At 45.4% G+C, this 461,373-nt stretch carries 370 protein-coding genes, 10 tRNA genes, 3 rRNA genes, 6 pseudogenes and 1 riboswitch (2 of these 390 running past the window's edge); of the genes and pseudogenes, 175 read left to right on the top strand and 214 right to left on the bottom strand.

Going from position 1 to position 461,373, the window contains the following annotated elements; genetic code table 11:
• The 4 genes from BACHE_RS07080 to BACHE_RS07065 form a co-directional block, all read left to right on the top strand.
• Window positions 1-938 carry the 3' portion of an alpha/beta hydrolase gene (locus BACHE_RS07080; protein ID WP_013547011.1) on the top strand. 97 nt of this gene lie to the left of the window's left edge, so 938 of the gene's 1,035 nt are visible here — the last part of the coding sequence; its start codon lies off the left edge, out of view; its stop codon occupies window positions 936-938.
• Between the two features lie 43 nt (window positions 939-981).
• A complete protein-coding gene (locus BACHE_RS07075) occupies window positions 982-1,884 on the top strand; it encodes a TPM domain-containing protein (RefSeq protein WP_013547010.1) in 903 nt (300 codons plus the stop codon).
• Between the two features lie 107 nt (window positions 1,885-1,991).
• On the top strand, window positions 1,992-2,573 hold the full coding sequence (locus BACHE_RS07070; RefSeq protein ID WP_013547009.1) for a LemA family protein: 582 nt from the start codon (window positions 1,992-1,994) through the stop codon (window positions 2,571-2,573).
• 202 nt (window positions 2,574-2,775) lie between these two features.
• Complete coding sequence (locus BACHE_RS07065; RefSeq protein WP_148229822.1) at window positions 2,776-2,982, top strand: hypothetical protein; 207 nt, start codon at window positions 2,776-2,778, stop codon at window positions 2,980-2,982.
• 309 nt (window positions 2,983-3,291) lie between these two features.
• On the opposite strand, the gene BACHE_RS07060 is transcribed toward BACHE_RS07065, so the two are convergent.
• On the bottom strand, window positions 3,292-4,206 hold the full coding sequence (locus BACHE_RS07060) for a DUF1848 domain-containing protein (protein ID WP_013547008.1): 915 nt from the start codon (window positions 4,204-4,206) through the stop codon (window positions 3,292-3,294).
• Window positions 4,207-4,334: 128 nt separating this feature from the next.
• On the opposite strand from BACHE_RS07060, the gene BACHE_RS07055 reads away from it, so the two are divergent.
• From BACHE_RS07055 to BACHE_RS06965, 19 genes are all read left to right on the top strand, one after another.
• Complete coding sequence (locus BACHE_RS07055) at window positions 4,335-5,222, top strand: AraC family transcriptional regulator (RefSeq protein ID WP_013547007.1); 888 nt, start codon at window positions 4,335-4,337, stop codon at window positions 5,220-5,222.
• A gap of 178 nt (window positions 5,223-5,400) precedes the next feature.
• On the top strand, window positions 5,401-6,477 hold the full coding sequence (locus tag BACHE_RS07050) for a DUF6268 family outer membrane beta-barrel protein (protein WP_245530920.1): 1,077 nt from the start codon (window positions 5,401-5,403) through the stop codon (window positions 6,475-6,477).
• An 88-nt stretch (window positions 6,478-6,565) separates the two neighbouring features.
• Window positions 6,566-7,324 carry a LytR/AlgR family response regulator transcription factor gene (locus tag BACHE_RS07045; protein ID WP_013547005.1) on the top strand — a complete coding sequence of 253 codons (759 nt, stop codon included), beginning with the start codon at window positions 6,566-6,568 and terminating at the stop codon, window positions 7,322-7,324.
• A gap of 16 nt (window positions 7,325-7,340) precedes the next feature.
• Window positions 7,341-8,321 (top strand): sensor histidine kinase, encoded by a 981-nt coding sequence (locus BACHE_RS07040; protein ID WP_013547004.1) that lies wholly within the window; start codon window positions 7,341-7,343, stop codon window positions 8,319-8,321.
• A 114-nt stretch (window positions 8,322-8,435) separates the two neighbouring features.
• Window positions 8,436-9,605, top strand: coding sequence for an AIR synthase-related protein (locus BACHE_RS07035; RefSeq protein ID WP_013547003.1), 1,170 nt, complete (start codon window positions 8,436-8,438; stop codon window positions 9,603-9,605).
• Window positions 9,606-9,613: 8 nt separating this feature from the next.
• Window positions 9,614-9,892: a hypothetical protein gene (locus tag BACHE_RS07030; RefSeq protein ID WP_013547002.1), complete on the top strand. Its 279-nt coding sequence runs from the start codon at window positions 9,614-9,616 to the stop codon at window positions 9,890-9,892.
• Between the two features lie 189 nt (window positions 9,893-10,081).
• A complete protein-coding gene (locus tag BACHE_RS07025; protein ID WP_013547000.1) occupies window positions 10,082-10,363 on the top strand; it encodes a hypothetical protein in 282 nt (93 codons plus the stop codon).
• Between the two features lie 83 nt (window positions 10,364-10,446).
• Complete coding sequence (locus BACHE_RS07020; protein ID WP_013546999.1) at window positions 10,447-10,689, top strand: hypothetical protein; 243 nt, start codon at window positions 10,447-10,449, stop codon at window positions 10,687-10,689.
• A gap of 31 nt (window positions 10,690-10,720) precedes the next feature.
• Window positions 10,721-11,833, top strand: coding sequence for a peptide chain release factor 1 (gene prfA, locus BACHE_RS07015; RefSeq protein WP_013546998.1), 1,113 nt, complete (start codon window positions 10,721-10,723; stop codon window positions 11,831-11,833).
• 28 nt (window positions 11,834-11,861) lie between these two features.
• Window positions 11,862-13,619 (top strand): DUF4153 domain-containing protein, encoded by a 1,758-nt coding sequence (locus BACHE_RS07010; protein ID WP_013546997.1) that lies wholly within the window; start codon window positions 11,862-11,864, stop codon window positions 13,617-13,619.
• Between the two features lie 24 nt (window positions 13,620-13,643).
• On the top strand, window positions 13,644-14,468 hold the full coding sequence (pyrF, locus tag BACHE_RS07005) for an orotidine-5'-phosphate decarboxylase (RefSeq protein WP_013546996.1): 825 nt from the start codon (window positions 13,644-13,646) through the stop codon (window positions 14,466-14,468).
• Between the two features lie 293 nt (window positions 14,469-14,761).
• Window positions 14,762-16,336, top strand: coding sequence for a sensor histidine kinase (locus BACHE_RS07000; protein ID WP_013546995.1), 1,575 nt, complete (start codon window positions 14,762-14,764; stop codon window positions 16,334-16,336).
• Window positions 16,337-16,520: 184 nt separating this feature from the next.
• Window positions 16,521-17,669 (top strand): aldo/keto reductase, encoded by a 1,149-nt coding sequence (locus tag BACHE_RS06995; protein WP_013546994.1) that lies wholly within the window; start codon window positions 16,521-16,523, stop codon window positions 17,667-17,669.
• A 37-nt stretch (window positions 17,670-17,706) separates the two neighbouring features.
• Window positions 17,707-19,218, top strand: coding sequence for a 4Fe-4S binding protein (locus BACHE_RS06990; RefSeq protein ID WP_041579722.1), 1,512 nt, complete (start codon window positions 17,707-17,709; stop codon window positions 19,216-19,218).
• 12 nt (window positions 19,219-19,230) lie between these two features.
• Window positions 19,231-20,643, top strand: a complete 1,413-nt coding sequence (locus BACHE_RS06985; RefSeq protein WP_013546992.1) for an aldo/keto reductase — start codon at window positions 19,231-19,233, stop codon at window positions 20,641-20,643.
• Window positions 20,644-20,673: 30 nt separating this feature from the next.
• The gene (locus BACHE_RS06980) at window positions 20,674-21,183 is read left to right on the top strand and encodes a hypothetical protein (protein ID WP_013546991.1); all 510 of its coding nucleotides are present in this window, start codon (window positions 20,674-20,676) and stop codon (window positions 21,181-21,183) included.
• 66 nt (window positions 21,184-21,249) lie between these two features.
• Window positions 21,250-21,813 (top strand): Crp/Fnr family transcriptional regulator, encoded by a 564-nt coding sequence (locus BACHE_RS06975; RefSeq protein ID WP_013546990.1) that lies wholly within the window; start codon window positions 21,250-21,252, stop codon window positions 21,811-21,813.
• Window positions 21,814-21,907: 94 nt separating this feature from the next.
• Complete coding sequence (locus BACHE_RS06970; protein WP_013546989.1) at window positions 21,908-23,062, top strand: acyltransferase family protein; 1,155 nt, start codon at window positions 21,908-21,910, stop codon at window positions 23,060-23,062.
• A 34-nt stretch (window positions 23,063-23,096) separates the two neighbouring features.
• Window positions 23,097-25,652: a glycoside hydrolase family 84 protein gene (locus BACHE_RS06965; RefSeq protein ID WP_013546988.1), complete on the top strand. Its 2,556-nt coding sequence runs from the start codon at window positions 23,097-23,099 to the stop codon at window positions 25,650-25,652.
• A gap of 131 nt (window positions 25,653-25,783) precedes the next feature.
• On the opposite strand, the gene BACHE_RS06960 is transcribed toward BACHE_RS06965, so the two are convergent.
• Window positions 25,784-26,548 (bottom strand): glycerophosphodiester phosphodiesterase, encoded by a 765-nt coding sequence (locus BACHE_RS06960; RefSeq protein WP_013546987.1) that lies wholly within the window; start codon window positions 26,546-26,548, stop codon window positions 25,784-25,786.
• A 307-nt stretch (window positions 26,549-26,855) separates the two neighbouring features.
• On the opposite strand from BACHE_RS06960, the gene BACHE_RS06955 reads away from it, so the two are divergent.
• From BACHE_RS06955 to BACHE_RS06925, 7 genes are all read left to right on the top strand, one after another.
• A complete protein-coding gene (locus tag BACHE_RS06955; protein WP_013546986.1) occupies window positions 26,856-28,085 on the top strand; it encodes an HD domain-containing protein in 1,230 nt (409 codons plus the stop codon).
• Window positions 28,086-28,170: 85 nt separating this feature from the next.
• Complete coding sequence (lpxD, locus tag BACHE_RS06950) at window positions 28,171-29,211, top strand: UDP-3-O-(3-hydroxymyristoyl)glucosamine N-acyltransferase (RefSeq protein ID WP_013546985.1); 1,041 nt, start codon at window positions 28,171-28,173, stop codon at window positions 29,209-29,211.
• Window positions 29,212-29,214: 3 nt separating this feature from the next.
• Window positions 29,215-30,600, top strand: a complete 1,386-nt coding sequence (locus BACHE_RS06945) for a bifunctional UDP-3-O-[3-hydroxymyristoyl] N-acetylglucosamine deacetylase/3-hydroxyacyl-ACP dehydratase (RefSeq protein WP_013546984.1) — start codon at window positions 29,215-29,217, stop codon at window positions 30,598-30,600.
• Window positions 30,601-30,608: 8 nt separating this feature from the next.
• Window positions 30,609-31,385 (top strand): acyl-ACP--UDP-N-acetylglucosamine O-acyltransferase, encoded by a 777-nt coding sequence (lpxA, locus tag BACHE_RS06940; RefSeq protein WP_013546983.1) that lies wholly within the window; start codon window positions 30,609-30,611, stop codon window positions 31,383-31,385.
• Window positions 31,386-31,398: 13 nt separating this feature from the next.
• A complete protein-coding gene (locus BACHE_RS06935; RefSeq protein WP_013546982.1) occupies window positions 31,399-31,959 on the top strand; it encodes an IS1096 element passenger TnpR family protein in 561 nt (186 codons plus the stop codon).
• Between the two features lie 107 nt (window positions 31,960-32,066).
• Entirely contained in the window at window positions 32,067-32,966 is a 900-nt protein-coding gene (miaA, locus tag BACHE_RS06930) for a tRNA (adenosine(37)-N6)-dimethylallyltransferase MiaA (protein ID WP_013546981.1), read from the top strand.
• Between the two features lie 16 nt (window positions 32,967-32,982).
• Window positions 32,983-36,915: a hybrid sensor histidine kinase/response regulator transcription factor gene (locus tag BACHE_RS06925; protein WP_013546980.1), complete on the top strand. Its 3,933-nt coding sequence runs from the start codon at window positions 32,983-32,985 to the stop codon at window positions 36,913-36,915.
• Window positions 36,916-37,022: 107 nt separating this feature from the next.
• Here BACHE_RS06925 and BACHE_RS06920 read toward each other — a convergent pair whose 3' ends face one another.
• The 6 genes from BACHE_RS06920 to BACHE_RS06890 form a co-directional block, all read right to left on the bottom strand.
• Window positions 37,023-38,645: a RagB/SusD family nutrient uptake outer membrane protein gene (locus BACHE_RS06920; protein WP_013546979.1), complete on the bottom strand. Its 1,623-nt coding sequence runs from the start codon at window positions 38,643-38,645 to the stop codon at window positions 37,023-37,025.
• A gap of 20 nt (window positions 38,646-38,665) precedes the next feature.
• On the bottom strand, window positions 38,666-41,707 hold the full coding sequence (locus BACHE_RS06915) for a SusC/RagA family TonB-linked outer membrane protein (RefSeq protein ID WP_013546978.1): 3,042 nt from the start codon (window positions 41,705-41,707) through the stop codon (window positions 38,666-38,668).
• A gap of 541 nt (window positions 41,708-42,248) precedes the next feature.
• The gene (locus tag BACHE_RS06905) at window positions 42,249-43,424 is read right to left on the bottom strand and encodes a TlpA disulfide reductase family protein (protein WP_013546977.1); all 1,176 of its coding nucleotides are present in this window, start codon (window positions 43,422-43,424) and stop codon (window positions 42,249-42,251) included.
• Window positions 43,425-43,506: 82 nt separating this feature from the next.
• Complete coding sequence (locus BACHE_RS06900) at window positions 43,507-45,177, bottom strand: M56 family metallopeptidase (protein ID WP_013546976.1); 1,671 nt, start codon at window positions 45,175-45,177, stop codon at window positions 43,507-43,509.
• Window positions 45,178-45,241: 64 nt separating this feature from the next.
• Window positions 45,242-46,045: a TlpA family protein disulfide reductase gene (locus BACHE_RS06895; protein ID WP_013546975.1), complete on the bottom strand. Its 804-nt coding sequence runs from the start codon at window positions 46,043-46,045 to the stop codon at window positions 45,242-45,244.
• The gene (locus tag BACHE_RS06890; RefSeq protein WP_013546974.1) at window positions 46,045-46,425 is read right to left on the bottom strand and encodes a BlaI/MecI/CopY family transcriptional regulator; all 381 of its coding nucleotides are present in this window, start codon (window positions 46,423-46,425) and stop codon (window positions 46,045-46,047) included. Before BACHE_RS06890 ends, BACHE_RS06895 begins: the two co-directional genes overlap by 1 nt.
• A gap of 216 nt (window positions 46,426-46,641) precedes the next feature.
• Between BACHE_RS06890 and BACHE_RS06885 the strand changes: the two genes are divergently transcribed.
• The gene (locus tag BACHE_RS06885; protein WP_013546973.1) at window positions 46,642-47,346 is read left to right on the top strand and encodes a hemerythrin domain-containing protein; all 705 of its coding nucleotides are present in this window, start codon (window positions 46,642-46,644) and stop codon (window positions 47,344-47,346) included.
• Window positions 47,336-47,953 (top strand): response regulator transcription factor, encoded by a 618-nt coding sequence (locus tag BACHE_RS06880; RefSeq protein ID WP_013546972.1) that lies wholly within the window; start codon window positions 47,336-47,338, stop codon window positions 47,951-47,953. The genes BACHE_RS06885 and BACHE_RS06880 overlap by 11 nt, the downstream gene beginning before the upstream one ends.
• Before the next feature lie 399 nt (window positions 47,954-48,352).
• Here BACHE_RS06880 and BACHE_RS06875 read toward each other — a convergent pair whose 3' ends face one another.
• The 11 genes from BACHE_RS06875 to BACHE_RS06825 all read right to left on the bottom strand — a co-directional run bounded on the left by BACHE_RS06875 (window position 48,353) and on the right by BACHE_RS06825 (window position 60,918).
• Window positions 48,353-50,386, bottom strand: a complete 2,034-nt coding sequence (locus tag BACHE_RS06875) for a cytochrome c biogenesis protein CcsA (RefSeq protein ID WP_013546971.1) — start codon at window positions 50,384-50,386, stop codon at window positions 48,353-48,355.
• Between the two features lie 19 nt (window positions 50,387-50,405).
• Entirely contained in the window at window positions 50,406-51,560 is a 1,155-nt protein-coding gene (locus BACHE_RS06870; protein ID WP_013546970.1) for a Rid family hydrolase, read from the bottom strand.
• Window positions 51,561-51,581: 21 nt separating this feature from the next.
• Window positions 51,582-52,292, bottom strand: coding sequence for a hypothetical protein (locus BACHE_RS06865; protein ID WP_013546969.1), 711 nt, complete (start codon window positions 52,290-52,292; stop codon window positions 51,582-51,584).
• 32 nt (window positions 52,293-52,324) lie between these two features.
• Window positions 52,325-53,539, bottom strand: coding sequence for a porin (locus tag BACHE_RS06860; protein ID WP_013546968.1), 1,215 nt, complete (start codon window positions 53,537-53,539; stop codon window positions 52,325-52,327).
• Between the two features lie 36 nt (window positions 53,540-53,575).
• On the bottom strand, window positions 53,576-55,006 hold the full coding sequence (locus BACHE_RS06855) for a di-heme oxidoredictase family protein (protein ID WP_013546967.1): 1,431 nt from the start codon (window positions 55,004-55,006) through the stop codon (window positions 53,576-53,578).
• A 95-nt stretch (window positions 55,007-55,101) separates the two neighbouring features.
• Complete coding sequence (locus BACHE_RS06850) at window positions 55,102-56,214, bottom strand: imelysin family protein (RefSeq protein ID WP_245530934.1); 1,113 nt, start codon at window positions 56,212-56,214, stop codon at window positions 55,102-55,104.
• An 82-nt stretch (window positions 56,215-56,296) separates the two neighbouring features.
• Entirely contained in the window at window positions 56,297-57,679 is a 1,383-nt protein-coding gene (locus BACHE_RS06845; RefSeq protein WP_013546965.1) for a hypothetical protein, read from the bottom strand.
• A gap of 185 nt (window positions 57,680-57,864) precedes the next feature.
• Window positions 57,865-58,338, bottom strand: coding sequence for a hypothetical protein (locus BACHE_RS06840; RefSeq protein ID WP_013546964.1), 474 nt, complete (start codon window positions 58,336-58,338; stop codon window positions 57,865-57,867).
• Window positions 58,339-58,356: 18 nt separating this feature from the next.
• A complete protein-coding gene (locus BACHE_RS06835) occupies window positions 58,357-58,533 on the bottom strand; it encodes a type II toxin-antitoxin system antitoxin (RefSeq protein WP_013546963.1) in 177 nt (58 codons plus the stop codon).
• A gap of 34 nt (window positions 58,534-58,567) precedes the next feature.
• Window positions 58,568-59,926: an alpha/beta hydrolase family protein gene (locus BACHE_RS06830; RefSeq protein ID WP_013546962.1), complete on the bottom strand. Its 1,359-nt coding sequence runs from the start codon at window positions 59,924-59,926 to the stop codon at window positions 58,568-58,570.
• Between the two features lie 11 nt (window positions 59,927-59,937).
• Complete coding sequence (locus BACHE_RS06825) at window positions 59,938-60,918, bottom strand: SPFH domain-containing protein (protein ID WP_013546961.1); 981 nt, start codon at window positions 60,916-60,918, stop codon at window positions 59,938-59,940.
• Window positions 60,919-61,123: 205 nt separating this feature from the next.
• On the opposite strand from BACHE_RS06825, the gene BACHE_RS06820 reads away from it, so the two are divergent.
• Together BACHE_RS06820 and BACHE_RS06815 are read left to right on the top strand one after the other, a co-directional pair.
• A complete protein-coding gene (locus BACHE_RS06820; RefSeq protein WP_013546960.1) occupies window positions 61,124-61,921 on the top strand; it encodes a Cof-type HAD-IIB family hydrolase in 798 nt (265 codons plus the stop codon).
• Between the two features lie 26 nt (window positions 61,922-61,947).
• Window positions 61,948-63,957 (top strand): AAA family ATPase, encoded by a 2,010-nt coding sequence (locus tag BACHE_RS06815; RefSeq protein WP_013546959.1) that lies wholly within the window; start codon window positions 61,948-61,950, stop codon window positions 63,955-63,957.
• A 38-nt stretch (window positions 63,958-63,995) separates the two neighbouring features.
• Here BACHE_RS06815 and BACHE_RS06810 read toward each other — a convergent pair whose 3' ends face one another.
• On the bottom strand, window positions 63,996-66,062 hold the full coding sequence (locus BACHE_RS06810) for a family 20 glycosylhydrolase (RefSeq protein WP_013546958.1): 2,067 nt from the start codon (window positions 66,060-66,062) through the stop codon (window positions 63,996-63,998).
• A 133-nt stretch (window positions 66,063-66,195) separates the two neighbouring features.
• Here BACHE_RS06810 and BACHE_RS06805 point away from each other — a divergent pair, with 133 nt between their 5' ends.
• On the top strand, window positions 66,196-66,810 hold the full coding sequence (locus tag BACHE_RS06805) for an L-threonylcarbamoyladenylate synthase (protein WP_013546957.1): 615 nt from the start codon (window positions 66,196-66,198) through the stop codon (window positions 66,808-66,810).
• Window positions 66,811-66,834: 24 nt separating this feature from the next.
• On the opposite strand, the gene BACHE_RS06800 is transcribed toward BACHE_RS06805, so the two are convergent.
• The 20 genes from BACHE_RS06800 to mnmL all read right to left on the bottom strand — a co-directional run bounded on the left by BACHE_RS06800 (window position 66,835) and on the right by mnmL (window position 94,031).
• Window positions 66,835-70,044: an efflux RND transporter permease subunit gene (locus BACHE_RS06800; protein WP_013546956.1), complete on the bottom strand. Its 3,210-nt coding sequence runs from the start codon at window positions 70,042-70,044 to the stop codon at window positions 66,835-66,837.
• Window positions 70,041-71,513, bottom strand: a complete 1,473-nt coding sequence (locus BACHE_RS06795; RefSeq protein WP_013546955.1) for a TolC family protein — start codon at window positions 71,511-71,513, stop codon at window positions 70,041-70,043. Before BACHE_RS06795 ends, BACHE_RS06800 begins: the two co-directional genes overlap by 4 nt.
• Before the next feature lie 33 nt (window positions 71,514-71,546).
• On the bottom strand, window positions 71,547-74,621 hold the full coding sequence (locus tag BACHE_RS06790) for an efflux RND transporter permease subunit (protein WP_013546954.1): 3,075 nt from the start codon (window positions 74,619-74,621) through the stop codon (window positions 71,547-71,549).
• Window positions 74,622-74,624: 3 nt separating this feature from the next.
• Complete coding sequence (locus BACHE_RS06785; RefSeq protein WP_013546953.1) at window positions 74,625-75,704, bottom strand: efflux RND transporter periplasmic adaptor subunit; 1,080 nt, start codon at window positions 75,702-75,704, stop codon at window positions 74,625-74,627.
• Window positions 75,705-75,801: 97 nt separating this feature from the next.
• Entirely contained in the window at window positions 75,802-77,427 is a 1,626-nt protein-coding gene (locus tag BACHE_RS06780; protein ID WP_013546952.1) for an O-antigen ligase family protein, read from the bottom strand.
• A gap of 31 nt (window positions 77,428-77,458) precedes the next feature.
• Entirely contained in the window at window positions 77,459-79,486 is a 2,028-nt protein-coding gene (locus BACHE_RS06775; RefSeq protein ID WP_013546951.1) for a hypothetical protein, read from the bottom strand.
• Between the two features lie 50 nt (window positions 79,487-79,536).
• Entirely contained in the window at window positions 79,537-80,163 is a 627-nt protein-coding gene (locus BACHE_RS06770) for a hypothetical protein (RefSeq protein WP_013546950.1), read from the bottom strand.
• A complete protein-coding gene (locus BACHE_RS06765; protein WP_013546949.1) occupies window positions 80,160-81,323 on the bottom strand; it encodes a 6-bladed beta-propeller in 1,164 nt (387 codons plus the stop codon). Before BACHE_RS06765 ends, BACHE_RS06770 begins: the two co-directional genes overlap by 4 nt.
• Before the next feature lie 18 nt (window positions 81,324-81,341).
• Window positions 81,342-82,229, bottom strand: coding sequence for a signal peptidase I (gene lepB / locus BACHE_RS06760; protein WP_013546948.1), 888 nt, complete (start codon window positions 82,227-82,229; stop codon window positions 81,342-81,344).
• A 10-nt stretch (window positions 82,230-82,239) separates the two neighbouring features.
• Window positions 82,240-83,124, bottom strand: coding sequence for a DUF1573 domain-containing protein (locus BACHE_RS06755; protein WP_013546947.1), 885 nt, complete (start codon window positions 83,122-83,124; stop codon window positions 82,240-82,242).
• The gene (locus BACHE_RS06750) at window positions 83,121-84,269 is read right to left on the bottom strand and encodes a 6-bladed beta-propeller (protein ID WP_013546946.1); all 1,149 of its coding nucleotides are present in this window, start codon (window positions 84,267-84,269) and stop codon (window positions 83,121-83,123) included. Before BACHE_RS06750 ends, BACHE_RS06755 begins: the two co-directional genes overlap by 4 nt.
• Window positions 84,270-84,555: 286 nt before the next feature.
• On the bottom strand, window positions 84,556-84,852 hold the full coding sequence (locus BACHE_RS06745) for an NVEALA domain-containing protein (protein ID WP_013546945.1): 297 nt from the start codon (window positions 84,850-84,852) through the stop codon (window positions 84,556-84,558).
• Between the two features lie 368 nt (window positions 84,853-85,220).
• Window positions 85,221-85,442, bottom strand: a complete 222-nt coding sequence (locus BACHE_RS06740; RefSeq protein ID WP_013546944.1) for an NVEALA domain-containing protein — start codon at window positions 85,440-85,442, stop codon at window positions 85,221-85,223.
• A 167-nt stretch (window positions 85,443-85,609) separates the two neighbouring features.
• The gene (locus tag BACHE_RS06735) at window positions 85,610-86,692 is read right to left on the bottom strand and encodes a helix-turn-helix domain-containing protein (protein ID WP_041579242.1); all 1,083 of its coding nucleotides are present in this window, start codon (window positions 86,690-86,692) and stop codon (window positions 85,610-85,612) included.
• A gap of 218 nt (window positions 86,693-86,910) precedes the next feature.
• Window positions 86,911-88,005 carry a BF3164 family lipoprotein gene (locus BACHE_RS06730; protein WP_013546942.1) on the bottom strand — a complete coding sequence of 365 codons (1,095 nt, stop codon included), beginning with the start codon at window positions 88,003-88,005 and terminating at the stop codon, window positions 86,911-86,913.
• Between the two features lie 115 nt (window positions 88,006-88,120).
• Window positions 88,121-89,182 (bottom strand): BF3164 family lipoprotein, encoded by a 1,062-nt coding sequence (locus tag BACHE_RS06725; protein ID WP_013546941.1) that lies wholly within the window; start codon window positions 89,180-89,182, stop codon window positions 88,121-88,123.
• 49 nt (window positions 89,183-89,231) lie between these two features.
• Window positions 89,232-90,800: an ATP-binding protein gene (locus BACHE_RS06720; protein WP_013546940.1), complete on the bottom strand. Its 1,569-nt coding sequence runs from the start codon at window positions 90,798-90,800 to the stop codon at window positions 89,232-89,234.
• A gap of 187 nt (window positions 90,801-90,987) precedes the next feature.
• The gene (gene nagB, locus BACHE_RS06715; protein WP_013546939.1) at window positions 90,988-91,800 is read right to left on the bottom strand and encodes a glucosamine-6-phosphate deaminase; all 813 of its coding nucleotides are present in this window, start codon (window positions 91,798-91,800) and stop codon (window positions 90,988-90,990) included.
• A 46-nt stretch (window positions 91,801-91,846) separates the two neighbouring features.
• Window positions 91,847-93,043 (bottom strand): FprA family A-type flavoprotein, encoded by a 1,197-nt coding sequence (locus BACHE_RS06710; protein ID WP_013546938.1) that lies wholly within the window; start codon window positions 93,041-93,043, stop codon window positions 91,847-91,849.
• A 61-nt stretch (window positions 93,044-93,104) separates the two neighbouring features.
• Window positions 93,105-94,031 (bottom strand): tRNA modification radical SAM protein MnmL/YtqA, encoded by a 927-nt coding sequence (gene mnmL, locus BACHE_RS06705; protein WP_041579240.1) that lies wholly within the window; start codon window positions 94,029-94,031, stop codon window positions 93,105-93,107.
• A gap of 296 nt (window positions 94,032-94,327) precedes the next feature.
• On the opposite strand from mnmL, the gene BACHE_RS06700 reads away from it, so the two are divergent.
• The 3 genes from BACHE_RS06700 to BACHE_RS06690 are packed head-to-tail and all read left to right on the top strand — an operon-like array spanning window position 94,328 to window position 98,590.
• Window positions 94,328-96,538: a S9 family peptidase gene (locus tag BACHE_RS06700; protein ID WP_013546936.1), complete on the top strand. Its 2,211-nt coding sequence runs from the start codon at window positions 94,328-94,330 to the stop codon at window positions 96,536-96,538.
• A gap of 15 nt (window positions 96,539-96,553) precedes the next feature.
• Complete coding sequence (gene lipA, locus BACHE_RS06695; protein WP_013546935.1) at window positions 96,554-97,417, top strand: lipoyl synthase; 864 nt, start codon at window positions 96,554-96,556, stop codon at window positions 97,415-97,417.
• Between the two features lie 54 nt (window positions 97,418-97,471).
• Window positions 97,472-98,590, top strand: coding sequence for a hypothetical protein (locus BACHE_RS06690; RefSeq protein WP_013546934.1), 1,119 nt, complete (start codon window positions 97,472-97,474; stop codon window positions 98,588-98,590).
• On the opposite strand, the gene BACHE_RS06685 is transcribed toward BACHE_RS06690, so the two are convergent.
• Together BACHE_RS06685 and BACHE_RS06680 are read right to left on the bottom strand one after the other, a co-directional pair.
• On the bottom strand, window positions 98,556-99,257 hold the full coding sequence (locus tag BACHE_RS06685; RefSeq protein WP_013546933.1) for an SAM-dependent methyltransferase: 702 nt from the start codon (window positions 99,255-99,257) through the stop codon (window positions 98,556-98,558). The genes BACHE_RS06690 and BACHE_RS06685 overlap by 35 nt on opposite strands.
• A 128-nt stretch (window positions 99,258-99,385) precedes the next feature.
• Window positions 99,386-100,243 (bottom strand): enoyl-ACP reductase FabI, encoded by an 858-nt coding sequence (locus BACHE_RS06680; RefSeq protein WP_013546932.1) that lies wholly within the window; start codon window positions 100,241-100,243, stop codon window positions 99,386-99,388.
• A gap of 178 nt (window positions 100,244-100,421) precedes the next feature.
• Here BACHE_RS06680 and BACHE_RS06675 point away from each other — a divergent pair, with 178 nt between their 5' ends.
• The 4 genes from BACHE_RS06675 (at window position 100,422) to BACHE_RS06660 (ending at window position 105,543) form a co-directional block, all read left to right on the top strand.
• Complete coding sequence (locus tag BACHE_RS06675) at window positions 100,422-101,075, top strand: HAD family hydrolase (protein ID WP_013546931.1); 654 nt, start codon at window positions 100,422-100,424, stop codon at window positions 101,073-101,075.
• A 410-nt stretch (window positions 101,076-101,485) separates the two neighbouring features.
• Window positions 101,486-102,886, top strand: coding sequence for a PTS galactitol transporter subunit IIC (locus tag BACHE_RS06670; RefSeq protein WP_013546929.1), 1,401 nt, complete (start codon window positions 101,486-101,488; stop codon window positions 102,884-102,886).
• Between the two features lie 70 nt (window positions 102,887-102,956).
• Window positions 102,957-103,910 carry a 5-dehydro-4-deoxy-D-glucuronate isomerase gene (gene kduI, locus BACHE_RS06665; RefSeq protein WP_013546928.1) on the top strand — a complete coding sequence of 318 codons (954 nt, stop codon included), beginning with the start codon at window positions 102,957-102,959 and terminating at the stop codon, window positions 103,908-103,910.
• Between the two features lie 139 nt (window positions 103,911-104,049).
• Entirely contained in the window at window positions 104,050-105,543 is a 1,494-nt protein-coding gene (locus BACHE_RS06660) for an MFS transporter (protein WP_013546927.1), read from the top strand.
• A gap of 264 nt (window positions 105,544-105,807) precedes the next feature.
• Here BACHE_RS06660 and BACHE_RS06655 read toward each other — a convergent pair whose 3' ends face one another.
• From BACHE_RS06655 to BACHE_RS06620, 8 genes are all read right to left on the bottom strand, one after another.
• The gene (locus BACHE_RS06655; protein WP_013546926.1) at window positions 105,808-109,221 is read right to left on the bottom strand and encodes an AAA domain-containing protein; all 3,414 of its coding nucleotides are present in this window, start codon (window positions 109,219-109,221) and stop codon (window positions 105,808-105,810) included.
• A gap of 58 nt (window positions 109,222-109,279) precedes the next feature.
• Window positions 109,280-109,399, bottom strand: a complete 120-nt coding sequence (locus BACHE_RS06650; RefSeq protein ID WP_013546925.1) for a hypothetical protein — start codon at window positions 109,397-109,399, stop codon at window positions 109,280-109,282.
• A gap of 112 nt (window positions 109,400-109,511) precedes the next feature.
• A complete protein-coding gene (tatC, locus tag BACHE_RS06645; protein ID WP_013546924.1) occupies window positions 109,512-110,324 on the bottom strand; it encodes a twin-arginine translocase subunit TatC in 813 nt (270 codons plus the stop codon).
• A gap of 12 nt (window positions 110,325-110,336) precedes the next feature.
• Window positions 110,337-110,555 (bottom strand): Sec-independent protein translocase subunit TatA/TatB, encoded by a 219-nt coding sequence (locus tag BACHE_RS06640; protein WP_013546923.1) that lies wholly within the window; start codon window positions 110,553-110,555, stop codon window positions 110,337-110,339.
• Window positions 110,556-110,608: 53 nt separating this feature from the next.
• On the bottom strand, window positions 110,609-113,104 hold the full coding sequence (locus BACHE_RS06635; RefSeq protein ID WP_013546922.1) for a bifunctional UDP-N-acetylmuramoyl-tripeptide:D-alanyl-D-alanine ligase/alanine racemase: 2,496 nt from the start codon (window positions 113,102-113,104) through the stop codon (window positions 110,609-110,611).
• Complete coding sequence (locus BACHE_RS06630; RefSeq protein ID WP_041579716.1) at window positions 113,080-114,069, bottom strand: GSCFA domain-containing protein; 990 nt, start codon at window positions 114,067-114,069, stop codon at window positions 113,080-113,082. The genes BACHE_RS06635 and BACHE_RS06630 overlap by 25 nt, the downstream gene beginning before the upstream one ends.
• Before the next feature lie 228 nt (window positions 114,070-114,297).
• Window positions 114,298-115,206, bottom strand: coding sequence for a helix-turn-helix domain-containing protein (locus BACHE_RS06625; protein WP_013546920.1), 909 nt, complete (start codon window positions 115,204-115,206; stop codon window positions 114,298-114,300).
• Between the two features lie 76 nt (window positions 115,207-115,282).
• On the bottom strand, window positions 115,283-116,185 hold the full coding sequence (locus BACHE_RS06620) for a helix-turn-helix domain-containing protein (RefSeq protein WP_041579714.1): 903 nt from the start codon (window positions 116,183-116,185) through the stop codon (window positions 115,283-115,285).
• Window positions 116,186-116,403: 218 nt separating this feature from the next.
• On the opposite strand from BACHE_RS06620, the gene BACHE_RS06615 reads away from it, so the two are divergent.
• The 4 genes from BACHE_RS06615 (at window position 116,404) to BACHE_RS17740 (ending at window position 119,865) form a co-directional block, all read left to right on the top strand.
• Window positions 116,404-117,600, top strand: a complete 1,197-nt coding sequence (locus BACHE_RS06615; RefSeq protein WP_013546918.1) for an aldo/keto reductase — start codon at window positions 116,404-116,406, stop codon at window positions 117,598-117,600.
• A 26-nt stretch (window positions 117,601-117,626) separates the two neighbouring features.
• A complete protein-coding gene (locus tag BACHE_RS06610; RefSeq protein ID WP_407707864.1) occupies window positions 117,627-118,634 on the top strand; it encodes an alpha/beta hydrolase in 1,008 nt (335 codons plus the stop codon).
• A 671-nt stretch (window positions 118,635-119,305) separates the two neighbouring features.
• The gene (locus BACHE_RS17745; RefSeq protein ID WP_013546916.1) at window positions 119,306-119,665 is read left to right on the top strand and encodes a DNA-binding domain-containing protein; all 360 of its coding nucleotides are present in this window, start codon (window positions 119,306-119,308) and stop codon (window positions 119,663-119,665) included.
• Window positions 119,653-119,865, top strand: coding sequence for a hypothetical protein (locus BACHE_RS17740; protein ID WP_245530919.1), 213 nt, complete (start codon window positions 119,653-119,655; stop codon window positions 119,863-119,865). Before BACHE_RS17745 ends, BACHE_RS17740 begins: the two co-directional genes overlap by 13 nt.
• A gap of 27 nt (window positions 119,866-119,892) precedes the next feature.
• Here BACHE_RS17740 and BACHE_RS17310 read toward each other — a convergent pair whose 3' ends face one another.
• Entirely contained in the window at window positions 119,893-120,114 is a 222-nt protein-coding gene (locus tag BACHE_RS17310; RefSeq protein ID WP_148229820.1) for a hypothetical protein, read from the bottom strand.
• A 117-nt stretch (window positions 120,115-120,231) separates the two neighbouring features.
• Between BACHE_RS17310 and BACHE_RS06600 the strand changes: the two are divergent.
• Both BACHE_RS06600 and BACHE_RS06595 read left to right on the top strand, forming a co-directional pair.
• Window positions 120,232-120,894, top strand: a pseudogene (locus BACHE_RS06600) (KilA-N domain-containing protein).
• A gap of 75 nt (window positions 120,895-120,969) precedes the next feature.
• Window positions 120,970-122,688 carry a fimbrillin family protein gene (locus tag BACHE_RS06595; protein WP_013546913.1) on the top strand — a complete coding sequence of 573 codons (1,719 nt, stop codon included), beginning with the start codon at window positions 120,970-120,972 and terminating at the stop codon, window positions 122,686-122,688.
• A 409-nt stretch (window positions 122,689-123,097) separates the two neighbouring features.
• Here the strand turns inward: BACHE_RS06595 and BACHE_RS06590 are convergent, their stop codons facing one another.
• Window positions 123,098-124,591 carry a Fic family protein gene (locus tag BACHE_RS06590; protein ID WP_013546911.1) on the bottom strand — a complete coding sequence of 498 codons (1,494 nt, stop codon included), beginning with the start codon at window positions 124,589-124,591 and terminating at the stop codon, window positions 123,098-123,100.
• Between the two features lie 209 nt (window positions 124,592-124,800).
• On the opposite strand from BACHE_RS06590, the gene BACHE_RS06585 reads away from it, so the two are divergent.
• The 18 genes and pseudogenes from BACHE_RS06585 (at window position 124,801) to BACHE_RS06495 (ending at window position 145,280) form a co-directional block, all read left to right on the top strand.
• Entirely contained in the window at window positions 124,801-125,940 is a 1,140-nt protein-coding gene (locus BACHE_RS06585) for a metallophosphoesterase (RefSeq protein WP_013546910.1), read from the top strand.
• An 11-nt stretch (window positions 125,941-125,951) separates the two neighbouring features.
• Window positions 125,952-126,500 (top strand): flavodoxin family protein, encoded by a 549-nt coding sequence (locus BACHE_RS06580; RefSeq protein WP_013546909.1) that lies wholly within the window; start codon window positions 125,952-125,954, stop codon window positions 126,498-126,500.
• Window positions 126,501-126,693: 193 nt separating this feature from the next.
• The gene (locus BACHE_RS06575; protein WP_013546908.1) at window positions 126,694-127,860 is read left to right on the top strand and encodes an iron-containing alcohol dehydrogenase; all 1,167 of its coding nucleotides are present in this window, start codon (window positions 126,694-126,696) and stop codon (window positions 127,858-127,860) included.
• A gap of 299 nt (window positions 127,861-128,159) precedes the next feature.
• Entirely contained in the window at window positions 128,160-129,023 is an 864-nt protein-coding gene (locus BACHE_RS06570) for a helix-turn-helix domain-containing protein (RefSeq protein WP_041579712.1), read from the top strand.
• A 19-nt stretch (window positions 129,024-129,042) separates the two neighbouring features.
• Complete coding sequence (locus tag BACHE_RS06565) at window positions 129,043-129,690, top strand: flavin reductase family protein (protein WP_013546906.1); 648 nt, start codon at window positions 129,043-129,045, stop codon at window positions 129,688-129,690.
• 381 nt (window positions 129,691-130,071) lie between these two features.
• Complete coding sequence (gene dxs, locus BACHE_RS06560) at window positions 130,072-131,979, top strand: 1-deoxy-D-xylulose-5-phosphate synthase (RefSeq protein WP_013546905.1); 1,908 nt, start codon at window positions 130,072-130,074, stop codon at window positions 131,977-131,979.
• 9 nt (window positions 131,980-131,988) lie between these two features.
• Window positions 131,989-133,329 (top strand): Trk system potassium transporter TrkA, encoded by a 1,341-nt coding sequence (trkA, locus tag BACHE_RS06555; protein WP_013546904.1) that lies wholly within the window; start codon window positions 131,989-131,991, stop codon window positions 133,327-133,329.
• Window positions 133,330-133,334: 5 nt separating this feature from the next.
• Window positions 133,335-134,786, top strand: a complete 1,452-nt coding sequence (locus BACHE_RS06550) for a TrkH family potassium uptake protein (RefSeq protein WP_013546903.1) — start codon at window positions 133,335-133,337, stop codon at window positions 134,784-134,786.
• A 585-nt stretch (window positions 134,787-135,371) separates the two neighbouring features.
• Entirely contained in the window at window positions 135,372-135,722 is a 351-nt protein-coding gene (locus tag BACHE_RS06540; RefSeq protein WP_013546901.1) for an NADH-quinone oxidoreductase subunit A, read from the top strand.
• A pseudogene (locus BACHE_RS06535) lies at window positions 135,713-136,275 on the top strand (NADH-quinone oxidoreductase subunit B). The gene BACHE_RS06540 and the pseudogene BACHE_RS06535 overlap by 10 nt, the downstream one beginning before the upstream one ends.
• Before the next feature lie 20 nt (window positions 136,276-136,295).
• Window positions 136,296-137,885 carry an NADH-quinone oxidoreductase subunit D gene (locus BACHE_RS06530; RefSeq protein WP_013546900.1) on the top strand — a complete coding sequence of 530 codons (1,590 nt, stop codon included), beginning with the start codon at window positions 136,296-136,298 and terminating at the stop codon, window positions 137,883-137,885.
• 1 nt (window position 137,886) lies between these two features.
• Complete coding sequence (gene nuoH / locus BACHE_RS06525) at window positions 137,887-138,963, top strand: NADH-quinone oxidoreductase subunit NuoH (RefSeq protein ID WP_013546899.1); 1,077 nt, start codon at window positions 137,887-137,889, stop codon at window positions 138,961-138,963.
• 3 nt (window positions 138,964-138,966) lie between these two features.
• The gene (locus BACHE_RS06520) at window positions 138,967-139,497 is read left to right on the top strand and encodes a NuoI/complex I 23 kDa subunit family protein (RefSeq protein ID WP_013546898.1); all 531 of its coding nucleotides are present in this window, start codon (window positions 138,967-138,969) and stop codon (window positions 139,495-139,497) included.
• A gap of 15 nt (window positions 139,498-139,512) precedes the next feature.
• A complete protein-coding gene (locus tag BACHE_RS06515; protein ID WP_013546897.1) occupies window positions 139,513-140,025 on the top strand; it encodes an NADH-quinone oxidoreductase subunit J family protein in 513 nt (170 codons plus the stop codon).
• Between the two features lie 12 nt (window positions 140,026-140,037).
• Window positions 140,038-140,346, top strand: coding sequence for an NADH-quinone oxidoreductase subunit NuoK (gene nuoK, locus BACHE_RS06510; RefSeq protein ID WP_013546896.1), 309 nt, complete (start codon window positions 140,038-140,040; stop codon window positions 140,344-140,346).
• A 29-nt stretch (window positions 140,347-140,375) separates the two neighbouring features.
• A complete protein-coding gene (gene nuoL / locus BACHE_RS06505; RefSeq protein WP_013546895.1) occupies window positions 140,376-142,289 on the top strand; it encodes an NADH-quinone oxidoreductase subunit L in 1,914 nt (637 codons plus the stop codon).
• Between the two features lie 33 nt (window positions 142,290-142,322).
• Window positions 142,323-143,801: a complex I subunit 4 family protein gene (locus tag BACHE_RS06500; protein WP_013546894.1), complete on the top strand. Its 1,479-nt coding sequence runs from the start codon at window positions 142,323-142,325 to the stop codon at window positions 143,799-143,801.
• A 39-nt stretch (window positions 143,802-143,840) separates the two neighbouring features.
• Entirely contained in the window at window positions 143,841-145,280 is a 1,440-nt protein-coding gene (locus tag BACHE_RS06495) for an NADH-quinone oxidoreductase subunit N (protein ID WP_013546893.1), read from the top strand.
• Between the two features lie 183 nt (window positions 145,281-145,463).
• Here the strand turns inward: BACHE_RS06495 and BACHE_RS06490 are convergent, their stop codons facing one another.
• The gene (locus tag BACHE_RS06490) at window positions 145,464-147,248 is read right to left on the bottom strand and encodes an erythromycin esterase family protein (protein ID WP_041579239.1); all 1,785 of its coding nucleotides are present in this window, start codon (window positions 147,246-147,248) and stop codon (window positions 145,464-145,466) included.
• A 374-nt stretch (window positions 147,249-147,622) separates the two neighbouring features.
• Window positions 147,623-150,046: a sensor histidine kinase gene (locus tag BACHE_RS06485; RefSeq protein ID WP_013546890.1), complete on the bottom strand. Its 2,424-nt coding sequence runs from the start codon at window positions 150,044-150,046 to the stop codon at window positions 147,623-147,625.
• 239 nt (window positions 150,047-150,285) lie between these two features.
• Between BACHE_RS06485 and BACHE_RS06480 the strand changes: the two genes are divergently transcribed.
• The 3 genes from BACHE_RS06480 to BACHE_RS06470 all read left to right on the top strand — a co-directional run bounded on the left by BACHE_RS06480 (window position 150,286) and on the right by BACHE_RS06470 (window position 157,163).
• On the top strand, window positions 150,286-153,096 hold the full coding sequence (locus tag BACHE_RS06480; RefSeq protein WP_013546888.1) for a TonB-dependent receptor: 2,811 nt from the start codon (window positions 150,286-150,288) through the stop codon (window positions 153,094-153,096).
• A gap of 71 nt (window positions 153,097-153,167) precedes the next feature.
• Window positions 153,168-154,691, top strand: a complete 1,524-nt coding sequence (locus BACHE_RS06475; RefSeq protein ID WP_013546887.1) for a hypothetical protein — start codon at window positions 153,168-153,170, stop codon at window positions 154,689-154,691.
• 324 nt (window positions 154,692-155,015) lie between these two features.
• Window positions 155,016-157,163 carry a tetratricopeptide repeat-containing sensor histidine kinase gene (locus BACHE_RS06470; protein WP_013546886.1) on the top strand — a complete coding sequence of 716 codons (2,148 nt, stop codon included), beginning with the start codon at window positions 155,016-155,018 and terminating at the stop codon, window positions 157,161-157,163.
• 12 nt (window positions 157,164-157,175) lie between these two features.
• Here BACHE_RS06470 and BACHE_RS06465 read toward each other — a convergent pair whose 3' ends face one another.
• Genes BACHE_RS06465 through BACHE_RS06445 form a run of 5 tightly spaced genes read right to left on the bottom strand, consistent with a single transcriptional unit; the run spans window position 157,176 to window position 167,156 of the window.
• Entirely contained in the window at window positions 157,176-158,423 is a 1,248-nt protein-coding gene (locus BACHE_RS06465) for a TolC family protein (protein ID WP_013546885.1), read from the bottom strand.
• On the bottom strand, window positions 158,410-161,508 hold the full coding sequence (locus tag BACHE_RS06460) for an efflux RND transporter permease subunit (RefSeq protein ID WP_041579237.1): 3,099 nt from the start codon (window positions 161,506-161,508) through the stop codon (window positions 158,410-158,412). Before BACHE_RS06460 ends, BACHE_RS06465 begins: the two co-directional genes overlap by 14 nt.
• Before the next feature lie 23 nt (window positions 161,509-161,531).
• Window positions 161,532-162,647, bottom strand: a complete 1,116-nt coding sequence (locus tag BACHE_RS06455) for an efflux RND transporter periplasmic adaptor subunit (RefSeq protein WP_013546883.1) — start codon at window positions 162,645-162,647, stop codon at window positions 161,532-161,534.
• Window positions 162,648-162,657: 10 nt separating this feature from the next.
• Complete coding sequence (locus BACHE_RS06450; protein WP_013546882.1) at window positions 162,658-164,079, bottom strand: RagB/SusD family nutrient uptake outer membrane protein; 1,422 nt, start codon at window positions 164,077-164,079, stop codon at window positions 162,658-162,660.
• A gap of 41 nt (window positions 164,080-164,120) precedes the next feature.
• Complete coding sequence (locus tag BACHE_RS06445) at window positions 164,121-167,156, bottom strand: SusC/RagA family TonB-linked outer membrane protein (protein WP_041579704.1); 3,036 nt, start codon at window positions 167,154-167,156, stop codon at window positions 164,121-164,123.
• A 232-nt stretch (window positions 167,157-167,388) separates the two neighbouring features.
• Between BACHE_RS06445 and BACHE_RS06440 the strand changes: the two genes are divergently transcribed.
• Both BACHE_RS06440 and BACHE_RS06435 read left to right on the top strand, forming a co-directional pair.
• Window positions 167,389-168,081: a response regulator transcription factor gene (locus tag BACHE_RS06440; protein WP_013546880.1), complete on the top strand. Its 693-nt coding sequence runs from the start codon at window positions 167,389-167,391 to the stop codon at window positions 168,079-168,081.
• 7 nt (window positions 168,082-168,088) lie between these two features.
• Window positions 168,089-169,435, top strand: a complete 1,347-nt coding sequence (locus tag BACHE_RS06435) for a HAMP domain-containing sensor histidine kinase (RefSeq protein WP_013546879.1) — start codon at window positions 168,089-168,091, stop codon at window positions 169,433-169,435.
• Between the two features lie 7 nt (window positions 169,436-169,442).
• Here the strand turns inward: BACHE_RS06435 and BACHE_RS06430 are convergent, their stop codons facing one another.
• The 4 genes from BACHE_RS06430 to BACHE_RS06415 form a co-directional block, all read right to left on the bottom strand.
• Window positions 169,443-170,699, bottom strand: a complete 1,257-nt coding sequence (locus BACHE_RS06430; RefSeq protein ID WP_013546878.1) for a mechanosensitive ion channel family protein — start codon at window positions 170,697-170,699, stop codon at window positions 169,443-169,445.
• 45 nt (window positions 170,700-170,744) lie between these two features.
• Complete coding sequence (locus tag BACHE_RS06425) at window positions 170,745-171,749, bottom strand: DUF4435 domain-containing protein (RefSeq protein WP_013546877.1); 1,005 nt, start codon at window positions 171,747-171,749, stop codon at window positions 170,745-170,747.
• Window positions 171,750-171,755: 6 nt separating this feature from the next.
• Complete coding sequence (locus BACHE_RS06420; protein ID WP_013546876.1) at window positions 171,756-172,595, bottom strand: AAA family ATPase; 840 nt, start codon at window positions 172,593-172,595, stop codon at window positions 171,756-171,758.
• Window positions 172,596-172,663: 68 nt separating this feature from the next.
• The gene (locus BACHE_RS06415; RefSeq protein WP_041579236.1) at window positions 172,664-174,748 is read right to left on the bottom strand and encodes a sensor histidine kinase; all 2,085 of its coding nucleotides are present in this window, start codon (window positions 174,746-174,748) and stop codon (window positions 172,664-172,666) included.
• A 138-nt stretch (window positions 174,749-174,886) separates the two neighbouring features.
• On the opposite strand from BACHE_RS06415, the pseudogene BACHE_RS17735 reads away from it, so the two are divergent.
• Window positions 174,887-175,030: pseudogene (locus BACHE_RS17735) on the top strand (DMT family transporter); the annotation flags it as partial.
• 32 nt (window positions 175,031-175,062) lie between these two features.
• Here the strand turns inward: BACHE_RS17735 and meaB are convergent.
• From meaB to BACHE_RS06400, 3 genes are all read right to left on the bottom strand, one after another.
• On the bottom strand, window positions 175,063-176,160 hold the full coding sequence (gene meaB / locus BACHE_RS06410) for a methylmalonyl Co-A mutase-associated GTPase MeaB (RefSeq protein ID WP_013546874.1): 1,098 nt from the start codon (window positions 176,158-176,160) through the stop codon (window positions 175,063-175,065).
• A gap of 36 nt (window positions 176,161-176,196) precedes the next feature.
• Window positions 176,197-177,270, bottom strand: a complete 1,074-nt coding sequence (locus tag BACHE_RS06405) for a DUF1573 domain-containing protein (protein ID WP_013546873.1) — start codon at window positions 177,268-177,270, stop codon at window positions 176,197-176,199.
• Window positions 177,271-177,343: 73 nt separating this feature from the next.
• Window positions 177,344-183,208, bottom strand: coding sequence for an alpha-2-macroglobulin family protein (locus tag BACHE_RS06400; protein WP_013546872.1), 5,865 nt, complete (start codon window positions 183,206-183,208; stop codon window positions 177,344-177,346).
• Window positions 183,209-183,743: 535 nt separating this feature from the next.
• On the opposite strand from BACHE_RS06400, the gene BACHE_RS16620 reads away from it, so the two are divergent.
• The 5 genes and pseudogenes from BACHE_RS16620 to BACHE_RS06375 all read left to right on the top strand — a co-directional run bounded on the left by BACHE_RS16620 (window position 183,744) and on the right by BACHE_RS06375 (window position 186,127).
• Window positions 183,744-184,580, top strand: a complete 837-nt coding sequence (locus tag BACHE_RS16620) for a flavodoxin (RefSeq protein ID WP_013546871.1) — start codon at window positions 183,744-183,746, stop codon at window positions 184,578-184,580.
• Between the two features lie 10 nt (window positions 184,581-184,590).
• Window positions 184,591-185,040, top strand: coding sequence for a cupin domain-containing protein (locus tag BACHE_RS06385; RefSeq protein ID WP_013546870.1), 450 nt, complete (start codon window positions 184,591-184,593; stop codon window positions 185,038-185,040).
• Between the two features lie 4 nt (window positions 185,041-185,044).
• Window positions 185,045-185,149: pseudogene (locus tag BACHE_RS18060) on the top strand (twin-arginine translocation signal domain-containing protein); the annotation flags it as partial.
• 29 nt (window positions 185,150-185,178) lie between these two features.
• Window positions 185,179-185,628, top strand: a pseudogene (locus BACHE_RS06380) (aldo/keto reductase); the annotation flags it as partial.
• Window positions 185,629-185,845: 217 nt separating this feature from the next.
• On the top strand, window positions 185,846-186,127 hold the full coding sequence (locus BACHE_RS06375; RefSeq protein WP_013546869.1) for a hypothetical protein: 282 nt from the start codon (window positions 185,846-185,848) through the stop codon (window positions 186,125-186,127).
• Between the two features lie 35 nt (window positions 186,128-186,162).
• Here the strand turns inward: BACHE_RS06375 and BACHE_RS06370 are convergent, their stop codons facing one another.
• Entirely contained in the window at window positions 186,163-187,620 is a 1,458-nt protein-coding gene (locus BACHE_RS06370; protein WP_013546868.1) for an aminoacyl-histidine dipeptidase, read from the bottom strand.
• A 133-nt stretch (window positions 187,621-187,753) separates the two neighbouring features.
• Window positions 187,754-188,731: a lysylphosphatidylglycerol synthase transmembrane domain-containing protein gene (locus BACHE_RS06365; protein ID WP_041579696.1), complete on the bottom strand. Its 978-nt coding sequence runs from the start codon at window positions 188,729-188,731 to the stop codon at window positions 187,754-187,756.
• Between the two features lie 194 nt (window positions 188,732-188,925).
• Between BACHE_RS06365 and rsmA the strand changes: the two genes are divergently transcribed.
• From rsmA to BACHE_RS06345, 4 genes are all read left to right on the top strand, one after another.
• Window positions 188,926-189,741, top strand: coding sequence for a 16S rRNA (adenine(1518)-N(6)/adenine(1519)-N(6))-dimethyltransferase RsmA (gene rsmA, locus BACHE_RS06360; protein WP_013546866.1), 816 nt, complete (start codon window positions 188,926-188,928; stop codon window positions 189,739-189,741).
• A gap of 22 nt (window positions 189,742-189,763) precedes the next feature.
• Entirely contained in the window at window positions 189,764-191,110 is a 1,347-nt protein-coding gene (mgtE, locus tag BACHE_RS06355) for a magnesium transporter (protein WP_013546865.1), read from the top strand.
• Between the two features lie 155 nt (window positions 191,111-191,265).
• The gene (locus tag BACHE_RS06350) at window positions 191,266-193,119 is read left to right on the top strand and encodes a DUF349 domain-containing protein (RefSeq protein WP_013546864.1); all 1,854 of its coding nucleotides are present in this window, start codon (window positions 191,266-191,268) and stop codon (window positions 193,117-193,119) included.
• Window positions 193,120-193,193: 74 nt separating this feature from the next.
• On the top strand, window positions 193,194-193,541 hold the full coding sequence (locus BACHE_RS06345) for a hypothetical protein (protein ID WP_013546863.1): 348 nt from the start codon (window positions 193,194-193,196) through the stop codon (window positions 193,539-193,541).
• 33 nt (window positions 193,542-193,574) lie between these two features.
• On the opposite strand, the gene BACHE_RS06340 is transcribed toward BACHE_RS06345, so the two are convergent.
• Window positions 193,575-193,645 (bottom strand) — tRNA-Gln (locus BACHE_RS06340).
• A gap of 219 nt (window positions 193,646-193,864) precedes the next feature.
• Here BACHE_RS06340 and rsfS point away from each other — a divergent pair.
• Genes rsfS through BACHE_RS06325 form a run of 3 tightly spaced genes read left to right on the top strand, consistent with a single transcriptional unit; the run spans window position 193,865 to window position 197,116 of the window.
• The gene (gene rsfS / locus BACHE_RS06335) at window positions 193,865-194,224 is read left to right on the top strand and encodes a ribosome silencing factor (RefSeq protein ID WP_013546862.1); all 360 of its coding nucleotides are present in this window, start codon (window positions 193,865-193,867) and stop codon (window positions 194,222-194,224) included.
• Window positions 194,225-194,233: 9 nt separating this feature from the next.
• On the top strand, window positions 194,234-196,261 hold the full coding sequence (gene ftsH / locus BACHE_RS06330) for an ATP-dependent zinc metalloprotease FtsH (protein WP_013546861.1): 2,028 nt from the start codon (window positions 194,234-194,236) through the stop codon (window positions 196,259-196,261).
• Between the two features lie 12 nt (window positions 196,262-196,273).
• Window positions 196,274-197,116, top strand: coding sequence for a phosphatidate cytidylyltransferase (locus BACHE_RS06325; protein ID WP_013546860.1), 843 nt, complete (start codon window positions 196,274-196,276; stop codon window positions 197,114-197,116).
• A 92-nt stretch (window positions 197,117-197,208) separates the two neighbouring features.
• Here the strand turns inward: BACHE_RS06325 and BACHE_RS06320 are convergent, their stop codons facing one another.
• The 3 genes from BACHE_RS06320 to surE all read right to left on the bottom strand — a co-directional run bounded on the left by BACHE_RS06320 (window position 197,209) and on the right by surE (window position 199,970).
• Window positions 197,209-197,952, bottom strand: coding sequence for a NigD1/NigD2 family lipoprotein (locus BACHE_RS06320; protein WP_013546859.1), 744 nt, complete (start codon window positions 197,950-197,952; stop codon window positions 197,209-197,211).
• Between the two features lie 98 nt (window positions 197,953-198,050).
• Window positions 198,051-199,199 carry a lipid-A-disaccharide synthase gene (gene lpxB, locus BACHE_RS06315; protein WP_013546858.1) on the bottom strand — a complete coding sequence of 383 codons (1,149 nt, stop codon included), beginning with the start codon at window positions 199,197-199,199 and terminating at the stop codon, window positions 198,051-198,053.
• A gap of 6 nt (window positions 199,200-199,205) precedes the next feature.
• Entirely contained in the window at window positions 199,206-199,970 is a 765-nt protein-coding gene (gene surE, locus BACHE_RS06310; RefSeq protein ID WP_013546857.1) for a 5'/3'-nucleotidase SurE, read from the bottom strand.
• A gap of 15 nt (window positions 199,971-199,985) precedes the next feature.
• On the opposite strand from surE, the gene BACHE_RS06305 reads away from it, so the two are divergent.
• The 6 genes from BACHE_RS06305 (at window position 199,986) to BACHE_RS06280 (ending at window position 206,715) form a co-directional block, all read left to right on the top strand.
• Entirely contained in the window at window positions 199,986-200,315 is a 330-nt protein-coding gene (locus BACHE_RS06305; protein WP_041579234.1) for a hypothetical protein, read from the top strand.
• Between the two features lie 229 nt (window positions 200,316-200,544).
• On the top strand, window positions 200,545-201,312 hold the full coding sequence (locus tag BACHE_RS06300) for a ParA family protein (RefSeq protein WP_013546855.1): 768 nt from the start codon (window positions 200,545-200,547) through the stop codon (window positions 201,310-201,312).
• A 13-nt stretch (window positions 201,313-201,325) separates the two neighbouring features.
• A complete protein-coding gene (locus BACHE_RS06295) occupies window positions 201,326-202,216 on the top strand; it encodes a ParB/RepB/Spo0J family partition protein (RefSeq protein ID WP_013546854.1) in 891 nt (296 codons plus the stop codon).
• On the top strand, window positions 202,217-203,047 hold the full coding sequence (locus tag BACHE_RS06290) for a DUF5683 domain-containing protein (RefSeq protein WP_013546853.1): 831 nt from the start codon (window positions 202,217-202,219) through the stop codon (window positions 203,045-203,047).
• 30 nt (window positions 203,048-203,077) lie between these two features.
• Window positions 203,078-204,388, top strand: coding sequence for a lytic transglycosylase domain-containing protein (locus BACHE_RS06285; RefSeq protein ID WP_013546852.1), 1,311 nt, complete (start codon window positions 203,078-203,080; stop codon window positions 204,386-204,388).
• A gap of 74 nt (window positions 204,389-204,462) precedes the next feature.
• Window positions 204,463-206,715, top strand: coding sequence for a RelA/SpoT family protein (locus BACHE_RS06280; RefSeq protein ID WP_013546851.1), 2,253 nt, complete (start codon window positions 204,463-204,465; stop codon window positions 206,713-206,715).
• 17 nt (window positions 206,716-206,732) lie between these two features.
• Here the strand turns inward: BACHE_RS06280 and BACHE_RS06275 are convergent, their stop codons facing one another.
• Both BACHE_RS06275 and BACHE_RS06270 read right to left on the bottom strand, forming a co-directional pair.
• A complete protein-coding gene (locus BACHE_RS06275; RefSeq protein WP_013546850.1) occupies window positions 206,733-207,125 on the bottom strand; it encodes a MerR family transcriptional regulator in 393 nt (130 codons plus the stop codon).
• Window positions 207,126-207,138: 13 nt separating this feature from the next.
• Window positions 207,139-208,107 (bottom strand): M23 family metallopeptidase, encoded by a 969-nt coding sequence (locus tag BACHE_RS06270; RefSeq protein WP_013546849.1) that lies wholly within the window; start codon window positions 208,105-208,107, stop codon window positions 207,139-207,141.
• 212 nt (window positions 208,108-208,319) lie between these two features.
• Between BACHE_RS06270 and alaS the strand changes: the two genes are divergently transcribed.
• From alaS to BACHE_RS06255, 3 genes are all read left to right on the top strand, one after another.
• The gene (alaS, locus tag BACHE_RS06265) at window positions 208,320-210,938 is read left to right on the top strand and encodes an alanine--tRNA ligase (RefSeq protein ID WP_013546848.1); all 2,619 of its coding nucleotides are present in this window, start codon (window positions 208,320-208,322) and stop codon (window positions 210,936-210,938) included.
• Window positions 210,939-211,381: 443 nt separating this feature from the next.
• A complete protein-coding gene (locus tag BACHE_RS06260; RefSeq protein ID WP_013546847.1) occupies window positions 211,382-212,824 on the top strand; it encodes an MBOAT family O-acyltransferase in 1,443 nt (480 codons plus the stop codon).
• 5 nt (window positions 212,825-212,829) lie between these two features.
• The gene (locus BACHE_RS06255; RefSeq protein ID WP_013546846.1) at window positions 212,830-213,756 is read left to right on the top strand and encodes a hypothetical protein; all 927 of its coding nucleotides are present in this window, start codon (window positions 212,830-212,832) and stop codon (window positions 213,754-213,756) included.
• Window positions 213,757-214,127: 371 nt separating this feature from the next.
• Here the strand turns inward: BACHE_RS06255 and BACHE_RS06250 are convergent, their stop codons facing one another.
• On the bottom strand, window positions 214,128-215,591 hold the full coding sequence (locus BACHE_RS06250; RefSeq protein WP_013546845.1) for an ATP-dependent DNA helicase: 1,464 nt from the start codon (window positions 215,589-215,591) through the stop codon (window positions 214,128-214,130).
• A 95-nt stretch (window positions 215,592-215,686) separates the two neighbouring features.
• On the opposite strand from BACHE_RS06250, the gene BACHE_RS06245 reads away from it, so the two are divergent.
• The 3 genes from BACHE_RS06245 to BACHE_RS06235 are packed head-to-tail and all read left to right on the top strand — an operon-like array spanning window position 215,687 to window position 217,697.
• Window positions 215,687-216,373 (top strand): hypothetical protein, encoded by a 687-nt coding sequence (locus tag BACHE_RS06245; RefSeq protein ID WP_013546844.1) that lies wholly within the window; start codon window positions 215,687-215,689, stop codon window positions 216,371-216,373.
• Window positions 216,374-216,390: 17 nt separating this feature from the next.
• A complete protein-coding gene (locus tag BACHE_RS06240; RefSeq protein WP_013546843.1) occupies window positions 216,391-217,170 on the top strand; it encodes a DUF3822 family protein in 780 nt (259 codons plus the stop codon).
• A complete protein-coding gene (locus BACHE_RS06235) occupies window positions 217,161-217,697 on the top strand; it encodes an RsmD family RNA methyltransferase (RefSeq protein WP_013546842.1) in 537 nt (178 codons plus the stop codon). The genes BACHE_RS06240 and BACHE_RS06235 overlap by 10 nt, the downstream gene beginning before the upstream one ends.
• Here the strand turns inward: BACHE_RS06235 and cls are convergent.
• The 3 genes from cls to BACHE_RS06220 all read right to left on the bottom strand — a co-directional run bounded on the left by cls (window position 217,692) and on the right by BACHE_RS06220 (window position 222,716).
• Window positions 217,692-219,131, bottom strand: a complete 1,440-nt coding sequence (gene cls, locus BACHE_RS06230) for a cardiolipin synthase (protein ID WP_013546841.1) — start codon at window positions 219,129-219,131, stop codon at window positions 217,692-217,694. The genes BACHE_RS06235 and cls overlap by 6 nt on opposite strands.
• A 151-nt stretch (window positions 219,132-219,282) precedes the next feature.
• Window positions 219,283-222,189 (bottom strand): TonB-dependent receptor, encoded by a 2,907-nt coding sequence (locus BACHE_RS06225; protein WP_013546840.1) that lies wholly within the window; start codon window positions 222,187-222,189, stop codon window positions 219,283-219,285.
• Between the two features lie 113 nt (window positions 222,190-222,302).
• Window positions 222,303-222,716, bottom strand: a complete 414-nt coding sequence (locus tag BACHE_RS06220; protein WP_013546839.1) for a hypothetical protein — start codon at window positions 222,714-222,716, stop codon at window positions 222,303-222,305.
• A 104-nt stretch (window positions 222,717-222,820) separates the two neighbouring features.
• Here BACHE_RS06220 and aroB point away from each other — a divergent pair, with 104 nt between their 5' ends.
• On the top strand, window positions 222,821-223,882 hold the full coding sequence (gene aroB, locus BACHE_RS06215) for a 3-dehydroquinate synthase (RefSeq protein ID WP_013546838.1): 1,062 nt from the start codon (window positions 222,821-222,823) through the stop codon (window positions 223,880-223,882).
• A 4-nt stretch (window positions 223,883-223,886) separates the two neighbouring features.
• On the opposite strand, the gene BACHE_RS06210 is transcribed toward aroB, so the two are convergent.
• Entirely contained in the window at window positions 223,887-224,414 is a 528-nt protein-coding gene (locus tag BACHE_RS06210) for an HU family DNA-binding protein (RefSeq protein WP_013546837.1), read from the bottom strand.
• 333 nt (window positions 224,415-224,747) lie between these two features.
• Between BACHE_RS06210 and BACHE_RS06205 the strand changes: the two genes are divergently transcribed.
• From BACHE_RS06205 to BACHE_RS06180, 6 genes are all read left to right on the top strand, one after another.
• Complete coding sequence (locus BACHE_RS06205) at window positions 224,748-225,503, top strand: NigD1/NigD2 family lipoprotein (RefSeq protein ID WP_013546836.1); 756 nt, start codon at window positions 224,748-224,750, stop codon at window positions 225,501-225,503.
• A gap of 114 nt (window positions 225,504-225,617) precedes the next feature.
• Window positions 225,618-225,691, top strand: a tRNA-Pro gene (locus BACHE_RS06200).
• Between the two features lie 151 nt (window positions 225,692-225,842).
• The gene (locus BACHE_RS06195; RefSeq protein ID WP_013546835.1) at window positions 225,843-226,622 is read left to right on the top strand and encodes a TerB family tellurite resistance protein; all 780 of its coding nucleotides are present in this window, start codon (window positions 225,843-225,845) and stop codon (window positions 226,620-226,622) included.
• 32 nt (window positions 226,623-226,654) lie between these two features.
• The gene (locus BACHE_RS06190; RefSeq protein ID WP_013546834.1) at window positions 226,655-229,909 is read left to right on the top strand and encodes a S41 family peptidase; all 3,255 of its coding nucleotides are present in this window, start codon (window positions 226,655-226,657) and stop codon (window positions 229,907-229,909) included.
• A gap of 28 nt (window positions 229,910-229,937) precedes the next feature.
• On the top strand, window positions 229,938-230,930 hold the full coding sequence (locus BACHE_RS06185) for an aminodeoxychorismate synthase component I (RefSeq protein ID WP_013546833.1): 993 nt from the start codon (window positions 229,938-229,940) through the stop codon (window positions 230,928-230,930).
• Entirely contained in the window at window positions 230,914-231,513 is a 600-nt protein-coding gene (locus tag BACHE_RS06180; protein WP_013546832.1) for an aminotransferase class IV family protein, read from the top strand. The genes BACHE_RS06185 and BACHE_RS06180 overlap by 17 nt, the downstream gene beginning before the upstream one ends.
• Window positions 231,514-231,520: 7 nt before the next feature.
• Here the strand turns inward: BACHE_RS06180 and BACHE_RS06175 are convergent, their stop codons facing one another.
• Window positions 231,521-231,910 carry a DUF2721 domain-containing protein gene (locus tag BACHE_RS06175; RefSeq protein ID WP_013546831.1) on the bottom strand — a complete coding sequence of 130 codons (390 nt, stop codon included), beginning with the start codon at window positions 231,908-231,910 and terminating at the stop codon, window positions 231,521-231,523.
• A gap of 133 nt (window positions 231,911-232,043) precedes the next feature.
• On the opposite strand from BACHE_RS06175, the gene BACHE_RS06170 reads away from it, so the two are divergent.
• From BACHE_RS06170 to BACHE_RS06150, 5 genes are all read left to right on the top strand, one after another.
• Window positions 232,044-233,312, top strand: a complete 1,269-nt coding sequence (locus tag BACHE_RS06170; RefSeq protein WP_013546830.1) for a 3-phosphoshikimate 1-carboxyvinyltransferase — start codon at window positions 232,044-232,046, stop codon at window positions 233,310-233,312.
• A 105-nt stretch (window positions 233,313-233,417) separates the two neighbouring features.
• On the top strand, window positions 233,418-233,843 hold the full coding sequence (locus tag BACHE_RS06165) for a hypothetical protein (protein ID WP_013546829.1): 426 nt from the start codon (window positions 233,418-233,420) through the stop codon (window positions 233,841-233,843).
• A gap of 68 nt (window positions 233,844-233,911) precedes the next feature.
• A complete protein-coding gene (locus BACHE_RS06160) occupies window positions 233,912-234,727 on the top strand; it encodes a metal ABC transporter permease (protein ID WP_013546828.1) in 816 nt (271 codons plus the stop codon).
• An 86-nt stretch (window positions 234,728-234,813) separates the two neighbouring features.
• Window positions 234,814-235,239 carry a tRNA (adenosine(37)-N6)-threonylcarbamoyltransferase complex ATPase subunit type 1 TsaE gene (gene tsaE, locus BACHE_RS06155; protein ID WP_013546827.1) on the top strand — a complete coding sequence of 142 codons (426 nt, stop codon included), beginning with the start codon at window positions 234,814-234,816 and terminating at the stop codon, window positions 235,237-235,239.
• A gap of 10 nt (window positions 235,240-235,249) precedes the next feature.
• Window positions 235,250-235,459 carry an immunity 17 family protein gene (locus BACHE_RS06150; protein WP_013546826.1) on the top strand — a complete coding sequence of 70 codons (210 nt, stop codon included), beginning with the start codon at window positions 235,250-235,252 and terminating at the stop codon, window positions 235,457-235,459.
• A gap of 63 nt (window positions 235,460-235,522) precedes the next feature.
• Here the strand turns inward: BACHE_RS06150 and BACHE_RS06145 are convergent, their stop codons facing one another.
• The 3 genes from BACHE_RS06145 to dnaE form a co-directional block, all read right to left on the bottom strand.
• Window positions 235,523-235,852: a hypothetical protein gene (locus tag BACHE_RS06145; protein WP_013546825.1), complete on the bottom strand. Its 330-nt coding sequence runs from the start codon at window positions 235,850-235,852 to the stop codon at window positions 235,523-235,525.
• Window positions 235,853-235,891: 39 nt separating this feature from the next.
• Window positions 235,892-236,206 (bottom strand): thioredoxin, encoded by a 315-nt coding sequence (trxA, locus tag BACHE_RS06140; RefSeq protein WP_013546824.1) that lies wholly within the window; start codon window positions 236,204-236,206, stop codon window positions 235,892-235,894.
• Window positions 236,207-236,286: 80 nt separating this feature from the next.
• Window positions 236,287-240,084: a DNA polymerase III subunit alpha gene (gene dnaE, locus BACHE_RS06135; protein WP_013546823.1), complete on the bottom strand. Its 3,798-nt coding sequence runs from the start codon at window positions 240,082-240,084 to the stop codon at window positions 236,287-236,289.
• Window positions 240,085-240,255: 171 nt separating this feature from the next.
• Between dnaE and BACHE_RS06130 the strand changes: the two genes are divergently transcribed.
• The 3 genes from BACHE_RS06130 to BACHE_RS06120 all read left to right on the top strand — a co-directional run bounded on the left by BACHE_RS06130 (window position 240,256) and on the right by BACHE_RS06120 (window position 242,026).
• Entirely contained in the window at window positions 240,256-240,945 is a 690-nt protein-coding gene (locus BACHE_RS06130; RefSeq protein ID WP_013546822.1) for a phosphatidylserine decarboxylase family protein, read from the top strand.
• Between the two features lie 11 nt (window positions 240,946-240,956).
• Window positions 240,957-241,664 carry a CDP-diacylglycerol--serine O-phosphatidyltransferase gene (gene pssA / locus BACHE_RS06125; protein ID WP_013546821.1) on the top strand — a complete coding sequence of 236 codons (708 nt, stop codon included), beginning with the start codon at window positions 240,957-240,959 and terminating at the stop codon, window positions 241,662-241,664.
• A 65-nt stretch (window positions 241,665-241,729) separates the two neighbouring features.
• On the top strand, window positions 241,730-242,026 hold the full coding sequence (locus tag BACHE_RS06120) for a DUF4834 family protein (RefSeq protein ID WP_013546820.1): 297 nt from the start codon (window positions 241,730-241,732) through the stop codon (window positions 242,024-242,026).
• 25 nt (window positions 242,027-242,051) lie between these two features.
• On the opposite strand, the gene BACHE_RS06115 is transcribed toward BACHE_RS06120, so the two are convergent.
• The gene (locus BACHE_RS06115) at window positions 242,052-242,531 is read right to left on the bottom strand and encodes a nucleoside deaminase (RefSeq protein WP_013546819.1); all 480 of its coding nucleotides are present in this window, start codon (window positions 242,529-242,531) and stop codon (window positions 242,052-242,054) included.
• The gene (locus BACHE_RS06110) at window positions 242,528-242,761 is read right to left on the bottom strand and encodes a hypothetical protein (RefSeq protein ID WP_013546818.1); all 234 of its coding nucleotides are present in this window, start codon (window positions 242,759-242,761) and stop codon (window positions 242,528-242,530) included. Before BACHE_RS06110 ends, BACHE_RS06115 begins: the two co-directional genes overlap by 4 nt.
• 179 nt (window positions 242,762-242,940) lie before the next feature.
• Between BACHE_RS06110 and BACHE_RS06105 the strand changes: the two genes are divergently transcribed.
• The 9 genes from BACHE_RS06105 (at window position 242,941) to BACHE_RS06070 (ending at window position 252,728) form a co-directional block, all read left to right on the top strand.
• On the top strand, window positions 242,941-244,716 hold the full coding sequence (locus tag BACHE_RS06105; RefSeq protein WP_041579690.1) for a S41 family peptidase: 1,776 nt from the start codon (window positions 242,941-242,943) through the stop codon (window positions 244,714-244,716).
• Window positions 244,717-244,725: 9 nt separating this feature from the next.
• Window positions 244,726-245,091 carry a YraN family protein gene (locus BACHE_RS06100; protein WP_013546816.1) on the top strand — a complete coding sequence of 122 codons (366 nt, stop codon included), beginning with the start codon at window positions 244,726-244,728 and terminating at the stop codon, window positions 245,089-245,091.
• A 56-nt stretch (window positions 245,092-245,147) separates the two neighbouring features.
• A complete protein-coding gene (locus BACHE_RS06095) occupies window positions 245,148-245,504 on the top strand; it encodes an MmcQ/YjbR family DNA-binding protein (protein WP_013546815.1) in 357 nt (118 codons plus the stop codon).
• The gene (locus BACHE_RS06090) at window positions 245,488-246,261 is read left to right on the top strand and encodes a biotin--[acetyl-CoA-carboxylase] ligase (RefSeq protein WP_013546814.1); all 774 of its coding nucleotides are present in this window, start codon (window positions 245,488-245,490) and stop codon (window positions 246,259-246,261) included. Before BACHE_RS06095 ends, BACHE_RS06090 begins: the two co-directional genes overlap by 17 nt.
• Before the next feature lie 264 nt (window positions 246,262-246,525).
• Window positions 246,526-248,265, top strand: coding sequence for a tetratricopeptide repeat protein (locus BACHE_RS06085; protein WP_013546813.1), 1,740 nt, complete (start codon window positions 246,526-246,528; stop codon window positions 248,263-248,265).
• Between the two features lie 178 nt (window positions 248,266-248,443).
• The gene (locus BACHE_RS06080) at window positions 248,444-248,818 is read left to right on the top strand and encodes a DUF3244 domain-containing protein (protein ID WP_013546812.1); all 375 of its coding nucleotides are present in this window, start codon (window positions 248,444-248,446) and stop codon (window positions 248,816-248,818) included.
• Between the two features lie 211 nt (window positions 248,819-249,029).
• Window positions 249,030-249,200: a hypothetical protein gene (locus BACHE_RS17535; RefSeq protein ID WP_013546811.1), complete on the top strand. Its 171-nt coding sequence runs from the start codon at window positions 249,030-249,032 to the stop codon at window positions 249,198-249,200.
• 74 nt (window positions 249,201-249,274) lie between these two features.
• Window positions 249,275-250,084, top strand: a complete 810-nt coding sequence (locus BACHE_RS16615) for a GLPGLI family protein (RefSeq protein ID WP_013546810.1) — start codon at window positions 249,275-249,277, stop codon at window positions 250,082-250,084.
• A 1-nt stretch (window position 250,085) separates the two neighbouring features.
• Window positions 250,086-252,728, top strand: a complete 2,643-nt coding sequence (locus BACHE_RS06070) for a peptidase associated/transthyretin-like domain-containing protein (RefSeq protein ID WP_013546809.1) — start codon at window positions 250,086-250,088, stop codon at window positions 252,726-252,728.
• Window positions 252,729-252,742: 14 nt separating this feature from the next.
• On the opposite strand, the gene BACHE_RS06065 is transcribed toward BACHE_RS06070, so the two are convergent.
• Window positions 252,743-253,423, bottom strand: a complete 681-nt coding sequence (locus BACHE_RS06065; protein WP_013546808.1) for a tetratricopeptide repeat protein — start codon at window positions 253,421-253,423, stop codon at window positions 252,743-252,745.
• 175 nt (window positions 253,424-253,598) lie between these two features.
• Between BACHE_RS06065 and BACHE_RS06060 the strand changes: the two genes are divergently transcribed.
• On the top strand, window positions 253,599-254,906 hold the full coding sequence (locus BACHE_RS06060; protein WP_013546807.1) for an MATE family efflux transporter: 1,308 nt from the start codon (window positions 253,599-253,601) through the stop codon (window positions 254,904-254,906).
• Window positions 254,907-254,957: 51 nt separating this feature from the next.
• Here BACHE_RS06060 and BACHE_RS06055 read toward each other — a convergent pair whose 3' ends face one another.
• A complete protein-coding gene (locus BACHE_RS06055) occupies window positions 254,958-255,569 on the bottom strand; it encodes a TetR/AcrR family transcriptional regulator (protein ID WP_013546806.1) in 612 nt (203 codons plus the stop codon).
• Between the two features lie 148 nt (window positions 255,570-255,717).
• Between BACHE_RS06055 and BACHE_RS06050 the strand changes: the two genes are divergently transcribed.
• From BACHE_RS06050 to rsgA, 5 genes are all read left to right on the top strand, one after another.
• Window positions 255,718-256,296: a helix-turn-helix domain-containing protein gene (locus tag BACHE_RS06050; RefSeq protein ID WP_013546805.1), complete on the top strand. Its 579-nt coding sequence runs from the start codon at window positions 255,718-255,720 to the stop codon at window positions 256,294-256,296.
• 172 nt (window positions 256,297-256,468) lie between these two features.
• Window positions 256,469-258,697: a heavy metal translocating P-type ATPase gene (locus tag BACHE_RS06045; protein ID WP_013546804.1), complete on the top strand. Its 2,229-nt coding sequence runs from the start codon at window positions 256,469-256,471 to the stop codon at window positions 258,695-258,697.
• Window positions 258,698-258,761: 64 nt separating this feature from the next.
• On the top strand, window positions 258,762-259,472 hold the full coding sequence (pyrH, locus tag BACHE_RS06040) for a UMP kinase (protein WP_013546803.1): 711 nt from the start codon (window positions 258,762-258,764) through the stop codon (window positions 259,470-259,472).
• 99 nt (window positions 259,473-259,571) lie between these two features.
• A complete protein-coding gene (gene frr / locus BACHE_RS06035; protein ID WP_013546802.1) occupies window positions 259,572-260,132 on the top strand; it encodes a ribosome recycling factor in 561 nt (186 codons plus the stop codon).
• 72 nt (window positions 260,133-260,204) lie between these two features.
• On the top strand, window positions 260,205-261,137 hold the full coding sequence (gene rsgA, locus BACHE_RS06030; RefSeq protein WP_013546801.1) for a ribosome small subunit-dependent GTPase A: 933 nt from the start codon (window positions 260,205-260,207) through the stop codon (window positions 261,135-261,137).
• 129 nt (window positions 261,138-261,266) lie between these two features.
• Here the strand turns inward: rsgA and BACHE_RS06025 are convergent, their stop codons facing one another.
• The 6 genes from BACHE_RS06025 to BACHE_RS06000 all read right to left on the bottom strand — a co-directional run bounded on the left by BACHE_RS06025 (window position 261,267) and on the right by BACHE_RS06000 (window position 272,640).
• Window positions 261,267-262,424 (bottom strand): acyltransferase, encoded by a 1,158-nt coding sequence (locus BACHE_RS06025; RefSeq protein ID WP_013546800.1) that lies wholly within the window; start codon window positions 262,422-262,424, stop codon window positions 261,267-261,269.
• A gap of 111 nt (window positions 262,425-262,535) precedes the next feature.
• Window positions 262,536-264,176 carry a fumarate hydratase gene (locus tag BACHE_RS06020; protein WP_013546799.1) on the bottom strand — a complete coding sequence of 547 codons (1,641 nt, stop codon included), beginning with the start codon at window positions 264,174-264,176 and terminating at the stop codon, window positions 262,536-262,538.
• 96 nt (window positions 264,177-264,272) lie between these two features.
• The gene (locus tag BACHE_RS06015; protein WP_013546798.1) at window positions 264,273-266,258 is read right to left on the bottom strand and encodes a DUF4954 family protein; all 1,986 of its coding nucleotides are present in this window, start codon (window positions 266,256-266,258) and stop codon (window positions 264,273-264,275) included.
• Window positions 266,259-266,300: 42 nt separating this feature from the next.
• On the bottom strand, window positions 266,301-267,557 hold the full coding sequence (gene hflX, locus BACHE_RS06010; protein ID WP_013546797.1) for a GTPase HflX: 1,257 nt from the start codon (window positions 267,555-267,557) through the stop codon (window positions 266,301-266,303).
• Between the two features lie 226 nt (window positions 267,558-267,783).
• On the bottom strand, window positions 267,784-269,394 hold the full coding sequence (locus tag BACHE_RS06005; RefSeq protein WP_013546796.1) for a RagB/SusD family nutrient uptake outer membrane protein: 1,611 nt from the start codon (window positions 269,392-269,394) through the stop codon (window positions 267,784-267,786).
• A 27-nt stretch (window positions 269,395-269,421) separates the two neighbouring features.
• A complete protein-coding gene (locus BACHE_RS06000; protein WP_013546795.1) occupies window positions 269,422-272,640 on the bottom strand; it encodes a SusC/RagA family TonB-linked outer membrane protein in 3,219 nt (1,072 codons plus the stop codon).
• Between the two features lie 452 nt (window positions 272,641-273,092).
• On the opposite strand from BACHE_RS06000, the gene BACHE_RS05995 reads away from it, so the two are divergent.
• From BACHE_RS05995 to BACHE_RS05970, 6 genes and pseudogenes are all read left to right on the top strand, one after another.
• On the top strand, window positions 273,093-274,271 hold the full coding sequence (locus BACHE_RS05995; protein ID WP_013546793.1) for a site-specific integrase: 1,179 nt from the start codon (window positions 273,093-273,095) through the stop codon (window positions 274,269-274,271).
• A gap of 466 nt (window positions 274,272-274,737) precedes the next feature.
• Window positions 274,738-277,647: pseudogene (locus BACHE_RS05990) on the top strand (SusC/RagA family TonB-linked outer membrane protein); the annotation flags it as partial.
• Window positions 277,648-277,665: 18 nt separating this feature from the next.
• Window positions 277,666-279,195: a RagB/SusD family nutrient uptake outer membrane protein gene (locus BACHE_RS05985; protein WP_013546791.1), complete on the top strand. Its 1,530-nt coding sequence runs from the start codon at window positions 277,666-277,668 to the stop codon at window positions 279,193-279,195.
• A gap of 18 nt (window positions 279,196-279,213) precedes the next feature.
• Window positions 279,214-280,011: a hypothetical protein gene (locus BACHE_RS05980; RefSeq protein ID WP_013546790.1), complete on the top strand. Its 798-nt coding sequence runs from the start codon at window positions 279,214-279,216 to the stop codon at window positions 280,009-280,011.
• Between the two features lie 454 nt (window positions 280,012-280,465).
• A complete protein-coding gene (locus BACHE_RS05975) occupies window positions 280,466-283,189 on the top strand; it encodes a SusC/RagA family TonB-linked outer membrane protein (protein ID WP_013546787.1) in 2,724 nt (907 codons plus the stop codon).
• Between the two features lie 11 nt (window positions 283,190-283,200).
• Window positions 283,201-284,664, top strand: coding sequence for a RagB/SusD family nutrient uptake outer membrane protein (locus BACHE_RS05970; protein WP_013546786.1), 1,464 nt, complete (start codon window positions 283,201-283,203; stop codon window positions 284,662-284,664).
• Window positions 284,665-284,991: 327 nt separating this feature from the next.
• Here the strand turns inward: BACHE_RS05970 and BACHE_RS05965 are convergent, their stop codons facing one another.
• The 5 genes from BACHE_RS05965 to BACHE_RS05945 all read right to left on the bottom strand — a co-directional run bounded on the left by BACHE_RS05965 (window position 284,992) and on the right by BACHE_RS05945 (window position 288,521).
• Complete coding sequence (locus BACHE_RS05965; protein WP_013546785.1) at window positions 284,992-285,636, bottom strand: MarC family protein; 645 nt, start codon at window positions 285,634-285,636, stop codon at window positions 284,992-284,994.
• A 52-nt stretch (window positions 285,637-285,688) separates the two neighbouring features.
• Window positions 285,689-286,381: a YjjG family noncanonical pyrimidine nucleotidase gene (locus tag BACHE_RS05960; RefSeq protein ID WP_013546784.1), complete on the bottom strand. Its 693-nt coding sequence runs from the start codon at window positions 286,379-286,381 to the stop codon at window positions 285,689-285,691.
• 106 nt (window positions 286,382-286,487) lie between these two features.
• On the bottom strand, window positions 286,488-287,348 hold the full coding sequence (locus BACHE_RS05955; RefSeq protein ID WP_013546783.1) for a Cbp1 family collagen-binding glycoprotein adhesin: 861 nt from the start codon (window positions 287,346-287,348) through the stop codon (window positions 286,488-286,490).
• A gap of 35 nt (window positions 287,349-287,383) precedes the next feature.
• Window positions 287,384-288,058, bottom strand: coding sequence for a 16S rRNA (cytidine(1402)-2'-O)-methyltransferase (rsmI, locus tag BACHE_RS05950; RefSeq protein ID WP_013546782.1), 675 nt, complete (start codon window positions 288,056-288,058; stop codon window positions 287,384-287,386).
• A 13-nt stretch (window positions 288,059-288,071) separates the two neighbouring features.
• The gene (locus BACHE_RS05945) at window positions 288,072-288,521 is read right to left on the bottom strand and encodes a hypothetical protein (RefSeq protein ID WP_041579684.1); all 450 of its coding nucleotides are present in this window, start codon (window positions 288,519-288,521) and stop codon (window positions 288,072-288,074) included.
• A gap of 109 nt (window positions 288,522-288,630) precedes the next feature.
• Between BACHE_RS05945 and BACHE_RS05940 the strand changes: the two genes are divergently transcribed.
• The 4 genes from BACHE_RS05940 to BACHE_RS05925 all read left to right on the top strand — a co-directional run bounded on the left by BACHE_RS05940 (window position 288,631) and on the right by BACHE_RS05925 (window position 291,605).
• Window positions 288,631-289,251 carry a thymidine kinase gene (locus BACHE_RS05940; RefSeq protein WP_013546780.1) on the top strand — a complete coding sequence of 207 codons (621 nt, stop codon included), beginning with the start codon at window positions 288,631-288,633 and terminating at the stop codon, window positions 289,249-289,251.
• A gap of 12 nt (window positions 289,252-289,263) precedes the next feature.
• Complete coding sequence (locus BACHE_RS05935; RefSeq protein ID WP_013546779.1) at window positions 289,264-290,388, top strand: AI-2E family transporter; 1,125 nt, start codon at window positions 289,264-289,266, stop codon at window positions 290,386-290,388.
• 85 nt (window positions 290,389-290,473) lie between these two features.
• Window positions 290,474-290,546, top strand: a tRNA-Lys gene (locus tag BACHE_RS05930).
• A 111-nt stretch (window positions 290,547-290,657) separates the two neighbouring features.
• Entirely contained in the window at window positions 290,658-291,605 is a 948-nt protein-coding gene (locus BACHE_RS05925; protein WP_013546778.1) for a DMT family transporter, read from the top strand.
• A gap of 17 nt (window positions 291,606-291,622) precedes the next feature.
• Here the strand turns inward: BACHE_RS05925 and BACHE_RS05920 are convergent, their stop codons facing one another.
• A complete protein-coding gene (locus tag BACHE_RS05920; protein ID WP_013546777.1) occupies window positions 291,623-292,492 on the bottom strand; it encodes a mechanosensitive ion channel family protein in 870 nt (289 codons plus the stop codon).
• A 103-nt stretch (window positions 292,493-292,595) separates the two neighbouring features.
• Window positions 292,596-292,691, top strand: a riboswitch (TPP riboswitch).
• A gap of 33 nt (window positions 292,692-292,724) precedes the next feature.
• Between BACHE_RS05920 and BACHE_RS05915 the strand changes: the two genes are divergently transcribed.
• The 6 genes from BACHE_RS05915 (at window position 292,725) to BACHE_RS05890 (ending at window position 301,304) form a co-directional block, all read left to right on the top strand.
• Window positions 292,725-295,019, top strand: coding sequence for a TonB-dependent receptor (locus BACHE_RS05915; RefSeq protein ID WP_013546776.1), 2,295 nt, complete (start codon window positions 292,725-292,727; stop codon window positions 295,017-295,019).
• A 32-nt stretch (window positions 295,020-295,051) separates the two neighbouring features.
• Window positions 295,052-295,651, top strand: a complete 600-nt coding sequence (gene pnuC, locus BACHE_RS05910; protein WP_013546775.1) for a nicotinamide riboside transporter PnuC — start codon at window positions 295,052-295,054, stop codon at window positions 295,649-295,651.
• Between the two features lie 24 nt (window positions 295,652-295,675).
• Window positions 295,676-296,284 (top strand): thiamine diphosphokinase, encoded by a 609-nt coding sequence (locus tag BACHE_RS05905; RefSeq protein WP_049778961.1) that lies wholly within the window; start codon window positions 295,676-295,678, stop codon window positions 296,282-296,284.
• A gap of 400 nt (window positions 296,285-296,684) precedes the next feature.
• Window positions 296,685-299,090 carry a ligand-binding sensor domain-containing protein gene (locus BACHE_RS05900; RefSeq protein ID WP_013546773.1) on the top strand — a complete coding sequence of 802 codons (2,406 nt, stop codon included), beginning with the start codon at window positions 296,685-296,687 and terminating at the stop codon, window positions 299,088-299,090.
• Between the two features lie 265 nt (window positions 299,091-299,355).
• Window positions 299,356-300,132 (top strand): acid phosphatase, encoded by a 777-nt coding sequence (locus tag BACHE_RS05895; protein WP_013546772.1) that lies wholly within the window; start codon window positions 299,356-299,358, stop codon window positions 300,130-300,132.
• Between the two features lie 26 nt (window positions 300,133-300,158).
• Window positions 300,159-301,304: a porin gene (locus tag BACHE_RS05890; protein WP_013546771.1), complete on the top strand. Its 1,146-nt coding sequence runs from the start codon at window positions 300,159-300,161 to the stop codon at window positions 301,302-301,304.
• A gap of 69 nt (window positions 301,305-301,373) precedes the next feature.
• On the opposite strand, the gene thrC is transcribed toward BACHE_RS05890, so the two are convergent.
• From thrC to thrA, 3 genes are read right to left on the bottom strand one after another with little or no spacing between them, the layout of a single operon-like run.
• Window positions 301,374-302,675 carry a threonine synthase gene (gene thrC / locus BACHE_RS05885; protein WP_013546770.1) on the bottom strand — a complete coding sequence of 434 codons (1,302 nt, stop codon included), beginning with the start codon at window positions 302,673-302,675 and terminating at the stop codon, window positions 301,374-301,376.
• Window positions 302,676-302,680: 5 nt separating this feature from the next.
• Window positions 302,681-303,928, bottom strand: coding sequence for a cofactor-independent phosphoglycerate mutase (locus tag BACHE_RS05880; protein WP_013546769.1), 1,248 nt, complete (start codon window positions 303,926-303,928; stop codon window positions 302,681-302,683).
• Between the two features lie 13 nt (window positions 303,929-303,941).
• Window positions 303,942-306,374 carry a bifunctional aspartate kinase/homoserine dehydrogenase I gene (gene thrA, locus BACHE_RS05875; RefSeq protein ID WP_013546768.1) on the bottom strand — a complete coding sequence of 811 codons (2,433 nt, stop codon included), beginning with the start codon at window positions 306,372-306,374 and terminating at the stop codon, window positions 303,942-303,944.
• Between the two features lie 448 nt (window positions 306,375-306,822).
• On the opposite strand from thrA, the gene BACHE_RS05870 reads away from it, so the two are divergent.
• From BACHE_RS05870 to BACHE_RS05850, 5 genes are all read left to right on the top strand, one after another.
• Complete coding sequence (locus BACHE_RS05870; RefSeq protein WP_013546767.1) at window positions 306,823-307,860, top strand: asparaginase; 1,038 nt, start codon at window positions 306,823-306,825, stop codon at window positions 307,858-307,860.
• Window positions 307,861-307,943: 83 nt separating this feature from the next.
• A complete protein-coding gene (gene radA / locus BACHE_RS05865; protein ID WP_013546766.1) occupies window positions 307,944-309,311 on the top strand; it encodes a DNA repair protein RadA in 1,368 nt (455 codons plus the stop codon).
• A gap of 1 nt (window position 309,312) precedes the next feature.
• Entirely contained in the window at window positions 309,313-310,911 is a 1,599-nt protein-coding gene (locus BACHE_RS05860; protein ID WP_013546765.1) for an NAD(P)/FAD-dependent oxidoreductase, read from the top strand.
• Between the two features lie 21 nt (window positions 310,912-310,932).
• A complete protein-coding gene (locus tag BACHE_RS05855) occupies window positions 310,933-311,541 on the top strand; it encodes a helix-turn-helix transcriptional regulator (protein ID WP_041579232.1) in 609 nt (202 codons plus the stop codon).
• 92 nt (window positions 311,542-311,633) lie between these two features.
• Window positions 311,634-314,036 carry a TonB-dependent receptor gene (locus tag BACHE_RS05850; protein ID WP_013546763.1) on the top strand — a complete coding sequence of 801 codons (2,403 nt, stop codon included), beginning with the start codon at window positions 311,634-311,636 and terminating at the stop codon, window positions 314,034-314,036.
• Here BACHE_RS05850 and BACHE_RS17530 read toward each other — a convergent pair.
• The 4 genes from BACHE_RS17530 to metA are packed head-to-tail and all read right to left on the bottom strand — an operon-like array spanning window position 314,003 to window position 317,951.
• Entirely contained in the window at window positions 314,003-314,143 is a 141-nt protein-coding gene (locus tag BACHE_RS17530; protein WP_187289291.1) for a hypothetical protein, read from the bottom strand. The genes BACHE_RS05850 and BACHE_RS17530 overlap by 34 nt on opposite strands.
• Window positions 314,136-315,143 carry a hypothetical protein gene (locus tag BACHE_RS05845; protein WP_013546762.1) on the bottom strand — a complete coding sequence of 336 codons (1,008 nt, stop codon included), beginning with the start codon at window positions 315,141-315,143 and terminating at the stop codon, window positions 314,136-314,138. Before BACHE_RS05845 ends, BACHE_RS17530 begins: the two co-directional genes overlap by 8 nt.
• A complete protein-coding gene (locus BACHE_RS05840; protein WP_041579231.1) occupies window positions 315,133-316,989 on the bottom strand; it encodes a peptidase U32 family protein in 1,857 nt (618 codons plus the stop codon). Before BACHE_RS05840 ends, BACHE_RS05845 begins: the two co-directional genes overlap by 11 nt.
• A 44-nt stretch (window positions 316,990-317,033) precedes the next feature.
• The gene (gene metA / locus BACHE_RS05835) at window positions 317,034-317,951 is read right to left on the bottom strand and encodes a homoserine O-acetyltransferase MetA (protein WP_013546760.1); all 918 of its coding nucleotides are present in this window, start codon (window positions 317,949-317,951) and stop codon (window positions 317,034-317,036) included.
• Between the two features lie 227 nt (window positions 317,952-318,178).
• On the opposite strand from metA, the gene BACHE_RS05830 reads away from it, so the two are divergent.
• From BACHE_RS05830 to BACHE_RS05810, 5 genes are all read left to right on the top strand, one after another.
• Entirely contained in the window at window positions 318,179-320,089 is a 1,911-nt protein-coding gene (locus BACHE_RS05830) for a fimbrillin family protein (protein ID WP_013546759.1), read from the top strand.
• A 93-nt stretch (window positions 320,090-320,182) separates the two neighbouring features.
• Window positions 320,183-321,136 (top strand): methylenetetrahydrofolate reductase [NAD(P)H], encoded by a 954-nt coding sequence (gene metF, locus BACHE_RS05825; protein WP_013546758.1) that lies wholly within the window; start codon window positions 320,183-320,185, stop codon window positions 321,134-321,136.
• A gap of 56 nt (window positions 321,137-321,192) precedes the next feature.
• Window positions 321,193-322,323, top strand: a complete 1,131-nt coding sequence (gene holB, locus BACHE_RS05820; protein ID WP_013546757.1) for a DNA polymerase III subunit delta' — start codon at window positions 321,193-321,195, stop codon at window positions 322,321-322,323.
• 6 nt (window positions 322,324-322,329) lie between these two features.
• The gene (locus tag BACHE_RS05815) at window positions 322,330-323,712 is read left to right on the top strand and encodes a PSP1 domain-containing protein (protein WP_013546756.1); all 1,383 of its coding nucleotides are present in this window, start codon (window positions 322,330-322,332) and stop codon (window positions 323,710-323,712) included.
• Window positions 323,690-324,178: a gliding motility lipoprotein GldH gene (locus BACHE_RS05810; RefSeq protein ID WP_013546755.1), complete on the top strand. Its 489-nt coding sequence runs from the start codon at window positions 323,690-323,692 to the stop codon at window positions 324,176-324,178. Before BACHE_RS05815 ends, BACHE_RS05810 begins: the two co-directional genes overlap by 23 nt.
• Before the next feature lie 16 nt (window positions 324,179-324,194).
• Here BACHE_RS05810 and rodA read toward each other — a convergent pair whose 3' ends face one another.
• The 8 genes from rodA to BACHE_RS05770 form a co-directional block, all read right to left on the bottom strand.
• Window positions 324,195-325,652, bottom strand: coding sequence for a rod shape-determining protein RodA (gene rodA, locus BACHE_RS05805; protein WP_013546754.1), 1,458 nt, complete (start codon window positions 325,650-325,652; stop codon window positions 324,195-324,197).
• Window positions 325,653-325,683: 31 nt separating this feature from the next.
• The gene (gene mrdA / locus BACHE_RS05800) at window positions 325,684-327,552 is read right to left on the bottom strand and encodes a penicillin-binding protein 2 (RefSeq protein WP_013546753.1); all 1,869 of its coding nucleotides are present in this window, start codon (window positions 327,550-327,552) and stop codon (window positions 325,684-325,686) included.
• 24 nt (window positions 327,553-327,576) lie between these two features.
• Window positions 327,577-328,077, bottom strand: a complete 501-nt coding sequence (gene mreD / locus BACHE_RS05795) for a rod shape-determining protein MreD (RefSeq protein ID WP_013546752.1) — start codon at window positions 328,075-328,077, stop codon at window positions 327,577-327,579.
• A complete protein-coding gene (gene mreC, locus BACHE_RS05790; RefSeq protein WP_013546751.1) occupies window positions 328,077-328,922 on the bottom strand; it encodes a rod shape-determining protein MreC in 846 nt (281 codons plus the stop codon). The genes mreD and mreC overlap by 1 nt, the downstream gene beginning before the upstream one ends.
• Window positions 328,923-328,929: 7 nt before the next feature.
• Window positions 328,930-329,952 (bottom strand): rod shape-determining protein, encoded by a 1,023-nt coding sequence (locus BACHE_RS05785; RefSeq protein ID WP_005652290.1) that lies wholly within the window; start codon window positions 329,950-329,952, stop codon window positions 328,930-328,932.
• Window positions 329,953-329,958: 6 nt separating this feature from the next.
• Complete coding sequence (gene purH / locus BACHE_RS05780; protein ID WP_013546750.1) at window positions 329,959-331,482, bottom strand: bifunctional phosphoribosylaminoimidazolecarboxamide formyltransferase/IMP cyclohydrolase; 1,524 nt, start codon at window positions 331,480-331,482, stop codon at window positions 329,959-329,961.
• 162 nt (window positions 331,483-331,644) lie between these two features.
• On the bottom strand, window positions 331,645-333,681 hold the full coding sequence (locus BACHE_RS05775; RefSeq protein ID WP_013546749.1) for a M13 family metallopeptidase: 2,037 nt from the start codon (window positions 333,679-333,681) through the stop codon (window positions 331,645-331,647).
• 33 nt (window positions 333,682-333,714) lie between these two features.
• Window positions 333,715-335,685 carry an ABC-F family ATP-binding cassette domain-containing protein gene (locus tag BACHE_RS05770; protein ID WP_013546748.1) on the bottom strand — a complete coding sequence of 657 codons (1,971 nt, stop codon included), beginning with the start codon at window positions 335,683-335,685 and terminating at the stop codon, window positions 333,715-333,717.
• 706 nt (window positions 335,686-336,391) lie between these two features.
• Here BACHE_RS05770 and BACHE_RS05765 point away from each other — a divergent pair.
• A complete protein-coding gene (locus BACHE_RS05765) occupies window positions 336,392-336,604 on the top strand; it encodes a hypothetical protein (protein WP_013546747.1) in 213 nt (70 codons plus the stop codon).
• A gap of 12 nt (window positions 336,605-336,616) precedes the next feature.
• The gene (locus BACHE_RS05760; protein ID WP_013546746.1) at window positions 336,617-339,886 is read left to right on the top strand and encodes a fimbrillin family protein; all 3,270 of its coding nucleotides are present in this window, start codon (window positions 336,617-336,619) and stop codon (window positions 339,884-339,886) included.
• A gap of 152 nt (window positions 339,887-340,038) precedes the next feature.
• On the opposite strand, the gene BACHE_RS05755 is transcribed toward BACHE_RS05760, so the two are convergent.
• Complete coding sequence (locus BACHE_RS05755) at window positions 340,039-341,235, bottom strand: ATP-binding protein (protein WP_013546745.1); 1,197 nt, start codon at window positions 341,233-341,235, stop codon at window positions 340,039-340,041.
• Between the two features lie 269 nt (window positions 341,236-341,504).
• Between BACHE_RS05755 and BACHE_RS05750 the strand changes: the two genes are divergently transcribed.
• From BACHE_RS05750 to BACHE_RS05730, 5 genes are read left to right on the top strand one after another with little or no spacing between them, the layout of a single operon-like run.
• A complete protein-coding gene (locus BACHE_RS05750) occupies window positions 341,505-342,455 on the top strand; it encodes a hypothetical protein (RefSeq protein ID WP_013546744.1) in 951 nt (316 codons plus the stop codon).
• Window positions 342,456-342,482: 27 nt separating this feature from the next.
• Window positions 342,483-342,923, top strand: a complete 441-nt coding sequence (locus BACHE_RS05745) for a hypothetical protein (protein WP_013546743.1) — start codon at window positions 342,483-342,485, stop codon at window positions 342,921-342,923.
• Between the two features lie 26 nt (window positions 342,924-342,949).
• Complete coding sequence (locus BACHE_RS05740) at window positions 342,950-343,216, top strand: PqqD family protein (RefSeq protein WP_013546742.1); 267 nt, start codon at window positions 342,950-342,952, stop codon at window positions 343,214-343,216.
• A 4-nt stretch (window positions 343,217-343,220) separates the two neighbouring features.
• Window positions 343,221-344,348, top strand: a complete 1,128-nt coding sequence (locus BACHE_RS05735) for a nucleotidyltransferase domain-containing protein (RefSeq protein ID WP_013546741.1) — start codon at window positions 343,221-343,223, stop codon at window positions 344,346-344,348.
• Window positions 344,349-344,361: 13 nt separating this feature from the next.
• Window positions 344,362-346,098, top strand: coding sequence for an ABC transporter ATP-binding protein (locus BACHE_RS05730; protein ID WP_013546740.1), 1,737 nt, complete (start codon window positions 344,362-344,364; stop codon window positions 346,096-346,098).
• Between the two features lie 109 nt (window positions 346,099-346,207).
• Here BACHE_RS05730 and BACHE_RS05725 read toward each other — a convergent pair whose 3' ends face one another.
• From BACHE_RS05725 to BACHE_RS05690, 8 genes are all read right to left on the bottom strand, one after another.
• On the bottom strand, window positions 346,208-347,119 hold the full coding sequence (locus BACHE_RS05725; protein WP_013546739.1) for a nucleotidyltransferase family protein: 912 nt from the start codon (window positions 347,117-347,119) through the stop codon (window positions 346,208-346,210).
• A 127-nt stretch (window positions 347,120-347,246) separates the two neighbouring features.
• Window positions 347,247-349,598 (bottom strand): translocation and assembly module lipoprotein TamL, encoded by a 2,352-nt coding sequence (tamL, locus tag BACHE_RS05720; RefSeq protein WP_013546738.1) that lies wholly within the window; start codon window positions 349,596-349,598, stop codon window positions 347,247-347,249.
• Between the two features lie 103 nt (window positions 349,599-349,701).
• The gene (locus tag BACHE_RS05715; protein ID WP_013546737.1) at window positions 349,702-354,258 is read right to left on the bottom strand and encodes a translocation/assembly module TamB domain-containing protein; all 4,557 of its coding nucleotides are present in this window, start codon (window positions 354,256-354,258) and stop codon (window positions 349,702-349,704) included.
• An 87-nt stretch (window positions 354,259-354,345) separates the two neighbouring features.
• Window positions 354,346-354,525, bottom strand: a complete 180-nt coding sequence (locus BACHE_RS05710) for a hypothetical protein (protein WP_041579228.1) — start codon at window positions 354,523-354,525, stop codon at window positions 354,346-354,348.
• Between the two features lie 42 nt (window positions 354,526-354,567).
• On the bottom strand, window positions 354,568-356,802 hold the full coding sequence (locus tag BACHE_RS05705) for an ATP-binding response regulator (protein ID WP_013546736.1): 2,235 nt from the start codon (window positions 356,800-356,802) through the stop codon (window positions 354,568-354,570).
• 27 nt (window positions 356,803-356,829) lie between these two features.
• Window positions 356,830-358,176, bottom strand: a complete 1,347-nt coding sequence (locus BACHE_RS05700) for an MATE family efflux transporter (protein WP_013546735.1) — start codon at window positions 358,174-358,176, stop codon at window positions 356,830-356,832.
• A 4-nt stretch (window positions 358,177-358,180) separates the two neighbouring features.
• Window positions 358,181-359,416, bottom strand: coding sequence for a M16 family metallopeptidase (locus tag BACHE_RS05695; RefSeq protein ID WP_013546734.1), 1,236 nt, complete (start codon window positions 359,414-359,416; stop codon window positions 358,181-358,183).
• A complete protein-coding gene (locus BACHE_RS05690; RefSeq protein WP_013546733.1) occupies window positions 359,406-360,248 on the bottom strand; it encodes a peptidylprolyl isomerase in 843 nt (280 codons plus the stop codon). Before BACHE_RS05690 ends, BACHE_RS05695 begins: the two co-directional genes overlap by 11 nt.
• Before the next feature lie 94 nt (window positions 360,249-360,342).
• Between BACHE_RS05690 and BACHE_RS05685 the strand changes: the two genes are divergently transcribed.
• From BACHE_RS05685 to BACHE_RS05640, 9 genes are all read left to right on the top strand, one after another.
• Window positions 360,343-361,704: a sigma-54-dependent transcriptional regulator gene (locus BACHE_RS05685; RefSeq protein ID WP_013546732.1), complete on the top strand. Its 1,362-nt coding sequence runs from the start codon at window positions 360,343-360,345 to the stop codon at window positions 361,702-361,704.
• A gap of 659 nt (window positions 361,705-362,363) precedes the next feature.
• Window positions 362,364-365,351: a TonB-dependent receptor gene (locus BACHE_RS05675; RefSeq protein ID WP_013546731.1), complete on the top strand. Its 2,988-nt coding sequence runs from the start codon at window positions 362,364-362,366 to the stop codon at window positions 365,349-365,351.
• Between the two features lie 26 nt (window positions 365,352-365,377).
• Entirely contained in the window at window positions 365,378-366,697 is a 1,320-nt protein-coding gene (locus tag BACHE_RS05670; protein WP_013546730.1) for a DUF4876 domain-containing protein, read from the top strand.
• Between the two features lie 142 nt (window positions 366,698-366,839).
• Window positions 366,840-368,426, top strand: a complete 1,587-nt coding sequence (locus BACHE_RS05665; RefSeq protein WP_013546729.1) for a DUF6850 family outer membrane beta-barrel protein — start codon at window positions 366,840-366,842, stop codon at window positions 368,424-368,426.
• A 59-nt stretch (window positions 368,427-368,485) separates the two neighbouring features.
• Complete coding sequence (locus BACHE_RS05660; RefSeq protein ID WP_013546728.1) at window positions 368,486-369,070, top strand: hypothetical protein; 585 nt, start codon at window positions 368,486-368,488, stop codon at window positions 369,068-369,070.
• Complete coding sequence (locus BACHE_RS05655; RefSeq protein WP_041579225.1) at window positions 369,057-369,629, top strand: PepSY-associated TM helix domain-containing protein; 573 nt, start codon at window positions 369,057-369,059, stop codon at window positions 369,627-369,629. The genes BACHE_RS05660 and BACHE_RS05655 overlap by 14 nt, the downstream gene beginning before the upstream one ends.
• A gap of 81 nt (window positions 369,630-369,710) precedes the next feature.
• Window positions 369,711-370,601, top strand: coding sequence for an ABC transporter ATP-binding protein (locus tag BACHE_RS05650; RefSeq protein ID WP_013546726.1), 891 nt, complete (start codon window positions 369,711-369,713; stop codon window positions 370,599-370,601).
• Window positions 370,602-370,617: 16 nt separating this feature from the next.
• Window positions 370,618-371,286, top strand: coding sequence for a hypothetical protein (locus BACHE_RS05645; protein ID WP_013546725.1), 669 nt, complete (start codon window positions 370,618-370,620; stop codon window positions 371,284-371,286).
• Between the two features lie 38 nt (window positions 371,287-371,324).
• Complete coding sequence (locus BACHE_RS05640; RefSeq protein ID WP_013546724.1) at window positions 371,325-372,356, top strand: DUF4857 domain-containing protein; 1,032 nt, start codon at window positions 371,325-371,327, stop codon at window positions 372,354-372,356.
• 94 nt (window positions 372,357-372,450) lie between these two features.
• Here BACHE_RS05640 and BACHE_RS05635 read toward each other — a convergent pair whose 3' ends face one another.
• Genes BACHE_RS05635 through BACHE_RS05620 form a run of 4 tightly spaced genes read right to left on the bottom strand, consistent with a single transcriptional unit; the run spans window position 372,451 to window position 377,062 of the window.
• Window positions 372,451-374,988 (bottom strand): alpha/beta hydrolase family protein, encoded by a 2,538-nt coding sequence (locus BACHE_RS05635; RefSeq protein WP_013546723.1) that lies wholly within the window; start codon window positions 374,986-374,988, stop codon window positions 372,451-372,453.
• Window positions 374,989-375,010: 22 nt separating this feature from the next.
• On the bottom strand, window positions 375,011-375,682 hold the full coding sequence (locus BACHE_RS05630; RefSeq protein ID WP_013546722.1) for an RluA family pseudouridine synthase: 672 nt from the start codon (window positions 375,680-375,682) through the stop codon (window positions 375,011-375,013).
• Between the two features lie 9 nt (window positions 375,683-375,691).
• Entirely contained in the window at window positions 375,692-376,438 is a 747-nt protein-coding gene (gene fabG, locus BACHE_RS05625) for a 3-oxoacyl-[acyl-carrier-protein] reductase (RefSeq protein WP_013546721.1), read from the bottom strand.
• 30 nt (window positions 376,439-376,468) lie between these two features.
• The gene (locus BACHE_RS05620; protein WP_013546720.1) at window positions 376,469-377,062 is read right to left on the bottom strand and encodes a TetR/AcrR family transcriptional regulator; all 594 of its coding nucleotides are present in this window, start codon (window positions 377,060-377,062) and stop codon (window positions 376,469-376,471) included.
• A 231-nt stretch (window positions 377,063-377,293) separates the two neighbouring features.
• Between BACHE_RS05620 and BACHE_RS05615 the strand changes: the two genes are divergently transcribed.
• Window positions 377,294-377,366, top strand: a tRNA-Met gene (locus BACHE_RS05615).
• A 137-nt stretch (window positions 377,367-377,503) separates the two neighbouring features.
• Here the strand turns inward: BACHE_RS05615 and BACHE_RS05610 are convergent.
• The 31 genes from BACHE_RS05610 to BACHE_RS05455 all read right to left on the bottom strand — a co-directional run bounded on the left by BACHE_RS05610 (window position 377,504) and on the right by BACHE_RS05455 (window position 413,473).
• Window positions 377,504-379,900, bottom strand: a complete 2,397-nt coding sequence (locus BACHE_RS05610; protein ID WP_013546719.1) for a TlpA family protein disulfide reductase — start codon at window positions 379,898-379,900, stop codon at window positions 377,504-377,506.
• A 91-nt stretch (window positions 379,901-379,991) separates the two neighbouring features.
• A complete protein-coding gene (locus BACHE_RS05605; RefSeq protein ID WP_013546718.1) occupies window positions 379,992-380,831 on the bottom strand; it encodes a hypothetical protein in 840 nt (279 codons plus the stop codon).
• Window positions 380,832-380,841: 10 nt separating this feature from the next.
• A complete protein-coding gene (locus tag BACHE_RS05600; RefSeq protein ID WP_013546717.1) occupies window positions 380,842-381,213 on the bottom strand; it encodes a GntR family transcriptional regulator in 372 nt (123 codons plus the stop codon).
• A gap of 6 nt (window positions 381,214-381,219) precedes the next feature.
• On the bottom strand, window positions 381,220-382,059 hold the full coding sequence (locus tag BACHE_RS05595; protein ID WP_041579678.1) for a hypothetical protein: 840 nt from the start codon (window positions 382,057-382,059) through the stop codon (window positions 381,220-381,222).
• A 2-nt stretch (window positions 382,060-382,061) separates the two neighbouring features.
• Window positions 382,062-382,913, bottom strand: a complete 852-nt coding sequence (locus BACHE_RS05590; RefSeq protein ID WP_013546715.1) for an ABC transporter ATP-binding protein — start codon at window positions 382,911-382,913, stop codon at window positions 382,062-382,064.
• Window positions 382,914-383,380: 467 nt separating this feature from the next.
• Complete coding sequence (locus BACHE_RS05585; RefSeq protein ID WP_041579223.1) at window positions 383,381-384,826, bottom strand: tetratricopeptide repeat protein; 1,446 nt, start codon at window positions 384,824-384,826, stop codon at window positions 383,381-383,383.
• A 5-nt stretch (window positions 384,827-384,831) separates the two neighbouring features.
• Window positions 384,832-385,782: a PstS family phosphate ABC transporter substrate-binding protein gene (locus BACHE_RS05580; RefSeq protein ID WP_013546713.1), complete on the bottom strand. Its 951-nt coding sequence runs from the start codon at window positions 385,780-385,782 to the stop codon at window positions 384,832-384,834.
• An 8-nt stretch (window positions 385,783-385,790) separates the two neighbouring features.
• On the bottom strand, window positions 385,791-386,606 hold the full coding sequence (locus BACHE_RS05575) for an energy transducer TonB (protein WP_013546712.1): 816 nt from the start codon (window positions 386,604-386,606) through the stop codon (window positions 385,791-385,793).
• 29 nt (window positions 386,607-386,635) lie between these two features.
• Window positions 386,636-387,286 (bottom strand): ExbD/TolR family protein, encoded by a 651-nt coding sequence (locus BACHE_RS05570; protein WP_013546711.1) that lies wholly within the window; start codon window positions 387,284-387,286, stop codon window positions 386,636-386,638.
• A 12-nt stretch (window positions 387,287-387,298) separates the two neighbouring features.
• A complete protein-coding gene (locus tag BACHE_RS05565; RefSeq protein ID WP_013546710.1) occupies window positions 387,299-387,904 on the bottom strand; it encodes an ExbD/TolR family protein in 606 nt (201 codons plus the stop codon).
• An 81-nt stretch (window positions 387,905-387,985) separates the two neighbouring features.
• On the bottom strand, window positions 387,986-388,798 hold the full coding sequence (locus BACHE_RS05560; RefSeq protein ID WP_013546709.1) for a MotA/TolQ/ExbB proton channel family protein: 813 nt from the start codon (window positions 388,796-388,798) through the stop codon (window positions 387,986-387,988).
• Between the two features lie 197 nt (window positions 388,799-388,995).
• Window positions 388,996-389,442 (bottom strand): hypothetical protein, encoded by a 447-nt coding sequence (locus BACHE_RS05555; RefSeq protein ID WP_013546708.1) that lies wholly within the window; start codon window positions 389,440-389,442, stop codon window positions 388,996-388,998.
• Window positions 389,443-389,745: 303 nt separating this feature from the next.
• Window positions 389,746-389,856, bottom strand: a 5S ribosomal RNA gene (rrf, locus tag BACHE_RS05550).
• Between the two features lie 86 nt (window positions 389,857-389,942).
• Window positions 389,943-392,822: ribosomal RNA gene (locus BACHE_RS05545) — 23S ribosomal RNA — on the bottom strand.
• A gap of 96 nt (window positions 392,823-392,918) precedes the next feature.
• Window positions 392,919-392,992, bottom strand: a tRNA-Ala gene (locus BACHE_RS05540).
• 83 nt (window positions 392,993-393,075) lie between these two features.
• Window positions 393,076-393,149: transfer RNA gene (locus tag BACHE_RS05535), tRNA-Ile, on the bottom strand.
• A 164-nt stretch (window positions 393,150-393,313) separates the two neighbouring features.
• Window positions 393,314-394,837 (bottom strand): 16S ribosomal RNA (locus tag BACHE_RS05530).
• The 16S, 23S and 5S rRNA genes sit together here with 2 tRNA genes alongside, the layout of an rRNA operon.
• A gap of 910 nt (window positions 394,838-395,747) precedes the next feature.
• Window positions 395,748-397,256, bottom strand: coding sequence for an MBOAT family O-acyltransferase (locus BACHE_RS05520; RefSeq protein WP_013546707.1), 1,509 nt, complete (start codon window positions 397,254-397,256; stop codon window positions 395,748-395,750).
• Window positions 397,243-398,181 (bottom strand): SGNH/GDSL hydrolase family protein, encoded by a 939-nt coding sequence (locus tag BACHE_RS05515; protein ID WP_013546706.1) that lies wholly within the window; start codon window positions 398,179-398,181, stop codon window positions 397,243-397,245. The genes BACHE_RS05520 and BACHE_RS05515 overlap by 14 nt, the downstream gene beginning before the upstream one ends.
• Window positions 398,162-399,541 carry an SGNH/GDSL hydrolase family protein gene (locus tag BACHE_RS05510; RefSeq protein WP_013546705.1) on the bottom strand — a complete coding sequence of 460 codons (1,380 nt, stop codon included), beginning with the start codon at window positions 399,539-399,541 and terminating at the stop codon, window positions 398,162-398,164. The genes BACHE_RS05515 and BACHE_RS05510 overlap by 20 nt, the downstream gene beginning before the upstream one ends.
• Before the next feature lie 91 nt (window positions 399,542-399,632).
• Window positions 399,633-399,926, bottom strand: a complete 294-nt coding sequence (locus tag BACHE_RS05505; RefSeq protein ID WP_013546704.1) for a PG0541 family transporter-associated protein — start codon at window positions 399,924-399,926, stop codon at window positions 399,633-399,635.
• A gap of 39 nt (window positions 399,927-399,965) precedes the next feature.
• Window positions 399,966-403,100 carry an efflux RND transporter permease subunit gene (locus tag BACHE_RS05500; RefSeq protein ID WP_013546703.1) on the bottom strand — a complete coding sequence of 1,045 codons (3,135 nt, stop codon included), beginning with the start codon at window positions 403,098-403,100 and terminating at the stop codon, window positions 399,966-399,968.
• A 54-nt stretch (window positions 403,101-403,154) separates the two neighbouring features.
• Window positions 403,155-404,171, bottom strand: a complete 1,017-nt coding sequence (locus BACHE_RS05495) for an efflux RND transporter periplasmic adaptor subunit (RefSeq protein WP_013546702.1) — start codon at window positions 404,169-404,171, stop codon at window positions 403,155-403,157.
• Window positions 404,172-404,185: 14 nt separating this feature from the next.
• Window positions 404,186-405,544 carry a TolC family protein gene (locus BACHE_RS05490; protein ID WP_013546701.1) on the bottom strand — a complete coding sequence of 453 codons (1,359 nt, stop codon included), beginning with the start codon at window positions 405,542-405,544 and terminating at the stop codon, window positions 404,186-404,188.
• A 19-nt stretch (window positions 405,545-405,563) separates the two neighbouring features.
• Window positions 405,564-406,223 (bottom strand): TetR/AcrR family transcriptional regulator, encoded by a 660-nt coding sequence (locus BACHE_RS05485; protein WP_013546700.1) that lies wholly within the window; start codon window positions 406,221-406,223, stop codon window positions 405,564-405,566.
• Between the two features lie 157 nt (window positions 406,224-406,380).
• On the bottom strand, window positions 406,381-407,877 hold the full coding sequence (hutH, locus tag BACHE_RS05480) for a histidine ammonia-lyase (RefSeq protein WP_013546699.1): 1,497 nt from the start codon (window positions 407,875-407,877) through the stop codon (window positions 406,381-406,383).
• On the bottom strand, window positions 407,874-408,503 hold the full coding sequence (locus BACHE_RS05475) for a cyclodeaminase/cyclohydrolase family protein (RefSeq protein WP_013546698.1): 630 nt from the start codon (window positions 408,501-408,503) through the stop codon (window positions 407,874-407,876). The genes hutH and BACHE_RS05475 overlap by 4 nt, the downstream gene beginning before the upstream one ends.
• 19 nt (window positions 408,504-408,522) lie before the next feature.
• Complete coding sequence (gene hutI / locus BACHE_RS05470) at window positions 408,523-409,776, bottom strand: imidazolonepropionase (RefSeq protein WP_013546697.1); 1,254 nt, start codon at window positions 409,774-409,776, stop codon at window positions 408,523-408,525.
• Between the two features lie 23 nt (window positions 409,777-409,799).
• Entirely contained in the window at window positions 409,800-410,696 is an 897-nt protein-coding gene (gene ftcD / locus BACHE_RS05465) for a glutamate formimidoyltransferase (protein WP_013546696.1), read from the bottom strand.
• Window positions 410,697-410,709: 13 nt separating this feature from the next.
• The gene (locus BACHE_RS05460; RefSeq protein ID WP_013546695.1) at window positions 410,710-412,686 is read right to left on the bottom strand and encodes a urocanate hydratase; all 1,977 of its coding nucleotides are present in this window, start codon (window positions 412,684-412,686) and stop codon (window positions 410,710-410,712) included.
• A gap of 160 nt (window positions 412,687-412,846) precedes the next feature.
• Window positions 412,847-413,473 carry a DUF6563 family protein gene (locus BACHE_RS05455; protein ID WP_013546694.1) on the bottom strand — a complete coding sequence of 209 codons (627 nt, stop codon included), beginning with the start codon at window positions 413,471-413,473 and terminating at the stop codon, window positions 412,847-412,849.
• 392 nt (window positions 413,474-413,865) lie between these two features.
• On the opposite strand from BACHE_RS05455, the gene BACHE_RS05450 reads away from it, so the two are divergent.
• The gene (locus BACHE_RS05450) at window positions 413,866-415,713 is read left to right on the top strand and encodes a MutS family DNA mismatch repair protein (protein WP_013546693.1); all 1,848 of its coding nucleotides are present in this window, start codon (window positions 413,866-413,868) and stop codon (window positions 415,711-415,713) included.
• Window positions 415,714-415,751: 38 nt separating this feature from the next.
• On the opposite strand, the gene BACHE_RS05445 is transcribed toward BACHE_RS05450, so the two are convergent.
• The 52 genes from BACHE_RS05445 to rpsU form a co-directional block, all read right to left on the bottom strand.
• The gene (locus BACHE_RS05445; protein WP_013546692.1) at window positions 415,752-416,291 is read right to left on the bottom strand and encodes a hypothetical protein; all 540 of its coding nucleotides are present in this window, start codon (window positions 416,289-416,291) and stop codon (window positions 415,752-415,754) included.
• Window positions 416,292-416,400: 109 nt separating this feature from the next.
• Window positions 416,401-416,814 (bottom strand): hypothetical protein, encoded by a 414-nt coding sequence (locus BACHE_RS05440; protein WP_013546691.1) that lies wholly within the window; start codon window positions 416,812-416,814, stop codon window positions 416,401-416,403.
• 141 nt (window positions 416,815-416,955) lie between these two features.
• Window positions 416,956-417,435: a 50S ribosomal protein L17 gene (gene rplQ, locus BACHE_RS05435; protein ID WP_013546690.1), complete on the bottom strand. Its 480-nt coding sequence runs from the start codon at window positions 417,433-417,435 to the stop codon at window positions 416,956-416,958.
• 3 nt (window positions 417,436-417,438) lie between these two features.
• Window positions 417,439-418,431, bottom strand: coding sequence for a DNA-directed RNA polymerase subunit alpha (locus BACHE_RS05430; RefSeq protein ID WP_013546689.1), 993 nt, complete (start codon window positions 418,429-418,431; stop codon window positions 417,439-417,441).
• Between the two features lie 11 nt (window positions 418,432-418,442).
• Window positions 418,443-419,048, bottom strand: coding sequence for a 30S ribosomal protein S4 (gene rpsD / locus BACHE_RS05425; protein ID WP_005825685.1), 606 nt, complete (start codon window positions 419,046-419,048; stop codon window positions 418,443-418,445).
• 115 nt (window positions 419,049-419,163) lie between these two features.
• Window positions 419,164-419,553 (bottom strand): 30S ribosomal protein S11, encoded by a 390-nt coding sequence (rpsK, locus tag BACHE_RS05420; protein ID WP_002558049.1) that lies wholly within the window; start codon window positions 419,551-419,553, stop codon window positions 419,164-419,166.
• Between the two features lie 11 nt (window positions 419,554-419,564).
• Complete coding sequence (gene rpsM, locus BACHE_RS05415) at window positions 419,565-419,945, bottom strand: 30S ribosomal protein S13 (protein ID WP_013546687.1); 381 nt, start codon at window positions 419,943-419,945, stop codon at window positions 419,565-419,567.
• Between the two features lie 34 nt (window positions 419,946-419,979).
• The gene (gene ykgO, locus BACHE_RS16900) at window positions 419,980-420,096 is read right to left on the bottom strand and encodes a type B 50S ribosomal protein L36 (protein ID WP_002558051.1); all 117 of its coding nucleotides are present in this window, start codon (window positions 420,094-420,096) and stop codon (window positions 419,980-419,982) included.
• A gap of 9 nt (window positions 420,097-420,105) precedes the next feature.
• A complete protein-coding gene (gene infA / locus BACHE_RS05410) occupies window positions 420,106-420,324 on the bottom strand; it encodes a translation initiation factor IF-1 (RefSeq protein ID WP_002558052.1) in 219 nt (72 codons plus the stop codon).
• Between the two features lie 9 nt (window positions 420,325-420,333).
• Window positions 420,334-421,134, bottom strand: coding sequence for a type I methionyl aminopeptidase (gene map / locus BACHE_RS05405; RefSeq protein ID WP_013546686.1), 801 nt, complete (start codon window positions 421,132-421,134; stop codon window positions 420,334-420,336).
• Window positions 421,135-421,148: 14 nt separating this feature from the next.
• On the bottom strand, window positions 421,149-422,492 hold the full coding sequence (gene secY, locus BACHE_RS05400; protein ID WP_013546685.1) for a preprotein translocase subunit SecY: 1,344 nt from the start codon (window positions 422,490-422,492) through the stop codon (window positions 421,149-421,151).
• A gap of 4 nt (window positions 422,493-422,496) precedes the next feature.
• Window positions 422,497-422,943 (bottom strand): 50S ribosomal protein L15, encoded by a 447-nt coding sequence (rplO, locus tag BACHE_RS05395; RefSeq protein WP_013546684.1) that lies wholly within the window; start codon window positions 422,941-422,943, stop codon window positions 422,497-422,499.
• A 30-nt stretch (window positions 422,944-422,973) separates the two neighbouring features.
• A complete protein-coding gene (gene rpmD, locus BACHE_RS05390) occupies window positions 422,974-423,150 on the bottom strand; it encodes a 50S ribosomal protein L30 (RefSeq protein ID WP_004291222.1) in 177 nt (58 codons plus the stop codon).
• A gap of 11 nt (window positions 423,151-423,161) precedes the next feature.
• Window positions 423,162-423,680, bottom strand: coding sequence for a 30S ribosomal protein S5 (rpsE, locus tag BACHE_RS05385; RefSeq protein WP_005656517.1), 519 nt, complete (start codon window positions 423,678-423,680; stop codon window positions 423,162-423,164).
• A gap of 5 nt (window positions 423,681-423,685) precedes the next feature.
• Window positions 423,686-424,030: a 50S ribosomal protein L18 gene (gene rplR / locus BACHE_RS05380; protein ID WP_013546683.1), complete on the bottom strand. Its 345-nt coding sequence runs from the start codon at window positions 424,028-424,030 to the stop codon at window positions 423,686-423,688.
• A 20-nt stretch (window positions 424,031-424,050) separates the two neighbouring features.
• A complete protein-coding gene (rplF, locus tag BACHE_RS05375) occupies window positions 424,051-424,620 on the bottom strand; it encodes a 50S ribosomal protein L6 (RefSeq protein WP_013546682.1) in 570 nt (189 codons plus the stop codon).
• 16 nt (window positions 424,621-424,636) lie between these two features.
• The gene (gene rpsH, locus BACHE_RS05370; protein ID WP_004291226.1) at window positions 424,637-425,032 is read right to left on the bottom strand and encodes a 30S ribosomal protein S8; all 396 of its coding nucleotides are present in this window, start codon (window positions 425,030-425,032) and stop codon (window positions 424,637-424,639) included.
• A 53-nt stretch (window positions 425,033-425,085) separates the two neighbouring features.
• Window positions 425,086-425,385: a 30S ribosomal protein S14 gene (gene rpsN, locus BACHE_RS05365; protein ID WP_013546681.1), complete on the bottom strand. Its 300-nt coding sequence runs from the start codon at window positions 425,383-425,385 to the stop codon at window positions 425,086-425,088.
• A 6-nt stretch (window positions 425,386-425,391) separates the two neighbouring features.
• Window positions 425,392-425,949: a 50S ribosomal protein L5 gene (rplE, locus tag BACHE_RS05360; RefSeq protein WP_013546680.1), complete on the bottom strand. Its 558-nt coding sequence runs from the start codon at window positions 425,947-425,949 to the stop codon at window positions 425,392-425,394.
• Window positions 425,949-426,269 (bottom strand): 50S ribosomal protein L24, encoded by a 321-nt coding sequence (gene rplX / locus BACHE_RS05355; protein ID WP_013546679.1) that lies wholly within the window; start codon window positions 426,267-426,269, stop codon window positions 425,949-425,951. Before rplX ends, rplE begins: the two co-directional genes overlap by 1 nt.
• Before the next feature lie 20 nt (window positions 426,270-426,289).
• Window positions 426,290-426,655 (bottom strand): 50S ribosomal protein L14, encoded by a 366-nt coding sequence (gene rplN / locus BACHE_RS05350; protein WP_005656528.1) that lies wholly within the window; start codon window positions 426,653-426,655, stop codon window positions 426,290-426,292.
• A gap of 2 nt (window positions 426,656-426,657) precedes the next feature.
• Window positions 426,658-426,927 carry a 30S ribosomal protein S17 gene (rpsQ, locus tag BACHE_RS05345; RefSeq protein WP_005825701.1) on the bottom strand — a complete coding sequence of 90 codons (270 nt, stop codon included), beginning with the start codon at window positions 426,925-426,927 and terminating at the stop codon, window positions 426,658-426,660.
• The gene (rpmC, locus tag BACHE_RS05340; protein WP_013546678.1) at window positions 426,924-427,121 is read right to left on the bottom strand and encodes a 50S ribosomal protein L29; all 198 of its coding nucleotides are present in this window, start codon (window positions 427,119-427,121) and stop codon (window positions 426,924-426,926) included. Before rpmC ends, rpsQ begins: the two co-directional genes overlap by 4 nt.
• A gap of 5 nt (window positions 427,122-427,126) precedes the next feature.
• Entirely contained in the window at window positions 427,127-427,561 is a 435-nt protein-coding gene (gene rplP / locus BACHE_RS05335) for a 50S ribosomal protein L16 (protein ID WP_004291234.1), read from the bottom strand.
• Window positions 427,562-427,582: 21 nt separating this feature from the next.
• Window positions 427,583-428,314 (bottom strand): 30S ribosomal protein S3, encoded by a 732-nt coding sequence (gene rpsC / locus BACHE_RS05330; protein WP_004291235.1) that lies wholly within the window; start codon window positions 428,312-428,314, stop codon window positions 427,583-427,585.
• Between the two features lie 5 nt (window positions 428,315-428,319).
• Window positions 428,320-428,730, bottom strand: a complete 411-nt coding sequence (rplV, locus tag BACHE_RS05325; RefSeq protein ID WP_009125136.1) for a 50S ribosomal protein L22 — start codon at window positions 428,728-428,730, stop codon at window positions 428,320-428,322.
• Window positions 428,731-428,765: 35 nt separating this feature from the next.
• Complete coding sequence (rpsS, locus tag BACHE_RS05320; RefSeq protein WP_013546677.1) at window positions 428,766-429,035, bottom strand: 30S ribosomal protein S19; 270 nt, start codon at window positions 429,033-429,035, stop codon at window positions 428,766-428,768.
• Window positions 429,036-429,055: 20 nt separating this feature from the next.
• Window positions 429,056-429,880: a 50S ribosomal protein L2 gene (gene rplB, locus BACHE_RS05315; RefSeq protein ID WP_013546676.1), complete on the bottom strand. Its 825-nt coding sequence runs from the start codon at window positions 429,878-429,880 to the stop codon at window positions 429,056-429,058.
• A 5-nt stretch (window positions 429,881-429,885) separates the two neighbouring features.
• Window positions 429,886-430,179, bottom strand: coding sequence for a 50S ribosomal protein L23 (gene rplW, locus BACHE_RS05310; RefSeq protein ID WP_013546675.1), 294 nt, complete (start codon window positions 430,177-430,179; stop codon window positions 429,886-429,888).
• A 16-nt stretch (window positions 430,180-430,195) separates the two neighbouring features.
• Window positions 430,196-430,822, bottom strand: a complete 627-nt coding sequence (rplD, locus tag BACHE_RS05305) for a 50S ribosomal protein L4 (protein ID WP_013546674.1) — start codon at window positions 430,820-430,822, stop codon at window positions 430,196-430,198.
• A complete protein-coding gene (rplC, locus tag BACHE_RS05300; RefSeq protein ID WP_013546673.1) occupies window positions 430,822-431,439 on the bottom strand; it encodes a 50S ribosomal protein L3 in 618 nt (205 codons plus the stop codon). Before rplC ends, rplD begins: the two co-directional genes overlap by 1 nt.
• A 19-nt stretch (window positions 431,440-431,458) precedes the next feature.
• Complete coding sequence (gene rpsJ, locus BACHE_RS05295; RefSeq protein WP_004291244.1) at window positions 431,459-431,764, bottom strand: 30S ribosomal protein S10; 306 nt, start codon at window positions 431,762-431,764, stop codon at window positions 431,459-431,461.
• Between the two features lie 89 nt (window positions 431,765-431,853).
• A complete protein-coding gene (gene fusA, locus BACHE_RS05290; RefSeq protein ID WP_013546672.1) occupies window positions 431,854-433,971 on the bottom strand; it encodes an elongation factor G in 2,118 nt (705 codons plus the stop codon).
• 57 nt (window positions 433,972-434,028) lie between these two features.
• On the bottom strand, window positions 434,029-434,505 hold the full coding sequence (gene rpsG / locus BACHE_RS05285) for a 30S ribosomal protein S7 (protein ID WP_013546671.1): 477 nt from the start codon (window positions 434,503-434,505) through the stop codon (window positions 434,029-434,031).
• A 152-nt stretch (window positions 434,506-434,657) separates the two neighbouring features.
• Window positions 434,658-435,059 (bottom strand): 30S ribosomal protein S12, encoded by a 402-nt coding sequence (gene rpsL, locus BACHE_RS05280; RefSeq protein WP_005825712.1) that lies wholly within the window; start codon window positions 435,057-435,059, stop codon window positions 434,658-434,660.
• A 116-nt stretch (window positions 435,060-435,175) separates the two neighbouring features.
• Entirely contained in the window at window positions 435,176-435,487 is a 312-nt protein-coding gene (locus BACHE_RS05275; RefSeq protein WP_013546670.1) for a DUF3467 domain-containing protein, read from the bottom strand.
• 200 nt (window positions 435,488-435,687) lie between these two features.
• Window positions 435,688-439,980 carry a DNA-directed RNA polymerase subunit beta' gene (gene rpoC, locus BACHE_RS05270; RefSeq protein WP_013546669.1) on the bottom strand — a complete coding sequence of 1,431 codons (4,293 nt, stop codon included), beginning with the start codon at window positions 439,978-439,980 and terminating at the stop codon, window positions 435,688-435,690.
• Between the two features lie 96 nt (window positions 439,981-440,076).
• The gene (rpoB, locus tag BACHE_RS05265; protein WP_013546668.1) at window positions 440,077-443,889 is read right to left on the bottom strand and encodes a DNA-directed RNA polymerase subunit beta; all 3,813 of its coding nucleotides are present in this window, start codon (window positions 443,887-443,889) and stop codon (window positions 440,077-440,079) included.
• 105 nt (window positions 443,890-443,994) lie between these two features.
• Window positions 443,995-444,372: a 50S ribosomal protein L7/L12 gene (gene rplL, locus BACHE_RS05260; protein ID WP_007662129.1), complete on the bottom strand. Its 378-nt coding sequence runs from the start codon at window positions 444,370-444,372 to the stop codon at window positions 443,995-443,997.
• A 62-nt stretch (window positions 444,373-444,434) separates the two neighbouring features.
• Complete coding sequence (gene rplJ, locus BACHE_RS05255) at window positions 444,435-444,956, bottom strand: 50S ribosomal protein L10 (protein ID WP_013546667.1); 522 nt, start codon at window positions 444,954-444,956, stop codon at window positions 444,435-444,437.
• A gap of 15 nt (window positions 444,957-444,971) precedes the next feature.
• Window positions 444,972-445,670 (bottom strand): 50S ribosomal protein L1, encoded by a 699-nt coding sequence (gene rplA / locus BACHE_RS05250; protein WP_013546666.1) that lies wholly within the window; start codon window positions 445,668-445,670, stop codon window positions 444,972-444,974.
• 15 nt (window positions 445,671-445,685) lie between these two features.
• Entirely contained in the window at window positions 445,686-446,129 is a 444-nt protein-coding gene (gene rplK, locus BACHE_RS05245; RefSeq protein WP_005825722.1) for a 50S ribosomal protein L11, read from the bottom strand.
• 57 nt (window positions 446,130-446,186) lie between these two features.
• Entirely contained in the window at window positions 446,187-446,729 is a 543-nt protein-coding gene (gene nusG, locus BACHE_RS05240; RefSeq protein WP_013546665.1) for a transcription termination/antitermination protein NusG, read from the bottom strand.
• Between the two features lie 14 nt (window positions 446,730-446,743).
• A complete protein-coding gene (gene secE, locus BACHE_RS18055; RefSeq protein ID WP_005825726.1) occupies window positions 446,744-446,932 on the bottom strand; it encodes a preprotein translocase subunit SecE in 189 nt (62 codons plus the stop codon).
• A gap of 14 nt (window positions 446,933-446,946) precedes the next feature.
• A tRNA-Trp gene (locus tag BACHE_RS05230) sits at window positions 446,947-447,019 on the bottom strand.
• 54 nt (window positions 447,020-447,073) lie between these two features.
• Window positions 447,074-448,258 (bottom strand): elongation factor Tu, encoded by a 1,185-nt coding sequence (gene tuf / locus BACHE_RS05225; RefSeq protein WP_013546664.1) that lies wholly within the window; start codon window positions 448,256-448,258, stop codon window positions 447,074-447,076.
• A 51-nt stretch (window positions 448,259-448,309) separates the two neighbouring features.
• Window positions 448,310-448,381 (bottom strand) — tRNA-Thr (locus BACHE_RS05220).
• A 16-nt stretch (window positions 448,382-448,397) separates the two neighbouring features.
• Window positions 448,398-448,480, bottom strand: a tRNA-Tyr gene (locus BACHE_RS05215).
• Window positions 448,481-448,572: 92 nt separating this feature from the next.
• Window positions 448,573-448,646 (bottom strand) — tRNA-Thr (locus BACHE_RS05210).
• 93 nt (window positions 448,647-448,739) lie between these two features.
• On the bottom strand, window positions 448,740-449,039 hold the full coding sequence (gene hpf, locus BACHE_RS05205) for a ribosome hibernation-promoting factor, HPF/YfiA family (RefSeq protein WP_013546663.1): 300 nt from the start codon (window positions 449,037-449,039) through the stop codon (window positions 448,740-448,742).
• A gap of 17 nt (window positions 449,040-449,056) precedes the next feature.
• Window positions 449,057-449,941, bottom strand: a complete 885-nt coding sequence (gene xerA, locus BACHE_RS05200) for a site-specific tyrosine recombinase/integron integrase (RefSeq protein ID WP_013546662.1) — start codon at window positions 449,939-449,941, stop codon at window positions 449,057-449,059.
• A gap of 72 nt (window positions 449,942-450,013) precedes the next feature.
• A complete protein-coding gene (rpsU, locus tag BACHE_RS05195; protein ID WP_005825735.1) occupies window positions 450,014-450,205 on the bottom strand; it encodes a 30S ribosomal protein S21 in 192 nt (63 codons plus the stop codon).
• Between the two features lie 232 nt (window positions 450,206-450,437).
• Between rpsU and BACHE_RS05190 the strand changes: the two genes are divergently transcribed.
• Genes BACHE_RS05190 through BACHE_RS05180 form a run of 3 tightly spaced genes read left to right on the top strand, consistent with a single transcriptional unit; the run spans window position 450,438 to window position 453,191 of the window.
• Window positions 450,438-452,231 carry an aminopeptidase P family protein gene (locus BACHE_RS05190; protein ID WP_013546661.1) on the top strand — a complete coding sequence of 598 codons (1,794 nt, stop codon included), beginning with the start codon at window positions 450,438-450,440 and terminating at the stop codon, window positions 452,229-452,231.
• A 5-nt stretch (window positions 452,232-452,236) separates the two neighbouring features.
• Window positions 452,237-452,755, top strand: a complete 519-nt coding sequence (locus tag BACHE_RS05185) for a gamma carbonic anhydrase family protein (protein WP_013546660.1) — start codon at window positions 452,237-452,239, stop codon at window positions 452,753-452,755.
• Window positions 452,756-452,771: 16 nt separating this feature from the next.
• Window positions 452,772-453,191 (top strand): hypothetical protein, encoded by a 420-nt coding sequence (locus BACHE_RS05180; protein ID WP_013546659.1) that lies wholly within the window; start codon window positions 452,772-452,774, stop codon window positions 453,189-453,191.
• Window positions 453,192-453,283: 92 nt separating this feature from the next.
• Here the strand turns inward: BACHE_RS05180 and BACHE_RS05175 are convergent, their stop codons facing one another.
• Both BACHE_RS05175 and gltX read right to left on the bottom strand, forming a co-directional pair.
• The gene (locus tag BACHE_RS05175; protein ID WP_013546658.1) at window positions 453,284-454,504 is read right to left on the bottom strand and encodes a 3-deoxy-D-manno-octulosonic acid transferase; all 1,221 of its coding nucleotides are present in this window, start codon (window positions 454,502-454,504) and stop codon (window positions 453,284-453,286) included.
• Between the two features lie 81 nt (window positions 454,505-454,585).
• Window positions 454,586-456,112, bottom strand: coding sequence for a glutamate--tRNA ligase (gltX, locus tag BACHE_RS05170; RefSeq protein ID WP_013546657.1), 1,527 nt, complete (start codon window positions 456,110-456,112; stop codon window positions 454,586-454,588).
• 97 nt (window positions 456,113-456,209) lie between these two features.
• Here gltX and BACHE_RS05165 point away from each other — a divergent pair, with 97 nt between their 5' ends.
• Both BACHE_RS05165 and BACHE_RS05160 read left to right on the top strand, forming a co-directional pair.
• On the top strand, window positions 456,210-458,270 hold the full coding sequence (locus BACHE_RS05165) for an HD family phosphohydrolase (RefSeq protein ID WP_013546656.1): 2,061 nt from the start codon (window positions 456,210-456,212) through the stop codon (window positions 458,268-458,270).
• 5 nt (window positions 458,271-458,275) lie between these two features.
• The gene (locus BACHE_RS05160) at window positions 458,276-459,049 is read left to right on the top strand and encodes a hypothetical protein (RefSeq protein WP_013546655.1); all 774 of its coding nucleotides are present in this window, start codon (window positions 458,276-458,278) and stop codon (window positions 459,047-459,049) included.
• Between the two features lie 6 nt (window positions 459,050-459,055).
• On the opposite strand, the gene BACHE_RS05155 is transcribed toward BACHE_RS05160, so the two are convergent.
• Both BACHE_RS05155 and priA read right to left on the bottom strand, forming a co-directional pair.
• Window positions 459,056-459,541, bottom strand: a complete 486-nt coding sequence (locus BACHE_RS05155; RefSeq protein ID WP_013546654.1) for a low molecular weight protein-tyrosine-phosphatase — start codon at window positions 459,539-459,541, stop codon at window positions 459,056-459,058.
• 1 nt (window position 459,542) lies between these two features.
• On the bottom strand, window positions 459,543-461,373 hold the 3' portion of the coding sequence (priA, locus tag BACHE_RS05150) for a replication restart helicase PriA (RefSeq protein WP_013546653.1). It continues 632 nt past the right edge of the window; the window shows 1,831 of its 2,463 coding nt (coding positions 633-2,463); its start codon lies beyond the right edge, outside the window; it ends in the stop codon at window positions 459,543-459,545.

Below are 461,373 nucleotides of genomic sequence, written 5' to 3'. Positions count from 1 at the left end.
CGGAAGAACTGGCTACACGCAGCCGCGACATTCCGGCCTCCTACGAATATATGCTCAGCGAATATCCCGAACTGCAACCGTGGGTAGACAGTCTGCAAAACGCGGGCGCTCTGCGCGACTTCTATATGGAGAACGACCGGGGCGAGACCTTGCATGCACTTTGCATTGCCGCCGCAGAGCCCACCCGCAAAACCGCCGTCATCGTACACGGCTATACAGACAACGCTGTGCGCATGTTGATGATAGGATACCTTTATAATAAGGTATTGGGATATAACGTCCTATTGCCCGACCTCCACGGACACGGCCTGAGCGAAGGGGCAGAAATACAGATGGGGTGGCCGGACCGTCTGGACGTGTTGCTGTGGACGGCTACCGCCGATGAGCTCTTCGGCAGAAACAACGAGGTTGCCGACGCAACAGGCCAAGACTCCGCAAGCACTGCCCACGAATATCGCAGCAACGGAACCGAGATGGTAGTGCACGGCATATCTATGGGAGCCGCCACCACCATGATGGTATCCGGCGAAGTGGAGCACGGAGCCTACCAGCAACCATTCATCAAATGCTTTGTAGAAGACTGTGGCTACACCAGTGTGTGGGACGAATTTCAAGGAGAGCTGAAAGAACGGTTCAACCTGCCCGCCTTTCCATTGCTGCACACGGCAAGCTGGCTCTGCAAGCAAGAATATAAATGGGATTTCCGCGAAGCCTCCGCACTGGAGCAGGTCAAGAAATGCTCCCTGCCGATGCTTTTCATACACGGCGATGCCGACACCTTCGTACCCACCCGGATGGTCTATCCACTGTATGAAGCCAAGCCGGAGCCCAAAGAACTATGGGTAGTGCCGGGCGCTACACACGCCAAATCCTACCGGAAGTATCCGCAAGAATACACGGCACGCATCAAGAATTTTGTAGAAAAGTATATCCATTGACCCGGTTTTTCGTATCTTCGTCCACATAATGCTACACAACCGTATGAAACGAATCCTCTCTTTACAAATCCTTTTATGCCTGTTCACCTTCATGCAGGCACAGCAAGTCTATACCACCCGGAGCATACCTAAAGTACGTCTGCAAGACAAGACGCACTATGTAAGCAATCCCGACGGAATACTTTCCGCAGCAGCCTGCGACAGCATCAACCGCCTGTTGTTCGCATTGGAACAGCAGACCGGCATCGAAACGGTGGTGGCCGTAGTGCCCTCCATCGGTGAGGCCGATTGCTTCGACTTCTCCCACCAGTTGCTCAACGAGTGGGGCGTGGGCAAGAAAGGCAAGAACAACGGACTGGTGATTCTACTGGTGACCGACCAACGCTGCATCCAGTTCTACACAGGCTATGGCTTGGAGGGAGACCTGCCCGATGCCATCTGCAAGCGCATACAGACGAAGTATATGATTCCCTACCTGAAAGACGGAAACTGGGACGCAGGCATGGTGGCCGGCATACAGGCCGTGTGCGCACGGCTGGACGGCAGCATGACCAACGACGGGACGGACGAAGAAGAAGACGACATCACAACCATTCTGCTCGCTATATTCGGCTTCATCGCGGTAGGCGGAGTGATTTCCATACTCGCCATCCGCGCCGCCACCAAATGCCCCCACTGCGGGCAGCATAAGCTACAACGCAGCAGCAGCGTCCTCGTGTCGCGCCGCAACGGGGTGCGGACGGAAGACGTGACCTATACCTGCCGCAACTGCGGGCATCAGGTGGTGCGCCGCCAGCAGACCTACGACGAGAACTACCGCGGACGCGGAGGCGGCAGCGGGCCTGTCATCTTCGGCGGAGGAGGCTTCGGCGGCAGTGGCGGCTTCGGCGGAGGAAGCTTCGGAGGCGGCATGGGCGGTGGCGGCGGTGCAGGCTCGCGCTTCTGAAGCACTCGATACACAGCAACATCTCAATCAACCCATATTGTTTAATCAAGAGCTCTCGCCCCCCGCATCGGAGGGAAGCAGAGACCAGAAAAAAGAAAGAAAGAAGTATGAAGAAATCAACCCTTATCATCATCGCGGTGGTAGCCATCCTCGCCATTTGGGGAGTAAGCGGCTACAACGGACTCGTAAGCATGGACGAAAACGTCAGCGGACAATGGTCGAACGTGGAGACCCAATACCAACGCCGCGCCGACCTGATTCCGAACCTCGTAAGCACCGTGAAAGGCTATGCCGCACACGAGCAAGAGACACTGGAAGGCGTGGTACAGGCTCGCAGCGCCGCCACCCAAATCAAGGTGGATGCCAACGACCTGACCCCGGAGAAGCTGGCCGAATACCAGAAGGCACAAGGCGCCGTGACATCCGCCCTGGGCAAGCTGCTGGCCATCACGGAGAACTATCCCGACTTGAAAGCCAACCAGAACTTCCTGGAGCTGCAAGCCCAGTTGGAAGGCACGGAGAACCGCATCAACGTGGCACGCACCAACTTCAACAATGCCGCGAAGGAGTTCAACACCGCCATCCGCCGCTTCCCCAAGAACATCCTTGCCGGGCTCTTCGGCTTCGACAAGCGCGCCTACTTCGAGGCTGCCGAAGGTGCGGAGCAAGCCCCGAAAGTGGAATTCTAATCCATGCCCTTTCTGCCCCACATGCACCCCATGAGTGCATGATAGGAGCAAGGCCGCATTGGGCGTAAGTACCATGAGTGCCCTTTAAAAGCTATTCAAAAAGCCTTTAAAGGGCACTTCCTTTCTATGCAGCCACATCTCCTTGCCTCGTTATGCAGCAAGAGATGAAGAAGACGGCAAGAAGCAGAGGATACAGCAAGAAATGAAAAAGACTTCAGAAGAAGACGGCAAGAAGCAGAGGATGCGGCAAGAAATGAAGAAGACTTCAGAAGAAGACGGTGAGAAGCAGAGGATGCAGCAAGAAATGAAAAAGACTTCAGAAGAAGACGGCAAGAAGCAGAGGATGTGGCAAGAAATGAAGAAGACTTCAGAAGAAGACGGTGAGAAGCAGAGGATGCGGCAGAAGTAAGGGGGAATCAGGCGGACATCGTGCGAAGAGTAAAGAAATTTCGCCGCCACAGGAAGCCATGAAAACGGCATGCCGTCGGAGTGAAAAATGGAACGTGACGGAATTAAAACTCCGTCACGTTCCATTTTCAACTCCATCACGTCGCATTTTTCATTCCGTCACGTCGTATTTCCAACCCCCTTCAGAAGCACTTCTGAAGGGGGTATAGAGGAGAAATGAACGGCATTCGTCCCAAAGTAGATACCGTGCGGACGAGGTATCATTTGTAAAGAAAAAGCGCATCTCCTCTGAAATGCCACCCGCACATCCTCACCCGCAGATGAAGCTTCTCTGCGTGGCTTCCTTTATGATGTCGGTGGGCTTCACGTGCCCCAGGAGCAGTGGTGAAGACGGGTCGTGCAGCCGGAAGTTCTCCGCCGCCAATTCCGGTTTCTTGTTGGCATAGCAATACTTGCAGCCGTTCAGGCAGGTGTTGTAGGCGCCTATGTCGCGGGTGGGCATACATTGGCAGCCTATCCGCGTACCTTTGTGCGCCATAGCCTTGAACTTGCACTCCAAAGCATCACCGAGGTTGGCGGTCGTCATGCATCCGGACCGGCAGATGCCATATTGGGCATAAGCCTCCACCGTGCCGCAGGTCTGCAAGCGCAGGCCGTACTTACGCGCCGTCTCCCCCATGCCTTTGGCCAGAAGCAGCTTGTCGGCATCGGTCAGGGGTATCAGTTCGGGCATGTTGCGGTCGAGCCGTTTGTACATCTCCACGAAACTGAAGACGCAGAAACCGACGTGGGGCGAAAGGCGGGACGCCAGGTAGTCGAACGTCCGGAGGTGGTGGCCGATGGTGTAGCGGGCCGTCAGCAGCACCGGGTCGTATCGCCAGGCTATCTTCTCACGACCCACCAGTCGCGAAAGTTCTATCAGCGTTTCGATGCTCTCGTCGATGGACGGGACATTGGGCTCCACATCGCTGCCGTATGCCGTGATGGTGTAGTGGCAGAAGACGCGGAAGCGGTCGGCTATCCGGTGCAGGTCGGCCAGGATGGGGCGGTAGTTCTTGGAGCAGAACACCACGCAATCCACCACCGAGGGGTCGAGCCGGTAGGCGGTGACGTGGTTGGGGAACAGCGGGTTGCGCGAGTACACAGTGCCCTCTTCAAAGCGCCGCAGCAGCCACTCGCTGTAATAGTTGACGGTATCTGTCCGTCCGCCTGTATTGATTATCATGCTACCAATTGTTTTCGTGAATTTTATATTTGAGGGACAAAGATACGCCGATGCTTTGTCTCATATTTGTGCTATTATCTCAAATGCTTGTCGTACATTTGCATCCTACTACTTTTAAAATCGCATAAATGGACGAAACCATCATCCCCTACGAGCTGCCCGAAGCAGAAGACCACTCCTTCTTCTTTGTGGACGTACAGATAGCCCCCCGCCTGGAGGCCAAGCTGCACCAGCATGATGCTTGGGAACTGTACTGTGTGATGCAGGGACACGGCAACCGGCTGACGGGAGATGCCTTGCAGCCTTTCGCGGCGGGAGACGTGGTGCTGATACCGCCGTCCATGCTCCACAGGTGGGAGTATGAACCTTCATCGGCCGACCATAGCGGCTGCATCCGTTACCTGATGGTCGCTTTCAGTCATTCTCTGGTAGCAAGGTGCATGGAGACGTTTCCCGAACTGCGCAATCGACTGGCGGGACCGGCCTTTCCCACAGATGCGCTGAAGTTCGGCCAAGAGAGTTCCCGCATCCTCCGCCAAACGCTGTCGCGGATGAACGGGATGGACGACTTGGGACGCTTGTGCGAGATGCTACGCCTGCTGCCCGTCATCTTCACCTCGCGCGACCACACTTCCGCAGGCAGCCCCGTGAGCATAGAACGCAATGTGAGGCGTATGCAGCAAATCTGCACCTACGTGATGACACACTATGTACACCCCATTCTGCTGGACGACATTGCAGCGGAGGTGGGCATGAACCGTTCCGCCTTCTGTACGTATTTCAAGCGCAGCAAAGGCATGACCTTCTCGCAGTTCGTCACCCAATACCGCCTGAACACAGCCTGCGAACTATTGAAACATTCGCAGAGGCAAGTATCGGAAATATGCTTCACGGTGGGCTTCAACGACCTGCCCCACTTCGTGCGGGTATTCACGACTGCGATGGGAGTATCGCCCTCCAAATACCGGAAGCAGCATCAGGCGGAGCTTATCCAGCCCATCCCCCCAATACAGTGAGCCCCTCACGTTCCTAAACAGAGGCCGGTTCCGTACACGATGGAACCGGCTTCTCTATGCGATGGAAAGCACTTCACTCGTATAGGGAAGCGAGTTCCACCCAGGCGGGAAAAGGTGGAACCGATAAACCGCTTACAGCAAACAAGATACAAGTTCGGGGCTCTGTCTGCGAAACTAAATGATAAAGAAACACTACGGTGCTCTATATCGGGCGGAAAAGATTGGCCGAGGTAAGGCCATTCATCAAATTCTGCACTTCATACCACTCATCCTGCACTTCATCGGCAGGCAGTTGCCTTGCGGCTTCGTCCGGACTATCTTTGCCAGAAATAAAAATGAACGGTTTATGAAAACAGTTTTCGTTTCTTCTATTGTAGTATTAGCATGTGCAGCATCTTCGGTTTGCTGCCACGCACAAGGGTATGTCAGCTATGATTACATCTCTGCCAGCACTCTCAAAGACAAGTCGGGCAATGAATGGGGTTCGGGAAGCATGCAAATCATGTCGGGGAGCTATAATATTCCGATTTCCGTGAAACACAATGACAAAGGAGAAGTACAAGCCTGGAGCGTCAGTCTTTACGGCGCTTACGGCATTCTCGACAATCAAGGACAGGCAAGGGAGCTGAATCCTGACAGACTATTCAATGGAAGTCTGAATGTATCCCATATCAGGCCGATATCGAAGAAATGGAGTATCATCGCTTCGATAGGAGGCGGCATTTATGCACCCACCCATGAAATTGCTTTCCGCAGCATCTTGGTCAACGGGGGCATCATATTTGTGCATAAACTGAACAAGAACCTGGATTTGGGAATTGGAGCCGGACTTACCAACTCCTACGGCATCCCGATGGTACTGCCCATGCTCTACCTGAAATGGATGAAGACCGGACGATATGAGTTCACGATAAACATGTCCAACGGGCTGAAAGTAGCGGCATCAACATGGCTGAGCAAAAAGATAAAGATAGAGTTGGCGGCCATAGAGATGGATGGGATGTCGGCCGTAACAAAGGTTGAAGGGAAGTCGAAGATTTACTCCACCGTCATGATAAAATCATCCATCAGCCCTTCATACCAAATCACTCCGAAAGCCAGCATCTATGCAGGGATAGGAGGCAATTGGGCAAGAGGGGTAAGTATATCCGACCGCAGCATAAAAGGATTTGCCAACAACTTTAAAGAGAATAACGGCAACCGTGAATTCGGCGTTTCCCTGCGAGTCACCACCGGTATCCGATACCGCTTCTAAGTATGAACCAAATATTTATGCCCGGGAGCTTACGTAATCATACAATATATCGTATTTTTGATGGAAAAAAGAAACACTGCGTAGGCTTATGATAAAATATCTATTGATAGAAGATGAGCGCTTGGCTTATGAAGAGATAAAACGGATGATGCAACAACTGCGCCCGGACTATCAGTTGGCAGGTTGGGCGGAAAGTGTGGAACAAGCCGTCTTGCTCCTCAAACAAGGTGCGCCGGATTTAATGCTCGTCGATATACGCCTGTCGGACGGCCTCAGCTTTGAGATATTCGAGCAAGTCGCCATCGACACCCCCGTTATCTTCACCACGGCTTACGATGAATACGCCCTCAAAGCATTCAAGGTAAACGGCATAGATTATCTGCTGAAGCCCATCGAAGAGAGTGATTTGGAAACCGCACTATGCAAATTCGAGCGACACAATTCATTGCGTACCGTCACTCCCGAATTCAAGCGGTTGGAACATGAATACCTTGCAGCAAACAAGAAAAACCGCTTTCTGGTACAGATAGGAGATGTGTTTCAATATGTAGAAACGGCAGACATCGCCTTCTTCTACAGTGAAGAGAAATACACCTATCTGCATCTGTTCTCAAACAAAAGATACATCATCAATTATTCATTGGACCAGTTGGAACAGATGACAGACCACAGTCTGTTTTTCCGTGCTTCGAGAAACTGCATTACCAATATCAAAGCCATCAAAAAGAGTTCCAGATACTTCGGCAGCCGGTTGAAGCTATACTTGCATCCGGAATGCCCGCATGAAATCTTAGTCAGCCGCAGCCGTGCAGGTGACTTTCTGAAGTGGATAGACGGAACCGTATAATCAACCAACGAACATCATGGAACGAAAAAAGCACATACTTTTCTTTCTCTACGGCATAGTAATCATTTCCCTTTCTCTGATTACCTTCGGCTGCGCTTACAATATAGTCAGCGGGAAGTCACTGCAAGAGAACTTCACGTACCAATTTCTGCTGAACCTCCCAATAGGCATCGCTATCGGCCTGCTCGACTTCGGAGTTATCAACGTGATGTACAAAAAACACCGGATAAAGAACAACGCACTTCAGATTCTACTTGATTGGACGGTGACTACCCTCTTGTGTATTCTGATTTCATTTTCACTCAACTACCTTATATCAGGCACTGCTCATTCCATCGGGCATATCTTAAAATACTCGTTGCTCATAATACCCTGGAATCTGACCATCGTCCTGCTGATAGAGATATTCTTCTATAGCTTGAGACAAACAGAGATAGAAAAGGAAAGAGCCTTGTATCAGTTCCAGATGTTGAAAAACCAGATAAATCCCCATTTCCTGTTCAACAGCCTTAATGTATTGGCCTCACTCGCTTATCAGGATGCGGCAAAGACCAATTTATTCACCAAAAAGCTATCCAACGTCTATCGCTATTTACTCTCTACCCATGAACGGCAAACCGTCACCCTGAAAGAAGAGCTTCAATTCGTTGACTCCTATTTATATTTAGAGCAAATACGCTTCGGAGAAACACTACAGGTCATCATTGAGGACGATGGACAAAACCGGAACAAAGCCGTCATTCCCGCAAGTCTTCAAATGCTTGTGGAGAATGCGCTCAAGCATAATGTCAGTAGTTCCAAGTCTCCACTGATTATCCATATCACAATCAGCAATAATGGAGTCATGGTTTCCAATAAATTGCAATTACGGAATTGTGTAGCCAAAAACGGAATGGGATTGTGTAATCTGAAGAAACAATATTCTCTATACAACAAAGAAGTATCTATCGCAATCACCGAAACCTACTTTATAGTCAAGATACCTTTCATTGAATAAAAGCACAAATACACAATACCGGTTACGGCAGTGCAAAATAAGCGAACTTATTTTGCACTGCTTCCATTTTGCACTATCTTTGCACAATCAATTGATAATAAACATACCCATCTCATGAGTAACCAACGATACATGATGCGCGGTGTCAGTGCATCGAAAGAAGATGTGCACAACGCCATCAAGAACATAGATAAAGGAATTTTCCCGCAGGCTTTCTGCAAAATCATCCCCGACATCCTGGGCGGAGACCCGGAGTATTGCAACATTATGCACGCCGACGGTGCAGGCACGAAGTCCTCATTGGCTTATATGTATTGGAAAGAAACAGGTGATCTTTCTGTTTGGAAAGGCATTGCACAAGATGCACTGATTATGAATATCGACGACCTGCTCTGCGTAGGTGCAGTAGATAATATCCTGGTTTCTTCTACCATCGGACGCAACAAACTCCTCATTCCGGGAGAAGTAATCTCCGCCATCATCAACGGTACGGACGAATTGCTCGCCGAGCTCCGCGAAATGGGTGTAGGAGTATATGCTACAGGCGGTGAAACTGCCGATGTAGGCGATTTGGTACGTACCATCATCGTGGACAGTACCGTGACTTGCCGCATGAAGCGCAGCGATGTCATCAACAATGCCAACATCCGTCCGGGCGATGTGATTGTGGGTCTTGCCTCCTATGGACAGGCCACCTACGAGAAAGAATATAACGGCGGCATGGGCAGTAACGGACTGACCAGCGCCCGTCATGATGTATTCTCCAAATATCTGGCAGAGAAATATCCCGAAAGTTATGACAAGGCAGTGCCCGAAGAATTAGTTTACTCCGGTGGTCTGAAGCTGACGGACAAGGTGGAAGGCAGCCCGATAGACGCAGGCAAACTGGTACTCTCCGCTACCCGCACCTATGCGCCGGTAGTAAAGAAACTGCTTGATGCACTTCGCTCTGAAATTCACGGCATGGTGCATTGTTCCGGTGGTGCACAGACAAAAGTGCTGCACTTTATAGGTGACAATTGCCGCGTGATTAAGGACAATCTGTTCCCTGTTCCTCCTTTGTTCAAAACGATTAAAGAGCAGAGCAATACGGACTGGGCAGAGATGTACAAGGTATTCAACATGGGGCATCGTCTGGAAGTATATCTCTCTCCCGAACATGCTGAGGAAGTGATTGCTATCTCAAAGAGCTTCGGCATCGATGCGCAGATTGTAGGGCGTATTGAGGAGAGCGACAAGAAGGAGTTGATTATCAAGAGCGAGTTCGGAGAATTCAAATACTAAACGGACACATGAAAAGAGAATATAAAGGATGTCTGGTAAGTATTGCCATCGTAGTGATTTTTGTAGGCATACAGTGCATCGGTATCTGGACTGACATTCCTTTCCTTAAACACATCAGTTACATATGTTGTGGTTCGACGTGTGCATACGTAGGCGGTATTTATTTCAGTTCTTCACCGGAGAATCCCAATAAGCAATGGTCACGAAAAACCTGGATACTGATTGCCATTGTCACCCTTGTAGTGGCAGCAGCGCTGTCGTGGCTGTTAGACGGAAAATTGTGGTAATCCATTGACTTGTCCTGTAATAGCTTTACAAAAAGAACAAACTAAATATGGAAACGAAGAAGAATTACAGTAAAGCATTACGTAACGAAATGTTAGTTGAAGGCGACTATAAAGGAGGCACACGGAAGGTTTCGGCACGCAAACTTCTACAAGAGTTATATAACGAAACGATAACACTATAAGAATCAAATGGCAGAAAATAACACCATACTTAGGATGCTGAAAGGCATCGGGCTGCTCCTATTGCTTATCGTGGCGGGCGTCGTCCTCGGTATCTGCTCTGATAAGATGGAGTGGAGCTTTCTCAGGAGCTTCGCCATCATTGCTCCGGCAGCTTGCGCCCCGCATGTCTTTAGCCGTTATTTCGGCGAGGAGCCATCGGAGCGAAAACCAATCACTCTCAAACACCTTGCCTTAGGCATCTTGCTGGTAACAACTCTGTTATGGGTGCTGGAGAAGTATGTCTTTTGAATTTAAGATGAAGGTTCTTCCGTCATGCTGAGTGTGTAAGATAATGAATAAGGGATACGCATCCCGTTAATCTATAATTGACAATGGAACAGAATAAAAAAGGAATCTGCCTGCCCGCCAACATTGTGGTATTGGTTGCGCTTGCCGTTCTCGTCTGCATAGGAGATCTTGCTTTCGGGCTGGCAGAGTATTGCCAAGCAGAAGAGCTGCACATCGACCGCATCGTCCTGCGCAGTTTAGGCATCTTGGGCTGGGGAACTGTGGAGTGGTATCTGGCAGATGGATTATGGGAATACTATAAGAAGAAGAGGGAAACAAATCTATAACAAAGAAATCTCTGAAATAAAGACGAATCAAATGGCAGAAAATAACACCATACTTGAAAAATTAGAAGGGCTCGTGGCCCGCTTCGAAGAAGTATCCACGCTGATTACAGACCCGGCAGTGATTGCCGACCAGAAGCGTTACGTCAAGCTCACCAAAGAATACAAAGAACTGGGCGACCTGATGAACGCCCGCAAAGAATACATGCAGGTATTAAACGGCATTGAGGAAGCGAAGGAAATCATTACCAACGAGGCCGACCCGGAGATGCGCGACATGGCACGCGAGGAGCTTGACCTCTGCCAAGCACGCCAGCCGGAACTGGAAGAACAGATAAAACTGTTACTCGTTCCTACCGACCCACAAGACAGCCGCAATGCCATCTTGGAGATACGCGGCGGCACAGGCGGCGACGAAGCAGCCATCTTTGCCGGAGACCTCTTCCGCATGTACAGCAAATTCTGCGACATTAAGGGATGGAAGCTCGAAGTTTCGAGTGCCAACGAAGGTGCTGCAGGCGGTTTCAAGGAAATCATCTGCTCGGTGACGGGCGACGGCGTATATGGCACAATGAAATACGAATCGGGCGTACACCGCGTGCAGCGTGTGCCTGCCACCGAAACGCAGGGGCGCGTGCACACCTCCGCAGCCAGCGTGGCCGTGCTGCCCGAAGCCGAAGAGTTTGACGTGGTCATCAACGAAGGCGAGATAAAGTGGGACACCTTCCGAAGCGGCGGAGCAGGCGGACAGAACGTGAACAAGGTGGAATCGGGCGTGCGCCTGCGCTACAACTGGAAGAATCCCAACACGGGCGTAGTCGAAGAAATCCTTATCGAGTGTACCGAGACGCGCGACCAGCCCAAGAACAAGGAGCGCGCCCTCAGCCGCCTGCGTACCTTTATCTACGACAAGGAGCACCAGAAGTACATCGACGACATCGCCTCCAAGCGTAAGACAATGGTCTCCACCGGCGACCGTTCTGCAAAGATACGTACCTACAACTATCCGCAGGGACGCATCACCGACCACCGCATCAACTACACCATCTACAACCTTGCCGCCTTCATGGACGGCGACATCCAGGACTGCATCGACCACCTGATTGTTGCGGAAAATGCGGAACGGCTGAAAGATAGCGAACTGTAAGAACCAACAGATATAACAGTTCTCAAAGATGAATACATTACAGATAAAACAAATTCTGATTACTGCCATTGAAGCGTTTCAGACGTGCTTGAAGCGGTTTCCCGCCACTGTGGGCTTTATCTTTGCCCTTACGGTCTATCTCATTGTCCTTACGGCCAATGATTGGAAAGGAGAAGACCGCTTGCTATGGGCAACCGGCTACTATCTGTCGGTAAGCGTCCTGCTTTCCCTCACCCTACACCTGTGGAGCGAAGAAACAAAAAGCCGTCTGTGGAAGGCAGGCATACAACTCACGGCGCATGCACTGCTCATGGCAGATGCCATATTTCTCTACCGCAGCCTGGAGACAAGCAGTTCTTTCCTCGAAATAGGCATAGCCCATGCAGCAGCCATCCTTGCATTGGGACTCTCCACATTCTTCCTTTCGTTTCTGAAAGAAAAGAACGATGTGGCAAGCTGGAATTTTACCTTAAACCTTGTGGCCTCATTCATCGTCACGCAGATAGTGAGCCTCATCTTATGCGGCGGCATCTGCCTGCTGCTGTTCTCGCTACACCAGCTTTTCGATGTACATATCAGCGGAAAGTGCTATGCCTATATTTATTACTTGTGCAGTGTACTGCTTGCCCCTCTGCTGTTCCTCGGCTTGTTGCCGCGGGGAGGACAGAAGCACAACCGGTTGCCGCAATCCTCAGGATTCCTGAACGGCATACTCCGTTACTTGTTCCTGCCGCTTACGGCAGGTTATCTTGTGGTGCTCTACACTTATGCCACCCGCATCCTTATCCGCTGGGAACTGCCCACAGGATGGGTGTCCTGGCTGGTGGTGGCACTGATGGCAGTGAGCATAGGCATTGAATTCGGACTCTACCCAGCCCGCTTCAAGGAGAACAAACGCTTTGACCAATGGACGGCACGTTGGTTGCCGATACTGGTACTGCCCTTGTTGCTACTGATGACGGCAGGCATTGCCCGCCGCTTCAACGACTACGGCATCACCATCAACCGCCTCTATCTGGCCACCCTGAATGGCTGGTTCTACATCGTCTGCATCGGTCTGTTCATCACCCGGGCACGGCGCATCAACTGGATTCCCATCTCATTCGCCATCCTCTTCCTGCTGACGTCCGTACTGCCGGTGAACTATACCAACATCACCCGCCGCTACATGCAACAATGCCTGGAAGAAGAAATACAGGCCACCTGCAAGGAGGAACTTCCCATGACCGAGGCCTACTACCAAGAATGGCTGCGTACGCTGCCCCGCAAGAAAGCTGTGGAGATAAACGACAGATGCATGTATATGAGCAGATGGTTCAGTAAAAAAAGTATGGCCAAATGGTTCGAAGAAGACGTATCTTTCTATTATGAGTTCTCCCATAATGGAAATGTAATGGAGGCAGACACAACAGCCACAGCAGACAACAACATATCCAGTCAGGATTCCATACAGGCATTGGGCAATGATGTGCCCGAAACCGCGGGCATTATCACAATACCGAAAGGCTATACAAAATTCACCCGCATGACCGGCAACGCCGTTTCCGTAAGCAAAGAGGAATATGCAGCCGGCGTAATACCTGTGGAATTGTATGTAATGGGCATCAGATACGATGAAATCTACTTTGATCTAAAAACGCTTGGCGCACTGAGCAGACAATACATAATGAAACCTGCCTCCTTCCGATGCAAGTCAGAAAAATGCGTATTCATACTTACCTCTTTCCGTTTATACTACGATATGGAGATAAAGCTGGACTACGAGGGGTATCTATTCAGGAAATAAACCTATATTAAAAATATTACAGATATGAACAAGCAAGAATTATTTGAAAACATAAAGCGCAAGAAGTCATTCCTCTGTGTAGGTCTGGACACCGACATCAAGAAAATTCCCGACCATCTGCTGGACGATCCCGATCCCATCTTCGCTTTCAACAAAGCCATCATCGACGCCACGGCAGATCTCTGCATCGCCTACAAGCCGAACCTGGCTTTCTACGAAAGCATGGGCGTGAAAGGCTGGATTGCCTTCGAGAAGACCGTGAAGTATATCAAGGAAAATTATCCCGACCAGTTTATCATTGCCGACGCCAAGCGCGGCGACATAGGAAACACTTCAGCCATGTATGCCCGCAGTTTCTTCGAGGAGCTGAACATCGACGCTGTCACCGTGGCCCCCTACATGGGCGAAGACAGCGTGACACCGTTCCTCACCTACAAAAGTCATTGGGTGATTCTGCTTGCCCTGACCAGCAACAAAGGCTCACACGACTTCCAGATGACCATGGACGAAGACGATGAACGCCTCTACGAGAAAGTGCTCCGCAAATCCCAGAAGTGGGCAGACGACAATCAGATGATGTACGTGGTGGGCGCCACCCAGGGCCGTGCCTTTGAGGATATCCGCAAGATTGTGCCCGAACACTTCCTGCTGGTTCCCGGCATAGGTGCGCAGGGCGGCTCGCTGGAAGAAGTGTGCAAGTACGGTATGACGAAAACGTGTGGACTGATTGTGAACTCCAGCCGTGGCATTATCTATGTGGACAAGACGGAGAACTTTGCCACCGCCAGCCGCAAGGCCGCACAAGAGGTGCAGGCACAGATGGCAGAACAACTGAAAACCATTCTCTGACGGAAATCTCAACTTCAATAATCACACAGGCGGAATGCGGCTGCATGAATCACATCATACAACCGGCGTTCTGCCTGTCTGTTTTATCGGCATTCAAAGGGTACTCAAACAACATTCGAGTAACGTTCAATCAGTGAAGCAAGCACTTGTATGATATATCTGACGAAACTATCAGCGAATAAAAAGTCAAAATATTTTGTATTGTCACCAAACAATCATTATTTTTGCCACAAAAAATGTGACAAGAGGATTATCGCAGACCGTACAATCTTCTTAAACAAATCTACTACACCATGGCCGACAAAACGAATCTGTATAACCTTCCGGTTCTTGACGAAAACATCAAGAATATCATACCCGCCATTTTGGACTTAACTCCCATTGGCGTGGGACTGTTCAGCGAAAAAGGCGACATCGTATATTGCAACAAAAAGTTGGAAGAAAACATCCGCTTGTGCAACCGCAATGCAGTATGCAATATAAAAGACAGCCTCGACATCCCGCAAGACGTACGTCATGCACTCTCCCATGGAGAAGCGTGCCTCTCTGTGATGTACTTCGACATAAAAGGCAACGTGCTGCCACAGTGGGAAAAAGGATGCACCTCCATCCAAGTGTCCTACTCCTATCTCACCGCCCAGGCAGACAACAAGAACTACTTCCTCATTCTCTCCAAAGTCATCAGCGAGGAAGAAGACAACAGAAACCTGCTGATAGAGTCCACCCGCATCCGGCAAGAGCAAATGCAGAAACTCGAAGAGGCAAACAAGACCTTGCACAATGCCATCAAACAAAACAAGTTGATACTGGACAACATAAACTCCAGTCTGATATATCTGAAACCGGACTACACAGTGGTGTGGAAAAACTCCTTGGGCATTTATGGCGACCAAAAAGACAAAATGTATCGTATAGGCACGCATTGCTATGAACACTTCGGCAAGAACGAGCCATGTGATATCTGCCCCGTAAAGAAAGCGCACGAAGACCACCTGCCCAAGTTCCGTACTTTCTTCGATCCCTCCGGGCTGTCGCTCGACGTGAACGTAGTCCCCATAGTAGGAGAGGACAACACCATAGAAGGCTATCTGATGCGCCTTGACGACGTGAGCAACCGCGAGAAAATGATTAAAGAACTGCGTGAAGCCAAACAGACGGCCGAAGCGAGCGAACGGGCAAAAATGGCTTTTCTGGCAAACATGAGCCACGAAGTGCGCACCCCTCTGAATGCCATTGTGGGGTTTGTGGAGTTGCTGAACAGCGAAGCCGCTACTGGAATGGGACAGGTTGAACGCGACGAATATGTAAATATCATCAAGTCGAATGTTGAACTTCTCACGACACTGGTCAATGACATACTGGATCACTCGCGATTGGCCGGCGGCTACTATATGCCCGCCATCAGCGAGGTGGATGTAGAAGCGCTTTGCCGAAATGTGCTTGAAACCGTCAGAGAACGTGTACCGGCAGGCGTAGAGTTACTGCTTGACATTGCAGAAGACGCTAAATGCCTGAAAGCGCAGACCGATGCGCAACGCGTGCAGCAACTCCTGATCAATTTCCTCACCAATGCCTGCAAATATACCGCAAAGGGAAGCATCACACTCGGCCTGCGCAAAGAGACAGCCATGGGCGGCATACTGCTACATTTCCAAGTCACCGACACCGGCGTAGGTATTCCTAAGGAGAAAGGAAAGGTTATCTTTGAGCGCTTTGAAAAGCTGAATGACTTTAAGCAAGGCACGGGATTAGGGCTGAGCATCTGCCGCCTGATAGCCGACGTGCTTCACGGAAATGTGTATCTTGACGAGCACTATACAAGCGGCGCCCGGTTTGTGTTCGAACTTCCACTGGACTACAAAGAATAAAAAGAGAGAATCTGCATTATAAGGCATACGCCATAATCTGTAATTCAGGTAATAATATCAGTAATTCATATATCGCCACCAGGCTTTTTTTCCGTACTTTTGTCCCTGAGGCAAAATTAAAGCAGAAAGACAGACAGCATAGGATATTGGATATATATAAACAGATAAGCTTATAAGCACGTACATGGAATACAGAAGATTAGGAAACACCGAACTCTCGGTCAGTGCCGTAGCATTGGGATGCGAGGGTTTCATCGGAAAGACGGAAGAAGAAACAAAGACTCTGATGGACTTCGCCATCGGCAATGGCATCAATTTCATAGACATATATTCCTCCAATCCGGACCTGCGTGCCTGCCTCGGAAAAGCATTGGCCGGGCAGAGACAACAGTTCATCATACAAGGACATCTGTGCAGCACTTGGGAAAACGGGCAATACCTGCGCACAAGAGACATTGACAAAACAAAAGCGGGCTTCGATGAACAGCTCAGACTATTGCAGACCGACTATCTGGATATCGGCATGATACATTACGTGGATGACGAGAAAGATTTCCATCGTGTATTCGACGGACCTATAATGCAACTTGCCCTACACCTGAAAGCGGAAGGCAAGATACACCACATCGGCATGAGCAGCCACAATCCACAGGTAGCCATGCTGGCAGTGAACAGCGGCATCATAGATGTGCTGATGTTCTCCATCAATCCTTGCTATGACCTGCAACCGGCCAGCGAAAACGTGGAAGACCTCTGGGCGGACGAAAACTATGCGCACAAGCTACACAACATAGACCCGGTACGCGAAAAGCTCTACGAACAGTGCGAGCAGAAGGGCGTAGGCATCGACGTGATGAAGGTATATGGAGGAGGCGACCTGCTGAGCGCCGCCAACTCTCCCTTCAAACGTGCCATGACACCCGTGCAATGTATGGAATATGCCCTGACACGTCCGGGAGTAGCTGCCGTCATGGTGGGCTGCCGCAACCGTGAAGAGGTGCAGATGGCTACGGACTGGTGCACCTCCACCCGAGAAGAGAAGGACTACACCACAGCCATGCAGGGGATGGATCGCTTCTCGTGGCAAGGCCATTGCATGTATTGCGGGCACTGCGCCCCCTGCACCGCGGGTATCGACATAGCTGCCGTCAACAAATTCTACAACCTGACCGTGGCAGAGGGCTTTGTGCCCGAAACCGTGAGAGAGCACTACAAACTGCTGCCCCACCATGCCTCCGAATGCATCAAGTGCGGCAAGTGTGAGAAGAACTGCCCGTTTGGGGTGAATATTCGGGCACAAATGGAAAAGGCGGAAAAAAGATTCGGGTACTAAGCAAATTCATTCAAATCAAATAAATAACAAAACTATGATGTTACGTAAAATCAGACTGACACTTGCCGTCTTGTTTTTCATCTGCACCACCCTGCTGTTTCTGGACTTCACCGGAAGCGTGCACAGATGGTTGGGATGGATGGCTAAAATCCAGTTCCTGCCCGCCCTGCTGGCTGTGAACGTGGGAGTAGTCTTGCTGCTTGTCGCAATGACACTGGTGTTCGGGCGTATCTATTGCTCGGTCATCTGTCCGTTGGGCGTGTTTCAGGACATTGTATCGTGGATTTCAGGAAAGAGGAAGAAGAACCGCTTCCGCTACTCCAAAGCTTTGAACCGGTTGCGCTACGGAGTACTGACCGTCTTTGTGGTGGCAATGATAGCCGGAGTGGGATCCTTTGCGGCTCTGCTGGCTCCATACAGTTCATACGGGCGCATGGCGGCCAATCTGTTTGCACCTGTCTATCAATGGGGCAACAACCTGCTGGCTTATCTGGCCGAGCGTGCGGACAGCTATGCCTTCTACACGGTGGATGTCTGGATAAAGAGTGTGCCTACCCTCGCCGTGGCTGCGGTGACGTTCGCGGCAGTCATCATTTTGGCTTGGCGCGGAGGACGTACCTATTGCAACACCGTTTGCCCGGTGGGCACTGTCTTGGGATTCCTCGCCAAATATTCTTGGCTGAAACCGGTGATAGATACTTCCAAATGCAACGGTTGCGGCCTCTGCGCACGCAACTGCAAGGCGTCGTGCATCAATCCGAAAGAACATGCGATAGATTACAGCCGTTGCGTAGCCTGCATGGATTGCATCAACAAGTGCCGCCAGGGAGCCATCCGCTACATCCATCCGACAAAATTGCAAACTGCGGAGAACGCACAGCCTGGCGCAAATGACACCAAGGCCTCGCAAGACCAGGTGAGCAACGCCCGCCGGAGTTTCCTGACTTCCACAGCCCTGCTCGCCACCATTTCGGTAGTAAAGGCACAGGAGAAGAAGGTGGATGGAGGACTGGCCGTCATTCAGGATAAGAAGATTCCCAAACGCGGCACACCCCTCACCCCTCCCGGATCGCTAAGCGCACACAACATGGCACAGCATTGCACCGCCTGCCAGCTTTGCGTATCGGCCTGCCCCAATCAGGTGCTCCGCCCGTCCACCGACCTGCTGAAACTGATGCAGCCGGAAATGTCCTACGAACGCGGATATTGCCGTCCCGAATGCACCCATTGTTCCGATGTATGTCCGGCAGGAGCCATCCGCCCCATCACGAAAGCCGACAAGTCGGCCATCCAGATCGGGCATGCCGTATGGATAAAGAAGAACTGCATCCCGCTGACCGACGGAGTGGAATGCGGCAACTGCGCGCGCCATTGCCCCACGGGAGCCATCCAGATGGTTCCGTCCGATCCTGCCGCCGAGAATTCGCCTAAGATTCCGGCGGTAAACACCGAACGCTGCATAGGCTGCGGAGCTTGCGAGAATCTCTGCCCCGCCCGCCCGTTCAGTGCCATTTATGTGGAAGGGCACGAAGTACATAGAACCGTTTAAAACGAATCGATGATGAAAGATAAACAAGGAAAGGAAATGAACCGCCGCAAGTTCCTGAAAACATTGGGAACTGGAGCAGCCGTCACCACTGCCGCCCTGTACGGATGCGGCGGGAAACAACAGAATACAATAACCGGAAGCACCTCCGCCGAAGGCGAAGTGCCCACGGACAAGATGACCTACCGCACCACCCCCAGTACGGGCGACAAAGTATCTTTGCTGGGTTACGGATGCATGCGACTACCGACTGTAAGCAAGCCCGGTGACGGAAAGAACGATGACGAGATAGACCAGGAAACAGTAAACAGGTTGACGGACTATGCTCTGGCACATGGAATAAACTACTTCGATACATCTCCGGCTTACTGCAAAGGGCGTTCGGAACATGCCATGGGCATCGCCCTGAGCCGCCATCCGCGCAACAGTTATTACATCGCCACCAAACTCTCCAACTTCTCGCCCGACACGTGGAGTCATGACAGTTCGCTGGCCATGTACCGCAACTCTTTCAAGGAGCTGAAGGTGGACTATATAGACTACCTCCTGCTGCACGGCATCGGCATGGGAGGCATGGAAGCCCTCAAAGGACGCTACCTGGACAACGGCATGCTCGATTTTCTTCTGAGCGAGCGTAAAGCCGGACACATCCGCAACCTCGGCTTCTCCTACCACGGAGACATCGAAGTGTTCGACTACCTGCTTTCACGGCACGACGAGCTGAAATGGGACTTCGTACAAATACAGTTGAACTATGTGGACTGGCATCATGCCGCGGAGACAAACCCGCGAAACACGGATGCCGAATATCTTTACAACGAACTCGTCAAGCGAGGCATCCCCGCCGTCATCATGGAACCCTTGCTGGGCGGACGCCTGTCCAATGTGCCCACCCATATCGTATCGCGCCTGAAGCAACGTGAACCGGACGGCAGTGTGGCTTCATGGGCATTCCGCTTTGCCGGCTCCTGGCCCGATGTGCTGACCGTATTGAGTGGCATGACCTACATGGAGCACTTGCAGGACAACCTACGCACCTATTCGCCCCTGAAGTCGCTGACCGATGAGGAAAAAGCTTTCCTGGAAGAGACGGCGCAGTTGATGCTGAAATATCCCACCGTACCCTGCACCGGCTGCAAGTATTGCATGCCCTGCCCCTACGGAATCGACATTCCTTCCATCCTGCAACATTACAACAAATGCGTAAACGAAGGAAATGTACCCAAAAGTGACCAAGATGAAGGATACAGCCAGGCTCGTCGTGCTTTCCTCGTGGGCTACGACCGGAGCGTACCCCGCCTGCGTCAGGCAAACCATTGCATCGGATGCAACCAGTGCGCGGTTCATTGCCCGCAGAACATCAAGATACCCGATGAACTGCACCGCATAGACAGCTTTGTGGAACAACTGAAACAAGGTACTTTATAAAAGGTAATCAAACTAAAAAATTACAGTGTTATGGAAACTACAATAAAACTTTACTCGTTGAATTACAACAATATCAAGACCTATCTGACGGCCGCATTGTTCATCTTGGGCAATATGGCTTTACCCCAACTGTTCCATCTTGTGCCTCAGGGCGGAATGACTTGGCTGCCTATCTATTTTTTCACTCTGACAGGCGCCTATAAGTACGGCTGGAAGGTGGGAATGCTCACTGCTATCGCCTCGCCCATTGCCAACTCGCTGCTTTTCGGAATGCCTATGCCCGTGGTAATGCCGGCCATCCTATTGAAATCCGTACTGCTGGCTGCTGCCGCCGGATTTGCGGCCCGGCGTTTCCGGCGTGTATCAATACCTATCCTGTTTGCCGTAGTCATGGTCTATCAGGTAGTGGGCACGTTAGGAGAGTGGGCCATGATAGGAGATTTACGCAGGGCAGCACAGGACTTCCGCATCGGACTGCCGGGCATGGTTCTCCAGATCGTAGGCGGGTGGCTGTTCATCAAGTATTTAATCCGCAAGTAAATGGAATTCTATGAATGCTTCAAGTCTTCTTGGTAGAGGCTTGAAGCATTCGTGAAAAGGTACAACATGAAAAACATCATAGAGAAAATAGAACAAACCTATCCCATATCAGATGAAGCGATGAAAGCACTGCTGGCCGAGATGCAGGAAAAGCATTATGCCAAAGGGACATGCATCGTGCAGTCAGGAATCATTGACCGATCCATCTACTTTATAGAAGAAGGCATTGCCCGTTCCGTCTTCCACCATAACGGAATGGACACCACCACTTGGTTCAGTAAGGAAGGAGACATTACCTTCGGAATGGATTCCCTATACTACAACAAGCCATCCATTGAGGATATTGAGGCATTGACTGACTGCACCATATATGCCATCCATATCAACCGCCTGAATGCACTCTACGAAAAGCATATCGACATAGCCAACTGGGGACGGATTCTTCATCAAAATGTAAACAAAGAATTGAGCCACCTCTTTGTAGAGAGACTTCAACTGCCTCCTAAAGAACGTTATGAGAGATTCATGCAACGCTATCCGGGACTCATCAACAGGGTGAAATTGAAATATGTAGCAGCCTTCCTCGGTATCTCCATCTATACCTTGAGCCGCATCCGTGCCCAAAAATAAGAATGTTTTTTGCTTTTAGGCAAAAGAATATCTCTATGTAATCCCTACCTTTGCCGACTGATGAAAAAGTAATAATAACCTTAATATTTTTAGCATGTTTCAAAGTTCCTCTTCTGTTTTTACAGACAGCAAACCTCACTATCAGCTCCTTGATGGATTAAGAGGGGTAGCTGCTTTAATGGTAATCTGGTATCACATTTTCGAAGGGTTCGCCACAAGTCCTCTTGACCAAAGTTTCAACCACGGATATATGGCAGTGGATTTCTTCTTCATCCTATCGGGATTTGTCATTGGGTATGCATATGACGACCGTTGGAAAAAAATGAAGATGACAGATTTCTTCAAGCGACGTTTGATACGCCTGCATCCCATGGTAATCATGGGAGCCATCTTAGGCCTGATTACTTACTGCATTCAAGGCTGTGTACAATGGGACGGCACTCATATAGGCACATCAATGATTCTGCTATCCTTTTTGCTCACCCTTTTCTTAATACCTGTGTTACCCGGAGCCGGAGCCGAAGTACGCGGAAACGGTGAAATGTACCCACTGAATGGTCCTAATTGGTCACTCTTCTTTGAATATATCGGAAACCTGATGTACGCCTTATTCATTCATCGGATGTCCACCAAGGCATTGAAAATATTAGTTGTATTGCTGGGTATCGGTCTGGCCACTTTTGCCATCACCAACGGATCTGGTTACGGGCACATGGGAGTAGGCTGGACACTGGCGGACAACAATCTGCTGGGTGGTTTCTTGCGGATGTCATTCTCCTACGCAGCCGGATTGCTGATGTCACGCAATTTCAAGCCAATCAAAGTGAGAGGAGCTTTCTGGATTTGCACATTGGTACTTTTTGCCCTATTCGCCGTACCCCATATAGGTGGAGAAGAAGCTCTGTGGATGAACGGACTATATGATACAGTTTGCATTCTTTTCGTGTTTCCGGCATTGGTATTCTTAGCCGCTTCGGACAGCACTACCGACAAAGCTTCTTCCTCACTTTCAAAACTTCTCGGTGACATTTCTTATCCTCTCTACGTAGTGCACTATCCTTTCATGTACTTATTCTACGCCTGGTTGTGGAAAGACGGGCTCAGCTTCGAAGCCGCTTGGCCCGTGGCAGCAGGTATCTTCTTCGGGAATATCTTGCTGGCTTATATTGTGCTGAAAATGTACGATGAACCTATCAGAAAATATCTGGCACGCCATTGTCTGAAAAAAAGTAACTTGACGGAAAAATAGAATGAATCTTTAACAAATAATCTAATAACGAATTATGGATTACAAGAAAATATGGATAGCAGGCATTGCCTGCACATGTATTGCAGGCTCCCTCACAGCCCAAGAGACTGATTTTGACTTATCAGCCCAACGATCGGAAATACAAAATGTTTCAGTTGTTCCGGGGAAGAAAATAGATCATCAGGGAATCATCATCAATCCCACTCCTCAGCAAATGACCCTTGACAAAAACAACCGGCTGGATATATCCGGCGGATTGATGTTGAATGATAAACAGCATAAGTTTGAATCTGACTTAAATTTCGTCAAGTTACAGAAGAAAGGGATAAAACTGGATATCAACTTCGGCATAAAGGCAGCCGGCAAGCAAGGAGTGAAAGCCATGTCAGGAGCCTATTCCCTCACAATCGGAGAAAAAGGCATTTCCATCGTAGGCTATGATGAAAGAGGAGCCTTCTATGGCATACAGACCTTACGCCAACTGACGGAAAGCTCGGCAACCAATGGAAACAAATTACCCTATCTTACCATCAACGACTATCCCGACCTGCCCAATCGTGGAGTGGTTGAAGGATTCTACGGAACGCCTTGGTCACATGCCGTACGATTGTCTTTGATAGATTTCTACGGTAAATTCAAGATGAACACCTACCTGTATGGTCCCAAAGACGATCCCTATCACAGCAGTCCCAACTGGCGGCTTCCTTATCCGAAAGAAGAGACCAAGAACATACAAGAACTGGTACAAGCCTGCCAACGCAACCGTGTGGACTTTGTATGGGCCATCCATCCGGGAAAGGACATCAAATGGAATGAGGAGGACTATCAGAATCTTATCAATAAACTAAACTGGATGTATGACTTAGGAGTACGCGCTTTTGCCGTTTTCTTCGATGACATTGAGGGCGAAGGGACAAATCCTCTGAAGCAGACTGAACTGCTGAACCGCCTGCATGATGACTTTGCAAAAGTGAAAGGTGACATCTCCTCGCTAACCGTCTGTCCTACCGACTACTCCAAACTTTGGGCAAATCCTACACCCCAAGGCAGCCTTGCCATCTACGGCAAAGCCCTGAATCCGGACATCAAAGTGTTCTGGACAGGAGATGTGGTATGCAGTGATCTGACCCGTGAAACCTTGAACTGGGTAAACTCGCGCATACAACGCCCGGCTTACTATTGGTGGAACTACCCCGTAACCGACTATGTGCGCCACATCATCCTGCAAGGTCCGGTATATGGACTGGACACTACACTCACCGCTAAAGAAACCTGCGGCCTCATCAGCAATCCTATGGAACACGGTGAAGCCTCCAAGTTAGCCCTTTATGGAGTGGCAGACTACGCTTGGAATGTGGCTGACTACAACCCGATAGACAACTGGGAAAGAGGTTTAGGCGAATTGGCTCCCAAAGCAAAAGAAGCCTACCGTACCTTCGCCATCCACTCTTCTGACACAGAAAATGGTTACCGACGGGATGAATCATGGGAAACAAAGACATTCCGTTTAACCAACTGGACCGATGAGGCTGCCCAAGCCTTACAGCAAGAATTTGAAAGAGTAGAAAAAGCCCCCATCGAGATGGAGAAGCATTGTACCAACCAAGCTTTGCTCAATGAACTTCGCCCGTGGCTAAAAGAATTCGGCAAGCTGGGCAGTAGAGGAAGATGTGCATTGGAACTGGCACGGCAGTACCGTTCCAACCAAGATAACGCTACATTCTGGAAAAATTTTGTAAGTAATAGGATGAATGAAAAAGACCGGAAAGCGTATGAAGCACATAAATCGGGCACAATGAAACTCCAACCCTTCTATGAAGATATCATGGACGACATGTCATACGAATTCTTCAAAAAGCTGACCGGAAAAATTCCGATGGACTATAAAGGTATCGGTTCATTTGGAAATTCCAACACCATTCAAACCAAGCTAATGCTGGACAAGGACACTACAACCTATTACACCTCGGGTATCGGTCAGAAAGCCAATGACTGGATAGGAGTTGATTTGAGAGCCATTCGTTCAGTATCAGAAATAGCCATCCGCCAAGGAAGAAATTCAGTAGATGACGTGGACTATTTTGACCATGCCGTACTGGAATATTCAGAAGACGGAAAAAATTGGCATCAACTCACTGAAGAACTGAGCAAACAATATGTTATCCATTGGAAAGGAAATGCAGTAAAAGCCCGTTATGTCCGTTTGAAAAGACTGGACTCCCAACGTACAAATTACGCATCTGTGCGCACATTCGAAGTAAATCCTCTTCGGGTAAGCAATTTAGGATTCCGGCTGAATGCAGACAATGCTCAAGAAGCTTTACTGGCCTTTGACAATAATCCAAACTCTTCCTTCACCATGAGAGACAGCTTGGTATTTGAAGTACCTCAAGGCATCAAAAGCTATGTTTTGCTACTCAACCGACCTGCAGAATGCTTAAAACTGAAACAGCTTGACACAAAAGGTATTTTGGTATCTGAAATATCCATCACATCTCCTTTTACAAAAATTGAGTTAGCCCCAAATACCACAGAAATAAAAATAGAAGGAATGGCAGAAATAGTAGAAATCATAGCTAATCCTCAGTAAATAAAGAATTTCAATTAAAGTAGTATATTACCACAGACCGCATACTTAATCCACGGGCACTGTATTCTATTCTCCCAGAATAAATACAGTGCCCGAAAATAAGTCAAGAATCCGTCCGGACATACCTTTCATCATCTCGCCACCAAATTCTTCGCCTTTACAGGATAATTAGTAGTAATAAAATCCACTTTCAGATTATTCATTTGGCTGATTTGTTCCATCTTATCTACAGTCCACACATTTACTTTCATGCCCAGCCTGTGGGCTTCTTCAATCCATTCGGGCCTTTCTGCCAAAATTTTTACGTGATAATCTATACCGTTAATACCTTTATCTTTGAGATTTTCAGGAGAAATATCACCATTCAAATAAGCTATTTCTGATTCCGGAGTCAGCTTCACTAATCGTTCACAAATATTCATGCTGAACGAAATATACTCCACTTGTTTCTCCATATTCATCTCCTTCACTTTGCGTACCACGATGTCTGTCGCATCATTTTCTTCCGCTTCCGTCCTGTGGGGCTTGATTTCCAATATCAATTGGATGCCGGGCAAAGTCTTGCCTACCTTCAAATAATCATCCAATAAAGAAAGCTTCTCACCGTTCTTCAATCTAATATTTTTCAAATCACCATAAGTGACATCACCAATCATCATGCCATTAATGCTATCATCATGATTAACCACCACATTTCTATCCTTTGTCAACTGCACATCAAACTCCGAGCCATAAATTCCGACCTCTGCCGCTTTCTGCAAAGAAGTGATGGAATTCTGAGCAGAGCCTTCACATTTCCAATATCCACGATGCGCAATAATTCGGGATTGGGCTCGCGCGCCCAGAGTAACCGTACACAACAGAGCATAAACAACAATCATTCCATTCAGTTTCATAATCTATCCCCTATTAAATTTTAAATAAAAACCATTCTTACCCTTATACTAAAGTCTTATTCCATATCTATCTGATAAAGAAACGCCATTCAGATTATTACAACCACAAAAATAATCAAGAATTGCCTTATTGCAAAATAATCGCTCACCCCCTCACCAACATCCGTGTGCAAAAGTAGATTTATGAGATTACAACCGAACTGCTATTCCGTTACATTAAGGTTTCAGAGGATGAGACATAAGAATGCAAACATTCCATTTTGCCGTCTCCCAAAAAGCCATTAACTTTGCGAACAAATTCTTAGACATGTCTTACGAGAGAAAAATCATCAATGATCCGGTTTTCGGATTCATTAATATACCAAAGGGGTTGCTGTATGATATTGTACGGCATCCCCTTTTGCAACGCCTCACCCGCATCAAGCAATTAGGATTGTCATCCGTAGTATATCCCGGCGCACAGCACACACGATTCCAGCATTCACTGGGTGCTTTCTACTTGATGAGCGAGGCTATCCAACAACTCACAGCCAAAGGTAATTTCATCTTCGACAGCGAAGCGGAAGCCGTTCAGGCAGCCATCCTGATGCACGATATCGGACACGGTCCCTTCTCCCATGTACTCGAAGACACCATTGTAAAAGGCGTGTCACACGAGGATATTTCTCTGATGCTAATGGAACGCATCAACAAAGAGATGAATGGACAACTGACACTTGCCATCCAGATATTCAAGGACGAATATCCCAAACGTTTCCTGCACCAATTGGTAAGCGGCCAACTGGATATGGATCGCTTGGACTACTTGCGCCGCGACAGTTTTTATACCGGAGTGACGGAAGGCAACATCGGCTCTGCCCGCATCATCAAGATGCTCGACGTAAAGGACGACCATCTTGTGATAGAATCCAAAGGTATCTACTCTATCGAGAATTTTCTTACCGCCCGCCGCTTGATGTACTGGCAGGTGTATCTGCATAAGACTTCCGTCGCTTACGAAAAGATGCTTATCAGTACACTGCTGCGTGCCAAAGAACTGGCGGGTAAGGGCGTAGAATTGTTCGCACCGCCTGCACTGCGATTCTTCCTATACAATGACATCAACCGGGATACATTCTATAATAATCCCAAATGTTTGGAGAACTATATCCAGCTCGACGATAACGACATCTGGACAGCCCTGAAAGTATGGAGTACCCATGTGGACAAAGTTCTTTCAAACCTAAGCCTGAGCATGATCAACCGTAACATCTTCAAAGTAGAGATTTCCACAGAACCTTTTAGCGAGGAACGAAAAAAAAACCTGATGCAACAAATCAGCGAACAGTTGGAAATTCCCCTCCCCGAAGCGAGATACTTCATTGCTACCCCAAGCATCGAAAAGAACATGTATGATGCGGCAGATGACAGCATAGATATTCTATACAACGACGGGGACATTAAGAATATCGCCGAAGCCTCGGATATGCTCAACATTTCTCTCTTGTCCAAAAAAGTAAAAAAATACTACCTATGCTACCAACGTTTGCATAGATAAGTATAAAATATTCATCTCATGACAAGGATATATAAAAAAAAAGTCCGTTATTTGTGTCTTGAAACCATCTAACAATAATAGAAAAATGGAGTTTTCTGCTAAACAAATTGCAACATTTATCCAAGGAGAAATTGTTGGAGACGAGAACGCAACCGTCCATACCTTTGCTAAAATCGAAGAAGGAATACCGGGAGCCATCTCCTTTCTATCCAATCCTAAATATACCTCTTACATATACGAAACTCAAGCAAGCATTGTATTGGTAAACAAGGATTTCATGCCTGAGCAGGAAATAAAAGCCACTCTGATAAAAGTGGACAATGCCTATGAAAGTCTTGCAAAGCTGCTGAATCTTTATGAACAAAGTAAACCCAAACGGGTAGGCATTGATCCATTAGCCTTTGTTTCCGAAACAGCCAAAATAGGCAAAGATGTTTACATATCCCCTTTTGCTTGCATAGGTGATTATGCCGAAGTAGGAGACAATACGGTAATTCATCCGCATGCAACCATCGGCAGTGGTGCAAAAGTGGGAAGCAATTGTATTATTTATGCCAATGTCACCATCTACCATGACTGCCGCATAGGCAATCATTGCATCCTGCATGCAGGCAGCGTCATCGGAGCAGACGGATTCGGTTTTGCCCCTACCCCGCAAGGCTATGAAAAAATTCCCCAAATCGGTATCGTAATCCTGGAAGACAACGTGGAGATAGGTGCAAACACTTGTGTGGATCGTGCCACAATGGGAGCCACCATCATACATAGTGGCGTAAAGTTGGACAATCTGATACAAGTGGCACATAATGACGAAATCGGCTCTCACACAGTAATGGCGGCACAAGTGGGAATTGCCGGTTCCACAAAAATCGGCGAATGGTGTATGTTTGGAGGTCAAGTTGGTATCGCCGGACATATCCATATCGGAGACAAAGTAAATCTCGGTGCGCAATCGGGCATTCCCGGTAGCATCAAAGAAGGTAGCCAACTGATCGGAACCCCTCCGATGGAACTGAAACAATATTTCAAGGCTTCCATAGCACAACGCAGCCTGCCCGACATGCAAAAAGAGTTACGCCAGCTCCGTAAAGAATTAAATGAGATAAAACAACAATTAAATAAGTAACCAATGTTGAAACAAAAGACTCTAAAAGATAGTTTTTCACTCAGTGGAAAAGGTCTTCATACGGGGCTTGACCTAACCGTTACTTTTAATCCGGCTCCGGATAATCACGGATATAAAATCCAGCGCATTGATATGGAAGGACAGCCCCTTATCGATGCAGTGGCCGATAACGTAACCGAGACTACCCGTGGCACTGTACTTTCTAAAAACGGAATAAAGGTAAGTACCGTAGAACATGGTATGGCAGCCCTTTATGCATTGGGTATAGACAACTGTCTGATACAGGTCAACGGTCCTGAATTCCCAATTTTGGACGGAAGCGCCCAATATTATGTCAACGAAATTGAACGTGTGGGTACTATAGAGCAGAATGCCGTAAAGGATTTCTATATTATCAAATCAAAAATTGAATTCCGTGATGAAACGACAGGGTCTTCCATTATCGTTCTACCGGACGAGAATTTCAGCCTGAACGTACTGGTTTCTTACGACTCATCCATTATCCCCAACCAATTTGCGACTTTGGAAGATATGAAGAAATTCAAAGACGAAATAGCTGCCAGCCGTACTTTCGTTTTTGTACGCGAGATTGAACCTTTGTTGCAAGCCGGACTTATCAAAGGTGGGGATCTGGACAATGCCATCGTAATCTACGAGCGCGAAATGTCACAAGAGAATTATGACAAATTAGCTGATGTAATGGGTGTTCCCCATATGGATGCCAGCCAATTGGGCTACATCAATCATAAGCCACTGGTATGGCCTAATGAGTGTGCCCGCCACAAACTGCTTGATGTCATAGGCGACTTGGCTCTGATTGGCAAGCCTATCAAGGGACGTATCATTGCTACCCGCCCCGGACATACTATCAACAACAAGTTTGCGCGCCAGATGCGCAAGGAAATCCGCCTGCACGAAATTCAAGCTCCGACTTACGACTGCAGCCGCGAACCTATCATGGATGTGAACCGCATCCGTGAACTGCTGCCTCACCGCTATCCTTTCCAACTGGTGGACAAAGTCATTGAAATTGGCGCCAACTACATCGTAGGTATAAAAAATGTAACAGGCAACGAACCTTTCTTTCAGGGACACTTTCCGCAAGAGCCCGTAATGCCCGGTGTATTACAAGTAGAAGCAATGGCACAGACCGGTGGTTTATTAGTCTTGAATTCCGTAGATGAACCGGAACGATACTCCACTTATTTTATGAAGATTGACGGTGTGAAGTTCCGCCAAAAAGTAGTACCGGGCGATACTCTGATTTTCCGTGTAGAACTGATGTCACCCATACGCCGTGGAATTTCTACAATGAAAGGCTATGTTTTCGTAGGTGAGAAAGTAGTCTGTGAAGCAGAGTTTATGGCTCAAATAGTTAAGAACAAATAATTATAAGCATGATAAGTCCCTTAGCGTATATTCATCCCGAAGCTAAAATCGGGGAAAACGTAGAGATTGCTCCTTTTGTTTTCATCGACAAGAATGTGGTAATCGGCGATAACAACATAATTATGGCAAATGCCAACATTCTGTACGGCGCACGCATCGGCAATGGAAATACCATCTTTCCGGGAGCTGTTATCGGTGCTATTCCTCAGGATTTGAAATTTAACGGAGAGGAAACAACAGCCGAAGTTGGCGACAACAACATCATTCGTGAAAACGTAACCATCAACCGCGGTACGGCAGCCAAAGGCAAAACGATTGTAGGCAGCAACAACCTGTTGATGGAAAGTGTCCACGTAGCACATGATGCCCTGATTGGCAATGGTTGTATTATAGGCAACTCTACCAAGATGGCAGGTGAAATAGTGATTGACGACAATTCCATTGTCAGTGCCAATGTACTGATGCATCAATTCTGTCGTATAGGGGGGTACGGAATGATACAGGGCGGATGTCGGTTCAGCAAAGACATACCACCATACATCATTGCCGGACGTGAGCCCATCTGTTATGCAGGAATCAATATCGTGGGATTGCGACGCCGTGGTTTCTCCAACGAAACAATAGAAACCATACATAATGCATACCGCATCATCTACCAGAGTGGACTCAACAATACAGACGCCCTGAAAAAGATTGAGGATGAAATGGAAATGACACCCGAAATAAGCTATATTGTAAACTTCATACGTGAATCAGCCCGCGGTATTATTCCAGCAGGCAAATAAAAAAGACAACATCATGATATACAGATTTACAATCATCTCAGACGAAGTGGACGATTTTGTCAGAGAAATACAAATTGACCCGGAAGCCACTTTTTATGATTTCCATCAGGCGATTTTAAAATCAGCAGGCTATACAGACGACCAAATGACTTCTTTCTTCATCTGTGATGACGATTGGGAAAAAGAAAAGGAAATCACTTTGGAAGAAATGGATGATAATCCGGAAATGGACAGTTGGGTTATGAAAGAAACCCAACTCAATGAACTGATTGAAGATGAAAAACAAAAGTTACTTTATGTGTTTGACTATATGACAGAACGCTGCTTTTTCATAGAACTGTCAGAGATTATCACCGGAAAAGAAATGCAAGGCGCCAAATGCACTAAAAAAGAAGGTGAAGCTCCCAAGCAGACCGTTGATTTTGAAGAAATGGCAGCAGCCGGTGGTTCCCTCGACTTAGGAGAAAACTTCTATGGCGACCAAGACTTCGATATGGAAGACTTTGATAAGGAAGGATTCAGCGGTTTTGACGATGGTGCAACCGATGCTCCTTACGAAGAGGACAAATACTAAAAAACTTTATTCAACGTCTTATATTTAGGCACGGACTACACAGGTTTCACGGATACTTCAAACCGTGTATTTCCGTGTAATCCGTGCCTAAACCATTATCAGCCAACATGCACACCCTTATTGTACTTATCGGCCCTACCGGAGTTGGAAAAACAGAACTAAGCCTTCGATTGGCAAAGCAATTTCATACTTGTATCATCTCTGCCGATTCGAGGCAGCTTTATACAGACCTGAAGATAGGTACAGCTACTCCTACACCGGAACAACGGCAACAGGTAGAACATCACTTTGTCGGCACTTTGAATCTTACGGATTATTACAGTGCCGCCCAGTACGAGACGGAGGTACTTGAGCTTCTGAATACTTTATTCATCAAACAGAATGTCGTATTACTGACCGGAGGCTCTATGATGTATATAGATGCTGTTTGTAAAGGAATTGACGACATCCCCACCATAGATGCCGACACCCGCCAACTGATGCTGCAAAGATATGAAACTGAAGGCTTGGAGAAATTATGTGCGGAACTCAGGCTATTGGATCCTGAATACTATAAAATTGTGGATCTGAAGAATCCCAAACGTATAATCCACGCTTTGGAAATCTGCTATATGACAGGAAAGACCTACACCTCTTTCCGAATCAGGCAGAAGAAAGAACGTCCGTTCCGAATCATCAAAATTGGTCTGACCCGTGACCGTGAAGAACTTTATGACCGCATCAATCGCCGGGTGGATCAAATGATAGAAGACGGATTAGTAGAAGAAGTCCGCCGGGTATCTCCTTACAGGGCTCTGAACTCACTGAATACGGTAGGATATAAAGAAATATTCAAATATCTTGACGGTGAATGGCCTTTATCCTTTGCTATTGACAAAATCAAGCAGAACTCCCGCATCTATTCGCGTAAACAGATGACCTGGTTCAAACGGGATAAAGAAATTTGTTGGTTTCATCCGGAACAAGAAACTGAAATACTGAAATATATCGGTAATGCCATCAAATAAGAAACTGCCACTATATATGAATATAGATAAACACATCGTAAAAACAGTCAGCATTCTGCTCTTTATTTTTTGCAGTATGGGAAGCCGGGCTACTACGGCAGACAAGCCTTATTCCTATTACTTCAAGCAGATAGGCATAAATGAAAGGTTGTCGCAATCCAGGGTACAGGCCGTACTCAGTGATCACAAAGGCTATCTATGGATTGGCACTCAGTCCGGTCTGAACCGCTATGACCGGAATATGCTTACTCAATATTCCGACAGTAAAGAGCAGATGCTTCCTTCCAACGACATCCTCTTTATCACCGAAGATGCCCTGTTCAATCTTTGGGTAGCTACCGGTAAAGGTATCTGTTTATACGACCGTTCAAATGACCGATTCACTCCGGTACTGGTGAATGACCGGAAGCTGCTTATCAGTTCATATCTGCTTACCGAGCAAGGAATAATGTTGGCAAGCAATAAAGCCATTTACCTGTACGACTATGCTACTCGAAAAATCAACTTGCTGCAGGCATTGCCCGAACATAAGCAAAACCATTATCTTTGCAAAATGATACGCTATGACAAACAGCGCATATTGATAAATACGGGTTATCAAGTCTTCTTTTTCAATCAAAAGAATCATACAGTAGAAACGGTTCCATTTCTCAAAGCAGAGACATATACCACTGTTTACATGGATTCAGAAAAGCGTCTGTGGGCAAGTAAATTCGGTGGCGGACTTTGCTGCTACAAAGACGGAGTGCTGCAACGGGAATTTAATACCAGTAACTCAAAGCTCACTTATGACGTGGTATATGATATTGTAGAGAAAGACAATCAACTTTGGATTGTGACTGATGGAGGTGGAGTAAATATCATCTCACTGAAAAATTATGCCATCGACGCCATACAGCAGACTCAGGATGACTTGCGCTCCCTGCCAACCAATGCCTTCTTCCGCATTTATAAAGACCCTTCCGAAAATATCTGGTTAGGAAGCATACGAAGTGGACTTATTGGTGTGCGTGAAGTATATGCACGCTCTTACCGAAATGTCCCCTTCGGTAACCGCTATGGCCTTAGCAATCAAACCATCAACAGTTTCTTTCAAGACAGTGATGGTTTCATCTGGATCGGCACGGACGGTGGCGGTATCAACCGATTTGAACCGCTTAGCGGAACCTTTGTACATTATCCGTCCACTCAATATGAGAAAGTAGTATCCATTGTAGAATATTCATCCCAAGAATTGCTCTACTTCTCTTATAATAAAGGAATTTTCATCTTCAACAAAAAGAACGGGCAAAAACGTCCCTTTATCCTGATAGACCGGGACACAAATGACCGTAATTGCATCAGTGGCTTTTCCACCAATATACTACGCATCGCAAAAAACAAAATTCTATTCAGCGGACTAAATCTTTATATCTATGACATGGATACTCGCAAGTTCTCTATCGCCCACTCCGAAAATACATACTTCATCAATAATACGCCCTTGTTTCTGAGCACAGAAGATAACAAAACTTATTTATCCACACAGTCTGGAATAGGTGTATATGATTCCAATACAGACAAATTCTCCACACTATTCGAAGCTCCCTACCTCACGAATGACGCATGCATAGATTGTAAAGGAATATTCTGGCTGGCAACCACCGAAGGTATCTTACGCTACAATCCGGTGACCAAACAACACACACACATACAAACAGATCTTTTTAAGGAAGCTACTTCCATCATTGCCGACAGAAACGGAAGAATATGGATAGGAACCCGCCAAAGCTTGTTCATCTATTCCACCCAAACAAAGAAATTTACGATCTTGGGAGAAACGGATGGAGTATTACCCAACGAATACCTATTTCATGCTGCTATGATAGACCGCACAGGAAATATCTTGATGGGAGGTACGGCAGGTATGAGTATCATTCATCCAAGCATACGCTTCAATACAGCCAGCCAGCAGACCATCGAATTACTCGATGTGCTGCTTAACGGTCAACCCGTCCCTTTAAAAGACGATCTTCAGAATGGAATTGACACCATTGAAATTCCCTGGAACTTCAGCTCACTCCAGTTGAAGGTATTGCTCAATGAAAAGGATGTATTCAGAAAAAGCCACTTCCGCTTCAAGATAGACGGGCTTAATCAGAGATTTGCAAACACAGCGTCCAACTCTTTCAGCATCAACTATCTGCCGGTAGGTAAATACACAATCACTTCTTCTTTCTATGGACAGGACACGGGGTGGAGTGCAGAACAAAATCTGCTGCTCATCATTGTCACCCCTCCTTGGTGGAGAACACCTTGGAGTTATACACTCCTTATCTTATGCATCTTCACGAGTGTTTATTTCGTCAACCGGTATTTTACCAATAAAAGAAAAACAGCCCAAGCTTATGAGATAGAAAAAATCAAAAACAAGAGCAATGAGGAAAAGGTCACATTTCTTACCAATATAAGCCATGAATTGCGCACCCCACTCACACTGATCTGTACTCCACTGAAACGGATCATTGACCAGAACGTACACAATGAAGAAGAAAACGAACAATTAACCGCCATTTACCGGCAGGCCATGCAAATGAATGAAATCATTGATATGGCTCTGGATGTGAGGAAATTGGAAGAAGGGAAAGAGATTCTGCACATAAAATCATATCTATTAAACGAATGGATAATGGAAGTTGCCCAAAAATTCATGGAGGAATTTAAACAAAAGAACATCAAACTTCAGTTCCACCTGGATAATCACATAGAGTCAGTGCCTTTTGACAAGGACAAATGCAACTTTGTTTTGTCCAATTTCTTGATGAACGCCTTAAAATTTAGTGAAAGTGGCACAACCACCAAGATCTCGACACAATTATCTGCTGACGGGAAACAGGTCAGTGTATCTGTAAGTGACCAAGGCATCGGGCTGAAGGGAGTGGATATGAATTCCCTTTTCACCGAGTTCTATCAAGGGTTCCATGACAAAGGAGGAAGCGGTATCGGGCTGGCTTATTCCAAACGTTTGATCACACTGCACAAAGGCAATATTCATGCCATGCCAAATCCCGGTCGAGGCTCTACTTTCCGTTTTGAACTACCACTCAAACAAGAAGAGAAACAAGAGAAAAACAACGAGGAAGCAAGTGCGTACCTGACTTATCCCGACATGAAAAAAACTATCTCCTTTTCTACATTTTCACATCTTTCCATCCTCATAGTAGAAGATACCCCGGATCTGCTGAACTACATGCAGAAGACAATGAAAGAATACTTTGCCTGTACTTACATTGCCAAAGACGGCAAAAGAGGACTGGAACAAGCCATGAACAAACTCCCCGACATAATAGTAACCGATATGATGATGCCCAACATGAACGGATTGGAACTATGCCATGAAATAAAGCAAAACCTGAGGATAAGCCATATTCCTGTCATTCTGCTCACAGCATACAGCAATCAGGAAAACATGTACGAAAGTTATAAAACCGGAGCAGACGCTTTTTTATCGAAACCTTTTGATATGAATACCTTATTGGCACTCATAGCCAACCAGATAAACATACGCGAACAGATTAAAGCCAGATATCAAGGACAATCTGAAGTATTACCCACACTGCAGGAAACCAGTTTCAGCAATGCAGATGAAACTTTCCTTCTAAAGCTTAATAAACTAATCAACGATAACATAGCAAATCCTGAAATGGACGTCAGCTTCCTGGCGAGTAACTTGTGCATCAGCCGTTCTTTACTATATAACAAGGTAAAATCACTCACCGGAATGAGCAGCATAGATTACATTAATCAGATGCGCATTGAAAAAGCCATAACACTTATGAAAACTTCCACTCTGACACTGACTGAAATATCAGAACAGACCGGATTTTCCACTTTACGATACTTCAGCAAAATGTTCAAAAACATTAAAGGCATTATTCCGTCCGAATATAAGAAAGGACTTGATCTCTAAAGCATAGCCAGGCACAGGCTATGTCTATCAACAAAATAAGAAAGGGGTGCACTCCTTAAAAGTGCAGCCCCCTCAATTATACTAATCAGCAAATCTTTATACCTGTGCTACCGCTTCAGGTTCGGATTCAACGCACTGTCACTGGCCGGATAAGGTGCATAAATCATATTATCATTCCAACCTTCAGTTATCTCGATTTCCTCCTTGGCGGTAATAGGCTTACCGTCCTGTTCGCCAACCACAATCGCAGCATTGGCCTTTCTCAACTCAAAGGCATTTTTCAGTGTGTTCAGGCGAAGCTGGTCGGCACGGCGAGTTACCAAAGCACACCAGTTACCGGCAATTTCCCATCCATGTTCCATTGCCACAGCATCGGCAAAATCGGCATCACTCGGCATTGGAGCATTGTATCCTGCACGGTCACGAACACGTTTCAGACACTCTTTAGCCATCGCATTAGGAGTCCCATCGCCACGGGCCTGTGCCTCTGCATACCACAACAAGACTTCAGAATAACGGATAATCCGATGACGCGCACCATTTATCATATTACCGCTTGCAGGCTTGGTATAGTCATAATCGGCATAATCAGCGCCATAATCATAAGTGGCATTTGCAGCGCCTACCAAGAATATGCAGAATTGCGGATGGTACACAGCCACACATTTATTGCCATCCTTATCTAAATCATACCAATTTACCAAATTGCCGTCAGCTTTATTTCCCAAAAGGATTTTCTTGCTGTAAGTACCATCTTTACGTGCACCTTCAGGCATATTCTTCCAGAAATTGATTTCCCCCAAGCCATCATTCCAACCGGCTCCTTGAGTCAATTGGCAAGCTGTAAGTTGTGAGCCTTCTGTTCCCCATCCGCCCAATTTGTTATAAGAAATGCCTACCACGGTTTCTTTCGAGTAGTTGTGACTCGGCGCATATACCTTGCTGTAATCTTCCTCAAGAATAAACTTATAGGTAGCATTTGCATCGATCACAGCCTTGGCCTGTGCAGCCGCCAATTTATAATATTCAGTCCCCTTGTTCAAAGGATAACCCGCCATTGCCATGTAAACAGCCGCCAAAGTAGCTTGAGAAGCCTGCTTGGTAATATAGATATCGGCGCCATAAGCGGCACGGGGAGTAGCAGAATAAGAAGCAGGCAAAATGCTGATGCAGTCCGTCAGATCTTTTACAATAGCCGCATACACATCTTCAACCGAAGTTAAAGGAGTATCGTATTTGATTTCAGTACTTTCTACCAGAGGAAGCGGTCCGAATATGCGCACCAAAGTGAAGTAGCTGTATGCTCTCCAATACTTTGCCTGTCCTGTTGCAATGTTGATTTCCTCTTGGGCAGTCGGAGTCTTTGCCGCATTTTCAAGCACATAGTTACAAGCCTTTATCAAATTGTAATGCTGTTTCCAGCAAGACTCCAAACCTTTATTCGAATCCCCCGGATGAGAACGGTCAAATTCTCTATATGCATCCTTATTGCTGGCCGGATGAGTCGTAAGATCATCACCCTGCCATTGAGGAATCTGCATATTGGTGTAGGCCTGCGTAGCATCTACTTGGGCATACAAAGCATACACCGACATATCCAATTCTTTCTGATTGGTGAAGAAAGTCTGGGGAGTAAGCTGCCCCTTGGGATCTTCAGTCAAATAATCACTGCATGATGTGGTGAACAGTGTACTCGCCAACACACATCCCATTAATATTTTGCTTTTCATTTTTAGTCTGTTTAGATGTTTTAGAAATTCAGTTTTACTCCAAAAGTAAATGTTCTGGGAGTAGGATAAGCACCCAGGTCAATGCCATTGTTTACATCCACATTGGCGGAAGAAAAGGATGTGCTTGCAGGGTCCATCCCTTTATATCCGGTGATAGTGAACAAATTCTGTGCACTGACATAAAGTCTGATATCTGCAAATTTTGTAATCTTTCTGGAGAAATTATAAGCCAAGGTAATGTTCTCCATGCGTACATAGTCCGCCTTCTCCAGCCACTGCGTAGATTCACCGCGAGTGACATTTGTAGAACTGGTCAAAGACGCATATTCCGCACCTGCTCCCATCTTATCGAATCCTTTATAATAAGCATCTTTCAGAGTGATGAACTTAGAGGGTCCCACTTGAGAAGCCATCTCGAAACGTACCAAGTTGAGTTTCTTAGCACCAAAAGCTCCACTCATAAAGATATTCAGATCCCAATTCTTCCAGGAGATCTGATTATTCCATCCGAGAGTCACATCCGGTGTAGATTTACCTATCACTTTACGGTCGGCGGAAGTGATTTCTTTATCACCATCCAAGTCTTCATAAACATTATCTCCCTTGCTGTCAATGCCTGTCCAAACATAACCATAGAAAGCACCGATGGATTCACCGGGGATAACCCGGTTCACCTCTGTCACAAGACCGGAAGCAGGGGTAGTGCCGGAAATAAAGTCGTCACCGGATAAAGAGACTACCTTATTCTTCAAATAAGTCAGATTCAAAGTAGAGTTCCAATTGAAGTCCTTGCCGTCAATGATACGACCAGTCAAGCTCAAATCAATACCCTTGTTGCTGATTTCGCCGGCATTCACCCAATAGCTACCGCCACCATTGTAGTTAGGAATAGTTTTCTGTAACAAAGCATTGTCCGTACGGCGGTTGAAGTAGTCGAAAGATATATCCAGACGTCTGTTAAACAAAGACACCTCAAAGCCCAAGTCGAGTTGTTTTGTCTTCTCCCAAGTTACATCCGGCGTGGCCAGTGAAGAAGACCAGTAACCGGCATACTGCTGTGTACCTCCAAAGTAAGTATTAGTGCCACTCAACAAGCCTAGTGTACTATAAGAGCCAATGGCCTGGCTGCCGACAACACCATAACTGGCACGAATTTTCACATTCTGAACAGCTTGCTGATCCTTCATGAACTCCTCATTGCTCATGTTCCAGGCCACAGCTACCGAAGGGAAGTACCCCCATTTATTTTTGCTGAACTTAGAAGAACCATCGGCACGGATAGTACCGGTTACCAAATACTTGTCATCGTAGTTATACATAGCACGGCCTACACCGGAAAGCAATGTCCACTTGCTATAACTGTTGCCTACCGAAGGATTGGACCCAATGCCCAGATTCCACCACCCTACACTTTCTACCGCCAAATTCTTGGTAGAAGCATTGATTGATCTGTATTCTGCCTGTGAAGCCTCCCAAACACCGGTTGCAGTCAGGCCATGCTTGCCCCATTTACCGGTATAAGTCAAATTGTTAGAGCTTTGCAACATCATGTGATAATTGTCATTATTGGCGGCTGAACTGGTGGTAAACACACGGATTGTAGCGTAAGAATACCCCTTTCCATCGTAATAATCAACGCCGTTGGTGGTAGAGAAAGTCAATCCGGGAAGAATCTTAAAACGCAAGTCGATCATACCGTTCACATAGTTTTTCAATGATTCACCGGCCTGCAATGTCACCACTCCTTTCGGATTGTCCTGGATAGAGTTATAAGGATCTCTATTATAATTTCCGTTGGCATCCATCATCTCCATGGTGGGCGAATAAATGTTGCTCAGCAATACAATATTTCCTCCACCGGCCCCGGTATCCACAGTGTTGGTAACTCCGTGCGATACATTGACATCAGCCGTCAAGTGAAGCCAAGGAGTCACATCGGACGTAATGTTGCCTCTTACCTGATAACGCTTGTCATTGGACCCGTAAATCAAACCTTTCTGATTCATGTAGTTGGCAGACAAATAATATTGAGTCTTTTCATTACCGTCGGAGATAGCCAATTTATAATTTTCAGTAATGCCCGTACGGAACAGTTCGTTATGCCAGTTGATGCCCTGTGTGCCATTCTTATATCCCGCCATTTCCGCTTCCGTAAAGGCATTGGGATTCATAGCCTCACGATAGGCTGTGGCATATTCATAGGCATCCAGTACGTCATATTGTTTATACACGCTGCCGATGCCCACCGATGCGTCCAAAGAAATCACTTTCTGGTTGACTTTACCGGTCTTGGTGGTAATCAGAATGACACCGTTGGAACCACGGGAGCCGTAGATAGCAGTAGAAGAAGCGTCCTTCAGCACCTGCATGGACTGAATGTCGTCGGGATTGATACCCGTCAGGCCGTTTTCACGGACTATGCCATCCACAACATAAAGCGGATCGTTGCTGCGGTTGATGGAAGAAGAACCGCGCACACGAATCTTCACCGCACCTCCGGGAGCTCCCGAATTATCCACCTGCACACCTGCCACACGTCCCTGCAATGTCTGAGACACCTGAGTGACAGGCTGGTCACGGAATGCTTTATTGTCCATCACCGATACAGAACCGGCCAAATCGGCTTTCTTCACTGCACCATAACCCACAACAATAACTTCGTCCAAAGTTTTGGAATCTTCTTCAAGAACGATTCTGAGTTCCTTTTGTCCTTCCACTTTTACATTGATCGTAGTATATCCTATGAAAGAGACTGTCAGAGTGGAATTCGCCGGAACCGACAAAGAAAAACGCCCGTCCAAATCGGTAACAGTACCATTTTGGCCACCAGCAGTTTTAGAAAGAACTGTTGCACCGATAATCGGCTCTCCCGTCTTGTCCACAACAATCCCTTTCACATTCTGTGCTTGCTGTTGAACAAAATTAATTTCATCGTTTGCAATAGTTTCATAAGTTGAAGCGTTCAGCCCCGTACAGAGCAAAGTACCCGCCCCTAATGCCAACATAAGTTGTTTGCGCCACTGGGTAGAAAAACATTGCCCTAAAGATTGATGTTTCTTCATAATAAATGATTAATTTAATTGGTTATTCAATCGACATAGAAAACGATATTTGTAGTGCATCCTTTTCTTAAAGTCAATTAACTTATGCCGACAAAATTAAATCAATACCAACAAATGAAGGTACACAAATCACTAAAAACAAGTGCACAAATCAACAAATGAAGCAACTTAACCATTATTAGAGCTAAAGGTAGCGATTATTGGAACCGAAAAGCAGCAAGTAACAGACGTGAATCAAAGCTACTATAAAACATTATTAAAAGCAGACAGAGCAAGCTGTTCCAGAATGAAGTAAAGTTCCCGCAATTCCTTTTTGGGTATATTCCTTTGCTTCCGCCATCTTTCTAATGCAAGCAATGAATGTCTGAAAATTTCTCCTTCGGAGGGAGCTAACTTCTGCATATATCCCGTCCGTTCCGCATTATACAATTTTTCCCAATTAAGATACCGGTCAGTCCCCATTCCCTGCTTATAACAAAAGACCTTGTCAGCGAGATATATAGATCGGAATGAAACAGCCTCCATTTTCTTATTGGGTTCTTTATTTCTTCACCCATTCTTTCAGTTTGGCCCGGATAATTCCTTGCCCATATCCAGACCATACGTGCAGTAGTTTTCCTTCCGGTGAAATGATGACATAATGAGGAATACCCCTGATGCCATAGTGCATATAGATACCGTTAGTACCTTTCAAATCATTGACATTTACCCAAGTCATTTTTTCCGCTTCCGAAGCTTTTTCCCATAAAGATTTACTGTCGGTACTGATACTCACAATTACCAGATCGTCTTTCCAAGCTTCTGCCATTTCCTTCATTTCGGGCATTGCCATGCGGCACGGGCCACAACCATAACTCCAGAAATCAAGCAGCAAATACTTCCCTTTGTAGTCCGAAAGATGGTGTATCGTTCCTTGCAAATCAAACAAGTCGGCATCTACCAGCGCATCCCCTACTTTGACCGTCTTTGGGGGATATAATTGAGTGGTGATTTGTTTGCCAATCTCCGTCTCACGAAGCTCGGAAGGCATTCTTTGATAAAGTGCACGCACTTCCTCTGTATAGGGGAAATCTGCTCCAAAAGAGACGAAAGCGCTGAAAGTTTCCATCCTGTCTATCCAAGCGTCATTTATGGGCATATCTTTCATAATCCGGATTTCTTCTTTCACGATGAGCCTCTGAATGGAATCCGTTTGTGGATGCAATACGTTGCGTATGCTATCTCTCAAAGCCGCTTTTTCATCCGCCGATTCCGAATGGTCTACTCTATTCCATAAGGCACAGGTGACAGCTTGAAGAGATTGTTGTACGTCCATATCCTTGCGGGTGGCATTGATAAACTGATTTTGGTATTGCTGTTCGGGGATGGCACTCTCCACAATCCATGTACGCAGCAGTTTATTGCTGCCGCTTACTTTGACGGATTGCCGGGGGGCGATGTAGATATCCAACCATGTATTGGGGAATCCATCTCCTTTTCCCATCAGCATTATCCGTTCGGTTTGTTGGTTTGCCGGCTCTATATTGAAAAGAAAGGTACTGTTTCGTACTGTGTCAACAGCCACATTCTCCATCACTCTTCCGTTTTTTCTTGAGAGGGTCAAGACAGTGCCGTCCGGCAATCCTTTTACTGTTCCTTGAATGGAGCATTTTTCCTGTGCCTGAAAAGGTAAAGCCAACAGAAAGATTCCTACGGATAATAGGTGTTTCTTTTTCATGATATTTATTGTTATGTGTGTGCAAAAGTAATGTTTTCTTTTACACACACATTATAGAACTTTTGTTTTTTACAGTTTCTCCCTACTCATCTACCGATTTGCCATTCACGGCATCAGCCGCCGCACCAGCAGAAACGGCCGGTTTCTTCAGGTCAACAAGAATCACCCCGTTCTTTCCCTTCTCGCCATAGACTTCAACGGCCGATTCCCCCTTCAGCACAGATATGCTTGCTATCTTATCCGCATCAAGAGCTTTCAGATAACCGCCTTCCACTTCTTTGCCATCAATGATGACAAGCGGCGAAGCCGATTCTTCTTTTCCTTGAAACCTAAGCGTGACCGGTATCTTAAAGTCTGGCAACCTAAAAATGACCGGTATCGTAAATTTTGTACTGACCGCCTTTCCTTCACGCATCGCCGGCTTCCACTTCGGCATGGCACTTACTACACGGACAGCCTCGGCATCAAGTTCAGCCCCGGCCGAATTAACCACTTCCGGATAAGTGACATTGCCTTCCTCGTCAATAATCATCTGCACTACGACACGCCCTTGCGCTCCCGCCTCTTGAGCGACTTTAGGGTAACGGATGTTTTTGCCAAGATACTCCATTATCCCGGACATGCCTCCGGGGAATTCGGGTGCAGCATCAAACGTGCCGTCGTTTTCGTTCACAACTGTAAGAATTTTCCCTTCGGTTTTATAGCCTATCACAATAACAGAATCGGCTCTGTCAACCAGCACCGGTACTAACTTCGGCCTCAATGTATCTTCCGGCAATACACTTTCCACCGCTTTTGCTTCTATAATTTCCGCCAAATCATTAACTTTGACGGCCGAAAAGCTCTCTGTCTTCTCGGAGACTTCGGGACGGGCAAAGGCAGTGACTGCAATCGCTGCCAACGGAAGCACATAAAGGTACTTCAGACGTGCCCACGGATTTGATTTTTCTTTTAACATCATAGTGATACGTTTTTTAAGTGAACTGTGATTAAAGCTGTTGGCCATAGAGTAGAGCCTTGTGCCAACGGCTTTTTTTATTAATAATAATTGATATTGCTTGGCATTGACTCCTCCTTTTATTACTGTTTCGTCAGCCTCGTATTCATGGATATTCTGCAATTCCTGCTTCAGCAGCCATGATGCCGGATTAAACCATTGGAAAAAGATACAGATATCCGCCAGTAGCAGATCCCATGAGTGATGCCGGCAGATATGCGCCCATTCGTGCAACAGTATCTCACGACCGTTCTCGTCAAGATCCTTCCGCGAAACGACAATGAACTTCATCCAACTGAAAGGTGCGATATCTTGCCCGTGCACCAACAGCACAGCATTCTTTCCACAGGGCAGATAATGTCCGATGTCCTCACGATGGCATGACTTCAACAGCAATGACAAGCGTAGCAACGAATAAAGGTTGCAAAGAACAAAGAATACTATGCCCGCCACATAGAGCAGCAATATGCCCTCCGCCCCGGTCACCGGCGGCCTTTGGACCGCATCTGCCGTTTCGGTCGCGGTGTCGGCCATCATCAGCAGTTGTTCCAGTGTCAGTATCGTCTGATGCACTTCGACAGGTTTCCGTATGCTGACCTCTGCCAGAGGAAGCAGGTACGAGAGCAGCAACAGCCCTAACAGAGCAAAACGGTTGAAGCGATGAAACGTTTCCCTGGCCAGCAGCAAGCGGTAAAACAAGTAAAATGCCGCCAGACAGACAGAAGACTTGAGTATATATACGAAGAATAATCCCATAAACTACGTCATTTTGAGTTTTCATTATCGGACAACAAAGGCACATCTGCAGAACTTCCGTGTTTCATTCCTTCACCAACTCCTTCAGACATTCCAGCAATTCCTTGCGTTTACGTTCATTAGTACCGATTTCCACCTTACGGACAATCCCCTTCTTGTCAACCAGCACCGTTGTAGGTGTCTGTTCCACTCCCATACGCTTCCAAAGCACTTCATCACCGACTATCTGCGTAAAAAGGAAACGCTTGTTGGCTACTATTTTCCTGATCTGGTCGGCTGTGTTCCAAGTAACGGCAAAATAATTCGCGTCAGGACAAATATCCAGCCATGTACTCAGTTCGGGCATTTCCATAATGCAGGGACCGCAACCTGTGTACCAGAAGTTCAGCACCAACGGCTTTCCCAAAGTTTCCCTCTGTGTCCACTGCCGGCCCGACGCATCTTGTACGCTGAAATCTCCCAAACTGTCACCCACCTTCAGCAGAAGTTCTTTAGGCTTTTGTTCCTGCATTCTGATTTTCTTTATATCGGGATTGCGATATATCGCCAGCAGTTCCTCCGCGCCTTCCACCTCATCGGCAGGCAAAGCATACTTCATATCTTCTTCCTGAAGCGTGCCATCCCAGTAATAAAAAGGTATGCTATGTCCGTCTTTGTCTTTATAAAGATGGACATCAAGCACCTCATACTTGATACGGGGCGGCATCTCGGAGAAGAAAACACCGTTGACTATAACCATATCCTTTGCAGGTTTCGGAGTTGCGTTTGTTTGGGCTTCTATCTTAAGGGGCATCCCGTCAGGAATCTGTGCAAAATCCAACGCCGACAGGCTGCACAGCATGATCAAGAGAAATAAGATTCGTTTCATTATCGTATCTGTCTGTCACTTAAATGTTCTTTTTCCACTTCCTGTATCAGTTGTTTCAACTCCTCCAGCGATATGTCTTCTTCTTTGACCAATGACGACACCGCACTGAGATATGAGTTATTGAAATACTTGCTGATCACGTTCTTCAGCGTCCGCTTGCGAAAAGCCTCCTCGCTCACCACGGCATAATACTGATAAGTATTTCCATAGGTATTATGGCTCAGGAATCCCTTCTCCTCCAAACCTCTGACAATAGTGGAAAGTGTATTGAAGTGCGGCCTCGGCTCCTCATAGAACGGCAGTATCTCCTTTACAAACAACGGGCCTTTTTTCCAGAAAAAGTTCATGAGTTCTTCTTCTTTTGCAGTCAACCTTTTCATAATTTTCTCTTTATTTTGCCACAAATAACTAAATAAAATAGTTCATAAACTAATATTTATCGTTAAATAGAACTAAAGCTTTTAGTTTAGTTATACACTCCCTATTGGCCAAGGCATACGAGGGAGAGAAAGAATACCTATAAATAGGGATTGCACATCTCGACAAAAAGCCCTTACTTTGCACCCGAATTAGAGAATTTAAAGCAATAATCCACAATGAATGAACAACATAAGTACCGTGCCACAGACAAGATGAGTGACCTCATCTGCGACAATTACTCCCTACTGATGGTGATGAGCCGCTTCGGATTGTCGTTGGGGTTCGGAGACAAAAGTGTGAAGGACGTCTGCCAGGCACAGGGGGTGGACTGTTCCACCTTCCTCGCAGTGGCCAACTTCATCAGTGAAGAACAGTATTCCTACAACGGGCATGAAAGCGATTTCTCCATCCCCGCCCTGATGGAATATCTGAAAAGCGCCCACGTATATTTCCTTGAATTCAACCTGCCGGCCATACGCCGCAAGCTGATTGAAGCCATCGACTGCTCAAACAGCAACGACGTAGCCTTCCTCATACTGAAATTCTTCGACGAATATGCCAAGGAAGTGCGCCGCCACATGGAATATGAAAACAGAGCCGTATTTACCTACGTGGAACAACTGTTGCAAGGCCGTCTGTCCGAGGATTACAATATCGCCACTTTTGCCAGCAAGCACAACCAGATAGAGACTAAGCTTACGGAACTGAAAAGTATCATCATCAAATACTACCCTGAAAAAGAAAACAACAATCTGCTGAATGCCGTCCTGTTCGACATCTTCAATTGCGAACAAGACCTCGCCACTCACTGCCAGGTAGAAGATTACATGTTTGTTCCTGCCGTAGCCCAAATAGAAAGGACACTGAAAAATGAACAATAATACTTCCTTGAAGATTGTCGTCGCAGAAACTTCGGTCATTATCCGCAGCGGGCTCACGGCTGTGCTGAAGCGCATCCCGAACCTGAATGCACACCCCATTGAAGTCTCTTCGCCGGAGTCGTTGCAGAATTACATCCACATGCATCCGGCTGACATTATCATCGTAAATCCGACTTTTGGCGGATGGTTTGATTTAAGCGCTTTCAAGGCGGAAAACAAAAAATCCGGCATTAGATACATCGCATTGGTATGTTCCGTCATAGACAACAATACCCTGAAAGAATATGACGAGAACTTTGCCATCTGTGACGATGTGGACAGTATCACCTCCAAAATAAACCATTTGCTGCACACAGAGGAAGAAGAGGAAGAAAAGGACAATGAGCAAGAATGCCTCAGCCAGCGTGAAAGGGAAATCATCACCTGCGTAGTGAAGGGAATGACCAACAAGGCCATTGCAGACAAGTTGTATCTCTCCATCCATACCGTCATCACGCACCGGCGCAACATCGCACGCAAGTTGCAGATACATTCTCCCGCAGGACTTACAATCTATGCCATCGTGAACAAATTGGTAGAGCTAAGTGACATAAAAGATACATTATAGCCTCCGGCTCCTATATTCACGGCGCGCGGATAAGTATTTGCACATTGCGAATATGTATCCGCGCGCTGCGTTTGTCCGTTCGCGCACTGCGAACAGAGTTTCACCCTTATTCTTTGGAACTTTAACGCCTAATGTACAGAACTTTGCAAGCAATGCGGAAAAGCCTTGCAAGCAATGTTCAGGCAAGCACCTCACATACACAAAATCCCCGCTTCACGATATCACATCGGAAAGCGGGGAATCTTTTATTTTCATAAAAGTGGTTACGTAATTATGACTAACTAATTCATTCAAATCTGATGTTGCAAAGATACGGCATCGGCAGATATGCTGCAATCGCTCAAATTAGGTATAATGGGAAAAGTCTGTCATCATAAATAGGTAAAACCACCAAGAAAGTCAGGAATTGGCATAACTGTGCATGCCACCCAATACATAATTCACTCCAAAATAAGTCATCAGAACCGTGAGAAAGGCAGCAATCATAAAGACATGGAAGAATAGCGGCTTGCGGAAGATGCGCAGACTTTGCACATGAAACGCCATTCCATAGACCATGAACGTGACCAGCGCCCACACCTCTTTCGGATCCCATGCCCAGTAACGCCCCCATGAGATGTTGGCCCATATCGCACCCATAAAAATGCCGGCTCCCAAAAAGAACACGGCAGGATAGAGCAGAAGGCGGCTGAGCAGCATCAGCATCCTTGCAGAAGGGCGGAGGCACAAAGCCAGTATTCCGTTAAGCAACATAAAAGCAAACAGTGCGTATGACATCATTATCAACGACACATGCATGCTGAGCCACGGCGAAACAAGTACCGGCATCAAGGGGGTGATCTGAGGATTCATCTGCCCCAGATAGGCCACCAGCAAAGCAAAACCTGACAGCAAAAAGCCGAAAGGCAACGTGAACGGAAAGCGCCTGCGGAGCAGACACGCCAGAAACAGCGTGCACAACGACAGGAAGTGCATCGTCTCATAACCATTGCTCAACGGAATGCGCCCACCGATATACCATCGCAAAGAATAGCCGAAAAGCTGAAAGAGAAAAGCTCCATACAGGGCTATGGAGAGAGAGACATTGACCGGAAAAAAGAAAGACAAAGAAGCTTCCCCCACCCCACCGGCCGAACGGCGCAAACCGCAATACAACAGATAAAAGAATGACAACAGACCGACCACAAGGTTGAACATGAACAGCAACCGGCTGAAAGGAATGCGGTTGTACAGCAGCTCGGCATGCACCTGGAAGCCGGAGAGTGGCTTTACGCTTCCGTCTTGAGGCAAAGGACGGATCAGCGTGCCGTTTTGGAGCATCAATATCAGCCCCACTTTTTCATCCGCCTCCGCAACAGCCTTTTCCAAAGGAGTCATTTTCCGATGAAGATCCGGCGTCCCCTTCCAGAACTCCTGCAAACGATACTTCTGCCCGTCAAACAAATCAGCAAGACGTGCGTACGGCGTCGGCAGATGAAGCTTAGCACGAAGTTCGGCACTCTTTATATAAATCATCGGTTCGTTCTGCCACACTTCCGGACGTAAAAGCCACCCGCCAACCACCTGTTCGGGCGTCATCCCTGCATAAGAAGATGCTCCGGTAAGCTTCAGCACAAAATCACGCGCAAGGGTATTGAAAGGAACCACGCGGTCCTGATAAATCACCTGCCGGGAGGCAAGGCTGTCCGCCTGACCGCGCGCCAGTGCCGGGAGACTCCTTTTCTGCGCCTGCATCGTAGCGGCCAGACAAAGCAGCAATACAAACATTCCTCCCTTCTTCAGCAGCGGATGCCTGAGCAACCTGCGAAATTCCCCTCTCCGGCTAAAGAGCATCCAAAGCATGGAAGCACCCAACAAAACATATCCGGTATAAGTGATTCCCGTTCCCCAAGGATCATAATTCACCGTCAGCCAACTGCCTTGCATATCTTCGTCAAATGAAGACTGATAGAAGCGGAAACCTTCGCGATACAGAATATGATTCATAGATACAGGTACTGCATCATGGATATAGCTGACATAATCGGCCGGTGCATCCGTACCCGGATAATACTCCACTCTGAAACTGTCTAAACGCAGGGTAAACGGCAAATCACACATACGTCCGCCGTCCTGCTCCACATACTTGTTCACCTCACTGCCCACCGTGAGATGCACGTATCCTTTGCTGCCGCAAAGAAACGTAGTCATGGCTCCCGCCAAAATCACAAGGAAGGAGCCATGCAACAACAACGTCGGGAGACGCCGCCACAGCCGTTGCCTGACAAGGGCAACAACCGTCATGGCAGCCAAAGCTCCCCACAAACAACAAAACCAGGAAGTATGATAAACGTGCTTTTCCACAAAGTCCGTCCCGTGCGCCTGCTCCATAAATGTGGCTATGGCAAGCAGACAGGCGAGGCAGACGTATATTATGATGATAAATCGTTTCAATGTAACAGGTTCTTTATTTTTAAAACGAAGCAAATTCTTTGTTCTCAAGCGCCTTCACCCCCATGCACTCCATCTCTATCAGCCAGCCCGGACGACAGACCGGCGCATACAAGAAGACCTTCGGCGTATGGGGGAAACGCTCATCGAACATGGCTTTCACCACCGCATAGTCCGCCACATCACGCAGATACACAATCATCTGCCCGATGTCGTAAAATGTGCAGCCGGCTTCCTTCAGCAACGCCTCCACATTCTCCCACATACGCTCTGTCTGCTTACGGATATTGCCCGGATACATCACCTCACCTTTGTTGTTGATGCTCGCCGTGCCGGAGATAAATACTTGGCGGCGGTCACCATAGTCCACATAAGTACCGCGCTCAAAACTGACACCGTACTCATACGTAGGGTTCAAATAGGCAGGCGCATAAAGATAATGGATTTGTCCGGGCTTCAGGCCATCCACGGCATAAGTGTCCATCTGTACCGCCACCTTGGGGTCGGCATGGCGGCCACCGATGCCCGTACTGGCAATGTAGTGCGTCTTCTCTGTCAGATTCTGCGTGACAAACACCTCGTTGCGCGCTTTCACCACTCCGGCATAGTTCACATCCACGTTCTGCACGAAGAACCAGGTACGTATGCAGTTGTCAGCCAACTTACATCCCTGCTCCATGAGTTGCATCACGTAGTCGTTGAGCAGCAAGCGCGTCTGATACTCCGAATTGGCGGCACGGTTGAAAGCTCCGCCTCCCCACAAATGGCGGTAACTGCCGTGCTTCACCTCAAAAAGCCCGTTATGCAAGACCTGCGTCTGCACATTCGTTTGCAGATACGCCCACAGCGCTATCTTTGTTCCGTTCAACGGTGGCTGTTCCACAATGGAGAGCGCACAGTCCGTCGTTTCCGCCGTCAATGCCTGCAACAGTTCCGCCTGATTGGCAGCATCGCTTAGAAAATAGCGTTTGAATACAGCCACAGCACCGTGCAACTGCGTCTCACGCAGTTGGTAATAGGCATCCACCACCGCTTTCAATTGCTCCTCGTAAGTAGCTTCGGGATGGGTGGAGTGTATCATTACGTGATACTCGGACACACCGCCATCTGCTTCATATTTAGAGATTTCGGCAATAGTGTTATTTGATCGGTACGACTGTTGTCTATTGTTGTTCATAATCAATCTTCTATTAAAGTTCTATTGTTTTGCCCCACCATCTATCCAGTCATCAATCAGAGTCAGCAGCGATGTCTTGGTAGAGAGAATATCCGCATGGTCATGCTGGGTATCTCCGTTTCTATTCAGTACAAAGTGCAAAAAACTTTCTTGCGCACTACCCGGACTAACCAGCAACTTTTCTGTATCCACATTGGAAGCCCGGTTCACCAAAGCATCGTAACTCTTTCCATCAGTCAAGAATAAATTTTTCGCTGCAAAGTTACTTCTTCCGTGGCAACCTACACAATTTTCATTAAACACTTTGTTCTGAATGGTACTATACATACCTACATCCACCGTACTCGCATCCATGTAGATGGTATCGGCATCAGCCGTCAAGTCATTCAACGTTTTGTAAGAGACGATGCGCTTCCTCAAACGGTTGAGGACACAAAGTTCCAATGTAGTCACATCATCACCTATTCCTGACAGGGTGACTTGCACCGATCCACCATCAACAGAGGGAGCCGGGATTATCTTTGAAATAATTGCATATTCACTATTTTCACCGAAACCCGCAATCACCACGCTATACTTATCCGGCCAATTGCTGATACCACTGATGTTTCCGGTCAATTTTAACGTGAAACCTTCTTCCGGAACAACAACGGTTTTCTCATAAATTCTTCCGTCATCGCAAGAAGCAAACATCGTGACCAACAAAGCAAGTATAAGAATTAATTTCTTCATATCTTTCTTCCTTTCTTTCCTACACTTGTTTCTTAGAAAGTATATTGCAACATGACGGTGGCACTGTGTGTAGCCAATCCCAAGTTATCATTATCACGGTCGAGCTGCGTATCATGTCCGCTGCGGGCCACATACTGGTACATAGCTTGCAGTTTCAGGTTGCAACCCTTGAAGAAGTAGTTCACACCTACCGCCGGCATGTTCAGGAAACCGTCATCCCCCGTTCCGTTACGGTTGAACAAGTCATAGCGCAAAGCCGCCTGCAAACGCGGAGCCACAAAGTAACCACCCTGCACATAACCGCCGATGTAGTTATAGGAGTCACTAATCTTCTGACGTTTGGTAAAATCGACATTCATATAGTAAGCCTCGGCTGCCAGATAGAGTTTGTTCTTCATCATGGCAAACTCCACGCCCACGCGGGTATCATTGGTACTCTCGTTCTCGCTCTCCACGTTGATGGACCCTGAAAGGCCGAAAAGTATCTTGTCTTCATGCAAGCGGTTGGGATTGCCTTGCGTGGAGGGCATCACGCCTTTGGGCATATAGGTCAAACGCCCGGAATAAAGCAAGGAAGGGATGTGCCAGTCATCACTCATGGTCTTGGTGGCGGTGTTGACAGATGCGCCCGTACCGTTGAACAAGCCCACTTCATAGCCGAACTTGTCGGCCACCAACCCGTGTATTTCCACACCGAGGTCAAAGCCCGTACCGATATTCGGCGTTACAGCGTTCAATGAATAAGGCAGAATGACCGAGGAAGTCAGCGAAAGCGGCAACTGCGGCAGCAACGTTTCGCCCAGCGTGGTGAGATAAGCATGGGAGAAAGGTGTCTTGAACTTACCCGCACGGAGTGCCAGACTCTTGCTCAACTGCACGTCGAACCACGCCTGCTGAAGCAACGCGCCACCACTGGCGGCCGCATTCATGGAAAGGTTGAAAGAAACCTTACCGAAAGCCTTACCCGTAAATCCGAGTACGGCATAAGGGATGGAGAAGCCCGAATTGGCTATATTGTCCTGATTGTATGCCTTGTCCAAGCCTTCATCATCATACCAATTGAAGTTGGCGCAAGTCTGCACCAACAGATAGGGTTTGAATACAAAGTCACCCTTCTTGGTTTCGATGGTAAATCCCTCACGTCCGGCAAGCGAAACCACACCGTTCTCACTATCCTCCTCGTGCTGTGCCATGACTGCTAACGGCATTATCATGGCAAGCACACTCAAAATTATTAATTTCTTCATATCTTCTCTTTAGTTTTGTATAAAATGTTGTTGTTGTTACAGTGAATTCAGGAAAGCAAGCAGTGCCGCCCTGTCTTCCTTGCTCATGTTCTTGAAAAGGTTCTTGGAAGCTTCCCCCTCACCTCCGTGCCACATGATTGCTTCGGTCAGGTTGCGGGCACGTCCGTCGTGCAGAAAGTAGGTATGTCCGTTCACCGTTTCTTGCAAGCCGATGCCCCAAAGCGGAGTGGTACGCCATTCGTTGCCGCGCGCCAGACCACTTACATAGTTATCATTCAGCCCTACTCCCATGATTTCAGAGCCCATGTCGTGCAGCAGATAATCCGAATAAGGATGGATGGTCTGTCCGCCAAGCCACGGCAACTGCGTGCCGTTCAGCAAAGTAGTGCCGCGTGCCTTGGTATGCAGCGTGGTGACGTGGCACAAGTGGCACTTGGCTTCGTAGAACTTCTGCTCACCTTTTATCACTTGTGCGTCATTGACGTTGCGCCGTGCCGGTACTCCCAAACTCTGCATGTAGAGGTCCACATTCTCCATGTCCGCCGTCGAAATGTCCAATTGTGCATACGAAAGTCCCATCATACTGCCTTGGTTGACTTGCGCCTGTCCTTCACAGATTTCTTCGGGATAACGGCTGTTGGTTACACCCATATCGCTGGAGAAGCCCAGTTCCACCGTCAAGTCGGCATGTTGTGCCTTGTTTCCCGACAAGCCCAAACTTCTCACCCCTCTTTCCGTGATGTAGTTGCAACGTCCGCTGATGCCATACTCCGGGTAATTGCTCTTGGCGGCAAGCGCCTCTATCTCCGTGGGGTCAAGCGCCATCATCTGCCCCATGCCTACGTGACGCAAAGGGATGCGCACGGTGCAGAACATGTCTTCGGGCTTGATGCTGTCCGCATACCACTCGGTGATGGTATATTCGGGCTTGCACAATTCATACGTCTCTCCGTCGGGGAAACTGAATTGCCGGGATACATATTCCACTTTCAGTTTACCTTCGGGCTTTACACCATAAATAGCCTGGTCGTGGAGCACACGCCCGTAATCCTGAAAGAATGCCCCGTTCTTGCGGCTGATATAGACCAGCATGGACGAGAAGCCATAACTTCCCGAGCCACCCTCACTCCAAAGGGTCGGCTTGGTGCGTCCTGCATTGCGGTGGCAACTGCCGCAAGAATAACCGGCATATACAGGACCGAGACCGCCACCGGTGGCATTGCTGCTGGTACGCACATCGTCGTACAGTTTATCCCCCTGATTAAAGCGTGTGCCATACACTCCACTCACCCAATCGGCATCGGTATCATACGCAAAAGAAGAACGGGTGAAGATAGTCGATGTGCCAGCCGACAAAGCATAGCCGGAAGGTATGTATATATCCTCCACATCAATCCCCTCTTCCTTGCAAGCCGACAACAGAGGCAGGCAAGAGGCTACAAATAGATATTTTATCAAACGATTCATTCTAAACTGTTCTTAAAAACGATTTATATAGACATACAAAGAAGCAGAGACGGAAAAATCCACCTCCACTTCCATTTATTATACCAAGCGATGGTTTACTGAACAACATGCTTTTTGAATTTAGCCGCATAGCTTTCTCCACCCTCATAGCTTACACTCCAACTGTTATAAAGAGTTTCCGCATCGGACTTCAAGAGATAAGCTACTTGCACCATGTAGTTACCCCAACTGGCAGCATTGGCAGAGGTATATACCAAGTCTGCACTATTGCTCGAGTCTGCCACATCAGTCAAAGTACGTGCCACTCCGTTTCTGAAAGCCAAGAACTCCAATGTATGGAAACCGCGTACCGACTGTGCCGCTTCCACTTTGTCATTATTATCCCCGTCGCTCCAGTTCAAATCGTCATAATTTCCTGAATTCAGGATATTGACAATGGCACTCTGGTCTAAAGGCCAACTGTCCATGTTCGGGTCAAGTCCCAAAGCATCTACCGGACCAAAGAGGAAAGCCTCGCTTGTTTCCCACGGTTGGCGAGCTTCCAACCAAGCCTCACAAACAGCTTCAAAGTTGGCATTGCTCGGAGTGCTATTGAATTTCTGAGCGGCTGTATAAAGAGCGGCGTTCTTCTCTTTCAAACTATTATAAGTAGGCAATACAACCACATCCACATAAGAAACAATAATCGGGTCGAGCACGGCATTGGTATTGACAGCCGCTGTTCTTTCGATATAGCCTTTCAAATCTTTCAAAACGTCATTCAAATCAGCGCAAGCAGTCATGGCTGTTCTTGCTTCAGTGCTGTTGATATTGTTTCTGAAAGGAGACTTAATAGCCAAAATGGCATCCACTGCGTCAGAGATGGCGTTTCTTACCTGCGTATCCAATGAGGCATTATTTTTGGCAATCAAATTCGCCAGGGAATTGGTTCCTACCGTACCGTCCAATGTTCCATAATAAGCATTGCGGATGGAATAAATATTGTTGCTGTAATCCTCACGTGAGTGCCAACTGTACCAAGACTCCACGGAATAAAGAGCCGCTGTCTGGTCCGTAGCCCACTTGCTCACCGGCTCACCTATTTTGGTTTCACCTACTTCATTGGCAATATCCATACAGCCGTCCAAAATCTGTTCAATGCAGGAGAACGCTTCTTCCGGCGCACTGCCACTGTTGTCAGTACCCTTGTCATCACTGCATGATGCCATCCCTACTACGAACGCGAACATACAGCCCACTACCTTCAAAAAATTCTTTTTCATATCCTTTTTGTTTTTAGTTGATTTATACCTATTTCTTAAAGAACCACCCGACATAAGCAATGCCGATGGCAAACTCGTTCTCGCTGTTATACTGCGTACTTCCAAAGACTTTCTTCGTACCTATCTGACGGGTGGTATAGTCGGCCTTCACTACCAAATTGGGCAATGCAAACCAATTAAGCCCAGCCGTCCACTTGCTTACCTGACAACGCACATCCATTGTCTGACCTTCCGCGCCCGCTTCCTGCGGATTGTAATATTCATACCTTGCATAAGGATAGACTACCGGGAACTTGGGAACACTTCTGAATACGGAAGCAAGATTCAATCCGGCCTCTGCGCCATAGCAAAGAGCTTCTTTGGCCACCTTGCGCATCGCTCCCTGATGATAGTTGGAAGAGTTGGACATATTGACGCCACTGACACCCGCCGCATGTTCCATCGTACCTGAGATGATATTGGCGCGGGCGGTGACGTACTTGTTCTTGAACTGTGCGTCGGCAGACCAAATGGTGACCGGCACTTTCCCTACATTTGAATACTTATAAGGTTTGTCGGCATTGGCTCCGGCATCCGCACAATAATAGATGGACGCACCTACACGCAAACCCGGAACGCCTTTGTAGTCCAGACGCGCCACATAAGCGGGTGAAGTGAAGTTATCCGCTTCAAAGAGTCCTTGCTTGCCGTCGGCCACCCAAGCATCCCTGCCAAAGCCATCCGCATTAAGCCCGGACACTACCATAGCCTGATAATCAAAGCGTGCGTACCGTTGTCCGAAAGAGCCGAAGATTTCCAGACCTGTCTCATGCCAAGTAGAAGGAATAATAGTTGTTTCACCTTCAGGGCGGGAAGTTCCGAAGAAGTTGATGGGTTCATGATGGGCATTCGTCAAGCCCATGGGAACAATGATGTGACCGGCACGAACATTGAACGCCGGATGTATCAAACGCGTGATGTGGAATTGTTCCAAAGCCACTTCGCCGCCTTTCTCCATTTCCGTCTCATACTCCCCGTTCTCGGAGTTTTCAAGCTCTGTTTCAATGCCGACACCTCCTGATTCAAACTCAATCTCAGCACCTAATATCCACTTGGCATTGAATTTATAATCAAAGGCTATCACAAAACGGGGAATGGATATCGTATTACGATTATCTTTGGAGTTGCCGTAAAGTGTTCCTGCATACCTATTAATGCCATAATCCATGAACTTTGCCACCATTTCTCCGTATCCGCCGACGCGAAATTTGGAGTAATCATCGTAGTCTGTTGCCGTTTTCTCCTTTTTCTCTTTCTTTACTGTGGTTTCCGTACTCTCCTCCACCGAGGTTACTTTCTCCGGCTCGTTAGCCTGTAAAGCATTGGCGGAAAGCAAGAAGCACAAAGCACACAAGCTTGTTAATTTTTCCATCTTTTACCTTAAATTTTGTTGAGGCAAAGGTAGAAGTAGTTAAAAAGGCGAACAATACCTAAAAAAGAGTATAAGACAAGAAAGACTAATCATAAGTAGGTATTCCTGCTTTGAGAATCACAACAATCAGGTAAAGACATAAATCACAAGGCAGAGCAGCCAGAGAGGAAGAACGAGGAAAACTGTCACCGGTATTTGTATGCCAGTACGTAATACACAATAAATGTAAGAGCCAGCAGAACGCCACAAACGGATACTGGCAGCTTGGAAAAACCTACATCGGCTACGGACAGCAAACAGGACAAAAGTACCCCATTCAGGAGGATATTCATTACCCGTACAGTACGCACTGCCAACATACACTGTACGCCTGCGTTGCGGTCGGTCAGGCGAAACGGGAAACTGTAACAGCGCATGGGAAGATAAGCCGATACTCCCAACAATAAAGTTGTGAAGAATGAAGCGCCTGCCATCATCCATCCGAATGAAGGCTCTACCCCGACCCAATGTATCTTGAAGTGAAAATAAAAGGTGGTTCCCAAAACCGCAAGCAACAGCAATGAGACCGCACCTTCCAAAACGCGGTCGGGCAACGAGGGATGGAAACGCAGATTGGGATAAGAAGATCCCGAATAGGAGCCAAATTTTACAATTCTCATGATATGCAGATTATTTAATTATGTATCTTTCGCTTTCTTCATCCGTCCACTCTTCCGCAAAGCTTCAGAGATAATCCACTGAAGCTGCCCGTTGGTGCTGCGAAACTCATCGGCTGCCCACTTTTCAATGGCATCCATCGTCGCAGCATCCACACGCAGGACAAAGCTCTTGGTTGAAGTTTCTTTTTTAGCCACTTTATTCAATATTAAAAAAAAGTTAGTATTCAGCTTATCTCAGGTTTCCTCTGATGAAAGAGGCTATATCGTCCGGCACATAGGCGGGAACGGGTGATGCCTGGTTATACTCAAACGGAGTAGCCTTGCCACTGCCTTCCTGCAGCAGATGATTCAGTTTGGGATAAGACTTGAAGAAGGCATTTCTGCAATGCAGCAAGCCGAGACGCCACAGGCCGAAGTCCTCCATAGTCACTTGATAATCACGTTCACCCTGAAGAACAAGAATGGGCAGCTTCAGTTTAACGGCCACCTCCACAGGCTTGTAGTTCTTTTCAAACGCAATGTATGACTTTGAAAATCCCAGTGGTAGCGGAATATCCTCATCAAAAGCATCCGTACCTAATTTCTTCATGTTGGCATACTGCCTTTTTATTTCTTCCATCTGAGTTGCCGCATCCGCAGGAGTGCCGGGCAACGATGACAGATAGTCAAGCTGCTCCATCACAACATCCGCAAGCGGGCGAGCCGGACCGGCCAAAATGACAATGCCTGCCAACCCTTCCGAACGTTCGGCTATGCGAGGAGCCAGAAGTCCTCCCTGACTATGCCCTAATACATAAACACTGTCGGGTGCAATCTCCGGAAAGGTTCTCGCCAAAGCCACGGCAGAGAGAGCGTCATCCACCGTTTCTACGTCAAAATCCAGCTCACGCCCCAGCGGCACACAAGCATCACCATAGACCTTGGTACGCTTTTCATAACGGAGAACAGCCACACCATGCTCCACCAGTCTGTAAGCAAGGTCACGGAAAGGTTTGTTCGGACCAACCGTTTCGTCACGGTCGTGAGGGCCGGAACCATGTACCAAAACAATGCATGGAACTCTGTGACCTCCGGCCACCGTTCCAGCCTTGGGCAAAGTCAATGTCCCCGGCAATCTGACGCCGTCGGTTTCTACCACAACATCCCGTTCCTCCATTTTCTCCTTATCATAAGTTATCGGCTGCGCTGTAACAGGCTCCGGAACCGGTTTCATCCAAAGCCCCTCAAGCATACCCTTTGCACCGAAGGTTAATTGCAACCGGAGCTGATAACGTTCAAACTTCAAATCACGATATTTAAGCAGAATGCCCGGCAACGAATCTTGCCGCCATTCACCCGCCGACTGTAGCTTGCCAAATTGCTTCTCTACCTGAGGCAGCAGATCGCGGCACATCATCCTGCTTATCTTCACCTGTGCCTCCGGGCTCAGTTCATTGAAGATACTGTCACCCTGGTTGGCCGCAAAAAAGTCATAAATCCTTTGCTCATGGGTACGCACAGGAATATCTTGTGCAAAAGCGGCATAAATATTTCCCAATAAAAGACCGATAAAAAAAGCCCATCGCTGTATATAACCTGCAAATACCATCCTACACCCTATTAATGATTCAACGTTCCTGCATTGACTACCGGCTGCGCAGCCTCATCGGCGCAAAGCACCACCAGCAGATTGCTGACCATGGCAGCTTTCTTGTCTTCGTCCAATTCCACAACTTCTTCTTCAGAAAGCTTATGGAGTGCCATTTTCACCATAGACACCGCACCTTCCACAATCTTCTCGCGGGCAGTAATAATGGCCGATGCCTGCTGGCGGCGCAGCATCACCGCAGCAATCTCGGGCGCATAGGCCAGATAGTTGATGCGCGCTTCCACTACTTCCATGCCTGCCATCGCCAGACGTTCGTTCAGTTTCTGCTCCAGTTGTTCGTTGATTTCCTCGCCTCCCGAACGGAGGGTCAGTTCCTCGGCATCCGCCTCATTGTCGTCATAGGCATATTGTCCGGCCACCTGACGGAGAGCCGCATCACTCTGTATTTTCACAAAATTCTCGAAAGCATTCATCCGGCCTGCCACTGCATTGCCTATGTTCACCTGATTGGAATTGCCCTGACCTCCGGATGCAGATGCCGCCATCGTCTGCGAATCAATCTCGAACATGGCCTTATAAGTATCTTTCAGTTTCCACACAAGCACCAAGCCTATCAGGATGGGATTGCCTATTTTGTCGTTCACCTTGATAGGCTCCACATCAAGGTTGCGCGCACGGAGTGAAAGCTTTTTCTTGTCAAGAAACGGATTCACCCAAAAGAAACCCGTTTCTTTAAACGTTCCCTTATACTTGCCAAAAAATACCATTGCACGCGCCTCGTTCGGTTCAAGCTGCATATATCCCGCATACATTACAAGCCAAAGTACACAGAGAACCATCGACAACAGCATAAGTGGCACACTGAAAAATTCACTGTCGACGCCGGCTACAAATCCGAAGACGATTACCGCACTAAGCACGATCAAATGCAAGAACAAGGCAAAAAAGCCATTCATCTTAAAACCATTGAAATCCAATTCTTTCGCTTCCATAAGACATACATTAAATTAATATCATTTTAATATCACAAATATATCTATTAATCAATGAAAGAAGCAAGAGGAAGAGCAATAAACACATAGTTCTTTAAGTAATATTAAGATTGCAAAGCACTTTTAAGCATCTAAACAAAGAATCCTCCTATTCCAAAAGGAAGATATTTCGTACATTTGCACTCAAGCAAATAAAGAAACCTTCATGATAAAAGCCCTCTTCTTCGATATTGACGGCACTTTAGTCAGTTTCAAGACACACGAGATACCCGCTTCCACCATCGAAGCACTGGCTGCCGCCAAAGCCAAAGGCATCTACATATTCATCTCAACAGGACGAGCCAAAGTCCTCATCACCAACATTGGAGTGCTGCAACAGTGCGGACTGATTGACGGATACGTCACCATGAACGGAGCCTATTGCTTTGTGGGAGATGAGGTAATATACAAGAATGCCATCCCCACTTCGGACGTGAAAACGCTGACAGCCTATTGCACCCAAAGGAATATTCCCTGCATAGCCGCCAGCGAAAATGAAATATGCGCCTGCCAACCCGATGAACGGATACACCGCATTTTCCATGAACACCTTAAGGTAACCACTCCACTTCCCGCCCGTCCGGTCGAAGAGATGATTCGGAAAAGCCCCATTTACCAACTGACTCCTTTCATCACCAAAGAAGAAGAACAGGATATCGCCGCTTCCATCCCCCACAGCGAAATAGGCCGCTGGCATCCGGCCTTTGCCGACATTACCGCCAAAGGCTGCACCAAGCAACGGGGCATCGATGAGATCATCCGCCACTTCAACATTCGCCGGGAGGAGACGATGGCTTTCGGCGACGGCGGCAACGACATCAGCATGCTTCGCCACGCCGGTATCGGCATAGCCATGGACAACGCCAATGCGGATGTAAAAGCAAGCGCCGACTACATCACCACGTCGGTAGATGATAACGGGATAGCCAATGCACTGAAACACTTCGGGATAATAGGCTATTGACAACAGACCCTCAACAATCCAAGACAATGTCCTTCAGCCCCGATACCCAGAACAAAGAGTTCCAAGATGCCTTGAGCCTCATCCAGTACACCCGCCAGTCCGTTTTCCTGACGGGAAAGGCCGGTACGGGCAAATCCACCTTCCTGCGATACATCTGTGAACATACCAAAAAAAAGCATGTAGTTCTCGCTCCCACCGGAATAGCCGCCATCAATGCGGGAGGCAGTACCATGCACAGCTTTTTCAAACTACCGTTTTACCCCTTGCTGCCGGACGATCCTAATTTCAGCTTGCAACGGGGGCGCATCCACGAATTCTTTAAATATACCAAGCCCCACCGCAAATTGCTCGAAGAACTGGAACTGGTCATAATCGACGAGATTTCCATGGTGCGCGCCGATATCATCGATGCTGTTGACCGCCTTCTCCGTGTCTATTCCAGAAACCTGCGCGAGCCCTTCGGAGGCAAACAGATACTGCTGGTAGGCGATGTATTCCAGTTGGAGCCCGTTGTAAAAGGCGATGAACGGGAGATATTGAACCGCTTCTACCCCACCCCTTACTTTTTCTCCGCAAGAGTCTTCGGACAGATAGACCTTGTCTCCATCGAATTGCAGAAAGTTTACCGCCAGACGGACAAAGTATTTGTCGGTGTTTTGGACCGTATCCGCAACAATACCGTGGGATCGCCCGATTTGCAATTGCTCAACACCCGTTACGGCACGCAGATAGAACAATCCGAAGCCGACATGTACATCACTCTTGCCACCCGCCGTGACAATGTGGACTATATCAACGACAAGAAACTGGCAGAACTTCCCGGTGATCCCATGACTTTCTGCGGCGAGATAGCGGGTGATTTTCCCGAAAGCAGCCTTCCCACTTCCAAGGAGCTTGTACTGAAACCGGGTGCACAGATCATTTTCATCAAAAACGACTTTGAACGCCGATGGGTAAACGGAACCATAGGAATCGTCAGCGGCTTCGACGCAATTCAGGAAACTCTCTACGTCATTACGGATGACGGCAAAGAATGCGACGTCAAAAAGGATTCGTGGCGCAACATCCGCTACAAGTACAATGAAGAAAAGAAACAGATTGAAGAAGAAGAACTCGGCACTTTTACCCAATACCCCATACGTCTGGCATGGGCCATCACCATACATAAAAGCCAGGGTCTGACCTTCAGCCGTGCAGTCATCGACTTTACAGGCGGTGTGTTTGCCGGCGGACAGGCATACGTTGCCCTCAGCCGCTGCACCTCCTTGGAAGGCATCCAGCTAAAAAAGCCCGTCAGCCGTGCCGATGTTTTCGTCCGTCCGGAAATTGTCAGCTTCGCCGAACGCTTCAACAACCGGCAAGCCATAGACCGCGCTTTGAAGCAGGCACAGGCCGATGTGCAATATGTAGCTGCCGCCAAAGCCTTCGATGAAGGACAATTTGATGTATTCCTCGACGAATTCTTCAAGGCCATCCATTCGCGGTATGACATTGAAAAGCCCGTCATACAGCGCCTCATCCGCCGGAAACTGAACATCATCAACCGGCTGAAGCAAGACAATCTCCGCCTGAAAGAAGAAATGGAAAGCTGGCGGAAACGGTTGCAAGACTATGCCCGTGAATATCTGTTGATGGGAAATGAATGCATCACACAAGCTCACGATGCCCGTGCCGCCCTTGCCAATTACGACAAGGCACTGGAACTCTATCCCGAATATGTCGATGCGTGGGTGCGGAAAGGGATCACTCTTTTCAACGAAGAACGACATATAGAAGCAGAAGAATGCCTCAACCATGCCGTTCGTCTCCGCCCTGCCGAATTCAAGGCTGTCTATAACCGAGGGAAAATCCGCCTCAAACTTGGGAATATCGAAGGAGCCATCACCGATTCAGACAAAGCCACCACCCTGAAGCCCGAACATGCCGGTGCACACGAACTTTTCGGCGACGCCCTCATGCAAGCCGGAAAAGATATGGAAGCCGCCTTGCAATGGAGACTGGCAGAAGAACTCCGCAAAAAGCGACCTGCAAAGTAAAGAGTCACTCCTTTCTGCTTTGATCCGGATTCTGTTTCTTATTTGTTAATCAATGATTCCAACCATACTTTTGTCTTTTTCACCATCGGTATTTCATAATAATACCACCAGTCGCTATTGCTTGTCTTAGCAGCAAGATGATTGGAATGGTTCTGGTCGGTAATATAGCCATCCGGTTGCTGCATGAATCGGGTTCTGGAATAAACATCTTCCAGATTCATCCTCATGGTTCGAAAATATTCACAGACCTCACCGATACGCCGCAAAGCCACTTTCCTACTGTTTTCATCTGCAGCGATGTCATAGGCATGAAGTGCCAGTATCAAGCGTACAGGAAAGTTGAGCAGATGATTGGTCTGCTCATACACCTCCAATGTATAGCGATTGCGCAAAGCATGCTGCTTGGCCGCTTCTATTCCTTTACAAATCACATCATATCGTTTTGCTTCCATTTCCGCTTGTGCTATCTTTTGCTGATAGGCACGACTCCATTGTCCGGGAGCATTTTTATCCGGCAGCGTAATCAAAGTGAATTTTGTTGTTCCCCATGCCGGGTTGCGCCTTCCTGCACTCACCAATGCCGCATCAAAGAAAAACGCTTCCTGCTCCATGTCATCCACAAAAGCCATACGTTTGTCTTCCGGGCGAAAGCCGAATTCCCGTTGGGCATGAGCTGTTTTAAATGCTTCCACAGAACGCGCCGTCGGATTCCAGCCATACTCCCCTTGCGCAATGTAGCCGCGCCATACGGTTTCAGAATGAGGTGACCCGTCATCCCATGTAGTAGCCAGAATTCCTTTTAGCTGATTTCGGGCCACCAATACGTTGAATCCCTTAATATTGCTTGCCAAAGAGCTGTCACGAGGCATAAAAGGAGAATCACCAAAGGCAACGGAAGTGGCTCCCATCACCTTCAGCCCCTTGTCATGATACCATTGCAAGATGCGTTGATGTCCCGGTTTAGTCGCGTCCCTATAATTCCATCTCATATATATGCACTCTTTAGGAAAGAGGCCTATTCCTTCATCAAGCTTCTCATTGTTCCATTTTGCCGCAACTTCTTCGGCAGATTCATTACCGTTTACCAAGTTCCATACACCGCCATACTTCAAAGGCATATCATCCCAAAAGATGGGAATACGGCCATGAGCCGTAGCAAAGTCGCACACTTTTCTCAGCCAGATCATTTGCAGCTCAAAAGGTGTCTTTCCCGTTGCTTTACAACGTTCGTCTATACCTATGGCGGTAATTTCATCTCCTCCCACATGCAAATATCTGCCGTATGGCATTGCTTCAATGGCATCCCGGTAAAGGTCGAATTGCAGTTCATATGTGCGGGGATCGGACGGACAAAATTCCCAATCACTGTCAGGATTCTCACGTAATTCCCAATGATGCTTCAATATAAATCCGGCATGTCCCAATCCTTGAACCAACGGACTTATCTCCACATTTCTCTCTCTGGCATAGCGGCACAAAGCCTGCATTTCTTGTTTGCTGATGGCATTGGAAGCGGCTATTTCCGGACGCCTTGTATATCGGAGTTTATCTTCCAGTTCCCAGATGACGGCATTAATTTTATAACGGGCAAGTTTATCTATCTCCCGATAATAATATTCCATGCGGTTCAGATGATGTTTGGAATCAAAGTGTACGGCACGATAGGAAATAGCCGGATAGTCAGTAATCTTCATGGATGGAATAAGTGCCTTAAAATCTCTGGCATCTTCCATCAACTGCTCCAAAGTTTGGCAACCGTAAAACAGACCCGTTACGGCTTTAGATGAAATTTGAACTCCATTATCATCAATCTTCAGAATATACCCTTCAGAAGATGCAGGAGTGTCTTTATCGGTCAGTTGAAGCCGAATCGGTTTTCCGGCCCGTGGACTGCGTGGAAGCCTGTCAAGCATTTCCCCTAATACGGGCACAGGAGCATCATTCAATGGCTGTATGTAAGACAATTTCAGATAGTCGATTCCCTTCCCCGAAGTAAGTTCTACGGACTGTGGTTGAGGAAGCAATAGAAACCTGCCATCCAATTCGTTAGAATAAAGCATATCAGTGAATAGCCATACACAAGCTAATACGAGGAATCTTTTCATGTTACTCATTGATTTAGATTATTAGGAAATACAAAACTACTCTTTTTATTTGTTAAATTCTTATTCGATTGCTTATTAGTTAATGCGATTATCTACTTTTGTATCATATTCATATACAAAACTCCATTCTGCCATGCTTCTGAAACTTTATGAAAAGAACAACAATCCCGCCGACCTGCAACAAATCATCAATCTGCTGAACGATGGGGGAATCATTATTTATCCCACAGATACCATGTATGCCATCGGCTGTCACGCCCTGAAAGAGCGTGCCATCGAACGTATCTGCCAACTGAAAGACATAGACCCGAAGAAAAACAATCTTTCCATCATCTGCTACGACCTGAGCAGTATCAGCGAATATGCCAAAGTGGATAACAACACCTTCAAACTGATGAAGCGCAACCTGCCCGGCGCTTTCACCTTTATTCTGAACGGAACCACACGTCTGCCCAAGATTTTCCGCAACCGCAAGGAGGTCGGCATCCGCATGCCCGACAGTTCAATTATCCGGGAAATAGCCCGTTTGCTGGATGCTCCCATCATGACCACCACACTGCCCTACGACGACAGCGAAGATATAGAGTACGCCACCGATCCGGAACTGATCAATGAAAAATTCGGCAATACCGTAGATTTAATAATCGATGGCGGCATCGGCGGTACTGAAGGCTCCACCATAGTGGACTGTACCAACGGAGAAACAGAAATAGTACGCCAGGGAAAAGGTTGGCTGGACGAAGGATAAAATCAAAAGAACCGGCAGCATTCATCACCGCAAATCCTTCTTCTTCAGCACAAATACCGGCAGGAAGAAGAAAATGCCGATGACGGACATCACCAGTCCTCCTATGGTTCCTGCTGCCAACGGAAACCAGAAAGCTTCCTTCTCCGTACCTATCATAAACGGGATAAAGCCCAGAATAGTAGAAACCACAGTCAGAAAGATGGGGATGACCTTTGAATTCCATGCTTTGGTATAGGCGCGGAGTGCAGAAAGACACCGATAGCGGCGGCGGATGCTGTTGTACTCGTTCAGTATATAGATGCTGGCATTGACCGTAATACCACACAGCAGGACAAACGAAGCAAAACCTCCCTGGTCGAAATTCAGGTGGAACCAGTAGAATGTGAGAAACACCCCTATGTAAGAAACCGGAATCACGAAAATAATGGCAAGCGGCTGCCTCAAAGAATTGAACAGAATGCTGGTCGTGAAAAAGATAATGGCAATCACCACCAACAGCAGCAGGTATTGCTTGTTATCTTTCTTGTTCCATCCCCACGCATCGTTGTCCGACTCTACGGTATAGCCCATCGGAAGCATCTTGCTGAACTCCTCCAGGTCACGCTTCTGTATCTTGCGTCCCATCTCATTAGAACCTATATACTCATATTGCAGGCAAAGGCGGTATTGCTGGCTCTCCTTGGCCACCTCCTGCGGCATTTGGCCTTTTTCCACCGCAGCCAGTTCGGAAAGCTTATAATGTTTGTCGGCATCCACACCGTAGGGGAAAAATTGCATAGCCCACACATCATAATCCTGCGACTGCCGGGAAGACAGTTTGATTTTCTCCGTTCCTTCCCCCGTCAACACCGATCCCACCTCCATATTCTTACCGAAAATAGGCTGCACGGCGGCAAACAACACTCTCGCGTCAACATCCTCCTGTGCCATGCGCTCTTTATCAAGGTTAAAGTAGAATTCCTGATAATCATCCTTCCACCATGAGAATTCCGAATTGATGAGCACTTCCTTGATACGGCGGTGAGTAAGCAACTGCGCCTTCAGTTTCTCCGCCCATTCGTAAAGCTCATCGTAATTATAGCCATACATCTTGATGCGATAGGAACCTGCATTCTCGCGTACATCGTTGCTGAATCCCTGATCCTGCAAGCCATAAATTCCCCAACTGCCTCCCCCCAAGACCAATGCCTTACTAATCATATTGGCCTTCAAGGTATAGGGGAAACCACTGTACTGATATTCCTTCTTGAAGTAAACATTGATGCTGGCACGACGGGGGCTGTAGATGGAAGCATGAAATTGCTTGATTTCTTTAAACTCGCTCAGGTAAGCTTCCATGCGCTTTATCAGTGTATTCATCTGCTCAAGAGTGCTCCCGTTTGGCAGATTGGCGTAGGCGGAAAGCACCACTTCTTCGTTGCGGGTAAAGTAGCTGCCTTCATAGACCTTCTGTACAAAAAGGCGCAGAGAACCACCCAAGGCTTTGTCAACAACAGGCTTCACGGACTCCTTGTAAACGGGAGAGCCGAATATCTTATTATAAAAAGCTTCCCATTTCCCCTCGCCTTCCAGCTTTTGGGGCAACAGGAAAACGGGCAGTCCGAAGCCGAAAAGCAATAGCAGACATACAGCCCAGCGCCAACGACAGAGGAAACGGATGAGCAGGGAATAAAACCGGGTGAAATAAACAGGAAAACGCCTGACAAAACGGTTCAAGCCCGTTCTGAATGCCCGTGCCCTTCCGAACAGAGTGAAACCGCGTTTCTTCCGTGTCTTTCTCACGGTGCGCTTCGCCAATCCTACTTTCTCTATCATGGCAGGTACAAAGAACAATGCCACCATCAATGAAACAGCCAGGTTGATGATTACAACTGCCGCGAAATCCTGCAAGTTGAGCCGAATCTTTTCGTCCAGAAAGAAGATGATGGCCAACGCTCCCATCGTAGTCAGGGTTGCCGCCAGCACCGACATGAAAGCTTTCAGGTTTCGACGGTGCAGAATATGGTCGGTCATGACAATCGTACTGTCTATCACCAGATTCAATGATACCGTAATGCCGGCCAAAGAGTAGAGTTGCATTTCCAGCCCGAAAAAATAATAAAAGATCAATGCCACCGCAATATTCACCGCAAGGCTCGTGACAATCAGGAAAAGATATTTCAGCTTACGGGTGATGAGCCAGACAAATGCCAGCAAAATGAGCACAGTCAATCCTGTACGAAAGTAAATCTTGTCAAGTTCTTCGCGGATATATTCAGTAGCATCATAACTGGTATGCACTTCATAACCGGCAGGAAGCACTTCTTCAATATTCTTCATCTCGTCCATTACCTCGCGGCTGAGTTTCAACTGATTGGCAGTTTCTTCCGCAGTAATGGAAAGGTATATGGAATTCAGCCCGTTGATGCGATAATAGCCCTGAGGCTCCTCCTCTACACGGGTGACGGTTACCAATTCATCCAGATACAACACTTTTCCATCGGCAGCCGTCACCGGAATGGCAGAAGGATCAAAACTACCGTTATCCGCTTCCGGCACTAAAGCAAGCCGTATCCATTGCTCTCCTCCTTTGCCGGTATCCACATTGTGAGTACCCAGAAACTCCTTCCGGTAATGACGCTGCACTGCCGCTTGAATGTCCGACAAAGTAACGCCCAACAGACGCAACTGTTCGCTGTCATACTCCAATCTCCATTCCATAGGAGTGGCTCCACTCAGTTCTATCTTGTAAATGCCCGGCAAACATGCCAGACGGGGCTTGATATATTCCTCCGCATACTGCTGAATCAATATCGGCGTAGAAGGTGCATTCAAAGTAAAAGACATGAATGGGCGGGACGCGTTCTCATCGGGCACTTTCATCCGGATGACGGGATAGCTGACCCCATCCGGCAACTGCGCCCATGTCTGGCGGACAACGGTAGAAGCCTCGAAACGCACGGCATCCACATCTGCATGCTTGTCCAGCTCCACAGTGATATTGCCAAAACCGTTTCCGGAAGTAGAATTCAGCTTCTTCACCCCCCGGATGCGTGCCAACATGGATTCCAGCTTGCTGGTTACCTCCATCTCTACCACACGAGATGACGTACCCGGCATCCTGAATACCACAGTAAATCCCGGCAGGCTGCGTGACGGATTCAACTTGACAGGCAATAGCGGTATCAATGCCATACCTACCAAAGCAAGACAGACAAACGTCACGATGACGGTGAAGGAAGAGGCAGATTTCATTTATCGTAATCAAATTTATCAGAAAGCGAGAAGCCCGATGCAAAGTCGTGCAATGTCAGTTTCCGTATTTTGTAATAGTTTTGCCAATAATTCTGCAAAGCGGAGATATAATTGCGCTGCGCTTCCTGCTGGCGGTTCAATGCAAGCGTCAGGCTATTGACATCCGCCTTGCCTATTATAAAGCGCTGGCGGGTTTCATTATATGCCAAAACAGACAAGTCGAGGGCTTCTTCGGCACTTGCCACCAAATCTTGCTGTACATTGAAATCGGCCACGGTCATAATCACCTCTTCCTCAATGCTGATTTCACTCTGGCGGGCAGAAGTCTTCACCACATTCAGATTATTTCTTGCCATATTGTACTTACCTTTACGCACCCCCCAGTCTATCAAAGGAATGGAAACACTGACCGATACCATTTCCTGCTGCATGGGATTCTTGTAAGCTTCACCAAGTTTCTCCGCCACCTGGTTAAAGCCGATGCTGGCATTGATGCTGGCATTGAAACGAGATTCTTTCTTGGTTTTGTCCACACTCTGCTCCGCTTCCAGGATATTCTGGCGGAGCCCTAAAAAGTCAGGATTATTGGCTTGTGCGGCAGCCAAAGCCTCATCTACCGAAATAGTCAATGTCTGAGGACTTCCCGGAAGTACGGCTCTGATCTCCGTGTTCTTTTCCAGATTCAGGAAGGAAGCCAAGGAGAACATGGCACGCTTCAATGCACTGGTCGCGTTCTGCAACGTATTGCGGGCATTGACCACATCCAGTTTCAGCGTCAGTAAGTCCGCACGGCTGATGGCGGCAATCTTCAGCCTCTGCATGCCGATACGATACAGCGTATCGGTAGAAACGGCATTTTCTTTTGCGAGGTCATATTCTGCCTGTGCCATAGCCAAGGCAAAGAAATAGGTGGTGGCTGTTTCAGATACTTTTTCGGCATTATAGATATACTCTTTCTTCACCTTCTCATACTTCAGCGGCTCTATTTTGCGCTCCCAACGAAAAGCATTATACCCCACCAGGCTCTGCGAATACCCCAACCGCACCGGTACACTGGTAAATTGAGTATATTTATTGCTTCCGAAGCTCCGCATATACCCAAGTTCAGTATCCAGATAGAAAGTACCTCCCGTCAGGTCAAAGTTTTGCCGAACGGCAAGATTGCCGTATGCATAAAAAGACTGCTGGCTGCGGTAAACATCCAAGTCCTGTTCGGAATCGTAACGTTTGGTGATATCACGGTTATACTGCGCCGGAGTCATATTCAAAGTCAGACTGGGCAAACGGTTAGCTTTAAAGGTGCGATATTCCCAATAACCGGACAAATACATGTTCTTGGTACGGAAAGCCTCCAAAGAACTGTCATTGGCCAATGCAATGGTTTGCTGCAAGTCGAGCGTAATGCGTTGTTGAGCATAAGCCGACATTATGTTCAGACCCACAAATAGTGCAAAAGCAATCTTTTTCATAATCATTTATTTTCTTGTGCGCAACGCGGAGACTCATCTATCCGCAGCACGCCTGTATATAAACCAATATATCAACGGTATAATGAACAAACTGACCAATGTACCTATAAACATCGCTCCAATCATGGCTATGGAAAGCGGTTTCTGCAATTCCGACCCCATATCAAAAGAGAACAGCAACGGAACCATGGCAAAAATCGTAGTCAGCGACGTCATTATAATAGGGCGCAGCCTTCTGCGTCCAGCCTCATGAATGGCTTCCAGCAACGGCATCCCATCTTTCCTCAATTCATTGATGGCATCCAGCTTCAGAATGGAGTCGTTGATGATGATGCCGCAGGTCACAATGAGACCGATGGCGGACATCAAATTCAACGTATGTCCGCAAATCCACAGCAGAAGCAAAGCGAAAGCAACATCTATCGGTATCTCCAGCAAAACGATCAATGGCTGCACGAAGCTCTCGAACTGCGCAGCTAAGATAAAATACATCAGCAAAACCGAGATGAACAGAATCACCACCAGTTCATCCAGCATCCTGCGATTGGAGAAAAAGCTTCCGGAAAAAGCCGTATCCCAATCTCCGGTTTCATCCACCGCCTGCTTCACATCTTCCATCAGAGGAAAAGCATCGCCCACATCATAAAAGCGGAAAGGTATATACTCCCCGTTGCGCCCTGCGGAAATCGTTTTCAAATCCTCCGCCGGACCTACTTTCACAAGGTTCCGCAACGGAACATACTCCACCTCTCCATTCTTGTCGGGCCGCGTCTGTATCAGCGTTTGTTGCAACACATCATTTACCGTCTTTTCCTCTCCCACAATGCTGATAGGCAAATATTGCTGGTAAGAGTGCAGCATCGCCACACTGTTTTCTTTAAAAGCGGTCTTCAACACCCTATACAGCTCATCATACGAAACATTGTACAACAAAAGCTCCTCTTGCTGAATACAAATGTTCAACTGGTTCTCAAAAGCAACTCCGGTGGGAGTTATGCCTGTCAGTTCAGAGAACCGATCCTCCAAATCCCTCAACTCTGCGGCAACCGGCGCTTTTTCCTTATTGCGGGCATAGAGTTCGGCAACAACATCTGCTTCCCCCGTCACAAACAGTTTCTCAAACACTGTTTCGGGCGGAGAAAAAGAGACAACCGCCAACGGATATTCCGCTTTCAACCTCTGATATACCTTTTGCTGCAAAGAAGAAATTTCCGCAGGAGTGGCAGTCTTGAAGTATAACTCCGCTTCCGAAGAAGACAGAGCCTGTTCACGGTTCAATAAATAATCCTGCTGGCCTACAGCCGCCGTCTGTTCAACAGTTCCGGTTTTCATTTCTCCGAATAAAGCGTTTACCCGATGGCGATTCTCATCCACATGGATATTTTCATTCCATTCCACACGGGCTATCAACTCATTCTGATCTATCTCCGGCATACGTTCCTTGCCAATAAAATAGAAAAGAAACACGCAAAGAGGTACGGAGACAATGCAGAAAAGCACACTGAACGTCTTATGGGCAAATACCCAATCAACACCCGCATCATAAAAGCGGTCCAGTGTATGTTCCTTCAAAGGATTATTGATGCGAATACGGGAGAACCACGACTTTCCGCGCATACCCGTGCGATAGACCAGCATATAGAGTACCGGCAACAGCATAATGCCGGTAAAATAGGATATAAGCAAACCCACCGTCACGGCAAAAGCCTGATCATAGAACAATGCCCCCGCAATGCCACTCATAAAAATCAACGGTACGAATACGGCAACCGTAGTAAGCGAGGAACTAAGCATAGGAGTGATAACCTCACTGGTTCCGGACACGCAAGCACGCCTCAGCGAATATCCACGCTCACGATATTGGGAGATATTCTCCGTTACAATGATACTGCTGTCAATCATCATGCCCAGCGCCAAAATCAAGCCGGACAAGGAAATGATGTTGAGCGACATCTTGAAAAGATAGAAAAAGAGAAAACAGATCACAATAGACACCACCATGCTCAGCCCGATGATGAAAGGAGATTTCACATCTCCCAAAAAGAGAACCGCCACAATGCAGATAAAGAGGAATCCCAATGAAAGATTTTGCTGCAAATTGGAAATCGTATAATCCAGCAGCTCCGTCTGATTACGGCTGATACTGAAATCGACATCCGGATATACCTTCCTGAAATAGTCCATAGTCTGACTGATGGCATCCTTCATATCATCCATATTTTCGTCTGCCTGCTTGATGACAGCCAAAGTAACCGCCCGTTTTCCATTACTCATAGACACTCCCTTTTCCCTGACGGGAACAATGCCTACCTTACAGAAATCCCCCAAACGGATAATACGTCCTTCCTTTCTCAGAAGAATGTTCTCCACATCCGTCTCAGTGCGCAGCAGGGTAGAGAACTTTATATTATATTCGTAATAACCATCGCGCACAGTCATACTGCCCGGTTCTACATTATTCTGTGCCAGAGCAGTTTCTATATCTTCAATGGAAAGTCCCAACACAGCCAGTTTGTCCGGATCGGGAACAATCTGCAACTGACGCTCCAGAAGTCCGGTCACATCAACCATTGCCACCTCCGTCAGTTGTTCAATGCGCCGTTTGATGACATTCTCCGCAAACTCACACAGATCCAGAAAAGCCCGTTCGTCAGTTTTACCATAGGCACTGTCACTTTTCAGGGTCAGGTTCAGATAGAAAACAGGAATATCCGTCGCACTTGCCTTCACCACTTTGGGACGATTGGCATCCTTGGGAAGATAATTCATGGCAGCATCTATCTTTTCGTTCACCTCAATGAAAGCAAGATCCGTATTGGTTCCATAGTCAAAGCTCAAACGGATAATGCCAGCACCGTCTCTCGTCTCACTGTTCATATCCTTCAGCTTTGCCACCTGAATAAGCTGCTGCCTCAGCGGTTTCACAATCGTATTTTCCAGTTCACGCGCCGAAGTGTTCTGAGCCGAAACCTGCACTGTAATTTCCGGAATAGCTATGTCGGGCAACAAGGAAACAGGCAAGGTGAAATAAGTCACCATACCGACAATGAAGCATGCCGTAAATGCCATCAGTACGGCGATTGGCCGTTGTATCAGAAACTTTACCATCTCTTATTTATTAATCTTAACCGGTGCTTCATCCGCCAGATTCACATTTCCTGTCACAATGACCGTATCCCCTTCTTCCAAGCATTCCCCCGAAGTATCTATCAAGCTGTAGCTTTCGGCATTCTCCAACCCGGTATGTACATAATTCCAATGCGCCTTGCCATCCTTCAAAGTAAACACCACCTGCTTTCCCGAACGCAACACAACAGCACTTTTCGGTATCACAAGCTGCTCTCCAAGAGAACGATGCACATTTATCCGTACATTCATACCGCTAAACAACTTTCCTTTTCCATTAACCGCAGCTTTCACCTTAACCATACCTTTATCATCAACCAAAGGATTGATCTGCGTGATACGCCCTTCATACCCGGAAGCAGCATCCGAATAAGGAGTTACCACTACTTTATCTCCATCCTTTATCAACGGGAGCTCACTTTCCAAAACCGTAAAGTCAGTCTCCATGCCCTGTGTACCAACAATAGTACAGAATGCTTCAGAAGTACTCGCCACATTGTAGGGCTTGGAAAACAGATTAGCTACCACCCCATCGAAAGGTGCAGTCAGAGTGGCGTGTTCTTCTTCATATTTGGCAAGTTCATATTGGGAAAGGCTCTGATCATAACCACTCTTTACCCTTGCCAATTTCATGATGTCTGCAGGTACTTCAGGGTGTTCACCTGCCGGATATCCCTGCCCTATCAATACATCCTGCAATTCAAGCTTCGCTTTTTCCAGAGCATCCTTAGCTTGTGCCGTCTTGTTGGTCAGACGAAATTTATCCAGTTCTGCCAACTTCTGCCCTTTATGCACACGATCACCGTTCTTTACATAAACATGAGCGATGACCCCTGCCGTTTCAAAGCGCAAGTCAGCCTGCCCGCCGGCCGTTATCTTTCCGTTACTCACCAACTCATGATCAAAAGGTTGCCGTTTCAGCACCTGCACGGTCACTTCATTGTTATCACCCGGCAATGCGGTAGTCACTCCTTCCTCGGCGCCATCTTCTTTCTTAGTACCGGAACATGCTGCCAACAAAGCAACAGTAATATACAGCAAGTATCGACAATTCAGTGTCTTCATATCTATATTTATTGATTAACAAAATCTTCGGTATTCATAATATGATTACAAATAAACGGAAATATTCACCTTTAAACCAATCCGCATTGTTAATTTACTAAAAATTCGTAAATATTTCTATCCTTTTCACTTCTTCCCTCATCTGCCGGATTGCCGAAGAATCCACTTTGGGTCGTTTCGTCAAAACAATCCGTTTCATAGCCTCCAACTTTTCCGGTTGCCGGAAGTCCGGTTCCGCATAAAGTTTCGCCAACAGATAATAAGGATAAATACGTCCCGGCAAACGGTGGGTGGAACGGATAAACCAATCTTCCGCCAACGAATACTCACCCGCCAATTGGCAGTTCTTTCCTATGACGTTCAGAATCATCGGGTCGCAACTCCACCTCATGGCTTCCTTCAGGATGCGGTTGGAAGCTTCAAACTTCCGCAACTTATGCAATCCGTGACCATACTCAAACAAGAAAGCAGCCCGGTCCTTCAGCAAAGGATAAAGGCCTTTGTAACTTCGCTCGGCAGCTTCATACGCCCCCGCATTGTACAGCACTCTTGCATTCATCCACTCCTTGCAGGCATGCTCCGTTTTCAAGTCTCTGTCCAAACGAAAGCCACCGGCTGCTCCCGTCAACACAGCCAAACATATCCACTCCAAGCGACTGTTTCCCAAGACACATGCCGGCAGTAACGCACCAAGCATGACGACAAATGCCGGAAGTTGCAACGGATAAGAAAAGAAAGAGAATATCATCAAAGAGAAAATAGCCCCACAGATCCCGAAACGTTTTTTCAGCATGCCGATATACAGGCAAATTCCTATACCCGCCAATACACAAATACTTAAAGGAATTCCTATTTCCACCGCCATCTGCAAGTATTCATTAAAGGCATACTCCGGACTTCCCGCAACATGCTCTTCCCATGCCTCATAGTCACCCGCCGCAAAATAAGCTTCTTGCGCATTGCCGTATGCCGTGGCAAAACTTCCGACGCCATGCCCCGCCACAGGTCTTTCAGCAACAGCCCGACAAGACATCTTCCACATGAACAACCTCCCACGTGCCGAGTCGGGTTTCAAAGTAAACAGCAAGACACCAGCGAGCACCATGATTCCCATCGCCACCACCGCAACCACAACCAGACGTTTCCTACTGAGCCTCCACATCCTCTGCAAATGTTTCCACCACCCGGCATGGCAGGCATACACCCACAAACAAGAGGCTCCTGCCGCCAACCAGGCCGAACGGCTCATACCTGCAGGCAACACGCAAAGAATAAGCACCATCACGCCACCGGAAAACATACGTTCCCATCTTTTCCCATCGGTCAGCATCCATCGGTGCAGACAGACGGGAAGTGCCATTGCCAGATATCCCGAATAAGGGCCCGGATTGAAAAAACTGCCTGTCAAGGCAAAAAGTGAATGATTGGAAGCAGCAAAGCCGTAAAGCTGGCGTATTCCTAAAATCGCCTCAACACCACCGAGAATCATCAATGAAAAAGAGACTGCCGAAGAAAAAGACAAGAGCTTACCTCTCGTGGGCAACAGCAATGATGCCGAAATACAGACAACAGCCGCCAAAGCAGCCTTATCAAACCACACCCACCGCCCTACGGCTTCACCCGGCAAAAGTGCAGAATCGGTCACACAAACAAGAGAAAGCATACCTAATGTAACGCCAAACACCAGTGTATCCATGCCATATTTCAAGTAATCAATCTTCATGATATATCCTCTATTTTAACCGATGTCTTTTTCACAACCAAATCACCTCCCCATCTTCATAAATAAACGGACGTCCCTTTATTTCCATTCCACGGGGATGACGCACCAGCAGCAAAGCATTGCACGGCACACCATCCATCCGCAACACTCCCGGCCCCTTGTGCCTTCCTAACATCCGCCAGCCATCCTGCCAAAAGCACAATTCATATTCCCGGTCATCCCTGTAATCCGTTTCCAAATAAGGACAGAAACGGACAGCCGCAAGCAGACAGTCACGTCCCAAATCAAAATCTATATACCCACAAGATATCTCATTCTTGTAGCCGGTAGCAGACACACCATCTAACAGATAATCCGGCTTTTCTCCCTCCCTATTCTCCGGTAAAGCCCCCATCACCCGCACACCTTGTACCTTAGCCGTACCGCCATCCTCTGTATCCCGATAAAACTCCAAGCGTCCCAAAGCCACCCTGCCATAAGGAAGCTTCATCCTTACATAGCGCACTTCACGTCCACCATTTACAGCCACCCACTTCGAGCCATTTTCCAGATCAGTGGGAAACACGCAAATTCTGCGTCTGAAACTGTCATTCTCACGCCATCCTTCAAGCATTGTTCCCGCCACGTCTGCATAGTCCTTTTTCCAGTTATCCAGATAGGCATATACACTGGCGCCGTCAGGACGGCATACCGCTATACTCTGCTTCTTCCCGTCGGGCATCAATGGGCGCATGCTGCCATCGGGCTTCAGCCAAAACGGATTCCCCGCCACTTGCATTATTCCTCCCTTGCAATACATGGGCATATACACTACCCCTTTGCCCATACCAGGAAAAACGACTTTCCCCTTCTCTATCCTTCCCCACTGCACCGGTTTCCATTCGCCATAATCCACCACACAAAGATAGGCATAACGCGTGCCTTCGGGAACAGGGTCAAGCCTGACCGATACGTTTACTGTATCAAAATACTCATGAGACACATCTTTGCGACGCACATTCCTGAAGAATTCGGGAATATCCTCTCCGGGCACATCCCGGTCGGCCAAAGGGCCTTCCGGATATCGGCGGAAGGTGTGCCGATAGACTTTGGGCAAACGAAAACGTCCCCAATACTCATCATTGTCCCTGTTGTTGTATATCCGTTTATACTTCCAGCGGTCAGTGTCCCAGTAAGATTCAAAAGCGTATGACTTTCCATTCATAACCAGTACGTTCCAGGTGTGAGAACTGTTACGATTGCCCCACACCGGCACATAGTCGATAGCTACGGTCATCCCCAAAGAAGAAAGCAGAAGCGAATTGTACCAGCAGCGCTGTTCGCACAGCCCATGCCGAAGTTTCTCGTACGAGCCCGCAGTCAGGACAGGAATACGAGTACCATAGAAATTGGAATGGGTGATATGACGATACCTATACAGCAAAGAATCCATCTCATCTATCATATCATTGCCGGAGTGGGTAAAAAACTGCCCCTTATGCCTGTCATGAAAAACCCGGCGCATGCTGTCTATCACCAGCCCGTTTTTTCTGCGGTAAGGCAGTATATATTCGCAGAAGTCATCGAAAGAGCAATCACGGGTATAGACATTCTCACGCCATGCCTCGAAAGCCAAGTCTATCTCCGCTATCAAATGGTCGGCACTGACTGTAAGCAAGTCCATTCTGCGAGTTCCATACCTCACGACCGCATGCCGACCTTCAAAATTCTGCCATAAGCTATCCACTGCATCCCCCCACTCGCGGAAACGGCTGTAAGAGCCTGCACGCAGCAAGGAGTCGTAGCCATGCACCTGCAACAAAGAGTCATATTGTTCATAAAAAGGAGCGCATGTACTAACCACGGCAGGATCAGCACCGAAAGCGCCCGGCATGTTCTCTATCAAGAAGCAGGCAGCCTCGTATTTCAGAGAATCCCCCTTATAATGGTCAAGCACCTTCTGCAACTCCGCCCTGTTGTCTCCCGAAAGTTCAAGCACCTGCTCCATCCTACGGTCGGCATGGCAAGCCACGAAGCAAATAACGACAGAAAGGATTCCTATAAATTTCTGTATTCTCATAATATATGTTTAAATACCCGTTTCCTTGGTACTACTATTCAATTTGCAAACTATTTCGTATAATACTTTATCAAGATAGAGCGCAAATATTCATCTGTTAACTTCGAATCTTCCTTTTGAGGTATAAACATATTATTTATTCTCTTATCATTCGAAGTATAAATAAACAAATATGGCATTCCTATATCAACAAAAATAGAATCTGCCATCCTATCCATATTATAGATTTCAAAAGAAACTTTATTCATTTTCTTAAATTGTCTAATATAATTAGAACTTTTAGAAGTAGTCAGCAAAATTATATTATTTAGCCCTATCAAGTCCTTGTAAGCATTTAATCTTGCAATAATGCTATCTATACAAACATTACAATGCATTTCAGAATAACGTAGAATCAGCATGTTATTTTTAATCACATCCGGCAAATTCAACTTATGCTTCTCCATATCCATAACCACCATATTAGTTGGAATTATCTTGCCATTTAAAAACAATTCAGTAATTCGACATTCTTTCATTCCGTTTAAATAGCCGATCTGTCTGCCCGATTCCTCATTCAGTCGATATAAAAATGTCTGAATTTTATGCGCCTTCTTACATTGTAAGTATGTATAAACATTACAGAACATAAGAACTGAAATAAGTACAAAAATAATAATGTATTCCTTCTTTCTCATTCTGTCACATCTTTAAAGTGCCATCTAAACAGTACTGGATTTGAATCATCATTCAATCCTTCCGCTACTCTATCCATCTTATCTCTATAATAATCATTTTTACAATTTTTCCTTATAGAGATCCAATTGGATAACAAAATATCCGCATTCAAGAATGTATAAAGAGTGTTATCAGATGTCGTACAGAAATTATAGAAAGACATATTTCCAAGAAATCCTATTACCAGCCACTTGCCTACATTGACCTTTAGATTCTGCTTATTAAAAATAAAATATTTAAAACCATCATCTATATAATATCCTAACAAATATTTTCGAGAATTCTGCATATATTCCCACCCCTTCAAAAACTTATTTTCATGAACATATCTATACAACTGATTCTTATCCACATTCAATTTTTCGGGTAAATTTCTTTCTGTAAAAGATATTACATAAGAAGGGAAAATTTCATCTTTCTTTACAGTATAAATAGTATCATTCAAAGGATAGATAAGCATGGCTTCATCATCACATTTGCTTGCATATCTCTTTAAGCCAAAAGTGGATTTTTCAGTATCTTTCTCTTTGAAAGGAAGTTTCTTGCCCAATATCTTGGCAGTATTAAGATTGAATTCAAAAAGATTATAATTACCATACGATGATTCGATATTATTGGAAACCAACGACATGCAATCTCCAAAAGAAATCATTTCCCAATGAAAAACATTGTAAGGCACTTCACGATATGAAGTGCTGTATAAATCATATATAATATAGTTTTTTTTATATCTATCCTGAACAACAACCGAATCTCCTTTGAAAGAGAAATCACCCAAAGAGACATATTCACCGGGGGCTGCTCCCTGTTTGCCAATGCTTTTCAGATATCTCCCGTTGGAGGTGAACACCAAAATTTTCTTATTTACTCTATCAGATACAAATATCATATCTTTATAATATTCAAGATGATCTATTTCGGAAATCAAGCATTCATCCCTTGTTTCCAAAGCAATTACATCCAATGAATCACTAAGGATCTCTGATAAGTCCAACTGATTATCAATTACTTGAGGATTTATCACAATTTTCTCTATTTCTTTAAAAGAGTCCTTCTCTTCACTTACCGGACGACAGGCCCAAAAGGTACAAAATATCAACAACAGAAACAGACTTTTCATAATTCAAAATAATTTAATTTATAATATATGTTTAAATACCCGTTTCCATCTTACTTTTCCACTTTCCGGTTCCACCGATTTCCAAACCATCCATGCACGCCCCACGATGAAGGATTCGGGCAACAGCCCCCAATAGCGGGAGTCTTGTGAATTCCCCGCCTTGTCACCCGCCACGAAATAATAGTTCTCACGAAAACGATATTCATGTATCACACTGTCATTCAGCAACACATTTCCTGTTCCGTCTATCCGCAACCGACTTTTCTGTTCCCAACCTACCAACTGCCTGTATAGCAGCCATGCCAAGCTATCCATCTTTACTATCTGTCCCTTGGCAGGAACAGGTAGCGGGCCAAACTCTTTCACTGTCCATCCCAATCGTTGGTTCCAAGGAAAAGTATTCATCACCATACCTGTGACACCACTGTCCGGCAACAGTGCAATATCCTTTTGGGCAGACAGACAACCTACCCCCTCATCGTATCCGGAAACTTTATAATATCCTTTCCTTATCTCCAGCGTGTCACCCGGAACTGCCACACAACGCTTCACGTAATATTTCATCACATCAAAAGCGACGCTATCCCAACGCTGCGGCTGATAAGGGAAATTGAACACAAGCACATCATTCCGTCTGAATTTCCTCCAGCCCGGCACACGGTGTATGTCCACCTCTTTCCGATCTACGGCGTCAAAGACATTGAACAAACGTGCACCGCCCGAACACTTGTCCACAAGTATGCAGTCACCGGGAAACAGAGAAGGCTGCATGGAATCCGAAGGTATTTTAAATGAAGTCACAACAAATACCTGCAATACCATCAATATCACAATAACCAGACATAAATAAAATAACATATCTGTAATTCTGTTCAGCCACTTTGATAGTTGTTTGTCCTCCTTCATTGACAGCTATTTACTTTGCATTTCCGCTAATCTTCAATATTATGGGAGAAGATACGGCATTGCAATACACGGTTATGGTCTTGTTGAAATGTTCAGGATGCTCGGCCTTGTAAGTCACTTCCAAAGCTATATCCCTACCAAGAAGCACAGGCTCCGGAGAATAAGATACGGAAGTACAGCCGCAAGAAGTAACCACATCCTGTATCACCAAAGGCTTATCTCCGGTGTTTCTCAATGTAAAGGATGCTTTCTGTTCCTTATGCCAGTCAAAACGACCTAACGATAAAGAAGCATTATCTATACCCACTTCTGTTTTTATAACCTTGCTTTTGTCCCCTTGTCTAACTTCATCACCTCGAATAATCTTCAAATACAGTTCTTTCACTTTAGGATTATGAATAGGATTACCGAGAGCAAGAACTTTATTATCCCTGTCAAGCAAGAAAGTCTGAAAGCGGTCATCCTTAGGGAATTCATTCAAAAGATTAAAAGAATCTTTTTTATCAATGCATACTGGATATGAAAAATGAGCTCGCCTCAACAAATTGATGATTCGCTCTTGATCATCACTTTTAGGATTAAAAATGAATAAACATGGAACAGTTTTATTAGAAATAGAATCCAATTCTAATATAAAATTAGTCCATTCTGGCAAATTCATTTTACAACTCATGCAGCCTATGGAGTCAAGATATGTAAATATTGCATATTGTGGAATTTCAACTTTATTATAACTAATTACTGAATCTTCCAAATACACATCCAATATAAACTCTTGGGGAAATATGAGTTCTTTCCCACTCCATTCTTTTGTCAAATTTACAATATTCTTCCGTTCTGAAATAGAGCACGAATACAAAAAAAGCGAACATAGCAACAGATATAAACTTTTCATTTCCGTAAACAATATTTTAGGATTACTGGATTATCATCTTCTTGAATGTTTTTTATAGAACCCTTTGTTTTTCCAACTAATAACTTTTCGGCTATTAAATATTCCAACCAATTTTGCTCGGCAGCTACATATAGAAAATCATTATCTATAAAAGTTGGGGGCAACAGAACTTTGCCATCACGGAACATACATGAATAAAAGTTAGATTGTTTCGAATCCTTTTTGTACAGAAGTAAATATTGCTTTTCATGATACATAATAAAGGTAAATAAGAAATTCATATTTTCTCCTCGATAAATAGGGAAGGCATATTTTTCACTTCCCTTAATGATGTCTTCAAACATGGAGGCGTGAGGCTCAATTTCTCCAAAAGGGAAAGAACGGCTTCCAAAATCATAACGAATTATCTCTTCAATACAACCCTCATTTTTGTCTATCTTGTATATTTTGTCATTAGGATAAGGAAAAGAGAAAAAAACATTTTCCTCAAACTCATAAAAAGAATATGGTTGAGTAGTACCAACCTTCAAAGAAGGGATTGAAATATAACCTTCTGTACTTTCAATTATGCGATTCTGCTTGAAAGAATAAATCTTTATTGCATCATTCGTATTGGATGACAGAGGGCTATAAAAAGCGTATAACTCATCGTTCAGGCGTTTAAAAGTGATAATTGGGTATAATGTTTTTGGTATATCTATTTCGTCTAAAAAATTGAATCTATCATCATATTTCCTGATTTTATAAGCTGATACGTCTAAAATTTCGATACAATTATCCTTAGAAATATCGAAATCAACTATGCAATAATATTCGCCAGGACCACTACCTTGCCTATTTTTACTACTCCTCAAGAAAGTTCCATCTGCATTAAAGATAAATATACAATTCGCTTTTCGATCCAGTATATAATATTTCCCTCCAAAGAAAAACATTTTGTCACATCTACTGAATAGCGATGCGGTCGAACTTTCTAAAGGTGTAACTTCGATAGAAGAAAAAAGTGTTTCTATATCCAACTGTTCAGGATTATCCGGATTGACGGTAATACAAACAGCATCGGCACTGATATCATGATTATGCCTGTTTGCACATCCGCATAAGCAGAAAAAAAGGAACAGATAACAAAATATAACTTTATACATACCAATTATATATTTAAAATTTTACATCTAAGAATGTGGTAAGAACACATTGTATTTAATGCCAATAGTGTCCAAAGAGGTTGACTAAAAAGAAGAACATCTTACAGACCATTCGTTCTACAAGTAGCTGAACAGCAAAAGAACACTTTTAGCCAACCTCTATTGTCTATTTATTGACTTCGCATCCACTAAGTCTTAAATGAATGATAAGAGAGAATATGTTTCCTTTGAAAAAACAAGTAAAATGAAACGACATCTCCTCAGAATAGTGATCTAATGTTCTAATTTATGCAGGTAACCCAGGTACACAACTCACCCAAGTATAACCCACAAATTTACAACGAGTGACCTTAAATCCTCCAAATGGTGTCCAAGTGTATTCGTAGCCATCATTACCCCAACATCTCCCTTGTGAACGACCACATTCAACTTCCACTTCTGGTAATTCATAGCGTGCCAACGCTTCTACATTAGCCAACATCAAGTCAGACATCGGTTCCATTCTCTGTGACTGATAAATATTGTAACCGGCAAAGGTTGCGATTACAGCGACTATCAGAGCCGCAAAAAGTTTCTTGCCCATTTTTATTCATTTTTATGGGGTTAATAATGATGTTATGTCCGTGTTTATCATTTCAACGGAAGTCGCAAATATCTTGCGAATTCAAATTCTATCAATTACCTTTGCCAAGACCTCCTTTCTTTAGTTGGTTATGGAACGGATGGTACGCTATGACCCAACAATACGTTAGCCATCCGTTCCTTTATTGCTATTTATTCAACTTATATTCTATTATCGGTTCATCCTTATTTACATCAGTAGCAAGGATAACACTTTCTTGTTCATCCACCGAATCGGTATAAAGCAATAATCCCCTTTCATACGTTGTAGTATAGTACAGGCAACAAGCAAGGTGAGCAATAGCAATATGTTAACGAAGCTTTTCAAGGCTATTGGTTACTTATTATATATTTTACCTTAATATTTCCTATCGGACAATCTACAGAACCACGGGATAGACAAGTACCACCAGACTCCCACTCTCCTAAAGCCAGAGCCTCTACATTCTCCCACATAAGATCCTTAAAATCATTCTTTTCTGAATAGGAATGAACAGCCACAGCAGAGATGGCCACCAAAAACGAACCGACAAATAAGATTTTCTTTTTCATGTTTTCAATTATTTTATAAGATTAACACTTCATCGCTAAAGGATACTACAAAACTATTGGAAAATAAACAAATAACCTACTTTAGAGACTAACAATGTCTAACATTGGGGGAATTTTACCGGATATTAGACATTGTTAGTATGTTTACCGGCTACTTATAAGCGAGTTTATTCCATGGATGGACATCTTTTAAGTTGATAACCGTAATTTCCATTCTTTATTGTCCAATCGGACACTTCAGACAAAAAGTCACGTAACCGTTTAACAGCCATGTGCATCTTAGAAGAACTTCCATCACCATTTGGCCATAACAATTGCTGTATTTCTTCTATAGAAAGCCTATAAGCCTCAGCCTTGACAAAAGCATGCATCAATATCGCTGTTTGAGGACTTAGATCAACAACCCGATCTCCCATCTTCAATTTTAGCGCATCCCTATCAAACAACAAACCGCCATCCAACTGATACACACATGCTCGACTTTGTTCAACAGCTATCACGGGAATTTCTTTTTCCATGGACACGGGAACTTCTTTTATAACTTCTACAGGAACCACTTTCACTAAATAGCGGCGATAGAACAAGGGGATTTTGCTTGTTAGGATAAATAAGAATAAGCAAACAGGCACTATGAAGCCAAGCTGCAACATATCTTTCACCGAAAGAACCTTCCACCAAGAAAGGTGGGTAAAACCGGTCACTTCTATTTCCCACCTACAACCTATATAATAGGAAAACAAGCTGTCACACTTACTTATAGAAGCAAAGTCTTCTGAATAAGCCTTTGTTTCACAGCCGAATAGATCTGTTATGGATAAGCGTACCATGCTTTCACCGGAAAAGCCGGTTTGAGATAAAAGGTTATTCCAAATGAGTTCCAACGAATCAACATTCAAAGGTCGCTCTTCAAATAGCGCAGTATGCAGCATCCGTTTGACATAATCTTCTTCTATATTGCAAAAATACTTACATAAAGGTATGACATAATTTTTTTTACCATATTCACTTTCCAATGTAACAACTATCGGTTCTTTTTGCTCATGAAACAACCTTTTGTCTCCCCACGTCAAGAAGGGCACATCTGTTCCATTCCGCTTCCGCACCTCTTGATTCAGCACCTCAATAAAAGCATTGCGTGCTTGTCCTCTCCAGAATTTCGTTTTATACTGATATAGAAAATAGGCAGTGATTATAGTTACCACCACTCCTATAGCCACACACATCAATAGTAATTTAGTCTCCTTTTTCATGCATTTTTTATATTCCCCGACACCTTCCACCCACCAATCGTACGTGTGGCACTGTCAATTTATACTGCATTGGCAAAGATAGCGCATTTTACCTTATTAGCCAGCATCAAGTTGAAAAGAGTTGAAACTATAAAAAACAAGAATAGGGTTATTTTCTTTCTTATCCCAAACCGACAAATATATTTTTTTTTAAGGTTGATAAGTATGCTATCCTCTTGTTAAGGAATGGCAAATTTAACAATACATTCTTTTTCTTCATCCAAAAGCATTGTGTTGGCAAGGATAATCGAATCATTTTCTGAAACGTTAAAAGAACCGACAGGCATATTTAAGACAAACGTTTTCACATAATTTCCATCCCAATCATAAACCTCTATTCTATCACGATAAGAAGAAGGATATCCTTTATAATCTATTGCATTTCCCCATTCATTCATAGTCTTGAAAGGAGAAGACAAAAGATATATAAAATGAGAAGTTGCATTTGCTCGATATCCATTTGAATTTTCAGGATCATAGCTTACATTCATTCCGTCTTGCATTGCCACATATTTAGGAAAGTTCTTTTTAACAAAATGCAAATTCACAACTTGCTTATTCTCAAAATTGAAAATACCGAGGTAATCAGCTCTATCTCCCACAATAGCATATTGATTCACGAATGGACGTTTTACTAAATGTGATTCATTGTACACTTGCCGTTTAACTATGTTGGGTATGTCACTTTCATTTTCAGGATAAGAAAAGCCGTTAACTTTTTCCACACTCTTCCCTACCTGTATCAATGATAAAACATTTGCATCTTCATAGCTACCCCCAACAGATAAAAAAGAAGAATCAGAAACAATCTGAATGGCAGAGTACCCATAGCTCCAAAAACAGTTTTTTACAGAAGGGACTTTCAATTCTTCCCAGTTATCTGTGTTTAAAAGATTTTCGGATAAAGGGAATGGTATAACAAACATCTTGCGATAATCTTGGCTATATACATATAAATTATTACTTTCTTCTGATATAAAGCAAGTCGATAAATTCATCTCATAAGGCCCCTCTCCAATGCTCATAAAACTGCCTATTTTGATGATACTATCTTTTCTTATCCGACAGACATCATACACCGGACTATGATTAACCGTACTTAAAAGCAATATATCACTTGAAAGGACAGCTAATTTAGAGCCTAAAATGGCAGTATCTACAGATAATAATGTCGCTTCTAAATTCACGACCCGGCTACCATCTCTTTCTTTCTTGGATAGAGTGCAAGAAACTAATAGAGAAAAGATACAGCATAATAACAGTTGCTTTTTCATATAATTTTATTATTTAATAAAAGTTTCTTGCCCATTTTTATTCGTTTTTATGGGGTTAATAATGATGTTATGTCCGTACGACCCAACAATACGTTAGCCATCCGTTCCTTTACTGCTATTTATTCAACTTATATTCTATTATCGGTTCATCCTTATTCACATCAGTAGTAAGAATGATACCTTTTTCTTCATCCACCGATATGCCATAAACATAATGGTCTAACACATATTTACGTAATGGCTCACCCTTCAGACTAAACACATAGATATATTGCCCTCCATCCGGAAGTTCAATGCTTTTCTGTGCACTTTGGGCTATCTCTTTAAAGGTGCGTCCATGAAACACTGCATAGACGGCACTGTCCGTTACCTGCACATCGCTGAAGCCCATAATGCCCGTAGGCAATCCGTAACCTTGTGAAATTTGAAACTCCGGTTCACCACCAGGACCTATCCACACCGCATGTGTGCTGTCTTTCAAGTTATAAACTTCGAGCACTTCACCAAGCTGCGTCACAGCCGCCAATACTCCATTTCGGGGATTGTAATCGATGAAGCTGCGCCATGCCTGTGCCAGTGCAGGACGAGCATTCTCCAAAGCATTTTTATTGGAGGACGGTATTTCGCCCATCTTCCTCAATAACTTGCCTTGACGGTTGACCCAGCACAGACGATTATCACCTGAATAATCGGGAATAATAAAGGTGGAATCATCGTACATCACAAAATCCAATGCCCGAAGTATGTCTTTATCCAGGCTCACTGCTTCCAGACGAAGCAGCGAGTCACCGGATAAATCAAGCCCAAACCGAGTTAATTCTGACTTATTGGCATCGAGTGCCCACAGAGAATTCCCATTCCATCGCACATTTTCGGCAGAAACCATCTCTTCGGGAGAATCTCCACGCTTGCCAAAAGAAGACTGATAACGAAAATCGGGATAATGAAATAGATGGAAATAATAATCTTGTCCATGCAAATCCATCACAATAGCCCTGTCTCCTTGTACCCTGATGCGGAAAGGATAACGGAACAGAGCCGTATCTAATGGCTGCACAGAAGCAGACAATTCTTTCGTCTCCGGGAAATCGGTATAAGTCAGCCCTTTTTCGTGCGTTGCAGTGGTACAGGCAGCAAGCAAAGTGAGCAATAGTAATATGCTGATAAAAGTTTTCATTCAAGGATTTAATTAATAATCTCGTAATCGTTAAAACTTTGTCCAACGCTTATTTTATATTCCCCGACACCTTCCATTCGCCAATCGTACGTGTGGCACTGTCAAAGTTCACACCAACCTTGACTATCCTCCTGCCATCTGCTTGATAAGGAATATCATACTGCTTGCTGTCAATCTGCGCCAAAGCCTCTTCGGGTGTTCCGTCATACTTGAACTCGAAAACATAAATGGCATCCTGCAACTTCACCACAGCATCTGCACGACCGATGGCGCTCTTTACTTCAACATCCACATACTGCCCCATCAAGCGGAACAAGAGGTAAAAGATAGTCTGATAATGCTTCTCGGTCTTGTTCTCCAAATCATTGGGAATGGAAGCAAAGAAAGAGCGAGTACGTTCCAGACAACTTTCAATATCTCCCTTCAACAAATCGCGAATGAACGAAACTACGTAGAAAGTATTATTCTGCCCCGGAAGATGCACGTATGCAGGAAGCAACGATTCGATAAAGCCCTTGCGCACTTCGCCGTTAGGATAAGCCAAACGGTAAATCTGAAAAGTAGGATCATACCCCTTGATAGTCAAATAACCACTTTGATAGAGCACCGGAATAGGACTCGTAATCTGCTCTGTCGGTGCATCAAACTGTTCATCGGTAGCCTCAACACCCTCCAGGCTACGTACATCGAAATCCGAGCGTTTCAGGATGTCTATCAGAAACGTAGGAGTTCCGGTGGAGAACCAATAGTTTTTATATTCCTTTGCATCAAAAGCATTGAACAGGCTGAACGGATTGTAAATATCCGCACAAGCTTTACTGAAATGATATCCGTCATACTGCCGCTTCAAGTGCAGACAAGCTTCTTCGTAGGTTTCATTGTTCGCTTCTGCCATCAGCTTGATATCAGGTTCCAATTGCGCCAACAGTTCTTGTTCGGTAATTCCGCAAAGCGCACTGAAGTCATCTCGCATGCTGATATTCTTCAAGTTGTTCAGTTCGCTGAAAATGCTCAGTTGGCTGAACTTGCTGATACCCGTAATGAAAAGGAAGCGAAGATAGTGCCCCAATCCTTTGAGAGGACTGAAAAACTTACGCATCTCGTTGCGCAGTTGTTGCTGCAAAGTGGCGTCGGAATTGTTGTCGAGCAAAGGGGCATCATACTCGTCAATAAGCACGACAATCTGCTTGCCGGTCTTCTCGTAAGCACGCAGTATAATTCCTTGCAAACGGGCAGCCGGAGTTTCTTCCTGTTCGTTCTTCCCATAGAGTTGCTCCCAACGGGACAAAAAAAGGTTCAACTGCTCCTGCAAATCAAACAAGGTAGTATATTTCGTCAGACTGAAATCAATGTGCAATACCGGATAGTCCACCCAATCCTTTTCCCATCGCTCCAAAGCCAATCCTTTGAAAAGTTCTTTCTTTCCCTGAAAGTAAGCCTCAAGAGTAGATACAAGAAGGCTTTTCCCAAACCGCCGGGGACGGCTGAAAAAATAGACCTTATCAGTATTGGCCAGTTTATAAACCAACTCCGTCTTATCGACATACACGCAATTCCGGTTGCGAAGTTCTTCAAAATTCTGTATCCCTATCGGATAACGTCTGCCATTCAGCTCCATACCTACTACTGTTTATGATTACAAATACTACAAAGGTAACACTAATTACACAAAAAACGAAAACACTTGGCTAATTTCAGTTTACAAAAAAGAAACGGATTACACAGAATACCCGAATGCTTCGAAAAGCCTCATCCGTGATATTCCGCGTAATCCGCACCTATAAAGTAATTTTCTATCTACACTCTTACTTCAATAGTGATGCCGGTTCCAAATGATCTGCCTCAATATCCTTGAAATAACGGTAAGTACCTACTCTCAACTCTTCAGTAGCCGCATCGTCACAAACGATGATACCTTTTTCGTGCATTTGCAAGGCACTGATAGTCCACATCTGCATTACAGGGCCTTCTACCGCCTGATAAAGCGCACGGGCTTTGTTATGACCGTTCACGATAATCATCACTTCCTTTGCACTAAGCACAGTGCCTACACCAACCGTCAGGGCAGTCTTAGGCACTTTGTTCACATCGTTGTCAAAGAAACGGGAATTGGCAATGATCGTATCGGTAGTCAAAGTCTTCTGACGGGTGCGCGAAGACAAGGAAGAACCCGGCTCATTGAAAGCAATGTGCCCGTCGGGACCGATGCCGCCCATGAAAAGGTCGATGCCGCCGTAAGACTTGATCTTTTCCTCATAGCGTGCACATTCAGCATCCAAGTCGGCAGCATTGCCGTTCAGGATATTGGTGTTTTCCGGCTTGATGTCGATGTGACCGAAGAAGTTGTTCCACATAAAGGAATAATAGCTTTCGGGATGCTCCTTAGGCAAGCCTACGTACTCGTCCATATTGAAAGTAACCACATTCCGGAAAGACACGATGCCTTTCTTGTTCAGTTCAATCAGGCCTTTGTACATGCCCAGAGGAGAAGAACCGGTAGGGCATCCAAGCACAAACGGTTTCTCCGGTGTAGGATTGGCGGCCTTGATTTTTGCTGCTACATAATGTGCAGCCCATTGTGACACGGATTGATAATCCGGCTGAATAATTAGTCTCATTGCAATTATTTTTATCAGGTTAATAAATCGATTAGGATAACTCTTATCATCTGTCTTTCTTCAGACGCTCAGCCATGGCGCGCGCCAGATTTTCACACTGCGTGTAAGTAATGTCTTTCATGGCCTGTTTCATCTCGACCGGATCGCCTACAATCTCGAATTTACTCTTCTCCGCAAATTCACCCATACGCTTCACAGCCGCACCTGCCCAGCAGAATGAGCCGAAATAGCCCAGATAGCGCCCTTTCACTTCGCGCACCAATATCTTGGACAGCAGCGATTCTATTTCCGGATAAATCTGGTTGCTATAAGTGGGGCTTCCGATTATCAGCCCCCGATACTTGAATATATCGGCTATGATGTAAGAAGGGTTGCTTTTGCTTACATTGTGCATCACAATATTCCTGATGCCCTGCGCAGAAAGCTCGGCAGCGATAGCTTCTGCCATCTGTTCCGTATTGCCATACATCGAGCCGTATGCGATAACCACCCCCTCGTCGGCGGCGTAGCGGCTCAGGCGGTCGTAGATGCCGATTACTTTGGCAATGTTATCCGTCCACACAGGCCCGTGTGTGGAGCAGATGGCAGAGATGGGCAATCCGCCCAATTTGGCCAGCGCCTTCTGCACCGGTGAACCGTATTTGCCGACAATATTGGAGTAGTAACGCACCATCTCGTCCCAATACTTGTCCGTATTGATGCGGGTGTCGAGAAAACCGCCGTCCAGCGTGCCGAAACAGCCAAAACCGTCACCGGAGAAAAGAACACCTTCCGTTTCGTCAAAAGTCATCATCGTTTCGGGCCAATGCACCATAGGAGTCATATAGAAACGGAGTTTATGGTGTCCTAATGCCAGAAAATCTTCATCTTTCACCATATATTGCTCGCCCGTCACGCCATAGAATCCCTCAATCATGCCGAATGTCTGCTTGTTGCCCACAATGACTATGTCCGGATAATGCTGCTTGATAAGACGGATGGACCCGGAATGATCCGGTTCCATGTGGTTAATTATCAGATATTGAATAGGCCGTTCACCTATGATGCTTTTAATTTTACGAAGATATACTTCAAAATAGCAAATGTCAACCGTGTCAATCAATGCAACAGTTTCATCGTCTATCAGGTAAGAGTTGTATGACACTCCGTAAGGCAATGGCCACATACCTTCAAACAGATGTTTGTTACGGTCATTCACTCCCACGTAGTGGATTTTTCCTTTTATCACTGTTTTTGGGTTCATTTTCATTTTCTAATTTAGATTGATTCCATATTCTAATTGCGGCAAAAATAACTCTTTTTTCTCACATTTCATATTTCTTGCCTTGATAAGCGCCCAGTTCTTTCATTCTTTTTAGTACCCGGTGATTGAATTCATAATTTTTCAGTCCCCAATCCGGTGCAATCAGCAGTTCTTTGGGCGACTGCGACACAAAACGTTCCAATACCAGATCGGGACGCAGGTGTTCAATAAAATCTATCACAAGATCGATATATTCATCCACTCCGAAAAGATGAAAATCTTCCGGATGCTGTGCATATTCCAAAGCCATACGAGTGCCGCGTATCAATTGCAACTGATGCATCTTCAAGGTAGTCAACGGCAAATCCGATAAAATTTCAGCCTGCGTCACGATACTTTCGTGAGTTTCGCCCGGCAATCCCAAAATAACATGTCCGCCCGTCAGTATGCCGCAAGCAGCCGTTCGTTCCACGGCATCCATGGCGGCCCGGAAAGTATGCCCGCGATTAATGCGCACAAGCGTCTCATCACGGGTGCTTTCTATGCCGTATTCCACTAACAGGAAAGTATGCTTGTTGATCCCTTCCAGATAACGGAGCAAGTCATCGGGCATGCAGTCGGGACGGGTCCCGATAACCAGCCCTACCACACCATCTACCGACAGGGCTTCCTCGTATTTTCTCTTCAGATCTTCCAGTTCACCATACGTGTTGGTATATGCCTGAAAATAGGCAAGATACTTCATCTCCGGATATTTGCGGGCAAAGAAAAGTTTACCCTCTTCCAGTTGCCGGGTGACGGACTTCTCCGTGCGGCAATAATCAGGATTGAAAGTCTGATTGTTGCAATAAGTGCATCCGCCATATCCCTTGCTACCGTCCCGGTTAGGGCAGGTGAAACCTGCATTCAACGATATTTTCTGTACTTTGTAAGGGAAATAACGCTTTAAAAATAAAGGAAACTCATTATAAAGGGGCATGTTGTCCATTCTGTTGTTGTTGATACAGACGACAAAAATAAGCTTTTTAAAAAGATTACAAGCTTTAAAAAACGGATTTCTACCCCAAAAACCGAAAAACAGGAGAATTCACTTCTTTCCCCATCCACATCCTACCAGCTCCGTACCTACTCCTTACCTACTCCCTACCTACTCCTTATATCTTCCCTCTCTATAGACACGGAGAAAACAGGGAGTAGGTACGGAGAAAACAGTGAGCTGATAGGGAGAAAAAAGAAGTTTTTACCTATCTTTGTACCAAGAAAAAACATTTTATTCACTGATATATGAAAAAGATAAGCATTGCATTCCTTCTCTGCCTTTGCACATTGGTCGGACTTGCCCAAAGTGGCAAGACCCTCGAACTGAAAGAAATCGTATCAGGTAAATTTCACCCCGAAAATATCTACGGTGTCATTCCCATTCCCGGTGACGGTGAACATTATTCGCAGATGAATGCCGAAGGTACACAAGTCATAAAATATTCTTTCAAGACGGGGAAACCTGTGGAAGTGCTGTTTGACGCGACCAATGCACGCGAATGTCCTTTCAAGACTTTTGACAGTTACTCCTTTTCACCGGACGGTGGCAAACTGCTCATCGCAACGGAAACCACGCCTATATACCGTCATTCATACACCGCCGTACACTATCTTTACAGCCTGAAACGAAACCTGGACGGCAAAATCAACAATGTAGTGGAAAAACTTTCGGACGGCGGGCCGCAACAAGTACCTGTATTTTCACCGGACGGCAATATGGTGGCCTTCGTGAGAGACAACAACATCTTTCTTGTGAAACTGCTATATGGCAACAGTGAAAGCCAGATAACGGAAGACGGTAAACGCAATGCCATACTGAACGGCATTCCCGACTGGGTGTATGAAGAAGAATTTTCCTTTGACCGTGCCCTGGAATTCAGTGCAGACAGCAAGATGCTGGCTTTTGTGCGCTTCGATGAAACGGATGTCCCCTCTTATTCTTTCCCGGTATTCGCAGGTGAAGCCCCGCATGTTGCAGCTTATGAAAAATATCCGGGAGAATATACCTACAAATACCCCAAAACCGGAGAGCCCAATTCCAAAGTATCGGTTCATACTTTCGACATAAAGTCCAAAGTCACCCGCAAGTTGAGCATCCCCGTAGATGCAGACGGATATATCCCCCGCATACGCTTTACCAAAGATGCGAACAAACTGGCTGTAATGACATTGAACCGCCATCAGAACCGCTTCGACCTCTATTTCGCCGATCCCCGCAGCACAGTCTGCAAACTGGTGCTCCGCGATGAAAGTGACACTTATATCAAAGAGAATGTATTCGACAATATAGTCTTCTACCCGGAGAATTTCAGTTTTGTCAGCGAAAAGAGTGGTTACAACCATCTGTATTGGTATAGTATGGGAGGCAATCTGCTGAAACAGATCACTTCCGGGAACTATGAGATAAAGGAATTCTTAGGATATGATGCCGAAGAAGGTTCTTTCTACTTTACCAGCAACGAAGAAAGCCCCATGCGCAAAGCCGTATATAAAACGGATCGTAAAGGGAAAAAAATAAGGCTTTCGACCCGGACAGGAATCAACAATGCACAGTTCAGCACAGATATGAAGTATTTCATGAACCGCTATACCAGCCTGAACACTCCCATAACCATCACGCTGAACGACAACTCTGGAAAAGAACTCACTACGCTTGTCAACAACGAAAAGCTGAAGCGGACACTCTCCGGATATGACATACCACAAAAGGAGTTTTTCTCTTTCCGTACTTCGGAGGGCATTCTGCTGAACGGCTGGATGATGAAGCCCACCGATTTCACGGCCACCAAGAAATATCCGGTACTGATGTACCAATATAGCGGTCCCGGCTCACAACAGGTGCTCGATAACTTCAGCATCAGTTGGGAAACCTATATGGCATCGCAAGGCTACATTGTAGTCTGCGTGGATGGGCGGGGAACCGGCGGACGCGGCGCCGAATTCGAGAAGTGCACCTATCTCAACTTAGGAGTGAAAGAAGCCAAAGACCAAGTGGAAACAGCCCTTTATATGGGGAAACTGCCCTACGTGGACAAAGGACGCATCGGCATCTGGGGCTGGAGTTTCGGCGGATATATGACCATTATGAGCATGAGCGAGGGCACACCGGCATTCAAGGCAGGCGCTGCCGTAGCAGCCGTCACCGACTGGAATTACTATGATACCATCTACGGTGAACGCTTCATGCGCACCCCGAAAGAAAACGCCGAAGGCTACAAAGCTTCTTCCGCATTTGCACGCGCCGACAAGTTGAACGGCAAGCTTCTGCTGGTGCACGGCATGGCCGATGACAACGTACACTTCCAGAACTGCGCCGAATATGCGGAACATCTGGTGCAGACCGGAAAGCAGTTTGACATGCAGATATACACCAACCGTAACCACGGTATTTTCGGAGGTAATACCCGCCTGCATCTATATACAAAGTTGACCAATTTCTTCAAAAGCAACCTTTAATCTTATTCAAATACTATGAGAGTACGCAAGCCCGAATGGCTCAAAATAAGCATAGCCGCCAACGAGCGTTATACTGAGACCAAACGGATCGTGGAGTCCCACTGCCTTCACACCATTTGCAGCAGTGGCCGCTGTCCCAATATGGGGGAATGCTGGGGAAAGGGGACTGCCACATTCATGATTGGCGGTGACATCTGTACCCGTTGCTGCAAGTTCTGCAACACCCAAACCGGAAAGCCATTGCCTTTGGACGCTGACGAGCCGACGCATGTAGCCGAATCCATAGCTTTGATGAAGCTTTCTCATGCAGTCATCACTTCCGTGGACAGGGACGACCTGCCCGATCTGGGCGCAGCGCACTGGGCACGCACCATCCGGGAAATCAAACGCGTGAATCCGGACACCACAGTCGAAGTGCTGATACCCGACTTTCAAGGCAGAAAAGAACTCATAGCCCAAGTGACGGATGCAGAACCGGAAATCATCTCCCACAATATGGAAACTGTACGGCGCATCACTCCTCTGGTGCGCAGCGCCGCCCGATATGATACCAGCCTTGAGGTATTGAGGCAGATAGCAGAAAGCGGTATTACAACAAAGTCCGGCATTATGGTAGGATTGGGTGAAACGCCCCATGAAGTGGAAGAACTCATGAATGACCTGCGCCGGGCAGGTTGCCATATACTGACAATCGGACAATACCTGCAACCCAGCCACAGGCATTATCCGGTAGCAGAATATGTGACTCCCGACCAATTTGCCATTTATAAGCAATCAGGGCTTGACAAAGGTTTTAAGCAAGTAGAAAGCGCCCCCCTGGTTCGTTCGTCCTACCATGCCGAGAAATCGGTACAATACCTGCAAAAGAGGCTTGAATAAAAAACTTTTTGTGTTGCCGGATGTTATAAGGGAAACGACGGAATAATTCGGATAATGGGTCACCAAAGAGTTCTATCATCAAAATTTAATATGTCATTGGGATTTATCCCCGTCATTATATCCATATTATTGTGTGAGTTCATGACGCAAGACATATCCATCTACATCGGTTCCGGTGTGGGCCTTCTGCTCTATTTCTGTTCCCGAAGGCATAAAGGAGTGTATATACCTCCGATCATACTTTATTCTACGACGGGAATGTTACTGCTGCTATCAATTACCGCCTTCTTTACAACAAGCCCTTGTCCGAGTTTTTTGTTCCCTTTTACTTTGGAAATAAGCGCCACCATTCCGCCGATTGCCATCTACCTGAACCGGAAGCGTTTTCTGGATTACCACACAGCCCAGACAGGACAGTGCTGCAAACAGCTTTTTGCACAGGCTGCTGAAGCCGCGATAGTATCCGCCCGCGTTGTGCTTATCATCAGCTTTCTGCATCTCATCATCATCTTTCTGACTGTTCTGATAAGCTATCCTTTGGGAAACACTACACGGTATATCTTATTTAATATAGCCCCTCCTGCCGTATTCATTCTGTGCATCATCTTCAACCAGTTCGGTATTTTCTATTTCAACATAGTAATGCGCCATACGGTATTTGTGCCGATAGTCAATACAAAAGGAGATGTTACCGGAAAAGCAATAGCTTCAGAAGCTATCAACAAGAAAAATGAATTCATCAATCCGGTGATCAGAATCGCAGTTGCCTCACACGGCATGTTATTCCTTCTTCCACGTCCTCAATGCAGTGTGCTGGAAGGAGGAAAAACAGACCTGCTGATAGAAGGATATTTGCTGTATGGAGAGACTCTCGAACAAGGGGCGGGCAGAATATTGCGGCAAACATTACCTACGGCTTTGACAAGCGACTTGTACTTCAACCTGATGTACCATTTTGAAAACGAAAAAACCAACCGGCTGAACTACCTGTTCACTCTGGATTTGGACGATGACTCCGTTTTATGCAATAAGACATTCAAAGGCGGAAAACTATGGACATTGCAACAAATAGAGCATAATTTGGGCAAGGAATTCTTCAGTCATTGCTTCGAATGCGAGTATGAGCACCTGAAGGCCATTATCTGTACAAGAGAAAAATACAGGGAATCTTAGAAAGATCGGGAACTTTGCCCTGCCATTCCTTTACGGTTTTCGTTTTAATGTACTCACCCTCACAAGTTATACCGGCAGCAATGCAAAGCTTGGTCTGCGGACGGCAATTGTGCAAAATATCATCCACCATCTTATTGTTGCGATAAGGGGTCTCTATGAAAAGTTGCGTCTGCTGCTCGGAATAGACACGCTGCTCCAGCATTTTCAGTTTGCGGGCACGCTCTGCCGGTTCAATGGGCAGATAGCCGTTAAAAGCAAAGCTCTGACCGTTGAAGCCTGACCCCATAACGGACAATATGATAGAAGAAGGCCCCACCAACGGAACCACTTTCAGATTCTTCCGCTGGGCAATAGCCACCACGTCTGCTCCGGGATCTGCCACTGCCGGACAACCTGCTTCGGAAATCACTCCCATGGAAAGACCCGCTTCAAGCGGTCTCAGATATCCGGATATGTCTTCGGGCGAAGTATGCTTGTTCAGCGGATAGAAAGTCAGTGCGTCAATATCCATATCTCTGTCCACCTTCTTTAAAAAACGGCGTGCAGAGCGCACATCTTCCACAATAAAATGACGTATTTCCATTATCACCTCTTTATTGTAAGCAGGCAGAACCGATTCGACAGGAGTGTCACCCAAAGTGACAGGCAAAAGATAAAGTGCAGGCATGGCAGGAAGCAAGTTTTAACAAAAAGCGAACTAAAAAATGAAAGAATGGAATAAAGAGAAGTGGAGAGAATGAAAAAGAAACTCCAGAGTGCTCCGTAATTCATTCTCCCATTCCCGGTTTTTACGGCTTAGCCGTAGATGATATTTCCGTTTTCGTCCTTATATTCGTCCAGACCCTTTTCATAAGTGGCCATGGCACGAAGACTCATTCCCACACTGGAGAAGCCTCCGTCGTGGAATAGGTTCTGCATAGTAACCTTACGGGTGAGATCAGAGAACATGACTATACAATAGTCGGCGCACTCATCGGCTGATGCATTGCCAAGAGGAGACATGCGGTTGGCGAAGTCGAACAATTTGTCCATACCTTTCACGCCCGAACCGGCAGTTGTCATGGTAGGAGATTGCGAAATAGTATTCACACGTACATGATGCTCACGCCCATAAATATAACCGAAACTACGGGCAATGGACTCCAGCAGGGCTTTCGCATCTGCCATGTCATTGTAGCCGTAAAAAGTACGCTGTGCGGCCACATAGCTCAAAGCGAGTATGGAACCATACTCCGAAATGGCATTCATTTTTTTTGCAGCCTGTATCATCTTATGAAAAGAGATGGCCGAAATATCCAGCGTCTTGTCCAGCATATCATAATCCAAATCGTCGTATGTGCGTTTCTTGCGCACGTTGGGAGACATGCCGATAGAGTGCAATACAAAATCTATCTGTCCGCCCAAAACTTCCATGGAACGCTTGAATACGTTCTCCAAATCTTCCACATTGGTAGCATCTGCGGCAATAACTTCGCAGTTCAGTTTCTCGGCAAGTGCGGAAACTTCGCCCATACGTACCGCAACCGGAGTATTGGACAAAGTGATTACCGCACCTTCTTCTACTGCTTTTTCTGCTACTTTCCAGGCAATGGACTGCTCATTCAGAGCACCGAAAATAATGCCTCTTTTTCCTTTTAATAAATTGTAACTCATACCTAATTTACTATAATTTCGGCTGCAAAGATAGGAAGATTCTGCATAAAAATGCCGAAAGTGTGCAAAGAAAACAGAAATCATATACTATAAGCAGCAAAAAACTTTTCAAGCAAGCTTGATGTTTTTTATTGAGGTTTACATTATCTTTGCCGCAAACCAAAACAAAGAAAAGACAATGAAGAAGCTGATTATATTCGATCTGGACGGAACTTTGCTGAACACCATCGCCGACTTGGCACAAAGTACAAACCATGCCTTGCATGCGCTTGGCTATCCCACCCACGAAGAATCGGCCTACAACTTCATGGTCGGCAACGGCATCAACAAATTATTTGAACGCGCCCTCCCCGAAGGAGAAAAAACAGAAGAAAACGTGTTGCGTGTCCGCAAGGAATTTATCCCCTACTACGATGCGCACAATGCGGACAAAAGCTGCCCTTACCCCGGAATTTCCGAACTTCTGGAACAATTGCAGGAACGGGGACTGCAATTGGCAGTAGCTTCCAACAAGTATCAGGCAGCCACTGTCAAATTGATAAACCATTATTTCCCCGGCATCCATTTCACCGCCGTATTCGGACAACGCGACGGGGTGAACGTAAAACCCGACCCTACCATCGTACATGATATCCTGAATATAGCCAAGGTTTCCAAAAATGAAGTTCTGTATGTGGGCGACTCCGGAGTGGACATGCAGACAGCCGCCAATGCCGGAATCAGTGCCTGCGGTGTGAGTTGGGGCTTCCGCCCACGTACCGAACTGGAAGAATTCCATCCGGAACACATTGTGGATGCAGCCTCCTCTATCCTGAAAATAGCAATCCGATGATACAATCATTCCTTTATTCAACAACAAAACATCATTTATCCGGACGCTAACATCACAACGAATCATTTCCAACAAAGAAGCCAACAGCAAATCGGTTACAATAATTTTACAAATATAGTTCTTCTTCATGGAACTGTCCATTTCGAGAAGGTAAACCAACTTTGTTTTGAACAGAAAAAGTAGCAGTTTCTTTCCAAACGGGTGTGTACTTTTCAATGTTCTTTGGCTTTCGTGTACGAAAACAATCGTTTTTGTGCACGCAAACGATCATTTTCATCCAAAATCGTCCTTTTTACTAAGATTTATGCTCCCCAAATTTGATTAATAAAGAAAAGGTCTTATTTTTGACCCCTGTTTTCAATTCATACTATTGTAAAACATAATCAATTACCTAATTAAATCACAAGAGAATGGAACAAGTTTTCGGTTATATCATCGGCTTAGGAGCAGCGGTAATGATGCCTATAATCTTTACAATTTTGGGCGTTTGCATCGGAATTAAACTGAGTAAGGCATTAAAAAGCGGATTATTGGTCGGCGTCGGCTTTGTCGGCTTATCAGTTGTCACAGCTTTGCTGACCAGCAGCCTGGGCCCTGCTCTAAGCCAAGTCGTGGAAATCTACGGACTTCAACTAAAGGTCTTCGATATGGGATGGCCCGCTGCCGCTGCCGTAGCATACAATACGTCGGTTGGCGCATTTATCATTCCAGTATGTTTAGGCGTAAATCTACTTATGTTATTAACGAAAACCACCCGTACCGTCAATATCGATCTCTGGAATTACTGGCACTTCGCATTTATCGGTGCAGTGGTCTATTTTGCCAGTGACAGTATCTTGTGGGGATTCTTTGCAGCAATTATCTGCTATATCATCACTTTGATCATGGCTGACTATACAGCGGAGAAATTCCAGGGATTCTATGATAAGATGGAAGGCATCTCCATACCTCAGCCTTTCTGCGCAGGCTTTGTTCCTTTTGCTATTGTAATTAATAAGATATTAGATAAGATCCCCGGATTCAACAAATTGAACATAGATGCAGAAGGTATGAAGAAGAAGTTCGGCCTGCTGGGTGAACCTTTATTTTTGGGTATCCTGGTAGGATGTATCATCGGCGGCCTGTCTTGCAAGAACAGCAGTGAACTGATTGACAAGATTCCTTATATATTAGGTCTGGGCATCAAGATGGGAGCTGTCATGGAATTGATTCCCCGTATCACAGCCCTTTTTATCGAAGGCCTGAAGCCCATCTCCGACGCAACCCGCGAACTGATTGCCAGGAAATTCAAAGGCGCCGTGGGACTGAACATCGGCATGAGTCCGGCACTTGTCATCGGCCATCCTGCAACGTTGGTGGTTTCTCTGTTGCTGATTCCTGTCACCATCCTGCTGGCAGTTATCCTTCCGGGCAATCAGTTTTTACCATTGGCCTCTTTGGCTGGCATGTTTTATCTTTTCCCGCTGGTATTGCCCATTACAAAAGGCAATGTACTGAAAACGTTCATTATCGGGCTTGTGGTATTGACCCTCGGCCTGTACTTCGTTACCGACCTGGCTCCCTATTTTACGAAAGCGGCCCATGATGTATATGCAAAAACCCAAGATGCGGCCGTCAATATCCCCTCAGGATTTGAAGGAGGTGCACTTGACTTTGCTTCCAGTCCTTTTGCATGGATTATTTTTCACCTGACCTACTCATTCAAATACATCGGCTCCGCAATTTTAGTGCTGTGCACATTGTTCCTGATGATTTTGAACCGTCGTGCCATCATCAAATATCAGAAGGCGGCCAAAGCAGTAAAAGAATAAACCGGCAATCCCGAAAGACGCCCGCTTTAATTCAAGATTATGAATCAAACAATTTAATATTCCAAAGAACATGAAGAAATTAGTAATCGCACTTATGTTGGGAGCAGCCGTCACGGCCAATGCCCAAGTAAATTACAAAGTACAGACCGCCTGCCATCCGCAAGACGTGAAACACTATGACACCGAACGCCTGCGCAGTTCTTTTATGATGGAGAAAGTGATGGCTCCGGACGAAATCAACGTGACTTACACACTTTATGACCGCTTGATTTACGGCGGCGCCATGCCGGTGAATAAAGCCCTCAAATTGGAAGTCTTTCAGGAACTCGGCCCTGAAATCAGCTACTTTCTGGAACGCCGCGAATTGGGTGTCATCAATGTAGGCGGTGACGGAGTGGTCACTGTAGACGGCAAAGAATATCCCATGAAATATAAAGAAGCGCTTTATGTGGGCTGCGGCAACAAGGAAGTGACTTTCAAGAGCAACGATACCGCAAAGCCGGCTAAATTCTACATCAACTCCGCCCCGGCTTACAAGCCTTACGTCACTCAATTGATTACAACCGATGCAAAACTTCAAAAATCCAACCCTAAGAAATATGCTTTGGGAATTTCAGACCGTTACGGAAAAGCTGAGGATAGCAACGATCGTGTAGTGAACCAACTGATTGTAAAGGATGTTCTGGAAAGAGTGAAAGACGGTGGCACAAACCAACTACAGATGGGACTCACCGAATTGGCTCCCGGTTCTGTATGGAATACCATGCCTGCCCACACCCATACCCGGCGTATGGAAGCCTATTTCTACTTCAACCTGCCCGAAGGAAACGCCGTCTGCCACCTGATGGGCGAACCCCAAGAAGAACGCCTCGTATGGCTGCATAATGAACAGGCTATCACTTCTCCCGAATGGAGTATCCATGCCGCTGCCGGAACGCGCAACTATACCTTCATCTGGGGCATGGCCGGTGAAAACCTGAAATACAGCGATAAAGACGAAATTAAATATACCGATATGAAATAAAACCGTTCTCAACAAAAAAGGCATGGATTTGTTTATCATCCATGCCTTTTTTACCGCTTCCCACATCTTTTCTACCCAATATTACCCCCTGAATAACACGCAAAGCTCTATTTTGCAATAATATAATAAATCTATTATCATGAGTAACTTTCAAAACACAACAGGCAAGATGACCAACTATCGCTGGATCATTTGCGCCATGTTATTTTTCGCGACAACAGTCAACTACCTTGACCGTCAGGTTCTTTCTCTGACATGGAAAGATTTCATCGCACCGGAATTCCACTGGACGGACATACACTATGGGTATATTACCGCCGTTTTCTCCATGATCTATGCAATAGGCAATTTATTTGCCGGGCGTTTCATCGACTGGATGGGAACTAAAAAAGGATATCTGTGGGCCATTGCCATATGGTCTGTCGGTGCATGCCTGCATGCGCTTTGCGGCTGGGCTACTAAAACTACCTTAGACATCAAAGATGCCGCCGATATGATTGGCGCAAGTGGTGCAATGGCATCCACCATAGCCATCACAAGTGTTTACTATTTCATTGCCGCCCGCATCGTGCTGGGCATCGGCGAAGCAGGCAACTTCCCCGCCGCTATCAAGGTGACAGCCGAATACTTCCCCAAAAAAGACCGCGCTTTTTCCACTTCCATATTCAATGCAGGTTCCACCATCGGTGCACTGATAGCTCCACTCTGCATCCCCACATTGGCACGCTATTTCCAACGCCTCGGTGTGGGCAACGGCTGGGAGATGGCATTTATTGTCATCGGCGGACTTGGTTTCGTTTGGATGGGACTGTGGATGTTCATGTACAAGAAACCGCATAAGAATCCACACGTAAACGCTGCCGAACTTGCCTATATTGAGCAGGACAAAAATGATAAAACAGACAATAAAGAGAAAAACAATGCCATACAGACAGAAGAGAAGAGCATTTCCTTCATACAATGCTTCAAATATCCACAAACATGGGCTGTCTTCGTCGGCAAGTTCATGACAGACGGTGTATGGTGGTTCTTCCTTTTTTGGGCTCCTGCCTATATATCAGACGTGTACGGCTTCTCATCAGACACTCCTGTCGCCCAGCTACTGATATTCGTGCTCTATGCCATCACCATGCTGTCCATCTACGGTGGAAAACTTCCTACCATCATCATCAACAAAACCGGGAAAAATCCATACGCAGCCCGCATGCAAGCCATGCTTATATTTGCCCTGTTCCCTCTGTTGGCATTGTTTGCACAACCGTTAGGCAATAAAGAAATCTTCGGCGAACATGCCTATTGGTTTCCGATTATCATCATCGGAATTGCAGGTGCTGCCCATCAGTCATGGTCGGCCAACATCTACTCCGTGGTAGGCGACATGTTCCCCAAAAGCACCATCGCAACCATTGTAGGTATCGGCGGCATGGCCGGCGGCATTAGCTCCTTCCTTATCAACATGGGGTCTGGTATTCTATTTGATTATGCCAGCGAAACTCAAATCACTTTTATGGGCTTTACAGGAAAACCCGCCGGTTACTTCATTATCTTTTGTATCTGTGCAGTGTCCTATCTGATCGGTTGGTGTATAATGAAAGCACTGGTTCCGAAATACAAACCTATTATAGTGGACTAACAGAAGGGATAAAAAAAAAGCCTTTTCTCGCGAAAAGGCTTTTTTTATCCTCCGCACCTTGCTAAAAATTAAGGTGAACGAAAGACACAATTTAAGATGAAAAAAAGGGAAGTCTCACGACTTCCACAATTCTTCTAACCTTAAATCTAAATCTCTATGAAAAAAACGTGTTGCAAATATAGCGCTTTCTCACATATCGGGCTATTAATAAAGCCTATAAACAGGAGATAAACACTTAATATTTATTAAAGGAATAAGGGTGTTTCAACAATCATAAGCCACAGTTTCCAACAACCGCGCATAAATAGGATTAAGTTTCAGCAATTGCGGTACTCCTGTCATAAACATCTGCTTGCGGGCACGTGTAAGAGCTACATTCAATTTACGATCAACCAAGACCCCATTATCTTCTGTCAGATTGGCAAGAAACTTCAATTGGGAAATACGATTCACACAGAAAGAGTAAATAATAACATCTCGTTCACTACCCTGAAAACGTTCCACCGTATCTACCAGCACATCATCCAGTCCGGCTATACCCAAAGCAGCAATTTCATTTTTTATCAAAGCTATCTGACTGCGATAAGGAGCAATAATACCCAATGTCAAAGAAGAGTCAAAACATGACATAGCAGAATACTGACGGTAAACAGCGCCGGCCAAACGGGCAACAATCCGCGCCTCCGAATGATTCATTTTGGCAGATTGCGCCAATTCTTCGGGAACAGAAGGCAAAAATGCGACACGCCGTGTCAGCAAGTCGGCAAACTCACAGTCACATAAATCTGCAGGAAGAAAAAGCTCTCCCTGTTGGTGGGGCAATCCGACCGATTGCAGCAATCCCCCGTAGAAAGCACGGTTGGGAAACAAAGCGACCTCCACATTCATGCGTCCCTGCCTGCACAACATATCATAACATGGTTCAAGATGACTCATCGGTGACTGCAAGTTCCTCCGCATAACATTCCGGTAAAGCCGTTCAAAAAGAGAGTCCTTCAAATTATGAAGCCCGATGTCACGCAAAGACTCGTCATTAACTTCAGACTGCTCGGATGACTGCAATACAACGGCAGGAAGCTGTTTGTGATCACCTATCAATATAAATTTACCAATAGCATCCATACCTGCAGGATTGCGGGAGCAAAGCAATCCCAAAAGCTGTGGTTCCAATATTTGGGTGGCTTCATCTACAATAGCCACGTCAAAAGTCTTCAGGCGGAAAAGCTCAGTCTTGGCAGATAGCGTGGCAACTGTACCCACAAAGATATAGCAACGTGCAATGCGATCCTGTACTTCAAGACGGGTAGAACAGCTATCCAATACATTCTCTATCAGATGTCCGCGATACTTTTCATCACAAGACAATTCACTTCCTATACGAATAAAGTCTGTCTCAGGCGTGATGGCAACAAGCGCCTTGCAAATCTCATCCACCGCACGGTTGGTATAAGAAAGCAACAAAATTTGTTTTCCTTCCTGATAGAAAGCCTCCACCATGCCTCGCAATGCACGAGATGTTTTTCCCGTTCCCGGAGGTCCTATCAACAAAAAATAGTCGCTCGCAGCCCTGGCTTTCAGAATAACCCTTGCAAAATCATCCTGAGAGGCGGCTATCCGACTATCAAAAGAAGAATCGAATGCGGGAGGACGTTGCCCCAACAGCAAATCACGACGGCTTTTTGTTGCAGAAAGAAATGCGGACAATCCAAGATACATTCCACGGAAAGATGTATCCATACAGTCATGTTCTATGGCATAACGACTATCAGAGGGCAAGACACCTGCATTTTGCTGGGTAGCACGAAGGCGCATACAGATTTCATTATCGGAAATACGTTCTATATTACCCTTGAAGACCATTTTGTTGGTAACATTGTCACTGTCTTTGTTCCGTTCATAAAGCACCACTGCATCTCCTTGACGAAAATTCGGTAAAGCCTCCCCCTCAGACCGCGAAGAAGGAACCAAAAGTGAAAAGACCAAATAAGGTTTATGCACATCTGCCGCATGGTTATCACGGATTGTCAGATCATACAAGATTTCTCCGGCCTCACTCTTTTCTGCCAATGTGGAAAGCCACAATGCCGCCGCCCCGGCACGTCCCTCATAGTTCATGTCTCCCGACTTGGAAGTGTAAAGTTCTTTGGTTATAAAATTATATAGTGTATAAAAATAGCTGCGCTCTATGGGAGACAAGGCCAGAATACGTTGCGTCACAGCATCAATGGAGGGATAAAGGTAGCGTTTCCACAAAGCGTTGTCCAGTTGCCGTTCGTTCAAGATGTCCGGATGAATATCCTTCAACCGTTCTGCCGTATATTGAGAGCTGTTTCTCAACTGTATGCCATATTCATTCGCCACTATCCGGTTGCGCACATCCATAACCCGCCTTACCATAGCCCACGAAGGGCGAGCCGGATACAGCAACGGATAACGGGTATATAATAAATAGGCCTTGACCTGCCTGTGATCCATCCCCATTGAATATTCCAGTACAGCCTGATAGAGCAACATCTGTACCCTGTTGTTCTCTTTAGGTTCCACTTTGCCCCGAATAGTATATTCATCGGCTTTGCCCGACTTCATTTCTATAAACGAAGACATATCCCGTTGCATATAGTCCAGACGTCCTTGCAAACCTAACGCCTCGCAAATATAAGAGGGTTCCAACACAGCGTCTGTTTTATCCAACCCATATCCCGCCGCACGAAAAGTTTCCGTCACCGTCTGACGGATATTTTCAAAATGGCGTTTACAGTCAGCAAAGAACTCCGCTTCTTTCTCCCTATCCTTCAAATCGGCACAAGCGGCCAGTTCGATAGGATAAGACCGGAAAGCCTTCTTCATGCACGACAAATAATCGGGAGATTTTTCAGAGTGGATCCATTCATCCAGAAAAAGATTGGCTATATTACCCAGCAGAAGTGGGCGGGTATTGTCCGGAGACTGCAAACGGGCCAAGATATAATTGGCAGGATGGTGACCGTAATCCTTAAAACACTCTGCCAGTGAACTGATGTCTATCAGATAATCCGGTTCCAGAATAATGAAGGAGGGAGTGAGAATGCCCGCCTCATCCACGGAGACATCCAGCAAGTTGACCTGCGCATGACTCCACAATAACCGGCAAGTTTCCGCAAATTCCCCGTTTATCTGCGGCACGTTATAGCGGACACGCAAGGGCTCATCCGCCAGGCTGTCTATGGGAAATACATATAAATAATTGTCATCGGCATACCGGAAACTGACACGCATACGCCTGATATGTTCCTTGGCAGGGGAAGCTACGATATAGGTGGCATCTGCATGGGGCAGCAACCTATATAGTTCTGCAGGAATATCCTCTCCTGTCAACCGTTTAATAAAAAAAGCCAGTGTCTTGACATCGCGCAACAACTGCTCACGCCGGGGTTCAACTTGTCGGTTCAGCGTGCCATTAGAAGTCAACCGGAAAGTATGGAGCCGATTCTGCTCTGTAATAGAAAGGCCGATCTTTGACGCCACGAAATTAATTCGTGCGGAAAGGTCGGTCATTTGTAAACTGCTGTCTGCAATCTGCGTATGGCACAAATGTTCAAGCAATTCCCGCATCCGCCGATAAGCAATATTCAAAGAGGAATCGTCCCACTTACAGACTGCCGACAGTAAATCATAATATTCCTTCACCTCATTTTCCATGAGTGCAAAGATAGCGCAAACCAAATATAAAAACTTCAAGCTTGCCCCGAAAAAGCAATTACTTCTTCTGATTCTTCGGCTTCTTGTTTGTCTCGCTCATTGCTTCTTCAACTTCATAAGCCGGAACATGATGTTTGTCTTTTGTCTTCTTCGGCTTTTTATTACCAGCAGCTCCCATTATCAATACCTCCTATTGTTTTTAAAATTCAATATTAAAATTATCGGAGAGGCAAAAAGCAAAGAACATGCCATAACGTTGCAATGGCAGTTAATTTAGTTAAAAGATGCGCTTATTTGTTTAAACCATCTCTTTCATCCGCCTTTTTATCTTTTATCATCAAGATACTCAGTTCATAAAGCAGATAAAGAGGCACGGCTACCACTGTCAAAGTAAAAGGATCTCCGGTTGGCGTTATTATGGCAGCAGCGATAACAATGATTACAATGGCATGGCGACGGTACTTACGCAAGAAACTCTTGTTTACGATCCCAAGCAAAGAAAGAAGCCATGTCACCAGCGGCAATTCGAATGCCAATCCCATGCAGAGTACCAGCATCATGAAATTATCTATATAAGAATTCAGAGAGATTTGATTTTCAATGGTTGCGCTCAACTGATAGGTAGAAAGAAAACGTAATGTCAACGGATAAACCATGAAGTAACCCAGCAATACACCGATAAAAAACATGAAAGTACCAATACCCAGAGCCTTCTTCACCCCTCTGCGCTCACCGGGATAAAGGGCAGGACTTACAAAACGCCATATTTCATAGAAAAGGTAAGGAGCAGCCGTCACCACCGACATCCAGAAAGCCGTGGATATGTGGATAAAGAATGGAGCTGCCAGATTGATATTAATCAGTTTGATGTGGAATTCTTGCGTGAAAAACTCATCATGCAAGTCCAGTTCCTGCCCTATCCAGCGTAACAAATCGTAAAAGATAAAATCATTATGGCAAGGAGCCAGCACAACATTATCAAACAGATAGGGCATAGCTGTAAAGTAGCCTACAGCCAAAACAAACCATACACCGAGAACACGAAACAACACCCGGCGAAGTTCATCCAAGTGATCCCAGAAAGTAAGTTCTTTCTCTGCCATCAATCCACCGCCTTATTTCTTTTCTTCAGTCGGCTTGTCCAAATCCTCCTTAGCCTTATTGATTTCATCTTTGGCTTCATTGACCCCATCCTTGAAGCTTTTTACACCTTTGCCCAATCCTCTCATCAATTCAGGAATCTTTTTGCCACCAAACAATAGCAGAATAACCAGTGCAATAATAATCCATTCGGAACCACTGGGCAACATGCCCAATAAAAGAAAGTTTGTCATAGCCATATCAAATTAATTTTGATGCAAAGATAGAAAATAATTAATATTTATCTTTAGTCCTGATAATAAATCCGTTTGACACGTGTCGAAACACTTGTCAAGACCTCATAAGGTATTGTATCAAGAACATCGGAAAGCACTGTAATAGGCAGATGATCACCGAATATTTCTACCGTATCCCCTTCTTTGCAATCAATATCCGTCACATCGATCATGCAGACATCCATGCAGATGTTACCCACATAAGAAGCCTTGCAGCCATTTACCAGACAGTAGGCATGTCCGTTTCCAAGATGCCGGTTCAGCCCATCGGCATAGCCGATAGGAATGGCGGCAATACGCGACGGACGATTCAAATGTCCCTTCCTGCTGTACCCCACGGTATCTTCCGCCGGAACGTCACGTATCTGAAGAATGGTTGTTTTCAGCGTACTTACATTGTTCAATATGGAATTATCAATAGGGCTGATGCCATATAATCCCAATCCCAAACGCACCATATCGAACTGTGCCCCCGGAAAACGTTCGATACCTGCGGAGTTGCAAATATGGCGAAGTATCTTATGTGCGAATGCTTCCTGCAATTCCACGGATGCCTTTTCAAACATTACTATTTGCCGGCGTGTAAAAGCGTCGAACTGAGGAGAGTCACTGCCCACAAAGTGCGAGAAGACAGAACGGGGTATCACGGCATTCTGTCCCTTCAAACGTTCAATCAGACGGGGCATGTCTTCGGGAGCAAATCCCAAGCGGTGCATTCCCGTATCCAGTTTCACATGAACCGGAAAGTTTGTGATACCCTCTTTTTCAGCCTCCTTAATCAAGGCTTCCAACAGGCCAAAGCTATAAACTTCAGGTTCCAGTTTGTAATCGAACATCGTCTTGAATGCCGTCATTTCAGGATTCATGATGATGATGCTTGCCGTAATCCCCGCCTTACGTAGTTCAGACCCCTCATCAGCCACTGCTACCGCCAGATAGTCCACGCGATGTTCCTGCAAAGTCTTTGCAATCTCATAAGAGCCTGCGCCATAGGCCGAAGCCTTCACCATACATACAATCTTAGTTTCCGGTTTCAGCTTGCCCCGATAATAATTAAGGTTTGCAATCATTGCGCCAAGATTGACTTCCAGTATCGTCTCATGCACTTTCTTTTCCAATACTTCCGTCAAAGCATCAAAACCGAACTTGCGTGCACCTTTAATCAGAATGATTTCATTCTCCAATCGCAGTTTTCCTTTTACGACAGCATTCATCAGCGCATCCGTATTCGGGTAAAAAGCATTCTCTATGTTGAAACGGGCAGCACAAGTAGAAATTTCACTCCCCACGCCGATAATACGCTCAATCTTACGGCTGTTCACCAATTGTGCCACTTGCCGATAAAGAGTGGACGTATTCTGCCCCGTTTCCAGTATATCGGAAAGGATCAGAGTGCGCTTCAAACCATTGGAAAGCGAACGTCGATAAAGAAAATTCAGGGCGATATCCAGCGAGCCAAGGTCCGAATTATAACTATCGTTTATCAATACACAACCATTCTTTCCTTCTTTCACTTCCAGACGCATGGCAACCGGCTCCAATCTGCCCATGCGTTCCGTTATCTTCTCAGCAGGCAGCATAAGGTAAAGGCAAGCGGCAAGGCAATTCAGCGAGTTCTCTACAGAAGCATCGTCAATGAAAGGCAAAGTAAATGTATTATCCATATCCAGATAGCGATAGGAAATCACCGTGCAATCATCCTTCTTTTCTACCTTACCTATATACAAAGGACGTTCCATATCTTTCCTGCTCCACGCTATTTCACGGGCAGAAAGCATGGATTTTGCCACACAATTGCTGATAAATTCATCATCTCCATTATAAATCACCACATCACAGTTTTTGAAAAGCGCGAGTTTCTCCATGCATTTCTCTTGCAATGAAAAAAAGTTTTCCTGATGCGCACCGCCTATATTAGTCAAGATACCGATAGTGGGCTTAATGATATTTTGCAAAGCGCGCATCTCTCCCGGTTCCGAAATGCCGGCCTCAAAAATGGCAAGTCCGGATTGCTCATTCATTTGCCAAACAGACAGAGGAACACCGATCTGAGAGTTGTAACTGCGGGGAGAGCGTACGATCACTCGTTCGGCACTAAGCAGTTGATGCAGCCATTCTTTAACAATCGTCTTGCCATTACTGCCTGTGATACCGATTACAGGAACCTGAAACTGTTCCCGATGCTGTTCGGCAAGTTTCTGCAAGGCTTTCAAAGGATTGGATACCACTAAAAAATTGGCCGTAGAAAATTGACTGCCAGAAAAAGGCTGCACATCAAAGCGCTTCATGCTTTCTTTACTGACAACAAAATTGCGCACCCCGCGGGCATACAGGTCAGGAATATAACGTGCACCGTCATTGCGCTTGGTAGTCAAGGCAAAAAACAGAGTCTCTTCGGGAAAGCTCAAGGAACGGCTGTCAGTAAGCAGCCAGTCAATAGTGGCAGACACATTTCCTATGCGCTGTGCACCAATAATTTCAACTATATTTTCAATCGAGTACGACATATTTCTCTTTCTTTTTGGAAGTCTAAGTACGGGTATTTTCCATTAAGTCGCTCTATTTTTAACACAATTTGTCCTAAAAAACGCTTATATTCATCAGATTCAGGATGAAAAGGCTTATGTGATAATGATTTGCGTATATTTTCACTTTCCTCTATAATTCGTAACGACTCGGCAGAGATGCAGGACTGCATAAAACGTTCCCACACATAACGGGCAGCCACTTCTGAGGGATGCACCATGTCTTCCGCATAAAAACGATAATCCCGCAATTCATCAAGCAGGATCTCGTAAGCAGGAAAATAAAAAACATTATCGGCAAAAGCAGTCTTCAATCGGTCTATTGCCAGCAGCAGAGTGGCCTTGCTGAGCTGGTTGGCATGCATCCCATCACGAATATGACGAATAGGACTGACGGTAAACAGGATTTTCAACTTTGTATTCTTTGCCAGCAATTCCGAAAGTAAAGCTGTATAATCCGCTACTATCTCATCGACCGACAGCCTTCGACGCATAAATACCGCTTCCGGCTGCTTATGGCAATTGGCAACGATTTTCCCGGTATCTTTCTGTGCATACACCCATGCCGTTCCAAAGGTTAGCAAGAGGCAGTCTGTCTGCCACAGGTGGGCATGAGCTGCCTGCAATCTGCCGTTGATATGCCGCAAGGTTTCTTCGACATCGGGAGAAGAAAAATCGCCGTGATGCATCGGGCTGTGCCAACACTCACGAAAAAAGAAGAGGTCTTCTATTCCGTAAATTTTTCCACCGGCAATCTCACGAAGAACGGCAGAGATGGAAAGCGGGTTGTAAAGTACACCATAAGGGTTGACATCACAACAGAATTTGGCTTCGAGCAGCCTTGTACCCATATTGGCGGCAAAGCAGGAGCCAAGCGAGAGTAAGCGGTCGGCATGAGACAAGCGCAGCAGACAAAGAGGGCTATCAACAGGAGTAATGAAATCCATCATATTTTTCAGTGAGAATTTAAAGAAAAAACTACCATTAGAACGAATTATTTAGAAATAAGCGACTAATGAACCTACCTTGAAAATTGGGTAATGATTTGGCGACGGTCATGATTTCTATGGCTTGCTGTGCCTTGCTTCGCTGTCAAATAACTCTTATGACTGCAAATATAGGCAATTTCAGTAATAACCTATTTGAAATTCTATTATTTCTTAATGGATATATGATTAGCTTCGGTTCAATCTGTATTGATTGGGAGTCACACCCACTTTCTTTTTGAAAAGGCGGCTGAAATATTGTGGATATTCAAATCCAAGTTGGTAAGCGATTTCATTGATGCTGCTTGTGTCTGACAACAATCGCTCTTTGGATATTTCTATAAGTTTAAGCTGAATATGTTCCAGCGCACTCTTGCCTGTCGTTTCACGGAGTTGGTCGCTCAGGTAATTGGGGCTATAATGGAGTTTGTCTGCCATATATTTCACATTCGGAATTCCATTCTTCTTTGCCACGCCTTGGTTGAAATAATCATCCAATATCTGTTCAAAACGTGTCAGCACATCACTGTTCACTTGTGAGCGAGTGATAAATTGACGTTCATAGAAGCGTTTGCTATAATTGAAAAACACTTCCAAGTTGGATAATATCAAATCCTTGCTGTTCTTGTCGATGGCGTGTTGCAGTTCCGCTAAAATGTTTCGTAGGCATCCTGTAATGATAGCCCGCTCATCTTCCGAGAGGTGCAAAGCTTCGTTCACATCATAAGAAAAATAGGTGAAGTTCTTCATTATCTGCCCCAAATGCGTGCCTCGCAGCAAATCTCTGTGAAACATCAGCACCCAGCCTTTAGGGGCTTCTCCGTCGGCGTTTCTCTCGCTCTCCATCTCCATCACTTGTAGGGGGGCGATAAAAAGCAAAGTGCCCTTTTGATAGTCGTAGGTGTTTCGTCCATATTGAATGGCTCCACAATCAGAATCTTTCAAGAAGACCGAATAGAAATCATAGCAATGCGCGCCCCGGACATCCACTTTGGGGGCGGTTGACATATCCACAACGTTGATTAAGGGATGCAGTGTCTTTACTCCGAATTCGTCGTTGAGCTCAGAGATTGATTGATAGGTGCGAATTTTTCCCATACAGTTTTTGTTTTTAATTCATACTGCAAAGTTATCATATAAGGTTATCAGTGTCGTACAAGTGTATAATAGGTGTCTAATTACTTTGTTCTTGCCTATATCCATTAGGTGTACATCCGGCTATTTTCTTAAACCAACGGCTGAAATGCTGTGGATATGGGAACCCTAAATCATAGGAAATCTCACTAATTGACTTTGATGTATTAAACACCTGTTCTTTTGCTACATCAAACATTTTCTGTTGAATATGTTTCAATGCGGACATTCCTGTTTCTTTACGACATAAATCACTGAAATAATTAGCGGAAAGGCATAGCTTATCGGCACAATATTGTACCGATGGCATTCCTTCCCTTGTCAGGGTGGCGGATGAGAAATATTCATCCAGAAGATTTTCAAAACGGGTCAGTATATCATGATTGGCATTTTCACGAGTAATAAACTGACGGTCGTAGAAACGGATGCTATAGTCAAGCAACAGTTTGACATTATCCATAATCAATGATTTGCTATGTTTATCAATCGGGTGTTGGAGTTCCGCACGGATTTTCTCCATACATTCAATAACCATTCGCCGTTCTTGGTCTGACAAGTGCAGGGCTTCGTTGGCATTATATAAAAAATAAGTATAATCCCGAATTGTATTTATCAACGGCGTTCCTCGCAAGAATTCAGGATGAAAAACCAATACCCAACCTTCGGATTGGTGCAACAGTCCATCATCTTCTGACCCCATAACCTGACCGGGAGCAAGAAAAAGCATTGCTCCTTGCTGATAATCATAGATACTTTGACCATATCTCAAATTACCGCAATCTGTATCTTTCAGCAATACCGCATACACATTATATAGTTTCTTACAAAAGCGTAACGGCTTCGCTTGCTTCCCCTCAATTACACTGACTAACGGATGACAGGTTTCTATTCCAAAATAGTCATTGTATTGCTGGACTGTATCTATCTTCATTATTTCATTCATAACCAACATTTCTATTCTTACTTGCAAAAGTACTTCTTTTCTGCAAAAATAGCCTGTAATGACAATAGATAATGTATCAGAATCATAGAAGGTGTTACCAATTTCACAGATATACCACTTCAAGCGATAAAATTGGTCTTTTAATCTGTAAAACTGATACAGGTTTGATAAAACCAACAGCCTATCTTTGCATATATAAATTTGATAATTAAAGAGATATGGAAAAGGAAAAACAAGAGCGTATAAATAATGCGGAAATGAACCGCCGGGGATTTTTAAAACGGGCGGTATTGGCAAGTGCGGCAATCTGCATCACCCCGACATTGGAGAAAGTAACGGCAGCGGAAAGAGCCATTGCAGATAAACCCATCGCACCGACCGCAAATATTCCAACGGAAATGGCAGCAGTCCGCACACAAAGGATATTGGGTAGTGGAAAAGCAGCACTTACCATTTCCGCAATGGGATTCGGTTGCATGGGGCTGAATCACCACCGTAGTCAATCACCCGATGAAAAGGTTTGCATCCAATTGGTTCACGAGGCAATAGAACGAGGCGTAACCTTGTTTGATACGGCTGAAAGTTATGGTTATCACAAGAATGAGATTCTGACTGGGAAAGCCTTAAAGGGTTATACCAACCGTGTATTCGTTTCATCCAAATTCGGACATAAATATGTGAATGGAGTACAAGTGAAAACGGAAGAAAACAGTTCTCCTACCAATATCCGCCGTGTATGTGAAAATTCCCTGCGCAATCTCGGAGTAGAGACACTCGGATTATTTTATCAGCACAGGGGTGACCCGAACACCCCCATTGAAATAGTTGCAGAAACGATTAAGGAATTGATAAAGGAGGGGAAAATTTTGCATTGGGGTATGTGTGAAGTAAATGCCGAAACCATCCGCCGTGCACACAAAGTATGCCCTATTACAGCTATTCAGAGTGAATATCACTTGATGCACCGCACGGTCGAAGAAAACGGAGTGTTGGCTCTTTGCGAGGAACTGGGTATCGGCTTCGTTCCGTATAGTCCCCTAAACCGCGGCTTTCTTGGTGGATTAATCAATGAATATACACAGTTTGATGCCACGAATGATAATCGGCAGACCTTACCTCGTTTCCAACCCGATGCTATCCGGCAAAATATGCGCATTGTAGAAGTGCTCAATTCGTTTGGCAGAACGAGGGGGATTACCCCTGCACAAGTGGCATTAGCTTGGCTAATGAACAAAAAGCCGTATATTGTTCCCATCCCGGGCACAACGAAACTTTCTCATCTGGAAGAGAACCTACGAGCCTCGGAGATTATTTTCACACCGGAAGAAATGAGGGAATTGGAGAATGCCATTGCCGCTTTTCCGGTAGTGGGCAGCAGATATGACGCTTTACAAGAATCGAAAGTACAGAAATAACTATGAGAAAGACTATCATTTCGTATATGGTCATGGCGGCTTTGCTGTGGGGTTGCCAAATCCGTAAAGAAAACGGTATGCAAATAGAGAAGCAGGGCAGTTTTACCGTAGGTGGTACTGTGATGACCGATTCATTGGGGCGTACTTATCACGGTGACCATGCCTATGTGTTTTATCAGCAGCCCATGAAAGCTCGAAAATACCCTCTTGTATTTGCACATGGTGTAGGTCAATTTTCCAAAACATGGGAAACAACTCCTGACGGACGAGAGGGCTTTCAGAATATCTTTTTGCGGCGTGGCTTTTCCACCTATTTGGTAGACCAACCCCGACGTGGAAACGCCGGACGTAGCACAGAGCCCGCTACGCTGTATCCCGTATTTGATGAAGAGGAATGGTTCACCCGTTTCCGTGTGGGAATATATCCGGACTATTTTGAGGGCGTACAGTTCAGCCGTGACAAAGAGGCACTCAATCAATATTTCCGCCAAATGACACCCAATATCGGTTCTGTTGATTTTGAAGTGTACTCCGATGCTTACGCCGCCTTGTTCGATAAAATCGGCTCGGCGATATTCGTTACCCATTCACAGGGCGGTCCGGTAGGCTGGCAGACATTGCTTAAAACCGACAACATCAAGGCAGTCGTCTCTTATGAGCCGGGAGGAGGTATTCCTTTTCCAGAGGGACAAGTGCCCGAAGAAGGAAGAATACTGACTTTATCGAAGAAAATGGAGGGGATAGAAGTGCCTATGTCTGACTTTATGAAATACACGAAAATTCCTATCATCGTCTATTACGGTGACAATCTGCCCGAAACCGACGAGCGTCCGGAACTCTACGAATGGACACGCCGCCTGCATCTGATGCGCAAATGGGCAAAGATGCTCAATGAGTTGGGTGGCGATGTAACAGTCATCCATCTTCCCGAAGCAGGTCTGTATGGAAATACGCACTTCCCGATGTCGGACTTGAATAATATGAAAGTGGCAGACCTTCTTTCTAAATGGTTGCATGAGAAAAAATTAGATTGAACTCCAACAATAACCTTAAATCCGAATTTGCATATTGACATAAAAAACGTTCATTCTTCCCAACACCTTTAGAATAAGGCGATAAGAAAAAATATACAGAATTACAATAAATCAGGGCACTTTTCGATGAAATAGAGAGAAAATGAAGCACGGAAACAAAATAGTTGGGAATTGGTTCGTCTGGAAGACAGATTTTTGCTACGTTTGCGAGCGTATTGTTTACCTATCAAAATGAAGAATGAATGGACGGTTACGATTTATCATATAGCACGTTAGATTATCCGGCAGTTTGTCGGTATCTGTTTTGCGCTATTATCGCAAAAAAGGTCCTTAAAGATTTGGTGGTATCAGATTTTTGTGTAAACACACACACACACACACACACACACACACACACACACACACACACACACACACACACACACACACATTCTCACCGCCAATTCGTGCGCGTGTAATATACCTATTTTCATTGATTTAGCAAGAAAGGCCGACTCTATTTTCACGAGCTTTTCTTCCATGTGTTGCGTCCAAAGTCTTTCTTTGGGCGTTCTTGCTGTCTATATATCCCAAAGCGGCAGATACACGATGCCACACCCCAACAATAAAAAAGTAATCTCCGGGCACGGCTATTCCGTGCCCGCAACCCCAAAAACATAAATCAACCCACTATGGCAAAAGAACCCACTCAGAAAGCGAAGCTCTCCCTCAAAGCGCTGGAGCTCTCCATCACCACGGACGTGACCAACGACTACTACTTGCAGCCCAAACTCCAGAAGTGCCTCACCCTCGACGACCTCGCCCGCGAAGTCGCCGCCCTCAGCACCCGTCAGGAAGACGAGGCCGACCTTGCCCGCACCGGCCGACTGCTGATGCAGCGCATGGCGTGGTTCCTCTCCGCCGGATACAGCATCAGCACCCCGATGGGCTACTTCCGCCCCACGGCGCAGGGCGTATTCCTTGACAGCGAGCTGAACGCCGCTCCCGACCGCAGCTCTATCCCAACACTCCTACGCAAGTGGGCTTCGTAATGCCCGCCACTGCCCCCAAAGGTTCCGTGTGGAGCGTGAAGCTCTGCACACAGCTTAGCACCAACCTCGGCAGGCTGCTCAAAGAGCCTCGCACGGTGACAATGGCGGACTTCTTCGTAGTGGGCGAAACCACCTCCACCAACCCCGGAGGCGGAACCGGAGGCTCCGGAGAAGATCAGGAAGAGAACCCGTTGGGATGACGAAATCTCCCCCGGCATCCACAGCGGTCAGCCCGACATAGTAAGGTCGGTCGGCTTGACATAGTAAGGTTGGTCGGCTTGACATAGTAAGGTCAAGTCGGCTTGACATAATAAGGACGGACGTACCGCCAAAACCACCGCCACCGCCGGGCACATCACAGTGCGTAAGCCCGGAGTGAGCCACCCGATATAAGGGTGCACACGGGCAGCTTCGCCGCTGCCGGTGGCACACAAATAGTTGAATGACAAGCGTTCTTTGAAAGATTGTGTTGGAGATTGAATATAAAAGCGAGCAATATGCTTGGCTGTTCGGTGGCGAATCGGTACTTTTGCAACCGAAACCCATAAAAAAAGGAGAACCTCAAAATGGCAAAAATAACCGTACTTTCGACTTCTATCAATGTAATGACCATCAAGGATGAAGATTACATTTGTCTTACAGATATGCTCAAAGCCAAAGACGGCGATTTTTTTTATAGCAGACTGGTTGAGGAACAGAAATACCCTCGAATATCTGGGGATATGGGAAAAGCTGTATAACCCCGCTTTTAATTATGGCGAATTCGCCGCAATTAGAAACCAAGCCGGATTGAACAGCTTTAAAATCAGTGTAAAGGAATACGTCGAAAAGACCAATGCCATCGGCATACAAGCAAAAGCCGGGAGGTATGGTGGAACGTATGCGCACAAGGACATTGCCATACCGATGCCATCAAGCAGAACCTTATCCCCGAAGAAGTTACCCCGCAGCAAGCCTCACGCATTTATGCCAGCGAGGCCGATGTGCTGAACGTAGCCATGTTTGGCATGACCGCCCTTGAATGGCGCGACGCACATCCCGACCTCAAAGGCAACGTGCGCGACTATGCCAATATCAACGAGCTGATTTGCCTCTCGAATATGGAGAATCTGAATGCCGTCTTCATCAACGACGGCATCCCGCAGCATGAGAGGCTTCTCCGCCTCAATCGGATAGCCATAGAACAAATGCAGCTTTTGGAAGACGTAAACAAGAAGTATCTGAAATAGCAGCTTCCCCTCCTCCAACACTCCCCCTTTCATACAGAACGCTTAATAAGGAAAGAAATCTAAAATTAAGCGTATATGAACAAGAAAACATTCTCTCTCTTTGTCCGCAGGCGCAGCGTCCGCGCTATTGTGCTACTGACAATAACCGTCACCGCCATGCTTGCCTCGTGCAGCAGCGAAGACATGACAGACAACTCCGTGGAAACCTTGCCCGAAGGCATGTATCCGCTGACGTTCACCGCCACGCAGGGCGAAGTGGTGGCAACACCGCAGAGCCGTGTATCTGAAAACACGGACGGAGCAAGCAGCAAGTGGACGGGCGGCGAAGTAATAAATGTAGCTATCGGTGCAGGTGGATTGGGGACGGCAACAGACATTACCTGTACGCTGAAAGCGGACGGCTCCGTGAGTACATGCAGCAAACAACTGTATTGGCAAAACACACAATCGTCCACCGTCAGCGCGTGGTATTCCAACATCGCAGGACAGGGAACGATGACGAACAACACTGTCAGTCTTGACAAGCAAAATACAGCCAATGGACTTGCCTACGTGCTGAAAACAGATGAAATAAGCCCGAAGTATAACACCGACAACGGTAAAATAGCATTGAACTTCAAGCACCAACTTGCCAAAGTACGGGTAAAGGTAGTGAAAGGTTCTTATACTGGTGATTTGAATGTCACCGCCGTAAGCGTAAATGGATATACCTCCTGCACCGTCAGCAATGGTGACGTATCACCAAGCGGTTCTCTCAATCCCATTCAGATGAAACAGAACGGCGACTATTGGGAAGCCAACCTCGTGCCGGGCACCGGGGCATTGGGTGATGTAATCACCATCAATGCCGATAGCAAGAGCACTACCTGCACGCTCGCCTCTGCTGTCACACTCACGGCTGCACAAATGTACACCTATGAAGTGACGGTGAATCAGGCCGGACCGACAGTAATCACCGGTGGACAAACCATCACTGAATCGGGCAACTATATCATAAAAGGCGAATTTACACAAGGCATTACCCTGAATGGGGATAACATCAAGCTGACGTTGGATAATGTAACTGCCAATACCGACACCCCAATCAAAATACTCAGCGGTACACCGGTCATCAAAATAACAGGTACAAACAAGTTCACCACGAAGGATGGTACACCTGGCATCCACTTGGATGGAAGCGATGCCAATGTGGAAATAACGGGGGATGGTTCGGAAAGCAGCTCATTGGAAATAAAAGTTGAGGGTACTAATAATGGATTCCCAGGTTCCGGCATAGGAAGTTTTGGCTCTTATAACAGTTGCGGAAATATTAAAATTTCAAATATTAAACTTACAGTACAAGGCGGCTATGATTGGTCGTATGATGCAAGTGGTGCAGCTATTGGTACAGGTGCAGGCTGGAGTGGGTCATGTGGTAGTATCACGATTGAGAAGAGTGTTGTCTTTGCCACAGCATTAACGTCTGCGGCAGCTATAGGCTTTGGGAGTAATGATAGTAGAGGAGGGAGTATTCCATCTATCACCATTACAGATTCCCAGCTTAACCTCACGGTAACAGGTGAAGGTGCAGGCATAGGTTTTGGACTTAATTATAGGAATGTTGCACAAACATTAGGACCCGTAAAAATCACCTCCTCCAACGAAAACGAAAGTACATTTTTCGCAAAGGAAAGATTCAATGTGGAAGGTTATAAGGTTGGGAAATCATCGAACAATTACTCCAATCAAAGCTGGGAAGGTGTTACCTTTAATGGGAAAACACTGGTTGACGGTAGCAGTAACGGATATAAATAATCTTGCTTTTCCCGAAGTAGCACTTCGGGAAAAGTAAGGAGAAACAGAGAGAAACGAAATATAGTATCAACTCTAAAATTGAGTGATTATGTACGAAGTAAGACAAAATAAGGAACAAGTTTCACTGCGGATTGATGCCGGTGGAACAAGGCAGAGAGCTGTTTTTAAAGATAACAGACATCAAAATCTCTTAATTTTCAAATGGTACATATGATTGCGGACCGTTTTGGAGCACCGCTTACACCCAATAATTTAGTAGTATTAACCCCCAATTGCGAATAATCAAATGAAGCTTCATGAGGACGCTGTAGCCAATTAACTCGTCTTTTTTAATCTAACTGCCCGAAAGCCCTCAAAAGCCTTCGGGCGGTTTCGTATATTTACACTTGTACCAGCTTAATAAAGTAGACTATAAGCTATCGGCCAATTTATTTAGATTAAGAATATTTTCTTCCGGGTCTGCAAAAGCATTCATTTCGTATAGAAACGCTTTCATCGCATTCAAGTCTTCTCCGTATAGCGCAGAACTGAATTTTTGAACTTTCAACATGGCGTTGATGTATACATTCGGGTCATTTTGTCGGGTAAGCTTGCGAAGAGACAGTAAATAGTCATTGCGAAAAACGGTAGGTATAATGATTTTGGATTCATTTGCAGCCGATAGTTCCGCATTCATCATTACACGAGCAATACGCCCGTTCCCATCGTTGAAAGGGTGTATTTCACTAATCATAAACATAATGAACAATGCTTTCGCAAAAGGTGTTCGCAGAGCCTGATAGTATTCAAATCCTTTCAGTAAAGTACCTTTGACAAGAGTAAAATCAACAAAATTCGTATTACCCGCCCGGTTATTCTGCATTTTGAACATACCGGGCTTCTTACTTTGCCGTGCAGACAGCATAATCCGGTGCCTGGATTGCAGAATCTGAATCAGTTCCTCTGCCGATTTCGGTACTATTGACATTTCCCGCTTGTTTGATACGATATAGAATGTACCTAAAACATCGTGTGAATCTTCATTACGGGCTTCCATCGGCTGGTTGGTTTCTATGATTCGTTGTGCGTCTTTCACCTCGAACTCTGTTCCTTCTATATAGTTGGAAAAATAGCTCTCGAAAAACGCAAAATTCCGATAGGCACATTCTGTTATGTTTTTATCCGGATAAGACCTAAATTCCATTTGCTGAAGAGCAGCGAACAATATCCCGAACAACTCATAGCGTCCCGGGTCATAAGGTTCCCCGAAAGCACGGGCTGCCGCCAAAGGGGATTTTAAAATTTGGGCAGGATGGGTCGCAAGTAATGCGCTGATAATCGTATTCAGCTTTTCAAATTCGGATTCCATATTCAAAGCGGATGCTACTTCCCGTGATTTATCCCGCAATTCGTTAATTGCAGTTTCTCCGTTTGTACGAATGATAATCTCTAATTTTTCCTCTATGGTCTGTTGTGGCAATGTTTTAGACTCATCTCCTTGCTTTCTGGATACTTGCATATTTTCCAAAAAAGCTCTTTCCGGTCGGGACAGATACAATCCTTCAATAAACGGAGTATCTTCCGGCATTCCACCTTTTCCTTCCATCAAATGAATGGTGATACCCGGCAAAGAAATATTTTTCGTATAAGAATAAGTCAAAAAGATATGTCCGCCGGGGGTGGGTTTAAATTCAAAAGCTGACCTATGGCTGATGACGGCCTGAGGATATAGCTTCCCCAATAGAATGAAAATATTTCTCCTGATAATATTTTCAGGTTGGTCAGTCAAATTTGACGTGTAAATCTTAGGTGCAATTTTTCTTATGACACCTTCTTTGACAAGTTTGGCTATACGTTTTGATTCCGCTTTATCGGAAGATGAGAACAAAAGTTCCTGTAACTGTATTCGGAGATTTTTTTCCATTATAAATCACTGTTTTTGCAAAAGTAGGCAGAATTTTCCATTATAACAGGGTAAATAGGAGAATTTTGTCGATTATAGCTCGCATCCTAACAAAAAATCAACAGAAGCCCGTAAATCAGTGAAATGTATAACTATATCGGGGAAACGTTTAGTGCCTCAGCCTGCATCTTCGGCTACCTTTGCACCGTGAAACTTAATAAGATAGCGAAATGGCATTTATCATCCTATTCCTGATTTTAGTATTCTTCCCCGATGTATATATCGGCTGGTCTTTTCTTAGAGGAGCGTCCGTTCTCTGGAAAATCGTGTTTGCATTACCCTCCGTCATACTTCTTGCAACCTTAGTGGCAGGCGCTTTGGGGCATTATCAGAACTGGCTGATGAACCTTTTCTTCGGACTGCTGGTCTGCGTCACCCTTCCCAAGTTGCTGTTTACGGTCGTTTCGCTTATCGGTCGGCTCGTTGCGGTCGTTTCGCCAGGCAGTTATCCGGTTATCAATATCGTGGGCGTGGCGGTCGCGGTGATAGGATGTTGTGCATCTGCCTATGGCTTGGCTTATGGCTGGAAGCATGTTGTGACCAAGCATATCGAGGTGACATCCGGCAAGCTGCCTGCCACATTCGACGGCTACACCATCGTCCAACTCTCCGACTTCCATATCGGGACGTATGAAAGTGCGCCGAATACCGTCCATGAGATTGTAGAGAGAGTGAATGCGCTGCAACCCGATTTGATAGTCTTCACCGGCGATTTGGTCAACGTATCCCCACAGGAGCTGAACCCCTTCATGGATGCCTTGAAACAACTCCGGGCAAAGGACGGTGTCCTATCCATCTTGGGCAATCACGATTACTGCACGTATCAGCATTACGACACCGCCGACGGGGCGCTCAGAAACTTGGAGGAGCTGAAGCGACGGGAGAAAACCATCGGATGGGATTTGCTGCTGAACGAGCATCGCGTCATCCAAAGAGGCCGTGACAGCATCGTCATTGTGGGCGTGGAGAATGACGGCAAACCGCCTTTCCCAAGCCGGGCAGACCTGCCCAAAGCGTTGAAAGGCACAGATGATGACTGTTTTAAGGTACTGCTGAGCCACGACCCCACCCATTGGCGGCGCAACATCTTGCCGGAAACCAATGCCGTGCTCACGCTTTCGGGGCACACCCACGCCATGCAGCTCAAATTGGGAAGCTACTCTCCGGCTGCCTTGACTTATGCCGAATGGGGCGGACTGTACAGCGAGGCGGACAGATACCTGCATGTCAGCACAGGCGTGGGCAGCAACGTAGGTTTCCGCTTCGGGGCTTGGCCTGAGATAGATGTCATCCGATTAAGAACAAAATAAAGATACCGTATATGGAAAAGCAAGCAAAAAGAGTGTTGGTGCTATCAGCCGTAGCCCGCAAGGGGGGCAATACCGACCGTATCAGTGAGGAATTTGTCAAAGGGGCGGAAGCCGAAGGGCATACGATAGAAAAGGTTCAGGTCCATGCCATGACTATCAAAGGCTGCATCGGTTGCCGTGCGTGTCAAAGCAACGGGGGCAAGTGCGTGCTGCGTGATGATATGGCTGCCGTCTATGACAAGATGAAGGAGGCGGATGTCCTTGTGTGGGTTACGCCCGTCTATTTCTACAGCTTCAACTCCCAACTGAAAGCGGTGATGGACCGTACATTTGCCATTGAACATGTCATCAAAGACAAGACCGCCTATCTGATAGCATCGGGTGCGGCTCCTAAAGTAGAATACATGGCTCTGCTCACCGACCATTTCCGCAAATACCTCAGTTGCTTCAACCACATCACCGAGGGCGGCATCGTGATAGGCTGCGGAACCACCAATAAAGGTGATATAGACGGCTCGCCTGCTCTGCAAGAGGCGTTTGAAATGGGGAAAAATATCTAACTCAAAACTTTTAGGAGTTAGAAGGAGTTAAAGGGAGTTATCGCCCGCAAGCGGGCTGAGGAATTAAAGGCCGATAGTCCTTGTTTGCAAAAAAGAGCATCATCTATCAGAGTAACGGCTCCACTTCTTCACTCCTTCACTCCCGAAAACAGAAACTTGAATATCTAACAGCAACAATATAAACAAGAAGAATATGGAGAACTTTAATTTTTGTATCGGAACAAACATCGTCTTTGGTAAAGACGAAATCGCACAACTGCCTGCATTGGTAAAGCCTTTTGGCTGCAAAGTGCTGCTTACTTATGGTGGTGGAAGCATCAAGCGCATCGGTCTTTATGACCGTGTGAAAGAACTGCTTTCCGATTGCGAGGTATATGAACTGAGCGGCATTGCACCCAACCCTAAGTTGGAAAGTGTAGAAGCAGGTGCTAAGATTTGCAAAGAACACGGCATTGATGTGATTGTCGCTGTGGGTGGCGGTAGCGTGATTGACTGTTCAAAGGGCATTGCAGCGGCTGCACTCTATGACGGTGAACCGTGGGACATCATCAATCGTAAAGCTGAAATTACACAAGCTTTGCCTATCATTGCTGTACCAACCATGGCGGCAACAGGAAGCGAAATGGATGCAGGCGCGGTGGTTTCCAATCCTGCAACGAAAGAGAAAGTAAGTTTCTTCAGTCCTCATATCTTGCCTAAGGCATCTATCCTTGACCCAACTTACACCTTCACCGTATCGGCTTATCAGACGGCTTCGGGATGTGCCGATATTCTCTCTCATTTGTGGGAGCAGTATTTTGTGGCAAAGAGCACATTTATGAGCGATATGCTGGTGGAGAGTGTGATAAAGACTATTATCCACTATGCACCGATAGCCCTTGCAGAACCGGAAAACTACGAAGCCCGCGCACAATTACTTTGGGGAAGTAACATTGCCGATAACGCCACGCTTTGCAATGGCAACGGCTTGTGTGTATTTGGTGTTCATGCGATGGAGCACGAACTGAGTGCCTATTATGACATTGCTCATGGCGTAGGTCTGGCTATCCTTACTCCCCACTGGATGCGCTATGTATTAAAGAAATCTCCCGAAACCGTGACCGCACGTTTTGCCCACTACGGTCGTGCCGTATGGGGATTGGAAGATGCAGATGAAACCGCTTTGGCACAAAAGGCAATTCAAGCCACCGACGACTTCCTGCATTCACTCAATATTCCTATGACTCTTAAAGAAGTAGGCATCGGAGAAGAACATTTCAAAGAAATGGCCGCACACTGTGTGGCAACCGAACAAACTGCTTACTCTTGGGTTCCTCTCGATGAGAATGATGTGGAATCTATTTTTAAGATGTGTTTGTAAACATATCTCCGAACAAATATTGCTTGTAACAGAGGGCACGGGTTGGTATCAAGAAGAAGGAACGACAAAGATTGTTTTTTGTCGTTCCTTGTTACATTATATCCTAAATCCTCTGTTTGACAGAGCCGTTACTACCGTAAAAACTGTATCATCACGTGTAAGCACATCATCGGCACAAAACTGAAAAATTTATTTGGAATGAACCAATTCAGCAAATAATATGAGCTAAAAAGGCAAGTATGTATGGTTCACTCTTTGTACCTTTGCAGTGTGAAAGTTTAAAAGTTCACGGAATTGTTATGGGTAAATTTCTAAAAATACCAGCGGCTTTAGTAAGCGAACCAGTAGGATACGGAACGCTGCTGATGGATGGTTGTTCGGTCATCGAACAGTGCATACACAATATGGAATGTAAAGGAACCATGTTTCTTCAGGAACACATGCTCATTTTCATGCTTGAAGGCATCATCGTTCTTAACCACGGTAAGCAAACCTACACAGTCCGCAAAAATGAAATGATATTACTGAGAAAATCGACTTCGATTCAATTTGAAATGATAGGCGACGCAAGCAATGACAATATCTATGACGGAACAATGATTTGTATAAAGGACGAATTACTGAAAGAGTTCGTGAAAACAACCGATGTAAAAATGCCGCATATCGCCGGAGAAATAACAGCTTCGGTCAATCCGATGAATGAGCGCCTGATTACTTTCATCCGTTCACTTAAGCCCTATTTCAACGCACCTTCGCCCGTAAGTCCCGCACTATTGAAATTAAAAATAATGGAACTGCTTTTCGATGTTTCGGAATGCAGCCAGCATACATTCCGGCAAATATTACAATTGCTTCAACCTGTACGTGCAAACATACGCCACGTGGTCGAGCAAAATTATGCCAGTCCGATAACACTTCCTGAATTGGCTTACCTTTCAGGGCGCAGCCTGTCGAGTTTCAAACGGGATTTCCAATCAATCTACAATATGCCGCCCGCCCAATGGATACGCATAAAACGTTTGGAAAAATCATTGGATATGTTGAAAACTACACCGATGACCGTTTCCGAAATATGCTACACAATGGGATTTGAAAGCCCTGCACATTTTTCACGAATATTCAAGGAGCAGTACGGCTATCCGCCGACGCAATATAGACAATAACTTAAAAAACAATTAAAAAATGAATCAAATTATTTTGTACCGCATACTACTTGTAATTGCGGTAGTAGCAATCATTGTCCTTTCCGTAAGGCTGTTCAGCAACAAGAAAGAGACGGAAATCATTGTAAAAGAGGGAGAAGAAGAACCTGTCAACTCCGAAAAATGGGTAAAAACAGCCCCTCAACAAATCGTTGAAAATCCCATTACACTGGCAAAAGACGGATGGTTTGCCCTTGCCACGGGTAAAGAAGACGATATGAATGCCATGACCATTTCGTGGGCTACTATCGGGCATCTGTGGGAACGGCCGGTACTTACGGTGTATGTTCATCCGAAGCGCTATACACACGGATTAATGGAGCGGAACGATTATTTTACAGTCACCTCCTTCTCCGAAAAAGACCGTGAAAAATTGAGTTATCTCGGCAGCCATTCGGGACGGAACGAAGATAAAATAAAGAATGCGGGGCTGACAGTAGAATACACCGAACTCGGTAATCCTACTTTCACGGACGGACGACTGATGATTGAGTGCCGCAAACTCTATTCGGGAACATTTGACCCTACGGGATTTCATCAGGAAAAAAACTCTGTTTTCTCAGAAGACGATATCAGTATCTACACCATGTATATAGGCGAAATTGTCAATGTTTGGGTTAAGGAATAATTTATCAGCAGTAAAAAAGATGAAGAAGTTAATAATCGTAATTCACCCGAATATGAATGATTCAATATACCGCCTTTTCTCCATACGGATAGAATAAAGTAGAATTACTAAATTCTTGCATGCCTGCCGTACAGGATACCTGAACCATATCTCAAACGTATTTTCGCCGTACCTCCTCCGTAGTTTCTCCATGCAAAGTACCATAAAAACGGGGAAAGTATGGAGAAACTACGGAGGAGGTATGGTGAAAACAAGATAGAACCAGACGGAAAACAACCGTGGTAAAGAGGCTCTGTCTCCTATTCCTGATTTTTCTTCATAAAAACATCTGCCATCCGTTTTCTTTTGCTAAATTTGCATTTTGTAATCTTCAGAACAGAGATGAAAGCAGAACCAACAACATATAGTTTACTAAATTCCATTTTATACCCCGAAGACCTGCGCAAGCTCAGTGTAGAACAGCTTCCCGAAGTTTGCAAAGAATTGCGTCGGGACATCATTAAGGAAGTTTCCTGCAATCCCGGACATTTTGCCGCCAGCTTAGGTACGGTAGAGTTGACCGTTGCCCTGCACTATGTTTACAATACTCCCTACGACCGCATTGTATGGGACGTGGGACATCAGGCTTACGGACACAAGATTTTGACCGGACGCCGTGAAGCATTCTCCACCAACCGGAAATTCAAAGGTATCCGCCCCTTCCCGTCTCCTGACGAAAGCGAATATGACACTTTCACATGCGGGCATGCCTCAAACTCCATTTCAGCAGCTCTCGGCATGGCAGTGGCCGCATCCAAGAAGGGAGAAAAAGACCGCCATGTGGTGGCCATCATCGGCGATGGAAGCATGAGTGGCGGATTGGCATTCGAAGGGTTGAACAACGCCTCATCTACGGCCAACAACCTGCTCATTATCCTGAATGACAACGACATGGCAATAGACCGCAGTGTAGGTGGCATGAAGCAGTATCTGTTCAATCTGACTACAAGCAACCGCTACAACCAGCTACGCTTCAAGACCTCCAAATTATTATTCAAAATGGGTGTCCTGAACGAAGATCGCCGCAAGGCACTGATACGCTTTGCCAACAGCTTAAAGTCTATGGCAGCCCAACAACAAAATATCTTTGAAGGGATGAATATCCGCTACTTCGGTCCAGTTGATGGACACGATGTGAAGAACATAGCCCGTATCCTACGGGACATCAAGGATATGGAAGGTCCTAAAATCCTGCATCTGCATACCGTCAAGGGGAAAGGCTTTGAACCCGCCGAAAAGAATCCGGGCATCTGGCATGCACCGGGCAAATTCGATCCGGCAACGGGAGAACGTATCAAGACAGATACCAGCAACCTTCCTCCCCTCTTTCAGGATGTGTTTGGCGAAACACTGATCGAACTGGCACGGCAAAATTCAAAGATCGTGGGTGTAACTCCCGCCATGCCCACAGGATGCTCCATGAACAAGCTCATGGAGATTATGCCCGACCGTGCTTTCGATGTGGGCATTGCCGAAGGCCATGCAGCCACTTTTTCCGGCGGTATGGCTAAGGAAGGTATGCAGCCTTTCTGCAATATATACTCATCCTTCATGCAACGGGCATACGACAATGTTATCCACGACATTGCCATCCTCCGCCTTCCCGTCGTGCTATGCCTCGACCGTGCAGGGCTGGTAGGCGAAGACGGTCCGACACACCACGGTGTTTTCGACTTGGCTTATTTCCGTCCGATTCCCAATCTGACTATATCTTCCCCTATGAACGAACATGAGTTGCGCAGCCTCATGTACACGGCACAACTGCCCGATAAAGGGCCGTTCGTGATTCGCTACCCTCGCGGACGCGGTGTGCTACTGGATTGGAAATGCCCGTTGGAAGAGATCCCGATAGGCAAGGGGCGCAAACTGAAAGATGGAAAAGACATTGCAGTCTTAACTCTCGGCCCGATAGGGAACGTTGCCTCACGTGCCATTGAACGGGCAGAGAAAATGAAAGGAGTCACTATCGCCCATTATGATCTGCGTTTCCTGAAACCTCTGGACGAAGGAATGCTGCACGAAGCAGGATGTAAATTCCAACGTATCATAACCATTGAAGACGGTATTCTGAAAGGCGGCATGGGAAGTGCCGTATTAGAATTCATGGCTGACAACGGATATACACCCAAAGTACGGCGCATCGGTGTGCCCGACACTTTTATAGAGCATGGAACGATACAAGAGTTACATCACCTGTGCGGAATGGATGAAGAAGGGATTTATAATCAATTGACTATTGACAATTGGTAATCGACAATTATGAAAATAATCATTGCAGGTGCCGGCGCAGTAGGCACACATTTGGCTAAACTGCTGTCACGTGAAAAGCAGGATATCATTTTAATGGATGAGAACGAAGAAAGGCTGAGTACCCTGAGTTCTAACTTTGACTTGATGACAGCTACGGCATCCCCCACCTCCATAAGAGGTTTAAAAGAAGTAGGGGCAGGTGAAGCCGACCTGTTCATAGCCGTCACTCCCGATGAAAGCCGGAACATGACTGCGTGTATGTTGGCGAATAATCTCGGAGCGCAGAAAACCGTTGCCCGCATCGACAACTATGAATACCTGCTGCCCAAGAACAAGGAATTCTTTCAAAAGTTAGGGGTGGATTCACTGATTTATCCGGAAATGCTCGCCGCCAAAGAAATAGTATCTTCCATCCGCATGAGTTGGGTGCGCCAATGGTGGGAGTTCTGTGGAGGCGCCTTGATACTGATAGGTACAAAAATGCGTGAAAAAGCAGAAATTCTTGACATTCCTCTCTATCAGTTAGGAGGTCCGGAACTGCCTTATCACGTAGTGGCCATCAAAAGGAACAACGAAACACTTATCCCACGAGGTGACGACACCATCAAGCTGCATGATATCGTTTACTTCACCACTACCCGCAAATATGTTCCTTACATCCGCAAGATAGCCGGCAAAGAGGATTATACCGATGTACGCAATGTAATGATTATGGGGGGGAGCCGCATAGCCGTACGCACCGCGCAATATGTTCCGGACTATATGCAGGTGAAAATTGTAGATAACGATTTGTCCCGTTGCAACCGGCTGACAGAAATCCTTGATGACAAAATCATGATTATCAATGGAGATGGGCGCGATATGGACTTACTGGTAGAAGAAGGACTGAAAAGTACGGAAGCTTTTGTCGCCCTCACCGGAAATTCAGAAACCAATATACTCGCCTGTCTTGCCGCCAAACGCATGGGAGTCAGCAAAACGGTGGCGGAAGTAGAAAATATAGACTATATAGGCATGGCCGAAAGCCTTGACATCGGTACTGTCATCAACAAGAAAATGATTGCTGCCAGCCATATTTATCAAATGATGCTCGACGCAGATGTCAGCAATGTAAAGTGCCTGACGTTTGCCAATGCAGATGTGGCAGAATTCACGGTGAAAGCCGGATCCAAAATCACCAAGCATCCGGTAAAGGATCTCGGCTTACCGAAAGGAGCCACCATCGGAGGTCTGATTCGTCAGGGCGAGGGCATCGTGGTTATGGGTAACACCCAGATAGAGCCGGGTGATCATGTTGTCGTATTCTGCCTGAACATGATGATAAAAAAAATAGAAAAGTATTTTAATTAAACACCGTGATCAACTTTAAAACAATCATACGCATTATCGGCGTTCTGCTATTGCTGGAAACAGTCATGTTCATTTGCTGTTCCGGTGTATCCTGGTATTATGGAGAAAGCGATATTGTCGATTTTTGGAAAGCAGGAGCCGTTACAGCAGGGGCCGGGCTATTACTGGCCGCCCTTGGCAAAGGAGGCGAACGGCAACTGACACGCCGGGATGGATATGTATTGGTAAGCTTTGCATGGATAGCTTTTTCACTTTTCGGCATGCTTCCATTCTATATCGGTGGACACATACCCGATATAACCAATGCTTTCTTTGAGACGATGTCCGGTTTCAGCAGTACAGGAGCCACTATTCTGGACAATATAGAGTCATTGCCACACGGAATACTGTTTTGGCGCAGCATGACACAATGGATCGGCGGTCTGGGAATCATCATGTTCACCATCGCCGTACTTCCCATTTTCGGAGTCAGCGGCTTACAGGTCTTCGCAGCAGAAGCAAGCGGCCCCACACACGACAAAGTGCATCCTCGCATCGGCATCACAGCAAAATGGATCTGGAGTATCTATGCAGGTATTACCGGCCTTCTTGTGGTATTGTTGATGATAGGAGGAATGGGATGGTTTGACAGTATATGTCATGCTTTTGCAACTACCGGAACAGGGGGATTCTCTACCAAACAGGCAAGCGTTGCTTACTACAACTCTCCTTATATAGAGTATGTCATTTCCATTTTTATGTTCATTTCCGGCATCAACTTCACCTTGTTGCTATTGTTCGTCAACCGGAAATTCGGAAAATGTATCAGCAATGCGGAGCTAAAATGGTATTTCTGGTCAGTCGTATCTTTTACCGCCGTAATAGCCACAACACTCTATTATACCAGCCCCATGAACGCCGAAGAATCTTTCCGCAAATCTTTATTTCAGGTAACTTCCCTGCATACTTCCACCGGCTTTGCCACAGATGACTACATGCTGTGGCCTCCCGTATTATGGGGATTGCTCACCATTATAATGATTATGGGAGCCTGCGCCGGAAGCACCACAGGAGGTTTGAAATGCATCCGCATGGTCATACTCACAAAAGTCTCGCGAAATGAATTCAAGCATATCATTCACCCCAATGCCATATTACCGGTAAGAATCAATAAACAAGTGCTGTCCTCCTCCACTGTTTCCACGGTTCTTGCATTCTGTTTCATCTATCTGGTCATTATCATAATCAGCACCTTGTTAATGATGGCCATGGGGATAGGCTTTGAAGAATCCATAGGTTGCGTCATTTCCAGTATCGGCAACATGGGACCGGGACTGGGTGAGTGTGGGCCCGCCTATTCTTGGAGTGCTTTGCCCATAGCGGCCAAATGGTTGTTGGCTTTTCTCATGCTGTTGGGGCGTTTGGAACTGTTCACCGTATTACTTTTGTTTAATCCCGAATTTTGGAAACGGAATTGATTTAGGATAAAAAGTGTAAAAATAATCATTTTTGTTATGCAGAGATAGCAAAATGAGAGATACTTATTATATCTTTGCAACCTGAAAAGAGAGATTTTGAGTATGAAGCAATGCATAAAACTCAGTTTATTTATCATATTTGCAGCCTTATTGCATAACAATGCAATAAAAGCGGCAGACGTTTTATGCATCCCCAACGGCAACAAAACCGAATGTTGCTTTCTGTCACAAGCTCCTTCCACACAACAAACTGTACACACCCCCTACGATCACTTTCTCATCGTGTCTCTCTGCATAGAGCATGCTGACAGCATTCAAGTGCCGGGCAACAAGAGTCTTTCATTGCGTACAAACTTGTTGAAAATGCAGTTGAACGCTTATTCACCGAAATGCGACCGATTGTTGCATTCATTTCCCCCACCTGTTCCAGATACCCATTATTACGTATTCGGACTAAGAAAAATTATCATTTAAACGGAGTACAAGTCGGAAGACTTGTTTTCCTACTTCGCCGGACAGCAATTCAGAGGTATTGTCATCCGGCGTGATGTATCTATTATATATATCTAAAATCTTATCAGATTTATGAACTTTACTTTGTTAGTGGTCGTCTTGCTGACGGCAATCGCTTTCGTGGGTATCGTCATCGCGCTTTCAAATGCGATAGCTCCACGTTCGTACAATCCACAGAAGATGGAGCCGTATGAATGTGGTATTCCTACCCGCGGCAAATCATGGATGCAATTCAGGGTAGGTTACTATCTGTTTGCCATCTTGTTTCTGATGTTCGAAGTGGAAACCGTATTCCTGTTTCCCTGGGCTGTCATCACCCGCGAATTAGGGGTGACAGGGCTTTTCAGCATTTTATTTTTCCTTACTATATTGGTTCTGGGCCTTGCATACGCCTGGAGGAAAGGAGCTTTGGAATGGAAATAACCAAAAAACCGAAAATAAAATCTATTCCTTATGAGGAATTTACAGACAACGAGACGTTGGAAAAACTGGTTCGCGAGCTTAATGCGGGAGGCGCCAATGTGGCTCTCGGCGTACTGGACGATTTTGTCAACTGGGGACGCAGCAATTCATTATGGCCTCTTACATTTGCAACCAGTTGTTGCGGTATCGAATTCATGGCTCTCGGCGCGGCCCGCTATGACATGGCGCGCTTCGGGTTCGAAGTAGCCCGCGCCAGGCAGACATGATTATGGTTTGCGGAACAATCACCAACAAGATGGCTCCGGTACTGAAACGTCTTTACGACCAAATGCCCGATCCGAAATATGTAATTGCCGTAGGCGGCTGTGCCGTCAGCGGAGGTCCGTTCAAGAAATCCTACCATGTAGTGAACGGAGTGGACAAGATTTTGCCGGTAGATGTCTATATCCCCGGTTGCCCCCCGCGTCCCGAAGCTTTTTATTACGGCATGATGCAACTGCAACGCAAAGTGAAGGTTGAGAAATACTTCGGTGGAGTAAACCGAAAGGAATAAACGAAATATCTATTCAATATATGGAAATAAAATATATAGAGCCCTTAGTCCTGCACGATGAGATGCTCCGTCTGCGAAAAGAAAAGCAGATGGATTTTCTGGAATGCCTCAGCGGTGTAGATTGGGGAATGCCCGATGAAAAAGATGCTCCGGACACTCCTCGCGGACTCGGTGTGGTCTATCTTTTAGAATCGACCGTCACCGGTGAACGGATGGCAATACGCACCGCCACCCTGAGCCGCGAATGTCCCGAACTTCCTTCGGTCAGTGATATCTGGAAGGCGGCCGACTTCAACGAACGTGAAGTGTATGATTTTTATGGCATAGTTTTTATCGGCCATCCCGACATGCGCCGCCTTTATTTGCGCAATGACTGGATAGGCCATCCCATGCGCAAGGACAATGTTCCGGAAAAGGACAATCCTCTGCGTATGGACAATGAAGAAACCATTGATACCACTACGGAATTGGAACTCAATCCGGACGGCACTGTCAAGAATAAAGAGCTACAACTTTTCGGCGACGAGGAATATGTAGTAAACATCGGTCCACAGCATCCTGCCACACATGGCGTGATGCGTTTTCGCGTGTCATTGGAAGGCGAAACCATCGAAAAAATTGACGCCAACTGCGGCTACATCCACCGGGGAATAGAGAAGATGTGCGAAAGCCTGACTTATCCGCAGACTCTGGCCCTGACCGACCGGCTGGACTATCTGGGCGCGCACCAGAACCGGCACGCGCTGTGCATGTGCATTGAAAAAGCGATGGGTATCGAAGTGAGCCAGCGGGTGCAATACATCCGCACCATCATGGACGAATTGCAGCGAATTGATTCACACCTGCTGTTCTACTCCTGCCTTGCCATGGACTTGGGAGCATTGACTGCCTTCTTCTACGGTTTCCGTGACCGCGAAAAGATACTCGACATCTTCGAGGAAACTTGCGGCGGACGCCTCATAATGAATTACAATACCATTGGCGGCCTGCAGGCGGACATTGCTCCCGGCTTTGCGAAGAAAGTAAAAGATTTCATCCCTTACCTGAGAGGCATCCTACATGAATATCACGAGATATTCACCGGCAACATCATTGCCCGGCAACGCCTGAAAGGTGTAGGCATACTATCACGGGCAGATGCCATTGCCTTCGGCGCTACCGGAGGCACAGGACGTGCCAGTGGTTGGGCATGTGACGTACGCAAACGCATACCTTATGGAGTATATGATAAGGTGGAGTTCACCGAAATAGTGCGTACCGAAGGCGATTCCTGGGCACGATACCTTGTCCGCATGGATGAGATACTGGAGAGCCTGAAAATCATAGAGCAATTGATTGACAATATTCCGGAAGGTGCATATCAGGAGAAGATGAAACCGATTATCCGTGTGCCTGAGGGCAGCTATTACGCTGCCGTAGAAGGCAGTCGCGGCGAGTTCGGCGTCTTCCTCGAAAGCCATGGTGACAAGACACCCTACCGTATGCACTTCCGCAGCACAGGACTGCCACTGGTATCGACAGTGGACACCATTTGTCGCGGAGCCAAAATCGCCGACCTCATTGCCATTGGCGGAACATTGGATTATGTAGTACCTGATATTGATAGATAATATGTTTGACTTTAGTATAATAACCAACTGGATTCACCAGACACTGACTTCCCTGATACCGGAGGGTCTGGCTGTTTTTCTTGAATGTGTGGTGATAGGCGTGTGCATTATCCTGATGTATGCCGTTCTTGCCATCATACTGATCTATATGGAGCGCAAGATATGCGCTTTCTTCCAATGTCGCCTGGGACCGACGCGTGTAGGAAAATGGGGGCTCTTACAGGTTCCGTGTGACGTTATCAAGATGCTTACGAAGGAAATCATAGAGTTGCGCTTCACCGACCGGTTTCTTTATAATCTGGCTCCGTTCATGGTGATCATCGCTTCATTTCTCACTTTCGCCTGTCTGCCCGCAGGCAAGGGTCTGGAGGTGCTGGACTTCAACGTGGGTGTATTCTTCCTGTTGGCAGCTTCGAGCATTGGCGTGGTGGGCATTCTGCTGGCCGGATGGAGCAGCAACAACAAGTTTTCTCTTATCGGGGCTATGCGAAGCGGAGCGCAAATTATCAGCTATGAACTGTCGTGCGGGATGAGCATCCTGACAATGGTAGTGCTGACGGGAACCATGCAGTTCTCCCAGATAGTGGAAGCACAGGCCGACGGCTGGTTCATCTTCAAAGGGCATATCCCTGCCCTGATTGCCTTCATCGTCTATCTCATAGCCGGAAATGCGGAAACCAACCGGGGGCCTTTCGACCTGCCCGAAGCCGAAAGTGAGCTGACGGCCGGATATCACACAGAATACTCCGGCATGGGGTTCGGTTTCTTCTATCTGGCCGAGTACCTCAACCTTTTTATCGTGGCTTCGGTGGCGGCCACCATCTTCTTGGGAGGCTGGATGCCGCTTCACATCACAGGGCTCGATGGACTGAACGCGGTGATGGACTACATTCCCGGCCCGGTCTGGTTCTTTGGCAAAGCCTTCTTCGTGGTATTCCTGCTGATGTGGATCAAGTGGACTTTTCCACGCCTGCGCATCGACCAGATTCTGAATCTGGAATGGAAGTATCTGGTTCCCATCTCAATGGTGAATCTTATTCTGATGGTGTTAATCGTAGTATTTAAATTGCATTTCTAAAAGATGAAACAGAACTCTTATTTAGGCGGACTTATACACGCCATCGGCTCCCTGCTGACAGGTATGAAGACCTCCATGACTGTATTCCTCAGGCAGAAGACCACGGAGCAATATCCCGAAAACCGCGCCACACTGAAGCTTTCGCCCCGCTTTCGCGGCACACTGATCATGCCTCACAATGACAATAACGAGCACCGATGCGTGGCTTGCGGCCTGTGTCAGATGGCTTGTCCCAACGACACCATCCGGGTGACCTCACACACGGTGGAGACGGAAGACGGCAAGAAGAAGAAAGTATTGGAAAAGTATGAATATGACCTCGGCTCGTGCATGTTCTGCCAACTTTGCGTGAATGCCTGCCCTCATGATGCCATCACCTTCGACCAGAACTTTGAGCATGCCGTATTCGACCGCACAAGACTGGTACTGACGCTGAACCATCCGGGAAGCCACACAGAAGAGAAAAAGAAATCTGCCACTCCGCAATCCGAAGCGGCAAAGCAAGCAGTAATCTGCACAAACAATAACTTGTAAACAGTAATTAATGACATGGAAATAACTCTCGAAACAGTAGTATTCTACTTCCTTGCGGCTTTTATCACCGTATTTTCCATCCTTACGGTGACAACCCACCGCATGGTGCGTTCGGCCACCTACCTGCTGTTTGTCCTTTTCGGCACAGCCGGCATCTACTTCCTACTGGGATATACCTTCCTCGGCTCGGTGCAGGTCATGGTATATGCCGGTGGCATCGTGGTGCTGTATGTCTTCTCCATCCTGCTTACCAGCGGTGAAGGAGACGTTGCGGCAAAACTGAAACGCAGCAAGTTCCTTGCCGGACTGGGAGCCACCGCAGGAGGCGCCGTCATCGTATTGTTCATCACCCTGAACCATAAGTTCATTGCCACCACAGACGTGCAGCCTCTGGAAGTCAACATCCGCACCATCGGCCACCATATGCTGAGTGGCGAGAAATACGGTTACCTGCTGCCCTTCGAAGCAGTCAGCATATTGCTGCTGGCATGTATCGTGGGTGGAATATTAATTGCACGTAAAAGATAAAAGAAAAGAATTATGATACACATGGAATATTATCTGATAGTCTCGGCTGTCATGTTCTTTGCCGGCATTTACGGGTTCTTCACCCGCCGCAACACGCTGGCCATACTCATCTCAATAGAGCTGATACTGAACGCCACCGACATCAACTTTGCGGTATTCAACCGTTTCCTGTTTCCCGGAGGTCTGGAAGGCTATTTCTTCTCCCTGTTCTCCATCGCTGTCTCAGCGGCCGAAACAGCAGTGGCCATCGCCATCATGATCAACATCTACCGCAACATCCGCAGCATCCAGGTGAACAAACTGGACGAGATGAAATGGTAAATGAAAACTAAAATCGAAAATTAGAAATTATGGAATATACGATTCTGATACTTCTGCTTCCTTTTCTCTCCTTCCTGACCTTGGGACTGGGGGGCAAATGGATGTCGCACCGCACGGCCGCACTTATCGGCACTGTGGTATTGGGCGCGGTAACCGCACTATCCTACCTCACCGCGGCACTGTACTTCAGCGCTCCCCGGCCACCTCACGGCGCATTTGCCACGCTGATGCCCTACAACTTCACATGGCTGCCCTTCACGCCATCGCTCAGTATTGACATGGGCATCCTGCTCGACCCCATTTCAGTGATGATGCTTATCGTCATCAGCACCGTTTCGCTGATGGTGCACATCTACTCCTTCGGTTATATGAAGGGCGAACGCGGATTCCAGCGTTACTACGCTTTCCTGTCACTGTTCACCATGTCCATGTTAGGACTGGTGGTAGCGACGAACATCTTCCAGATGTATCTTTTCTGGGAACTGGTGGGCGTATCTTCCTACCTGCTGATCGGTTTCTACTATACACGGCCGGCTGCCATTGCCGCCTCGAAAAAGGCGTTCATCGTCACCCGCTTTGCCGACCTGGGCTTCCTTATAGGCATCCTCTTTTATGGTTACTATGCAGGAACCTATACCTTCCGACCGGAGGAAACGGCACTGATAAGAGGCGGGGCCGCCATGCTTCCATTAGCATTGGGACTGATGTTCGTCGGCGGAGCCGGAAAGAGCGCCATGTTCCCCCTGCACATCTGGCTGCCCGACGCCATGGAAGGACCTACTCCGGTCAGCGCACTGATACATGCAGCCACAATGGTGGTGGCAGGTGTCTATTTAGTGGCGCGCATGTTCCCCTTGTTCATAGCATACGCTCCCGACGTGCTGCATGCCATAGCCTACGTAGGAGCGTTTACCGCCTTCTATGCCGCCGGTGTGGCATGCGTGCAAAGTGACATCAAGCGCGTGCTGGCCTTTTCCACTATCTCACAAATAGGTTTCATGATAGTGGCACTCGGCGTATGCACATCCGCCGATCCGCATCATGGCGGACTGGGCTATATGGCCAGCATGTACCACCTGTTCACCCACGCCATGTTCAAGGCATTGCTCTTTCTCGGAGCCGGAAGCATCATCCACGCCGTGCACAGCAACGAGATGTCCGCCATGGGCGGGCTGTGCAAGTATATGCCTGTCACGCATATCACATTCCTGATAGCCTGCCTTGCCATTTCCGGCATCCCTCCATTCTCCGGCTTCTTCTCCAAAGACGAGATTTTGACTGCCTGCTTCCGGTTCAGCCCTGTCATGGGATGGATCATGACGGTGATAGCAGGCATGACGGCATTCTATATGTTCCGCCTCTATTACGGCATCTTCTGGGGTGCTACGCCTACCCAGAAGATATCGTCAAGTGATGAAAGCCATCACATACCTCACGAAAGTCCTCTGACAATGACAGTGCCATTGATACTACTTGCAGCAGTGACTATCGTAGCGGGCTGGCAATTCATCCTTCCCTTCGGTCACTTCATCAGTGCCGATGGAACAGCCTATGACATTCATCTCGACGCGGCAGTAGCAGGCATAAGCATTGTCGTAGCCGTAGCCTCCATCGCGATAGCCACTTATATCTATGCAGGAAGCAAACAACCCGTGGCCGACACACTTGCCCGGCGTTTCAAGGGACTGTGGACAGCCGCCTACCACCGCTTCTACATGGATGAAGTCTATCAGTTCATCACCCACCGCATCATCTTCGGCTGCATCTGCCGCCCCATCGCATGGTGGGACCGTCATGTGGTCGATGGCTTCTTCAACTTCCTTGCATGGAGTGCCGAAGCCACCAGTGACGAGATACGCGGCCTGCAAAGCGGACGCATCCAGCAATATACGTTCGTATTCCTGCTGGGCACATTGGCACTGATAGTATTGCTGCTACTGTAAATCACTCTTAACAAATAACTCATAACTAACGATATGAACTTTCTAAGTCTTTTTGTACTCATCCCCCTGCTGATGTTACTCGGCCTTTGGCTCAGCCGAAACGTCGCACAGATCCGCACAGTGATGGTGACCGGCGCCTCGGCCCTGTTGATACTGTCCGTCGCATTGACAGTGATGTATCTGGGTGCACGTCATGCCGGTGCTGTGGATGAAATGCTTTTCCGTGCCGACATGCCCTGGTATCCCGCCCTCAACATACACTATTCCGTGGGAGTGGACGGTATCTCGGTAGCCATGCTCCTGCTATCGGCTGTCATCGTATTTACCGGCACATTCGCCTCATGGCGTCTGCAACCGTTGACCAAGGAATATTTTCTCTGGTTCACCTTCTTGTCCGTCGGCGTGTTCGGCTTCTTCATTTCCACAGACCTGTTCACTATGTTCATGTTCTATGAAGTGGCCCTCATCCCTATGTATCTGCTTATAGGTGTATGGGGAAGCGGCCGCAAGGAATATTCCGCCATGAAACTGACACTGATGTTGATGGGCGGTTCCGCCTTTCTGTTGATCGGCATTTTAGGCATCTACTACGGCAGTGGAGCACAAACCATGAATCTGCTGGAAATAGCAGAACTGCATAACATCCCCATCGAGCAACAGCGTATCTGGTTTCCGCTGACTTTCCTCGGCTTCGGTGTACTGGGCGCCCTGTTTCCGTTCCATACGTGGAGTCCCGACGGTCATGCTTCGGCGCCTACTGCCGTCTCCATGCTCCATGCGGGTGTTTTGATGAAATTGGGAGGTTACGGTTGCTTCCGCATCGCCATGTATCTGATGCCCGAAGCTGCTCAGGAACTTGGTTGGATATTCCTTATCCTTACCGGCATTTCCGTGGTCTATGGCGCATTCTCCGCCTGTGTGCAGACAGATCTGAAGTATATCAACGCCTACTCATCCGTCTCACACTGCGGCCTGGTACTTTTCGCCATCCTGATGATGAACCGGACAGCCTGCACGGGTGCAGTGCTGCAAATGCTCTCCCACGGACTGATGACAGCTCTGTTTTTTGCCCTTATCGGCATGATCTACGGACGTACTCATACGCGTGACGTTCGTGAACTCAGCGGACTGATGAAAATCATGCCTTTCCTCGCCGTCTGCTATGTGATTGCCGGTCTTGCCAACTTAGGGCTGCCCGGACTCAGCGGCTTCGTTGCCGAAATGACTATCTTCAACGGTTCTTTCCAGCATCCCGACATGTTTCACCGTGCATGGACAGTGATTGCCTGTACCTCCATCGTAATTACGGCAGTCTATATATTGAGGCTTGTGGGCAAGATACTCTACGGCACTTGCACCAACAAGCATCACCTCACCCTGACCGATGCCACTTGGGACGAACGTACAGCCGTCATTATCCTCATCGCCTGCGTGGCTGCCTTGGGATTGGCTCCTTGGTGGATAAGCGGCATGATTGGAGACAGCGTACTGCCAATAGTAAACGCCTTTTAAATAAGAACTTATAATGAAGAATTTATTAATTTAAATAACATGGATTATTCCCAATTTCTCCTATTGAAAGAAGAGTTGTCACTGATAGCAGTCATTGTTATCCTCTTTATAGCCGACCTCTTTATGAGTCCGGACGCACACAAGAATGGCGGCAAACCAGTGCTGAACACGATGCTGCCCGTGATTCTGCTTGCCATACATACAATGATCACGATTGTTCCCGGTCCGGTGGCCGACGCATTCGGCGGCATGTACCACAACACGCCGATACAGAGCATCGTGAAATCCATCCTCAGCATAGGCACTCTGATTGTATTCCTGATGGCACACGAATGGATGCGCCGTCCCGATACATCCATCAAACAGGGTGAGTTTTATGTACTGACGCTTTCTACCCTGTTAGGTATGTACTTCATGATTTCCGCCGGACACTTCCTGATGTTCTTCATCGGTCTGGAAACAGCAAGCATACCGATGGCGGCTCTGGTGGCCTTCGACAAATATCGCCACCATTCTGCCGAGGCAGGCGCCAAGTATATCCTCACAGCACTCTTTTCCAGTGGCTTGTTGCTGTACGGGCTCTCCCTGATATATGGTTCGACAGGCACTCTCTATTTTGCCGACATCCCTGCCCACCTTGACGGAAATCCTCTGCAAATCATGGCATTCGTGTTTTTCTTTGCCGGCATGGGATTCAAAATATCCCTCGTACCGTTCCACTTGTGGACAGCCGACGTTTACGAAGGTGCTCCGAGTACGGTCACCGCTTATCTCAGTGTTATTTCCAAGGGTTCGGCAGCCTTTGTGCTGATGACAGTGCTCATCAAAGTATTTGCTCCGATGGCCGAGCAGTGGCAAGAGGTATTATACTGGGTAACCATAGCCTCCATCACCTTAGCAAACCTTTTCGCATTACGTCAGGAGAATCTGAAGCGCCTGATGGCCTTTTCAAGCATATCGCAAGCGGGATACATCATGCTGGGCATCATCGGAGGAACTGCCGAAGGAATGACGGCACTGGTATATTATGTACTGATCTATATGTTTGCCAATCTTTCGGTATTCACTGTCATCACCATCGTAGCAATCCGTGCACACAAATTCACGCTGGAAGAATATGACGGCTTGTACAGCACCAATCCCAAACTGGCTTTCCTGATGACGCTGGCACTCTTTTCGCTTGCGGGCATTCCGCCATTTGCTGGCTTCTTCTCAAAGTTCTTCATCTTTGCGGCAGCCTTCCAAAGCGGCTTCCATCTGTTAGTATTCATTGCGCTGGTAAACACAGTGCTGTCATTGTTCTACTATCTGAAGATTGTAAAGGCAATGTACATCAACAAAAGCGACGAACCTATCGCCACTTTCCGTAGCGATGGCTACACGCGTGCCAGCTTGGCAATATGTACGATAGGTATAGTGGTACTAAGCCTGGCAAGCATAGTCTATCAGAGCATAGACAAATTTACGTTCGGAATATAAAACATATTCTTGATACAGAAACAAGCATCCTATTTTCATAGAAAGTCCCCCTCTGCTACTCTACTTCCAGAGTGTATAAGGGGGACTTGTCACTTTCCAACTTCCCTGAAAAGATACTCCCTAAACCAAATAAAGACAAGAGCTTCCTGACTTTTTCAGAAGCCATATTCACATGCAATAAACTTAGTGATCAGGTTTATCATTCACCTTATTCTTGAGCATCTCCAATATACCTTGTCTGCTCTTAATCCGGTTCAAATTCTGCTTTGACATTTCTTCAAATGTTGCTCTACGTTCATTATCTACGGATACCTTCCGCTTATTTTCTAAAAAAAAGATACCTGCATATCGTCTATATAAATTAAACCAAAAGAATTGCTGTCGTAAATTATGACTTCCCATGAACCGAGATAGTACCAATCTGTCAAAGTACGGAGTCAAAGGAATATAAGTGTCTTCCTTTGTTATATTTTTCAAAAAATACTCTACACTTTCGCAAGGTGGTGTGCTCAATGCTACATCCACTCTATTGTAACGGTTGTCATATATTGTTACCTTCCCCTCATCAGTCAATACGAGTAAAGGTGTATAATCTTCCCCGTACCTACTTTTTAGATATGCACCCAAGGAAGTACAAGGCAAAGCCGGGTAAGTAGATACTGTATTAAGATGGATGGCATGAGCATATATGACAACTTCTGTCTCTTTATCAGAAACATTATCTACAATGAATCTCGTATTCTCGAACATGACGGAATCCCGCTTTATATATCTTTCTACCGGGTCTGTTCCCACCGCTACAGATAGCTTGAGAAGATGCTCAATGTACTTATATTGAGAGCCAGGGAAAAAACGTTCAAGGGTATTCCCATTTTCGTTGAGGTACTTAAAAGTATTTTCCCAATTGTTATCCATTAAGAGAAGGGCAAATTGATCTATTTTTGGAGACATCAAACTACGATTCACAGAAATCAGATAATCGAAGACAGAGTTTACTGTTTCTTGAACAGACAGGCTCTTATAATCAATCCCCCATAACCTCACCCTCTCCTCTCTTTTCCGATTTGCGTTGTAGCTCTTTAGCTTATCAAGGAGAGGAATGAGATTGGTTTCCTTCAGATAATAATCATTGGAGTCTAACCGGCAAATCATACCTTGAATATAACTATCATAAATCAGGCATTCTTCCATAGGTCTTTCCAACAAAATGGATTTGCATTGATGAGATTCAACTCGTTGCAAAATAAAATCACAAGCAAACTCTCTAACCGTACTGTTTCCATGCATAGATTCACCGATTCCTATGATTTTTCCGTAATTGCCATTCAAACTCTTGGTTATGGAAATGTTTTGAGGCTTAACTTCTTGAACTGATAACGGAAGCGATTTACCTAACGAAAAACTATCGATAGGCTGATTGCCTATTTTAATTCCCAGTTCCGAGAAAGAGAATCGGGCATCCTGCCCTTTGATGCCTTCACCTCGTATCCGAAAGTTCAGTAACTTGATACCTTTCAAAGAGATATCTTTGGATAGGGTTGACAGGAGCATACCTGGTTTGTATTGAACAGTATCAGAATACAGAATTCTTTCCTGATTATCTATGCCATCAATAAGCAGAAAGGCATTTTCCATATTCTCGCCTTTACTTTCAAAAGAGACAGTACCCTTCTCTTCATGATGTTCGGGCAAAAAAACGCGTTGTTCCCACTCTGTTCTCAATCTATTTACATCAAATGGAAAATCCTTAGAATAGACTAAGGAAAATAAAATTCTGTCCGCATCTTTTATATGGAAAGGCAATGTAAACTGTCCATAAGCAGCATTGCCCCTCCAAGGATACAATGCTGTAGAATCCAAATCCCATTTAAAATGCAGATCGTAAGCTTCAGTATAGGTTAAGTTATCAACCTGTGCTGAACTAAAGATAGTAACGAAGAGCAAAAGAACAATAATCCAGTACTTCATATCTTTAATAAAGGAGTAATAATTTACACTTGCAATGAATACACTTAAATATACTGTAAATATACAATAACTCCTTGGACGATTATAAACCATCCGCGATTATCAATCAATATGGCAATATGATTTTAATCCCTTATGAGGAATTACTGCTTGTTACTCTGAGAAATCCTACTCTCACGAATGAAAATAAATGCATCGGTACACATGCTTATATCTCCTCGATAAATAAATTCGGATAACACATACTTATTTCCTGTATATCTACAAAATACACGAAGTGAATTACGCTTGGAATCATCTCACTTGTTTCCATCTGAAGCCTTATAGAGCCGACATATCTTAGGACATCCAAATTCTCCATTCTTCATCAGACTTTATCCTATCGGCAAAATAAACCAGAAACACGATCCTTTTCCTTCTTCACTGTCCACTCCTATCGTTCCTCCCAACTGCTGTATGATACTTTTGCAGATGGAGAGTCCCAATCCTGTGCCCGGTACAAAAGAGTTCAGTTTGACAAAGCGATCAAACACAGCCTTCTGTTTGTCGGGAGCGATGCCCAGTCCTGTATCGGATACATAAAAGCGCAAGCGCATGCCATCCACCTTCTCATAACCTACCTTGATACTGCCTTTAAAGGTGAACTTTACAGAGTTGTTCACAAAGTTAGAAAGCACCTGATAAAGCCGATTGCGATCGCTCACGATGTGGTATTCAGGCAGGTTTCTATCGAAAACCAGTTCTACACCGGGTTTCAGTTTCATTTGTAGCGAAGTGACCAGATCAGTGCAAAGCTGGTTCACGTTGATGTCGCCCACCATGAAGTCAAAAGTACCCGCTTCTATTTTCGAAAGATCCAAAATGTCGGAAATCAGTTGCAGCAACAAGTTGTTGTTAGCCTCCACTATGGATATATATTCCTTGCGTTCGTCCGGATCCTCCGTCTCACTCACCAGACCGGAGAATCCCACAATGGCATTGAGCGGTGTCCGTATCTCATGGCTCATGTTGGCAAGGAAGGCACTTTTCAAACGATCGGCAGTCTCGGCTTTTTCCTTGGCTTCCATCAGTTTGCATTCGGTTTCTTTCAGTTGGGTGATATCATAGTTCACGCTGGTAAGTTCTATCACTCCTGATTCCGGTTCATAACGGTTCAGAATGGTGTTGCAGCGAATCCAGTTCCAACCGCCGTCAGGACGGCACACACGCAGTTCTTCCGAAAAACGTTTGCGGCGACCTATATGTACCTGACGGTAGAAGTTGAGCAACTTCCAGCGATCATGGGGATGCAAATGAGAGTAAATTCCTATCACTCCTTTCAGAACCATATCATCCTTCTCTCCCATATTCTTAAACCATTGCTTGATGGCATAGCCCTCAAGAGTGAGGAGGTTGAACTTGGCGTAACCCACCTTGGCATAATCGGAAATGATAAGGAAGAAATTCTCAAAGTCGTTGATACGTCCCTGTATGTCAACACGTTCTGTGTTATCAATGGTAATACACAGGTATCCCATGAAGTGCCCCAAGCCATCGTACACACGACGCAACTTGAGATAAAGGTGCACTACACGATTCTTGAAGGTAGTGGGATAATAGCCGTTCAACCTGTCAAAGTGATACTCCAACTGGAAGTCCACATCATCTTCTGTCTCAATGCGGTGAAGTTGCTTCTCACTGAAGTTAGGATTGTCCTGTAACCTTAGCCCCAGCACATCTTCCTTGCAGGCAATGCCGTAGATATCCATGTCTTCCTGATTGATGTTTGTAAGACAACCATTGCGGTCGTAAATCTCCACTCCGACAGGGATATTAGAAAAAACATGTTGAAATATTTGCTCGCTGTGGTCAATAATGCGCCGGTCGCGACGGGTTATCTCCCTGGACTTCTGCCATGCAGTGCAGATACAGATGATGCTTGCCAGAGAATTCAGCCATTGACGATCCTCACTGGTCCAAATGGCAGTACGGTCCATGACATCTACTCCTAAGAAACCACGCACCCCGCCTTCGTTTACCAAGGGAACCGACATCAAAGCCTTAATGCCCCGCCCGGCCCAAAACTTATACTCGGTGGCCGACATACCCAACTCTTGATTCAATTCTTCGATAGCAATTACCTTACCGTTCAGTATATGCTCACTCCACCAAGGCACTACATCCACCGGAAGCTTTTGCAGATTCTCTTTATCGGAAGATACACCGGAGGCGGTCACTTCGTAGGTGCAGCACTGGGTTGTAAAAGTGTCATCGTACTGAAAGATATAAGCACGCCCGGCATGGAAGAACTGGAGCACATCGCGCAGAATATTTTCAATGCCCACACGGATATCCGCATTCTGCAGGAAACATGCCAGTGTATGGGCGATGGAATTCTGATGGCTAAGCAACTCCTTGACGTGTGACAACTCGGCGGTTCCATGCCGGTCTTGGGGCTCTTCAATACTCTGCATCACCCCAAATACGCGAAAACTTCCGTCCGCTTGTCGTTCATGATAGCCCATACGGACATACACCCACTTCACCCCCCTACTTGTATTGACGGGCAAAGTACATTCATTCGTATCCAATTCGTCCATCGCGTAAAAAAGGTGACGAAGACGATTACAATATTCATCAGGAATCAAGGCTGCAAAGTCATCGAAGCTGATTTCATCTGTGGTAAGCCCAAGCAAATGAGTGATATATTGAGAACAATGATAAGTATGTGCAGAGAGGTCTGCTTCCCACCAGCCTATGCGCCCCAAAAGTGACAAGCGATGAAAACGCTCGTAGTCTCTCTGATATTCTGATTCCATAAATATTATCTGACTTAATTTGTGAGGTCAAAAATAATATATATAAGTAAATGTAAGCAAAAAAAGAGGATAAAAATAATGAAAAAGGGCAATAATAAGGAAAAAGAGAGACTGAGAAATCTCAGAACAGACTTGAAACATGTTCGTAACTCAAAAGACATTAAAATGTATGACACATGTATTTCCCTCGTAATACGAACACCGCACCTTTGCATCGGAAAAAGAAACGCATATAAAGAATGAGTATGAAACTTGACTTAGGAAAGATTTTCTTCCTTATTTTATTCCTGACACTCTCTACCATGGCTGCTCTTGCGGGAACCATCAGAGGAACTATCACCGACAGACAGACCAAAGAGCCGTTGACCGGCGCCACGGTACAGATAGCCGGCAGCAGCACAGGCGTTGTGGCCGATATTGACGGCAACTACTCGCTGGAAGTAAAGAACGGAACATACACGCTGACCGTGAAGTATGTGGGCTACAAGGATATCACCATGCCCGGTATAAAAGTAAAAGGCGAAACTTCTCTGAACTTTGAGATGGACAGCGATGCGCAAGTTCTTGGCGAAGTATCAATTACCGCCCAAGCAAAAAAGAATAACGAAATGGCTCTGATGCAGGAACAAAGGCGCAGCCTCGTGGTGCAAAGCGGTGTGTCGGCACAGCAGATAGCCAAGACACAGGACAAGGATGCCTCGGAAGTCATCAAGCGTGTGCCGGGTGTCAGCATCATCGACGAGAAGTTTGTCATGGTGCGCGGACTCTCACAGCGATACAATAATGTATGGATGAACGGCAGCGCCGTGCCCAGTTCGGAAGCCGATTCACGTGCTTTCTCGTTCGACATCATCCCCAGTTCGCAACTGGACAACATGGTGATTGTAAAGAGTCCCGCCCCCGAATATCCCGCTGACTTTACAGGCGGATTTATCCTGATCAATACAAAGGATATGCCAAGCAGCGACAGCTTCAACATCTCCGTAGGAACCAGCGTAAATGACCAGACTCACTTCAAAGACTTCTACAAAGCGCAAGGAAGCGGCATGGACTGGCTGGGCTTCGGCAACGGATTCCGGTCGCTGGATGCAGGGATGACAGGGAAGCTGAACATGTATCCGGAATACAATGTCGGGAAAAACACCGACCGTATAGACGTGCTGAACAACGGGTTCAACAACAACTGGAAGGTAAGCAAAACCACTCCCATAGGTGACCTCAAGATAAACCTCAACTACAGTCATCGCTGGGAACAAGAAAGCGGACGCATCTACGGGCTGCTGGCTGCCGTGAACTACAGCAACAGCCACAAGACTCTGCTCGACATGGACAACAACCTTTTTGCCCCTTATGACACCACGAACGACAAACCGGTCACCTTCCGCCAGGCCACAGACAACCAATACAGCAATGATGTACGTCTCGGTGCTTTACTAAACTTCACCTTCCAGCCCAAAAGCAGCAATCATCGCTACGAGTGGAAGAACATCTTCAACCAGATATCCAAGAGCCGATACTCTGAGCGTAACGGCATCAATGCCCAGAACAATAACTTCTACAATACAGAGTATTACTATTCGAGCCGCACCACCTATAATACGCAGTTCACCGGCAAGCACACACTGGCCAATGTGAACAAGTTGGATTGGAGTGTGGGCTATGCCTACGCCAACCGCAACCTACCCGACCGCCGACTCATAGAGATGGACAATGCCAACAACAATAAAATGGGATTGCAAGACATCAACCGCGAGTTCACCAAACTGGACGAGCATATAGCCTCAGCCAACATGAACTACCGCCGCGAACTGCAATGGGGTGAAGTGGAACCGACACTGCAAGCCGGTGTTTACGGAGAATATCGTACTCGCAAATATTATACCCGCAACTTCCAGTACAACTGGGGAAACAGCAGCGAACTCCCTTCGGGATGGAGGTATGACACAAACCTGACAGACAATGTATTGGTTGACTCCAATTATGGTGCAAACAAACTTTATATATTGGAGGACGTAAACTACCGCAACAACTACAATGGGAAAAACACAGCCATAGCAGGCTATGCCGGCTTCAACCTTCCTGTCAGCGCTTTCAACATCTATGCCGGCATACGCTACGAATACAACCGTCAGGAACTGATTATGAACACTCGTTCCTACGAAGAAAGTAAGCACAGCACTTTCTATGACTACAAAGACCTGTTCCCCTCACTGAACATCACTTACAAGCTGGACGACAAGCAGCAGTTGCGCGCAGCATACGGCAAGTCGGTGAACCGCCCGGAGTTTCGCGAACTGTCCACCTCGGTCTATTATGATTTCGATCTTGGCAGCAGTGTCATGGGCAACGCCGATTTAAAAGCCGCCTATATCCAGAACGTGGACTTACGCTACGAGTGGTATCCCAGCAAAGGTGAACAGATATCGGTAGCCCTGTTCTACAAGAACTTCAAGAACCCCATAGAATGGACATATACCATGACCGGAGGCACAGACCCCGTCTATTCATACATCAACGCCAAAGGTGCTGACAATTATGGCATAGAGGTTGATGTCCGCAAGAATCTGGATTTCATCGGTATGAAGGATTTCAGCCTCAGCTTCAATGGCGCATGGATTAAGAGCAAAGTGAAGTTCGAGAAAGGAACCACCAACATAGACCGACCCATGCAAGGGCAATCTCCCTACCTCATCAACCTCGGTCTCTTCTACAACAACCAGGAGAAAGGATGGAACGCAGCCCTGCTCTACAACCGCATAGGCAAACGCATCATCGGTGTGGGAAGCCGGTATGGAACAACCAGCGAAGGCGACGCCATCAATATTCCCGATTCTTACGAGATGCCACGCAATGCCATTGACCTCTCATTGGGCAAGAAGCTGGGACGTTGGGAAATCAAAGCCTCCGTGCGCGACCTACTGGCCGAACGCTACAACTTCAAGCAGTTTGAAGACGTAAAAGTAAAGGGGCAAGCGCGTACCATCGAAGAAGTGACCCGAAGCTATAAGCCGGGACGCAGTTACAACCTGACGATAGGCTATAGTTTCTAAATATAAACAAGAAAGACTTACTAAAAAAACAATTTAAAAAGAACAATTCCAAAACCTCAAAAAGTATGAAAATGGAAATTAAAAAGTTCGGCTGGGCCTTCACAGTATGCGCAGCCATCGCAACAGGAAGCATCATGACAGCCTGTTCGAGCGACAACAACGGTGACAATGGCGGTACAACAATCACAGATCCCGTTGTAACCTACAATGGAACTACCGCCATCAGCAGTGGCATCTTGTTCAATAACGGAACAGAAATCGGTAACGGTTCACAGGAATTTGAATTTACCGGCGATGTCACCCTGAGTCAAGGAACCTATCTGCTGAAAGGATGGGTTTATGTGGCAAACGGAGCCAAACTGCGCATCCCCGCAGGAACAATCATCAAAGGTGACAAGCAGACCAAAGCCGCACTTATCGTTGAACCGGGCGGATATGTAGAAATGAAAGGAACCAAGAATGCTCCCATCGTGATGACTTCGGAAGAAGCCGCAGGCCACCGCCAACCCGGCGACTGGGGCGGTTTGATTATCTGCGGCAAAGCACCGAATAATTATGGTACTTTGAACCAACAGATTGAAGGTGGTCCGAGAACCAAACACGGCGGTACAGTAGCCAACGACAACTCTGGCATCTATCAATACGTTCGCGTAGAGTTTGCCGGATATCCATTTTCCCCAAACAAGGAAATCAATGGCATCACATTCGGTTCGGTAGGCAGTGGCACAACTGTTGACCACTTGCAAGTGTCCTATTCCAGCGATGACTCCTTTGAATGGTTCGGCGGTACGGTGAACTGCACAAATCTGGTAGCATACAAAGGTTGGGACGATGAATTCGATACTGACAACGGCTTCAGCGGCAATGTGGAATATTGCCTCTCTATCCGTGACCCCAAAATTGCAGACATATCAAAAAGCAATGGCTTCGAAAGCGACAACAATGCCGCCGGTGACGCCACAGCCACTCCTCTCACCACAGCTACCTTCAAGCACGTCACCTTCATCGGCCCGGGCGCAGCCAAAAACAATTTTGACTATACCGCCAACAATACAACCGACTATATCGATGCCAACCACTTGAACGGCAACGGCGCTTCACTCGGTCTCTTCCAGTCGGCCATGCAAATCCGCCGCAGCAGCAAGCTGAATGTAGAGAATACACTTGCCGTAGGCTATCCCATCGGTATCATCATTGACGGTGCATTGGGCAGCACTCCCGCATTTGCCAAAGCCGGTGAATTCACTTTGAAAAACATCATCTTTGCCGGCATGGGTGTGGTTGGCAGCGATGGAAACAACATTTATTTGGATCAATATTCTGCTGACGGGATGAACATTACAGATGCTACAAAGGTATCTTTCTCGCATGAGTTCTTCTTGAACGAAGCCAGTACATTCACCACTTCCATCAACAACAAAGTGATGGAAGAAACCGCACTCGGCCTGACCGACCCCGCGAGCACCGGTCAGAACTATTGCCCCGCCAACCTTATCTCCGACGGCAACAACGGCTATGTAGGAGCCTTCAGGGACGCAAGCGACAACTGGCTGGAAGGCTGGACCAACTTCGACCCGCAAAATACAGTATATTGATATTTCTGATTAGAGTTTTTTAAAAGCAGAAGCAGCCTGCACAACCTTGATTGGTTTGTGCGGGCTGCTTCCTTTTCATCAATAAAGATAAACACAACAGGCATACTCAAACGCAATGACTAAGGCATAGGAAATGGAAGACATGCAGCCTGCCTATCCATCGCAATCAGTGCGGCAACCTCATAATCGGGATATCAAGCAACAATGAAAAAAGCAAATATGTACGGATATCGCGATGGAGAACAGAAAACAAAGGCGGCATTTCTTGTATTATGACAATAAAGAGCTTACATTTGTCAAATGTAACAAACAACAACATTTACCATGAAAAACACCATCCTACTATTCTTGCTTCTTATCACCTGCCCGGCACTCCACGCACAAGAGCTGCACTTAGATAGCCTATACCGGGAAGCCTGCCGGAAACAGACCGCCAAAAGCTACTTGGAAGTATGCGAAACCATCTCGAAGGCAAAAACCGTGGTACGAGACTCCGTTCTCTACCTGAAATGTCTGAACGCAGCACACGGCAAACTGAAAGCCAACGCCTCCGACAATGCCCTATACCACCAGATGGTAGGAAGATGGGAAGAAAGCCTGCAACACTTTGAAGCCTTCAAGAAGAGCATGCACCATGCCCTTGATCTGCTTGGCAAAAACGGCGATCCGGAACGCAAGGCACGGATATGTAACAGTATGGGGAGTTATTACCTGACCCGCAATCCCGACTCCGCCGCCATCTGGCTGAAAAAAGGGATAGCCTGCATATCCGACAAAGAATGCGAGGCACTGGCCTCGCTTTACAATGATCTTGCCATAGCCAGCTTCTATCGGGGGGATGTGAAAGAAGCTGCTCTCTGTCTGAAAAAGGTGGTTCCCATCCTCGAAGCCGAGCACAACGACATCGCCCTGTGCAGCGTATATTCCAGCATAGCCTCCGTCTATGCCAACGAAAATAAAAGAGATTCGGCCTTTATCTACTATCAAATGGCCATAAATAAATGCGACGCTACCAAAAACCACATGAGGAAAACTACCATCCTCTGCAACATGGCATCACTCTACAACGGCATGAAACGTTTTGATGAAGCCTTGAAATGCGCTTCTTCCGCCCTGCACGAAGCGCAAACAGGTGAAAGCAGAGAGACATTATACTATGCCTATCACATAAGGGCAGCGGTCTATCGTAACATGGGGAGAGAAGAGGAAGCCGTGGCCGACGCACGTCTGGCACTCGCCATGGCCGAAAAAGACCATTCACCCCAGTTCTACGTGCGATGCGCCCCCACCCTGATGATGGCCTATCACGCCCTGAACAGGCAAGATTCCATAGACTACTATGCGAAAGAGTGCGAAAAGAACATCAAGCTGCTTCCCCCAATCTCGCAACAAGTGCTGCACTACTATGAAGTAATAGGCCTCATCTGCCACGAGCGCGGGCAATGGGCCAAGAGCCAGGTCGCCTACCAACATCTGATCGATGCACTGCCCACCATTACCCTGCTACCCAAAGAGGAGCTATACACCATGACCTCCAAGAACTATGCCGGCCTGAAGGATTACCGCAAAGCCTATTTCTACCTGGACAGTGCACGGGTGATGAAAGACTCTCTGCAACGGCAAGAGATAAGCAAGCAAATGTCCGACTTCGCCGTGAAATACGAAACCAAGGAGAAAGAAGTGGAAATAATGAAGCTGCAACAGGAGCAACTGCGGCAGAAGTCCTCCAACCTGCGCCTCACCATCCTTCTCATCATCTTATTATTCATGATACTGCTGGTTATTGTCAGCTTCTTGAATAACAAGCGTATGCAGCGCATCAAGGCCACCCGTCAGAAGAAAGAAACCGACCTGCAACTTGCCCACGCACGCATCGAAGGACTGGAGAGAGAACGGAAAAGAATAGCCATGGATCTGCATGATGGCGTGTGCAACGAACTGCTGGGAATACAGTTCCTGCTGCAAGCGGACTCTCCCCCCGACACGGAGGCACTGCTGAAGCTACTGGAAACATCGAGAAGCAACGTCCGCAGCATCTCACACGAACTGATGCCCCCCTCCTTCCAATACGCCAATCTCAAAGAGATTCTGCAAGACTATATACTGCACCTGCCTCGTCCCGACGACATGGCGATACATTATCAAGCCACTCCGGCAACGGAATGGAATGTGCTGGACAATACTGTGAGCTATGAACTATATCGCATTGCGCAAGAGGTAATGGGCAACATCGTGAAATATGCCAAAGCAACTGACATGTATGTAAAGCTTATCGCCGATGGAGAATGCCGTCTCATGCTGGAAATAGCAGACAACGGACTCCCATGGGAAGCCCCCGCCGAAGCAGAGGGCATAGGACTGCAAACCATCAACGACCGACTCACCAGCATTCACGGAGAGTATCGCAAAGAGAGGATAGACGGAATGAACCGGATTCAGATTGTACTGCCGCAAGCAGCCAAGTTGCAATGACGCAGGAAAACCTTAAAAGCAGATATCCCACACTCCACACGACTTTTCAAGCGCGACCAGAGCTACCACATAGCCATTTATCGTCTTTAGATAGTTCTGCCGGATTTCATTATAGGCTCTTTGAGCCATGAGCACATCCAGGATGGAGGTTTCTCCATGCCTGTATTTGTAAATCACGCTATCCAGTACCTTCAGTGATTCCTCCAGTACACCAGACCGGTACTGTGCCACTTTCTTCCTTTCTGCTTCAAAGACGAACCACGCATGGGTAATCTCGGCCTGTATCTGCAACTCTACATTCTTTTGCATAACCACAGCCTGATCTATCCTGTATTTGGCCGACTTAACTGCTCCCTTGTTAATTGTAGAGAAGAGCAAAGGGACAGATACTCCAACGGTGGCATAGCGAGCTTGCGGCAGCAGGCTTTTCCACTCCCTTTCATAAGAAAGTGACAGCCCTATGTCCGGACGGCGTCCTGCACAAGTCAGCTTGTATGCCTGTGAATTGACGTCCACGTTTTTCGAAGCAACCAGCAGGTCGATGCGGTTGGCTTTCCCCAGTTCCAGCAGCGACGCGAGCGCAAAGTCCCGTTCCTGGTTACCCCAGTTTTCCAAGGGTACACTCAGCGTGTCGGCCGCCATTCCCATAAATCTGTTCAGTCCCACCAGCGAAGAGTGATAGGCAGATTCCTGATCATAAACCTCATTTAAAAGATTCATCGCCTCCACCCGGGATTGCCTGGCATCATTCTCGGCTATCTCTCCCAAAACACAACGAAGACTATCTGAACGGCTCAAGCTGACCATGTACCGATAAGAGCTTTCTTTTACTTTCAGTAGCTCGCGCTGCAAGATGGCATCCAAATAGAGTTCAGTGGCCTGTGCCCGTAATACCTGAAAACCCTGTTCGAGTGCCAGCTTCTCCAATTCCGATTGGCTACGCATCAGTTTGACGCGAGCACAGCGCTTCCCCAGTTCCAACGAACACGAAAGCCCCAGTTTGTATGTTTCTTTATTTCCCTCAAAGTTGAACAAAGGATCCGGCAGTACCCTCGCTGCCGCAAGCTCTGCTTCGGCTATACTCACGTTCAGTTGGCTTGCCAGATACTCCAGATTCTGTTTTCCCACCCGGTTCAGATAAGCGCCGAAAGTCAGATTCTGCCTGGGTGGATACATCGTATCTGTCTGTGCCCGGAGCCCGGTAAATGGCACAGCCAACATAACCGAGAGAAAGAGTATATAAATGTTATTTGTCCTCATGTCTATCATTATTTCTCAATACTTTGTTTTCTATCAGATAATAAAATACAGGTAAGATAAACATAGAGATCAAAGTCGAAAATATCAAACCATACACAATGACTGTGGCCAAAGGCCGCTGCACGTCGCTACCAATATTAGTTGCCATCGAAGCAGGCAGCAAGCCAATAATTGTAGTGGCGGAAGTCATCAGAATCGGTCGGAAACGTCGACGTGCACCCTCTTGTACGGCCTCGAAGAGCGCTGAACCTCTCTGTCGCAATTCGTTGATCTGCGAAACCATGATAATGCCGTTCTGTATGGAAAGCCCAAACATAGCAATGAAGCCCACGGCTGAGGACACGTTGAGCGTCATACCTCGTAAGTTCAGTGCCAGCATTCCTCCGAACAGAGCCAATGGTACAATGAAAAGTACCAAGCCTGCCTGACGGAATTTTCCAAAAGTGACATACAACAAAATAAACATACATACCAAGGTCAAAGGGATGATAACAGTCAGTCGGGAGTACGCCCGGCGTTGATTTTCAAATGCTCCCCCCCATTTGACGGTGTATTTATTCTTGTTATAGTTCACTTTTTCGTCAATTGCCTTTTCAGCGTCTCTAAGGAAAGAGGAAAGGTCACGCCCGCGAAGATTCAGCTTTACGGTCAGGTGTCTCTTGTTCATTTCACGAGTGATGGTACTCTCTCCGACGCAAAGTTTGATGTCAGCCACCTGAGAGAGAGGTATCTTTGCTCCGGTAGAGGAAGTCAGCATTAGCCCGGCAATCTTTTCGGGCGTATTCCGTGTATCTTCCCTATATTTGCAAATGATGTCATACCGACGGTCACCTTGGTAAAGTTGGGCTACGGTCTTGCCACCAATTGCCACTTCTATCAGATCAGAAACGTCCGACACATTCAGGCCATAACGGGCTATGGCATCACGATTCATGGCAATTTGCAACTGTGGTAGAGACGGTTCTTGGTCTATGCTCAGGTCAACAGCTCCCGGAACAGAGTCCAATGCTTTAACTATGCTTTCCGCAATCCGACGTGTCTCTCGGAAATCATTGCCATATACCTTGACTACCAGTTCGCTGTGCGCACCGGCAATCTTATCCATCACCCCGTCAATCATCGGCTGGCTAAATCCGACATTGAAACCAGGTAGAGTGGCATACTCGTCTGCCAGTTCACCAATGAGGTCACTTTTCTTTTTTCCCGCCGGCCATTCACGGTAAGGCTTCAAACCGATAGATACCTCAAAGTGTGAGGGAGTAAAAGGATCTGTACCGTCATCATTGCGCCCTGCTTGCGCAGCGATATAAGTAACTTCAGGATATTTCATAGTATGTACTCGCAAGGTATCAGACAAAGTCCGGGCTTTGTTTACCGAAATGCCGGGCGGAAGGTTCACCTGCATCCAGATGGAACCTTCGTCCAACTCCGGTAGGAAGTCTTTTCCTACTGTGATGCACAGTACAATGCCAACCAGCAAAATAAAAGAAGCTACCATAAGAATTCCGCATGGCCTTTTTAGGATATTTTTAAGCATGAACACGTATCTTTCACGCAGTTTTTCCAGCCATCGATTGGTATATATCTTGCAAGGTTTCCGGTAAATGATATATGCCATTCCCGGAATCAGTAGTAAGGCTACCAGCAGCGCTCCAAGCATAGCATAACTCATAGTGAAAGCCATCGGTGTAAATAGTTTGCGTTCCACCCGTTCAAAAGCAAACAATGGCAAATAAGCCATGATGACTATAAACGTGGAGAACATGACGGGACGTCCTACTTCCTTCACCCGAAAGGCGATACTCTTTTCTTCCATATATTCTCCCGGATGGTCCTCACGTTTTTTCAATACCGTTTCCATCATGACAATGGCGCCATCGACAATAATACCAAAATCAATTGCTCCCAAAGACAAAAGATTAGCCGGAATGTCTGTCAGATGCATCAATATGAAAGCTATGAGAAGGGCGGTCGGGATGGTGATGGATACCAGCAGCGCTCCACGCCAATTGCCAAGAAACAGGATTAACACGAGAACCACAAGTGCCATCCCCATCAGCAGGGTGTGGGACACCGTGTCAATGGTCGTATTGACCAAACCGGTACGGTCCAGAAAAGCATGGATGCGAACACCTCCAGGTAAACCACCATTGTTTAGTTCGTCCACAGCTTCATGAATACCGTCTAAAACCTTGGAAGGATTTTCGTGTTTGAGAAGCAATACAATGCCTTCCAGACTTTCGGAATAATTACGTTTGTAGTCAGTATATCCTAAGACTCCTTTCCTTTCCAAATTGCCGTATTTCAGCAAGCCCAGATCCTTGAGGAAAACGGGAATTCCGGCCTCGCTACTTACCACAATGTTCCCCAAATCCTGCAAGCTCTCTATAAGGCCGATACCGCGAACAACGTAGCCAAGATCCCCCCGATTCAGCACACTGCCACCCACGTTGGCATTATTGTTCTCTACTGCTTCGGTCACCTGCCTCAAAGAGCAGTGATACTGCTCTAATTTGGAAGGATTAATTTCCACTTGGAATTGAGTGATGATTCCCCCGAAATTAGTTACATCGGCCACTCCAGACACTTCCTTAATGCGGGGAATGATAATCCAGTTCTGTAATTCAGTCAGTTCACGCAGAGAATGCTTGTCGCTTTCTACTATATAGCGGTAAATTTCTCCAACCGGAGAAGTCAGTGGGTCCAGTTTCGGAACCGCCCCATAGAGAAGCTGCACCTCAGCCAACCTTTCCTGCACGCGCTGGCGACTCCAATAGTCCTCAATGCCATCTTCGAATACAATTGTAATCATGGATAATCCGAATGTACTCTTGCTGCGCATAATATGCATACCGGGCAATCCGTTGATAGCACGCTCGAGTGGAATGGTAATCTGCTGCTCCACTTCCTCGGCCGCCAGACCTGGCACTTGCGTTATTATCTGAGAGGTGACATCAGCTATGTCAGGATAAGCCTCTATAGAAAGTTGCTTCCAAGAGTAATAGCCCAATCCTCCCAACATCAAAAACAAGCAGAGTATCGCCCATCTTTTCTGTATAATCGTAAACATAATGTTCTTCTTCATAAATCTCCGATTTCCCCATGTTGCTATTTTAGACAATATCCACCCTCACTGATAACCTTTTCTCCTGCACGAAGTCCCTTGCTGATGACAGCATTGCCACCATCGGTCGTTTCTACTTCCACACTACGATACACAAAAGTATCCGGTGCAACCTGCACATAAACGAAACTATCCGATTCTCCTTGCAGAAGTGCCGTTTCGGGAATTTTTACCATATTCATCGGATTACTCAAAAAATGCACCGTGATATACATGCCCAGCTTAAGTAGCCCGCCATTGTTCTCGCACTCAGAAAGGACCCGAATGGAACGGGTATCCTCGTCAACAGCTTCTTCAATATGACAGACAGTACCTTTTATAAGAACACCTGGCAGAGCGGCAATCTCGATGTTCAGATTGCTTCCTTTGCGGATGAAGCGAATATCCTTCTCTTTGACCTGTGCGGATATCCACACTTTAGAAAGATCGGCTACCACTACTATCGGAGCAGAATCATCCTTCAAATACTGGCCACTCACGATATTGTCCTCAATAATCAGACCGGAGATAGGAGAATAGACAACAAGAGGTTGACCAAGCGACATTGAATGCATGTCTTTTACCTTGTAAACATATAAAGCTGTTTGTGCATTCTCGAAATCCTTATCCGCTATCAGTTGGACGTTCTGCGCTTCCTCTAACTCCCTTCGTGAACTGACACCAGCATTGAAAAGATCCTCTTTACGCCGCATATTTTTTCGGGCGAACTCACGGGATGACAGAGCCTGAAAATAGTTCTTTTGGGCAGACGTGAAATCCGGACTGCTGATTTCAAACAACGGAGTCCCCTGACTGACCTTTTGCCCTATATTAATATATGACCGGACAACTCTTCCTGCAAAAGGAGGAACGATATTGGCATATCGATTCGAAATAGGCCGTACAGTTCCGGCCGTAACCACTTCCTTTGAGAAAGGAGCCGTCTCAACTTCCATTATCTTGATACTTCTGGCCCAGTCTCTATCCAGCACATAAACAGTATCTCCTTGAATGCGATAGCCAAAAGTCTCTTGTGACTTTGAGGAATGTTTGCATCCAGACAAAAGTACGATCCCACACAACAGAAACGATGACAATAATTTATTTCTTATCATAAGCATAAAGACACATTCACCAACCTTTATTATTAGGTCTTATATTAGGATTTGAGAGCACCTCAGACTGAGGAATCGGAATAAAATAACATGGAGAAGCAACATCTAATATATCCGAGCTTGCTGCAAAATTGGCAGTTCGCTCGATGGACTTTCCGAGGCGTTTCAAATCAAAATACCGATGTCCCTCATAAGACAGTTCTTTAAAGCGTTCTTCAATAATAGCATTCAGCAGACCGTCGGGATTATTGAAGAAGTTTTCATTTTTATAGTTGCTAATTCGATGTGCACGTAAATCATTCAGATCTTTAGAAGCCAAATAAATCACAGAATGCTTTCCGCTCCTAAGCAAAGCTTCTGCACGAATCAAATACATTTCGCTTACACGTAGCATCTTCACATCATTCAAATTACGATTTTCATTCGTTCCTGTATATTTTGTAATAAGATACAATGAACTGTGATCCGAGCTTTTTGCGTACCAAGATTTATAACGAACGTCTGAATCAATATCATACATATCCAGCAACTTTCTGGAGGGAGTAAACAATACTTTATCGGAGCATGTTTTATAAAACAAATCTCCTGGGCGGATATCATTCACTTTACTCCTTTTCAGTTTGAATATTATTTCTCCATTTTCGTTATCATCCCATAATAAAGGAAATTCCGTGGAAGATGTAAGAGCTATTTTGTGAATCACCTTCCCTGCATAATCAGCGGCCTCTTGATATTTCTCCGCATAAAGTGCTACTCTTGCATGCAAACATTCAATAGCAGTCATTCCCACCCGTATGACATCATTAACCGGTTTCAATGACTCCGCCTCTTCAATATCATGCCAAAGATCGCTGAAGAACGATCCTGTATCGGGACGTGAAGGCTGGCTATTCATCTTACATATCTTCATATAAGGCACAGCCGGCGCAGTAGCATCGTATATCCCTGAATAACCATAAACACGGTATAAATCAAAATGGACGAAAGCACGTATAGCCAACAACTCTCCTTTTATAGATCTTTTCTTTTGTTCTTCCTCTTCATCCCTTACAGGAACAGTGTCAATTTTTTCAAGAATCTTGTTAACTCGCCCTATCACCTTGTACCCATTTGCCCAAGGAGCCAACACATCATCATCATCCGAAGAGAAAGTCCATCGGAAAATGGATTGACCGATAGCATCTAACCCCAGATTTTGTGCACCAATAGCACATTCGTCCGTGATTAGCGAAGATATGCGTATAATATATTCGGGATACCAGGCTTCATAAACTCCCAAAGCAGCATTATCCAGCCTTTCCACAGAAGTGAATATTTTGCTTTCATCGATATAGTCCACAGGGTCAAAATCACAAGATAACAGAAAGACTGTTGCTTGCACAATAGCAATCATTTTTCGCAATAGATTGATTGAGATATTTAAATATTTATATTGCATGATTATTCTTTTAATTGAGTTAGGAATAAGGAATTGAAAGGCTAAAATGTAATATTAACACCTGCCATCACCGTTTGAGGCATCGGATATTCATATTGATACCAATTATTATCATCTTCGGGGTCAAACGCCTTAAACTTAGTCCATGTTATCAGGTTCTGTCCCTGAACAAAAAGTCGAAGCTCACGAATACATCTTTTCGCCTTATCAGTAAGCGGATATTGGTAGCTCAGCATCACATTCCGCAATTTAATATAGTCGGCATTTTGTAACTCACGATCCGTCATATAACGCGAAAATGATGCTGCGGGATGGTCGGTAACATCACCTGGTCGCTTCCAGATATTCAGCATATCTATCGATTGATTATATTGCCGGTGATTCTTGTCCGCAGAAGTTTTATAAAACTGGGCGGTATTCAACCTATACATCCCATGAATAAAAGAAAACAACGTGGATAGTTCAAAATTCCTATATCGAACATCCAAAGTGGCTCCTCCCTTTGTAGGCGGATCATAAGAGCCTTTTACTACAACTGCATCATCCGGATTATAAGTATAAGTAATAGCTCCCTTGGAATCCAGATACATAGGAGCACCGTTGGCCGAATCTACACCTGCCCATCTCACCATATAAAACTGTCCTATCGGCCATCCTACTCTGTTTATAGAGTACTCTTCTGTTACAAATTCATCTTCACCACTCAAACTTACTATCGTGTTCCTATTATATGCTACATTGAAACCAAGGTTCAGTGAAAAATCTTTTTGTCTAATAATGGCGCCTCCTATGTTGCATTCGATACCTCTGTTACGCACCTTTCCTGCATTGGCCGCAATACTCTTAAGCCCTGATGTATAAGATAACCTTCTCTTTACAAATAAGTTTGAAGTAATGCGATTGTAAATATCTATCTCCCCCCAAATACGTTTTTTAAGCAATTCGAAATTTATGCCTATGTTTCCCATATAACTTAATTCCCAGTTATAGTTTGGATTAGCAAAGTAAACAGGAACCAAAGCAGACTTTCCACCATAAATACCGGCTCCAACCAATCCCTTATACCCGAAATCACTATCAAAACCCGATGCATTACCTACACGCCCATAACTACACCGTAAACGAAGAATATCTATAAAACCGTTCCCTGACATAAACTTCTCTTTCGATATATCCCAATTTCCACCAAAAGCATAAAAGGTTTGATTTCTATTTGCTATCGGCACTTGACTCGAATTATCGTTCCGCAAGCTGACACTCAACGTATATTTATTATCATAAGAATATCTAAAAAGTACTATCTGAGAAAACAGCCTGTTTCTGGAACGGTTGCCTTTAAGCAAAGGAATAAAAGAATTGTATGGAGTACCGGGTGTGATCCCTGCCGGTGTATTTTCAATTCCCGAAACCAAACCATATCCCACAAAACCGGAACTACTATACTGGTTCTGATTTATCTCCGTCAGTAAATTCGCTTCAATTTCATGTAATTTATTCAGTGATTTTCTATAAGAAATTCCTCCCGTAGCTATAAATCCAACTTTATTGATGTAATGATCTTCATAGCACCCCTGTCTGCCAGGATCTACAAGTCTTCCAAGATAAGAATCCGGCCTGGTATAACAGGTTTTGTGGAATTGCTGAAAGTCTATACCAGCAGTTCCTGTCAACTTCAGTTCTTCTGTCAAACGGTATTCTATATTTGCAGACACAGTACTTTTTATCTGCCCTGTTCTCCTCTCAATATCATCGAACATCGACAGAGCATTAGCACCATACTTATTAATGCCGGTTGCCAGAGAGCCATCATTGTGGTACAGTTTCTCATAAGGAAGCGATAAATACAAAGCTGCCGTAGGATTAGTCTCCGAGACATCAAAATCTCCCTCCGTCACTTTCATATCAGCATACCCTACTCCGATATTTAATCCTATTTTCAATTTGCAAGAAGAATATTGCAGGTTCGAGCGCAAAGTATATCTTTTAATTCCGGAGTTATGTATCACACCGTTTTGTTGATAATACCCACCCGATAAATAATAAGTTACATTATTGCTTCCCCCCGACACCGAAAGATGGTGTGATTGGTTAAAGGCCATACGAAGAATTTTCATTTTAAGATTATTATCAGACTTCCTCAAATTATCAAGATATTGATCACCGATTGCATAATCCTGTTCTGTTTTCAATGCTCCATCTGTGGTATATTTATTATGGCGAGAATATAGCCAACCCGGAAATGCAGGGTCTTGCAGAATCTCTTCAAATTGCAAACGTTGCTCCGCATTCATCATATCCCATTTAGAATCATTCACTTTGGAGAATCCTATTTGCCCCTGATAATATCCCCGTGGCTTATTATTGGCATTAGTTTGCCCTCTTTTCGTAGTAATTACAATGACACCATTGGCTGCTCTTGAACCATATTGTGCAGAAGAGGCAGCATCTTTTAAGATTGAAAAAGATTCAAAGTCTTCCGGATTGAGGCCGGCAAATGAAGCTGATTCAATAGGTACTCCATCAACAATATATAATGGATTGGTATTTCCACCCTGCAAAGACCCTATTCCACGTATAGTAACACGCCCAGGAGTTCCAGGAAGTCCGGAAGCCGATGCCACATATAAGCCGGAAATTCGTCCCTGCAGAACCTGATCAACTGATGCTACTGGTAGCTTACCAATATTCTGCCCTTCCAGTTTAGAAATGGAACCGGAAACTTTATCCTTACTTTGCACAGTATAACCCGTAATGACAATTTCTCCCAATACTTCTTCAGAAGGCTCCATCACCACCTCAAGGATGGGCATGTCTGGATAAACAGAGGCTTTTTTTTGTTGAAAGCCAATATGGGAAAAAGATAAATTCCTTACATCATGAGAAAGCTCTATTTCAAAATTTCCGTCAATATCAGAAATCACTCCGTTAGTTAAATCTCCCAAAGGAGTTATTACTACTCCAGGTAACTTTTCTCCTGTTTCAAGTTCACTAACAATACCTTTTACTACAAATCTCTGCGCTGAAAGATGTTGGTTAAAAAGAAATAAAAATAGCGCATAAAAAATAATAGATTTCATGAACATATATCAATTTTTAAACAATAATTATTACGGCGCAAAAATAACATCTTAACTTTAGAGACATTTAAAGGATAAATTAGAACTATACAGCAAACCGCATTAGAAATAGATTAGAAATCCAAGGCATATACAAAAAGAAATAAAAATATGACAAGTTTAAACTCCTCTATAATATTAAAGCCATATATTTGTTGCATAAATCATTGAAAACAAAATCCTCTATTTTATTATGCTTATTCTGCTTATTGAAGACAATGCTCGCATCAGCGAATTTATTGTACGTGGCTTAGAAGAAAATGACCACGCAGTAATTTGGACAGATAATGGTATTGAAGCCAGAAATATGATAACCCAAAGAAAATGGGACCTGATTTTACTTGATATCATGCTACCTGGAATTGATGGTTTAGAACTTCTCCAATACACCCGCCGCAAAAAAGTAAACGCACCTATATTGGTTATCAGCGCATTGAGTGAAACGAATGACCGGATAAAAGCATTGGATTATGGAGCAGATAACTATCTGACTAAGCCTTTTTTATTCCGAGAGCTCATAGCACACATAAATGCACTCACGCGAAGAGCAAAACTGAACTATAATGAGGATATGAATATCCTCGAATGCAACGACTTGAGACTAAATATAGATAAGCACCAGATAGAAAGAGCAGGCAAAGAAATCCGATTAACAATACAAGAATTCAAGTTACTAAAGATATTAATGGAAAATAAAAACCGAGTGGTAACTCGAACAGAATTACTCGATAATGTATGGGGCATCAACTGCGACAATACGACAAACGTGGTCGATGTCTATATCTCTTACCTACGAAACAAGATAGACGCAGAGCACGATATTAAACTGATCAAGACCATAAAAGGACGAGGATATCTGATTCAGGATACAAGTACTTCAAAATAAAAACGAAATGACAGTAAAGAATCGGTTAAGCTTATACTGCACAATGACCTTTGGTTTTGTGTTTACAATTATGTCTGTATTTATCTATTGGTTGTATTTTACAAATGGAAAAAAATCTGTATATTCTCATTTGGAAAACACAGCTTTCATTTCTGCCTGGTTCTATTTGGAAGAAGACGAACTAAGCTGCAAAGAATTCGAGAAAATTCGGGAACAATTTGAGAATACAGCCGCAAACTCAAATTATCAGGTGTACGATAGTTTGAATAGAATAGCTTATGGAGTTAAGCCGGAAGACATCTCGACAGCAATTCTCGATGAAATACGCCAAAAAGGACATCTGCGTTTCTCTTTCGAAGATTATCTATGCTATGGCATATTTTATGAAGACAATCAGGGAGATTTTGTAGTGATAGCAAAAGAAAAGAAACAAAAATTACATGAACAACTCAGCATGTTACTTTGGATCATTCTCCTCTCTTTCTTTATTGGCATAACTGCCATCATTTTATTAAGCAGGTGGGTTGCACGTTTAGCTTACAAACCTTTCTGCAATGTAATAACAGAAGTTAGAAATATTTCGACCCATAATTTAGATGTACAGATACACCCATCCGATACAAACGATGAATTAGATGACTTGATTCAAACATTTAACGACCTACTAACCAAGATATCAGAAACTATTATTATGCAAAAGAATTTTGTAAGATACATTTCACATGAATTTAAAACCCCACTTACCACTATTTTGGGAAATCTGGATCTTTTTTCTCTCAGGATGCGTACTCCTGAAGAATACAAAGATTTATCAAATATATTAATCAAACAAGCACAGCAAATAAAAGAGATATTAGACACACTAATCGTGGTTGCTGACCTAAAAAAAGATGATAGAATCATTCAGGAAACAAGAATAGACGACCTTATATGGGAAATTATAGAACGTATAAAAAGCAGATATCCCAAATCAGTATTATTAGTTAATATTGATATACTGCCGGAAGATGAAAAACTAATGTATTCAACCATAGATCAAACTCAACTCTCCATTGCCTTATACAATTTGATAGAGAACGCGACCAAGTATTCAGACAATCAACCTGTAACAATCAATATCTATAAAGAAAGCAATTCTTTATACTTGTCTATTATTGATAAAGGTATTGGAATTCCTATTACAAAATTGGAAGAAATTAATAAGCCTTTTTTCCGCGCAGACAATGCGAAACAAGTAGAAGGAGAAGGAATCGGCTTGTCATTGGCTTTGAGAATACTTAAAAGAAATAATATTATATACAAAATAGAATCGAAAGTGGATGTAGGGACAAGCATTTATATAAAAATGCCCTAAACCTAAGTCAGTCGGCAAGCACGCGCCTGAAATCCCTGCCCGAAGGTGACTGGAACACCTGCAAGTCGAACTCAGGAATGATGGCGAGCACGTGGTCAAAGACATCGGCCTGCACACCCTCGTAAGGAACCCACTCCTTGATGGCACAGAAAAAATAAAGTTCTATCGGAATGCCGTGGTCGGTAGGCTGGAGCTGACGCACCATGCACGTCAGATTCTGGTTGATGGCGGGAAGACTTTTGAGGTAAGCTGTGAGGTAGGCGCGGAATACTCCCAGATTAGTTTGACGGCGTCCGTTCACAAGAATGGAATTATCAATGTCATGTTCTTCGTTATATGCCCTCACCACCCGTTCGGTCTGCTCCACATAATCTTTCAGAAGACGTATCTTACGGTACTTCTCCAGCATTTGGGGTGTGCAGAACTTCACGCTGCTCATATCGATATTGATGCTGCGCTTCACCCGGCGGCCTCCACTCTCCTGCATTCCGCGCCAGTTCTGGAAAGAATCACTGACGAGCAGGTAAGGAGGAATGGTAGTGATGGTATTGTCCCAATTGCGCACTTTCACCGTATTAAGCGTTACTTCGATCACCGTGCCGTCTGCCCCGTACTTGGGCATCGCTATCCAGTCGCCCACCTTCAGCATATCGTTGGCAGAAAGTTGCACACCGGAGACAAAGCCCATGATGCTATCCTTGAAAACCAGCATCAGAATGGCGGCAGAAGCGCCCAAACCTGCCAGCAACGACAATGGAGACTTGTCGATGAGAATGCCCACCACAACGATGGCTCCCACAAACCAAAGTATCACCTGCACAGTTTGCAGCATACCCTTCAGAGGACGGTCACGCAGATGCTCCTTCTCACTGTACACCACATAGACAGCTTTCAAAAAAGAGTTGACGAAGCTAAGAAAAGCTACGATAATATAAATGAGGCAGACGCGCTGAATAAAGCCCAATGTGGATGAATTGGTTTCGGCAAAAGCCACTGGAACGAAAATATAGATGATGACCGGCGCCACCAGACGGCTGAGATGCACCATCACCTTATGGTCAAAGAGTATATCGTCCCACGTGGCTTTGGTCTTTTTCACCAGATGGGCCACTGCCCTCAACAAGATATTGCGGCAGATGGCATCCGCCGCAAAAGCCATGACAAGCACTAAGGCAAAAGCTATAAACTGATCGAGCACATCTGCCCTGGAAGGAGTTACACCCCAGGAAATCAAAAGTTCATCTATGTTCTTCAATATATCCATAATTCATCATTCTGTTTCATTTCATTACTCAAGTTTTTTCATTGCTCAGAGTTTTTCCCGTTCAAGGAACTTCCTTACATCCTCCTTCAGCCACTGATAGAGATAAAGGTTCTTATAGCCGCTGTTTTTCTTGAGCATCAGCGACACGTTGGCCTGGCTGTTTTCATAGCCGGTAAGCTCGTTGCGGAACTGTGCGCTATGCTCTGCCAACCGCTTGATCTCCTGTTCCCTCTCACGGCGCAGCACGGTGCATACCGGTGTCAGGATTTTCAGTACGACACAGTCCATGATATGATGCCCCTGCATATAGAGATAGGCCGTATCGGGAGTCAGCCCCAGCTTTTCCAGTTCCTTGCCCAAACGGTCTATATCGTCCGCATGCTGCGGGAAACGTGCCTGCATCTCCGACAGCTTTGCAGACACCTCCTGCTGCATTTCATCCAGGCTACGATAGGGGCAGCGAATATTTACATCACGCAAACGCACGCAAGCATTGAAATCGTACATGGGAAAAGTATGCGTGTCACGCCGGCGGTAAAACCAGATGTTCCACAAAAACAAGGGATAGGCTATCTGCGAATAGCGCCTCAGAAAAGCCGGAAAATCCAGTATGAATCTGTCGTTCAACGTAGCTTGCACACAAACATCACGCAAGCTGTCAGCGAAACAATGAAAATTCTCGATGGCATATCCATAGGTTTGGAAGATATAAGGATTATGGTTCAGCTTCCGTGATACATTAGTGGCTCCCTGCAACAAGAAGTCATAATCACTGTCCACACAGGCAATCAGGCTGCGCCCCAGCTCGGCAGTATTCAACGTATTCATCAACACCATCTTTTTGCCTTTTGCCAACGAGGTGGACGAAGGAAGCATTACTTGGAAATAACGTTCGTCATTTTCGAACTCGGACAGCAACGTGCGCCAAAAAGCCACATCGTCATAACTCTCCACATACGCCACAATACGTCTGCGAGCCTTTTTTGGTGAAAGCTTACGTGCAGCATCCAGATAGGCCGAAGTAAGATTATTTTTTAGAGAAGTTGCCATACTTTATCACCTTGCCACCTCATTACCGATAATCGTTGATATGTCTTCAACCTCCGTCACTGCATCCAGCCATCCTTCCATGATGACGGCCGGCGAGTGGGTGGTGAGGACAAGTTGCACGTTGGGATTCAATTCACGTATCATGCCGATAAGCTTCTGCTGCCACTCTATATGCAAGGACGCTTCCGGTTCATCCATGAAAAGGACGCAATGTCCGCCGTCGCGCACCAGCACGGTAAGCAGAATCACAAGCATCTGCTTCTCACCGGACGAAAGCTTATAAGGTGAGAGTCGCTCGCCATCCTGATGGAAAACGATCTCATTGCTTCTGCGGTCTATCTTTTTGCGGGTATAGCTGAACAGCCCATCCATCAGATCCTGAAATTTCCTCTTGGGAGCGGAAAGGGAAGAAGCCATGCTACGCTGCCCTTCATCCCCACCCAACAATTCAATCATCTTGTTGCCCACATTGACCTGATAGTCCAAATAACGCCTCTGCAACAAGTAGATCTGCCAGTCCAGTTCCGACTTTACTTCCGGGTCGGCCATGCGTGCAGTGAAATCCCCCATAATAAGTGGGCGGTCATAACTGCGGATCACATCATAAGGTATATAAGTAGCTTCCGGATTATCGAAAAAGACGTGCACTCCATTCTTCTCATCGCTTTTCACTTCACCGGAAGTCTGCTCCAGATAGCCCACAGAACGGTTCAAAATGGTAGTCTTCCCTACTCCGTTAATGCCGGAAAGAATATTTACGTCGGAACGCAAATCCCATGCAATATCATACCGATGCCACAATCCGTGTATCTCGATACGTTTGATATAATTGGCCTGTACTTCCATGATTTTTGCTTTAATTTGAAACAAATATAAAGAAATATCTCTGACTTTCACTCTGCCGAAGAATAAAATCATTCATTGTCCGGCAATTCCATGCAAAAGCGCGCACCATCTTTATAAGATGTATCAAGATAAATAGTTCCACCCAGCCGATTGAGAATGAGGCGACAAGAATACAATCCTAATCCGATGCCCGGCGTAAACTCGTCTAACTTGGTGAAGCGGTCGAATATATATTCCGCTTTATCTTCAGGAATACTGATGCCGGTATCGGTTACACAGATACGCACTTTTCCCTCCAAATGCACCAAGCCCATACCAATGACACCAGAATCGGCAAACTTCATGGCATTATTCAGGAGATGCTCCAATGCATGTTGCAGATGTATTGCATTTGTCTTTATCAGACACTTGTCGCTCGTAGTGTTTAACACGCATTTAAACCCAAGTTTATCAGCTTTTACCTGATATGCTTCCGCGACATCAAGACAGACAGGCAATATGTCTATCTGCTCCATGGGAAATAAATCCAAAGAGCTGCTCAGATCAGACATGTGCAAAATACTCTCGAAGAGTTCTATCAGTTGCCGGGAGTTTTTCTCTATAATGGCCGGAAAATTCTTTTTTTCTTCCATATCCACATCTTCATCCAGCAAAAGGGCACTGAAACCACTGATAGAATTCAGAGGGGTACGTATTTCGTGAGACATGGATTGAAGAAACTCTGTCTTCATACGGTCGCTCGCCTTGGCCCGTTCACTTTCCTCGGCAACCTTTTTATTTGCCTGAAGCAAATCCAACTGCGCAACCTTCAGCCGCTTCTTCAGCCAATACTGATAAAGTCCCCACGTAAAAAAGATTAATGAAAACACCAAAACGACTATTAAAGCAATGCCATGATAACGTGCCTGAAGTTCGGCCTGCTCCATCTTCAGCTTGTCAACTTCAAACAATGAGCGCATTTCAGCCAACTGCCTGTTTGTCTCTTCCACCCGGTTCTGCTCCATTAAAGCATTATATTTCCAAAAGGCTTCAAACCCCTCCTTATAGTGCTGCCCCCACCGAGTAACCAGATCAATCTTATTAGCAAGCAGTTCGGATTGCCGGTTTATATCCGCCGAATCTGTCTGTAACAGCATTTCATCCACTGTCTGCATAGCCTTGTCATACTGCGAGGAGTAGAGATAATAGAAAAAGGAAGATGATAAGAATAACTTTCGGTCTTTCTTCGAGGTGTGTTTCCGATAGAACTCTTTCATCTGTGAATAGATGCCATCCAGTCTTTTCTGTCCTATGATATTTCCGAAAAAAAGCATCTCACTATAAACACCCACACGTAATTCCTCCCTCCTAAACACACTGTAATAAGTACGTCTTTTGAAAAACGGGAGTTCAAACTGCCTGTCATAAAGCTGTTCTATTTTCTCCAAAGCATCCACCGCCTTAGCAGCATTTATGTCTCCTCCTTCACTGCGATAAATAAATTCCACACGTGTAAGATAGTACCAATTAAACTTATAACAGACTTCAAAAGGTAGATTATCAATTAATTGCTGAATATTTTTCAAATGAATGATACGATCTTCCGAGAAAACAGATGACGGCGAAAAATAGTTAAGGCATTCCATGGCCGAACACATAATCATTTCCCACTGTAATTCCTCCGGTCTATTTGAGAGATCAGCCTTATGCTTTTTGTAATATGCAATCTCCTTATTAGCCTCATCCGGCTTTTCCGCTTCGTCCATTTTACAGACAGACGGATAGGCTTTGAGCCATGCCATGTAAAAATCCTTATAGGGACCCGTTAAGCACTTCTTTCCCACCTGCTGATAACAGTTCAAGGAATCCGGAACATTCTTATGAAGACGGCAAAGTATGTCAAGCGTTTCAAAAATATATGACTGGTCTTTTAACTGAATGGCCAAGTTCAAAGCCTCACGGATATAAATACTCCTATCCGTATCATTGTCGGACAAATCGTGCAAATCTATATACAGTTCCATTTGGTTTCGCCTGTCAAGGGGCTTTTTACGCAGTGCTTCCAACAGGTTCTTTCGGATTTCACCGGAATCGGGACTCTGTGAATATCCATTCGGTATGGAAAAAAGAAAGACCCATACCATTATTACAGTTCTTATCAGATTGTTTTTCATAATATAGACAATTTGCACATTCTGCCACTATGCCACAAATATAAAATAAATTGAAAGGAAGAACAAATATATTCACATATAACTACGTATAAATGTTTTTCAACCAAAGAGTCTATATCTTCGGATTGTCCATGACCTGCCTCCACCGTTGCTATAATCTTAGGCATGGGCACTTTTACGATGCAAAAGGGGATAGCTATCGCTTTGGTATTTTCAGGAGTATATATCGTTACGCAAAGCAAATCACGCAAAGACTTGGAACAGGAAGGGGAAGTGCCATAATCTCCTGCAATCCCCCTTGAAATTCCGGTTGTTTATTTTTTCAATCCGGCAAAATAAGTGTCAAGCAGGTTCTTGGCTGCTACAAAAGAGGTCAGATTGCCCTGCAACACCTGATTTTCCTTATCAGTCAGCATAACTTCTATCTCCGGATTATGATAGAAACTGTCACGAAGTTGCTCGTTAATCGTTTCATACATCCAGTATTTGCTTTGCTCGTTGCGACGATATTCAAAATAACCGTTATCCTTCACGAAATCCACATACTTATAAACCATGTCCCAGATTTCTTTCACTCCCAGATTATAGAAGCCCGAATAGGTAAGCACCTGAGGCGTCCATCCACTTTCCGGAGCAGGGAAAAGGTGCAAGGCACTGCGGAATTGTGAAGCCGCCAACTTGGCACGCTCCAGATTATCCCCATCTGCCTTATTGATGACAATGCCATCTGCCATCTCCATAATACCACGCTTGATGCCTTGCAGTTCGTCACCCGTGCCGGCAAGTTGGATAAGCAAGAAAAAATCCACCATAGAATGAACGGCTGTCTCACTTTGACCCACTCCCACCGTTTCCACGAATATCTTGTCAAAGCCGGCAGCTTCGCACAGCACAATCGTTTCACGTGTTTTGCGGGCCACTCCTCCCAACGAGCCTGCCGACGGGCTGGGCCGAATAAATGATTTGGGGTGAACGGAAAGTTTCTCCATGCGTGTCTTATCGCCAAGAATACTTCCTTTGCTACGTTCGCTGCTGGGATCAATGGCAAGAACCGCCAACTTGCCGTCATACTTATCAAGAACATGCAGGCCGAAAACATCAATAGAGGTACTCTTGCCTGCTCCGGGTACACCACTGATGCCCACACGGATAGAGTTACCCGAATAAGGCAGACATTTCTCTATCACTTCCTGTGCTATGGCCTGATGCTCCGGCTTCACGCTTTCTACCAGCGTCACGGCCTGACTCAGTATTGTAACATTGCCTTTCACAATACCATCCACATATTCTGCCACGGAAAGCTGACGTTTCCTGCTACGCCGTTTCAGATAAGGATTGACAGATGACGGTTGCTCAATGCCTGCATTGACAGCCAAGCCCTTGTATGCTTCGTTATTCTCTGGATGTTCCATGATAATCTTTTTTTAGTAACAGGCAGTCGGCAGTTGCTACTGTTTTGCCTTTATATTGATTTCCACTTTGGGCTGCATCGGATCATTCGTTATAATCAACAAACGTAAATGGCGGCGCTTCTTGCCTATATTTTTCTTTTCTACTGTCACACGGAGGCGGGTACTTTCACCGGGTTGCAACACACTTTTCTTCAGGTTGACGCCTACTGCCGGATGGAATACCTGCAACTTGTTTATCTGCAAAGGAGCATGTCCCTTATTGGTTATGGCAATATCTTGCCGGGCCTTCGATTTCTTAGCCAATACATCGCTCATGTCAATCTCTTTGGCTGAAAGGTCAATAACGGGTGCGTTCGCCTTTTCCGTGGCAGTCATGCCGGAGAAATCCGGCAAGAGAACGGCAGAAACAGGGATTTCATTTTCATCCCCTACCTTGTCTCCGGCAAAACGCGCCAGATAGACCGATGCCTGTGTCAAGCCTAAATCGGTCAGCTTCTCTGAATTCAAAGTCAACGTGATGATACCTTTTTCTCCTTTCTGAAGCACATTGGGCTTGGCTTCCATTTGCAAATAAGGCGGCAGGTGCATCAGGACCGGCTCGTATGGGCGTTCGGAAAGATTGACCACACCTATATGCATCGTTGGATGTTCACCATGCTGCATATCCGGAAAGTCAAGGCTGTTCTTATCAATGCGTATCTGTCCGATCAGGTACGGGTGTGTCCGGGTAAAATCCTTGATTGCCCGTACCACTTCCCCGTTGAACTTCAAGTAAACCAGATGAGGCTGTGCATTAGTGTGTATTGCTACCGACTTTTGGAAATGCCCCAATGCTTCCGCATCGAACGTGACATTGACAACTCCTTTCGCTCCCGGGGCAATAGGGCTTTTGGTCCATTGAGCCACAGAGCAGGCGCAATCCGGCTCCACCTCCGTAAGCACCAGAGGTTGGTCACCCGTATTGGTTATGGTGTATTGCGCCGTCACCGGCTGCTTCCATTCAATCTGACCGAAACTGTACATCTCGGTGTTGGAGGTAAAACGTGACTGAGCCACGGCTGCCAATGCCACGGCAGCAAGTGTGTATAAAGTAGTAAAGATGCGTTTCATTTATTTTATTTCTAAATTGGCTGCACAAAAATAAGGGTTTTCAATGAGAGTACCTAAAATAGAAGAACGCAAATTACTTAATAGCTACCGTTCCACCTGCCGAATGCGAAGCATATTCCGGAGCATAGGCACACTGTATGGTAGCCAATCCTACCTGATACGTTCCGCCACGGGCTATGCGGTAGCTATGTTCCAACACATATACTCCCTTATCCAAGTGATCGAAGAAGAAGTTGGTCGCGGCATCTTCCACTTCCACATAATAGCCGAAACCGTTGCTCCAGCGATAACCGGAAAGTGAGCCTACCGGTTCAAAACAAGCGGCGCTCCGGTCTTTCAACTGAATGAAATCCATAGCACGGTCAAGGCTGATGGTGAGGCGTGAAACGACCTTGTCCCCAACAGACAATCCTGCAATGCCGGCAACCGACTGCAAGGATTTCTTGCCATCTGTCGCCACACGTTCAACGTACAGTTTCTTTTCAATGTTTAATTCCCTCCCCTGCTGCTTTACTTCGGTTACCGGCGACAAATATTGGGCATAAACAGCTCCCCAGGCAATTCCGGCATCCCGTTTCTCCACGGTGATAGACTTAACCTTCAATTCAGGATTGTCTTGCGTAAAGGTTTCCCTTACATAACCCAGTTCGGGAATTATAGTTTTTGCCGGCGACAAGGTTTCAAGAACCTTATTGCCTAAAGTTATACGTACGTCCCCACGGTTTTCCAGCAAGTCACTACCCTGACAAAGCAGCGCATAAACGGCATCTGCGGTAGCCACCGGAGAATTCCAGCCGGCAGTCTGTTTCTGTTTCAACAGCCAAAGCTTCATTTCTTCCATCAAGACATCATTTCCGCCTGCCCTGTGCAGAGCTTCCATGACCTCCACATGAGCAGTAACAGATTGCATGCCCCAACTGTAAGGATCGGCATGGAAAGCAAAATAAGCTCCCATTTCATCAGTCTGCACCAAATGTTCTTTGAGGGAAGCGATGAATTCATCCGCTTCGGCAGTGCGACCCGCAGCTTTCAAGATTGCGGCGGACTGCGCTTTAGTTATCATCGTGCCGTTTTCAAGATTGTTGCCCACCTTAGACAAGAAGTAGCGATAAGCCGCCTGGTTTTCTGCCGGCACTTTTTCACCGCTGAGAGCAATCAGATATAGATACTTCATGGCCGCATTTGAAAGTACCGGATATTTCGCACCGTTATTTTCGGCTTTACGAAGGTTATGATATTCGGCCAAAGCTTCCTTGTTGATGTAACCGAAAGCTTTCCTTTTCATTTCAACTATTTCTGAAGGTTGTTTTTCTTTAGTCATGGCAGAAAGGCGCACAAGCAATTCCGTGATATAATCAGTGATATGCAGGCTGCTGTACATGCCTTTGTACCAACTCCATCCACCATCTTCACCTTGTAATTCTTTCAACTTGGTGAGTGCAGACAAATTACGCCCATTCAATTGGTTAAGATCAAACAGCGTAGCAATGCGAGCTTGCCGTTCGGTCTCGGTAGTAGCTTCGAGCAGCCAAGGGGATTCGTCAAGCAAGATATTCTTTACATCCTGATTTTTCTCCAACCGGCTGAGGAAATCCTCTTTCGTGACACCTGCCAGCTTCCAGCGATTGAATACCGACTTGATACGCGGTTGGCTGTTGGCAATAAAGCCGGCCAGACTATTGGCATAGTAAGCCGTAGCCCACGAAATAGCATTATCACCTGTAGGCAGGCTCAATACCGGCAATGCCTGCACGGCATACCACGCCGGATTACCTGTAAACTCCACTGTCAGACGACGGTCGGTTGCCGTACGGCTGTTACGGTTAAAGAGGCTGTCCAATGCAAAAGTACGGATCTGCTCACCGCGAACAGGCATGGCAACAGTCTCCGTAAGATACTCCTTGTCACTCAAGACAGGCAGCAAATGTTGCTCTCCGTCACTGAACGTACCTCCATCGGCAATCATACGGACACCAAGCAAATCATAGCGGTCGGTTACATCAAGATGGAAGTTGACAGAGGCAGTCTTTCCTGCTTTTACGGTAAATTTCTGCTTCTGAGTAGAGACTGTCTTTTCTGTCACAGGGTCGAAAAGAGTGAACGTAACCGCACCTTGTACCGTTTTCCCTGTCAGATTGGCAATGGAAGCAGCTATCTGCGTCTTATCCCCCACACGAATAAAACGGGGCATATTCGGAGTCAGCATAAATTCTTTGGCAGTGACCGCAGCAGCACCAAGCATTCCTGTCATCATGTCTCTGGTATGCGAGTAGCCGCAGAAATTCCAACGTGTAAGACTTTGGGGCATCGTGAAGGAGAAAGCGACCTCTCCCTGAGCATTGGTACGAAGCTGGGGATAGAAGAAGGCCGTCTCAGCAAAATTGGTGCGAAGGCCGGACATCTGCTCACCGCCAACAGGTATCATTTCTTCCTCAAAAACAACATCAGCCACTTCCCGGTCTTCAACCATCGCAAGCTGTCCGCCGGACTCGGCGGCAGGCACAAACGGCGTCTCTGCTTTTGCGGTCTCTATCCCATTAGCCTTTCCTTGCAATCTCAAAGCCACACTGCCGCGCCCCATGACGGGTGTTTCCATCAGAACGCCATCCGATACAGCTCCCGCCATTTCCATCACTGCATTATAGGGAGAATAAAAATAATCAAATGCCCATACCGGTATCTTCCAAGTCTTCAAAGGGAAATATATTGAGAAACGATTAGCGTCATAATGACTTGTCCTCCGAAAAGCACCGTAAAGAGCACTCGGATAGAACACCTGCAAAAGCTGACTGCGGTTATAAATCTTATCCAATGAAGCATCGTACATGGTTGCCAGCATTTCGGCGTCGGCAGGCATACCTTGAGGTGTCTTGATGGCAAGTTTCCATTCCTCCTCCTGCCCCGGACGCAAACGGTCGCGGAACACTTCCCATTTCATGAGGAGAGTGCGTTCGGGCTTCCGTTTCTTCAGATAAATTTGCCGGCTGTACATCTCACCGCCTTTCACAAAACAGAAAAGCAGAGTGACGCCATCGCCATACGCTTCTTTATAAGGATATTCCATACGCAAGATGGTATCATTCAACTGCAACACGCGGCTTTCAATGCGCTTACGGTCACAGAAAACATCCATCAGTACATAGGCATCCCGATAAGAAGTGCCCAATAAAAAAACGGCAGGATGCCCTGTATCGAATTCCTCATTTTCTTCATGATAGAAGAAGTCCGTAAATGCAGCCGGACGTGCATCACCTTTTGAGAAAAGCAAGAAACCGTTTACAGCATATTCTCCGCTATTCTCCTCATGTCCCAAGCTGTCACGGACAGAAAGCTCCAGACGATATTTGCCCGAAGGCAGCTTACTCCAGGAAGCGAAATCCTGAAGCTGATTGGCGACAAATTCACCTTCCAGTACAGGGCGTTTGGCGTCTGCTGTTTTTTCCGCCTTTATATCAGCAAGCGGATAGAGGCGGTAAATGCCTTTCACCTTCAAAGGGATGTTTAACCTGTTGCTCACTCCAAAGGTGAAAGACATGCTGTCTTCCTTACAGATGTACTGAGGCAACCGGACATCGAACAAATAGGCATCAGATCCTGCCAACAGATTGTAGGAAGCTGTTTGTGTTTCACCGGCTTCATCCGTCACAGCGGCTTCTATATTATATGTATATACATATCCGAATCTGCCTGTATTCTCGGCCGATGCATCCAAAGTCAAAGGAATGAAAAAATCACCATCGGCATTCAGCGATATAGTATCGGCAAGCAGCGGTTTCTCGGTACTATTCCAATAACTCGGTCTCGGATTACGGCGGGTTACGGTATAGGCCAGCGGCACATTCTGCACCGTCATCCCGTTGAAAGCTTTCACATTTCCTTTCAATACCACTTTGTCGCCTAACCGATAAGCTTCCGAAACCGGAGTGAAAGTTATTTCAAAACCGGGCCGCTTGTATTCTTCCACTCTGAAAGAAACAGACGACCGTGAATCTTTGGTCTGCACGCTGAACACACCGTTCAGGCAAGCTGACGGAAGTACAAACTCAGTCGTGAAGGAACCGAAGTCGTTGGTCCGCACTCTCTTGGCGGCAATCTCCTTCCGGTTGGCATCCAGCAGAGCTACTTCATAATCCACCCCTTCCTGCACACGGGCACTATCCTTGTTTTGCCGATAGGCTATTCCCTTCACATAGACAGTCTGTCCGGGGCGATAGAGCGACCTATCAGTCAACAGCGCCACCTGCCTCCGATCGGCATCTGTGCCATTGTCATACTCACGACTCATATATACAGACTGCGGCATCATGGCAGTATCTTTGCCCTTACGTGCCACATAGCTGTGGATTCCCGCCTGCCAGGGCAGTACAGCCTTTCCACCGGCATCTGTCACCGCCTCCGCCAAAAGTTTCGGGTTCCGTGTGCCATAGGAAGAATAGAAACTGACTTTCGCCTCGGCAATGGGCTGACCGGTAGAAGCATCCAGGGTGACAACTTCCGTACGCCCGTCTCCCAAGTTCAATGTAAGCACCTTGAAGCGGGTAGATACCAAGAAATGATCGTCGGTGCGGGCATTCTCCGCATCAGACACCACCTGAAGGATATATACACCCGTTTCCTGAGGAATACTGAACTTAAACACCGTGTCCGAAGAAAGATAAGGCACATCTTGGGGTAACTTGTCCCTTCCCGGCAACGGCTGCAAAGCAAAGTGTGTGGAAGACAGCTTCCGAGCATACTTCCTGTAAGTATCTTTATTGATGCCATGATCCATCCAAGACACTTCACTCAACGTGGTGGCATACAGATTCAGCGTAAAACCGGACAAGTTACGGAAATTGACGTTCACATCCACCGATTCGCCGGGATATCCGCTTTCACGCATAGTTACGAAAAGCTCCGGTTGCAATATCTGCCCGCGAATGTTCTTCAGTTCATCGATGCGCTTATAGGCCGGATAGCGTTTCAGTCCTTCATCGCAAACTTTCAGCGCTTCGCTGACACTACGCCCCTGCGTACCGTCACGCAGCCAGGATGCTTTCTTTATATAAACTTCAGCACATACTTCGCGGTCACCGAATTCTTTTATCAAATCATTCAATGCCCGGAAATACTCTTTGTCAGCCTGCTCTTTCCCCGTCCTCACGGCCGGATAGAGCCCATTGCCGACACCGCCCGCAATTTTCCAATCACAATAATCAAGCGAACAGATTATTACGGCATCTTCCGAACCGGCACGATGCCGGTAGGTATTTATCATATTCTGATAGATTGCATCGATCCGGGCAAGCATCAGAGTATCCACGTTGAACCCATCCAGATCTTCGTAGGCAGAGACGGCGCGTCTCGCCAGCAAATGATACATGTCATGCCGGTAAAAACGGCTGCCGTCTTCCAGAACAGAAAAAGGCACATACTTCTCCGCAGAGGCTGCAAGCAAACCGGCCGGATTCTGCAAGGATGCGCGAATCTCTTCGTCTATCTTGCCCACAAACTGGCCGATGCTCCATTCTCGGACATCACCGGGAACCTCATCCACATCCAGGTCTGTGCGCGACAGCAGAGCACGACGATTACTCCGCATGACATCAGCGTACTCATGCGCCAGCAGTGAATGCAAGATTGCCTTATTCACCGGATCCTTCTCCGACTGCGCCCAACGCTCCATCGCCTTCAGGTCGGCATACAGGCTGTCCGGAGTCAATCCCGTCCTATAAGTTTTCCGGCACATATACGCCTTCAACATTTGCGGAGCATTCTGCTCTCTTTCCCCTTTCCGGTATATTTCACCGGTCAGCTTTATTACAGTCTGTGGCAGGCTCTTTTTCTGAGCCTGTTCCACTTGTTTCCACAATTTGTCATACGATTGCGCACGCAATGCCGGGAGTCCGAAAACAGCCAGCAACAACAGCATGGCACAAAATCCTTGAAATTTCTTCATCGCTATTCGGTTGTTAGTCTTTGTATTAAAGACAAAGGAAACGAATTAAGTTTAAACAAACGTACTTTTAATGATAATTTTTTGAAAAAAGAAAGGTTGAGACACACCTTCAAAAGAAACTTTTCCTGCTTGATTCAAAAAACTATCTTCACCGCTTCGGCGATTAATTTCTGCCACCCTAAGAAACTAATATTTTCCTTACTAAGAGCCAATCGTCCCACAGCCGTTAAATTATCGTCCCATATCTGTTTTCTTTTCGTCCCACAGTTGTCGGACGAAAAGAAAACAGATATGGGACGATTAATTCTTAGTAAACAAAGACATAAAATGCAGTGATACGGAAAATAGTGCTTGGGGAAGTGCTTTTTAGTTTATTTTGAAGTAAAAGCAATAAATTCACAATGAATACGATACGACAAAATACAGAATCCGTAAAAAAGGTCAATCGTTCAGTAATAGGTATAGCAATCAATTGATAGGAACTCCATAATTTTGACCCGGCTAAAACAATGTTATAAATCAAAAAAGAGAAAACATGAAAATACAGAAATTAAAGAGCCTTGCATTGGCACTGCTTGTCGGCGTAATAGGATCCTGTTCAAGTAGCAGCGATAATGAGCCTGAAAGAACTTATACCCTTACCGCTTCTGCCACTGAAGGTGGCACAGCGGCAAGCGAACGGACATCATACAAAGCGGAAGAATCGGTAAGCGTAACTGCTACTGCTGACGATGGTTTTTCTTTCAGCGGATGGTATGAAGACTCAAACCTTCTCTCTGCTGAAACTACTTATACATTTGTGATGCCTGCAAGAAACGTTCAGTTACAAGCCAAATTCGAACCTGTATCTCAGCCGACAGGAAACGGACGTTATCTGGTGGTCTATTATACATGGAGCAATCATACGGAGGCAGTTGCCAATGAACTGCACTCTATTGCAGGAGGGGATATTGTGAAAATCACGCCGACTGCCCCTTATACAACAGATTATAACACGATGCTGACCGTGGGACAACAAGAACTCAATGCAATAGACAATCAGGGAACCTATCCGGCCATCAATACTAATGTGGAAAGTTTCGAGGATTATGATGTCGTGTTTATCGGCTACCCTCTCTGGTACAGCCGCATGGCTACCCCGATGCAGTCTTTCCTTCATAGTCATGCTTCCAAACTGTCCGGAAAGAAGATAGCTTTATTCTGTACAAGTGCCAGTAGCGGAATGTCCGGTACGATAACCGATGCCCGCCGGCTTTGTCCCGAAGCAAATTTTCCGGAAAGCCTTCGCATAGGTTCTTCATCGGCCAACAACTCACACGACGACCTCGTCAGTTGGCTTGGACGCATCGGGATTACAATTAATCAACAATAAAATAAGAAATATGAGAAACCTTTTATTCCTAACTGTCATAGCTGCACTATTGGGCAGTTGTGCCAGCCAATCGGCAATCTTTCCCTTGGAAATGAAAGCACCCTCTGCCAACAACACCGGAGATGTCAGAATTTCCATGCTGAAAAATTCAGGAAATAACATGATAGTCCACTTCATGTTTGAAAAAGGAAGTCGTAACTTCTGGCACTATCATCCCGATGCGGAACAGACTTTGCTCGTACTCGATGGTGAAGGCTATTATCAGGAAGAAGGTAAGGCAAAACGGCTCATCCGAAAAGGAGATGTTATCGTTACACCTCCCAATATGCATCATTGGAATGGAGCCACACCCGGAAAACGCATTTATTGTATGACCGTCACCGAGCATTCACCCGAAAAACATGTCATACAATTGCGGGAAGTGACAGAGGAAGAATATTCAGAAACAATAAAACATTGAAGCAATGGATATGATGAACCAAAATAAGAAGACGGCTATTATGAAAGATAGTGAAATGAGTCGTCGCGGCTTTTTAAAGACAGCGGCAGTCGTAGGCGCAGCACTAACCATAGAACCTGCTATTAATAAGGTAAATGCCGCAAATGCCATACTAATGGTGTGCTTGACGTGTGCCGTGAGCTTGGTATCGGCTTTGTGCCTTATAGTCCCATTAATCGTGGTTTCCCTGGCGGATGTATCAATGAATATACAGTGTTCGATGCAAATAACGATAACCGACAGACACTGCCCCGCTTCCAGCCCGAAGCCATTCGTGCCAACACACGTATAGTGAATGCACTGCAACAGTTCGGACGCACGTATGGCATGACTTCGTCTCAAGTAGCTCTCGGTTGGCTGTTGCAGAAAGCACCGTGGATAGTCCCGATTCCCGGCACAACAAAACAATCTCACTTGGAAGAAAACCTGCACACATTGGGTTTCAGCATTACATCCGAAAAATGGAAAGAATTGGAAAATACAATTGCCACTATCCCCGTAACAGGCGATCGGTATAATGCCGAGCAACAGAAACAGGTAGGGCGCTGATAGCCAAATGTGAATATTGTCATGGAATACACCTTAAAAGGTTGTAATTTCCTAAGAAATGAGAGAATCGCTTCTCTCAATTCTTAATGGTGTAACCCATCATCAGCATCTCATTCCGGCCTACAAGGGATAGAATGCGAGCAAATGTGCTCATTACTTTTTTCATAATCTTAAAAAATTAAACTAATACCTGAAAACTAAAAATCCAGTTGCTTTTATGTTTTACAGCACAAAAATAGAGCCTTTAGTCAAGACAGCAATCAATACCAAGAAGAAAAGCATGTTTTATAGCATTTTTTTTGATATACATCAAAAACTGAAGCATGAAAATACAAATCACCAAACAATCAAACATGGGAGACATTTTAGCTGCGAAAAAGATAAAAGAATGGAATTAAAGAACTTTTTTTGGAAACCTGCAACAAATAAGACAACAACATATAAAGACAAAGCACGCTTCTTTTTCATTCTTCCGATGGCAGATGCCACAGAGATATAAAAAAGAAGTGTGCTTCGCTTATTGATCTTCCAAGATTATTTTTCAGGGGTCTGTTCCAGTGTAGCTACCAGGAAATCGTAGAACTTGGAAACGGTAGGAATCAACGCACGTTCGTCCGGAGAGTGAGGAGAACGCAAAGTAGGGCCGAATGAAATCATATCAAGACCCGGACAATTAGCGCCGATAATGCCACATTCCAGACCGGCATGGATTACCTTCACTGCAGGTTCCACACCGAACTGCTGTTTGTAGGACAACTTCATGGCATGCAGAATCGGTGAATCAACGTTAGGTTGCCAACCGGAATAAGCACCACTCAATTCCACCTTCATACCTGCCATAGCAAAACATGCACTCAAGCTGTCTGCCAAAAAGTCCTTCATAGTGTCGCAAGAACTACGAGCCAAAATACGGACATCCGCTTTACCGGCGGCAATAACAACAATAGCCAGATTGGAAGAAGTTTCCACTGTATCGGGTACAGTGGGTATCATGCGCATCACGCCATTCTGACAGGCCATCAGTACACTGATCATATTGTCCTGAATTTCTGCCGGAACGACAAAAGCAGGTACTTCCACATCTTCAATCTTCAATGTAATGCCACTTTCAATAGGAGCATATTCGGCATTAAGCTGTGCCTCATATTCCCTAATATAATCTTCCAGACCATCCATATCTTCCGGATCGAACACGAGCACGGCATGTGCTTCGCGCGGAATGGCATTGCGCATATTTCCACCCTCGAAGCAAGCCAACTGCGAATCAAATTCAATCAGCAAGTCATGCACTATACGCGCCAGCAGCTTGTTGGCATTGCCACGTCCCTGATTGATTTCCAAACCGGAGTGACCGCCACGCAATCCTTTCAGGGTTATCTTACGAGCAGCCAAACCATCACCCGTTTTTTCCTCCTTATATTCCAGCGTAGCAGTGATGTCTATACCACCTGCACAGCCTATATAGAGTTCGCCCTCGTCTTCAGAGTCGAGATTCAGCAGGATTTCCCCCTTCATCGTTCCGGGCTTCAGACCAAATGCACCATACATGCCGGTTTCTTCGTCCTTGGTAATCAATGCTTCCAACGGGCCGTGTTTCAGGTTCTTGTCTTCAAGCACCGCCATGATGGCAGCCACGCCCAGACCGTTGTCCGCCCCAAGGGTAGTACCCTTAGCCTTTACCCACTCACCGTCAACATAAGTTTCAATAGGGTCTTTCGTAAAGTCGTGAACGGTATCGTTATTCTTTTGAGGAACCATATCCATGTGCGCCTGGAGAATAACACCCTTACGGTTTTCCATACCCGGAGTGGCGGGCTTACGAATTATAACATTGCCGATTTCATCGACAAACGATTCCAAACCGAGTCTCTTGCCGAAGTTTACCAAAAATTCGGTAATCTTCTCCATATGTCCCGACGGGCGTGGAATTCGGGTCAGCGAATAGAAATGCTTCCACACATTCTGTGGAGCCAACTGTAAGATTGTACTCATAATTTTAAGAAGTTAGTTTTCGCAAATATAACGGTTATATTTCAAAATAGTACCCCATATTCTTAATTTTGTTTTCCTTGCAATCCCGAAAGTATGAGGGAAAAGTTTTATATCATAGGCGTAAAAGCCTCTTTCATCGATTGCTCAATGACAGATGAAGCCAACCACAAATGCCCAGCACAATGACCAACAACGTCTGTATGCCATGCACTATCAAGGCAAAGACGCCTGCATCCGTATCATTTACTCCATAGAGCATCATCATGGTGATGACGGCAAAGTGCCAAGGCCCCGCTCCGTTGGGGGTCGGGACTATCACAGCAAAAGTCCCGCCGACAAACATCACCAGTCCGGCAAGGAAACTAAGATGTTCCGTAAACTGGAAACAATAGAAGGTAATATAAAAATGATAGAAATAACAAATCCAGATAAGTAATGTATAAAGGATGAACAAGGGGACATTCTTCACATTCCTGAGAGAAACCACCCCTTCCCATACATTCAACACCACCCCTTTCACTTTCTCAAAAAAAGAGAGCATACGCAGCAGGTAATACAAAAGTACCAGTACGCCAACGACGGAAAATAAGGAAACATAGAACCAAGGCGAAGTGAACAGATGCATCAGTGACGGAATTTTAGTCCCCGTCTCATCAAAGAACTTGAAAAATACGGGCATTTGCAGCAGGAAAGTAAAACCTGTAATCAGAAGTATGCAAAGTGTATCGACCAAACGTTCGGTAACCACCGTTCCCAAAGACTTGGCAAAAGAGACATTATCATATTTGGAAAGCACCCCACAACGGGAAACCTCACCGACACGGGGCAGAACCAGATTGGTTGCATAAGAGATGAATATGGCATCCACACAATCTCCGGTTTTGGGATGAGCATCCAAAGGCTCCAAAGTCTGCTTCCAACGCCAACCGCGAAACACATGGCTCATTACACCGAAAAACAATGAAAACAACATCCACCACCAGTTTGTACCATGTAGTAACACTTCTTTCGCACGCGCGAAATCAAAATCACGATACACCCAATAAAGGATAAAGCCACCTAAAAAAATAGGCAAGACAATTCTCAATGTCTTTTTTAGCAGTTTATTCATTAAAGTACGCTCTTCATTCTTCATTCTTCATTGAAAAGAATTACCTTTGCTCCGTGGAAATAGGCGCTCGCATCATTCTTTGCAGGCCGCAAAGATAGTGCAAACCAATAGCAGAACAAAATAAGCGTACTTATTTTTTTATGCGAAAGTGCAGCCCATACCCGCATAAACAAAAATAACGATTCTGTTGACACATGAGATTAGTAAAACCTAAAAAGTTTCTCGGCCAGCACTTCCTGAAAGATTTGAAAGTAGCGCAGGATATAGCCGATACGGTGGATGCATGCCCCGGAATCCCGGTACTGGAAGTAGGTCCGGGCATGGGTGTATTAACCCAGTTTCTGGTAAGAAAAGAACGTCCGGTCAAGGTTGTAGAAGTTGACTTCGAGTCGGTAGCCTACCTGCGGGAAACCTATCCACAACTGGAGGAACATATTATTGAAGACGACTTCCTCAAAATGAACCTGCAACGACTGTTCAATGGAAATCCTTTCGTGCTGACAGGGAACTATCCTTATAACATATCCAGCCAGATTTTCTTCAAAATGCTGGAGAACAAAGACCTCATTCCATGTTGTACAGGCATGATACAGAAAGAGGTGGCCGAGCGTATTGCCGCAGGTCCGGGCAGCAAAACCTATGGTATTCTGAGCATACTGATACAGGCATGGTATAAGGTGGAATATCTGTTTACAGTCCATGAACATGTATTCAATCCGCCTCCCAAAGTAAAAAGTGCCGTTATCCGCATGACCCGCAACGAGACACAGCATTTGGGATGCAACGAACAACTGTTCAAGCAAGTAGTAAAGACCACCTTCAACCAGCGCCGAAAAACATTGCGGAACTCCATCAAACCCATACTCGGTAAAGACTGCCCATTGACAGAAGACGCATTATTCAATAAGCGCCCGGAACAACTTTCGGTACAGGAATTCATCAACCTGACCAATCAGGTTGAACAAGCATTGAAACATATAAATGATAATTTAACAGCAACAGACAGTTAAATTATATAACAACGAAAACAGCATGGAAATAGACGAAGAATACATTGACAAAGTCAAAGGCCTTATTGAGCAGAAGGATGCAGAAAACGTCAAGTCGCTCTTGATTGACCTCCATCCGGCAGATATTGCAGAGTTATGCAATGACCTTGCTCCGGAAGAAGCCCGCTTCGTTTATCGTCTTCTCGATAATGAAACCGCCGCAGATGTATTGGTAGAAATGGACGAAGATGTCCGGAAAGAATTTCTGGAAATCCTTCCGTCCGAAACCATCGCCAAGCGCTTCGTGGACTATATGGATACTGATGATGCTGTTGATTTGATACGAGAGCTTGACGAAGATAAACAGGAAGAGATACTTTCGCACATCGAGGACATCGAACAGGCAGGTGACATCGTTGACTTGCTGAAATACGATGAAGATACGGCCGGTGGTTTGATGGGTACGGAAATGGTTACCGTCAACGAGAATTGGAGTATGCCCGAATGCTTGAAAGAAATGCGCTTGCAGGCAGAAAAACTGGACGAAATCTATTATGTGTATGTCATCGACGATGAAGACCGTTTACAGGGCGTTTTCCCTTTAAAGAAAATGATCACTTCCCCGTCTGTTTCCAAAGTAAAACATGTGATGAAAAAAGATCCTATTTCAGTCCATGTGGACACTTCAATAGACGAGGTGGTACAGATTATCGAAAAATATGACTTGGTGGCTGTTCCCGTAGTTGACAGTATCGGACGCTTGGTGGGACAAATCACCGTGGATGATGTCATGGATGAAGTACGCGAGCAATCAGAACGTGACTATCAGTTGGCATCCGGTTTGTCGCAAGACGTGGAGACGGATGACAATGTAATGCGCCAGACCTCTGCCCGTCTTCCGTGGCTACTCATCGGAATGTTGGGAGGTATCGGCAACTCCATGATTTTAGGAAACTTCGACGCGACCTTTGCCGCACACCCCGAAATGGCATTATATATTCCGCTAATCGGCGGAACAGGAGGAAATGTAGGAACACAGTCATCCGCCATCATTGTACAAGGCCTTGCCAACAGCTCGCTGGATGCCAAAGACACATTTAAGCAAATAGCCAAAGAGGCAGTAGTGGCAGTCATCAACGCAACAATCATATCTTTGTTAGTATATATCTATAATTTTATCCGGTTCGGCTCCACAGCCACCGTCACTTATTCCGTATCTATCAGTTTGTTTGCGGTAGTCATGTTCGCATCCATATTCGGCACACTCGTACCCATGACTCTGGAGAAGCTGAAAGTAGATCCTGCCATAGCAACCGGCCCGTTCATATCTATTACCAATGACATCATAGGTATGATGCTGTATATGGGAATAACAGTATTGTTATCTTAGACCGACTCTTCCCACCGATAGTTTTCTCCTAAGGGAAAAGATTACAGATAAACAGAAAAAAAACAAGAAAATAGTATGAAGTAATTATTTTATTTCATTAATTTGTAGCTTAATGTAACCCGAACGGGGTATCCCGTTTCTAAAAAGTAAATGCAATGACGGACACTCATGACACTAATCTCCCCGAAAAGTCGATGGAATTAGAAGAAGAAAAGAAAGCAGCAGAGGTTTCTGAACCGGCAACAACAGAAACTCCGGCTGAAGAAATGGTTTCGGAAAAGCCGGCAGAACCAGCCCCAAAACTCACAAAGGAAGACATACTTTCCAAGTTGAAAGAAATCGCTGCAAACGTGGAAAACGCCGCTAAAGCTGAAATTGACGGCTTGAAGCAAGCTTTCTACAAACTGCACAATGCCGAACAGGAAACGGCCAAAAAACAATTCACTGACAATGGAGGTCTTTTAGAAGAATTTATTCCTCAAACAGATACAGTAGAAGAGGAGTTCAAGAATACCATGTCCGTCATCAAAGAGAAAAGAAGTACACTTACAGCCGAACTGGAAAAGCAGAAAGAGATGAATCTGCAAATCAAACTCTCCATCATTGAAGAACTGAAAGAGTTGGTAGAATCTCCGGAGGATGCTAACAAAAGCTATACAGAGTTTAAAAAGTTGCAACAACAATGGAATGAAGTAAAACTCATACCGCAAGCCAAAGTAAATGAACTTTGGAGAAATTATCAATTGTATGTAGAGAAATTCTATGACCTTTTAAAACTGAACAACGAATTCCGCGAATACGACTTCAAGAAGAACCTGGAAATCAAGACCCATCTTTGCGAAGCTGCCGAGAAACTGGCGAACGAAGCAGATGTGGTATCAGCATTTCACCAATTACAGAAATTACATCAGGAATTTCGCGACACAGGACCTGTGGCCAAAGAATTGAGAGAAGAAATCTGGGTACGTTTTAAAACGGCTTCTACCACCGTAAACCGTCGTCACCAGCAGCACTTCGAAGCTTTGAAAGAAACAGAACAGCATAATCTTGACCAAAAGACGGTGATTTGTGAAATCATCGAAGCCATAGACTATAATGAACTGACCAATTTCACATCCTGGGAAAATAAAACTCAGGAAATCATAGCCCTGCAAAATAAATGGAAAACCATAGGCTTCGCCTCGATGAAGATGAACGCCAGAGTTTTCGAACGCTTCCGTAAGGCATGTGACGAATTCTTCCGTAAAAAAGGAGAGTTCTTCAAGATACTGAAAGAAGGAATGAACGAAAATCTGGAGAAGAAACGCGCTTTGTGCGAAAAAGCAGAAGCACTGAAAGACAACACCGACTGGAAAGCCACTGCCGATGCGCTGACAAAACTTCAAAAAGAATGGAAAACAATCGGCCCGGTAGCTAAGAAATACTCGGACGCTATATGGAAGCGGTTTATCTCTGCCTGTGACTATTTCTTCGAACAAAAGAGCAAAGCCACTTCTTCTCAACACTCTGTAGAGCAGGAGAATATGGACAAGAAAAAGGCCATCATCGAAAAGCTGGGCAATATCAACGAAGATACAGATACCGAAGAGGCCGAGCGACTGACACGTGAGTTGATGAAAGAATGGAACAATATAGGACATGTTCCGTTTAAAGAGAAAGATAAGCTTTACAAACAATATCACAGTCAAGTGGACAAACTGTTTGAACGCTTCAATGTCAGTGTCTCCAATAAAAAGTTAAGTAATTTCAAATCTTCTATCAGTTCCATTCAGGCAGGTGGTTCTCAAACACTTTACAGAGAACGTGAAAAGCTGGTCCGCACTTTCGAAAACATGAAAAACGAACTGCAAACTTATGAAAACAATCTCGGCTTCCTGACTGCGTCTTCCAAGAAAGGGAATAGCCTGCTGACCGAGATTAATCGTAAAGTTGAAAAGCTGAAGGCTGACATTGAATTGGTAAAGGAAAAGATTAAAGTGATTGACGAAAACATCAAAAACGGAGAATAACACTTCACTGATATCAATAAAAGAGAGTATGTCTTGACAATCAGGGCATACTCTTTTTTTATATTAGAACATTTATGAATACACTTAATGATACTATAAGAAAGGGCACTCTGAAATTTGCTCTTTGCGCAACCATTCTATCAGCATTGGCAGGAGGCATCGCTTACTATATCGACCATTCTACGACTAACCTAAGCGGCACGTACCATTCTGAAGACAATACACTCTACCCATCTCTCGAATTTAAGGGTAAATCAACAGTCACTCTGACAGCTTTGATTGTTCCCTATACTACCACCTATACAATAGACGACAACTATGTGAGAGTAGAGACGGACAAAGGTTCGCTTCTTTTCAAGATTATAAACAACAAGACACTGCAAGGCGAAGGCTGGTGCAAAGGAACCTACAAAAAACAGTAAATCCTTGCCGATATTGTCAGCAAGGATTTACTGTTGGGCTACCAAGATTCGAACTTGGAATGACAGGACCAGAATCTGTAGTGTTACCATTACACCATAGCCCAATAACAGGTACATTCCTGTTTTGCGGTTGCAAAGATACAAAGATTTCTATAATCCAAAACAAAATCTGATATTTTTTTCCTAAAAAACTGATAAGACACCGTCTCCCAAAGAATTATATAACTAAAAAAAAACAAAAAATGAAAGACTTTTTCTCTTTTACGTGTTTGATATAAGAAATCAACGTATATTTGTCAACAGTTTTAATATAATAATGTATAATGAACGAAGCTAAGAAACTAATCCAACAGATAACAGAAGGCATTCAAGATAAAAAAGGAAAAAAGATCGTTATCGCCGATCTTACCAAAATAGACGATACAATATGCAACTATTTCGTCATCTGCCAAGGAAATTCTCCCAGCCAAGTGACAGCTATCGTTGAATCCGTGAAAGATTTTTCCCGCAAAGGCGCCGATAGCAAACCTTCTGCCATAGACGGACTGCGCAATGCCGAATGGGTGGCCATGGATTATTCCGATGTACTGGTACATGTATTTTTGCCGGAAACAAGAGAGTTCTACAATCTGGAGCACCTCTGGGCCGATGCCAAACTAACCCAAATCCCCGACCTCGATTAATTTAGACATATGGACAATAACGCTAATAAGAAACCCAATAAAGTGAACATGCCAAAGTTCAACCTGAACTGGCTGTATATGATCATAGCCATGATGCTTTTGGGCTTATACCTCACCAACGAAAACGGTACGGCTACCAAAAATATCTCTTATGACGAGTTTCAACAATACGTACGCGATGGCTACGTGAGCAAAGTTATCGGCTACGATGACAATTCCGTAGAAGCGTATATCAAACCGCAATATGTAAGGAATGTATTCCGACAAGACTCGGCCCGAGCCGGCAAGAATCCTCTTATCACCACCGAGGCCCCTTCACGCGAAAGTTTAGGCAACTTCATACAGAAAGAAAAAGACGAGGCTCGTTTTGACGGCTCCATCAGCTACGAGAAAAAAAGGAACTATTTCAGTGCCATCCTTTGGCAGCTATTACCATTTGCAGTCCTCATCGGTTTCTGGATTTTCTTGTCTCGCCGCATGAGTGGCGGTGGAGGTATGGGAGGTGGCGGAGGCATCTTCAGTGTAGGAAAGTCCAAGGCACAATTGTTTGAAAAAGGTTCTCCCATCAAGATTACATTCAAAGATGTTGCCGGCTTGGCCGGAGCCAAACAGGAAGTGGAAGAAATTGTGGAATTTCTGAAAGAGCCACAGAAATATACAGACTTGGGAGGTAAGATCCCCAAGGGAGCCTTGCTTGTAGGCCCTCCGGGAACGGGTAAGACTTTGCTTGCCAAAGCTGTGGCCGGAGAAGCCAATGTACCTTTCTTCTCACTGGCAGGTTCCGATTTTGTGGAAATGTTTGTAGGTGTAGGAGCTTCCCGCGTTCGTGACCTCTTCCGTCAGGCTAAAGAGAAAGCGCCGTGCATCGTCTTTATTGATGAAATAGATGCAGTAGGCCGTGCACGTGCCAAAGCTGCCGCTATGGGTGGAAACGATGAACGCGAAAACACATTGAACCAGCTACTGACAGAAATGGATGGCTTCGGCTCCAACAGCGGTGTAATCATCCTTGCCGCCACCAACCGTGTAGATGTATTGGACAAAGCTCTATTGCGTGCCGGAAGATTCGACCGCCAGATACATGTAGATTTGCCCGACCTTAATGAACGCAAGGAAGTATTCGGTGTTCACCTGCGTCCCATCAAGATAGACGACACGGTAGATGTTGACTTGCTGGCACGCCAGACACCCGGTTTTTCGGGTGCGGATATAGCCAACGTCTGCAATGAAGCGGCGCTGATAGCCGCACGCCATGGCAAGAAGTTTGTAGGCAAGCAGGATTTCCTGGATGCTGTAGATCGGATTGTAGGAGGTTTGGAAAAGAAAACGAAGATTACCACCGAAGAAGAACGCCGTTCCATTGCCATCCATGAAGCCGGTCATGCCAGCATCTCTTGGTTGTTGGAATATGCCAATCCACTGATAAAAGTAACCATCGTACCTCGCGGACGCGCTTTGGGCGCAGCCTGGTATCTCCCCGAAGAGCGCCAGATAACCACTAAAGAACAGATGCTTGATGAAATGTGCGCCACTTTGGGCGGACGTGCTGCCGAAGACCTGTTTTTAGGTAGAATCTCGACAGGCGCAATGAACGATCTGGAGCGCGTGACCAAACAAGCATTTGGCATGATAGCCTATCTGGGTATGAGTGAAAAACTTCCCAACCTCTGCTATTACAGCAATGACGAATACGCCTTCAACCGTCCGTACAGCGAAAAGACTGCCGAGCTGATTGACGAGGAGGTGAAGAAAATAGTAAACGAGCAGTACGAACGTGCCAAGAAAATCCTTTCAGACAACAGTGAAGGACACAACAAACTGGCACAACTGCTTATCGACAAAGAGGTAATCTTTGCAGAAGATGTCGAGCAAATTTTCGGAAAGCGCCCATGGGCTTCCCGTTCCGAAGAAATCATCAGCGCAACCAAGGTTTCCGATGAACTGAAGAAAGCGGAAGAAAAGGAAGCCAAGATAGCCGCGAAAACGGAAAAAGAAGTGAAAGAGGAAGGAGAAACGGAAACAGAATCTAAAAAATAAAACGGAAACACCGTGAAAAACAACTTTATCCAACGTGCCATTACAGGCGTGTTATTCGTAGTAGTATTGGTGGGCTGTATTCTTTACAGCCCCCTTTCATTCGGCATATTATTTACTGTCATCAGCGCATTGAGCGTGTATGAATTCGCCCATTTGATGAATCAAAACGGAGAGGTCAGCATCAATAAGACCATTACAAGCCTGGGAGGCGCCTATCTGTTCCTGGCCCTGACCGGTTTTTGCACATCCACATCGGATGCACGGATATTCCTGCCTTATCTGGCGCTACTGCTCTATATGATGATAACAGAATTGTATCTCAAGAAAAGTAATCCTACGGGCAACTGGGCTTTCTCCATGCTTAGCCAATTGTACGTGGCACTGCCTTTCGCCTTGCTGAACGTGCTTGCTTTCCAAAACACCCCTGAGACGGGCAGTGTAACCTATAATCCCATTCTTCCCCTTTCAATCTTCGTCTTTATCTGGCTGAGTGACACAGGAGCCTATTGTGTGGGGTCATTGATAGGCAAGCATCGCCTTTTTGAGCGCATCTCCCCAAAGAAATCGTGGGAAGGAAGTATCGGAGGCGCGATTTTCTCCATAGCCTCATCGTTTGTCTTCGCGCATTTCTTCCCTTTTATGTCCGTATGGCAATGGGCAGGCCTGGCAGTGACCGTCGTTGTTTTCGGTACGTGGGGAGACCTGACCGAATCGTTGATGAAACGCCAATTAGGGATTAAAGATTCGGGACACATCCTGCCGGGACACGGCGGAATGCTCGACCGTTTTGACAGCGCACTGATGGCAATCCCCGCGGCAGTCGTTTATCTGTATATCCTATCTATGCTGAAATAGTATTCCGGTCATTTTTTCCCGCAAAAAGAAAGAGGGCACGGAACTGTCAAAAGCTTCCGTACCCTCCGCACTACTACTACACACAACGCTTTCTATCTTAACTGCATCTTGGACAAGTCTTGGTTCTGCATTTTTTCCATATTGCCACCCGATTCTTTGCGGTTGAACACCACCTCTACCTTGCCGTTCTTTTCCGAATTCAGCTTCAGTTTGATGCCTTTGGTTTCGGGAGTCATATTCAGACTGTTCAAATTGTATGATACCGCACCGTAAGCACGAGATCCGGTTACGTCATCATAAGTATTGTAACGCAATTCCAAGTGAATATATCCGTCATCTCCATACAGTTCCGCGTCATCCGACGGACGTACCAGAGAGATGCGATGCTTTGTTTTGGCGGGCAAGTTTTGGAGAAAGAAAATATTCATGTAACCGTTGCTGATGCTGATGTCGCTTTTAAAAATAAGAACAGGATCATTGCCCAATTCCCCATCAGTTTCAGGAGTCAAAGTTTCCACTCCTTTGGTCAGCACATTTTGCAGGCGAAGTATCTTCACCGCATGGTCAAATCCCTCATAATTATCCCATAAAGGATTGAACACGGTTATCACCCGCTGACCGTCTGCCGGCTCATACCAGCCCATATCCGTATTCACGGGCCAAAGCGTGCCCCAGACGTCACAGTCCAGATAAAAAGAACTTCCGGTGACGCGCATGGTAGCCCACAAGGGAGGCGTATAATCACCGATCGAATATCCGTCATTATCATCACACGATTGCAATGCCGGCCACACCGCCAGGCATATTGTCATAAACAGCCAATGTAGTTTTTTCATAATCAAAATCCTTTCGTTTGTTTCTGTATAAAAAAAGACAAGAGCCGTGCATTTACTGCACCGGCTCTACTTCTTTTAACAAAAATCTCCAATAACGACTACTTCAGATAACGTTCATTAAGCAATTCCACCATTTGGCGGGCGGCATGCTTGGGCGCTCCGGCCTTTCCGAGACGGGACGCCATATATTCGTAACCATCAAGCATTCTCCCGCGATACTTCTCATCATGTAAGATGCGTTCCAGTTCGGCACGTACCTGCCCCACCGTCATGGTATCGGCCACCAACTCCTTGACTACTTCGCGGTCGGCAATCAGATTGACCAGAGAAATGTACTTCACCTTCAGTACATGACGTTTCAAGAAAGCGACCAGCTTCCCGGCAGGTGTATGATAGCACACCGCCTGAGGCACGCGGAACAGGGCTGCCTCCAGCGTAGCCGTGCCCGAAGTTACCAACGCTGCCTCAGCCTGCTTCAGCAGAGAGAATGTCCGGTCGAAGATGATTTTCACATCAGCCTGTCCTATATACTGTCTGTAATATTGGGGAGAAATGCCGGGAGCACCAGCCAACACCAACTGATAATCGGTAAAAACAGAAGCAGCCCGAAGCATATCAGGCAGATTATCTTTGATTTCCTGCTTGCGGCTACCGGCCAATAAGGCAATGACAGGCTTTGAAGACAACCCGCCAGCCTGCACAAAGCCGTCAAAGGTTTCCGTATCGGAGGCAAGGAAAGCCGTCACCTCATCCATGGTCGGATTACCGACATAATGTATCGGATACCGGTGCTTTCCTTCAAAGAACTCCACCTCGAACGGGAGGATGGAGAACAATTCATCCACATCCCGCTTGATGTTCTTGATGCGGTACTCTTTCCATGCCCATATCTTGGGAGAGATATAATAGAAGACAGGAATTTGCGTACAGGCATGCACGAACTTGGCTATTTTCAGATTAAATCCCGGATAATCCACTAAAATCAATACATCCGGCCGCCATGCCGCAATATCTTCCTTGCAACGTTTCATATTGGCGAAAATCGTGCGCAAGTGCAGCAATACAGGAATAAAGCCCATATAAGCCAAGTCTCTATAATGCTTCACCATCGTTCCACCCACTGCCGCCATCAAATCGCCGCCAAAGAAACGAAACTCCGCCCCGGGGTCTTCTGCTTTCAGGGCAGCCATCAGGTGAGACGCATGCAAGTCACCGGAGGCCTCACCGACAATCAGGTAATACTTCATGTCCGATTAAAACCAAGTTTTCAGTTCATCAATCAATCCATAAGCCGTGGCATCCACGGTAGTCGGAGTAATGGCCGCATAGCCGTTGGCGAGCGCCCAATGGTCATTCTTCTCGTTGGCCGCATCCGTATCTTCAAACTCACCGGTCAGCCAGTAATACCGGGAGCCTCCCCTGTGGGCAAAGTCTTCCCATTCATTCGTCCACCGGCCCCTGGCCTGCTCACAGATTTTTATGCCTTTCAGCTCCTTTGTGTCCGGGAAATTAACGTTCAGGCACGTCAACGGCGGCAGCCCCTTCTCCAATACCCGGCGGGCTATCTCGCGCACATAAGGCCCCGCAGGTTCAAAATCGGCATTCGGCTCATGGTTGCAGAGAGAGAAGCCGATGGAAGGCACACCTTTCAGGCAACCTTCGATCACCACCCCCATCGTGCCCGAATAGTGTACATTCACCGAAGAGTTGTCTCCATGATTGATGCCTCCCACCACCAGATCGGGCTTACGGTCGAGCACGGTATGGAAGGCCAACTTCACACAATCGGTCGGCGTACCGGAACATTTATAAACAGTAAGTCCCACATCCTTACGAAGCAGCCGGTAGTGTATCGGCTCCGTAACCGTCAGCGCGCAAGCACTGCCCGAACGCGGAGCGTCCGGCGCCATCACCACGATCTCGCCCAGAGGACGGAGAAACTTTATTAACTCGCTAATACCTTTCGCAATGATGCCGTCATCATTGGATATCAATATCAAAGGTTTCTGATTTTCCATATCTCTACATTAATTATGAGCACAAAATTAGCTAAAAAGAAAGAAAGTCCAGCCCTTTCCATGCAAATAAAAGTGTCTCTGCCACAAGCGGCATTAGCATCTCTCCTCCCGGATACGCCTGCACATCGGCCGGAACATCAGGGCTTCTATTGTATGAGATATACATCTCATACATTGAGAGATGTGCATCTCGAACAGCATGAGATGTACATCTCGAACATTGAAAACTGCTATATGAAACATTACAAAGCACTGTATGGAACATCGCAAAGAAAGCCATCGGGCAGTGTGGCTGCCCGCATCGACCCTCCTGAAGACACGGCAAGCACTGAAAACAAATCTTAATCTTCTGCAAGCGAGGCAAAAAAGCCGCCGCTTTTCAATATTAATATGTATATTTGCCCGTTAAATCAGAGGGAAATACGGCTCAGGCAATCCGGTGGCAGGGCAATGTCCTACCTTGAGTTATTAACAAAAAAGCCGACTTATCAACTGTTTTTGCAATCTCCCTCTTTTTTAATAGGCACTATTCGGAAATAATCACTTATTTCGCTGCCGATAAAATATTGAGATTATGGGAAAAATTATTGCTATGGCTAACCAAAAGGGTGGCGTGGGAAAGACTACGACGACAATCAACCTCGCAGCCTCGCTCGCCACGCTTGAAAAGAAAGTGCTCGTTGTGGACGCAGACCCGCAGGCCAATGCCTCTTCGGGCTTGGGCGTGGACATCAAGCAGTCGGAATGTACTATCTACGAGTGCATTATAGACCGTGCAAACGTACGCGACGCCCTTCACGACACGGAGATAGAAACCTTGAAAGTAATCTCCTCACATATCAATCTGGTAGGCGCAGAGATAGAAATGCTCAACCTCAAGAATCGCGAAAAGATACTGAAAGAAGTGCTTGCCCCCCTGAAAGAAGAGTTTGACTATATCTTGATAGACTGCTCTCCTTCCCTGGGACTGATCACCGTCAACGCACTGACCGCCGCCGACTCTGTCATTATCCCCGTACAAGCGGAATATTTTGCACTGGAAGGCATAAGCAAGTTGCTGAACACCATCAAAATCATCAAATCAAAACTGAATCCGGCACTCGAGATCGAAGGTTTCCTGCTGACAATGTACGATGCACGTCTGCGCCAGGCCAACCAAATCTACGACGAAGTGAAGCGCCACTTCCAGGAACTGGTGTTCAGCACCGTCATCCAGCGCAACGTGAAGTTAAGCGAAGCTCCGAGTTACGGTCTGCCCACCATCCTGTATGACGCGGACTCCACCGGAGCCAAAAACCACATGGCACTTGCCAAAGAATTAATCAGCCGTAACAACCACTAAAAGAAGAAGAACCATGGCACAGAAAAGAAATGCATTAGGACGCGGGCTGGATGCCCTGCTTTCCATGGATGAAGTTCAAACCGAAGGCTCTTCCTCCATCAATGAAATAGAGCTGTCCAAAATAACGGTCAACCCCAACCAGCCCCGCCGTGAATTTGACCGGACAGCGTTGCAAGAACTTGCCGATTCCATCGCGGAAATCGGAATCATACAGCCCGTCACCCTGCGCAAGCTGGACAGCGGTGACGAATATCAAATCATCGCAGGCGAACGCCGTTTCCGCGCTTCGCAGCTTGCGGGACTGAAAAGCATCCCCGCCTATATCCGCACCGCCGATGATGAGAACGTCATGGAAATGGCGCTCATAGAAAACATACAGCGCGAAGACCTGAACTCCGTGGAGATAGCTCTTGCATACCAACACCTGCTGGAACAATACGGGCTTACCCAAGAACGGCTCAGCGAGCGCGTAGGCAAGAAACGCACCACCATCGCCAACTACCTGCGCCTGCTGAAACTGCCCGCCCCCGTACAGATAGGCTTGCAGAACAAGCAGATAGACATGGGGCATGCCCGTGCGCTGGTAACCCTCGGCGACCCCAAACTGCAGGTCAGGATATACGAAGAGATTCTGGAACACGGCTACTCCGTACGCAAGGTGGAAGAAATCGTAAAATCCCTGAGCGAAGGCGAAACCATAAAAAGCGGTTCCCGCAAGATCGCCCCCAAACGTGCCAAGCTGCCCGAAGAATTCAACATGCTGAAGCAACAACTTTCAGGCTTCTTCGACACCAAAGTGCAACTGACATGCTCGGAAAAGGGAAAAGGCAAAATCAGTATCCCTTTCGGCAACGAAGAAGAATTGGAACGTATCATAGGCATTCTTGATACACTGAAGAAATAAATGACGAAAAAAAGAAGAATATACCAAACCTGCATTGCCCTGCTGATTTGCTTTTTGCAGACGGCAGGGATTGCTATGTATGGACAAGACCGCCCGCGTGCCGCCGCCAAACGGACGCACCGGATACAGGCAGACACTCTCGCCGCACAGCGAACCGACAGCCTGAACGCGGACAAGACGGCGGCCTTACGGGAGCTCCCGGCAGACAGCATCGCCATAGCAGACAGCATTGCTGACGAAAACAAGAAGAAACTGCTCCGAATGACCGCTTCGCCGGAGCTGAAAGCACAGCCCGTCCCGACAGACACCCTGCGGAAAGCCATAAGCCCGAAGGTATGGGTTCCGAATCCCATCAAAGCAACGTGGCTGGCTCTCGTCGTCCCCGGCGGCGGACAAATCTACAACCGGAAATACTGGAAGCTGCCCATTTTCTACGGAGGCTTTGCCGGTTGCGCATACGCATTGACCTGGAACGGGAAAATGTACAAGGACTACGCGCAAGCCTATAAAGACGCCGTAAATGAAAACTGGACATCAAGCAGCATCACAGACCTGCTCCCTTCCGGATACATAGACAAAGTATCCAAGACGCAACTGACCGAAACTCTCAGGAAGCGGAAAGATACCTACCGGCGCTACCGCGACCTGAGCATCTTTGCGTTTATCGGGGTATATCTGCTATCTATGGTAGATGCCTATGTGGATGCCGAGCTGTCCAACTTCGACATCACCCCAGACCTCAGCATGAGAGTAGAGCCTGCCGTGATCGAGAGCCGGATGAATGGTTCGTCCGGCAAGTCCGTAGGCGTGCAATGCAGTTTCCGATTCTAAGAACCAACTAAACCTAAAATATAATCACCAATGACAAATAATCCCGCTTATATGAAGAAAATCATCATCGGTTCCTCACTCTTGTTCTGCAGCTTCCTTGCCCCCAAAACGCATGCGCAGGAAAGTGTGGATGTATTCATCCATGAAAACGGAACAGAACGCAAAGAAACCATCGACCTGCCCAAAAGCATGACCTACCCGCTGGACAGCCTGTTCACGGACTGGAAAGCCAAAAACTACATTGACCTGGGCAAAGATTGCAGCACCTCCAAGGAGAACCCGCTGTTCAGCGATTCCGTATATATGGACCGCTTGTCGCGCATGCCTACCGTCATGGAAATGCCCTACAACGAGATAGTACGCAAGTTTATCGACATGTACGCCGGACGCTTGCGCAACCATGTGGCTTTCATGCTAAGCGCCTGCAACTTCTACATGCCCATTTTTGAGGAAGCCCTGGACGCTTACAACCTGCCCCTCGAACTGAAATACCTGCCCATCATCGAGTCCGCCCTCAACCCGTCCGCCGTATCCCGCGCCGGAGCTTCCGGCTTGTGGCAATTCATGATCGGAACCGGAAAAATCTACGGGCTGGAGAGCAACAGCCTCGTGGACGAACGTCGCGACCCCATCAAAGCCACTTGGGCAGCAGCCCGCTATCTGCGTGACATGTATGACATCTACAAGGACTGGAACCTGGTGATCGCCGCCTACAACTGCGGTCCCGGAACCATCAACAAAGCCATCCGCCGGGCCGGAGGACAAACGGATTATTGGGATATCTACAACTTCCTGCCTAAAGAGACACGCGGTTACGTACCCGCATTCATTGCTGCCAACTACGTAATGACATATTACTGCAAGCACAATATATGTCCCATGGAAACCAATATCCCGGACGCCACAGACACCGTGCAGGTGAACCGTAACCTTCATTTCGAGCAGATAGCCGATATTTGCGGCATTAACATAGATGAAATAAAAAGCCTGAACCCCCAGTACAAAAGAAGCATCATTCCGGGGGAAGACAAGCCGCAAACTCTCCGCCTTCCGATGAACTGCATCAGCACATTTATTGACAGGCAAGACACTATTTACACCCATCGCAGCGACGAACTGTTCAAGAACCGCAAGACAGTGGCCGTTTCCGACACGCGCTCCGCACCGCGCAAAGGCAAAAGCAGCACCACAGGCAATGCCAGTTACCACAAAATCCGCAGTGGAGAGAGTCTCGGCAGCATTGCCCGCAAATATGGCGTCACCGTCAATCAGTTAAAAAGTTGGAACGGGCTGCGAAATACCAAAATCTCGGCAGGAAAGCGCTTGAAGATATATAAATAAAGACATAAACGCTTGCCCGGTGTTGAAATTTGCTTATTTTTGCAAAAGTGAATGAAGAAAGGAGAAACAGTATTATGGAAGAAAGTGTAAGCCAGAAAGAGAAAGTTGAAGAAGAAATGATTGAACAGGCATTCCAGGAACTGTTGAACGACTATTTGGCAACCAAGCACCGCAAACGCGTCGAAATAATAACCAAAGCATTCAACTTTGCCAACCAAGCACACAAGGGTATCAAACGCCGTTCGGGAGAGCCCTACATCATGCATCCCATCGCTGTGGCAAAGATTGTCTGCAACGAAATAGGGCTCGGTTCAACCTCAATCTGTTCGGCATTGCTCCACGATGTAGTCGAAGACACCGATTACACGGTAGAAGACATTGAAAATATCTTTGGGCCGAAGATCGCCCAAATCGTGGACGGACTGACAAAAATATCAGGAGGCATCTTCGGAGACCGTGCTTCCGCACAGGCGGAAAACTTCAAGAAGCTGCTGCTCACCATGTCTGATGACATCCGCGTCATCCTCATCAAGATAGCAGACCGCCTGCACAACATGCGCACCCTGGGCTCCATGCTGCCCAACAAGCAGTTCAAGATTGCGGGAGAAACCCTCTATATCTATGCCCCGCTTGCCAACCGACTGGGGCTGAACAAGATAAAGACGGAGTTGGAAAACCTGAGCTTTAAGTACGAACATCCCGAAGAATACCGCGAAATAGAAGAAAAGCTGGAAGCGACAGCCGCCGAGCGCGACAAGGTGTTCAATGAGTTCACCAATCCGATACGCGCCCAACTGGACAAAATGGGACTGAAGTATCACATTCTCGCACGGGTGAAATCCATTTATTCCATCTGGAACAAAATGCAGACCAAGCATGTGCCATTCGAGGAAATCTACGATCTATTGGCTGTACGCATCATCTTCGAGCCACGAAATATGGAGGAAGAGCTGAACGACTGCTTCGACATCTACGTCTCCATCTCCAAAATATATAAACCGCACCCCGACCGCCTGCGCGACTGGGTGAGCCACCCCAAAGCCAACGGCTACCAGGCTTTGCACGTCACCCTCATGGGCAACAATGGTCAATGGATCGAAGTCCAGATTCGCAGCGAACGTATGAACGACGTAGCCGAACAGGGATTTGCCGCACACTGGAAGTACAAAGAAGGCGGAGGCAGCGAAGACGAGGGCGAACTGGAAAAATGGCTGCGTACCATCAAGGAAATTCTGGACGATCCGCAACCGGATGCCATCGACTTCCTCGATACCATTAAACTGAACCTGTTTGCTTCGGAGATATTTGTCTTTACCCCGAAAGGCGACATCAAGACCATGCCGCAGAACTGCACGGCACTGGACTTCGCCTTCTCACTGCATACCGACATAGGTAGCCACTGCATCGGAGCCAAGGTAAACCACAAGCTGGTTCCCCTCAGCCATAAGTTGCAAAGCGGTGATCAGGTGGAGATATTGACTTCCAAGTCGCAGCGTGTGCAGCCCGAATGGGAAGTATATGCCACTACCGCCCGCGCCCGCGCCAAAATAGCAGCCATCTTGCGCAAAGAAGCGAAAACCTATCAGAAAGAAGGCGAAACGATGATAGCCGATTTCTTCAAGGATGAAGACATCCGCATTGATGACACGGCGTTGGAAAAACTGACAAAGTTACATAATTTCCACACTCATGACGAACTGCTTGTAGCCGTCGGAAGCAAGAAGATTGTTCTGGGAGACGCAGACAAAAATGTTTTCAAAGAGAGACAGGGCACTAACTGGAAGAAATTCCTGACTTTCTCTTTCGGAAACAAGGACAATAAAGAGAGCAAAGAACAGCCGGAAGAAAAGACACCGCAGGAAAAGATCAATACCAAACAAATCCTGAAACTGACGGAAGAAACCATCTCAAAAAATTATATCATGGCAGATTGCTGCCATCCTATCCCCGGAGACGACGTTCTGGGCTACATAGATGAAGATAACCGGGTAATCATCCACAAACGCCAATGCACTGTTGCCGCCCGCCTCAAGAGCAGCTATGGCAACCGCATCATCGCCACGGAATGGGATACCCACAAGGATCTCTCTTTTCTTGTCACCATATATATAAAAGGTATAGACTGCATGGGGCTGCTGAATGAAGTGACACAAGTCATTTCACGCCAGTTGAATGTAAACATCCGCAAACTGACGATTGAAACCGACGACGGCATCTTTGAAGGAAAAATACAACTCTACGTACATGATGTGGACGATGTGCGCACCATCTGTAACAATCTGAAGCAGATACAGAACATTAAACAAGTGACGAGAACAGAGGATTAAGCGGGAAGGACAGATTGTCAGGAAGGAGAATCGTCAAGATTCTCCTTCAATGTCTCTATCTGTTCATAAGTAAATGCATCCAGCGCATCACGCATGCCAACCAGTTCTTCACGGATAGATTTCAGCCGGTCAACGATCTCGAAGTTACGCAAAGTAGCCTCTTTATTATCTTTCATGCGTTGCCGGGCTCCGGGCAATGTCATACCTCTTTCCCTCACCAGATGATAGATAAGCTTAACGGTTTCGACATCCTCCTCCCGATACTGCCGTATGCCACGCCCCCCCTTCTTGGGATTGAGTTGCGGAAACTCTTTTTCCCAAAACCTAAGCAGCGATTCGTTAACATTGAGCATCCGGGCCACTTCACTGATGGAATAATACAGTTTTAACTTTTTATCCGTATTCAACATCTATTCTTAAATATTAATCTAATACTTTGCCATGATTGGAAGCAATTTGTATCATGCGGTCATAGTCCTCGGCACTTAAATCCATAAAATAGTAATTGACAGGATTTACCACCCGACCTTTCACATGCACCTCATAGTGCAAGTGAGGGCCTGTACTTTTACCAGTGCTACCCACCTCTCCGATAACCTCACCACGCACTACCTTCTTACCGGGCTTCGTGCGAAATCCCTGCAGATGAGCATACCACGTTTGATATCCGAAACCATGATCAATAATAACAACATTTCCGTAACCGGTTTCCCATCCTGCCTTAATGACCGTGCCGTCACCGGTCGCATAAACCTCCGTGCCGGGATGAGCCGAGAAATCCATTCCCTCATGGAACTTTGCAGTACCGTAAATGGGATCTATACGCATTCCATATCCGGAAGCAGTCTGACGCAAATCTTTATTGGAGATCGGTTGGATGGCAGGCATGCACCGCAACATTTCATCATGGTTCTTGCACATATCCACCACATCATCAAAAGAACGAGACTGAATGTAAAGCTGTTTGGTAAGCATATCCAACTTCTGGGTAGTATTAACCACCAATTCCGAGTTTGCCATATCCATCAAATGTTCGTAACGATTTGTACCGCCGTATCCGGCCTTACGAATGGCCGTAGGAACCGGATCTGCCTGAAAAATAACCCGATATAGGTTATCATCACGCTGCTGTATATCCTGCAACACTCCCATTGCCTCGTCCAACCGGCGCGAAAGCACATTGTATTGTGCCTGAAGCTGGCTATTCTCCTTCCGTAGCTCCTTCTCTGACGGTGACCCGAAAATAAGCAACAGCACAATGAAGCTGCCCGCCCCCAGTCCCATCCCAATGAATAACCGACGGAGAATACTCACCGCCCGTTGCCGGACAGTGGGATAAATACGGTCGTACGTCTGCGTCTGCGGATTATAAATGTAGTAAACTTTGCGCATCTTAGGAAATATTTCGCTTGTCAATACGGCAAAAGTAATAAAAACAAGCTATCTTTGCACCGTTTTTTAAGGAATTATGAATAACGAATGATGAATTATATTTTTTTAGATGCTTCATATATCTAAGGATTCATAGTTTATTTTCATACGGATAGATGTCATTTCCCTGTAATTCATAATTCAACATTCACAATTCATAATTACAAAAGAGTATGTTGACTGCAAATGAAATCAGAGACTCATTCAAGAGTTTCTTCGAAAGTAAAGGTCACCAAATTGTGCCTTCGGCTCCGATGGTGATTAAAGATGACCCCACATTGATGTTTACCAATGCAGGGATGAACCAGTTTAAAGATATTATTTTGGGTAACCACCCGGCGAAATATAAAAGAGTTGCGGACTCACAGAAGTGTCTTCGCGTCAGCGGAAAGCACAATGACCTCGAAGAAGTAGGTCACGATACCTATCACCACACCATGTTCGAGATGTTAGGCAACTGGTCGTTTGGAGACTACTTCAAGAAAGAAGCCATCTCTTGGGCATGGGAATACTTGGTAGATGTTCTGAAACTTGATCCGAAAGACCTCTACGCAACCGTATTCGAGGGCAGTCCCGAAGAAGGTTTGGAACGTGATAACGAAGCTGCTTCCTACTGGGAACAATTCTTGCCGAAAGACCATATCCTCAACGGAAACAAACATGATAACTTCTGGGAAATGGGTGATACGGGGCCATGCGGTCCGTGCTCCGAAATACATGTGGACTCTCGTACGGAGGAAGAAAAGGCCAAGGTTCCCGGCTCACAGTTGGTAAACAAAGACCACCCGCAGGTAATCGAAATATGGAACCTTGTGTTCATGCAATACAACCGCAAGGCTGACGGTAGCCTCGAAGGACTACCCGCCAAAGTAATCGACACAGGCATGGGATTTGAACGCCTGGTACGCACCCTGCAAGGCAAAACCTCCAACTATGATACGGATGTCTTCCAACCGATGCTGAAAGCAATTGCTGATATGGCAGGAACCACATACGGTAAGAATGAACAGCAAGATATCGCCATGCGTGTGATTGCCGACCACATTCGTACCATCGCTTTCTCCATCACCGACGGACAGTTGCCAAGCAATGCAAAAGCAGGTTACGTAATCCGCCGTATCCTTCGCCGTGCCGTTCGCTACGGTTATACCTTCCTCGGACAGAAGCAAGCTTTCATGTACAGACTCCTTCCCGTGCTGATTGAAAACATGGGTGGTTCTTACCCCGAACTGATTGCTCAGAAGGAACTGATTGCTAAAGTAATCAAGGAAGAAGAAGACTCTTTCCTCCGCACACTCGAAACCGGTATCCGTCTGCTGGACAAGACCATGGCAGATGCCAAAGCAGCCGGCAAGACTGAAGTCAGCGGTAAAGATGCCTTTACTTTATACGATACTTTCGGTTTCCCGCTCGACTTGACCGAACTGATTCTCCGCGAAAACGGTATGACTGCCGATCTCAACGAGTTCAACGCCGAAATGGAACAGCAGAAATCCCGTGCCCGCAACGCCGCCGCCATTGAGACCGGTGACTGGATTACACTGAAAGAAGGCACTACCGAGTTCGTAGGTTACGATTTCACTGAATATGAAACATCCATTCTGCGTTACCGCCAGATAAAACAAAAGAACCAGACGCTTTATCAAATTGTATTGGATAAAACTCCGTTCTATGCCGAAAGTGGTGGTCAGGTAGGTGATACTGGTGTATTAGTCAGCGAGTTCGAAACCATCGACGTGATTGACACGAAGAAAGAGAACAACCTCCCTATCCATATCACCAAGAAGTTACCCGAACATCTGGAAGCACCAATGATGGCATGCGTAGATACTGACAAGCGTGCTGCTTGTGCCGCCAATCACTCAGCTACCCACTTACTGGATGCTGCGCTTCGTGAAGTTCTTGGCGATCATGTAGAACAGAAGGGTTCTTTGGTTACTCCCGATTCTCTGCGTTTTGACTTCTCCCACTTCCAAAAGGTGACGGACGAAGAGCTTCGCCAGATAGAACACATCGCCAATGCCAAGATACGCGCCAATATTCCTTTGAAAGAATACCGCGACATGCCGATTGAGGATGCCAAAGAACTCGGTGCTATCGCCCTCTTCGGTGAAAAGTATGGCGATCATGTACGTGTCATCCAGTTCGGTTCTTCCGTTGAGTTCTGCGGAGGTACGCACGTTGCCGCTACCGGAAACATCGGTATGGTGAAGATTGTATCCGAAAGTTCTGTAGCAGCCGGTGTACGTCGTATCGAAGCTTACACAGGTGCACGTGTAGAAGAAATGATGGATACCATTCAAGATACATTACGTGACTTGAAGGCTCTCTTCAACAATGCTCCCGACCTTGCCGGAACGATTCATAAATATATTGAAGAGAATGCCGGACTAAAGAAGCAAGTAGAAGACTTCATGAAAGAAAAGGAATCTCAACTGAAAGATAAGTTGATGAACAGCATTCAGGAAGTGAATGGTGTGAAAGTCATCAAATTCTGTGCTCCATTACCTGCTGAAACGGTAAAGAACATCGCTTTCCAGTTGCGTGGTCAGATCACAGAAGATTTGTTCTTCGTTGCCGGAACAGAATATGAAGGAAAACCGATGCTGACAGTGATGCTGAGCGACAACCTCGTTGCCGGTGGATTGAAAGCTGGAAATCTGGTAAAAGAAGCTGCCAAGTTGATTCAAGGCGGTGGCGGTGGTCAACCCCACTTCGCAACTGCCGGAGGCAAGAATGTAGACGGATTGAATGCGGCTGTAGATAAAGTGATAGAGTTGGCTGCACTGTAAGCGTCGGCTCCCTTGAACGAAACAAATAGTAACTCCGCTTTCGGCAGAAGCTCGAAAGCGGAGTTCTTTTTTTATAAAGAGACACCTTCCTTGAAGGAATAATATTCTCACAGAGCGTTATATTGTAAAAAAGAAAGCGTAACTTTGCAGCGTCCGGCAGGAGAAATTGCCGGACACATAGAAAGCGTTTTCTGCTTTATCCTTTATCTTGAAGTCTGGAAAATTTCAAATGCAAGGGGATAGAGACAATGTAACGCTCATTCTGTTTGTATATGTGCGAGAACAGCCTGCGCTGTATCTTGTTCATTATATGTTTCTTCACTCATCCTTGCAAGGCTTTTCCAGACGCCTAAGATATGATGAGTAGAACAAGTCTCACGCTTTCGTCATATAATAACGAAACAACACGCTTACTTCGGAGACTTACGGGCATATCGAAAACTATGTTATTCAATTCTATTGAGTTTCTACTCTTCCTGCCGATAGTCTTTCTGCTCTATTGGTTCGTATTCAAGCGCCTGCGTTGGCAAAACTTGTTTGTGGTAGCGGTCAGCTACGTGTTCTACGGTTGGTGGGATGTACGTTTCCTGCTGCTCATCGCCCTTACCACGCTGTTCAGCTACGCCAGCGGATTGCTGATAGCCCGCTATGAAGGGCAACGCAAACGGCAGAAGTGGGTCAGTGCCGCCAATATCGTCCTCAACCTCGCCATTCTCGGCGTGTTCAAGTATTACAATTTCTTTGCCGAAAGCCTTGCCGACTTGTTCCGGTGCTTCGATGTAGAATTGAGCCCGGTGACGCTGAACCTGTTGCTACCCGTGGGCATCAGCTTCTACACCTTCCAAGCGTTGAGTTACAGCATCGACGTGTATCAGAAGAAGCTGCCCGCCTGCCGCGACCTCGTAGCCTTCTTTGCCTACATCAGTTTCTTTCCGCAATTGGTGGCAGGCCCCATTGAGCGTTCCACCAACCTGCTGCCCCAGTTCTACAAGCCCCGCACCTTCGACTACGCACAAGCCGTAGACGGTTGCCGACAGATGCTTTGGGGCTTCTTCAAGAAAATGGTGGTGGCGGACAACTGCGCGGCGGCGGTCAACCTGATATGGGATGATTATGCAAGCCAAAGCGGTTTCACCCTACTGTTAGGCGGCATCCTTTTCACCTTTCAGATATACGGGGACTTCTCCGGCTATTCGGACATCGCCATCGGCACCGCCCGCCTGTTCGGCATCCATCTGATGCGCAACTTCAACTTCCCCTACTTCTCGCGAGACATCGCCGAGTTCTGGCGGCGTTGGCACATCTCGCTCACCACGTGGTTTCGCGACTACATCTACTTCCCGCTGGGCGGCAGCCGTTGCACCCGTTGGAAGGTGATGCGCAACACGCTGATTATCTTCCTCGTCAGCGGCTTCTGGCACGGAGCCAACTGGACGTTCATCGTTTGGGGCGCTTATCATGCGTTGCTATTCTTCCCGCTGATGCTACTGGGACGGAACCGCAAGCACACCGACGCAGTGGCCGAAGGACGCTTGCTGCCCGGCATCCGGGAAGCCGGGCAAATGTTGTCGACCTTTCTCCTCGCCGTGATTGGTTGGATTATCTTCCGGGCGGAAAGCATCGGGCAGGCATGGGATTATCTCGGCGGCATCTGCTCTCCGTCATTATTCAGCTTCTCCATGCAACATGGCAAAAGGGCATTGCTATATGTCTGCATCTTGGTGGTTGTGGAGTGGCTGCAACGCGACAAGCAGCACTCCATGCAGATAGACGGAATCGGTTGGCTGAAATCCCGCAGCATACGTTGGGGAGTATATATTCTATTAGCACTTTTCACTTTAGCTTTTGCAGGCACACAAGCTGAATTCATTTATTTCCAATTCTAAGACATATGAAAGTATTTATAAAGAAAATAGCTATATTGGCAAGCATCCTTATTGTTTTAATTCTTACGGCAACACAGCTTCCAATGGACCAAGACAATTACCTAAAAGCCTACAACAAGAAATGTGAATTACTGGAAAACACACATTCCCCCAGAATTATTTTTGTTGGTGGCAGCAACTTGGCTTTCGGATTAGACAGTCAACGAATAAAAGACTCGTTAAACATCAATGTCATTAATTACGGACTTCACGCTGGAATTGGACTGAAATATATGATTGATGACATATCAGAATATGCAAGAAAAGGTGATGTCATTGTATTTGCCCCCGAATACGACCACTTCTATACAACTGCTTACGGAGAAGAAGCTATCTCCTCACTTATGGTGGCGAGTCATTGGAAGAAAGCATATCTGCTTGGCATAAGGCAATGGATAAATGTATTAAGTGGAATTCCCCAATTAATAAGGGAAAGTACTTTAACACCAAAAAATAAAACTCCCAAAGATTACCGAGCCTCCGGCTTTAATGAATACGGAGACGAAATACAGCACTGGACTTTAGAAAGTCGAGGTTCCGGTGCAATTAAACCAATCAAAGAAACGTTTAATAAGCAGTTTGGTAACTATTTTATAGAGAAAGTCAAAACGCTTCAAAAGGTATGTTCTGTTTTTGTTATTCCGCCAATTTATGTAGAGAAAGCCTATAATAAGAACAAGAAAAAAGTACACGAGGTTGAAGAGTTTCTCAGGGAAAAAGAATGCCCATTCTTAGTTACACCTGAAACACACGTGCTGAGTGATGAAAATGCATATGACACCTATTATCACATGAACCGTCAAGGAGTAGATAAATATACCTCCTATATTATAGAAGAATTAAGGCCTTTGCTCAAAACAAATAAAAATCCCATTGCACCGAATGAAAAATAATTTCTGAAATCCTCGACATTGCCTCTGCGATGCTACATCTTTAGAAACTGAATTTATAGATACAACAGATATCTTTCCCCTCCGAAGCAGCAATTACCAACCATTAGAGCATCAGCAACTTAGGAGTTTATTTCGGTTTACAAGAATTAAACAGTCAGTTTAACGTCAGCAAACGCTTGGTTTATCGGTAGTAAACTCACAGTCCAACAAGGGTAAACGCACGACGTACATTGCCGCTAACGCAACCGTGGTTACAGTAACCGTGGTTGCGTTAGCGATGCAAAAGAAAAAGGTCGTTTTTACAGAGTGCCACATTAGCTTCGTAATGTACTACATTAGCGAGCTAATGTAGACCTTTACAAAAACAGTACTCACTCTATCTGTTCCGAAGGATAATTCACCAAATAAAGTGTTCCCGTGGCACGGGTAAAGGCGGTGTAGAGCCAACGGAAATAATCGGGTGTCAAGTACTCGTCCGTCATGTAGCCCTGGTCCAAGAAGACATTCTTCCACTGCCCGCCCTGCGCCTTGTGGCAAGTCACGGCGTAGGCGTACTTCACTTGCAGGGCGTTGTAATGGGGGTCGGCCTTCATCTTCTTCATGCGCTCGCGCTTCACGGTGATGTCGGCATAGTCTTCGAGCACGGTATAGAAAAGGCGGTCGTTGTCCGCTTTGGGCAAGGCGGGAGCATCGCTGTGCAAGGTGTCAAGCAGCAAGTTGACCTCCAACTCCCAATCATTGTAATCGGGAAAAGCAAGGGTGACGTCGGCAAAGCGGAAGCCGTACAGTTCACGCGTGCGGCGCACCCGGCGCACCACCGCCGTCTCACCGTTGGCGATGAAGTCGGGCACTTGCGCCACCGCCACTGCCTTTTCCCCGTTACGCGCCATGTCTGTCTGAAGCCGTTCCGTCCAGAAATAGTTGTTCTTCGCCACCATCAACAAATCACCGGTATTCAGTTCATCCTCGCGCCAGAGGATTTGCGCACGAATGCCATTATTATAAATATTCGCCCGTTTATTGGAACGGCATATCACAATTGTCTCATTCATTCCATCACTATCGTAACACTGCTCCAGCGTATCAATCAGCTCGTTACCTTGCAACATCCTGATGTCTGCAAAGCCTGTCAATTTAAACTTAGGCAGAGAGGAACACTCACCTCCGGCTATCAACTGCCGAAGACGAGTGGCATTCCACAGAATTCCCGACTGCTGCTCTTGTCTGACGACCTGCGTCAAATCCACCTCCAAGACTTCCAAGCCATAGCCCTTCAACGCTTCGGCAAAGAGGGCCGGGCTCTGTTCTTCGCCCACCGGAGGCAACTGTGCCGTATCTCCCATCAGCAAAAGCCTGCAACCCTGCCCTGAATAGACAAACTGCACCAAATCATCCAGCAGTCTCCCCGTGCCGAACATTGCGCCGGATAGCCCTTCATTGGAAATCATCGAAGCTTCATCTACTATATACAAAGTATGAGTTGTTAAATTATCATTCACGGAAAAGTTGCTCACTTCATTAGAAAAAGATTGCTGTCTATAAATTTTTTTATGAATTGTAAATGCCGAATGTCCCGCGTATGCAGAAAAGACTTTCGCAGCACGTCCGGTTGGAGCCAACAAGACTGCTTTTTGCTGCAATTGGTCCAACGTCCTCACCAAAGCTCCAACCAGCGAAGTCTTACCCGTTCCGGCATAACCACGAAGCAAAAAAGCCACCTCATCACGGGATGAAAGGAGAAACTCTGACAAAGTTTTTACAGCAATTTCTTGCTCAGAAGTTGGTTGATAAGGAAAATTTTCCTTAATTTGCCTTTCTAAATAGTTATTTATCATTTTTGTAACAGAAAAAAGTAAAGGGAACTATCGTTATTAAATTAATTTCTTTTATTTTTGCGGTGCGAATATAACAACTAAAAAACATATTTATCATGAAAACAGTATTTAATGTCATTTTAGGCTTATGTGCTTTGGCTTTAATTTACGTTTGTTACGCCAGCATCATGGGACCTATCAATTTCGAAAAAGAAAAGAAGCACAGAGATGCTGCTGTTATCGCCCGTCTTATGGACATCCGTAAGGCGCAGTTGGAGTACCGTGCATTGCATGGCCAGCAATACACCGCCAGCTTCGACACCCTGATTGCTTTCGTCAAAAATCAGAAGATTCCTTTTGTATTTAAGCAAGGAGAGTTGAACGATAAACAGTTGGAAGACGGTTTGAATGATAAGAAAGCTATCGCTATTATCAATAAAGCTAAAAAAACAGGCAACTACTCAGAAGTCCAGAAATTGGGTCTGGAAAACTTCAAACGTGATACCATGTGGGTAGCTGTTATGGATACAATCTTCCCGAAAGGCTTTAATGCCGATTCTTTAAGATATGTTCCTTTCGGAAATGGAAAGCAGTTTGAAATGGCAATTAAAAACGACACCGCCAAGTCCGGTGCTCCTTTCTGCCTGCTCGAAGTGAAGACTCCATACGAAACATACCTGAATGGTCTGGACAAGCAAGAAATAGCCAATCTCAAAGATGTGCAGACTAAACTTGGCAAATACTGTGGTTTGATGATCGGTAGTTTGGAAACAGCCAACAACAACGCCGGTAACTGGGAATAATCTCATCCCGACAAAATATGATAGAAACGATTGATTTCAATAAATCGGAACAATACACATTATCCATCCGTCTCAGTGCGGATGGATTTTCTTTTTCTGTCTTTAACCCTCTGGTTGAAGGAGAACTCTCTTTTTATGATCATAAGGTCGATGAAAGCCTTTCCCTCACCGCTAATCTGAAGCAGACTTTCCGCGCAACAGAATGGTTAAGTCACCCTTATCGACGTGTAAACATACTCATGGCAGACAAGCGCTTTACCTTTATTCCATTGGAGTTTTTTGAGGATGAACAGGCCGAAAACGTTTTCTATCACAATCACCCGAAGCGGGAAAACGAATTGATTCAGTACAACATTCTGCATAAGAATAACATCGTCGTACTTTTCGGAATGGACAAGAGTGCCTGCACCTTCCTGCAGGAACAATATTCCAATGTAAGATTCTACTCACAGTCCAGCCCTTTTATCGAATTCTTCGCAGCCAAAAGCCGTTTGGGCAACAGTCGGAAAATGTATGCACACCTGCGAAAAGATGCAGTAGATATATACGGATTCGAGCGTGGACATCTGCTTATTGCCAACTCCTTCGGATGCAATACCACTCCAGACCGCCTATACTATCTGTTATATATATGGAAACGGCTCGATTTCAATCAGGAGCGCGACGAACTCCATCTCACAGGCGCACTATCCGATAAAGAACAGTTATTATCCGAACTGAGAAAATTTATCCGGCAGGTATTCATCATGAATCCGGCCACTAATCTTGACCTACAAGCCATTACCTCATGCGAGTAATCAGTGGAATATACAAAAGAAGGCGTTTTGATGTGCCTCATTCCTTCAAAGCACGCCCCACAACAGATTTTGCCAAAGAAAATCTGTTCAATGTGCTATCCAACTATATTGATTTTGAAGACGGAGTATCCGCCCTTGACCTTTTTGCCGGCACAGGCAGCATCAGTATCGAACTCATTTCCAGAGGATGTGACCGGGTTATCAGTGTGGAGAAAGACCGTGCCCACTATACATTTATCTGCAAAGTGATGCAGGAAGTCAAGACCGACAAATGCCTGCCCATCTGCGGTGATGTATTCAAGTTCATAAAAAGTGGACGAGAACAGTTTGACTTTATCTTTGCCGACCCTCCCTACGAACTTACCGGTCTGGAAACCATCCCCGATCTCATCTTCGAGAAAGGTTTGCTGAAAGCAAACGGCCTGTTCGTACTGGAGCACGGAAAGAGTAATAACTTTGAGGACAATCCGCATTTTGTGGAAAGAAGGGTATATGGAAGTGTAAACTTCTCGCTGTTCAAATCATAAAAGCGGAGCCATCAACCGTACCACACTCTCAGCCGCCTTCTGATGCCAAGGGCGCTTTACCCAATTTTTCAAAAAGACTTGCACACAATCCCGTTGATCCTGCAAGAAGATCTCACGCATCCGGAGGGCCGTCTCCGTATCGTAAACAAACGCATTTACCTCAAAGTTATGCTCGAAGCTTCGGAAATCCACATTCGTAGAACCTACCGTGGACAGTTCATCATCCGAAACCATCAGTTTGGAATGCAGAAAACCTTTTTTATACAAATAGACCTTGACGCCCGAACCGAGTGCATCTGCCAGATAAGAGCAAGAGCCCAAATGCGTCAAACGGTTATCAGCACGGCAAGGTATCATCAAGCGCACATCCACCCCCGAAAGCGCCGCTGTCTGCATAGCGATGATTACCGCTTCGGTAGGCAGGAAATAAGGAGTCTGTATATAGAAATATTTCTTTGCCCCACTGATGGCCATGACAAGCCCCTGCATAATTTCTTTCCACGGGCCTACCGGCTCACTTGTCACGATTTGTACCAATGAAGAGCCACAAACCTCCAATTTCGGAAAGTAACGGGCAGAAGTGATCAGCGTGCGATCTACAAAATACCAGTCAAGCAGAAAGGCAGTCTGCAAGCCGTGAACAGCCTTACCTTCCAGCAACCAATGCGTATCCCGCCAAATGCCCCACGGAAATCCGCACATATAGCGCTCTGCCAGATTCATGCCTCCGATAAAACCTATACGCCCGTCAATAACCACAATCTTCCTGTGATTGCGGTAGTTCACTTTACTGGTGAAAAGCGGAAAACGCACTTTCAGGAAGCTACGCACCTCAACACCGGCTTCCCGCATTTCTTCAAAGAAACTGTTAGGAACATGCCAGCACCCCACATCATCGTATATCACACGCACTTCTACTCCCGCACGGGCCTTTTCCATCAGGACATCCCGCACCAAACGGCCAATGGCGTCATCTTCGAAGATATAGAATTCCATGTGAATGTGTTGCCTGGCTTTCTGCAGTTCACGTAAAAGGGATTGCAGCATAGTGACTCCCAGCGTATAGGCTTCAACCCGGTTGCCGTCAAACGGAAAAGCCTGGTTGGTGTGTCTGAACAGAGAAATCAGGCGGCTATAAGCCATAGGCAAAGAACAGGAATCCTGTGCCAGATACTCTGCCATGGGTTTCTTCAGCAAACGGCCATAACTATTCCTCCCGATAATGCGCTCACGGCGATGGCTTCTCCCGAAAAAGAAGTAGAATATCAGGCCGACTACAGGCAGAAACATAAGTACCAATATCCACGCCATCGTCTTCACGGGATTACGATTATCGAGGATAATGACGACAATCGTTCCGATGATAGCTCCAAAATAGACAATGTCAAATGCTATTGTGGCAATCTGGCCGGCTATGTAGTTCCAATCAAACATGTATTCTCACAGATTATCAATGAAGAACAAAAATAGGAAAAAGGAAAGAATAAAAAGCACGGATCGCAAGGAATTTCACCGTCCCGTCATAGAAACCGTGATTTTCCTTGCAATCCGTGCATCAAACATATTTATCAAAAAAGAGAAAGTCTCAGAACGGGCGGCGTCCGCCACCGATGCCACCACGAGGGCCATGACCTCCGGGGCCTCCGAAACCATGGTTCTGCTGCATCTTGTCACGTGCAGCCTTGCCTCCGAAGATATTCAGACGGTAGATGAAATGCAGCATGCAATAACTGTTCACACCATTATACTCGTACACCGAACGGCCACTGGAGGTGAGTGAACGGCTGATGTTGCTCTGTTGCTTCAGGATGTCGTACATCTCGAAACTGACGGTGGCCGCACCCTTCAGGAAAGTTTGTGCAAGCTGGGCATTCCAGATGAGTTCATTGCGGTTCATGCTGCTGTCCGTATAGCCACGGCGGCTTTGGTTGGCTATATTGGTAGAGAGCGTCATGCTCCAGGGCATGGAAACCTGCGTATTGGCGCCATAAGAGAAGGTGTAGGGGTTCTGATTGTTTCCGGGTGTCAGTTTGTCCCTCTCTGCAGAGTAACTGATGCTGCCGTTCAGCCCGAATTCAAACCAATCGTTACGGTAAGATCCGTTCAGACGTTCACCCAATATAAGTTCTGTTGTCGTTTTCTTCTGCTCCACTTTCGTCTCCGAATCGGTCAGGTAGCTCACATTGTTGTTATATCTGGCACTGGTGAACGAATTGACGGTATATTTCTTATTGGGCAATGCCGTACTGAAATTCATCACACCGAAAGTTCCCCAGTTACCATTGATGTTCTTCGGGGTTGTAGTCCATCCGCCGGTTTCACTATTATACACGCGGCTGCTGCTGATACTGTTCTGTGTGGCCGAAAAGCCGACATGCATCATAATGCTGCGCTGCTTTTCGCCGTCATACGTATTGTAGAACATGCGCATCTCGTGGGAGAACGAGGGCCTCAGTCCCGGATTTCCCTTGCGGATATTCAGGGGATTGGAGTCATCGGTTACATCGAGCAGATTCTCCATGCTGGGCTGACTGCTACGTCCACGGTAGTTGAATCGCAACTGGCTCAGTTTGGAGAAGCGGACCCGCAGGTCGATATTGGGTGCAAAATTGAATACGTTGCGTGCCGTATCTATCTTTATGTCTCCTTTTTCGTAAGATAGATTGGTGTGCTGCGGCTGGAATGACAAACCGGCACTAAGCTGATACTTGGGACGGATGAATCGCAACCCCACCATAGCGTCATGATTATAGTACCGATACTCGGCAAACTTGCTTTGGTCCGCATTCAGGACATCGCCCGCACCAAGTGGCCGGGTAATCTGCCCGATTATCTCATCCGTAGTGGGACTGCCGTCAAAAGCCCTGTCCAGATCGAAAGTTGACTTGTCGCTCTTGTTGTACTTATATTGGAACTGATAGCTGAACTGCAAGAAAGTAGTTTTAGCCAAAGGCTCACTGTAAGTCATTTGCACACTGTAATTATAGTTTTTGGTAGGAGTGGTGATGTAACGCATCAGCAGCTCGTCATCCTTTGTTTTGTAATAGATGTTAGAATAGGAATACTGGTCGCTTTCCGAGTCGTTATAGCCGAAACGCCCCCGAAAAGTAATGTTGCGTCCGCGCGAGTTGAGCTTGCGGTTCAGTTGCAGAGTGGCATTGGCGGATAGATTGCTGCCATTGCCCAGCGACAAATTGTCGCTAAGGTTCAGCAGACTGTCACCGAACAGTCTTTTCATCTGTTCTGCATCCGCCAGATAGTTGTTGGGGTCAGCCACTATCGCATAAGGGTCTGTACTGAAGGCTGCCGACTTTGAATCTGAATAGTTATCGGTCTTCCCATAAGAAATATCGGGACGGAAGATTATGTTTGTCAATGTATCCGGCTTCCACTCCAGGCGGAAGTCTGCATTGAAAGATTGATTCTTGCTGCGCTGACGGCTGTTGGAGTTTGAATAAGAGTTACCGTTTGTCAGAAAGTTTTCAGAAGACCCTATGCTGACAAGATCATTGTCCCTATAATTATAGCGCGCGCTGCCTCCTAATTCCAGTTTATCCGTTTCCGTTGCGAAGTTCACACCCAGCTCCTTCGTAGCCGTCAGTCCGTTGTTCCTCATCCAGCGCGGGCCGCCCCCTCCGCCGGAGAATCCCTGATCGTTCACATTGTTGCCGCCGGCAATCAGCGAGACTTGTGTCTTGTCGCGGAAGTAGTTTATCATGGCACGTCCCAGATATCGGTTTTCCGTACCACCGGCAAGGTCTATATTCCCGAAAATGCCCTGATTCATACCCTTCTTCACAGTCAGGTCGAGCACGGTTTCCTCTTCACCATCGTCAATGCCCGTGATACGGGCAAGGTCGGACTTTTTGTCATAGGTCTTCAGCTTGTCCACCATGTCCACCGGCAGGTTTTTCAGCCCGGTCTTCACATCTCCACCAAAGAATTCCTTTCCATCGACCATTAATTTCTTTATCTCCTTGCCGTTTATCTTCACAGTGCCCTCATCATCCACTTCCGCGCCGGGCAGTTTCTTCACGAGTTCCTCAAGCATGGCCCCTTCGGGAGTGCGATAGGCCGATGAATTGAATGCAACGGTATCTTCCACCACCTGCACAGGCGGAGCCTCCGCCGTAATAACGGCTTCAGCCAGCATCACGGCATCCGTATCCAAAGTCAGCGTACCCACATTTTTATCGGGCACGGATGCAGAAAGCTGCAAAGGAACAAATTTTGTTTTAAAGCCGATATAGGAGATCTTCAGTGCATACCTGCCTGCCTTCACCTTGGGCAGCGTGAAATAACCTTGCGCGGAACTCGCCACCCCTGCCGTCTGGGTGCTGTCGGGCAATGAGAGCAACTGCACAGTAGCCTGTATCGCGGGCTCCTTTGTATCTTCCATGATACGCCCTGACACCGTAATGTTCTTTGTTTGTGAGAATGCTGACGATGCCGCTATCAGCAGCAACGCCATCCCTGTAATAATTTTCTTCATGCGTTTATATTTCTTTGTCTATTCTTTGAAATGAACAATGACTTTCATTCACTGTTCCTTTTGACAAAGTTCCGGGCAAAAGGTTTAATGCCCCGCATGAGGTTTAGCCTTCTTTATCGACCGTTCCGCTTAAACATTCTGTCAACGGTCGATTTTTTGATACCAAATTCCAGACAAAGGACATTCAGAATCAAGAATATGAGAAACGTAGAAGAATCGACGGAGAGAAGGTCGCCTTTCGCCACCCTGTAAAGCATGCTTCCAAAAATGAAAAGCACAGTCAGGAATATGGCATTGCGCGTCGCACCGTTGCGTATCTGCTCCGTGTCACGGTTCTCGTTCGCGGTCAGCGCGAAGATAATCATTAAAGCGCCCAACATCATCATCAGTTTGGAACATTCCTTATAAAACAGCAGGTTCGCATCCGTCACTTTCCCCATCATCATCATAAGGATGGGAAGAAACAACCCCAAGGCGATCACAAAATACCCTAACGGGCGGCAATATACAGGCAACAAAGCTTTCATCAGGTTTACTATTTATGATTTATTTTGTCCGGGCAAAGGTAACACTTATTGCCGAAAGAACTATCTTTGCCCTGCAGAATAAATTATAAATCATTAATACTTTCATGAGCAGACAAGAAGTAATCCTTTGCAATGAGCTGAAAAGCAGCCTGGAGCATGCCATAGACAAATGCCCCCATGACAAACTCTTTATCCTCACCGACGAACACACCCACCGCCTCTGCCTGCCGCAGCTTGGCGGCATTACCGCCCTGGCGGATGCGGAAGAAATCATCATAGGCGCGGAAGACGTGCACAAGAACCTGGAAACGCTGGCCTACGTGTGGCAGGCTCTGAGCGAGCAGGGAGCCACCCGACACTCGTTGCTCATCAATCTGGGTGGAGGCATGGTGACCGACCTCGGCGGCTTTGCGGCCTCCACTTTTAAGAGAGGTATCGCCTACATTAACATCCCCACCACCCTGCTGGCCATGGTGGACGCTTCCGTAGGAGGCAAAACGGGCATCAACTTCAACGGACTGAAGAATGAAATAGGGACTTTCGCACCCGCCGCCTGTGTTCTGATCGAAACAGAATTCCTGCGCAGCCTTGACGCGCACAATTTCTTCTCCGGCTATGCCGAGATGCTGAAGCACGGACTTATCAGCACTCCCGAACATTGGGCCGAACTCTTGGCATTCGATACGGAAAAGATAGATTATGCCGCCCTCAAATCCATGACAGGACGCTCCGTGCAAGTAAAGGAGCGCATCGTGGAAGAAGATCCGCAGGAGCATGGCATCCGCAAGGCCCTGAATTTAGGACATACCGCAGGACATGCTTTCGAGAGCCTTGCACTTGCCGAGAACCGCCCCGTATTGCATGGCTACGCAGTGGCTTGGGGCATTGTTTGCGAATTATACCTTTCTCATATAAAGGCAGGATTTCCAAAAGACGAGATGCGCCTCGCCATCCGGTTCATAAAAGAGAATTACGGCGGATTCTCATTCACCTGCAAGGAATACGACCGGCTCTACGAACTGATGAAGCATGACAAAAAGAATACCGCCGGTGTCATAAACTTCACCCTGCTGAAAAATGTCGGAGACATCTGCCTCAACCAGACGGCAGACAAAGAAACCATCTTCGAGATGTTGGACTTCTACCGGGAGTGCATGGGGCTATAAGCCCCTACACCTCCCGTAGCTCCGCCGTCCCATCGTCCGTGCCGGCAGGCGCACCGTCCGGTTCTTCCACATCTTTTGCCGCACGTTCCTTTTCCAACGTCTCCGGCCGCAACATTTCGTGAGGGAAATACCTGCCAAGCGGATAACGGTAAAAATCCATCTCCGCATCGAGCCTTGCCACCAGTGACTTGTCGGGGCGGAAATAAACACGCGACAGACGCACCTTGCCCGGCATCACATCGTCCGGATGCTCAAAGCCGTCGCTCGTCACCGCCACATGAAAGGAGCCAAGCCCTCTCACCGTCACCGACTCGCCACTTCTCAAAGCCTCCTCGATGAACCGAGGCAAATCCACCAATACTCCTTCCACATCTCCCGCACTCATGCCTTTCCTGAATGCCATACGTTGCGCCAGCACCTCCGTTGTCACTCCTCCGCGCTGTTGCCACATGCGCTGCACGGCATAATACAGTTGCTTCACCCCCTCTGCCGTGCGGAAAACCTTCTTCCGCACCAGATAAACCAGACTCATACTCTTACTTTTTTTTAAATGAATGTAATGCTTCCGCAACAGCCGGGCAGCAGCCCCGCCTCCGGAAGACTATTGTTCCGAATACACGAGATGCACATCTCACGACACACGAGATGCACATCTCGCACCGTATGAGATGTACATCTCATACAACAAAGATAGGTATATTCCACATAATACGCAAGCATATTCAATGTGGTATGCAAATAAGTTCCATGCGTCAAAGGTTAGTCCCTTATCATTAATTAACAATATCTCATGCAGGTTTTCCGCTTCCGTCTCATTTTCATAACAGAAATACCTATTCCGAATGTTTAATTAAAAAAGTACACTATGAGAATGAAATCGGTTTTAAACAAGCAAATCCTGATCCTAATTGCAGCCATAGGCTCCCTGGGCTTCCAGTCATGCCTGGACGACAATGATGACAACTATGCCATGAGATACCCCAACGCCCTTGTAACGGTGAAGACCGGTGCAGACCGTACCGTCTTTCTGCAACTGGACGACAAGACCACCCTGCTGCCCACCAATATCAAGAAATCCCCCTATGGCGAAAAGGAAGTCCGGGCTTTGGTGAACTACAAGGAAGTAAATGAACCGAGCAGCACCTGCAACAAGGCCGTGTACGTCAACTGGATAGACAGCATTCTTACCAAGCCCCTCGCACCCGATCTGGGTAAAGAAAACGACAAGGCATATGGCACAGACCCCGTGGAGATTATCAACGACTGGGTGACGATTGCCGAAGACGGCTACCTGACGCTCCGTTTCCGCACTTTGTGGGGAGATCACAGCAAGAAGCATTTCGTGAACTTGCTGCAAAGCAACAACCCGGACAACCCTTACGAGGTAGAATTCCGCCACAATGCCAACGACGACAATCACGGAGCACCGCAAGACGCCTTGGTAGCCTTCAAGCTGGACGGTCTGCCCGACACCGGAGGAAAGACCGTGAAACTGAAGTTGAAATGGAAATCCTTCAGCGGAGAGAAGTCCACCGAGTTTGAATATTGCACCCGGCAATCCACGGCTTCAGACCACGGCTCGGCTCTCACTTCGGTAAAGAGCAATCTGAACCTGCAATAATCCTTTTCCGCGCGGCCGTATTCTGCAAGACATCCATTTTGCACGGATGACACACAAAAAAAGAAGTTTTTATTTGCTATTTAAAAATAAAGCACTACTTTTGCATCCGCAATTCGGGATGTAGCTCAGCCCGGTAGAGTACGCGTCTGGGGGGCGTGTGGTCGCAAGTTCGAATCTTGTCATCCCGACTACCGATAAAGCATTGATAACCTAACGGTTATCAATGCTTTTTTCTTTATGCACACGCATGCCGGCAACAAGACCCACGGAATATCCTCCCGATTTTTCAGGAATCTCGCCAGAATTATCTACTTTTGTGCTCTAAACTCAAAAAAGACTATGGGAGCAGCAAAATGGATAGGCGGTGTCATCGGCTTCATGGCCGGAGGCCCGTTGGGAGCCTTGGCAGGATACGCATTAGGCTCTTTATTTGATACCGGACAAAATTCAACAAGCGGTTACTATGGAGAAAAGCCAACAGGCAACGCCGCATATACCGGGCAGCGTAACAGCTTCCTGTTCTCCATGCTGGTGATGGCCTCATACATTATCCGTGCAGACGGACGCATCATGCACAGCGAGATGGAATTCGTGCGCCGCTTCCTGAGAAGCACGTTCGGTGAAGCAGCCGTCGGCGAAGGAGAACGTATTCTGCTCAATCTCTTTGAACAAGGCAAACAGATGGACCGACAAGATCCCCTGGCATATAAAAACACCATCCGCGACTGCGGCAGACAGATTGCAGCCAATCTGACTTACGAAGAACGCCTGCAACTGCTGGTCTTCTTGGTAGAAATAGCCAAAAGCGACGGACACGTATGCAACAAAGAGGCAGAAGCTCTGAAAGAGGTGGCAGCCTACATGGGACTGTCGGCCGCCGAAGTGGAATCCATGCTTAATCTGGGCGGAAACTCTCTGGACGAAGCATACAAAGTGCTCGAAATAGCCCCCACCGCCACCAACGACGAGGTGCGCGCCGCCTACCGCCGCCTGGCACTGAAACACCATCCTGACAGAGTGGCCACTTTGGGTGAAGACATCAAAAAGGCAGCCGAAGAGAAGTTCCAGAACATCAATAATGCCAAGGAACAGATATACAAAGCGAGAGGTATGAAATAACTGATAATTAACGATAACGCCAATCAACACTTATGAAGAAGATATTTACAATCGCCATACTGGGATTCGCAACGATGGCTTCCTATGCAATCACTCCCCTGTGGATGCGTGACATACGGATATCACCCGACGGCAAGGAAATCGCATTCTGCTATAAAGGAGACATCTACAAAGTGCCCGTAAAGGGCGGGACAGCCATGCAGCTCACCACACAAGACTCCTACGAATGCACCCCCGTATGGTCGCCGGACAGCAAGCAGATAGCTTTTGCAAGCGACAGATATGGGAATTTTGACATTTTCGTGATGCCCGCAAATGGAGGAACAGCCAGACGCCTCACCACCAACTCGGCCGGCGAACTGCCGTCCACATTCACTCCGGACGGTAAATACATCCTCTTTTCGGCATCTATCCAAGATGCGGCAACCAGCGCCCTTTTCCCGACAACCGCCATGACCGAACTTTACAAGGTTCCTTCAACCGGAGGGCGCACAGAACAAGTTCTGGGCACTCCTGCCGAAGCTGTTTGCTTCGGCAAGACCGGTGACAAGTTCTTCTATCAAGACCGCAAAGGCTTTGAAGACGAATGGCGCAAGCACCACACGTCTTCCATCACCCGCGATGTCTGGATGTACGACATCCGTACAGGAAAGCATACCAACCTCACCCGGCGAGAAGGTGAAGACCGCAACCCGGTGTTGTCTCCGGACGGGGAAACCTTATTTTTCCTGAGCGAACGAAACGGAGGCACATTCAACGTCTGCTCCTTCCCTATCTCCCAGCCGCAATCGGTGAAGGAAGTCACCGCCTTCAAAACTCATCCCGTACGGTTTCTCTCCATAAGCAACGAGGGTACTTTGTGCTATGGATACGACGGAGAAATCTACACGCAGCAAAACGGCGCTTCTCCCCAAAAGCTGGATGTCGAAATCATCCGTGACGATCGGCCGCAGATTGCCGGCTTCACCTTTTCAAGCGGAGCCACTTCGGGCACTGTCTCTCCGGACGGCAAGCAAATAGCTTTCATCGTACGCGGAGAAGTTTTCGTCACTTCCACAGATTATACCACCACCAAACAGATTACCGCCACTGCCGCACGTGAAGCCGGCCTCTCCTTCGGACCGGATAACCGCACCCTGGCTTATGCCAGCGAACGCAACGGTAACTGGCAACTTTTTCTGGCCAGCATAGTACGCAAAGAAGATCCCAACTTCCCGAATGCAACCCTGATAAAAGAAGAAGCCCTGCTGCCTTCCACCACTGTGAAACGTGCATATCCGCAATTCTCACCCGACGGCAAGGAACTGGCTTTCATTGAAGACCGCAACCGCCTGATGGTGCTCAACCTCAAAACCCGAAATGTACGCCAGATAACCGATGGTTCTACTTGGTATGGTACAAGCGGCGGTTTCGACTATTCATGGTCACCGGACGGCAAATGGTTTACCCTTGAATTCATAGGAAACAAGCATGACCCGTACTCGGACGTAGGCCTTGTCAGCGCACAAGGAGGCGGTGAAATCACAAACCTCACCAACAGCGGCTACACAAGCGGATCACCCCGTTTTGTGCTCGACGGCAACGCCATCCTTTTCACCACCGAACGCTACGGCATGCGTGCCCATGCCTCATGGGGATCGCAGGATGACGCCATGCTCGTATTCCTCAATCAAGACTCTTATGACAAATTCTGCCTGAGCAAAGAAGATTACGAACTGCGCAAAGAACTGGAATCCGAACAGAAGAAAAGCAAAGAAAAAGACAACAGCAAAGGGAAAAACGAGAAGAAAAGAACCGGGAAAGAAGATAAGGACACGACCAAAGTCCAAGAGATCGTTGTGGATCTGAAAAACATCGAAGACCGCATCGTACGCCTCACCCCCAACTCCTCGAATATGGGAAGCGCCCTCATTTCCAAAGATGGAGAAACCCTCTATTACCTTGCAGCTTTTGAAGGCGGATTCGACATGTGGAAAATGGATCTGCGCAAGAAAGAAACCAAACTACTCCATAAAATGGATACCGGATGGGCGACGATGGAGATGGACAAAGAGGGCAAACACCTTTTCCTTATGGGCGGAAAAAGCATGCAGAAGATGGACATGGCTTCCAATGAACTGAAACCGGTGAGCTATCTCGCCTCCATGAAAATGAATCTGGAAGCCGAACGCGAATACATGTTCGACCACGTGTACAAACAACAGCAAAAGCGTTTTTATAACACGAATATGCACGGGGTGGACTGGGATGCCATGAGTGCTGACTACCGCAAGTTCCTGCCGCATATCGGCAATAACTACGATTTTGCCGAACTTCTGAGTGAATGGCTCGGCGAATTGAATGTATCCCATACCGGCGGCCGATATTATCCCGGCAAGCATAGCGAACCTACCGCAAGTCTGGGCTTACTTTTTGATTGGAACTATGCCGGAAAGGGCATGCTTGTTTCTGAAGTGATTGAAAAAGGCCCGTTTGACAAAGCCGACACAAAAGTGAAAAACGGTGTGGTGATTGAAAAAATAGACGGTACGGAAATTACTCCCGAAATGGATTACTATACATTGCTCAATAACAAGGCAAAAAAGAAGACACTTGTTTCGCTATATGACCCTCAGACCAACGAACGATGGGAGGAAGTGACAATTCCTGTCACCCACGGCGCACTCGGCGGCCTGCTCTATACCCGTTGGGTAAAGCAACGTGCAGCAGATGTTGACAAATGGTCCGGCGGGCGTTTGGGATACGTACATATAGAATCTATGGGAGACGGTAGTTTCCGTTCCGTTTACTCGGACATCCTGGGTAAATACAACAATCGCGAGGGCATTGTCATCGACACACGTTTCAATGGCGGCGGACGCCTGCACGAAGACATCGAGGTACTGTTCAGCGGCAAAAAATACTTCACACAAGTAGTCCGCGGACGCGAGGCCTGCGATATGCCCAGCCGCCGCTGGAACAAACCTTCCATCATGCTGACCTGCGAGGCCAACTACTCCAACGCACACGGCACACCGTGGGTTTACAGCCATCAAAAGCTGGGCAAGCTGGTAGGCATGCCCGTTCCGGGCACAATGACCAGTGTATCTTGGGAAACCTTGCAAGACCCATCGTTGGTGTTCGGCATTCCCGTCATCGGCTACCGCCTGCCGGACGGAAGCTATCTGGAAAACTCACAACTGGAACCGGACATCAAGGTAGCCAACTCACCCGAAACCATAGTGAAAGGTGAAGACACTCAATTGAAGGCGGCTGTAGAAGAACTGCTGAAAGAACTCGACAAATAAGCGGTATATCCCCAAAGCTGTTCTATCCATGCAAGTATATCCTAAAAAAGAAGCCATCCGAAGGATGAATTCATTGGCAAAGGCCGATGTACCCTTTCTTTTTGTCATAGACTATATGCAGGAGCATTCGTATATTGAAACTCTCGACCAAATAGATCCCACTACCTGCCTCTACCGGTTTCGGGAGGCAGGTAATGTGGAGAAAAGTACCGCGGATGATGCCGGAGAAGCAGAAAAAGCAGAATGGGAAATCATCCCTCCCACCCCCGGCATCTACAAGCGTGCCTTTGACATTGTGAAACAAAACTTGTTGGCAGGCAATAGCTATCTGACAAACCTGACCTGCAAAATTCCTGTCACCACCAACCTGACGCTTAAAGATATATTCCTGCATTCAAAAGCACTGTACAAGCTTTGGCTGAAAGACAAACTGGTTTGTTTCTCTCCCGAAATCTTTGTTCGTATAGAGAATGGAAAAATCAAGTCTTTTCCCATGAAAGGCACGATTGACGCCACCCTTCCGGATGCAGAAAACATACTGATGAAAGATGAAAAGGAAGCCGCCGAGCATGCCACCATCGTTGACTTGATACGGAATGACCTGAGTATGGTGGCCAATCAGGTAGAAGTATCATCTTACCGCTATATAGACTATCTGCAAACCAACAAAGGACCTATCTTACAGACAAGTTCAGAAATTTGTGGCGTACTGTCCGACGATTATCCCGAATATATAGGAGACATCCTTTTCAAACTGCTGCCTGCCGGTTCTATCACCGGTGCTCCCAAATCCAAGACCATGCAGATTATCGCTGATGCGGAAAATTATGAACGGGGATTCTATACCGGAATAATGGGTTGTTACGCAGACAAAGAGTTGGATAGTGCCGTGATGATACGCTTTATCGAACAGGAAGACGGACAACTTTATTTCAAAGCAGGCGGAGGCATTACAGCCAAAAGCCGATGGGAAAGCGAATACAACGAAGTAATACAGAAAGTATATGTGCCGATTTATTGAAACCATCCGCATTGACAACGGAAAAGTCCGCAATTTATCCTATCACGAGAGAAGGTTAAACGATACCCGTACACACTTCTGGCAAGGAAGCACTCTGCTGCAATTGGCAGACCGCATAAAGCCTGACCGGAAAACGGGGATATACAAAGCACGTATCGTATATGGGGAAGCAGGAATCGAAGAAATCAGCTACTCCCCCTACAACATTCGGCATGTACAGTCATTGGCTGTCATCCGGACAGATGATATAGACTACACCTACAAAAGCACCGACCGTGAGGCTCTGAACCGCCTTTTTGCACAACGGGGCGGATGCGACGATATTCTGATTGTGAGGCAGGGGCTATTGACCGATACGTCCATTGCCAACATTGCCCTCCATGACGGAACTTTCTGGTACACTCCCGCACAACCATTGCTGAAAGGAACCAAACGTGCACAACTGCTGGATGAAGGCATTCTTCTGGAAAAAGAACTCGGAATAGAAGACTTATCCGCATTCTTCAAAATCAGACTGTTCAACGCCATGATAGATTGGGGAGAACTGGAACTGCCCACCAACGCATTGCACGCCGCATTCTGAGTTTATATCACTCGTCCATATCATTCAGATGTATCTCCAGTGCCTTGACCGATATATAAATTTCATAGACCGATATAGCCAACGAAATAATCAGCAGCACCAATGCCAGTCCGAATACATAAACCGAAACAACATAGAGCCGGATGTAAATGAAGAACATACTGACCACACACAGCAACAGACTCCCTATGCCGGTGACTTGCATGGCACGTGTCAAGTAGAGCCGTTTTCTAAGATTGGCAATCTGAGCCGCCTTCACCGAAGACGGATTCTCCATATATTGTTCTTTCAATGTGCGAACAAGCTGGGCATACGACAAGAAACGGTTGGTATATGCCAGCATTATCAACGATATAGCCGAAAACAGTAAGGCGGGAGTAGTTAAATCAATATCCATTTCATCTCGTCATTAATTAACATCTGCAAAGATAAACGAAAGAATGGAATAAGATGTTCTCCTTTTACCAAAGATTTATCCTACATTTGCAGTGATAATAATACTTTACCACCGTAACTTAACAAATACGATCATGCGATATACTGTTTCTGCACCTTCCACCCTGCGGGCCGACATACAACTGCCGGCATCCAAGAGTATCAGCAACCGGGCGCTTATTCTCCATGCACTTGCCCATGGCAATATCACTCCCTGCAACCTAAGTGACTGTGATGATACCCGTGTCATGATACGTGCCCTGAATGGTAATCCGGAACATATCGACATCCTTGCCGCCGGAACCGCCATGCGTTTCCTTACGGCATATTTCAGCGTAATCCCCGGAACCCGTGTCATTACTGGAACAGAGCGTATGCGGCAACGCCCCATCCACATACTTGTAGATGCCCTGCGCAAACTCGGCGCACAAATAGAATATGAGGGAAACGAAGGATTTCCTCCCCTGCGCATCACCGGTACGGAGTTGAGGGGGGAAGAAATATCCCTTGCCGGAAATGTAAGTTCACAATATATCTCCGCCCTACTGATGACAGGGGCTATACTCCCCAAAGGCTTACACCTGCACCTGACGGGCAACATCATCTCCCGCCCGTACATCAACCTGACTTTGCAACTGATGCGTGATTTCGGTGCAAAGGCAGACTGGAATTCGGAAAACAGCATAACAGTCAGTCCCGGCGGTTATCAGGATGTACCGTTCACCGTAGAAAGCGACTGGAGTGCCGCTTCCTACTGGTATCAGACAGTCGCCCTCTCAGGCAATAGGCACATGAATGCCGGAAGCGCAGAAATAAGCAGCCCCACCGTTGACTTGCTCGGATTATTTCCCCACAGCCATCAAGGAGACAGCCGGGGAGCCGAGATATTTTCGCGTCTCGGAGTGCATACCGAATATATTGGGCACGGAGTGAGGCTCACCCAAACAGGAACTCCCGTCGAGCACCTCACAGAAGATATGGTGGACATTCCCGATCTGGCACAGACTTTTGCCGTCACCTGCTGCCTGATGAACATTCCCTTCCGTTTCACCGGACTGCAAAGCCTTAAGATCAAGGAAACCGACCGCATAAATGCTCTTATCACAGAATTGCATAAACTGGGGTATATCGTACGCTCCGAACAAGACAGCATCCTGTCATGGAATGGTGACCGCTGTCCTGCCGAAGCTGCTCCAACAATATCCACTTACGAAGACCACCGCATGGCAATGGCTTTTGCCCCCGCCTGCTTCATGTTGCCACGATTAAAGATCGACGAACCCCAGGTTGTATCCAAATCCTACCCAGCCTATTGGGAAGACTTGCAAAAGGCGGGATTCAAAATTAGCCAAGACAAAGACTGACAATTAGTAAGACATAAGGGAATCCCATTATTTTGCCGTATGCAAAACAATATGTATCTTTGTCCGTCCCACCGAAGGAACACGTTTTTCAGAGAAAGGAAACCCATGTGGATATTGATTATTAGCTTGATTATCCTCGTCCTTGCAGCATCTGTTGCAGGAGTGATACACAATCGGCAACTGCAAAAGAAAATTGAACGTGGCGAACTGAATGCCATGCCCGAAATAAAAGTAGCAGACACAGAGTGCTGCGGACAACACGAGGTCTGCGAGCGTGACAGCCTGCTGGCTGCCGTCAGCAAAAAAATAGAATATTATGACGATGAAGAACTGGACAGGTACATCGGTACTCCTCCAGACGCATACACCCCGGAACAGGAAGACATATTCCGTGATGTGTTCTACACGATGCAGGACACCGATGTGGCCGGCTGGGTACGCAGTCTGCAATTGCGTGGCATCGCACTGCCCGACAACATAAAAGATGAGGTGTTCCTCATCATCGGAGAGAGAAGACAACCTCACCCCTGAGAAGTTGTATCAAACAAACAGATTAGGCATATTTCTATATAATTATTAATCATCAATACAAATCCTATATGGATTTACTGCAATACACATTTTTCCGGCATGCCCTTATAGGCAGTCTGCTTGCCAGCATTGCCTGCGGATTAATAGGAACATACATCGTAACACGACGACTGGTTTTCATCAGCGGAGGACTGACCCATGCCTCTTTCGGCGGGATAGGACTTGGACTGTTCACAGGCATTTCGCCAATCCTGTCGGCGGCCGTTTTTTCCGTTCTATCGGCTTTCGGAGTAGAATGGCTCAGCAAAAGAAAAGATATGCGCGAAGACTCAGCCATCGCCGTATTCTGGACATTAGGAATGGCACTGGGCATCATGTTCACATTCCTTTCACCGGGATTCGCCCCCGATCTTTCAGCCTACCTGTTTGGCAACATACTCACAATTACATTGGAGGACATCGCACTGTTAGGAGGACTTGCAGTCGTTTTAGCTCTTTTCTTCGCACTGTATCTTCATCCCATCATTTACGTAGCGTTCGACCGTGAGTTCGCCCGTTCACAGGGCATCCCCGTACAAGTGTTCGAATACGTACTGATGATGTTCATCGCCCTGACCATCGTGGCATGCCTGCGTATGGTAGGCATAGTGCTTGTTATTTCACTGCTCACCATTCCGCAAATGACGGCAAACCTGTTCTCCCATCGTTTCCACCGCATTATCTGGCTCTCCATAGGAATAGGTTACCTAAGTTGTCTGGGCGGATTATATATTTCCTATCAAATGAATGTTCCCTCAGGAGCATCCATCATCTTCTTTTCCATTATTATCTATGCAATTTGTAAAACAGGAAAGAGTTTTTGGCTATATTTGCATCGGAAATAAAATTCATTGCAAGTTGTGCAATCCTCTTCAGGACATTGCCCTGCACTATTCCTGCAAATTGCAATGAACAACAAAAGCTATAAAGTATGGAAATTAGAATTCAGTCATTAGACCAAATCCATGAAGCCGCCCGGCAGTTTATCGAAGTTATGGGCGACAATACAGTCTTTGCCCTGTATGGAAAAATGGGAGCCGGAAAAACGACCTTCATAAAAGCCGTTTGCGAAGAATTAGGTGTCTCTGACGTCATTACCTCCCCCACTTTTGCAATTGTCAATGAATATCGTTCAGATACGGCAGGAGAGTTGATTTACCATTTCGACTTCTATCGCATCAAGAAACTGGACGAAGTCTATGACATGGGATATGAAGACTATTTTTACAGTGGAGCCCTCTGCTTTATCGAATGGCCGGAACTTGTTGAGGAACTGCTGCCGGGAAACACAATTAAAGTGACCATTGAGGAAGTGGAAAACAGTGAGCGCAAGCTCACTATGGAAGAAATGGCTTAATTATCAATCAATGAGTCAATATATCATACAAGGGATATTTGCCATTGCAGGGGTCACTTCACTGTTAGCGGCAATTCTTGATTGGAACTGGTTTTTCACTGCTCAAAATGCCCAGTTCATTGTCCGTAACGTAGGGCGGAAGCAGGCACGCTGGTTTTATGGCATATTGGGCATCATTCTTGTCGGCATGTCAGTATTCTTTTTCATGGAATCATTATAAAAAAAGAGGATATCCCCTGCGATATGGGCATATCCTCTTTTTCTTTATCCTAACAAGAGATAGCTATTCTTCCAATGATTCGGTATATTCCATCTCACCTTGTACAATGAACAAGATTTCTTCCGGATCATAGTCACCCATTTCATCCTTATGGGCCTCTTTTACAATATAATCAACGATCTTCCCCAAATCAATTTCAATATATCCATCCTCATCAGGCTGTGCATCAAGGATGCCGCTTTGAGAATAAAACTCGTCAATCAAATCGAGAAAATAGTAGAACTCGTCGTCAGAGAACTTCTCTTTCAACTCTTGCGGCAAATAATTCTTGATGTACTCGATGGTCTTTTCATCATCGACATCATTCTGCAAAAAATCGTCTTCCAGTCCCATATCTTTATTTTTAAGGGTTAATGTCTTCCTGTCCGGCTATTACAGCAATGCTTCAATCTTAGCTGCGAATGCTGTTTTCGGAGCAGATCCTACTTGTTTGTCAACCAGTTTTCCATCCTTAAAGAACAACACAGTAGGGATATTCCGGATACCATATTCAGCAGCTACATCACCACTTTCATCTACATCACATTTACCGATGACTACCCTGCCTTCATATTCGGCTGCCAATTCATCAATGATGGGGCCTACCATCTTACAAGGTCCGCACCACGGCGCCCAAAAGTCAATAACGACAGGTTTCCCTCCCGCTACAAGTTCCTGATAATTGCTGTCTGTAATTACTAAAGCCATTTCTTTAAATATTAAATATTGATTATTAATTCACTATCGGTTATAACACATTCAATTCTCGATTGACGGAGCAAAGATAACTAATTTATCCGGAACTCAAGGTCAGGGCGTTCTTTTAAGTAAGAGATAAGTTCGCGCCCCACAGAAAGTTTCACCGGACGGGACACCAAATCAACCGTCATCTTACTATCAGGATCCGTCACCTTGAAATATAGTTCCGTAGTACCCGGACGCTCTTTGGTCAATTCTGCCAGTTCAGTTACCAAAGACTTATTCAATACACTGAGAGGAATAAGGATAGTTATTTTTTCGATCAGCTTTTCTTTGACATCAGGCAAAAGTTCCATTGAAGTAATCTTTATTTCCAATTCATCCTGACGCCACTGCTTGGGTTGACAACGCGCCTTAATATAAAGAAACGTACGTTCGCCCAAATATCCTTGATAGGTCACCCAATCATTCCCGAAGAAAGGGAACTCTGCCGATCCGGAATAATCCTCTATTTTGGCAATGCCGTATGGATTGCCATTCTTACTAATTCCCCGACGCACAGAAGTAACGATACCTCCCATCGTAATTTCACGGCCAACAAGTGCCTGTTTATCTTCCACCTCTGCCATGCGCGTATTGCAGACATGTTCCAAAACTACTGCATACTCATCCAACGGATGAGCAGAAAGATAGATGCCAACCAGATCGCGCTCCCGGTTCAAGCGGTCGAGATCACTCCAACGTTCAGCCGGAAGAATTTCCGGAGTGGCAATATCCACCACGTTTTCGCCCCCAAACAAAGAATTGGCGGCAGCAGCCTGGTCTGCCTGATACCGGTTGCCATAACGAACCAGCGTTTCTATAAAAATTTCATTTTTTGAATTTACTGCAAAATACTGTTCACGCTTTAATTCCGGGAAGCTATCGAAGCCACCTGCCAAAGCAAGACATTCAATATTCTTCTTATTGCAAGCATTCAAGTTCACACGTTGTACGAAATCAAATATTCCCTTGTACGGGCCATTCTTTTCACGTTCTTCCATAATACTTTGCACAGCGCCCTCGCCTACACCTTTCACTGCACCAAGCCCGAAACGGATATTGCCTTCCCGGTTCACCGTAAACTTCAGGTTACTTTCATTCACATCTGGTCCCAGAGTATTGATACCCATAGCTTTGCATTCATCCATCAATTTGGTGATATCCGTAATGTTCGACAAACTTCGGCTCATGACTGCCGCCATATATTCTGCCGGATAGTTCGCCTTCAGGAAAGCAGTCTGATATGCTACCCATGAATAACAAGTGGCATGTGATTTATTGAAAGCGTAAGAAGCAAACTTTTCCCAGTCCGCCCAAATCTTTTCAAGTACCTTCGGCTCATGTCCGTTCTTCTGTCCACCGGCGATAAACTTAGGCTTCATGTGATCCAGCTTGTCACGCAGTTTTTTACCCATCGCCTTACGCAAGGCATCGGATTCGCCACGGGTAAAGTCCGCCAGCAAACGGGACAAAAGCATCACTTGCTCCTGATAAACAGTAATTCCATAAGTATCCTTCAGGTATTTCTCCATGATGGGGATATCGTATTCAATTGGTTTACGTCCCCATTTACGGTCGATGAAATCAGGAATGTAGTCCATAGGTCCCGGACGATAAAGGGCATTCATGGCTATCAGATCCTCGAAAGTACTGGGTTGCAGCTCACGCAAGTATTTCTGCATACCTGCCGATTCAAATTGGAAAGTTCCGATAGTGCGACCGTCACAATATAATTTATAAGTAGCCGGATCTTTGATTGAGATTTTATCAATATCAAGTTCCACACCACGATGCAAACGCACATTGGCGACAGCTTCCTTGATAATGGACAAAGTTTTCAATCCAAGGAAATCCATCTTGATCAGCCCCGTGTCTTCAATCACCGAACCTTCATATTGGGTTACCAGCATCTTTTCCCCCGTCTCTTTATCATCGGCGGTGCTTACCGGAACCCAATCCGTAATATCATCACGGCAAATGATAGTACCGCAAGCATGCACTCCGGTTCCACGCACATTGCCTTCCAGCATCTTGGCATATTTCAGAGTATCCCTTACCAATGGATCAGGGGATGCCTCTGCCGCCTGCAATTCAGGCACATACTCGATAGCATTTTTCAGATTGAGTTTTTTATCAGGTATCTTGTCGGGAACAAGTTTTGCCAAACGGTCTGATTCAGAAAGAGGCAGTTTCTGCACACGTGCAACATCCTTGATAGCCAGTTTGGTTGCCATAGTGCCATATGTGATAATGTGGGCTACCTTTTCCTGTCCATATTTCTCTGTTACCCAACGAAGCACCTCTCCACGTCCGTCATCATCGAAATCCACATCAATATCGGGCAAAGATATACGGTCCGGATTCAGAAAGCGCTCAAACAGCAAGTCATATTGAATAGGATCTATTTTGGTTATACCCAAGCAATAGGCCACCGCCGAACCGGCAGCCGATCCACGTCCCGGCCCTACTGAAACTCCTAATTGGGTACGGGCGGCATTGATAAAGTCCTGCACAATCAAGAAGTAGCCCGGAAAGCCCATTGTCTTCATGATGTACAGTTCAAAAATCATACGTTCCTTCACTTCGTCCGACAGCGGGTCACCGTACAGTTTCTTGGCCCCGTCGAACGCCAATTTAGCCAAATAGTCAGCTTCCAATTTGATACGGTACAATTTTTCATAACCACCCAAACGTTTTATCTTAGCCTTGGCAGCATCCTCATCCAGCACAACATTTCCATTCTCATCTTGCGTGAACTCGTCAAATAAATCTTTTTCACTATATTTTTTTCGATATTCCTCTTCCGTCCCAAAATCTTCAGGAATAGCAAAAGTAGGCATGATAGGCGCATGGTCAATGGAATAATATTCTACCTTATCCAAAATTTCCAGCGTATTGGACAATGCTTCGGGAATATCCTCAAACAAAGCATTCATTTCCGCCTTGGTCTTCATCCATTCTTGCTTGGTATAAAGCATGCGGCTGGGGTCATCCAGGTCTTTGCCTGTGCTGAGGCATATCAATCGGTCGTGAGCCTCCGCATTTTCCTCATCCACAAAATGGACATCATTAGAGCAGATAACCTTTATATTATATTTCTTGGCATATTCCAACAATTTGGCATTCGCCTTCTGTTGCATGGGATAAGCTTCATGATTGGCACGAGGCACTGTAGCCTTGTGCCGTTGAAGTTCCAGATAATAATCATCACCGAAAAGATTCTTATACCAACGAATGGCTTCTTCTGCTTCTTCAAGCCGGTCATTAATGATTTTTTTAGGAACCTCGCCGCCGATACAAGCCGAGCAAATAATCAATCCTTCGTGATATTTCTCCAATTCATTACGGTCGGTTCGCGGACGCATATAATAGCCCCGCGTCCAAGCATGGGACACCAATTTAATAAGATTGTGATAGCCCTTTTCATTTTTCGCCAATACTATAAGGTGGTATCCGCTTTGATCAGGCTTACCCTCCTTTTTGTCCATAGTGCGGCGTGCCACATACATTTCGCAGCCGATGACAGGTTTGAACAGCTTACTTTCGGCTTCCGCTATCTTTGCGCGACATCCGGCTATTTCCATTTCCCTGTCCTCACACTCTATTTCACCACTTTCAATGCCGGCAATCCGTTTCTTAAGCTCTTTGATTTCTCCTCTCGGAGCACTGTTTTTCTTATTGACATAGTTGGTGAACTCCTTAATGCCAAACATGTTACCATGATCAGTTACGGCAATACCTTTCATACCATCCTTCATCGCCTTATCCACCAATCGGCTGACGCTTGCCTGACCGTCAAGGAGAGAGTATTGGGTATGAACGTGTAAATGAACAAAATCCTGCATATATTTCCTTTTCTATTGAGACTATAAAAATACAACCTCTGTAACATCTAACAAAAATATTCTCCAAAAAGTTATCAACATTAGCATTTCTCTCCATAAATTCTTGTTAGATTTTCAAAATAAGCCTATTTTTGCAGATAATTTCTATCTAAAATAGCAAATACGATATACATGGGTCAACTTAAAAGATTAAAAAAGATACGCATACACCGTGAAGGAACACATACATTGGCAGGTGGCCTGATACTGTTGTTAATTGTCAACACTGCCCTTTACTTCGGGCTGGAATGCAAAATTCCCTTTTACACGGTGGCGGTCATCAGTCTTGCCATATATGGAATATTGGTAAACTTTTTCCGCTGTCCTATCCGCTTGTTCGGACAGGAAGATACCGAAAAGATAGTAGTCGCCCCTGCCGACGGTAAGATTGTCGTGATAGAAGAAGTAGAAGAAAATGAGTATTTTCACGACCGCCGCATCATGATATCCATCTTTATGAGCTTAGTCAACGTACATGCCAACTGGTATCCGGTGGACGGCACTGTAAAAAAGGTATGGCATCAGAACGGCAAATTCATGAAAGCATGGCTACCCAAGGCAAGTACCGATAATGAACGTGCTTCTGTGGTTATAGAAACTCCTGAGGGAGTAGAAATCATGGCACGTCAAATAGCCGGAGCCATGGCACGCCGCATCGTAACCTATGCCGAAGCAGGAGAAGACTGCTATATTGACGAGCATCTGGGCTTTATCAAATTCGGTTCCCGAGTAGATGTTTTTTTGCCTTTGGGCACAGAAGTATTCGTAAAACTTGGGCAATTGACTGTCGGTAACCAAACTGTGATTGCTAAACTTAAATAATCAAAACAACAATGGCAAATTGCATTACCCGCCATATTCCCAATACTTTGACCTGCCTGAATTTATTCTCCGGGGGTATTGCTTGTGTCATGGCATTCGAAGCTAAATATGACTGGGCATTAGCTTTCATTATCCTCAGTTCCGTATTTGATTTCTTTGATGGTATGATGGCACGCTTGCTGGATGCACATTCCGTTATAGGCAAGGACTTGGACTCATTGGCAGATGATGTAAGTTTCGGGGTAGCCCCATCTTTAATAGTATTCTCCTTATTCAAAGAAATGCAATATCCGGGCGTGATGGCAAGCATGGCTCCATTCTTCCCCTATCTTGCTTTTCTAACATCCGTATTTTCCGCATTACGACTGGCAAAATTCAACAACGATATCCGTCAGACAAGTTCTTTCATAGGGCTTCCTGTCCCGGCAAATGCCTTATTTTGGGCCTCTCTGGCAACGGGAGCCCATGACTACCTTGTATCAGACAATTTTCATCCGCTTTACATGTTATTGTTGGTTTGTCTTTTCTCTTGGCTATTGGTTTCCGAGATTCCAATGTTCTCGCTGAAGTTTAAAAACCTGTCATGGAAGGAGAATAAGATCAGTTTCATTTTTCTGATTATATGCATTCCATTGCTTGTCTTTCTAAGAATAAGCAGTTTCGCCGCAATCATTGTTTGTTATATCTTACTTTCACTGATTACAAGAAAAAGTAAATAAACATTTTTTTGGCACGGTTGTTGTATTATCGTTCGTAATAACGAACACATAAAAGCCATTAGCCCATGTTTCATTTTTTAGGATTCTTATTTATAATAATTATTGCCATTCTGATTATTGGCCTTAGTGTTATCTCCGCTGTTATCCGAAGTATTTTCAGTTTAGGTGGACATCGCGCATCTTCCGGTTCCTATCAAAAATCAGGAGGATATTCTTATAATAGCCATCAACAGCACCCAGATTCTTCCTCACAACAAAATGAGGCAACAGAACCTGAAGACAGTGACATCCCCTTAAGACATAAAAAGCTATTCGCCAAAGACGAAGGAGAATATGTGGACTTTGAAGAAATCAAAGAGTAAGAAGAAAGAAGTAAAAAATAAGGGATTAACGACGCTTTCCCGCAAAGAATTCCTTCATCAATGCAGCACATTCATCCGCAAGTATTCCCTGTACCACTATTGTCTTGGGGTGCAGTGCCTGTGAGGCATAACGTTGATAACCCCGTTTTTCATCTACCGCACCAAAGACAAGCTTTCCCATTTGCGCCCATGCAATAGCGCCGGCACACATCACACAAGGCTCAACAGTAACATACAGTGTACATTCATTCAGGTATTTCCCGCCAAGAGTCGATGCTGCCGCAGTAATAGCCTGCATCTCGGCATGGGCAGTAACATCCGTCAATGTTTCAGTCAGGTTATGGGCACGCGCAATAATACGGTCTTTACAAACCACAACCGCACCGACGGGCACTTCTCCCCGTTCTCCCGCCTTTCGCGCTTCAAGAAGCGCCTGCTTCATGTAATAGCTATCGTCCAAATCGGTATTCTCTTTAATACTTAATCTTTTTAATTGCTGATTCATCGCCTCATGTCATGCTCGCCAAACAGAGTAGGATAATCTTCTTCCATATTTTTATGTATAAACATGAGAATAGTCTCCCGAAGCCAGCGTGACTTATTCGTTATCTTATACTTTTCAAGATAACGATCAACAATCCGCTGTTCTTCCTCGCTCATCAGGCATACCATGCGCTGCTCACGTTTCGGTTCTTCGAGTGTTGCTTTCGCACACGTTTTGTCTCTCTTCCTCATATTTTATGCAAAATTACTTTTACTTCCGTAAAAACAAAAAAGAACATGCGTATTTTTTATATTTGAGGCATTTTAAAGAGGCAGCAGGAGTTTTGGAATGCAAAACTTAAAGTATTTCCTAAAAAGATTTTGGTTTAGTGAATAAAAACGTATTTTTGAAGAGCTATAAAAAACAAACTATGAAACAGGTACATTTTCTCTGCTTTTTTCTGATACTATCAGTAACGACAAGCTTCACCTCGTGCAGCAAAGACAACGATGAGACAACAGCAACCGGCATATCCAACCAAAGTTGGATTGAAGGGACTCCAGTAGAAATCACAACAGGCTCCGTTCTTTCGGTTTCTTTCAAAGCAACAGCCGATTGGCAAGCCACTGCCGGCTCTGACTGGTGCGAGGTTCTTACTCCGACGGGCAACAAAGGGGCAAGTACGCTACGCCTAACAGTTTCTACAAGCACTGCAACAGATCGAACCACCACTATCACCATTAAATCCGAAGGATATGCCTCTGTCAACTTCATTGTGAAACAAGCGGCAACCCAAGTTGTCACAGTGAGCGAAAACCAGCAAGTCAACGAGCAAGTAGATAACTATTTAAAAAAGAACTATCTATGGAATGACGAATATAAAGGACTAAGCCTTGACTACACAAAGAGCTATGACAGCTTCTTCTACGATGCGCTGGGCAGTATGACAACTAATACTTTGGATAAAAGAAGCTATACAGGCTCTGACAATCAAACGCATTACAGCCTTTTCTCCTATATTGAGAAAAAGAACACCAGCAGTTCCACCCGATCAATTCCACAAGTACAGAAAGATCAGGAATACAGTTTCGGCATCACAGGAGCAGTTGCTGTGAAAATAAACAGTAAAAACGGATATTATGCATTCTGCATACAAGGAGTATATCCTGATTCTCCGGCATCGAAAGCAGGCATCAAACGCGGAAGTTACATAAGCCAAATAAACAACAGCCAGATTACCCAGAGTAATTACAACACCTTATTTCTCAATCTGCTATATCCCAAATCTGCCACTTCCCTAAGCCTCACCGAACTTTTCTTTAACGAAGACAACAGCACTGCAACCCAAGAAATCTCCATTACCGCACAGGCAATGTATAAAAATCCCATCCTCTATCAAGACGTCATCACGAGCAACGGTCACCCAATAGGCTATCTGGTTTATTCGGGATTTGACGCAGGTTTCGATGATTTGTTGTATGAAGTCTTCAAAAACTTCAAAAGCAAAGGCATAGAAGACCTTGTATTGGATTTGCGCTACAATGGAGGAGGACATGTCATATCCGCCAACCTGATAGCTTCGTGCATTGCCGGAAGCTATTGCAAAGGCAAGGTCTTTGCCAAGTACAGATACAATGATGAAAGAATGAAAGAATTCAATGGCAAGAAGCCTGAAGAACAGTTCAAATATGACAATTATTCCAATTTAGGATCATCATTATCTGCCGGAGGACTGGGTCTGAAACACGTGTATTGCCTTGTGGGCAAACCGACGGCCTCGGCCAGCGAACTTGTCATCAATTCATTAAGAGGAATCGATATAGAAACTGTGCTTATCGGAGAAAAGACTACAGGCAAAAATGTAGGCATGGAACCTCATAACATAATAGTCGGACAAAACACCTATGAGGTAGTTCCCATCACATTCCAATCTTACAACGCCAAAGATTATGGAAACTATGAAAGCGGCTTTGAACCTGACATTATTTTGGATGAAACCGATGCAGACAATGATAATTTTTTTGAAGGTTATATAGATTATGGCAACCTGGCCGAACCTCTGTTAAGCAGAGCCATCCAAGAGATTATTGGATTGGCTCCCACTCAAACCCGCAGCCTGAGCCAAATGACTCCTAAAGGCAAAGCCGTGAAAACACCCGTCATCTTCCGTCCGGGACGCGACGGCATGATTAAAGAATACGAATAGGCAGAGGCAATGGCTGTACACAATGCATTGGGAAAAGCAGGAGAAGATGCCGCCGCCACATATCTGGAGCAGAACGGCTACACTATACGCGACCGCAATTGGCGAAAGAATCATTTGGAATTGGATATTGTGGCCGTCAAAGACGAAGTGCTGATTGTCGCAGAGGTGAAAACCCGCAGCAATACGGACTACACAGAACCTCAAGATGCCGTGAATTGGCAAAAAATACGCCGCATCGTCGTTGCCGCCGATGCCTATATCAAGCATTTCTGTATCGACGCTCCCATCCGCTTCGACATCATAACGGCCGTAGGACAACCGGGAGCTTTCAGAATAGAACACTTGCAGGATGCCTTTTATCCGCCGATGTTCTAAACAGACAACAGTTTAAACAATTCATAAATCAAAGTTCAAAAAATCATAGCTGCCTTATGGATATAGAAATCGCACGTGAATACAGCCTCAACAAGAAAGCCGTTACAGAAGACTTTCCGTTTGGCGAAGACTTCCTTGTCATCCGCGTGATGGGCAAGATGTTCCTTTGCATCAACCTCAACACTCCCGACAGAGTCACCATGAAATGTGATCCCGAATACGCCATTGAGCTGAGAGAAAGATATTCAGCCATCGAGGGTGCGTGGCATTTCAACAAGAAATACTGGAACCAAGTGTTTCTGGACAGAGATGCCGACGACAAATTAGTAAAACATCTGATAGACCACTCTTATGAAGAAGTATTGAAGAAATTTACCAAAAAAATGCGTAATGAATATGAAGCCTTACCCTGACACATTCCCTTTTCCTTTGGTTGCTTTGGATGAAACAGACTCCACCAACCAATACCTCAGCCGGCTTTGCAACAACCGGCAAGAAGCAGTTGCCGAACTGACTACCGTCATCGCCGAGTTCCAGACCTCCGGTAAAGGACAGCGCGGCAATACATGGGAAGCCGAAAGCGGGAAAAACCTGCTTTTCAGCTTCGTGCTCTACCCTGCTTTTCTGGAAGCCCACTGCCAGTTCATCCTTTCACAAATAGTCTCCCTTGCCATCAAGGAGGAGCTGAGCAGATGGTCCAACGAGATTACCATAAAATGGCCGAATGACATCTATTGGAAAGACAGGAAAATCTGTGGCATCCTGATAGAGAATGATCTTTCCGGACATTACATCAGCCGCAGCATCTGCGGAATAGGCTTGAACATCAATCAGGAAAATTTTCACAGCGACGCTCCCAATCCTGTTTCTTTAAGACAAATTACCGGAAAAGAACACAACCGCCACGAAATTCTGGCACACATACTGAAGCGAATAGAAATATACTATAAAGGTCTCAGGCTGGAAGATTTCAAGGCTTATTCCGAGGAAATCTCCACCCGCTATGCTCGTTCTCTTTTCCGCCGCCGGGGACTTCATCCCTATCAAGATACCAACGGAAGATTCCTGGCACGCCTGCTCCGCGTAGAGCCGGACGGCCGCTTTGTGCTTGAAGACGAAAACGGGAAAGAACGGGAATATCTGTTTAAGGAAGTACAGTACATCTTATAGGAGTTCTTGTGATTCTTTGGCAGAGTCCCATACTTCAGATTGTTCTTTTTCTCTTTTTCTCCGTACCTGCTCCGTGTTTTCTCCGTGTCTATAGAGAGGGAAAACACAGGGAGCAGATACGGAGCAGATAAGGAGAAGGTAGGGAGCTGACAAGACGTATTCCCAATTAGTCTGTTTATCCGATTTTCTGCATCAATGTGCAAAATTCACAAAAAAGAAGCATTTTGCTAACATTTTTTAAAATAAATCCGTACATTTGCCGACATGAAGGATGTTATACGGATTTCTTTATTTCTTCTTGCAACAACAGTCTTCTGCGCTTGCGGACACAAACCTTATCCACAATCACTGATTGTTGCGGACAGTTTGACAAATGCCCATCCGGACAGTGCCGTATCCTTGCTGAAAAGCTTAGAAAGTACAATACAAGCAGAACCTGAAGCTACACAAATGTACTACCGTTTACTGTGCATCAAAGCAGGTGACAAAGCTTACAAACTTCATACTTCAGACAGCCTGATACTTCCCGTGCTGCATTACTACATAGAGAAAGACGATGAAAGACATCTGGCGGAAGCCTACTATTATGCCGGACGGGTATATCGGGATTTGGGAGATGCACCACAGGCATTAGATTACTTTGAGAAAGCATTGGAGGCATTGCCCGAAGACAAAGGAGGTAAGCTGAAAGGGAGAATTTATAGCCAAATGGGGACACTGTTTTCCTATCAAGGCTTATATGCCGAAGCACTAAAGATGTATAAAATGAACCGACATTACGACCTTATCATACAAGACAGTGTTGGTCTGATCTTCACGTTAAGGGACATAGGCAATATGTATAGGGAGTTAGGCAAACAAGACAGCACATTGGTCTATCTCAAAAAGGCAAATCTGTTGAGCCAACAATTACCACGAACAGGCTTGTTCAATTTGATTCAAAGCCAACTTGCCGCACTTTACACAGATTTACAAGAGTACGATTCTGCGCGTACAGTATTGCAAAATGCTTTAAGAGATACCGAACAATCCAACAAAAGTAGTATTTACTCTATCGCCGCCCGTTTTTATGATACAACAGGCAATACAGATTCTGCTGTTTGGTATTATAATAAATTATTAGACTTTGGCTCTGTCTATGCCAAAAGAACAGCCTATCGTAGATTATTGGAACTTGCCATTGAACGAAACAACACTAAACAAGCATCCGATTATCTCCATGGGTATCTCTGCAATATTGACTCCATACAAAAATTAACACAGACAGAAACCATCTATCGGATGCACGCTCTTTACAACTACCAGCTACGAGAGAAAGAGAATATGCAATTAAAGGCCGAAAATCGGAATAAGACATTTTGGACAGTAGTGACTTCTGGAGGTTTCATCATTATTATAGTATCTTTTATTGCCTTCCGTCAATATTACAAACGAAGAAATTTGGAACTAAAGCAGCAACTGGAAAAGCTCCAAAATATAGAAAAAGAAAATCAAGAGAAGATTGAATTCCTTGAAGGATATAAATCTCAAAAAGAAGAATTAAAAAAGAATTTGACAAATATAAGTATTCCTGAAGGTAATGCGAGAGAACAAAAAATAGAATTACTCAATCACATCTTACAACAACAAGTGATAGAAGCAGAGCAGGAGAAAAGAGCCCAAGAACATCTACTCTGCTCCGATTTATACAAAAAACTTCAAGAACGGGCAAACTCCGTACGTGGTGAAGCTTACATCACCTCGGAGGAGTGGAATTCAGTAAGAGAGTTCATAAGCCCCGCCTATCCCACTTTCCTCGAAAGACTGTATTCATTGCACACTCCTAATGAAAACGAGTTGCACGTCTGCATACTTCTCAAACTCCAATTCCGCCCAGCAGACATCGCAAGACTACTTCAACTCAAACCGGAAAGCATTTCTTCCATCCGAAAACGTCTTTACCAAAAAGTGACAGGAAGCAAAGGAAATCCAGAACTATGGGATAAGATTATTCATTCATTATAAATACTTTAGCTAACACAAAAGTACATTTTCACTATTTATATACATACCTTTGCACATACTTTTGCTCATAAAAAACAGCTTGCACATAAGTATGCACATACATAAGGCATTAAGAAGTTTTGGTTAAATCTTATTTGTTATCATCTTTGTCACAACAAAACAAGAAAAATAGAATCAGATGAAAACGAAGTATCTATTATTATTAGTTGTAGGCATATTCTGTAGTATGAGTATAAAGGCCATTGAAAAGAACATTCCAATATGTAGTTACTCGGACTTTGAAGAAGAATGGGGAAAAGACAGGCGTTCCATTACTTTAGAACCTATCGCTGCTATTGACGGCAATACGATACACATCTATACAGATATAGCTGTGAGTAGCGTAACGGTCGTAGTAAAAGACCAATGCGGCAATGCGGTCTATTACAATGGCGATGGAACATCTTCACAATGCCATACATTTGGAATGTATGATTTGCAGGATGGTGACTATCTATTGGAATTTAAAATCGGAGATGAATCCTATTATGGATATTTCTCCATACAGCAATGATATCTAATGCGCAATATGATATAGCATGACATAGCTCAGTAGGATGACGAGTTCATCCGAAAACCGAATGAAATAAAGAAGCAGAGTAGCTAACTGTGGGAATTAAAGTAATTGGTATGGCATTCTCCACCATAATATCGAAAGGTTGTAGTCAACAAATGTTGTACACAACATTAGAGTTTATTTATTTTCTAACTTAATTGTTGTTATTATGAGAAAGCTATTTATTATTTGTGCTATATTTGTCAGCACAGTAGCCGTTGCAGCACCTGCAGCTTATCAGTATTTTGTAGCATGCGGACAGTTATATAAAATTGACGCAAATGCTTCAGAAGCAGAAGTCCTTCATTGGATGGATCAGATTGAAGCTACATGCGATTGATCTTAAAAAAACTTCGGAAGGGGACTTGTCAAAGATACCCTTTTGTCAGTCCCCTTTTTTTATTTCAACATACTATGCGCCTATATCTATTTACATTCATTCTGCTACTCAACACTTGTGCTCTATGTGCACAAGAAGTAGCTTCATTGGAGTGTCATTACACAGAGACATTCAAGGACAATCTGAACAATAAGGGGAAAATCAGCCAGGATGAGATGATTCTCAAAATTGGCAAAGCGAGTTCCGAATTTTACAGCCTATGGAGAAGAGGCAGAGATCACATCACTGACAGCCTCAAATCCAAAGGCGCCTCCATGAATGACATCATAGCGGCAAGAGAAAAAATTATTTATCCCATAAGCGTGCAATATTACAGCATCTATAAGAATTATCCCCAAAAAGGGATGATTACACAAACTGACAATTTAGCCTTACAAGAATATATGTGCACTGAAAAGATGCAAATTCCTCAATGGCAAATAGAAGCAGATAGATGTAAGATATTGGGCTTTAACTGCCAAAAAGCAGTCACTACTTTTTATGGAAGGCAATGGACTGCCTGGTTCACTCTGGAAATTCCGTTTCAAGACGGTCCTTGGAAACTTCATGGACTGCCCGGACTGATATTGCAGGCCGAAGATACAGAAAAGGATTACTGCTTTAAGTGCGTGGAGATAAGAAAGGTGAACAGTATCATCAAGATACCTAAAAAGCACTACATCAAATGCAATAAAGAAGAATTTGACAAGGCGGTAAAGGAATACAATGGAGACATGGCCTCTTTTATGAGAAAACAAGGGAAAAGTATCCCCATACCTGTAGGGGGTAATGAAGAGGACGCAGCCAACCGTTTCAAGAAAAGCTACAACTATATAGAAAGATAAAATGACAAAAATTCTTTCCATAGCCCTATGGATCGCACTGTGCCTGTCCACTGGACTGCAAGCTCAATCTTACAAAGGAACAGTTTGCGACAAAGGCAGCGGAAAGTTCTTGGAAGATATATCCGTAAGCTTTCTTGCAGCAGACAGCTCGCTTATCAGCTATTCTTATACCGACAGACAAGGACACTTTGAGATGCAACCTGCCTCTACAGGGCGTTTCTTCCTGTTCTCTTCCATAGGCTATAAACAATTATTGCTCCCTGTCGCACAATTCAAGGATGGCATGACCATCAGGCTGGAAGAAACTGCCCTGCAGATAAGAGAAGTGAGAATCACCAGCCGACGCATCCGACAGAGCAAAGACACATTGACCTTTACGGTCAGCGGATTCAAAATGCCGCAAGACCGGAGCATAGAAGACGTCCTGAAAAAGATACCCGGCATCGAAGTTACCTCAAACGGCACTATCAAATTCCAGGACAAACCCATAAGCGGTTTCTACATAGAAGGAATGAATCTGCTGGAAGAAAAATATGCATTGGGCAGCAAGAACATTCCGGCAAACATGGTGCAAGAAATACAGGTACTACAGGCACACCAGCCAATAGCAGCTTTAAGAGGGAAATCATTCAGCGACAATGCCGCACTAAACCTGACCCTGAACGATAAAGCCAAAAGCAGGCTGATAAAAGTCATTGACCTGGGATTAGGAGCCGGAAATGGCTCCGGAGCACTATGGGACAATCGCCTGTTGGGAATGTTGTTCGGAAAGAACATGCAGAATCTCACCATGTACAAAAACAACAACACAGGCAAGGATATTGCGTCCGAAATCGTGCCCCTGACGCAGACCGGAATCATAAACTCATCGGACATGAACGGTGAAAATGACTTCTTTTCACAATCAGCGGCACAAAGCACAGGCGTGGATCCGGAGCGTTATCTGTTCAATAAGTCTCATTTAATAGTAACCAACCATCTGTACAGACCCAATGCAAAAACCGACTTACGGTTGCAGTTCAACGCCCTGCACAGTGAGGAAACCGCCAACCACCAGTCGGGAACCACTTACTTCTATCCATCGCAGACCATCACCATTGACGAAGCAGAAGATTATTCCGGCCAAGAGAATCGGGCAGAAGGACATCTGACCTACATGCTGAATGATAGTGACACTTATATCAAAAACACTCTAAAAGGTCAGATAGGGTTGCATAAAAGCACTCTGGACTTGACCGTCAACCGGCAAAGAACGAATGAATACATACACCCCGAACGGAAGTTCCTGCAAAATAACTTTGAATTGATCAAAAACAAAAAGAGCAATACACTGTCCATATACTCGGCGAACACCTATACAGAGCTCCCACAATATATGACTGTAACTCCAGGCCTGTTCACCGAACTGCTGAACAATGGAAAAGCATACGATACATTCAAGCAAGAAGCACACCTGAAAGTATTCTCGTCAGACAGTTATACCTACTTCCAGCATAAGCTTGCCGGATTCTATCTGAAGTATAAGACCGGCATCAAGTATAGCAACAAAAAAATGACATCGACTGTCTATACAGACCAAAAGCCTCTGCAAAAGCCATCCTTGGGCAATGACGTGCGGCTGGAAAGCGTCAGTTTGTACATAGAGCCCAGCCTAAACTACAAGAGTGAATTTTGGGAGATACAAGCAAGTGCCCCCATCGCTTTCTTGAGTCAAAGAGTGAAATACAGGATGCCGGACTCTCGGAGGCTGACCAAACAGCGCCTCATGCCGATGCCTGAACTGAACGTGAAATATGAAATGAATGCTTATTGGAACAGCATACTGTTATCTTCTTTCTCTTATACCGCCCCGGACATACAACAACTGTACGCAGGTTATCTGTTTTCTTCTTATCGGTCGGCATCAGCCTATGAGCCCCAACTGCATTTCGACAAAAGCTGGTATAATATGCTGGGAGTACGCTTCAACAATCCTCTAAAGGGTTTCTTTTTCAGTGTCACCGGCTTCTATAATTTAGGCAGACAAGACATTATCTACGGCTACGAAAATTCTGACAATTACCTTACGCTATGCAAAGCCTATCCTCGCCGGCACAACAGTTACCTTTGGGGGGCAAGAGCCCGTATTTCCAAAGCATATCCCTGGAAGAAACTATACACTGCATTCAGTGCCGTATATTCGCACAACAAAAGTCATCTGCTATTAGAAGAAGAACCGACCGTTTCTTCTTTGGAATCCATCAACCTGAAATTCAATTTCTCATTACAGCCAAGCCGATATGCCAACATAGATGGAAATACATCGGCCACACACACCAAATCGGCGTTAGACTATGCCGAGAATGAAGCTGTGAAGACATGGAACTACCGGCATGAATTAAATCTTAACCTGACATTATCGTCTCACTGGAAAGCCCGATTGGCAAACACTCTTTCACACAATAGCCGGAACAATGCATTCGCCTATTTTGCCGATGCCTCCATCATTTTCTCACAACGCTTATTCGACATAGAGATAGCCGGGCGCAATCTCCTGAACCATACGCGTCTTGACAACATCTATGTCAACAGTTTCACAGAAAAATATACAAGACACACCTTACGCCCTCAAGAGTTTCTGATGAAAATCGCATTTTCATTCTAACGGTCCATTCCTTTCTATTTCATCTCCCCTTCCACCTTCCTTATCCTTTCCAGTGTATTGCCGGCTTCCATAGAAGGGAAAAGCCGGAGTACCCGTTGCAGATAAGTTCTCGCCTTGTCATAACTGTCCGCAAATACCGCCGAAAGCCCATTGCGGTATCGGGCATATTGCATCCGTGTGGGAGAAGTGATTTTTTTATAATCGTCATCAAGCTTCTTCTTGTCCTTTTCGGCCTGGAGATAGTAATAATTTCCCAAGTAAATATTGGCTTGCAGGTTATTCCCATCAAGAGCCAAAACCTTCTCGTACATTTTCAGAGCCTCTTTTTCCTTTCCGCGCATCATCTCCATCTCGGCACAAGAAACAAGCGCAGACACGTCTTCGGGGTGGCGTTGCAGGAATTCTTTATAAAACAGATAAGCCTTGTCATAGTTCTGCTTTTCCTTGTAGCATAGGGCAAGCTCACCGGCCAAACGGGGAGCCACGGCACTGTTTTTATCCACATTTGTCCAATAGAACATTTCTGTCTTGTCTGCACCGGCGGCGGCAGCCTGACGAAACAAACTCACGGCATAGTCATCTTTACCATCGGACAGAGCTTCGGATACTTTCTGCAGCAGGTCGCCTGCCGACTGCGCAAAAAGTGACAGAGGGAACATTATGAATAAGGAGAAAAGTAAAGTTAAGGTTTTCATACTTAAAGCATATAATAATTAAAGCATCTGATACATTTCATTGAAACACATCTACAAATATACGGACTATTGAAATAACTGCCAATATGGAAAGGTAGAAAAATAGTTAATCATATTGGTCTATATTTCCCTTTTCTGCGTACATTTGTCCACTCCCTTTTAATAAAGATTGCAAATGACGCCCAGAGACAAACAAATTCTTCAGATAGCATTGCCTTCCATCGTGTCCAACATCACTGTCCCCCTACTTGGACTGATAGACGTAGCCATTGTAGGCCATCTGGGATCACCCGTCTATATAGGTGCGATAGCCGTAGGCGGCATGTTGTTCAATATCATCTACTGGATATTCGGCTTCCTGCGGATGGGAACCAGTGGAATGACCTCACAAGCTTTCGGAAAACGGGATTTGCGGGAAGCCACACATTTACTCCTGCGCTCTGTCGGCATAGGATTGGCGGTGGCATTTTGTCTCATCATCCTGCAGGTTCCCATCCGACAGGGCGCATTCATGCTGATTCACCCTACGGAAGAAATCAAAGGACTCGCTACAACCTATTTCCATATCTGCATTTGGGGAGCGCCTGCCGTGATGGGACTGTACGGACTTTCGGGCTGGTATATAGGGATGCAGAATTCACGTATTCCCATGTATATAGCCATAACACAGAACATCGTGAATATTATTGCCAGCCTCAGCCTCGTCTGTTTCTGCAAGATGAAAGTGGAGGGAGTTGCTCTGGGCACATTGATTGCACAATATGCAGGTTTCTTCATGGGCATCGCATTGTGGGCATACCGGTATGGCAGACTCAAAAAGTACGTTGTCCCGAAAAGAATATTGCAGAAGGAAGCCATGACCCGTTTTTTTCGAGTAAACCGCGATATATTCTTCCGCACCCTTTGTCTGGTGGCGGTAACCCTGTTCTTTACATCGGCAGGAGCCTCGCAAGGTGAAATCATACTGGCGGTAAACACTCTGCTTATGCAGCTTTTCACTTTGTTTTCGTATGTGATGGATGGCTTTGCCTATGCGGGAGAGGCCCTTATCGGAAGATACATCGGAGCCCGTGACCGGGAAGCCTTCGCGGATACTGTCCGGCACTTGTTTGCCTGGGGGATGGTGACGGCCACGATCTTCACCCTGGCTTATGCTTTGGGAGGCAGTGCCTTCCTCGGACTCCTGACCGATGACAAGGAAGTGACGGCCGCAGCCGACACCTATTTTTATTGGGCGCTCGCCATACCGGCGGCCGGTATGGGCGCCTTTATCTGGGACGGCATTTTCATCGGAGCCACAGCCACACGTGCGATGCTACTTTCCATGTCAGCGGCAACCGCAGGTTTCTTTGCTTTGTACTACGGATTTCGTCCCGCATTGGAAAACCATGCGTTGTGGCTTGCCTTCCTCATCTACCTTTTTATGCGGGGAATGATACAGACCGGACTGAGCCATGGAATTATAAAGAAAATATTCGGCTGACCGTTTTGTTGACAGGCATACCTCCATCCGGGGAAATGAGAAAAAGAGAGCTTATATCTTTATAAGCTCTCTCCAACCCGTTATTTCAAACATCATATATTCCGTGACTATCTTTTCCGTATCTTCCGGACTGACCTTATGCATTATCAGTTCTTCAAGCATCGAAAACATCCAAACGGTATGTAAATGAATAAAGAAATCAGAGACATTAATGTCAAGCTGGGGATGCTTTCGCTTCATTTCCCGGAAATAGTCTTTCACCAACAGAGTGGACTTGTCTGTAAATTCCTCCTTGAACTTCTCCAGAGAAGAACCCTGGGAACGGAAAAACAACAATGACAATAACGGGCGATGCCGGTGGATCAAATCAATATATTCTTCCACCACATAGCGTAAATACGTTTCGGACTGCATATGGAGGATATCCACCCCCCGTCGGCCGTGGTGTTCGTGCAACATATTTTCAAAGGCCCGTGTAACAGGATATACCACTGTCCTGAAAATATCATCCTTGCCTTTGAAATAATTGTAAATATTACTCAGGCTCACCCGGGCACACTCTGCAATGTCACGCATGGAGGTTTTCAAGAAACCTTTTTCCTGGAAGATCTTCCCTGCAGCCTGCAAAATATCATTCCGGATATCGTCCTTAGGTATCTGCATAATCGTAGCGGCGAACTATATGTTTTTTATTTGCAAAGTAATAAAGGTTTTGGCTTACGGACAATACCCACTTATTGTGATTTTTACCGGGAAACATTTTGCCCGAAAAAAGTGTTATCTTTGTACCGAAATAACCTACATCACAGATATGACTTCCGATTCCGAAAACATACTGCATATCAAGAATATGGTATGCGGCCGTTGCATCATGGCAGTAAAGAGCCGCCTCGAACAGTTGGGCCTGCATCCCCTATCAGTGGAACTGGGCATTGCCGTATTGCCCGGCAAAGTGACCGAAGAGGTTCATCAAGCCGTGAAGAAATCACTCGAACCACTCGGGTTCGAACTGATCGACGACAAGAGATCACAAACAATAGAACGAATAAAAGATGCCGTCATCGAACTGGTGCATTACAATGACAACGGACTGAAAGTAAACTTGTCCGATTACTTGAGCGACAAGCTCAACCGGGATTACGGCTCGTTGAGCAAACTGTTCTCTGAAATAACCAACACTACCATCGAGAAATACCTTATTGCACAAAAAATAGAACGTGCCAAGGAATTGCTGGTTTATGGAGAGCTCTCACTGAACGAAATTGCCGACAAACTGAATTATTCGAGCGCATCCTATCTCAGCGCCCAGTTCAAAAGCGTCACCGGATTGACTCCCAGCTACTTCAAGAAGCTCAAAGAGAACAAGCGCAAGCCACTCGACGAGGTATAAGGAAAAGACTCTGCCCCCATTCCGAACAAAAGCCCGTTCGCACGTTGCGGATAGCATTACACGGAATCTTATAAATCAATCCCCGAATTCCATAACTGTCTGCCGCCTGCATCGGCGTATCTTTGCCTCGGAAAAAAGACAGCTTATAACGTCAAACTTAATACATCCATTTATGGCAAACAGTAATATCGTTCAAGAAACATTCCCCGTAGTGGGCATGAACTGCGCTTCATGTGCCGCACGGGTGAACAAGGCACTGAGTCACCAGACCGGAGTAAACCGGGCAGCCGTAAACTTCGCTTCGGGTACGGCAACCGTGGAATATGAGCGTACGCAATGCTCTGCTAAGGCTTTGCAGCAAGCCGTACAAGCCGCCGGCTATGACCTGCTGATAGAACAGGATAAAAACACCCTTGAAGAATCCCGGCAGGCACACGATAAAAAATATCATGCACTCAAGTTCCGCACCATAGGAGCCATCATCCTTTCCGTACCCACCGTCATCATCGGCATGTTTTTCATGGACATGCCTTATGCCAATCTTATCATGTGGTTACTCTCCACTCCCGTCGTATTCTGGCTGGGCAGAAGCTTCTTCATCAACGCACTGAAGCAACTGAAGCATGGCAGTGCCACCATGGATACTCTGGTGGCAAACAGCACCGGCATCGCTTATCTGTTCAGCCTGTTCAACATGTTGTTTCCAGACTTCTGGCTGTCAAGAGGAGTCCATCCGCATGTCTATTTTGAAGCGGCAAGCGTCATTATCGCCTTTATCCTGCTGGGACGCCTGCTGGAAGAGAAAGCCAAGGGAAACACCTCTTCCGCCATCAAGAATCTGATGGGATTGCAACCTAAGAATGTGACAGTCATTGCCCCGTCCGGTGAGCAGAAAGAAATATTCATTGAACAAATACGCCCCGGAGACATCATTTTAGTAAGGCCCGGCGAACGTATTGCTGTGGACGGCATCGTTACAGAAGGCACATCATACGTGGACGAAAGCATGCTGAGCGGCGAACCCGTAGCCGTGCCCAAGCGCAAAGACACCAAAGTATTTGCCGGAACCATCAATCAAAAAGGCAGCTTCCGGTTTCGGGCAGAAAAAGTGGGTACGGACACTATGCTGGCCAAAATCATCCGCATGGTGCAAGATGCACAGGGAAGTAAAGTACCCGTACAACAACTGGTCGACAAAATTGCGGGCATCTTCGTCCCGGTCATTATCGGCATCGCCGTAATGTCCTGCATAGCATGGATGTTGCTCGATGGGGAAAACGGCTTCACGCACGGTCTGCTGGCTTTAGTCACCGTATTAATCATAGCTTGCCCATGCGCCCTGGGACTGGCAACTCCAACCGCCATCATGGTAGGAATCGGAAAGGGAGCTGAAAGAGGTATTCTGATAAAAGACGCGGAAAGCCTTGAAACAGCCCAAAAGATAGACACGGTGATACTTGACAAGACGGGAACCGTGACCGAAGGCAAACCAGTGGTCAGCGAACTGATTTGGAACAACGGTGCAGACGATGCGCAAAGCATCTTCTACAGTTTAGAGAAACTCTCGGAACATCCGCTTGCCGAAGCCATTGCCGGCCACCTCAAAAATACACAGCCCACGAAAATCGAAGATTTCGACAGTATCACCGGAAAAGGCGTGAAGGGCCGGGTGCAGGGAAAAATCTATTATGCGGGCAATCGCAAGCTACTGGAGGAAAAGGGAGTTGCCCTCTCCCAAACATTGGTGGACGAAGACACCCGATTGACGGCCGAAGCACAAACCGTCATCTGGTTCTCGGATGAGGCAAACGCTCTGGCAATAGCGGGCATAACAGACCGGATTAAAGAGACTTCCATAGCGGCGGTCAAAGAATTGCTCAACACCGGAATCGACGTATATATGCTGACCGGAGACAATGAGGCCACTGCCAAGGAGATTTCTCGCAAGGCAGGAATTCCGCATTATAAGGCAGGAGTATTGCCTCAGGACAAAGCCGGATTCGTCTGCCAATTGCAAAGGGAAGGAAAAAAGGTGGCAATGGCGGGCGACGGCATCAATGACAGCGCCGCCCTTGCCCAAGCCGATTTGAGCATCGCCATGGGAAGCGGAAGTGACATTGCCATGGATGTGGCCAAGATGACCATCATATCTTCCGACCTGACAAAAATACCGGAAGCTCTCAAGTTATCCAGACTGACTGTACGCACTATCCGCAGGAATCTGTTCTGGGCATTCATCTACAACCTGATTGGTGTGCCCATTGCCGCAGGTATTCTCTATCCTGTCAGCGGATTCTTGTTGAATCCGATGATAGCGGGTGCGGCAATGGCATTCAGCAGTGTCAGTGTAGTGAGCAACAGCCTACGTCTGAAAAGGAAAAAACTTTTCAAGCAAGCTTGATGTTTTTGTTGAGGTTTGCATTATCTTTGCCCCTAAAGAGAATTTATAACATCTTAATCACAATATGGCAACATACAAAAGAATCTTATTGAAACTCAGCGGCGAAAGCCTGATGGGGGAAAAGCAGTACGGCATTGACGAGAAGCGCCTTGCCGAATATGCGGCACAGATAAAGGAAATCCATGAATTGGGAGTACAAATAGGAATCGTGATTGGCGGCGGAAACATCTTCCGCGGACTAAGCGGAGCCAACAAAGGCTTTGACCGTGTGAAAGGCGACCAGATGGGAATGCTGGCCACGGTTATCAACAGCCTCGCACTCAGTTCGGCACTTACCGCCGCCGGAACAAAAGCACGCGTGCTGACTGCCGTGCGCATGGAGCCCATCGGGGAATTCTACAACAAATGGAAAGCCATTGAATGCATGGAAGCAGGTGAAGTAGTCATCATGTCCGCCGGAACAGGCAATCCGTTCTTCACCACCGACACGGGTTCCAGCCTGCGGGGCATCGAGACAGAGGCTGACGTAATGCTGAAAGGAACACGCGTGGACGGCATCTATACCGCCGATCCGGAAAAAGACCCCACCGCAACAAAGTTCCATGACATCACCTACGATGAAGTGCTGAAACGCGGGCTGAAAGTAATGGATCTCACCGCCACCTGTATGTGCAAAGAAAACAATCTGCCTATCATCGTATTCGATATGGATACAATGGGCAATCTGAAAAAAGTGATGCAGGGCGAAGAAATCGGAACATTAGTACATAACTAATCGAAGAAAGATAGACCCGTTATTGCAGAAAATCAAAAAATACGCTACTTTTGTTTTCAATTCAATTAAGAATCCAAGCAATTTCCAAAACGAAAAAATATGAAAGACGTAAAAGACATCTTAGACGAAGCGAAAGAAAGTATGGATATGGCAGTGATGTATCTTGAAGAAGCACTGGCGCACATCCGTGCCGGAAAAGCTGACATACGCCTGCTGGACGGCATCCGTGTGGACTCTTACGGAAGCATGGTTCCCATCAACAATGTGGCGGCTGTAACCACCCCCGATGCCCGCAGTATCACCATCAAACCGTGGGACAAAGGCATGTTCCGCATCATCGAGAAAGCCATCATCGACTCAAGCCTCGGCATCATGCCCGAAAACAACGGTGAGATTATCCGCATCGGCATCCCGCCCCTGACCGAAGAACGCCGCAAGCAACTTGCCAAGCAGTGCAAAGGCGAAGGAGAAACCGCCAAAGTAAGTGTGCGGAACGCACGCCGCGACGCCATCGACGGCCTGAAGAAAGCCGTAAAGGACGGCTTGGCAGAAGATGCACAGAAAGGCGGTGAAGAAAAGCTGCAGAAGATACACGACAAGTACATCAAGCAGATAGAAGACATGCTCGCCGCAAAGGATAAAGAAATCATGACAGTTTAACCAGTGGATAGCCGGCAGATGACGGACAATTCTTGTCATCTGCCGGCTATCAGCTTTCAACCATACATCACATTGAGAGGACTCGTAATAAAGAATACAGGAAGCTGGTATTTGGTAAAGACCGATGAAGGAAGCCACGTTGAATGCAAAATCAAGGGGAACTTTCGTCTGAAAGGCATCCGGAGCACCAATCCGGTGGCGGTAGGCGACCGTGTACAGATTATTATGAACCAGGAAGGCACAGCTTTCATCAGCGAAATAGAAGACAGGAAGAATTACATCATCCGCCGGGCATCAAACCTATCCAAACAGTCGCATATCCTTGCTGCCAACCTCGACCAATGCATCCTGGTGGTAACCGTAAACTATCCTGAGACATCCACCACCTTTATCGACCGTTTTCTTGCTTCCGCCGAAGCTTACCGCATCCCCGTCAAACTCATTTTCAATAAGGTGGACGCCTACAATGAGGAAGATGTACGCTATCTGGACGGGCTTGTCAACTTATACAGTAGCATCGGCTACCCTTGTTTCAAGGTTTCCGCCCTTCGGGGAGAAGGCATTAATACCATAAAAGATGAATTAAAAGGAAAGACTTCACTCTTTTCCGGACATTCCGGTGTGGGCAAGTCCACATTGATCAATGCCATTTTGCCCGAACTGGACATCAGAACGGGCGAAATATCCGCCTACCACAACAAGGGAATGCATACCACCACCTTCTCCGAAATGTTCCCCGTTCCGGGTGACGGCTATATCATAGATACACCGGGCATCAAAGGATTCGGAACCTTTGATATGGAAGAAGAAGAAATAGGACATTACTTTCCCGAAATATTCAGGACATCCACAGATTGCCGATATAGCAACTGTACGCACCGCCACGAACCAGGATGCGCAGTCCGCAAAGCCGTAGAAGAACATTTCATCAGTGAATCACGTTATACCTCATACCTGAGCATGCTCGAAGACAAGGAAGAAGGAAAATATCGGGCGGCATACTAACAAATGCGCCTTTGCCTCTTTCTTTACAGAGGCCAAGGCGCAAAAGACAATTACCTACAAAGAGAAACAATCCTACAAAAACTGAGTAAGAATGACGCCGGAACTGGACAATTCTTTCTTAATCCCGGTTTATCCCATCACCCATTTGGTCTTCTTACCGAAACAACGATACGCCATCGACACTATCAGCCAAGAGATACCGAAAGCAACAACTGCCGCACATGGAATCTGCAAGCAAATGGGGACGTGAAGCTCCCGCATCAGCACCACACTGGGACCCGTAAAGAAATAATGTATCATATAGACCCCAAAACCACAAAGGGTAAGGTTTGCCAACGCTTTCCTTATTCGTTCCGAACGAAAGTCAACCTGTTTGCAAAGCATGAATACAGGTACAGTCATCATTACCACATTCAAAGAGCAATAGGTAAAGAACAACTCCAACATTTCGTCTGTACACCCCGGCAAAGCAGTCATCTGGCGGAAGCCTAAGAATGTCACCGCATAACCGATTGCGAACATGGGGATTCCCATCCCTACAAGCCTGCCGATGGACCAATCATGGTTCCTTAAATAGTGCCCCAACAGCAGATAACCATTAAACCCGGCAAAGTAATACAGCATACCGAATGAATTCCAAGAGCAGCTTCCCCAGAGATACTGCGATACGAACTCATTGTAATAAGGCAGGAGCAGCGTCACACCCCATGCCGCAAGAAACCACAGCTTGGCACGTTCCGATGCCTTCTCCACCCATGCGGAAAATATAGGAAGATAAAGGTAAAGCCCTATCAACAAGTAAATATACCACATGTGTACATCCAGCAAAGAGAAATTAAAAGGCATTTCTGCAATGTAGCCCATGCTTACCGCCAAAGACTGGCGCATCACCTCCTCTCCCGAATAAGGGAAGAAATCGAGAATCACCCGTGGAGCTACTCCCAACAGTCCCGTTATCCATGGAAACAGATTATAAAGCACAGACCAAATAAGGAAAGGAAAGAATACACGAGGAATGCGCTTTTTATAGAAAGCCGAAGCCTCACCCCGTACAGGAAGTAATAACGCTCCGGTAATCATTACAAAAAGTGGCACACAAGGACGAAGCGCTGCCCCATAGACCGCCCCCCAGAATCTGATGTTCCCTATGTCTGGCGAAGTGCCCGGATAGAAATTAAAAGGATCGGTACAATGACAGCACACCACAGTAAACATAGCAACGAGCCGGACCACATCCAGCCAAACAATGTGCTGTCCCTGATTCTGCCGTGGAAGAGTTTGTTCCATATTTATTCAAATAAATTTAAATTAGCATCGCAAAGATAAGGAAAAAAGGCCGTTCGCGGAAGATTCCGGAACGGCCTTTTATATGGACTACAAAAAACTGTATATGCAGGCTTATTTACTGCAATTCCAAGGCTTCAATTGCTTAAAGAAATCATTACCCTTATCATCTACCAGAATGAATGCAGGAAAATCTTCCACTTCAATTTTCCAGATGGCTTCCATACCCAATTCAGGATACTCCACACATTCGATGCTCTTGATATTGTTCTGCGCCAATATAGCGGCAGGACCTCCAATAGAGCCAAGGTAGAAACCGCCATACTTTTGGCAGGCATCCGTCACCTGCTGGCTACGGTTACCCTTGGCAAGCATAATCATGCTGCCTCCGTGGCTTTGGAAAAGATCAACATACGGATCCATACGTCCGGCAGTAGTCGGCCCCATAGAACCGCAAGCCATACCTTGAGGAGTTTTGGCCGGTCCGGCATAGTAGATAGGATGGTCTTTGATATACTGCGGAAGATCCTCACCGCGGTCCAGACGTTCCTTCAGTTTGGCGTGTGCGATGTCACGGCCTACTATGATGGTTCCGTTCAGAGACAGACGGGTAGAAACGGGATATTTGGTCAGTTCCTTCAGGATATCGGCCATCGGTCGGTTCAAATCTATCTTAACGACATCTCCTTCACCCGCCTTGCGCAGTTCGGCCGGAATCAATTCTCCCGGATTGCTGTCCAGTTTCTCAATCCAAATGCCTTCCTTATTTATTTTACATTTAATGTTACGGTCGGCAGAGCAGGATACTCCCAGCCCCACCGGACAAGAAGCACCATGCCTCGGCAGGCGGATGATACGTATATCGTGAGCCAGATACTTGCCTCCAAACTGGGCGCCAAGACCTATTTTATGAGCTTCGGCCAGCACTTCTTTTTCCAGTTCTATGTCACGGAAAGCACGGCCGAACTCGTTACCGGTTGTAGGCAAATTGTCGTAGAAATGGGTAGAAGCCAATTTCACGGTCAACAGATTCTTTTCGGCAGAAGTACCACCGATGACAAAAGCGATGTGATATGGAGGACAGGCAGCCGTACCCAATGTCTTTATCTTTGAGATAAGGAACGGTACGAGAGTTCCGGGATTCAGAATCGCTTTGGTTTCTTGATAGAGATAGGTTTTATTGGCAGATCCCCCACCTTTGGTGACACAGAGGAATTCATACTCCATACCTTCGGTGGCCTCGATATCAATCTGTGCCGGGAGGTTACACTTCGTATTCACCTCGTCATACATTGTGAGGGGAGCATTCTGGGAATAACGCAGATTTTCTTCGGTATATGTTTTGTAAACGCCCAGTGAAAGAGCTTCTTCATCACAATAGCCTGTCCATACCTGCTGCCCTTTTTCACCGTGGATAATGGCAGTACCCGTATCCTGACAGAAAGGAAGTACACCCTTGGATGCCACTTCGGCGTTGCGCAGGAAAGTGAGCGCCACATACTTATCATTGTCACTCGCTTCAGGATCACCCAGAATCTTAGCTACCTGCTCGTTGTGCGAACGACGCAACATAAACGACACATCACGGAAAGCCGCGTTTGCCATAGCGGTCAAACCTTCTTTTTCAATCTTCAGGACAGGTTTCCCTTCAAACTCGCTTACTGACACATAATCTTTCGTAAGCAGATAATACTCAGTTGTATCTTCCCCTTTCTCGAACATAGGCTGATACTTAAACGGAGGTGTTGTTGCCATAATTACTTATTCATTTAATATTTAAAAGTGATTCGTGTAGCAAAGGTAGGAATTAAATTAAAAATGAAGAATGAAGAATGAAAGAAATTCACCGGACTATCCTACCCGCTTCATCCGTTCTATCAATTCGTCGCCCAGCGCGGTCTTCACTTCAATGTGCTTCAGCACCGCCGTTACAAACGGATTGCTTTCAAAGTCTCCACGCACCTGCTCAAAGTCCAGTTCCTTCTCCAGACGTGAACCATCGGCTCCAAAGCCTGTCATGGAAGCCAGCGAAAATTCTTTCTTGGCATCCTCGTAAACCATACGATCCAGACCGACAACCGCCTCTTTCCACTTCTCCACAATATATATTATATCTTCCGCCCTTATGTTCTCCGGATTGAAACCGTAAAATTCTTCCAGTTTCCCGTAAGCCCATGTCCACTCATACTCATAATAGTTGCCATGCATCCTTTCAAACTCTGCATTGATACACTTCAAGCGGTTCACTTTTCCGGACTCAATGCCGTCTATCAGTGCATCAACCTCACTTTTCGGAGCAATCAGACCGGACACATCCACCCATTCGCCGCCACCGATGTCAGTACCGGGTTTCAGGCGGTCCCGTATTTCCTCATCGTTCCGGAAACCGATACCTTCCAAACGTTTGATTACAGAATTCCCCAGAAATTTATGGATAGCTATCTCATAGAACTTAATCCCTTTCACCAACGCCGAATTACGGATTTTAGCGCTGTGAAAAGAGTAGATGTCAGAAAGCTCACCGGAAGCATGGCGCAGATTCCGCAATGTCTCAAGCCCCTTGAACATCTTCTGCACCGTATAAGGACTGAGCAGGTTGTAGTTGATGCAATCCAATTTGTTCGTATCGGTACGGGCGTCACGTTTGGGCCACTTCTGCGCGTCACGGATAGTACCTACACTACGCAGATTCACACCCGGAACAAGATAAGTGGTATTGTTCTGCTCTATCAGATAAGAGAAAGGCAGATTGGATGTATCCGAATGGTTGACATGGCGTCCCATCACCAGCGAAAATGCCCCTACCCTTGCAGGCCACAGAATGTATGAATCGGAAGTTGTTTTGGCTCCCCGTTCCAAAGTTCCCTGATGGATAGGCCCCAACTTATACATGTGGTTGCTTTGGTTAGAGCCCGAACCGGCATTCATAAACGAAAACATACCGGCTATCAGCAAGGTGGACTTATGATGTGTCACCGTGTACGGACCTGCAAAAATAGCACATGCCTCTCCGTTCTCTCCCTGGCAATTGCTAAAGAACAAGGAGTCCGAAGCGGAATAATTATGCCCCAACTTACAAGCCTGCCCCACGAAACAACGGCTCAACATTGCACCGTCATCGACATGCGAACCGGAAGAAATGATGAAATCATCACAGATCACCCCGTGCCCGATGTGCACCGGAGCCACTTCATTGCTGTTGATGCTGCCATTGTACAAACGGCAAGTTCCGCAGATACGGCAGTGGTCGCCGATACGCACATTCTTAACAGAACCGGTATTCAGTATCATCACGTGACTGCCGATCATCCCTGTGGAAGAAGCATGTTTGCCTGAATAATAATCCGTGATAGCCCTCATCCGAGCTATCAGTTCCGGACGATGGCGGTAAAGTGCCAGAATATATGCCTGATGGGCAGACAGCTTATCATTGATCAGCACCTCACGCCCTCCTGTTTCATTCAGCACGGATACCTCCACCCCGTTGCCGAATCTGGAGACCCCATCTACCAGGATAATGTCCACATTCTCGATAAATGTGTCATGCCCAATTTCATAATTGGCAATGTAGTTCTGAATATTTTCTATGCAACAGTTATCTCCCACCGTCACATTGTGAAGTGTGACATGACGCAGGCCGGAATGTTTCCTGATACCTCCCGGCAAAGTAAATTCGGAGTGAAACAGCCCCAGACGTACTTCTCCCGAAAAACGGGTATGATGCACAAACTCCGTTGTAAACCCTTCGGCAACGGTTACTTTTCCCCAGTCATCAGCCAGACACGACTGACTCTTCAGACGGAGAATTTCATCTTCCGTCAGACTTCTGTAATTCATAACACTTTAAATTAAGCATGAAGAATTAAAAATCTTCATTGATTAGACTTCTTCTTCGTAAGTCTGATAAAGAAAATCGTTATAAGGGTACTTCTGCACGTGCAATTCCTTCACACGTCCGTAAACCACACTTTTCAGTCCTTCCATATTGATTCTCTCGCGGGCAGAAATGAAGAGACAATTATCCTCCATCTTTGCCATCCACGTCTTCATCAGTTCTTCAAGTGTCAAGTTCTCCTTGGTTCTGGGGGTAAGGTCGTCAGCCGCTTTTTCCACGTAGGTGTAAGCGTCTATCTTATTGAATACAAGAATCATGGGCTTACCGGCTGCACCGATGTCTGCCAATGTCTTGTTCACAACTTCTATCTGTTCTTCAAAATCAGGATGAGAGATATCCACAATATGCAGCAACAAATCGGCTTCGCGCACCTCGTCCAAAGTAGATTTAAAGGAATCCACCAAATCAGTAGGCAATTTACGGATGAAACCGACAGTATCGGAAAGCAGGAACGGCAAGTTCTCGATAATCACCTTGCGCACTGTCGTATCCAATGTGGCAAACAGCTTGTTTTCTGCAAACACCTCGCTCTTGGCAAGCAGGTTCATCAGAGTGGACTTACCCACATTGGTATATCCCACCAATGCCACACGGATCATCCGTCCACGGTTCTTCCGTTGGGTGGACTTTTGCCTGTCTATTTCCGCCAAACGCTCTTTCAGCAGCGACATGCGGTTCAAAATGATGCGGCGGTCCATTTCCAACTGCGTTTCACCCGGACCGCGCAAACCTACCGAACCTTTACCGCCTCCGGCGCCTGAACCACCTCCCTGACGTTCCAGGTGAGTCCACAAACGCTGCAAACGGGGAAGCATATATTTGTATTGTGCCAGTTCCACCTGAGTTTTCGCATTGGCTGTTTGTGCACGCATAGCAAAAATATCAAGGATCAGTGAAGTACGATCCAATATCTTGATTTTCAATTCCGCCTCAATATTACGTATCTGCTTCGCCGAAAGCTCATCGTCAAATATCACCATACCGACCTCACGCTCGGCCTCTTCCTCATTCCTGATATATTCTTTTATTTCAGCCAGCTTCCCGGTTCCCACATAGGTCACGGAATTGGCCTGATCCAGCTTCTGGGTAAACCGCTTTACTACTTCCGCCCCGGCTGTCTCAGCCAAGAATGCCAGCTCGTCAAGGTATTCGTTGGTTCTGCGCTCATCTTGGATTTTAGTGATAAGCCCCACCAATACCGCAGTCTCAGCCTGCACTTCGGAGATTACAAATTCTTTCATTTACTATACCTTATTATATATTACACTTTTTAGTGGCGCACAAATATAATGATTTTTGGAGAATTCTTTCCGATAACGATCCAATTATTCAGGAGCCCATCAAATTTGCGGCAGGATTGCCTTTAGAAGACATACCAAAAAGCCGCCCACTTCACAGTGAACGGCTCTCAAAAACACTTTATTTATAAAAACACTTTGACTCTAATCAAGCCCAAGTCTCTTTCATTTACTTTAACTCATCATTATAATCTGTTTCGTTCAACGGAACATCCCAAGTCCATTTATTGGCTCCGTCCGCAGGTATTGTGATGGCGATAGATGCATGTGCATTGCCTCCGTCAGCGATAGACTTGCGTACAACAGGACGATTCCAACGTTTGTAGTCACTCCATGCAAAACCTTCGCCCCAAAGTTCCACTTCACGATAATCCATAATCTCGTTCCAGAGTTCATCACCTGTCTTTGTACATTTATAGTCAGGATTGCGACCAGAAGTAGCATTTAATTCTACCAAAGAAGCTTGGGCGGCAGAGATGTCTTTTAGGAAATAATTAGCTTCCGCCTCAATGAGCACCATTTCCGATGAACGGATAAATGGCAAGTAAGATACGCCGGGAGTATCAAATACCCAGAACTTGATATGCCCATCCAGATAAGTATAACCTGCTTTATAAGGATCGGCCAAACCGGAAGGAGTCATTTTCTTCAGGTAAGCATACACTTCTTTTTTCAAATTCTCATCTTGATAAATCCCATAAGCTTGATGCATTACCTTACTGTCTTTCAGGTCATAACCGGGGAATTTGTCTTCCGTCAGGAATAGAGCTTTGCGGGCGTCTTTATCGGGAATACGGTTGATAAGTTCACGGCCGATGGCTCCAGCGCCTGTTGGTTGGCTGGTGGCATAATGACCGTTGCAGGAGAAATTTGTTCCATAACTCCAATACCAGTTATTTTCCTGAGCATCACCATAACTACCGAAAATCCATTCGCCGGTAGGTTTACAGAAACCAGACTGATATTCGGCATTGCTCATCAGCGAATAACCCTTACGTGCAAGTTTAGCTTCGGAAAGCGCCTTACCATAATCTTGCTTGGTCAAAGCTGCACGGGCATACACGGCATGTGCCACATTTACATTTGGAATCCAAACGTCAGCAGCCTCACGGTCTTTACCGCTTTCGGCAAACAACTTGATGGCGTCATCCAGATCCTTATAAATCTGGGTATAAGTTTCGGCCAACGTAGAATAAGGCATACTGCCGATAGATTCATCCAAACGAAGAACCAAACCCTGGGAAGCTCCATTGTTTGAATCCTGCCACCGCCAGCAGTAGTAATGAATCAGTTTTTCATAAGCAAATGCACGGAACGTCAAGGCAGAAGCCTTAATGAATTTCTTTTCTCCCTCAGTACCGGCTGCCGCATCGATATTGGCAATGATTGTATTTGCATTACCGATAATCGAATAATAGTAATACCATGCATAAGCATCGTATATGCTATTTGTGCGATTGTGGAACTGCTGATTATGAATCGGAGCCCAGCCACTTGCGTAATAATTAAACAAATAGTTCTGACTCGGATAGTTTTCATAATGTGAGATGATGTTATTCTCCCCCGCAAATCCCTGTCCAAAATAATAGTGTTGAACACTCATCAACTTTGCGATACCATTCAGAGCCTTAGCAGCATTGGTCGTTGTACCGATAGCATCACCCGAACCGGTAGAATTGGTAGGTGCTGTATTCAGGTAGTCTTCTCCACAAGAAGATGTAGTCAATGACATTCCTACAAGCAGGCCACCTATAAAAAGTTTATTTATATAATTCTTCATTTTGTCTTTCTTTTAAACGTTTAATCCTTAGAATTTAACAGTAAGGCCAAAATTATAAACTCTGGCTGTCACATAAGTATCATCCGAACCACCGTTGAATGAATATTGAGGATTCAGCCCCTTGCGAGAAGTCAGCGTAAAGAGATTCTCAATACCGGCTGTCAAAGTGACTCCGCCGATTCCCAAGTGTTGAATCCAATTTTTCGGAAGGCTATAACCCAAATTCAGGTTTTTGAGCACCAAATAAGAAGCGCTTGTCAGCCATCGGTCACTTGTATCATTATTATCTGAACTCCGGTTGAAGTCTATTGAAGGCAAACCGTTGGCATCAATACGGTTGGCAGAAGTTTCCGTCATTCCTTCGGGAACCCCCATCCATGAATTCAAGATGTCCTTGTGATTGGCACTGGCCGATGATGCCGATGATGTGCTCATCAATGAGCGATAAGCTCCGTCGTAAGTTTTCCCTCCCAAACTGTAAGTAAACAATAAGCTCAAACTTAAATCTTTCCAAGAGAGGCTGGAGCTTACAGAGCCATAAACTTTAGGAAGTGCAGAGCCCGCCCAGTCACGCTGTCCATAAGCGGTTTTTGTCGTATAGTCCTTGCCATTGATATTGACTAAAGCGTTATTTTTAGCAGCAGTCTCGGCTTTATCCGGATCTATTTTATAAAGGGATTGTCCTGTCATTTGGTCAACACCCTCAAAATGATATGTATAGAACTCATAAATGGAGTGCCCTTCAGAATAATTCTGTATGCCATGAAGAATGTCTTTTCCATCGGGAAGTTTCACGATTTTATTCTTCAAGAACGTTGCGTCAAGTCCGATGTTCCAACGCCAGTCGCGTGAACTTATTGCATCAACATCCAAAGCAAGTTCAATGCCCCGGTTGGAAACAGTACCTATATTCTTGTATTGGGTCAGGTTCATCTTGTTTTCATCGAACGGATAAGAACCGGCCGAAAGAGGCAACCGCACTTCAAACAGAAGATCCTTGGAACGCTTGTCAAAGTAACCAATCTGAAAGTTCAGACGATCAAACAAACGGCCTTCAAGAGCAATGTCCATTGTTTGAGTAGTTTCCCATTTAATGCCGGGAGCGGCAAGTGACTTTTTCACCAATGCAGCCTTGGCGGCATTTTTTTCAATAGAATAGAGTGCCATATATCCATAGAAATTCACACCTAAGTCATTACCTACTTCACCATAAGAGGCACGAAGCTTCAGATGGTTCACCCAGTCAAGAGACCTCATAAATTCTTCACGCTTGATATTCCAACTTGCACCGACAGAGTAAAAGTTACCCCAACGGTTATCCGGATGGAAACGAGATGACCCGTCACGGCGGAAAGAAGCTTCTACGAAATAACGTTCGTCGTAATTGTAGCGTGCACGTGCCAAATAAGATTCTGTCTTGTATTCATCGTCATATCCCTCAAGAAAAGAGTTTTTCAAGAAATTACCAATGGTCAGATTGCCTTCAACAGCCATCCCCGTGTTCATGCCGGATGTGTATTTACGCTCCCAGCTATAATTCTCATGTCCCAACATTACATCTACATTGTTCACGCCATAAGAGTGTTTCCAATTAATCAGCTCTTGCATGGTGTAGTTGGTGTATTGATAAGACGTGCCGGTAAGGCGTCCGTTATTGGTAGCACCGTCGCCAATTACAGGATTGTCATACTTCTTTCTATTTTCAGTTGTATTGGTCATATCCCCTTTTACCGTTATAGAAAAGTCGTAAGGGAGATTGATCGTAGCAAAAGCTTGTCCGTTCAACAGATTACGCCGAGTCTCCTGCTTGTTCTGGCGTAATTCATAAGCAATATTTCTATTATCCAAATAAGGGGAAGTCGTATCATATTGCTTGTTTCCAAACTCATCCAAGGCATAAGAGCCGTCGGCATTATGCATGAACAGCGGATATATCGGAGCCGTATATCGGGTAATATAGAATGGATTACCGTAAGCATTGCCGCTTGCATTGCTGTTATAATCCCTTTTGGTGGTAGATCCACTCAAATTTACCCCTGCCTTGAACCATTTGTTCGGGGTGAATGTAGTGTTGACACGTCCGGAAAAGCGTTCATATCCGGAGGCTATAACGTACCCTTTTTCATTCAGATAGCCCACAGAAGAATAAACACTCAATTTCTCACCGGAAGAGTTTGCGGACAAATTATATTCTTGACGATATCCGTTCCTTTGAATATCATCCGTCCAGTCAAGGTCATCATAGCCGGAAAGCCTCTTTGCAGTCAGTTTTCCGTTAGCATCGAACAAGGCATTGTCTGCCCCGTCATAAATATTGCGGCGTGCATAGTCCGAAACTACATGCGCGGTAGCATAGGCTGCCGCATCTGCTGCATTCAAGCCCAAACTACCCGTCATGGCATAATTCTTCATGGCAATCCATGAAGCTTCCATCCACTGGTCGGCTCCCAAGCGATCGTATTCAGGAAGGCCACGGTTGTAGATACCTTGATTAATTTGAAGTGTGACGCTCGGTTTGTTCGATCCACGTCCGCTTTTTGTCGTAATGAGGACAACACCATTAGCGGCACGGTTACCATACAAAGCAGAAGAAGCGGCATCCTTCAAAATAGACATGCTTTCAATATCATTAGGATTCAATTCTGCAATATTCCCATCAAAAGGAACACCATCCACTACATAGAGCGGATTTGAAGCGCTCTTATTTGAAAGAGGGTCAGAGGTGGCTACCATTGTACCGAAACCACGAATGCGGATAGATGGGGCAGCCCCCGGTTCGCCGTATGTATTATTCACTTGCACACCCGGAGCAGAACCTTCAAGAGCACCAGTGACACTTGTACTTACGCGTTTTTCTATTTTCTTAGAGTCAACCACCGAGATAGAACCCGTCAAAGATTCCTTTTTAGCCGTTCCATAAGCCACCACCACAACTTCATCAAGCAGCTCTGTATCAGGCTTCATCACAACTCTTACATTCGGTTTAATCGCCACTTCTTGCATTTGCATACCAACATAAGAAATCACCAAAGTTTTCGCGGAACTTGGTACGTTTGGTAATGAAAAATCACCTTCTACACCGGTAATAACGCCAATTTGTGTTCCTTTTACCAATACAGAGGCTCCAATAACTGGCTGCCCGTCTTCTTCAGAAATCACAACACCTGTGACCTTCTGTGTCTGGGCAGTTACCAGGCCTATTCCTACAAAAAGACAGGCCAATAACAGCATTAATTTTCTTTTCATAAATTCTCTCTTAAAGTTTAACTTTACATTAATTGTTTCTTTACTCTAACAAAATGCAAATATATTAATAAAACTGAAACGGGCAACTGTTTTCTCAAAAAAAGCTTGCATTTCTATCAGATTGTTAAGCTTTATACTATTTTTATGCTTAACAGCAGATTTTTTGTGCTTAAAAAAGCTAAACGAGGCCATGCAACCTATCACTTTGGTTTGCATATTTAGACGCTTTATTCCAAAACATACACACTTTTTAAAACAAAATGGTTAAAACACGACTCCTTATAATCGTTTTTTTGCCCGAACTCCAAACTTTTTGCCTATTTTCAGCTACTGGAAATGAGCAGAAAAACACAAAGAAAAACGGCTTTTGACAGATATTAAAACTCCTTCTGTCCTTGCTGTGCACAGAATGCTATCTTATTTGTTCATTACATTGATCAAAAACATAGAAAATGAACAAAATTATTTACACTTTAGTTTACAACAGGAAAAAATGCCTCAACAAGAAAGGGGTGGCGTTAGTACAAGTGGAAGCCTATTTGAATAGAAAAAAGAAGTATTTTTCCACCAAAGTTTATCTGAAGCCGGAACAATGGGATGCAAAGAAGCTTATCGTCAAGAATCATCCAAATGCCGATGCGCTGAACAGGCTTATATACGAATATATATCTCAAATGGAAAAAAAAGAGTTGGAATTGTGGCAACAGGGGAGACGTATTTCTTTAGAGTTGTTGAAGGAGATGCTCAATACAAACGAGAATAATGCATCTTTTATTCCTTTTTTATATAAAGAAATTACGAATTCCATATTGAAGAAGAGTACCAAAAAGAACCATCTTTCTACACTGGCATTACTGCAAGAGTTCAAGAAGGATGTGACATTTTCTGAACTGACTTTTGAATTCATATCTTCATTCGAGCATTTCCTCCAACTGAAAGGGTATCATACGAATACCGTCGCCAAACACATGAAACACCTGAAAAAGTATATCAACGTTGCAATTAATAAGGAATATATGAGCATGCAACAATATGCTTTTCGGAAATACAAAATCAGAATGGTAGAAAATAAACATACACATTTAATACCCGAAGAATTGGATAAATTAGAGAAGTTGGACTTGACAGGAAAAAATACTAAGTATCAGAAAACGCTGGATGCATTCTTGTTTTGTTGCTATGCCGGGATGCGATATTCTGATTTTATAAGTTTGATGCCCAATAATATTGTGGAAATTAACAAAGAAATCTGGTTGGTTTATAAATCGGTCAAGACCAATACGGAAGTAAGATTGCCACTATATCTCCTTTTTGGGGGCAAAGGAATAGATATTTTAAGGAAATATTGGGATAATATTCAAGCATTCTTCCATATCAAGGATAATTCTAATGCGAACAAGGATTTAATCATTCTGGCCCGTTTGGCCGGTATTTCAAAAAAAATATCATTTCACACCGCGCGCCATACCAATGCTACATTATTAATATATAATGGTGTCAACATTACCACTGTACAAAAACTCTTAGGGCATAAGAGCGTAAAGACTACTCAGATATATACGAATGTTATGGACATGACTATTGTATGTGATTTGGAGAAGAACTTAGGAAATAACTTTCCGGTACGCTGAAAACAATTTCCTCGTTGCGGAAGAATAACTATTTTTGTGCCCAAAAATTAGTGAGATGCTTGTAATCATCCGATAAGTTTCTTATAAACAGCCCATCGGATGATTGTAAGCAGCCCATTGGTTGTCTGCAAGCAGCCTGGTTCTTTTTCTAAAGAAAGGAAGTTATTCTTCCGCAACAAGAAAGCTATTCTTCCGCAGCATGGAAGTTAGATTTAATAGTACGAACAAAATGAAGCAAAGAAAAGATACAAGTGCTTCGGAGATTCAACAATAGAGTATATTTATTATATAATACATTGAACTTCAGAACTATAATATAAACCGCAGTAACTCGTTAGTACTACAATGGAATTGTGAATATGCCTTTTAGCACCTTCTGGTAAGAAGCAATGACATCTAAGGTCTTTGCAATTAAAAAATAGATCTCTGATATTCAAACAATTAAAATCACAATAGTTCCGCGAAAACTTTGATAATTTCTTATGTCGGAATGCAGACACAGGAGGTGGCAATCAAGCCGAACATGAAAGTATTCATGAAGTCAGATTCCGAAATGCTTGACGAAGTTATGGTAGTGGCATACGGCACAGCAAAGAAATCCTCATTTACAGGTTCCGCTTCCACTGTTGGAGGAGAAAAAATCAGCAAGATGCAAACTTCCAATGTTTCAAAGTCTTTGGAAGGTGCTATGGCCGGTGTTCAGATCTCTCAAAGCAGTGGCCAACCGGGTGCAGCCGCCAATATCTATGTGCGCGGTATAGGTTCTATCTCGGCAAACCGTGCAGCACTAATTGTAGTCGATGGTGTTCCCTACGAGGGAAGTTTAAATCAAATTGCTCCGGCTGATATTGAATCTATGACGGTGCTGAAAGATGCTGCCGCAAATTCCTTATATGGTGCTCGTGGAGCTAATGGCGTGGTATTGATTACCACCAAACGCGGACAAAACGGCAAGGTGAAAGTTTCTTTTGAAAACCGTACCGGCATCAATATGCGCGGTGTTCCAAGTTATGATATTCTGACGGACCCTGCCGAATATTATGAACTTTACTGGGAATCCATGCGCAATAATTCCGTATCTTCCGGAAAGTCTTATTTAGAGGCCGGTCAATATGCATCGGATAACTTAATCAGCACATTAGGTGGATATAACAATTATAATGTAGCAAACGAGGAACTCATAAACCCTATTACCGGACGCTTGAATCCTAATGCCAAATTAATGTATCATGACGATTGGTTGGAAGAAGCTTTCAGGCCTGCCGTACGTCAAGAGAACATATTCTCATTAAGTGGTGGTACTGACAAGACAAGCTATTATGCTTCATTAGGCTATCTATATGACAATGCATATACTGTCAACTCCAATATGAACCGCATCAATGCACGTGTGAAGATAGACCAGACAGTCAATAGTTGGTTTAAAACCGGATTCAACCTGGCATACAGCAATGTTAAGACCAATTCTCCCAACGTAGGTGGTTCCAGTTATTCATCTATTTTCTATTTCGGCCAGACGATAGCTCCGATCTATCCGGTTTACATGTATGACCAAAGCGGAAACCGAATATCAGATTCTAAAGGGAATGACCGTTATGACTATGGTACTGAAATGGGGAAACGCCCTGTTGGAGCCAACGCTCATCCAATAGATCAACAACTGAACAATATCTATAAGAATACAGTGGACGTTATCAGTGCCAAGGCGTATGCGGAATTTTCCTTCCTAAAGGATTTTAAGCTTACGATCAATGCCAGTATAGATAACTTCAACACGCGTACGGTCAGCTTTCAAACTCCCATCGGGGGAGATGCCTTGAACGTCAACGGGCGCGGTACTACGGAAATGGCTCGTTACTATGTGCTGAATGCAAACCAATTACTGAACTGGACGCACACATACGCTCAGGTTCACAATGTGGAAGTTTTATTAGCTCACGAGTCTAAAAAAGACCGTAACGAAAACTTGTGGGCACGAAAAGAAAATTTCCTTGTCCCCGATAATCCGGAATTGGACAATGCAGCCAAACTGTCAGACGCAAGTTCTTCTGCCTCTGAGTATGCATTGGAAGGCATGTTCGCACAGGTAAAATATAACTATGATGAAAAATATTATTTCTCTTCCAGCTATCGTCGTGACGCTTCTTCACGTTTCCATCCGGACAATCGTTGGGGTAGTTTCTGGTCTGTGGGTGCATCATGGCGCATCAATAAAGAACAGTTCATGCAGGATGCAAAATGGATTAATGACTTAAAACTGAAAGCAAGCTTCGGAACACAGGGAAATGACAATATCGGCAACAATCAGCCGTATAAGGATCAGTATAACGTAGTTACCAATGACGGAGCTATTGGTATTCAATATGTATTCCGTGGCAACAAGAATATTACTTGGGAAAAAAGCAATAATTTCAATGTCGGTTTTGAATTTAAGTTTTGGGATAAGCTGTCAGGTACTGTGGAATACTTCAATAAAACCACTTGGGATTTGTTATATAGCAAACCGCTTCCTCCTTCCCAGGGTATGCCGACGTATATTTATGAAAATACCATGCGCATGCGCAACGAAGGTGTAGAATTGGAATTGGACTACAATGTTTTCAACTCCAACAATTTCAAATGGAATATAGGGCTGAATGCCACTCATTACACAAATAAATTGCTTGAACTCCCGGCAGACCGTCCACAAGAAGGTTGGGCCACAGGTAATTATTATCGCAAAATGGGTAAGTCCTTGTTTAACTATTATGACTATAAGTTTGCGGGAGTAGATCCGGAAAATGGTGATGCTCTTTATTGGGCTGACGAGAAGGATAAAGACGGAAATATTATCGGGCAGAAAACTGTAAACAAGACCAGTTTGGCCACGCGCTATGAACTGGATAAATCTCCGGTTCCCGATGTATATGGCGGCTTCTCCACTAATATAGAGTTCAAAGGTATCGATATGACCGCCAACTTTGCCTACCAAATCGGCGGATGGGTATATGACAGTTTCTATGGCAGTCTGATGAATGCAGGTTCCGCCGGAAGAAACTGGTCTAAAGATATTCTGAACCGTTGGACTCCGGAAAATCGCTATACAAACGTTCCCCGCCTTGATGAAAACAGTTTGGATCAAGGAGCATCTGGCGATTATAGTCTTACAAAAGCTTCTTATTTGAGCCTGCGTAATTTGACTGTGGGATATTCTTTCCCGAAAGCCATGATCAGCAAAGCAAAAATCGAAAAATTGCGTGTATATCTCACCGGAGATAACCTTTTCTTGCTGTCGGCACGCAAGGGATTCGATCCACGACAAAGTATAACCGGCAGTACCGGCTACAATTATTCGGCTATGCGTACCATTTCATTGGGTATCAACCTTGAGTTTTAACAACTAACTTGAAAAAATATGAAGATTAATAAGATATTATTGTTTTCGGCCTTTGCCGCTACGGCATTGGCAAGTTGTGGTGACGGCTTTTTTGATATAGAAAATGCCGGTGTAGCCACTAAAGATCAAATTGACGAAATAGGTTCTTCCAGCCCGGATGCCCTTATCAAAGTAGTGGAACCTCTGATGCTGGGACTCAATAATTATACTTTTCAGTATAATACTCAAGGCTCCTCCGGCCTTGTCCATGGCGATTTTGGCTTGATGTCCGTCTATCATTTGGGAGATGTGATGAATGATGATTTAGCTTTTGAAGTAAGCGGCAGTGGCTGGTTTACATTTGATTATCAACTCGACTACTGGTCACAACAATATACTCGTCCTTATTTCTATTGGAATTTTTTCTACTCCATTATAGGCAAAGCTAACGATATTATTGCAAAAGTTTCTCCGGATGTAACAGATGCAGATTTGAAGGCTTATCGTGGCGAAGCACTGGTCTATCGCGGATTTGCCCACGCCTATTTGGCCCAAATGTACCAGCAGACTTATATCGGTAATGAGGATGCGCCGGGTGTACCCATCGTATTGACCTCAGATGAAGCAGAAACAGCCGTCGCTGGGCGTGCCCCACTGAAGCAAGTTTATGCTCAGGTGGAGAAAGACTTTAAAGCGGGTATGGAGGCATTGGCGGGCTGGAAACGTCCCAACAAAACAATGATTGACGAGCAGGTAGCCGCCGGTCTTTACTCACGTATATGTATGGTTACAAACAAGTGGGAAGACGTTGTCACTTATGCACGTAAAGCCCGTCAGGGATACAGTGTCTATACTTCTTCGGAGTTATTGGCAGACGAGGCTTTCAACAATATCGCTGCAAAAGAATGGATTTGGGGTGCGGATATTACAGCCGAAACAACGACGAAGTTTGCTTCTTTCTTCTCCTTTATGTGCTCTTATGATGACGGATATGGCGGCTTGGTAGGGCAATATCGCAAAATAGACGCTCGCTTGTACAATTCAATGAATCCTACGGATGTGAGGAAGCGCCTATTCAAGCATTCAAGCACAGGCGTAGCTTACACAGCACAGGAGAAGAAATTTCCTGAATACACCAATATCAAGTTTAAGAAAGTTGCCAATTGGGAAGCTGATTATGTATATATGCGCGTGTCTGAAATGATTTTGAACGAAGCGGAAGCATTGGCACATCAAAACAAGAATGCAGAAGCTGCAACTGTACTGAAAGAGTTAATGTCACAAAGAGATACTAAGTGGAATCTGCAGAGTGTGACTGTCGATGATGTATATCAGCAACGCCGTTTAGAGTTATGGGGCGAAGGTTTTTCTTTGTTCGACCACTTGCGCTTGAAAAAGGGCATTGACCGTAACTATGAAGGTTCCAATCACTTAAAAAGTGTCCGTTATACCATAGATGCAGGCAGTTGGTATTTCCTTTACCAGCTTCCTTTGAAGGAATTGGACAACAATGATGCCATCAGAGCCAGTGAACAAAATCCGACTCCTCAAGAAAGTAAATTCAAATAACTCTAAAAATATAGAAAGATGAAAAGATATATTCCACTGTCACTTTTTGTATGTCTGCTTTTTACTGCTGCATGTGAAAACAATGACAAACTTAGTGATACAAGACTTTCCGACCAGACACTTGCTGCCATCTCATTGAGCAATGTTACTGTTGAAAAGTATGATGCGACATTCAATGTCGAGTTGAAAGAAAAGGGAAATCCCGCAGCCAGAGAGTATGGAGTATTGGTAAGTGAAGAACCACAACCTTCCATCACGAACTCTACGATTATTGTGGCTGACATGGCTGCGACCACAAGTAATTTAAAACATACTTTTTCGCCGGGCACTACTTACTATGTGTGTGCTTACGCGCTAACCGCCAACCAATTTATAGCTTCGGAAGTCAAACAGTTTAAGACTGCCGAACATCCCTTAAAAGCTTTTATTGGCAGCAAAACTTTATCTGGATATAGTTTGATTACCAAAAAACAAAATTCAGCAGAAGTCACTATTACTTTTGACGATAAAGACGAAACAGTAGCTTATCTTAAAGGTTTGAGTTCTGAAGCCGGTGTGAATTTAGCATTAGAGCCGGTCAAGATGATCTTTGATCTTGCAAAAGGTACTGTTACTATTCCTGACGGACAAATTGCCACAGAAAAGAATTATGGTAATTACAGTTTTGTAAGTTTAGAATCCAACCCTACCACTGGTGGCATCGTCGGAAGCATTGAAAATAAAGCTATTAAATTTAATTCATTAGGTGCTGTTATTGTTGCCGGTAATAATAATGGGCTATTTCATTGGGCCTACTCTGATTTGACCATTCAGTAAACAAATTAAAAATAAGGTTAGAAGTAAAGAGTCCGGTACATTTACCGGACTCTTTATTATTAATAGGGATTATGAAGTAATATAACTCAGTCTGCTCTATCAAGATACACATTTAAGATATTACTTTACATGGATCTGTATATACTTAAATAGAATAAATAACGAAAAACAGACTATCATATAAGAAAGATTACAAGAACATAAATTGACAAAAACGGCCCCTCGAAGAAGCATAAAATACTTCAAGACTTTAATTTTATATATCAAAGCATGAATATACATCTATTAATCAGTATATTATGTCTATAAATAGTACCAAATAAGTAGAGTCCTATTCACGGTTACCTTAAATACAGCATCTTCCAAGGCCAGTATTTTGTTAAACCGGTTTATCCACAAATACGTATATATTTTATTATCAATCAGATAAAAACATTATAGTTCCGCGAAAACTTTGGTGATTTCTTTTGTCGGGATGCAGACACAGGAGGTGGCAGTCAAGCCGAACATGAAAGTATTCATGAAACCCGACTCTGAGCTACTGGACGAAGTGGTTGTCCTTGGCTATGGTAGTGGGAAAAAAATAGGTAGTGTAGTCGGTGCTGTTGCAAAGGTTAATTCAGAAAAGATAGCATCAAAGCCAGTAGCTAATGCTATGGATGCATTGCAGGGGCAAGTTTCCGGCTTGCAAGTCTATACCAGTTCCGGTGAACCGGGATCAAGTTCCAGCTCACGCATCAGGGGAGTAGGTTCTTTGACAGCCAGCAATGAACCTCTGTACGTATTAGACGGAACTCCGGTTAGCTCTAACGTTATGGTTATGATGAATCCCAATGACTTTGAAAGTATTACAGTTTTAAAAGACGCATCCGCAACTTCTATCTACGGTTCACGTGCAGCCAATGGTGTTATCTACATCACTACCAAAAAGGGTAAAATTGGTGAAAAAGCATTAATCACCATTTCGGGTAACTACGGTATTGCTAAATTAGCCAGAAGGGTCAGCAACCCAATGAATACTCAAGAACTACTTGGTTATCAATTGGAAAATGGAATCATTAAACAAGCCACCTATGATAAATATATCAATTCAGGAATAGACACCAATTGGCAAGACTATTTCTTTAGAGATGATGCTCCGACATCTCAAGCCAACTTATCTTTCCAAGGAGGCAATCAAAGCACAACATACTATGTATCGGGATCTTATTATGACCAAAAAGGTATTACCCCACGTTCACAATACACCCGATATACTTTCCGTTCCAATATTGAATCAAAACCGACTAAATGGTTACGCTTTGGTGCTAATATAGGTGCTACCTATGATGAACAGCAAACTTCCCTATTCACCTACCAAGCTTCCAATAACCTAAACGGTGGTATTTTTGGTACGATTTTGAATCCCCCATACTACAACCCATACGCTGAAGATGGCTCTAAGCTCGACAAAATACCTGGCTTGAACCGTTATAGCCCTTACTATCTGTCTGACAAACAACCATCTTCTTCAAATACAGTCCAATTAGATGGCAATGCATTCATCCAACTTACCCCGATCAAAGGTTTGACCATTCGTTCCCAATTTGGAATTGAAGCTTACGATTACAGACAAACAGCCAAACGCTTGGCTTCACATCCATCTGCAACCAAAGGAGGATATTCGTACGAACGTTTCGACAGAAATGCAAAACTGACAATTACAAATACCGCAGAATACAAATTTGATATTAATCAAGAGCATCAATTCACTGTTCTGCTTGGGCAGGAAGGCATTAAAAACAATTACCAACGTTTTGGATCTCAAACGACAGGACAAAATGATGACCGTTTAAATATGCTTGGAGCAGGTAGCATTGCAACTCTACTGGGTACTGCTGAAAACAATCTTTATGAATACCAATTCTTATCCTTCTTTGGTCGATTGAATTATTCTTTGAATGACAAATACTTTGCAGATATTTCCATTCGTAACGATGCTTCATCACGCTTTGGTAAAGATAACCGAAATGCGATTTTCATGTCGGGTGGCTTTATGTGGAACGTGAAGAAAGAGAATTTTATGCAAGACATCAAATTCTTGACAGATTTAAGAGTAAAAGCCAGTATCGGTACTACAGGAAACTCTTCAATCGGAAATTATGAACATCTGGCATTAGTTGGAACAAACTTGTACAACACTCAGGGGGGATGGAAAGTCAACACTCCGGGCAATGTCGATTTAGGTTGGGAAAAACAAACTTTAACCAATGTAAGCATAGAAACCTGTTTCTTGAATAAATATCGTCTTGAGCTGACTTATTATAATAAAAAGACATCTGATATGTTAATGAAAGTACCTGTACCTTATACATCAGGTTTCAGTACCATCACGCAAAATGTAGGTTCTATGACAAATTCGGGTATTGAAATCGCCCTTTCACTGGATTTATATAAAAACAAAGACTGGTTTATAGGTTTCAACATGAACTATGCATACAATAGGAATAAAATCACCAAACTATTCTACGGATATGAAGAATGGCCTATGCCCAACTATTTGGTATCTTATAATATAGGAGAACCGGTACAATATTATATGGCAAAATGGGCAGGTGTCGATCCTTCAGATGGAAAACAAATGTGGTATATTCCAGGAACCAATGGGGAAACAACCAAGGTATATGATGAAGAAACACTTCAACAGGCTACCGGTAAAAAACGTTATGCTCCTCACAATGGCGGCTTCGGTTTCAATGCCTCTTGGAAAGGTCTAAGCCTGAGCGCTGACTTTGCATGGGTATTAGGCAAATATATGGTTAACAATGACTACTATTTTGCAGTCAATCCTTATAGCTTTGCTGGATATAATCAATCAAAAGATGTATTGACACAATGGAAAGAACCGGGTGACATTACTGACGTACCTGTATATGGAAGTATCATGCAATTTGATACTCACTTATTGGAAAATGCCTCATTCTTACGTATGAAGAACATTACATTATCCTATAATTTCCCTAAGAAATGGTTAATGCCTGTCAAAGCCATAAACAGTTTCAAAGTTATGGCAACAGCACGTAACCTGTTTACCGTCACGAACTATAGAGGCGCAGATCCTGAGTTGGACACCAACTTAACTTATGGTGCTTACCCTAATACGAGACAATTCACAATTGGTGCAGAAATAACATTCTAAAAATAAACAATATGATGCGTAACATTTTCAAAACAATAATATTATCTTCCTCACTTATCCTTACTGTTACATCCTGTGATTTAGATCAATTTCCCAATGACAGCATTTCAACAGAGACAGCTTGGATTACAGTGGATGATGCGGTCAAATTCCGCAATGGCATTTATTCCTATTTCAAATCAGTGAATGGAGGAATCTACACTTATACCGCAGATCAGCAATCAGACTTGTTCAACGCAACTATATCTTTTTCTAACCGTGGCGGCGACATGCATCGCTGGGACTTCACAGCAGCGCAGTATGATATAGAACATATCTGGCAATATAATTATTTCGTCATCAATAATTGCAACAATATCATTGAGAACATAGACAAACTTACCGCCAAAGACGATAAAGAAAAAGCAACTCTCAATACTATAAAAGGGGAAGCCTTTTTAATGCGCGCTATCTGCTATCACACTTTAGCTCTACGCTTTGCCAAGGACTATGAACCAGCCAATGCCGGAACAGACAATGGACTCCCCTTGGTGCTTACCATGAAGCCAGAAGAGAAACCATCTCGCTCAACATTAGAAGACACTTATAGGCAGATTAAGAAAGACATTTCCGAAGCACGCACTTATTTAACTACACCTGGTGAAGCTAACTCTATTTATTTCACGGTAGATGTAATAAACGCTATTGAGGCAAGAGTTGATTTGTACATGCACAACTATTCCGAAGCTATTGCCTTAGCTAAAGGATTGATAGCTAAATATCCTTTGAATAAAGATGTCGAATCCTTTAGTAATATGTGGCTAAATGATGAAAGCTCAGAAATAATTTTCAAGGTTTTCCAGTCTGTGGACGAACGTGACAATTCCATCGGTATTTACCTTTCGTACAACACTGCCACAAAAAGCTTCAATCCCGACTTTGTTCCTGCAAAATGGGTTCTTGACCTTTATGAAAAAGGTGACATCCGCAAAGAAATATTCTATCGTAAAGACAAAATCACTTGTTTGGAAACTGAAGCAGATGATGTATATATGCTAAATAAATATCCAGGAAATCCAGCATTGAAGAAGTCCGAATATGAATATTATCAAATGCCGAAAATATTCCGTGCCGCTGAAGCCTATTTGATAGCTGCCGAAGCTGCTTATCTGGCAAAAGATGCAGATGCGGCTACATATCTGAATCAACTGAGAGTTCAAAGGGGAGCCAGTATAATAGCTTCCTCTGGGGAAGAATTATTTAAGGATATAAAGAATGAATGGATTCGTGAATTTATAGGTGAAGGTCAACGTCTGAATGACCTAAAAAGATGGCATGACAACATTCAGCGTCACGATTCTCAGAATTCATCAATTTTGATGTCTGGAGCCGACTATACAGAGCTGTCTAAGGCTGCTAATGATAAACGTGTGATATGGGAGATTCCGAACAATGACTTGAATTCAAATTCTAATTTGACAGGAAACTGGCAATAAGATTTTGCATATGTCATTTGAAGTGATGATATCAGAACACATGTTTTTATAAATAAAGTGTTTTTTGAAGACCGTACGCTGCGAAGCGGGCGGTCTTCTATATTGTGTACTAAAGCACTTCTCTCACCGACTGTGCAGAAACGCACAAAATAAAAAATATAATTTCCTGCTTTTTGAAGAATTCCTATTTTTTGCTCTTTCTACAAGTTTCTCTGAGTATGACAGCTACATCATCTTCTACACAAAAATATAATATCACATCAAAGGCTTTATATGTTCCTTACCTTCTTTTATCGAAAGTAAGGAAGGTGAAGAATGCAATAACAATCAAGTCAATCTTTCCTTCAAAATATCGACCAATATCGGTTTCACTCCACTGACAAAACATTCCACAGCAATGACCATCAAAATAAGTCCCATCAGGCGCATCATCACATTATTACCTGTTTCGCCAAGAACATTGACCAGCCGTGTAGAAGCACGCAAAATAAAGAAAGTAATCAAATAGATAAATGCAATCATACCAATCAGGACACCTTTCATTTCAATAGTATGAGCATCCTGCATCAATACGATGGCATTGGCTATTGCCCCCGGCCCGCAAAGCATCGGAATGCCAAGAGGAGTAATCGAGATGTCATCAGCATAGGTCTTGATTTCTTCATCTTTCAGCTTCATCGGAGTATAACGCGCCTGAAGCATGTCAAAACCAATCTTAAAGATGATTACTCCACCCGCAATACGGAATCCGTTTGTGGAAATGCCGAAAAACTTGAAAAGAAACTGTCCGGCGAAGGTAAAGACCATAATGGTAATAAAAGCCACCAATGTGGCACGTGACACCACTGACTGCCGTTCTTTATCCGTCATTCCATGCGTCATGGTCAGAAAAACCGGCATGGTTCCAAGAGGATTTGTCAATGTAAAGAAGGAAGTAAAACAAAGCAAAGCGAAAGGCAAGATTGTCTCCATAACTGTATTTTATACGTTTATTTTGGCAAAAATACAACTAAATCTTACATTTTCACAGAAATTGCATTAATTCTTTTAGGTCGGAAATCTGATAAGTAGGCTGGAAAGGCAACTCCATTTTCTTATCCGGATTGTAAAACGCCTGATGCATTCCGACATTTTTTGCTCCGACTATGTCATTTTCCCAACTGTCACCTATCATTAAAGAATCGTGCAAAGCCGATTGAGTAGCAGACAAAGCAAAATAGAAAATATCAGGCCAAGGCTTCAAGACACCAATATCATCAGACAAAACTACTCTTTTGAAAAAATGGCTGATACCTGCCGAACGCATCTTATGACACTGAAGCTCCTGAAAACCATTGGAAAGAATATAAAGATTATATTTTGACGACAAATATTCCAAAACCTCGGCGGCATGTGGCATCAATTTCTTTTTGGTCGGAATCACAGAAAAGAAATCATTTGAAAAGGCTTTTGCCAAAGCAGTGTCATTCACTCCCACTGCCTCCAACGGATATAGGAAACGCTGACGGTTCAGTTCTTCCTTGGTGATTTTTCCCTCTCCATATTCTTCCCATAACTCCAGATTACGGCGTTGATAAAGAGTATAATAATGCTCAAAAGATTGAAAATAGCGGTCGTAACCGTATTTCAGATACATTTCCTCAAAAGTATCACGGGCATTTATAGAAAATGCCCACAATGTATCATCAAGATCAAAAAACAGATTCTTATAAACCATAATGAGTGTGATATCAAAAAACAAATTGCCACAGACCTGCACCAAGAATCATACTTGTGCAAATCTGCGGCAACCTGAGTATTATCTAAAAAATATCGTATAAATACTATTTCACTTGAATTACCAGATACTTGGACACACTCCAAAAATCTTTCGGATTCGTTACCTTCAAGGTCAACTGCCCTTTGTCATCTTTTTCCAAAGCATAAGAGCCCGCCGGGTGAGTAGTCAGAAGTTCAGCACTCTTAGAATACAATTTGATCTCTTTGGTAGTACGGACATCAATCTGCGTAAAGTAATCCTTATTGACATCTCCATCCTTCAAAACATCTCCTTTCTTCAGGATATTCTGGTCTTTCAACTCCTTCTTTGTTCCAAATACAAACCAAGCTGAATTCAGGGCCTTATCCTGTTCGGCAACTGTTTTTGATTTAGCCTCATTTTCGGCGGATAACGTTGCCTTATCGGCAGACAAACCTGTCACGGCTGCGTCCAGTTCCTGAATACGGATATTTTTGGAAGCCAATTCAGCTTGCAATTCTTCGATACGCTGAGTTTTCGCAACCAATTCCTGAGTCAAAGACTCAACGGCTCTTTTTAATTGCGCAGAGTTGTTCTTGCTATTCTTCAACATAGACTGCAACTTAGCAATTTGCTCCTTATTGTCTTCCATTTGTTTACGGATAAATTCAATGTCAGAGGTTATTTGCTGTTTTGCGCTCAAAGAACCTTCTGCTACGGCGCCACGTTGCAAATCCACGCGGCTTTCCGCAGCATTGATTTGGCGGAATCCTTCAGAAATATCATTGAAAGTACCCATCATTTCATCCAATTCAGCATTACGCTGAGTCAGTTCCATCAAAAGAGAATCATTTTCAGCTTTCAACTGGTCTTTGCTACCACCAGAGAAGCTGTCACACGAAGCCATTACGGCTGCGCATACAATTAAAACTGCTAACTTTTTCATACGCTTTTGTTTTACGTTTTTGTTAATGAAGTTATTTAATCGTCTATTCCTGCTACTACAATTACTATCTCACCGCGCGGTTCATTGGCTGTGAAATGTTCTATCAATCCGCCAAGAGTGCCGCGTACCGTTTCTTCATGTATTTTAGAAATTTCTCTCGAAACAGATGCTTGACGTTCCAACCCAAAATATTCGGCAAATTGCGTCAACGCCTTTACCAACCTATGAGGTGATTCATAAAATACCATAGTACGACGTTCCTCAGACAATGCTTTCAGGCGGGTCATACGTCCTTTTTTCTGCGGAAGAAAACCTTCAAAACAGAATTTTTCATTAGGAAGCCCCGAAGTCACCAATGCCGGAACAAAAGCTGTCGCTCCCGGTAAGCACTGCACCTCTATGTCATTACGGACACATTCGCGAACCACCAAAAAACCGGGATCTGATATGCCGGGAGTACCGGCATCCGAAATCAAAGCGACAGTTTCGCCACCCTTTATTCTATTAACAACACTTTCCACCATCTTATGTTCATTAAACTTATGGTGAGACTGCATGCTGTTCTTTATATCAAAATGCTTCAACAATATTCCGGAAGTACGGGTATCTTCTGCAAGAACCAAATCGGCTTCCTTCAAAATACGGATAGCGCGAAATGTCATATCTTCCAAATTCCCTACCGGTGTAGGCACTACATAAAGTTTTCCCATACGCTTCGTTGAATTAACTGAAATTCTTTTTAAGAAGATCTATAAAATCGGCTACCGCCTCACTCTCCTCATCCGGATGTACTTCCGAATTGAAAATATCCATAGCCTCGTCCAAAGAAGATGCTTCGCCTAAAGAACGCACCATCTCATTCATGCGGGTGGCATCTCCGCCAAAAAGTTCTCTTGTAAAACGGAATGAATCATTCAGACTGATGGCATGGCGTAAGTTTGTAGCGGGCTTGATACGCTCCGCCAGGATGGAAGATTCCGAAGACACAGGCTCCGTAACAGCTACGGACATCCCCTCCAGCAATTCTTGCAGCATATCCAAACGAGTTCTCATTTGCTGAATATTTCGTTTGGCCACTATTTTCAATGCCGGATTGGCATCTTTTGAAACTGCTTGCATCAAGCACTTCAATTCCTGAATGTCCAGTTCTATATCATCTAATAAGGTTTGCATATCCTTTACACCATCCGTGTTAACGCCACAAATGTAGAAATAAATAATGAAAAAATACTGGAAAGCAAACAAAAGTATTATTTTTGCGTCTAAAATAGCACTTAGAAACATGGTATTATTCTCAGAAGATCATATCCAGGAAACCAAACGCAGAGGAAGAATTGAGGTTATTTGCGGATCGATGTTCTCCGGTAAAACGGAAGAACTGATACGGCGTCTCAAACGCGCAAAATTTGCCAGACAACGGGTAGAAATATTCAAACCGGCCATAGACACACGTTACTCTGATGAGGATGTCGTATCACATGACAGTCACTCCATTGCATCCACACCGATAGACTCATCAGCAAGTATATTGCTTTTCACTTCCGAAATTGATGTGGTAGGTATTGATGAAGCGCAATTTTTCGACAACGGTCTGATTGAAGTATGCAATCAGCTTGCCAATAACGGTGTACGTGTCATTGTTGCCGGACTGGACATGGATTTTCGTGGCATACCATTCGGTCCGATGCCGGGACTATGTGCCATCGCGGACGAAGTATCTAAAGTGCATGCCATTTGTGTAAAATGTGGTCAACTGGCTTCCTTTTCTCACCGTACCGTCAAGAATGACAAGCAGGTGCTATTAGGAGAGACCGCCGAATACGAGCCCCTGTGCCGCGAATGCTATCAACGGGCCATCAGGGAAGATCAACAAGCGGCAAGCCCAATAGACCGACAACCTTAACTTCAACACCATATGGAGCGCAAAAAGATTACTTTCGACAGTTTTATTCGCGGTATTATCCTCGGAGCCATCATTATCGGCATGCTTATGCTCCTAAAGCGTTTAAGCAGTGTATTATTGCCTTTTTTCATCGCATGGCTCATTGCCTACCTTATTTATCCTCTTGTCACATTTTTCCAATACAAGCTGAAACTGAAGAACAGGATTATTTCCATTTTTTGTGCTCTGTTCACTCTTTTAGCAATAGGAGGAACTGCTTTTTATCTGCTTGTCCCTCCTATGATACAGGAGTTTGGACGGGTAAAGGATCTGTTTACAGAATATTTCTCTAACGGTATCTACAACAGCAATGTCCCCCGAACCCTTTCGGAATTCCTCAAAGAAAACATTGACATGCAATTCCTCAACCAGCTTTTAAAAGAGGAGAATCTACTGGATGCCATCAAAGAGACACTCCCCAAATTATGGTCATTACTATCAGAATCCGTCAACCTGCTATTCAGTTTCTTCACATTCTTCCTAATCCTCCTGTACATCGTCTTTATACTGCTGGACTATGAAAGCATTTCAGAAGGCTGGACTCATCTCGTTCCACAAAAATACAGACCTTTCGTTGTGGGATTGCTGAACGATGTAAAAGACGGCATGAATAAATATTTCCGTGGACAGGCGTTTGTAGCCTTGTGTGTAGGTATTCTGTTCAGTATCGGTTTTCTGATAATAGATTTTCCTTTGGCCATAGGCTTAGGACTGTTTATCGGCATTCTGAACATGGTTCCCTATTTGCAAGTCATCGGCTTTATCCCCACCATCGTGCTTGCCATAGTGAAAGCAGCAGATACGGGAGGAAACTTCTGGATCATTATCGCTTCGGCCACAGCCGTATTTGCGATTGTACAAGCCATTCAAGACGGATTTATAGTACCGCGTGTAATGGGCAAGATTACGGGCCTGAACCCGGCTATCATCCTGCTGTCTTTATCTGTATGGGGGTCATTAATGGGGATGTTAGGCATGATCATAGCCCTTCCACTCACAACACTGATGTTATCTTATTACCAACGTTTCATTATCAACAGGGAAAATATCAGCGAAGCAAAAACTTCTGATAATCAACAAATAGCAGAAAAGGAGTAAAAATAATGCAAACTTTTTTCATCATCCTTCTTGCTTTTTAAAGAAAAGTGCCTATCTTTGCACCCGCTTAACAGCAATAAGGACTGAATCGCTAGCTCAGCAGGTAGAGCACAACACTTTTAATGTTGGGGTCTTGGGTTCGAGCCCCAAGCGGTTCACTAAAAAAGCAGTTATCTGACTCGGATGACTGCTTTTTTTGTTCTTTTGTCAAAAGTAAAATCTACCTTTATGGCCAGAAAAGCCAATTATATAAATTAAACTCAAAACCGATGAATGCAAAAGTCAAAGGATATATATTGGGAGCTGTTGCCGCTGCCACTTATGGAATGAATCCCCTCTTTACCCTTCCGCTTTATAAAGAAGGTATGGATCCTGATTCCGTCCTTTTTTTCAGATATTTATTCGCAATTCCGATATTGGGCATCATGCTGAAGGCACGAGGCCGAAATTTCAGACTAAAACGGAAAGAAATATTTTCTCTGGTTATTTTGGGATGGCTGGTTGCAATCTCCTCCCTTACCTTATTTCAAAGTTACAACTTCATGGAAGCCGGCATTGCCTCAACCATTTTATTTGTTTATCCGATCTTAGTGGCATTAATCATGGCTGTCGCTTTCAAGGAAAAGATCACTTTGCAAACCGTTTTCTGCATACTTTTAGCATTAAGCGGCATCGGCTTGCTCTATAAAGGAGGTGAGGGCGCAACGCTCAATCTGATCGGTGTAGGACTGGTTATGGCCTCCGCCCTCTCCTACGCCGTTTACATTGTAGGTGTAAACCGTCCCATATTAAAGGACGTGGCAACCCTCAAAGTAACCTTTTACGTATTACTTTTCGGCCTATCCCTTTTTCTTATACGCGTGGATTTCGGACAAAGCCTGCATGTGGTGGACAAATGGTATTTGTGGGGAAATTTAATTGCACTGGCTGTTTTCCCAACCGCCATATCATTTCTCTGCACCACACAGGCCATCCAATATATAGGCTCTACTCCAACCGCCATCCTCGGAGCTCTGGAACCAGTAACAGCTGTATTCTTCGGAGTGACCATCTTCGGAGAGTCTCTGACGCCGAGGCTGTGTTGTGGGATAACACTGATTATTCTGGCTGTGACATTCATTATTGCCGGAAGCAATATCACTCCGCATTTAGTGCGCTTCAGGAAACTGTTTCCCAAACTGCCGTTAAAGCACTCCAAAAAGCAAGAAGACGCCTGACAAGTAGATATCCATGATCAGTCTTTTGCTTGATGTACAGTCAACTGCGGGAATGGGAAGCCGATGCCTTCTTCATTGAATATGGAGTAAACAGCCTTGTTCATTTCAAAATAAACTCCCCAATAATCTCCACTCTTTACCCAAACCCGAATCACCACATTGACACTGCTGGCATCCAATGCATGGAGAGCCACAAAAGGTTCGGGAGATGTCAGGATGCGTTTGTCGGCAGCAATAATACGGCGAACAGTGGCTTCTACCTTATCATAGCTTTCACCATATTCCACACCGATCACCCAATCCACACGACGAGTATCTTCACGACTGTAATTGGTCACTGTACCACTGCTCAAAGCACCGTTGGGTATATAAATCACTTTATTGTCGGCCGTGGTCAGGATGGTATGAAAAATCTGAATCTCGCGTACTGTGCCCGAAACTCCCTGACTCTCGATCCAGTCACCGACTTTGAAAGGCCGGAACAGCAATACGATAAGTCCTCCTGCAAAATTCTGCAGGTTTCCGGACAATGCCATGCCTACAGCCACACCCGCAGACGCCAGCAGAGCAGCAAACGAAGTAGTCTCCACTCCCAGCTTACTGATAACGGCTATAATCAACAAGATTGTCAACAGAATATTGACCAGACTCTTTGCAAAACTTTGGATGCTGGGATCCACATGTCTTTTTGCCAACAATTTGGCTACCATCTTTTTCAGGAAAGAAATCAGAAACCGTCCCACTACAAAAATGATGATAGCTCCGATGATACGGCCGCCGGCATCAATTGCCCAGTCCATCAATTGCTGGATAAGAGTTTGCAACTTGCCAATACCGTCTTCGGCGGTCGGAGTAGCAAATGCGGCCATTAATAAGGATAATAGCATAACAATAATCTTTAATATTTAACGTTGCAAAATTAACAAATAACTCTGAAATCCACTCACTTTTTTTGCTGCTTTCAATGAAAAGTCCTAATTTTGCCGCTGATTTCAATATAAGGGGTGCCCTAATACGACGGGCTGAGATCATACCCATTGACCTGATCCGGATAGTGCCGGCGGAGGGAAAAGAAGAAAAGTTCCCCTTTTCTGTATTTATCTAAAAAAAAAATTGCAAATGAAGAAACATGCAATAGCAGCCTGCCTGCTGACGGCGGCGCTCGGTGTCTGTGCGCAGACACAAACGAAAGACAGCCTGCGGGTTGTCAACCTTGATGAAGTGGAAATCATTTCCACGCGTGCAACAAGTTCCACACCGGTAGCTTTCACCAATATCAGTAAAGAACAATTGAAAAAGCAGAATTTTGGGCAGGATATTCCGTATATGCTTACTTTCACTCCTTCCGTGCTGACAACAAGCGATGCCGGAGCCGGAATAGGCTACACCAGTATTCGAGTACGCGGAACTGACGCATCACGCATCAATGTAACCACCAACGGCATACCGATGAATGATGCCGAAAGCCATTCCATCTATTGGGTAAATACCCCGGACTTTGCATCTTCCCTTCAAGACATGCAGATTCAGAGGGGTGCAGGAACGTCAACAAACGGTGCAGGTGCTTTCGGAGCCAGCATTAACATGCAGACACAGGGCATTTCTTCCAAGCCATACGCAGAGGTATCAAGTTCCTACGGTTCGTTCAATACTCACAAGGAAACCGTAAAAGCAGGAACAGGTATCATCGACGGGCACTGGGGATTTGATGTCCGTCTGTCCAATATCCAAAGTGACGGATACAGAGACCGTGCCAGCGCCGACCTTAAATCCTACTTCGTGCAAGGCGGTTATTATAATGACAATACAACTCTCAAGTTCATTACCTTCGGTGGAAAGGAAGAGACTTATCATGCCTGGGACGGGCTGAACAAAGAGACTTTACAGGCAAACCGCAAGTACAACCCGAATGGAGAAATAAAAGATGATAAAGGAGACGTAATAGGCTTCTACGACAATCAGATAGACTATTACCACCAGACGCATTACCAACTGTTGCTGAACCAGATACTCTCTGCCTCATGGAAGCTGAACGCGGCCTTGCACTATACAGACGGGGACGGTTATTACGAAGAATACAAGAATGCCCGCACTTTGGTTGAATATGGATTGCAGCCTTTTGAAGTGAATGGTGTCACCATAGAAAAATCGAATCTGATACGCCGCAAATTAGTGAACAGCGGCTTTGGAGGCGGTATCTTCTCTCTGAGTTATAGAGGAAGCAGACTGGACGCTTCCGTGGGCGGCGGACTGAATTATTACAAGAATACGCACAACGGCGAAGTGATGTGGGTAAAGAACTATATAGGAGACTTGGAGCCCGGTCAGGAATACTATCGTAACATCGGCCGTAAAACGGACGGAAACATCTACGCCAAAGCAAATTGGGCAGTGGGCAAAGGCATTAACCTCTATGCCGACCTGCAATACCGATATACCCGCTACAAGATAAACGGCAACAACGATAAATGGGACTGGACTGCCAGCCCGGCACATCTGCAACCACTCGCCATAGACGAGAAGTTCAGCTTCTTCAATCCCAAAGCCGGAGCACTCTGGAACATTGATTCACACAACAAGGTATATGCCTCTTTCAGCGTAGCACACAAGGAGCCTACCCGTAACAACTATACGGACAATCTCTTTGCGGCCCGCCCCAAGGCGGAGCGTCTATTTGATTACGAACTGGGATATGATTTCCACACAGACCGATTCAATGCCGGCATCAACCTTTACTACATGAACTACAAGAACCAATTGGTACTGAACGGCCAACTGAATGAAATCGGCGAAGCTGTGGCAGAGAACGTGAAAGACAGCTATCGCATGGGCATTGAGCTGATGGCAGGTGCGCAAATCGCCCGTTGGCTGCGCTGGGATGTCAATGCAACCATCAGCCGTAACCGCATCAAGGACTATACGGAATACCTGAGCGACATCAACGAAGATGGGAAAGACATGTACAGCGAAAGCTGGGGCATTTCACAGACCACGCGCTACATCGGAACCACACCCATAGCTTTCTCTCCCGATTTCATGGCCAACAGTCTGATCTCATTGGATTACAAAGGTTTCAGTGCCTCCTTACAGACACAATACGTGGGCAAGCAATACCTCAACAACGCACATCAGGAAGACTGTGTACTGAACAGTTATTGCGTAAGCAACCTCAGCATGGGCTATACCTTCAAACTGCACGGCACAAAATCAGTAAGCATAGGCATGACCGTATATAATCTCTTTGACGAAACCTACGAAAGCAACGGATATGCCTCCGGCGCCGCCGTTTATCAGGGACATGGAAAAAATCAGATAAAGACCCCTGACAGCAAGTTGCTTTATACCTCCAACCATGCGGTTTATTATCCGAATGCGGGAGTCAACGCGCTGGCGCATATTACACTGAGTTTTTAACCTCTACATAACATAGGAGTTAAAAAGATGATATGGAGCAGCTTCTCGAAATAACCGGTACATTGGTCGGATTACTCTATCTTTGGTTTGAGTATCGCGCAAGCATTTATCTATGGATAGCAGGCATCATCATGCCTGCAATCTATATTTTTGTTTACTACGAAGCAGGACTATATGCCGATTTCGGTATCAACATCTACTACCTGGGCGCTGCCCTCTACGGATGGATGATGTGGAAATACGGAACGTTCCTGCGTAAAAAGCTGTTGCGAAAAGAAGCAGCACAGCCGAAAGAGCTACCTATTACACGTATGCCACTACGTTACTTACTGCCGCTCATAGCTGTATTTGTCGTCACGTTGCTGGGTATCGCCTATATCTTGATAAACTTCACGGATAGTAATGTGCCATGGCTTGATTCGTTCACTACTGCACTGAGCATTGTCGGCATGTGGATGCTGGCACGCAAATACGTAGAACAATGGTGGGCGTGGATTGCCGTAGATGCCGTCAGCACGGGATTATATATCTATAAAGGACTTGATTTTACCGCCGCTTTATACGGTCTATACACAATAATCGCTATCTTTGGCTATTTCAAATGGAAGAAGATGATGGAAATTAGTGATTAACGATTAGTGATTAGTGATTGGTTGATGGAAATAGAAGCAGTAGTTTTGGCAAACGGGGACTATCCAACGAATCCCCTGCCTTTGAAGGTATTAGCGGAAGCGCCTTACGTAATTTGTTGTGATGGCGGGGCCGATGAGTATATCCACCGTGGACATGTACCCGATGTTATCATTGGAGACGGAGATTCTTTGAGCGAAGAGAACCGGGAAAAGTACGGGCATATCTTGCACCGTCTCAGCGACCAAGAGACTAATGACCAAACTAAAGCCATTAATTTCCTACTATCGCAAAACAAACGCCATATCGCCATTGTAGGCGCTACCGGTAAGCGTGAAGACCATACTTTAGGAAACCTCAGTCTGCTCATAGATTACATGCGTGCCGGAGCAGATGTCCGCACCTATACCGACTACGGCGTCTTTATCCCCTGCCGGGATATGCACACTTTCTCTTGCCGTCCCGGTCAGCAAGTTTCCATCATCAACTTCACCGCCCACGGTCTGCACGGTAAGGGATTAGTCTATCCCCTGAGCGACTTTACCAACTGGTGGCAAGGGACTCTCAACGAATGTACAGAAACAGAATTCACGATAGAAGCAGAAGGAGAGTATTTGGTAATGATCAATTATTAGTTATCTGTTGATGTTTTCCTACATATATAGACAAATCATAGGGATGGAAACAATGGCATCCGGCGTCATTCCTCATGCGAAACGACGGCAAACAGAGGAGTTTCCATATAAGTTTACTCCTGGAACAAAACTTTTTTTAACCAAAAATGTTCTTAAAAGGAAAAGGGATTAAATTACGGCAAAAGCAAAACAAGAGCAAACGTATCATCCGTTTTGCCTGAGCAGATCATCAGCATGACGGAGGTTTGCTCTCGGAATGACGAAGGTTTTCGAAGCAAATGCCCGGCATTACACCTGCTAAGGTGTGGCATTTCGGCTTAAAATATCAAGAACTTCTTAGTTTCGTGAAAACAGATTATATTTGCCTTTTTCTAATCAATATTACCCATTAACATCGAATATGGAAAAGCACTTATATATTTTCGTCATCTCGGCATTCATTCTACTAACAGCGTGTAGTAAGAGCACTGCCCCGGACCCCATCAAACTGACCTGCAATATCAATACTTTCGATGCCCCGATATCATGTATAAACCAGTCTCCCACTGATCCCGATAAGCTCTATATCGGACAGGAAGATGGTTACTTCATCGAGAAAGTCGTAAACAATTACCACACTTATTCCATAAACAGCAACCGTAGGATATATGACATCTTAGAGTACAACCAAGATACTCTGTTCATCGGTTCCCGGGATGCAGGCTTGAAACTGTTTACCAAAACTTCCGAACAGACGCAGTCTTACTACATCAAAGACAAGAATCTGAATTATTCCGTATATAGCCTTGCCCGGGACGACGCCAATCAGATATTATACGTCGGTACAAGTAATGGCCTATACCAACTGAAACTTCAAGATAAAAACAGTTGCCACGAACTGCTTCCTGTCAAAATCGGTAAAGGCGACAAGAATTGTAGCATCAACAAAGTATTGATAAAAGACAAGAAGCTTTACATCGCCAGCGACTTAGGCTTGTTCATCGTGCAGCACCCGGAACAAGATTTTAAGCGTCCTGTCATCGATTCCCTAACGACCAACATCAGCATCTACAATGATACCGTATATGCCTTATTAGAGAATGCCATTATCAAAGTAGCTCCCAATAAAGAGAAAACCTTGATGCGCAAAGGTAAATATTACCTGTACGCACAAGGACCTAACAAAGCAGAATGGTTCATCACAGGTAATTCTATTTTATACATCCAAGACCAACAAACTTTGGTATATGAACTACCCGACGGAATCAGCATCACCGCCAAGCAATTAGGAGTCATGGTGAATGACTTCTTATACCTGGCATGCAAAGAAGCACTGCTTGCCTTTGCTCTGCGCCAGCATTCCGCCGATTCTGAAAACAATGTGATTGCAGTCAGCGCCAAGAGAACCGGAGACAGCATCTATTTTATCACCGATGACCTCCGACTGCATCTGTACAAGTTCATCTACAATCATCCGGAATCCAAATCCAAATCTTTGGGTCCCATCGAAGGATTAGATGTAACCGGCAACGACATCATCCGTTTTCTTGAGACCGACAAGAATACTTTCTTTCTGGCAACCCGAAAGAAACTCTATAAAATAAAGAACAACAAGGCAGAGATTATTTTGCAGTTCAGCAATTCCAAAGGTCAGAATAATATCACCACCCTATACTATTCCCCGGCAGAACAACGTCTTTATATCGGAACAAGAAGGTACCTCGGCATCGTAGATGATAAAGCGAAGCGCATCGTCACCCCCATCCCCATCGTTCCCAACCAAGCCCCCAAAGACACCATCGATGCTTATATCACCGGAATTTGCGAGAACGGAGACAGCATCTACGTTGCTACCCTAAACAAAGGATTGTATGGAAAACCTCTAAAGAAAGAACAAGCCCCCTTCCAGCAGATACGTGATTTGTCAGATTACGAAAGTACCTACGGCCTAATAGCCAACGGCAAAAATATCTATCTGAATACCTCGTTGGGCATCGTCAACGAAGCAAACTCCGAACTTCTCCCAATCAGACATGTAAAGGACATCGCCGGTGTACTCGAAAAGAATCCCAACGAAGGCTTCTTTATCCTTTATTACTATGGTTTGAGCTTCCAAGGTCCGGACAGCCCCGAAGTCCCCACACCTTTGTTCAATGATTTAGCTTTCAGCAAGTCTTGCATCGCCGTCAACGGACGTAAAGCTGTAGTAGGATGCAAGTCAGGCCTGTTCCTTTTCGATGGCAAAGCCGAACTAACCCCCATTTCCATAGCAAAAGAGAAGTACTCCTATACTATCTACCTCCTCATTTCAGCCATAGCCCTCATAATATCCATTGCCATCTTCTTCCTTTTGAAAAGAAAGAAACAAATCTCCCAGAGCCCATCGGAAGCCAACTTGGATGAAAAAAGGATAATTTTGGATGATCCCACAGACAATTTGGACGAGATAGAGAAAGACATTCAAGCCATCGACAAGCAAGCAAAACTATTCTTCGACACCCTGGGAATCAGAAAAACCGAAGCCGAAGAAGACATGCGCCGTGAACTGAAACAAATCTGCCTCGACTTTGCCGACAAGCATCCGGAATTAGGCAAACTATCCTTTATGAAGCGCAGAGGCAAAGAACGCTACTTCATCACCATACTACTATTTATAGAGGATATCGACGCTAACATCATCTCAAGAGTATTAGATGTAGATCAAGCAACAGTAACCCGCCATAAATATAATGTCCGGAAAGAAATAGAACAACTCTACCCAGAAAATGAACCTGATTACAACATTATCCGCCTGCTCTACGAACGCGTAAGCACAAGAAAAAAATAAAACTTCATATTTATATTACTAAAAGAGTAGCATTGGAAAGATTTTCATCCGTCTTTCCAATGTTTTTTTCATCCTTTTTTCTACTAGGACAATCTTGTCATACGAAAGGATTGAAAAAGTATTTATAGGATAATCACGAACGTTACTTTTGCTCCCATCAAACACGAGCCACCCGGCAAGAGTCCGACAGCTCGAGTATGATAAAAACGTTTTTCGAAAAACCTATAAACCTTTTTAGTAATAACCGTTTAAAACATCCTTTATCATGAAAACAAAATTTACCTTACTTCTATTGTGTTGTGTCCTTTCATTCAATGTATTTGCACAAGAAAAAAAGATTAAAGACACAAGAACCAATCCTGATTTATACTTCCTTGAAGAGTCAGAAGTAGCTAACAGTTTAGATTTATTGCCTCCTCCTCCCGAAGCCGGAACTATCCTTTTCTTATACGACAAGGAACGTTATGACTGGGGAAAACTACAAAGAGATACTCCAAGAGGAGATCAAGCCGCACAAGACGCCCGCGTAGATGGCAATGGTGTACCTTTAGCTTTCTCTGAAGCATTCGGAATCGAGATATCTAAAGAAAAAACTCCTGAGATTCATAAACTCATTATTAATATGAGAGAAGATGCAGGTGACTTGGCTACCCGCGACGCAAAGAACCACTACATGCGTGTTCGCCCTTTCAGCTTCTTCAATGAGATGACCTGCAATCCTGAACAACAAAAGGAACTTTCAACCAACGGTTCATATCCTTCAGGACATACTGCTATTGGTTGGGCTACCGCACTTGTACTGTCAGAGATCAATCCGGACAGACAAAATGAAATTCTAAAGAGAGGCTTTGAGATGGGACAAAGCAGGGTAATCTGCGGATACCACTTCCAAAGTGATGTGGATGCAGCAAGAATTGTTTCCAGTGCGGTTGTTGCCCGTCTTCACGCTAATGACGCTTTTATGAAACAATTGAATAAAGCCAAAGCGGAGTTTGCCAAACTTCAGAAAGCAGGAGCCGTTCAACCAAGTAACCATAACTAACCTTAACACCTCTAAAACCGTATATTATGAAAAAAATTATGTTGTTAGGATTGTTCATCCTATCCTTGTTCGCCGTACAGGTGAATGCACAAGAAGAAAAGACATTGAAAGTGAACCCTACCGGAAGAATCTTGATGGATGGAGGTTTGTTTCACTCCGATAATAAAGAGTTTGTGGATGGAGTAGCCATACCCGATGCCCGTGTAGGTGTTAAAGCATCCTACGGAAAGTTCAAAGCAAAAGTAGATATAGGGTATGCATACGGAAAGATAAGTCTGAAAGATATCTTTGTGGAAAGACAACTTTCGTCCCACTCCCTACTACGTGTCGGGAACTTCGTCCACCAGTTCGGTTTGCAAAGTTCTACAAGTTCGTCTATGAAGGTTACGATGGAAGAACCTACGAGCAATGAAGCATTCTTTAATTCAAGATTGATCGGAGCGATGTATATGTACGATAAAGGAGGCTTCTTCGGTACAGCAAGCGTACATGTTGAAAGCGAAGCACTCAAGAAAAAATCGAACGAACTTGGCAAGATGGGATATGGCGCTATGAGCCGCTTGGTATATCGTCCATTGCGCAATGACGGAGCTTTGTTCCAAGTAGGCATATCGGGAGGTTACGAAACTCCCAGATACAATAGCGACGAGGCATTGAACCATACCAGTTTTGATCTGGGTGCCAATTTCCCAACCCGCATAGCCAAAGTAAGAGCCGTGAATGCGCTGATAACAGATGCCAAGAATCTGTTCAAGTTTACTCCTGAACTGGTAGCAGCCTACGGACCTGTAGCATTAGAATCGCAATACTACTTCCTCCAAGTCAACAGAGAGAAAGGGTTCATGAACTACAAAGCAAGCGGAGTTTATGGCATCCTGAGAGGATTGGTAATTGGCGGAGACTACAAGCATTCGCATACAGATTGCGGTATAGCCACTCCGGCTCCCGGTTCATTAGAGTGTGTCCTCGGTTACAACTATACGGATATGTCGGATGCTAAAGCCGAAATCTACGGGGGACGGTTGAACGATGTTTCGTTTACTATGAATTATTATCTGAACAAGTATATGATATGGAGATTCAGATACTCATATACCCGGACTACAAACAGGCAGGGAATTGACAATCAATCCTTGAATGCATTCCAGACAAGATTCCAAATTATATTTTAAACCAACCTTAACTTTAAAAGAGGGAGTATGCTGTTCGTTCAGCTTACTCCCTCTTTTGCATGTTCGTTATTATAAACTCATCAGATATTGTTTGAAGTCTGCAAAGTCTTTCGACATCGACAAGCTTTTCTTCTCGCCCCGCATAAAGGCTTGCAGTTTTTCCGGTATCTCTACTGCTTCGCCGATAATCTTCTCTACCGTATCCTTGAACTTAGCCGGATGTGCCGTTTCCAGGAAAACACCCGTCTCGCCGGGATGAAGTCCTTCTACTAAGGCACGGAAACCACATGCTCCATGAGGATCGAGCAGGTAATGGTCTTCTTTCCAAACCTTTTTCATGGTTTCGGCAATCTGCTCGTCGGTATAAGTAGTACCGCTGATTTCGGCAGAAATGTCAGCATGACTGCCTCCATAAAGGTCGAGCACGCGGGCAAAGTTACTCGGATCGCCTACATCCATAGCATTGGCAATGGTAGCAATGCTGGGACGGGGCGAGTAAACACCCGTCTGCAAATATTGGTAGAATATATCATTACGGTTATTGGAAGCGATAAAGCGTTTCACCGGAAGTCCCATGCGCTTGCCAAAAAGTCCGGCTGTAATGTTACCGAAGTTACCACTGGGTACACAGATAACAGCATTGTCTGCTTTGCCTGCACGCTTCAACTGTGCGTATGCATAGAAGTAATAGAATGCTTGCGGCAGGAATCGGGCTACATTGATGGAATTGGCACTGGTCAGTTGCAAGTGCTCGTTGAGTTCTCCGTCCATGAAAGCGGCTTTTACCAAAGCTTGGCAATCATCAAATGTACCATCTATTTCGAGGGCGGTAATGTTCTGCCCTAAAGTAGTGAACTGTTTTTCTTGTATTTCGCTGACTTTGCCTTTCGGATAAAGCACATATACATGAATACCTTCCACACCCAGAAAGCCATTAGCTACGGCACTTCCCGTATCACCGGAAGTGGCTACCAGTACATTCACCTGCTTTTTCCCTTCTTTGCGGATGAAGTAGCCCAGTAGACGAGCCATAAAGCGACCACCCACATCCTTAAAGGCAAGCGTAGGACCGTGGAACAGTTCCAAGGAATAAATATTCTCTGTAACCTGTACCAAAGGAATGTCGAAACTCAACGTATCATACACAATCTGTTTCAGCACATCAGCCGGAACATCTTCTCCAAAGAAAGCATCGGCTACCCGGTAGGCTATTTCCTGAAAACTGAGTGTGTCGATGCTGTCGTAGAACTCCTGCGGCAACGGTTTGATGGTAAAGGGCATGAAAAGTCCTTTGTCTGCGGCAAGTCCGCGTACTACCGCTTCTTCAAGGGTAGCTTCGGGGGCTTGTTTGTTGGTACTATAGTATTTCATAAGGGTTATTTCATAAATTCATTAATAAACTCATCTTCTTTCATCAATCCGTAACTGCCATTGCAGGCGGCTACTTCATCAAAGGTTTGCACTTCGTCCGGCTCAATACCCGGATACCAAATCAGGAATGGGACAGGTTCGGAGGTATGTGTACGAAGCTCGCAAGGTGTAGGATGATCGGGCAGCACAGCAATGGCTACAGGCTCGTCCCAGTCTTTCACTGCTTCATAGATAGGACCTACAGCACGACTATCCAAGTTTTCAATCGTCAGGATTTTTAAAGGGATATTCCCTTCATGACCAGCCTCATCACTTGCTTCGATATGCAGATAAACAAAATCATCCGTTTTCAATGCATCCAAAGCGGCAGCGACTTTATTTTCATAGTTAGTATCGTACAATCCGGTAGCACCTTCTACGGTGAGGCGACGCAATCCGGCATAATAACCGATGCCATTAATCAAATCGACTGCGGAAATCACAGCACCCCGTTTCACTTGCGGGAACTTATCGGCAAGGCGTTCCATCTGCGGACGATAACCGGGACTCCACGGCCAAATGCTATTGGCTGGGTCTTTACCTTCGGCCATACGCTTTTGGTTGATAGGATGGTTCTGCAAGATTACCTGCGAACGCAGGATTAAATCGTTAACAAGGTCGGCAGTCTCTTGAGGAGTCAAGTCAGCTTGGCCTTCGGGCGTGGTAATGTTCTCAGTTCCCACCATCGGTTTCACCATTAATGGACGGAAAGGTTTTAAAGGAACATCGTGCGGCGGTGTGCAATCAATACGCTTGTCTCCACCCTTTATCACTAACAAATGACGGTATTGGACCCCCGTATAGAAACGTACACGTTCATCCCCCAATTGTTCTTGCAGATATTTCACCAGCACATCCGCCTCTTCAGTGGTGATATGTCCGGCAGAATGATTCTTGATGTTATCTTCTTCAATGCAGATTATGTTGCAACGCATCGCCATTTCGCCCGGCTGCAAATCCACACCAATACTTGCCGCTTCCAATGGACCGCGACCTTCATATACTTTCGGCAGATCATAGCCCAGAACGGACATATTCGCCACCTCACTGCCCGGATGAAATCCATCGGCAACAGTCATCAACCGTCCCGTGCGTCCCATTCGTGCCAGTTTATCCATATAAGGCGTATCGGTAGCTTGCAACAAAGTCTTGTTGCCCAAGGCCTTTACAGGCCAGTCAGCCATACCGTCACCCAGTATAATGATGTGTTTCATAAATCATCAATCTTTAAACGTTTGCTATACTCATAATATCCGCAAAGACACCCGCAGCTGTTACACCCGCACCGGCGCCATAGCCTTGTATCATCATCGGATATTCCTTATAACGTTCGGTAGTCAATAGGATAATGTTGTTGCTACCTTCCAAGCCGTAGAACGGATGGTTGGAACCTACTTCCTGCAAACCTACAGATGCTTTACCGTTTTCCAGCTTCGCAACGAAACGCCAATGTTTATTCTCGGCTTCCAATACTTTGCGTCGTGCTTCGAAATCGGCATCAAGGCTTGGTACTTTCTTCCAGAAGTCTTCCAGTGAACCTTCAAAGAAATCATCAGGCACAAAGAGGTTCTTTTCCACATCGCTCTGTTCCAAACGATAACCTGCTTCACGCGCCAGGATCACGAGTTTGCGGATTACATCCTTACCACTAAGGTCGATACGCGGATCGGGTTCGGAATAGCGTTCTTCCTGTGCCATCTTGATAGTCTTGCTGAAAGGAATGTCTGCACTGATCTTGTTGAAGATATAATTCAGAGTACCACTCAACACAGCTTCAATCTTCAATATCTTGTCACCGCTATGGATGAGGTCATTAATTGTATTAATAATAGGAAGACCTGCACCTACATTCGTTTCAAACAGATACTTCACACCACGCTGGCGAGCAATCTGTTTCAGTTCGCGATAATTATCATATTCCGAAGAAGCAGCAATCTTGTTGGCAGCTACTACAGATACATTGTGTTGCAGCAAATCCTTATAAAGCGAGGCCACGCCTGCGCTTGCCGTACAGTCAACAAACACAGAATTAAAGATATTCATACCGATAATTTCGTCACGCAATATCTCTAAGGAACTGTCTTTCCCTTTTTTCTTCAACTCCTCGCGAAAATTCCCCAAATCAAAACCTTCACGGCCGAACATTGCCTTGGACGCATCGGCTATGCCTACGACATTCAACTGCAACCCGTTCTCCTGCATCAATTTCTGGCGTTGACAGTGAATCTGTTCTATCAAACTGCCGCCCACCGTACCGATGCCACAAATAAAGAGGTTCAAGACCTGATATTCCGACAAGAAGAAAGAGTCATGAATGACGTTCAGTGATTTACGCAATGACCTGCTATCTATCACAAACGAGATATTAGTTTCCGAAGCACCCTGCGCACAAGCTATCACATTGATGCCATTACGCCCCAATGTACCGAACAGCTTGCCCGCAATGCCCGGCGTATGCTTCATATTTTCACCCACGATGGCCACCGTGGCAAGATTCTTTTCAGCCTGAATAGGTGAAATTTCTCCCATCTCTATTTCCTTGGCAAATTCTTCATTCAGCACCTCGCAGGCCAGATCGGCATCCGCATTGCGCACGCCGATGGAAGTTGAATTCTCCGAGGAAGCCTGCGACACAAGGAACACACTGATGCCGTTCTTTGCCAGTGCCTTGAATATGCGATAGTTCACACCGATAACACCTACCATGCCCAGACCCTGCACCGTAATCAGGCTTGTATCATTGATGGATGAGATTCCCTTGATAGCCTTGCATTCCGGATTGGAAACCTCTTGTTTGATCACGGTTCCCGCACCTTCGGGATTGAATGTATTTTTTACGAGAATGGGGATATTCTTATGGCAAACAGGATAAATCGTTGGCGGATAGACTACTTTCGCACCAAAGTTACAAAGTTCCGTAGCTTCCACGTAGCTAAGTTCACTGATGGTATATGCCGTAGAAATCACACGTGGATCGGCAGTCATAAAGCCGTCCACATCTGTCCATATTTCCAAACAGTCGGCATCCAGTGCGGCAGCAATAATAGCGGCGGTATAATCTGAACCGCCTCTCCCCAAATTCGTCACATCCCCCGTCACCTTATCCGTAGAAATAAAACCCGGAACCAGCGTGCGTTCAGGCAGATTGCCGAATGTTTCGCATACCAACGTATTAGTCAGTTCTACATCAAGCACATGCTTGGAGTGTTTTCTCTCTGTTTTGATAAACTTGCGTGAATCAAACCACTCCGCCCCTGTCAACTGCGCCGCAATGATAGACGACAAACGCTCACCATAACTCACAATTGTGTCGGAAGTCTTTTGCGAAAGATCCTTAATCAAATAGATGCCCTGAAAAATATCTTTCAGCTCATTGAGCAACTCACCTACCTGGCGCTGCAAAGCCACTTGAGCTTCACCTGCCGGAATCACTTCTTTAATCATTTCTACATGACGGTAAACAATCTCGCGGAATTCATTTTCGTAAGAAGCATCTCCGACTGATGCCATCTTGGAGGTGTTAATCAGTTTGTCTGTGATGCCACCCAATGCGGATACTACCACAATCACCGGTTCGTTTACTGCTTCTACTATTTTTTTTACGCTCAAGATACTACTTGCGGTTCCTACGGATGAACCGCCGAACTTTAATACTTTCATTTTCTCCTTATATTGTTGAGGTGGTTGATACAATGTGTCGGAAGCAAGCGTCATAGCCTGCGTTGACTTTAATTAAATAAAAACTGCTTTTGAAAATGGTGTAACACGTAGAAACACAAAATACTATCCTTAACCCCTAAGGGTCATGGTGCACATGGATGTGACTGTATGTTGATAGCACTTGTTCATTGTCTCTTGTTTCTATCGTTTCTGATAAGTGTTGCAAAAGTAACAATAAAAACATTCAATCTATCACTTATTGCGACTTTTTTGCGATAAAAATACAGAAAGGCACTAAAGAGGCAAGAAATCTGCGTATTCCTCAACTTACATTTTCACACTTTATACACTCCATTTGCATGAAGTTCTTCATTCTTTTCTTACATTTTGTTACCAACTTAAATATATATCACTATATTTGCATGGTAATCATGAAAGAAAAGTACGTATGAGCCCTGATAATACTTCCGTTTTGCTAATCTACACCGGTGGAACCATCGGTATGATAGAGAATGCCGAAACCGGTGCTTTGGAAAATTTCAACTTCGAGCAACTGCAAAAGCATGTGCCCGAACTCCAAAGGTTTACATTCCGTATTGATACCTATCAGTTCGATCCGCCCATGGACTCGTCTGACATGGATCCGGAAGCATGGCGCAAGCTGGTACGCGTTATCAGTGACAACTACAACCGATATACCGGTTTCGTTATCCTGCACGGCACAGATACAATGGCCTACACAGCCTCAGCTCTCAGTTTTATGCTCGAAGGTTTGAGCAAGCCCGTCATCCTCACCGGTTCCCAATTGCCCATCGGCGTGCTGCGCACGGATGGTAAAGAGAACCTGCTGACCAGTATCGAGATAGCCACTGCCTGCCGTTCCAACGGACAGCCCATCGTTCCGGAAGTTTGCATCTTCTTCGAAAACCACCTGATGCGCGGCAACCGTACCACCAAGATGAATGCAGAGAACTTCAATGCCTTCCGTTCATTCAACTACCCGGTACTCGCATCGGCCGGCATACATATTAAATATAATAATGTGCAAATTCAGGTACATGGCAACCGCAACGAGTTGAAGCCGCATTATCTGCTGGACACCAACATCGCTGTACTAAAGCTCTTTCCCGGCATTCAGGAGAATGTGATAGAGGCCGTTCTTTCCACCAAAGGCTTAAAAGCGGTCGTCCTTGAGACTTATGGCTCCGGAAACGCCCCCCGCAAAACATGGTTCCTGCAACGTCTGCACGATGCTTGCGAGCAGGGCATTGTCATTGTCAATGTCACCCAATGCAGTTCGGGTACTGTTGAAATGGAACGCTACGAAACCGGTTACCAACTGATGCAGGCAGGAATCGTTTGTGGATATGACAGCACAACGGAGTCTGCCGTAACCAAACTTATGTTTCTTTTGGGACACGATTATTCCCCGGCCAAAGTACGCGAACTGATGAGCCGCCCGCTTGCGGGAGAAATTACGGTATAATATCCGAAAACTATGCACCATCCTGCTGCCCCTGAGCTGAAAAATTGTACCTTTGGGCAATTATTTTAAAGCAAGTTCTTCTTATGGCAAAAGAAAAAACTGTTTATGTGTGCAGTAACTGCGGACAAGAATCTCCCAAATGGGTAGGCAAATGCCCGTCGTGCGGAGAATGGAATACATACGTGGAAGAAGTGATACGGAAAGAAACCGTAAACAAGCGTCCCGTCTCCGGCATAGAAACGACTAAAGCCAGACCGGTTACCCTGAATGAGATAGCAGCCGGTGACGAACCGCGCATCGATCTCCATGATACCGAACTGAACAGGGTGTTGGGAGGAGGACTGGTACAAGGCTCTCTCGTATTGATAGGGGGCGAACCGGGCATAGGTAAATCGACCCTGGTATTGCAGACTGTATTGCAGATGCCGGAAAAGCGGATACTCTATATCTCAGGTGAAGAAAGTGCACGCCAACTGAAACTGCGCGCCGACCGGTTGACAAATACACCCGGTGACTGTCTCATCGTCTGTGAAACTTCTCTGGAACAAATCTATGTACACATAAAAAACACACGTCCGGATCTTGTAATCATAGACTCCATACAGACTATCTCAACCGAAACACTCGAATCTTCCCCTGGAAGCATCGCCCAGATACGAGAGTGCTCCGCCTCCATACTGCGCTTTGCAAAAGAAACACACACAGCCGTCATTCTGATAGGACACATCAACAAGGAAGGCAGCATAGCCGGCCCGAAAGTTCTGGAACACATTGTGGACACCGTACTCCAGTTCGAAGGAGATCAACATTATATGTACCGCATACTCCGCAGCATCAAGAACCGTTTTGGCAGTACGGCGGAATTGGGCATCTACGAAATGCGCCAGGACGGACTACGGCAAGTAAACAATCCCTCGGAATTACTTTTGAGTCAAGACCACGAGGGCATGAGTGGAATAGCCATCGCTTCGGCCATAGAAGGCGTCAGACCTTTCCTCATCGAAACACAGGCATTGGTGAGCAGCGCCGTGTATGGCAATCCGCAACGCTCTGCCACAGGATTTGACATCCGGCGCATGAATATGCTGCTGGCCGTACTGGAAAAACGGGTCGGCTTCAAACTGGCGCAAAAAGACGTATTTCTCAATATAGCCGGAGGTCTGAAAGTGAATGACCCCGCCATAGACCTCGCTGTAATCAGCGCCATCCTGTCCAGCAACATGGACACTGCCATAGAACCGGAAGTCTGCATGGCAGGTGAAATCGGCCTGTCAGGAGAAATACGCCCGGTAAACCGCATTGAGCAGCGCATCGGGGAAGCGGAGAAACTTGGATTCAAACGCTTCATATTGCCCAAGTACAACATGCAAGGGCTCAATGCAAAAAAGACAAGAATAGAATTAATACCCGTACGGAAAGTGGAAGAAGCATTCCGTACATTATTCGGATAGCATGATACAAGAATATACCCTCAGAGTTCTGCCCGAAACTGCGACAAACGAACAACGGCTGAAAGAGTATCTGGTACAAGAGAAAGGTCTGAATGCACGTGAGATTATGGGCACGCGCATCCTGAAACGAAGCATCGACGCCCGGCAACGAACCGTGTTCGTGAATCTGACCGTACGCATCTACCTGAATGAGATGCCACAGGATGATAGCTACCAACGCACCTTATATAATAATGTGGAAGGAAAACCACAGGTCATTGTGGTTGGCGCGGGCCCGGGAGGATTGTTTGCAGCCTTACGCCTCATTGAGCTCGGATTGCGCCCCGTCATTGTGGAACGTGGCAAAGACGTGCGCGAACGAAAAAAAGACCTTGCACAGATAGGACGACAGCAGACTGTCAATCCGGAATCCAATTACAGTTTCGGAGAAGGGGGTGCAGGCGCCTACTCGGATGGAAAGCTATATACCCGCAGCAAAAAACGGGGAAATGCCGATAAGATACTGAACGTATTCTGCCAGCACGGAGCCTCAACCTCCATACTGGTGGATGCGCATCCGCATATAGGTACAGACAAGCTGCCGCGCGTCATCGAGAATATGCGCAACACTATCATCGAATGTGGCGGAGAAGTACACTTTGAAACCCGTATGGACGTGCTGATTATCGAAGGAGACGAAGTGAAAGGCATTGAAACCAATACCGGGAAAACATTCCTCGGCCCGGTGATACTCGCCACCGGCCATTCCGCCAGGGATGTGTACCGTTGGCTTGCCGCCAACCACGTGGAGATTGAGGCGAAAGGAATCGCGGTAGGCGTGCGTCTGGAACATCCGGCAGAATTGATAGACCAGATACAATACCACAATCGGAACGGCAGGGGTAAATTTCTGCCTACCGCCGAATACAGTTTCGTGAACCAAGTAGAAGGAAGAGGTGTATATAGTTTCTGTATGTGTCCGGGAGGCTTTGTCGTGCCTGCCGCCAGCGGTCCTCAACAAATCGTAGTCAACGGCATGAGCCCCAGCAACCGAGGATCTCGTTGGAGCAACAGCGGAATGGTGGTAGAGCTCCGGCCGGAAGACTTAAATAACAATGGACTATCAATGATGAATGATGAATCGCCGCACGGCGAAGATACTCATCATTCATCATTAAGCATGATGCGCCTCCAAGAATCCCTTGAACGGCTGTGCTGGCAGCAAGGCAACATGAAGCAAACCGCACCGGCACAGCGGATGACGGATTTTACCAAAAAGAAACTCAGCTATGATCTGCCGGAAAGTTCATACGCTCCGGGACTGGTATCTTCTCCCCTGCATTTCTGGATGCCTCCCTTCATAGCAGACAGATTAGGAAAAGCCTTCCTTCAATTCGGCAAGTACAGCCACGGATTCCTGACAAACGAAGCAGTGATGATAGGAGTTGAAACACGCACATCGGCGCCGGTTCGCATAATCAGAGACAAAGAGACGTTGCAGCACATCCGCATAAAAGGACTGTTCCCCTGCGGAGAAGGGGCCGGATATGCAGGAGGCATCGTTTCGGCGGGCATGGACGGAGAAAGATGCGCCGATGCCGCCCGACTATATATTAAATAACGGAGAATCGAAAACAAGCCAATGACTATGCCTGAAATAGCAATTGTAGAGCCGAACATACTGACATGCATGGGACTGGAAAGTCTTCTGGAAGAAATTATACCAATGGCCACCATCCGGACCTTCCATTCTTTCGCAGAGTTGGTGGATGACACTCCCGACATGTATGCCCATTATTTCATCTCATCCCAGATTTACTTTGAGCATACCGCCTTCTTTCTGGAACGGAAACCCAAGACCATTGTACTGGCAGGCGGAGACAACCGCCCCCAGCTTTCGGGAGTACCTACCCTGAATATTTATCAGGATGAAAAAAGCCTGATAAAGAATATACTGCAACTGCACCGGTACGGACATCAGCACGGACATCCGGGAAAGCAACCACACGGGCATCCGGAATCTCCTTCCAATACGGACTGCGGACACGAGCTTTCAGCCCGCGAAATAGAAGTGCTGGTACTTGTCACCAAAGGATTCATCAACAAAGAGATTGCAGACAAACTGAATATCAGCCTGACCACCGTCATTTCACACCGCAAAAACATCACGGAGAAACTCGGAATAAAATCCGTATCGGGACTTACCATCTATGCAATAATGCACGGATACGTGGAAGCGGACAGAATTTAAACCGCATACAGACCTACCGCCACCATCCTCATAAATGAGGATTGCCAGTCCCAAAGAATTCCCGTTACTTTGCAGGCGAAACAATACAGCTTATGAACAAACATAAATTTGTTGCCTTGGCTTTAACGCTATTGGCAACCGGAAATATCCTTGCAGAAAAGGTTGATACACTCAAAGTAGTGGATGTAGAAGAAATTCTCGTCATCGCGGCTCCTAAAGAGAACCGGAAATTGCGCGAGCAGCCTACCGCCGTCACCCTGCTCTCACAACGGGACATGCAGGCGGCTCAGGTAAATTCTATCAAAAGCCTCACAGCGCTTGTGCCCAATATGTTTATCCCCGATTACGGTTCGCGTCTCACTTCCGCTGTTTATATCCGCGGCATCGGTTCACGCATCAACACCCCTTCCGTAGGACTGTATGTGGATAACATCCCTTATATAGACAAATCCGCATTCGACTTCAATTACTCGGACATAGAGCGCATCGATGTACTGAGAGGGCCGCAGGGTACGCTGTACGGCCGCAACGCAATGGGCGGACTGATCAAGATACACACCAAGTCGCCTTTCAGTTATCAGGGAACAGACTTCCGCATAGGTGCAGGCACACACAATGCCTATAACACCTCCCTTACCCACTATCACAGGGTATCGAGCCGTTTCGCATTCTCCACCGGAGGCTTCTATGACTACCAAGGCGGATTTTTCCGCAATGCGGCGAGAAACAATGAAAAGGTAGATAAGGGTCAGGCAGTAGGCGGGCGTTTCCGCGGTATCTATCTGCCTTCGGACAACTGGAAGGTGGACTTGAACGTCAACTATGAATACAGCGATCAGGGAGGATACCCCTATTTCTATATGGGAAGCCTGAATGCGGAAAAACAAAGCGAAGCGTTGAAACCCTATATCGGCAAGATAGCCAACAACGAAAGAAGCAGTTATTACCGCAACCTGCTGAATGCCGGGCTGAATATTGAATATCAGGCACGGAATTTCATTTTGAGCGCCGTCACCGGCTATCAGTTCCTGAAAGACCGCATGTTCATGGATCAGGACTTCACGCCCGCCAGCATCTTCAACATCGAGCAGAAACAAAAGATGAACACACTCAGCGAGGAGATCGTACTGAAATCGAAGCCCGGAAGACGCTGGCAATGGACCACGGGAGCCTTCGGCTTCTACCAATGGATGCATACCGATGGACCGGTAGTGTTCCACAAAGAAGGCATCGGCAGTGTGATAGAGGGTAATGTGAACAATGTCTTCGACGGACTTGCCTCCAGGCCGGGAGCTCCAGCCATGCATCTGGGCATCAATAACGAAAGCCTGCGCATAGGCGGCAGTTTCGACACGCCGACCCTGAGTGGCGCACTCTTTCACCAATCCACCTTCAATGACCTGCTGGTAAGAGGCCTGTCGGCAACCATAGGCTTGCGTCTGGATTACGAGAAGATAAAGATGGACTACAATTCCGCCTCGGATGCCACGGACTTCAACTTCTCCTTAGCCATGAAGATGCCGCCCATGACCCTTGAAAGCAACAACCTGCAAGCAAACGCCGCATACAGGGGAAAGGAATCTACGGACTACGTGCAACTACTGCCTAAATTCGCCCTGCAATACGAATGGAAGAAAGGAAACAATGTATATGTCACCGTGGCCCGCGGCTATCGTTCGGGAGGCTACAACATACAGATGTTCTCCGACCTCGTGACCGGAATGCTGAAGAACTCCATGATGGATGCCATTGCCGCCGATCCCAAATTCAGCAGCATGAGCGCCATGATAGAAAAGATGAAAGACACCGGCCTGCCGGAAGTGAGCGAAGCCACCCGTTACAAGCCCGAATATACATGGAACTACGAAGCCGGCACGCACCTCACATTGTGGAAAGGCCGCCTGCTGGCCGACATCTCAGCCTTTTACATGGATACCCGCAACCAGCAGATAGCCAAATTTGCCGAAAGCGGTTTGGGAAGAATCACCGTAAATGCCGGGAAAAGCCGCAGCTACGGGACAGAAGCAAGCCTGCGCGCGGCGGTGACCGACGCGCTTACCTTGAACGCCGGTTATGGCTACACGCATGCCACTTTCAAGGATTACATCACCAACACTAAAGCAGATGGAGAATTACAGTCAATAAGTTACAACGGCAATTACGTGCCCTTTGTACCCAAGCATACGCTGAACATAGGCGGCCAATACATCTTCCGCATCAAGCCCGGGCATCTGCTGAACCGCATCCTGCTTGATGCCAACTACACCGGTGCAGGACGCATCTACTGGACCGAGGCCAACAATGCTTCTCAAGCCTTCTACGGAACCTTGAACGGATGTGTCAGCTTTCAGAAAGGAAACGGGCAGATTGACTTCTGGGTGCGCAACGCATTGGATAAGGGCTACACCGCCTTCTACTTCGAAAGTATGGGAAACGGAATCATGCAGAAAGGACGCCCCATTCAGGCAGGTGTAGAATTGCGTTGCAGGTTCTGAACCAATCCCGGCAAGCCGGAGAATAAGATAGCATAGAGTGAAAGACTACTGTTGGCAGCACCTTGCCAGCCTGTTGGCAATACATTGATAAGCAATACATTATTCATTGATAGCTCCGCAATGCGGACAGATGCCTTTTGCCTTTATCTTCTGTCCGCACTTGCCGCAGCGATAACGGGAAGACGCCAGTGACGCCTTCAGCTTCTTCAGGAATATCCACAGAAATGCAGCAAAGAACATATATCCCACATAGATATGCGTAGTCAGGATAAAGAAGAAATAACAGAAGATGCAGCAGGAAGCCAACCCCAACAGGTAGAATACCGCCGCAGCGGGAGACAACTGACGGAACAAATCATCGAGCACCGCCAACAGTACGACAACAAACAGCCAAAGGCTCATCAGAAATACGGAGAGGACAAGCGGAACCTTGAAAGGTGACAATGTGGGATTGAAGTAGAAATGCTGCCACGTTTCGGGCACAAACACCTGCATCGACTCATAAACCGTGGCACTGAACGCCATCAGCAAACACAGCAACAACGGATAAACGCTGTCTATATCATTGAAGTAAACCATCCTCAACTGCTTGCGGCGGAATGCGCGGAAAAGCCATACAGCCACAAACAAGGCAAAAACCACGATGAAATAAGAGGCGTGCGTGTCGCTGAACAGATAGATGGACTGCGAAATGCTGTCTGTCGGCACAAAGGCACGCATCATCTCCGATTCCCTCAACCAGCCCTGTATCTCCTGCGAATGTGCCAGTTTTACCCACACGCTATCCACGCTGTCTTTAGGGTGAATGGCAAACTCGGCCACCACCACACGATCTCCCCGACGGAGCATGTTATAGCAATCTTTCACAGGCAGGCAGGCCAGATTCACGGAATCGGCATGCACCTCCAGATTCGTATTCCACGTATAATGCCGTTCATACAGATACGTGAGCGAATCACGTGTCTTCCGGTTCAGGGCTTCATCTTCCAGATCGGGACGGGGATAATGGCACGAAACCAGAGAGAAGAAGACAGAAAACAGAACGAAAAATAAAAGGATGCGCAAGGAGCATAGGGAATGCTTCATTCTCAATTCATCATTCTTCATTTCCATACACTTTCATTTGACAGTTTTTGCAATCAAAGTCTAAGCGGAACCGCTTACCGTCCGTACCTACCAGGAAATAAGGCTCCCGGTAGGGAGAACGGTCTTTCTGATGGACAGGACACCAACCCATGCTGTAACGCAGGCAATGCTTGCAGAACATAAGGACTGCGGCAGGTACAGCCTGCTTTTCATAGGCAGGCGCTACGGTCTGCACCCCATGCTCCAGATAGAAGCTGCGGGCGGCACTGTTCATTACATTCCCCAGATATGTCAGTGAAGGGACGGGGAAAGCATGGCCGGTAGGTTTCCATACAGCCGTTTCGCGACGATAAGCAATGCGACGGGCCGCCACCAGTTTATCAAGAACCTGCCGACGCCAATCCGTCACAACAGAAGCCGGGATAAACCAATTGCCGGATAGATGAATCGCAACTCCGGCAGCGCCTTTCGGCAAAGCCATCAGTTCAAAAGGCGTATTGCCCAGCTTGCTTAACTGAGTCATCAGGTTATCCTGCTGCGGCGTACGCGCCGGCTCCTTAGGATAAGGAAAAGAGAGGGTAACCCGGTTACCATTCTCATCGGATGCAGACAGGACAAAACCGAAAGCCGTTTCCGACAAATCCAGAGAAATACCTATTTTACGTTCGGATGACCGCCGGGCAAGGACACGTTCAAACTCCTGGTCAAAATTGCGGTAAAGGCGGGTGCGTGGTTTGATGCGGGGCATTTCACCCGCCGGATAAAGTTTGTTGCCGTCCACCCGGTTAATACGGAAACCTTGCAGACGTCCCTGTTCATCCAGAAAACAAACACCGTCTCCATTGTGAAAAGGCTTTACTCCGGCCACGGTAAGATAATTGCCCCGTTGCTCCTTCATATTCCCCATTTCCTCTCCCAAAGACTTGGGAGTGTCGAACGAAGCTATATCCTGTTCTCTGCCTTCCAGAAAATAGTGAGTAAAACCACGGCTGAAGCTCTTGTCCAACTGGGGCTTGAAGCCGAAACGGCAAGCACCCGAAGAGGCACGGACATATTCTTTGCGACGCGCAAATACCGCATCCAACTTCTGACGATATGCCGCCGTCACATTCTTCACATAAGACACGTCTTTCAAACGGCCCTCTATCTTCAAGGAAGTCACCCCCGCATCCAACAGTTCTTCCAGAGCCTCGCTCCTGTTCATGTCCTTCAAAGATAGCAAATGCTTCTCATGCACAATCGTCTTGCCGTCAGAGTCTGTCAGGCTGAACGGCAAACGACAGAACTGCGCGCACTCTCCCCGGTTGGCGCTCCTCCCGAAACAAGCCTGACTGGCATAGCACTGACCGCTGTAACTGACGCAGAGTGCCCCGTGTACAAAGACCTCAAGCGGCACGTCGGGACAGACTTCATGAATACGACGTATCTCCCGCAGAGACAGCTCACGCGCCAGCACCACCTGGCGGAAACCGACATCGGACAAGAACCGCACTTTTTCAGGAGTGCGGTTATCCATCTGCGTACTGCCATGCAACGGAATGGGCGGCAAATTCAGACGTGTGATGCCCATGTCCTGAACAATCAGGGCATCCACACCGATGCGATACAATTCCCAAATCATCTTCTCCGTCTCCGCCAGTTCCTCTTCTTTCAGAATTGTATTGACTGTGACATAAATACGGACATTATACAGATGAGCATATTTCACCAAGGCGGCAATGTCTTCCGAAGAATTGACGGCGGCAGCACGCGCGCCGAATTTAGGCGCACCGATATATACGGCGTCGGCTCCATGATTCACGGCTTCAATACCACATTCCAGATTCCTGGCTGGGGCCAGCAGTTCTATTTTTCTTTGTTTCATCACTTCTCTATCACTCTTTATCACCCTGCGTTATCACTTAAACCCAATTACCCGATATCCTCAATATTATAGGGTGTCTCCTGATATACAAAGTAGTTCAGCCAGTTGGAGAACAACAGATTGGCATGCGCACGCCAGCGAACCCGCACCCCCTTGTCCGGATTATCGCCTACATAATAGTTACGGGGCAGTTCAATGGGCAATCCTTTGCCTAAATCACGGCGGTATTCAGTGTCGAGCGTCAATGGAGAATATTCCGAATGTCCGGTCACAAAGAACTCGCGTCCACCGCGGGCCACCACCATATACACTCCGGCATCCTCCGACTCGGAAAGCAACGTAAGCTCCGGAACCTTCAGGATATCTTCTCTCCGGACCTCCGTATGGCGGCTATGAGGAACATAAAACGTATCATCGAATCCACGGAAAATGGGATGCAAGGGAAGCAGAGGACGATGCTCGAAAATACCGAACATCTTCTTGTCAAGAGCATGCTTAGGCACACCATAATGATGGTAAAGCCCCGCCTGCGCCGCCCAACAAATATAAAGGGTAGAAGTGACATGGGTACGCGCCCAGTTGAAAATCTCCGTTATCTCATCCCAATAGGTGACCTCTTCAAAATCCATCTGCTCCACCGGAGCACCGGTAACGATCATACCGTCATATTTCTCGCCACGCATTTTCTCAAAATCCGTATAAAATGTTTTCATGTGTTCTATCGGAGTATTCTTGGAAGTATGGCTCTTTATCTTCATAAAAGAAATCTCTACCTGAAGCGGAGTATTGGATAGCAGACGAACCAAATCCGTTTCTGTCGTAATCTTCAACGGCATGAGGTTCAAAATCACGATACGCAACGGACGGATATCTTGCTGACTTGCACGGGAGGTGTCAATGACAAATATATTCTCTTCTTTCAGCAATTCTATTGCAGGAAGTTTATCAGGCAAATTTAAAGGCATGAGTTTATATCTATGGTTTAACTTATTACTATCTACGATTTTAGTCCGTAAAGTTAGGCAAAAAATCAAAGTATAGTAAATAAATTATAAAAGATTTTACTGATTTATAGTATCTGAATCAATATATAAAACTACATTTACCCGCATTTTTTGACAAACAGTATCTATTTTAACATGCTGTACCTTTGTGAACAACCGGGGAATAACACCCCTAAAAACATATTAATATGAAGAAAAACATGCTTTTAGAGAAAGTGTTCATCGCAACACTCTTTTGCTGTGGCCTATGGAATACAGCTTGTGTAAACCAAATTGAAGGTGACGATGGACCGACAGAAGGGAACACTCCCATAACGTTCTCCATAAAAATAAAAAAAGCTTCAACCAAAACAAGCAACAATTTGTTCGAGACAGGCGATAAGGTAGGTCTGTATGCCATGCTGAACGGAGTGGAAATCGACGGAAAACGATATATCGACAATCTGAGCCTGACTTGTGGAGAAAACAATGCCCTCATCCCGTCCAAAAGTATATTCTATCCGGAAGGAGATGACGCAGCATTGGACTTCATCAGTTACTACCCCTATCGCTCCCAAGGAGCCGCCACCGGTAACTCCACCATCGCTATATCTGTACAAACAGACCAAAGCAGCAGTGAGGGGTATTCACAAAGTGACTTCCTCACGGCCAAAGCAAAAAAAGTAGCAAGCAGCGACAAGGCGGTAGAACTGACATACAGCCACAAGCTTTCCAAAGTGAGAATCGCTCTCACTCCTAAAAAGGATGAAGACATAAACGCCATGCTGGAGAGTAATCCGGAAATCATAGCCTGCGGATTCTGCACACAAGCCACATACGATCTGACGACAGAAACCTTCAGCAATCACAGCGCGTCAACAGACATCATTTCCGCAGGGAATTGGAAAATAGAAGACGGCAGGCTGACTGGAAAAGAATTCATCATCATACCGCAATCAATCAACGATAAACAGTCATTCCAAATAGAATGGAACGGACAGATATACAGTTGCGCAATACCCGCATTGGAGAAAGTAGATGGCAATGTGCAATATGAGATAGACATAGCTACCATAAAAGCCGGAAGCAACACCTTGAACGGCATTATCGGATCGATCAATGAATGGCCTGCAGAAACATATACAGAAAATACGGACAATAGCCAAGATTACACAGCCGTACACATATCTGTCCTCTCCTTCTCCGCATCAAATGTATATCGGATCTATTCGGCGGGAACGCCTATCGCCGAAATCTGCAAAGAATACCTTACTTCGGACCAACTGACCTCCCAAGCCATCATCAGCTATCCGGTAAAAGAAGATGAGACAACCGACTTGAGCAAAGGAACCATCCTGTCGCTACTCGACAGCAAAGAAGCCGTCAATGGTGGAACCATTTGCTGGAACAGCGGTGAAAACACATTCACATATAGTCCCGGCACTTCCAAGGCCATCAATGAAATCTACTTTGACAGAAAAGGGAATGTACTCATGGAGAAGCCGGAAACGCCAATCAATGTCCACGTCCTAAAATACACTATACGAGACATCAGAGAAGGGCTGCAAGAATACCCCGTCATCAAAATAGGCACACAATACTGGATGCGCAAGAACTTATGCGCAATCTTTTACCAGGATGGAAGCCCCATTGAAAAACTGACGGAACTGGGGAAAGACGCCGGCTACTTCAAGCCTGCCGATTATGACATCTACTTTTACAATGGGGAAGCGGTAAAAGAAAAAGAACTAAGTCCTGAAGGATGGAAAATCCCTTCGGAAAATGACTGGGATAAACTGGCAACTTACATCAAGGGAAACGCATCTTTGCTGAAAGCAGGAGAGTGGAAATTTGCCGGAACAGACGACGGTACAGGGGTAGTGACGCCTGCTACGAATACGGCCATGTTCAGTGTGTATCCATCAGGAATGTGGTTTGGAGACCATCACGCCAACGCGTATAAAATGACAGGATTCTGGAGTTGGGACTATACCGGCAATACGATACCCGAAAAAACAGTTTTCTTTATGGGACAGAGCAATGAAATCCTCAAAGACCAGACCTCGGCAACTGGCAAAGACTATTATAAAGCTCTTTCTATCCGCTGTATAAAAGAATAATAGCACCTGCTTCAACATATCTCATTTCTTTTTCGTATTTTTGTTCCCAATGTGCAAGATTTTTGCCAATTAGACAAAGATAACGAAAAAGAAATGAGAGTAATCGACCTGATACACAGTAACGAAAAAACAGCTTTTTCTTTTGAAATATTGCCGCCACTGAAAGGTACGGGAATCGAAAAGCTGTATCAAACCATAGATACATTACGGGAATTCGATCCCAAATACATCAATATTACCACACACCGTAGCGAATATGTATATAAAGACCTTGGAAACGGGCTGTTCCAACGCAACCGGTTGCGCCGCCGCCCAGGCACAGTGGCCGTAGCCGCCGCCATCCAGAACAAATATAATATCACCATGGTCCCGCATATACTTTGCAGCGGGTTCACCCGTGAAGATACAGAGTATGTATTGCTTGACCTGCAATTCTTAGGAATTACCGACCTCCTTGTTTTGCGGGGTGACAAAGCTAAACATGAGTCCGTATTCACTCCCGAAGGAAACGGCTACCATCATGCCATAGAATTACAGGATCAGATCAACAATTTCAATAAAGGAATTTTCGTGGACGGCTCCGAAATGAAAGTAACCAACACCCCGTTCTCCTATGGCGTGGCCTGCTATCCTGAAAAACATGAAGAAGCCCCCAATATAAATACAGATATCTATTGGTTGAAGAAGAAGGTGGAAGCAGGGGCCGAATATGCCGTCACCCAACTTTTCTACGACAACCGTAAGTACTTTGACTTTGTGGAACGTGCCCGTAAGGAAGGAATTACCATTCCCATTATTCCAGGCATCAAGCCATTCAAGAAGCTATCTCAGCTCAGCATGATACCCAAAACTTTTAAGGTCGATCTTCCGGAAGAACTGACCAAAGAAGCTTTGAAATGTAAAAACGACGAGGAGGCACAACAATTAGGCATCGAATGGTGCATACAGCAATGTAAAGAGCTTATGGCACACGGCATTCCAAGCCTGCACTTCTATGCTGTGGGAGCTACAAACAGCATTAAAGAAGTGGCCCGACAAATTTATTAAATTGTTAAACCAAAGAAGATGCTTTTTGTGCATTAACCACTAAATAACAAATTGTTTTGTTCAGTTTTAAGAATATCATAGGACAAGAAGCAGCCAAACAAAGGCTGATACAAGAAGTGCAAGAAGGACGTATCCCACATGCACAACTTTTCTGCGGTCCCACCGGAGTAGGAAAACTTCCACTTGCGCTGGCTTACGCCCGTTATATCTGTTGCCCCCACCATACGGAAACAGACGCTTGCGGCACTTGCCCCTCTTGTGTAAAATGGAACAAACTTGTACACCCGGACGTGCATTTCGTTTTCCCCATCGTGAACAAGGCCAAAAGTCCGAAGATATCTGTCTGCAGCGACTTTCTGCCTCAATGGAGACAGCAATTGATGACTTCGTCCTACTTCTACCTCAACCACTGGCTGGAAGATATGGATGCCGAAAACAAACAAGCTCAGATCTTTGCTCAGGAAAGTGATGAAATTATCCGGAAACTGAGCCTGAAATCCAGCGAAGGCGGTTATAAAGTGACTATCGTATGGCAACCGGAGAAAATGAACCAGGTATGCGCCAACAAACTGTTGAAGCTATTGGAAGAACCTCCCGAAAAAACCGTATTCCTGCTGGTTTCGGAAGCACCGGAAATGATATTGCCTACCATCCTCAGCCGTACACAACGCTTCAATATTCCCAAAATAGAAGAATCCGCCATAGCAGAGGCCTTGCAACAGAAGTTCGGAGTGCAATCCCAAGACAGCAAATCTATTGCCCACCTTGCCAACGGAAATTTCATCAAGGCACTGGAAACCATCCATCTGAATGAAGAAAATGAACTCTTCTTCAATCTTTTTGTCAGCCTGATGCGCCTTTCTTACCAACGCAAGATACGGGAAATGAAACAATGGAGCGAACAAGTAGCCGGTCTTGGACGCGAACGGCAAAAAAACTACCTTGAATATTGCCAACGCATGATACGGGAAAACTTCATATACAACCTGCATTGCAAAGAGATGAACTACATGACCATGCCGGAACAAAACTTCGCCACCCGATTCGCCCCTTTTATCAACGAAAGAAATGTCATGAACATTATGGATGAATTGAGCGAAGCGCAAATACACATCGGGCAGAACGTTAATGCCCGCATGGTATTCTTTGATTTTTCACTGAAAATGATTGTATTATTAAAACAATAGATAAGAATGGAATTTAAACTACATAACGGAAGCGGAGGCCTTTGCTGCAAAAGTTGCGGCAGGCAAAACAAGCAACTGAATACTTATGACTGGCTTGCCGACATCCCCGGCAACACCGAAGAGAGTGATATGGTGGAAGTCCAGTTCAAAAACACCCGCAAAGGCTATTATCGCAATAGCAACAAAATACCTCTTGAAAACGGAGATATTGTCGCTGTAGAAGCTACTCCCGGACATGACATCGGCGTGGTGACCTTGACAGGACGCCTTGTACCATTGCAAATGCGAAAAGCCAATATCAAGCCGGAAGCTGACATCAAGCGCATCTACCGTAAAGCAAAGCCGGTAGATATGGATAAATACAATGAAGCAAAGGGGCGCGAGCATTCTACCATGATACGCGCACGCCAAATAGCCCTGAATCTCAATCTCAACATGAAAATCGGAGACGTAGAGTATCAGGGAGACGGCAATAAAGCTATCTTCTATTACATTGCCGATGAACGTGTAGATTTCCGTCAGCTCATCAAGGTACTGGCGGACGCTTTCCATGTACGCATTGAGATGAAGCAAATCGGCGCTCGCCAGGAAGCCGGCCGAATCGGTGGAATCGGTCCTTGCGGACGCGAATTATGCTGTGCCACCTGGATGACTTCTTTTGTATCGGTATCCACCAGTGCCGCCCGTTATCAGGACATTTCACTGAATCCCCAAAAACTGGCCGGCCAATGCGCCAAACTGAAATGTTGCCTCAACTACGAGGTAGATTGCTATGTAGAAGCTCAAAAACGCTTGCCTTCCAGAGAAATCGGACTGGAAACTAAAGATGGTACTTTCTTCTTCTTCAAAGCAGATATACTGAGCAACCAGATTACCTATTCATCCGACAAAAACATTCCGGCAAACCTTGTCACTATCAGCGGGAAACGTGCATTTGAAATTATCGGGCTGAACAGACGAGGCATCAAACCGGACAATCTCATGGAAGAGACCCACCGTTCCGAACCTAAGAAACCCGTGGATTTATTGGAACAAGAGAGCCTCACCCGTTTTGACCGTGGCCGCAAAAGCAGAAATAACGGTGAAAGCAACGGTGAAAACGGCAATGGAAACCGGAATAGAAAAAGGAAGAAAAGCAACAATAACCGCATACAGGGTAATGGCCCCACTCCTCAACCTCAAGACCAGAAACAAGGTGAACAAGCTACCCAAGAAGAAGCAAAACGAAGCCAGCAATCCAGACAGGGGGAGCAGCCAAGACCGAAAGACCAGCAAAAGCAAGGCGGTGGAGACAGGCCTCAACGGACCAGCAACCGCAAGCCCCGTAATAGCAAACCCAGACCTCAAGGAGAAAAGTCCTCAAACAATGACAAGCCTTCTCAAGAATAAGAGATTCTACCTGAAAAGTATTATTCTGCTGTTTGTAGCCGGCGTATTAAGTGCCTGCAACAAACAGCAGATATACCATACTTTCCAATCTCTCCCCACTGCAGGGTGGCAACGGAAAGATACGCTCCGCTTCAATGTAGAAGTTACAGACTCTTTGACTTACTATAAATTATCCGTGGAAATCCGTAACCGGAATAGCTATCCCTATCAAAACATCAATTTATCCGTTTGCTATGACAATCCCGACAAACATACCTCTCCGGCCGACTCATTACAATTCACCCTGGCCAACGAAGAGGGAGTGTGGAAAGGCGACGGTTGGGGCGGCTTATATCAGACCTCCTTTCCAGCCGGAAATATCCGAATCGGGAAAGCCGGCATCTATCGCTTCAAAATAGCCTACACTTTACCCGATGAAAAACTGAAGGGAATCAACGATATAGGAATCAAGTTGGAAAAGCCCTGATCCCTGTACCGGTAAGTCAAAGCCTCCTGTTTCTGCCTGCATCAATCCGCAGGAAAATAAACAGCAAAATGGTGAAGCCCCAAAGGGAAGAACCACCATAACTGAAAAAGGGCAAAGGAATACCAATTACAGGCGTCAATCCCAGCACCATGCCAACATTGATAAACAAATGGAACAAGAAAATACTTAGCACCGAATAACCATACACCCTGCCAAACGCAGAAGGTTGCCGTTCCGCAACTGCTATTAGCCTCAATATCAGAATGAGGAATAAAAGCAATACTGCGGCAGAGCCGATAAAGCCCTCTTCCTCACCTACGGTACAAAAAATAAAGTCCGTGTCTTGTTCGGGAACATATTTCAATTTAGTCTGTGTACCGTTCAGGAAGCCCTTACCCGTCAATCCACCGGAGCCAATGGCAATCTTAGACTGATTCACATTGTAACCGGCGCCCGCCAAATCTTCCTCCATGCCCAATACAACCTTGATACGTATCTGCTGATGCGGCTCCAGCACCTTATTAAAAAAATAATCACTGGAATAGAGAAAGCCGATGGAACCTAAGGCAAATAGTCCTATCAGGAAATAACTTAAATGGCGCTCGCTCAGGGAAAGGAAAATAAGATAGCCGATAACAACCGCACAAAGCCCCCACTGCACCCATACCAAATTAAAGTGAGCCACATGTTCCGAAATCAGATAGGCTATGAACAATATGCCCAATGAGCCAAATAGTATATTACGCACAGGCCCCCATCTCTTCTTATATACCCAAACCATGCCTGCGGCGAAAATTAAGACCATTAACAACACCGCAAATTCTCCGATAGGCGTAGGCGTATCGGCAATCATCACCGTATCAAAACGGATTCCCACAACAAAATATACAATTGCACAAAGGCCGGAAAACAGGACGACTCCAGGCATCCCTTCTCGATAAAGCATCAGGAAAAAAGCGGAATATACCAGCGCGGAACCCGTCTCCCGTTGCAGGATAATCAGCACCATAGGGAAAAGGATCAGAAAGGCCAGCATCAGCGCATGCTTCCAGTTCTTCATCGTAAATGAATAAGCACTCATATATTTGGCAAGCGCCAATGCCGTGGCAAACTTGGCAAATTCAGCCGGCTGCAAACTGACAGGGCCCAGAATCAGCCATGAACGAGAGCCTTTCGTATCGGGCGCAATAAATATCGTGACCACCAACAATAGCATCAGCCCTATATATATAAGGTAGGAAAACATATCGTAAAGAGTATCATCAAGCATCAACAAGACAAACCCCAATCCGAAAGAACATATAATCCAAACGAATTGCTTTCCGGCACGAGTAGAGAAATCCAGAAAATCACGGTCACCATAGTCATAACTTGCCCCGCAAATACTAAACCAGCCAAATACAATCAGTATCAGGTAAACAACAATCGTCATCCAATCCAACGATTTCCATATACTATCTCTCCTTGTCACCAACTCATCCTACAATTTAACAGTTTACAATTCATTATCTTTCCTCATCACCATAGAGTATCACTCTATTACTGAATTCTTCTGCCAGTGCCTCATTCTCAGGAGACAATTTTCCATGCAAATACTGGTCCATCATCATAGCACCGATAGGAACTCCATAGACAGCTCCGAATCCACCGTTTTCCACATACACTGCAATAGCTATCTTAGGCTTGTCCATCGGCGCAAACCCCATGAAGACAGAATGGTCTTTTCCCCTATTTTGTGCCGTTCCCGTTTTACCACACGCCTCTACACCGGGAAGAATAGTACCGACCATGCGACAGGTGGCGCTACCCGTACTTCCGGTAACGGCAGCACGCATTCCTTTCACCACCTCATCATAATATTCACGCTTTATAGTGGGATAATGCGGAAAGCGATAAAGGCTGTCCAACCGATTATCCTGTATTTCCTTCACAATATGAGGAGTCGTAAAATGTCCCCTATTGGCGATAGTTGCGCAAAGGTTGGCTATCTGCAAAGGTGTGGAAAGGATTTCTCCCTGTCCGATGGCAATACTGATGACTGTCAGTCCGTTCCATGAACCGCGATATGCCTTGTCATAAAACTTCGCATTCGGGATCAATCCCCGTTGCTCACCGGGCAGATCAGTACCCAATTTATAACCAAAGCCTTGCGAAACCATGTGATCTTTCCACACTGTGATGGCATTTTGCGGTGATCCATATTTCTTGTCACCAAACATACGGAACAATCCCCAGCAGAAATAAGAATTACATGAAGTGGCAATAGCAGGAACCAAAGGCAACGGCGAGGCATGTCCGTGGCATCCCACATGGAGATTTCCATAACTGAAGCCATGAGAACAAGGAAAAACCGGGTAATCTTCATGGATAATGCCTTCCTGCAGAAACGTCAATGCCTGTGCAGTCTTGAATGTAGATCCCGGCGGATAAGCCCCCATTATGGCACGGTTGAGTAAAGGTTTCCGCTTGTCCATCTGTAATGCCCGGTGATTCTTGCCACGCTGACGTCCGATCATCAAGTGGGGATCAAATGAGGGTGAAGACACCATGCACAATATCTCACCGGTAGCAGGCTCAATTGCCACGATAGAACCGATCTTATGTTGCAGCAACCGTTCTCCCAGCATCTGCAAGTCAATGTCAAGACCTAAAGTAAGATTTTTCCCCGGAATAGCCGGCCGGTCCAGCTTTCCATCCATATAGTGACCTTGAATACGTCCGTGAGCATCACGGAGCAGAATTTCAACACCTTTCTCACCACGGAGATATTTCTCATAAGATTTTTCAATTCCCTGCTTTCCGATATAATCGCCACGGATATAGTAATCATCATTTTCAATATCCTTCATGGAGACTTCTCCGATATCACCCAATGCGTGACCGGCAGAATTGTAAGTATATTGGCGGATGGTACGGCGCTGGATATAAAAGCCGGGAAACTTGAACAGTTTTTCCTGAAACACTCCGCATTCCTCAGCAGATAATTGAGTCATAAATACCTGATGCGTATATTTGGAGTAACCCGGATTCATCCAACGGTTCTTTACATCCTTCATCCTCTTCCTGAACTGTTCCAAAGTAATATTCAGCGTACGGCACAGATCAAGCGTATCCAGTTGTGTCACCTCACGCGGCACAAAAGTAATATCATAAGCAGGTTGGTTGAACACCAGCAATTTGCCGTTCCGGTCATAAATTGCTCCCCGGGAGGGGTATTGTATTTTGTTCAGAAAAGCATTACTGTCCGCATTCTTCTTGTAATCATCTGTCATGATCTGCAAGTCGAACAGGCGCAATATGTAGATAAAGACAATGACGGCGGCCGTCATGCCTATCACATATTTCCGCTTTTCCAGTATATAATCTTTTGCCATGCAAATTAATCACTTAGCACTAAATCATTTTTTTCTTATTCCTTCTACAGCCATAATACACGTCACAGTCAGCAAAGTGCTTGCCACAATCCTCAACAACAATACGCCGATATGAGCAAAAGAGAAGAATTCGATGGCAAGCAGTATTCCATGATGTACAAAGACACTGACAATCAAATATTTCAGAAAAGGAAATATACCCATCGCACGAATTGAAGGAACCAAGGAATCCAACGTGTCACGGGGAACAAACAAACGGAGGAAAACAGGACGCAGAAAAGCCAGTAAAACTATGGCAGACGCATTCATGCCCGGAGTGTCCGAAAAGACATCGACAGCCAACCCCATGAAAAAAGCCCATAGCATCAAGGTATTCCGAGACACATCCGACTCAAATTTCAATATCAGATAGATATACAGAAATGGGGTCGCATATCCTGCGATATGCACATTATTCAATATCAGCACCTGCAAAAACAGCAAACCGACAAACCACCCTATTTTATGCAAATAATTGAAAACCATTATTTTTCTTCTTCCCTTGCTTCCAATGTTTTTTGTTCTTCCCGCCCGTTCCGCGAAATGACACGCACACTGCTCACTTTTCCGAAATCCGTAGCCAGCTTAATCTTCAACAGATACGAAAGTCCGTCGTGCGAATCGGACATATCATCCACAGTGCCCACCATCACTCCTTCGGGAAATACCGCAGAATAACCGCTGGTAACCACCGTATCGCCCAGATTGAATTCGGCATGACGAGGCAAATCCTTCAAATAAGCAAAACGGGAATCCCCGCCTTCCCACTTCAGATAGCCAAAGTAGGCACTACCCACAATCTTGCAACTGATGCTGGACTTGCTGTTCAACAAAGGGATTACCAACGAGTAATGCGGAGAGGTTTTATACACGATACCCACTACGCCGTTAGCATCCACCACTCCCATTTCCTGACGAATCCCGTCTGCCGTGCCACGGTCAAGAGTTACGTAATTATCTGCCCGCGTCAGGCTGTTCTTCACAACATTCGCTTTAAAGATACAGTACTCCTCCGGAGCAAGTCTTTCCAAACTATACAATCTGGCAGAATCCATCCCCTTTTCCTTCAAGGTCTTCTCCAGAAAAGCCACCTTTTGTTCCAGTAACATATTGCGGTCAAGCAAATCCTCATTGACCGCCTTCAAATGAAAATATGAGCTGATGCCTCCCGAAACTTCATAAACCTTCCCCGCTATTCCGTTGGCAGATGTAAAATAAACACTCTGCTGGTAATGATTGAAACGGAATAATAAAACAAAACTGGTAACCTCTAACAACAGAAAGAGGAACCAGTAATTGTATTTAATAAGGAAGTTCAGTAAATTTCGCATATACCCGTCAACGCATCAAGAATGAGAAGCGGTCAACATTCTTCAATGCAACGCCTGTACCTTTGGCTACTGCGTGCAAGGGGTCTTCCGCTATGTGGAACGGTATATTTATCTTATCTGTCAGACGTTTGTCAAGTCCACGGAGCAAAGCACCTCCACCAGCCAGATAGATGCCGTTGTGTACAATGTCGGCATACAATTCGGGAGGAGTATTTTCCAATGCGCTCAAGATGGCCGTCTCGATTTTGGAAATGGACTTCTCCAGACAGTGCGCCACTTCCTGATAGCATACGGGTACTTCCATAGGTAATGCCGTAATACGGTTCGGACCATGAACGATATAATCTTCGGGAGCATCTTCACCGAGTTCGGTCAGAGCAGCACCTACATTGATTTTAATACGCTCGGCCATACGTTCGCTGACTTTCACATTATGTTGGCGACTCATGTATTCCTGAATATCAGCAGTCAGATCATCACCGGCTATACGGATGGAGTTGTTGGAAACGATACCTCCTAAAGAGATAACGGCAATTTCCGTAGAACCACCGCCTATATCAACAATCATGTTACCTTCCGGAGCTTCCACGTCAATACCGATGCCGATAGCGGCAGCCATAGGCTCAAAAATCAAATAGACATCACGTCCACCGGCATGCTCGGCAGAGTCGCGCACAGCACGAAGCTCAACTTCGGTACTGCCCGAAGGAACACCGATTACCATACGGAGTGAAGGAGAAAACAAACGGTTGCGGTTGTTCACCATCTTGATCAGTCCGCGTATCATCTGCTCGCAAGCATAGAAGTCGGCAATCACACCGTCGCGAAGCGGACGGATAGTACGTATGTTTTCGTGGGTCTTTTCGTGCATCAACTTTGCCTTTTCGCCCACAGCGATCATCTTGTCTGTACGACGGTCCAGCGCCACTACCGAAGGCTCATCCACTACAATCTTGCCGTTCGTAGTGATGATGGTATTGGCTGTGCCAAGATCCATCGCTATTTCTTGTGTAAAAGAGAATAATCCCATTGTTATTTAGTGTTTAAAATGACGGAATCCTGTAATAACCATTGCAATACCATGTTCGTTGCAATATTCAAACGAAAGCTCGTCCTTGATGCTTCCACCCGGTTGGATGACAGCCGTCACTCCTTCATTGCCCGCTATTTCCACACAATCAGGGAAAGGGAAGAAGGCGTCGCTTGCCATTACTGCTCCATTCAGGTCGAAACCAAAATTTTTGGCTTTCTCAATGGCTTGCTTCAAAGCATCCACGCGGCTGGTCTGTCCCACACCGCTTGCCAGGAGTTGTTTGCCTTTAGCCAATACGATGGCGTTTGACTTGCTGTTCTTCACGATCTTATTTGCAAAGAGCATATCTTCAATCTCCCCGGCGGCAGGTGTCTTTGCCGTCACAGTCTTCAGATCTCCGGAAGTCTCTACCTTGAGGTCACGGTCTTGTACCAGCACACCGTTCAGCAAAGAACGGAACTGCTTCTTAGGCAGGGCGGCAGGCTTGCGGACAAGAATGATACGGTTTTTCTTCTGTCCGAGAATTTCCAAAGCATCCACGTCATAATCGGGAGCAATGATGACTTCAAAGAATATCTTTGTGATTTCCTCGGCGGCAGCTTTGTCAACTACAGCGTTCGTAATCAGCACACCTCCAAAAGCGGATACCGGATCACCGGCAAGGGCATCATTCCATGCTTCGAGCACAGTGGGACGCGAAGCCAGACCGCAGGCATTGTTGTGCTTCAGGATGGCGAAAGTCGTTTCGCCGAATTCATCGATCAAATCAACGGCGGCATTGATGTCCAGCAGATTATTGTAGGAAATTTCCTTGCCGTGAATCTGGTCGAACATAGCATCGAGATTACCGTAGAAATAGCCTTTCTGGTGCGGGTTCTCACCGTAACGCAACATCTTCTGGTTATTGGCGGACTGGCGGAAAGCAGAGCCTTCCTCACCGTCGAAATAATTGAAGATGGCCGAATCATAATGGGAAGAAACGGCAAAAGCCTCTTTGGCAAACCAGCGGCGTTCTTCGAGGGAAGTAGTGGCGCCATGCTCCATCAGCATGTCCCGGAAAGGCTGATATTGCGCCTGGGATGCGATGATTACCACGTCGTTGAAGTTTTTGGCAGCGGCACGAATCAGAGAGATTCCACCTATATCAATCTTCTCGATGACAGCAGCTTCTTCGGCTCCGCCGGCTACGGTTGCCTCAAACGGATAAAGGTCAACAATCACGAGGTCTATTTCAGGAATTTCATATTTATCAATCTGCTGCATGTCTTGCTCCAGCCCCCGGCGACAGAGAATGCCTCCGAAAACCTTCGGATGCAAGGTCTTTACACGACCGCCCAAAATGGAAGGATATGAAGTGAGATCCTCCACTGCTTTGCAGGGATAACCCAAAGATTCTATAAATTGGCGGGTTCCACCGGTCGAGAGGAACTCCACCCCCTCTTCATGCAGTTTGGTGATGATTTCATCCAAACCTTCCTTATGGTAAACTGATACCAAAGCTGTTTTAATTCTTTTTGTTTCAGACATGGATTTGCGTATTAAAGTATGCGTATATTAGTATTTTGAGATTGCAAAGTTACTAATTTTGTTTATTTGCACATACATTCATATACAATAAATTAGGTATAATTAAAAAAGGCGGCATCTGTCACCAGCCTGCCGCCTTTTTTCAGGAGTTATTTTCTTGCTTTACCAGATAGAGACACGCTTCTCTACCGGCAAGAACAACGGATCTTTTTCTGTAATGTTGAATGCCTCGTACCAAGCGCCTATTTGCGGCAATGCACCATTTACACGCCACTTGCCCAGTGAATGCACATCACTCTTCACGCGGTTCAGCACTTCTTCGGGACGGATATTGTTGCCCCATACACCGGCATAGGCCAGGAAGAAACGCTGTTCGGGAGTAAAGCCGTCTTTCACTTCAAGCGGAGCATTAGCCGTGGCTTTCTTGAATGCCTGGAAAGCAACCTGCAAGCCACCGTGGTCGGCTATGTTCTCGCCCAAGGTCATGCGTCCGTTGGCATGCACACCCGGAGCCACCTCAATGCTGTCGAAGAAATCCACCATCACCTGCGCACGCTCGTCAAAGCGTTTGGAATCTTCAGCAGTCCACCAATCTTTCAAGTTACCATCCTTGTCATATTGACGGCCCTGGTCGTCAAATCCGTGGGTCATTTCGTGACCGATCACTACACCGATGGCGCCGTAATTGAAAGCATCATCCGCCTGCATGTCGAAAAACGGGTATTGCAGGATGCCTGCCGGGAAGCAGATTTCATTCGTTGTCGGATTATAGTAGGCATTGACGGTCTGCGGAGTCATCCCCCACTCGTCCTTGTCCACCGGCTTGCCCATCTTGGCCACCATCTCGGCATGTTCCCATTCGTTGGCACGTTCCATATTGGCCCAGTAAGAGTCGTTCTTCACTTCCAGGGTGGAATAGTCTTTCCACTTGTCGGGATATCCTATTTTCACATGGAAAGTGGCAAGCTTCTCCAGCGCCTTCACTTTTGTAGAATCACCCATCCAAGCAAGGTTCTTGATGCGTTCGCCCAGGCTTTCCTGAAGATTCTTCACCAAAGTCACCATACGCTCCTTGGCAGCGGCAGGGAAGTATTTCTCTACATACATCCGGCCTACCGCCTCTCCCAGCGCCGAGCTCACGGTGCTGACCGCCCTTTTCCAACGGGGTTGCATTTCCTGAGTGCCACTCATGGTACGCTCATAGAAGTCGAAGTTTTGTTCTGCCATAGCATCGTTCAAGGAGCTTGCGGCAGCATCAATCAACTTCCATTGCAGATAGAGGCCCTGCTGCTCTACGGGCAAGGTGTCCAGAATGTCGGCGGCCGCTTTCAGAGAAGCAGGCTGGCCTACAATAATCTCTTTTGCACCCTGCATCCCCATGGCTGCCAGGTAAGCATCCCAGTCGAAGGTGGGATAATTCTTCTTCAATTCTTCCAGAGACATCTTGTTGTAGTTGGCGTGCGGGTCACGCAATTCCGTACGCGAACGGAAAGCTTTGGCAAGTCGTGTCTCCACATCCATCACCACTTCCATTCCTCTCTTGGCAGTGGCCTCGTCGAAGCCTGTCAAGCAGTACATCTTCTGCACATGGATGCGGAAAGCGTCGCGGATTTTGGCTGTGGCCTCATCGTCCTCCAGATAATATTCACGCTCACCCATGCTCAGTCCGGCCTGATAGGACATCACGGCATTCATGCTACTGTTCATCTCGTCGGCTCCCACATACAGCAGGTTGTAGGCCACAATGCCTTTCTTCTGCAATTCGCCCAGCAAGGCATACACTTCTTTAGTATCCTTCAATGCTCCCAATCTGTCGAGTTCGGCTTTGATGGGAGTCACACCATCCCCGTTCAGCTTCACGCTGTCCATAACAATCTTATAAAGGTCACCTATCTTCTGTGCCACAGTGCCTGCCTCGTGCCGAGTGGCGGCCAGTTCTTCAATGAGTCCTTGAATCTGCTTGCGGTTGTTCTCCGCAAGAATGGTGAATGAGCCGTATTGCGAATATTCTCCGGGAATGGGATTATTCTTCATCCAGCCGCCGCAGGCGTATTGGTAGAAATCTGTTCCGGGCAGGGCCGTTGTGTCAAGATTGGCAAGTTGAATGCCGGCAGTAAGTCCGGGCTGCTGCTTGCCTGTGCCGCAGGATGTTGCCATCAGGCAGAATGCTGCGACAGGAAGGTAATGTTTCACGTTCATAATCTACTGATATTTAAAAAATTCAATCTTTCTTCATTCTTTCGCCACGTCCAGCCGGGTCGATGCTTCCTCCCATTCTTCCATCACGCGGTCCAATTGCTGCTTCAACTTCTGATGCTGTTCATAAAGGGACATATCCGCCGCACCTTCCGGAGTGGCCATCTTAGCTTCCAAAATGGCGACGGCGGCTTCAGTCTGCTCTATCTCAGCCTCGCAATCCGCCACGCGGCGTTCCAGTTTCTTCAATTTCTTGTTGAATTCCTTCTGTTCCTCATACGATAGTTTGGCTGCAGAAGGTTGCTCCGCTTCCGTTCCGGCACTACCGCCCGAAGCTGTCTTGCCTGCCGTGGGCGAGGCCGGCAGTGAAGATGATTTCTGCAGGTCGTTCAAATTCTCAATCTGCTTCTTCTGCAGGAACTCGTAGATTCCGCAGAGGTGCTCTTTCACCAGTCCGCCACCGAACTCATATACTTTAGTCGCCAGTCCGTCAAGAAAATCACGATCATGGCTCACAATTATCACCGTACCGTCAAACTCCCGGATGGCATCCTTCAATACATCCTTGGAACGCATGTCAAGATGATTGGTCGGTTCATCCAGTATCAGGAAGTTCACAGGCTCCAGCAGCAGCTTTATCATGGCAAGGCGGGTGCGCTCGCCGCCGGACAGCACTTTCACCTTTTTGTCCGAAGCCTCGCCACCGAACATGAAAGCGCCGAGTATGTCGCGTATCTTCAGGCGGACATCTCCCGTAGCCACGCGGTCTATGGTGTCGAATACGGTAAGCTCACCGTCCAGCATCTGCGCCTGATTTTGGGCAAAGTAACCTATCTGCACGTTGTGCCCCAAGGTCAGCTTTCCGGTATAGTCGGCAATCTCGTCCATGATACACTTCACGAGCGTGGACTTTCCTTCGCCGTTCTTGCCCACAAACGCTACCTTCTCGCCACGGTTGATGGTGAGATTCACGTCGTGGAAGATAACGTGCCCGCCGTATGCTTTCGCCACATCCTCGCAGATGACGGGATAATTACCGCTGCGGCTGCTGCACACAAATTTAAGACGAAGCGAGGAGTTGTCTTCTTCGTCCACCTCAATACGTTCTATCTTCTCCAGTTGTTTGATGCGGCTCTGTACCTGCACGGCTTTCGTGGCCTTGTAACGGAAACGTTCGATGAAGTCTTCCGTGTCCTGTATCTGCTTCTGCTGATTCTCGTAGGCACGGAGTTGCTGCTCGCGACGTTCCTTGCGCAGCACTACAAACTCGTCATACTTCACTTTATAGTCGTAGATGCGTCCGCAAGTGATTTCAATAGTACGGGTAGTTACATTATTAAGAAAGGCACGGTCGTGGCTGACCAACACTACCGCATTGGCACGGGTGGCAAGAAAGTTTTCCAGCCATTGTATGCTCTCGATGTCAAGGTGATTGGTAGGCTCATCGAGCAGCAATACGTCGGGACGGCGGAGCAGCAGTTTTGCAAGCTCGATACGCATACGCCATCCGCCGGAGAACTCGCTCGTGGAACGGTCGAAGTCATCACGGCCGAAGCCCAGCCCCTGAAGGGTACGTTCTATTTCGGCACGATAGTTGGTTCCGCCCATCATCAGGAAACGTTCATTCTCGTGGGTGAAGCGGTCGATGAGTTTCTGATAGTCTTCGCTCTCGTAATCGGTGCGCTCGGCAAGCCGGCGGTTCATGCGCTCGATGTCTGCCTGCATCTCGAAGATATGGTCGAAGGCAAGCTCGGCCTCTTGCATCACAGTGCGTTCATCGCTGAGTATCATCACCTGCGGCAGATAGCCGACGGTGCACTCGCGGGGAGTGGCTACAACGCCCGAAGTGGGTTGCTGCAAGCCTGCCAGTATTTTGAGCATGGTGGACTTGCCCGCACCGTTCTTGCCTACAAGGGCTATGCGGTCTTTCTTGTTGATTACATAAGAGACGTCTTCAAACAGAGGCGTGGCGTTAAATTCCACCTTCAGTCCTTCTACAGATATCATAGTGTCAATGAAATTATCGTTTAGAGGGAGCAAAGGTAGCGATTTTAAACGTTATGCCATGGCCGCCGGAGCGATTTGTTACTCATAAAATCAGTTTTGTACAAATAAATCAATAGTTCCTGTTTTTGTCTCATCCCCCGCCACAAGGGGCTGTGTCAGGGGGGGAATTCACTATACGACTGAAATAGTTTAAGTATACGACTGATGGCATTTCAGTCGTATAGTGAAGGTGGTTCTGTATCATACCCTATTACGGCAGCAAAGAAGCCGTAAGTTTTTCTCTCAAAAATAGATCCGGAGGGAACCGGTTTTCCGGAAAGCAAGATTAAAATTGTATTGCAGAATGCGCTGCCAACATAAAAATAAAAAAAACAGAAAGATTATAAGATACATTAAAGAATTAATAACTATATTTGCCGCAAGTTCACTAAAGCGTAGTGAGCTTATTACATTTTAGTAAGAGCATAATTGGGAATTATCTTCTTTATTCAAACTTCGCAACTTTGAAAATTTCCCTGAAGATAACAACAAGGATGCTCACGTCTATGTTTATATGGATTTCCCCCATCAGGGGATGATATATACACAAACGACGTGGGTAGCTGTTGTATATTCAGGGAAAAGGCATTGCGAAGGCCTGAATAAAGAATATACAATCATAGTTACTCACGTTTTTTTTATAGTATAACTTTAAATTAGTTTGTGTATGAGACAAAACATGCAAAACGGTAGAGAAGCCTATATCGCTCCGTCTATCGAAGTAATCAGAATCGAAAATGAGGGCGTTATTGCAGCCAGCGGTTCAACCGAAAGCTACACTCCCAGTACTATGAGCACCACAAGAAGCCGCAGCTACAACTCCGCATCCGGCAGTGACTTGGAAGACATGATCAACGACATTTTAACCGTAGAAAATTAAGGAGGAAGAATTATGTTGAAACTACAAAGTTCTTTAAAGGCAACTGTCTGCATGGCAGCGGTTGCACTGGCGGCAGCAGGTTGCAGCCAGGACGAATTTGCGGACCAAGCCGCAGTGAAAGGTAACACTACTATCGTAGCCTCTTTTGAAGGAGCCGACACACGTACCTCGGTGAACGATAAAAATGAAGTAGTCTGGAACAAGGATGACGCCTTCGGACTGTTCTACACTACCACACAAAATACCTCACAAAATACCACAACGACGGCAGCACAGTTCACCGCAACCACTGCCGACGGTCAAAGCACTACCGCCACATTCAGCGGCACGCTGGACGCAAATGTCACTACCTCTTACGCCGTATATCCCTACCAAGATGGCATGAAGCTGGATAACAGCACGGTGACTATGAAACTTCCGGCAACCATAGACTACACTACGGCAAGCAACGGGCCGATGTATGCGCCCGCCTCAGACATCAGCAGCAACATCTCCTTCAAGCATCTGGCAGGATTGCTGAAACTGAGTGTCAGCAAGGGAATTGCGGCTGAAGCCAAGAAATTCGTGATTACGGCAGACAAGAATATCGCAGGTACTGCCACGGCAGACTTGAGTAAAGATGCTCCTGTTTTGGTTATATCATCTACTGACACCAATACCGATACCGGCAAGACAATTACAGTCAATCTGAACTTTAGCACAGCCACTACCGCAACTACCGATTTCTACATCCCCATCCCCGCAGGAAGCTACTCCACGTTGTCCGCACAATTATTCGATAACAGCAACAAAGCATTGTCCGCTGCCAAAGAATGGAGCAACATCACAGTGACCCGCGCAGGCATGCTGACTTCCGCTTTCGGATTTGTAACGATTGGCGCAGAGGTAAGCAACAATGAAGGAATTAAAAGTGCAATCAGTGCCGCTGTACCAACCGCACCGACCACGGAGACTACTACCGAAGTAAAAGTGGCAAGTACGATTGATACAAGCGCCAGCGGCGGCATCAGCACCATCGCCCTTCCTGTCACCGAAAAATCCAATGTCGGGCTATCTCTGGAGGCAGTGCCTACCACAAGCGATAATGCACCGTTAGTCATATCCGATGCTACTGACAGCAACGCAGAAACAGCTACTTCGGCTGAAGTTTCCAAAAACACAGTGACGGTAGCTATTCCGCAGGTAACGGATGGAACAACTGCCCCTGTCTTAAAGATTACCATGCCCAGCAGCACCGTAGCACTGGATGCAACGGGAACAGCAGGAACCACCTACGGAACCATCACTGCCAAGACAGCCAACAATACGTTGGTAGTGAAGAATAAGGTAACGGTAAGCAAACTGATTGTTGCAGGCGGTAATGTAAGAGTGCAAAATGGCGGAACGATTACAGCCATAGAAAGAGCTACCAATTTCACCGATACCCCTTTCCTCATTAAAGAAGAAGGTGCTACTATCCCCGCAAGCCCTACGGGCTTTACCGTAATAAGCGCTGCCGAATACGACCTGATGATGGCTGCGAAGAATGGCGGTACATACGTGCTCAGCGCAGACGTGACGCTGGCTAAGCCAATCGTTATCAAGAAAGATGTAGTGCTCGACTTGAACGGACACAGCATCAAGCCTGTAAGCGGCGAATTGACAATCCCGGAGACAGATTATGTCAGCAAGGATGCCTTAATCATCGTAAACCGCAAGGCCACGCTCACCATCAACGACGCCACAGGCAACGGAAGCATCGACGCCAATGGCAACACCACCGTCTATGCAGCCGTGAAGATGACAGATGCGATAGAGAAAGCAGATACAGGCGTTGCTACACTGATAGTAAACGGCGGTACGCTGAAAGGCTACCAAGCCGGTATCAGCGGTAACGGCACACGCCACAATACAGAGATTACAATCAATGGCGGAACTATCACCTCTGCCAACACAGCAACAGATACCAAATTGGAAGCCACCGGTATCTATCATCCGCAATTTGGAATATTGAACATCAACGGCGGAACCATCAAAGGATACGACTCCGGTATCGAAATGCGTGCAGGAAAGCTAACTGTAAGCAACGGTGCTATAGAGAGCACAGCAACCACTTTCAGTGAAGGTAAGAATGGCAACGGAAAAACAATAGTAGGCGCAGCCGTTTCCGTATCGCAACATACCACCAACTTGGAACTCAACGCCACTATCAAAGGTGGTACATTGACAGGTGTTTATGCCCTTTATGAGAAAGACTTGCAAGACACTAACGTCACAGGTATTTCCATGAGTGTGACAGCCGGCAATCTGAACGGAAAGGTATATAGCCAGAATTGCAAAGCGTTCGCCAAAGGCGGTGTGTTCACCGACCCGGCTGTGCTGAATTACTTGGCAACAGGCGCCAATGTAAAAGTAAATATGACTGCCGACTGCTCAATAGGCAACATCAATATTGCAAACGGGCAAACAGTTGACATGAATTTGAATGCCAAGACGTTGACACTGACAAATCAGTCAAATAACAATATTAAGGGTAAAGCTACATTCAGCAATGGTAACATAATACAGGCAAGTGGTAGCGATGGAATGTTATATGCCCAGGAAAACGGTGATTTGACTCTTGACAAGATATACATGTCAGGTGCTAATTACGCTTTGTGGGCACAGGGTCCCAATGTCAAGCTGAATGTCATCAATAAATCAGAGATACATGCGGAATTTTTCCCTATATCAACGAATGCCAGTATCAATGGCAGCGGATTGACTTACGGACAAAATGCTATAATCACCTTGAGCGACTCTAAATTCATCGGTACAGAAACAGGATTTATGAATAATGTTCCGGCAAAAGTAACAATTACGAATTGTGAATTTTCAGGCAATCACCAAGCTGCTTTCTTGCGCGGGGGTGACTATACAATCACAAATTCTAAGTTTACGCTTAATGCCACCCTTGAGCATACACATAAAGAGAATCACCATTTCACAACATGGTCAGAAGGCAACCAAGCAACCTTTGCTGCTCTCACTATAGGAAACTATAAGAGTACAGCCTACCAATACTACACCAAAGTAGCTATGACAAAAGTTACAGCAGAGGTAACGGGTACATACGCAAGTTCATTCCCCGCAATGCACGTATGTGCAAATGCCGCCAAAGACCTGGGAGTAACCTTGACCTATGACACTACAAGTAGTACATTCACCTCATCTTACAGCCCGGCTATCGAATACGGCACAACAAACATTACCGTAAACGGCAAGGCAGTAGTAGCGGAGAGTGATAAATTTATCATTAAGTAATAATTGAAAATTCATATATCTGAAGTTTCAAACTAACAAAAGACCGTTCCGCTTTCTTTAAAGATTCGGGACGGTCTTTTCTTTTTGGAGAGGACAGCATTGTCAAAACCGTTAGCTTCGGCTATCCGTCTCAGCCTCGACGGACTACTCCGTCAATACGTCAGTCCGAACAGCCAGAGAGGAATCTCATTACGGAAGCCGGTTTCGATATTATCCAAAGCCAGATAGCCATTTTCCACACCCGCCAATTGTTGCTGCGTCTTGTTTTTCCCGCCAATCTCAAAGCTATACTCCCCGTCCACCAGGAAATCCACTTTTGAAGAATAAGTGACCGTATGCTTTATCCGCATTTGGTTGAAGAAAAAGGTTTCGCGAACATTGCCTATGTCTGTCCGGTCTCCGCCCAGCGCGTAAGCATAGTTCGTATTGCCCAAATATATCTTCTCCGGTTTGGCAAGTTGCTTTATTCCGAAAGCTTCCTTGTCAAGCAACAATAACGCCTGTGCCTTTTGCAGATAGAACAAGTAATTCAGCAGGCTGATACGAGTCACTCCCAACTCCTTGCTCAAAGCCGAGACATTGGGGATGCAGGGCACAAGCTGTGACAAGATGGCAAACAGTTTCTTTATTCTGCCTATGGAGTAGTAATCTATCCTTTCTGTGGCGGGTAAGTCAACATCCAGAATCGTATTGAGCGTGGCAAGCAGCTTTTCGTAATAGAGGGGACGGTCTTCCCGGTAGAAAGGGAAATATCCGAATGAAAGATAATCCTTAAAAGCAACGAGAGGTTTCAGGGTCTTCCCTATGCTCATGCCTATTTCCACATGCCGTGTCAGCACATCAGTCAGCGACAACGGCTCTGCCTTATACCGGTATTCCAACTCCAGAAATTCCCGAAAAGACAACCCGGACAAATGGAACAAAGCGGCACGTCTGGATAAATCAGCCTCTCCCTTGTGTATCTCCAGCATGGAAGAACCCGTAAAGACCACTTTCATATCCGGATAGCTGTCATAGATATTTTTGATTTCAATAGACCAAGTGGCATATTTGTGTACTTCATCCAGAAACAATACTTTCCCCCCCATCTTGTAGAAATGGTCTGCCAAATCAAGTAAAGAGTGAGTGGCGAACCAGATATTATCCAAAGACACATAGAGCGCTTCACCATCGGCGGGCGTATAGTGTTCTTTGATATATTGCAGCATAAGCGTTGTCTTGCCCGTGCCCCGCGCACCGGTAATACCTACGAGCCGACTCTCCCAATGGATTTCATAGTACAAATAGCGTATAAAATCGGTGGAAGTCCGTTCTATGAGCTGATAGAAAGTTTCAAATAATTGTCTCATAATCTTTCGCTTGTTGATTTGTATGCAAAGGTAATATTGTATTCTCTAAAATACAAAAATATCGAAGAATTGTATTCTCTAAAATACAAAAACAACACAAAATTGTATTCTGTAAAATACAATGCAGTCATACTTTTGCATTTCATAGCCTATAATATCGCCCGGTATCAGAGAAGTTTCCCCGAAACAGCTTCATTCACCCGAACTTTTAGTATCTTTGTCCTATCGTTGCACCAAAACCTCTAAGGAGGCAGACAACATCAAAATATATGATACAACCGATAGATTACCAGGTAGGCCCCCACACCTTTCGCATTCAAAAGGATGTTGCGATCAAGCTATCCGAGGCAATTCCCGCATTGGCTCCCTTCACCGTGCCGGCAAACCCGAACCAAGAAATCATCTTCAACGTCACCATAGACGACAGGCAAATGAAGACGGAAGAAGAAGCACCGCAAACGGAGGGTGACATCTGCTTCGACTGGGAAGATGCCGACTGCACAATCCGCCCCCTGCCCGGCGAAGCCCACCTTATATTCATCACCCCGCGAAGCAGCGGAAAAGCCTATTGCATGGAATGCAGCCACGGCTTCAGACAATGCACTGTTCATCTGCCCGATTGCCAAACAGAGGACGCGATGCCGGGCAGCGCAAGCAGCTTCGTGCTGAACAACTTCCTGATGATGCTCTACGCCTTCAACGCCGCCCGCCTCCACACACTGCTGATGCATGCCTCAGTCATCGTCTCCGGCGGCAAAGGCTACCTTTTCTTAGGAAAAAGCGGCACGGGCAAAAGTACCCATACCTCGCTTTGGCTGAAGCACATTCCGGGCTGCCATCTGTTGAATGACGACAACCCGATAGTACACGCAGATACCTCTACCGGAGAAGTCACTGTCTATGGTTCGCCATGGAGTGGCAAAACGCCTTGCTACCTGCAAGAGTCCGCCCCGGCAGGCGCATTCGTAAGGCTGGAGCAAGCACCGCAAAACGAAATAAAAAGGGAAAGCACCGTACCTGCCTTTGCCGACCTGCTGCCTTCCTGCTCCTGCCTGAAACAAGACAAAGAGATATATCGTGAGATTATTTCCACCGTCACCGACCTTGCCTCGCTCACTCCCGTATTCCGCCTGAAATGCCTGCCCAACCGGGAAGCCGCAGAACTCTGCCGGAACACTGTCACCGCAGGCGGGCAGGCAGTGACCGGGAATGACAAGTGACATAGAAAGCAACCGATACCAAATGAAATGAAGAAAATCATCCCCAACGAAATATTGCTTCCCGAAGTGGCGCGCCTCATAGCCGAAGGACATACGGCAACCATCACCGTGCGGGGAAACAGCATGAACCCGTTTCTCGTGGACCGCCGCGACCGGATAACCTTAGGCGGCTTCACCCCCGACGACCTGCAACCGGGCGTCTCCATACTGGCACGAGACACCACAGGACGCATCGTGTTCCACCGCATCATCCGTCGCAACGGCGACCTGCTGACCCTGCAAGGCGACGGCAACCTGACGCAGACAGAAGAAGTCTCCATCGACAACGTAATGGGACTGATGACGGAAGCCGTGCGGAAAGGAAAGCACTACCCCGCCGACGGCAAGGTGTGGAAGCGCTACTCCCGCTGGTGGATAAAGCTCACCCCCCTGCGCCGCTGGCTGCTGGCAATATTCAGAAGAATCTAATAACTAATCATAAAAGCAACAGAACAATGAAAATCAAAGAAGGACTTTTTCTACACAAGATAGGCGACGAATGCATCGTGATGCAAGACGGCTCCTCAAACGTGGACTTCAACCATATCCTCAACCTGAACCCCACCGCCGCCATGCTATGGGACAACGTAGGAAACCGGGAATTCGACACGGAAAAGATAGTGCAGCTATTGACGGAACATTACGACGTTTCCCAGAAGCAGGCGCAACAGGATGCCGAAAGTTTCATCGCAGGACTGAAAGAAGCCGGAGTAATACAATAAGACCATGCAGCACGCATTCTTTTCATTAGTACGTTCCGGCCTCTGGGGAACTCTCCCTGACGAAGCCCTTTTCCGGCCACTATCCGCAAACGACTGGCAGACACTCTACCGCATGGCACAAGCACAAGCTCTGCTTGCCATTGCTTTCGACGGAGTCAGTCTGCTGCCCGATGAACTGCGCCCGCCACGCCCGCTATACCTGCAATGGGCGGCAAGAACAGCCCAAATAGAACAGGCAAACGAACGCCTCAACCGCCTCCTGCCCGAACTGAATACCCTTTACAGTAATGCCGGACTGCATCCTGTCTTACTGAAAGGTCAAGGTATCGGCACGAACTATCGAAATCCGATGCACCGGCAATGCGGAGACATCGACATCTATATAGGGAAAGAAGGGCAACTCACCGCCAACCGTATTCTGCTGGAACAGGGAGCCACCGTAGAAGGAGAGGCCTCTGAAAAGCATGCCAGCTATAACCTGAAAGGCGTACACATCGAGAACCACCGCATCATCCTCCATCTGAACAATCCGCTTGCCGACCGCCGCCTCCGGAAAATAATCCACGAATGGTATCCCGACGGAACGGAAAGCGGCTACGACATGCCACTGCCGCCCGCCACGTTCAATGCACTCTACATCTTCCTGCATGCCTTCATCCATTTCTTGAACAGCGGCATCGGACTGCGGCAGGTGTGCGACTGGACTTGCCTGCTCGCCAAGAGACACAAGGAAATAGACGCCTCCATCCTGCTCCGCCAGTTGCAAGACCTCGGACTGCTGCGTGCCGCGCAATCCTTCGGATATATTGCCGTCACCCGCCTCGGATTGCCCGCCGGTCTCCTGCCTTTCCCCCTGGAAGACATCAAACAACCGGGTGAAAAGCTGCTGGAAGACATCCTTGCCACCGGCAACTTCGGACAGCACGACGCACGTATCAAACCACGTCCCAAAGGTTATTGGGCAGGAAAATGGCACACCTTCTGCCGTGCCGCCCGGCGCTGCAACGAACTTCGCCAATTTGCCCCGGTCGAAGCTTTCTGGTATCCGGTGAACCTGATAAAAGGAACGATAGTCATACAGATAAACAGGCTGAAGGGTAAGAACAGTCAAGGACAAGGAAGCAAAAACTGACAGAACAAGCAGCATGCAGACAGAAAAACTGAAATATATATGGGAAGTCTCTGCCGGACAACGCAGACGTATTCTGCTGAATTGCCTCACCGGAGTTGCGGGGGTAGCTTTCGCACTGGCCTTCATCTACGCTTCCAAGCAGGTGATAGACATCGCCACCGGAGTTGTGCCCGGCAGTCTGATACATGCAGCCATCTTTATCATTGTGCTGCTGATGGGACAACTGCTGTGCAGTGCGGCAGATACATGGATCAGCACCCGCATGCAGACAGAAACAGGCAACGCCCTGCGACACCGGTTATTCTCCCGGCTGCTGCAAAGCCGGTGGAATGAGCTGGAACGCTTTCACACGGGAGACATCGTGAACCGCGTGGAGCAAGACACCTCAGCCATCGTCACACTGCTCACCTCCTCCATACCGGCATTTATCGTCACGGGCGTGCAACTGGTAGCGGCATTCCTGTTTTTCTGTTTTCTGGATTCTTCACTGCCCTGGCTCATTGCGGCCATCCTCCCCGTTTTCTTGCTGGGAAGCAGATTCTACATGCACCGCATGCGCCGCTACACACACGACATCCGGCACAGCGACAGCCGCATCCAGTCTGTCATACAAGAAAGTCTGCAACACCGCACGGTAATAAAGACCCTGGAGCAAAGCGACCGACATCTTGGCAAACTGGATGATTTGCAGGACATGCTCCGCAACCAGATCATGGGACGCACCCGCTTTTCGTTATCCGCCCGCATGCTGGTGGCTTTCGCCTTCTCCGGAGGATATCTCACTGCGTTTCTATGGGGAGCCGTCCGCCTCAGCACAGGCAGCATCACCTTCGGCACGATGACCGCTTTCTTGCAATTGGTAGGAAAGGTGCAACGCCCCGTTCTCGACCTTTCACGCCTGATACCTTCCGTAATCAATGCCCTCACAGCCATAGACAGATTGCTGGAACTGGAAAAGCTACCCGCAGAAGCGAATGGAGACAGCATCTTCTTTGCTTCCACCCCGGCACTGGAACTGAGAAATGTCACCTTCGGTTATACCCCCGGTGACCGCCCGGTGTTCAGCAGTTTTTCCTGTTCCTTTCCCGCCGGAAGTTGCACGGCCGTTGTCGGCGAAACGGGACGGGGAAAGACCACCCTTATCCGGTTGCTGCTTGCACTGGCCACGCCGCAAGAGGGAAAGATTCTGCTTACATCCGCACAACCTGCACCGGAGAACGCCAAACCTGCACATGAAAATGACAAAGCTACACTTGAGCTTCCTAAACCTCAACTTGAGAACACTAAAGGTGACCTTGAGGCTGCTAAAGGTGACCTTTACAATCACCCCGTCTCTCCGCAAACCCGCAGGAACTTTGTGTATGTTCCGCAAGGCAACACACTCTTCAGCGGCACTATCCGCGACAACCTGCTGATGGGAAATCCGCAAGCCTCCGAGGCTGCCATGCACCGGGCACTGCGCACCGCCACCGCCGACTTCGTATTCCACCTTCCGGACGGCATCGACTCTCCGCTTAACGAACAAGGCGGCGGGCTCAGCGAAGGACAAGCCCAGCGCATCGCCATAGCCCGCGCCCTGCTGCGCCCCGGACACATCCTGCTGCTGGACGAAGCCACCTCTGCCCTTGACCCCGATACGGAACAGACGCTAATAAAAAACCTGCGCAGAGATTGCACAGGCAAAACATTTATCTTCGTCACTCACCACCCGGCAGTGGCAGAAGCATGCGAGGCAGTTATACGGCTGTAATCTTATCTCATCGATAAGTAAGATAGAAGGGAAAGAAAGTAAAAAGATATAAATAAAGTCGCTTCAACAAGGCTGAAGCGACTTTATTTATATCTTCCGATGATAACTCTTAGAACAGTTTTGCCGGATACTCGCCGGCGTCCACCAATGCCTGAATCTTATCGACCACGCTTTGGCGATCTTCAGGATAAGTCACACCAAACCACTTGCTTGTGGTATCAAGCACCTCACAAGTAGAAGTTCCGTCATTAATCAGTTTATCCACCATCAAAGGAATGAAGAATTCGCTCTTCAGGTTCTCCATATTCTTGGGATCGCTGAGGAAAGTCTTGAAGAACTCCTTGCTATAAGCGAAGTAATCGGGAGTAAAGCCCCAAAAGTTCATGCTGACCGGAGTGGTTTCGGGAGTGGCCGCCCATTCACCATTGTCGTCGATATATTTCACTTCGCCATCCATACGTTGAATCTTGGTGCGCTCTACTACGGAAGTCAGCAGGTTATTGGCATCCGTTCCGCAGAGTCCGCGGGAAACAGTACCGCTATCGCTCAACGTATTGCCGATGCGAAAACCTACCATAGAGTAAACATTCTTCGAGCCTTCGGGCAATGCGGCAAGGAACTTGCCCATTACCTGAAAAGAATCACGGCCGTAGAAGTCATCACAGTTGATAACGGCAAACGGTTCCTTAATCACGTCGGCCCCCATCATCACAGCATGGTTGGTTCCCCAAGGTTTGGTACGACCTTCAGGACAAGTAAAGCCTTCGGGAAGATCATCAATAGACTGGAACACCAGTTCGCAAGGGATATGACCTTCGTATTTTGAAATGATTTTGTCACGAAAATCCTGTTCGAAGTCTTTGCGGATTACAAAAACAAGCTTGCCGAATCCTGCATTGATAGCATCATAGATAGAATAATCCATAATAGTTTCGCCATTAGGACCCAGTCCGTCCAATTGCTTCAAGCCACCATAACGGCTGCCCATTCCGGCTGCCAATAAGAATAAAGTTGGTTTCATATCAGTTATTATTAAAAGGTTAGTGTACCCATTTGTTGATTAGAACTGCAAATGTACGAAAAAAACTTTCCTCTAAAGGAAAGATTCAGACCATTCTTTGTCGCAAATCTCCCAAAAGCCTGTTTTTTCAGAACGGATAGCCTATGGCGAAGTGCAGCGCCATGCTGTCTTTGAATCTCGGAATGTTGTAATAGCCCGACTTACCCGTTTCATACGGATTGTGCAGGCCAATACCCAAATCCAGACGAAACACAAGGAAATCCATATCATAGCGTAGACCCACTCCCGTGCCCAGAGCAACCTGTTTCGGAAAGTTCTTCAGTGTAAACTCACCATACGGACGGGCCTCTTCCTTGCGCATCAGCCACACATTACCGGCATCCAGAAAGATTGCCCCATGCAGGTCGCTGATAATGCGGAAGCGGTATTCCACATTGGCCTCCATACGGATATCTCCTACATGATCGATGAAAGCGAACTTGTCATCGGCAGGCGGATAACCGCCGGGGCCGGCACTTCGGACACTGAAGGCACGGACACTGTTTGCACCGCCGATATAAAACTGTTCGGTATAAGGTGCAGCCTGCATGTTGCCGTATGACCATATAACTCCTCCCGCAATACGCGATGCAATCATCTGGTTCTTGTCTATCCGATAGTGATAGCGGAATTCCGAATTCAGTTTCAGGAATTGGGCAAAAGGCACACCAAGCAACTCCTTCCTCTTCTTGCCGAATGGCTCTCCGAAAATGCAGAAGATGGCAGAAGTTATGTTGCCCGCCGAAGCAACCGTTGTCTGCCACCACACAGGATTACGCTTACGCGGCACGGAAGCGTTATCATACGTGTAGGTATATTCCATGGCAGGAATAAACTGGTCACGCAAGCTGATATAAAGTGCAGGATTTTCTTCTTGCAGTTGATTAAAAGCATCCGTAGGATTACGCAGTACATTGAACGTCAGCCTGAATGGAGTGATGCTATGTTTGGAAGTACGCTTAGGCTGGAAATCATAAGTAGCGTTTCCGCCAAACGCCAGCAGTTTGTAATATTTGGCACGGTTCAACTGGTTGGCATACAGTTTAAAAGTAGTTGTTGCCGGAAAGTCGTATTCGCGTTTTCCCATGCGGGGGAATACAACGCGAGGAAACATAAGTGCAGTAGAAATCCCCAGTTCATAGCTGTTCATCAAAGATGAACGGTCCTTGCCCGTCTGCCATTCGTACGAACCGTCCAGCTTGACGTTCCAGCTTTCACCACCGCCAAAGACATTGTTCTTGGTAACCGTAAAGGAAGCACCGGGCCCCATCTGGTTATTGCTCTTCATCTTGACATTAAAATCAAACTCAGCATCATAAAGTTTATCAAGAGCCGCATATATATTCAGATCGAGTGTATCGGAAACGAAGCTCGTATCGCGCGGGGTATATTGCATTTCGACGTAGCGGAAAATACCTACATTCGCCAGACGCTCCTGAACACGTGTCTGCCTATGCAGGCTGTACAGATTCTGCATGGAACGACGACGGGATATACCGGTACTGTCCTGCACCTGGCTTTTCTTTCTATACCCCTGATAGTCCAGCCAGCGATAAAGCATATTGGGCCGAACTTCCGGCTTGTTGTAATAATGGATACGCACCCCTTTGTAGTCCATGCTGTCATTGGGCTGCTGCCCCTGCCTGCCCATAAGATAGACCGCCCTGTTGCCCAAATAAAAAGGTTTCTCCGCTACCGCCGGCATACCCGGAACAGGAATCATGCGCATGACGACATGCCCTCCGGGAATTTGAGTGGTGTCTGCCTGATACGTCAAATAATCGGGACGGAAATAATAGCATCCCACATTGCGCAGCAAGGTGCTGATGCGGGTACGCTCCCCATCAAGGTCAGTCACGTTGAACTGTTCGCCCGGGCTTATCAGCGAACGGCGACGCGAGGATTCCATAATTCGCAGTGTACGGCCGCTAAATCCATGATAAACCACTGTATCAATGAAATAAGGATTACGCATATTCACCGTATATTGCAATTTGGCTTTCAGCGAATCTTTCGGATCAATAAAAGTCTTGTAATTAACCGTTCCGTTGAAATAACCGTAATCACGCAGCAAATTGGCAGCCGCCTTTCGACGGATTTCCGGATTTACGGAGGACATAAGAACCGGAGTAGCACCAAAATGGTCGAATATCCATCTGCCAAATCCTTTCTCGTATTTCGCAAAACCGCTGTATATCCACAGTCCCACCGGAAAAGGAGTACGTATGGTCGAACTGCCCAACAGGGAATTGTTCGGTGCTTTGGCAAGCGCGGCCTCCACTTCTTCCATAGCCGTTTCGCCCACTGAAGTAGCGCTCCGGTTTTCAACGATCGTTGGCTTCTGGCCGGTATATAGAATTTCTCCTTCGGGCAGATGCTTTGTAGTAGAGCAAGCTGCCAAAACCGCCAATCCTATAATGTATATTATCAGTCGTCTCATTCTTTACCGCATTCTTATTTAGTTATCAAAATGATTTCATACCCAATATCTTATGAGATGCCACATCCTGTATCCCATGCCTCTCCGGATAAGGACAGACTGCTTACTCCCCTGCACTTTTCTTCTTCTTCTTTTTGAAAATGAACAGCTCTCCCAGACGGTCCATTTTCTTGCGAAGGACAAGACCTACACCCGTTTCCGTTATCTCACCATCCAGAACACTCTCATAATTCTTATCGTAGAAGACACGTACATAACGCGTTCCCGATACATCCAGACGGTATTCCAGAGAAATATTGTCGATAAATGATTCTGCATCATTCGTAGCATTGGCGCCGGTAGATACCTTACCTCCGATAATAATCTGCACACGGTCATTGAAAAAGCGTTGTGAATAGCGGAAACTGTAATCCGTACGTTTGTCACCCGTCTCGGCAGAGTTACGGTCTTCTATGCCCACAGAGAAAGACGCGCCTTTTATGTTTCCGGCCAAAGAATTGATCTGGCTCTGAAGTACGCTATTCAATGCAGCTCCCATCGTCAATCCTCCACCCTTGCCGCTTTTGTTCAGATAGATACCGGTGGCAAGCATCGTGATGGCCTGTTTGCTGCGTTCTTCCGCCCCCATCGCCTGCAACTCATTTTCGACAGTGGCATCATCGGGAGCAGCAAGATCGAATATCAGCTCCGGTGACTCCAGACGGTTCTTGATGGAAATAGATACATCGAAGTTCACCATACGGGAGCCGTCTCCGTCGTCATCGGAAACAGAAGCCCGCACGCGTTCGGTAGCTTTCAGGTTCAAGGCAGGATTCATAACGTTGCCCCGCCAATCTACGTAACTGCCGGGATTGAACTGAAACTCCTTCAAGGGAATGATGGGCAAAGAATACTTCATGATGCCACCAGACAGGGTATAGCGCCCTGTAAGGCTCATATCACCTTGAGGCGTATATTGCATGTTCAAGTCACCGCCTCCTTCAAGTTCGATATACTTACTGCGATCGGGACTCAGGTCGGCACGGAGACGGACAGCATCGTCAATATGGACGGACATGTACATTTCCATTCCTCCCAAAGACATGGCAGGTGTATCATTCTCTTTGACGGAAGCCGTATCATTGAAGGAGGTAAAAGTAACCAGTCCGTCAAGACGGTCATCCACAGTCAGAGGAGAATCAGTCAGAACATAAGTCACATTCGTATTGCCAAGCAGGTTCATGTTTCCGCGCATGGTCAAGGCGTCAAGCGGCCCTTTCACTGTAGCACGCAGGTCAACGAATACTTTTCCGTAAACCAGACTCTCGCGGGTACGGGGCGCATCCAGCAAAGTATAATCCTCTGCCAGCAGATTAAGGTTAGCGGTAGGACGCTCCAGATGGCGGAAGTCAATGTTACCATCAACCGTAAACGGATTCTTGCTGGTGGTATAAATGGCGAACTTGTCAAATATCAGTTTATTGTCCTTGATCCGCAACGGGCGGTTATCGAACCAATAGCGCGCCCCTGCCTGACGGGCATAAACAGACACGCTATCCAACGAGATCTCTCCTCCTATCTTCGGCTTTTCCGGTGATCCGTAAACATGCATTCCTCCGTCAACATCTCCCGTAAAGGAAACCATCCGGTCGGGCACAAAAGCATTGGCAATCCGCAACGGGAAGTGTTCAAAATTCGCATTGACCTCCAGACTGTCCTTACCGTTCTTCTTGGTCAGAACACCATCGGCAGTCAATACCTCCTTGTCTTCATACATGAAGTAAGTATTCAGATAATGAGTGCCGCCGTCACCCGGCAACCAAGTGGCTCCCAGCCCGACATCCCCTACCTTCTGACGTTCGTAAGTCAATTTCTGAATATTGGCTTCCGCAGAGATCTGGAGAGAAGTGGCTGTCTGTATGTATTGGGCCTCTGCAGAAAACAAGCCTGTCAGCCGAGGCATATAAGGCAGCACGTTACTCAGTTCGCTCAGGCGGAGACGGCTTAACTCCACGTTCATATTCTGCAGTGAGACAGTGTCATTTTTATCAGACTGCATACGGAAACACAATCCATCGTCACTATCCATATCCACATTGGCATAGACCCGCATATTTTTATGAAGGTAGATCCAGTTACTGTTGTCCACAAAGCGGAACTTACGGAAAGCTATGATAGGTTCGGCAGGTATAAGGTTCAGAATTATGCCGTCCCCTTTTCCATGTCCTCCGGTCAGCGGACGGGCATTAAGACCGAGCAACACTCCAGTCTGTCCTTTTCCATCCGTATAATCCACAGTCAGCTCGGCATCTTCATTCCGAATCTCTCCTGTCAGTGTGCTTCGGAATACGAATTGCGGATTTTTAGGTCCGTTAATAATACCTCCCTGCAACTTCATACGCGTGGTATCCTGACTCACAGTGAAGAAGATCGTATCAAGTTGCAAAGAGTCCACACGCAACCCATGGACGGCAGTGCGTCCGTTGATGCCGTACGCCGGAGTAAAGCCGAAATGTAGAGACATATCATTGAAAGAGATATCCTTGGTTGCCAGAAAATAACTGGCAGGATTTTGCTTACCCACCGCCAACTGCATATCCGCCGAAGGAAGCAAGCGGCGAAGTGCGGCATGATCCAAGCGTTTTTCTTCTATCTGCCTCATCAGTAACCCGGAAAACTCGTCCGACTGTGCCAGCAATTTCTTCAAAGTACTATGGGCACGGAACCGCAAAGCCAAATCTCCGGCATCAAGGTTCAGTCTGATGGAATCGCGACGCGCTTCCGCCGTCAGGCTGAAAGCAAAAGGATATTTCATGGGACGGGGAGCGAAGCCCAGTTTATGTAAATCCACTTCCTCCACATCAACATTCACCGTACCGTCCAGATATTTCCGGTCAAGATGCATGTCAGCATCACCCCGCATTTTCAGTAAGACATTGTTACTGACAAGATGGACGGTGGCTACGGACGATTTAAGCGCGGCACGCAGATCTATGCCGGAGATATCCCAATGTCCGTACTGCAATTTTTCCAACGAGGCATCCAATGCGGCAACAGTCTTGCGGGAAGTGAAATCTATCCCCTTTCCTTTGGCAGAAACACTGGCCGTCAAAGTATAAACAGAGTCTTTGGGCAGAAAATGGTGCATCTGCAAAGCCGTCACATCAAGATTGGCGTGATAAGCCTCGGTGGCAAGATTATAAGAGGCATCCATGCCTAAGGCTCCCTCACCCTCGGCTATTTTCAGATCGGCAGTGCACTGTGAGCCTTCTATGCCTACATGGGCGGCGAGTTGCATGCTATCCGGCACTATCACAGAGCCATCGGGGGCAATATCGGCAAGCCCGGTCAGAAAGTTCAGGTTCTGCGTCTGCATTTCAAAATCCATCTTGCCACTGCGCTTCAGGCTGTCGGTAAGATTCCAAAACTCGCCGCCTCCACTCAGAGAAAAAGCACCGGGCAAATCAGCCGTAAAACGAGAAATCTGCATCTGCTTCAAATTACCCTCTGTACCGGCATGGATGACAAGCGGACGGAAAGGGTATGCCTCTTTAAAGGTGTCGGGCAACTCTCCCGCAAAAAGCAACACGTCCTGTTTGCCGATACGGGCATTGAAACGGGCAGTCAGATGTCCTGTAGTCGGTATATCTATCAGTTTCCAATAGGTCTGTGCAGTAAAGTCCATCTCGCTATGTGGAGTGAGCAACTTCAAGGAAGGAATACGGATAACGGCAGAGTCGGCAAGCAAACGCCCTGTCAATGAAGTGACACTCAAACCGGAACGTTCGTTCATGGAACATTCATGAATTACGGCGTTCATGTCTCTGCCGCAACACATCACGGAGTCAATGCCCAACCGGATGTCACGCAAGGCAATATGTGAAGCGTTGAAACCTCGGGTAGTTTTTACGGCCGTATCGATATCCGGATTCATCTTGCCGATATCATAATTGACTGAAGTACCGGAAAGGAAAAACTTCTTCCAACCATAAAGCCGCTGCTTCAAGTCAGCCTCCGCATCCGCAATCTCGGCATCACCGATGTGTGTCTTCAAGTTCATGGAGTCAAGTGGCATCCGCAAATCAACGGAAACATTCTTCAACTTCAAGACATGAAGGCTGACATTCCAGTTCAAAGCACTCTCAGTAGTATCGTTAGGGGTGTCGGCGGTGTCGGCAAGCAGCACCTGCACATGGGTGTCGCTCAGTTGTATCCTGTTTAGCACGGCTTCTTCCCTATTCAGATCTATACCATGACTTTCAAGGAAGAAGCGCCCCAACGTACCTTGTATCCGCATACCTTTCACCAGATTGGAAGAATTGACAGTAGCCTGCTTCAAAGTGACATCATCAACCTCCACTCTGCCTTTCAGCAACGGCCATGCCTGCACACGCACGTTCAGGCTTTCAAGGCTCAGCAAGGTATCGGCATGTTGCACGCCTGCCGACCTGCCGGCAGGTTGAACCACCAACACGCCCCGTACCAGCAAGTTCAAGGGAAAACGGAGATCCACACGCTCCACAGATATATTCATACCCGTAGCATCTGATGCCATCGCTGTGGCCTGCTTCCGCATAAAGCTCTGTACGGGAGGCACATAAAGCAATATCATCAATATGACAAATAGTATTATAGGAGTAAGCAGCACCCAAAGTGCTATTTTCAGCCATCTTCTTCTCATCGGAACATCAATCAGTCATCATATTAAAATGTCCTACAAAGTAAACAATTTCTTGCGACATATAGTTCCAAAAGAATAAAAATAGTATTATTCTCCTAAACAGCTTTGCCTTTTCAGCCTCCCGATGTGCATCACATCATTATCGTATTCAGCCGACTTACTCTTTATCGTCAGTCTGAAGCACTTCATGCCCCTTATCTTGTTCACCTTGCCAACTTGCCGTCTAAGTGTTGCCAAGCCGTTGGCAAGCATTGGCAAAATAAGCATAAGTGAATCAGGATATTGAGCTTTCCTGCAAAAGAACAGGAATCAAGAATGACGGGCGGCAGCCATCTTCAACAAATCTTCAATGCACGAAAGTGCCGCCTGTGCCTTCCGGCAAACAGGTTCTGCAAACGGCAAGTCACGGGACTCTTCCAACTCACGCAGCAGGGCAGTAAGCTCTACCGCCTTGAGAAGCGTAAAAACCGGCAGCATCTTGTGGGAAACAGCAGCTATTTCGCTCATATCACATGCCTCTATGGCTTTCCGTAACCTGTCCGCATTAAGCCGAGTCTCGGAAACGAAACTTTCCATGATAGCTTCCGCAGCTTCGGAGTCGTCCTCGGCAAAAGCGGTAAGCATAGCAAAGTCATAGTCTCCACCCACCTCACGAAAAAGATCGCGGATGCTGAAAGGCTTGTGCAAACAACCGGCAAAACCATGCTCTGTGAACTCTTCCCGTTTCATATCACTGCGGGCAGTGACTGCCACCACAGGTATGGAACGGGCTTGCGGTATGTTTGAGGCCCGAAGAAGATCCAGCAGATCGAAACCGTTGATAGCCGGCATCTGCACGTCGGACAAAAGGACATCAAAGGTTTCTGTACGCAAGGCATCCAGCAACTCATCCACCTGCAAACAGGAAACAGAAGCAATGCCGTTTTGGGACAACATTGCAGAAGTAAAAGTGAGCTGTATGCGGTCATCATCAATAAGAAGCACTTTTTTCAGTGAGGAGTTGCCATGCGGCACTGCGGCATAGTCCGGCCCTTCATTCCTCCCATTCATTTCTTCATCATCTCCTCTCCTTACGGGATAAATAGGGACACTTAATGTAAACGTGCTCCCCTTGCCGGGAGCACTGTCCACCTCAATCGTTCCCTCAAGCAATTGTACCAGCATACGGACAATGGATAATCCAAGGCCAAATCCTTCTTTGCCCTGTGCTCCGGGCAAACGGGTAAACTCTTGGAAAATACGCTCACGGTCGGCAGGCTCCATACCTTTGCCGGTATCTGCTATGGACACAACAAGCCTTCTGTTTTCATAACGCGCCGCCATCGTGATGCAGCCTTGATCCGTAAATTTCACGGCATTTGAAAACAGGTTATTGATAATCTGACGCAAGCGCAGAGGATCGGATATAAAGGTAGAGTTCAGCTCAGGAGCAAACTCATATTTCAATGTCAAACCTTTGGCAGAAGTCAACGGCTCAAAGCTGACACATATTTCTTCAAGCAGCCGGAAAGGGTAAAAGGAAACCCGGTTTACCTCCGCCTTATGAAGATCAAGACGATGAAAATCAAGCAAATCAACCACCAGCTTCAATAAATGTTCCGAAGAAGTCTTCATATTATCCAGATAGAAGCGCTGGCGTTCATCCACCGTGAGGCGTGAAAGCAGGTCGGCATACCCCATGATAGAGCCAAGCGGAGCTTTAAAGTCATGAGTAATGGCAAGCATCAGCTTTTCGCGTGTCGCCAGCAGGTTTTCAGCCCGGTGGCGTGCCTCCTCCAACTCACGGCGATATCGGTTGCTGCGGGTGACATCCCGCCCTATAACAATGAGGAAGAACGCCGACAGTAATAAAGCTCCCACGGCAATGCCTCCGATAATGCGGGCAGAACGGTGGCGTACTGTCTGCTGATATTCCGCCTCTTGCCGTGCACGCGACAAGGTTTCGGTTTCATAATCTTTCAGCAGGCTGTCTATGCGTGCTGTCAGCACATGATCAAGGCGTTGCAGCCTAAGCTTACGCCGTTGCACAACCGTATTCACCGCCTTCTTTTGCTGAGTCACAGCACGCAACTTCTCATGCAGGGAGTCCGCCGGATTATAAGGCGCAATAACCGTGTCGGTGGCAAATTCAAGGGAGGTCTTTACCTGGATAGCCGTATCTTTCTTCGGAGGTGCGAAGACCTCACCCAAACGACGGAAGAAGCCTTTCTTTTTAGGACGCGTAACCACTGTGTCACGATGGGTAATAATGCGGTGCTGCACACGCTGCCGGGCAACAGCCGAATCCTGCTGAGCTATGATATGCTCAATGTCACTGGTAGAGACCATGCTGTCGTTCGCCTCGCTCAACGTACGCAACATGCGGATAGTATTGGTGTCTTTCTCCCGCAAAAGGGTGAGCAGACTGTCCGTCCATTGTATATCCCTGTCATCGGAAAGCATAAGGTTTTCCATTTCCCGATGCACGAAGAAAAGGGAAGAAAACATAACCGCAAGCAACAAAGTATATCCTGCGGCAATCTTAACTTTAGAGACACTATTCATAACTATACAAGGCGGTAAAGGCTTCCTCTAACACATTCTTTGTCTGGTTTTATAGCGGAACCGCAGCCACAGCATCAGACCGGCACTGGTCAGACCAAACGGGAACGCCATCCATACGCCGACCAATCCCCAGCCTAATACGAAACCGCAAAGGTATCCTACGGGCAAAGATATAATAAAATAAGATATGAATGCTATGACCATCATAGGTTTCACATCAGAGATACCACGCAACGCATTAGCAAAATTAATTTGCAAACCGTCACCAAACTGGTAAATAAGGAAAGGAAAGAATAATGCCGACACCGCCGCAGTCACCTCCGCACTATCGGTAAACCAGCCTCCCATTTGATCGCGCAAAGAGAAGACGATGCTAAGCAATACCATTTCCATACAAAGCATCAGATGGAAACCGGCAAATGCCGATCGGCGTGCATTCTGCATGTCACCCTGCCCCTTGAAATTACTCACACGGACAGCTACCGCCGCCCCCATGCCATAATACATCATGAAGGTGAACTGCGAAATGGTAAGCATAACCTGATGTGACGCCAAGGCAATAGTACCCAACCATCCCACCATGATGGCACTTAAACTGAAAGAAGCCGTTTCCATCCCCATCTGCAAACCGACAGGCCATCCCAAAGCATTAAGCTGCCTGAAAAGCGGCTGTGACCATCCCAAACGAAAGAAGCCTATACGGTAACGGATAAAACGGCGACCACGAAGAACAATCAGCGCAAACACCACAACCATGACAATACGGGAAAACAGTGTACTGATGCCCGCACCAAGCAAACCAAGTTCAGGAAATCCCAGCTTACCATTGATAAGGATATAATTGCCGGCAATATTAAGTGCATTTCCGCCCAGTAATATCCACATAGCCGTTTTGGTATCGGTAATACCGTCCGTAAATTGTTTGAAACCATTGAACAACATGACAAATACCAACGAAGCAAGTAATACCAAAAAGTAGGGCCTTATCAGAGGCATCAGTTCCTCAGGCTGCCCCAGACGATCAACATTGAAATATACAGCCGTCATGATGAAGGTCAGCAACAATGCCACCAACACATTGGCTACCAGACTGGAGCGCAATGCCTGACCTGCCTCGGCAAAACGACGGTTGCCATAAAAGCCACCCACGACAGGAGTCAGCCCATAGCTGAAGCCTGTGCTGAAAATGATGCAAAGAGTAAATACATTATTTACAAAAGACGCAGCCGCCAACTCCTCGGTGCTGTGATGTCCGATCATAAGCGTATCTGCAAATCCAAGTACAATGACACCGACCTGTCCGATAACAATGGGAAGCCCCAAAAGGAACAAAGCCTTATAATGCCGCTTATATGATTCGTAGAAAGTCCTCATAGATTCAATTCTGTTTTTTATAATACAATACTGCACTGTTTTCCTCACGGAAAGTCTGCTGCGCCACCGTGTGAAGTTGTTCTGCCGTCACAGAACGGTAATTATCCACTTCACGGTCAATGTCCTCGGCTTGTCCGGTCAATTCATACCATGCAAGATTTGTAGCAACATTCAGATAATTGATATTTCCGAATATCTGTGTGGATTCAAACTTATTCTTAACCTTCTCCAGCTCCTGCGGCTCTACAAGAGAGTTTTTCAGTCTATCCAGTTCATTCCGCACCGCCGCTTCTGCCTGCTCCAATGATACCCCTGCTGCCGGTTTACCACTGATATGCAGCAAACCTGCATCCCGCGTACCCGAAATATAAGCATCCAGACTGGAAAAAATATTCAGTTCCTGCACCAAACGGCGGTTCAAACGGCTGGATCGCCCATTGCTGAGAATATCCGAAAGAATATCAAATGCGTAATAATCGGGATTCTCACGGCTACACATGTGGTAAGCCATGAACAAGGCATCAAGCGGAACATTGCGCTCTGCAACCAGGCGGTATTCTTCCGTCTGTATCGGCTCACAAGGCAATTGCCTCAAAGGAACGTTTCTCCGTGGAACGGGTGCAAACCATTTTTCGGTCAGCCTGACGGTTTCCTCCCATGAGATGTCTCCGGTAACAGCCAGCACTGCATTATTCGGTGCGTAAAAACGATAAAAGAATGATTTTACCTCATCCAACGTAGCATTGGCAATATGTGAAAGCTCCTTGCCGATAGTCGGCCAACGATAAGGATGCACTTTATATGCCAAAGGGCGCAAAAGATGCCCCACATCTCCATAAGGCTGATTCAGACAACGCTGTTTGAATTCTTCCATCACCACTCCACGCTGTACTTCGAGGCTCTGCTCATCAAAAGCAAGTTCCAGCATGCGGTCGGACTCCAACCAGAAACCCGTTTCCACATTCGGCTTGGGGACTGTGAGGTAATAGTTGGTGATATCATTGTTGGTCCATGCATTATTTTCTCCACCTGCCAACTGCAAAGGAGCATCATAATCCGGGACATTTACAGAACCACCGAACATCAGATGCTCGAACAAATGGGCAAAACCCGTATGATCGGGATGCTCGTCACGAGCACCCACATCATAAACAATATTCAGTGCAACCATTTGCGTGCTGCCGTCTTGATGATGTACCAGCCGCAAACCGTTGTCCAACGTCTTTTTATTAATCTTCAATGACAGTCACCTTCTTTATTACAACATCTTCTTCCGGACGATCACTACGGTCGGTTTTCATCTTCTGAATCCGATCAACAACCTCCATTCCCTCTATCACTTCACCGAACACGGTATATTCTCCATCCAGATGAGGAGTACCACCAACTGTGGTGTAGGCTTTCACCTGCTCCGGAGTGAAACGGAATTCCGGCTCTCCGGCAACCTGAGCCTCAGCCTGCGCAATCAACGAATCTTGCAGGTTCATCAATCCATCTTGGTCACCGGCCTTACGCATCTTGTAAATTTCCTTCGTATGCTTCTGAGCCAATGCCTGAAAGGCATTATTCAGACGCATTTGATTCATCTGTTGCTCCATGCCCAGCAAAGTGGAATCACTGTACACTTTCCCCGTTACGATATAGAACTGACAGCCGGATGATTCTTTTTTCGGATTCACATTATCTCCCTGACGTGCAGCAGACAAAGCTCCCTTTTTATGAAAATACTTCGGATAAACAAATTCCGCCGGGAGAGTATAACCAACATCACCGGCCCCCAACATCTTACCTTTAGGAGCATTTTTTGATTCGGGATCACCTGCCTGTATCATAAAATCCTTAATCACGCGGTGAAATAATGTGCCTTCATATACTCCTTCTTCTGCCAACTTAATGAAATTGTCACGATGTTTGGGAGTTTCATTATACAGTTTCACGATGACATCACCGACACTTGTTTCAATTTTCAACATTGTTTCTCTTTCCATATTTCCATCTTTCTTTTGTCCCGATTTACAACCGGTCAGGCCACAAATCAGTATAGTTAATAATACTACGAAATTTCTCTTCATCTTCCTTTTTTGTTTAATTTAAGCCTGCAAATATACGATTTTCAGGCAAAACCGCTTACCTTTGTCTTATTAAAAGAGAAAAAACGCAAAGGTAATGAGATCTATATTAATCGTAGAAGACGATATTACTTACGGTATGATGCTTAAAACGTGGCTTGGTAAAAAAGGCTTTCAGGTAACATCCGCCAGCAGCATTGCCCGCGCTCAAAAACATATTGAGACAGAGCGTGTAGAGTTAATATTATCCGATTTGCGTCTGCCCGACAAGGATGGTATTGACCTCCTGAAATGGTTGAGTGAACGCAACTTGCAAATACCACTTATCATCATGACAGGATATGCGGATATACAATCTGCCGTGCAAACCATGAAGCTTGGCGCTCGTGATTATATAGCCAAGCCTGTGAATCCGGATGAACTATTGAAGAAAATACATGAAGCCCTGAACACCCCATCTGATACTTCAAAGCAAACCATGCACCCGGAAGAAGTGGAGAATACTGCCCCAAAGGATGTGACGGGTACTTCTGCACCTTCGGAGTATTTGGAAGGTGAGAGTGATGCTGCCAAGCAACTCTACAATTATGTGAAGCTGGTTTCCCCTACCAATATGTCCGTGCTCATCAACGGGGCCAGCGGAACAGGAAAAGAATATGTGGCCCATCGCATTCACCAACTCAGTAAACGCTCAAGCCAGCCATTTATTGCCATTGACTGCGGCTCCATTCCTAAAGAATTAGCGGCTTCGGAATTCTTTGGTCACGTGAAAGGAGCGTTTACCGGTGCATTGACTGACAAAACCGGTGCTTTTGTTGCCGCCAATGGCGGAACCATCTTTCTTGACGAAGTGGGGAATTTGAGTTATGAAGTACAAATTCAGTTGCTCCGCGCCTTACAGGAACGCAAGATACGTCCCGTAGGATCGACCAAAGAGATACAGGTAGATGTACGTCTGGTTACAGCTACCAATGAGAATCTGGAACAAGCCATTGAAAAAGGTACATTCCGTGAAGACCTTTATCACCGCATCAACGAGTTTACCCTACGCATGCCTCAATTGAAGGATCGCCGCGAAGATATTCTGCTCTTTGCCAACTTCTTCCTTGACCAGGCGAATCGCGAAATGGACAAACACCTGACCGGTTTTGACGACAAGGCCTCCAGAGCTTTGATGGAGTACCATTGGCCCGGTAATCTGCGCCAGATGAAGAACATTGTGCGTCGTGCCACTTTGTTGGCACAAGGCAGGTTCATCACTCCGGATGAGCTGAGTGACTTGCAGGAATCCCCCCCCTCTTTTACAGGGATTCCCCTTCGCAACGAGGAAACAGAAAAACAACATATCATTGAAGCCCTTCGTCAGACAGGCAATAACAAAAGCCGTGCTGCACTACTATTGGGAATTGATCGGAAAACCTTGTACAACAAATTGAAGTTATACGAAATAGATAGTTAATAAAGCGATACCCAATCCCATCATCCATAGAAGTGTGGAATTATTCCACACTTCACTCCACAGATTCCACAAGTTTCCACATTTGCCCATACAGTGCCACAAGCTTCTTCAGAGCCACACACCTGTGAGAAACAACACATTATGCAAACTTCCACCTCTTTGGCATATCATTTGAACATACATCATACGTAAGCGACAAGCTTCTACTGAAAGCAAAACACTAAATTAGACTTTATATATATGTGACTAAAAGCAAATGAGTTTATTACACTAAGTTAGTATTTAGTAGCAGCCCTGTTTATGTTTGTTTGTGGTGGTTCTTTCTTGGCAATACTTGAATTCACATTAAGTTTTGTCAAGAAAGGGCCCGACAAAAACCGAAAGCCGGATAATTCTCAGCCAAGGTTCCCGCAACTAAAACATCTGCAAAGATTGCTGAAGAACAGTAAGCACACTAACGAAAAAAGCCGTTCTCTCCTTGTCTATTCTGGAGAATGGCTTTTTTTTAAAGCTACACACCACAAAAAACAATACCCACCTTTAGGTACTCCACCCGTCAATCAGCCCATAAAAATACCGACAAGTGGCGATTCTCCACCCGCCAAGATAAACCTATCTTTGCAAAAAAATAATATAGCAACTAACACTAACGTCTTTAAATGACAGATTCCATCACCAGTAAATACATAATATTCTTTCTTCTTATATTAAGTTCCATACAGCCGGCCATTTGCCAACATTATAGCATATCAGGACGAGTCATTGACAACAAAAGCAAAGTTCCCATGGAGTTTGTCACCGTATATCTTCCTGAAAATACACTTTGGGCAATAACTAATGAAAAAGGGGCATTCACTCTACACAAAGTACCCGCCGGAAAAATTAAAATGAACATACAATACTTGGGATACGTAACTAAAACACTGGAATTGGATATACAAAAAAATATTACCGACTTACTAATTACATTGCAGGAAAGCAATCTCACTATTAATGAAGTAGTGGTTACCGCCCAGAAAAGAACGAGCAGCCAAACAACTTCATACACCATAGACCGTAGGACACTGGATCATGCACAAATGCTGAATCTAAGTGGCATCAGCACTTTACTACCGGGAGGAAAAACCATTGGCGACCAAAATCTGACATCGGATAAGCGTATCAGCCTGCAAAGCGGAAGCGGTGAATTCGGAAATGCTTCTTTCGGTACGGCTGTCACAATAGACGGGGTACAGTTACAAAACAATGCCGCCATGAACGAGACAAAAGGTATCGACTTGCGTAACATAGGATCTTCAAACATCGAATCGGTAGAAGTCATAACCGGGATACCGTCGGTGGAATATGGCGACATGTCAAACGGCATTGTGAAAATCAATACCCGGAAAGGAAAAACTCCTTTCATCATCGAACTGGCCACCGAACCCAAGACCAAACAATTTGCCATCAGCAAAGGTTTCTTATTAGGAAACAAAACCGGCACATTGAATACAAGCTTCGAACGCACGAGATCAACCTCCAATCTGGCATCTCCCCACACCGCATACGACCGCAACACTCTGACGCTGAACTACTCCAATATTCTAAACCGAAACGCACAACACCCTCTTTCATTGAATGCCGGACTCACAGGAAACATAGGGGGATATAACTCAAAGGCTGATCCGGATGCCTTTCAGGATACTTATATCCAAACACGTGATTACACTTTTCGTGGAAATGTGAAGTTAGACTGGTTGCTGAACAAATCATGGATTACCAATCTATCCTTGTCGGCATCAATGGCTTACTCGGACAAGTTATCGAAAGAGAGCACCAACAAGAACAGTGCATCTACACAGCCTTTCATCCACAGCACCCAAGAAGGATACTTCATTGCAACAAGCTATGATGAAAATCCCAATGCTGAAATCATCCTCGGCCCCACAGGTTATTGGTATCAATTGGCATATACTGATAGCAAACCCATCAACTATGCCATGAGATTAAAAGCAGCCTGGAGCAGACAATGGAACAATATCACCAACAAGCTTATGTTGGGAACTGAGATAAACAGTACCGGCAACAAAGGTCGTGGTCTTTATTACAACGATATGCGCTATGCTCCCACATGGCGTCAATACCGCTACGATGAGCTACCTTTCCTAAACAACATAGCTACCTACATAGAAGACAATATAACATTGCCTGTCGGACGCCTGTCATCTTTACACATGACTGTGGGGTTACGTTCGGATATCACCTACATCAAAAACTCTGAATACCAAACGGCAAACAGCCTGTCGCCCCGTTTCAACATAAAATATACAGTTTGGAAGAAAGCTGACAAATGGGTCAGTGACCTGAGCGTGTACGGAGGGATAGGGAAATCTGTAAAACTACCTTCTTTTGAGGTATTGTACCCCTCACCTTCTTATTCCGACAAACTTGCTTTCGCTCCGGGAACCATGAGTGACGGAACCACATTCTATGCCTATTACTCCATCCCTTCCAAAGCCATTTATAATCCTGACTTAAAATGGCAATATACCCGCCAGACTGAATTAGGATTGGAAGCCAACGTGAAAGGCACTCGAATTTATATTTCCGCATTCCACAACAAGACGTTCAACCCATATATGCGTACCAACGAATATACACCCTATACCTACAAACTGACCACACAGGAACATCTGAACAATTGTGAGATTCCATCGGCAAACAGGTACTACAGCATTGACCGACAAACGGGCGTGGTAACTGTGAGCGACCGTACCGGAACTTATGCCAGCCAACAATTGGCATACAATGAGCGAAATACTTTCAAAGCCAATGCTCGCTACACCAACGGTTCACCGGTGACACGAAGTGGCATTAACTGGATTGTGGACTTTGCACAGATCCAGTCACTGCGGACTTCCTTCAGACTGGACGGAAACTATTATTATTATAAAGGCATAGACGAGACTCTGGTCGGCTACATGCCTTCCAATACCACTATGGCTGATGGAAATCCTTATAAATATGTGGGATATTACTGTGGTTCCAACGAAACATCCACTTCTTCGTCAGCAACAGCTTCAGTATCCAACGGCAGCTTGTCCCGCCAACTGAACATGAATCTGACCGTCACAACGCACATACCCAAAATACGGATGATTCTCTCCATGAGAGTAGAAGGTTCTTTCTACAACTACCGGCAGAGCTTGAGTGAATATAGTGACGGAAGCAGCCGGGGAATAGCTCTGGAAAATGCCGGCAATTACTTCAGCAATGATCCCAGCCTTTATGGGAGAGACAAATACGTGGCTGTCTATCCATTGTACTACTCCACTTGGGAGGAACCGAACATACAAATCCCCTTTGCCGAAAAATTTGCCTGGGCCAAAGAGAACGACACGGCACTATACAATGAGCTCGCCAAACTGGTAGTAAAGTCAAATACCAGTTACTACTTCAATCCGAACAGGATTTCTTCCTATTTCTCAGCCAACATCAACCTGACGAAAGAAATCGGGGACTTTGCCTCTATATCATTCTATGCAACAAACTTCTTCAATCATATGGGAAGGGTGAAGTCTTCACAAACGGGATTGGAATCAACGCTCTACAATAGCTCATATATCCCCCAGTTCTACTATGGTCTGTCTGTAAAACTGAAATTATAATGTTGAATCAAATAAAAAAAATGAAAATGAAAAAGTATGCATATTTACTACTTTGTGTATTGATATTCGGTCTGACCTCTTGCAGCGATAACGAAGATAAAAGCTACAAGACATTCACCGTAAATGTACAGTTGGTATATCCGTCCAGTAGCGGACTGACGGCTTCGGAAGGAGTGACCGTAAAGCTGACTTCAGGTAACGGCGGTATTTATAACGCAACTACTGATGCCCTCGGTAAAGCTTCGTTCACCGTACCGGCAGGAATTTACGAGGCCTCAGCCAGTGAGCAACGTTCTCAGGAAGGCTATATATATTTGCTAAACGGTATTACAAGCGGCATATCCGTGACCGACACCTGGATAAGTGAACACACTGTGCAATTGAGTCTGACAGAATCAAAGTCGAGTCAGATTGTAATTAAAGAATTTTACGTTGGAGGATGCCAAAACAATAATGGCTCGGGAACTTATCTGTATGATAAGTACGTCATCCTATACAACAATTCAAATACCGTGGCAAGCATCGATAACCTATGCATCGGACTCGCCTTACCTCTCAACAGCAATGCAACCAATAACAACTATGACAGCAATGGGAAATTGACTTATGAAAGTGAAGGATTTATTCCCGCCGGATACGGGATATGGTATTTCCCTCAGACATTAACCTTGCAACCGGCAGAAGAAGTTGTTGTTTCCATATCAGGAGCCATCAACCACACATTGACTTACAGCAAGTCTGTCAATCTGGCCAACGCATCTTACTACTGCATGTACGACACAGAAGACTGGACAAACACAAATTGGTATCCTGCCCCCTATGAAGGTATTCCCACTTCACATTATCTGCTTGCCGAAAAATATGGCCCAGGTAGCGCCTGGCCCATATCTCAACATGGACCTGCCCTCTTTATTTTCAGCACTGACGGAACTACGCCATCCGCTTTTGCCAATGACAACAGCAACAACTGGTACAACGGTGGAAATACCACTGCGCCCAATCTCTGCAAAAAGGTTCCTACCAACTGGATTCTGGACGGCATCGAGATATTCTCAGAACCTAATCAGGAAAAAAGCAAAAAACGCCTGACCTCCACCATAGACGGTGGTTATACCCTTTTGACTCCTCAATTGGGACATACTTCTTACCGAAATGTGAACAAAAATGCCACAGAAGCCATTGAAAGTAATTCCGGTAAATTAGTTTATAATTACTCCTACGGAAACGACCCCAGCGGGATAGATGCCGAAGCATCTCTGAAAAATGGTGCACGTATCATTTATCAAGATACGAATAATTCAACAAATGATTTTCATCAACGCAAACAAGCTTCTCTAAAGGATTAAAAATACCAATGACAAAATCAAGCCCCGGCATTCAGTCTATACCGCCGATTCTGTATCTATATATCCGGGGCTTGACAAACACTTGCCTTTAGGTTTAAATCAATAATAAATGTTGCCGATAAAGAATAAAATACTACTATTTATGCTATTTTGCGGAACTTCCTGTTCCACACTTGTAGCACAGACATCCCACGATATCCGTTGGGGAAATATCGCATATTTAAGGCAGACAGAAGCATGGCTCAACAGTGAGAATGCAGCCGGACTGCACGCATTGTCTATTCCCCGGATTTCTACGATAGAGGTATATGCAAATAAACAGAATGGGAAATTTGTAAATTATTACCAGTCGGGAAACAGTTTCGAATTCGGTGCTCAGGCTGAATCATTCTATCGCCTCAACTCCAAAACAGTCTTCTTCGGGGAAGTAAACTATCACAACTTCTTTGGCAAGGATATGGGCGGTTCCTATTTTATCAATCCCAATGACGCTCCATTTGACATTGTGGAATATACTGACAGCAACCGTGGAGACAAAAGCCTGGAAAAATATCAACTGACAGGCGCTGTCAGCATAGACCTTTCCCCAAAAATATCCATGGGAGGAAAGGTTGACTATACAGCGGCTAATTATGCCAAGCAAAAAGACCTGCGACACGTCAACAATCTGCTTGACATGAACCTGACGGCCGGAATCATTTACCGCCTGAGCAAAAGAGTGGAACTGGGAGCAAATTATTATTACCGTCGCAGTACGGAAGGCCTGCTAATCAGCATGTATGGTACTACGGACAGAGTTTATAATTCCCTCATCAGCTATGGTGGTTTTTATGGCATAGTAGAACAGTTCGGGGATAACGGATATACAAAAAAAAATGAAGAAAAACCTCTTTTCAACGAATATCACGGCGGAACTCTACAACTAAAATGGTACATTCTGCCGAAACTTCAATTCTTTAATGAGCTGGCCTATAAATCACGAAACGGATATTATGGTAAAAAATCGCCCGGCACAGTGATATATAGTGAGCACAACTCCGGCATATTATCTTACAAAAGCATACTCTCGTTGCAAGGACAAAAAGATTTGCATTGCCTGCACATCGGTTTCCAGCGAGAGTCTTTGGCCAATGCCGAAAACATTTACCGATATGACAATGAGGGCGGAGGCAAAACCAATGTAAATTATTACGGAACATTGGACACCACGAATAAAACCATCTGGAGCCTTGATGCCGGATATACAGGAAACCTCGAAGTAACCAACGGTTGTCCCGCGTGGACAGTGAAAGGCACTTTTAGTTATTTCAGCAGGAATCTTACAGCTTCTGTCTATCCGTATTACCGGAAGCAGAGGCTACACACCACAACATTCCACTTGTCGGGTGAACGTAATATATGCAGAAAAAAAGACATGTACAGCCTATATATAGGAGGAACTTATGCTTCAGGCCGGGGAAGCGTGCAGAAAGACGGAACTTATACTACTCCCACCGAAAGTCAGTCGACTCCCAAAAGTATGACAACTTTCTTGTACCGTGAATTTGAATTCCTCACCAACAAACGAATAAAAGGCGAAGCCAGCTTCAAATATGCCCGGAGCATAGGCGGAAAAGGTTTGACAGGATTTACTTCACTCCACTATGGCATGACTAAAGCTTTTGGTATAGTGTATCTGGAAGGTGACCGACACCATGAAATAACATGGAGCTTAGGATGCACTTTCTAAGCAGGCATTTATAGAACGAACGAATTGCAAACGAGTATTTAATAAAAATGAATTAAGAAATGAAAACAAGTAAAATGACTCTAATTGCAGCTATTGCTGCATTCCTTTTCATCGGTGCTTCTTGTGGAAGCAAACAAAAAAACACAGAAGACATTGCAACAGAGCAAACATCTTCCGGGGCAATGGAAATAGACAGCCTGTTGACTAATGCCGAACCACTGGTCAATCAGGAAGTAACAATTGAGGGTATCTGCACACATGCTTGCAAACATGGCGCAACAAAGATCTTCCTGATGGGAAGTGACGATACTCAAACCATCCGGGTGGAAGCCGGGAAATTAGGCTCCTTCGACACCAAATGTGTCAACAGCATCGTGCAGGTCACCGGAATCCTGAAAGAACAACGCATAGACGAAGCCTATCTGCAACAATGGGAAACCAGACTGAGAGCTGCTTCCAATGAGAATCACGGAGAGGGCGAAGCCGGATGCAACACCGAAAAGAAAGCCCGTGGAGAAACAGCCAATACTCCGCAGGCACGTATAGCAGACTTCCGCAGTAAAATAGCCAAACGTCAGGCTGAAGAAGGAAAGTCCTATTTGTCATTCTATTATATAGAAGCCCTCAAATATGAAATCCAGTAAGACAGGAACCATGCTTCGGAAGTGGAGTCGGCTCATACACCGCGACCTATCGTTCTTTTTTTCGGGTATGGTATTGATATACGCCATCTCCGGAATCGTTATGAATCATCGGAATACAATCAATCCCAACTACTCGGTAGAACTTCGGCAATATACTCTCACAGAAACCTTGCCGCCCCAAGCCGACATTCAGAAAAGCGATGTACTGAAACTCTTGAAGCCACTCGGAGAAGAAAAGAACTACACGAAGCATTACTTCCCGCAGGCAAACCGGATGAAAGTTTTCCTAAAAGGCGGTTCCAATCTGCTGGTAGAGCTACCTACCCGGCAAGCCACTTATGAAAAACTGACAAGACGCCCCCTGCTGAGTGCCCTCACCAAACTACATTATAATCCCGGCAGATGGTGGACTTTCTTTGCCGATTCATTCGCAGTAGGCCTTATCATTATCACTATTACGGGTATGGCAATGTTGAAAGGGGCAAAAGGATTGTGGGGACAAGGCGGCATAGAGCTTGCCGCCGGTATTCTCATACCGCTACTCTTTCTCTTTATGTAGAATGAGCCAAGGAAAAAGATTGCATGACACAGGTCTTTTCAACTATCCATATTACAGAGAACATTTAACAAGCAAAAAACAATGGAGAATATCATTGAATGCAACAACCTGACGCATTACTACGGCAAACGGTTGATATACGAAAACCTCAGTTTCAATGTGCCCCAAGGACGTATCTTAGGCTTACTTGGAAAAAACGGCACAGGAAAAACTACAACCATCAACATTTTGAGTGGCTACCTGACTCCCCGTTCGGGCGAATGCCGCATTTTCGGCCAAGACATCCGGCACATGAATCCTGCCACACGCCGCAATATCGGACTGCTCATTGAGGGGCATGTACAATACCAGTTTATGACAATAAAGGAAATCGAAAAGTTTTATGCTGCCTTTTATCCCAGGCAATGGCGTAAGGAAGCATATTACGAACTCATGAATAAACTGAAAGTCGCACCGGGACAACGCATATCACGCATGTCATGCGGACAACGTTCACAAGTAGCATTGGGATTGATCCTGGCGCAAAATCCGGAATTGCTGATATTGGATGATTTTTCACTCGGACTCGACCCTGGTTATCGACGCTTATTTGCAGACTATCTACGCGATTATGCCCGTTCCGAGAACAAAACGGTATTTCTGACCTCACACATTATTCAAGACATGGAACGCTTGGTGGATGACTGCATCATTATGGACTATGGACGTATCTTGACTCAACAACCTGTCCACGAACTACTCAACACACTGCGCCGTTACACTTGCATCTTGCCGGAAGGCTATAAGGAAATACCCGCAAACAAGGATTTCCATCACCCTTCCATAATACGCAATACGTTAGAGATTTTCTCCTTTCTATCAAAGCAAGAAGTAGAGACACGTCTGACAGCCATACAAGTGCCTTACAGTAATTTAATTTGCGAAACAATAAACTTGGAAGACGCTTTCATCGGACTAACTGGAAAATATTAAAAAAATAAAGAAACTTATGAGCACTATATTTTACAAAGAATGGATCAAAACCCGATGGTATCTGCTACTCGCTTCCATCACAACACTCGGCTTTGCCGGTTACTCAATGCTACGCATCAACCGCATTGCCGAACTGAAAGGTGTAGAGCATGTTTGGGAGGTGATGCTGTCACGCGACACTGTATTCGTGGATTTATTGGAATATATCCCATTGCTGATAGGAATAATATTCGCATTGGTACAGTTTGTTCCGGAAATGCACCGCAAATGCCTGAAACTGACATTACATCTCCCTTATCCACAGTTGCGGATGATAAATCTGATGTTACTCTATGGGCTGTTGGCACTGCTTGCGTGTTTTATAACCAACTTCCTGTTAATGCTGTTTTACCTGCAAGGAATCCTTGCCCCGGAACTTTACTCCCGGATTCTGCTAACCGCCTTTCCCTGGTATCTGGCCGGCATCTCCTCATATCTATTAATCTCATGGATATGCCTGGAACCTACATGGAAGCGCCGTATATTCAACCTTGCAATCTCAATCCTGCTACTTCGCATCTTCTTCCTTGCACAAGCTCCGGAAGCCTATAATGTATTCTTACCCTGGCTCGTGGTCTATACTCTGCTTACTGCAAGTTTATCATGGTTATCCATAGCGAGATTCAAAGCCGGAAAACAAGATTAAAGTTCATAAAACTCACAATAAATAAAGAAAGAACAACAATGATACGATTTAGCCGATTTTTTTTATCAATCACTATCATACTTCTTCTACTTTGGCAACTGCCTTGGTGTTACACCTTCTTCACAGCAAAGCCTTCAAAAGCCCCTTTTACATTATACAGCACTATAATAGGAGATTTCGTTTCTATCGGTAATGAAGAAGGAAAAGGAATAATACGCCGTGATCAATCCGGGAATATTTACTCACAGGAAGAGACAGACAGCATCCTTCCATTTTTCTATATACGTCAATTGATGTCGGATGAACGTTTTCCGGATTCGATAAAAGGAGTAAGCCTGACCCCGCGCGAAGTACAGATGACCAATTTCAATTTCCGTTCAGTACCCTCTGATATCAATGCTTCTAAAATAGGACTCTATCCGTTATTGGAAAGCATGTCCGGCCGCGTGGAACTGAGTATGCCGGATGACGTGTTCCGCATCACTTATAAAGGCATCGAATTCATTCAAATAAAAGCCAATGCCGTGGATACAGATAAAAGCCGCTTATTTACAGATGCTTTAACAAAGAAAAAATTCAAGTTTCCCTCCCGTCTCATCGCCGGAAATCCGACCACCCGTAAAGAATATGACGAAGGTTATTTAATCTTGGACAATGAAGGAAAACTATTCCACATGAAGCAAATGAAGGGACGTCCCTATGTACGCGCCATCTCTCTACCTGAGGGCGTAAAAGTAAACCAATTGTTCGTTACAGAATTCAAAAGCCGTAAGACATTAGGTTTCCTGACCGATACCGACAATCACTTCTATGTCTTGAACAGCAAGACATACGAACTGGTAAAAACCGGTGTACCAACCTATGATCCGAAGAAAGACGCAATAACAATCTTCGGCAACATGTTTGACTGGACAGTCTGCATCAAGACAGACAACAATGTCATGTATTATGCATTGGATGCTAATAATTATAAACTTCTCCGGTCTATTCAATCTGCCGACGAGAATACAGGCATGCCGGGGCTCCATTTCACTTCTTCCGAAGACAAATACGTGAAGCCCCGTTTCTGACAACAAAGGCGATGCAAAAGCCAAAAGCCGTTCTCTGCAATAGACAGAGAACGGCTTAATCATATACACAAGCAGAGTGGTGTTATCACTTTTATCACCAGTGTCTTTCCGGATATAAATCATTCCACCATGCCGGGCTGTCCTGTAGCCAACGGGCAAACCATGCCATGATGGAATTTTGCCATAGTTCACGCTTCGCATAGTCGCTGATAAAATGATTCTCGCCATCCACCGTAATAAACTCTACCGGCTTACCTAAGATTTTCAATGCGTTATACAACTGAATACTTTCACCGATAGGTACATTTGTATCCACAGTGCCATGCAAGAGCAACAACGGAGTCTTTATCTTATTCGCATTGAACAGCGCACCATGCTTGGTAAATAAGTCGGGGTTGCTCCACGGATAGCTTTCTGCAGCAGCAACGGAGTTATAAGAATATCCCCAGAAGCCCTCTCCCCAATAACTTGTTACATTACTGATACCGGCATGCGAAGCTGCAGCGGCAAACAAATCAGTCTTAGTCTGCAAATACATTGTCATGAAGCCGCCATAAGAGGCTCCCAAACAACCGATACGCTTTTCATTGACAAACGAATGAGTCTCACAGAATTTCTTCGTTCCTTCAATAATTTCATCAGCAGTACGTTCACCCCATGCGTTCACATGTCGGGCAGAGAATTCTTGACCGTATCCGATAGCGCCACTGGGTTGAATAATATAGACCACATAATTGCGTGAAGCGAACAACTGTGCACAGTAAGGAGAAGTGATACCACGCGTAGTGGGTGTAGTGCCGCCATAATAATAAACAATAAGCGGATATTTCTTATCCGGATCAAATGAAGGAGGCAAGCACATCATGCCTTTAATCTCAGTACCGTCTGCCGCCGTGAAGTTCCACTCTTCCATTTTACCAAACTCTATCTTATCCAAAATAGGCTGCATAGGATTGGCCAGCAAAGTAGAAGCCTTCTTCTTTGTATCGTATGTATAGGCAGCACCCACACTGGTATTACCACCTCCCACATAAGCAGCTATCGCCGGATTGTCTTTTGCCAGCGTGAAGGAAGTAATCACATCTTCTTTAAGCGGCAGCATTTCAAATTGTCCGTCTTTCGGAGTATAGCGATAGATGTGCTGACAGTCGCCATCGACAGTAGTAAAATAAATACAGCCGTCCGTACGGTTCCATTGCAAAGGATTCACCGTAGGATTAAAGTCACGCGTAATAGGGGTGACTTTCTTTGTGGACAAGTCCATGATGAAAGCTTGAGTATCAAAGTCGTTGGCTATAGGGTGGTTTCCACAGTTCTTGCCGATGCCTCCGAAAGCAGACGGACTGCCGGTAAGCAACAATTGCTTTCCGTCCGGAGAGTAAGAAGCACCTCCTGTGTAAGCATCCCATGAAACCAGAGTATCAGTTTTCATGGTAGCCAGATCTATCTCAAACAAAGAAGAAAGCGAGAAAGGACATTTCGTGATATTGGGCTTGGAAGTAGAACATAGAAGTTTCTTCCCATCAGGAGAAATATCATTCAGATAAACGTTATGGCTTCCATAAGTCAGACGTTCGGAGAGTCCGGTTGCCATATCATACTTCACAAGATAATAACGGTTACGGGAACCGGGAATGCGATCGTCAGGATGAAGAATACGCTTCAACGGACCGTTCACCTTTTCACCTTCATCCGTCGGCGTATAGATCAAGTAATCTTCCGTTGGAGACCAATGGAAATAACCTTCGGGGACATTTTTAAACAACACCTCTTCACGCATGGTAACCGGATCATATATCACCAAATCATTCTGCTGTCTGCCTGTTACCGTGTAATAAAGTTTATTGCTGCAAGGCATCCAACGCATATTCTCGTTGGCATTGGGCAATATGACACGGCCGGTTTTCACTTCCGTCAGTTCTGCATGTGTCCTGGAACGTTTTGTGGAATAATTGTCCCAATAACGCGTCAACAAATACTTACCATTTGGTGAAAGAGATACTGAACTGACACGGCAACCGAATGCTGTATTATACAAAGAGAAACGTCTCTTTAAGTCCGGCGTCATCCGATAACCGACATCTGCAAAGTCTTTCTCCTTCTCAAATTCACATTTCAAAGCCGGCTGCATCTTGTCAGCCGACGCAGACAGCAGTTTAATGACAATTTCATTATCCGCCTCCGGTTCAAGACGCAGGCTGACCACTGTCGGGCGGACTTTGGTAAGGCTATCTTCCACCGTCTCTTTAGTCTGCTTGGACACACCGTTTACAAATACCTCGAAACGGGCAGGAGAATAGATACTCAATTTACCTTTTATAAAGCGTTCTGCACGCAGATTGGTGGCGAAGAGATAGACAAGATTATCTTTATCTGCCTTCTGCACAAATACATAACCGGCTGTATCAACCGATATACGCTCATACGGATGTCCTTCAAAATCAAGACTGATATTCGTTTTCAGAAGATTACCAATCGTAAACTTTTCTCCGGTAAAATTGACGCTGTCACCCTGGAGAGGGGTACGTAACACAACCGCAGGGCGTATGTTGTATTCAGTCACCCGATCTTGTGCTTGAGCCGCCAATCCTACTAAAAGAAGCAAGCCCGATAAAATAGTGTTTTTTTTCATTGAATTTAGTTATAAACAGGTTTCAAATCATTTCAAAGCCATTCCACAAATTTCCGGAAGGGATAGGGGCCTCCACCTCGATTGTCTCCTTTGATACAGGGTGTACAAAGCGGATAAAACGTGCATGGAGACAAATACTTCCATCCGGATTGGAACGGGGAAAACCATACTTCAGATCCCCTTTGATGGGACATCCTATCTTTGCCAACTGACAACGTATCTGATGATGGCGTCCGGTTTTCAGGTCTATTTCCAGTAAATAATAGTTTTGCGATTTCCCTATAAGCCGATAGTGCAGGATTGCCCTCTTACTCCCCGGCCTCTCTTTATCGTACGCATAACTTTTATTCTGTTTTTCATTTCGTACCATATAGTTCACCAACTCTCCTTCCTCTTCGGGAGGCTGGTTTTTCACCACTGCCCAATAGGTCTTTTTCACTTCACTATTCTTAAACATTTCATTAAGACGTGACAGTGCCTTACCGGTCTTGGCAAAAACAACAAGACCACTTACGGGGCGGTCCAGCCGGTGCGTAACACCGATAAAGACATTTCCGGGTTTATCATATTTCTCTTTCAGATATTGCTTTACTGTTTCCGAAAGCGGCGTATCCCCCGTCTTGTCTCCCTGAACTATCTCGGAAGCGGTCTTGTTGACTATAATGATATGATTGTCTTCGTATATGACAGTCATAGTTACTTCTTACATATTCATACCACCATCTATCTGTATGACCTGACCAGATACATAAGAAGACATATCAGAAGCCAGGAAGGTAGCAACATTGGCTACATCCTCCGGTGTACCGCCACGGCGCAAAGGAATCTTCTTACACCATTCTGCCTTCACTTCTTCAGACAATGCATCGGTCATGGCTGTCATGATGAAGCCCGGAGCAATAGCATTGGCACGGATACCTCGAGAGCCTAACTCTTGCGCAATAGATTTTGCCAACGCAATCATACCTGCCTTGGAAGCGGAATAGTTGGCCTGTCCTGCATTTCCATGTACTCCTACCACAGATGCCATATTAATAATGCTGCCGGATTTCTGGCGCATCATAATCGGCGTACAGGCATGAATGAAGTTGAATGCAGACTTCAAGTTAATATTAATGACCATATCCCATTGCTGCTCACTCATGCGCATCATCAGGCCGTCACGGGTAATTCCCGCATTATTTACCAATATATCGATACGACCAAAATCTTTATGAATCTCCTCCACCACTTTGGCGGTATCTTCAAAATTGGCCGCATTAGAAGCATAAGCTTTAGCCTTTACTCCCAATGTTTCTATCTCTTTTGTTGTAGCCTCGGCATTTTCATCAATCACCAAGTCAGTAAATGCAACATTTGCCCCTTCCTGAGCGAATTTCAAAGCAATAGCCTTACCAATGCCACGTGCGGCTCCGGTTACAATGGCTGTTTTTCCATCTAATAATCCCATATTGTCTTTAAGTTATTGATTAATGTTATTTTATTTTTTTTGTAATGCGCCCAATGCCCCTAACACCAGCCGGGTCACATAATTATCGCGTGTCTCATCATCCAAATATGCCCCTACATGCCCGCGGATATAAGGCGTCTCTATACCTTTGACACAATAATGCACTATCGCGGCAGTCATATCCAAATCATCTATCCGGAAAACTTCTTTCTCCACCCCTTCGTGCAACACCTCTCTGAACAACTGAATTTCTTTGGAGTCAAAACGTTTGCGCACTTTCTCTACTCTCCAGATGTCACGGAAAAAGTTGGCACGAAGAGTGCCATTACGAAAAACAACCTCCTTCACGGCGTCCAAATGGGTGTAAATCATTTCCATCAATTTCTCATCCGGCTGAATATTCTTTTCAGCCACACGTTTCATCATATCTGAGAGAATATCCAGTTCGGACTCGACTACAGCCAAATAGATGTCATCCTTGCTTTTGAAATAGGTATAAAGAGTCCTTCTACCTTTTTTTGAAGCGAGAGCGATATCATTCATCGTGGTATTTTCGACACCCATCTTCGCAAAAAGCTGACGGGCAACATCCACTAATTTAGCTTTTGTCTTCGATACGGTCATAGATTAATTGCACATTGCTTAATAATTTGAGCAAAAGTAAAACTTTTCCGCATATCTTACAAGAAAACACATATTTTATTAACAATTTCAGAAAAAGAAGAAAGAAAAAATATTTTCACTATTACTCTACATATCAACACATTGCCAATAAATACATATTTATAACAAAAAATATTACGGCTTTTATTTGCATATCAAAAAGAAAGCCGTACCTTTGCACTCACAAAACATCGCGGAGTGGAGCAGTTGGTAGCTCGTTGGGCTCATAACCCAAAGGTCGTCTGTTCGAGTCAGGCCTCCGCAACTAAGAAAAAAGAATCGCAATTGCGATTCTTTTTTTGTTTCTATCCCTCTTTGATTCTACACTTAGAATACTTCAATAAATTATATCAATTGCAAAATCATGTTCCGAATGGAACCTTACAGAAATTATTTTCGCTTTCACTTACTGAGCTGTTCCACTTGCTGCTTGAAACGGTTCATATTATCGGCATGACGCCAGTCCAAATCATGAATGTTTCCTTTCTTGTCAATCAGCTTATAGGTAGGGAAACTGTGAATGTTCAGGTAATGCTCAATGGCCGACTGCTGGTCGGCAGGCAGATTATAGTGAATGCAATGGTCACCGGTCAGTTGGTATTCCTTAATGACATTCTTCCAGGACTTATCATCGCTCCTGTTGGCCAGATAAAGATATACGATATCAAAATCCTTTAATGCCTCTTTCAGAACGTGTGATTCAGAGAGAGCCTTCTTACAAGGACTGCACCAAGTGCCCCACACATCCAGATAGACCAGTCGCCCCTGATATGGCTCTAATATCTTGCGGAGAATCTTTTCCCCATCGCTCATTCCCTCCACATCCGATGAAGGACGTAAACTTGCCGCTCCTTCGAGGTCTCCTTTCTGAAGAGACAAGTATTTGTCGTTGAGATTATTTACAGAATGGAGAGCCGCAGGCAATTGAATCTCCTTTTCAACAAAAGCCAATGAGACGGAATCTAACGGTTGGCGAGACCGATCGATGCTTCTGGTGAAATGACGCGCCAGCAGAATGGAGCGCAGTGATGGATTGCAACCAATGGAATCACAAACGGAAGTCAGTTGCTCTTGCGTAGCCAAGCTCACCTCCTTCACGATGAACGACATGTACTTTCCGGCAAGTTTTCCTATATCGGAGACAAGTTTACCTTCATTAAATGCCTTTACCAAGCCTTGACGCTCCTCATTATCTTTTGCCTTCTGAATATTCCCCCTAAGTTCGGAGGTACTTTTTTCGTATTGGTTCAGCAGATTCCGGTCATCCTCTTTGAGCGAGATGACTTTTTTCCTATCCAATCGTAAGAGAACACTTTTCAAAGAATTATTGTTGGCTCTTCCACTCGTCAATTGGTCTATATAATCTCTGGAGAAAGTGGAAAAGAGACTGTACAGGGTAACGGGTTGAGGGAAAGATTTCCACAGTTCATTTCCCACATATTCCATATAGGAAAGAGGCAATTGACCTTTGTATGCAAATTTAGCCTGCATCATGTACATAGCTTGAAGCACCTGATAAAAGCCGGCTGTATATTCTACAAAACGCTCGGAAAGGTTAGGATGGGCTATCAGTGTAGTCTGAAGCTGTTTCACATTACTTTTCCGCACACTATCCATCTGAGTAAGATACGTCATGGCGTCCGTACGGCCATCGGCACTTATTGTATTCCAAGCATACGGGAAAGAAAGCAATTCATTTTGAACCCGACTGTTTTTTCCCATAAAGAGTTTTTGTCCGGAATGGAAGTCGTGAAGAAAGTAATAGCTTTCACCTGGTTCGAGAACCGTACTTACCGTCGTACGCCCCCAGTCCATAAACACCTGAGAACTGTTGAGCATCGGAATCTTCAGAGAGAAACGACCGAGAGAATCCATCTTGGCATACGCATTTTCCTCTTCATCAGTAAAGATATTGGTGAAACGCACTTCAAAATTCTTACCGCGCCGCCAAGCCATTTCCGGCATATCCTTCAGCCAACCTGTAATCGTTACACTGTCGCCTTCCTGATATCCAGTATTCAAAAATCCCTTGCGAGTATCTTTCATCGGATAATCAGGAAGAAAAGCGGTGGTGATTGGACTACAAGTCATTGTTCGTTCCCCTTTCACCGTAATCGTACGCAGCCCCTTCTTCAACTTGTCCACCTGCACCATTTTTTTCTGTTGTGAGGAGGGGTCAATGAGGAGAAATTCATACCGGTCTTTCTTGTCGGTACGGCGGTCAATGGCCCACGCCTTCTGATCATATATAACGCTATGCGAAGTAAAGCCTATGCACCATTCCCCCGAAGCCTGATCTCTCCAATAAGTGTTTTCTAATCCACTTGGAGTATAGTCAGTGCTGTGAATGTTGAAAATCGTCCAGCCGTTAGGCTGCCTTATGCTTATAGTGTTAACACTATCCGGCAACGCGTCAAATGTCAGGGCGAAATCCACTTGTCCATCCTCCGGAATGGTGAATGGTTCACCGAGTTTCAACATTGTAGCACTCTTGACCTTGTATTGTTTGTCTGCCGCTTGCAGATAGGTTTCGGGCGCAATTTCTATTCTGGCTCCCGGACTGTTGTCAATGTGCATGCCAATTTCTGTACGGTCGGAATAAAAAAGCACTTTCTCCACTTTAATCATTTGCGCACTGGTATATCCTGTTGCCAATTCCGACCATATCCGGGATGGTTTTACAGACGGTTGAGAGACAGAAGATTGAGACAAGCTACTCTTTTGAGCCAGTACCGGCGTTTCTGCCATCATCAGCAGAAGCACCAGTAAGGCGTTCGTTAGTTTTACGATTTTATTCATATTTTTGAGTTATGTTTTTCGTTCATTTCGCCAACGGGCAATATATTAATTCAAAACCGGTTCTTAGTATTAAGGTATATCCGACAAGCTGTTAATCGAAATCTTCGTCTTTATCTATTTCTACCTTGGCGGCCTGCTTCACTTCCATTTGCAGAGAAGCGTCTGCCGACTTCGGAGTCCACAATACTTGCCTGCATTCGCCTTTTTGAACGAAACAAGACACTCTCCGACTGGCTGTCAGGTGTTCGGTGTCTATGTGAAAAGAATCCGCATTCACTTTCCAGCTATTGATGTTATCCAAGTCCAGATACAAATCGGAGACTGTACCACTGTCAAAGTAGAGATTCCAAGCTTGGGAAGCCAAAGAAGCAAACTCGCAGTCTTCTATCCGGACAACGCTTTGCGACTTAAAAGACATAGAATCGGTACGAAAACCTCTAACCGTCGTCTCCATGCTATAAATAGCTAAAGACACCTGCTTTATGCTCTCAGGCAGAGACAAGGACATGCCCGAAGAACGGATTTGCAGATTGGTTTCCTGATGATAGCGTTCTTCCAATTTCTCATCCGGGAAAGCGAATGTAACACGCAGGGTATCTCCTGCAAGCTTCATCGTCATATACTTTTCCATCCCGGCAGCATAGCTGAAAGTTCCTTGCGAGGAATCGGAAGGAGTTATAGACAAAGGAACCTGACTGAATTGCACACCGCAAATAATGGTATGAACACGTCCTGTTGACAGCGTGCGGTTGTCAGCACACATTTCTATCACCTTGCATTCCGGCAACGTCACCACCTTCTGCTCTCCGTCTATCCGCATACAAAAGTCCTCACAACTTCTTCCGTGAGAAGACAAGTAAACGATTGTGCCACCCATCACCAGCAATCCGGCAAGCAACATTCCAAATATAATATAACTTGTTCGTTTCATGATTTTATCTTCATTTATTTTGTTTCTTATTATAAGCCCGATACATGGCCGCGAGTTCATCTTCGGTCACACCAAGCGTGTACATTTGTTTAAAGAAGTAGTCCACTTCTTCTTTCAGAAAATATTCTTTCCGCAACGAAAGGATTAACTTGCGTGCACCGGCAGACACAAAGTAACCGATACCCCGTTTGTTATAAATAATCCCTTGCGTTTGCAGGTAATCGTACGAGCGCATCACCGTATTGGCATTGACCTCTACCACAGCCGCATACTCACGTACCGAAGGGATGCGTTCTTCTTCCCGATATTGTTCGAGGAGCACCTCATCGCAGATGCGGTCTGCTATTTGCAGATAGATGGCCTTACTTTCTTTGAAATTCATATTCTATCACCAACGGTTAATAATCTCCGATTCCTTAAACCGGAAATAAGCAAGTACCCAGTTGAAAAGGGCGCCAAATGAAAAGAGGATGGTTCCCCACAAGTAGCCCAAGTCCTCCGAAAAGTATCCCGGCCCCATATAATGTTCCGGGAAGAAGATTTTTGCCAGCCCCGCGCCAATCATCAGATAGACAATGACGATGATAACTCCTGCCACAAATGTTTTGAGGAAAGCATTCTTGGGCCAGATGGAACTGCCAAGCGTAAAGCAGGAGTGAAGCAGGAAATAGAAGCTGACACCGAGTGCCAACTTCCCGCAGGATTCAAACATCACCCAATGCTCTGCCGAAGTGTCAATAAGATAAGAAAAGATGGGTACGGGAGCTATCGCATCCATATCGGGATATTTTATCATAAAGAACAGCACACGTGTCCAGTCCGCCAGCTTAAAAGCTATCAGGAATACAATCAGGAAACCGAATGTAAAGATGAGCCAGTGCGAAATGAACTTTTCAAACATCGTGGCTGGAAGCATCAATGTAGCCGTGCGGTTAGTCTTGGTCTTCATGCGCTCCATCTGGAACGAAGCGCTCAGGCAACCCATAATGACGATTGCCCAAAGAAAAAACAACGAATCAAAGAACCACACAGGGTCTTCACCCGCTTCTCCCCAACTGTTTGAAGCGGCACAGTTGTCATACGTAAAATATGCATTCCACACAAAAACAATGGCCAAGATGCCATATATCAGTACCATCCGCAGCACATTGGCTTTCCAACTCTCCACCATCTCCTTGCGGCACAAGCTCACAAAGCGGGGCATACTAAAAAAGGTATCGCGTATCATCATTATTCTTTTATTTCAGGGTGAAACATTCTTGCCATCTTCTCAGGCGCAGAAAGTACGGCGCCAAACAGCAATTCAAGATTTATCTCCGACTCTTCGTCATCCACATTGGGCAGCATCAGATAATTGCCTTGTACGGACGGCAGCACGTAGAGTGCTTTCTGAGCCAGTTCGCGGTCATCACTTTCCATAAAAAGCAGTTTGCGACAAATATCTGCCGTAGAAGCATCGAGCATCACGTGACTGTTGTCCATGATAAGTACATGGTCCAGAATCTTGTCAATGTCACGCACCTGATGGGTGGAAACAATGATGGTCTTATCGTCCGACATCCCGGAGGCGATAAATTTGCGGAATTGGCTTTTGCCGGGAATGTCGAGCCCATTGGTAGGTTCGTCCATTATCAGCAGCGAGGTATTGGTGGCAAGAGCAAAGCTCATAAAGACTTTCTTTTTCTGCCCCATAGAGAGAGCACCCAGATTGACGTCCTGCTCCATCTCGAAATAGTGCAGATACTTCACCATGTCTTCCTTGCTGAAACGGGGATAGAACGGGCTGTTCAGCTCCACGTAGCTGACGAGGGAGACAGGGGGAAGTTCAAATTCTTCGGGCACGAGGAACATGTCTTGCAGCGTAATGGGTAACCTGCGGCGCACATCGGTGTCACGATACGTCACTTTCCCATGTTTGGGAGTGAGCAATCCACTCATCAGATAGAGCAAGGTGGACTTGCCGGCTCCGTTTTTGCCCAAAAGGCCATATACTCTACCCTTCTCCAATGAAAGTGAGAAATCGTGCAGGACTTCTTTCTTGCCCCGGCGATAACTGAATGAAATGTTTTCTACTTGTAGCATACTTCTTTATTTTATTGGTTGACGAAAATACAAGGGAACAGAAAAACAAGATTCAGGCCTTTTCAACTTGCATCTGAAGCCTCGCAAATAGCAACACAGTGTATTAGTTTAATAGTACACCACAAAAGTATATATTCTTTTTAGAATAGCAAGAGCTTTTTGCGAAAAATCATAAAAAAAACTTCAGAAGATTATCTGCATTCATTTTACCTTACAAATAAAGGAGGCGGAAACCTTTGCAGGAAATTGGTTCAAAACACCTGCACAGGGCACACAGAAAAATTTAGTAAAACCTCTCCGGATTTTTAGTAAAAATCCGGGAAAGTTTTAGTAAATCTTCAACGGGATTTTAGTAAAAAAGAAAACGGGCAATAAGACACAATTCAAAAAAAGCTTACTTACAAAAAAAGGAGGAGCTAAGAATCACTCTCTGCTCCTCCCGACACGACAAACAACTAAAATTATTGCTATTTGATGCCGCCCAGCGCTTTCTTTGCAGTAGCATTGGTAGGGTCGATAGCCAGAATTTTATTCCAATACTCTTTCGAAGCAGGATAATCACTCTTCAACAGATAATAGTAGCCCAAATAACTGTAGCACTCTATCAATGCAGAGTTGTACTTCGGATCGCCTTTAGCCAGCAGCACATCCACCACCTTTTCATAGTGAGGCTTGGCAAGTCCTCCGGTCGTTTCGGGGTCCATAGCGGAGTTGGTACGGGCACGCCACAGTTCTCCCAGATAACTGTCGGGAGCTTGTACCGAGACGAGTGCGAACACAGAGTCGGCAGCCTGTAAAGCCGCCCTACGGCCGGCAGGCGCAAGGGCAAGGGTGTCCGCAGAGGTTCCTTGTCCGTAATATAGACGTCCTAACTGGAATAAGGTTTCGGGTGTCTTTTTATCTTGATTCAATGAATCATAATACTTCCGATAAGCGGAAATGGCCTGTGTATAATCTCCCTTCTGCTCGCAAGCATCAGAGATTTCACGCCAAACCTCATTCTGAGTGCTATCTTTTTCCAACGCTTTAGCATATTCGGCAACCGCCCTGTCATATTTCTTCAAGGCACTTAGCAAAGCTCCATGATAGCGATAATCCAAATAGGAATAATCCGCATTGTCCGAACCGTTGAAAAAAGCATCGGCAGCTTTTTCCGCTTCCTCATAGCGCTTCAGGTCAGTACAATTGTACATTACAAGGCGGTTGAATGCCGCATGACGGACATTCTTCTGTAATCCTTTCCGGGCAACCTGCAAGGATTTCTCAAAATCATGGTTCAGAAACAAGGCAAAAGCGTACTTTAAAATGTCATTTTCCATGGCCACGGGGGTATCTATAAAATTAGCATAAGCTTCAACAGCTTCACCGAACCGGTTATTGGCATAATACACTTCTGCCAAAGCCTTGTCAGCTTCGGGATAATCAGGAGCAAAAGTCTTCAGTTGTTGCAATTTGTCAATGGCTTGTGAAGGGCTGGCCAACTTATAGGCCTGCGCATATTTCAGATAGGCTTCCTTGCAGTTGGGATCGAAATAAATAGCCTGCTCATAAAGTTGGCAAGCCTTGCCCACATCTTTCCGGTAAAGAGCAATATCCCCTTCCAGAACAGATACTTCGGGAGCTTTATTATCGGCCTTCCGTGCCATTTCCAGATACGTTTCCGCCTCTGCCGGCTTTCCGGTATCCAGATAAGCGCGGGAAACGGCTGTTATCAATTCCACATTCTTTTTATTCTTGCCTTTCAGCAACTCACCGACTTCCTCGGAAGCCTGTCCCGGGTTTGTCTTAATCAAACCTTTCACTTTGTCTATCCCTGCCTGCCATCCAGGTACAGGTGTCTGCGCTGCGAGCGTTCCGGCCAGCAGCATCGCTCCCATGCATAGCACAAATTTACGTTTCATTTCAGCTTTCATTTTAGTTATTCATCTTTTACGTTTACCACGCGCACCGGCTGGGTGGCAGGCACTAATCCCGACTTTAAAATAATCCTCTGTCCCCGGTCGGAAGCAAGGAAAGAAGCAAAGCCCCACGGAAGAGCACTCCGCGGATCATTCAACAAAGCATAGATGCTGCGTGTCAGCGGATAGTTACCGTAAAACAGATAGGCCTGATAGGGCTTGTAACTGTTTTCCGGTGTGGCCTTGCCCGCCGCGCTGACAGACATCACCCGTATCTCCCGGCTGAAGGAAAGCCCCGTACTGTCATTCCGGTCACTCAACCAGTTCACACCAATGATACCGATGGCATCGGGTGTTCTTGCCACATAGTCAATGACCTCTCTATTTGTCTTCAACGCCTTCACACGGCTCGAAAGCGGAACTCCCTTGCAGATGGAATCAACCGCAAAACGTACAGTACTGGAGTTCTTATTATCAAACACCAGATTGATGCCTTTCAATTCAGAATCCGGATAAAGTTCCTTCCATCGCGTGATTTCTCCTGTCAGAATACTGCGGATTTCATTTACCGTAATCAATGTATCAGGATTGTCTTTATGGGCAATCAACGCCAAACCGTCCGTCGCAATTTTTATCTCTTGCGGAAAGAACTTCCGGCTGTTGAAAGAATTCATCTCACCGGAGGTCAGCCTGCGGCTGGTGACTGCCAAACGCAGACTGTCCTTGAGCAAGAGGTTGACGGCTTCAACTTCCGTCACATAACGGGGCACAATTCCTGCCAAGGGGAACAATCCTTCGAATACATCTATTTCTTCCTGTACAATGGGGCGGAAACTCTCGTCGGCGGCAATTACAATCACACCGGATGTATAAGTATCTGTCTGTCCGCCCGCAGGCTTATTCCGGCAAGCCGACAACAAAGCCAGCATGACCGGCAAACCTGAAAGTAGAACTTGTCTCACCGTTTTCATGACACACATTATTGTAATCTGAAGGTTATAGGAACTGTATATTTCACCGATACCGCTTTACCGTTCTGCTTACCGGGAATCCAGCCGGGCATGGACATTATCACACGGACCGCTTCCTTATCACAATAAGGATCCAACGTCTTGATGACCTTCACATCGTGCACTTTACCATCCTTGCCTACCACAAACTGGCAGGTCACGCGTCCCTGCACGCCATTTTCGGCGGCAATCGCCGGATATTTCAGATGCTCGGCAATGTATTTCATCAATTCAGCCTGTCCACCGGGAAATTGCGGCATCTGCTCTACCATGTCGAAGACCTTCTCTTCTTCTACCGGAGCCTGCGTCACCACTTGCTTCAAATCGGCGATATCCTTGCCGTTTGCCTCGTCATTTCCTTTCACATCGGCAATGGAGATAGCAACCTTGGTCTGGGTAAGTTCTTGCTGACTCTTGATTTCGTCCTCATCCCTTACTTCCTCGTCTTTCTTGATAACAGGAGCCGTAAACTTGATAGAACTCTTCAATGCAGGAGGCGGCGGAGCCACCGGTTCCACGCGTTTCATTTCTTCTTGTTTCACCTCCGGTTCTTCCAACTGCGAAAGAGTCGTCACCTCTGTCATCACTTCTTTCTGCCTCGGAGTAGCCATTTTTATCAAAGTAGGAATGCTGAATCCCACCAATGCAATAACTACCACCAATACAACAGCAACATTGTGGCGCTTGGGAGAGCTCTCACGCATCTTATAGGCGCCATACGCCTTATTCTTGCCATTGAATATCAGGTCACACCATTCTGCAGAACTTAAATCTACTTTAGCCATATTCTTCTTCTTTTTTCAGGTGTTACACATTATTCGGCAATATTCTGTGACAATCCGCCTTTGCTTTCATAGTTCTTCATCAAGAACCGGTCGGCATCGGCAATTTCCGTTATCACATATTTACCTATACTGCATATCTGCATTTCATCGAGGGCATCAATCAGATTCTTATATGAAGCAGCATCGGTGGCTTTTATAATGACCGTCGGTGTGTTCTTTCCACTTTTGATTCCGGAAAGCTGCTTCTCAAATTCTTCTTCTGATATTTTCAGTTCCAGCTTCTGTTGCTTCAGATTGTTCACTTCATCCACAGCAGCTCTATTACGCCGCAGCAGCATAGCCCTCAAACCATCCGGCTGATAGGTCGTCTCCTTCAGCGAAGTGTAGTCCTTGTAGTTAGGCTCCCCGTCATAATAATACAATTTGTTGTCATCGCCCAGCAACAGCGTAATGGCCTGAGATGCCTTTACTTTGCTCTGCTGTTCTTCGGTAATGCTCTTGTCATTGCTCGGCATGCTTATCTCCATAGTCTGAGGTTTGCTCAGTGAGGTACAAAGCATAAAGAAGGTAATCAGCAACATATTCATATCAACCATCGGAGTAAAGTCCACCCTGACAGTCATCTTTTTCTGTTTGCCTTTTCCACCTTTCTTATTTCCGCTTTCTTGTATTTCAGCCATAATTTATTTTTATTAGTCTTCAGAAGTGGTTTTCAAAGAGGTAATCAGATTATATCTATTTTCTCTGAGATCCTGAAGCGAGTTCATTACATTCTTGATTACGGAATAAGGAGTATCAGCATCTGCCTTTATGGCAATACGCAAATCACCGTTCACAGCACGGGCATTTCGCACCCAAGCCTTAAACTGATTGTCAATACTGTCAGCAGGTATTCCCTCATTCTTTAATACAGCGTCTTGCCGGTCTTGAGGCAAGCCCAAAAATTTCTTCATGCTCTTCATGGGCACTCCGAAAGCAGAGGCCAGCGTGAATTTCTTGATTTCTTCCAAAGTGAAAGTCACTCCATACTCTTGCCCCATAGCCTCCAGCACATTGCGCAAGTCCGACTGCTTGTCCAGACTCATAAATATCTTTCCGTTCGGATCGACTAATATCTGAAGGATATTAGTCTCCGGAATCTTGATCTCGGAAACCGATGCCGGAGTGGTAACCTGTACTGGTTCTTTCTTCACGAACGTGGAAGTCAACATGAAAAAAGTCAGCAGCAATACAGTCACGTCACTCATAGCAGTCATATCAATGAACGTACTTTTCTTTTTAATTTTTACTCTACCCATAATTATTAAATTGAGAATTAAAAATCAGAATTGAGAACTGATGTACTACACCATAGCGCAGCCCAACCGTCAATTATCAATTTATTTATGTGTAGCTGCAAAAGTCTGTACGATAGAGAAACCAACCTCGTCAAGGCTGTATGTCAACTTATCAATCTTATTAGTATAATAATTATAAGAGATAACGGCCAATGCACCGGTCAAAATACCGAAAGCCGTATTTATCAAGGCCTCAGAAATTCCTTGTGACAATGCCATAGAATCTGCACTTCCTCCGGCAGCCAAAGCGGCAAATGAACGAATCATACCGATAACCGTACCAAGCAATCCCATCAATGTACCCAAAGTGGTGATAGTACCGATAATCGGAAGATTCTGTTCCATCATCGGCAATTCTAATGCGGTAGCTTCTTCCAGCTCTTTCTGAATAGCAAGTAATTTCTGATCTTTAGCCAGGGCAGGGTCATTTTCCATTTCGGCATACTTCTTCAAAGTAGCATTTACTACATTAGCTACCGAACCACGTTGTGCATCGCAGATCTGTTGCGCTTTCTTCATATCCCCCGCAGCCAAGGCCGTTTTAATGTTGGCGACGAATTTCACCAATGACCCCTTGCCAAAAGCCGCGCGTATGGCAATATAACGTTCAATGCTCAATGCAATGACGGTCAACAAGAGAGTTTGAATTACCGGAACAATAAAACCTCCTTTATAAATAGTACCAAGGAAATTCCCCGGCAATGGATGGTTACTCGGATCATTGTTCATAAAGTTGGAAGGATTTCCCAACACGAAATTAAAGATAAGCACAGCAATGATAAAACAGATGATAATTACCCAGCCGGCAGATTTGATACCTTTAAAAGAAGCAGACTTTTTTTGAGTAGTTTCCATAATGAAAAATTTAATTGTTAGTATTAAAATTGATTTTGAAAATAAATCATAAGGATACAACTTCCCGTTACGAATCCGACAGGGCGTAATCAACCTTGCGACCAAACTTCAATATACACAAGTACACAAAGGGTCACCTACATTACTTTCAAAAAGCAGTGCAAGAGGGAAGTCTACAGAAAGGATGGAATATGTGTTTAAATAAGAATTCGCCGAAGCGTATAGATGTAATAATCACAACCTGCCAAAGCATAATTGGGATCTTTATCCGAATAGTATAATTTAGTGAGACTTTGTACGAGATGCGCCTCGTGGTTGGATAGTATCAAAAGAATATTTCTGAGAAATAGATTATCCTCAATAATTCTGCGTAAACGCTGTTGATTAAAGGAGTAAGTTTCTGAAATCGGCTTGCTGCCTAATTCCACATCCGAAACACCAATCAATTTAATATCGGCATATATCGAACTGCTCTTATTTATATTACTCAAAGCATATGATGAACAAGAAGACAAAGAAGCAGAAACTTCAGCAACATTACTATGTTTCATATTTGTCTGTGTAAAGTCAATGGCTTTGCCACTAATACTGTAAGCCAGCATTAACAGCATACAAAACCAAAATGTCTTTACAGTTGTTTTCATGTCGTTTTATTAATCTACTTATATAAAACAAGTCACAGTTAATATTTGTTTGTCAACACCACAAATTTCTTCTATTAAGAAAGGATTTATTTATTCATTAAAAGATATCTATCCGAACTCCTAATATGAAGTAAAGATACAAAGAAAGAATTGGAAGTGAAAGTAAAAACAGGATATAAAATACTGGTTTTAAAGACTTTTAATCCTTAATGTTTTTATTCGATCTATATGTCTGACAAAATCCAGCCTTTCCATAAACAAATAAAGCCCCCGCATTCTTTCCGGAATACGGGGGCTTCTCTAAAACGGCGACTACCTACTCTCCCACTGTTACGCAGTACCATCGGCGTGACCGGGCTTAACTTCTCTGTTCGGAATGGGAAGAGGTGGAACCCCGGTGCTGTAGTCACCTGAATAAGGCAGACATGATGCAAAAAGTAAAGTCATGCGTAATTAATCATTACGATATGCTGAACGTATATATCCCCCATACTACGGAAGACAAAAAGTCAACGGGCAATTAGTAATGCTCGGCTGTGACATCGCTGCCTGTACACCTGCATCCTATCAACGTCATAGTCTTTGACGACCCTGAGAAATCTAATCTTGTGGCTGGCTTCGTACTTAGATGCTTTCAGCACTTATCCAATCCCGACTTAGATACCCGGCAATGCACCTGGCGGCACAACCGGTAAACCAGAGGTCAGTCCAACACGGTCCTCTCGTACTAGTGTCAGAGCCACGCAAATTTCATACGCCCACGATAGATAGAGACCGAACTGTCTCACGACGTTCTGAACCCAGCTCGCGTGCCACTTTAATGGGCGAACAGCCCAACCCTTGGGACCTTCTCCAGCCCCAGGATGTGACGAGCCGACATCGAGGTGCCAAACCCCTCCGTCGATATGAGCTCTTGGGAGGGATCAGCCTGTTATCCCCGGAGTACCTTTTATCCTTTGAGCGATGTCCCTTCCATACGGAAACACCGGATCACTATGCTCTAGTTTCCTACCTGATCGACTTGTCAGTCTCCCAGTCAAGCGCCCTTATGCCATTACACTCTGCCGACGGTTACCAATCGTCGTGAGGGCACCTTTAGAAGCCTCCGTTACACTTTTGGAGGCGACCACCCCAGTCAAACTACCCACCAAACAGTGTCCCCGCATCAGCGGGTTAGAACTCAAATAATCAAAGGGCCGTATTTCAACAGCGGCTCCACAAATACTGGCGTACCTGATTCAAAGCCTCCGGCCTATCCTACACATCAATCACCCAAATTCAATGTTAAGCTATAGTAAAGGTTCACGGGGTCTTTTCGTCCCATCGCGGGTAATCGGCATCTTCACCGATACTACAATTTCACTGAGCTCACGGTTGAGACAGCGTCCAGATCATTACACCATTCGTGCAGGTCGGAACTTACCCGACAAGGAATTTCGCTACCTTAGGACCGTTATAGTTACGGCCGCCGTTTACTGGGGCTTCAATTCAATGCTTCTCTTGCGATGACATCTCCTCTTAACCTTCCAGCACCGGGCAGGTGTCAGGCTATATACCTCATGTTTCCATTTCGCATAGCCCTGTGTTTTTGTTAAACAGTTGCCTGGACCTATTCTCTGCGCCTCACATTGCTGTGAGGACCCTTTATCCCGAAGTTACAGGGTCAATTTGCCTAGTTCCTTAACCGTGATTCACTCAAGCGCCTTAGTATATTCAACCCGACTACGTGTGTCCGTTTACGGTACGGGTACCAACAGGATGAAGTTTAGCGGATTTTCTCGGGAGTATGATTACATGCGCTATCGGATTGTTCGAAGAACGCTCCGTACTGTCAGGTTCGACTCTTGCACCGGATTTGCCTGGCACAATCAACATCTACACCCTTCAACCATCTATTCCGTCAGATGGCGGCATTGTCACTGCTCCGTCTCCACGTCACTCCTGAAGGTAGTACCGGAATATTAACCGGTTCTGCCATCGGCCTCGCCGTTCGGCTGAGCCTTAGGACCCGACTGACCCTGATCCGATTAGCGTTGATCAGGAAACCTTAGTCTTTCGGCGAGGGGGTTTCCCACCCCCTTTATCGTTACTTATACCTACATTTGCTTTTCCACACGCTCCAGAAGGGCTCACGCCCCGCCTTCAACGCCGAGTGGAATGCTCCCCTACCGATGATTTCTCATCCCAAAGCTTCGGTAGAACACTTATGCCCGATTATTATCCACGCCAAACTCCTCGACTAGTGAGCTGTTACGCACTCTTTAAATGAATGGCTGCTTCCAAGCCAACATCCTAGCTGTCTTAGCAATCTGACTTCGTTAGTTCAACTTAGTGTTCATTTCGGGACCTTAGCTGTTGGTCCGGATTGTTCTCCTTTAGGACATGGACCTTAGCACCCATGCCCTCACTCCTGACATAGAACTGGTACGCATTCGGAGTTTGTCAAGACTTGATAGGCGGTGAAGCCCTCGCATCTTATCAGTCGCTCTACCTCATACCAGTATAAGTCAAGGCTGCACCTAAATGCATTTCGGGGAGTACGAGCTATCTCCAAGTTTGATTAGCCTTTCACCCCCACCCTCAGGTCATCCAGAAGCTTTTCAACGCTTATTGGTTCGGTCCTCCAGATGGTGTTACCCATCCTTCAACCTGCCCAAGGGTAGATCACTTGGTTTCGCGTCTACTCCTTCCGACTATACGCCCTATTAAGACTCGCTTTCGCTTCGGATACGCGACTGAGTCGCTTAACCTCGCCGGAAAAAGTAACTCGTAGGTTCATTATGCAAAAGGCACGCCGTCACACCAAAAGGTGCTCCGACCGCTTGTAGGCGCATGGTTTCAGGAACTATTTCACTCTTCTGTTCGAAGTGCTTTTCACCTTTCCCTCACGGTACTGGTTCACTATCGGTCTCTCGGGAGTATTTAGCCTTACCGGATGGTCCCGGCAGATTCACGCAGAATTCCTCGTGCTCCGCGCTACTCAGGATACCACTAAGGTTCGGTCGGCTTCGTGTACCGGGTTGTCACCGTCTATGACTGAACTTTCCAGATCATTCCACTCACCAACTTTCGTCCCACGACGTGGTCCTACAACCCCATACATGCCGTAACATGTATGGTTTGGGCTGTTCCCCGTTCGCTCGCCACTACTGGGGGAATCATTATTTATTTTCTGTTCCTGCAGGTACTAAGATGTTTCAGTTCCCTGCGTTAGCCTTCTGCTATGCAGAATGGTTAGTCTTCAACTAACCGGGTTGTCCCATTCGGAAATCTCCGGATCAAAGGTCATTTGCACCTACCCGAAGCTTATCGCAGCTTATCACGTCCTTCATCGCCTCCGAGAGCCAAGGCATCCGCCATGCGCCCTTGCTTACTTTTTGTCTTACCGATCACGTATGGTCGATATATACTTTCAGCTCTTACTTTACTTTTTTCGTTACATCATGTCAAAGATCATCTTCCAAATGAATGGAATGTGGAGAATAACGGATTCGAACCGTTGACCCCCTGCGTGCAAAGCAGGTGCTCTAGCCAGCTGAGCTAATCCCCCGTTTTTTAGTTGAAAGTGGAAAGTGGAAAGATGAAAGTTACAATAACCATCAACTTCGAACTGTCAACTTCTAACTCTTTACGTAGTCCCAGGCAGAGTTGAACTGCCGACCTCTACATTATCAGTGTAGCGCTCTAACCAACTGAGCTATAGGACTGTCGAGTTCAACCTCGCCTTACGGCTCGGCTTCTTCTTTCTCATTATATCATATATAAACAAGTACGCGTAGTACGAAGAGGTTCTGATGTCAGTATCACTGAAAGAACCAACTTTTAATAGTGTCAATCATTGAAGATTGGCGTAACGTGAGCGTCGCTCCAGAAAGGAGGTGTTCCAGCCGCACCTTCCGGTACGGCTACCTTGTTACGACTTAGCCCCAATCACCAGTTTTACCCTAGGGCGCTCCTTGCGGTTACGCACTTCAGGTACCCCCGGCTTTCATGGCTTGACGGGCGGTGTGTACAAGGCCCGGGAACGTATTCACCGCGCCGTGGCTGATGCGCGATTACTAGCGAATCCAGCTTCGTGGAGTCGGGTTGCAGACTCCAGTCCGAACTGAGAGAGGTTTTTGGGATTAGCATCACATCGCTGTGTAGCTGCCTTCTGTACCCCCCATTGTAACACGTGTGTAGCCCCGGACGTAAGGGCCGTGCTGATTTGACGTCATCCCAACCTTCCTCACATCTTACGACGGCAGTCTCCATAGAGTCCCCAGCATTGCCTGATGGTAACTATAGATAAGGGTTGCGCTCGTTATGGCACTTAAGCCGACACCTCACGGCACGAGCTGACGACAACCATGCAGCACCTTCACTAATGCCTTGCGGCTATGACGTTTCCGCCATATTCATTAGCAATTCAAGCCCGGGTAAGGTCCCTCGCGTATCATCGAATTAAACCACATGTTCCTCCGCTTGTGCGGGCCCCCGTCAATTCCTTTGAGTTTCACCGTTGCCGGCGTACTCCCCAGGTGGAATACTTAACGCTTTCGCTTGGCCGCTGACTGTGTATCGCCAACAGCGAGTATTCATCGTTACTGTGCGGACTACCAGGGTATCTAATCCTGTTTGATACCCGCACTTTCGAGCATGAACGTCAGTTACAGTCCAGCAGGCTGCCTTCGCAATCGGAGTTCTTCGTGATATCTAAGCATTTCACCGCTACACCACGAATTCCGCCTGCCTATACTGCACTCAAGAGCCCCAGTATCAACTGCAATTTTACGGTTGAGCCGCAAACTTTCACAACTGACTTAAGACCCCGTCTGCGCTCCCTTTAAACCCAATAAATCCGGATAACGCTCGGATCCTCCGTATTACCGCGGCTGCTGGCACGGAGTTAGCCGATCCTTATTCATAAGGTACATGCAAAAGGCCACACGTGGCCCGTTTTATTCCCTTATAAAAGAAGTTTACAACCCATAGGGCAGTCATCCTTCACGCTACTTGGCTGGTTCAGGCTCCCGCCCATTGACCAATATTCCTCACTGCTGCCTCCCGTAGGAGTTTGGACCGTGTCTCAGTTCCAATGTGGGGGACCTTCCTCTCAGAACCCCTATCCATCGATGCCTTGGTGGGCCGTTACCCCGCCAACAAGCTAATGGAACGCATCCCCATCTTCCACCGAAATTCTTTAACTGAAATAGGATGGCCTATTTCAGTGCCATCGGACATTAATCTTTCTTTCGAAAGGCTATTCCCGAGTGGAAGGCAGGTTGGATACGTGTTACTCACCCGTGCGCCGGTCGCCATCTGTCATATTGCTATGACAATGCTGCCCCTCGACTTGCATGTGTTAAGCCTGTAGCTAGCGTTCATCCTGAGCCAGGATCAAACTCTTCATTGTAAAAGTATTGTCAACCGGCATTGCTGCCGGTCTTTGCTCTGTTCAGGACGCTCGGTTTATTAAAAGTTTATCTTTACCTATATATTATAAGTATTGACGGTTCTTTCATTATACCCAAGACACTCGTCTTTATAAAAAAAGTCAAGTGCCTTGCTCTTGTACTACTTGTATTGTTTATGTAAATCTGTTCAAAGATCGCTTGTTTCAAATCGGCTTTCTTTAGGAAAGCGGATGCAAAGGTAAGAACTTTTAAGTATATGCTCCAAATATTTCTGAAGTTTTTCTTTTTTCTTTCTCCTCGTCGTCTCTCTTTGCGAAAGGGAGGGGAAAGGGAAAAAGGGCCTGCCCTCATGATCCGTCTCTCTCAGAATGTCAATCTCAAGGCTCCCCGTCTCTTGGAAAGCGGGTGCAAAAGTAGAGATTTTACAAACACGAAACAAATATATCCAAACCTTTTTCTGAAGTTTTTTTCAATACAATACCTAACAGGCTGATTGACAAAGGAAGAGGGAAGACATGGTTTTATGCCGATGGAAAAGGAAGATTAAAAAAGAAGAAGGGGACACATTATATATATAAAGCGGGCGAAGGGGAAGGGAAGAAGCAGGCACGGGAATCGGGGGGAACGGGAAAAGATCCATGCAGCCGCAAACGGCGTGAAAAGGAAGGAAGAAAGTAAGATAAAAGAGAAGAATATATCATCTATATATCGGGCTTGCTGCATCTATAGATCCACCGGACTGCATCTATAGATCCAGGTTACTCGATATATAGATCCAGGAAACGCGATATATAGATGCAGGATAGTGGGTATATAGATGCAAATATGGAACCGGAATAAAGAATCCCAATACCATCTCTTTTCTGAGTAACGCATCAGGATTCATCAAAATCACGCATGCCCAAAGGCTTAAAACTGAAAGTAAATGAACGGCTGTATCTCCGAGCTTTTCATCTGAATAACCAAGTAAATGATAACGACCATCAACACCGCCTTGCCAAGCAACGGAAGACGGACGACCGCTTTGGTGCAACCACGCTCCCAACTGCCAGGCGCAAAATGCAGGAAATACCCCAATGCCATCAAAGCAAACACACTCCAATAACCTTCCAGCAATTGCGGGAGAAGTTGCGGACGGAATGCTGTGAATATCTGCCTCAACATATCTATCGAAGCAGAAAACTCTGCATTGCGGAAAAATATCCAGCAGAAACATACAAAATGGAAAGTGACAAGTATATCGAAAAAACGCAAAATGCCGCGACTATGCGTTCCTTTTTTCCTGCCGGCAATGCCCATCCAGAACTTATGGACGGCAAGCGCAACGCCATGCAACATCCCCCACAACACAAAATTCCAGGAAGCACCATGCCACAATCCACCCAGAAACATAGTGATAATGAGATTGACATACTGGCGGATTTTTCCCCTCCGGTTACCTCCCAACGAAATGTACAGATAATCTTTCAACCAACTGGAAAGCGAGATGTGCCACCTCCTCCAGAACTCCGTGATGGAAGCGGACTTATAAGGAGAATCGAAGTTAATGTTGAAGTGAAAGCCCAGCAGCAGAGCAATACCGATGGCCATGTCGCTATATCCGGAGAAGTCACAATAAATCTGCAAAGCATAGCCGTAAACACCCATCAGATTCTCCACCCCCGAATAGAGAGTAGGATTGTCGAAGATGCGCTCTACAAAGTTCACACTGATATAGTCTGATATAATCGCTTTCTTGAACAGCCCGCTGACGATGAGGAAGATTCCCCGTCCGAACATTTCATGGGAGACAAACAGCGGCCGGCGTATCTGCGGTATGAAGTCCTTGGCACGTACAATAGGCCCCGCTACCAACTGAGGGAAAAAAGACACATAGAAAGCATAATCCAACAGATTAGCGAGGGGCGTTATCTCCCGGCGATACACATCAATGGTATAACTCAGAGACTGAAAAGTAAAGAATGAGATACCCACCGGAAGAAATATATCCAATGCCGCAAATGTGCCGCCCGTTAGAGAAGCTATGAACCCACCGAAGAAATTGGTGTACTTGAAGTAGCACAACAGCCCCAAATTGATGGCCAAACTCAGCATCACCCATGCCTTGCGCCGCCATGACACAGATTCACGAACCATCAGGCGAGCAATGAAGAAATCGCACACCGTGACAACTGCCAGCAGAAAGAAATACGTCCCGCTACTCTTATAATAAAAAAAGTAAGAGAACAGAGTAACAAACAGCAACCGAGCCGTTGTACGACGTTGCAACAGCAGATAAACCAATGTAAATGCAGCAAACAGCCAAAGAAAAACACCGCTGCTGAATATCATTGGCGAATGGGGATCGTACATAAAGATATCGCATACCCGGTTCAGGTCTATATCAAGTCCAGAAAAGAATTCATCAATATTCCACATAATCATTATAAGCTTTTAATAAGGCTTGATGAAACAGTTCGCCTTGCAGACGATAACCGTCAGGCAGATAGTGCACATGATCGGGGCGCATCAGTCCGGCTTCCTTCCAATTGAGACAGGCGCGGCGAGTCCCACCCAGTATTTCATACATATCCCAGACAGCCAAGCCATTCTCATCGGCATAACGGCTAATGGTCTGCACGGCAACTGACGTACGCGGATTAATTTTATAGACATAGTGACGACGGCTCTGACGAAAACTCTCGTATGACCCCGGAGGAGTAGTCATAAGCATCGGTACACCAGGCAATTTGTCACGAAGCATCCGCACAAGGTCGTCAATCTGATGATAGTGCAGCAATATGTTATAACGACGGTTATGGCTTTCATTTGTTCCAAAAGAGAGAATAAGCAGGTCGGGATGAAGCGCAGCAATCTCCTCAATGCGGCCGGATTGAGTGAAAGTGACGCAGGAAGCACCGTTGATGCCCACATCCGTATAAGAAACAGCGCCGAAAGTATGCTGCATCAGTTCACCGACAGTACGAGGAAAAATATGCCCGCGAATATGGCTGTCTCCCACATGGACTATACGCACAGTATCTGCAGAAACACCGATATACAACCGGTGAAGTTTCTCCCAAAATGGCTTCAGGAGCCCGAGGCTATCCGTAAGTTCATTTTCCTTCAGTTGTCGAAAGGCGGCAGGGAAAGTTATCAAAGGAATCTTTACCGTATCCGTACGTTGTGAACGGAGATAGAGAGTATCGCAATTCTTACCCCTCCTATGTCCGGAAGGAATATCGGGAAGTGCATCCTGCGCATAAAGCGAAGACATACCGGAAAGAACGACCAGCAGTACAGTGCAACAAATCGTAAACAGCAAGCCGTTCCACTGTATATACCTATGGTTCCGCTTCTTCATAGGCCCTCCTTTTGTCATATTGTTCCTTACCGTAAATCAGTGCCTTATAAAGAAGTTCCGCCAGATATTTGCCACCACGGAAGTTGATATGCGTATAATCGTAATTGGCCAATGACGGCTTGGCATGCACCATCCCCGCCATACTGCCATCCCCGCCCATTGCCTCGAACATATTCCAGAAAGCAACAGCCTCATCTGCAGCCAGATTCTGCTGGTAGCGAACCAAATTTTTGATACCGGGCATCGTACGCAAATCTCCGTCTTCCGTCTTATAGTCACGATCACCCACACTGACCACCAAAATGGCTGCCTGTGGAAAAGCCTCCTTCAAATGTTGTAACGTTGTCCGCATGCCTGCAATGTATTTATCATAATTCCGCCCACGCTCGGTAGCCACGTTCAAACCGTATTGCAGGACTATCAAATCGTAGGGACGCTGTTCGTTGAACTTGCGCATCATCCACACAGGAACCGAACGGAGGGAAAGACCGGAAGTGCCACGCAAAGAGAAGTTGTCCAGCGCAATGCCGGAAGTACCATCCAAGGCAAGACCATAGAAAAGAGTGGAATCGGCCCTCTCTACCGTCCAGCGCACAGAACCGATATGCCCTTCCACAGTCATCTGCTGTAAATCATTGATAGGCTCGAAGGTTTCAGTGACAGTCTCTTCACGATTTACACGTACCGTAAGGACGGCTTCACCACGATTGTAGAAAAAGATACTGGCACGTTGGCAGGTATCCAGTCTGGAAGCGTACGATTTCTGCCCTTTCAACTCTACGTATGCACCGGCATGTGAAATGAAGTAATGTCCGGACACTCCCTGCTTGCTGCGGTCAAAAAAAACAGAATCCATTATAGAATGGCTCTGCCATCCTCCGAAAGAGTGACGTACTGTAGGACGGTAACCACTGGTCATGGAAGTGATGGTGACAAATCCCACGCCGCAACCGCCATATTTCTTTTGAAGCATCTCACGCAAATCTGCCGTCAGAATATCGGCTTCAATAAAAGAATCACCGAAATAGGCAATTCGCACGGGACGGGGCTTTTCCTTCAGTTCATCAATGGCACGATAGAACTTCGTCATTCCCCGCAAAGTGGAATCGCTGTAATCTTCGATGCAAGTCATTCCCGTGCGGCAGGTATCTACAAAAGCAGGCTTTACTTTGGGCAGCGGAGGCAGCAGACTGTCAGGCTCAATTATCGGTTCGGGAACATTCCGCACATCTCCCAAGATGTCCACACGCCTCATCACGTGCCCGCCTATCGTAATGCCCGGCAACAGGTGTATCAACAGTAACGTCACTACCACAACGAACACCAACAAACCCGTATGTTTCAAAACATTCTTCTCCATAACTCAATGCGGGCACAAAGATAGAAAATCCCCTTCTACAAAAAAGAAATATTCCTGAAGAAAACGTGGTTTCCCCCTTTAAATACAGGTTCTAAATGGTCTTTTCGATATTCCAGACAAATGCTCTCAGCCCCAATTGCTCGGTTTGTCTGTCCATATTATGCAGGACTTCCAACAAGGGATCTACTTTTTCGTCATCCACCATCGCAAGGATGGCAGAACACATGGAAGGCCATGCATGACTTCCATAATGCGGATCACCCGTCTTACTGCCGCGCCCGCGCACTTGTTCCCAATATGTGAAGCCACGACAGCTCAATCTGTCCAAAGTGGCAATGATGCGTTCATAATATGCTTGATCGAATGTAATTAATACGGATTTCATATCTTTAATTATATCTATTAGTTGATAATTTGGCGGTTGTCAATTTTGCTCTTTAAAATAAGCATCCATCTGCTTGTGCATCTTGCGACGCTGACGCTTGATACCTACGCCACCAAAAATACAATACATCGTCGGGACATAAATCAAGGTCAGAATCGTGGAAACCGCCAGACCGCCAATTACGGCTATAGCCATAGGACTCCACATCTCAGCCCCCTGTCCTGTACTTACCGCCATCGGAATCATGCCAAGTATAGTAGTCATGGTAGTCATCAGCACCGGACGGAGACGACTCTTGCCGGCCGTAACCACCGCATTCAGCACCGACTGCCCACGCTCGCGGCAAAGAATAGTATAATCGATAAGTACAATACCATTCTTCACCACAATGCCAATTAACATGATGCTTCCCAACAAACTCATCACACTCAACGTTGTATTAGTAATAAACAATGCCATCAGCACACCACTCATCGCGAACGGCACAGAAAGAATCAGGATAAAGGGATAGGTCAACGACTCGAATTGAGCAGCCATCACTATGAACACAAGAATGATTATCAATACCCCCAATGTACCCAAATCCCGGAACGAGTCCTGCTGGTCTTCGAACGAACCGGACACCTGAATAGTGACATCCGACGGGATATCCATCTTATCAATTATAGCATTGCCGGCCGCTACCACATTACCCAACGGAGCACCGGAGATTACGGCAGATACCGTCACAATACGTTCACGATCCTTACGTTCAATGGTGGGAGGAGCAAAACGCTCGACCACCGTACCGAGATCCTTGATACGGACACCTTCACCCTTGGCATTGTAAACAAGGATGTTCTCAATGGCATCCAAACTGGTACGATACTCAGGAGCATAACGCACTTTGATGTCATACTCATCACCATCCTCGCGATACTTCGAAGCAGTAGCCCCATTGATTCGGTTACGCAGATAAGTAGCAGCAGTGGACAAGTTCAGCCCATGCAATGCCAGTTTCTCACGGTCAAAGTCAACCTGATATTCAGGCTGGTAATCACTGCGACTGATATTCACTTCAGACACTCCTTTCACTCCCTGTAATGCACGCTTCAAGCTGGCGGCAACACTGTCGGTTTCTGCCATATTGTAACCATAAACCTCGAAGTCGGCAGTGGCCTGGGCAGACATGCCACTACTGCTACCACCATAGATAACTTGCGCTTTGCTGAATTCCGGATACTTCTTCAAATCATCACGCATCTCGTCGCAGACGGTTTCCAACGTAACACTACGTTCACCCGGATCCACCAAGCTAATATTGAAAGAAATGATATGCGAACCGTTATCCTGCATAGATGCCCAGGTATTGTCCGAATCGGCCTGCCCTACAGTATAATTACAAATCTTCATAACCCCCTTATATTTCTCCAGCCATTGATTGGTCAGTTTCTCCGAAAGCGCCTGTGCCACTTCCTTACGTGTCCCTATCGGTAATTCCAGTTTAACGGCAATACGCGCATTGTCCTGCGCCGGGAAAAATTCCGTACCAACTGCTTTGGCGCACAGTAAACTAAGTATAAAGAAAGCCACACAACCGATAAGCACCGATGCACGGTGACGTACCGCCCAGTTTAACATACGAGCATACCAATTATCCAAACCGTCAAGTCCGCATTCTATCGGTTTGAAAAACAACGTAAAGGCTTTAGACTGTTTCTTCTGCAAACGAAGCAACTGCGAACAAAGCATCGGTGTCAGAGACAAAGCGGCTACCGTCGAGATAAACATGATAGCACACATCATCCATCCCAACTGCTTGAACAGCACACCGGACATACCGCTTACCATAGTCAACGGAAAGAATACGGCAATCATAGTCAATGTAGAGGCGACAACAGAAATTGCCACCTCATTTGTACCATGCACAGCAGCCTGTTTCGGTTCGGAACCACGTTCTATATGTGTAGTGACATTCTCCAACACCACAATGGCATCGTCCACCACCATACCAATAGCAATGGAAAGTGAAGAAAGGGAAATAATGTTGATCGTATTACCCGAAACAGCCAGATAAATAAACGAGGCTATCAATGAAAGCGGAATCGTAATGCAGATAATCAGCGTAGCACGCCAACGACCCAAGAAAAGAAATACTACAATAACAACGAACAGCAATGCATACATTACGGTTTCCGTTAAGCTGTCAATCGTATTCAGAATATTCTCGGAAGTATCGACAATCACACCTAACTTCACATCACTCGGCAAATTCTTCTGTAAACGGGGAAGTGCCTGCTGCACCTTTTCGGATATTTCTACAGAATTGGCGCCGGATTGCTTCTGAACGACGATCATAGCTCCCTTCACACCATTATTATAAGTCTCCTGAGCACGTTCTTCCACCGTATCCACTACTTTGGCAACATCACGCAGATGGATGCTGGCTCCATTGTGAGTTCCCACCACAATGTCTTCAAGCTGACGCGAATCGTCAAACTCTCCTTCCACGCGCAGCGAATATGTCTCATTACCTATATCAAAATTTCCACCGGGAATATTCCTGTTCTCCGCCCCAATAATGGAACTGATGGTTTCGATGCTCAGATTGTAAGCCTCCAGTTTATAAGGGTCGCAATATACCTGAATTTCACGCTGCGGCGCGCCGCTGATGGAAACCGTACCCACACCGGGAATACGAGCCAAGGGATTTACCACACGGTCATCCAATATCTTGTAAAGTGCCGCCTGACTCTCGTTTGCCTGTACGGATAGAAGCACGATAGGAATCATATCCGTACTGAACTTAAAGATAATAGGATTCTCCACATCGTCAGGAAGCGAAGAACTTACCATATCCAGCTTATCGCGCACATCGTTTGTCAATACATCAATATCATTACCAAACTCAAATTCCAGCGTAATCAAAGACATATTTTCCGAAGAACGAGAAGTGATATGTTTTAAGTTGCTGACCGAGTTCAAGACATTCTCCAACGGGCGAGTTACATTATTTTCAATATCCGAAGCACTGGCTCCGGGATATGCCGTCATCACCATAATCGTATTCGTATCAATATCCGGATACAAGTCAATAGGTAATTTGGACAAGGAGAACAGACCAAATATCACTACTGCCAAAAAGCAAAGCGAGGTCATTATCGGTTTCTTAACCGCACCTTCATATAAACTCATACTCTTTTCAAATTAAGAATGAAGAACTCACATATTCAGTTCTTCATTTCATTATTACTTCTCGACTTCTACCTCCATGCCATTCACCAACTTCGTTTGTCCGGCAATTACTATCTGCGAATGATCGGGAACACCGGAAATCAACTCATATTCCGAACCCATGCGACGACCAAGTTCCACCTTATTGTAGGAAACTTTGCCATCCTTGTACACATAGACATAGCGATCACCGGCTCCTGCCTGCTTCACAATGGCTAAATCGGGTACAACCACATTCTCTTTTGTTCCGAAATTAAGCATGACACGTGCAAACATACCCGGACGGACCTTCTGATCTCTGTTGGCAAGCTTGATTTCCACAGGGAAAGTACGTGTGTTGGAATCAATAGTAGGATAAACCAAGCTGACAGTGCCTTCAAATGCTTCATCACCATATACATCCAGCTTCACAGCCACAGACACCCCTTTCTTTACTAAAGTAAAATAAGTTTCAGAAACATTGATAAGCAGTTTCACCGGAGTAATCTGTTCTACTACCAATACTGGATTTCCTCCGCTGTACATGTCTCCGCTATCATAGTTGCGCGCTGTTACCACCCCGTTTATAGGACTAAGCAATGAAGTGTTTTCCAATAAGTTATTATAAGCCGTTTTCTTTATATCCAAAGCCATCTTAGCAGCATCCCATTCGGATTTTGAGGAGCCACCTACTTTATATAATTCATCTACGCGTTTGAATTCGATTTCCTGATTGTCCAACTGGAATTTAGTCTGTTTCAGATTGGCCGCATCCATGCTTACCAATTTCTGCCCTTTTACCACGTGGTCGCCCACTTCCACCAGAATCCGGTCGATACGCACAGGAGAAGAAGGAGCAATATTATTTTTCACCTCAGCTTCTACCGTAGCAGTATATTCCTGAATTTGTTCTACCGGACGGGCTGACACTTCAACAGTTTTCACTCTTGGTTTCTCGTCCGCTTTTTCAGTCACAGCTTTGTCTTTACCACCGCTACATGAGCCCAACATCGCAACAGCCAGCAGGGCGATTAATTGAAAACTTTTTTTCATATTATTGTTCTTATTTATTTCTGCCCATTAAATATATAATCTCTCCCTAATATCTGGTCAAGGTCAGCTTTAGCAGTCAAATAGTCATAGATAGATTGGTTATAAGTAAGTTCGGCTTCAGTGAGCTGCACTTGCGAAGTATTCAACTCAAGTACCGTTCCCTTGCCCACTTCATAACGCTTACCTGCAATCTGTACAGCTTTCTGCGCCTGCATCACATTTTCACGATTACTGACAACCTGCTCGGAACTGGCAGCCATGCTATTCTGAAAGCTGGTTATCTGCATGTTCAGTTTACGCTCGGTATCAATCCGGTTTTGTTCCAATTGGTGCATCTGGATGCGGTTCGATTTCAATTTGGTAAAGTTACTCGCTTTATACAAAGGAATACTCAGACTGAACACCAATGCCGAACTGCTTCCCCAATTATAATCAAAAAGATTCCAATTATCATTGTATAGTGACTGATACTGGTAAGAATAATTCATACCTAATGTAGGCATAAAGTTAGTACGCAACGACTTAATATTTTGTTGAAGCATCTTCCTGTTCAGGTCCAACTGCTTCATGGTAGTGTTATACTCCAAATTCGTAACGATTTGTTCCAGTTCATTGGCAAACAAGACTGTTTCATAGCTTTTAAGACTATCGTCAATCTTTACTTCCACATTAGCGGTAATCCCCATCAAAACTTTTAGTTGGAGTCTGGACAGAGCTACGGCATTACTTGCCGAGATCACATTCGGCTTTATGCTCCGCATCTGTACTTCAGCACTGATTTTATCGAATTCGCTGACAGTGCCCTGTTGATATTTAGCATTGACAATGTTATAATTATCCTCTGCCAGCCTATAGCTTTTCCGCAACACATCATAAGAGTCTTGTGACAGCATCAATTGATAATAAGCTTTAGTTACCTGATTTACCAAATCCTGCTTGGAAGCGCGTGATTTCTCAACCGCCAATTCAATATCCGTTTTTGTCATAGACATAGCCTTGTAAACACCAGGGGCAAATACAGGCAAACTAATGTTAAGCACTCCGCTTACCGTATTCGAATTGTCCATACCCATCTTAAACGACTGCCCTCCAAGATTCATCTGCGCAGCGGTAATGGTATGATTCCATGTACCGTCAACGCTTGCTTGCGGCAATAAGTTCTGCCAGGCTTCCTTATGGGCCACTTTTTTCAAATTAATCTCTTCCTGCGCCACCTTGATGGTAGGATTATCGCTCAGAGCAATTTCCAACGCTTTATCAAGGTTCAAAATCAGCGTATCTCTCACCTCCTGCGCCTGTATGCAATTACCGACATGTAGCAGAGTAACTGCCAACAGCAGTATCCGGCCTATCCTAAATCTCTGTATCTTCATAAATTGAATGTTCTTTAGATTATTTTTTCTCATCTATCCTTATCTGTTTCTTACGATACTCACAGATGAAGTCTTCCAATACATGAGCACCTTTTTCTGTAGAAATGCCACGCAAAAACGTAAACATGATGGACTCGTAAACTTCAAGGAAAGAATAAGTCTTGCAAATGTCCGAATTCATCAATAAGTCAAGCTGGTCGTGCACCAACAATCCTGTAATGGCAAAATTAATGTCATCACGAAAAATTCCTTGATGAACACCTTCCTTAAAGAACCTGATCGCTTCCTCAGAATCATGGTTCTGCCGGCAGGCCATCAGCTTATATGCCTTGGGATATTTCTTAATGTCTTCAAAGAAACTTTTGTTCGTGGCATGGAACTTTTCAATACTCCATTGGAACAGACGCAAGAGCACTTCCATCACATTGTCCGCCGTAGCCACAACGTCACGAAGAAACTCGTCATGTTCCTTGTGACCTCGCCGGATGCACTCTTCCAGCAATGTTTCCTTGTCCGGAAACACTTCATAAAGAGTACGCTTGGAAATAGTCAATGAGGTGGCAATATCATCCATCGTTATACTTTTGATGCCATGTGACATGAATGATTGCATCGCCATACTGAGAATACGTTCCCTTAATTCCATTCTTGATGGAGAATTCTTAATGTGTTCGCTCATTCTTCATTTTTATATCTAAAAGTCTCTATTGTTATTCCATACCGGAACAAATACGGAGACAAATATAAAAAGAAAACTCAACCAAATGATTGAGTTTTCTTTTCTTCTATATAGAATTAATAAATATTATACTTCTGTTCGGATTATTGAGAAGGTATCAATAGTCAAACGTTGCCCGGTTGAGGAAAGCAACTGTCTTGAGAATCTCCTTATACATCACAATATCATCCTTCACAAAAGGAACTTCCCTGCGATATTCGTGCAAAAAACGTTCTAAAATGGGAGAGGTCTTCAACGGACGGCGGAAATCTATACCTTGGGCAGCATTCATCAACTCGATAGAGAGTATATGTTCCAGGTTGTCCATGATGCGGTAAAGTTTTGTAGCAGCATTGGCTCCCATACTTACATGGTCTTCTTGCCCATTACTGGAAACAATGGAATCTGTGCTGGCGGCATAGCAGTACATTTTATTCTGGCTTACCATCGAAGCGGCAGCATATTGCGGTATCATAAAACCGGAATTCAGCCCCGGATTGGCAACAAGAAATTCGGGAAGTCCGCGCAAGCCCATAATAAGCTGGGCAACACGACGCTCGGAGATATTGCCCAATTCGGCAAGAGCGATCCCTAGGAAATCGTATGAAATGGCAAGCGGCTGACCGTGAAAGTTGCCACCGGAGATAATGCAGTCTTCATCGGGGAAGATCGTGGGATTGTCGGTTACGGAGTTAATCTCGGTCAGCAATACGGAGGCAACATAATTAATGGCATCTTTCGTGGCACCGTGTACCTGCGGGATGCAACGGAAAGAATAAGGGTCCTGAACATGTTGCTTGGGATGAGCTATCAGCTCACTACCTTCCAACAGGCGGCGGAAGTTTGCAGCCGTTTCAATCTGTCCTTTGTGTGGACGAATTTGCTGGATGCAATCCATAAAGGGATCGATACGCCCATCGAAAGCTTCGAGCGAAAGAGCGGCAATCAAATCGGCTTTTTTGGAGAGACGGAAGGCTTTAAGAATAGCGAACACACCATTGGCACTCATAAATTGAGTTCCATTGAGTAATGCCAAGCCTTCTTTACTCATCAACCTTACGGGCTCCCAACCAAATTCATCGAGTACACTGATGGCTTCGCACTTCTTGCCTTTATAATAAACATCGCCTACTCCAATAAGAGGAAGGAAAAGATTGGCAAGAGGGGCAAGATCGCCGGAAGCGCCCAATGAGCCACGGTCATAGACAATAGGCATGACATCATTATTGAAGAAGTCGAGAATACGTTGCACGGTAATCACCTGTACGCCACTATGTCCTAAAGAGAGGGCATGTGCTTTGAGTAGTAACATCAGTTTGATGATCACAGGACGGATTTCCTCACCGACACTGCAAGCATGGCTTTTAATCAGATTTTCCTGCAAGGTGCCCAATTCGTCGGATGATATATTCTTGCTACACAAGGAGCCGAAGCCGGTAGTGATTCCGTATAGCGGTTCGTTGGACTCGGCTATTTTCTTATCCAGATAATCGCGGCATTTCTGTATACGCTGCTTGGCTTCGGGGGCCAGTTCCAGCTTCAGGTTTTCATTGATAATGCGTTCGATAAGGTCGAATGTGAGTTCGCCCGAACCTACAAAATAGACATTGTTCATACTTTCAGTTCTTGATTGATTTCATCCAACAATTCTTTTTCTTTTGCACAAGCAAGATGTTCCAACTCATCCGCCTCCGTTTGAAGTTGTGCTACGAACTCTTTATCTTTCAAAGATCCTAAATTGATGCGCACATTCATCAATGCACCCAATACGGCAGAGCGGGCAGACATCATGGCAACACAAGCATCAGTCACAGCATTACGATTGCCGAGGCGTGCCACATCCATGATGATGGTCATTAATTTATAAGCATTACGTGCCACTTGCATAGGTACAAGGGCAGCATATTTAGTGGCTTCCTGAATAGCTGCACTACGGGCCGCTTTTTCTTCATCAGTAGCTTTAGGCATCTTGAAGCAGGCAAATACACTGTCGTATGCATCCGAATCGCGGTCTATATCGGCTATAAACATTTCTTTTTGCTGTAGGGCTACATCCGAAATATACTGCATCAGGTCTTCATGGGGTTCGTAGCCTTTCTTTCCGATGGTGAGGTTAGCAACCATGGCTGCCAAAGCAGAAGCTATAGCACCATTCAATGCAGCAATGCTTCCACCGCCGGGGACTGGATCGCTTCCTGCTACTTTATTCAAGAATTCTTTTACTGTTAAATCGACTAACATGGGTTTCAGATTTTAATTATTATAGTACAGGATAAATCACCCCCTCTTTAATAGTGGTATTCACACAATTCATACCTATATAATAAGGTAGGAAATGATAATTATCCGTATTCAGTAGTACAAAATCACCCTTCTTGCCTATTTCAATACTGCCGATGCTATCAGCACGATTCAAAGCGGCGGCGCCGTTCAGGGTGAGGGCGGTAATAGCTTCTTCGATACTTAGTTTCATGTAGATGCACGCCAAAGCGAAGGTCAACGGAATAGAACCGGAAAAACAACTACCGGGATTAAGATCAGTAGCAAGGGCTACAGCACAACCGGCATCAATCATTTCACGTCCGCGGGCGTATGGTTCCTTCAAGGCAAAAGCAGTCAAAGGAAGCAGGGTTGCCACTACACCTTTATCAGCCATGGCACGAATATCCGCATCAGAAGCATGCAACAGGTGATCGGCTGAAACAGCAGAAAGTTCAGCAGCCAGTCCGGCACCACCCAAAGGTACTATTTCGTCGGCATGAAGTTTCAAAGCAAATCCCATTTCCTTGGCAGCAAGCAGCAAGCGGCGGGATTGTTCGATAGAAAAGACACCTTGCTCACAAAAGACATCGCAGAACTCCGCCAAGTTGTTTTGGGCAACGACCGGTATGATTTCCCGAATGAGATAATCGACATAATCGTCCGTGCGTCCGCTGTACTCTTCGGGCACAGCATGGGCACCGAGAAAAGTCGATACCACATCCACCCGTTTATGTTCGTCATTATTCAGACTGCGCATGACGCGAAGTTGGAGAAGTTCGGTTTCTCTGTCCAATCCATAGCCACTTTTCCCCTCGACGGTAGTTACCCCCATGGCACTCATTTGCTTCAGAAAGCCTTCCGCTTTGCTACGCAACTGGATAAAGTTACATGCACGAGTTGCTTTTACGGTGCTCACAATTCCTCCTCCACGTTCCATGATAGACATATAGCTTTCACCTTTCAGACGCCAGGAGAATTCTTCGGCACGCTCACCTCCAAAGACGAAGTGTGTATGCGAATCCACAAAACCGGGCAACAAGCATTTGCCACGGGCATTGTAGTGCCAATAGTGTTGGTAATAACCATCGCGGTTCTCCCCACGGTTTGCACCGACATAGGTAATGATACCGTCGGTAACTTCTACCGTAGCATTATCCAATATGATAAGTTCGGACATTTCCGCTCCACGCCGGGCGGTAAAGCCTATCGGAGTGACTACACGGGCGTTGAAGATGATAAGGTTTTCTGTCATAGTAACCTGATTTCTAATTATAACTACTCCATAATTCTTGCTTCCAACACTTGCTGCATAGAAAAGTTTTCCAAGCCCAAGTAATAGGATGCAGTATCAATCAGCGCTTCCATAGGTACAAGTCCGATGATTTCACTCCCCACAATGCTCACTCCGTAACGGCGGGCTTCAATGCGAACCAATTCGAAAGCACGGTAAAGGGCTGTATGTGTAAAGTCCGTCATGTTAATGGAGACTTGGGTAATTCCCCGGTCTTTCAGTTCCACCCCCATAGCCTTGCAATAACGCAAACCGCCGCCGATGAAACGGATCTTCTTAGCTATATCGTGAGCTATCTCCAGATTAGGAGTACTGAGGTTGACATTATAAGCTACCAAAGGCATACGGGCACCGATGGCTACCGTACCAGCAGTAGGATGCTTCTCGGCGGGACCGAAATCGGGGTGCCATTCCGGTTGTTTTATCTTTTCTCCCATTCCTTCGAATTCACCCTTGCGGATGGCTGCAAGGTTTTCGCGATACGGTGCGGAAGCAGATTTCTCGTACAAGAAGACGGGGAGATTATAACGTTTTGCCACTTCCCCGGCTACCTCTTTAGAAAGGGCGATGGCTTCTTCCATCGTTACATTCTTGATAGGAATAAAAGGCACTACATCCACTGCTCCCATACGTGGGTGCTGTCCCTTATGGGTATTGAGGTCAATAAGGCGGACTGCTACGCCGATAGCTTCGAGCACTGCTTCGCGAAGCGGTTCGGGCTCGCCCACAACAGTAACCACCAAACGATTGTGGTCTTCATCATTACTATAATCAAGCAATTTCACGCCTTGACGGGCACGGAAAGGAGCTACTATCTCGTCTATCTTTTGCAGGTCACGTCCTTCGCTGAAGTTAGGAACGCACTCAATAATTCTATTCATAATTCTTCATTTATTATATATACTTATCAATCAATTCATCATCCGCTACGTATGGCAACGTAATATGGTATCCATCGGCATGAGTCTGGTTAAATTCTTCACTTGTCTCCATCGCATGCGGATTACGTGCCCACGAACGACGTGCCACACCTCCCATCACGTCCCACAACATGGCGGAACGCAATATCTCATCTACTCTTTCGGAGCCATCGCACACCATGCCGAAACCGCCGTTTATGGCTTTACCAATACCTACGCCACCACCATTGTGCAAAGCCACCAAGCTCATTCCTCGGGCGCAATTACCGGCAAAACATTGTACAGCCATATCCGCCATCACATTACTGCCATCTTTTATATTCGAAGTTTCGCGGAATGGAGAGTCCGTGCCGCTAACATCATGGTGATCGCGCCCCAACATGATAGGACCGACTTCACCTTTGCGCACCATCTCATTGAAACGAAGAGCAATATTCATACGTCCCTCGGCATCCTGATAAAGTATGCGTGCCTGAGTGCCGACTACAAGATTATTCTTTTCTGCATCGCGAATCCAGTTATAGTTATCCATATCTTGTCCGCGACGTGTAGGATCAATGCATTCCATAGCGGCACGGTCTGTTTTGACAAGATCTTCATGTTTCCCGCTCAGACATACCCAACGGAATGGACCATAGCCGTAATCAAAGAGTTCGGGCCCCATAATATCTTCCACGTAACTGGGAAATATAAAACCATTCTTATCGTCACCGTCCCGTGCAATCTCGCTGACACCGGCATCGAAAACAGCTTTCATAAAGGAATTGCCATAATCGAAGAAATAGGTTCCACAGTTCACCAATGTTTTGATAGCCTTGAAATGGCGTTCTAAAGAAACATCGACATAGCGACGAAACTCTAAGGGATTTTCGTGAAGCATACGGGTACGTTCTTCAAAAGTCAACCCCACAGGACAATAACCACCTTCGTATGTGGCATGGCAAGAAGTTTGATCGGAAAGTAAATCTATCTTTAAATGTTTCTGTACAGCATATTCCAACAGGTCTACAACATTTCCGTGATAGGCAATGGAAATAGGCTCCCGCTTGTTCATGGCATCTTGTGCCCATGCGAAAGCTTCTGAAATAGAGTCTGTGGCATGCCCCACCCATCCTTGGCTATGACGGGTTTCGATACGGGACGCATCTACTTCGGCAATGATAGCGGCGGCTCCCGACATTTCAGCAGCTTTGGGTTGTGCACCGCTCATACCTCCCAAACCGGAGGAGACAAACAGATGACCACGCAAATCGCCACCCTGTGGGATACCTAATTTCAGTCGCCCTGCATTCAACAAGGTATTGAATGTACCGTGCACAATACCCTGAGGCCCGATATACATCCAGCCACCGGCGGTCATTTGACCATAATTGGCTACACCCATTTGCATGGCGGTATGCCAATCTTTCTGATTATCATAGAGTCCTACCATGAGGGCATTAGTGATAATAACACGAGGTGCTTCGGGTTTCGATTTAAACAATCCCAAGGGATGCCCGCTCTCGATAACCAAGGTCTGATCCCGAGTCAACACTTCCAAATATTGTTTGATAAGCCGATACTGCATCCAGTTTTGGCACACTTGCCCCGTCTCACCGTAGGTAACCAATTCGTAGGGATAGAGGGCAATATCGAAACAAAGGTTATTGTCAATCATCACTTGGAAGGCTTTGCCTTCAATACAATTCCCCTTATATTCATCGATCGGCTTTGCTTTCAAATCACCCTGCGGACGATAACGGTAACCGTAAATTCGTCCACGGGTACGAAGTTCTTCCATAAATTCAGGAGCAAGAATCTCGTGCAAATCCTCAGGAATATAGCGCAATGCATTTTTCAGTGCCGTAGCCGTCTGCGAAAGGGTAAGGGTAAAGCCACGGTCCGGCGCTCGCCGGATGCCCTCAGCAAAGGAGGGGTAAGGAGGCAATGTGTTACTCAAAGTTATCTCCATAGCAATCAAATAAGGTTGGTTACAAATTGTAAGCAGATACAAGTTTATATCTGCCGCAATATAAAAATTAATCCCGATATTCACAATAGAATACCGGGATTTTTTATCATTTAGTCAAAAGAGTAAGAAAATTCAGTACATGAACGCTGTAGGTTGGAAATTATTTCAGTTGCCGCAGATATTTTCCGATAACCGTAGCCGACTCACTTGTCTCCTTTAAGAGTTTTTCCTGCAAAGCCGGCTCACCGTCCAGCAGCTCCTTCATCCTGTCCTTGCCTACAAATATTGATTTACCCGTTTCGGGATCAAGTTCGTAATACACTCTTGCATGCACCAACCCAGATGCGGCAATGGCATCTCCCACTTCACCGCCCAATTTAGTGGCATCGGCAGGCGCAGCAGTGCTGGTTGCCACTTGCCCCACAGGTTGAGCGCAATAATATATCTTTCCACGTACCCACATGGCCGGTGCATACCAACCTCCGAAACGGTAATGCTTATACCGCATCTTCCGGCAGTTGACATACAGTACCGTATCTATCTGCACGGCATAACAACGGGACTTCAAATACTTGCAAAGACCGGGATTTTCCTCCGCTTCAATACGATAGTCAGCTCCCCCCGTCAGGTAAATCTGATTCTTGGAACGCTTCTCCACCTTTAATGTGGTAACCGTATCTCCACTATTTTCCATCAACTCCTTCAAGCCGGAATACATAATCTGTTGGGCAAAGCTGGGCAAAGCAGACAGCAGCATCCAAACACCTAACAACCAAAACCTCTTCATTCTTTAATCTCCTCCATCTGAAACTTTATTTTCGTGAGCGAAAGGTACATTTTTTCTCGATATCCGGCAAACATACAACGAAAAAAATATATGATTCCATGATGATACCCCTAAATAGGTGAATGGAGACCTAACTACGTGTAAGTGCGTTCAGCCCATCCCCATGCCACAATACCTCCATACCCTTGATATAATTAATGGGCTTTTAGTAATAACAGAGGTTACGACTCTATTGTACACGGTTCAAGAATGAATACGGATAAAGCAGCAATACAGCATAAAATGATTGTCGCATTCGGCAAAAATATCTACCTTTATCCCCGTAAACACCTGAAATAAACCGTATGCAAACCTTAATTCTGCCGGTATGCATACAAATTAATCTATAGCCAATGAATACAATAACCGAAATAAGTGCCGTTTACCGCAGCATTGCCGAGGAGGCCAAACGAAAACTGAACAAAGTACAGCAACAGATTTATCGCATCGGCACTCTGCGGTTGCTATTGTTTGCCGCCGGAGTGACAGGAATCATTTACTTCCAGTCAGAGAGCTGGGAAATACCGGTAGCCATCGCAATCGTAACTCTGTTGCCGTTCACACTCTTGATAAAGTACCACAACCGGCTGTTCTACAGGAAGGATTACCTGGAAAAAGAAATAGAAGTCAACGAACAAGAACTTGCCGCATTGTATTATGACATCTCTGCCTTCGACAACGGAGAAGAATTTGTCGATCCTGCACATCTTTATTCCTACGACTTGGATGTATTTGGTCCCCACTCTTTGTTTCAGTATATCAACCGGACGTGCACACAGCCGGGAAAGCACCGTTTGGCAGAGTGGCTGAACAAGCATCTCGAGGAGCAAGAGAAAATCCGGAAACGTCAGGAGGCCATTCGCGAACTGGCTCCGGAATTGAAATTCCGCCAACGCTTCCGCATTCTCGGACTGCTGCACAAAGGAAAAGCAGCGGATGAAGCGGAACTAAAGGAATGGGCGGCAAGCCCTGCCGTCTTTAGAACAAAAAAATTACTGCGTGCCTTACCGGCATCAGTCACCGGCACTAATCTGATATGCCTTATGTTGGTAATCACCGGCATACTGCCCGCAACCATATATGGCATCATTTGGTCATGCTTTGTAGCTGCCGGATTCAGCTTTACAGGGCAGATCACTAAGGCACAAGCCATTTACGGGAAAAAGCTGCAAATCCTCGCCACCTATGCCGTGTTACTCCGCCTTATAGAAGAACAACCCATGCAAGCATCCCTGCTAAAGGAGATTAAAGAGAAAATAGGAGGTGAGAAGAGAAAAGCGTCCCGTGCTATCCATCGGTTGAGCAAGCTCATGGACGAACTTGACCAACGCAACAATATATTCATGTATGTCATCCTCAACGGTCTGTTCTTTTGGGAGCTTCGTCAAATCATGCGTATCGAGGTATGGAAAGAGCAATATGCCTCAGACCTGACCCGCTGGCTGAGTGCCATCGGACAGACAGATGCTCTTAATTCACTGGCCACGTTTGCCTATAACCACCCGGAATATGTATATCCCACCATTCTCGGCAACACAAACGAATCCCCTATTAACAAAAAAGGCATCGCTCCCTTCAAGTTTTGTGCCAAGTCTTTGGGACATCCGTTGATGAACCGCGAATACTGCGTCCACAATGACATCGAAATGGAACAACGGCCTTTCTTCATCATCATCACTGGAGCCAACATGGCTGGAAAAAGCACTTATCTACGCACTGTGGGTATCAACTATCTCCTTGCTTGCATCGGCACACCCGTCTGTGCCCGCCAAATGGAATTCCATCCTACCCGACTGATTACAAGCCTGCGTACTTCCGACTCCCTAAACGACAACGAATCTTACTTCTTTGCCGAACTCAAACGCCTGAAGCTTATCATCGACAAATTGCAATCGGGTGAAGAACTATTCATCATTCTCGATGAAATCCTGAAAGGGACCAATTCTATGGACAAACAAAAAGGTTCTTTTGCTCTCATCAAGCAATTCATGGCATTGCAAGCCAACGGTATCATCGCCACTCACGACTTGCTTCTGGGAACTCTTATCAACCTATTCCCCGAAAATATCCGCAATCATTGCTTCGAGGCAGACATCACAAACAACGAGCTGGCATTCTCGTACCGCCTGCGACAAGGCATCGCACAAAATATGAATGCCTGCTTCCTAATGAAAAAAATGGGAATTGCCGTTGCCGACTAATTCCCATCTATAATTCAGGTATGAGTTTACCTAAAAGGTCATGCCGTTTTGCATTTCAACAGAAAAGCTGACACTGCGGCGGCATCTCCCCCCGTAAAATAGCATACGGAAGTCACCGGAGTATAAGTATAGGGAACAAACTGGAACAACTGTACCGCTGCAAATTTGTTATCCAGTGAGAGCATGACATCCATACGCACATTTCCGCTGGTATCACTCTTTATATCAGACTCACCGTCCAACTGCTTATGTTCAAGCATTTCCGTCAACCTATCCATATGTTTCAGGTCAAAATAAATACTACGCTCCTTCGCCACGCTTCCCGTGGGTAAATAAACAATCTCCTTCGACCTCCAAAACAAACGGAACACCCCAAATAAGATCAATGCCGTCCCAACTACCATAAGAGTCATACTGACAGTGGAAGCCTTATCGTTCATTTCGAAAAGTAATGCAAAAAGAAGAATGCCTGCCACCAGCATAATAACCGAGAAAATAAGCCCGGACATACTGGTCCGTTTTGCAATTTCAGGATGTGTGGATGAAAAAAGAGTTGCGTTAATAGTTTGAGTTGCCATAATTATAACTGTTTTAATGAATTTATTTTTTTAGTAGAAGCATACAGTTTTTCCTTGCACACATCGCCTGACACATGCAAGAAACGTAGAAAATGAATTCATTAAAATTCTAAATGATAATTCGCCTTAACGTGAAAATATAGTATTCACATACAGGTTGACAACGATAGTGAGGTGTAACATCATATAGCTTCTCACGGTGCAGAGACAGGACAGCCTCTCGCTGAGCCAGCTTATCAATCCAGTCTTTTACAGACAAAATATATTCTGTCGTAATATAGCGTTGCAGCCGAGAAAAGGTCAAGAACTGTGACTGCCCTGACATACCGGACAATTCGGCGTCAGGCAAATATGGCAACTGAGGAAGCGAGATAGTGGTACTCTCCTGATAATATACGGTAAGTTCATTACCGGACATCTGCATTCCTACATCTGCCTTTCTGTGAGCAAATGCATTACTTGCAGTCTGCCAGAAAGCTAATGCAAGTATCAGGAACCCTATAAATCTTAAAAATTTGGCCATATCTATCCGCAAATATAACAGTTTTCTCAATAGGATTATTTATCCCACATATCTTTTAATGTTTGTTCAGTAATCTATTAAAAACAGAAAAGCCATCCCGAACCCGGAACGGCTTTCTATAATATAGAAAGAATAGTTGAACTATTCAGCTTTAACTTCTTCAGCAACCGGAGCTTCAGCAACCGATGCAGTTTCATTTGCACTTTTCTTTGAACGACGGGTGCGGGTAGCTTTCTTGGCAACTTTCTCCTTAGCCATGTTCTCATTGTAGTCAACGAGTTCAATGAAGCACATTTCTGCATTATCACCCAAACGGTTACCTGTTTTGATAATACGAGTATAACCACCCGGACGATCAGCAATCTTCACAGAGATTTCCTTAAACAGTTCAGTCACTGCATACTTATCTTGCAAATTGCTAAATACAACACGACGAGAGTTTGTCGTATCATCTTTAGCTTTAGTTATCAAAGGCTCAACGAATTTCTTCAATGCTTTAGCCTTTGCAACAGTCGTAGTGATTCTTTTGTGCTTAATCAAAGAACACGCCATATTAGACAGCATAGCGCTTCTATGAGAGGCAGTACGACCCAAATGGTTGAATTTTTTATTATGTCTCATTTTTTATTCTTTATCTAATTTGTATTTAGAAATATCGGTTCCAAACGACAGATTCAGACTTTCCAGCAAATCATCAAGCTCGGTAAGCGATTTCTTTCCGAAATTTCTGAATTTCAGCAAATCGGTTTTATTGAATTGTACCAAGTCGCCGAGTGTCTCTACATCTGCTGCCTTCAAACAGTTGAGGGCACGGACAGAAAGATCCATATCAACGAGCTTAGTTTTTAACAACTGACGCATATGCAAAACTTCTTCATCAAATTCCTCGTTACCGTCAACATCGTTGCTTTCCAGTGTAATCTTCTCATCAGAGAAGAGCATGAAGTGATAAATCAGAATTTTTGCAGCTTCTTTCAGAGCTTCTTTCGGATGTATAGAACCATCGGTAGTAATCTCAAGAACCAGCTTCTCGTAGTCAGTCTTCTGCTCTACACGGAAGTTTTCTACCTGATACTTCACATTACGTATCGGAGTATAAATAGAATCAATAGGAATTACGTTCACATCGGTGCAATATTCGCGGTTCTCGTCAGCAGGAACATAACCACGACCTTTGTTAATCGCAATATCTATCTGCATAGTTGATTTTGAGTCTAAATGACAAATAACTAATTCAGGATTTAACACTTCAAATCCAGTCAGATACTTACCTATGTCACCTGCTTTAAATTCACTTGAATTCTCGATTGTAATACTTACTTTTTCGCTCTCGAATTCCTCAACTACTTGCTTGAATCTCACCTGTTTCAGATTCAAGATAATGTTAGTAACATCCTCTTTAACTCCCGGAACACTGGAAAATTCGTGCTCAACACCTTCTATTTTAATAGTAGTGATGGCAAAACCTTCCAATGAAGAAAGCAGAATGCGGCGCAATGCATTACCCACGGTAATACCGAAACCGGGCTCCAACGGACGAAATTCGAATTTACCGAATCTTGAGTCCGCTTCCAACATTAATACTTTATCAGGTTTTTGAAATGCTAATATCGCCATGAAATTAATTATTATTTAGAATACAATTCTACAATCAAATGCTCTTTAATGTTTTCAGGAATGTCTGCTCTTTCAGGTACATGCAGCAATTTACCAACCTTAGAGTTATCATCCCATTCCAACCAAGGATACTTGCTGTGATTAAAGCCAGCCAATGAATTAGCAATAACTTCCAAAGATTTAGATCTTTCACGAACGCCAATCACCTGTCCCGGCTTTACAGCATATGAAGGAATATTCACTACCTCACCATCCACAGTAATATGTTTGTGGCTCACCAACTGACGAGCAGCCGCACGAGTAGGAGCAATTCCCAAACGGAATACAATGTTATCAAGACGACCTTCAAGCAACTGAAGAAGAATCTCACCAGTAATACCCTTAGCTGTTTCTGCCTTCTCAAACAAGTTGCGGAATTGTTTTTCTAAGACTCCATAGGTGTATTTGGCCTTCTGTTTCTCACGAAGTTGAACACCATATTCTGAAGTTTTTCTTTTTCTTGAATTACCATGCTGTCCAGGAGGATAATTCTTCTTTGACAATACTTTGTCTGCTCCAAAGATACCTTCACCGAATTTACGGGCTATTCTTGATTTTGGTCCAGTATATCTAGCCATTTCTTTTAAATATTTAATTGTTTATTCATGAACTCAATTTGTTGCAGCCGCGATTGCAGAGAAGAAGTACAATCCAATAACAAAATCAAGTATCACTTTTATTAAAGGTAATTTTTTAAACTCTACGTCTTTTCGGAGGACGACAACCATTATGTGGGAGGGGAGTTACATCAATGATTTCAGTAACTTCAATACCAGCACCATGGATAGTTCTAATAGCAGACTCACGTCCATTACCTGGACCTTTCACATATGCTTTTACCTTTCTCAGACCAAGATCGTATGCTATCTTAGCACAATCTTGTGCAGCCATCTGTGCTGCATAAGGAGTGTTCTTCTTAGAACCTCTAAATCCCATCTTTCCGGCAGAAGACCAAGAAATAATCTGACCTTCACTATTTGCCAGAGAAACAATAATGTTGTTGAAAGATGAATGAACATGCAACTGTCCATTAGCATCTACCTTTACATTTCTCTTTTTTGCTGCAACTGTTTTTTTTGCCATATCAACAATTATTATTTAGTAGCTTTTTTCTTATTAGCAACGGTTTTCTTTCTACCCTTACGAGTACGAGCATTATTCTTCGTGCTCTGTCCTCTTACAGGAAGACCGATACGGTGACGTACACCACGGTAACAACCGATATCCATCAAACGCTTAATGTTCAATTGAATTTCAGAGCGAAGATCACCTTCAACTTTATACTCTGCACCAATGATCTCACGAATCTTGGCAGCCTGATCATCCGTCCAGTCTTTTACTTTCAGGTCCTTGTCAACACCTGCTTTATCCAAAATCTTTGCTGAACTACTACGACCTATTCCATATACATAGGTCAACGCAACTTCACCTCTCTTGTTTTGAGGCAAATCGACACCAACTATTCTTATAGCCATATACTAAATTATTTTTTTTGCAAAAATAATAATATTATCCTTGACGTTGTTTATACTTAGGATTTTTCTTGTTAATAACATACAAACGGCCATTACGTCTAACGATTTTACACTCTGGCGTACGTTTCTTTAAGGATGCTCTTACTTTCATATCTTAATTTTATTTATATCTAAATACAATTCTTCCTTTCGATAAATCGTAAGGAGACATTTCAACTCTTACTTTATCACCCGGCAGGATTTTGATGTAGTGCATCCGCATCTTACCGGAAATATGTGCAGTAATCTCATGTCCGTTTTCTAATTCAACACGAAACATTGCATTAGACAATGCTTCAACTATAACTCCATCTTGTTCTATTGCAGATTGCTTTGCCATATTAACTTCTTAAATTGCTTTATCTCCTAATACTTCTTCAATGAATTTGAATGATGACAATATATCAGCTTCACCACTTCCAACTGCTATGGTATGTTCAAAATGAGCAGCGCATTTACAGTCTTTAGTTCTAACCGTCCAGCCATCACGTTCCATTACTATTTGCCGATTACCTAAAGTAATCATTGGCTCAATTGCGATACACAAACCTTTTTTTAACATCGTTCCATAACCACGCTTACCGTAGTTGGGAACTTGAGGATCTTCATGCATCTCCTTGCCAATACCATGACCGACAAACTCACGCACTACACCATAAGAATTAGACTCACAATGTTGCTGTATAGCATATCCTATATCACCCAACCTCTTACCTTGGACAGCATTCTGTATTCCTATATATAGCGCTTCCTTAGTAACTTTCAGTAATTTGCGAACTTCTTCATCAACTTCACCTACACTAAACGTATAAGCAGAATCACCACAAAAGCCATTCAGATAAGTACCACAATCAACAGAAACAATATCACCTTCTTTCAGTACTATACTTTCTCTCGGAATTCCATGTACTACCTGTTCGTTAACAGATGTACAGATAGAAGCTGGAAATGGATCACCATATTGATTTGGAAAACCTTTAAATGTTGGAACAGCTCCATTATCTCTAATAAACTCTTCCGCAACCTTATCCAGCTCTTTTGTTGTTACTCCGGGCTTAATAACTTTAGCTATCTCAGCCAACGTTTTCCCCACAAGCAAATTACTCTTACGGAGCAGCTCTATCTCATCTTCAGTTTTAAGAAATATCATTCTTCAAAATAAGATTAATACGCAGCCACTGTACCGCTACGCCCCTTAATACGTCCAGATTTCAGCAAACCGTCATAGTGTCTCATCAACAAATGACTTTCAACCTGCTGGAGAGTATCAAGAACCACACCTACAAGAATTAACAAAGATGTACCACCGAAGAATTGGGCAAACTCAGCTTTCACACCGAATATACCGGCAAATGCAGGCATAATAGCAACCAAAGCCAAAAAGAAAGAACCCGGCAAAGTGATACGTGACATAATTACATCAATATACTCTGCTGTTTGCTTTCCCGGTTTGATGCCCGGAATGAAACCATTATTTCTCTTCATATCCTCAGCCATCTGAGTCGGGTTAATGGTAATTGCAGTATAGAAATACGTAAACAATATAATCAATACCGCAAAAATCAAATTATACCAAAAGCTTGTATGATCAGTTAATGCATGTATGAAACCGCTCGCATTATTTACATTTGAAAATCCCACGAGAGTAATAGGAATGAACATGATTGCCTGAGCAAAAATAATAGGCATCACGTTAGCTGCATTTACTTTCAAAGGAATGTACTGTCTTGCACCGCCATATTGTTTATTACCAACAATCTTCTTTGCATATTGAACAGGAATCTTTCTCGTGCCTTGCACCAACAGAATAGCAAACGCAATGACAACTAACAAGACTACAAGTTCAATCAAAAACATCACCAAACCACCAGTCTTATCAGTCACACGAGAAATCAACTCCTGAAACAAAGATTGAGGTAAACGTGCAATAATACCTACCATGATAATCAAAGAGATACCATTACCAATTCCCTTGTCTGTAATTCTCTCACCAAGCCACAAAATAAACATACTTCCAGCCGCCAATATAATGGTAGAAGTAAGCATAAACAGAGTCCAATCTAATGAAGCATTTAAGGAAGGACCAGCCTGCATTTTAAGATTGAGCAAATAAGAAGGAGCTTGAACCAACAAAATAATAATCGTCAAATAACGAGTATACTGGTTCATTTTTCTTCTACCGCTCTCACCTTCACGTTGCAATTTCTGGAAATACGGTACCGCAATACCTAGCAACTGAATCACAATGGAAGCGGAGATATAAGGCATAATACCTAATGCAAAAATAGATGCATTAGAGAATGCTCCTCCAGAAAACATGTTTAACAAGGCTAAAAGACCCTCGCTTGTTTGTTGATGCAATTGTGTCAACATTGCCGGATTAATACCCGGCAATACAACATACGAACCGAAACGGTAAATTGCCACAAACAATATGGTAATGAGGATCCGTTGTCTCAGATCCTCAATTTTCCATATATTCTTTAATGTTTCAATAGCTTTTCTCATCGAATTAGAGTTTTACTACTTGTCCACCAGCAGCTTCGATGGCAGCAACAGCAGTCTTAGAAAATGCATGTGCTTGTACATCCAACTTAGCAGTCAAAGTTCCGTTACCTAATACTTTTACCAACTGGCTTGCAGAAATGAAACCGGCAGTGATGAAGTCATTGATACCTACAGTTTGCAAATTCTTATCTTCGGCCAGTTTCTGAATTGTATCCAAGTTGATGGCCTTATACTCTACGCGATTGATATTTTTAAAGCCAAACTTAGGAACACGACGTTGAAGAGGCATCTGACCACCTTCAAAACCGATTTTCTTAGAGTATCCAGATCTTGATTTAGCTCCTTTATGACCTCTGGTAGAAGTACCTCCCAAGCCAGAACCCGGACCACGTCCGATTCTCTTTCTTGTTTTAGTAGATCCCTCTGCAGGTTTTAAATTACTTAAGTTCATATTGTAATTCGTTTTATATTCAACAAATAATTACTTAACAATGGTAACCAAGTGTTTAACCTTATCCACCATTCCAAGAATTGAAGGAGTACATTCGTGTTCAACCACACGATTCAACTTATGAAGTCCCAGTGCATCGAGAGTTCTCTTTTGATCAGCAGGAGCACCAATTCTACTTTTAACTTGTTTAATCTTTATAGTCGACATATTCTTCCTCCTTATCCTCTAAATACTTTTTCCATACTAACTCCTCTGTTTTGAGCAACCATACGAGCATCGCGCATTTCACTTAATGCCAAGATAGTAGCTTTCACCAAGTTGTGCGGGTTGGAAGAACCTTTTGACTTAGCCAAAACATCTGTTACACCAACGCTTTCAAGCACTGCGCGCATTGCTCCACCTGCTACAACACCAGTACCGTGAGAGGCAGGTTTAATGAATACTTCAGCACCACCGAACTTAGCAGACTGTTCGTGAGGAACCGTACCTTTCAGTACAGGTACTTTAGTCAGGTTCTTCTTTGCAGATTCAACACCCTTAGCAATAGCGGCAGTTACTTCGCCAGCTTTGCCAAGCCCCCAACCGATAATACCTTCTTCATTTCCTACTACCACAATAGCAGAGAAACTAAAAGTCCTACCACCCTTGGTTACTTTGGTTACACGATTAATAGCAACTAATCTATCTTTCAGCTCTATATCGTTTGTAATCTTAACTCTATTATTAAGTCCTGCCATAATGATTAAAATTTAAGTCCACCGTTACGAGCAGCATCAGCTACTTCTTTTACTCTCCCATGATACAAGTAACCATTACGGTCGAAAACAACAGTAGTAATACCTGCTTCCTGAGCTTTTTTTGCAATCAGTTCACCCACTTTAGCTGCTTGCTCTTTCTTAGGCATTTTTTCAGCCATACCCAATGAAGAAGCAGCAGCCAAGGTCTTACCGGACAAATCATCGATAATTTGAACATAAATTTGCTTATTGCTTCTAAATACACTCATACGCGGGCATTCAGTAGAACCTGAAATTTTATTGCGTACTCTATATTTGATTTTAATTCGTCTTTCTATTTTTGTTGTCATAATACTATCAATTTAAATAATTATTTAGCACCAGCTGATTTACCAGACTTTCTACGAATTTCTTCGCCAACAAACTTAATACCCTTACCCTTATACGGTTCAGGCTTACGGAAAGAACGTATTTTAGAGCAAATTTGACCAAGTAATTGCTTATCACAAGATTCTAAAATGATAAGAGGATTTTTATTTCTTTCAGACTTAGTCTCAACCTTCACTTCAGGAGGTAACTGTATAAAGATATTATGAGTATAACCTAAAGCCAATTCAATGATATTACCTTGGTTAGAAGCACGATAACCGACACCAACAAGCTCCAACTCTTTTTTATATCCTTCAGATACACCAATAACCATATTATGTACCAATGAACGATATAAACCATGGAATGCATGCTTCTGCTTTGGATTATCTTGCATTGCATTTTCATTCTCAGACAGAACAATATGACCTTCTTCGATGGCAACATTGATAGCAGGATTTACATATTGACTCAATTCGCCTTTGGGTCCCTTAACGGTAACCACATCATCCTTTAGAGTAACTGTTACTCCGGCGGGAACACTAATGGGTAATTTTCCTATTCTAGACATTGCTATTTCCTCCTAATTAATATACATAACACAAAACTTCACCACCAATCTTCAGTTCAGCAGCTTCTTTGTTAGTCATTACACCTTTGGAAGTAGATATTATAGCAATACCCAAACCATTAATAACACGCGGCATGTCTTTATAACCAGTATATTGACGTAAACCTGGAGAAGAAATTCTCTCTAGTTTCTTGATAGCGTTAACCTTGTTAACTGGATCATACTTCAAAGCAACCTTAATTGTGCCTTGGGGACCATCTTCTACAAACTTATAATTAAGAATGTAGCCTTTTTCAAAAAGAATCTTAGTGATTTCTTTTTTCAAATTTGAAGCCGGAACTTCCACAACTCTGTGCTTTGCTTGAATAGCGTTCCGCAACCTCGTCAAATAATCTGCTATTGGATCAGTCATATAAAATAAATTAAATTAATCAGGCCTTCCCTGACAATATTTAAAAAACAAAATTACCAGCTTGCTTTTTTTACACCGGGAATAAGACCATTAGAGGCCATTTCACGGAACTGAATTCTAGAAACGCCAAATTGACGAATATATCCCTTCGGACGTCCCGTCAGCTTGCAACGATTGTGCATGCGAATCGGATTAGAATTCTTAGGCAGTTTTTGAAGTTTCTGTGCTGCTTCAAAAGCATCAGCAGGATCACCTATTCTAATGATTTCTTTTAATGCAGCTCTCTTCCCGGCATATTTGGCTACTAATTTAGCACGTTTTACTTCACGTGCTTTCATTGATTCTTTTGCCATAATTTATCAATCTTTTTTAGCATTCTTAAACGGTAAACCGAATTCTTTCAACAAGGCATAACCTTCTTCATCTGTTTGTGCAGAAGTTACAAAGGTAATATTCATTCCGAGAATTCTGGTAATACTATCGATATTAATTTCAGGGAAAATGATTTGTTCCTGAATACCAAGGGTATAATTACCCTTACCATCGAACTTACTTTCAATGCCTTTGAAGTCACGAATACGAGGAAGAGCAACACGAACTAATTTTTCAAGGAATTCATACATTCTCTCACGACGCAAAGTCACCATAACACCAATCGGCATTTTTTTACGCAACTTAAAGTTTGCAATATCTTTACGAGAAATGGTCGCCACCGCTTTTTGACCCGTGATAGCAGTCATTTCATTAATTGCCACTTCGATAATCTTCTTGTCAGCAACGGCCATACCTAATCCCTGATTGATAACAATCTTCTTAAGTACGGGTATCTGCATCGAAGAAGAATACTGGAACTGTGATTTCAATGCAGGCGCAATGCGCTCTGCATATTCTTTCTTAAGGCTAGCAGTATTACTCATTACTTAATCTCCTCTCCTGTTTTTTTAGAATAACGCACTAAAGTGCCATCGGCACTTACTTTTCTACCAACACGCGTTGCTTTGCCAGTTTTTGGATCAACCGGATTCAAGTTTGACAAATGGATAGAAGCTTCTTGCTTCACGATACCACCTTGCGGGTTCTTTGCATTAGGTTTTGTGCTCTTAGACACCATGTTGATACCTTCAATAATTGCACGGTTTTTATCAACAAGAACCTTCAACACACGACCGGTCTTACCTTTGTCTTCACCAGCATTTACGTAAACTGTATCGCCTTTTTTAATATGTAATTTACTCATTACTTAAATCTTTTACAATATTAAAGTACTTCAGGAGCGAGTGACACAACTTTCATGTTAGCAGCACGAAGTTCACGAGCTACTGGACCGAAAATACGACTACCTCTAATTTCACCTGCATTATTCAACAATACGCAAGCATTATCATCAAAACGTATATAAGAACCGTCAGCACGACGGATCTCTTTCTTAGTACGTACGATCAAAGCCTTAGACACTGCACCTTTTTTAATATCACTTGAAGGGATAACGCTCTTTACAGAAACCACAATCACGTCCCCAACTGAAGCATAGCGACGACCTGTACCACCCAAAACGCGGATACAGAGAGCCTCTTTTGCTCCGCTATTATCACATACTGTAAGTCTGGATTCTACTTGTATCATAATTACTTAGCTCTTTCAATTATTTCTACCAATCTCCATCTCTTAGTCTTGCTCAAAGGACGAGTTTCCATGATGTGTACAGTATCACCGATATTGCACTCATTCTTTTCATCATGAGCATGGTACTTCTTCGTTTTACTGACGAATTTACCATATATGGGGTGTTTTTCTTTAAACTTAGCTGCTACCGTAATGGTTTTATCCATTTTATTACTCAGCACAACCCCAGTTCTTTCTTTTCTTAAATTTCTTGCTTCCATCAAGCTCATCATTTATTGTTAAGTTCTCTTTCGCGTAATTCAGTTTTCATACGCGCAATAGTCCTGCGTAATTGTTTGATTTGAGCAGGATTATCCAAAGGAGAAATAGAATGATTTAAAACCATCTGGTTATAGTTAGCTACTTCTGCTTCTACTCTTTCTACCAAATCATTGGTAGGCATCTCTTTAATTTCTGCTATTTTCATACTTCTTACGCATTTTGATTTTGAATATCATAATCACGTCTTACCACAAATTTCGTTGTGATAGGAAGCTTTTGTGCAGCTAAGCGCAAAGCTTCTTTTGCGATTTCATAAGATACCCCTTCGGCTTCGATAATTATTCTACCCGGTGTAACAGGAGCAACAAATCCTTCCGGAGCACCTTTACCTTTACCCATACGTACATCAGCAGGCTTTCTTGTAATAGGTTTATCCGGAAAAATACGAATCCAAATCTGTCCTTGACGTTGCATATATCTTGTCACTGCAATACGTGCAGCTTCAATCTGACGGCCTGTAATCCATTTCGTCTCCAAGGCCTTAATACCAAAAGAACCGAAAGCCAACTGGTTTCCTCTTTGGGCATTACCTTTTTGACGGCCTTTTTGTTGTCTTCTGAATTTTGTTTTTTTCGGTTGTAACATAATTCCTAAAAATCAAATTCGTTAGCGATTATTTTTCTTTCTTTTGAAGTTCTTCCCGCCATTGTTTCCGCTATTGCTTCCACGACCACTTTCTTTGCTTTGCGTAAAGTTCGGAGCTAATTCCTTCTTACCATAAACTTCACCTCTACAAATCCAAACTTTAATACCGAGAAGACCAACCTTCGTCAATGCTTCTGCATGACAGTAGTCAATATCTGCTCTGAAAGTGTGCAATGGGGTTCTTCCTTCCTTATACATTTCAGAACGAGCCATTTCTGCGCCATTCAAACGTCCTGAAATCTGAATCTTGATACCTTCCGCACCCATACGCATTGTATTGGCAATAGCCATCTTAATGGCACGACGGTAGGCTATTTTACCTTCAACCTGGCGAGCGATGTTGTTAGCCACAATAACAGCGTCCAACTCAGGTCTTTTAACTTCGAAGATATTAATCTGGATATCTTTATCAGTGACCTTCTTCAACTCCTCCTTTAACTTATCAACTTCTTGGCCACCTTTACCGATAATGATACCTGGACGCGCTGTACAAACGGTAATAGTCACGAGTTTCAGTGTACGTTCGATCACAATTCTTGAAACACTGGCTTTTGCAAGACGAGCATTCAAATATTTACGAATCTTGCTATCTTCCAGCAGAGAATCGCCGTAATTCTTTCCACCATACCAATTGGAATCCCATCCTCTGATAATTCCTAAACGGTTGCTTATTGGATTAACTTTTTGTCCCATTTACCTTAATTTTGATCTTCGTTATTACTTTTAGAACCAACGAACAACGTTACGTGGTTTGAACGTTTACGAATTCTGTAACCTCTACCCTGCGGAGCCGGTCTCATTCTTTTGAGCGTAGCACCACCATCAACAAAAATCTTGGTTACGAACAACTCGCCACTTTCAGCTTTACGTTCGTTTTTCTGCTCCCAATTAGCAATTGCAGAGCGCAGCAACTTTTCCACTCTTGCGGCAGCTTCTTTTGAAGAAAACTTCAGAACGCCGAGGGCTCTGTTCACCTCCATCCCACGAATCATGTCAGCCACGAGACGCATTTTGCGAGGGGAAGTAGGAACATTTTGCAATTTCGCAAAATACATGGTTTTAAGGGCTTCTTTTCTTTTATCAGCCGATATTTTTTTTCTTGCTCCCATTATATTATTACTTTATTATTTCAATAAATCCTGTTTTATTTTTTCTTGTTACCAGCGTGTCCTCTGAATGTACGAGTTGGAGCAAATTCGCCCAACTTGTGTCCTACCATATTTTCGGTAACATATACAGGAATAAATTTATTTCCATTGTGAACTGCAACAGTATGCCCCACAAAATCAGGCGAAATCATTGAAGCTCTGGCCCAAGTCTTAACTACCACTTTCTTACCTGATTCATTCATGGTAAGTACTTTCTTTTCAAGCTTAACGTTAATATACGGACCTTTTTTTAATGAACGACTCATAATTTACTCAATTAATCAGATTACTTCTTTCTTCTCTCAATAATATACTTAGACGACTGTTTCTTCGGAGCTCTTGTCTTAAGTCCCTTAGCATACAATCCCTTACGAGATCTCGGGTGTCCTCCTGAAGCACGTCCTTCACCACCTCCCATTGGGTGATCAACCGGATTCATTACAACACCACGGTTTCGCGGACGACGTCCAAACCAGCGAGAACGTCCAGCTTTACCTGAACTTTCCAATCCATGATCTGAGTTACCAACACTACCAATAGTAGCCTTACATGTACTAAGGATCTGACGAACCTCACCTGAAGGCAACTTGATAACACAGTATTTACCTTCTCTCGAAGTCAACTGAGCGAAGTTACCAGCCGAGCGAACCAAAGCAGCACCTTGACCCGGACGTAATTCTATATTATGAATTACTGTACCGACCGGAATATTCTGAAGAGGAAGAGCATTTCCGATTTCCGGAGCAGCAGTCTCTCCCGACATCAAAGTCATACCAACTTGCAATCCATTGGGAGCAATAATATATCTCTTTTCTCCATCTACATAAAACAACAGAGCAATACGAGCCGAACGATTCGGATCATATTCAATTGTTTTAACCACTGCAGGTACACCATCTTTATTTCTCTTGAAATCAATAATACGAATAATCTTCTTACTACCGCCACCAATATAACGCATGGTCATTTTACCCGTGTTATTGCGACCACCTGAAGATTTCTTACCAAATACAAGAGACTTTTCTGGTACTCGTGCAGTAATCTCTTCGTAAGTACCAATAATTTTATGTCTTTGCCCCGGTGTTGTGGGCTTAAATTTACGTACTGCCATTTCTTTTAAATATTGCTATAAAAATCAATAGTATCTCCTTCTTTCAACGTAACAATAGCTTTCTTGAACGCATTTGTACGTCCGTTAATGATACCCGCACGAGTATAACGGCTTTTATTTTTGCCTGCATACCTCATTGTATTCACATCAACTACCGTAACATTGTAAAGGGCTTCAACCTCGCTCTTAATCTCCAATTTATTAGCTCCAGGACGCACGATAAAGCCAAAACGATTGTTTGCCTTATCAGTAATTGCAGTCATTTTCTCTGTCACTAACGGTTTAATAATAATTCCCATTATTTAAGCCTCCTTTTTACATTAAGATATTGTCGATAGCAGAAAGTGCACTTTCTGCAAGCACAATAATCCCAGCGTCCAATACTCTATAAGTATTTAACCCTGAGACCGCCTGCACATTAGCACTCTTCACGTTACGAGCCGACAAATATACGTTTTTATTTGCTTCCGGTAAAACCACGAGCAGCTTTTTGTCAGAAACTTTAAGATTCTTTGTCATTTCAATGAAGTCTTTCGTCTTCGGAGTTGCAAAAGTAAAGTCTTCAACAACAACGATTGCATTGTTTTGAGCTTTATATGACAAAGCCGACTTACGAGCCAAAGCTTTTACCTTCTTGTTTAACTTGAAATAGTAGTCTCTCGGTTTTGGGCCAAACACACGTCCACCACCTACAAGCACTGGTGAATTCATATCACCACGACGTGCGCCGCCACCACCTTTCTGACGACCGATTTTACGAGTAGAACCACTGATTTCACTTCTTTCTTTTGACTTATGCGTACCCTGACGTTGATTAGCCATAAACTGTTTAACATCCAAGTAAATAGCATGGTCATTGGGCTCAATTCCGAAGATAGATTCGTTTAACGTAACCTTTCTCCCAGTGTCCTCACCTTTAATGTTATATACGTTAACTTCCATTATTTCTCAATTATTACGATTGAACCTTTGCAACCAGGAACAGATCCCTTAATCAAAAGAAGATTATGCTCCGCGATTACTTTTAATACTTGCAGATTTTGAACAGTTACCCTGTCACCGCCAAGTTGTCCACCCATACGCATTCCTTTGAATACTTTTGCAGGGTAAGAACAAGCACCAATAGATCCCGGTTTACGAGCTCGATTATGCTGACCATGAGTCGTTTGACCTACGCCACCAAAACCATGACGTTTTACAACTCCCTGAAAGCCCTTACCTTTAGAAGTACCAACAACGTCAACAAAAGTTGCATCATTAAACAATTCTACAGTAACAGTATCCCCCAAATTTAATTCTGTTTCAAACTCTTTGAACTCAGCCAAGTGTTTCTTGGGAGTTACTCCAGCTTTTTTAAAGTGCCCCATCAAAGGCTTGGTAGTGTGCTTTTCTTTCTTATCTTGAAAGCCCAACTGAACAGCCTTATAGCCATCTTTTTCTACAGTTTTCACTTGAGTAACAACACAAGGACCTGCTTCGATAACAGTGCATGGTACATTCTTACCCTCGGCACTGAAAACGGATGTCATTCCGATTTTTTTTCCTAATAATCCTGGCATTTCACTTAATTTTTAATACTTACACTTTGATTTCTACTTCCACACCACTCGGCAACTCTAACTTCATCAGAGCATCTACAGTCTTAGCTGTTGAGCTATAGATGTCAATCAGTCTCTTATAAGAAGAGAGTTCGAATTGTTCACGCGACTTTTTGTTAACGAAAGTCGAACGGTTTACGGTAAAGATACGCTTATGCGTAGGAAGAGGAATTGGACCGCTAACGATGGCGCCCGTTGTCTTCACCGTTCTTACAATCTTCTCAGCTGATTTGTCAACCAAGTTGTGGTCGTAAGATTTCAGTTTGATTCTAATTTTTTGACTCATTACTGTCTTAATTATTAATAGTGTTATTATAATAAGATAAAGCTCCGTAGGTTAAGAGTCATTCGCTAACCTACGGACTTTAGCTGTTTTTAGATTAAGTCTGTACGACCTTTCACTTCTTCCAATACCGCCTTAGCGATAGAGTTAGAAACCTGAGCATGGTGTGAATATGTCATTGAAGAAGTTGCACGGCCAGAAGTGATAGTACGCAACGCTGTTACGTATCCAAACATTTCTGCCAGCGGAACCATTGCCTTCACGATACGAGCTCCAGAACGGCTTGATTCCATGCCCTCTACTTGCCCACGGCGCTTGTTCAAGTCACCAATCACGTCACCCATGTTCTCTTCCGGAGTAACAACCTCCAACTTCATGATAGGCTCCATCAAAACCGGACCTGCCTTAGCACAAGCATTCTTGTATGCCTGAATAGCACAGATTTCGAAGGATAACTGATCAGAGTCTACCGGATGGAACGAACCATCAAGCAACGTTACTTTCAAAGAGTCCAAAGGATAACCGGCCAGCACACCATTTTTCATGGCAGTAGTGAAGCCTTTTTGTACAGACGGGATAAATTCTTTAGGAATGTTACCGCCCTTCACTTCGTCTACAAACTGCAGACCACCCTGAACAAAGTCTTCATCCACCGGGCCGATATTCACAATGATATCTGCGAACTTACCGCGACCACCTGATTGTTTCTTATAAACTTCACGCAGGTTGACAGTCTTAGTAATAGCTTCTTTATAATTTACCTGAGGTTTACCCTGGTTACATTCAACCTTGAACTCACGTTTCAAACGGTCGATAATAATATCCAAGTGAAGCTCACCCATACCAGAGATGACCGTCTGACCTGTCTGTTCATCTGTTCTAACAGTAAATGTCGGATCCTCTTCAGCCAACTTAGCCAAACCGTTAGACAATTTATCCATATCTTTCTGAGTTTTAGGCTCAACAGCAATACCGATAACAGGTTCTGGGAAATCCATTGACTCCAATACAATCGGAGCCGCTTCATCACACAAAGTATCACCCGTATGAATATCTTTAAACCCTACACCAGCACCAATATCACCAGCACCAATCACCTCAACCGGATTCTGTTTATTTGAGTGCATCTGAAACAAACGAGATACACGCTCTTTCTTACCAGAACGGCTATTATAGATATAAGAGCCCGCTTCAATTTTGCCCGAGTAAACACGGAAAAATGTTAAGCGACCGACATACGGATCTGTAGCAATCTTAAATGCCAATGCCGATGTTTTTTCATCATCATCCGGTCTACGATCTTCTTCAGCACCAGTGTCAGGATTAGTACCAATGATGTTTGGAGTATCCAATGGAGAAGGTAAAAATGCACAAACATAATCAAGTAATGTTTGTACCCCCTTATTTTTGAATGAAGAGCCACACAACATCGGAACAACTGCCATTTGCACTGTTGCATTACGAAGAGCCCTCAAGACTTCTTCTTCCGTAATTGTAGAAGGATCATCAAAATACTTTTCCATTAAAGCATCATCAAATTCCGCTACTTTTTCAAGCATTTTGTCTCTCCATTCGTTGGCTTCATCTACCAAATTAGCAGGAATATCCTCTACTGAGTAATCAGCCCCCATAGTTTCATCATGCCAATAGATAGCTTTCATTTTAATAAGGTCAACCAACCCTTTAAAAGACTCCTCAGCGCCAATAGGAACGACAATAGGACATGGATTAGCTCCTAAAACATCCTTCATCTGCCGAACTACCTCAAAAAAGTCAGCGCCCGAACGGTCCATTTTATTTACATAAGCAATACGTGGTACGTTATACTTATCAGCCTGACGCCATACAGTCTCAGACTGCGGTTCAACTCCCCCAACAGCACAGTACGCAGCAACAGCACCATCTAATATACGGAGTGATCGCTCCACTTCAGCAGTAAAGTCAACGTGTCCCGGAGTATCAATCAAATTGATTTTATAAGTATCACCTGCATATTTCCAACGAGTAGTTGTAGCAGCAGAAGTAATTGTAATACCACGCTCTTGCTCCTGTTCCATCCAGTCCATTGTAGCAGCGCCGTCATGTACTTCACCTATCTTGTGTGTCAAGCCTGTATAGAACAGAATACGCTCAGAAGTTGTTGTTTTTCCGGCATCAATATGAGCCATGATACCGATATTTCGTGTCAAATGTAAATCATGCTTTGCCATTTTCTAATTCCTTTTACTTTAAGTTTTTAATCTTTAATTGGTTAGCTTCTTATTGTATTAGAATCTAAAATGAGCAAATGCACGATTAGCTTCAGCCATTCTGTGCATATCTTCTTTACGCTTATAAGCTCCCCCCTGTTCATTGAAAGCATCCATGATTTCAGCAGCCAATTTGTCGGCCATTGATTTACCACCACGCTTACGTGCAAAGAGGATCAAATTCTTCATCGAAATTGATTCTTTACGATCAGGACGGATTTCTGTAGGAACCTGAAAAGTAGCACCACCTACACGGCGAGACTTTACTTCCACTTGAGGAGTTACGTTATCCAATGCTTTTTTCCAAATTTCAAGAGCAGACTTCTCTTCATTCTGCATTTTATTTTTTACAGTTTCCAATGCAGCATAAAAGATTTCATAAGAAGTATTCTTCTTACCATCATACATCAGATGATTCACGAATTTGGAAACTTTCACATCACTAAACACGGGATCCGGAAGGATAACGCGTTTTTTCGGTTTTGATTTTCTCATTTGTCTGAAAGAATAATGTTTTCGTTTTTGGCTGTTTACTCTATGTTTTCTTCAACCCCTCCACCGAGGAATTTACTCAACCGTTAGCATTTCCAACAAACTAAAACGTATGTTATTACTTTTTATTTTACAGTTCAGCGTTAAGCGCTTTATTATTTCTTTTTAGCAGGAGCTGCTTGACCTGGCTTCGGACGTTTTGCACCATATTTTGAACGTCTTTGAGTACGACCTGCTACACCTGCTGTATCCAATGTACCACGAACAATGTGATAACGTACACCCGGAAGGTCTTTCACACGGCCACCACGAACCAATACAATGGAGTGTTCTTGCAAATTGTGACCTTCTCCCGGAATATAAGAGTTAACCTCTTTACCGTTAGTCAAACGCACACGAGCGACTTTACGCATAGCTGAATTCGGTTTTTTCGGAGTGGTTGTGTACACTCTCACGCAAACGCCACGTCTTTGAGGACAAGAATCCAAGGCAGGAGATTTACTTTTCTCAACCAATACCTCGCGCCCTTTTCTTACTAATTGTTGAATTGTAGGCATTTTAATTGTTTTTAGTTATATATTATTGTTTATATTAATTCGAAACTATACACTTTTGGGCTGCAAAGATACGAATAAGTTTTGAATAATCAATGCACTACAAGTTTTTTTTGATTTTATGCCTCCCCTTTAATATTGGGCAATGGTGAGAGCAACTGTTCATCCGGCATGCGGATCGTTCCAAAGGCACATTCATATTTACCGATATTTTCTTCAAGTGCGCGCATCAAACGTTTGGCATGCTCCGGAGCCAACACGATTCGTGATTGCACTCCTGCTTTAGGCATGCCTGGCAGCACACGTACAAAATCCAGAATAAACTCTGAACTTGAATGGGTAATAATAGCAAGATTAGCGTATGTTCCTTGCGCTACTTCTTCTTTCAGTTCTATTTGCAACTGAGCATTGTTGTTTTCCTGACTTTTCATCTTTTGTTATTCATAATAAGTGGAAGCAAATATACGCCTTTCGAATGAAGCCACAAAGAAGTTATAAATAAAACAATAATTCTAAAGGCCAAACATTACAATATATAACAAAAACATCATTTAAATAAAAACAAAGAGGTGGGGCCTATCTGACCTCACCTCTTATCCATATAAAGAATGATTAATTGCGTCAACTAATATTATTCTTCTTTTTCATCTACAGCATAATCAAGTACCGTTTTCTTATTAGCAAGCATACGATCGTATTCCTCTTTAGAACCAACGATAATTTTCTCAAACTCACGCTGTCCTGTACCAGCAGGGATCAAATGGCCGCAAATAACATTCTCTTTCATTCCTTCCAAACGGTCAATTTTCCCATTAATAGCAGCTTCATTAAGCACTTTCGTTGTTTCCTGGAAAGAAGCAGCAGACATGAAGCTTGAAGTTTGCAAAGCTGCACGTGTAATACCTTGAAGAATCTGTGTAGAGGTGGCAGGTACTGCATCACGTACTTCCACAGGTTTTAAGTCACGACGTTTCAACATGGAATTCTCATCACGAAGCTTACGAGCTGTAACAATTTGACCAGCCTGCATGTTTTGTGAATCTCCTGCATCAAGAACGACCTTTTTTCCCCAAATACGATCATTTTCCTCCATAAATTCCAGTTTGTCCACAATTTGTTGCTCCAAGAAACGAGTATCTCCCGGCTCATCAATCTCGACCTTACGCATCATTTGACGAACAATAATTTCAAAATGCTTATCATTGATCTTCACACCTTGCAGACGGTATACGTCTTGTACTTCATTCACGATATATTCTTGTACAGCCGTAGGACCTTTGATTGCGAGAATATCAGCAGGTGTAGTAGCACCATCAGACAACGGAGTACCAGCACGTACATAGTCATTCTCCTGTACCAGAATCTGCTTAGATAACGGTACAAGATATTTCTTAATCTCACCTGTCTTGGAAGTAACAATGATTTCACGATTACCACGCTTCACCTTACCCATTGTAACCTCACCGTCAATTTCAGAAACTACAGCCGGATTAGAAGGATTACGAGCTTCGAACAATTCAGTAACACGAGGAAGACCACCTGTAATATCACCTGCCTTACCTACAGCACGCGGAATCTTCACGATAACTTCACCGGCTTTTACTTTCTCTCCATCTTCAACTACCACATGACCACCCACAGGTAAATTATAAGTACGGATCAACTCACCATCTTCTGTCATAATATGAGCAGTAGGTACTTTCGTCTTATCTTTAGATTCGATGATGATGATTTCACGTAAACCGGTAGATTCATCAGATTCCACCTTATAGGTTACGTTTTCAATTACACCCTCGAATTCAATTTTACCAGTTGCTTCAGTAATAATAACTGCATTAAACGGATCCCAACGAGCAATCAACTTGCCCTTTTCTACCATTTCACCGTCAGTTGCATATAATGTTGAACCATAGGGTACATTATGTGTAGAAAGCACAATACCCGTATTCACATCCACAAAGCGAACTTCGGCCAAACGGCCAACTACCACCTTAGCAGGTTCACCTGCTTCATCAATTACATCTACTGTACGAAGCTCTTCGAATTCCAAACGTGCAGGATTTTTAGCCACAATACTTGCATTAGCAGCAATATTAGCAGCCGTACCACCGGCGTGGAAAGTACGTAATGTCAACTGTGTACCCGGCTCTCCAATGGACTGCGCAGCAATCACACCAACAGCTTCGCCCTTTTGAACCATGCGACTGGAAGCCAAATTACGACCATAGCACTTAGCGCAGACACCTTTCTTAGATTCACAAGTCAATACAGAACGAATTTCGACACTCTCTATCGGAGAGTCTTCAATCTTCTGTGCAACATCCTCAGTAATTTCTTCTCCACCGGCAACAATCAATTCGCCCGTTGTAGGATGGACAATATCATGTACCGAGACACGACCAAGAATGCGCTCATACAAAGTAGCGATCACCTCATCATTATTCTTCAAAGCTGTACAAACCAATCCTCGGAGCGTACCACAATCTTCCTCATTAATAATCACATCATGAGAAACATCCACCAAACGACGAGTCAAATATCCGGCATCGGCTGTTTTCAAAGCTGTATCAGCCAAGCCCTTACGAGCGCCGTGGGTAGATATAAAGTACTCCAACACCGACAGACCCTCCTTAAAGTTAGAAAGAATAGGATTTTCAATGATCTGACCACCCTCAGCTCCAGCTTTTTGCGGTTTTGCCATCAAACCACGCATTCCGGAAAGCTGACGAATCTGCTCCTTAGAACCACGAGCACCAGAATCCAACATCATATACACAGAGTTAAAACCTTGGTCATCACTTGAGATTGTTTTCATCAGAATATTAGACAATTCAGAGTTTACATGTGTCCAAATGTCAATTACCTGATTGTAGCGTTCGTTATTGGTGATGAATCCCATATTATAGTTATTGATAACCTGCTCCACCTCTTCGTAACCTTTCTGAACCAATGCTTCCTTCTCTTCCGGAATGATGATATCACCCAAGTTGAATGACAAACCACCTTTAAAGGCCATATAGTAACCGAGATTTTTTATTCCATCAAGGAAGTCAGCAGCCTTAGCAACACCACATACTTTAATTACATGGCTGATAATATCGCGAAGTGATTTTTTAGAAATAATTGTATTGATATACCCAGCTTCTGCGGGAACAATTTCATTTACAATAACACGTCCTACAGATGTATCATGCATCATCTTGTTCACAATATTACCACTTTCATCAACATCCTTTACAATAACGCTGACCGGAGCATGAATATCCACTCTACCTTCATTATATGCAATAAGAGCTTCTTCAGGACCATAAAAAATCAATCCCTCACCTTTTGCACCTTTACGCAGCTTAGTGATATAATACAAACCAAGAACCATATCTTGAGCAGGTACAGTGATAGGGGCTCCGTTAGCAGGATTCAAAATATTATGTGATTGGAGCATTAACATCTGTGCTTCCAGAATAGCATCATTACTCAAAGGCAAATGAACAGCCATCTGGTCACCATCGAAGTCAGCATTAAATGCCGTACATGCTAACGGATGAAGCTGAATAGCTTTACCTTCAATCATCTTAGGTTGAAATGCCTGAATACCTAAACGGTGAAGTGTCGGGGCACGGTTTAGCAATACCGGATGACCTTTCATAACATGTTCCAAAATGTCCCAAATAACAGGTTCCTTACGGTCCACAATCTTCTTGGCACTCTTCACAGTCTTTACAATGCCACGTTCAATCAGTTTACGGATAATAAACGGTTTATAAAGTTCAGCAGCCATCAATTTAGGAATACCGCACTCTCCCATTCTCAATTCCGGTCCAACAACGATTACCGAACGTGCAGAGTAGTCAACACGTTTACCCAACAGGTTTTGACGAAAACGTCCCTGCTTACCTTTCAAGCTATCAGAAAGAGACTTCAACGGACGATTAGCATCAGTCTTCACCGCACTTGACTTACGGGAGTTATCAAACAATGAATCAACAGCTTCCTGTAACATGCGCTTCTCATTACGCAAAATTACTTCCGGAGCTTTGATTTCAATCAATCTTTTCAGACGGTTGTTACGAATAATAACACGACGATAAAGATCATTCAAATCTGAAGTTGCGAAACGACCACCATCCAATGGAACCAACGGTCTAAGTTCAGGCGGAATAACGGGTACAATACGTACAATCATCCATTCAGGTTTGTTACGTCCACGAGATGCACGGAAAGATTCAACCACCTGAAGACGCTTCAAAGCTTCGCTCTTTCGTTGCTGGGAAGCATCACTTCCAGCCCGGTGACGCAACTCATAAGACAAAGCATCAAGATCAAGACGGGCGAGTAAATCATAGATTGCCTCAGCTCCCATCTTGGCAATAAACTTATTGGGATCCGAATCTTCCAGGAATTGATTATCTTTCGGCAATTTTTCCAAAAGATCCAAATATTCTCCTTCTTCAAGCAAATCATATTGTGCTATCTCATCAGATAAAATACCCGGCTGAATAACAACATAACGCTCGTAATAAATGATAGCGTCCAGCTTCTTGGTGGGCAATCCCAACAAGTAACCAATTTTATTAGGAAGTGAACGGAAATACCAAATATGAGCTACCGGAACAACCAACTGAATATGTCCCATACGCTCACGGCGTACTTTCTTTTCTGTTACTTCCACGCCACAACGGTCGCAAACTATACCCTTATAACGAATACGTTTATATTTACCACAATGACACTCATAATCCTTGATAGGACCAAAGATACGCTCGCAGAACAAGCCGTCACGTTCAGGCTTATATGTACGATAGTTGATGGTTTCAGGCTTTAAAACTTCACCACTCGAGTTCTCAAGGATTTCTTCGGGAGAAGCCAAACCGATAGAGATTTTCGAGAAATTACTCTTTATCTTGTTATCTTTTCTAAAAGCCATACTTTTATATATAATTGATAATTGACTATTGATAATTTAGAAAATGAACAGGTAATTGAGAATGAAACGATACATCGCTCACCCTCAATTTTCCCATTATTCAAGGTTGATACTCAAGCCCAAACCTCTCAACTCATGCAACAACACATTCAATGATTCAGGAATACCCGGAGTGGGCATTGGCTCACCCTTTACAATTGCTTCATAAGCCTTGGAACGTCCTACAACATCATCGGACTTAATAGTCAAGATTTCCTGCAAGATGTGTGCGGCGCCGAAAGCTTCGAGTGCCCAAACTTCCATTTCTCCAAAACGCTGACCACCGAATTGTGCTTTACCGCCCAAAGGCTGTTGTGTAATAAGTGAGTACGGGCCGATGGAACGTGCATGCATCTTATCTTCGACCATATGTCCAAGTTTCAACATATAAGTCACACCGACAGTTGCTTGCTGTTCGAAAGCCTCACCCGTACCGCCATCATATAACGTCGTTTTACCATAACGGGGAAGACCTGCCTTATCAGTCCATTCATTCAGATCATCCAATGAAGCACCGTCAAAAATAGGAGTAGCAAATTTCACACCCAACTTCTTACCGGCACGTCCCAAAACAGCTTCAAAAATCTGCCCGATATTCATACGCGAAGGCACACCCAACGGATTTAAGACGATATCCACCGGAGTACCATCAGCCAAGAATGGCATATCCTCTTGACGTACTACACGAGAAACAATACCCTTATTACCATGACGACCAGCCATTTTATCACCCACACCAATCTTACGCTTCTTAGCAATATAAACTTTCGCCATTTGAATGATACCCGCAGGCAATTCATCACCAATGGTAATAGCAAACTTCTTACGCTTCAGTTCAGCATCAAGTTCTTTGTATTTCTTGATAAAATTCATCACCAATGCGCGGATCAAACCATTAGTATGTTCATCCTTGGTCCAATTACTTAATTGAATAGCAGTGAAATCCAAATCACTAAAATCTGAAGCAGAGAACTTAGCCCCTTTGGAAATGACATCAGCACCCATATAGTCTTTTACTCCTTCCGAAGTATAGTTTTCAGTTAGCTTCAACAGTTTATTGACCAAAATCTTCTTTAATTCAGCAATCTTTCCATCGAATTCATCGTCAATCTTTGGCAATAGAGCCTTATCCGCCAATTTGGAACTACGAGTCTTGATAACTCGAGAGAACAGACGCTTTCCAATAATCACACCTTTCAAAGAAGGAGAGGCCTTCAAAGAAGCGTCTTTCACATCACCTGCTTTATCACCAAAGATGGCACGGAGCAGCTTTTCTTCCGGAGAAGGATCGGACTCTCCTTTCGGAGTAATCTTACCGATAAGGATATCACCCGGTTCGATACGCGCCCCTACACGCACAATACCATTCTCATCCAAATCTTTCGTAGCTTCCTCACTTACATTAGGGATATCAGAAGTCAATTCTTCCATACCTCGTTTGGTTTCACGAACCTCCAGAGAATACTCTTCTACGTGTATAGAAGTCAAAAGGTCTTCGCGAACCACTCGTTCATTCAAGACAATGGCATCCTCATAATTATATCCCTTCCAAGGCATATAGGCAACCAGTAAGTTCTTACCCAAAGCCAATTCTCCGTCTTCGGTTGAATAACCTTCAGTCAAAATCTGCCCTGCCGTTACACGTTGTCCCTTCTCACAAATCGGACGAAGATCGATAGTCATGTTCTGATTAGTCCGACGCCATTTAGGAATATTATATTCTTTCAATGCAGGCTCAAAGCTTACAAACTCTTCTTCCTCCGTACGATCATACAAAATGCGGATAGTCGTAGCATCAACAAAATCAATCACGCCATCTCCCTCAGCAGTGATCTGCGTACGGGAATCACGTGCTAACTGACGTTCAATACCTGTACCTACTACCGGTGCTTCACTCTTCAACAAAGGAACTGCCTGACGCATCATATTTGATCCCATCAGCGCACGGTTAGCATCGTCATGTTCAAGGAAAGGAATCAAAGAAGCTGCAATAGAAGCGATTTGTTGGGGAGATACATCCATCAGTTCCACTTCATCCGGAGTGACTACTGGATAGTCGGCATCCTGACGAGCTTTCACTTTGTCACGAATAAACGTGCCATCATCATTCAAAGGTGCATTACCCTGAGCTATAATCTTAGCTTCTTCTTCCTCCGCAGTCAAATAAACCAATCCTTCATCAGAAAGATCCACTTTACCATTTTCCACCTTGCGGTAAGGCGTCTCAATGAAACCGAGTTCATTGATTTTAGCAAAAACACAAAGCGAAGAAATCAAACCAATATTCGGACCTTCAGGAGTCTCAATCGGACAAAGACGGCCATAGTGTGTATAGTGTACGTCACGTACCTCGAAACCGGCACGTTCGCGTGACAAACCACCGGGCCCCAAAGCAGACATACGACGCTTGTGAGTGATCTCAGCCAACGGATTGGTCTGATCCATGAATTGTGACAATGCATTTGTTCCGAAGAAAGAGTTGATAACAGAAGATATAGTCTTGGCGTTAATCAAATCAATCGGGGTAAAGACCTCATTGTCACGAACGTTCATACGCTCACGGATGGTACGTGACATGCGTGCCAAACCGATAGCAAACTGGTTGGACAACTGTTCGCCTACTGTACGTACACGACGGTTGCTCAAATGGTCGATATCATCCACGTCCGCCTTTGAGTTAATCAACTCGATAAGATATTTGATGATCTCAATAATATCTTCTTTGGTGAGAACTCGCACGTCCATATCAGTCGTCAAGTTCAATTTCTTGTTGATACGATAACGGCCTACATCACCCAGGTCATATCTCTTTTCCGAGAAAAACAGGTTATTGATAACCTCGCGTGCACTGGCATCATCTGCCGGATCTGCATTACGCAACTGACGGTAGATGTAAAGTACAGCTTCTTTTTCCGAATTACTCGGATCTTTCTGCAGGGTATTATATATAATGGAGTAATCAGACTGGTTCGGTTCCTCCTTGTGTACGAGGATATTCTGAACGCCCGACTCTAATATAATATCAACATGCTCCGACTCAATTACGGTTTCACGATCAATAACTACTTCGTTACGCTCAATAGAAACGACTTCACCAGTATCTTCATCTACAAAATCCTCAATCCATGTTTTCAAGACACGTGCAGCCAATTTACGACCAACAATCTTCTTTAGATTCGTTTTGTTCACCTTTACGTCTTCAGCCAAATTAAAGATTTCGAGAATATCCTTATCATTCTCAAAACCGATAGCTCTCAACAACGTTGTTACAGGCAATTTCTTTTTACGGTCAATGTAGGCATACATAACATTATTTATGTCAGTAGCAAACTCAATCCATGATCCCTTGAAGGGGATAATACGAGCTGAGTACAACTTGGTTCCGTTGGCATGTACGCTCTGTCCAAAGAACACACCCGGTGAACGATGAAGCTGAGATACAACAACACGCTCCGCACCGTTGATGACAAATGTCGCTTTATCCGTCATGTAAGGAATAGGACCAAGGAATACATCTTGGATGACCGTATCAAAATCCTCATGGTCAGGGTCGGTACAATATAATTTCAATTTTGCCTTTAAAGGCACACTATATGTAAGCCCTCGCTCTATACATTCATCAATTGTATAGCGCGGCGGATCAATATAGTAGTCCAAAAACTCAAGAACAAAATTATTTCTTGTATCGGCAATAGGGAAGTTTTCAGCAAATACTTTATACAGTCCCTCATTCCTACGCTTCTCGGGTGGGGTATCCAGTTGTAAAAAGTCTTTGAATGACTTCAATTGTACTTCCAGAAAATCCGGATATTCAAGCGGATTCTTAGTCGAAGCAAAATTAACTCTTTGATTTACAGTATTTGAAGACATCTGTTAATGGATTTGTAGAACTTAATTTTAAATATATACACAAAAAGGTAAAGAACCCTTTTCACGAAGGGTTCCTTACCGAATCTCCTGATTTACAGGTCAATGTTATTTAAGTTCAACTTCAGCTCCAGCTTCTTCCAATGTTTTCTTCAATGATTCTGCTTCGTCCTTAGCTAAACCTTCTTTTACTACACTAGGAGCACCGTCAACCATGTCCTTAGCTTCCTTCAAACCAAGACCGCAAGCTTCCTTAACGGCTTTAACTACTTGAAGTTTAGCTGCACCGGCACTCTTCAATACTACATCGAAAGAAGTTTTTTCTTCTGCGGCAGCAGCACCACCAGCTGCAGGACCAGCAGCAACAGCAACAGCTGCAGCAGCAGGTTCAATACCGTATTCTTCTTTCAGGATAGTTGCAAGTTCATTAACTTCTTTTACTGTCAAGTTAACTAATTGTTCTGCAAAAGCTTTCAAATCTGCCATTTTTGTATGATTTTTAATTGTTTAAATACTAAATAAATTGATAATAAATTTTGGTCCGAAATTTACGCTTCGGGACGTTCACCAAGAGTCTTAAGAACTCCGTGGAGGGTGTTACCACCTGATTGTAGAGCAGAAATAACATTCTTGGCTGGTGATTGCAACAGGGCAACGATATCAGCAATAACTTCGTTCTTACTCTTGATACTTACGAGAGCATCCAACTGGTCAGCACCAACATAGAAGCTTTCTTCTGCATATGCAGCTTTCAGTCCGGGAATTCCATTCTTTGATTTATCTTTAATCAACTTAGCCGGAGCGTTAGCAACGTTGCTGAACATTACGGCAGTTGTACCTTTCAATGAACCAAAAAGCGGAGAATAATCACCTTCCAAGCTTTCCAATGCTTTATGGAGTAATGTATTCTTAACTACCATCAATTTGATGTCCGCTTTGAAACATTCTCTTCTCAACGCACTTGTAGCAGCAGCGTTCATAGCAGTGGTATCTACCAAATAGAAGTGACCGTATTCCTTCACTGTAGCAGCAATCTGCTCAATAATCGTACTTTTATCTTCCTTTCTCATTATTACTCCGTTTTATTAGATTTCTTCTACTGATTTCGGGTCAATCTTGATGCCCGCACTCATCGTGCTAGAAAGATAAATACTCTTAATATATGTACCCTTGGCTGCAGTCGGTTTCAATTTATTCAAAGTAGAGATGAATTCTTTCGCATTGTCACGAATTTGATCAGCACTAAATGAAACTTTACCGATAGAAGTATGAACAATACCGCTTTTATCAACTTTAAAATCAATCTTGCCTTGTTTTACTTCTTTCACAGCTTTAGCAACATCCATAGTTACAGTGCCACTCTTCGGATTAGGCATCAATCCACGAGGACCGAGCACACGACCGAGCGCACCAATCTTACCCATGATAGACGGCATAGTGATGATTACATCAATATCAGTCCATCCACCTTTGATCTTTTCAATATATTCGTCAAGACCAACATAGTCAGCTCCAGCTTCTTTTGCAGCAGCTTCAGCATCCGGTGTACAAAGCACCAAAACGCGTACAACCTTACCAGTACCATGCGGAAGTGATACAACACCTCTCACCATCTGATTAGCCTTACGCGGGTCAACTCCCAAACGTACGTCAATATCCAGAGAAGCATCAAACTTGGTGTAAGAAATTTCTTTCACCAATTGAGCAGCTTCTTTGAGAGAGTATGCTTTCCCTGCTTCAATTTTTTCTGCAGCCAACTTTTGATTTTTTGTCAGTTTACCCATTCTAATTGAAGTTTATTAGTTATTAACCGGGAACTCCCCTTTTACAGCGATACCCATACTACGAGCTGTACCTGCAACCATCTTCATGGCAGCTTCTACAGTGAAACAGTTCAAGTCAACCATCTTGTCCTGAGCAATCGTACGAACCTGTTCCCAAGTAATCTCGGCAACTTTCTTACGGTTAGGCTCAGCAGAACCACTCTTTTGCTTCGTCACTTCCAACAATTGGATAGCCACGGGAGGAGTCTTGATTACAAAATCGAAAGACTTATCTGCGTAGTAAGTGATAATCACAGGAAGTATTTTTCCTGCTTTGTCCTGGGTTCTGGCGTTGAATTGCTTGCAAAATTCCATGATGTTAATTCCCTTAGAACCTAAAGCAGGTCCAACGGGAGGTGATGGATTTGCCGCGCCTCCTTTAATCTGTAATTTGATTAGTCCAGCAACTTCTTTAGCCATTTTTTAATTGATTTATATATAAAAATTAATGAAGAATACTACAGCGTAACACCTGTACTATTCTTTTTCAACTTGCATAAAGCCCAATTCAAGCGGAGTTTTCCGACCGAATATTTTGACCATGACCTTTAGTTTCTTCTTCTCGGTGTTTACTTCTTCAATGATTCCACTGAATCCGCTGAACGGACCGTAATTCACCTTTACAGTCTCTCCAACTACATACGGGATATTCAAGTCTTCACCTGACTCCTGCAATTCATCGACCGTACCAAGTATGCGATTCACTTCCGACTGTCTCAGAGGAACGGGTTTATCCGAACCTCCCAAGAATCCTATCACATTAGGAGTATTTCTCAAGTGATGAGCAACCTCACCCACCAGAGCAGCCTCCACCAAAACGTAACCAGGAAGATAACTTCTCTCCTTCACAATTTTTTTACCATTGCGAACCTGATATACCTTTTCGGTAGGAATCAATACCTGAGATACATAATCACCAAGGTCGCTGTTTTTAATATCAGCTTCAAGGTATTCCTTTACCTTAGCTTCTTTTCCGCTAATAGCACGCAATACGTACCATTTCTTTTCAATCTCAGACATTTCTCCTTACTTTTTTAATGTGGATAAACAAATTCCATTAAATGTTGGAAACAGAAGTCCATCGCAAATACTACCACTGCAATAAGTAGGGAAGCATATAAAACAACTACTGCACTGTTAGTAAGTTCAGAATACGTAGGCCACGACACTTTATGTACAAGTTCGTCGTAAGTTTCTTTAAAATAAGCTACAATCTTCTTCATTTCAAAAATATTAGCACGGGAGGAGAGGCTCGAACTCCCGACACCCGGTTTTGGAGACCGGTGCTCTACCAACTGAGCTACTCCCGTTTGAACATAATCAGTTCCCGATATTCACCGGGAACTGATTAAGATATTTAGTAATTAGTCAAGAATTTCAGTAATCTGACCAGAACCTACTGTACGACCACCTTCACGGATAGCGAAACGCAAACCTACGTTCAATGCTACCGGGTAGATCAATTCTACATTGATTGCTACGTTATCACCAGGCATTACCATTTCAGTTCCTTCCGGAAGAGTAATTTCACCTGTACAGTCCATAGTACGCAGATAGAATTGAGGACGGTATTTGTTATGGAACGGAGTGTGACGTCCACCTTCTTCTTTCTTCAAAACGTAGATAGAAGCTTTGAATTTAGAGTGAGGCTTAATCTGACCCGGTTTACAAAGAACCATACCACGCTTGATTTCATTCTTATCAATACCACGAAGCAACAAACCTACGTTATCACCGGCTTCACCTTGATCCAAAAGTTTACGGAACATTTCAACACCAGTCACAACAGACTTCTTATCTTCGCCCAAGCCAAGGATTTCAACTTCGTCACCTACATGGATAACACCAGCTTCAATACGACCAGTTGCCACAGTACCACGACCCGTAATTGAGAATACATCCTCAACCGGCATCAAGAACGGTTTGTCAACATCACGCGGAGGCAACGGAATCCAAGTATCAACTGCATCCATCAGTTCCATAACCTTGTTTTCCCATTTTTCGACACCGTTCAATGCACCAAGAGCAGATCCCTGGATAAACGGAGTGTTATCGCCATCGAATTCGTAAGCTGAAAGCAACTCACGCATTTCCATCTCAACAAGCTCCAACATTTCAGGATCATCAACCATGTCACACTTATTCATAAACACAACCAGTCTCGGAACGTTTACCTGACGAGCCAGCAAAATGTGCTCACGAGTCTGAGGCATCGGACCGTCAGTAGCAGCAACTACGATGATAGCACCGTCCATCTGAGCAGCACCAGTTACCATGTTCTTTACATAGTCGGCGTGACCCGGACAGTCAACGTGTGCATAGTGACGGTTAGCTGTTTCATACTCTACGTGAGAAGTATTGATAGTGATACCTCTTTCCTTTTCTTCAGGAGCGTTATCGATAGAATCGAAAGAACGCAATTCAGAAAGGCCTTTCTTTGCCAACACCGTAGTGATAGCAGCTGTCAACGTGGTTTTACCGTGGTCAACGTGACCAATTGTACCAATGTTTACGTGCGGTTTGGTACGTTCGAATTTCTCTTTAGCCATAGCTTTACTTGTTATTTATTTGATTAATAATCAGCTTTTACATTTTTCGTGAGCTGTTACCGGGACTTGAACCCGGGACCTCTTCCTTACCAAGGAAGTGCTCTACCGCTGAGCTATAACAGCAAGGAGAATAAGAGTGTGGGCAAAGATGGATTCGAACCACCGAAGGCGTAAGCCAGCAGATTTACAGTCTGCCCCATTTGGCCACTCTGGTATTTGCCCATTCATTACTCAAAGAACTTTTTTTCTTATCCTTACCATCTATTACAAAGACAATAATCTCCGAATAAATTTTGATAACCATTTTTCACCTGAGCCTCTTGTCGGATTCGAACCAACGACCCCGAGATTACAAATCACGTGCTCTGGCCAACTGAGCTAAAGAGGCAAGCTTAAAAAATGCAACCGCAACGATCCAATGCGAGCGAAACGGCTGCAAATTTAGGCATTTATTTTTTACCCGCAAAATTTTAGCGAAAAATTATTTGTTCCGTTGTTTTTCCTTGTATTTAACCAACTGTTTTTCCAAAGCCTCAAGACATATATCCACCGCTTCTTCAAACGTATCACAAACCTTGTTCGCATAAAACTCGCCATTGGGAACCAATACTTTTACCCCGGCTTCTTTATTTTCGGCAGTTTCTGGCTTTACTACCTTTAATGACACCTCTACTTTCTTTATATCGTCGTAAAATTTTTCCAACTTAGTTACCTTCTTTTGGACAAAGGCTTGCAGTTGCTCTGATGCGTCAAAGTGAATCGATTGAATTCTTACTTCCATACTAACCTCCTTTTTATTTAGGCCCGAGGATGAGCCTGGTTATACACTTTTTTAAGTTCTTCAAAAGTAGTATGTGTATAGATTTCCGTAGTCGCCAAACTCTCATGTCCAAGCAATTCCTTTATCGAACCTAAATCAGCACCATTGTTCAGCATAGCCGTCGCAAAAGTGTGCCTCAACACATGGGGACTTCTTTTCTTTACAGTTACTACCTTCGAAAGGTTTCGTTTCACAAGATACTCTACGATACTACGATAAAGCCGTCTCCCATTCTTCCGAACAAAAAAAGCATCCGTACGAATAGGAATCGCTTCATTCCGCACATTGACATATTTCCGCATGGAAAGTTCCAACTCTTTGTCGAAAGGTATCAAACGTTGCTTATTCCGTTTTCCCGTCACCTTAATGAGAGAAGCAGAAAAATCAACATCCTTATCATTCAAACCTATCAATTCTGAAAGTCGCATGCCGGTAGCATAAAACATTTCAATAATCATGCGGTCACGACACCCTTTAAACCCTTCTCCAAAGTCTATATCATCCAACAATCTATCCATCTCTCCTTGCCTCAAAAACGTAGGAAGCGGTTTCTTTTTCTTCGGCCCCACAATTTTCTGTAATGGATCCATAGCAACCATTCCCCTCTGCAAGAGAAATCTATAATATGTTCGGATTGAGCTTAACTTTCGATTAACCGTATTAGACGCACAACCCTTGTCCATCAGAAAAGTAATCCATTCCCGAACAAGCTCCGCATCTACATCCGACGGGGTTAAATCTCCCAACATTTCTTCACCGAACTTCTGCAATTCAAGAATATCTGCCCGATAATACTTAACCGTACCCTCGGAATAATTCCGTTCATACAAAAGATAGTCAAGAAAAGAATCTGTCAATAACATATCGCTACATATCTAAATCATGCAACGAATGTATGAAAAAGAATTCAATAATTCAAAGGAAATTACGAATTATTAATCTTCTACTTGCTGAAGTTGTTGAACGTAAACTGCACGTTCCTTCTTAAGTCTTTTTGTTACAGACGGTTTGTCAAACTGTTGTCTGCGTCTCAATTCCTTAACTGTGCCGGTCTTTTCAAATTTTCTTTTAAACTTCTTCAGCGCTTTTTCGATGTTTTCGCCTTCTTTTACAGGTACTACAATCATTTTCTTTCTTTTAAAATGTTAATGTTTAAAATTTCACGATTAAATCGAGCCGCAAAATTACACATACTTTCTTTATTCACAAAACTTTCAGCAAAAAAACGATAAATCAAACACGAAAAGAATTCGTAAAAGACACTAAGTTCATGCACAAAACAAGGAAGGCTTTGTTTATATTCAAAAGAAAGTAACTAACTTTGGAGAAAGAAAAGCTTGTATCATTATTATAAAAGGTATGAACCGAACAATATCCCAACGTATAAATGCCCTCCGGGCATTATTGAAAGAAAAAGGAATCGATGCATTCATCATTCCAAGCACTGACCCTCATTTAAGTGAATATGTAGCGCCACACTGGCAATCAAGAGAGTGGATATCAGGATTTACCGGATCGGCAGGAACTGTAGTAGTTACCAGCAAAAAGGCCGGATTATGGACCGATTCACGCTACTTTCTCCAGGCAGCACTGCAATTGGAAGGAAGCGGCATTGATTTGTACAAAGAAATGTTGCCGGAAACGCCCACTATTTCCGAATTTCTGAAAACAAATTTAGCATCCCGAATGACAGTAGGTATTGATGGGAAAGTATTCTCTACAGAAGAAGTAATAAAGCTAAAAAGTGGATTAGAGAAGAATGGCATTATTGTAAAATGCATTTCCGACCCGATGAACAGCATATGGACAGAGCGCCCTGCCATGCCCGAAGCTCCTGCCTTTATTTACGAAACGAAGTATGCAGGAAGAAACAGCACTGAAAAACTGACTGACATCCGTAAAGAAATGAAGAGAAATGGAGCAGAAGCATTATTGGTTTCCGCATTAGACGAAATAGCATGGACACTGAACATACGCGGAACAGACGTACATTGCAATCCTGTAACAGTCAGCTATTTGTTACTCACCGAACAAGAAGTGCATTTCTTCATCCAGCCCCTAAAAGTCACGAATGAACTCGCCGCTTATTTAAAAGAAACCGGTATTGAAATTCATTCCTACGAAGACATTGAAAGCTTTCTGGGCAATCTATCAACCGACAACATATTACTCAATCCCGCCAAGACAAATTACGCAGTATATTCCGCCATCCGTCCGAATTGCCGTATCATAGAAGGGGTTTCTCCGATCGCTTTTCTCAAAGCAATCCGCAACCAACAGGAGATAGCCGGTATCCACACTGCCATGCAACGTGACGGAATAGCTCTGGTCAAATTTCTGAAGTGGCTTGAAAATGCTGTTCCCACAGGAAAAGAAACAGAAATCAGTATAGACAAAAAGTTACACGGCTTCCGCGCAGAACAACCTCTCTACATGGGTGAAAGCTTCGACACCATTGCGGGCTATAAGGAACATGGAGCCATTGTGCACTATGAAGCAACTCCGGAAACAGACGTTCCAGTATTGCCTAAAGGCTTTTTGTTGCTGGATTCAGGAGCCCAATACATGGACGGAACCACAGACATCACCCGTACCATCGCCTTGGGAGAGCTTACAGAAGAAGAAAAAGAAGACTATACCTTAATACTGAAAGGACATATTGCACTGGCAACGGCCGTCTTCCCGGCAGGCACACGAGGTGCTCAGTTGGATGTCCTCGCCCGCATGCCGATATGGAAACACCGTATGAATTTCTTGCATGGAACAGGCCATGGCGTAGGGCATTTCCTGAATGTACACGAAGGGCCGCAAAGTATCCGCATGAACGAAAATCCGGTAACATTACAACCAGGGATGGTTACCTCTAATGAGCCGGGTGTATATAAAACCGGCAGTCATGGAATACGGACGGAAAATCTTGTACTGACAGTCCCTGCCGGAGAAGGTATGTTCGGCAACTACCTGAAGTTTGAGACAATTACCCTTTGCCCCATCTGCAAGAAAGGTATCATCAAAGAGATGCTGACGACAGAAGAAACAGAGTGGTTGGACCAATATCACCAAAAAGTATATGAGAAGCTTTCACCCGGCTTGAACAAAGAAGAACAAGAATGGTTGAAAGAAGCATGCAAATCACTAACTTCTAATCACTGAAAAGAATGGCTTTAATAAAATCAGTAAGAGGATTCACCCCCGAAGTGGGAGAGAATTGTTTTTTGGCAGACAATGCAGCGGTCATTGGCGACGTCAAGATGGGAAGGGATTGCAGCATTTGGTTCAGCACCGTGCTGCGTGGTGACGTAAATTCCATCCGCATAGGAAACGGAGTCAACATTCAGGACGGAAGCGTGCTGCACACCTTGTATGAGAAATCGACCATCGAGATAGGAGACCATGTATCCGTGGGGCACAACGTGACCATCCACGGAGCCATCATAAAAGATTATGCACTGATAGGCATGGGATCGACTATTCTCGACCATGCAGTAATAGGAGAAGGAGCCATCGTCGCCGCAGGCTCCTTGGTGTTAAGCAATACGGTAATAGAACCGGGAAGCATCTGGGGAGGAGTTCCCGCCAAATTTATCAAGAAAGTAGATCCGGAACAAGCTAAGGAGCTAAATCAAAAGATAGCGCACAACTATCTGATGTATTCTGACTGGTACAAAACAGAGTGATAAAAAGAGACATATTATGAGAAAGAAACACATTTGGCTATTATTATCACTCGTCACCTTCATAAGCGGCTGCGACTATGTGGGAGGTTACTGTTATTATATAGAGAATCGGTTGCCCGACGCCACGGTGACTGTAAAGACCCACCGTAAAGGCTACCAATATCCTACCGAAATAAAAGACAGCATATTCATCATCCTGCCCAATGAAAAGAAGCTCATCAACGTAACGCCAACCGGTATCTGTGGAAAACACGAACACCCTTCCGACATTATGGCAGAAGGTTACCATGAGTTAGGGGAGCTGGAAGTGTTTGTCGATGGCAGAAAAGTGGAAAATGATTTCTGGGACAGAAAGTATTGGGAATACACCACAGAAGAGCTGGAAGGAACTTATCTGCTTATCATAGACGAACAAATCATCACCAGAACCCCTTGACAATGTTATCATGCAAAAGGAGGTGCGTCCCAACGACACACCTCCTTGTATTATAAATACCAATCAGTCCCTCTATCAACCTATCACTTTATTCAAAAGTTTATCATACTCAAGACTTTATCCGTAGCACCTGCGTTGTCGGTCACATAATTTCCGGCATTCATCCCTGCTTCACGCAAGAAAACTTCATCTGCCAACATACGGTCAAGCAGAGTGTTTAATTCATCATAATCCTTGATGGAAAATGCTCCTTCAGACTCCAACAGTTGGATTGCCTCCTGGAACTTCTGATATTTAGGTCCAAAAATTACAGGAATTCCATAAACGGCAGCTTCCAACGTATTATGAATGCCAACGCCAAAGCCACCACCGATATAGGCTATTTCTCCATAGCGATAAATAGATGAAAGCAACCCGAAGCAGTCGATGATCAAACAATCGGCTTTGCGTACATTTTTTTCATCAGCGCGAGTATATCGCACATACGGACGCTTCAACTTACGGATAATCTCCACCAAATGGTTTTCATCAATGACGTGTGGAGCAATAATCATCTTCACTTCCGGATGCTGGTTGAAGTATTCGATAAACAAATCCTCATCCGGCTGCCAGGAGCTTCCTGCAACAAAAGTCATTGTATCATTCTTGAAGAGTTTCACCAACGGCAAGTCCTTCGCTTCTTCCCGAATCTGCAGCACACGGTCAAAGCGTGTATCACCTACCACCGTAACCCGGTTAATACCGATCTTTGCCAAATAACGCTTGGAACGTTCATTTTGCACAAACAGATGGTCAAAGTTCCTCAATACATTCCGATATGTGCCACCATACCACTTGAAAAAGATCTGCCCGCGGCGAAAGATGGAAGATACACTATATACCGGAATGCGGCGCTTATGCAGTTCACCCAGATAGTTCTTCCAAAACTCATATTTGATAAAAAATGCCATGCACGGGTTTACAATATCCAGAAACTTCTTCACGTTACGGGGCTTATCAAAAGGCAGATAACAAACCACATCCGCCCCTCTGTAATTCTTACGAACCTCATATCCCGAAGGCGAAAAGAAGGTAAGCAGAATACCATAATCCGGATATTTGGCACGGATTTTCTCAATCAACGGACGCCCTTGCTCAAATTCCCCCAAAGAAGCAGCATGAAACCAAATATAGCGCACATCCTTCTCTAACTGTTGGCGGAGAAGTTCATACACTACCCAATGTCCCTTCATCATTTTACGGGGCTTACGGCTAAACGGGGCGGCTAAATGCACCAAAATATCATAGACAGCTATTGCCAAGTCGTAGAGCATAATATATTGAATTAAGAATGAAAAATAAAGAATGAAGAATCAGGGTTGCCGCAGCAGATGACTCTCCATTCTTAATTCTATTCACTTCAAAGCTTCGATGGCACGCTGCATGCGGACCAGTGTTTCTTCCTTACCGAGCAATTCAGTAATGTCGAACATGTGGGGTCCCTTACATTCTCCTACCACCGACAGCCGGAAAGCATTCATCACATTTCCCATATGATAACCCTTTTCCGTAATCCAGCCTATCACAATATCTTCAGAAGGTTTCGACGAGAAATCATCTATACCCCGAAGCACTTCCATCAATTCAGCCATGATGCGAGGAGTATCCTCTGACCAACGCTTTTTCACATCCTTCTCGGCATAAGTGACAGGAGCCACAAAGAAGAATCGTGCCTGATCCCAAAGTTCTTTCACAAAATTGACACGTCCTTTCACCAAAGAGACAACTTTGGCAAGAAATGCATCATCATATTGCCCGGCATCCACACCATTCGCCTCCAGCACCGGCCGGAAAAGGCAGGCAAGTTCTCCATCGGGCTTCTGCATGATGTACTCATGATTGAACCAAGTACCTTTCTTATAATCAAATTTAGCACCGGCCTTGCTGCAATGCTCCAGATTAAACAGTTTCACCAATTCATCCATTGACATCAATTCTTGATCATTGCCAGGATTCCAGCCCAGAAGAGCCAGAAAGTTAATAACCGCTTCGGGTAAATAACCCGATTCACGATATCCTGAAGACACATCACCCGTCTTCGGATCATGCCACTCCAATGGGAAAACAGGAAAACCGAGACGGTCACCGTCACGTTTGCTCAGCTTGCCGTTGCCTTCGGGCTTCAGCAGCAAGGGCAGATGGGCGAAGGCGGGCATCGTATCCTCCCAACCAAAAGCACGATACAGCAACACGTGCAATGGTGCAGAAGGCAACCATTCTTCACCGCGAATCACATGTGATACTTCCATCAGATGATCATCCACAATATTGGCCAAATGGTAAGTAGGCAATTCGTCCGCCGATTTATACAACACTTTATCGTCAAGTATGGAAGAGTTGATAACCACCTCACCACGAATCAAATCATTAACATGCACATTTTCATCCGGCTCTATCTTGAAGCGCACCACATACTGTTTGCCTCCGGCAATCAGAGCGTCCACTTCTTCTTTTGAAAGGGTCAGAGAATTGCGCATCTGCATGCGGGTAGAGGCATCATACTGGAAGTTGGCAATTTCGGCACGCTTGGCCTCCAGTTCTTCCGGAGTATCAAAAGCGATGTATGCCTTCCCGGCATCCAGCAACACCTGTACATACTTCTTGTATATTTCACGGCGTTCCGACTGGCGGTATGGACCGTGATTTCCTCCGAAACTCACCCCTTCATCAAACGGGATGCCCAACCACTTAAAAGATTCCAATATATATTCTTCTGCACCCGGCACAAAACGATTGGAATCAGTATCTTCTATACGGAAAATCAAATCCCCTCCATGCTGGCGCGCAAAGAGATAGTTGTATAAAGCTGTGCGCACGCCACCAATGTGCAATGCTCCCGTAGGACTTGGGGCGAAACGGACTCTGACTCTTCTTTCTGTCATAATCTACCTTACTTATAAATAAATTAGACGGCAAAATTAAATCTTTTTTTCCACACTAATGTTTTTTTTTGTACTTTTCGCAAAAATTTCGGCCAATATGAATTATTTCAAGACTAAAAAACAGTTCTCACTCAGGGATCTGATTTATAAAACGCTTATCTTTATCGGTACAGTAACGGTTATTGTCTATTTCCTGCCGCGTGACGGTAAGTTCAATTACCAATTCGATATCGACAAGCCCTGGAAGTATGGCCAACTGATGGCTACTTTTGACTTTCCCATCTATAAAGAAGACCAGGTGGTGAAGCGCGAGCAAGACAGTATTCTCGCCAAGTTCCAACCCTATTTCCAACTGGATAAAAACATCGAAAAGGATGTCATCAAGAAACTGAGAGCAGATTACCAGACCAATCTGCGGGGCATACTGCCTTCCACCGACTATATCCGCTATCTGGAAAAGAAACTGACCGAGGTTTACCGTAGCGGCATCCTTTCTACTGAAAGTCTGGCCAAGCTGCACAGGGACAGTGCTTCTGCCATCATGTTAATTGACGACAAACTGGCCAACCAGCAAAGTGCCGACAAGCTTTATTCCGTCAAAGATGCCTATAACTACATCCTGACCTCCGATACCATGCATTATCATCCTGAAATTCTGCGGCAATGTTCATTAAACGAATATCTGTTTCCCAACCTGACTTACGATGAACAACGCACAGAAACTGCCAAGAAAGAAATTTTGGACAATTACTCTTGGGCAAACGGGATTGTACTGAGTGGGCAGAAAATCATAGACCGTGGTGAAATCGTGAGCCGGGAAACCTACAACATTCTCGAAAGCCTGCGGAAAGAGTCAATCAAACGAAGCGAGTCCATCGGACAGAAACGCCTGATGCTGATAGGGCAGATTCTGTACGTCGGCATCTTCATACTCTGTTTCATGCTTTACCTCCATCTCTTCCGTAAAGATTATTACGAACGTAAAGGCCGCCTCGCACTGCTTTTCACACTTATCGTGTTTCATTGTGTGGTAACGGCTGTCATGGTGGCAAACAATATATTCAATATATACATCCTTCCTTATGCGGTGCTTCCCATCGTCATCCGCGTGTTCCTCGATTCACGCACGGCATTTCTCACACAGGTAGTCACGATACTGATATGCTCCATCTCCCTGCGCTATCCGCATGAGTTCATTCTGCTTCAACTTTCCGCCGGCTTGGTGGCCATCTTCAGTTTGCGGGAGCTTTCCCAACGCTCGCAGTTGTTCCGCACGGCATTCCTTGTGATACTGACCTATATGGCGGTTTATTTTGCCTTCGAACTGATCACGGAAAACGATTTGTCGAAAATCAATGGAAGCATGTACACCTATTTCATCATCAACGGGATATTGCTGTTATTTACTTATCCGCTTCTCTTTCTGGTAGAAAAAACGTTCGGATTCACTTCCAATGTAACGCTGGTAGAGCTGTCAAATATTAACAACAACCTGTTGCGCCGCATGTCCGAAACGGTTCCGGGCACTTTCCAGCATTCCATGCAGGTGGCCAACCTTGCCGCAGAAGCAGCCAACCGTATTGATGCTAAAAGCCAGTTGGTACGTACCGGTGCACTGTATCACGACATCGGCAAGATGGAAAATCCGGCCTTCTTCACGGAAAACCAGTCAGGTGGAGTCAATCCACACAAGAATCTCAGTTACGAACAAAGCGCACAGGTAGTTATCGGACATGTAACGGACGGGCTGAAACTGGCGGAAAAGAACAACCTGCCCAAAGTCATCAAAGATTTCATCACCACTCACCACGGGCGGGGAAAAACAAAATATTTCTATATTTCATGGAAGAACGAGCATCCCGGTGAAGAACCAGACGACGAGCTTTTCACCTATCCCGGTCCCAATCCGTTCACCAAAGAGCAGGCCATATTGATGATGGCCGACGCTGTGGAAGCCGCATCACGCAGCCTGCCCGAATATACGGAAGAAAGCATCAGCAACTTGGTAGATAAGATCATCGACTCACAAGTGGCCGAGGGTTATTTCAGGGAGTGTCCCATCACGTTCAAGGACATAGCCACCGTGAAAACCGTATTCAAAGAAAAACTAAAGACGATTTACCATACCCGTATCAGCTATCCCGAACTAAAAAAATAGGAACTATGGAAGTGACAGCCAAAGAAAAACAGAGAGCAGAGCAATTGTTGCAAAGCCGGCGGATAGGTTTACGCCAAATCAAGAGTTTCAGTTTCATGAAACGTCATCACCAGACACCAGGCAATCCCAATAGCCGCCCGGCGCCAAAAGACAAATACGGCCCCGGTATATTGGTTTTGCACCTGAAGGACGGAAAGGAAGAAATCATGTATCTGCCTCCGTTCCGCCACCCCTCGTCGGTCATCCGCTTCCTCGTTTCAGAGGGAATAGCCTTTGACAATTACGCGCCGCAGGAGCGTACGGCTTCGGCAATTGCAAAGAAAACCTATCAGCGGCCTTCTCTCTACATGTTCTACTTCTTCATATTGTTCCTGATGTTCCTGATGTTAGGATACTATTCCATCAGCGGAGATGTATGGTGGAGGGGCATTCCGGCCGCCGTCTCCTTCGGGCTGAGCCTTTTATTTATCAGCATGCTGATGACACGCTTCTGCTATCTGACGCTGGACAATGACGCACTGGTCATCCATAGCGTGGGCAGAAGCATCCGATACCTTTATACCGACTTACGGAAAGTGAATTTCGATTTCGCACGCGAACAGGCCTTCACACACATCATGGAATTGCTGGACAAGGATTACCGTTATCGGCTGTTCTATATCGGCAGGGTATCAAGGAAGAAGCTGAAAGAAATAGCAGAACGGCTGAAAGAAACCGGTATAGACGCCACTTGCAGCCTGAACGATGACAAGCGATTCTATCGGGACATCCGGCACTGATTTGTTTTATCTTCCGGTTCCGTTCTCCCCGGAAAGCATTTCCAATAATCCCGCACAGGCATCTTCCAGTACATCAAGTACATATTCAAAGCCTTCCGCCCCTCCGTAATAAGGATCGGGCACATGGTCGGCACAGGTAAACTTGGTGCAATAGTCCGTCATGCGGTGAATCTTGCTCCATGCTTCGGGTGAAGGGGCACGATCCCTCAGATCATCAATATTGCGGTCGTCCATACCGATAATCAGGTCAAAATTATAAAAATCCTCCGTACGCACAGGACGCGAGCGATGCGTCAGGGCATATCCGCGACGGATGGCATGGGCCCGCATCCGGGCATCAGGCAATTCCCCCTGATGATAAGATAAAATTCCGGCAGAATCGATTACGAATTCATTCTCGCATCCCGCCTGCTCTACAAGATGTTTCATGACTCCCTCCGCCGAGGATGAACGGCAGATATTGCCGAGGCAAACAAATAGTATTTTCTTCATTTTACATAGGATCTACATCATAATACACCAGCAACGACTTAAAACGGTCTTCGGCCAGCATTTCCTTCTGTGCCCTGACCAGCAATTCCCTGGCACGTGCCATCGGTGCATTCATTTCTATCTTCACAACGATTTTCCGGATAAACAAGGTCTGCACACGAGCCACAGGCGGCTTGTCAGGACCCAGCACACGGTTGCCGAAGACAGCACGGAGCTTGCCCGCCATTGTCTGCGCCATGAGGTCGAGCAACGTCTCGTTCCTGTTTTTCAGATATACATATATCAAGCGATAGAAAGGCGGATAATGAAACATCTGCCGTTCGGCAAGCTGGCCGCCTACCATGCTTTCATAATCATTGGCGATGACCTGCGAAATGATGGGGTGGTCGATGCTCTTGGTCTGAAGCACCACCCTGCCACGCTTGTTTTTCCGTCCGGAACGGCCCGCCACCTGTGCCATCAACTGGAAAGCGCGCTCATACGCGCGGAAATCCGGAAAGTTCAGCATGGTGTCCGCATTCAGGATACCCACTACACTGACGTGGTCGAAGTCCAGTCCTTTGGAAACCATCTGCGTCCCGATAAGGATATCGGTCTTTCCTCTTTCAAAACCGGCAATGATCCGTTCATAAGCCGCACGCGTACGGGTGGTGTCCAGATCCATCCGGGCAACGGCAGCACCGGGAAACAATGCCTTGATATCATCTTCTATCTTCTCCGTACCGAACCCCCGGTTACGCAAATCACTCCCCTCACAGGCCGGACAGACACGGGGAACCTGACAGGTATATCCGCAATAGTGGCACGTCAATTGGTTGAGCCCTTTGTGATAGGTCAGGCTGACGTCACAATTCTTGCACTTCGGAACCCATCCGCACGTATGGCACTCTATCATGGGAGCAAAGCCACGGCGGTTCTGAAACAAGATTACCTGCTCCCTCTGTTCCAGCGCCTCGCGGATGTATTGCAGCAGCAAGGGAGAGAAAGGCCCGTTCATCCGCTTCTTGCGATGAAGCTCCTTTATATCCACCGGGATGATTTCCGGCAACTGTATTTCTTTGTACCGTTCCTTCAGCTCCACCATCGCATATTTGCCGGAAACAGCGTTGTACCATGTCTCTACGGAAGGCGTAGCCGTTCCCAGCAGTGTCTTTGCATCATACATTGCCGCCAGCACAATGGCAGCGTTGCGTGCATGGTAACGGGGAGCCGGATCTTGCTGCTTATAGGTATTTTCATGTTCCTCGTCCACAATCACCAGTCCCAGGTTGCGGAAAGGCAGGAATACGGACGAACGCACTCCCAATATAATGTCATAACCCTGCCCGGAAAGCTGTTTTTGCCAGATTTCCACCCGTTCGGCATCAGGAAACTTAGAATGGTAAACACCCAACTTTGAGCCGAACACCCTCCGGAGGCGTTCGGTAATCTGGGTGGTCAAAGCTATTTCGGGCAGAAGATAAAGCACCTGCTTTCCCCGGCGGATGGCTTCTTCAATCAGATGGATATAGATTTCCGTCTTACCGCTTGAAGTCACGCCATGCAGCAGGCAGACGTTCTTTGTCCTGAAGTTTTCCGCTATCTCATCGTATGCCCGCTGCTGATGCAGATTCAAGGAATTCAAAGCCAAAGCCACATGGGGTGAGGTTACATCCAGACGACCCACTTCCTGCTGATAGACTTCAAACACGCCCTTCTCTATCAGCCCATTGAATACGACAGGCGTGGCAGAAGCCCGCGACAGAAGCTCCTTCTTCGTGACTTCTTTCTGCTCTCCACTCAGGCAGCCGGAAAGTTCGATGTACTTCATCAATAAGTCCAATTGCTTGGGA

This window comes from Bacteroides helcogenes P 36-108, assembly GCF_000186225.1.
GTDB classification, from domain to species: Bacteria; Bacteroidota; Bacteroidia; order Bacteroidales; family Bacteroidaceae; genus Bacteroides; species Bacteroides helcogenes.
This window is presented reverse-complemented; position numbering and strand designations above follow the sequence as displayed.

Excerpts from the sequence above, each read along its gene's own strand:
- purH (WP_013546750.1), bottom strand. The coding sequence starts at position 331,482 with ATGTCTGAAACAAAAAGAATTAAAACAGCTTTGGTATCAGTTTACCAT.
- BACHE_RS05705 (WP_013546736.1), bottom strand. The coding sequence starts at position 356,802 with ATGAATAGTGTCTCTAAAGTTAAGATTGCCGCAGGATATACTTTGTTG.
- BACHE_RS06130 (WP_013546822.1), top strand. The coding sequence starts at position 240,256 with ATGGGTCAACTTAAAAGATTAAAAAAGATACGCATACACCGTGAAGGA.
- nuoL (WP_013546895.1), top strand. The coding sequence starts at position 140,376 with ATGGAATATACGATTCTGATACTTCTGCTTCCTTTTCTCTCCTTCCTG.
- BACHE_RS05430 (WP_013546689.1), bottom strand. The coding sequence starts at position 418,431 with ATGGCGATATTAGCATTTCAAAAACCTGATAAAGTATTAATGTTGGAA.
- BACHE_RS06165 (WP_013546829.1), top strand. The coding sequence starts at position 233,418 with ATGTGGATATTGATTATTAGCTTGATTATCCTCGTCCTTGCAGCATCT.
- BACHE_RS05710 (WP_041579228.1), bottom strand. The coding sequence starts at position 354,525 with ATGCTTATTTTGCCAATGCTTGCCAACGGCTTGGCAACACTTAGACGG.
- BACHE_RS05635 (WP_013546723.1), bottom strand. The coding sequence starts at position 374,988 with ATGAAAAAAAACACTATTTTATCGGGCTTGCTTCTTTTAGTAGGATTG.
- rpsC (WP_004291235.1), bottom strand. The coding sequence starts at position 428,314 with ATGGGACAAAAAGTTAATCCAATAAGCAACCGTTTAGGAATTATCAGA.
- BACHE_RS06890 (WP_013546974.1), bottom strand. The coding sequence starts at position 46,425 with ATGAAAAGGTTGACTGCAAAAGAAGAAGAACTCATGAACTTTTTCTGG.
- BACHE_RS06815 (WP_013546959.1), top strand. The coding sequence starts at position 61,948 with ATGTCCTTCAGCCCCGATACCCAGAACAAAGAGTTCCAAGATGCCTTG.
- nagB (WP_013546939.1), bottom strand. The coding sequence starts at position 91,800 with ATGAGACTAATTATTCAGCCGGATTATCAATCCGTGTCACAATGGGCT.
- BACHE_RS06570 (WP_041579712.1), top strand. The coding sequence starts at position 128,160 with ATGGGTAAATTTCTAAAAATACCAGCGGCTTTAGTAAGCGAACCAGTA.
- mreC (WP_013546751.1), bottom strand. The coding sequence starts at position 328,922 with ATGCGAAATTTACTGAACTTCCTTATTAAATACAATTACTGGTTCCTC.
- BACHE_RS06955 (WP_013546986.1), top strand. The coding sequence starts at position 26,856 with ATGTCTTACGAGAGAAAAATCATCAATGATCCGGTTTTCGGATTCATT.
- BACHE_RS06090 (WP_013546814.1), top strand. The coding sequence starts at position 245,488 with ATGAAGCCTTACCCTGACACATTCCCTTTTCCTTTGGTTGCTTTGGAT.
- BACHE_RS05765 (WP_013546747.1), top strand. The coding sequence starts at position 336,392 with ATGAGACAAAACATGCAAAACGGTAGAGAAGCCTATATCGCTCCGTCT.
- BACHE_RS05605 (WP_013546718.1), bottom strand. The coding sequence starts at position 380,831 with ATGAAACGAACAAGTTATATTATATTTGGAATGTTGCTTGCCGGATTG.
- BACHE_RS05970 (WP_013546786.1), top strand. The coding sequence starts at position 283,201 with ATGATGCGTAACATTTTCAAAACAATAATATTATCTTCCTCACTTATC.
- BACHE_RS06870 (WP_013546970.1), bottom strand. The coding sequence starts at position 51,560 with ATGAACAACAATAGACAACAGTCGTACCGATCAAATAACACTATTGCC.
- rplR (WP_013546683.1), bottom strand. The coding sequence starts at position 424,030 with ATGACAACAAAAATAGAAAGACGAATTAAAATCAAATATAGAGTACGC.
- rplQ (WP_013546690.1), bottom strand. The coding sequence starts at position 417,435 with ATGAGACATAATAAAAAATTCAACCATTTGGGTCGTACTGCCTCTCAT.
- trkA (WP_013546904.1), top strand. The coding sequence starts at position 131,989 with ATGAAAATAATCATTGCAGGTGCCGGCGCAGTAGGCACACATTTGGCT.
- BACHE_RS05725 (WP_013546739.1), bottom strand. The coding sequence starts at position 347,119 with ATGAAACCAACTTTATTCTTATTGGCAGCCGGAATGGGCAGCCGTTAT.
- BACHE_RS06885 (WP_013546973.1), top strand. The coding sequence starts at position 46,642 with ATGAATGAACAACATAAGTACCGTGCCACAGACAAGATGAGTGACCTC.
- BACHE_RS06045 (WP_013546804.1), top strand. The coding sequence starts at position 256,469 with ATGGCAAACAGTAATATCGTTCAAGAAACATTCCCCGTAGTGGGCATG.
- BACHE_RS05165 (WP_013546656.1), top strand. The coding sequence starts at position 456,210 with ATGAATTATTTCAAGACTAAAAAACAGTTCTCACTCAGGGATCTGATT.
- BACHE_RS06470 (WP_013546886.1), top strand. The coding sequence starts at position 155,016 with ATGAAAAACACCATCCTACTATTCTTGCTTCTTATCACCTGCCCGGCA.
- BACHE_RS05475 (WP_013546698.1), bottom strand. The coding sequence starts at position 408,503 with ATGTTAGTCGATTTAACAGTAAAAGAATTCTTGAATAAAGTAGCAGGA.
- BACHE_RS06055 (WP_013546806.1), bottom strand. The coding sequence starts at position 255,569 with ATGCAGATACCTAAGGACGATATCCGGAATGATATTTTGCAGGCTGCA.
- BACHE_RS06920 (WP_013546979.1), bottom strand. The coding sequence starts at position 38,645 with ATGAAAAGCAAAATATTAATGGGATGTGTGTTGGCGAGTACACTGTTC.
- BACHE_RS06985 (WP_013546992.1), top strand. The coding sequence starts at position 19,231 with ATGAAAGATAAACAAGGAAAGGAAATGAACCGCCGCAAGTTCCTGAAA.
- BACHE_RS06405 (WP_013546873.1), bottom strand. The coding sequence starts at position 177,270 with ATGAAACGCATCTTTACTACTTTATACACACTTGCTGCCGTGGCATTG.
- BACHE_RS06990 (WP_041579722.1), top strand. The coding sequence starts at position 17,707 with ATGTTACGTAAAATCAGACTGACACTTGCCGTCTTGTTTTTCATCTGC.
- BACHE_RS17530 (WP_187289291.1), bottom strand. The coding sequence starts at position 314,143 with ATGAATAATGTATTGCTTATCAATGTATTGCCAACAGGCTGGCAAGGT.
- BACHE_RS05775 (WP_013546749.1), bottom strand. The coding sequence starts at position 333,681 with ATGAACGTGAAACATTACCTTCCTGTCGCAGCATTCTGCCTGATGGCA.
- BACHE_RS06175 (WP_013546831.1), bottom strand. The coding sequence starts at position 231,910 with ATGGATATTGATTTAACTACTCCCGCCTTACTGTTTTCGGCTATATCG.
- secY (WP_013546685.1), bottom strand. The coding sequence starts at position 422,492 with ATGAGAAAAGCTATTGAAACATTAAAGAATATATGGAAAATTGAGGAT.
- BACHE_RS07025 (WP_013547000.1), top strand. The coding sequence starts at position 10,082 with ATGGCAGAAAATAACACCATACTTAGGATGCTGAAAGGCATCGGGCTG.
- BACHE_RS06655 (WP_013546926.1), bottom strand. The coding sequence starts at position 109,221 with ATGGAAAATGAGGTGAAGGAATATTATGATTTACTGTCGGCAGTCTGT.
- BACHE_RS07075 (WP_013547010.1), top strand. The coding sequence starts at position 982 with ATGAAACGAATCCTCTCTTTACAAATCCTTTTATGCCTGTTCACCTTC.
- BACHE_RS06105 (WP_041579690.1), top strand. The coding sequence starts at position 242,941 with ATGAAACAGGTACATTTTCTCTGCTTTTTTCTGATACTATCAGTAACG.
- metA (WP_013546760.1), bottom strand. The coding sequence starts at position 317,951 with ATGCCTTTAAATTTGCCTGATAAACTTCCTGCAATAGAATTGCTGAAA.
- rpmC (WP_013546678.1), bottom strand. The coding sequence starts at position 427,121 with ATGAAAATAGCAGAAATTAAAGAGATGCCTACCAATGATTTGGTAGAA.
- BACHE_RS06260 (WP_013546847.1), top strand. The coding sequence starts at position 211,382 with ATGTTATTCAATTCTATTGAGTTTCTACTCTTCCTGCCGATAGTCTTT.
- BACHE_RS06750 (WP_013546946.1), bottom strand. The coding sequence starts at position 84,269 with ATGTATAAAGTTATATTTTGTTATCTGTTCCTTTTTTTCTGCTTATGC.
- BACHE_RS06630 (WP_041579716.1), bottom strand. The coding sequence starts at position 114,069 with ATGGATTTCATTACTCCTGTTGATAGCCCTCTTTGTCTGCTGCGCTTG.
- trxA (WP_013546824.1), bottom strand. The coding sequence starts at position 236,206 with ATGGCTTTAGTAATTACAGACAGCAATTATCAGGAACTTGTAGCGGGA.
- rplB (WP_013546676.1), bottom strand. The coding sequence starts at position 429,880 with ATGGCAGTACGTAAATTTAAGCCCACAACACCGGGGCAAAGACATAAA.
- BACHE_RS06710 (WP_013546938.1), bottom strand. The coding sequence starts at position 93,043 with ATGAACCCAAAAACAGTGATAAAAGGAAAAATCCACTACGTGGGAGTG.
- BACHE_RS05460 (WP_013546695.1), bottom strand. The coding sequence starts at position 412,686 with ATGGAGATAACTTTGAGTAACACATTGCCTCCTTACCCCTCCTTTGCT.
- BACHE_RS06830 (WP_013546962.1), bottom strand. The coding sequence starts at position 59,926 with ATGGTATTTGCAGGTTATATACAGCGATGGGCTTTTTTTATCGGTCTT.
- BACHE_RS06820 (WP_013546960.1), top strand. The coding sequence starts at position 61,124 with ATGATAAAAGCCCTCTTCTTCGATATTGACGGCACTTTAGTCAGTTTC.
- mrdA (WP_013546753.1), bottom strand. The coding sequence starts at position 327,552 with ATGGCAAAAGATTATATACTGGAAAAGCGGAAATATGTGATAGGCATG.
- thrC (WP_013546770.1), bottom strand. The coding sequence starts at position 302,675 with ATGAAATACTATAGTACCAACAAACAAGCCCCCGAAGCTACCCTTGAA.
- BACHE_RS06020 (WP_013546799.1), bottom strand. The coding sequence starts at position 264,176 with ATGGCAACAACACCTCCGTTTAAGTATCAGCCTATGTTCGAGAAAGGG.
- ykgO (WP_002558051.1), bottom strand. The coding sequence starts at position 420,096 with ATGAAAGTAAGAGCATCCTTAAAGAAACGTACGCCAGAGTGTAAAATC.
- pnuC (WP_013546775.1), top strand. The coding sequence starts at position 295,052 with ATGGAGCAGCTTCTCGAAATAACCGGTACATTGGTCGGATTACTCTAT.
- tatC (WP_013546924.1), bottom strand. The coding sequence starts at position 110,324 with ATGGCAGAGAAAGAACTTACTTTCTGGGATCACTTGGATGAACTTCGC.
- BACHE_RS05880 (WP_013546769.1), bottom strand. The coding sequence starts at position 303,928 with ATGAAACACATCATTATACTGGGTGACGGTATGGCTGACTGGCCTGTA.
- BACHE_RS06855 (WP_013546967.1), bottom strand. The coding sequence starts at position 55,006 with ATGAATCGTTTGATAAAATATCTATTTGTAGCCTCTTGCCTGCCTCTG.
- BACHE_RS06540 (WP_013546901.1), top strand. The coding sequence starts at position 135,372 with ATGAACTTTACTTTGTTAGTGGTCGTCTTGCTGACGGCAATCGCTTTC.
- BACHE_RS05870 (WP_013546767.1), top strand. The coding sequence starts at position 306,823 with ATGAGCCCTGATAATACTTCCGTTTTGCTAATCTACACCGGTGGAACC.
- pyrF (WP_013546996.1), top strand. The coding sequence starts at position 13,644 with ATGAACAAGCAAGAATTATTTGAAAACATAAAGCGCAAGAAGTCATTC.
- BACHE_RS06465 (WP_013546885.1), bottom strand. The coding sequence starts at position 158,423 with ATGAGGACAAATAACATTTATATACTCTTTCTCTCGGTTATGTTGGCT.
- BACHE_RS06295 (WP_013546854.1), top strand. The coding sequence starts at position 201,326 with ATGGCACAGAAAAGAAATGCATTAGGACGCGGGCTGGATGCCCTGCTT.
- BACHE_RS06935 (WP_013546982.1), top strand. The coding sequence starts at position 31,399 with ATGATATACAGATTTACAATCATCTCAGACGAAGTGGACGATTTTGTC.
- BACHE_RS06775 (WP_013546951.1), bottom strand. The coding sequence starts at position 79,486 with ATGAGAATACAGAAATTTATAGGAATCCTTTCTGTCGTTATTTGCTTC.
- BACHE_RS06790 (WP_013546954.1), bottom strand. The coding sequence starts at position 74,621 with ATGGTAAAGTTTCTGATACAACGGCCAATCGCCGTACTGATGGCATTT.
- BACHE_RS06970 (WP_013546989.1), top strand. The coding sequence starts at position 21,908 with ATGTTTCAAAGTTCCTCTTCTGTTTTTACAGACAGCAAACCTCACTAT.
- BACHE_RS06585 (WP_013546910.1), top strand. The coding sequence starts at position 124,801 with ATGGCATTTATCATCCTATTCCTGATTTTAGTATTCTTCCCCGATGTA.
- BACHE_RS05665 (WP_013546729.1), top strand. The coding sequence starts at position 366,840 with ATGCTATTTTGCGGAACTTCCTGTTCCACACTTGTAGCACAGACATCC.
- BACHE_RS06460 (WP_041579237.1), bottom strand. The coding sequence starts at position 161,508 with ATGAAGAAGAACATTATGTTTACGATTATACAGAAAAGATGGGCGATA.
- hflX (WP_013546797.1), bottom strand. The coding sequence starts at position 267,557 with ATGAAAGAATTTGTAATCTCCGAAGTGCAGGCTGAGACTGCGGTATTG.
- BACHE_RS06845 (WP_013546965.1), bottom strand. The coding sequence starts at position 57,679 with ATGGAAAAATTAACAAGCTTGTGTGCTTTGTGCTTCTTGCTTTCCGCC.
- BACHE_RS05185 (WP_013546660.1), top strand. The coding sequence starts at position 452,237 with ATGGCTTTAATAAAATCAGTAAGAGGATTCACCCCCGAAGTGGGAGAG.
- nusG (WP_013546665.1), bottom strand. The coding sequence starts at position 446,729 with ATGTCTGAGATTGAAAAGAAATGGTACGTATTGCGTGCTATTAGCGGA.
- BACHE_RS05510 (WP_013546705.1), bottom strand. The coding sequence starts at position 399,541 with ATGGAGAAGAATGTTTTGAAACATACGGGTTTGTTGGTGTTCGTTGTG.
- BACHE_RS06660 (WP_013546927.1), top strand. The coding sequence starts at position 104,050 with ATGAGTAACTTTCAAAACACAACAGGCAAGATGACCAACTATCGCTGG.
- BACHE_RS06190 (WP_013546834.1), top strand. The coding sequence starts at position 226,655 with ATGAAGAAGATATTTACAATCGCCATACTGGGATTCGCAACGATGGCT.
- rpsN (WP_013546681.1), bottom strand. The coding sequence starts at position 425,385 with ATGGCAAAAGAATCAATGAAAGCACGTGAAGTAAAACGTGCTAAATTA.
- BACHE_RS06015 (WP_013546798.1), bottom strand. The coding sequence starts at position 266,258 with ATGAATTACAGAAGTCTGACGGAAGATGAAATTCTCCGTCTGAAGAGT.
- rplO (WP_013546684.1), bottom strand. The coding sequence starts at position 422,943 with ATGAACTTAAGTAATTTAAAACCTGCAGAGGGATCTACTAAAACAAGA.
- lipA (WP_013546935.1), top strand. The coding sequence starts at position 96,554 with ATGAGAGTACGCAAGCCCGAATGGCTCAAAATAAGCATAGCCGCCAAC.
- BACHE_RS06680 (WP_013546932.1), bottom strand. The coding sequence starts at position 100,243 with ATGAGTTACAATTTATTAAAAGGAAAAAGAGGCATTATTTTCGGTGCT.
- rsfS (WP_013546862.1), top strand. The coding sequence starts at position 193,865 with ATGAACGAAGCTAAGAAACTAATCCAACAGATAACAGAAGGCATTCAA.
- BACHE_RS06865 (WP_013546969.1), bottom strand. The coding sequence starts at position 52,292 with ATGAAGAAATTAATTCTTATACTTGCTTTGTTGGTCACGATGTTTGCT.
- BACHE_RS05455 (WP_013546694.1), bottom strand. The coding sequence starts at position 413,473 with ATGAAGAGGTTTTGGTTGTTAGGTGTTTGGATGCTGCTGTCTGCTTTG.
- radA (WP_013546766.1), top strand. The coding sequence starts at position 307,944 with ATGGCAAAAGAAAAAACTGTTTATGTGTGCAGTAACTGCGGACAAGAA.
- BACHE_RS05670 (WP_013546730.1), top strand. The coding sequence starts at position 365,378 with ATGAAAAAGTATGCATATTTACTACTTTGTGTATTGATATTCGGTCTG.
- BACHE_RS06425 (WP_013546877.1), bottom strand. The coding sequence starts at position 171,749 with ATGGCAACTTCTCTAAAAAATAATCTTACTTCGGCCTATCTGGATGCT.
- BACHE_RS06780 (WP_013546952.1), bottom strand. The coding sequence starts at position 77,427 with ATGAAGATTGATTACTTGAAATATGGCATGGATACACTGGTGTTTGGC.
- BACHE_RS06965 (WP_013546988.1), top strand. The coding sequence starts at position 23,097 with ATGGATTACAAGAAAATATGGATAGCAGGCATTGCCTGCACATGTATT.
- BACHE_RS06900 (WP_013546976.1), bottom strand. The coding sequence starts at position 45,177 with ATGGGATTATTCTTCGTATATATACTCAAGTCTTCTGTCTGTCTGGCG.
- BACHE_RS05180 (WP_013546659.1), top strand. The coding sequence starts at position 452,772 with ATGAGAAAGAAACACATTTGGCTATTATTATCACTCGTCACCTTCATA.
- BACHE_RS06060 (WP_013546807.1), top strand. The coding sequence starts at position 253,599 with ATGACGCCCAGAGACAAACAAATTCTTCAGATAGCATTGCCTTCCATC.
- BACHE_RS06085 (WP_013546813.1), top strand. The coding sequence starts at position 246,526 with ATGAAGGATGTTATACGGATTTCTTTATTTCTTCTTGCAACAACAGTC.
- BACHE_RS06575 (WP_013546908.1), top strand. The coding sequence starts at position 126,694 with ATGGAGAACTTTAATTTTTGTATCGGAACAAACATCGTCTTTGGTAAA.
- BACHE_RS06070 (WP_013546809.1), top strand. The coding sequence starts at position 250,086 with ATGACAAAAATTCTTTCCATAGCCCTATGGATCGCACTGTGCCTGTCC.
- BACHE_RS06145 (WP_013546825.1), bottom strand. The coding sequence starts at position 235,852 with ATGGGACTGGAAGACGATTTTTTGCAGAATGATGTCGATGATGAAAAG.
- BACHE_RS06160 (WP_013546828.1), top strand. The coding sequence starts at position 233,912 with ATGGATTTACTGCAATACACATTTTTCCGGCATGCCCTTATAGGCAGT.
- BACHE_RS06115 (WP_013546819.1), bottom strand. The coding sequence starts at position 242,531 with ATGAATCAGCAATTAAAAAGATTAAGTATTAAAGAGAATACCGATTTG.
- BACHE_RS06675 (WP_013546931.1), top strand. The coding sequence starts at position 100,422 with ATGAAGAAGCTGATTATATTCGATCTGGACGGAACTTTGCTGAACACC.
- fabG (WP_013546721.1), bottom strand. The coding sequence starts at position 376,438 with ATGGGATTATTAGATGGAAAAACAGCCATTGTAACCGGAGCCGCACGT.
- BACHE_RS05995 (WP_013546793.1), top strand. The coding sequence starts at position 273,093 with ATGAACAAAATTATTTACACTTTAGTTTACAACAGGAAAAAATGCCTC.
- BACHE_RS07030 (WP_013547002.1), top strand. The coding sequence starts at position 9,614 with ATGAAAAGAGAATATAAAGGATGTCTGGTAAGTATTGCCATCGTAGTG.
- BACHE_RS06945 (WP_013546984.1), top strand. The coding sequence starts at position 29,215 with ATGTTGAAACAAAAGACTCTAAAAGATAGTTTTTCACTCAGTGGAAAA.
- rpsE (WP_005656517.1), bottom strand. The coding sequence starts at position 423,680 with ATGGCAGGACTTAATAATAGAGTTAAGATTACAAACGATATAGAGCTG.
- BACHE_RS06450 (WP_013546882.1), bottom strand. The coding sequence starts at position 164,079 with ATGCAATATAAATATTTAAATATCTCAATCAATCTATTGCGAAAAATG.
- pyrH (WP_013546803.1), top strand. The coding sequence starts at position 258,762 with ATGGCAACATACAAAAGAATCTTATTGAAACTCAGCGGCGAAAGCCTG.
- BACHE_RS06195 (WP_013546835.1), top strand. The coding sequence starts at position 225,843 with ATGGGAGCAGCAAAATGGATAGGCGGTGTCATCGGCTTCATGGCCGGA.
- frr (WP_013546802.1), top strand. The coding sequence starts at position 259,572 with ATGAAAGACGTAAAAGACATCTTAGACGAAGCGAAAGAAAGTATGGAT.
- BACHE_RS05275 (WP_013546670.1), bottom strand. The coding sequence starts at position 435,487 with ATGAAAAGTCAGGAAAACAACAATGCTCAGTTGCAAATAGAACTGAAA.
- rplN (WP_005656528.1), bottom strand. The coding sequence starts at position 426,655 with ATGATACAAGTAGAATCCAGACTTACAGTATGTGATAATAGCGGAGCA.
- rplC (WP_013546673.1), bottom strand. The coding sequence starts at position 431,439 with ATGCCAGGATTATTAGGAAAAAAAATCGGAATGACATCCGTTTTCAGT.
- BACHE_RS05730 (WP_013546740.1), top strand. The coding sequence starts at position 344,362 with ATGCAGACAGAAAAACTGAAATATATATGGGAAGTCTCTGCCGGACAA.
- BACHE_RS06245 (WP_013546844.1), top strand. The coding sequence starts at position 215,687 with ATGAAAACAGTATTTAATGTCATTTTAGGCTTATGTGCTTTGGCTTTA.
- BACHE_RS06220 (WP_013546839.1), bottom strand. The coding sequence starts at position 222,716 with ATGAAAGCTTTGTTGCCTGTATATTGCCGCCCGTTAGGGTATTTTGTG.
- BACHE_RS07045 (WP_013547005.1), top strand. The coding sequence starts at position 6,566 with ATGATAAAATATCTATTGATAGAAGATGAGCGCTTGGCTTATGAAGAG.
- BACHE_RS05905 (WP_049778961.1), top strand. The coding sequence starts at position 295,676 with ATGGAAATAGAAGCAGTAGTTTTGGCAAACGGGGACTATCCAACGAAT.
- BACHE_RS05675 (WP_013546731.1), top strand. The coding sequence starts at position 362,364 with ATGACAGATTCCATCACCAGTAAATACATAATATTCTTTCTTCTTATA.
- BACHE_RS06880 (WP_013546972.1), top strand. The coding sequence starts at position 47,336 with ATGAACAATAATACTTCCTTGAAGATTGTCGTCGCAGAAACTTCGGTC.
- BACHE_RS05785 (WP_005652290.1), bottom strand. The coding sequence starts at position 329,952 with ATGGGATTATTCTCTTTTACACAAGAAATAGCGATGGATCTTGGCACA.
- BACHE_RS05935 (WP_013546779.1), top strand. The coding sequence starts at position 289,264 with ATGGAGCGCAAAAAGATTACTTTCGACAGTTTTATTCGCGGTATTATC.
- map (WP_013546686.1), bottom strand. The coding sequence starts at position 421,134 with ATGATATTTCTTAAAACTGAAGATGAGATAGAGCTGCTCCGTAAGAGT.
- rplP (WP_004291234.1), bottom strand. The coding sequence starts at position 427,561 with ATGTTACAACCGAAAAAAACAAAATTCAGAAGACAACAAAAAGGCCGT.
- BACHE_RS06290 (WP_013546853.1), top strand. The coding sequence starts at position 202,217 with ATGACGAAAAAAAGAAGAATATACCAAACCTGCATTGCCCTGCTGATT.
- BACHE_RS06520 (WP_013546898.1), top strand. The coding sequence starts at position 138,967 with ATGAAACAGAACTCTTATTTAGGCGGACTTATACACGCCATCGGCTCC.
- BACHE_RS07035 (WP_013547003.1), top strand. The coding sequence starts at position 8,436 with ATGAGTAACCAACGATACATGATGCGCGGTGTCAGTGCATCGAAAGAA.
- BACHE_RS06370 (WP_013546868.1), bottom strand. The coding sequence starts at position 187,620 with ATGAGTACAATCTTACAGTTGGCTCCACAGAATGTGTGGAAGCATTTC.
- BACHE_RS05640 (WP_013546724.1), top strand. The coding sequence starts at position 371,325 with ATGATACGATTTAGCCGATTTTTTTTATCAATCACTATCATACTTCTT.
- meaB (WP_013546874.1), bottom strand. The coding sequence starts at position 176,160 with ATGGAACATCCAGAGAATAACGAAGCATACAAGGGCTTGGCTGTCAAT.
- BACHE_RS06595 (WP_013546913.1), top strand. The coding sequence starts at position 120,970 with ATGAACAAGAAAACATTCTCTCTCTTTGTCCGCAGGCGCAGCGTCCGC.
- BACHE_RS05445 (WP_013546692.1), bottom strand. The coding sequence starts at position 416,291 with ATGGCAACTCAAACTATTAACGCAACTCTTTTTTCATCCACACATCCT.
- BACHE_RS05925 (WP_013546778.1), top strand. The coding sequence starts at position 290,658 with ATGAATGCAAAAGTCAAAGGATATATATTGGGAGCTGTTGCCGCTGCC.
- BACHE_RS06795 (WP_013546955.1), bottom strand. The coding sequence starts at position 71,513 with ATGAAAAAGATTGCTTTTGCACTATTTGTGGGTCTGAACATAATGTCG.
- BACHE_RS06615 (WP_013546918.1), top strand. The coding sequence starts at position 116,404 with ATGGAAAAGGAAAAACAAGAGCGTATAAATAATGCGGAAATGAACCGC.
- BACHE_RS06685 (WP_013546933.1), bottom strand. The coding sequence starts at position 99,257 with ATGCCTGCACTTTATCTTTTGCCTGTCACTTTGGGTGACACTCCTGTC.
- BACHE_RS06840 (WP_013546964.1), bottom strand. The coding sequence starts at position 58,338 with ATGAGAATTGTAAAATTTGGCTCCTATTCGGGATCTTCTTATCCCAAT.
- BACHE_RS06700 (WP_013546936.1), top strand. The coding sequence starts at position 94,328 with ATGAAAAAGATAAGCATTGCATTCCTTCTCTGCCTTTGCACATTGGTC.
- rpsJ (WP_004291244.1), bottom strand. The coding sequence starts at position 431,764 with ATGAGTCAAAAAATTAGAATCAAACTGAAATCTTACGACCACAACTTG.
- tuf (WP_013546664.1), bottom strand. The coding sequence starts at position 448,258 with ATGGCTAAAGAGAAATTCGAACGTACCAAACCGCACGTAAACATTGGT.
- BACHE_RS06725 (WP_013546941.1), bottom strand. The coding sequence starts at position 89,182 with ATGAAAACTTTTATCAGCATATTACTATTGCTCACTTTGCTTGCTGCC.
- rpsU (WP_005825735.1), bottom strand. The coding sequence starts at position 450,205 with ATGATTGTAGTACCTGTAAAAGAAGGCGAAAACATCGAAAAAGCGCTG.
- BACHE_RS05650 (WP_013546726.1), top strand. The coding sequence starts at position 369,711 with ATGGAGAATATCATTGAATGCAACAACCTGACGCATTACTACGGCAAA.
- rpsK (WP_002558049.1), bottom strand. The coding sequence starts at position 419,553 with ATGGCAAAAAAAACAGTTGCAGCAAAAAAGAGAAATGTAAAGGTAGAT.
- tamL (WP_013546738.1), bottom strand. The coding sequence starts at position 349,598 with ATGAGACGACTGATAATATACATTATAGGATTGGCGGTTTTGGCAGCT.
- ftcD (WP_013546696.1), bottom strand. The coding sequence starts at position 410,696 with ATGAATAGAATTATTGAGTGCGTTCCTAACTTCAGCGAAGGACGTGAC.
- BACHE_RS05555 (WP_013546708.1), bottom strand. The coding sequence starts at position 389,442 with ATGAAAACAACTGTAAAGACATTTTGGTTTTGTATGCTGTTAATGCTG.
- BACHE_RS05440 (WP_013546691.1), bottom strand. The coding sequence starts at position 416,814 with ATGGCCAAATTTTTAAGATTTATAGGGTTCCTGATACTTGCATTAGCT.
- gltX (WP_013546657.1), bottom strand. The coding sequence starts at position 456,112 with ATGACAGAAAGAAGAGTCAGAGTCCGTTTCGCCCCAAGTCCTACGGGA.
- rplK (WP_005825722.1), bottom strand. The coding sequence starts at position 446,129 with ATGGCTAAAGAAGTTGCTGGACTAATCAAATTACAGATTAAAGGAGGC.
- BACHE_RS05655 (WP_041579225.1), top strand. The coding sequence starts at position 369,057 with ATGAAATCCAGTAAGACAGGAACCATGCTTCGGAAGTGGAGTCGGCTC.
- rpsD (WP_005825685.1), bottom strand. The coding sequence starts at position 419,048 with ATGGCTAGATATACTGGACCAAAATCAAGAATAGCCCGTAAATTCGGT.
- rpsQ (WP_005825701.1), bottom strand. The coding sequence starts at position 426,927 with ATGATGAGCTTGATGGAAGCAAGAAATTTAAGAAAAGAAAGAACTGGG.
- BACHE_RS06825 (WP_013546961.1), bottom strand. The coding sequence starts at position 60,918 with ATGGAAGCGAAAGAATTGGATTTCAATGGTTTTAAGATGAATGGCTTT.
- dnaE (WP_013546823.1), bottom strand. The coding sequence starts at position 240,084 with ATGCAGGATTTTGTTCATTTACACGTTCATACCCAATACTCTCTCCTT.
- BACHE_RS05645 (WP_013546725.1), top strand. The coding sequence starts at position 370,618 with ATGAGCACTATATTTTACAAAGAATGGATCAAAACCCGATGGTATCTG.
- dxs (WP_013546905.1), top strand. The coding sequence starts at position 130,072 with ATGAAAGCAGAACCAACAACATATAGTTTACTAAATTCCATTTTATAC.
- BACHE_RS05860 (WP_013546765.1), top strand. The coding sequence starts at position 309,313 with ATGATACAAGAATATACCCTCAGAGTTCTGCCCGAAACTGCGACAAAC.
- BACHE_RS05515 (WP_013546706.1), bottom strand. The coding sequence starts at position 398,181 with ATGAAGAAGCGGAACCATAGGTATATACAGTGGAACGGCTTGCTGTTT.
- BACHE_RS06485 (WP_013546890.1), bottom strand. The coding sequence starts at position 150,046 with ATGGAATCAGAATATCAGAGAGACTACGAGCGTTTTCATCGCTTGTCA.
- BACHE_RS05955 (WP_013546783.1), bottom strand. The coding sequence starts at position 287,348 with ATGAAAAAGTTAGCAGTTTTAATTGTATGCGCAGCCGTAATGGCTTCG.
- BACHE_RS07050 (WP_245530920.1), top strand. The coding sequence starts at position 5,401 with ATGATAAAGAAACACTACGGTGCTCTATATCGGGCGGAAAAGATTGGC.
- BACHE_RS06205 (WP_013546836.1), top strand. The coding sequence starts at position 224,748 with ATGAGAATGAAATCGGTTTTAAACAAGCAAATCCTGATCCTAATTGCA.
- BACHE_RS17745 (WP_013546916.1), top strand. The coding sequence starts at position 119,306 with ATGGCAAAAGAACCCACTCAGAAAGCGAAGCTCTCCCTCAAAGCGCTG.
- BACHE_RS06860 (WP_013546968.1), bottom strand. The coding sequence starts at position 53,539 with ATGAAGAAATTAATAATTTTGAGTGTGCTTGCCATGATAATGCCGTTA.
- mgtE (WP_013546865.1), top strand. The coding sequence starts at position 189,764 with ATGGAAATAGACGAAGAATACATTGACAAAGTCAAAGGCCTTATTGAG.
- BACHE_RS06110 (WP_013546818.1), bottom strand. The coding sequence starts at position 242,761 with ATGAGGAAGAGAGACAAAACGTGTGCGAAAGCAACACTCGAAGAACCG.
- BACHE_RS06300 (WP_013546855.1), top strand. The coding sequence starts at position 200,545 with ATGGGAAAAATTATTGCTATGGCTAACCAAAAGGGTGGCGTGGGAAAG.
- BACHE_RS05915 (WP_013546776.1), top strand. The coding sequence starts at position 292,725 with ATGAAGAAACATGCAATAGCAGCCTGCCTGCTGACGGCGGCGCTCGGT.
- rplJ (WP_013546667.1), bottom strand. The coding sequence starts at position 444,956 with ATGAGAAAGGAAGATAAAAGTACGATTATTGAGCAGATTGCTGCTACA.
- hutH (WP_013546699.1), bottom strand. The coding sequence starts at position 407,877 with ATGAACAATGTCTATTTTGTAGGTTCGGGCGAACTCACATTCGACCTT.
- BACHE_RS05735 (WP_013546741.1), top strand. The coding sequence starts at position 343,221 with ATGCAGCACGCATTCTTTTCATTAGTACGTTCCGGCCTCTGGGGAACT.
- BACHE_RS05490 (WP_013546701.1), bottom strand. The coding sequence starts at position 405,544 with ATGAAGATACAGAGATTTAGGATAGGCCGGATACTGCTGTTGGCAGTT.
- BACHE_RS07020 (WP_013546999.1), top strand. The coding sequence starts at position 10,447 with ATGGAACAGAATAAAAAAGGAATCTGCCTGCCCGCCAACATTGTGGTA.
- BACHE_RS06635 (WP_013546922.1), bottom strand. The coding sequence starts at position 113,104 with ATGTCGTACTCGATTGAAAATATAGTTGAAATTATTGGTGCACAGCGC.
- BACHE_RS06490 (WP_041579239.1), bottom strand. The coding sequence starts at position 147,248 with ATGAAGTACTGGATTATTGTTCTTTTGCTCTTCGTTACTATCTTTAGT.
- BACHE_RS05760 (WP_013546746.1), top strand. The coding sequence starts at position 336,617 with ATGTTGAAACTACAAAGTTCTTTAAAGGCAACTGTCTGCATGGCAGCG.
- BACHE_RS06770 (WP_013546950.1), bottom strand. The coding sequence starts at position 80,163 with ATGAGAAAGAAGGAATACATTATTATTTTTGTACTTATTTCAGTTCTT.
- BACHE_RS06235 (WP_013546842.1), top strand. The coding sequence starts at position 217,161 with ATGCGAGTAATCAGTGGAATATACAAAAGAAGGCGTTTTGATGTGCCT.
- rpsH (WP_004291226.1), bottom strand. The coding sequence starts at position 425,032 with ATGACTGATCCAATAGCAGATTATTTGACGAGGTTGCGGAACGCTATT.
- BACHE_RS05750 (WP_013546744.1), top strand. The coding sequence starts at position 341,505 with ATGATACAACCGATAGATTACCAGGTAGGCCCCCACACCTTTCGCATT.
- BACHE_RS06385 (WP_013546870.1), top strand. The coding sequence starts at position 184,591 with ATGAGAAACCTTTTATTCCTAACTGTCATAGCTGCACTATTGGGCAGT.
- BACHE_RS05830 (WP_013546759.1), top strand. The coding sequence starts at position 318,179 with ATGAAGAAAAACATGCTTTTAGAGAAAGTGTTCATCGCAACACTCTTT.
- BACHE_RS06210 (WP_013546837.1), bottom strand. The coding sequence starts at position 224,414 with ATGAGTCTGGTTTATCTGGTGCGGAAGAAGGTTTTCCGCACGGCAGAG.
- BACHE_RS06050 (WP_013546805.1), top strand. The coding sequence starts at position 255,718 with ATGACTTCCGATTCCGAAAACATACTGCATATCAAGAATATGGTATGC.
- BACHE_RS05850 (WP_013546763.1), top strand. The coding sequence starts at position 311,634 with ATGAACAAACATAAATTTGTTGCCTTGGCTTTAACGCTATTGGCAACC.
- BACHE_RS05810 (WP_013546755.1), top strand. The coding sequence starts at position 323,690 with ATGACAAGCCTTCTCAAGAATAAGAGATTCTACCTGAAAAGTATTATT.
- BACHE_RS06670 (WP_013546929.1), top strand. The coding sequence starts at position 101,486 with ATGGAACAAGTTTTCGGTTATATCATCGGCTTAGGAGCAGCGGTAATG.
- cls (WP_013546841.1), bottom strand. The coding sequence starts at position 219,131 with ATGTTTGATTGGAACTACATAGCCGGCCAGATTGCCACAATAGCATTT.
- BACHE_RS05495 (WP_013546702.1), bottom strand. The coding sequence starts at position 404,171 with ATGAAAAAAAGTTTTCAATTAATCGCCCTGCTGGCTGTTGCGATGTTG.
- BACHE_RS06280 (WP_013546851.1), top strand. The coding sequence starts at position 204,463 with ATGGAAGAAAGTGTAAGCCAGAAAGAGAAAGTTGAAGAAGAAATGATT.
- mreD (WP_013546752.1), bottom strand. The coding sequence starts at position 328,077 with ATGGTTTTCAATTATTTGCATAAAATAGGGTGGTTTGTCGGTTTGCTG.
- ftsH (WP_013546861.1), top strand. The coding sequence starts at position 194,234 with ATGGACAATAACGCTAATAAGAAACCCAATAAAGTGAACATGCCAAAG.
- BACHE_RS05945 (WP_041579684.1), bottom strand. The coding sequence starts at position 288,521 with ATGCAAACCTTATTAGATGATATAGAACTGGACATTCAGGAATTGAAG.
- BACHE_RS05575 (WP_013546712.1), bottom strand. The coding sequence starts at position 386,606 with ATGGCTAAAGTAGATTTAAGTTCTGCAGAATGGTGTGACCTGATATTC.
- BACHE_RS06735 (WP_041579242.1), bottom strand. The coding sequence starts at position 86,692 with ATGAAAAAGGAGACTAAATTACTATTGATGTGTGTGGCTATAGGAGTG.
- BACHE_RS05985 (WP_013546791.1), top strand. The coding sequence starts at position 277,666 with ATGAAGATTAATAAGATATTATTGTTTTCGGCCTTTGCCGCTACGGCA.
- BACHE_RS06455 (WP_013546883.1), bottom strand. The coding sequence starts at position 162,647 with ATGCTTATGATAAGAAATAAATTATTGTCATCGTTTCTGTTGTGTGGG.
- BACHE_RS05920 (WP_013546777.1), bottom strand. The coding sequence starts at position 292,492 with ATGCTATTATCCTTATTAATGGCCGCATTTGCTACTCCGACCGCCGAA.
- BACHE_RS06025 (WP_013546800.1), bottom strand. The coding sequence starts at position 262,424 with ATGGAACAAACTCTTCCACGGCAGAATCAGGGACAGCACATTGTTTGG.
- BACHE_RS06620 (WP_041579714.1), bottom strand. The coding sequence starts at position 116,185 with ATGAATGAAATAATGAAGATAGATACAGTCCAGCAATACAATGACTAT.
- rplV (WP_009125136.1), bottom strand. The coding sequence starts at position 428,730 with ATGGGAGCAAGAAAAAAAATATCGGCTGATAAAAGAAAAGAAGCCCTT.
- BACHE_RS05175 (WP_013546658.1), bottom strand. The coding sequence starts at position 454,504 with ATGCTCTACGACTTGGCAATAGCTGTCTATGATATTTTGGTGCATTTA.
- BACHE_RS07070 (WP_013547009.1), top strand. The coding sequence starts at position 1,992 with ATGAAGAAATCAACCCTTATCATCATCGCGGTGGTAGCCATCCTCGCC.
- BACHE_RS05505 (WP_013546704.1), bottom strand. The coding sequence starts at position 399,926 with ATGAAATCCGTATTAATTACATTCGATCAAGCATATTATGAACGCATC.
- BACHE_RS05890 (WP_013546771.1), top strand. The coding sequence starts at position 300,159 with ATGAAAAAAATTATGTTGTTAGGATTGTTCATCCTATCCTTGTTCGCC.
- rpmD (WP_004291222.1), bottom strand. The coding sequence starts at position 423,150 with ATGTCGACTATAAAGATTAAACAAGTTAAAAGTAGAATTGGTGCTCCT.
- BACHE_RS06915 (WP_013546978.1), bottom strand. The coding sequence starts at position 41,707 with ATGAAGAAACATCAATCTTTAGGGCAATGTTTTTCTACCCAGTGGCGC.
- BACHE_RS07055 (WP_013547007.1), top strand. The coding sequence starts at position 4,335 with ATGGACGAAACCATCATCCCCTACGAGCTGCCCGAAGCAGAAGACCAC.
- BACHE_RS06590 (WP_013546911.1), bottom strand. The coding sequence starts at position 124,591 with ATGGAAAAAAATCTCCGAATACAGTTACAGGAACTTTTGTTCTCATCT.
- BACHE_RS06580 (WP_013546909.1), top strand. The coding sequence starts at position 125,952 with ATGGAAAAGCAAGCAAAAAGAGTGTTGGTGCTATCAGCCGTAGCCCGC.
- BACHE_RS05520 (WP_013546707.1), bottom strand. The coding sequence starts at position 397,256 with ATGTGGAATATTGATGAATTCTTTTCTGGACTTGATATAGACCTGAAC.
- BACHE_RS05565 (WP_013546710.1), bottom strand. The coding sequence starts at position 387,904 with ATGGGTAGAGTAAAAATTAAAAAGAAAAGTACGTTCATTGATATGACT.
- BACHE_RS06240 (WP_013546843.1), top strand. The coding sequence starts at position 216,391 with ATGATAGAAACGATTGATTTCAATAAATCGGAACAATACACATTATCC.
- BACHE_RS06320 (WP_013546859.1), bottom strand. The coding sequence starts at position 197,952 with ATGAAAAAACTACATTGGCTGTTTATGACAATATGCCTGGCGGTGTGG.
- BACHE_RS05965 (WP_013546785.1), bottom strand. The coding sequence starts at position 285,636 with ATGGAGACAATCTTGCCTTTCGCTTTGCTTTGTTTTACTTCCTTCTTT.
- BACHE_RS05690 (WP_013546733.1), bottom strand. The coding sequence starts at position 360,248 with ATGAAGAGAAATTTCGTAGTATTATTAACTATACTGATTTGTGGCCTG.
- prfA (WP_013546998.1), top strand. The coding sequence starts at position 10,721 with ATGGCAGAAAATAACACCATACTTGAAAAATTAGAAGGGCTCGTGGCC.
- metF (WP_013546758.1), top strand. The coding sequence starts at position 320,183 with ATGAGAGTAATCGACCTGATACACAGTAACGAAAAAACAGCTTTTTCT.
- BACHE_RS07010 (WP_013546997.1), top strand. The coding sequence starts at position 11,862 with ATGAATACATTACAGATAAAACAAATTCTGATTACTGCCATTGAAGCG.
- BACHE_RS06250 (WP_013546845.1), bottom strand. The coding sequence starts at position 215,591 with ATGATAAATAACTATTTAGAAAGGCAAATTAAGGAAAATTTTCCTTAT.
- BACHE_RS05980 (WP_013546790.1), top strand. The coding sequence starts at position 279,214 with ATGAAAAGATATATTCCACTGTCACTTTTTGTATGTCTGCTTTTTACT.
- lepB (WP_013546948.1), bottom strand. The coding sequence starts at position 82,229 with ATGAAGGAGGACAAACAACTATCAAAGTGGCTGAACAGAATTACAGAT.
- BACHE_RS06905 (WP_013546977.1), bottom strand. The coding sequence starts at position 43,424 with ATGAAAAAGAAACACCTATTATCCGTAGGAATCTTTCTGTTGGCTTTA.
- rpsL (WP_005825712.1), bottom strand. The coding sequence starts at position 435,059 with ATGCCTACAATTCAACAATTAGTAAGAAAAGGGCGCGAGGTATTGGTT.
- BACHE_RS06415 (WP_041579236.1), bottom strand. The coding sequence starts at position 174,748 with ATGAAAAACAATCTGATAAGAACTGTAATAATGGTATGGGTCTTTCTT.
- BACHE_RS06435 (WP_013546879.1), top strand. The coding sequence starts at position 168,089 with ATGACAGTAAAGAATCGGTTAAGCTTATACTGCACAATGACCTTTGGT.
- BACHE_RS07060 (WP_013547008.1), bottom strand. The coding sequence starts at position 4,206 with ATGATAATCAATACAGGCGGACGGACAGATACCGTCAACTATTACAGC.
- miaA (WP_013546981.1), top strand. The coding sequence starts at position 32,067 with ATGCACACCCTTATTGTACTTATCGGCCCTACCGGAGTTGGAAAAACA.
- lpxD (WP_013546985.1), top strand. The coding sequence starts at position 28,171 with ATGGAGTTTTCTGCTAAACAAATTGCAACATTTATCCAAGGAGAAATT.
- nuoK (WP_013546896.1), top strand. The coding sequence starts at position 140,038 with ATGATACACATGGAATATTATCTGATAGTCTCGGCTGTCATGTTCTTT.
- BACHE_RS06530 (WP_013546900.1), top strand. The coding sequence starts at position 136,296 with ATGGAAATAAAATATATAGAGCCCTTAGTCCTGCACGATGAGATGCTC.
- BACHE_RS06515 (WP_013546897.1), top strand. The coding sequence starts at position 139,513 with ATGGAAATAACTCTCGAAACAGTAGTATTCTACTTCCTTGCGGCTTTT.
- BACHE_RS05740 (WP_013546742.1), top strand. The coding sequence starts at position 342,950 with ATGAAAATCAAAGAAGGACTTTTTCTACACAAGATAGGCGACGAATGC.
- BACHE_RS05900 (WP_013546773.1), top strand. The coding sequence starts at position 296,685 with ATGGAAAAGCACTTATATATTTTCGTCATCTCGGCATTCATTCTACTA.
- BACHE_RS06740 (WP_013546944.1), bottom strand. The coding sequence starts at position 85,442 with ATGAAAAAGAAAATCTTATTTGTCGGTTCGTTTTTGGTGGCCATCTCT.
- hutI (WP_013546697.1), bottom strand. The coding sequence starts at position 409,776 with ATGACAGAAAACCTTATCATCTTCAACGCCCGTGTAGTCACTCCGATA.
- BACHE_RS06225 (WP_013546840.1), bottom strand. The coding sequence starts at position 222,189 with ATGAAGAAAATTATTACAGGGATGGCGTTGCTGCTGATAGCGGCATCG.
- rpoB (WP_013546668.1), bottom strand. The coding sequence starts at position 443,889 with ATGTCTTCAAATACTGTAAATCAAAGAGTTAATTTTGCTTCGACTAAG.
- BACHE_RS06500 (WP_013546894.1), top strand. The coding sequence starts at position 142,323 with ATGAACTTTCTAAGTCTTTTTGTACTCATCCCCCTGCTGATGTTACTC.
- BACHE_RS05660 (WP_013546728.1), top strand. The coding sequence starts at position 368,486 with ATGAAAACAAGTAAAATGACTCTAATTGCAGCTATTGCTGCATTCCTT.
- BACHE_RS07000 (WP_013546995.1), top strand. The coding sequence starts at position 14,762 with ATGGCCGACAAAACGAATCTGTATAACCTTCCGGTTCTTGACGAAAAC.
- BACHE_RS06270 (WP_013546849.1), bottom strand. The coding sequence starts at position 208,107 with ATGCGCAAAGTTTACTACATTTATAATCCGCAGACGCAGACGTACGAC.
- BACHE_RS06755 (WP_013546947.1), bottom strand. The coding sequence starts at position 83,124 with ATGAAAAGTTTATATCTGTTGCTATGTTCGCTTTTTTTGTATTCGTGC.
- rplD (WP_013546674.1), bottom strand. The coding sequence starts at position 430,822 with ATGGAAGTTAACGTATATAACATTAAAGGTGAGGACACTGGGAGAAAG.
- BACHE_RS06350 (WP_013546864.1), top strand. The coding sequence starts at position 191,266 with ATGACGGACACTCATGACACTAATCTCCCCGAAAAGTCGATGGAATTA.
- BACHE_RS06745 (WP_013546945.1), bottom strand. The coding sequence starts at position 84,852 with ATGGGCAAGAAACTTTTTGCGGCTCTGATAGTCGCTGTAATCGCAACC.
- BACHE_RS06960 (WP_013546987.1), bottom strand. The coding sequence starts at position 26,548 with ATGAAACTGAATGGAATGATTGTTGTTTATGCTCTGTTGTGTACGGTT.
- BACHE_RS05940 (WP_013546780.1), top strand. The coding sequence starts at position 288,631 with ATGGTATTATTCTCAGAAGATCATATCCAGGAAACCAAACGCAGAGGA.
- BACHE_RS16615 (WP_013546810.1), top strand. The coding sequence starts at position 249,275 with ATGCGCCTATATCTATTTACATTCATTCTGCTACTCAACACTTGTGCT.
- BACHE_RS06005 (WP_013546796.1), bottom strand. The coding sequence starts at position 269,394 with ATGAAGAATTATATAAATAAACTTTTTATAGGTGGCCTGCTTGTAGGA.
- BACHE_RS06800 (WP_013546956.1), bottom strand. The coding sequence starts at position 70,044 with ATGAAATCTGCCTCTTCCTTCACCGTCATCGTGACGTTTGTCTGTCTT.
- BACHE_RS05500 (WP_013546703.1), bottom strand. The coding sequence starts at position 403,100 with ATGAGTTTATATGAAGGTGCGGTTAAGAAACCGATAATGACCTCGCTT.
- BACHE_RS06995 (WP_013546994.1), top strand. The coding sequence starts at position 16,521 with ATGGAATACAGAAGATTAGGAAACACCGAACTCTCGGTCAGTGCCGTA.
- alaS (WP_013546848.1), top strand. The coding sequence starts at position 208,320 with ATGTTGACTGCAAATGAAATCAGAGACTCATTCAAGAGTTTCTTCGAA.
- BACHE_RS05610 (WP_013546719.1), bottom strand. The coding sequence starts at position 379,900 with ATGAATAAAATCGTAAAACTAACGAACGCCTTACTGGTGCTTCTGCTG.
- BACHE_RS06625 (WP_013546920.1), bottom strand. The coding sequence starts at position 115,206 with ATGGGAAAAATTCGCACCTATCAATCAATCTCTGAGCTCAACGACGAA.
- BACHE_RS05755 (WP_013546745.1), bottom strand. The coding sequence starts at position 341,235 with ATGAGACAATTATTTGAAACTTTCTATCAGCTCATAGAACGGACTTCC.
- lpxA (WP_013546983.1), top strand. The coding sequence starts at position 30,609 with ATGATAAGTCCCTTAGCGTATATTCATCCCGAAGCTAAAATCGGGGAA.
- BACHE_RS06895 (WP_013546975.1), bottom strand. The coding sequence starts at position 46,045 with ATGAAACGAATCTTATTTCTCTTGATCATGCTGTGCAGCCTGTCGGCG.
- BACHE_RS06730 (WP_013546942.1), bottom strand. The coding sequence starts at position 88,005 with ATGAAAAAGCAACTGTTATTATGCTGTATCTTTTCTCTATTAGTTTCT.
- kduI (WP_013546928.1), top strand. The coding sequence starts at position 102,957 with ATGAAGAAATTAGTAATCGCACTTATGTTGGGAGCAGCCGTCACGGCC.
- BACHE_RS05685 (WP_013546732.1), top strand. The coding sequence starts at position 360,343 with ATGAGATCTATATTAATCGTAGAAGACGATATTACTTACGGTATGATG.
- BACHE_RS06255 (WP_013546846.1), top strand. The coding sequence starts at position 212,830 with ATGAAAGTATTTATAAAGAAAATAGCTATATTGGCAAGCATCCTTATT.
- BACHE_RS05590 (WP_013546715.1), bottom strand. The coding sequence starts at position 382,913 with ATGCTACAAGTAGAAAACATTTCATTCAGTTATCGCCGGGGCAAGAAA.
- BACHE_RS05485 (WP_013546700.1), bottom strand. The coding sequence starts at position 406,223 with ATGAGCGAACACATTAAGAATTCTCCATCAAGAATGGAATTAAGGGAA.
- BACHE_RS06420 (WP_013546876.1), bottom strand. The coding sequence starts at position 172,595 with ATGGAAGTACAGGCCAATTATATCAAACGTATCGAGATACACGGATTG.
- BACHE_RS06305 (WP_041579234.1), top strand. The coding sequence starts at position 199,986 with ATGAGCACAAAATTAGCTAAAAAGAAAGAAAGTCCAGCCCTTTCCATG.
- BACHE_RS05585 (WP_041579223.1), bottom strand. The coding sequence starts at position 384,826 with ATGAAAGCTGAAATGAAACGTAAATTTGTGCTATGCATGGGAGCGATG.
- BACHE_RS06400 (WP_013546872.1), bottom strand. The coding sequence starts at position 183,208 with ATGAAGAAATTTCAAGGATTTTGTGCCATGCTGTTGTTGCTGGCTGTT.
- BACHE_RS06095 (WP_013546815.1), top strand. The coding sequence starts at position 245,148 with ATGGATATAGAAATCGCACGTGAATACAGCCTCAACAAGAAAGCCGTT.
- BACHE_RS06650 (WP_013546925.1), bottom strand. The coding sequence starts at position 109,399 with ATGGGAGCTGCTGGTAATAAAAAGCCGAAGAAGACAAAAGACAAACAT.
- hpf (WP_013546663.1), bottom strand. The coding sequence starts at position 449,039 with ATGGAAGTAAGAATTCAATCGATTCACTTTGACGCATCAGAGCAACTG.
- BACHE_RS06180 (WP_013546832.1), top strand. The coding sequence starts at position 230,914 with ATGTGCCGATTTATTGAAACCATCCGCATTGACAACGGAAAAGTCCGC.
- BACHE_RS05855 (WP_041579232.1), top strand. The coding sequence starts at position 310,933 with ATGACTATGCCTGAAATAGCAATTGTAGAGCCGAACATACTGACATGC.
- BACHE_RS06765 (WP_013546949.1), bottom strand. The coding sequence starts at position 81,323 with ATGAAAAGTCTGTTTCTGTTGTTGATATTTTGTACCTTTTGGGCCTGT.
- BACHE_RS05700 (WP_013546735.1), bottom strand. The coding sequence starts at position 358,176 with ATGAGGACTTTCTACGAATCATATAAGCGGCATTATAAGGCTTTGTTC.
- BACHE_RS05630 (WP_013546722.1), bottom strand. The coding sequence starts at position 375,682 with ATGACTGTCATATACGAAGACAATCATATCATTATAGTCAACAAGACC.
- BACHE_RS06000 (WP_013546795.1), bottom strand. The coding sequence starts at position 272,640 with ATGAAAAGAAAATTAATGCTGTTATTGGCCTGTCTTTTTGTAGGAATA.
- BACHE_RS06810 (WP_013546958.1), bottom strand. The coding sequence starts at position 66,062 with ATGAAAAGATTCCTCGTATTAGCTTGTGTATGGCTATTCACTGATATG.
- BACHE_RS05745 (WP_013546743.1), top strand. The coding sequence starts at position 342,483 with ATGAAGAAAATCATCCCCAACGAAATATTGCTTCCCGAAGTGGCGCGC.
- BACHE_RS05845 (WP_013546762.1), bottom strand. The coding sequence starts at position 315,143 with ATGAAGAATGATGAATTGAGAATGAAGCATTCCCTATGCTCCTTGCGC.
- BACHE_RS06440 (WP_013546880.1), top strand. The coding sequence starts at position 167,389 with ATGCTTATTCTGCTTATTGAAGACAATGCTCGCATCAGCGAATTTATT.
- rsmI (WP_013546782.1), bottom strand. The coding sequence starts at position 288,058 with ATGGGAAAACTTTATGTAGTGCCTACACCGGTAGGGAATTTGGAAGAT.
- BACHE_RS06285 (WP_013546852.1), top strand. The coding sequence starts at position 203,078 with ATGACAAATAATCCCGCTTATATGAAGAAAATCATCATCGGTTCCTCA.
- BACHE_RS06480 (WP_013546888.1), top strand. The coding sequence starts at position 150,286 with ATGAGTATGAAACTTGACTTAGGAAAGATTTTCTTCCTTATTTTATTC.
- BACHE_RS06785 (WP_013546953.1), bottom strand. The coding sequence starts at position 75,704 with ATGAAGACACTGAATTGTCGATACTTGCTGTATATTACTGTTGCTTTG.
- BACHE_RS06445 (WP_041579704.1), bottom strand. The coding sequence starts at position 167,156 with ATGAAATCTATTATTTTTTATGCGCTATTTTTATTTCTTTTTAACCAA.
- rplX (WP_013546679.1), bottom strand. The coding sequence starts at position 426,269 with ATGAGTAAATTACATATTAAAAAAGGCGATACAGTTTACGTAAATGCT.
- BACHE_RS05190 (WP_013546661.1), top strand. The coding sequence starts at position 450,438 with ATGAACCGAACAATATCCCAACGTATAAATGCCCTCCGGGCATTATTG.
- BACHE_RS05620 (WP_013546720.1), bottom strand. The coding sequence starts at position 377,062 with ATGACCGTATCGAAGACAAAAGCTAAATTAGTGGATGTTGCCCGTCAG.
- rpsG (WP_013546671.1), bottom strand. The coding sequence starts at position 434,505 with ATGAGAAAATCAAAACCGAAAAAACGCGTTATCCTTCCGGATCCCGTG.
- rplA (WP_013546666.1), bottom strand. The coding sequence starts at position 445,670 with ATGGGTAAACTGACAAAAAATCAAAAGTTGGCTGCAGAAAAAATTGAA.
- BACHE_RS07040 (WP_013547004.1), top strand. The coding sequence starts at position 7,341 with ATGGAACGAAAAAAGCACATACTTTTCTTTCTCTACGGCATAGTAATC.
- nuoH (WP_013546899.1), top strand. The coding sequence starts at position 137,887 with ATGTTTGACTTTAGTATAATAACCAACTGGATTCACCAGACACTGACT.
- BACHE_RS06850 (WP_245530934.1), bottom strand. The coding sequence starts at position 56,214 with ATGGCATCATGCAGTGATGACAAGGGTACTGACAACAGTGGCAGTGCG.
- BACHE_RS06185 (WP_013546833.1), top strand. The coding sequence starts at position 229,938 with ATGCAAGTATATCCTAAAAAAGAAGCCATCCGAAGGATGAATTCATTG.
- rplF (WP_013546682.1), bottom strand. The coding sequence starts at position 424,620 with ATGTCTAGAATAGGAAAATTACCCATTAGTGTTCCCGCCGGAGTAACA.
- aroB (WP_013546838.1), top strand. The coding sequence starts at position 222,821 with ATGAGCAGACAAGAAGTAATCCTTTGCAATGAGCTGAAAAGCAGCCTG.
- mnmL (WP_041579240.1), bottom strand. The coding sequence starts at position 94,031 with ATGGACAACATGCCCCTTTATAATGAGTTTCCTTTATTTTTAAAGCGT.
- xerA (WP_013546662.1), bottom strand. The coding sequence starts at position 449,941 with ATGTTATTGACAGATTCTTTTCTTGACTATCTTTTGTATGAACGGAAT.
- BACHE_RS05770 (WP_013546748.1), bottom strand. The coding sequence starts at position 335,685 with ATGATATCTGTAGAAGGACTGAAGGTGGAATTTAACGCCACGCCTCTG.
- rpsS (WP_013546677.1), bottom strand. The coding sequence starts at position 429,035 with ATGAGTCGTTCATTAAAAAAAGGTCCGTATATTAACGTTAAGCTTGAA.
- secE (WP_005825726.1), bottom strand. The coding sequence starts at position 446,932 with ATGAAGAAGATTGTAGCTTATTTTAAAGAAACTTACGACGAACTTGTA.
- BACHE_RS06980 (WP_013546991.1), top strand. The coding sequence starts at position 20,674 with ATGGAAACTACAATAAAACTTTACTCGTTGAATTACAACAATATCAAG.
- BACHE_RS06170 (WP_013546830.1), top strand. The coding sequence starts at position 232,044 with ATGCGATATACTGTTTCTGCACCTTCCACCCTGCGGGCCGACATACAA.
- BACHE_RS06475 (WP_013546887.1), top strand. The coding sequence starts at position 153,168 with ATGGAAATTAAAAAGTTCGGCTGGGCCTTCACAGTATGCGCAGCCATC.
- BACHE_RS06495 (WP_013546893.1), top strand. The coding sequence starts at position 143,841 with ATGGATTATTCCCAATTTCTCCTATTGAAAGAAGAGTTGTCACTGATA.
- BACHE_RS06150 (WP_013546826.1), top strand. The coding sequence starts at position 235,250 with ATGAGTCAATATATCATACAAGGGATATTTGCCATTGCAGGGGTCACT.
- BACHE_RS06365 (WP_041579696.1), bottom strand. The coding sequence starts at position 188,731 with ATGAATAAACTGCTAAAAAAGACATTGAGAATTGTCTTGCCTATTTTT.
- rpoC (WP_013546669.1), bottom strand. The coding sequence starts at position 439,980 with ATGGCTTTTAGAAAAGATAACAAGATAAAGAGTAATTTCTCGAAAATC.
- BACHE_RS06345 (WP_013546863.1), top strand. The coding sequence starts at position 193,194 with ATGAATACACTTAATGATACTATAAGAAAGGGCACTCTGAAATTTGCT.
- BACHE_RS05595 (WP_041579678.1), bottom strand. The coding sequence starts at position 382,059 with ATGATACGCGATACCTTTTTTAGTATGCCCCGCTTTGTGAGCTTGTGC.
- BACHE_RS06065 (WP_013546808.1), bottom strand. The coding sequence starts at position 253,423 with ATGAAAACCTTAACTTTACTTTTCTCCTTATTCATAATGTTCCCTCTG.
- BACHE_RS16620 (WP_013546871.1), top strand. The coding sequence starts at position 183,744 with ATGAAAATACAGAAATTAAAGAGCCTTGCATTGGCACTGCTTGTCGGC.
- BACHE_RS06720 (WP_013546940.1), bottom strand. The coding sequence starts at position 90,800 with ATGGAGCTGAATGGCAGACGTTATCCGATAGGGATACAGAATTTTGAA.
- BACHE_RS06100 (WP_013546816.1), top strand. The coding sequence starts at position 244,726 with ATGGCTGTACACAATGCATTGGGAAAAGCAGGAGAAGATGCCGCCGCC.
- tsaE (WP_013546827.1), top strand. The coding sequence starts at position 234,814 with ATGGAAATTAGAATTCAGTCATTAGACCAAATCCATGAAGCCGCCCGG.
- BACHE_RS06690 (WP_013546934.1), top strand. The coding sequence starts at position 97,472 with ATGGGTCACCAAAGAGTTCTATCATCAAAATTTAATATGTCATTGGGA.
- lpxB (WP_013546858.1), bottom strand. The coding sequence starts at position 199,199 with ATGAAGTATTACCTGATTGTCGGTGAGGCCTCCGGTGACTTGCATGCG.
- BACHE_RS06975 (WP_013546990.1), top strand. The coding sequence starts at position 21,250 with ATGAAAAACATCATAGAGAAAATAGAACAAACCTATCCCATATCAGAT.
- rplW (WP_013546675.1), bottom strand. The coding sequence starts at position 430,179 with ATGGGAATTATTATTAAACCGTTAGTGACAGAGAAAATGACTGCAATT.
- pssA (WP_013546821.1), top strand. The coding sequence starts at position 240,957 with ATGGCAAATTGCATTACCCGCCATATTCCCAATACTTTGACCTGCCTG.
- rpsM (WP_013546687.1), bottom strand. The coding sequence starts at position 419,945 with ATGGCTATAAGAATAGTTGGTGTCGATTTGCCTCAAAACAAGAGAGGT.
- thrA (WP_013546768.1), bottom strand. The coding sequence starts at position 306,374 with ATGAAAGTATTAAAGTTCGGCGGTTCATCCGTAGGAACCGCAAGTAGT.
- BACHE_RS05570 (WP_013546711.1), bottom strand. The coding sequence starts at position 387,286 with ATGGCTGAAATACAAGAAAGCGGAAATAAGAAAGGTGGAAAAGGCAAA.
- BACHE_RS05560 (WP_013546709.1), bottom strand. The coding sequence starts at position 388,798 with ATGGAAACTACTCAAAAAAAGTCTGCTTCTTTTAAAGGTATCAAATCT.
- rplE (WP_013546680.1), bottom strand. The coding sequence starts at position 425,949 with ATGAGTAATACTGCTAGCCTTAAGAAAGAATATGCAGAGCGCATTGCG.
- BACHE_RS06565 (WP_013546906.1), top strand. The coding sequence starts at position 129,043 with ATGAATCAAATTATTTTGTACCGCATACTACTTGTAATTGCGGTAGTA.
- BACHE_RS06275 (WP_013546850.1), bottom strand. The coding sequence starts at position 207,125 with ATGTTGAATACGGATAAAAAGTTAAAACTGTATTATTCCATCAGTGAA.
- BACHE_RS06375 (WP_013546869.1), top strand. The coding sequence starts at position 185,846 with ATGTTTTACAGCACAAAAATAGAGCCTTTAGTCAAGACAGCAATCAAT.
- rplL (WP_007662129.1), bottom strand. The coding sequence starts at position 444,372 with ATGGCAGATTTGAAAGCTTTTGCAGAACAATTAGTTAACTTGACAGTA.
- BACHE_RS05580 (WP_013546713.1), bottom strand. The coding sequence starts at position 385,782 with ATGAAAACGGTGAGACAAGTTCTACTTTCAGGTTTGCCGGTCATGCTG.
- BACHE_RS05600 (WP_013546717.1), bottom strand. The coding sequence starts at position 381,213 with ATGAATTTCAAAGAAAGTAAGGCCATCTATCTGCAAATAGCAGACCGC.
- BACHE_RS05960 (WP_013546784.1), bottom strand. The coding sequence starts at position 286,381 with ATGGTTTATAAGAATCTGTTTTTTGATCTTGATGATACATTGTGGGCA.
- BACHE_RS06430 (WP_013546878.1), bottom strand. The coding sequence starts at position 170,699 with ATGGATATATTGAAGAACATAGATGAACTTTTGATTTCCTGGGGTGTA.
- BACHE_RS06640 (WP_013546923.1), bottom strand. The coding sequence starts at position 110,555 with ATGACAAACTTTCTTTTATTGGGCATGTTGCCCAGTGGTTCCGAATGG.
- BACHE_RS06925 (WP_013546980.1), top strand. The coding sequence starts at position 32,983 with ATGAATATAGATAAACACATCGTAAAAACAGTCAGCATTCTGCTCTTT.
- BACHE_RS06610 (WP_407707864.1), top strand. The coding sequence starts at position 117,627 with ATGGTCATGGCGGCTTTGCTGTGGGGTTGCCAAATCCGTAAAGAAAAC.
- BACHE_RS05160 (WP_013546655.1), top strand. The coding sequence starts at position 458,276 with ATGGAAGTGACAGCCAAAGAAAAACAGAGAGCAGAGCAATTGTTGCAA.
- BACHE_RS05450 (WP_013546693.1), top strand. The coding sequence starts at position 413,866 with ATGAATACAATAACCGAAATAAGTGCCGTTTACCGCAGCATTGCCGAG.
- BACHE_RS07065 (WP_148229822.1), top strand. The coding sequence starts at position 2,776 with ATGAAAAAGACTTCAGAAGAAGACGGCAAGAAGCAGAGGATGCGGCAA.
- BACHE_RS06120 (WP_013546820.1), top strand. The coding sequence starts at position 241,730 with ATGTTTCATTTTTTAGGATTCTTATTTATAATAATTATTGCCATTCTG.
- BACHE_RS06805 (WP_013546957.1), top strand. The coding sequence starts at position 66,196 with ATGCTTCTGAAACTTTATGAAAAGAACAACAATCCCGCCGACCTGCAA.
- BACHE_RS05895 (WP_013546772.1), top strand. The coding sequence starts at position 299,356 with ATGAAAACAAAATTTACCTTACTTCTATTGTGTTGTGTCCTTTCATTC.
- fusA (WP_013546672.1), bottom strand. The coding sequence starts at position 433,971 with ATGGCAAAGCATGATTTACATTTGACACGAAATATCGGTATCATGGCT.
- BACHE_RS17535 (WP_013546811.1), top strand. The coding sequence starts at position 249,030 with ATGAGAAAGCTATTTATTATTTGTGCTATATTTGTCAGCACAGTAGCC.
- BACHE_RS05155 (WP_013546654.1), bottom strand. The coding sequence starts at position 459,541 with ATGAAGAAAATACTATTTGTTTGCCTCGGCAATATCTGCCGTTCATCC.
- BACHE_RS06080 (WP_013546812.1), top strand. The coding sequence starts at position 248,444 with ATGAAAACGAAGTATCTATTATTATTAGTTGTAGGCATATTCTGTAGT.
- BACHE_RS05715 (WP_013546737.1), bottom strand. The coding sequence starts at position 354,258 with ATGAGAAGAAGATGGCTGAAAATAGCACTTTGGGTGCTGCTTACTCCT.
- surE (WP_013546857.1), bottom strand. The coding sequence starts at position 199,970 with ATGGAAAATCAGAAACCTTTGATATTGATATCCAATGATGACGGCATC.
- rsmA (WP_013546866.1), top strand. The coding sequence starts at position 188,926 with ATGAGATTAGTAAAACCTAAAAAGTTTCTCGGCCAGCACTTCCTGAAA.
- BACHE_RS05815 (WP_013546756.1), top strand. The coding sequence starts at position 322,330 with ATGGAATTTAAACTACATAACGGAAGCGGAGGCCTTTGCTGCAAAAGT.
- infA (WP_002558052.1), bottom strand. The coding sequence starts at position 420,324 with ATGGCAAAGCAATCTGCAATAGAACAAGATGGAGTTATAGTTGAAGCA.